The following is a 461,373-nucleotide window of genomic DNA, read 5'->3' on the forward strand; positions in this document are numbered from 1 at the left end:
GAAGGTGGCGCTTGGGTGTTTCCTTTTCTTTCTCCCCCCCCCCCCCCCCCCTCCCCCCCCCCCACAACTGTAAACAAGCACGTAAGATGGGGGTCATGGAGCATCCTGCGTATAGCCAACTGCGTCCCATCACCGATTCTGTAGGCGTTGTACTGTGCCCGAACCCGAGCTACTCATCGCTCGAAGGCACGAACGCATACGTAATCAAGGCGGAGGGGGATAGTCGTTGCATTGTCGTTGATCCAGGTCCGGAAGACGAGGGCCACTTGAATGTTTTGCATCGTTACGCTGGCGACGTTGCGTTGATTCTGCTCACGCACCGTCACGGCGACCACGCCGATGGCGCAGATCGTTTCCGCCAGCTCACCGGTGCACCAATTCGCGCGGTCGACTCGCGCTACTGCTCAACTGGGCAGGAAGTACTGCAAGATGGCGAGCGCATCGTTATCGATGGCATCACCCCTCAGGTTGAGGTTGTGCTCACCCCAGGTCACACCGCAGATTCGGCTTGCTTCTTCATTCATACGGGCGCTGGCGAAGATGATGTCGAAGGCATCATGACGGGCGATACCATCGCTGGTCGCCACACCACCATGATCTCCGAGACCGATGGCGATCTTGGTCAGTACATGGAAACGCTCAAGCTTCTCGACGAGCGCGGAAAGGGCATCCGCCTACTCCCAGGCCACGGTGCCGAGTTGCCGGACATCACGGTAATGACTCAGAAGTACATCGAGCGTCGTCAGCAGCGCCTCGACCAGGTTCAGGAAGTGCTGGACAAGCTGGGTGAAGATGCAACGATCAACGAGATCGTTGACGAAATCTACACCGATGTTGACCCAGTACTGCGCCACGCTGCAGAGCAGTCCACGCGTGTTACCTTGCGCTACTTGCAGAAGCAGAACGCGCAGTAGTTTTTGGGTAGTGGCCCCGTCTGTGGGCTGGATAGCCCGCTGATCACGTAAAAAAGACCTCCTTCGGGAGGTCTTTTCGTATTCAATGGGTCGTATTAAAGGGTGCCAGTGTTTCGCAGCCTAGTCCCGGTAGGCCTCAGTGCCTCGGTTCAGCCACGCGTAGACACCACCGATGAGGAAGCCACCGCCGATGATGTTGCCGACCCAGACGAATACCCAGTTGATGGACACGGCAGCAACAGTCATATTCGCAGGTAGGGGATCTACCGAGAACGCGGTGATGGAAAACAGTGAGAAGTTCGCAATCACGTGCTCCAAACCGAGGCCTACGAAGATCGCGATCATCGACAAGATAGTCAGGAACTTACCTGCGAAATCCTTCGCAAACATCGCGCCGACCACACCCATGTTCACGACGAAGTTGGCCAGAACCGACTCGACAAGGAGTTGAAGGACATTTTTGTTGAGTTTCACTGAGGTCAGCGTCGTAAAGAGATTTGCTGCGTCGAGCCCAGCGAACCTCGCCGAGAACGACAACATGAAACCAATCAGGGCAGCGCCAACCAGATTAAACAAGGTGCAGATGACGATGCTGCGGAAAGCAGTGCCCCACGAGACGTACTTGTTGGAGGCACCGTAGGTCATGAACATCATGAGTCCGGTCGCCAACTCCGCACCCAGAATGATGATGGAGTAGAGGCCGAGGCCAAAGAGCATGGCGAAAGTAATCGCGCCGAGGCCAGGCGCCAAGGATTCAACAGCATTGCCGACGATCCCCGCGAATGCTGTGCCCAACGTCAAGTACGCGCCAGCCAGGATCGATCGCACTGCAAATCGTGGAAAATCCTGATCAAGCAGTGCGGTCTTCTTAACTACGGCAGCTTCAATGGACTGGTTGAGGCTCATGGTGCTCGCGTTTCATGCGTCGGCGAATCGGTTGTCTAGCGATTTCTAGACTAGTAAGGGAAAACCGCAAAAATATAACCGCCGACATTCCGCAGGGGGAATGCGACGGTTACTGTGGCGTTGCCGATTAGCGTGCGCGACGAGCCAAACGCTCGGTGTCGCAAATCAGAACAGACTTGCCCTCAATGCGAATCCAACCACGATGAGCGAACTCGGCAAGTGCCTTGTTCACAGTCTCGCGGGAAGCACCGACCAGCTGAGCGATCTCTTCCTGCGTCAAATCGTGGTTCACGCGGAGGTTCGTGCCCTCCTGGATACCGAAGCGGTTAGCCAGCTGAAGCAGAGCCTTTGCGACGCGACCCGGAACATCAGTAAAGATCATGTCTGCCAGCGAGTTGTTGGTGCGACGCAGACGACGAGCGAGCATACGCAGCAGCTGTGCAGAAATATCTGGGTGAGCTCCAACCCAGGTGTGCAGCTGGTCGTTATTCATCACGGCTGCGGTGACCTCAGTGACACACACTGCCGACGACGTACGTGGGCCTGGATCGAAGATGGATAGCTCGCCGAACATATCGGATGGACCCATGATGGTCAGCAGGTTCTCGCGACCGTCAGCGGAGTGGCGGGCAAGTTTCACCTTGCCCTCGATGATGATGTACAGGCGATCGCCTGGTTCACCTTCGTTGAAGATCGTGGTGCCACGAGGAAAGCGAACAGTCTCCAAATCATCGAGAAGAGCCTGAACGGCATCCGGGTCGACTCCCTGGAAGACACCGGCGCGGGAGAGAATCTCCTTCACATCGTCCACTGCTGTTTTCTCCTTTTCTTTAGGCATGCGTAGTCTGCGTGCACCGCGAATTGCGCACAGCAAATACACACCCGGAATCTGCAGCAATCCGCATTTACGACAACCCACATTAAATCTGTGACGAACCCCACTCTAGAGGAAATCCCGAAACCATGTGTATTTAGATGGTTTTTGTGTCCCTCCACAGTCCACCCGCATGACCTGGTAAACGACAGTGAACAGCTCCGGACGATCCCGTCGGAAGCCCACTCGATAGGATCAGGACATGGCTAGCGGGGCAGCACATAGTGCGGTGGTGAATGGTGGGCGTCGTCGTAAAGTGGGCGCACATCCAGCAGCGAAGGGAAAAGAGACGCGCTTAGGCATGGTGCGACGCGCCCGTCGTATTAACCGTGCGTTGGCAGTGGCGTATCCCGATGCGCATTGTGAACTGGACTTTCGCAACCCGTACGAGTTGGCAGTGGCCACGATCCTGTCGGCGCAGTGTACAGACGTGCGGGTGAATCAGGTGACTCCGGTGTTGTTTGCAAAGTATCCAACCCCAGAAGCGCTGGCTGCCGCAGACGTCCGTGACGTTGAGGAAATCATCCGGCCGACGGGTTTCTATCGGGCGAAGGCGGGCAACATTATCGGTTTCGCGGAAGGTGTCACGGCACGCTTCGCTGGGGAGGTTCCGGGGCGGCTGGAGGATCTTGTTGCGCTGCCGGGTGTCGGTCGAAAAACCGCCAACGTGGTGTTGGGGAATGCGTTTGATGTGCCGGGGCTGACAGTTGATACGCATTTTGGTCGTATTGTTCGGCGATGGAAGCTCACCGAAGAAGAGGATCCGGTGCGAGTCGAGCGCGAGATCGGTGACATCATCGACCGCAAAGAATGGACGATGTTCAGCCATCGTGTGATCTTTCATGGTCGGCGCGTCTGTCACTCCCGAAAAGCTGCGTGCGGAGCCTGCTTCCTCGCCTTCGAATGCCCCGCCTACGGGATCGCCGGTCCGACTGAGCCTGATGTGGCCGAAAAGTTGATCAAATCCGGCGACCGGGAATGGCTACTCGAACTAGCAGGGTTGACCCAGCCACCACATGTTGAGTAACCAATCCATAATGTGAATAGTTAGATCCTAGGCTTCCGAGCCCCTCGCTCGACCTTCTCCGTCAAAATCCGCCAACCCTTCGAAGACCCCCTGAACTGGAATAGATGCACCATGTCAACCGATCCACTCCCAACTAGCGTTCCCCGAGTTTCCGGCAGCAAGTCGTCTCTCATCGCGCTCATTGTTGTTGTGCTCGGCACGATTGCGATCATCGGCGCAGCCATCTACTTCACGACGGGTGGCAACGATTCTCAGCCCGCTTCCAGCGAGGGACTGGGCATGGAGCCGAATTTGCCTGTTGAGAACGTCGCAAAGCGTCCTGAATGTCCAGCTGGAGATGACCCAGAAGCACTTGCCGCGAAGGCTGAGCTGAACCCGGAGAGCCCACTGGCGAAGGTCTCGCTGCCGTGCCTGGGTGCACCAGAGCAAGGTGAAATCAACCTGGGTGAGGCGCTGGCTGGCAAGCCCGCCGTGATCAATGTGTGGTCATGGAATTGTGCGCCATGCCGTGAAGAGATCCCGTTCTTGCAGCAGTGGGCAAAGGACAACCCGGATGTGCACGTCGTGGGTGTTCAAGCAGCGACCAGCGAGGGTCGTGGTGCTGCGTTCCTGCAAGAAATCGACACTGACTTTGTTTCCTACCAGGACAGCCTGGACACAGTTGGACCAGCTCTTGAGTTGCCACGAGTGGTGCCGGTGACGGTGGTTGTGCGACCGGATGGCACCGTCGCAAAGGTTTTCCCGCAGGCGTTTACAACAGTCGAAGAATTCGATTCGGCTGTACGCGGCGCGCTTGGTGATGCTTAATAGCAGTTATGGACATGGAGGCACATTTCTACCGCGACGAACCTACCGGCACGACACCGGCGGGGTTACGTGTACCCAAGTGGATGCTGCCGATTGTCGATGACAGTCATCGCGTGCCGACGAGCTCCGAGGACCAATTGGAATCGCTGCGCAGAGCATCGTCGACGCTGGATACTCCTCTGGAGCGGCCCAATATGTCAGCTGTACTGGTGTTGCTGAGCGGGTGGTTTGATGGGCATTCGTTGCCGGCTGACGCCTCGATAGTTCTCATGCACCGCGCGACCACGCTGCGCAAGCATGCTGGGCAAATGTCGTTTCCGGGTGGGCGGATGGATCCGACGGACCGGGACCCGGTGCACACAGCGCTGCGCGAAGCCGAAGAGGAAACCGGGCTTGATGCGCGAACTGTCACGCCACTGCGGGTGCTCGATGCAATTGACATTTCGCGTACCGGTTTCGCCGTGCATCCAGTGCTGGCGTACTGGCACGCGCCACATCCGCTCACAGCGGTTGACCCCGCTGAGACGGATGAAGTACTGAATGTGCCAATTCGAGAACTAATTGACCCGGCTAACCGTTTACAGGTTGGGTACGGGAATTGGTCCGGGCCTGCATTCCGCGTTGCTGACTTCATTGTGTGGGGATTCACTGGCGGAGTGCTGAGTCATCTTCTCAATATCGCTGGTTGGGCGGTACCGTGGAATGACTCAGAAGTACATAATTTGCGGGAGACACTGGAAGCTTCCGCAAATGGTGAGGCCTTTGGCCTGGGAGGACAACTTCGATGACACTAATGGCGACGGTCGCCGCAACATCAACAGGATCGTTTGTTGATGTACTTCTCATTGGTGTCGTAGTTCTTGCCATGTGGATCGGCTGGAAGCAGGGCGCAGTGGCAGCGTCACTGGCTATCCTCGGTGTCATCGCTGGTGGCGTGCTCGGGTTGGAACTTGCCCCGCATGCAATGAAATCTGTTGCAGGCTCGCTGCCGAAGCTCATGGCTGGGCTGGCGTTGGTGCTGATTCTCGTGGTCATCGGCCATTCTGTGGGATCCGTTGCTGGCCAATCGATTCGCAATAACTTGCGTTCTCCGACGGCTCGTGGTGTCGACTCTGGTTTCGGAGCTGTCGTACAAACTATCGCAGCGTTGCTCGTGACCTGGCTCGTTGCTGTTCCCATGGCAACTGTGGTGCCGGGGTTTGTTGGTGAGCAGATTCGCGAATCTCGGGGTCTCAACATTGTGGATGCGCTTGCCCCGGACTCCATGAATGGGCTGGTGTCTGACATTCTGCGCAGCCTGAATCAGAACGGCATGCCCGTCATTTCACCAAGTTTCGGCGATCAACCTCAGATGGAAGATGTGCCTGCTGACCCAAGCGTCGTCTCGCAGGATGTCGTCGACGCGGTTCGTCCGTCCATCGTTCGCATCATGGGCGAGGCGCCACAGTGCCAGCGCCTGTTCCAAGGAACTGGCTTTGTGGTGGATGAGGACACTATCGTCACCAACGCTCACGTTGTCGCAGGTGCAGAAACTATTCGCCTAGAGACGGTCATGGGTGTCGTCGATGCCGATGTCGTTCACTTCGATCCTGTCGACGACGTCGCGATTCTCCACAGCTACCAACTAGGTTTGCCAGCGGTCGAATGGGCAGACGCGCCCGCATCGGATGGCGATGGGGCTGTGGTCCTCGGCTTCCCAGAGTCTGGGCCGTTCAAGGCTATCCCTGCTCGCGTTGAGACAACACTAACTATCCGTGGCTCCGACATCTACTCACAGGGACGGCACGACCGTCAGTCGTATGTGCTGCGTGCCGACGTTCGGCACGGCAACTCTGGGGGCCCACTCATGACGCCGGAAGGAAAGGTTTTCGGCCTTATTTTCGGTGCGGGACTGAACTCCGAGGAGACTGGTTACGCGCTGACTGCTGTAGAAACACGGGAACACATTGAGCAGGCGAAGGACCTGACCACACCAGTGGATACGGAAGAGTGCGTGGAGCAGTAGCGCTCGGCGTGGGTGCTGGCGCTAGTGCTCGAACGTTTCCATTGCCGTACCGATTGCTTCGGCAATAACCTCCGGGGCTTCCACCGGAGGGAAATGGCCGATATTAGGCAACAGCAGCGGATTAGCCACGTCTTGGCCACCGCCCGCGATCAATTGGGCGCGCTGCAGCGTTTCAGGCGACAAGGACGCTTCTAGGAGCCTTTTCGGCGTCGATTGGTCTAGCTCGCCAGCGATCAATTGGGCCTCAGGCAATCCAGCTTGGTTTAGCTCCGCCAACCACCGCACCAATCGAGGTGGCCATGGCTTTGTCCACCAATCAGCGTGCTGCAATGCGGTGGACAATGCACCAGAAGCCAGAGACAGTCGCATCAGGTCAGCAGTCTCGGCGCCTAGCTCCGTATCAGCGAAATTCGCACCTTCTGGGGTGATTCCGGTCCGAGCCATGGAATGAGTAACCATGTCTTCAATACGTTGCTCGTTCGACGTCGAGGGGCCCAACAAGCGACGGCCAATCCGACTAGGGAAGCTTTGGCGACCTGTCCGTCGCAAAGTAGAGCCCACAATCGTCCGCGACTCGCGCGACCACGGCTTGCTCTTCATTTCGGCAACCCACGCGCGCGGATGCACCGCACCGCTGAGAATCAACGAATCAATGAGCTGCGGATGCCGAGCAGCCAGAGTCCAGGCAATCCACGAACCCAAACCATGCCCGACGACGATCGCCTTCGTGTGGCCCATCGCTCGAATAAGGCCAGCCGCATCTTCAGCAGCGATAACAGGGCTGTACCCATTCGGGGTGCGGTCCGACGGTGCGTAACCGCGCATGGAGGGGGCGACGGCGTGAAAGGGATCGTCGGCAAGCAAAGCAAGCACACGACGCCACTCGAACCAGCCACCAGTAGATCCGTGGAGGAAAAGCACCATGGGATCAGACATGGCCCCGCATTCAGCGACGTGAAGCCTTTGGCCCCGGACATGCACCATGCGGTGCGACCAGGGGCCGGGGAGCAAAAGATCGTCTGAAAACGAGGCCATGGAGAAAAAGCTTAACGGAAGAACCTACAAGTGAGGCTTAGGTGTACATTCCGTTCTTGTTTACTGCGACTGCGTCAGCGGACTTGGAGTTCGGAATAACCGTCTTCAAATCCTGGACAGAGTCGATGGTCTTCTGCGGCTTCTTGACCGACTTGACCTTCTTCAAACCAATGAGCGCACAGACACCAGCGATGACCAGCATGATGACGAAGACGATGAGGAAAGCAGCCCAACGTGGCAGCCACTCAGAGATTAGCTCGGCAAGGAAGAAGAAAAAGAAGAACGACGAGTACAGTGCAACAACGCCCGCTACCGCGAACAGTGCGCCACCGATGCCACCCTTCTTAGCCTCTCCAGCGAGTTCGGCCTTAGCTAGCTCGATCTCTGAACGAACCAGGGAAGAAACCTGCTCGGAAGCAGACTGAACTAGCTGGCCAATGCTAGCTTCGCCCTTTGCGTGAACATCAACATCGCTCAATGGGATGGAGTTAACGCGTGGTGCATCGGTCGGGCCTCCGTTAGTGAATAGACCATTGTTCTTGTCGCTAGTCACGTGCGTCCTCCTGCGAATTTTGTTCGTAACTCTGTGCGTAATACTACCTATCATTGCGCGTCTGGCGCGTTCAGGATGTGCATCTTAATGATTTTGATATGAATCTGCCTCTGCAAGCACCGTTAACCTTTATCGTTGAATACATGAATTTGGGTACTCCAGGCGGCACAGGTTCGGGTCCGCGAGAACTATCGATCACCAGCGTGCGTCACCTGTCTGGTGGTGCCGAAGGCACCATCAAGCAGCACGGCCAAGCCGAGCAGAAGTCGGAGCCGGGTGCTACGAACGATCCGCTTGCACCGCTCATGGCACTCGACGGAGTAGCCGAAGCCGCAGAATCCGCGGCAGCAGCGATTTCTGCAGTGCACCGCCACAAGGCGAATCTGCGTAAACACAATGTCACCGGCTCTGAATCTGTATTGCGCGGTGCCCGTGCCTCGGCATGGCTTGATGGTGGCGACCGCACTTTGCCTGATGACGGCACCGTCACTGACCCAGTTCTCTCTGCCGCTCTGCGCGCTGCGGATTCCATTGCTCCAGAGGCCATCAACGAAACCATTCGCGTCTGGCAGCGCGCTCCAATGCAAGTTTTGGCACGACTTGCTCTGGTGACATCCAACGCCAACGTCGCCAGCGATTACGACTCCGCCACTCGTTCACCGCTGGGTCGCCCAGTGGGGGATGATCGCCTTTCTGCCGCGATGAAAGAACAGCGCCTGCACATTCTCGGCGATTTCATCACCGGAGGTAGCTCTATTCACGGCGCGGTGCTCTCCGCGATCGTGCACGGAGAGTTGCTCTCGATGCGCCCGTTCGCCCAAAACAACGGCATCATCGCACGTGCTGCATCTCGCTTGACGACGATCGCCACTGGCCTTGACCCACGAGGACTCGCAGTTCCCGAGGTCTATTGGACACGCCACCGCGACAAGTACGAAGCTGCGGCCGAAGCCTTTGCGTCTGGAGAGCCAGACGGTGTGCGCGAATGGATCCTTCTGCACATCGCAGGGCTGGAAGCAGGCGCCGTGGAAGCACGCGGAATTGCCGAAGCTGTCTAGGAAGTAGCTGCTCCTAGGGCAGAGCAGAGACTAAGAGTCGGTGTTGCTTGGACGGGAACGTCGCAAAGCAAATCCGACAACGATTGCCGTAACAAGCGCAGTTACTACCGAAACAGCAGTGACGCGTTGCGATGAGGTCTTAAACAGCGGTTCCGGATTGTGGAAGTCGCGGATCGGCCAGTTGCGTTCCGCAGCGAGCTTGCGCAGCGCCTTGTCTGGATTCGTCGCCATGGGATAACCGACGGTACTCAGCATCGGTTCGTCTGTGATCGAATCAGAGTAGGCATAGCAATAGTTCAGGTCATAGCCGTGAAGCTTGGCCAGACGCTGCAGCTCCGCAGACTTATTGCCACCACGGCAGAAGAAAGGGACAACCCCGGTATAGATGCCATCTTTGACCTCAAGCCGGGTGGCAACCGTACGCGGAACACCGATTGCAGCAGCGATAGGCTCCACGAGTTCCTCCGCAGATGCGGAAACGACGTACACATCGTGGCCAAGACGCTGATGATGCTGAATGAGCTCGCGAGCCTCCGCATACACATACGGCGAAATCACCTGGTGAAGTGACTCTTCCGCAATCTTGCGAACAGTCTCGGCCTTCCAACCAGTAACCATTGCCGACAGCTGATCGCGAGCAGCTTCCATCTGATCGTGATCGTGGCCCTGGGAAATATACAGCGCCTGGCTCAGCGCCATTTGCACTACGCCCGAGGTACTGAGCAGCCCAGATTCATGGAATTTTTTGTTGAACGCGTAGGCCGAACTCTTCGCAATAATCGTCTTGTCCAAATCAAAGAACGCAGCGACACGACGACGCGCTGGAGCCGGAACAGCAGACTGCTTCCGTCGCGCCGACTGACCTGATTCGTTCTGATAGCTCACGCCCCCGAGCATAGCGACAAAGACGGATGACAAACCACGCAAATAGCTGTTGGCAGACAGTGAGGTTTATGTCATACTGACCCTGGTTGGCCCCGATATACTGTGTGGCCGCCCCCAGCTCGCCCCCCGATGCTGGGTTGATGCCTCGCGCCAATCCCCCCCCCAGGCGCGAGGCGTCTTTTTATGCTTTTGGCTAGGGGGCTGGCGTTATCCACAGTTGGATGGTTGTGCACAGATGACGGTCGTCGTGAAGCTTTCGCGGAGCACGGCTTACCCAAACCCAGCACAGTGTGAGCCATGCACAACGACACGAATGCACATCCAATCGTGGTGGCAGCCGCAGACTCAGCGTTGGCCGAGGAAGTAGCGACAGTTATCGCTGCAACAGGCCGAACCATGGTGACAGTGACCAGGGTGAATCCAACCGATGCTGCATGGAGGCGAGCTCCAGCGGTCATTGTGGACATCGAGGCTGCGGAGCAATTGACGGAGTGCGAATCGGAGCTGGGGGATTCGTTGTTCGTGGTGCATCTCGATGGGGAGGAACCGGATTGGGATCTGGCAGCGGATGTAGGAGCCTCGGCGGTGATGGCACTGCCATCGTGTGGTGTGGATTTGGTGGAAGAGCTGGGTAGGTGTGATGTGCCTGTGGCAGCTCCGAAAAGCCGGCCCACGTCCTCGAAGATTGGCAGATCTCCGCGTCCGGCCTTGCGCGCGACGTCACGCCGGGGACGCGCCCTCGCCATCGTTCCGGCTGTTGGCGGCGCTGGCGCATCGGTCGTCGCGGCGGCCATGGCAATGGGAGCGTCGAAAGAAGGCCCGGCGATTCTCGTCGATGCGGATCCGTACTCGGGTGGCGCTGACCTACTTGTAGGTATCGAGCACGTCCCCGGTATTCGCTGGCCTGACGTGCGAGCTGAATCGGGTCGGCTCGATTTCACGGCGCTCATGGCAGCACTCCCACAGATCCCTGCTGGACCTGCGGTGCTTACAGGCAGCCGATCGCGTGACGACGACGGCTGGACCATCACTGAAACCGCAGTCGCATCAGTCGTGGATTCTGTGGTGAGCACAGGCGGGACGGCAGTGGTCGATGTGCCGGGGGCGGAGTGGCTGGATGAGGACGTCGTGAAGCAAGTCGACTTGGTTGTGCTTGTCGTGCCGTTGACTGTTCGAGCTGTGGCAGCGGCCAGTCGTTGTACGACGCTGTTGCAGTCGATGGGTACGGAGGTGGTGGCGGTGACGCGAGGACCATCGTGGGGTGGGGTAACTGCAGCTGATGTGGAGTATGCGACGGGGCTGGAAGTCATAGCGGAGCTGCCGTATCTGAAGAGGCTGGCTCGGGAGATTGAGAACGATGGGTTGGGGCGGAGTGCGGGACGGCTAATCCGAGAGTTAGAGCCTGTGGCGGAGCGGATGGGGAAGCAATGACGGATCTGAAAGATGACCTTCTGGACCGAGTCCGAGGACGCTTAGCTGATCTGCCCGTCGGCCTTGATACTGCAGCTATTGCGCGTGCGGTACGTGAAGAAGCGGGTGGAGTAATTGCTGATGCGCAGTTACTAGGCATCCTTCGAACAATGCGCGACGAACTATCCGGAGCAGGAATTTTGGATCCACTGCTGCGTTTGCCCGGTGTGACGGATGTCCTGGTTACTGCACCCGACAACGTATGGATTGATCGCGGAAACGGCCTGGAACTCACCGACGTGAAATTTCCGGATGACACGGCGGTTCGCAAACTCGCGGTCCGTCTTGCCAGTGCATGTGGACGGCGCCTGGATGATGCGCAGCCTTTCGTTGACGGGCACATGCCCGCCAGGCGAGGCCACACCGGCGGTGCCGTTGGCGTGCGCGTTCATGCGATGCTGTCTCCACCTGCAGCCACGAACACTCTGATTAGTCTGCGTATTTTGCACTCGGCGAATCGTGGATTGGCAGATCTCGTCGAGCGAGGAACAGTGCCCGAGCGAGTCGGTGAGGTGTTGCGGGGGATCGTCGAGAAGCGAGTGTCGTTCGTCGTTGCTGGTGGCACAGGTTCCGGTAAGACGACGCTGTTATCAAGCTTGCTTGCAGAGGCTGGGCATCATGAGCGAATTGTCATCGTTGAGGACACCCCGGAGTTGCTGCCGGCGCATCCGCATGTGGTGAAGCTGGTCGCGAAGCCACCCAATGTGGAAGGTGCTGGTGAGATTACCCAGCGAGATCTGTTGCGGCAGGCACTGCGAATGCGCCCTGATCGGGTCATTGTTGGTGAAATTCGGGGAGCAGAGGTCGTGGATCTGCTGGCAGCACTCAATACTGGCCACGATGGTGGCGCTGGCACCGTGCATGCCAATCGAGCTGTCGATATTCCTGCTCGCTTCGAAGCACTGGGAGCGCTCGGCGGACTATCCCGCGATGCTTTGCACGCGCAGCTTCGACCTGCATTGCGCGTGGTACTCAGCGTTGAGCGCGTTAGTGCAGGCTCGGGCGTGACGACGAGGCGGTTGGCCCATATCGGAGTACTCGATGGAAACCCGATCCGGGTACGGACTGCGTGGAATTTCATGGACGGGGATGGCGAGGCGATGGGCGTGCTGCGGTCGCTACTGGGCGATGTCACCGGGCCAACGTTGCAGGTAGTGAGGTGACGGGTGTCTATTTTCGGGGTGTCTGGCGTAGATTCTGCGACCGTCACAAGCTGCCTGGTACTGGGGGCAGGAGCTGTCGTTGCGTGGCCGGAGCGGTCTCCGCGAGTACGGCTACCAGAGTTGTGGCACCTTACTCGAGAAACCTCGGGAGCGAGTGCATTGGTGGCAGTCGCGAAGTGGCTGGCGATCCCCGCGGTGCTGTGCGTCATTTGGGCAGGTGTCGCGGTTTCTACCGCTGCTGTGCTGGTGGGCTGGACAGCGTTGACGTTGTATCGAGAGCAGGGGGAAATTCGTCGAAAAGCGGAACACGATGCTGCGTTGGAACGTGCTCTGGATGGGGTTGTCGCGGAGTTGCGGGCCGGAGCCAGAGTGCAGTCAGCACTTCGTGAATCCGGGGCAATGAGCCACGAGTTGGCTGCCAGCGCGGCATGGAGATTGGCTCAACACCATGGGCTTCCGCTCGCCGACATCCTCGACCGTGCGAAGGACGATGTCGCTGCCCGGCGCGCACATTTCGCTCGCACATCGGCAGCGCTTGCTGGGCCTCGCATGACGATGCTCATTCTCGCTGCATTGCCAGTCTTCGGACTCATCCTTGGGCAAGCATTCGGTGCCGAGCCACTGCGCTTCCTGCTGGGCAACGCGGGCAGTAGTGGGCTCGCTGGGATGGGAAACATCGTCCTGGTCACGGGTGTCTTCCTCACCTGTGCGGGTCTGTTGTGGAGTCATCGAATTCTTTCGACAGCGGAGGGGACACCATGATCACTGCACTTCTCGTCGCCGCTGTTGCCGTTGTGGTGCTGCCTGCCCGCGATTTCAGTACCCGTTGCCCCGAACTTGTATCTGGTTCTGCCACTGCCGATACGGATGCAGCCACGGCGCTCCGCATTCACATCGTGCTCCTGCAGACCATTCGACGGGCGCTCCCTGCCCGGCTGGACGGTTGGATTACGGTGAAGCGTGCAGACAGAGCTCGTCGTCACGCAAACCCCGCTGCCTTGCTTGAAGCAGCGACAATCCTTGATCTGGTGGCGGCGTGTGTAAAAGCAGGCATGACGACGTCCGCCGCTATCCATGCAGTTTCACTCCATGCATCACCGCGATTGGGAGAGCCACTGCGGGCTGTGGCAGGGCGACTGGCGCTTGGTGCGCCGGGGGTCTGGGAGCCACTGATCGGAGTAGCGGAGTTCGCGGAGGTCGCCGTGATTGCGAAGAGGTCGATAGATTCGGGCACCGCTTTGTCGGAGGGGATCGAGCAATTGGCAGCGTCGCATAGGCGAGTGGCGGGCGACGCGGCCGAAGCTATGGCAGAGCGTGCAGGAGTGCTGATCGCGGGACCGTTGGCCTTATGTTTCCTCCCCGCGTTCGTGGCGATCGGGCTCGTGCCCACCATCGCTGGGCTTGCCGAAACCATGTTCAGCGACATCGTCCCAGGTGGTGGGTGACGTGGCACAGCGACAGCGGGCTCCACCACAGCACGTGAGGGGAGTCAATATGCCGGCGTCGATGCTGAGCAAAGTCGACGCTGAGAAACGAAAAACACCATATTCACAATCTCGAGGGGGAGATTTCCATGTCTACGATCCAACCACTGAACACCGAACCAATCCGCACCGAGCCCAGCTGCGCGGAGTCGACTGCCACTGCACCCGAATGCCCACCAGTAGGTTTGCGTGATCGCATTCGCACTCGTCTGCAAGCTGCGGTCATGAATGATGACGGGATGTCCACGGTGGAGTACGCATTAGGAACAATTGCAGCCGCCGCATTCGGTGCGTTGCTGTACACCGTCGTCACGGGCGGTGATATCACCGATGCGCTGACGGGCATCATCGAACGTGCCCTGAACACGGACGTATAGCCAAACACCGGAAAGGACAAGAGCAAGAAAGGGCAGGCAGATGAGAAAAGTACGTCGTGTGCTCGCGAATGACTCCGGGCAATCAACCGTGGAGACCGCGTTCGCCATTACAGCGCTTGTGTCAGTCCTGATGATTGCATTGGCTGCCATCGCAGGCATCGCGACGTACCTCTCTGTCACCGACATCGCAGGCCACCTTGCTCGCGCCCATGCCCGCCAGGATTCCCATGCAGTCGAGGCCATGACCGGCACACTGAACTTCAACGCGACCGTCGATGTCGAACAGGATGCGGATACTGTCACCGTCACCATTTCCGTCCCACTTCAGCTTTTCGACGTCACCGCCACCGCAACAGCGCTCACTGAGTCATCGACGGCAGGTGAGGAGTGATGGTGGGGGACAGTCGTCGTCACGTAGTTCGTGCGTTAAGACATTCGGTCGGCAATGATGCTGGCTCAACGACGGTGACTGGGGCGTTCTTTATCTCAGGTTTACTGGTGCTCGTACTGGTGTGCGTTCACGCTGGAATTGGCCTGGTGGAGCATCGACGAGACTTAGTTGCCGCGGACCTGAGCGCGGTAGCTGCGGCAACTGCGTTGATGGCTGGGCGCGACGCGTGCGGGGTGGGAGAGGAGATCGCTAAAAGGAATGGCGCGAGCCTCGACGAATGTGATGTCGATGGGGTAGACGTACAGGTTCGCATTGCTAAGGCGCGAGCCCGAGCAGGGCCAGCGGCTACTGCTCCAGAGCAGAGATAGGTAGGTCGTGATCGTGTGCCCAACTAATGACCGACTTCAGCTTGCGAGTTCGCAGGAAGGCGGCGAGGGTTTCGCGGTCGTGGGCACCGGACGAATCGGTGAGGCGCTGCGCGAAATGAGGCTCTAGCGCAGCAACTGCGACGTGGCCGTCGGCTACTTCGTAGATGCCGTAAAAGTCAGTTGTGTCACACAGCGGGCCACCCGGCGCGGTCAGTCCGTGGCGGTGAGCTGCAGCGGCATCCTGGGCACCTTGCTTCAAACCGATTCGAGCGCGACCACCAGAACCGGTGCGTGAGCGGCGGAAAAGCAGGCCAAGAGCTGCAGTTACGGCGTTCTCGCCGCCCATCGTGTCCGCCAAGAGGACAGCTGGCATGGCTGTCGGGCTGAGCAGACCTGATTCGGCCTGATAGGTGAGGTCGTGGCCAGGCTGCTCGGGATCTGCAGAGTCACCAACGATCTCGACATGACACAGGTGTGGCATGCGGTCGGCTGCATCGGCAACGCCCATTCGCGCCAATGCCTTCGGGCGAACCGACGTGATCAGCACATCTGCGTTGTGCAGAAGCTCATCTAGCTGAGCGCGCCCCTCGGCGGACTTCGCATCGATGGTGATCAGCTCACAGCCATCGTTGAACTCGTCGTACCACGCCGGACTTGCTACCTGCACAATGTCCGGGGTGGGGGCTAAAACTCGAGTGACCTTGGCGCCCATGTCCCGCATTCGCGCAGCGGCCCATGGGCCAGGCACGTTTGCCGCCATATTCACGACATGGATGCCTTTGAGCGCATCGGTTGGAATCTTGTCGGCCGAGACATGTGGGCGTGCAGAATCACTGGTGTTGGTCATGGCAGTAGTGTAACCCGCATCACAGTGTCGAGGTGTGGGGATTCGGAAGCGAATTGCCTGGTTTAGGGGCGAATTGCCTGGCGCGAACGATAAGGCGCGGCCCCAGAGCTACGCCTGTCCTACGCCAGGGCCTCCACCAAGCCAGACAGCACCTTAATAGCTCCAGCCTTATCCAGCGGCTCATTGCCATTTCCGCATTTCGGCGACTGAATGCATGACGGACATCCCGCATCGCATTCACAGGACTTCACCGCATCACGGGTCGCACGTATCCACTCAGTGAATGCCTCGTAGCCTCGATCAGCGAAGCCCGCACCGCCCGGGTAGCCGTCATACACAAAAACTGTGGGTTGAGCAGTGTCGACGTGCAGGGCCGTCGATACGCCACCGATGTCCCAGCGATCACACGTCGCGATGAGCGGCAACATACCGATCGCCGCATGCTCAGCAGCGTGGAGCGCGCCGGGCGCATCTGCAGCCGATACCCCCCAGCGACGCAGCACCGTCTCGGTCAACGTGTACGCCACCGCACGAGTTTCCAGGCGTTGAGCCGGATAATCCAGTTCGACAGAATCGAGGACGGTGCCGTTCGGGAGTCGTCGTAAGTAGGAAGTCACCCGGTTGAACACCTCTACCTGCGTCGACGCAACCTGAATGCCAGGTGCGATCTCCTTCATCGCGTCGACGTCAAGAATACGAATGTCAGTGTCCATGCGCGAATGCGTGGACCACTCGGGAACCTCGGGATGAATGACAGCAATGCGCTCGTCGAGGTTCAGCTCATCGACCACGAAAGACTCGCCACGATGCAGATACACAGCACCGTCGTGAACCTGCTGCATCGCCTTCGACATATCAATCGTGCCCAGCAGTCGCCCATCCGTGCCGTCCACTATGGCGATCTCCGGGCCGTCACCACCGCGCACGTTCACCGCTCCGTGAGCACTGGCAATACGTGGCCCCTCGTCACGATCGGTCGGGAAATACGTCATCTCCGACTCCTCACGAAGGCCCGCCCGGCGACACCGCAGCCAACCCTTCGCCACCATGTCATCCGCAATATCCAGCGCACCCCACTGCAGCAGTTCGCGCTCGCCAAGCGGCTTTTCGACGGCCGCACAGTACAGGTGACCCCACACCACATGGGGATTGAGTGGGTCGAACACAGTCTTCTCGACAGGTCGCCCCAACAGCGCCGATGGATGATGAGCAAGGTACGTATCCATCGGATCGTCACGGGCAACCATGATGACCAGAGCGCCTTGACCTCGTCGGCCAGCCCGTCCAGCTTGCTGCCAAAATGAGGCAACCGTGCCGGGGAACCCTGCCTGAACCACGGCATCCAGCCCACCAATGTCGATACCCAACTCCAGCGCATTGGTCGTGGCAACTCCGAGCAAGTCGCCATCGTCCAAGCGCTGTTCAATTTCGCGCCGATCTTCTGCGAGATAACCCGCGCGATACGACTCCACACGCTGTGCGATCGATGCCTTGCCTGTGCGTTCTAGGCGTTCCCGGACTCCAAGTGCAATGGTTTCAGCACTGCGCCTCGATCGAGTGAAGGTGAGCGTGCGGGCACCGTCAACAAGTAAATCGGCCATGATGTCTGCAGCTTCCACCGGTGCTGGTCGACGAACCGGTGCCCCATTTTCACCCTCCAAGTCAGGTAATAGCCCTGGCTCCCACAAGGCAATGGTGCGGGCACCGATCTCAGCGCCATCCTCGGTGACAGCTTGCACTGGGTGTCCGATGAGTCGAGTTGCTTGATCTGCGGGATCGGCAGTGGTTGCAGATGCGAAAACGACGGTAGGGGCAGCGCCATAGTGAGCAGCAAGGCGCAGCAAGCGCCGGAGGATTTGGGCAACGTTTGCTCCAAAGACGCCTCGGTAAGCGTGACACTCGTCGATGACCACGTATTTCAGATTCCTTAGCAGGCGTGCCCAATACTGGTGCCTTCCCAAGATGCCAATATGCAACATATCGGGATTGGTGAAGACCCAGCGGGCATCTTCACGTACCGCGCGACGAATATCCTGAGCAGTGTCCCCGTCGTAGCTGGCCACAGCAATAGGAGCAACGGAATCAGAGATGCTGGGGCGAGGAGCGTCGAGAAGTTCCGTTGTTAGCTCGCGGGCATTCGCGAGCTGGTCAGCACCAAGTGCCTTCGTCGGCGACAAATACAGCGCAGTTGCAGTGGAGTTGAGTGCCAAGTCAGTCAAGACTGGCAAGAGATATCCCAGAGACTTGCCCGACGCAGTGCCCGTGGCAACAACACAATGCGTACCTGAGTGAGCCAGTTCCGCAGTCTCCGCCTGGTGAGTCCAGGGTTTCGCAATTCCTCGCCCGTTGAGAACATGAACCAGCTGGGGCAACACCCACTCAGGCCACGGAGCCGTGGTGCCTTCGCGACCAGGAAGATCCGCAATATGGGTCACCGTTGACCGGGGATGCGACGAAATGATCGGAGTCAGCAGTTCGCGACCAAACGACACCGAATGCTCCTTTCGTACTTCTCGCATGCCTTGCACGGGGCGCTGTGCGGGCGGCTTGGGGGTGGAAAGTTCGTGTTAAGTGAAAAAAGTTTTCGATGAACAAAGTGACCTGAAAAACCACGCTCACGGACTGATGTTCCAGGCCAGCGCCTTGCCGAAGTAAATTACAGTAGACAGATTTGTCGCCCGCTCCGGGGGTGAAGCCTGAAAATAGTAGCACTGCTCATACTGAGAAAACGCTCGACAGGTGGCAGACTACATCTCGTGACGTTGTCGAGCCAGGCAGCGTGATTTACAGCAATTTTAAAGAGGTATTTTTTATGGCACAGGGCACCGTTAAGTGGTTCAACTCGGAGAAGGGCTTCGGGTTCATCGCCCCAGCTGACGGAGGCAACGATGTCTTCGTTCACTACTCTGAAATTCAGGGCAATGGTTTCAAGACTCTTGAAGAGAACCAGCCAGTTGAGTTCGAGGTTGGCGAAGGCCAGAAGGGCCCACAGGCTCTGAACGTTACGCCACTGTAAACACAGGCAACGTACTTCAAAGACAAACCACCCGCACCTAGATCTCGCTTAATTGCAAAGATCCAAGGGCGGGTTTTTTGCGCCCGAGTGTGGGAGAATATTGGGTCACGATTCGTCGTAAAGCTAAGTAATAGAGGAATAACCGAAAACGCACATTCTCCCCCTAACGTGCATTGTCTGTACGAGTTGTGTGTACGGTATTCCTTTAGATTGCCGAAACAGTTCGCATATTCGAGGAAAACTTGGGCGAGTGTTTCGCAATAAACGCAATGGTCGGTGCCGCACCTGCGCTGACGCCATTCACACAAGGTAATGGCAACAGGTGGACGGAGCCGGCGTAATCCTTCCAGTCCGCGAAAGTTGCAGGGTAGTTACCAGGTGGCAGAGAACAACGGCATTAAGCGTCTCGTGATTGTTGAGTCACAAACTAAGGCACGCAAGATTCAGCCTTATCTTGGTGATGACTACATCGTCGAGGCATCCGTCGGCCACATTCGTGACCTCCCACGCAGTGCAACGGATATCCCCGCGAAGTACAAAAAAGAACCGTGGGCTCGTCTTGGTGTGAATGTAGACAAGGGCTTCGAACCTCTCTACATGGTTAGCCAAGACAAGAAGAAGAAGGTCGCTGACCTCAAAGCCAAGCTCAAGCTTGTCGACGAGCTATATCTCGCAACAGACCCTGACCGCGAGGGTGAAGCCATTGCTTGGCACCTGCTTGAGGTGCTGAAGCCTAAGGTGCCCGTGCGCCGAATGGTTTTCCACGAGATCACGAAGCCAGCGATTTTGGAAGCAGCCGCGAATACGCGTGAGCTGGATCAGAACTTGGTGGATGCACAGGAAGGTCGTCGTATCCTCGACCGCCTATATGGCTACGAAGTGTCACCGGTGCTGTGGAAGAAGGTTATGCCACGACTATCGGCTGGGCGTGTGCAGTCCGTGGCAACCCGCGTGATTGTCGAGCGCGAGCGCGAGCGCATGGCGTTCCGTTCCGCTGAGTACTGGGATGTCGAAGCAACTCTCGATACTGGAATTGATTCCTCAGATCACACGGAGGTTCGTGAGTTCACTGCGCGCCTGACTGGTGTCGATGGCTCTCGTGTCGCTACCGGCCGTGACTTCGATGACCGTGGTCAGCTGAAGAAGCCAGAGGGCATCACCGTTGTCGACGAGCCTATTGCTAAGGCAATCGCTGAGGGGCTGGCCCAGGCCGCTTTGACGGTGACGTCGGTGGAGGAGAAGCCGTACACGCGTCGCCCGTACCCACCTTTCATGACTTCGACGTTGCAGCAGGAAGCTGGTCGCAAGCTGCACTTCACGTCGGAGCGCACCATGCGAGTTGCGCAGCGACTGTACGAAAACGGTCACATCACGTACATGCGTACAGACTCAACCACGCTGTCTCAGTCTGGCATTCAGGCTGCCCGCAAGCAGGCTCTGGAGCTGTACGGCCAGCAGTATGTCGCTGACGGCCCTCGCCAGTATTCCCGCAAGGTCAAGAATTCGCAGGAAGCTCACGAAGCTATTCGTCCTGCTGGTGAACGCTTTGCGACGCCCGGCCAGCTGGCCAGCTCCCTCGATGCCGAAGAGTTCAAACTCTACGAGCTGATTTGGCAGCGCACCGTCGCATCCCAGATGGCGGATGCGCGCGGTACGTCCATGAAGGTCACCATTGCTGGTCGCTCCGAAGCGACCGGAGCTGGCGCTGCTGCCACTGCTCGTGATGTTGAGTTTGCGTCGACTGGTCGCACGATTACGTTCCCCGGCTTCCTGAAGGCATACGTCGAAGTTTCCCAGCTTAATGACGGCCGCAACGTCGCCGATAACGCTGAACGACGCCTGCCACGACTGCAGGAAAACCAGCAGGTCGAGGCGAAGAACTTCGAGGCTGAAGGTCACTCTACGAACCCACCAGCGCGCTACACGGAAGCATCCCTGGTTAAGCGCATGGAAGAATTGGGCATTGGTCGACCATCGACGTACGCGTCGATCATTAAGACCATCCAGGATCGTGGCTACGTGTACCCACGAGGTAACGCATTGGTGCCAAGCTGGGTTGCATTCGCAGTTGTTGGTCTGATGGAAGAGTCCTTCTCTGACCTGGTCAACTACGATTTCACGTCCGAGTTGGAAGACGAACTCGACGAAATCGCAGCAGGCAACAAGGACCGCACAACGTGGTTGACGGGCTTCTACTTTGGTGACGATGTCAAGCACAGGCACAAGGGTGCCGACGCAATCGCTACCCACGGTGGCCTGAAGAACATTATCGACGTCAACCTTGAAGCTATCGATGCGCGCAAGGTCAACTCGCTGCACGTGTTTGACGACGCAGAAGGCAATCCCATTGTCGTTCGCGTTGGTCGCTATGGCCCATACCTGGAGCGTGTTCGTCGCGGAGCTGGCGAGAACGGTGCTGACGAAATCCAGCGTGCAAACATCCCGGAGGGGCTGACACCAGACGGCCTCGACCTGGAAACCGCAGAGAAGCTCCTGGCAATGCCACAGGGCGGTCGCGAGCTTGGCGTGAACCCAGCTAATGGGCGCATGATCGTCGCCAAGGATGGTCGTTATGGCCCGTACGTCACCGAACTGGTCACCGACGAAGAAAAGTCCGGGATAGAGGCGAAGGCTGAGGAGATCGTCGCCAAGGAGCGCGCGGAGGAAGATGCTCAGCGCGCGGCTGACGGCATGCGCAAGAAGAATTGGGAGACCAAGACTGCTGCGAAGCAGAAGGAAAAGCGCATCGCGGAGATCGTCGAGGAAACGCTGAAGCCAAAGACGGCGTCGTTGTTCTCGTCGATGGAGCCGTCCACGGTCACGTTGGAGGATGCGCTGAAGCTGATGTCGCTGCCTCGCGAAGTTGGTGTCGACCCCGCTGATGGAGAGCTTATTACGGCACAAAACGGTCGCTATGGCCCGTACCTGAAGAAGGGGTCAGATTCGCGTTCGCTTGCCGACGAATCCCAAATCTTCACCGTCACCTTGGACGAAGCTCGCCGGATTTACGCGGAGCCAAAGCGTCGTGGTCGTGCTGCGGCAAAGCCACCGCTGAAGCAGCTTGGCGACAACGACGTTTCGGGCCGTCCAATGTCGGTCAAGGATGGTCGTTTTGGTCCGTACGTGACCGATGGTCAGACGAACGCTTCGCTTCGCAAGGGCGATACGCCAGAGACGATCACGGACGCGCGTGCGTGCGAACTGTTGTCCGAGCGTCGTGCCAAGGAAGCTGCCGGTGGAGGCACGAAGAAGACTACGCGGAAGCGGACGACTAAGAAGTCGACGACGAAGAAGACAGCCAAGAAGGCAACCAAGCGTACGACGAAGAAGACTACGAAGAAGACTACGAAGAAGGCTACGTAGCGCAGCCACCAGCACCTGTTTTGACGATGGCACCATGTGTCACCGCACGGCACTGAGTATTTCCACACGACACCACTTATGACCGAGTAGGCAACAATTCCGGCTGTTTTTCGGCCCAGAATGATGCCTACTCGGTCATAAGTCGTTTTTAAGGCGGGAGTCGTTTAAGGCAGGCGAGCGCACTTGCGACTGTCTCCTGCCCCGCCACACTCCGGCCGCACTACACCCGCTCCCGCACCCCTTGTGGCATATCGAAAAACGATATAAAATATCGATTAACGATACATCGACATTCGATATGATCTAGGAGGGGAGTAGTCATGAAGAACGGATACAAGCGTCGCAGTAGTGACGAACATCGAAACGTAGGTGCGAGCACCTCACAAGAGCCGCTCTACATTGATGAGAAGAAGGAACACCGCGATATCCTGTCCGGCATCTTTGGTGGCGTCTTCGCTATCATCATCGTCTTTCTGTATGTGCAGGTCCCACTGTTCGACCAAAGTGTGAAGCACCCCCTAGCGCTGATGCTCGGGGATAAGGCACCAGACGGAACGATCCCGTTCGACATCATGTCGACACCAGTACTCACGATGTTCATTATCGGTCTTGCCATCGAAGCCATCGTGATCGTTGCTCTCGCACTCCTGCTCATTCAGGTGGTGCGAATTTATGCGCGCGGAGACTTCTTCACAAAGCGCAGCGCCACTCTGGTGGGCATCATGTCCTGGGTTTCGTTGGCATATTTCCTGGGCCCATTCATCGAGCATATGGCCGCAAATATGCTTGCCAGTGACCTCGGTATCGACCGTTGGTTCGATATCAGCACCACGACGGACCTTAGTTTCGGCGTCTGGTACTTGCTGTTGATTATTCTGAGCATGATGTCCGTTATGGTTCACCGAGCGGCTCGCATGCAGGAAGATCAGGAGGGGTTGATCTAGTGGGCTCCGACCCCAAAAATGCCGACGCGTTTCACGTTGACCGTAGCGTCGTCTGTCACCTCGATGAGCTCCTGGAGAGCCGCAACCTCACTCTCGTGGCTCTCGCTGAGCAAGTCGGGGTCACGCCCGTAAACCTATCGGTGCTCAAAAATAATCGTGCAAAAGCCGTCCGCTTTACGACGCTCGTTGCCCTCTGTGATGCGCTGCAATGCCAACCCGGAGACTTGTTTAGCGTGGAGTAGCTGCTTGTACAGGGCGATTACGCCCTGTCCGCGAGTGTCGGGCGGATTGGTCGCGCCAGCTGGGTCATGTGGGTACGGCCGCGCAATTCGACGGACTTCAAGGAAGTCCAACGGGCTTGTTCCTCTTCATTGGCGAGTCGGACAGTCGCTGCCGTCGCCAAGACTTGGCCTGGAGTGTCCTTCGCCAGATCGGTGAGGCGAGCAGCCTGGTTTACGGCATCGCCAATAACGGTGTATTCAAAGCGGTCGTGGGCGCCGATGTGGCCAGCAACGACTCGGCCAGCGGACACTCCGATGCCGGCATCAAGCGTGAGATCGCGGAGCTCCTGACGAAGCTCGCGGGCGGCGGCGAGAGCGTGGCCAGCGGTGTCGTCGAGAGGCAGCGGAGCGCCGAACACCGCGAGCGCAGCGTCACCTTGGAACTTGTTGATGATGCCCTTGTTCTTGTGGACGCAATCAACCACGCGCTCGAAAAACTCGTTGAGTTCACGGACAACGACCTCTGGAGGATTCTCCACTGCAAAAGTTGTCGAACCAATAACGTCAACGAACAGAACAGCGACGAGGCGGTCTTCGCCACCGAGTTCCGGCTTTTCTTCAAGGGCCTTGCGGGCAACCTCGGAACCGACATAACGACCAAACAAGTCACGTACGCGCTGGCGCTCTTGCAAGCCACGCATCATTTCATTGAAGCCGGCTTGGAGGACACCCATCTCGGAGCCGTCGTAAATAGGGACTCTCGTGTCAGTGTCGCCGCGACGAACCTGGTTAATAGCACCAGTGAGATCGCGAATAGGGTCCACGATGCTCATGGTCGCGAGAATTGTGCCGATGTAACCGGTAATGAGTGCAAGAAATGCTAGCGCAGTGAGTGCGGGGATGAGGTCTGCAACATTGTTGGTGAAGTAGCCCATTTTCTGGCCCCAGATAGTCAACAAAATGCCGACGATTGGGATGCCCGTGGTGAGTACCCATGTCTGCCGAAGTCGATGCCCAATTGGCGGTTCGAGAGAGGAATCTGGTGCGCGTCGCTTCAACGCTTCCGCGGCGACGGGACGCACGAGACGCTCGGCGAAAAGGTACGTCATCAGCGCGACCATGATGCCGCCGAATAGAGACGAGATCACCACAACAATGCCAAAACGGGGTGCCACTAGAAGCGAGATGATGCCAAAAACTACGACACCGATGCCCCAAATCGCGCCACCGAGAATGGCTTGATAAACCGGGATACGCATGACCAAGTAGCGAACTTTCGCTGGATCATGCTTCTCGGGCGCCCGCTGCCACCTCAGAATTGGTTTGAACAGCATCCATGTGGTGGCAATGCCGGTGACTATAGCGACGACGAAGTACGCAGCAAGGCCGATACCAGCGGTCAGGGGAAATTCCCGGAAACTTACCAACTCTTGAATTGGCAACAGCACGCCCAGAAACAATCCAACTGCGGACGCGCCAATGAGGTTGCAGAGGAACACGCTGGCCGCATAAGCGGGCCATGGCGTGCCTTTGAGCCACTGGAGATTCCTCCACAACCGTTGCATGCTGTCTACCTTAATCCCCCGCGCGGATTCCTTGCCACGAACGGGAAGACTGCTAGTTAATCATGATTCAGGCCTACTTTTCGACGATCACCCAGATAACGCAATCCGTTCCACCAGCTACCCTTAAACCCATGGAAAGCTACGGTGTCTTCGATCGTGTGCCGGCTGCAGGGGGAGTGCGCGAACGCCTGATGGTCGCGGCTCGTGCAGCGCACGGTCACGGTGATAGCGGCATGACGCATGCGTGGCTGTTTACCGGCCCGCCAGGATCTGGTCGCTCGGTGGCAGCGGAGGCTTTCGCTGCGGCACTGTTGTGCGAGAATTCAGAGCAGCCTGGTTGCGGGATGTGCCATGGGTGTCAGACTGCCCTGGCGGGTACTCATAGTGATCTGTTCACGGTGCGCACCGAAGGCACAATTATTCAGGTGAAGTCGGTTCGTTTTCGTGTCATTCCGTGGGCGTACCGCAAGCCGTCGACGGCTGCGTGGCGTGTAGTGATTATCGAGGATGCGGATCGTTTGAACGATCAATCGGCGAACGCACTTCTCAAGGCAGTCGAAGAACCACCGGAACGCACTGCATTTCTCATGTGCGCTCCTACGACAAATCCAGCAGACTTTTCGGTGACACTTCGTTCTCGATCGCGGCATGTATATGTGCCGACTCCTACACCCGAGGACGTATCCGAGGTGCTGCGGGCACAATTTCCTGAACTTGCCGATGAACAGGCGCAGTGGGCTGCCACAGTTTCAAACGGGCACATTGGCCGTGCACGTGGACTGGCAACGGATCCTGGTACGCGGGAGTGGCGGAAAAAGGCCCTTGACATGGTCGAAGCGGTCTTTAATCCTGCAGTGTCATATTTGCGGACATTCGAGATCGCAGCTTCGGCGAAGGCGGAGGCTGAACGCCGTCTGCAGTCTCGCGAAGAAGAGGAACTGTCCAAACTCGAAGAGGCGCTCGGCATTGGCGCTCGCGGAAAGGGTGCGCAAACTGCATTGAGGGGGACGAAGGGCGATATCAAACGCCTCGAAGAAGATCAGAAACGCCGTCGCCAGCGCACCGAACGCGATTTGATTGACCTCGCTCTCGTCGACGTGATGGGGCTGTTCCGCGATGCAATGGTCGTGTCGGTGGGCGCTGCCAGTGGTGCGACTCCACTCATCCACATCGATCGTGGCCAGACTGCGGCGGAAATCGCTCGCCGTGTTCCGCAAGAGGGCATTCTCGAATGCCTCGATGCGGTCACCGACACTCGGAATCAGCTCGGTACGGCGGTGACATCTCGGGTACTTCTCGACGGCCTCATGGGCCAACTCCAGTTGTCCTGTCGCGTTGGTGTTCGCTGAGGCAGTGCTGCGTGGGTGCCGGCTCGTCGTAAAGTGACCTGCGATTTTGGCGGAAACAAAGAGGTGCGGTAGGATTTTGCAGGTGTCCGCTACGTGTTAGCGAAGACATGTGCCGCCTTAGCTCAGTCGGTAGAGCGCTTCACTCGTAATGAAAAGGTCGCGAGTTCGATTCTCGCAGGCGGCTCAGCGAAAACCCCGAACCAGAAATTCTGGCTCGGGGTTATTTTCTGTATCGGCGCGTTAATAATGGAGATTGATCCTAGTACCCAAGACTTAGGGAGCGACGACTCAAGAGCTGAAATTGGACCTCGAGTTGCATCGTGACTTTCGGCAATGCCTGCACTTCCGACAGCATTCGCTCGACGGTGCGTTGATGTCATCGAGCATATAAAAGAAGGCGAATAGACCAACCACTACAACGATGACCACAATGACAGAAAACACTGTTCGAGCCCTTCCCTGGCTACAGGAGCTTTTTACACTGAGTGTCATTAACCTAACAGCGAAGGCGCCATCGTGCTCGAGGAGCGCTCGGAAATATACGCGCCACCTAAGATGGCGACATGGCGCGTAAACGGGGTATACGTGGGCACCAAGCAAGGGGCACTATCCGCGCGTGGAGTAGGACCCTGACTCTGCTAGGCGGGATGCTGTTCCTGTCCGCGACGGCGGGTTGTTCTGCAGGAGAAGCCATGGAAACGGACATGATTACAGATACAGATTGGCATCTATCGTCCCAGCGTTCCGCATATTTTCGGATCGAAGGGGAAGAGCTAACCGGCTCTGATTCGTGTAATAGGTTAATGGGGAAAGTAAAACTTTACGACGCTTCGCCATCGACTATCGATTTCGGAGCGGGGCCAGCATCAACGCGTATGGCCTGCCCTAATACGCAGAAGACTGAAGAAACAATGCGCGAAGCGCTGCACGGAACCCGTGCAGCGTCTCAAACAGATGAATCAACCTTGGTGCTACGTGATGAGGAAACCGGCCATGAGTGGACCTTTGTTCAGTAAGCAGCGTCAAGCTGCAACCGGAAAAACTAGTCTGCGTTCAAATCCTCATTGATCAACGCAGCAGTGCCCACGACACCCTGATCGGTGAGGTGCATGAACAGCGAGTGAGGAACTGGCACATCGATGATGCCGGCGATCCAACGCTCGGAATCACTAGCGCACGAGTGGCGATCCTTTGTTGCAGCCTTCAAGTCAATCAGTGGAATACCAGCCTGCTCCGAAAGTCCAATCAGACGTGCCTGCGATAGATCCTCGCCAGTGGTCACACCTGCGTATGGCATGCGGTACGGAACTGGGTTGCCAGCGACGATGCGCACTGGGCAGAGCTGATCGTTCTCGTCAGACAGGGTCGGGTAGCTAACCAGCTTGACGGTAGCGTTCGGGGCCGCAGCCTTAACGCGTTCGATCTGTGCGTTCATGTTGTCGATGAACGTCTGGTTGCCCTCTGCGGTCTTGAACTCATCGTGGCGGTAGTCGTTGAAACCGAACTGAACCAAAACATCAGTGGTGTTCTCGTCCAGATTGCCCTCAGCCAGTGCCAAGTCGATCTGCTCGGCGAAGTCACGGTACTTCGCCTGGTCGATGGCGCCGGTAGCAGCCGCACAGCCGTAGTTGTGAACGGTGCGACCCGAAACCTTCGCCAGCTCATTGGCGACCGTCATCTCACCCTGCAAGCACTCACGCATCGCATCAAGCTGCTCGTCCGTAATCAGTTCCTTCATGCCCGGAATCTCGCGAACCTCTTCACGGTTCAGAAGCAATTGCGACGCCACCACTGGGTCGGTTGGGTTAGCGAAAATGCTGTCACCAAACATGACCACTTCGTTGCCTTCGGCAGTCGGCCCTGCTGGGACAGGGGTCGTCGGCAAGCCAATCGATGGGCTGGACGGGAACTGTGCAGGTGCGACCGGGGCGGGAGCTGGCGCGGACAGTGGCGCTACGGTGGCAAACGCGGCGACGACTGCCGGTGCGATATTCATTCGAGTCAAATTCCTACGGTTGGTGGCGGAACGGCTATCACGAATTGATAACAGTCAAAGTGTGTTTCTTATGCTACCTACTGGAAAAGCTACGTAACAATTCAGAAAACATGAATGCGATTCAATAATCACCCCTGGTCGCAGGCGAAAAAGAACAACCCCCTGGGGTCCTTGGAGCGTTACGACGATCGTCGTGACGCCCCGTAGAACTCAGGGGGAAGTTGAGTATTTAGTTACTGTGCCTTGTGCGGAAACTATGCGCGAGCAGCAGCTGGCTCGGCAGGAGTTTCGGAAGATTCAGGGTGGTTCAGCAAGTCACGCTCTTCCAGGCCCTTCGGCAGCATGAACAGCGAGATCAGGGCTGGGATGGTCATTGCGATCAGGTAGATGGAAATCATCCATGCCTTGCCAGTCGCATCCATGATGATCTGAGCGATCATCGGAGCAAACGCGCCACCGAGAACTGCGCCGATTGCGTAAGAGATCGATGCGCCGGAGTAACGAACCTCAGCTGGGAACATCTCGGAGTACAGCGCAGGCTGTGGACCCATGGTCATCGCCAGTGGCAGAGCCAGGACAGCAATGGTCAGGACGTACAGGATTGGGTTCTTGGTATCAACGAGCAGCCACATCACTGCTTCCCAAACGATGAGGAAGGAGTAGCCGTAGATGAACACCTTGGCACGACCGAGCTTGTCGGACCAGGAACCGGACATGAACATGAAGATGGTCCAGCAGACGCCGCCGACGAGGGTGCCGGTCCACGCGATCATTGGATCCATGCCCAGCTCGGTCTGAGCGTACTTGCCGAAGAAGGCAATAACCAGGTAGCCAGCACACTGCTGAGCAGCGAAGATGAGTGCAGCCTGGATGACCTTGCCCCAGTGATTCTTGAACAGCTCTGGCAGTGGAGTCGAACGCTCCTTGGATTCTTCCTGCATTGCGCGGAATACAGGGGACTCATCGACTGCGCGACGAATGATGTAACCAATGATGACCAGAACGAAGCTCAGCAGGAATGGAATACGCCATCCCCACTCGAGGTAGTTTTCCTTGCCGACGATAGCCATGCAGATCAACATGACGCCCGTTGCGAGAGTCAGGCCCAATGGCACACCGGCCTGTGGGAACGCGCCGTAGAAACCGCGCTTTTCCTTAGGGGCGTACTCCACGGACATCAGGGCTGCGCCGCCCCATTCGCCACCAGCGAAGATGCCCTGCAGGATACGAAGCAGAACCAACAGAATTGGTGCGGCAATGCCGATCGATGCGTAGGTTGGCAGCAAGCCGATGAGGAACGTTGCAACACCCATACCGATGAGGGTGAAGACGAGGATCATCTTACGGCCCCAGATATCACCGATGTGGCCGGCGATCACTGCGCCCAATGGGCGGAAGAGGAACGAGATACCCAGGGTGGCCCATGCCAGAACCTGCGCAATCTGTGGGTTTGCTTGGGAAGCTGGTTCGATGAACAAAGGTGCAAGGACGATACCTGCAGCCTGTGCATAGATCAGGAAGTCGTAGAACTCTACGGTGGTTCCGATCATCGTGCCGGTAAGCACGCGCTTTCGCTGTTGCGGGTCAGCCGCAATGATTGACGTAGTCATACAGTCTGTCTTTCGTGGATGTACTGCGCCGACTGAGCGAAGCAAGTGCTTGTTCCGCCGACGAATCTTTTAAAGGCAACGCCAGGTATATTGGCACACCCTTTAGGAGTTGCACAGCCTGAATTAAGGGAAAGCGGACTGAATCGGAAGGCTAACGGGGGTAGTTCGCTTTTAGGGTTGCAATCGTATGGCCTGCGGTTCTAGCGAAAGTGCGGGGGATGGGGCTCGGATTTCGGTCCGGGCAAGTGAAATGGTGGCGGGGGTAGCTGAGTTTACTGGTTTACATCTTCTTATAGATGGTAAAAAGTCCCTCTTGCCAGGAATTCTCGGGTTTTCGCCGGGATTTCGGGTTACCCCCGCCTTTGCTCATTGTTAACCACTGCCGGCTGGTGACTATGGGGTAAAAGTGGCTAAAGTTACAAATGTGAGGTTTAAAATAACGGACCCATAACGGAACTATTGCCACTTCAGAACAGCCCCCGATAGGGGTAATTATTAGGGGTGAAATCTCAATACCCTAAAGCAGGGGTAAATTGACCCTGTTTGGGTGTTTCGGTGTGGGTTCGGGCGTGGATTGGGTGTGGAGCGTCGTAAAGCGAACCGAAGAGGGGGATGTATTCGATTCGAGGCGTAGAAGCGATCGTTGGGGAAGAAGCTCAGCAAAGCTGAAGCCCCGGAAGTTCTACTGAAAACAGATACAAGGCGGGAGGGCGGCTCGTAATATAGCCCGCATGTCAACGACCGATTCAAAGACACGTAGCAAGAGTGCAGTCCCGTTTTGGTTTCTCGTCGCCGTGGCCGTTTTTGCGGTGGCGTGGGGCGGTAATCAGTTCACGCCACTGATGGTGATGTATCGACTGAACGGTGAGCTCGATCTTGTGTTTGTTGACTTGCTCCTTCTTGTCTATGCGCTGGGTATTGCTCCTGCGCTACTGATTTCGGGGCCGTTGTCAGACCGCATCGGTCGAAAGCCGGTCATGATGGCAGCGCCGTTTTTCAGCATCGTCGGCTCCGTTCTCATTGCAGCAGGTGAATCAACGGGTCCACTGCTGCTGGCTGGGCGCATGTTGTCGGGCGTGGGCGTTGGTATCGCCATGGCTGTTGGTGGTTCCTGGGTGAAGGAACTCTCTACGGAACGTTTTGATCCTTCTGCGAAATCCACCTCGGGTGCGAAGCGTCAGTCAATGGCATTGACTCTTGGTTTCGGCATCGGCGCTGGCATTGCGGGGTCGCTTGCACAGTTTGCACCTCTGCCAGGGCAGTTGCCCTATGCAGTGCATATTCTGCTTGCCATCCCGACGATTCTCGCCATGCTGGCAGCACCTGAAACGCGCCAGTCACCGCATCTCAAGGGAGCTGCTCAGGAAACACTCCTGCAATCCCTGCGCACGCCGTCGGTGACGCGACCACGCTTTCTTTTCGTTGCGGCAGTCTCGGCACCGTGGGTCTTTGGTGCTGCTGGCGTTTCGTACGCCATCATTCCTTCTCTAATGCAGAAGGAAGTGGCGAACCCGATCTTCTTTTCGGCCATTGTGACGTTTGTAGCATTGCTGTTTGGCTTCGGCATTCAGCAAATCGGACCGAAACTCGTCTCTGAGACTTCGGCTCGTGGATCGCTCATTGCCATGGCAATTGTCATCGTAGGCATGGGGCTCAGTGCCTGGATGGCCGGCGCACCGACCATTGTTACGGCGTTCATTGCTTCGATCGTGCTGGGAATGGGTTACGGATTGACGATGTTCACCGGCCTCAACGAAGTCCAACGCATTGCTGGGCCACGTGATCTCGCTGGCCTCACCGGAATTTTTTACTGCCTGACCTATATCGGTTTTGCGTTCCCAGCCATCCTGACCAAACTCAGTGAGTCCATTGAATGGATGACTTACCCGGTCATGCTTGGTGGGGGCATGGTTATTGCAATAGCAATGGCCGCCATCATCGCGCTCAATTCCAAGCGCGACCTGGCGGCCTAAGGGCGGACGGCACTGCATCCTCCAGCATTCTGGAGCTGCGGTGCCTAGTCCTACTACTTCTCGTCTTCGAGACGCTGCGACTTCATCAGCTCCAGTTCAATGTGATCGCGGAAGTTCTGTTCAGGCTGAGCACCCGAGACCTGGGACAGACCGATGAGGAACTGCGGGGTACCAGAAACGCCGAGGCTCTGGCCGTACGCGATAGCATCCTTCACGTTCTTCTCGTACGTGGCATCGGTTAGCTCAGTCTTAAACTTATCCATATCAGGAACACCAGCTGTAGCTGCGATTTCAAACAGCTCATCGTTAGTGAACGCTGGGTGTCCGTCGCCCTTCTTGGCAGCAGCAGCGAATGCTGCCTTATTGAACTCCCAGAACTTGCCCTGAGCAGCAGCGGCACGACCAGCCTGCGCTGCGCGCTCTGCTGGTTCACCACCGAAAGCGAGGTCGTTCCACTCCAAGCGCACCAAGCCAGCATTGACGTAGTCGTCGATCAGTGGCTGCTGAGTCTCATTTGCGAACTTCGCGCAGAATGGGCAGTCGAAGTCCGAGAAAATGGAGATCACGACCGGCGCATCCACAGCACCGAGCGCGAATGGGTCATTTTCATTACGACGGTGCACATTCGGCAGGTCCTCTGCGGAGGACAACGTCGTGCCTTCCTTTGGCCCCAAGATGGACGCGTCGTAGGTGCCGTCCGCCTTCGGCTTGGCGTTGATCTCGCCCTTGCTTGCCGTTGCGCCAGCGAGGTTTACAATCTGGCCAGACTCAGACTTTGATCCGGCTCCACCCAGATTCCGGCCTGCCCAGAATCCAAAGCAACCAGCGAAAACAATTGCCGCAATTACCCAAAGCCAGACGAGTGCTGGAACCTTTGCAAACGCGGACTTCTTCTTCGGTGCCTCTGCTGGCTTTTCCGCGAGTTGAGTAGTATCTCCGGAAGGAGTGGAAGCAGCCTCCTGCTGTTCGACAGCGGACGGCTCGACTGGCTGGTTTTCCCCAGCACCATTGTTTTCAGGACGAGTCATACGATTAATAATGCAATATCGCGCCTCAATAATGCGATTCGGCATCCTGGCGCCGTATAGCCCCTACTTCGTTTCCGCGTATGGATCCTCTGGTCGAACCGCAGACTTTAGTGCCACTGCGCGAGCAAGCCGGGCGTAACGCAATTCCTGTTCGCGGAAGCGGATGTACGACGAGATCGTCGTAAAGACAAAAGCGAGAATTAGACCGTAAAGAAGCAGGTCAACGCCACGGGTGACGCCAATTGCATTGGCAATCACGGTGAGATCATCGGGGCGCATGATCGCCCAAATACATGCGACCACAAACACCAAGAAACCAAGCTTTACGCCTGCTTTGGCACGTGCTTTACGACGATTCGCCAGGAAGTACCACAGCACAATGCTGAGGGCGACGAGTAAGAGAATCTGGGCAAGTGATGCGGTCATCGCAGCCTCCTAGCAACAAACGAGTCGGCCAGGATATTGACGCCATTAAACAAAGACTGACCTTTGGCCATGGAGTATTCGGTGTACAGAATGTCGACAGGCTGTTCGGCGACGCGCCACTTGTTCTCAACCATGGCCGTGACGAACTCGCTGGCGTGGCTCATACCATTCATGCGGAGATTCAAATCGTGGGCGACGGTTGCGTTGAATGCGCGCAGACCGTTGTGGGCGTCGGTCAAGCCGAGCTTCCGTGTTGTGGGGGACAGGGCGACAACAGTTTTCAGAACGACGCGCTTGATCCACGGAACTTGGTCGTCTTCAGCGCGCGGACGACCGAAGCGCGTGCCGACGATAATGTCGTATGGCTCATGGCGCAGTCGGTTGACCATAGCTACGACATCTTTGACCTGATGCTGGCCGTCGGCGTCGAACGTGACGAAGTACTTTGCTCCAGGCTGCTGTCGTGCGTATTCGACACCCGTTTGAATGGCCGCGCCTTGTCCGAGGTTTACCGGATGATTGACTAGATGCGCGCCAGCGGCGTGAATCTCAACATCAGATCCATCATGGGATCCGTCATTGACTGCGACGATATTAGGAAACGTCTCGCGTGCGTTCACGAGAACGTCGCGGATGACTGTCCCTTCGTTGAAACAAGGGACGATCAACCACGTGTCGTCAAACTTTGCCTGATTATCCATTATTCGCCGGATATTACCGGATGAAACCACTGCTCACCGTTTGAAATGCGGTGACAAGCAGCACGTAATGGCGTTAAGGAATAGTGGGGCAGCGTTAGCGGATAAAGATTGCACGATATGCACGCGCCAGCAATTCGGTGGGCAAGAGACGAAACGCAGTGCGGAGGAAAAGGTTGACAACACCGCGCGGTTCGCTAATCAAACCCAGCTCCACCAATGTCTGCTGCATGTCCTTTTCCGCGTCAAAAATGCCCTTGGAGCGCCGGCGTGTGAGCATTCCGTCCACTCGGAATCGCGTGAGAGGTTCAGCAAGATTGCAAAACCGTGCCCCGTCGGCGATTAGCCGTGCCCACAGGTCGTAGTCTTCCATGTATGGGCGGTGACGGTAGCCACCGACGGCTTTGACTCGCTCTGTGCGGAACATGGCAGCGGGATTGTTAACTGGCGAATTGATTCGTGCATACCGGACGATCTCATCGTGGTTTTCTGGCAGCGTTCGCGTGCCGAGGTCGACTATCGCGTTGCCCGTGCTGCCGAACTCTGATTCACTCGCGAACTCTGTCATAGCAGTGCCAATGACATCGAGTGGTTGCCCGGCGCGCTCTGCTTTTTCTGCCACAGCGAGCTGTTTCTCAAAACGCTCCGGGACGGCAATGTCATCGGAATCCAAACGTGCGCACCATTGTGTGTGCACGTGAGAGAGCCCTTGCTGGGAAGCTTTGCCGCTGCCACAGTTTTCCGGCAGGCGAATAACGGTCAATTCCGTATGGGCTCGTTCGTGACGATCCACAACCTGCGCCAGCTCTTCGCCGATTGGGCCATCAATCACCAGCACCACCGAGCAAGCCTGCACAGTCTGCGACCACAGTGACTCCAAAGCTTCATCTAAGTCGCTTGGTTGAGTCTTCGCATACATCGTCATCAGAACGGTTAGCTCAGGGGACACGCGCATCGTTGACTCACTCACGCGTTAGATTCTAGGTCAGCTTGGCGGTGCTTACTTTGCGACGAGCTGTAGTCGCCAGTCTTCAACGTCCACAGATGAATGACAATGCCGACAATGGACCCGAGTAGTAAGGCAGCACTCGTACGAACTTCGAGCAGTCCAGGAATAAACAGAATGACGACTGCCACTAATGTCGCGCTCAGCCACCCCGCCATGTACATGCGGTGTTGCTCAACCGCCAGAGTCACCGATCCCGTGATCATGAGCACTGCAGTCGCAGTTGCGGCCAAGGTCAAGGCAGCCAGGGTGTGACCGGCGACGAAGTATTCGTCGCCAAGAATTGTGACCATGAGCCAGGGGCCGATGAGCCATGCCAGGCCCGCACCACAGGTACCGAATGCAATGAGGGCGCCAAGTGGCTTAGCAAGTGCAGATAGAGGTCCGCCATCACGCTGGACGAAGTGAACGATGATGGCGTTCTGGAACTTCTCGAGAGGCATCAACAGGGGAGCGCGTGTCAGTGTTACTGCATACGCAACAGCTGCGGCGGTCACACCACCAGCAGTAATACCCAATTCACCGGAAAGTGGTCCTTGCGCTGTAGTGGCGTAGTCGTCGGCAAGTTTGACCAGCGTGGGGAACCCGGTGACCAGTACTGCGGATGCACCGGAAGCCCACATTGCGGTGATCATGAGTGGGATGAATCGGCGTAGCGGGACATCGGCACGTTTGGTGAGTGCGCGACGGGTGGCAGGTGAGAATGCCACCAGACCCAACCAACTCATCGCGCCAATAACTGTGATGACTAGCCAGGCCAGAAGACTCCACTGGAAGACATAGGCCAGCACTGCGGGAACGACGCGAATGAGAATGTCAATGATGATCAGGGTCGCGTACTGGCCCCACAATTTCGAAGCGCTGAGCAGGCCCGACGTGGCAGCCTGCATGGCATACAGGCCAAGACCACCGGCCATCAGCACTGTGCCAATGGTTTGGTCCGCACAGGTGTGCCCGTCCATGATCTGTGGCGCCCACAAGAATCCAGTTGCTGCGAGGACAACAAACGTTACGACGCTTACGCCAACCGCAACCGTAATCGGGCGAGCACCTGCCTGACCCGAAACATCATGGCCAGCATCAGCTGCACCAACAGCCCGCGTGGTTTCCTGCATCAGGCCGCCGAGAACACCGGTCAATGCGAAAAACATGCCCCAATAGGCGACGAACTGTGCATTAACGTCGAGGTTGAGCGTTTTTGCGGATAAGAAAAGAATGACAAAACTGCCGGCAGCCGCGATGACCGTTGCCAGGGATAACCACTTCATGCCAGTACTAGTCTTTCGCAGCCTGGTACTGAATCATCGCTTCTTCTTCCGCCTCTGCAGCAGCAATTTCTGCAGCAAGCTCCTCCGAGATTTCACCAGCGTCATCACCAGCAGCCTGACGAGGATCCAACGGGAACGGTGGCAACTCAGTGCGATTCACCCAGTTATGGAAAATGGCATCGAGGTGCGACGTCGTCACGCCATGCTGACGACAAACCCGATTCGCCAACGATCGGAAGTCCACGGCATCGACAATGCTGTGACGGTTATCCGTGGTCCAGGTGTGCAGGAATTCGAAGAATGCGTCGTCGCCTAGCAGCAGACGCAGCGCATGGATAGTGAGGGCGCCACGCTTGTACAGGCGGTCGTCGAACATGAGGTCAGGGCCGGGATCCTTGATCAAGATGTCTTGTGGCTTGTCTGCCAAGTCGCGGTAGTGCAACCGCGCGTGTGCAGCAGCCGATGGGCCACCCGAGACCTCGGACCACAGCCACTCCGAATAGCACGCCAGCCCCTCGTTCAGCCAAATATCGCGCCACTGCGAGATACCGACACTATTGCCAAACCACTGGTGCGACAGCTCGTGCGCAATCAAACGATTCCACGTGTCCTTGCCATCAGCGTGATTCGCTCCGAAGATGGACAAACCCTGCGCTTCCAGCGGGATTTCCAGCTCATCTTCGCAGATCACAACCTGATACTGCGAAAACGGATACGGGCCAAACATCTTCGAGAACTCATCGACCATGCGACCTTGCTCCCGGAAATCATGCCTAAACGTATGCAACAGGTGAGGCGGTACCCACGCAACCACCGTGGTGGATTCGCACGGCAGCTCAATGCGCGTGAACTGACCGATATTCAATGTATTCAAGTACGAGGCCATCGGTTCTTCAGTAGCGAAGCGCCACGTCCGGCGAGAACCACCTGCACGCACTGGTGCCTCGGCCTTACCTGGAGCGACCACCTCATAAGGAGCGTCACACGTCACCGACATGGTGTACATCGCCTTGACCTCAGGATCATCGTCACACGGGTACCAGCTCGCGGCACCCACCGGCTGCGACGCAACCAAGCTGCCGTTTTCCAGCTCCTCCCAGCCAATTTCGCCCCACGTGGACTTCACTGGTTCTGGGTTGCCGGAATACTTCACGACGAGCCGCAACGTTTCTTCCGGGTGCAACTCACGATCAAACTTCACACGCAGCTTTCGCCCAGAATGCTTCCAGCGTGTGACGTCGACCGTCGTCACGCGGGTGTCAGTTTCGGCGGTGACTTCGTCGACGCCGAGCGTATCGGCGAAGTCGAGTGTGAGGTCGCTAATCCATGCATTGACCTCGATATGCAGCGTGACCTTCGCGCGCAGGCGATTTGGTCCCACCCGGTAGTCGAAATCGAGATCATATCGATCGACACGGAAGCCCAGGTTGAAGGGGATTTTGGTGTACGGGTTAGTTAAATCTGCGCTGCTCACTCCAAGCACCTTACTTGTATTAATTTAGCTTTTCCCATAGCCACGTATAGATAAGCGATTCCATCATCGCGACCTGGCTATTATCCGCAGCTCCCGCGTGACCACCTTCGATATTTTCGAAGTAGTCCACATCGTGCCCAGCTTCACGAAGCAACCACGCCAACGACCGTGCATGGGCTGGATGCACTCGATCGTCACGCGTGGAGGTGGTGACCAACGCAGGCGGGTACTCCACGTCTTCTCGCTTTGCGACGCGCTGCACAGGCGAATACTCCTCGATGGCGGCACGCTCGTCAGGAACATCCGGGTTTCCGTACTCAGCCATCCAGGACGCACCAGCCGAGAGGCGGTGGTAACGGAGCATATCGGCGAGTGGCACCTGCGAAACCACCGAGCCGACCAGCTCGGGGTAGGAAGTCAAGCACACAGCGGTGAGCAAACCGCCATTAGAGCCACCGCGGACTGCAAGCTGCTCGACTGAGCAATAGCCACGCGCGACGATGTCGCGCAGCACTGCCTGATGATCCTCATAGACGCGTATGCGTTCCTTCTTCACGACCGAAGAATGCCACTCGGGGCCAAATTCGCCGCCACCACGGAGGTTCGCTTCCACAAAGAATCCGCCCTTGGCTAACCAGCCAATGCCACGGACCGGGGAATAGCCCGGCACAAGAGAAACTTCGAAACCTCCATACGCATGCACCAGCGTTGGAGCAGTATTCGGCGTCTCTGTTGATCCGAGGCGCCCCGTAATCCGGTATGGAATCTGAGTCCCGTCGGCAGAAGTAGCCCAATGCTGTCGGGTATCCATTCCAGCAGGGTCGAAAAAGGCCGGGGCGCGCCGGGCGACTCGCACTTCCGGTGAACCAGCGGTGCCGAGCCACAGAGTTGGGGGTTCGGTCATGGAAGAGCTGGAAAGCCAGATTTCATCATCTCGAGTGGGAGAGGTGCCAACGACACTAATGGTCGCTTGGTCGGGAAGGCCGGTGAACTCTGCCTCTTCGGCCCAGTCCCCAATCGAAAGGGTGAGGAGTTTGGTCGAGACGTCGTTAAGCAAGGTCACAACGAGGTAATTATGGGTCCACGCCAATGATTGGAAGGAAGTGTGGGAGTCGGGAGTGAACAGAATTTCAACGTCTCGATTGCCGGAGAGCCATTCGTCGAATTCCGCGACTGCAACCGCACCTGCCGGGATGCCATTGAACTCAGTTCGAGGCATGAGGACGAGCCATTCCTTGTGTGCGGACACTCGGCAATCATCCGGTACTTCGATGATTTGGAGCGAAAACGTGCCTCCAAACTGATGTGGCAGCTTCCCTTGTCGAGGCACCGCCACAAAACGCTGCGAGGTGTAAAAGTCCTGGGCGCGTTCAACGAATAGGCGCTCGAATCCTTCGGTGTTATCGAACCAGCCGCCGACGGCAACGTCTGATTTATGCCCTGCGAAAACCTGCTCGGAATCTGCGAGATCCTGGCCACGCGACCACTTGCGGACCTGTCGTGGATACCCTGAGTCGGTCAAACTATCGGGGCCACAATCTGTGCCAACGAGAATCTCGTCACGGGATACCCATGACACATCGGACTTCGCCTCAGGGAGGAAGAACGGGTCATCGGCGTCCGCGACAAAGCGTCCAGTGGTCAGATCAAACTCGCGGATGACAGTCGCATCTGCGCCGCCACGAGATAGGTGGATCAGCGCGCGGTCGTAATCCGGGTAACGGCACTGGGCGCCCTTCCACACCCAATTCTCGCCGTCCGTGGCAGCGAGGGAATCCACATCGATGAGAACGTCCCATTCGGTGTTTTTCGACAAGAAACTACCCAGCGTGGTACGCCGCCACACACCACGCGGATGCTTGGCATCGCGCCAGAAGTTGTAGAGGTGGTCGCCACGGCGTACTGGATACGGAATACGGGAGTCGGTATCGAGGGCCTGAAGTAACTCCGTGCGGAGATTGTCACGTGCCCCCTGCTGGGCTGCATTATCTACCGTGGCCAGCGTTTTCTCGTTCCACTCGCGCGCCCACGCCAGGGATTGTTCCCCCTCAATGTCGTCGAGCCAGGAGGGGACATCGTCGGCACGTAAAAAGCGTGGGGAACTAGCGGAAGTGAATGCGTTCATACGTACAAACGTAAGGCATATAAAGAGGTGGGGGGAGAGTGTGACGGTTGCGGAGCAACCGCGTAAAGTTGTATTCGTGGCTGAACATTATGATCTCGTAGTCCTCGGCGCCGGTCCAGGCGGATACGTCGCTGCTATTCGCGCTTCCCAGCTTGGTCTGAAGACCGCTGTTGTGGAGAAGAAGTACTGGGGCGGTGTATGCCTGAACATCGGCTGCATTCCGTCCAAGTCGCTGCTTAAGAACGCAGAAGTGGCGCACATCTTCAACCATGAGGCCAAGACCTTTGGCATCTCGGGCGATGTTTCCTTCGACTTCGGAGCAGCGCACGCTCGCTCTCGTAAGGTCTCCGCGGGCATCGTCAAGGGCGTTCACTACTTGATGAAGAAGAACAAGATCGATGAAGTCGATGGCTGGGGCGAGTTCAAGGACGCCAACACCATCGTCGTCTCGGACGGCAAGGATGCCGGCAAGGAACTGACCTTCGACAACTGCATCGTTGCAACCGGTTCTGTTGTTCGTTCCCTTCCAGGCGTTGAGCTCGGCGGAAACATCGTTTCCTTCGAGGAGCAGATCCTTTCGGATGACCTGCCAGAGTCCATGGTCATTGTCGGCGCTGGCGCTATCGGCATGGAATTCGCGTACGTCCTGGCCAACTACGGTGTCGATGTCACCATCGTTGAGTTCATGGACAACGTCCTGCCAAACGAAGACATTGATGTTTCTAAGGTCATTGCCAAGGAATACAAGAAGCTTGGCGTCAAGCTCATGACTGGCCATAAGACCACCTCGATTAAGGACAACGGCGACTCCGTCGAGGTCAAGGTTGAGGCTAAGGATGGCGGCGACGAGCAGACGTTGACCGTCGACCGCGTCATGGTGTCCATTGGTTTCGCGCCACGCACCGACGGCATTGGCCTGGATAAGGCTGGCGTCGAGCTGGGTCAACGAGGCGAGATCGTTATCGACGAGTACATGCGCACCAATGTGGAGAACATCTACGCAATTGGTGACGTCACCATGAAGCTGCAGCTGGCACACGTTGCAGAGGCTCAGGGTGTTATTGCTGCGGAGCACATGGCTGGCCATGAAACCGACATCATTGAGGATTACTTGATGATGCCTCGCGCAACCTTCTGTAACCCACAGGTCGCTTCCTTCGGTAAGACCGAGGCTCAGGCAAAGCAGTGGGCAGAGGAAAATGGTCGCGAGATCAAGGTTTCCATGTTCCCATTCTCTGCAAATGGCAAGGCACAGGGCCTGGCGGAGCCAGTTGGTTTCGTGAAGCTGATTGCAGATGCTGAGTACGGCGAGCTGCTCGGTGGCCACATGGTGGGCGCTAATGTTTCTGAGCTCATGCCACAGCTGGTTTTGGCTGAGAAGTACGAGCTGACGACCGAGGAAATCGGTCGGACCGTGCACATCCACCCAACCATGTCCGAGGCTATGAAGGAAGCAGCCGAGGGCGTTATGGGTGAAATGATTAACCTGTAACCAGTCAGTCCTCTGCGTACTTAGCGCAGCTCCGGAAAACTCCTGTTTGTTCACCTTTCGAGGTGGAGACAGGAGTTTTGCTCTTTTTGTAGCCTTTTCGGCGGCTCCGCCCTGCGCGCTGACGCTCGCGCATTTCAGTCGAAGACATATCTGCGCTTTCGAATCGGTCCGGTAGCTCCAATGCAGCCCTGCCGTTGCTTGCAAAAGCCCAGGTCGCGATCTATCGAAGGGGGCTGCACAGGAGCCACTGAGCTGATTGGAAAGCGCAGACCTGGAGCCGGACCCGGAATCGCTTGGAATTGCCATAATCCGAGGAGCTCGTACGGCAAAAGGCCGACCTCCGATCAAAAAGTAGTTGACAAGTCAACATAGTTTGGTTAATGTCGATCCCATACAGAGCGCGATGCTGCGGGAGGAACCCGCACTACCAATGCGCACACTACGAAAGGAATCACATCCATGGCTAAGAAGACTTCCGCAATTGATCTTGCAACCTACCCAGCACGCCTTTTCCCAGGCCTCGTTTTCCTGAACTCGGGTCTCGGCAAGCGTGGTCTGGATGAAGAGGGCGCAAAGGGTCTGCAGGACTTCGCCGGCGTTGCACTTCCATTCGTCAAGAAGTTGGAGCCAACGACTTTCGGCAAGCTTCTGTCGACTGCCGAAATCGTAACTGGCGCGGCGCTCCTTACCCCATTCGTTCCAAACGTTGTTGCAGGTACCGCACTCGCCGGCTTTGGCGCAGGTTTCACCGCGATGTACCTTCGCACTCCAGGACTGACTGAGGAAGGCTCCGTCAAGCCAACCCAGGATGGCCTGCCAATGGCGAAGGACACCTGGTTGCTCGGCACTGGTCTCGCACTTATGCTGTCGGGTGCAAAGGCATTCGCTGCTAAGAAGTAGCTCCAAGCGTTGCATTAGCTAGCCCCATCTATCCTGAGCTAGCTCCCGTCTGTCCCGCTATTAAGGCGACCTCACAATGACTACTCGCAAGCCTCGTAGAGTTCCACAGGCAAAGTGCCCGATTCGTTTCGGCGAACCGTGCACGGCCTGCCAGCCGGGCACAAGTGGCCCTGAGGATTGCCAGTTAGTAGCCCTTGTTATGGACGATCCTGACCTGCGCGAACGCATGGCAGACATGAATAAGGCTTTGCGACGAAAGCGTCGTGAAGCAAAAGACACCTCCACCTAGGAGCGCGCCTAGTACGGCGCGACCGTGGAGCTGTGCAGATTGACATCAATGGCACGGTGGATTGGTGGGAACGCGCGCTGTGGACAGTCATCGCGCGAGCAGACTCGACAGCCGGCACCAATTGGGGTGGCGGCTTCGAGGTCGTTGAGGTCTAAGCCATCGGCGTAAACCGTGCGCTCTGCGTGCCGAGCTTCGCAGCCCAGGCCAATCGCAAACAGTTTGCCGGGGCGACCGAAGCGGGCGGCGTGATGCTCGACGGTGCGGGAAATCCACAAATATGGACGACCATCCGGCATTAGTGCCACCTGGCGCATGACCTTCCCCGGATATGAAAACGTCTCGTACACGTTCCAGAGCGGACACGTACCACCTGAATTGGTGAAGTGGAATCCCGTCGCAGACTGACGCTTCGACATGTTGCCCGCGCGGTCTACTCGGACAAATGTCCATGGAATGCCACGGAGGCTTGGCCTCTGCATCGTGGAGAGTCGGTGGCAAATAGTCTCGTAACCAACGCCGTACCGCTTGGACAAATACTCGATGTCGTGGCGATGCCGTTCCGCGGCCGTATGGAACGCCTCATAAGGGAGCATCAGAGCTGCGCCAAAATACGTTGCGACGCCACGCAGTGCGAGCTTCCTCGAATCGTCTGACGTGAAATGGCCCGTCTCGACTTCCTCAGCAATGGCATCGCCCTGCTCGAGATAACCAAGCTCAGTAGCCATGCGGAATGCCCGCTGGCCAGGGGAGAGGTGGCGCGCCAAACGAAGCTGGCCCTTCTCTGTATCCAGCGTGTGTTGGGTATTTCCCGTATCGACGACCAATTGCACATCGATGTTGTGCTTCGACCGCAATCGTTGGGACAAAATTGCTTCTACGTCCGCGCCTTCGTCGTCAAGCCCAAGGTCGAGGGAGAGTTTCTCAGCGGCCGTATCCACAGTGTCGATGTAGTTCTGGCGCGCGTAGAAGTAGTCGCGCACCTCTTCGTGCGGCATTGTGAGTGCCTGCGCACCACTACCTGCCACGAACTCGCCGGAGAGATTGCGCTCTTCGGTAGCTAGGGACAGCTTTCCCGTGACATTTCGATAGCGTCGGTGGACATCCACCATTGCGCGGGCAAGATCGGGATGGTTGCGCACAAGATCTGAAATCTCGTGCATATCTACCGAGGTAGGGCAGATTTCCTTATCCAGTACGACATCCTGGACTTCGGCGAGGAGGCGGGAGTCGTCGTCGCGGGAGAAGAACGTCGCATCCACGCCAAAAGTGTCGGTAATTTTCGTCAACACCGGCACTGTCAGAGGTCTGACATCATGCTCGATCTGGTTGACGTAACTTGCCGACAAGCCCAGCGCGTGTGCGAGAGCTGCTTGGCTTAGATCGCGCTCGCGTCGCAGCTGGCGAAGACGGGAACCCACGTACGTTTTAGCCATACTATCCAGAATAGTCCGTTTTGCAGGCCGTTGTTCGCACTATTTGCAATACCTGAAGAAACTAGCAGAAAGAGAAAAACACCCACGAGAACAGGGGTTTTGATGTCCTGTTTCGTGGGTGTTTTCCCAACAGTTTCAAGCTAACGGGTATGCACCCGCTTGCCTAGTCAGTTCACGTAGTCAGAGACTTAGTGGAACTGGCCTTCCTCGGTGGAGCCCTTCAGAGCGGTGGTGGAGGAGTTAGGGTCAACGGTGGTTGCGATGCGGTCGAAGTAGCCTGCACCGACCTCGCGCTGGTGCTTCACAGCGGTGAAGCCGCGCTCTTCTGCAGCCTTGAACTCGCGGTTCTGCAGGTCGACGAATGCGGTCATCTGCTCGCGAGCGTAGCCGTGAGCCAGGTCGAACATGCCGTAGTTCAGAGCGTGGAAGCCTGCGAGGGTGATGAACTGGAACTTGAAGCCCATCTTGCCAAGCTCGTTCTGGAACTTAGCGATCTCGTCTGCCTCGAGGTGTGCGGACCAGTTGAAGGATGGGGAGCAGTTGTAGGAGAGCAGCTGGTCTGGGTACTCAGCCTTGACTGCCTCAGCGAACTGCTTTGCGACCTCGAGGTCAGGGGTGCCGGTCTCCATCCAGATCATGTCAGCGTATGGAGCGTAGGACTTCGCACGTGCGATGCAAGGCTCGATGCCGTTCTTGACGTGGTAGTAGCCCTCAGCGGTGCGCTCGCCGGTGATGAATGGCTTGTCGCGGTCATCAACGTCGGAGGTGATCAGGGTTGCAGCCTCAGCGTCGGTACGTGCAATAACGACGGTTGGGGTGTTAGCAACGTCAGCTGCCAGGCGAGCCGAGTTCAGGGTGCGGATGTGCTGCTGGGTAGGAATCAGAACCTTGCCGCCCAGGTGGCCACACTTCTTCTCGGAAGCGAGCTGGTCCTCCCAGTGGGTACCTGCAGCGCCAGCCTGGATCATGGCCTTCTGGAGCTCGTAAACGTTAAGAGCGCCACCGAAGCCTGCTTCACCGTCAGCGACGATTGGGAGCAGCCAGTTTTCAACGGAGTCGTCGCCTTCGATGCGAGCGATTTCGTCTGCACGCATGAGTGCGTTGTTGATGCGACGAACGACAGATGGAACCGAGTTAGCTGGGTACAGCGACTGGTCTGGGTAGGTGTGGCCGGAGAGGTTTGCGTCGCCAGCGACCTGCCAACCGGACAGGTAAACAGCCTTCAGGCCAGCGCGAGCCTGCTGAACAGCCATGTTGCCGGTCAGTGCGCCGAGAGCGTTGATGTAGGAGTCATCCTTAACGTTGACGCCTTCCCACAGGATCTCTGCGCCACGGCGAGCGAGAGTGTGCTCCTCGATGACAGAACCCTGAAGCTCTGCAACCTGCTCTGCGGTGTAGTCGCGCTTAACGCCTTCCCAGCGTGGGTTCTCGTCCCAGTCCTTCTGGATTTCTGCTGCGGTACGTGCCTTGCCAACGTTCGACATACGGTGTCTCTTCCTTTGAGCTGAACAAATTGGAGTATGGGGAAATCGGTGACAATCGTCGCCGTTAACCCGGTTTATAGAACGCAGAAGACGTAGTTCACCATTCGCTTCTCGCGGTCGGCTCCAAAAAGAAACCAACTGAAAGGCGATCCGTGATGACCGTTTCCGCGTGCTGTAGTTCACATCATGGGGTACGGATTGCGATACGTCAAGCAAAAGTAAGTGTGAATTTTAGCGGGTTTATAGAAGTACTTTTGCAAATGTTGTGAAGACTGTGATGTATAACCACAGCAAGTGCTTAATTGCAGGTAGTGGCATACGCGGGTAAGTGAAGTGTCGCTTGCATGGAGTTGTCGCGAAGTGCATCCCCCCGCTTTGGGGTGTCAATGGTGACGCTTAATACGCAGATTGGTGGCTAACGGCGTTTGTGTTCCGGGGGTGTTATCGGTACCCCCAGATATCTGGTTGAACAGGGGTGATTGCGGTGTGAGCTGGATAGTTATCCCTGAATCACAACAATCTCATTCATGTATTCAGGGTCACTTTGAGGGGGAATGCACTGGGTGTCTAGATCGGGGCGGACGGGGCGTCCGGATCTTTTCCTATCGTGAGAGACGCGGATCACATAAGGTTATGACCATTGACGCCGATACTCCTTGTGCGTCGGATCGTCGGGAAGCAGTGAGCTCTCGCGATCGCGCACACGGGAAACAACACTTTGAGGAGAGTTCATGACCGAGCGCATTACCGCCGGCGGCCTGCAGGTCGCGAAGGAACTGTACGACTTTGTTACCGAGAAGGCGCTGCCAGCGGCCAAGATCGAAGACAAGGACGCTTTTTGGAACGGATTCGGCGACATTGTTGAGAAGTTCACTCCGCGCAACCGCGAACTGCTCGCTAAGCGTGACGAACTTCAGCTGAAGCTGGACGAGTGGTACCAGAACAACCCTGGTGAACAGGACCAGGAGAAGTACCAGGCATTCCTGAAGGACATCGGTTACCTCGTTGACAACCCAGGTGACTTCCAGGTGACAACTGCAAACGTTGACACCGAAATCACCTCCACCGCAGGTCCGCAGCTGGTTGTGCCAGTTCTGAACGCCCGCTTCGCAATTAACGCAGCAAACGCACGTTGGGGCTCGCTTTACGACGCGCTCTACGGCACCAACGCCATTCCTGAAGACGGTGGCGCTGAAAAGGGTGGCAAGGGTTACAACAAGGTCCGCGGTGACCGCGTTATTGCCTGGGGTCGCGACTTCCTGGACAAGGCGCTCCCACTTGTCGACGGCAGCCATGCCGATGTCACTTCGTACGACATTGTTGACGGACGTCTGCAGGCAACCCTCGGCGAGGAAACCACCGGTCTGCGTGAGCCAGAGACGCTGGTTGGCTACACCGGCGACGTCGCAAAGCCTGAGTCCCTGTACTTCAAGCACAACGGCCTGCATATTCAGCTTCTGATCGACCCAGAGTCCCCAATCGGTGCTACCGACAAAGCTGGCGTAAAGGACATCGTCCTGGAAGCAGCAGTTACTAACATCATGGACCTCGAGGACTCCGTCGCGGCTGTCGACGCAGCTGACAAGGTTCTCGGATACACCAACTGGTTGGGTCTGAACGTCGGCGACCTGCGCATTGAATTCCAGCGCGGCGACAAGACCCTGACCCGTGAGATCAATGACGACCGCACCTACACCTCACTGGATGGCGAGGAAGTTACGCTTCATGGTCGTTCACTGAACTTGGTTCGTAACGTCGGCCACCTGATGCAGAACCCAGCAATCCTGGACCGCGACGGCAACGAGATCTTTGAAGGCATCATGGATGCCGTCATTACCCCGATCTGTGCAATCCCAGGCCTGGATCAGGATAACGCGCGTAAGAACTCCCGCACTGGCTCCATTTACATCGTGAAGCCAAAGCAGCATGGCCCAGAAGAGGCAGCGTTCACCACCGAGCTGTTCGGTGAAGTGGAGAAGCTGCTTGGTCTGGAAAAGAACACGATGAAGATCGGCCTCATGGACGAAGAGCGTCGTACCTCCGTGAATCTTGATGCGTGCATCAAGGAAGTTTCCGAGCGCGTCGTATTCATTAACACTGGCTTCATGGACCGTACTGGCGACGAGATCCACACCTCGATCCACGCTGGTCCGATGTTCCGCAAGGCAGTTCAGAAGACTGCCCCATGGATGCTCGCATACGAGGACAACAACGTGGACGCTGGTTTGGCACACGGTCTGCAGGGCAAGGCTCAGATCGGTAAGGGCATGTGGGCCATGACCGAGCAGATGGCAGAGCTTCTGGAGCAGAAGATCGGACAGCCAAAGCAGGGCGCATCGACTGCATGGGTGCCATCTCCAACCGGTGGTGTACTGCATGCAACGCACTACCACGAGGTCGATGTCTTCGGTGTTCAGGACAAGCTGATGATCGACGGCCGCCGCGATACCTTCGGCGACCTCATGACCATCCCAGTTGCCGCTGCCAAGGTTGGCGAGCCAGGCGCTGACTGGTCCGACGAAGATCGTCAGAACGAGCTCGACAACAACTGCCAGTCCATCCTCGGCTACGTTATCCGTTGGGTTGAGCAGGGCGTCGGTTGCTCCAAGGTTCCTGACATCAATGATGTTGACCTGATGGAAGACCGCGCAACCCTGCGTATTTCTTCCCAGACCTTGGCAAACTGGCTGCTTCACGGTGTTGTCACCGAAGAGCAGATCATCGACTCCCTCAAGCGCATGGCTGAGATTGTTGACCGCCAGAACGAAGGCGATGAGGCTTACTTGCCGATGGCTGCTGATTTCGACAAGTCGATCGGCTTCCAGGCTGCGAAGGAGCTCATTTTGGAGGGCACCAAGCAGCCTTCCGGCTACACCGAGCCAATCCTGCACCGTCGTCGCCTCGAATTCAAGAAGCGCGAAGGCATCGACCAGAACTAGTTTCTGACTAGGCTCTCCCCGGAACCCCGCTACACACTTTTCCGTGTGGCGGGGTTTTTGCGTCGATGTTAAGTCGCTAATGCGCTGCTGGGGGCCATCGAAAAGCATGGCCAGCAGTGATCTTCATAAACCGCTAGGGTGGTGGCAGGTCAACGGCCCTTTTGGGGCAAATTCCAGCAATGAGATTCGATACCTTATATATAGGAGCCCTTATATGACCGTCGAAACGTCCTCCGGCATCAATATCAATGACATCGACCTTCGTGGCTACTCGGCAATCCTTTTCGATCTCGACGGTGTCATTACTCCGACTGCTCTGATTCACGAACAGGCGTGGGGCGATATGTTCCGTCAGTACTTCTCGGACAAGGGCGTGGCTCCGTACACCGATGCGGATTACTTTGAGTATCTGGATGGTCGCCGTCGCGATCAGGGCATTCAGGCGATTCTCGCGTCGCGTGGCATTGAGCTTCCATATGGTTCGGAGTCCGATACTCCTGACGACGAAACGGTGACTGGTCTTGGCCTTCGGAAGAACAACGACTTCCTGTCACGTGTGGAACAGGGGATTGATCCCTACACTGGTTCGGTTCAGTTGCTGGACTACTTGGCTGCTGCCCGCGCAGGCCTGTCGGAGCCGGGGGAGCCCTCGTCGGGGCTGCCACGCCTGGCGGTGGTCAGTTCCTCGAAGAATGCGGTGCCGGTGCTGAAGTCTGCTGGTTTGTTCAATCGCTTTGAGATTGTGGTGGATGGCAAAGTCGCGCACGAGCTAGGCCTGAATGGAAAACCATCGCCAGCCACTTTTGTTCACGCCGCCGAGGAATTTGGTGTACCCGTGGAGCGTTCCGTTGTGGTTGAGGATGCCATTTCAGGTGTTCAGGCGGGTGCAGCCGGCGATTTCGGGCTTGTTATCGGTGTCGACCGAGGTGCCGGTCACGATGAACTCCTCGCGGCTGGGGCACACATCGTAGTCGACGATCTTGCTGAGCTGATCGCCCACTAAAACGGGCTCAGCCTTGACCCCATTAATGGTTTAGCGGACTTGGCAACTAAAGTCCGAACTCTGCTCTAGATTTGAAATCACAGTGACCACCTCAACCCGGAGGAGCAACCTTGACTCAGGACTCGTCGACAAATGTAGATGCCCGAGAAGGCAAGCTGGCGGATCCCGCTGATGTTGACGCGCTGACGCTGTCACCGGAGGCAATTGCGAAGTCAAAGGCTGCGGAGGAGCGTCGTGCACGGCGCCGAGATTTCGATGCTGGACGTGCGGATATTCATCATCACAACCTCAATGCTGAAGAGCTGATGGATCGAGATGTCACGCCGGTCGACGAGTGGCGCTTGGTGGAAACGAAACCCGGCGGAATGCCACTGGGGTTGTCCGAAACGCTCTTTGCCTTGGCCAATGGATACATTGGTATGCGCGCGAATCCGCCAGAGGGACGAGATTCCGCCGAGCACGGCACCTTTATTAATGGGTTGCACGAAACTTGGCCTATTAAGCACGCCGAAGATGCCTATGGTTTGGCTCGTGAAGGCCAGGCGATTATTAGTGCTCCAGACGCTAAAGCCATGCGTCTCTACATTGACGACGAGCCGTTGCGCCTCGGCAACGCCGATGTTTACGACTACGAGCGCTCTCTCGATTTCCGTGAGGGCATTCTGCGTCGTCGCTTCATTTGGCGGACCCCAGGCGGTAAGCGTGTCCGCGTGACGACGGACCGGATGGTGTCGTTCCAAGAAAAGCATGTTGCGGTCATGTCTCTGGAGGTCGAGCTGCTCGATTCCGACGCGGCAGTGGTGATCAACTCGCAGATCCTCAATCGCCAAGATGGCGAAGACGAATACCACGACTCGTCGGCAGCTCAGGGTAGCGATCTGGATCCACGTCGTTCCGAGACGCTCACCGAGCGAGTCTTGCAGCCAACATTCCAGTCGGAATCGCCAGACGGAAACCGTTCGACGTTGTCGTACCGATGCACTCGGTCGGGCATGACCGTCGCGTGTGGCATGGACCACCGGTTTACGGTAACCACTCCCGATGGTGTGGAACCGTATCTCGAGTCAGAGCAGCTGACCCAGGAAGACTCTGCGCAGGCTTTGTACCACGTCAACGCTCCCGCGGGCGCAATTATTCGGTTGGAGAAGTTTGTTGCTTACCATTCCTCCCGCCATGTTCGTGGCGAAGAGTTGGCGTTCCGTTGTGCCCGCACCTTGAACCGAGTTCGTCGCATTGGCCTGGTTGGTATGCATGAGAACCAGCAGGAATGGCTAGAGCGATTCTGGAAGCGGTCGGATGTCCTTATCCACAACAAGCCGGAATTGCAGCAGGCCGTGCGATGGAATTTGTGGCAGTTGATTCAGGCTTCCGCACGCGCTGAGTTCCAAGGGATTCCGGCCAAGGGAATGACCGGAACCGGTTACGGTGGACATTACTTCTGGGATACGGAAATTTATGTAACTCCGTTCTTGACGTATACGTCTCCGCAGTTCGCGCGTAATGCCCTTCGCTTCCGGTGGGACATGCTGGGTGCTGCGTGGAGTCGTGCCGACGAACTCGCCCACGACGGCGCTCTCTTCCCATGGCGCACTATCAATGGTCTCGAATCTTCGGCGTATTACGCTGCAGGTACGGCGCAGTATCACATCGATGCAGACATTGTGTACGCGATGATGAAGTACGTCTACGCCACGGGCGATGAGGACTTCTTGCTGCGCGAAGGCTCAGATTTGCTCTTGGCGACGGCACGATTCTGGATGTCTCTCGGCTTCTTTGGGGAGAACCGCGAAGATTTCCAGATCCACTCGGTAACGGGTCCTGATGAGTACAACACGGTGGTCAACAACAATCTGTACACCAATGTGATGGCTCGCTATAACCTCAACAAGGCTGCCGATGTCATTCGGCAAATGGAGAAGGAACGTCCAGCAGCCTATCGAGAACTGTGCCACCGCTATCACCTCGACTTGGATGAAGTCGCTGAGTGGCAAGAAGCTGCCGACAAGATGTACATCCCATTCAACGAAGAATTGGGCATCCACCCGCAAGACGATCAGTTCTTGCTGCGTAAGCGCTGGAATCTCGATGACCCGGTAGTGGGGCCTAAGCGTCCGCTGCTTCTGCACTACCACCCACTGACTATTTACCGGCACCAGATCATCAAGCAGGCAGACGTCGTATTGGCGTTATTCCTCATGGGTAATCAGTTCACGACCGAAGAAAAGCGGGCGGACTACGATTACTACGATCCATTGACCACAGGCGACTCATCATTGTCTGCCGTCGTGCAGTCGATCATTGCGGCAGAGCTCAATTACGACGATAAGGCGATGGACTTCTTCCTTCGCGGTCTTTATGTCGACCTCGCCGATCTGCATGGCAACACGTCCGATGGCGTGCACGTCGCGTCCGCCGGCGGTGTCTGGCAGTCGCTGGTCTATGGCTTCGGTGGTTTCCGTGACTATGACGGTAAGTTCTCCATCAATCCGAACCTGCCCGACGAGTGGGAGGGTCTTACCTACCGCGTCACCATTCATGGCTGCCGTGTTCGTGTGACGGTGCGTCGACGCGCAGTCGAAGTGGTGTTGGAAGATGGTGATCAGGCACTCGGACCTATCGATGTCGCTGGACACGAGGTCATCGTCACCAACGAACCAATGACGGTGATGATCAAAAACTGAGAATCGCCCTCAAATGCGTGGGTTTCTCCACAAACCTTGACGGCTCAGGTATATAGCCCAGCGAAGATGGAAAAGGAAACCGCCACTCTACAGTCGCTTTCAGCTTTGCGACGAAGATGAGTAGCGGTTTCTGTTTTGTCCGGGCTAACAGTGTGATTAGCAAGAATGCATTGCTGACTGTCGTCGGCACGTAAGCGGAAACTGTGCGACATGCATTTTTGCGTAGTGGGGTGGGGAAGGGGCTGGAAAACGCCAGTTGCCTAGTAACCGTGTTTGTTCAGGGTTCCCTTACCTGAGAATTTCTTGACAAAGTCGCAGGAAAAGCTGTGAAATCCACCACCCGAATGGGGGATAAATGGTGATAGGACACTTAGGGACTTTAAAGTGAAGAATGACACTGGAGGTGCCATGACTGTTACTAGTTCCAACCGTGACGCAATCGCTCACGGAAAAATTAATACGGAGCCGCTTCGCGAGCTTCCGAAGTTCCCGTCCTGGGCCCTGAAGCTTGTGATGGCCGTTACCGGCGTTCTCTTCGGGCTCTTCGTACTTGTTCACATGCTCGGCAACTTGAAGATCTTCACGGGTGCAGAGCACTTCAATGCCTACGCAACCTTCCTCCGCACTGTTGGTGCTCCAGCTGTGCCACAGGAAGGCGTGCTGTGGATCTTCCGCATTGTTCTTCTTGTTGCAGTAATTCTGCACGTTTACGGAGCATTTGCACTGACTGCTCGTGCACATCAGTCCCGCGGTAAGTTCCGCCGCAAGGGCATGATCTCGAGCTGGAATACCTTTACTGCTCGCACCATGATTGTCACCGGCATTGTGCTGCTGGCCTTCATCGTTTTCCACATCCTGGACCTGACCATCGGTGCAGCTGTTGCTCCTGACAGCTTCGCTCACGGTGCGGCATACGCAAACGTAATTGCGTCGTTCTCCCGCCCAGTTGTTGCAATCTGGTACATCATTGCCCAGCTTGCACTGCTGATGCACCTGTCTCACGGTCTGTGGACCGCAACGTCTGACCTGGGTATCACGGGTAAGCGCTGGCGCAAGGTTCTGCTGTTCCTGTCCGGCCTGATCCCACTGTTGGTCGTCGTCGGCAACATCATCATCCCTGTTTCCGTGCTGACCGGCCTGGTTTCCTAGGGCTAAGAGGGGTATTACACAAATGAGCAACACTGATTTTCAGGCTCCTGCAAGCTCCGTCGAAGGCGTTGTACTGGGTTCGGTTCTGACCGACAACTCCCCAGGTGTCAAGGCTTCGATGCGAGATCACTGGGAGTACCAGAAGGACCACTACAACCTGGTCTCTCCACTGAACCGTCGTAAGTTCCGCATCATCGTCGTCGGCACTGGCCTAGCTGCAGGTGCAGCTGCTGCAGCTCTCGGTGAGCTCGGCTACGACGTTAAGGTCTTCACGTACCACGATGCTCCACGCCGTGCGCACTCTATTGCTGCGCAGGGTGGCGTTAACTCCGCTCGTGGCAAGAAGGTCGATAATGACGGTTCCTACCGCCACGTCAAGGACACCGTTAAGGGTGGTGACTACCGCTGCCGCGAGAACGACTGCTGGCGTCTGGCTGACGAGTCCGTACGCGTCATCGACCACCTGAACGCTATTGGTGCACCATTCGCTCGTGAATACGGTGGCGCACTGGCAACCCGTTCCTTCGGTGGTGTCCAGGTTTCCCGTACTTACTACACCCGTGGCCAGACGGGCCAGCAGCTGCAGCTGTCGACCACGTCGGCTCTGCAGCGTCAGATTGGTCTTGGCAACGTCGAGATCTTCACCCACAACGAGATGGTTGATCTCATCGTTGCGGACGGTCGCGCACAGGGTGCAGTGTTCCGTAACCTCATCACCGGTGAACTCAAGGCTCACACTGCTCACGCAGTTATCCTGGGTACCGGCGGCTACGGCAACGTGTACCACATGTCCACCCTGGCAATTAACTCGAACGCATCCGCAATCATGCGTGCGTACGACCAGGGCGCATACTTTGCTTCACCATCGTTCATTCAGTTCCACCCAACTGGTCTGCCTGTGAACGCTGAGTGGCAGTCGAAGACCATTCTGATGTCTGAGTCCCTGCGTAACGACGCACGTATTTGGACGCCAAAGAAGAAGGGCGACGAGCGCCCAGCTAACGACATTCCTGAGGAAGAGCGCGATTACTTCCTCGAGCGTCGTTACCCAGCATTCGGCAACCTGGTTCCACGTGACGTTGCTTCTCGTGCTAACTCCCAGCAGATTAATGCTGGTTACGGTGTTGGACCACTGAATAACTCCGTGTACCTGGACCTGCGTGACGCTATCCAGCGTTTGGGCAAGGACACCATCAAGGAACGCTACTCGAACCTCATTCAGATGTACGAGGAAGCAATTGGTGAGGATCCATACGAAGTTCCAATGCGTATTGCTCCTACTTGCCACTTCACCATGGGTGGTCTGTGGAGCGACTTCAACCAGATGTCGAACATCCCAGGCCTGTTCACCGGTGGCGAGTGCTCGTGGACTTACCACGGCGCAAACCGCCTGGGTGCAAACTCCCTGCTCTCGGCATCGGTAGATGGCTGGTTCACCCTGCCATTCTCGGTTCCTAACTACCTTGGGCCAATGCTTGGCGCTGAGCGCCTTGCGGAGGACTCCGCAGAGGCTCAGGCTGCAGTCGACCGTGCGCAGGCACGCATCGACAAGCTGATGAGCATTGGTGGCACCCACGGTGCAGAGTTCTTCCACCGTCAGCTGGGCGAGATCCTGTACCGCGACTGTGGTGTGGCTCGTAACAAGGAAGACTTGGCTCGCGGTATTCAGGAAATTCGCGAACTGCGCAAGCAGTTCTGGGCTGACCTGTTCATCCCAGGTGGCAAGGAAGAAATGAACCAGCAGCTCGAGTACGCAGCTCGAGTCGCCGACTACATCGACCTCGGCGAGCTCATGTGCGTCGATGCTCTGGACCGTGACGAGTCCTGTGGTGCTCACTACCGTGACGACCACATCTCTGAAGACGGCGAAGCTGAGCGCGACGACGACAACTGGTGCTTCGTTTCCGCATGGGAGCGTGGCAATAACGGTCCTGCATGGGATTTGAAGAGCAACGAATTCATTCGCCATGCTGAACCACTCACATTCGAAGCCGTCCCGCTCATGACAAGGAATTACAAGTAATGAAACTGCACCTTGAGATCTGGCGCCAGGCCGGCCCACAGACGGAGGGGCACTTCGAAAGCGTCGAGGTAGATGACGCTGTTCCGGAGATGTCCATCCTGGAGCTCCTGGACCATGTCAACTCTAAGTATGTCGAGTCTGGCAAGGAGCCATTCGCGTTCGCTTCTGACTGCCGCGAAGGTATTTGTGGCACCTGTGGTCTGAACGTCAATGGTCGTCCACACGGACCAGGCAAGAACACCCCAACCTGCCAGCAGCGACTGTTCCAGTTCAACGATGGCGACACTCTGAAGATCGAACCAATGCGTTCGGCTGCATACCCAGTCATTCGCGACATGGTCGTCGACCGTTCCGCGCTTGACCGCGCAATGGAGCAGGGTGGCTACGTGTCCGTCATGGCTGGTACTGCTCCAGACGCTGACACCCTGCACGTCAACCACGAGATCGCAGAGTACGCACTTGACCACGCAGCCTGCATCGGCTGTGGTGCATGTGTCGCAGCATGCCCTAACGGTGCTGCTCACCTGTTCACCGGCGCGAAGCTGGTCCACCTGTCCCTGCTCCCAATGGGCAAGGAAGAGCGCGGCAAGCGTGCTCGCAAGATGGTGGACTCGATCGAAGGCACCTTCGGTCCATGCTCCTTGTTCGGTGAATGTGCGGATGTCTGCCCAGCTGGCGTCCCGCTGACCGCTGTTGCAGCGATCACCAAGGAACGTGCACGTGCTGCATTCCGGAATAAGGACAATTAGGCCTAGTTCGTCTAGACTTAATTGGAGCTAATGGGGCTCTAAGGAAGGATTCAGATTATGGCTAATGCCGTCGCTAAGCGGTACCCAGGCGAAGAGCACTTCGTCGAGGGCTACGTCCCGCAGAGCATGAATGCCGAGTACTCGTCCCTGCATCGAAGCACCACTTGGATCGGCATGGGTCTTTTCCTTGCCTCCTTGGCTGCATGGGGTATCGCCATTTTCGGTGGTGCAACCATGTTCTTCGACACGGGCGCATCGGCTCACGAAATTGCTGCGGTAGCTACCGGTCAGGCTGTTGCCGACCGTGACTATGTTGCAGGCAGCTTCAACCCTGCGGTATTCCTCTGGGGTGGCCTGATCCTGGCTATCGTCATGGATGTCGCAGCAATTGCATGTATTGCTATCGGCCGTCGCCGTTACAAGGCATACGTGAAGGAGCATGGCGGTCACCACTAGCCCAGTGACCCCAGAGTTTGGCCGGCGCTAAACAACCGGCACCTCCCAGAACCCCTATGGCGCTTTTCACCCGAGAGCGCGATGGGGGTTCTTTCCTATTTTCGTCCATAATTGTGGGTATGGACTCTGCACAAGAATTGTCTACCTCGACGGGCGCTGGCGTGACGACGGTCGCCAAGTCCGACATTGCCCCCTCTAAAGGGGGAAGTTTGCCGGTACCGGGGCCGTCCGCGGAAACAGAGGCTGTGAAGCGTGCACAGCTTCGCAAGTCGAAGGCTTTTGCAACTTCGCTTTTGATCATCGCAACGGCTGTATACTTCTTCTGTCGTTGGTTAGAGGCTGATGCTGCTTCGGATGGCCAGCTTCCCGCAGCATGGGTTGGATATCTGCGTGCAGCGTCAGAAGCCGGCATGGTGGGCGCTCTGGCTGACTGGTTCGCTGTGGTTGCCCTGTTCCGGCATCCCCTGGGCATCCCAATTCCGCACACGGCGATTGTTCGTCGCAAGAAGGATCAGGTTGGTGCGTCGTTGGCGCAGTTCGTGGGGGACAACTTCCTGAACCCAGCGTTGATCGTCGATAAGGTGCGGAAAGCTGAAGTCCCGACCCGTGTGGGGCAATGGCTGGTGGAGCCAGGCAATGCAGATGCCGTATCGGCGCACGTCGGCAAGTTCATGGGTAATGCTCTTGACGCAGTGAATCCTGCGGATGCGGAAGCAGTATTGAAAGCTGCAGTCATCGATGAGGTGGCGAAGCCCGAATGGGGACCTCCTGCGGGGCGCGTGCTGGAACAGCTCATCGATGAGGGAAAGACAGAGCCGATTATTCAGCAGTTGGCGGAATGGTTGCATCGTAAGGCGAAGGACTCGCAGCCACTCATTGACCGGATGGTGGGGGAGCGAGCACCAACATGGGCGCCATCGTTTGTCAATGACATGATTGGGGATCGCGTCCACCGGGAGCTGGTGGAATGGACATGGCATGTCCAATCAAACAAGGATCATGAAGCACGCCAGGCACTGCGGAATTTCTTGAATAAGCTGTCGACGGATTTGCAAGAAGACCCGAAGACAATGGCAAAGGTCGAGGAACTAAAGAAGGAGTTGCTGGAATCGCGTGCGGTACAAGCAGCTCCAGGTGCGATTTGGAATTCTGCCTCAACGAACCTTGTGAAGGCTGCTCGAGATCCACAGTCGATGCTGCGCACAAAGATTGCAGAAACCGTCGCGAACTACGGTGATCGAATCAACAATGATCCTTCATTGCGAGAAAATATGGCACTGCGCTTGGAGAAGACCGTCGTGTTCTTGGCCGAAAACTATGCCGGGGAGATTACGTCGATCATTTCCGAGACCGTAGAGCGTTGGGACGCCGACGAAGCAGCAGACAAGATCGAACTGATGGTGGGACGTGATCTGCAGTTCATTCGCGTCAATGGCACTGTCGTTGGCTCGTTGGCTGGTCTCACCATTTACACAGTATCGACGCTGTTGTTCGGCTAGAGAATTGTTTGCATATCGGTCAGCGTGAATCCGGGGCAGCAGGTAGCCTGCGGTTACGAGGGCTGCGATTCGGTCCAGTGTTTTTATGAACCATTCTGCTTCACACAATTCGAAAGATTGGGATAGCGATGAACGAACGCGATGATGAACTCCGTCGCAAGCTGGGAGAACTGAAGACTCCTTTCTATGCATGGCTCGGCGCGAGCATGCATGCACTCGAAATCTTTGGTGAGGTCGCTGAAGATATGGTGACGTCCGTCGTCAAGCGAAACCAGAGTACTGCTGCGGATGTGACAGATGCTGGCGCTTCCGTGACGGATGAGCATCAGGATGCCACCGCCGGCATCGTGGATGCAGAGCTGGTGGACAGCGAGACCGCGGCTGAAGAAAAGGCCAAGGCTAAGGAGCAGGCGAAGGAAGCCAAGGCTCGAGCGAAGGAAGAGAAAAACAAGGCGCGAGCTGAGGCGAAGGCTAATGGCACCTCTTCGGATTCGGTGCGCGACGAGCTGGAGAATGGCATCAACGATGCAATGAACGCGTTCTCGGCGCGCTACAGCCAGTTCGTAGGCCAGGGTGAGTCCTTTGGCAACAAGCTGCGCGACGAACTGAAGGGCCGGGTCGACGAGCAGGAAATTACGAAGTCGGTCGAGACTGTACTGGGCCGCTTGGCCGAGATGACTGAACAAATGGCTGCGTCGTTCCGAAAGGAGCGGGAGGCGATGTCTGAGCGTCGCAAGGCAGCCGCTACTTCTGCTGCAGACGCAGACAACGTAGAATTTGATGCAGATATGCCAGAGGCCGACGTCGTCGAGCCCGAGGGCACCATGAAGGACCATGAGTCTGACCAGGATAATCCAGGCACAGGCTCGGAGGAGAATAAGTAAGAATGTTTGCGCTGCCACCACTAGAAGGCGATCCACTGGCGATCACATATGTGTGGATCAACTTCTTCTTCCGCGTCATCCTCCCTATGGGGGTTGGAGTTGCGGCGTTGGTTGGCCTCATTTTCGTTGCGACGACTCGGCCGGATGCCTTCACCGCAGCAGACCGGAAGAGCAAGGGAGTGTGGGCCGCAATCCTCGGTGGCTCTGCGTTTTTCCTCATCGTCCCGGGGCTCGGCTGGATGATGATGGGCATTCCAATCATCGCTGGTGCAGTGCTGACCGGTATTTACTGGCTGGATGTGCGACCACAGATCAAGGACATTCTGTCCAATGCACAGGGCAATTGGTAAAGGCCTAACCAGCTAACCAGCTAACCCCAACAACACGAAAGAGCCTGTCCCGGACCGCGACAATGCGGCGGGGACAGGCTCTTTCGTGTCTGCGTGGAAGCGAGCGACTAGTCGAAAACCACGGTGCGGTTTCCGTAGACCTGTACACGGTCTTCGAGATGCCAGCGGAGCCCGCGGGCAAGAACCTGCTTCTCCGCATCGCGACCTTCGCGCTGCATGTCGCGTGGAGTGTCCTTGTGGGAAACGCGGATGACGTCTTGTTCGATAATCGGGCCGTCGTCAAGATCGGACGTTGCGTAGTGGCAGGTAGCGCCAATCAGCTTCACGCCACGCTGGTGTGCCTGGTGGTATGGGCGGGCGCCCATGAACGATGGCAGGAAGCTGTGGTGAATGTTGATGGCTCGGCCTTCCCACTTTTCGCAGAGGTCTGGTGGGAGAATCTGCATAAAGCGAGCGAGGACAATGGCATCCGGTTCGCAGGCGTCGACGATCTCCGCGACTTCGTCAAAAGCGCGTCGCTTGCCCACGGCATCCTTCGGGAACGGCACGTGGTGGAACGGCACACCGTGCGCACGAGCCAGCGGCTCTAGGTCAGTGTGGTTGCCTACCACCGCGACGACATCCATGGGGTAGTCGTTCTGGTCGACACGTCCCAGCAGATCCTGCAGGCAGTGGCCTTCCTTGGTCACCAGAATGACCGCACGCTTGCGGACACCGGTGTCGGTGACTTTCCACTTCGCGTTGTTTCCAAGCTTTGCGACGACCGGCTCAAAGGCAGCACGGATCTCGTCAAGGGTCATGTCGAGATCGTCTGCACGGACCGCCTGGCGGGTGAAGAACCAGCCAGACTCCGGGTCAGAGAAGAAGTGTGCTTCGGTGATCCACGCACCAATTTCGCTGAGGAAAGAGGACAGATGCGAAACGATGCCTGTGGAGTCAGGGCAGCCGAGCGTCAACACAAACTGACGTTCCTGGGGGCCCTGCTTGGGTTGAGCCAACGGTGAACGAGTCATTCTTGAGATAATACTGGGCTTACCTTGGACAACGTGAATCAGGCCACGGTAGCTACACGGTTAGCGATACTCGATATCCCGCATGGTGGACAATGGCAGGTTTTCGCCGCGCAGACGCAGCAGCAAACCGGCATCGGTGACAGTGGCATCGTCAGCGACGAGGCCGTGTCCGATTGGGGCGGTGAGGCCTTGCAAGGCGGCGTCGCCAAGCGTTTGTGCGACACCACCCACTTCGATACCGAAGACGGAGGCTCCTTCGATATCCATGCCGAGTCCGCCGTCGCGGACGACTGGGCGGAACTGAGCTTTCACGAGACCACTGGTGAACTCAGCATCGAAAACTCCTTCAGCTGTGTTCGGGGTTAGCGAGGAGATCCGGGCGAGGTCAGTGGATCGGCGATTCGCGATTGCCTGGATGAGCTCAGGGGACAGCTCCGAGGTGATGACCATCGTGCCTGCTACCGGATTATTTCGGTTAGCGACATTGAGATTGTCCATCTCGACGGTGCTGGCTGGTTCACCGATGATCTCGGGGCCACCTGCAGCGGCTGCGCGATCGTTGATCTCTAGCGTGGCTGGAGTCTTGATGGTCATGTGCGGAATTTCGTCCGTGACCAGGACAGGAAGCACTGGGGAAGTGCCGTAGCTGATCGCGAGGTTATCGGTGGCAGTGACCTGCCGATTAGAATTCAGCTGGTCATAGGTGTCGTTGATCTGCTTCGTAATGATGAACCGCATGCCAAACTCAGCAGCTACCGCAATGAGCGCCACCACAATAACGATTCCCAGAATCGTCCCGAGGCAGCCACATCCACTTGATTTCCGTTGCTTCGCATTCACGCCCCATAGTGTTGTCTATGAATGGCTACCGCGTCTAGTTGATGAACCCATCCGCGTACTCCGGCGCGACCTCAGCAAACGGAATTGTGAGCGTGTTATCCCTAATCCGCCTGCGCTTTACGACGACTGGGTAGTCAACGCTCAACTGTGCCAAAGTGTGGCGCCAGCGCACGCGGGGTCCGTGCGGAGCCCAACCGGCGTTCATGTCCCAAGCGCGGTCCGCTGCCTGGAGCAGATCGTAGATTGGCTCGCCAGGAACGTTGCGGTGAATGAGGACTTTGGGCAGCCGTTCAGCGACGTCGGAAGGGCGTTCTACGTCGAAGGGATCCCACGACAGGGTGAGTGATTGGGGCCCTCGCGCGTTAAGCAGTACCCAGGTGCTGCGTCGCCCCAATTCGTCGCAGGTGCCTTCTAGAAACATGCCTCCAGGCGCTAAGCGGGAGGTGACTTCCTGCCATGCGCCGTCGACATCAGCGGCATCATATTGGCGGAGGACGTTGAAAGCGCGAACGAAGTGTGGAGTCAGCCCCGCAAGCTCGAAACCGCCAAGGCGGAATTCCACTCCATCACGGGGCGGAAGAACTCGTGAGGGCTCGATTTCCAGGCCAATGACCGCAATATCTGGACGGATCGTGCGGAGCCGTGAAGCCCACTCACAGGTTGTGGTGTGACTTGCACCGTAACCGACATCAACAGCCAACGGGCTGTCTGCGGTCAATAGCAGTCGGCGGATATCGGAATGAAAAACGCTCCACCGATCAGAGCGGCGGAGCCTGTTATAGCCTGTTGTGCCACGTGTCACTACTCCCTGCGGACCAGTGGTTGCCCAGTTGGCGCGCAGGTTGTGGTGATGAGGCATGTAGCAGAGTTTAGCCCTGCTGTGCGAGGTAGTCGTTGAGCAGGCGAGTGATCTTGCCGAAAACGCGTGGCATGCCCTCAATAGCCTTGCCCTCGATGACACCACCAAACATTGGGACCTTCACCGTGAGGTTGATATCGGTATCAATCTTCGATGCGTCTCCTTCAGGGGAGAGCTTTTGCGTGCCAGAGAAGGACACTGGCATTCCCTGCACCTCACCGGTGTAGGTTGAGTCCGCGGTGCCGTCGGAAAGCGGGCTCCACGACGAGTTGATGGTGACGATCATGTCCTTCTTCACAAACTTCTTCGCAGCATCTGGTGCCATGTCTGCGTTGACGGTCTGCTTCAGCGAGACATTGGTGCGGTTGCCATCGTTGGTGAATTCAGTGATTTCAGCAGGTGCGGAAATGAGATTCTCTGCGACGTAATCCCAAAATTCGCGGCTCGTGAGCGCTGCGTGGACCTTGTCCGAGGTGTACGTAAGGTTCGCGGTATGCGTTGTGTTTGCTGACATAGGCTCGATAGTAATCTGCGAGCTCGACTAACGTTGGGGACGTGCATGAATCTGCTCTGGCAAAAATTTCTGAGGTATCTGGTGTCACCCTCGACGAAGAGGTGACGTTCGCTGAGCTCACGACGCTGCGTCTGGGTGGTAGACCAGCTGCTGCGCTGCGGTGTACAACCACGCAGGCTGTCGCCGATGTGGTGCGCATTCTCGATGCGGAAAACGTCCCTTTGCTGATCGTCGGTGGTGGCTCCAACTTGGTTATCGCCGATGAACCGGGCGACCTCGTTGCGGTGGTTATTGAAGCTGACAATGTGTCGATGTCGACGGAGGGCCATGGCCTCGAAGCTGCAACTGCACTCGTCGAGGCAGAGGCCGGCGCAGTGTGGGACGACGTCGTCGAAATGACCGTCGCGGCCGGCTTCGGTGGGCTTGAGTGCTTGTCGGGTATTCCCGGGTCTGCAGGCGCGACACCAGTGCAGAACGTTGGTGCCTACGGCGTTGAAGTGTCCCAGGTACTTGACGGGGTGCAGCTGTATAACCGAGAAACCGGTGAGATCGAGTGGGTAGAGCCAGAGTCTTTGGATTTGAAGTATCGCTACTCCAATCTGAAGTTCACTGGTCGAGCAGTGGTGCTTGCAGTTCGTTTCCGACTCAGTGTCGACGGTCTTTCGGCACCTTTGCGGTACGGAGAGCTTGCTCGACGGCTCGGCGTGACGGAGGAAGAGAACGCTAGCGGCGCTGCTCGTCGTGAAGTCTCTGCGGTACGGGAAACCGTACTGGAACTCCGCCGTGGCAAGGGAATGGTGTTGGAGGCCGATGACTGCGATACGTGGTCTGCTGGGTCGTTCTTCACTAACCCGATCGTGGACACCGACGAGGTTGAGACTGTCCGCCAGCGTGTTTCCGCCAAATGTGGTGAATACACCGCGGCTGCGATGCCAGCATTTCCTGCTGGTGCCGAGCATCCTGGTAAGTCAAAGCTGTCCGCCGCATGGCTGATTGAGCGCGCAGGGTTTGCAAAGGGGTATCCGGGCGAGGGGGCTCCTGCTCGGTTGTCTACAAAGCACACCCTTGCATTAACAAACCGAGGTCAGAGTGCAGATGGCACACGAACCTCGGCATCAGATTTGGTGGCATTGGCACGGGACGTCCGAGCAGGCGTTGCCGCCGCGTTCGGAGTAACGCTCGTGCCCGAGCCAGTGTGGATCGGCGTCAGCATCGACTAACGCCGGTCTGGCCTGGCACCGTCTGGCACTAGCGCCGTGACTTGTGGACCAGCGAGTCCACAGTCTTCCCCTTTTCTTCGAGCTGCTTCAGCAATACCTCGCGGACATCGCGACGACGGACCTTGCCCATCTGGTCGCGTGGCAATTCGTCCAAGTGGAAGTAGGCACGAGGGACCTTATAGCGGGTGAGGTTTGCGTAGCAGTGTTTGCGCACGGCTTCGATGTCCAGCTGAGCCCATTCGCCGAGCGTGACTGCAGCGACAACTAGTTCGGAGCCGTCCTCCTTTGGCAGGCCGACGACCGTGGCATCGGTGATATCCGAGTACTCGGTGAGGACTTCTTCGACTTCTGCAGGATAGACGTTGAAACCCCCGGTGATGATGACCTCCTTGATGCGAGCGACCAACTTGAGGAAGCCATCCTCCTCCAGCACTCCCACGTCGCCGGTGCGGTACCACTTGTTGGAGTTCTCTTTATTCAGAGATGCTGGGCCGTCGGTGAAAGTGTGCTCGGTTGCTTCAGGAAGGTTGAGGTAGCCAGCGAAAACCTGTGGGCCACGCACGATGACTTCGCCTTCGGTGCCGTCTGGGAGAAGCTCTGTGGGATCTTCAGGATTGACGACGGCTACTTCAGTGTCAGGGAACGGAATGCCGACATATCCAGGTCGACGGTTTCCGTTCATTGGGTTGCCCAAGACGATAGGCGAGGTTTCTGTGAGGCCGTACCCCTCAACGAGAAGGCCACCGGTGAGCTCCTCCCACTTCTTAACCAAGGCCACCGGCAGGGTAGATGCGCCACAGAAAGAGTATTTGATGCCAGTGAGCTCGATGTTTTGCTCGATGGCAGAGGAAACGATCTTCTCGTACAGCGTCGGCACACCAGGAACCCAGGTTGGGCGATTCTTCTTCATCACCTTCATGATGAGATCCATCTCTGGGCTAGGGATCTGAACGATTTCGGCACCGATATGAACGCCAAGGTTCGTCACAATAGTGAGACCGTATGCGTGGAACATTGGCAGCACGCCAAGTGCAATCTCCCGTTCTTCGCCGATGCCTGGAACCCATGCGAGACCCTGGATGACATTGGCCATGAGACTTCCGTGGGTAAGCTGCGCGCCCTTCGGTGTGCCGGTCGTCCCCGAGGTGTACATGATGACTGCGACGTCATCCTTGGTGATGGTGTCATCGGGAGTGATATCGCGACCATCGCCACCGACAGCATCGCTCAAGACCGCATTGAAGCTCATTACCTGTGGTGCAGAAGCGTGCATTTTCTTACGTGCTGAGCGCAACGCCGGTACAGGCAGCTTCAAAGCAGTGCGCATTGCCCATGGCAAATCGTCGAGCATGTTGACCGCGATAATGGTTTCCAACGGCGTCTCGCGACGTACTTCTTCCAACACTGGAACCGTCTTGTCCCAGACGATGGCCACGCGGGCGCCGTGATCCTGGAAAGGATGGCGCAGTTCATGGGCCGTGTACAGCGGGTTGTGCTCAACGACGACCGCACCCAAGTGCAGGACGGCATAGTAGGCGACGATGTGCTGTGGGCAGTTAGGCATGAGGAGCGCGACCTTGTCGCCTCGGTGTACGCCGAGTGCGCGCAGGCCTGCTGCAGCCCGTCGCACTTTTGCATCAAGTTCGGCATAAGTCAGCGATCTTCCGAAGAAGGTGACTGCCGGGCGGTTAGGGAAAGAGCCGATCGTGTCGTGGAATGAGGACAGCAATGTGTGCTCTCCGTAATCGCACTCGTGTGGGGTCCACTCTGCGTAATGTTCCAGCCAAGATTTGTTTTCGGCAGCGCTCATGATGTCTGACTCTCCTGTGTGATTGGTTATCTACACATTAATACTTAACCTACGGTTGCGTAACTTGCCGTGCGTGGGACGCGATAAAACTTGCATACCGTAGCTGGCTCAACCATTGCTCATTTGCGGTGAGAATTCCGCACAGGCACTCTTGATGTATGAAGCAGTCAAGTCGTATTGCGGTCATCTCGATGCATACATCTCCATTAGAGCAGCCTGGGTCGGGTGATGCTGGTGGAATGAATGTCTACGTGTTGCGTACGTGCCGTGAACTGGCACAACGCGGGTTTGACGTGGATGTCTATACACGCGCGACTCGGTGTGGAGGGTCTGAAGTAATCCAGGTGGAAGATCATCTTCGGGTGATCAATATCGTGGCAGGTCCGTATGAGGGGTTGGCTAAGTCCGAGCTTCCTACGCAATTGGCTGCATTCACCGGCGGTGTCGTGACGTTTGCCCGGTGTCACCAACTTCACTACGACATCATCCATTCGCACTACTGGCTGTCTGGGCAGGTGGGCTGGCTGCTGCGAGATTTGTGGCAAGTGCCGTTAGTACACACGGCACACACCTTGGCCGCTGTGAAGAACTTGCACTTGGCCGAAGGTGATTCCCCAGAGCCGGAATCGCGACGCATCTGTGAGCAGCAGATCGTTGACAACGCTGAGCTTCTTGTTGTGAATACCCGCGCCGAAGCGGAGCAACTGGCTGACCTGCATGATGCATCTGCGAAAAAGATCGAAGTGATCCCACCAGGCGTGGACATCACCGTATTTTCACCTGGCAGCGATCGTGCAACGGAGCGTTCTCGCCGCGAGCTAGGCATTCCGCTTCACGCGAAAGTCGTCTTGTTTGTTGGTCGTCTCCAGCGATTGAAGGGGCCTCAAGTTCTCTTACGTGCTGTGGCGGAGATGGTTCGTCGCGATCCGCACCGCAATCTGTCCGTCATCATTTGTGGCGGATTATCGGGCAACGGCCTCGCTCGTCCCGACGAATTCTTGGATCTCGCAGATGAACTGCAGCTTCACGACGTCGTCAGGTTCGTGCCACCGCGCCCGCCACAGGAATTGGTCACGTTGTATCGGGCTGCGGATGTGGTGGCAGTGCCGAGCTACAACGAGTCATTCGGCTTGGTGGCGATGGAAGCGCAGGCCACCGGAACACCGGTGGTGGCGGCCCGGGTGGGGGGTCTGCCGATTGCTGTCGAGCATGAACGCACCGGAGTTCTGGTTGATGGGCATGCGCCGGAATCCTGGGCTGATGCTTTAGGCGGCATCTTGGACGATGACGAAACACGACTGCGTTACGCCTCCGAAGCTCCTATCCATGCCAAGAATTTTTCTTGGGAACACACCGCAGACAAGCTGCTCGCTGTCTACGATCGAGCCATTGCGGAGTTCAATAGCTCGGATTGCACGCAGCGCGAACCGCATGGTGCCTAGTGGTCACGAGCTGTGCAATTTTCTTCCACTAGACATTGGTCGGGCGTTGTTCGAGCGCAGGAGTAGTGGCGCAGGAACAGAGGCATAAGAAGCAAGAAGGAGGAAGGCTACGTCGATGACAGGTGAAAACACACAGATTGACTCACCATCGCCATTGGGAGTGTTGGCGCAACAGCTCGATCATCTTGACGTTCCCTATCAGCTGACCGAGGGGACAGCGGTCGTTGTGTTGCCGGGCCGTCGTAAGTTGAAAACAATTTGTGGCCTGACCCCTTCGCGTGATTCGCTCCGTGTTGAAGCGTTCGTATGTCGATGCCCCGAGGAAAACCACGCTGGCGTACACAAGTGGTTGTTGCAGCGCAACCGTCGATTGTTTGGTATTTCGTACACCATTGATGCTCAGGGCGATATCTATTTGGCTGGTCAACTCCCACCATTGCTTGACGACGCTGACCTGGATCGACTTCTTGGGCAAGTGCTGGAAACGGCCGACGGGGACTTCAATCTGATCTTGGAGCGAGGGTTTGCGTCGTCCATCAAACGGGAATGGGCATGGCGTGTGGATCGCGGGGAATCTCTGGCAAACCTAGAGCAATTCCGCCACCTCGCTAAGTCGGGGGATAAGTAGCCGACGAGAACCGCGGGATTCAGGCACAATTGAAGTATGAGCACCGGAAATCTGATTCTTGTCCGTCATGGCCAGAGTGAGTGGAACGCATCTAACCAGTTCACGGGTTGGTACGACGTTAACCTCACCGATAAGGGTCGCGCTGAAGCGGTTCGCGCAGGCGAAATGCTCGTCGAAGCTGACCTGAAGCCTTCTATCCTGTACACCTCGCTGCTGCGTCGCGCGATCAATACTGCGCACATGGCTCTCGATGCCGCTGGTTTGGCATGGATTCCTGTCATTCGCGACTGGCGCCTGAATGAGCGTCACTATGGTGCGCTGCAGGGCCTGAACAAGGCTGAAACCAAGGAAAAGTACGGCGAGGATCAGTTCATGTCCTGGCGTCGTTCCTACGACACGCCACCACCGCCACTGGACGATGACTCTGAGTTCTCCCAGGCGAACGACCCACGCTACGCAAACCTGGACAAGGTTCCGCAGACCGAGTGCCTGCTCGATGTTGTGAAGCGTCTCATCCCATACTTCGAGGAAGAGATTCTGCCTCGTTTGAAGAATGGCGAGACCGTCATGGTTGCAGCTCACGGTAACTCCCTACGCGCGTTGGTCAAGTACTTGGACAACATCTCGGATGACGACATTGCGGGTCTGAACATTCCAACCGGTATCCCACTGGTCTACGAATTCGACGAGTCCGGCAAGGTATTGAACCCAGGTGGCACCTACCTTGACCCTGAGGCTGCGGCAGCTGGTGCAGCAGCAGTGGCAAACCAGGGCAACAAGTAAGTCCTTCCTGTCCGTCTTTACATACGTTGGGTAAGTCAGAGGCGTTGCTCCACTGTTGTGGGGTAGCGCCTCTTGTGCTCTCTACACCAACTCATCGTGCGGTCCTACCGCCAACACACTAGGGTTTGATAGGTGTTATCCACGATCATTGCCGCTGTCGCAGGTGCAGTCATTGCAGCTGCTTTATTAATCGGTGGTGGCGCAGTCGCGGGCATATTTTCTGCTGTAAAACAGAAGCGCTCGAACTCTGATGCCCGAGTTACAACAATTGCGCAAGTTCTACATTTGGCTATTCAAGGATCGCCCACGGGTGTGGTGGTCGTTGATGTGTCAAAGGATGTTGTGTTGTCCAACCCCCGCGCTCACAAACTGGGTTTGGTGCACGAGAGGCGCTTGCATGACTTGGGCTGGGAAGCTGCAGTCCGTGTTTTTGAAACACAGGAAGAGCAGCAACTCAAGATAGTCGTTCCTTCTCGTCGTTCCGGTGCGCCCGACATTTCGGTGAAGTGTTTGGTGTCGCCGTTGACGCTTGCGGATGACCGTTTTGTGGTTTTGTACCTCACCGATGAGTCGGAATTGGTGCGTATGGAGGCCGCTCGGCGAGACTTCGTGGCAAACGTGTCCCATGAGCTGAAGACGCCTGTTGGCGCGATGAGCTTGTTGGTGGAGGCTTTGGCTGAGGCAAAAGATGATCCAGCCGCGGTCGACCACTTCAGTGTGAGCTTGCAGCGAGAAGCCAAGCGAATGTCGACAATGATCACCGAACTGATTTCGCTGTCGAAGCTGCAGGGCGCAGAGCCATTGCCTGACATGGAGCCGATTGACTGTTGTGAAATTGTCCGTGCTGCTGTGCATCGATCAAAGTTGTTGGCAGAACAAGCGGGTATCGACGTCACCATCGATTGCGAGAAGGGCTTGATAGTCGAGGGTGACCGCTCGCTGTTGATCACGGCGGTATCGAATCTGGTGAGTAATGCCATCAACTACTCGCCGGAACAGACACCTGTGACAGTATCGGTGAAGGCCGTTGATTCTGAGACAGTTGCGATCCGTGTGACAGATCGTGGCATGGGTATTTCGTTGGCTGACCAAGAGCGTATTTTTGAACGATTCTTCCGGGTAGATAAGGCGCGATCGCGAACCACCGGTGGAACTGGATTGGGTTTGGCAATTGTGAAGCATGTGGCCGCTAATCACGGCGGTGCTATTAAGCTGTGGAGCAGGCCCGGTACTGGCTCTACGTTCACTATCGAACTGCCAGCTCTGAAGAAGGAAGGATGACGTTATCGTGACCTCCGTTCTCATTGTCGAGGATGAATCTGCACTGGCAGAACCATTGGCGTTCTTGTTGGAGCGTGAAGGATTTAAAGTCCGTATCGCTGGTGATGGGCCAACTGCGTTGGCTGAGTTCGAATCTAATCCTGTGGACATCGTCTTGTTGGACTTGATGCTTCCAGGAATGAGCGGTACCGAAGTGTGCAAGAACATCCGACTCCGATCGAATGTTCCAGTCATCATGGTTACGGCTAGGGACAGCGAAATCGATAAGGTCGTCGGCTTGGAGATCGGCGCTGATGACTATGTGACAAAGCCGTACAGCTCTCGCGAGCTCATCGCACGTATCCGCGCGGTTCTGCGTCGTGGTGGCGAAGCCGAAGGCGAAGAGTTTTACGCCGAAGAAGATGTCCTTCGGGGTGGTCGGGTAGTGATGGACGTTGAACGTCACGTGGTCACAGTCGATGGTGCAGAGGTCAATATGCCTCTCAAGGAGTTCGATCTTCTCGAGTACTTGCTGCGCAACAGTGGCCGCGTGCTCACTCGCGGCCAGCTCATCGATCGAGTTTGGGGTGCAGACTATGTCGGTGACACCAAGACGCTTGATGTTCATATCAAGCGCCTGCGCTCCAAGATTGAACTGAACCCATCCTCGCCAGAGCATCTGCTCACTGTGCGTGGATTGGGTTACAAGTTCGAAGACTAGGGGTTATACACACCCGTTGTCCTTCAAGAATGGCGCATTAGAATCGACCTCGCCTAGACCTCGCCTAGACCTCGTCTGGAGCGAGGTTTTCTTGTGCGGCTCGTGTTGCTGGATGGATAGCCAGTAGCGGGTACCCCGACGGCCCGAAAGCACCCAAAGTGCCGGCCTTCTCACGAGCGCGGCAATGGTCTGCCAGAATGTTGTAACATTCCTCGCCGATCAGCTCAACCAACTCCACTTTGTGGCTCTGCCAAATAGCTTGCTCGTTGTCGTGAGTTCCTGGGTTACCCGTGCAGTACCAGTCGAAGTCCTCACCACCGTTTCCCCAACCACGACGGTCGTATTCCGTGATCGTTGTGCGCAGAATCTCGTGCCCATCGGGACGTTCCTCCCAATCTTCGAGACGCCGTAGCGGAAGCTGCCAGCACACATCAGGCTTGGCATGGACGTGTTCCACATCGTGAGCAACCGCCCATTGATGGAGCGCGCACCCCGAACCTCCAGGCCAGTCCGCGCGATTCGCGAAGATGCACGCACCATTTAATACTTGAGTCTTCAGCGCGGGCTCGGGCTCTCCCTCGTCATTGTCGAGTTCGTCCCATTCCAGCCACGGCTCCAGCGGTTCGTCGATGTCGCTATCGATCGTCGCGAGCCAATCATTCACCGCATCAGGGCGATTCTGCCACCAACCGCGTGACGACGGCCCCTCTGATGCATTCCGTTCCATAGCCTTGACTGTGTCGATGAGGCGGTCACGGTCGTCTTCGTCGCAAAGAAAAGCACCGTGTCCACAGCAACCGACATCTGGATTCTCTGAGTCGATTCCGGGGCATGCGGAGGTGCCGAAAGCGCAGGAGTATGTGGACAGTAACCACGTAAGATCGCAGGTAATGATGTGATCTGCATCGGAGGGGTTCGTGAATTCGAACCACTCTCGTGGAAAGTCAAAAGCAACTTCGGCGGGCGAAGGCTGGGGGCCGCGACCAGGGCGGGGGTGGAGCTGATTCACACCGAACCACGCTATACCGTCTAACCTTGACTCCGTGCGATTAGGTGTATTGGATGTAGGTAGTAATACCGTTCACTTGGTGATGGTGGATGCCCGACGTGGCGGGCACCCAACTCCAATGAGTGATACGAAGTCGACCATGAAGCTGGTTGAGTACCTTGACGGGGATAACAACCTCACGAAGAAGGGTATCGATAAGCTCACTGGCTACATTGGCGAAGCTAAGGATCTCGTGGAGCAAATGCGCTGCGAAGAAATGATCAGCTTCGCGACCTCGGCAGTGCGCGATGCCTCAAATTCCGATGAGGTGTTGAGTCACGTCGAGAAGGAAACTGGCATTAAGCTGGAGATCCTGTCGGGTGAGGATGAAGCTCGTCTAACGTTCTTGGCTGTCCGTCGTTGGTATGGCTGGTCGGCTGGTCGAATCGTCAACCTCGATATTGGTGGCGGATCGTTGGAACTTACCTCCGGTACAGATGAAGACCCAGAGGCGGCGTATTCGTTGCTTCTTGGTGCTGGACGGTTGACCCATGAATGGTTTGATACCGATCCTCCTGAGCGTAAGAAGATTGATCTCTTGCGTGACTACATTGATGCCGAACTGGTTGATCCTGCGCGTCATCTTCGCACCTTGGGCGAACCTGATCTGGCAGTTGCTACATCAAAGACTTTCCGCACGCTGGCGCGCCTAACCGGTGCCGCCCCAAGCAGTGCAGGACCACGCGTAAAGCGCACTCTTACGGCTCCAGGTTTGCGTCAATTGATTGCATTTATTTCGCGCATGACGGCCGCTGACCGTGCAGAGCTCGAAGGTGTGAGTTCTAATCGTTCTCATCAAATTGTGGCTGGTGCACTCGTTGCAGAGGCTAGTATGCGAGCATTAGGTATAGAGCAGGTCGAGATTTGTCCATGGGCGCTCCGCGAGGGGGTCATTTTGCGGCGTCTCGACGGCAACTTGTACGGGAAGGGATGAGATGAGCGACGAGAAACTCACCGTTGCCGAACTTTTGGCACGGGCGAAGAAGGACGGCGGGCAGTCAACGTCGTCCGCTCCTCGACGTCGCCGTCGTAGCCTCGAAGAAGGTGGCATCTCTGTCTCCGAGTTGACCGGATCATTCCCGAAGGTCGACGCTGAAGGACCACGTCGTGGTTCCCACTCGTTGGGCGATAGCGCTGACTCGGGTGAAGTTGATTCGGCTGTAGAGGATCAGCTTGTCGACGAAGCTGTGGTCGATGATGTCGTAGTTGACGAGGTCGTAGACGAAGAGGCGCCAGTCGACGAGTCACTGGACGACGAGAACGTGGCTGACGCTACTGAGTCTGACGAGGTCGCTGAACCGGCTGAAGTCACTGAACCGGCCGACTTTGAAGAAGTGACCGAATCTGACGAGGCTTCGGTCGATGAGGCTGTGGGCGAGTCTGCTGACTCGGCCACTGTTGTAGACGAAGCGCCACTCGATGTAGCTGAAATTCCTGCCGAGGACACGTGGGCAGGTGCTGACGCGGACGAGACCGTTGTGGCTGAGTCTGAGCTCGACGAGGAAGTCGCAGCCGAAGAAGCTGGCGTTGAGGAAACCGTTCCTCTTGCTGTGCCAATGGCTCCGATGCCAGTGCTGACGGATCACGAGCGTGGTGAAGTTACGTTTACGTTCACTGACCTTCGCGATGCGGAGACTGGTGAGCGAACTGTTGCACCTGCTGGCCCTATCGCCAAGATGCTCACCGATTCGCCAACGCCATTCGTTCCAGTTGTTGTTGGTGCAGGTGCTGCCGCGGCAGCAGGTGCAGCTGCAACAGCTGGTGAGACTGAGCCGGAGACTTCCGAACTCAGCGCTATCGAAGAGCAAGAGCCAGTTCATCCGGAAAACGTCGAGTCCCCACAGGATCTCGAATCCACCGCCATCATCGAAGCTGTTCCAGACGACGCTGAGTTCGCTGGAGACGAAGAGCTGGTCGATGAAAGCTACGACGATGAATTCGCTGATGATGAATTCGCCGGTGGCGAGGACTTCTCCGCTGACAGCGAGCTCGTTGCAGAAGGTGCAACCTCGGATGACACTTTCGCCGAGTCAGAATCCGAAGACTCCAACCTGTGGGGCGCGCCAGCAGCTGCAGGTGCGGCCACCGCAGTCGGTGCAGCCGGAGCTGCTGGTGTTGCTGCGGCAGCAACACCACGCGTCGACGAGGATGTCAATGACACTCCGGACAACGTGCCAGCAACCGTTGACACTGATTCCGCTCTGGAAACCGACGAGGACGAGGATTACAACGAAGACAACTCGCTCAGCATTGCCTTGCTGATTGTTCAGGTCTTCGTCGGCATCATGATCGGCGCCCTGTGCTTCCTCGGATTCACTCTCGCATGGGAGAGTTTGCCAAAGGCAGTCACGGCGATCCTCGGTGTTGTATTTGCAGCAGGTCTTGGTTTCGGAGCGAACGCGCTTCGCCGCAAGCGTGACTGGATTACCCCAGTATTGGCTGCACTCGTTGGACTTGTTCTGGCATTCGCGCCATACGTGTTGATTAGCGGATAAGAGAGTTGCTGCTGTACCCGTCGTAAAGCGCAAGCGCCTAAAGCCCGCCCTGCATTCGCATGCAGAGGCGGGCTTTGGCACACTTGCCCCTTATGACAAGGATTGCAGTAATTGGTGGCGGAAAAATCGGTGGCGCGCTGATCGGCGGACTGATCGACGGCGGAGTGGATCCACAGTCGATCTACGTTGTGGAGCACTCGGCAGAGCGCACTGAAGAGCTGCGCGAAGAGTTTGGCATTGTCGACGCGGATGACCTCGAGCAGGCAGTCGATGGTTCCGATGTCGTATTCATGTGCCTCAAGCCACACGTGACCGTGCCGGTCCTTGATGAGGTTGCAGACATCATTGATAACTCGGAAGGCGACTCTGTAGTCGTTTCTATGGCTGCAGGAATCACTCTGGAGGCCCTGGAGGCAGTGTGTGCTGTTGGTACGGCTGTGGTCCGTGTAATGCCTAATACGCCGATGTTGGTGGGCAAGGGTATGTCCGCAATCGCTCCGGGGCGCTTTGCGACGGCTGCCCACATGGATCTCGTCGCCGAGCTTCTGGAGAAGGTCGGCACGGTAGAACGCGTGTCTGAGAGCCAGATGGCTGCAGTGACTGCACTGTCGGGTTCGGGCCCTGCATACTTCTTCCAGTTCGTGGAAGCCATGATTGACGCGGGCGTTTCTTTGGGGCTGACGCGTGAGCAATCGCAGCGTTTGGCAACGGCGACGGCTGCCGGTGCTGCCGAGATGATGGCACAGGACGGTGCAGATCCAGTGCGACTGCGTGCTGATGTGACCTCGCCAGGTGGAACGACGGCAGCGGCTACCCGGGTATTCGAGGAAGAGGGGCTGCGACGCGCTGTGCATCGTGCGCTCGCTGCCTGTAGCGACAAGGCGATCGAGCTTGGGCGCAAGAAGTAGGTTTACTCCGCGTTCTGGTGGGCGTGCCGGTTCTGGTGGGCTTGCCGGTGGGGGAGTCCACGGAAACGGGGGAGCCCGAACAATGGGCTGCAAAAGTACTTCGCGACGGTATTAAACGTGCAGGATAAGTCACTTCTTACGCATAAACCCCCAATATTCACATAATTATCGTTATCCCCATTTCTTGACCATACGTCGCAATAGCACCAGGTTTAACGGTAAGGTTATGCGAGTACTTGTGTGAAATCTCTGCAGGAGGGGAAGCCTGCAGCGCAGTACTAACGCTGAAGGGAATAATTTACAAAATGCAGAATGCCGAGAATGGGACGTTTCTGACTGTTGCCGAGGTCGCTGAAATCATGCGTGTCTCGAAGATGACTGTGTACCGCCTGGTGCACTCAGGAGAGTTGCCTGCTGTCCGCGTGGGACGTTCGTTCCGCGTCCATGAGTCCGCAGTGAAGGAATACCTCGACTCGTCTTTCTACAACGCCGGGTAGAGCCGCACAGTAGAGCTTCATCGGGTCAGTTTTAGCGTTATCTAGGTGGGCTGTTTGACCGGAGTACCTAGGTGCCCGCTATGATTGACCCGATTAGCGCACGGTGCGCCGCTGTCCTTCCTTGTGGCAGGTTCCTTCTTTGAGGGGCTGTCCAGGTTTTATGGGGACGCCGCCGCGCGCACTACACGTCAAGTCTTAGTCAACGAATAGCGAGGTCGAGCCGATGGGTTCCGTCATTAAGAAGCGTCGCAAGCGCATGTCGAAGAAGAAGCACCGCAAGATGCTTCGCCGCACCCGAGTGCAGCGCCGGAAGCTCGGCAAGTAAGCCTACTGCCCAGTTTGGGCTGGTAGAGCTTGTTAAACTTTCAGCAGAAACGTCCGCTAGTCACACTGTGGCAGGCGGGCGTTTTTGTTTTTCGTGACAGTGGCTGGTGAGAGTCGAATGACACGGCCTTATGCCCCCTGCACCCGCCCTTTTCGCCACGAGCGAAGCTCATAGGCACCCCACGCCGTCCCAGCTGCAGCAATTGATGCCAGCGTGCCTATGGCGCCGTACCGCACGGCACGGATCGTGGCGGTGCGCAGTTTCCGATAGTCACGTACAGCCCAGCCACGTTCCGCTGCTATACGACGAAGCCTTCGGTCAGGATTCACCGCGACTGCTGTGCCGACCATCGTCAGCATCGGAACGTCGTTGGCGGAGTCTGAATACGCAGTGCATCGCTGCAGATCGAGTCCACTCGACGCGGCAAGCGCAGCCACAGCATGCATTTTGCCTTCACCGTGCAAAATGTCCCCAACAAGTCGGCCTGTAAAAAGACCGTTCTCGTCGACTTCTGCGACCGTGCCGAGCGCTCCAGTCAGTCCCATCCGCTTTGCGATGATTTGTGCAAGCTGTACGGGCGTTGCCGTCACTAGCCAGACTTCTTGACCTGCCTGCAAGTGCAGCTCTGCGAGCTCGCGAGTTTCCCCGTACAGACGGTCGCCAATCTTGTCGTCGAAGATTTCTTCGGCGAGAGCTACTGTCTCGTCCACTCGGTGGCCCTTAATAAACTCCAGGGCTTGTTCGCGGGCCTTGGCGACGTCGTCAGGGTTTTCTAACCCAGAAATACGGAATTTAAGTTGCTTCCATGCCATCCCCGCAAGCTCGCCGCGTTTGAAGAAGCCTCGGCGGGCGAGGCCGGCACCAAACAAAAAGATGGAGGCTCCTTGAACAAGGGTGTTATCGACATCGAAGAATGCTGCAGAGCCGTGGTCTTGTGGGACATCTGGGTCTGGATGCGACAACGTGCGGGAGCCGGCAGCGGATTCGGCACCATGGACGCTGCGGAACCCCTTCAGTAGGGATTCACCGTCAATGTTGTAGTGCTGCCCTAGAGCGGCAAGCGCCGCCGCTTCGCCAGCGACCTGCTGTTCCTTATGTCCCAGTGGGCGAAGTGCGATGGTTTCCAGAAAATTTCGGACGTTGCCATGCGACGGAATGATCTCGGTCAAGATGTCGCTGGGCAGTAGCGGCTGAAATTTTGATGACGGTGGAAACACAGTTGGCAGGTCCTTCAGTCCCAAGAAATAGAGCGTGGGATACGTCGCTGGGGGCGGTTGTGCTCCCAAAGTGACATCGTATTCCTGACTGACGCGCTGCGCTGGACGAGCTGGTCAGAGCAGGGAACTAGACTGTAGAGGTTGGATACAAGTACAGACAAGGGAATGGACAAGGGAACTGACATGGCCGTAGTGACATTGCTGTCTCGAGAGACGTGTGGCTCGTGTGCACGGGTGGCAGCCCAAATCCGTCCAATTGTGCAGCAGTATGGTGCCCGACTTGATGTCGTAGATGTTGATGCAGGTGATGGCGAGCTTGCCACAGAGTTCGGCGACCGAGTTCCTGTTATCTTGGTCGATGATGAGGAAATAGCGTGTTGGGAGATCGATAACGAGGACCTTATCGAGGCGTTAGAAGTCGCCTAATTGGGGATACGTCAGCTCGCTTCGTTTGTAGAATCATCCGTTTTCGGATTACCGTGGACAAATATGACTCTGGACCGGGAACAAAAGTCTTTGTATATTTCCGTTTTCGTCCGGAGTCGCCACGCATGTGCAGGTCATTCACCCATGGCCGGTTCGTTGATGTTGTGGAAGTCGAGATCTGAGTGCGGAATGCCCGACCGCGCTTAGGTGGAGGAGGATCGTTAGCCGGTGATTGCGCCGTGAGTGTGCTTCTCGTCGGAATGTCACACCGTTCCGCGCCAGTGCCCATGCTGGAGCAGGTAGCGGTGACTGATGCTAACCGCCCGCATACGCTTGCTCGTTTGATGACCGAAGATGCTATTGACGAGGCAATGCTTGTGTCGACGTGTAACCGTGTCGAGTACTACGTGCAGGTTCGTGGATTCCATGCAGGCCTGTCTGCAGTAGTCCGCGAAATCCTTGATCGCACCAACCTCGATTTGGATGATCTCACGCCACATCTGTACGTCCGGTACGCCGAAGCGTCGGCGGAGCACATTTTCAGTGTGTCATCTGGGTTGGATTCGATGGTGATTGGTGAACAGCAGATCATCGGTCAGATTCGAGCTGCGTACGCGGAAGCCGACGAACAGGGCACTGTTGGTGCCACTTTGCACGATCTGGCGCAGCGCGCGCTCCACACGGGCAAGCGTGTGCACGCAGAAACCAATATCGATGATGCCGGTGCTTCGATGGTCTCCGTCGCCGTAGATGCGGCTGTAAAGTCACTGAATCCTGACTATGAGCCAGGTAACGAAGATGGCCTGAAGGGTCGTCGTGCGATGGTGCTGGGCGCAGGTGCCATGAGCTCGCTTGCTGCGACGCATTTGGGACGTTGCGGCGTCGACCACATCACTGTCGCTAACCGCACCGTCGATCGCGCCGAAAACTTGGCCGCCCATGCCATTGAAGCAGGCACTCCAGCAGCAGGTATCGCACTTGATGACTTCGCGTCGCACCTCGCTGACGTCGATATTCTGGTCACGGCAACGGGCGCGATGTCACCGGTGATTACTGCAGCTGATCTCCGCGACATGGGGCCGATGGCTGTTGTCGACTTGTCGATGCCTCGAGATGTTGAAGAGGGTGTCGCTGATCTCGAAGGAATTGCTCTATTCGATATCGAGCACCTTCAGTTGACCAGCGAGACATCTCTTGGGCGTGACGACGAAGCAGCGGCTCAAGCAATCGTCGACGAAGAGTTGGCTAGCTATCTGTCAGCTCAACGCGCATTGGAAGTTGCTCCAACTGTGCGGGCACTGCGCGAACGCGCCGCTGAGGTCGTATCCGCAGAGCTACTTCGCCTAGAGGCAAAGACTCCCGGCCTGACCGACAAGGAACGCCAAGAGGTAACAAGGACGGTTCGTCGCGTCGTCGATAAGCTTCTGCACGAGCCAACGGTGCAGGTGAAGAAGCTTTCAAGCCAGCCCGATGGTGGCAACTACGCCGTTGCGTTGCAGCGTCTGTTTGATTTGCCACTGACTACCCCTGCCGGCATATACGCAGATACGGATTTTCCGGCCGATTTGATGGTGGGTGACCGCGTCGGACGGATTGCCGAATTGGTTGAAAAGAACATTCCAAACATGGCAGGAGAAGATCGTGGCTAAGACACTTCGTATTGGTACTCGCGGTTCGGAGCTCGCAACGACGCAGGCAGGGCATGTCCGCGACGCGATCATCGCGTTGGGGCAGCCTGCGGAGCTGGTCATTATTCAGACCGAAGGCGATGCTAACCGCCACGATCCAGTGCAGAAGATTGGCATTGGCGTGTTTACGCAGGCGCTTCGGCACGCATTGCGTGAGAACCAGTGCGATGTTGCAGTTCATTCGATGAAGGACCTGCCGACGGAGCCAGAGGCCGACATGGTCGTCGCGGCGATCCCCGAGCGCGAAGATCCGCGAGAAGTCCTGATTTCGCGAGGCAATGTTTCGTTGATGGATCTGCCGGAAGGCGCGAAGGTGGGCACCTCCGCGCCACGTCGTGTGTCGCAGTTGCGCGCCATGCGCCCGGACCTTGATATTCAGCCACTGCGTGGCAATATCGATACGCGCATGGGTCGCGTGGAGAAGGACCTGGATGCTGTGATTTTGGCTCGTGCTGGCCTGAGTCGCACGAATCGCCTGGACAAGGCCACCGAATCGCTGGGTGTGGATGTGTTGATGCCGGCGCCGTCGCAAGGTGCACTGGCGGTGGAATGTCGCAGTGCGGATACTGAGGTCGTTGAGCTGCTGGGCAAACTCGACCATGCGGAGTCCCGCGCTCGAGCAGTCGCTGAGCGAGCTGTTCTTTCGGAGCTGCAGGCTGGTTGTACTGCTCCGGTCGCTGCTCACGCGGTCATTGCTGAGGACGGCACGCTGGAACTCACCGCGGGCGTATATGCGATGGATGGTTCCCGAAAGCTCATCGAAAAGGGCACGCTAATCCCGGAAAAGGATGCCACTGGTGTGGTCACGGGTGGGTACCCGGAAGCTGACCAACTTGGACGAGAGGTCGCTGGTCGGCTACTTTCACGGGGTGCCCATGAAGTTATGGGTGACACCCTGCGCTAAGCACTTTTCGCCATAAACCGCCATTCACGTGCGGTTTATGGGTGTTTTCGCGTTTATTCTATAGTTCTGATTTTTTCGAGAAGAGAAATACTGCCAACACGATGAGCACCCCCCGTACGACGTCCCCTGGACGCATCCTCTTCGTCGGCGCTGGCCCGGGTAACCCGGATCTGTTGACGTTGCGCGCCCGCGAGGTACTGGCAAACACTGCCGTCGCTTTTGTCGACGCCGATGTCATGTCAGGTGTACGAGAGCTGGTTGCTGCGGACATACCCGTTCCCGAGGAGCTTTTAAAAGCTGCTGAGGAAGAGTATAAGCAGATGTGCATTGAGGCCAAGGCAAAGGGGTCCCGTCGCAAGCCACCACGCCCCGCGCCACCAACTGCCGCCGAGATCCGTCTGCCTGTCGACGATCCGACGGAAATGAGTCGCGCCATGGTTGCGGAAGCACGCCGTGGCCAGGATGTGGTCCGTTTGGTAGCGGGTAATCCGCTGACCAGCGATTCGGTATTGGCTGAAGTCAATGCTGTGGCGCGCACCCAGATTGAATTCCAGATCGTGCCCGGCATGTCTGTGCCATCAACGGTTCCGGCATTTGCAGGTATCGCTTTGGGGTCAACCTATACCGAAACCGATCTGGGTCGTGCCGATGTGGATTGGGACGAACTGGCCAATGCTCCACAGCCATTGGTCCTGCAGGCCGTCGAGGATGACCTGACGGCTATTGCCAAGGAACTCGGCGATCGAGGCCTACCAGAAAGTCTTCCCGCTTCGGTGACGGTCAATGGCACGACTCGTTTGCAGCGAACGTACGACGTGACCTTGGGTACCCTGGCTCAGCTGAAGGGCGATTTGAGTGGCCAGTTGGTCGTGACCTTGGGCAAGGGCGTCGACAAGCGTTCTAAGTACTCGTGGTGGGAAAACCGAGCGCTGTACGGGTGGAACGTGCTCGTTCCGCGTGCGAAGGGGCAGGCGGGGCCAATGCGTACTCGCCTAGTGGCGCATGGTGCCATCCCTATCGATGTGCCAACGATTTCTATCGAACCCCCACGCAGCCCCGCTCAGATGGAGCGTGCGGTCAAGGGTCTGGTTGATGGTCGCTACCAGTGGGTCGTATTCACCTCTGTAAATGCGGTTCATGCGGTCTGGGAAAAGTTCCTGGAGTTTGGGCTGGATGCTCGCTCGTTTGCGGGCGTTCGCATTGCCGCCGTGGGGCACCGCACTGCTGAAGCTATTCGTGAACTCGGTATTACACCGGAGCTGCTTCCCGACGAAACTCGTCAGAACGCAGCAGGGATTGTTGAAGTGTTCCCTGAGTTCATTGAGGATCTTGACCCAGTCAACCGGGTCTTGCTGCCACGCGCAGATATCGGTTCGGATGTCTTGGTTGAAGGCCTCATCGACTTGGGTTGGGAAGTCGACGATGTCACCGCATACCGCACTGTTCGCGCTGCGCCGCCAAGTGCAGAGATCCGCGACATGATTAAATCCGGTGGCTTTGATGCCGTGTGCTTCACGTCTTCGTCGACGGTGAAGAATCTGGTTGGCATTGCCGGCAAGCCACATGCACGCACCATCATCGCGTGTATCGGGCCAATGGCTGCAGCGACCGCGCGTGAGTTCGGTTTGCGTGTCGACGTCATGCCAGAACGCGCAGGCGTCATTGATTTGGTGGATGCGTTGGCCGAGCATGTTGCCGATCTGCGTGCCCAGGGGCAGTTGCCTCCGCCTCGTAAGAGGCGACGTCGTTCGAAGAAGCAGTAGGCAACGCCGTATGTTGGAAGTATGACTGATCAAGCTTCCAACAATGCGTTTGATGTACCTACTCCTGTCCGCCGTCCACGTCGGCTGCGTACCTCGCCGGTTATGCGTCGAATGACGGCGGAAACGTCGCTTGAAGCGCGCAATCTCATCTTGCCGATGTTCGTAGCAGAGGGGATCGACGAACCACGTCCGATTTCCTCGTTACCTGGCGTTGTTCAGCACACTGAGGAATCGTTGCTGAAGGCTGTAGAAGAAGCGCTTGCCGTTGGTATCCCGTGCGTGGACCTGTTCGGTGTTCCACTGGACGCTAACAAGGATGGCGAAGGCTGTGGCTCTTGGGCTGAAGACGGAGTGTTGAACAAGGCTCTGGCTCGGCTACGCGCGGAGTTCGGCGATGATGTCCTGCTCATGTCCGATACTTGCTTAGATGAATTTACCGACCACGGTCACTGTGGCGTACTCCGCGAAGATTCCCGCGGCCGCGTCATTGTCGACAACGACGCGACGCTGGTGAATTACGTCCGCATGGCCGTTGCGCAAGCGGACGCTGGCGCTCATATTGTGTCTCCATCGGGAATGATGGACGGCCAGATTGCTGCGATCCGCGCTGGTCTGGACGCAGCAGGACACCAGGATGTTTCGATCATGGCGTACTCCGCGAAGTATGCTTCAGCCTTTTATGGCCCATTCCGCGAGGCAGTGGGGTCGTCACTGCAGGGCGATCGTCGTACGTACCAGCAGGATCCGGCTAACCGTCGCGAGAGCTTGTTGGAAATCGAGCTGGATATTGCAGAGGGCGCTGACATGGTCATGGTGAAGCCAGCAATGGCTTACCTCGATATCCTTCGCGAGGCAGCCGATATGTCACCAGTTCCTGTTGCTGCCTACCAAGTTTCTGGCGAGTACGCGATGATTCACGCGGCTGCGCAACGCGGGTGGATTGACCTCGACGCTGCGATGAATGAAGCAGTGCTGTCCATTCGACGTGCTGGTGCCGACCAGGTACTGACTTATGCTGCTGTCGAGATCGCAAAGAGCCTGTAGTGGTACCGGAGCAGGAGATAGAACAGCAGCGTCGGCGTATGCCGACGCGCTCAGCGCCGGGCGACATCGTTGGTGCATGGCAAGCGTGGCTTGTCACCGCAGGATTGCAGTCAGTGGTCGCGATCGTGAACTCGATCATTTACTGGTTGGATCCAATGGGGGTCGCCCAGTACACGAACGCGACAAAATCAATGCCCGATGCACAGCCAGAAGGTATCGAATTGATCATTCGTATGGCGACGCTCGGTGGATTGGTGTTTGCCCTGGTGCTGTGTGGAGTTTTTGTCGCCATCGCATATCAAATGCGTGCAGGTAAGAGCTGGGCTAGGTTTGTTCTGTTGGTTGGCACTGTGTACGTCGCGGTGCAGGCGTTCATGATGTTCTTTGCGACGGGGGACAGCCCGCAAGCAAATGCGTCGCTAGCGCTGCAATTCATTCACGGTGGAGCTTTGATTTTCTCCGCAACCGCTGCCGTAGCAGGGCTGATACTTGCATCGACGCAAGAGTCGCTAAAGTATTTTGGTCTTATACGTGAAGGAAATTCGTAGTACCGAGTTGCAGGGAAGAACAGGAGAAGGTTCCAGTGTCTAATGCTTCGCAAGGGCTGCCAAAGGTTGCCTGGGAGTGGGTGCTCTTTATTGGCGCTGTTCTAGCAATCGTCATTGGTCTTTTTATGTTCCTGCAAGACACCTCTGGATTCCCTGAAGATGTAGCCCGTGATGTCAAGATCGTTGCGGTGACGCTCATTCTCGGTGGCGGAATTGTTCGGTTGTTGTCGGTGAAAGCACTTGATATCGCAGGGCTGCGCTGGGCACTGCTTGCAGTAGCATCTATCGTCACGCTCATTGCGTTGGCGGGAATGCTGCTCCAGGTGGTCACCCCGGTGGCCATGGTTGCACCGGTTTTCTTCGTGTTTGGCACGCTGATGATGTTCCGCCAGGTGCGCATTCAGCAGATTGCGAAGGACAAGGCATCCAATGACTGACCAACCGGACGAACCCCGGGTTCCTAACGAAGCTGCCGATATTGCGCCGACAGTGATCAACCGAGGTAAGCCTCGTCGACAGAATGTGAAAGCCCACAACTGCATTGCCGCTCCATGCGAGCCGACACCAGAGGAAGTAGCTGAGCTGCACTCTGAAGAGTTGCTGGAAATCGACAATCGTGTCACTGAAGCCATTGGCGAAGCAAAACTTGCTGCTTCTCGAGTGGGTTTGATGCGATCCAGTACCCGCGATGAAGAGAGCATGCATCAGCGACTCGCTCGTCGTACAGGTGCGGGGCTGACCTCGTTCGGTCTGGTAATGGAAGACCTGAATACCGCAATGGATGCAGCCAAGGCGGAGAAGATCCTCAACGAGTTTCCTGGCGTCCACGCCACCGTGGTGTTGGATCCGGGTCGAGCCTGGATCACTGGACCTGACGATATGGTCCCTGAAGAGTTGCTCGATGCGCTCGAAGAACACGGTATTGAGGCGTACCTGACGCGCAGCTCGCTGCGTCGTCGAGCAACCCGATTAGACGTTGCCCCACGACGTCGCCCTGCCGTCCCTGCTGCAGCGCAGCAGGCGGATGAGGATCGAGTGCGGCGTCGTGAAGCTGCGATCCGGCAGACTGGCAATACCGAGGTGTTGTTTACCGCCAAGGCGTTGGTAACGAAGCTGCGGTTCTTCATTTCCTTGTTGCTCACCATTCCGGTGCTCGCCATGTCCTTGAATGTGGATTGGCAGTTCGATGGCTGGCAGTGGGTCGTGGCCGGTTTGTCAACGATCGTGGCGATGTGGGGTGGCTGGCCGTTTCACCGAGCAATGGTCGCGTCGTTGCGTCGCCAGATGTCCGCATTGGATGGGGCTAGCTCCATCGCCATCTTGTTGGCGTGGACGTGGTCGATGGGCGAACTTGCCATTGGCGGAGCAGGAGAGCTTGGCTTTACGACGGCTCCGACGTGGTTCGCCTTCAACTACGATCGGACATCCACGTCTGAGTTGTTCTTCGACGTGGCGTGTGGATTGACGGTATTGCTGCTAGCTGGCCGATTGATGACCCGGTATAACCGCATTCGTTCGGGTTCTCTCTTGCGCGATTTGAAGATTTCTCCAGACCGGTACGTCACCGTGGTGAGGAGAAAAGCGAAAGCTGCGAAACCCGAAAAACAACGGGTGCCTATTGCAGAGCTCAATATCAGCGACGACATTGTGGTGCCCGCTGGAGTGTCCATTCCTGTCGATGGCATGGTCATCGGTGGCGCGTCCCGGGTTGATGAGCGATTGCTGGGTGATGTGCAGGAAAGCCGTGCTGTCAAGGTCAATTCGAAGGTCTGGGCAGGCAGCATCAACTTGGAAAACTCGTTGAAGATTCGCGTGTTGCAGACTGGTTCGAAGACTCGAGCAGCTGCTATTACGCGCTGGATTCAGCAGGCTATTCGTGACGAAGATGTGGCGTATCAAACGGCGGTTCGCTCCGCCTCGGTGTTGGTGCCGTGGGCCATTGGTTTGGCGATTGTGTCATTCGGCATTTGGTGGCTGATTTCTGGTGCTGCTGGTGGTGCACTCGCAGTGGCATTGGCGACGTTGGCGGGCGTTGCACCGGTAGCGCTAGCAATGTCGACGTCGACAGCACAGCGCATTGGCATTTTGACGGGCGCTCACCGAGGGATCCTCATTCGAGGTGCTGAATCTTTCCGGGTTCTCGGGCAGGCAGACGTGGTGGTGTTTAACCGTGTCGGCACGCTGACGGAAGGCGAAATGCACGTGCTGACGGTGCAGGCAGCCGAGGGGGAGAATTCGGAGCTGGTGCTGCGAGTCGCCGGTGCCTTGGTGATGGAAAGCGATCACCCAGTCTCGACGGCGATTGTTCGTGCGTGTCGTGTTTCTCGTGACGCGGGCAGTGGTGGCGACGATATTCCACATTGGGTGGAGACAAACCACCTGGAGATTACCGATGACGGCAGCTTCATCGGACAGGTGAAGATCCCAGTTGAAACCAAGCACGGTACGACCGAGCAACGTTTCGTGGAAGCCCACCTGTGGCGTCCTCGGGACATGTCAGTGCTCGACGAGCAGATGGCTGTCGCGGCTTTGGCTGGCGGCGCACCGCTCATCGTGAGCTGGCGTGGCAAGGTGCGTGGAGTCATTACCGTGGGCGAGGACATCAAGCCCGATGCTGTCGAAGCGATCGACCAGATCGAGGAGATGGACATCGATACGATGATGATTTCGCGTGACCCATATCCGGTGGCGCGTCGGTTCGCGGACCGCCTCGGTATTTCACGTGTGTCTGCCGGAATCATCGGGCCTCGGAAACCAGCTGCTGTCCGAAATGTTCGGGGTGGCGGGGAAACAGTCGTCATGGTCGGCGATGACGAGATCTTGCCATGTCTACGCGCCGCCGATGTCGGTGTCCTCATGGATCCGAAGGGCAGCACGGACAATATTGATTTGGAGGAGTCCGGCGTCGTCACGCTTCGTGGTCGCGTAACTGCCGTACCAGAAGCGATCCGCTTGGCTCGCGCGGTCAGTCGCACAATGGACACCAATATTGCCATCGCATGGACGTACAACATTGCTGTGCTGGTGCTGTCAGTGGCTGGCATCCTGCATCCACTGGTGGCGACAACGCTGATGATTGTCTCGAGTTTGTTCATCGAATGGCGCTCGCGTCGACTGATGCGTTTGAATGACCGCATGCCGTGGAAGGAACTCTTCGGCAACTGATTTGCCTCTCGGGTTACCATGGCGAGGTGACTAACGATGACATTTCGCCCCAGACCACGAACCCAACCCAATCGACTGCTAAGTCTGAGCAGTTCTTTGCTGAGGCCCAGGCGGTAACGCCAGGTGGCGTGAACTCGCCAGTTCGCGCTTTCGGATCCGTTGGTGGCACGCCACGTTTCATCGAGCATGCGAAGGGCTCGCGTCTTTTTGACGTTGATGGCAACGAGTACGTTGACCTCGTGTGTTCCTGGGGGCCAATGCTGTTGGGACATGCGCACCCAGCTGTAGTGGAGGCAGTCCAGAAGGCAGCGGTCAATGGCCTGTCTTTCGGCGCCCCGACCACGTCTGAGACGGAGCTTGCAGAGCTCATTATTAGCCGTACCTCGGTGGAGGAAGTCCGCCTGGTCAACTCCGGTACCGAAGCAACGATGTCGGCAGTTCGCTTGGCTCGTGGTTTTACTGGTCGCAGCAAGATCATTAAATTCGCTGGTTGCTACCACGGACACGTTGACGCATTGCTGGCTTCCGCAGGCTCTGGTGTTGCAACGTTCGGCTTGCCAGACTCCCCAGGCGTAACCGGCGCGTCTGCGGCGGACACCATCGTTGTTCCGTACAACGATATTGAGGCTGTTGAAGCGGCATTTACGGCGAACCCAGGTGAGATCGCATGTGTAATCGCTGAAGCTGCAGCAGGCAACATGGGCACCGTTGCGCCACAGGACAACTTCAACGCGAAGCTGAAGAAGCTCGCGAACGACAATGGCGCGCTGTTGATTCTGGACGAGGTCATGACCGGTTTCCGTACCTCGAAGAACGGTTGGTGGGGCGTCGATGGCGTCGCAGGAGACCTGACGACGTTCGGCAAGGTCGTTTCTGGTGGTCTGCCAGCGGCCGCGTTCGGTGGCCGTCGCGATGTCATGGAATACCTTGCTCCGAACGGTCCTGTGTACCAGGCAGGCACGTTGTCGGGTAACCCAGTTGCCATGGCTGCGGGTATGGCGAATCTGCGCCACGCAGATGACGCTGCTTACGCTGCGGTATCCGCTAATGCCGACCGCTTGTCGACGATCCTGTCCGACGCTCTCACTCGTGAAGGCGTTGCTCACCACATGCAGCGTGCAGCGACGATGCTGAGCCCTCGCTTTGCAGAAGGTGAAGGACACAATTTTGCTGACATGCAGGCTGCGGACACATTCCGCTACCCAGCGTTCTTCCACACTCTGTTGGAGAACGGGGTGTACGCGCCGGCGAGCTGCTTCGAGACGTGGTTCGTCTCGTCCGCGTTGACTGACGCTGACTTCGAGATCATCGAATCCGCTGCAGCTAAGGCCGCCAAGGCAGCTGCAAGCGCGAAGCCAGAGAACTAGTAGAGAGGCCGCCCCGTTACTGTGAGCACACACGCGAAGCACACGATCGTTCATTTGGTCCGCCACGGTGAAGTTTTCAACCCGGAGAAGATTCTCTACGGACGGCTGCCAGATTGGCATTTGTCCGATCGTGGTCGTGCCCAAGCTGCTGCAACGGCTGAGTCTTTCGCTGGCCACGATGTCCGCTACTTCGCGTGTTCGCCACTGGAGCGCACCCAGGAAACGAGTGCCGCTTTCACCAAGGTGCTGGGTATGAGCCCAACCCTTGACGACGACGTCATTGAGGCCGGCAATTCCTTTGAGGGATTGCATGTTCGTGGTTGGGACTCTGATCTGTGGAACCCGAAGTACTGGTCACGGCTGCGCAGGCCTGGCCAGCCAAGCTGGGGTGAGCACTACGTCGACATCGCTGATCGCATGTTTTCGGCTATTGATCGTGCTCGTCTCGCTGCTGAGGGGCACGAAGCGATTATCGTCACTCATCAGTTGTGTGTTGTCGCTGCTGCGCGCCGGGCACGCGGCTTGAAGCTTGCGCATAACCCTGCGACCAGGCAATGCGATCTGGCTAGTGTGACGTCGCTGGTGTTCGTGGGGGATGCCCTTGTCGACGTGCGTTATTCAGAACCAGCAGCTCATTTGTAGACTGATAGCTCACGTAGCTCACGTAGCCCACGTTCGAGCTTGAATGGAAGAGGGATTTATGCGTTCCCGCAGTCGAATTCTCACTGCCGTGGCAGCTACTGCGATGGCCGGTGTGATGGCAGCAACGCTGGTTGCTTGTGGCGATGACGACACCGTTGGCCACGATGCTGTGGCTATCGGTGGTCAATTTGAATTTGTGTCGCCAGGCGGTAAGCAGGTCATCGAGTACGCTCCAGAAGATCGTGCACAGATCGGTGAGGTGTACGGCGAGTCTTTGACGGATAAGGGCAAGGAGATTTCCCTTGCTGATTTCAAGGATCAGATCGTTGTCTTGAATGCGTGGGGGCAGTGGTGTGCTCCGTGTCGCTCGGAATCCGATGACCTGCAGGTCGTGCACGAGAAGATGCAGGACGAGGGGATTGGCACCGTTCTCGGCATCAATGTTCGGGACAATGTACGCCAGGCACCTATCGATTTCGCAAAGGACAATGGGCTTACATATCCGTCCATTTACGATCCACCATTCTTGAACGCAGGCGCAATGGGCGGCATCCCAGCGTCGGTTGTGCCAACGACCATCATTTTGGATCGTCAGCATCGCCCGGCCGCGGTGTACTTGAAGGAAATCACCGAAGCTGAATTGTGGAAGGCCGTCGAGAAGGTCCGAAACGAGGAGGCGTAGGTGCTTTACGACGTCTATGCCCAAGGCATCGGCCAATCTTTCGCTGATACCGCCACTAGCGGTCCGCTGCTGTTGGCATTATTGGCAGCAATGGCTGCAGGTCTCGTGTCGTTCGCGTCGCCATGTGTGATTCCGCTCGTGCCGGGATACATCTCATATTTGACGGGCATTTCGGGAGCCTCGGTTGCCGATCCACTGGCAGCGTTCGACCAGCCGGAGAAATCCAAGGCTGAGGCTCGCAGTGCTCGGCTACGGGTGACGTTGGCTGCCATTCTCTTTGTCGCCGGTTTCACGGTGATCCTGACGTTGGGATCGGCATCGATCTTTGGTTTGGTGTCGACGCTGCGCGTGCAGGCTCGGGTGCTGACCATTGTTGGTGGCATCGTCACCATTGCGATGGGCCTGGTGTTCATGGGGATGGTGCCTGCTCTGCAGAAAGACACGCGCATGTCTCCGAAGAAGTGGACGACGTGGGTGGGTGCTCCGCTGCTTGGCGCAGTGTTTGCGTTGGGCTGGACCCCGTGCCTGGGACCGACGCTGACGGCGATTATCTCCATTTCGGCTGGTACCGAAGGGATGACTGCGGCGCGAGGTGTCTTGCTGATCATCGCGTACTGTTTGGGACTTGGTCTGCCGTTCATTCTCGTGGCATTAGGATCTGCCTCAGCAATGCGCGGTGTGGATTGGTTGCGTCGCCATTCCCGCACCATTCAGTTGATCGGTGGCGTGCTACTGGTTCTCGTGGGCGTGTGCTTGGTCACTGGCCTGTGGGACATGTTTATCAATTGGATTCAGGTCGCGTTTATCTCCGATACCGTAACCCCGATCTGATTATCTAACTCAGAAAGAAGCTTTCATGTCTGCGTCGCAGAATTCGATGGTCTGGAACAAAGTGAAGCGCCCGTTCCGTATGGCGTGGAACTGGCTGACCAGCATGCGCACCGCCTTAATCTTGATGTTCTTGCTGGCGTTCGCGGCCGTGCCTGGCGCATTGCTACCTCAGCGTTCGCTGAGTCAAGACAAGGTCGACCAGTACTTGGAAGCTAACGGCAAAACTGCCGAGATCTTCGACAAACTACAAATGTTCGACGTTTTTTCGTCGTACTGGTTCACAGCGATCTATGTACTGTTGTTTGTTTCTTTGATCGGCTGCATCCTGCCGCGCAGCTGGGATCATTACCAAGCAATGAAGACGCCACCGGCGAAAGCTCCGAAGAACCTGGACAGGTTGCCGATGAGCGATGCAGGTATCGTCGACAAGCCATTCGACGAGGTCGCATCCGATGTTCGTTCCCGGTTGCGGAAGTGGCACAGCACAGAGACTCCAGCGGAGGAGGACCGAGCGGGTGCGGTGTCGTTTTCGGCGGAGCGTGGGTACTGGCGTGAGTTCGGAAACTTGGTGTTCCACCTTGGTCTGGTGGCTCTCCTTGCGACGGTCGCTGCTGGACGCCTGACGTACTACGAAGGTCAGATCATTCTGGTGACCGAAACTGGCACGCAGATCGACAGCCCAGAAGTCAATGATGCTGTGAACGTTCCGTTCTGTAATACGGCCGTCGCGAACTTCGACTCCATGCGCAATGGCAACACGTTCGATGGCACGACCTTGAATCCGTTCTGTGTTCAGGTGGAGGACTTTAAGGCGGACTATTTGCCGAATGGTCAGGCGGAAATGTTCACCTCGAATATTCGCTATGCCGACGAAGCAGACATGCGTAAGCCAGTCGAGCAGTGGGAAGAGACCGAACTCAAGGTCAACCACCCACTGCGTATCAACGGTGACCGTGTGTACCTGCAGGGGCACGGCTTTGCGCCTGCGGTGAAGGTGACGTGGCCAAACGGGGAATCCCGCACCTCAATTGTGCAGTTCCGTCCAGATGATCCGACGTTCTTCCTGTCATCGGGTGCGATGCGATTCGACCCACCGGCTGGTATGTACCCGGATCTTTTTGAGCGCCGTCAGAACCAGCTTGCTTTGGAAGGTTTGTTTGCGCCGACAGCTCAGTTCACTGGTGAAACTGGTCAGCTGCTGACATCGTCGTACCCTGCGCTGCGTGACCCAGCGATTGCTATCGATATCTATCGTGGTGACGCTGGCCTTGATACCGGTCGAGCACAAGGGTTGTTCTCGCTGGATCGTGACCTCATGCACTCGGGTGCCTTGGCTAAGGAAGCTCGTGTGAACCTGAAGCAAGGGGAGAGCACCACCCTGGAAGATGGCACGAAGCTCGAATTCCTTGGCGCGAAGGAATTTGTGAACTTGCAGGTTGCTCACGATCCGACGCAGGGCTGGGTTCTCGCGTCGGCGATTATGATGCTGGGTGGTCTGCTGATGTCGTTGGCCATCAAGCGTCGTCGCATCTGGGTTCGACTACACCCAGTAGACGAAAATTCGACTCGTGTGGAGTTTGGTGGTTTGGCTCGAACTGACCGTGCCGGCTGGGGCGAAGAGTTCGATGAGATCGTCCGCTGCGTTCTTGGTCGCCCAGACGTGGACGACGAAGAAGATTAGACCGTTTCAATAACCCCCCGATAGCGGGGGTTCTCAGTTTTAGGGACTAGGTTAGTAACAACTCTTGTCCCTTTTGGCTCATTCTTTATTGGAGTTGCCTCTATGCCTGTTAATCAGACGCTGGCGCAGTTTTCGGACTGGTCGTATTTCACGGCCTTCGGTCTGTACCTCGTAGCACTGTTGTTCTTCATTGGGCACTATGTGCGTCGTCAGTTCGCCATTGAAGCGGAGCGCGAAGCGGCACTGACGGAGTCTGCAGACGAGAAAGTTCTCGTTGGTGCTGGCGCAAGCAACGCCAATGCAGCCGACAACGTTGATGCCACTGATTCGGTGGCGACTGGCACATCAAGTTCGTCGGTAAGCACACGCGAAGCACAGAGCGAAAAGGCCGAAAAGTACTCAAAGGTCGCTCGCCGTTGGGGCAACATGGGCGAGCTGGTGCTGTTCCTGGGTATCGCGGTGCACTTTGCATCGGTCGTGCTGCGAGGTCTGGCAACAAGCCGTTTCCCATGGGGCAACCTGTACGAATACATTGCCCTGACATTGCTGTTCGCCATGATTATGGCCGCCGCACTTTTGCACCAGGAAAAGATGAAGGTGTTTTGGCCGTGGCTGCTCACCCCAGTCGCAGCGCTCATGTTCTATGGCGGAACCAGCTTGTACGCAGAGTCCGCGCCAGTTGTGCCAGCGCTGAAGTCGAACTGGTTCATTATTCACGTTTCCACCGTCTCCGGTGGTGGCAGTATCCTGCTGGTTTCGGGCATCGCTTCGCTGTTGTACCTGCTGCGTATCGCACAGCCAAAGGGTAAAGAAAAGGGATTCTTCGGCAAGGTCGTGATGCCGTTGCCAGAGGCAAAAACCCTCGACGCAATCGCGTACCGCACCGCAATTCTTGGTTTCCCACTGTTCGGCCTGGGCATCGTGCTGGGCGCAATCTGGGCAGAAGTTGCGTGGGGTCGTTTCTGGGGCTGGGATCCGAAGGAGACTGTTTCCCTCATCACCTGGATGATCTACGCCGCGTACCTGCATGCTCGCGCAACCTCTGGTTGGCGTAATCACAAGGCTGCGTGGATTAACATCCTCGGCTTTGCGACGATGGTCTTCAACCTGTTCTTCATCAACATGGTTGTGTCCGGACTGCACTCTTACGCAGGCCTGAACTAACCAGCACTGAGACTTTTAACCGGCATCGCCACCTCGGCTAGGCTGTGACACTATGCGCATCCTAGTCACCGGCGGTGCCGGTTTTATTGGTTCTAACTTCGTTCTACGAACCTTGTCGACGCGCCCTGACGTCGACATCACCGTCCTGGATGCTTTTACCTACGCAGCGAATCCTGCGAGTCTGCGTGACCCCGACACAGGGGAGTATGTCTGCGAGGTCGTTCGTGGCGACATTCGCGATGCTGCCTTGGTGGACGAGCTCGTCGCAAAGCATGATGCGGTGGTGCATTTTGCAGCGGAGAGCCATAATGACAATTCTTTGCGCGATGCCGACCCGTTTGTCACCACGAATGTGATGGGGACGGTGAACATCGCGAAGGCGTGTGTGGCGCATAAGGTGCGCTTGCACCATGTGTCCACGGACGAAGTGTTTGGGGATTTGGCTCTCGACGATCCTGCTCGGTTTACCCCAGAGACTCCTTACGCACCGTCAAGCCCGTACTCGGCATCGAAGGCGTCGGCTGATCATTTTGTGCGCGCGTGGGTGCGCAGCTTCGGTCTGCAGGCGACGATCAGCAATTGCTCGAACAACTACGGTCCTCGCCAGCATCCCGAGAAGTTCATCCCGCGCCAGATTTGTGGTCTGCTGAATGGCCGACAGCCACGGCTCTACGGCACCGGCGAGAATGTTCGCGACTGGATTCATGTGGACGATCACAACGATGCAGTGTGGCGCATTCTTGACGACGGCCGTATCGGGGCCACCTACCTCATCGGCGCGAATGGTGAGCGATCAAATATCGACGTCGTGAAGGACCTGCTGCGGGCGTTCGGGCACGACGAGGATGCCTTTGTTCATGTGACGGATCGCCCGGGGCATGATCGTCGTTATGCGATTGATCCTGCGTCGATGACCGAGCTTGGCTGGAGCCCACTGCACACGGACTTCGCGGATGGGCTTGCGCAGACCATCGCGTGGTACCGCGACAACGAATCGTGGTGGGCGGAAGCCTATGCGAAGGCAGAAGCCGGCTATAGCACCCGCGAAACTGTGTTGGGTTAACACGAACAACCCGCGGTCAGTGCCTACACTGGTAAGCCATGAGCGCTTTTGAACCGACTGAGATCCCAGGTGTCTACGTTTACGAACCTGTCGTGCATGGCGATGACCGTGGTTTTCTCACCGAGTGGTACCGATCCGACGCGCTGACGGACGCCCTGGGCTACCCGTTTGTGCCGGAGCAGGCGAACCTCAGTAAGTCGGCGAAGGGCGTGGTGCGGGGTCTGCACTTCGCGGACGTGCCACCGGGGCAGGCGAAGGTCGTGAGCTGCCCGGCCGGCCACATCATCGACATTCTCGTTGACTTGCGACGCGGTTCCGAGACCTTTGGCAAGCACATGACCATTGAGCTTGATTCGGCAAAGCCACGAGTTGTGTACATTCCGAATGGCATTGGTCATGGCTTTGTTTCACTTGCCGACGACTCGATGGTCAGCTACCTGATCTCAGCCGCATATGACCCTGAACATGAACATGCCGTGAGCATTACTGACCCGGCACTGGGCATCGATATTGAGGGGTTGGTGGCGTGGGCGGGCGTCGAGAAGCCGATTCTTTCTGAAAAGGATGCGGCTGCGCCGACATTTGCAGAGTTTGAGACAAGCGGTCGAGTGCTGCCGTCCCAGCTTGATTGCGAAGAGTGGGACACCATGATGCGCGATGGCTGGGCTCTTGCCAACGAAGCAGCAGGCGACGAGGTCTAGCCGAATGAAAGGCATCATTCTCGCAGGTGGCACGGGAACGCGACTGTTTCCGATCACGCAGGCAGTCAGCAAACAGTTGGTTCCTGTGTATGACAAGCCGATGATCTACTACCCGTTGTGCACGCTCATGCTGGCGGGAATTCGTGACATTCTGATCATTACAACTGTGCAGGATGCGCCACAATTCGAGCGCCTGCTTGGCGACGGCTCCGAGCTGGGCATTTCTATTTCCTACGCAACGCAAGAAGCCCCGAATGGTCTCGCCGAGGCGTTCATCATTGGCGCGGACCATATTGGTGATGATTCTGTGGCATTGGTGCTTGGCGACAATATCTTTTACGGTGCTGGACTCGGTACGCAGCTGCGACGCTTCCATGATGTGGATGGTGGAGCGATCTTTGCCTACTGGGTTGCAGATCCGAGCGCGTATGGTGTGGTCGACTTTGACGAGGCGGGCCGGGCGACTGCGATCCAGGAAAAGCCGACTGAGCCGCGCAGTAATTTCGCTGTTCCTGGCCTGTACTTCTATGACTCGGATGTCGTGGAGATTGCTCGTGGTCTGACGCCGTCAGCGCGCGGGGAACTTGAGATCACGGACATCAACCAGACGTACCTTGACCGTGGAAAACTGCAGGTGGAGATTCTGCCGAGAGGGACGGCGTGGCTGGATACCGGCACCGTTGACAATTTGATGGCTGCGGGGGATTTCGTGCGGACGATTGAGCATCGTCAAGGTTTGAAGATCGGTTGCCCAGAAGAAGTCGCGTGGCGCATGGGCTTTATCGACGACAACGCGATGCGCACTCGTGGCAATGAACTGGCGAAGTCTGGTTACGGCGAGTATCTGTTGCAGCTACTGCAGCGTGGGAAAGACGTGTAGCGCGACTGCGTGGGAATGCCTGAGCGGTTCTGCCAGCGCAGAAAGAAAATGGCCAGTTGTGCCTGGCTAATGACGGCTTACTGGTTTCCGCTTTCGCTACCTTCATCGCCTTCGCCACCGGCACCAGTCTCGCCACTGCCGCCCGCATGCGGATCATTGCTGCCAGGATCAGCCTTGGGCTTTCGTTGTGGCTCGCGCAGCAGTGCTTCCCGCTCACGACGGCGCTTTTCTTCCCACTGAGCCTTTTCGAGTTTCCACAGAAAATCGGCGTCGTCGTCAGGTGCAATCGCGTGTGGTTCCTGTTGGCCACGGGAGCCACGGGAGCCGAACGATCCTCGTGATCGCGCGCGTGCGCCGGGCCCAAAAGCCTTCCAGACCAGCACAATTGCCACAACAATGAGAACCAAAAGGATTAAACGACCCACCTGAAACCTCCTACTTGTCACCAGGATACGTAGAGTAAGGCATTGTGAGTGATGCAATGGAGTCAACGAACCCTAACGCAAGCCGGGGTAAGGCTTTCAAAAAGCTGTCCCTATATGGGTTGGCGCGCCTGGCGCTGTTCCTTGGCTTGTTCTTTGTTCTGCTGGTCGTGATGTATCTGATGCAGGTTCAAGTTCCAGCAGCTATTACGGCCGTGCTGGCGTTGATCATCGCGATGCCCCTGTCGGTGTTCGCCTTCCCAGGTCTACGTCAGGGGGCTAATGAAGCTGTCGCGGAGTGGACGCAGCAGCGCCGTGAGCACAAGGAATACATGCGCAAGGAACTCGCAGAGCGCGAGAACCTGTAGTTACTACGCTGCTGTAGCTACGGCGCTGCTGTAGTTCCTACACCCCAGCTGCCAGTGTTGCGGCGGTAATGACCGCCCACACGAGCATGGCTCGGCCGGTGAGCCCAAGAACCGGAATCAATTCTTTACCCATCGCTCCAGCGCGAACTGGCTTCGCAGCTGCGAGAAGCAGGGGAGCAACCACAAGGCCCAGTACCGTGAGTAGGCTTTGTGCCATCAGTACGATGGATGCGACCAGCGGCAGCGTCGCCAAGATGAGCCAGAGTACGCGGGTGTTGTCGTCGCCAAGTCGAACCGCAAGGGTGATCTTGCCGGCTTCGGAGTCGGTAGGAATGTCACGCAGATTATTTGCGAGGTTCACCGACGAGGACATCGAGCCAATCGCGATGGCTCCCACCACACCGACCCAACTGATGCGACCAGTTTGGGTGAATTCAGTACCCAGCACTGCGACGAGTCCGAAGAAGATGAAGACGGCTACCTCGCCAAGCCCGCGGTACCCATACGGGTTCTTGCCACCGGTGTAGAACCACGCACCCGCGATGCACACCAGACCCACGACAACGAGCCACCAGGCGCTCAATACTGCCAACGCAAGCCCAGCCAAACCCGCAACTGCGAAGCTCGCGAACGCCGCGTACTTCACGGATTTTGGCGCAGCCAGCCCGGAGCCGGTCAGCCGTAGCGGTCCCGAGCGGTCTTCATCGGTGCCACGAATACCGTCAGAATAGTCGTTGGCATAGTTCACGCCCACAATCAGCGCCCACGCCACAATCAGTGCCAATCCAGCACGGAGCCACGACACCTCGCCGTACGAGGCGGCCGCACCCACACCAACCACCACTGGGGAGAAAGCATTCGCCCACGTGTGGGGGCGGGCTCCTTCTAACCAATCGGCGAATGTTGCGGTGTTCGAGGCTGTAGACATGGAGTCCATCATAGGACCCGCCCCCATCAGTCTCGCTGCGAGCGGAGCTTAAAAGAGCTTCACGACGCCCCGACGGTCAATCTTTCCCGGACCGATAAGGGGGAGTGCGGTTACTTGCTTGATGTCCTTCGGGAACTGCCAGTGGGCAAGCTGGCCTGCTTCTTCGGCATCGTCGAGACCGTCCATGATGTCGCCGATGGTCGCAGAGCCTTCATAGGCTGCGACGATGGCGTGGCCAAGTCGTGGATGCGGAATACCCACCACGCATGCACCAGTGACACCGGGGATGGCGAGGAGTACGTGCTCGACGACTTCGGGGTGGAGTTTCAGGCCACCGGAGTCGATGATCGTGTCGAGGCGGCCGGTGATGTGGAGGCGACCGTCGATAAGCGTGCCGCCGTCGGAGGTAGCGAACCAGCCAGGTGTTGCAAATGCTTCGTGATCGGGGGCGTTGCGGTAGCCGTGCGCGATCATGGGGCCGCCGAGGTGGACGCGACCGTCGCGGATATCGACCTGTGCGCCCGGGATGGGCTCGCCGTTGTAGACGCAGCCGCCGGCGGTTTCGGAGGATCCGTAGGTGGTGACGATGTTGATGCCTGCCTTGCGTGCCCGGTCGGCGAGCTGCGGGTTGAGGGCCGCACCGCCGACGAGGATGGCATCGAAACGCTGCAGAGCCTCGATGCCACGCGGGTCATCCATGGCTTTGGCCAGCTGGAGCGGAACCAACGAAGTGTAGGCGCGGTTGCTGGATAGCTGCGCGGTGCTGGTGGCGAAGGCGGTGACGTCGAAACCGTCGGTGACATCAACGAATACCGGGGTCGTGCCCGCGATGAGCGAACGCAGCAGCACCTGCAAACCAGCAATGTGATGCGCAGGCATGGCGAGCAGCCACTGGCCCGCGCCACCCAAGTACTGGTGCGTGGCCTCGCCCGAGCTGATCAGATTGCCCGGCGTCAGCTGCGCGCCTTTGGGAGTGCCTGTCGAACCGGATGTGCCGACGACCAGGGCAATCGAAGGATCAATAGCCTCGCCAGCGCGTTGGGAGGCGCGGAGGATGGAAGAGCGGGCGGCGTCGTGAAGCGGAACGGGCAGCAGCGACGATTGGCCAGCGAGAGCCGCTTCCAGATCGGGCAGAATAGCTGCCGGATGGTGGGGGTCGACCGCGAGAACACGAAGCATGGACACGAGGTAGGAGTGTAGTTGGTGGGAGTGAGATCGGTGGTGGAGTGAGTCAGTAGACACGGCCTTCCTTCTGGAAATCTTTCGCCATCGTCTTACGTAACATCCACCTGCCGAAATGTGATGTTGATCCGCCCCTCGGCAAGACCGCAGCCCTCGGGCAGCGTGCCCGGCCGAGTTTTGGGAACGCCATGGAAAGCCAAACGCTTCGGCCCGCCAAAAACAATGACGTCGCCACTAGCGAGCGTCACATCATCCCACGGCCTGTTCCGATTCTCGGTGCCACCGATACGGAACAGGGCTTCGTCTCCAATAGACAAGGACACAATCGGCGCTGGTGAGGCCTCATTGCGATCTTGATGCAGACCCATCGTCGCGCCGGGCGGGTAGTAGTTCACTAGGGCCATGTCCGGTCGGAAAGAGGATGTGGCTTGGGCAAGTGAGTCGTCGTAAAGCGAAGCAGCAGCAAGCGCGGAACGGGACAGCTCTACAAGATTGTCGGGAATCGGCGGAACCCGGTGGCCGGACACATGAGTGACGTAGCGGTACGGGCGGGTCACCCACATGCGTCCGAGATGAAGCATAAAAACCTGCATATCACCGCTTTTGAGCTGCGGGCGGGCCATTGCCAGAGGCGTGCCGACGAGTTCCCGCGCAATCTCGCGCAACTGGGAAACAATGCTCGCCTGCTGTTCGAGTGGTAGCCAGTTCGGCAGGTGGACGACTCCCGGAGTAATGAGGGAGTCATCGCGGGGAAGTTCACCGAAAAGCATGTGGCTCAGTGTAGGGGAGGGACCAAACCTTCCAAGCCGGGCACAAGTCAGGCGCGAATATAGTTTTCGCCTACCCGCGGTGCACAATAGATGCATGAACGAAACCAGTACCGCAACCAAACTCCCCGCGATCCTGTCTATCCAGTCGCACGTGAGCTTCGGCCACGTCGGCAACTCTGCTGCAGTATTCCCACTGCAGCGCGCGGGCTTCGAAGTTTGGCCGGTCCACACCGTTGCATTTTCCAACCACACTGGTTACGGAAAGTGGCGCGGCCCGCTGATTCCTGCCTCCGACGTGAGCGCCGTCATCCAAGGCATCGATGAACTGGGCAAGCTTGGCGACGTCGACGCTGTCATTTCTGGTTACCAGGGGGGAAGTGACATCGCTGGCGCTATTGTCGACGCGGTTGCTTTGGTGAAGCAGCACAATCCGCAGGCGATCTACTCCTGCGACCCAGTAATGGGTAACGCTAAGAGTGGCTGCCATGTCGCCGACGACATTCCGCCACTGCTGCGCGACAAGGTTGTTCCGGTCGCAGATGTCATCACCCCGAACCAGTTCGAGCTGGGGTACCTGACTGGCCGCGAGGTAGGTGACCTTGAATCCACTATCGCTGCAGCCCACGCAGCCCGTGAGATGGGGCCCGAGACCGTGCTCGTGACTAGCGTGCTGCGCCCAGATCGCCCGGAGAACACCATCGAGATGTTGGCCGTCAACAGCTCGGGCGCATGGCTCGTCGCCACCCCGTACCTGCCGTTCAAGCGCAACGGCTCTGGCGACGTGACCGCCGCCTTGTTCGCCGGCAACCTGGTTCATGGAGACGGCATTGACGGCGATCTCTCTGAGGCGCTCGGCAACACCGCAGCCAGCGTCTACGAGCTGCTGAAGGTCACCTACGAGTCCGAATCCACCGAGCTGGAGCTCATCAAGGCGCAGGACGCCTACGTCAACCCAGGTCAGCGCTTCGAAGTTACGAAGATCGCTTAGTTCGCTTTACGACGATCGCCCCGGAAGCAGGAACACCTGCCCGGGGCGAAACTGATCCCTAGTAGTAGAACGGGAATTCGTCCCAGTTCGGGTCGCGCTTCTCCAAGAAGGCTTCCTTACCTTCCACGGCCTCGTCGGTCATGTACGCCAAGCGGGTGGCTTCGCCTGCGAATACCTGCTGGCCCATGAGTCCGTCGTCAGTCAGATTGAACGCGAACTTCAACATGCGCTGAGCAGTTGGAGACTTGCCGTTGATTTCGCGTGCCCACTGCACCGCAACATCTTCCAGCTCGCCATGGTCAGCGACCTCGTTGACGGCACCCATGCGCTGCATGGTTTCTGCGTCGTACGCACGACCCAAGAAGAAGATCTCGCGAGCAAACTTCTGGCCGACCTGCTTTGCCAAGTAGGCAGAGCCATAACCAGCGTCGAACGATCCCACATCGGCATCGGTCTGCTTGAAACGGGCTTCCTGACGAGATGCAATCGTCAAGTCACACACCACATGCAGCGAGTGTCCGCCACCAGCTGCCCAACCGTTCACCACGGCGATAACGATCTTCGGCATCGTGCGGATAAGGCGCTGCACTTCCAAAATGTGGAGGCGACCACCCTCGACCTTCACTCGTGCTTCGTCGACAGTCGATGCATCAGCGACGGCGTCGTCATGCTTGTGCTCGGTCGCATACTGGTAGCCGGAACGACCACGAATACGCTGATCGCCACCAGAGCAGAATGCCCAGCCACCGTCCTTTTCGGATGGCCCGTTGCCGGTCAGCAGGATAACGCCAACGTCTGGGGTGCGACGCGCGTGGTCAAGGACGCGGTACAGCTCATCGACGGTATGCGGGCGGAACGCATTGCGAACCTCAGGACGATCGAATGCGACACGAACAATGCCGTGCGTGCGGCCCTCGCCGGTGTGGCGGTGGTACGTGAGGTCAGTGAGATCCTCGAAACCAGGGACGGTCGCCCACTGGTCGGCCTTGAATGGATTATCGGTGCTGTACGTCATAGTTCCTAACGGTAGTTCAAACTTCTGGCTACAAATGGAGGCATGACCGACCTTCGCCTTCAGCCCGATGACATCCTGGATCGCGCTCACGTCGTAGCGCTGCCCATGCGGGTGACGTTCCGTGGCATCAATACTCGAGAGCTCATGCTTTTCGACGGCCCCGCCGGGTGGGCTGAATGGTCGCCATTCCCAGAATACGAACCGGCGGAAGCTAAGCGCTGGCTGGACTGTGCCCTCGAAATGGGTTTTCATGGCGCCCCAGCGCCGCTGCGTGATCGCGTTGCCGTCAACGCCACTGTTCCGGCTGTTGATGTCGAAGCCAATCCTGACACAGTTCCTCTCCTGCTCGAACGCTATCCGGGGTGTCGCACAGTCAAGGTCAAGGTCGCTGAACGCGGTCAGAGTTTGCTTCACGACGTCGCCCGCGTCCGTCATGTCCGTCACTGGTTCGAGAGCCAGGGGATCGACGTCGCCCTCCGCGTCGACGCGAACGGTGGTTGGTCCGTTGATGAAGCACTGATCGCAATTACTGCTCTCGCAGACACCGGGCCGATTGATTACGTGGAGCAGCCGTGTCAGACCATTGATGAGTTGGCTGCAGTGCGCGCCGGGCTGCAGGAACGCGGCTTGGGCATCGATAGCAGCACCCCGGTTCGGATCGCAGCTGATGAACTCATCCGAAAGGCCTCCGACCCAATGGCTGTGGTTCGGGCAGGGGCGTGTGACGTGGCCGTCGTCAAGGCTGCGCCGCTGGGTGGGCCAAGCAGTGTGGTCAACGTAGCCAACCACATCGCGGAGTACAGCGTTCCAGTGACCGTGTCATCGGCCCTGGAATCAGCAGTGGGCATGGGAGCAGGCATCGCAGCGGCGGCTGCAATCCCCGCGACTGACGGTGAACCACATGCCGCAGGGCTAGCCACGGGCTCTCTGTTCGTCCACGATGTCACGGAGCCCCGACGCATCGTGGACGGTCATCTCGATGTCGCCCCTGTCGTGCCCGATCCAGCACGGTTGGCAGAATTTGCTGTCGAATCGTCACGTCGTGATTGGTGGTTCAACCGCCTCCAACTAGCCTGGAACGCGTGAACGAATCTCCCATGGATAGCGTGAAGTCTCCGGCAGCCGTCACTGCCGGTGTCATCGTCGACGAACTCATTCGCTGTGGCATGCGTGAAGCTGTCGTGTGCCCGGGCTCCCGTTCGGCCCCACTCTCACGCGCGCTCCTGGCTGCGAGCAATGCCGGTCGCATCCGTCTGCACGTGCGTATCGACGAACGCTCAGCAGCCTTCCTCGCCCTCGGGCTGGCAGCGCAGACGCGACGCATTACGCCAATCGTCACTACCTCCGGAACGGCCGTGGCGAACCTGACTCCCGCGATGGTTGAAGCAACGTACTCCAACATTCCATTGCTGGCTCTCACAGCAGACCGGCCGTCGTCGTACCAGGGCACTGGGGCTAACCAAACGATTGATCAAGCCCAACTATTCGCCAAAGCTTCTGTCGCCGAGTTTGACTTAGATGGCACCGCAGAAGTGACCCAGTCTTCTGCTGCGGTTATCCGTGCACGTATCGACCGGCTGGTTGCCACAGCAACGGCGAGCGCTGGCTACAACGGGGCACACAACTCTGGGCGCGTGCGTGATACCCGCGGTGGTGCGGTGCATCTCAACGTCCGTTTTGTCGAACCACTGGTGCCGCAAGTCGACGAAGAACCAACCATTCCGGAAGGCCGTCCCCATGGGGCACCTTGGACGGATATTTCCCATTTGCGCCAGGTTGTAGCCGGGCATGAGTCCGTCGCAAAGCTGGATCTGTCCCGCCGAACCTTGGTGATTGCCGGAAGCGGGGCAGTGGCACACCCTGCGCTTTACGACGTCCCGACCATCGCTGAGCCGTCCACATTCGCGCCGGAGTTTCCTGTGCATCCGTTAGCCGCTGGGGCGTTTGCGCAGATTCTGCCGGAACACATCGTGGTGTTGGGGCGTCCGACTCTGCATCGTGGAGTAGCAAAGTTGCTGGCGAACCCCGACATCGACGTCACTGTTGTTGCGTCGGATACGGACTACCCAGATGTGACGGCGAATGCTCGTCGTGTCGTTCGTGGCGTCGAAACGACCGGAGAATGTGCCGAGCAGTGGCTTAAGGTCTGCGAAGCCGCATCCGAGCTAGGAGTGAAGGCGGTACGGGAGACTCTTCAGGAAACCACTGACGAGCTCACCGGATTACACGTCGCTGCAGCCATGACCGATAGTTTGCGTACCGGCGACCTGCTGGTTCTCGGAGCATCGAATTCTGTCCGCGACGCTTCCTGGGCAGGGTTGCCATTCCCGGGTGTGGATGTGTACGCAGGTCGTGGTGCCGCAGGCATCGACGGAACCGTTGCGACGGCCATCGGCATCGCCCTGGCGCGTGATCGCGCGAACTCAGAGGAAATTCGTCCGCCACGCACCTTGGCGTTGATGGGCGATCTTACGTTCCTGCACGATGCTGGGGCATTGTCGATTGGCCCTGACGAGCCACGCCCTGCCAACCTCACCATCGTCGTCGCTAATGACACTGGAGGCGGCATCTTTGAGACTCTCGAAGCTGGTGCGCCAGATCTGCGTAGCGGTTTCGAGCGCATTTTCGGCACTGCTCAGGATGTAGATTTGGGTGCACTGTGTGAGGCCTATGGCGCGCAGTACGTTCTCGTCCGCGAGCTACCGGATCTACTTCAGCAGTTGCATCCAGACACGGATGTCGACGGCATCCGCGTTATCGAGGCAGTGACGGCCCGAGGTAGTCGTCGTGACGTTCATGAAAAGCTGTACGCGAAAGCGGAGCTACGTTAAGTAGAAGCGAGGTGGAACACGCAGTGAACGGAAAGTTCCAAGGTTGGCCGAGGAGAGCCCGGCAGCTCCTCATGTTTGTGATGATCTGTCTTTTCGTCACATGCGTGGGACTAGTGTTCGGATGCTGGTCCGCAGATCGTGCCATCGAGTCGAATCGGGGAGAGGCCGTGGCCACCGTTCGGCATACGAGCACGCTGCGTACTGCGGTGGATTTTGTCGATGAAGAGGGGGAATACCGCTCGCCAGTGAATGGTTTGTTGTACCCCGTGGGGCTTGAACAAGGGCAGCGGGTGCGGGTTGAGTACGACCGGGAAAATCCAGAAACTGTGCGCGTCGAAGGGCGGCGATGGACGCTGTCAATCATTCCGGCATTGAGTATCTTGGTGGTTGGATTGGTCATTGCAATTCCGTTGTGGTGGCTGACGGTTCGCGCAACCAATCGTTTACTTGAAAATTCCCAAGATTCAACCCAGGCGCCACCAGAAGGTTTAGTCGGAGTGTGACCCTAGTGGGTATGCGAGTAGCGATTGTGGCAGAGAGCTTCCTTCCGAACATCAATGGAGTCACTAACTCGGTTCTGAGGGTGTTGGAGCACTTACGTGCTGAAGGGCACGAAGCTATCGTTATTGCTCCAGGTGCACGCGACTTCGAGGAAGAAGTCGAGTTCTACTGTGGTTACCGCATCGAGCGAGTACCAACGGTGATGATGCCGTTGATCGACTCCCTGCCCATCGGTGTTCCTCATGGCCGCGTTGCGGCGGTACTGGCCAAGTTCAAGCCAGATGTTGTTCACCTTGCCTCCCCGTTCGTGTTGGGTGCAGCTGGTGCGTTTACTGCGAAGGCTCTGGGGATCCCAGCTATTGCTGTGTACCAAACCGATGTCGCTGGTTTTGCCAATAACTACAAGCTCGCTGGTTTGTCCGCTGCAGCGTGGTCGTGGACTCGAGTGATTCACAATTCCTGCGCTCGAACCTTGGCTCCAACGACGCCGACGATCCAGGACCTCACCATGCACCGCATTCGTGATATCCACCGTTGGGGTCGTGGCGTCGATGCGCAGCGTTTCACTCCTGCGAAGCGTTCGCACACTGTGCGCAAGTTCTGGAGCCCGCAGGGCAAGCGCATTGTTGGTTACGTGGGGCGCCTCGCTGCAGAGAAGTCGGTAGAGCGTCTTGCAGTTCTTTCCGGTCGCGATGATATTCAGTTGGTCGTTGTTGGCGATGGCCCGGAGCGCAAGCGACTCGAAGAGCTCATGCCAGATGCGATCTTCACCGGACAGCTCACTGGTGATGAACTGGCACAGGCTTACGCCAGCTTGGATGTGTTCGTGCACACCGGTGATTTCGAGACGTTCTGCCAGGCAGTGCAGGAAGCCCACGCATCGGGTGTACCGGCGATCGCGCCGAACGCAGGTGGCCCGAAGGACCTCATCACCAACGGGGTCAATGGACGTCTGCTCAACCCAGCATCGTTCACGGACGAGCTCCTGGATGCTGTCAACGAGTTCACTTTCCCAGAGGATCCAGCGAAGTCTGCTGCGCTGCGAAATGTCTGCCGCGACACCATCCGCACCCGCACCTGGCACGCACTGTGCAGCGACCTGGTCAACCACTATGCAGAAATCAGTGGGGTTCCGGCACACGGTCGCGAGCACCACTCGGTGGCGTAGTCCACGCGGTCGCGTAATCTGGCCGTGTGTCAAAGGCAGAGAACGTACGCGCTGATTTAACCAAGAACCCCATCGATGTGGCTTCAATGTTCGATGGGGTTGGCAAGAACTATGACATCACTAATACCGTGCTGTCAGCGGGCATTGACGCCCAGTGGCGTAAGGCCACGACTCGGCGCCTTAACCTCGCCCCGGGCGAGTTGTGCTTGGATCTCGCAGCAGGCACTGCGGTATCGACGGTCGAGTTGGCTAAGTCCGGTGCTGAAGTCATTGCATGTGACTTCTCCCGGGGCATGCTGAAGGCCGGTGCTCATCGTGATGTGCCAAAGGTCTGCGGTGATGGCATGAATCTGCCATTCCCAGATGAAACTTTTGATGCCGTGACCATTAGTTTCGGGCTCCGCAACATCGTGGATTTCAAGGCTGGTCTACGCGAAATGGCTCGTGTCACCAAGCCTGGCGGTCGGATTACTGTGTGCGAGTTTTCCACGCCGGTTGTGCCGGTCTTTTCTACGGTCTACAAGGAGTACTTGATGCGTTTGCTTCCTCGCATCGCAAAGGCGGTGTCGTCCAACCCAGACGCGTACGTCTACCTAGCAGAGTCCATTCGAGAATGGCCGCACCAGGAAGAACTCGCACGCGCCATCAACCACAGTGGTTGGGAGCACTGCGGTTGGCAGAACCTGACCTTTGGCATTGCAGCTCTGCACTCCGCAGTCAAGCCTGCGTAAGAGACCTCGGCTAGGCCCATGGCTTACGGCTATCCGCCGCAATCGATGCTTTTCCTGCTGCACGCCACAGCTTTGCGACGACATCGCGATCCGACTCCGTCACAAGGTTGCCCATGAGCCGTGCAGCCACGCCCATCACGGAATTTCCCCATGGGGCACCGATGGTCAGTGGACCGACCGTCGGCAAGAACCAGTCAAGAGTCAGCGACTCTGCCAACCGGCGGGCGAGAGAGAATCCCTCACCGAACTCCCGGCGCAGAAGTGCTGGCCACGCGTAGGTGAGCCCGTCTCGGTTGTTCACGAGCGAAGATATGAGTTCAACGGCAAGACGCGAGCTTTCCATGCCGTAGTCGATACCTTCGCCATTGAGGGGGTTGACCAGTGCTGCGGCGTCGCCAAGCAGTGCCCAATTGGGGCCAGCGACATGGCTGACGGACCCGCCCATGGGCAGAAGCGCAGAGGTGACCTTGGTGGGGGTACCGAGCTGCCACTCCTCGCTGACTTGCGACGCGTAATGGCGCAGCAGCTTCTTCGTATTCACCTTCGCTGGACGCTTTGAAGTCGCCAACGCGCCACAACCTACGTTCATCTGCTGCACGCCGTCGATCTCGCCAAGTGGGAAAATCCAGCCGTACCCTGGGTGAACTGTGCCTTCATCGTCGCGCAGTTCGAGGTGAGAGTGAATCCACTGGGTCTTTTCCGGGTCTTCACTTGACGACGTGCAGTAGGACCTCGCTGCCACCCCGAACACATTGTCCCGGTGCCAGGTGCGCCCAAGCATCTTGCCAACAGGGCTGCGCACACCGTCTGCAACGAGCAGCCAACTAACCTTCACCTCATGCGTGGTGCCCTCTGAGCTGCGAAGGGTTACCCCCGAAACGGCACGTCCCACATCGTGCGTAACCGATGAGACAGCAAAACCATCACACACAGTCGCGCCGAGAGAGCGGGCATGCTGGACAAGGAGATCGTCGAAAAGCAATCGCGGAACAGCTGAACCAGCAGTGGGGAAGGGGCCTTCTGGCCATGGTGCGGTGATAGAGCCCCCGAATCCATGGAGTTTCAGACCGTTGTTTCGAGTGCGCTCCAGAACGCCTTCGGCCAGACCAAGTCGGTCGAGCTCGGCAATTGCGCGGGGGGTAAGTCCGTCGCCACAAGTCTTGTCGCGGGGGAACGTTTGGCTGTCCACGAGAAGTACACTGAAACCAGCGTCAACTGCGTGAATAGCTGCGGCGGCCCCTGTTGGGCCGGCACCTACGACAAGGACATCAACGGAAAGTGGCGGAATCGAAGCAGAGGAACACACTGCCTCAGGCTATACCGTAATCCGAAGTTGAAAAGCTATTGCGGTATGTTGCTTTGAGGAAAAGACTCTATAAATCCGTGAGCAAGGTAGGACCCGAATGCGAACTGGTGACAACACCAGCACAGGCGCCCCAAAGACTCAGCGCACTGGTGACTCAAGTGTCGCCAGCGTGTCTTTGGCGGATCCGGCGTTGGAAAACGCCGTCACAGAAGGAATGCGCCGCAGCGAAGAACTGCTGAATTACGAGCTCAGCTTGGGCGAGGAGTTCCTCGTTGAAAGAGTGTGTCATTTGGCAACTGCAGGCGGAAAGCGATTCCGCCCGATGTTCTCCATGATGGCTGCACAGTTCGGGCCTGAGTCCGATAGTGAAGACGTGATCACGGCTGCGGCTGTCGTCGAGATGACTCACTTAGCAACCTTGTACCACGACGATGTCATGGACGAAGCGGACATGCGTCGAGGCGTCCAGTCGGCGAATGCCCGATGGTCGAATTCGGTTGCCATCTTGGCTGGCGATTACTTGTTTGCCACCGCATCACGCTTGTTGTCGCGGCTCGGATCGCCAACAGTGGCGCACTTCGCGCAGACTTTCGGTGAGTTGGTCACAGGTCAGATGCGAGAGTCCATCGGTTGCCCAGAAGGTACCGACGAGATCGAGCACTACCTCGATGTCATTCGAGAGAAGACGGGTGTTCTCATCGCATCGGCTGGTTATCTCGGCGCATTGCATGCAGGTGCAGACATGAAGACCGTCGAGTCGTTGCACAAGTACGGCGAGCTCGTTGGCCTGGTCTTCCAAATTGTCGACGACATTATCGACATCTCTTCGAACTCTGAGCAGTCAGGTAAGACCCCGGGGACGGATCTTCGAGAGGGCGTATTCACGCTGCCTGTGTTATACGCATTGCGCGAGCAGAGTGATGCCGGCGCACGCTTGCGTGAGATCCTCGTGGGACCTGTGACTGACGACGCACTTGTCGACGAAGCCTTGGAGCTGCTCGCTAAAACTAGCGGTTCTGCGCAGGCACTCGATGTTGTTCGCGATTTGGTTCAGCAGGCCGAGGCTGCCATCGCCGACTTGCCTGAGATTCCGGCCAAGGATGCGTTGCGCATGCTCGCTAGATACACCGTAGACCGGGTTGGCTAGACCTTGATCACGGTTTGACCAGCGGATTTGGCTCAAATGCTGGTTAATGTGTAGAGTTCCAATCGCACCACATTGAGGTGCACGCCAGATTGCCCGAGCGGCCAAAGGGAGCGGATTGTAAATCCGTCGGTTTTTACCTACGTTGGTTCGAATCCATCATCTGGCACAAAAAGAAGCGTCCGAGATTTTCTCGGGCGCTTTTGCTTTTTGAGGTTATTCTTGGGCTGTCTTCCGCGGTTGTTCTCCGAATTCTGCAATCGCACTCCGAGGCAATGCCATCTTGACGTTAAAAACCGTCGCCGAAATGTGTTCTGTCCTGCGGATTTGTGTTCGTTAGATAGTTCGGGTTAATCTTTCCAAGGCTTCGCAAGGAGCGCAGCGCACAGAGCGTTTGTTTCCAGAACTGGGAACTTGCAATCTTGGTGCAGTGCAACGCGAGAAGCTGATGCCCCCTTAGCTCAGTCGGCAGAGCGTTTCCATGGTAAGGAAAAGGTCGACAGTTCGATTCTGTCAGGGGGCTCTGTTCTTTTATGTAGTGCATAAAGAGAACGGGGCGATGTAGCTCAGATGGTGAGAGCGCACGACTCATAATCGTGAGGTCGGGGGTTCGATCCCCCCCATCGCTACTGGCGAACACTCGGGTCGTCAACTCGCACTAGTCGTCGTGCTAGGGTGGGAAACCGTCGTTAGTTTTCAACGACAGAGGGGCGTAGCTCAATTGGCAGAGCAGCGGTCTCCAAAACCGCAGGTTGCAGGTTCGATTCCTGTCGCCCCTGCAAGTCCCTTTTAAACGGTGGACCCCAATTTTGCGTAGGAGAATCGTGGCCGAGGATAAGAACACCAAGTCAGGCGCTGGCCTTAACTTTGAAACGGCCCGTCCAACTGGTGCAGCCCGCCCATCTACTACCGAGGCTCCGACTGGTAAGCGCTCCGCTACCAACGCTAATGCTGTTGCAAAGAAGCCGGCAAAGCGTGCATCCGAAACCGACGAACTGTCGACGCGGAATCCCATCACTTTCCTCAAGCAGGTTGTTGCTGAGCTTCGCAAGGTCATTTGGCCAACTGGTCGTCAAATGGTTACGTACACCATCGTTGTGTTGTTGTTCCTGATCTTCATGGTGACGGTGGTTTGGGGCGTCGACACACTAGCTGGTTTGGGTGTCCGTTCAATCTTTTCAAGCTAGTCGGGTATAGTACTTCGACAGAGATGCTTTACATCCCGCCACCGCAAGCCGGTAGGCGGGATTATTCTTTGCTCCACCTCGCGTCTGCACCGAGCGCATCAGGTTAGGTTCGTCGAATATTTTTCGACGAACCTAGACTGGGCGTCAGACGCACACACAATAGGTTTTCCGAAGGGTAGACACCGAATGAACGACGAGAACAACTACTTCGCTGAAGCTCAGGCTCAGGCAGAAGCGACTGCGGCACAGAACGAGCAGGCAGTACAGGAAGAACCAACTGCCGACGCTGCTGAGGCCACCGAAGCCGTCGACGCCGCCGAAGCGACCACTGATGCGCCAGAGCAGGCTCCAGTAGAAGCTGCCGACGAAGCTGAGGCGACCGAACCGGCAGCTGCAGCTGATGCCCCGGCTGAGCCAGCAGCCGACGCTGCTGCTGAAGCACCAGCCGGCGAGGTAGACCCAGAAGCTGAGTACCGTCGTCGTCTGCGTGAGTTCCAGCGTGAGCTGAAGCGTCGCCCTGGCAACTGGTACATCATCCAGTGCTACTCGGGTTACGAGAACAAGGTGAAGACCAACCTGGAAATGCGCGCACAGACCATGGGCGTCGACGAGCAGATCCACGAAGTCGTTGTTCCAATCGAGGAAGTGGAGGAGCGGAAGGACGGCAAGAAGAAGATCGTCAAGAAGAAGCTGCTTCCTGGCTACGTCCTCGTTCGTATGGAGCTGGACGATCCTTCGTGGTCCGTTGTGCGCGATACCCCTGGTGTGACGTCCTTCGTTGGTTCTGAGGGCCACCCAACCCAGGTCAAGATCCGCGAAGTCGCTAAGTTCCTCATGCCGAAGGAAACCGTCACCGCTGCCGTCGTCGACGGTGCAGATTCCGACGGTGAGCTCGCAGTCGCTGCAGCTCCGAAGGCTGAAGAAGCTAAGACGTCCATCGATTACGAGGTCGGCGAGTCCGTCACCATCCTTTCCGGCCCGTTCGCTTCTGTTGCTGCGACCATTTCCGAGATCGACTCAGCAACCGGCCGCATGAAGGCTCTGGTCTCTATCTTCGGCCGTGAGACTCCTGTCGAGCTTGGTGTCGACGAGGTTGAAAAGCTCACCTAAACCTTCACTTCGAACACTGCTTTACGACGATCGTCGTAAAGCGTGATCAGCGATTTGGGCACACGCCTGGTGCTGCGGTAACGTAGCCCGGCGTGTGCTTTCGTATAGGGCGCGCATTCATTTGAACTTATCCCCGGTGGCCAGGCTCGTACGCGAGGTGGCATCCGGACGGGGTTGGTGTTTTGTTTCATCGGGACACCAGGTACCCGGTAACTAGGAAGTAGGTAATCCGATGGCTCCGAAGAAGAAGCTTTCTGCGCTGATCAAGCTGCAGATCCAGGCAGGCGCTGCTAACCCAGCTCCTCCAGTTGGCCCAGCACTGGGTGCGCACGGCGTCAACATCATGGAGTTCTGTAAGGCATACAACGCTGCGACTGAGAACCAGCGCGGCAACGTTGTTCCTGTTGAAATCTCCGTGTACGAAGACCGTTCGTTCACCTTCGTTCTGAAGACCCCACCAGCAGCTAAGCTGCTGCTGAAGGCTGCTGGCCTGAAGAAGGGCTCCGGCGTTCCACACACCGACAAGGTCGGTTCCGTTACGTGGGAGCAGTGCAAGGAAATCGCAGAGCTGAAGAAGCCTGACCTCAATGCAAACGACATTGAGATGGGCGCACGCATCATCGCTGGTACCGCTCGTTCCATGGGCATCACCGTCGAAGGTGCAAAGTAAGTAACCCCCGTGGCAGGGCCAGCTTTCGGCCCGTCAACCACATCCAACACTCTTTAGATTGGACTCATAATGAGCAAGAATTCTAAGGCATACAAGGCAGCAGCCGAGAAGGTCGACAAGGGTCGCATCTACTCGCCAATCGAGGCAACCACCTTGGTTAAGGAAACTGCTTCCAAGAACTACGATCCATCCGTAGACGTTGCTATCCGCCTGGGCGTTGACCCACGTAAGGCAGACCAGCTCGTTCGTGGCACCGTTTCGCTGCCACACGGCACCGGTAAGACCGTCCGCGTCATCGTTTTCGCTGCTGGCGAGAACGCTACCAAGGCTGAAGAAGCTGGCGCTGACATGATTGGCACCGACGAGCTCATCGAAAAGATCCAGGGTGGCTGGACTGACTTCGATGCTGCTATCGCAACCCCAGACCAGATGGCCAAGGTTGGTCGCGTCGCTCGTATCCTCGGCCCACGTGGTCTGATGCCAAACCCTAAGACCGGCACCGTCACCCCAGACGTTGCTAAGGCAGTCAAGGAAATCAAGGGCGGTAAGATCTCCTTCCGCGTTGATAAGGCTTCCAACCTGCAGGCAATCATCGGTAAGGCTTCCTTCACCGCTGAGCAGCTGGCTGAGAACTACGGTGCTCTCATTGACGAGCTCCTGCGTCTGAAGCCATCTTCTTCCAAGGGTAAGTACCTGAAGAAGATCACCATCTCTGCAACCCAGGGACCTGGCATTCTCGTTGACAACACCGTCATCAAGAACTTCACCGGTGCTGAAGAGGCGTAAGCCACACCTTTAGTACTGCATAACCCCGGCACTTCCTTGTGAAGTGCCGGGGTTGTTGCATTCGCGGTGCTGGTTGGCTCCCGCAATTTCTCAAAAATGACCACGACTAGGCGGGTAGCGCCTAAAATCCGGGGTATGCAAATGACCTCTCGCGCTGAAATCGAGCGCCGCGCCCTGGACACAATCAGTGGCTTGGCATCCCTCGATGACGGTTCGGGCTGGATTAAAGACGAGTTGATCGCTTTCCTCGACTCGCTTGGCGACGATCTGTATAGGTACCCACGCCTACGCAGGGAGGGCCACTGCCTTTTGGGTGTTGTCCTCATTGGCCTGGAGGAAGATGATGCAGTGGCGGACTTGTTTAACCGCACAGCCAAAGACTGCACGTTGTATTCGTCTGACCTGATGGCGATGCCAGCGGTACAGGAAGCTATTGACGCCGCGAAGACAGTCATCATCCATATGCTCCGCGCTATGGCCCGCATGGAGGCGGTGGAGCTAAAGGAGCTCGTCGAAAAGCAGATTGAAGTTCCGGGATTACCACCTGCAGTTGTCGTCGCGCTTCGGATGACCAATGACTTGCTGGGGGCAGCGAGCTTGGATGCGCATCCGGATGACATGGTGCGGGTGGTGCAGCGTTACGCCGATTCGGTGATGTTTGCCGGCGATGTCGATCTGCTGGCGTATTTCATGGAAGTAGAGCGGTATGTAGAGAACCGGGAACGCCAACTGAAGTTTGGAATGTGGGAATAGAAGCTGGCGGAACGTTGCAGTTGACCAGCGATTTTGTCCTAGTATGCAACTAGGCTATTGTTTCTAACGAAGTTTGACTGACTTTCGGAGCGCGCAAGAGATTGCTCGCAACGAGGAGTTGGCAATCAAGTTTCACCGAAGACCGTCGGTCACCCGAGAAATCGGGTTGAAGGCTCAGCGAAACGCTGGCGGCCCACGTAGGAGGACTTGGGACAGTAGAGAAGCTTCGTGTTTCTCGCTTCGTGTCGTGTGTAAACATGGCCCGGTAATGCTGCGCCCCTGATGCCTTTTGCGTCTGGGGTGCTTTTGTTTTTCTGGTGCTAGACCGTTGGAAACTACGACAGACCAGGAAGGAGGCGAGAGTACACATGGCAGTAACCGCTCAAAAGGAAGCAGCTGTAGCAGTACTGAAGCAGGATGTTGAAGAGTCCAGCGCTGTAGTTCTGACTGAATACCGCGGCTTGACCGTTACCGAGATTACTGAGCTTCGTCGCGCACTTGGTGCAGACGTTAAGTACTCCGTCGCCAAGAACACCATGATCAAGCTCGCTGCTAACCAGGCGGGCATCGAGGGTCTTGATGATCTCCTGAACGGCCCAACCGCTGTTGCCTTCATTAAGGGCGAAGCTGTTGACGCTGCTAAGGCGATCAAGAAGTTCTCCAAGGAGAACGACAAGCTCGTGATCAAGGGCGGCTACATGGACGGCGCAGTCATGGACTCCGCTCAGTTCGAAGCCCTCGCGGATATGGACAACCGCGAGACCACGCTGGCAAAGCTGGCTGGTGCTTTCAATGGCGTTCTGGCGAACGTCGCTGGCCTGCTCGATGCTCCTACTTCCTCCGTCGCACGTCTTGCTGCGGCACTCGAGGAAAAGAAGCAGTAGAGCTGCGGCCCGTACGCGAAAAACCACATATAACTTTCGCGGCCAATCGGCCGCACCATACTTCATAGGAGAAATTCCATGGCTAAGTACACCACCGAGGAACTGCTCGAAGCGTTCAAGGAAATGACCCTCGTTGAGCTCACCGAGTTCAAGAAGGCTTTCGAGGAAGAGTTCGACGTAACCGCAGCTGCTCCAGTTGCTGTTGCTGCTGCTGGCGCTGCTGGCGGCGAGGCTGCTGCTGAAGAGAAGGACGAGTTCGACGTCGTTCTCGAGGACGCAGGCGCTAAGAAGATCGGCGTTATTAAGGCTGTCCGCGAGATCGTCTCCGGCCTGGGCCTGAAGGAAGCTAAGGAGCTCGTTGAGTCCGCTCCAAAGGCTATCCTGGAAGCTGCTTCCAAGGACGACGCTGAGGCTGCAAAGACCAAGCTCGAAGAGGCTGGCGCTAAGGTTTCCCTCAAGTAATTCCCCGGAATTCTTGTTGAGTGTGGCCTAGTTGCCCACACAAACTTGTAAAGGCCACTCACCTGCGTTATGCAGGTGAGTGGCTTTTGCGTTGTATGGATCAACGCAATGCCCTACCAGAAGTCGAGCCAGATGTGACCTGTCACAAGAGTGTTCAGTACGTAGCGCACTAGCTTCGTAACACCGATGACTTCTGGGTTTCAATCCACCAACTGTAAAGTGACACTTATGCTTCCACGCTCGCGCATCGCTTCAGTCCTCATCTTGGGACTCGGAGCCGCTCTGATCGCCATTGGTGTGCTGTTGCCACGCTTGCTTTCCGACGATCCCAAGTTGCCACTCGACCTCCCTCCGACGTCGTACGTCATGCGGTCTGCTGAGGGTGTCTCCAGCAAGATTGCGGAGGATGGCAGTAGGGAAGAGGTGACATCACCGATTCGTCGTCAGTTGCACGGTGAATTGATCCAGCCTGCGGATAAGGAGCGCGTGTCCCTACGTGTAGGCACGTCGGTCATTCGTGAAATGGATGCAGAAGTCGTTGGTACCGCTGACATTACTGAGCTGATTGATGCACAGGTATGGACGTTTTCCATTGATCGCCTCAGCGGTAAGTTCCAAGGTCCAGCAACCATTGTGGATCGAATGGCTGGTGTGCCACGCCAGGTGCCTGTCGACGGGTACTGGGTGAAGTTCCCCGCCGGAACTGAGGAGAAGACCTACCCGGTATTCGATGACTTCTTGCGAGAGTCTGTTCCTGCAGATTTTAAGGGCAAGGACACTCGTAATGGGGAAGAGGTTTTGCACTTCACGCAGAAGATCGACAAGACCAATGTGGCGACTCATTACCGGGGTAACAACACGCATATCTCCATTGACGGCAAAGATGGTTTCCTGACGTACGAGGGAACCCGTGATTGGTACGTCGAGCCACGATCTGGCCTAGTTGTTGATGTCGCGGAGGACATCAACTTGTGGTGGGAAACGCGCGATGGCGAAAAGCTCATGACCTACTTGGATTTCACCGGCAAGATGGAAGAAAGCGAAACGGCGTGGCTTCTGGCAGGTGCCCGTCACGTCTACTCGACGACCCCCCTTCGTCCGTGGTCAATCGCGCTCATCACCATTGGTGCGATCCTCGCTTTCGCTGGAACCGTGGGTGCTGTCCGGCCAGAACGTCGTAAAGCAGGCGATGAGCCAACACCAGTCGAACCAGAAGAGAAGAAGTTCACGCTGGATCCAGTACAGGATGACCAGTAAAAATCTAAAAAAGTGGTCGCCAATCCCTGCAGACTTCTGAAATCGGGGTAGGGTGTGCTGTGCACGCGCTCAGTGCCGGACGCAGGCCCGTCCGAAACTGCCCGCCCGAGATTTTTCGTCGGCACTGATTGTGTGACACGCCGGTGCTGCCGGCGCTACCGTTCAGATGGTTCCGCTTCGGCTAGTGGACAATCGAGACTAATTCATATAGGCTGAGTCGTTGCGCTGGAATTAGTGTGTCTGGACGGGCTTTAAAGCTGAAATTTGCGGGTAAAACACAACGTTTTTTCCGCCCTTTTCGCGTTGAGATCGACCAACACGCGCTCCCAATTCCTGCAACTAATACGCGTATAAACCAAGCGGGCGGGCTAACCAATGGGGTTTTTGGTTGCTCACCGCGTGAGGTGCTGGAAGGACGCATCTTGGCAGTCTCCCGCCAGACCAAGGCAGTTACCGGTATTCCCGGAGCTTCGAAGAGGTTCTCGTTTGCGAAGATCAGCGAGCCAATTGCGGTTCCTGGTCTTCTTGATTTGCAGCGTGAATCTTTCGCATGGCTCATTGGCACGCCCGAGTGGCGTGCTCGTCGACAAGAAGAGCTAGGCGAAGAGGCACGTGTAACAAGCGGCCTCGAAGACATCCTGGAAGAATTGTCCCCAATTGAGGACTACTCGGGGAAGATGTCTCTGACTTTGTCAGATCCGTGGTTCGACGATGTGAAGAACACCGTTGATGAATCCAAGGACAAGGACATCAATTACTCGGCGCCACTGTATGTGACCGCAGAGTTCACCAACCGCGAGACCGGTGAAATTAAGAGCCAGACCGTTTTCATTGGTGATTTCCCAATGATGACCGGTAAGGGCACATTCATCGTCAACGGCACCGAACGTGTCGTTGTGTCTCAGCTCGTCCGTTCGCCGGGCGTGTACTTTGACGAGACCATCGACAAGTCCACCGAGCGTCCGCTCCACGCAGTGAAGATTATCCCTTCACGTGGTGCGTGGCTCGAGTTCGACGTCGACAAGCGGGACACCGTCGGCGTTCGTATCGACCGTAAGCGTCGTCAGCCAGTCACTGTGCTGCTGAAGGCTTTTGGTTGGACCACCGAAGAGATCAAGGAGCGCTTCGGCTTCTCTGAGATCATGATGTCGACTCTGGAGAAGGACGGCGTCGCTAACACCGACGAAGCTCTCCTCGAGATCTACCGCAAGCAGCGCCCAGGCGAGCCACCAACGCGTGAGTCTGCGCTGGCACTGCTGGAGAATAACTTTTTCAAGCCAAAGCGCTACGACCTGGCAAAGGTTGGTCGCTACAAGGTCAACCGTAAGCTGGGCCTCGGCGGCGACGCTGTAGGTGAGATGGTGCTCACCGAGCAGGACATCGCTACCACTATCGAGTACCTCGTGCGTTTGCACGAAGGTGAGAAGACCATGACCTCGCCAGACGGCGTAGAGGTTCCAGTTGAGGTCGACGACATCGACCACTTCGGTAACCGTCGTCTGCGTACTGTCGGCGAGCTGATTCAGAATCAGGTTCGCGTTGGTCTGTCCCGTATGGAGCGCGTCGTTCGTGAGCGCATGACCACGCAGGACGTCGAGTCGATCCAGCCAACCACACTGATCAACGTTCGCCCAGTCTCCGCAGCTATCCGTGAGTTCTTCGGTACTTCGCAGCTGTCGCAGTTCATGGATCAGAACAACTCGCTGTCGGGCTTGACCCACAAGCGTCGTCTGTCGGCTCTTGGCCCAGGCGGTCTGTCGCGTGAGCGTGCTGGCCTCGAAGTTCGAGACGTGCACCCATCGCACTACGGTCGTATGTGCCCAATTGAGACCCCAGAAGGTCCAAACATTGGTCTGATTGGTTCGCTGTCCGTGTACGCACGAGTGAACCCATTCGGTTTCATCGAGACTCCTTACCGTCGCGTTGTCGACGGACGCATCACCGATGACGTCGATTACCTGACCGCTGATGAAGAGGACCGCTACGTCGTCGCACAGGCAAACACGCCTATCGACGAAAACGGTCAGTTCGTTCAGGAGACCCTGTCGGTTCGTAAGAAGGGTGGCGACGTCGAGTCGGTCCGCGCTTCCGAGGTTGACTACCTGGACGTGTCTCCTCGCCAGATGGTGTCGGTCGCTACCGCAATGATTCCATTCCTCGAGCATGACGATGCTAACCGTGCCCTCATGGGTGCGAACATGCAGCGTCAGGCTGTGCCACTGCTGCGTTCCGAAGCCCCATTTGTCGGTACCGGCATGGAGCAGCGCGCCGCATACGATGCTGGCGACGTTGTCATCGCACCTTGCGACGGCGCAGTAGAGACCGTCACCGCTGACTTCATCACCATCATGGATGATTCCGGTCAGCGCCACACCTTCCTGCTTCGCAAGTTCGAACGCACCAACCAGGGCACCTGCTACAACCAGAAGCCTTTGGTTGACGAAGGCGATCGTGTTCTTGAAGGTCAGGTCATTGCGGACGGCCCAGGCACCGATAACGGTGAAATGGCTCTCGGTAAGAACCTGCTCGTGGCATTCATGCCATGGGAAGGCCACAACTACGAGGACGCCATCATCCTCAACCAGCGCATGGTTGAAGAAGACATCCTGACCTCCATCCACATCGAAGAGCACGAGATCGACGCTCGTGACACGAAGCTGGGGCCGGAGGAAATCACTCGCGACATTCCTAACGCATCCGAAGAGATGCTGAAGGACCTCGACGAGCGCGGCATTGTGCGTATTGGTGCTGACGTTCGCGATGGCGACATCCTCGTCGCAAAGACCACCCCTAAGGGTGAGACGGAGCTGACTCCAGAAGAGCGCCTGCTCCGTGCGATCTTTGGCGAGAAGTCCCGTGAAGTTCGCGATACTTCGATGCGTGTTCCACACGGCGAGTCCGGCAAGGTCATTGGTGTTCGCGTGTTCTCGCGCGAAGACGACGACGACTTGGCTCCTGGCGTCAACGAGATGATTCGTGTCTACGTGGCACAGAAGCGCAAAATTCAGGACGGCGACAAGATGGCAGGTCGTCACGGTAACAAGGGTGTTATCGGCAAGATTCTGCCTCAGGAAGACATGCCATTCCTTCCAGATGGCACGCCAGTTGACATCATCCTGAACACGCATGGTGTTCCTCGTCGTATGAACATCGGCCAGGTTCTGGAAGTTCACCTCGGCTGGTTGGCAAAGGCTGGCTGGACCATCGACGGCGATCCGGATTGGGCAAAGCGCCTGCCGGCAGAACTGCACGATGTGCCAGCTGACTCTCTCGTCGCAACGCCAGTGTTCGACGGCGCGGAGAACGAGGAGCTCGCAGGTCTGCTTGCGTCCTCGCGTCCAAACCGCGACGGCGACGTCATGGTGAATGCAGACGGCAAGGCAACCTTGTTCGACGGTCGCTCGGGTGAGAAGTTCCCATTCCCAGTGTCTGTTGGCTACATGTACATGCTGAAGCTGCACCACTTGGTCGACGAGAAGATTCACGCACGTTCCACTGGCCCGTACTCCATGATTACCCAGCAGCCGCTGGGTGGTAAGGCACAGTTCGGTGGTCAGCGCTTCGGTGAAATGGAAGTGTGGGCAATGCAGGCATACGGTGCTGCATACACCCTGCAGGAACTTCTGACCATCAAGTCTGACGACGTGGTCGGCCGCGTGAAGGTCTACGAAGCAATTGTTAAGGGAGACAACATTCCGGATCCAGGTATTCCGGAGTCGTTCAAGGTGCTCTTGAAGGAGCTCCAGTCTCTGTGTCTGAATGTCGAGGTTCTCTCGGCTGATGGCGTACCAGTTGAGCTCGGTTCTTCGGATGACGACGAACTTGATCATGCAACTGCGTCTCTGGGTATCAACCTGTCACGTGACGAGCGCACCGACGCTGATACGGCTTAGTCCGTACCAGTGAGGCGCGCCCTCACGCACGAAAGCCCATACATACTCAAAACGTAAGAAAACCTCCGCAATGTGAATACCGCGGAAGGAAAGGGAAAACAGGTGCTCGACGTCAACAACTTTGACGAGCTCCGTATTGGACTCGCCACCGCTGACGACATTCGCCGCTGGTCGCGCGGTGAGGTCAAGAAGCCAGAGACGATTAACTACCGCACGCTCAAGCCAGAAAAGGACGGCCTTTTCTGTGAGCGCATCTTCGGACCTACCCGTGACTGGGAATGTGCTTGTGGTAAGTACAAGCGCGTCCGCTTCAAGGGCATTATCTGTGAGCGCTGTGGTGTAGAAGTCACCAAGTCTAAGGTTCGTCGTGAGCGCATGGGCCACATCGAGCTCGCCGCTCCAGTAACCCATATTTGGTACTTCAAGGGCGTGCCTAGCCGCCTTGGTTACCTCCTGGACTTGGCTCCGAAGGATCTGGAAAAGATCATTTACTTCGCGGCTAACATCATCACTTCCGTCGATGAAGAGGCTCGTCATAACGATCAGACGACCCTCGAAGCTGACATGCTCGTCGACAAGAAGATGGTCGAGGATGACCGCGACCAGGAGCTGGCAGAGCGTGCTCAGGTTCTGGAACAGGACCTGGCTGAGCTTGAAGCTGCTGGTGCGAAGGCTGATGCTCGTAAGAAGGTACAGAACGCAGCGGAACGCGAAATGCGCCACATTCGTGAGCGTGCTCAGCGTGAGCTCGATCGTCTGGATGAAATCTGGAACACCTTCATCAAGCTTGAGCCAAAGCAGATGATCATCGATGAGTCGATTTACACCGAGCTCGTCGACCGTTACGAGGACTACTTCACCGGTGGTATGGGTGCTGAAGCTATTCAGACCCTGATCCGCAACTTCGACCTCGAAGCTGAGGCTGTTGAGCTGCGCGAGATCATTCGCGACGGCAAGGGCCAGAAGAAGATGCGTGCACTGAAGCGTCTGAAGGTCGTCGCTGCATTCCTGCAATCCAAGAATGACCCAGCCGCCATGGTGCTTGACTGCATCCCAGTCATCCCACCTGAGTTGCGTCCAATGGTTCAGCTCGACGGTGGTCGCTTTGCGACGTCCGACTTGAATGACCTCTACCGTCGTGTCATCAACCGCAACAATCGTTTGAAGCGCATGATCGACCTGGGTGCTCCAGAGATCATCGTGAACAACGAGAAGCGCATGTTGCAAGAGTCCGTTGACGCCCTGTTCGACAATGGTCGTCGCGGTCGTCCGGTCACCGGCCCAGGCAACCGTCCGCTGAAGTCTCTCTCGGATCTGCTGAAGGGTAAGCAGGGTCGTTTCCGTCAGAACTTGCTGGGTAAGCGTGTTGACTACTCTGGCCGTTCGGTAATTATCGTTGGTCCACAGCTCAAGCTGCACCAGTGTGGTCTGCCAAAGCTGATGGCTCTCGAGCTGTTCAAGCCTTTCGTCATGAAGGAGCTTGTTGCAAAGAGCTACGCGCAGAACATTAAGTCTGCGAAGCGCATGGTCGAGCGTCAGCGCCCAGAGGTGTGGGACGTTCTCGAAGATGTCATTACTGGCCACCCAGTGATGCTGAACCGTGCACCAACGCTGCACCGTCTGGGTATTCAGGCATTCGAGCCAGTCTTGGTCGAGGGTAAGGCTATTCAGCTGCACCCACTGGCATGTGAAGCATTCAACGCTGACTTCGACGGTGACCAGATGGCAGTTCACTTGCCTCTGTCTGCTGAAGCTCAGGCTGAAGCCCGCATCCTGATGCTGTCGTCGAACAACATTTTGTCGCCAGCATCCGGTAAGCCACTGGCTATGCCACGTCTGGACATGGTCACCGGTTTGTACTTCCTGACCCTGGAGAAGGCTGAACTTCCTGGCGGTTACCAGGAAGCATCCGCAGACGCTCCAGAGCAGGGTATTTACGAATCTCCAGCGGAAGCGATCATGGCTATGGACTCCGGTGCCATCGGTCTGCAGTCGCCAATCAAGGTTCGTATTTCGCACCTGCGTCCGCCAGCTGACATTGAAGCTGAGCAGTTCCCAGATGGATGGGAAAAGGGTCAGGTCTGGACTGCACGTACCACCCTGGGTCGTGTCATGTTCAACGAATTGCTGCCATGGAACTACCCATACGTCGAAGGCATCATGAGTAAGAAGCCACAGGCTGCAATCATTAACGACCTCGCTGCGCGCTACCCAATGATTACGGTCGCACAGACCGTCGACAAGCTGAAGGATGCGGGCTTCTATTGGGCTACGCGTTCCGGTGTGACCATTGCCATGTCGGACGTTTTGGTTCTCCCTAACAAGCGAGAGATCCTGAACGAGTACGAAGCGAAAGCTGTCACCGTCGAGAAGAAGTTCCGCCGCGGTAAGCTATCCGCTGCTGAGCGTCACGAATCGCTGGTTAACCTGTGGAAGGCTGCTACCGCCGAGGTCGGCGAAAAGGTTGAAGCTCTGTACCCAGACGACAACCCAATTCCGATGATCGTGAAGTCGGGCGCTGCCGGTAACATGGGCCAGATTCACTCCCTGGCTGGCATGAAGGGCATGGTGACGAACCCACGTGGTGAGTACATCACTCGCCCAATTAAGACCTCCTTCCGTGAAGGTCTGTCGGTTCTCGAGTACTTCAACAACTCCCACGGTTCCCGTAAGGGCCTGGCAGATACCGCGCTGCGTACCGCAGACTCCGGTTACTTGACGCGTCGTCTTGTTGACGTCGCCCAGGACGTCATCGTGCGTGAGGACGACTGTGGCACCAACCACGGTGTCGATGTCGAGATTGGCGTTCCAGTGTTGGATGCTTCGGGCGAACCTACTGGTGAGCTGCGTCGTGCCAAGTACATTGAAACGTCCGCGATCGCTCGTATCCTCGCGGCCGATGTAGTTGACTCTGAGGGCAATGTTGTTTTGCCTGAGGGCCACGACATTAACGATGAAGATGTCACGCTGATGCTCAACAAGGGCATCGAGAAGATCCGAGTCCGCTCGGTTCTGACCTGTACGACTCCAACGGGTGTCTGTGCCAAGTGCTACGGCCGTTCCATGGCAACGGGTAAGACCGTTGACATTGGCGAGGCTGTCGGTATTGTTGCAGCTCAGTCGATTGGTGAGCCGGGTACCCAGCTGACCATGCGTACGTTCCACCAGGGTGGTGTCGGTGGCGACATTACCGGTGGTCTGCCACGTGTTCAGGAACTGTTCGAGGCACGCGTGCCAAAGAACAAGGCTCCACTGGCAACGGTCGACGGCACTGTTCGCCTGGAATCGGACGAGCACTTCTACACGCTGACCATCGAACCTGACGACGGTTCGGAAGATGTCGTGTACGAGAAGCTGTCCAAGCGTCAGGGTCTTGCCGAGATCCACGCTGGCGACCGTATTCGTGCACTGGAGACCGGCGATAAGGTTCGTTCCGGCGACCAGCTCATGAAGGGTGCAGCCGATCCGCACGAGGTTCTCACAGTTCGCGGACGTCGTGGAGTGCAGCGTCACCTGATTGAAGAAGTTCAGTCGGTCTACCGTGACCAGGGTGTAGCTATTCACGACAAGCACATCGAGGTTATTGTTCGCCAGATGCTGCGTCGCGTGACTGTCATCGAGTCCGGTGACAGCGAGTTCCTGCCAGGTTCCTTGGTTGAACACTCCGAGGCTATGGCTGCTTCTCGAAAGGCTGTGGCTGAAGGTGGCAAGGCCGTACAGATGCGTCTCGAGCTCATGGGTATTACCAAGGCATCGCTCGCGACTGAGTCCTGGTTGTCCGCGGCTTCGTTCCAGGAGACCACTCGTGTCCTGACCGATGCAGCAATCAACAAGCGCTCCGATAAGTTGATCGGTCTCAAGGAGAACGTCATCATCGGTAAGCTCATCCCAGCTGGTACCGGTATTAACCGCTACCGCAACATCTCGGTTGAGCCGACCGAAGAGGCAGCACGTCAGGCAGCGGCTCCGTTCGCATCGCTTGGCGAGGGCTTCTACGGCGCTGAAGACACTTACGGTGCAGAGCCAGTCGGCCGTGCAGTACCTTTGGACGATCTGCCTACCTACGAGTAGTTCGTCGTAAAGCATGAAGCACCCCGGTTCCTAAAACGGAGCTGGGGTGCTTTGCTATGTAAGTGTGAGTCTAGGACTCGAGCTTTCTACGTGGTACGCGGGTGACTTCCACGCCACCCATGATTGCAACACCACGAATGATAACTTCTGGCGCATCTGGTGGAAGTTCGTGGCCAGCAATGGTGACAGTGTTGGCTGTTGTGGAGCCAAATCCGCCCATAATGCCCTGGCCAGTGACTCTCAGTCGAATGTCTTCGGGGACAATTACTTCGATTCCACCCATAATTGCGACGGCAAAAATTTCGGTGTGAGCGGACGATAAACGAGCGCGTCGCAAGTCCAACGAAATGCCGCCCATAATCGCCACAGCAGTATGTCGAGGGTCAATGATCCAATCGCCGGCTTGCTCGGAGCCAAACATGATGGCAACCGAGAGGCTGGAACCGCCAGGTTCGTTTGTCACATGAGCTTTCGCGACGGCGGCGAGATCTCGGTTGGTATAAGGATCCATTGAGGTGGACCGACCCTCAATGGCATCATCTTGCCGTGCGACAGGGTAGGGGTACTGGCTAGGTTCCTGATCAAGGATTCGAAGAGGGTCTGGTACGAGATCTTCAAGGACAGTGCCCAGATCTTTTGTCAAGGTGGTCTTCCACACCTTGTCGGTACGTTCTTCGAATTCGGTCAAGGTCAGCTGCCCGCGTTCTAGTGCGTGGGCGAGCTCTTCTGCTACACGACGACGTTGTACGTCACTGGCGCGGAGTGGAGGGGTGTCCATGCCTTCAGTCTACGGTCGCAGTGAAGTCTTTGACGGGCCGTACAGATCGTCGAGGAAACCAACGGCTCCGGCTACAAGTTCACAAATGCTGAAGCCTAGGTAGAGATAGTGAAAAGAAGTAATGGAATCCATGGCGTGGGGATAAAAATCGCAGTGAAGATGGACGGCTTCATATAGCAATATGGGCGAAAGATTGCACACCGACACGCATGTTGAAGAAGCGAGGTGGGGCAAATTCGTGTGTTCTCACCTGGCGTTTTGGGTGATTGTTGCAGGTTGCACTACTGTTATTGCCTAGTCCCACATGATTTGGGAGTATGACGACATTTACCCAGTAGGCCAGCGAGAGCGGCTGACTGGGTTCCGCACGTTTAAAAACGCCCCTCCAGCGCCGGTGCGCCACGGATTACGCCGACTGGTAGAGGCTTTAATGAAGAAAGAGGCTTCATGCCAACTATTCAGCAGCTGGTCCGTAAGGGCCGCCATGACAAGAAGTCGTCGACGTCGACGGCAGCCCTGAAGGGCTCCCCACAGCGTCGCGGCGTTTGCACCCGCGTCTACACCACCACCCCGAAGAAGCCAAACTCTGCTCTTCGTAAGGTAGCTCGTGTGCGTCTGACCACCGGTATCGAGGTCTCCGCATACATTCCAGGTGAGGGCCACAACCTGCAGGAGCACTCCATGGTGCTCGTTCGTGGTGGTCGTGTGAAGGACCTCCCAGGTGTTCGCTACAAGATCGTCCGTGGTTCCCTCGACACCCAGGGTGTCAAGGACCGCAAGCAGGCTCGCTCCCGCTACGGCGCAAAGAAGGAGAAGTAATCCATGCCACGTAAGGGTCCCGCTCCAAAGCGCCCAGTCGTAAACGATCCAGTTTACGGCTCCCCGCTGGTATCCCAGCTCATCAACAAGGTCCTCATCGACGGTAAGAAGTCCACCGCTGAGCGCATCGTCTACGGTGCACTTGAGCAGTGCCGCGAGAAGACCGGTACCGATCCAGTGCTCACTCTGAAGCGTGCGATCGACAACGTAAAGCCTGCTCTTGAGGTTCGTTCCCGCCGTGTTGGTGGCGCAACCTACCAGGTTCCAGTTGAGGTTCGCCCAGGTCGTGGCAACACCCTGGCACTTCGCTGGCTCCTCATGTTCTCCCGTCAGCGTCGCGAGAACACCATGACCGAGCGTCTGGCTAACGAGATCCTCGATGCTTCTAACGGCCTTGGCGCTTCCGTCAAGCGTCGTGAGGATACTCACAAGATGGCTGAGGCAAACCGCGCCTTCGCTCACTACCGCTGGTAGTTCGACCTGCCACCAAGTTCAATTGGTGGCAAAATAGATAAAGCAACCCGACCGACCGCGTTTAATGTGCTATCCGAAAAGCGGTTAGCCAATAACGCCAAACGATCTGAAACGAGTGGGGAATCAAGTGGCTGAAGGTGCACTTCCCGTCAAGAAGGACCTACACAAGGTCCGCAATATCGGCATCATGGCTCACATCGATGCTGGTAAGACGACAACGACCGAGCGAATCCTGTACTACACGGGCATCAACCGTAAGGTGGGCGAAACCCACGACGGTGGCGCTACCACTGACTGGATGGAGCAGGAGAAGGAGCGCGGCATCACCATTACGTCCGCTGCTGTTACCTGTTTCTGGAACGACAACCAGATCAACATCATTGACACCCCAGGCCACGTTGACTTCACCGTTGAGGTTGAGCGTTCCCTGCGTGTTCTCGATGGTGCGGTAGCAGTCTTCGACGGCAAGGAAGGCGTTGAACCTCAGTCCGAGCAGGTGTGGCGCCAGGCTCAGAAGTACGACGTTCCACGTATTTGCTTCGTCAACAAGATGGACAAGCTGGGCGCTGACTTCGAGTACACCGTCGGCACCATCGTCGACCGCTTGGGTGCAAAGCCATTGGTTATGCAGCTCCCAATCGGCGCAGAAGATGACTTCGACGGCGTCGTCGACCTTCTGCAGATGAAGGCGCTGATGTGGCCAGGCAAGACCGAGATCGGTACCGAAGCTACCGTCACTGACATTCCTGCTGAGCTTGCTGACAAGGCGCAGGAATACCACGAGAAGCTCATCGAGACCGTTGCAGAGTCCGATGAAGAGCTCATGGAAAAGTACTTCGGCGGCGAAGAACTGACCATGGACGAGATCAAGGGCGCCATCCGCAAGATGGTTGTGAACTCCGAGATCTACCCGGTTTACTGTGGTACCGCGTACAAGAACAAGGGCATCCAGCCTTTGCTCGACGCTGTTGTTGACTTCCTCCCAACCCCACTCGATGTGGGCGAGGTTCACGGCCACAAGATGGGCGACGAGGACGTCGACATGGTTCGTAAGCCTTCCCGCGACGAGCCATTTTCTGCACTTGCATTCAAGATTGCTGCTCACCCATTCTTCGGCAAGCTGACCTTCGTCCGCGTTTACTCGGGCGTTATTGAGCCAGGTGCTCAGGTTCTCAACGCTACGAAGGACAAGAAGGAGCGCGTTGGCAAGCTCTTCCAGATGCACGCCAACAAGGAGAACCCTGTCGACGAAGCAACCGCAGGTAACATCTACGCATTCATTGGCCTGAAGGACACCACCACCGGTGACACCCTCTGTGCAATGGACGCTCCCGTTGTTCTCGAGTCTATGAGCTTCCCAGATCCAGTGATCTCGGTTGCAATCGAGCCAAAGTCGAAGGCTGACCAGGAGAAGCTGGGCACCGCAATTCAGCGCCTCGCTGAAGAGGACCCAACCTTCACCGTTAAGCTTGACGACGAAACCGGCCAGACCGTGATCGGCGGCATGGGCGAGCTTCACCTCGACGTTCTTGTCGACCGTATGAAGCGCGAATTCAAGGTTGAGGCAAACGTGGGCGCTCCACAGGTTGCTTACCGCGAAACCATTCGCAAGCCTGTCGAAAAGCACGAGTACACCCACAAGAAGCAGACCGGTGGTTCGGGTCAGTTCGCTAAGGTCATCATCGCCCTGGAGCCATACGCTCCAAGCTCCGATGAGCTGGAAGAAGGCGAAAACGCTACCTACCTGTTCGAGAATGCTGTTACCGGTGGCCGTGTTCCAAAGGAATACATCCCATCCGTGGACCAGGGTATTCAGGATGCAATGCAGTACGGTACCGTCGCTGGTTACCCACTGGTGAACATCAAGGCAACCCTTCTCGACGGTCAGTACCACGACGTCGACTCCTCGGAAATGGCCTTTAAGATCGCTGGTCAGCAGGCCCTGAAGGAAGCAGTACAGAAGGCAAAGCCAGTACTGCTCGAGCCAATGATGGCAGTCGAGGTTGTCACTCCAGAGGATTACATGGGTGAGGTTATCGGCGATATTAACTCTCGCCGTGGCCAGGTTAACTCCATGGAAGACCGCGCTGGCGTCAAGGTCGTTAAGTCGCTGGTTCCACTGTCCGAGATGTTCGGCTACGTTGGTGACCTGCGCTCCAAGACCCAGGGTCGTGCGAACTACAGCATGATCTTCGATTCCTACGCTGAGGTTCCATCCTCCGTAGCAGAGGCAATCATTTCTGAGCGCACCGGCGCTTAGTTTCTTAAAGAATCGCTCCTCGTTCCCCTGCCGGGGGAGCGGGGTAGCGGCTCGCAAATTGCATCAACACGATCGTCGTGAAGCGAAGATCAGCTGTTTAACTGCAGAAAAAGTGTAGGTGTGATTTGCCGGCCGTTACCTCGTCACATTTGGGGTACGTACTAGTTTGGAATTGACTAGTAATGTGCCCTAGTATCGAGTAACTGGCACAGTGAAAAATATACTTACTCAACTGTGCGGCATTGATCGGCAAGGAATCGATACAGATTCCGCTGGTGTTCAATGACAGCAATAGGGTAGGTACCCACAAAATTGTGGCTGCGAGAGTCGTGGCCACCTAGACGTCCAGGAGGACTAACAGTGGCAAAGGCGAAGTTCGAGCGTACGAAGCCGCACGTCAACATCGGTACCATCGGTCACGTTGACCACGGCAAGACCACCACTACCGCCGCCATCACCAAGGTTCTGGCTGACAAGTTCCCAGAGCTGAACGAATCTTTCGCTTACGATGCCATCGATAAGGCACCGGAAGAGAAGGAACGTGGCATTACCATCAACGTTTCCCACGTTGAGTACCAGACGGAGAAGCGCCACTACGCTCACGTCGATGCACCAGGTCACGCTGACTACATCAAGAACATGATCACCGGTGCTGCCCAGATGGACGGCGCTATCCTGGTTGTTGCAGCTACCGACGGCCCAATGCCACAGACCCGCGAGCACGTCCTCCTGGCTCGCCAGGTTGGCGTTCCATACATCCTCGTCGCACTGAACAAGTGCGACATGGTTGACGATGAGGAAATCATCGAGCTCGTCGAGATGGAGGTCCGCGAGCTTCTGGCTGAGCAGGACTACGACGAAGAGGCTCCAATCGTTCACATCTCCGCTCTGGGCGCCCTGAACGGCGAAGAGAAGTGGGTTGACTCCATCGCTGAGCTCATGGAAGCTTGCGACGAGAACATCCCAGATCCAGTTCGTGAGACCGACAAGCCATTCCTCATGCCTGTTGAGGACATCTTCACCATTACCGGTCGTGGCACCGTTGCTACCGGTCGTGTTGAGCGCGGTACCCTGAACGTTAACGACGAGGTCGAGATCCTTGGCATCAAGGAAAAGTCTCAGACCACCACCGTTACCGGTATCGAGATGTTCCGCAAGCTGCTCGACTCCGCTGAAGCTGGCGACAACTGTGGTCTGCTGCTCCGTGGTATCAAGCGCGAAGACATCGAGCGTGGCCAGATTATCGCTAAGCCAGGTGCTTACACCCCTCACACCGAGTTCGAGGGTTCTGTCTACATCCTGTCCAAGGACGAGGGTGGTCGCCACACCCCATTCTTCGACAACTACCGCCCACAGTTCTACTTCCGTACCACCGACGTTACCGGTGTTGTGAAGCTTCCTGAGGGCACCGAGATGGTCATGCCAGGCGACAACGTCGACATGTCCGTCACCCTGATCCAGCCAGTTGCTATGGACGAGGGCCTGCGTTTCGCTATCCGTGAGGGTGGCCGTACCGTTGGTGCTGGTCGTGTAACCAAGATCAACAAGTAATCGTCTGATTACGCACTAATAATCCCCGCTAGGTTTTCCTAGCGGGGATTTTTGCCATAGTGCTGGTCTCGTGCTTGACGACGGCTACGTCGCCAAGCACACGCGAACTACCAGCGTAGACGCTGTGCCTGGTCGAAGAACTCGCGTTCGTGCATGAAGGCGTAGAGATAGTGGCGGGTGGCCAAGCGTCGTTGGGGCTCGTTCGCGGCAGCCATCGCGCGTTCGACACGATCGAGCGCAAGTTGCGTGCTTTCTACGAAATCGGTGCCACCGTAGAGGTTCAGCCACTGCGAGTATGGGTGCCAAGCGTGGTTGTGTTCGGACAATCGAAGTGCAGCTTCGGCGTATACCCAGTAGTAGGGGAGTAACGCAGCGGCGCCAACCACGTAGTCACGGACGCTGACCGTCGCGGCAAGCATATTGGTGTAAGCGAGAGTTACCGGTGACGCCTCGTGATAGTTTGCATGATCTTGGTACTCGTCATGAGAAATGTCGACCTTGTCTAAGCTGCCGTCTCGTTCGCCGAGCCAGGTGCGATGGATTTCCGCCTCAGCTGCTAGTACCTCGTGAGACGTATTCGACCAAGCGATCTGATCTGCAGAATCTGGTGCCTTTGCCGAGATCATAGCCAGTGCTCGGGAACACTGTTTGAGGAAGTGCGCATCTTGCTGCAGGTAGAACGTGAACGAGCTATCGCTCAACGTGCCATCTCGAAGCTCAAGCAGGAACTCTAAACTCAAGATCTGCTTCCAGATCGGTGCACTAGCGTTCCACAATGCCTCGGTGAAAGGGCCTGCAGGTTTGATGCGAGGACTGTAACCTGGCAGCTCGTCCTCAGAAAGCTGCGGAGCGCTAGTGATATAGGAGTTCAGAAGCCACGGTCGCGCAGAACCTGCAGCGGCGGCACTCCGCAGTTGATGGAAGTGGTCTACAGGGCCATTGCCATTGCCGACGTGCAACTTGTCTGCGTGCCAGATTGAATCGTGCAACCATTCGGTTGCCCAACGAGCACCATCTGCAACGGTCTCGCCCATGCCCAGCCGTGTTGCCAGTGCTGAAGACAACGAGCACCCGGTGCCGTGGGTGTTCTTCGTTTCAATCCGTGCCGTCGGGATGCGCTCAACGTTGCCGTCGCCAGTCACCACAGCATTGTCGGCCCACTTGCCCTCGAGGTGGCCACCCTTGACCAGGACGGTAGTACCGGTGCGCTCTGCAAACTCGAGAGCCTGCGCGATAGCCTCCTCCAGATCCGCCGCCGGTTGCTTTTCGACGAGCACCGCCAACTCAGGAATATTCGGTGTGATCACGTCAACCTTGGCAGCCAACTCTCGTACCGAGGCTTCAGCGGAGGAGTTCAGCAGGGAATCCCCGCTAGACGCGACCATCACAGGATCGAGAACAACAATGGGGCCGGGATTTTGGTAAAGCCACTGTTCAACAGTGTGCGTTGTTTCGGCATCACCCAACATGCCGATCTTGACAGCATCGATAGTGATGTCATCGCCAACTGCATTGAGCTGACTAGTAAGGAAGCTCTGTGGCGGAGTAAAAATCTCGCGAACTCCCTGGGTATTCTGTGCGACCAGTGCAGTGGTGACGGACATGCCGTAACCGCCAGCTGCACCGATGGACTTCAAATCAGCTTGAATGCCGGCGCCACCAGATGGGTCGGTGCCGGCGATGGAAAGCACCCGGGGGATCGATGGCAGTTTGCCATCGCGGGGATTGGCGTGTGGGCTAAAACTGTTTGGCATTTTGACGATTCCTTCGCTAGTTCGAGCTAGAGCAGGTTCAACGGGTCTAATCTCAGCGCTATCCAATTACACCGACCATTGAAGAATGGGCGTTCGTTTTGCATTTGAGCAAGCAAGGTGTGAAAAAAACTCTGTGCGCACCCCATGTCACTTGGGTAAAGGCTAGCAAAGCTAGTGGTTCGAGCTGGGAGGCGTTCGAACAAACAGCCTTTGAGCCTCCGGGATGAGTGGGCAAGACCGTATGCGGATCCGCCGAGCTTGTGAATCTCGACACAAAATGCGTGTAGCGGGCAATTCTTCCGAAAAGGGATTTGGGAAATCGGGTACCAACGTGTTTAAATACACGAGTTGCTTTAACACGGCGTTTTCGCCATGTGCAGTACGAGGCCTAATCGGAACCGGTACCGACATGAAATGAAGCGTCGCTGGTGGAGCGAGCATGGCCACGTTGGCTTGAACCGCAGACTCATGAAAATGGGGAAACGGGGATAAGTCGCGTGCTCCCAGGTCAAATACAGGGCGACACGCCCGACCGCGGGGGACGGAAGTGGCATGGCAATTAAACAGCGGCAGTAGGCAATAGGCACCACGTTTATCGGGGGACTCCTTTCGTCGAACTGGGAAGAGTAGATGTGAATTCGTCCGCTCGGAACATGTGCGCTGTTAAGCGCCATGTTGCGAAGACGGGGTCACTAGATCAACTACACACCCAGTATCTTCACGCTTCTGGCGCTGGCCATAGTCAACAACCGGAGCTAAAAGACATTGACAGGGTCGACGCCCTTAAGAGGGCGCGCCGACCGAGGAGAGGACAAGCGTGGCGGGACAAAAGATCCGCATCAGGCTCAAAGCCTACGACCACGAGGCAATCGACGCTTCTGCGCGTAAGATTGTCGAGACTGTGACCCGTACGGGTGCACGCGTGGTTGGCCCAGTGCCGTTGCCAACCGAAAAGAACGTTTACTGCGTCATCCGCTCGCCGCACAAGTACAAGGACTCGCGCGAGCACTTCGAGATGCGTACGCATAAGCGCCTCATCGACATTCTCGATCCGACGCCAAAGACGGTTGACGCGCTCATGCGTATCGACCTTCCTGCAAGCGTCGATGTGAACATTCAGTGAGCCCGGACTTTTTGGCAGCGGAGACTAGATAAATGAGTGAAAACGAGATCAAGGGCATCCTGGGCACAAAGCTCGGCATGACCCAGATCTTCGACGAGGATAACCGCGTTGTTCCGGTTACCGTCGTTGAGGCTGGGCCATGCGTTGTTACCCAGGTGCGCACGAAGGAAACTGACGGCTACGATGCCGTTCAGATCGCATACGGCGAGATTGACCCACGTAAGGTCAACAAGCCAAACACCGGCCACTTCAAGAAGGCCGGCGTTACCCCACGTCGCCACATGGTGGAGATTCGTACTGCAGACGCTTCCTCTTACGAGGTTGGACAGAGTGTCGGTGTCGACATCTTCGGCGACATCGAGTACGTCGACGTAACCGGCACCACCAAGGGCAAGGGCTTTGCCGGCGCTATGAAGCGCCACGGCTTCGCTGGCCAGGGTGCAGGTCACGGTAACCAGGCTGCTCACCGTCGTGTCGGTGGCATTGGTGCTTGTGCAACCCCAGCGCGTGTCTTCAAGGGCAAGCGTATGGCTGGTCGCATGGGTCAGGACCGCGTCACGACTCAGAACCTGAAGATTCAGAAGGTCGACACTGATGCCAACCTGCTGCTCATTAAGGGCGCAGTACCTGGTAACCGTGGTGGCCTCCTGGTTGTCAAGACCGCTGTGAAGGGTGGTGCTCACGCATGACAAACCTCAAGCTTGATGTCCACACCGCCGACGGTGGCGTGAACGGTTCCGTAGAACTGCCAGCTTCGATCTTTGACGCAGAGGCTTCTGTTGCATTGATGCACCAGGTTGTTGTTGCCCAGCAGGCAGCAGCTCGCCAGGGTACGCACAAGGTAAAGACCCGCGCAGAGGTTCGTGGCGGTGGCCGTAAGCCATGGCGCCAGAAGGGTACCGGTCGCGCTCGTCAGGGCTCGATTCGTGCACCTCACTGGACCGGCGGCGGAATTGTTCACGGCCCAGTGCCACGCGACTACTCGCAGCGCACCCCGAAGAAGATGGTTGCAGCTGCACTCCGCGGTGCTCTGTCGGACCGTGCTCGTCATGATCGCATCCATGTTGTTGAAGAACTGGTTGCAGGTCAGACCCCATCGACCAAGGCTGCTCGTACTTTCATCGAGCGCCTAACCGACCGTAAGTCTGTGCTGGTTGTTCTTCCTCGTGAAGACGTTGCCGCATGGAAGTCGGTTAACAACTTGCCGAACGTAGCTGCCCTCTCTGAGGATCAGCTGAACACCTACGACGTGCTGAAGGCCGACGATGTTGTGTTCGCAGTTCAGGCTCTGAATACGTTCATCACCCGTACCGCTGGTGAGAAGGAGGAGAAGTAATGGCTACCATCGCAGATCCCCGCGACATTATTCTCGCCCCGGTTGTGTCGGAGAAGTCCTACGGACTGATGGAGCAGAACGTTTACTCGTTCCTAGTTCATCCCGACGCTAACAAGACCCAGATCAAGATCGCGGTCCAGGAGATCTTCGGTGCGAAGGTCGCTAGCGTGAACACCGTCAACCGTGAGGGTAAGCGTAAGCGCACCCGCACCGGCTACGGTCAGCGCAAGGCAACCAAGCGCGCCTACGTGACTCTCGCGGCCGGCAGCGATCCCATCGACATCTTCGGCGGTTCGGCTAGCTAACGCGGGCCGACGAGGAAGTTAAAGGAAGAGCAACAGTATGGCTATTCGTAAGTACAAGCCGACTACGCCGGGTCGCCGCCAGAGCTCCGTCTCTGAGTTCAGCGAAATCACTCGCTCGACTCCAGAGAAGTCTCTGCTGCGCCCGCTGTCGAAGACCGGTGGTCGTAACGTTCACGGCCACATCACCACTCGTCACAAGGGTGGCGGACACAAGCGTCAGTACCGTGTCATCGACTTCCGTCGTAATGACAAGGACGGCATTCCAGCAAAGGTCGCACACATTGAGTACGACCCAAACCGCACCGCGAACATCGCGTTGCTGCACTACTTCGATGGTGAAAAGCGCTACATCATTGCGCCAAAGAACCTGAAGCAGGGCGCAATCGTTGAGTCCGGCGCAAATGCTGACATCAAGGTTGGTAACAACCTGCCACTGCGCAACATCCCAACTGGTACCACCATCCACGCTGTGGAGCTGAAGCCAGGCGCAGGTGCACAGCTTGCCCGTTCTGCTGGCGCATCCATCCAGCTGCTGGGTAAGGAAGGCAAGTACGCAGTTCTGCGTATGCCGTCCTCTGAAATCCGTCGCGTCGACGCACGTTGCCGTGCGACCGTGGGCGAAGTTGGCAATGCAGACCAGATCAACATCCGCTGGGGTAAGGCCGGCCGTATGCGTTGGAAGGGCTGGCGCCCAACCGTTCGCGGTGTCGTCATGAACCCAGTCGACCACCCACACGGTGGTGGTGAAGGTAAGACTTCCGGTGGTCGCCATCCTGTGTCCCCATGGGGCCAGAAGGAAGGCCGCACCCGTAAGCCTAACCGTCCGAGCGACCAGCTGATCGTTCGTCGTCGCCGTGCCAACAAGTCCAAGAAGCGCTAAGGAGGTAACAAACAATGCCACGCAGCCTTAAGAAGGGCCCGTTCGTTGATGAGCACCTCCTCGCAAAGGTAGACGCTCAGAACGAAAAGGGCACCAAGCAGGTCATCAAGACCTGGTCCCGCCGCTCGACGATTCTCCCAGATTTCATCGGCCACACCTTCGCCGTCCATGACGGTCGCAAGCACGTGCCGGTATTCGTGGACGACTCTATGGTTGGCCACAAGCTGGGCGAGTTCGCCCCAACCAAGACCTTTAAGGGTCACATCAAGGATGACAAGAAGGGACGTCGATAAGCCATGAGCAACGACATCACCTCTGCACGCGCAACCGCGCGTTTCGTCCGCGTGACTCCAATGAAGGCACGCCGTGTTCTGGACACCGTTCGCGGTAAGTCCGTATCCGAGGCACTGGCAATGCTGGAATACGCTCCTCAGGGCGCTTCCGAGCCAATTGCCAAGTTGGTTGCTTCTGCTGCTGCAAACGCAGAGAACAACTTCGGCCTGGATCCACGCACCCTGGTCATCTCTGAATGCTTCGCTGACGAGGGACCAACCATGAAGCGCTTCCGCCCACGTGCGCAGGGCCGTGCTTTCCACGTCCGCAAGCGCACGAGCCACATCACTGTGGTCGTCGAGAGCCAGAAGGAAGGTGACCGATAGTGGGTCAGAAGATTCATCCACACGGCCTCCGACTCGGTATTTCCAGCGACTGGAAGTCCCGCTGGTACGCCGACAAGCAGTACGCTGACTACCTCGCCGAGGACATCAAGATCCGTGATCTGCTGTCCACCGGTCTCGAGCGCGCTGGTATTTCCGACGTCGTCATCGAGCGCACCCGTGATCGCGTTCGCGTCGACATCCACACCGCACGTCCGGGCATCGTCATCGGTCGTCGTGGTTCGGAAGCAGACCGCATTCGCGGCGAGCTGGAAAAGCTCACCGGCAAGCAGGTTCAGCTGAACATCCTCGAAGTCAAGAACGTTGACGCTGACGCTAAGTTGGTTGCACAGTCTATCGCTGAGCAGCTGACCAACCGCGTGGCTTTCCGCCGCGCGATGCGCAAGGCTATTCAGTCTGCAATGCGCCAGCCACAGGTTAAGGGCATCAAGGTTGTTTGCTCCGGCCGCCTCGGCGGTGCGGAGATGGGTCGCACGGAGCGCTACCACGAGGGTCGCGTTCCACTGCACACCCTGCGCGCGGAAATCGACTACGGTACCCACGAGGCTCACACCACTTTCGGACGCATCGGCGTCAAGGTGTGGATCTACAAGGGTGACGTCATCGGTGGCCGTCGCGAGTCCGAGATGAACGCAGGTGGCGATCGCCGCCGTCGCGACCGCAACGAGCGTCCACGCCGTGGTGGTAAGCGTCGTCAGCGCGCCTCTGAGAAGAAGGAGGGCTAATTCATGCTCATCCCGAAGCGCGTTAAGTACCGCCGTCAGCACCGTCCAACCCGTTCGGGTATGTCCAAGGGTGGCAACACCGTGACGTTCGGTGACTACGGTCTGCAGGCTCTCGAACCGGCGTACATCACCAACCGCCAGATCGAAGCTGCACGTATCGCCATCAACCGCCACGTCAAGCGTGGCGGCAAGGTTTGGATCAACATCTTCCCTGACCGCCCACTGACCCAGAAGCCACTCGGCGTTCGTATGGGTTCCGGTAAGGGTCCAGTCGAGAAGTGGATCGCAAACGTCAAGCCAGGTCGCGTCATGTTCGAAATGTCGTACCCTGACGAGAAGACCGCTGTTGAAGCCCTGACCCGTGCAGGCGCAAAGCTGCCAATCAAGACCCGAGTCGTTCGTAAGGAGGATCAGTTCTAATGTCGAATGGTATTCCGGCTCACGAGCTCCGCTCGCTGAACAACGACGACCTGGTCGCCAAGCTCAAGGAATCTAAGGAAGAGCTGTTCAACCTCCGATTCCAGATGGCTACCGGTCAGCTGACCAACAACAGCCGTCTCCGCACCGTCCGCAAGGACATTGCTCGCATCTACACCGTTATGCGTGAGCGCGAGCTCGGCCTGTCCGCAGCCCCAACTGATGGTGATGCAGCATGAGCGAGGAAAAGATGAACAAGACCGAGACTGGCGCACGTAAGGTTCGCACTGGTTACGTCGTGTCCGACAAGATGCAGAAGACCATCGTTGTCGAACTCGAAGACCGTAAGCAGCACGCACTGTACGGCAAGATCATGCGCACCAGCTCCAAGGTGAAGGCACACGACGAGAACGAGGAAGCCGGCATCGGCGACCGCGTCCGCATCGAAGAGTGCCGTCCGCTTTCCAAGGACAAGCACTACCGTCTGCTCGACATCGTCGAGAAGGCTAAGTAAGAGCTAGTTCTTTTACCTGAATTACCCACCGTCCATTGGGCGGTGGGTTTTCTTTGCCCTGGGGGTACGCAGACAGGACGCTTTGCGACGATTCCCCATGCATCACTTGTCGGCTCCAGATTGTTTGGTAGCTCCGACCCATAGCGGCGGTTTCGCGCATACTGGGTTTCATGAGCAACCATCGAACGTGGGCGGAAATCATTGCGGCTGACCCGGCGCACTCTCGTCGGTACGCGAACAGATGGCGGACCTTTGCACGGGAGGGACGTGACATCCATGGAGAAGCACGTCTGATCGATGCGATGGTGCCACGTTCTGCCCGGGTGCTCGATGCCGGTTGCGGCCAGGGGCGTGTCGGCGGTCATCTTTCCGGCGCGGGACATTCCGTGGTTGGTGTTGACATTGATCCATATTTGATTGGTGAAGCGAGAAGCCAGCATCCGATGGCGACTTGGCTGGTGGGGGATCTTAAAGGTGTGGGGTCTTTGCTTGCTGACGACGTCGCAAAGAACGGCGCTTTCGACGCCATAGTTGCAGCTGGAAATGTGCTGACATTCATTGATCCCAAAGATCGGATGCAGGTGTTGACTGGCCTCGCGAGCGTGTTGGGGGACAACGCTCGGGCAGTGTTCGGCTTCGGATCGGGGCGTGGTTGGGAGTTCTCTCAGTTCGAGCAGGATGTGCACGAGGCTGGGATGGAGATTCGCATGAAGTTCTCGACCTGGGATCTACGCCCTTTTGATGCCACCAGTAACTTTCTGGTGGCTGTGTGCGAAAAGGCTTAGACTTCAATACCGCTACGGCTAGTCGACGACCCCGCCGAAGAATGTGCCGATGAAATAGCTGACTACCAGGCCCAACGCGCCACCGATGAGGAGGCGGAGGGTAGCTGCGACAGGATTAGTGTCCGATAGCTTTGCGCTGACGAAACCGGTGATGGCCAAGGCTATGAGTGTCACGATAGTTACTGCCCACACCCCGGACTCTCGTGGAGCAAGAATTGCTGCGAGCATGGGCAAAATCGCACCCAGCATGAATGAAACAGCAGAGGAACCAGCGGCTGCCCATGGGCTGGTTAGGTCCTCACCATCAATGCCCAGCTCTAGGCGCAAATGAGCTGACAATGGATCGGCGTCATGGATGCTGGTTGCGGCGTCGTGTGCGATGTCGTCTGACATGCCGTACGAGCGCAGAATATGCACGAGTTCCTGATGTTCTTCCGCAGGATAGTCCCGCAGTTCGGCCTTTTCCTTTTCAATGAGTGCACGTTCGGTGTCTCGCTGGGTAGACACAGATACGTACTCACCCAAGGCCATCGATACTGCGCCTGCGATGATCGCTGCGACACCAGCTGTGGCAATGGCACCAGTTGATGATCCTGCGGCGATCACACCCAGCAGCAACAGGGCAGTGGACACGATGCCATCGTTAGCACCGAGGACACCGGCACGTAGCCAGTTGAGTTTCGCCGACTGGCCAGCGTCGTGGGGTTCTACTTTTGGGGCAGCTGGGATGATGTTGTCGCTCATTGCGTCTTTTCCCATACCAGCACCGCACCCTCATGACCTGTCAGGAATACGAAGACGAGCGAGGCAATAGCTGCGATCGCCATGACGATGATGGCGATGGTTCCGATCGATCCCGGTGTTTCCGCTTGGCGACGGTCGCGCCACAGTAACACGGCACTTGCGATGAACATCAGACCCACGGCGATCAGCATGTAGTTGGCATAAGCAGCGTGAGTGGAGACAGGCCCAGGGTTCTCCTCTGACAAGTTGACCAAAGGAAGCATGGCTTCACCTGTTGAACGAGCGAGAACCGTAGCGACAGCTGCTACAAAGTTAATAGCCACAGTAACGATGCCAAACTTGGCTCGGAGCGTTGGCCGGAAAGCGTAAATAAGGGTCAAAATTGCTGCGACAGGAACGGCGACGACGGCGAGATGGACGATGAGTGGGTGCGTGGGAAGACCCGCAATGCTTTCGAACATGACTTGGTTATAACCCCGACTTAGGTTGCTGTCTAGCGATGCAAACCTATCCTGTGTGACAGACTACGCAAGTATGTAGATAGAGTAGTAAGGGTAAGCAAACTCTTAGCGCATGCGGCTGACGTGCGGTTTTCCTAAGGATGGTGGCTGTGCTGTCTCCAAGTGCCCTTCGTCGGTAGGTGCCGTGAACCTTAGCGAAGTGTTCGAGTGAGAACTATCGCGCCAAAAAGGGCAATCGTGGCACAAGTCACCATGCCAATTGACATTGACAACGCTGAGTTGGTGCCAAGACCAACCAGCGGGGCGACGATGCCTGCGGTGAGGAACTGCGCAAAGCCCATTGCGCCAGCACCCGCGCCAACACCAATGTCGCGCACAGTGGCAGTGCCGAGCGCCGTCGCGTTCCCCAGGATCAAGCCCATGGACCCCACCGCGATGAACAGCAGCGGCAAGGTAGCCCACAGGTAAGGGCCAAAGAGTCCGTTGAAGAGGAGCCCCACCGAAGCTGCGGCAATGGTAACGAGGCCACCAATCAGCAGGTTTCGTGGATCGGCTCTGCCCGCCAGCTTGGCGCTCACCGTGGCCATAACGGTAATCCCGATAGCGTTGGCAGCGAAAGCGAAACCGTAGACGCGCGTGGACATGCCCAACTGCCCCTGGTACACGTATGGAGACGCAGCGATGTAGGAGAACATCACGCCGAAACCGGCGGCAAAAGCAAGCAGATATCCGAAAAACTCCCGCCGGCGCAGGCACCGCCAAATGGCTGGGAAGAGCGACCGAATCGCATTCGCATTACGACGATCCTTCGGCAACGACTCAGGCACGATGAAAACGCTCACGATGATCATGGCGACGTTGAAACCTGCGAGAATCCAGAAAATGCCACGCCAGCCCACTAGAGGCGAGAAGACACCGCCCAAGATTGGTGCGAGCACAGGGGCGAAGCCCTGAATCGCCATCAGCAGAGAGAAGGCCCGGGCAGCATCAGCGCCACGTGCGACGTCTGGGATAACTGCACGGGCAAGGACAGCTCCCGTGCCACCGGCCAGGCCCTGGAGGAGGCGCAGCGCGACGAAGACTCCGATGCTTGGAGCGATGGCGCAACCCACAGACGACGCAAAGAAGATGATGGTTGAGCCAACCATGAGGCCTTTGCGACCCAGGCCGTCGGAAAGCGAACCTGATAGAAGCTGACCCAGCGCCATACCCACCATGAACGCAGTGAGGGTCAGCTGTACGAGAGATGCGTTGGTGCTGAGCTCGCTGCCAATGTTGGGGAATGTGGGCAAGTACATGTCAGTACTGAGTGCACCCGCGGAGGAAAGAAGAGCGAGGGCAGTCAGAAAGAAGCCGGTGAGGCGCGGCTGCGGAGTGTTGGTGGCCTTAGTCAATAGGGATACCTGTCACTGACCTTTCCAAGAGAAGGAAAAATAAATTATACGAGTAAGCAGCCAGTTGCAGACTGCGGATGCACCGAACTCGCCTCTGTATCTGGTGCAGTGAGCGGGATTTTGTTCATAACAGATGACGTGCAATAATGCATGAGTTGTGCTCAACAGCTGCGTGAGTGTCGTACAAGCGCCGGTAAGTCTGGATCAGCGATCTATTGACATGTTGAGGTACACGAAGAAGTAGACCGCGTGCGTTTAGGACGGAAATCTGACGCACAATGCAACCAGGTCAGGAGAACCGCAGTGATTCAACCAGAATCGCGTCTGCGCGTTGCCGACAACACTGGTGCACGTGAAATCATGTGCATCCGCGTTCTCGGTGGCTCGACCCGACGCTTCGCTGGCATTGGCGACACCATCGTCGCAACTGTCAAGGAAGCTACCCCGGGCGGCAACGTCAAGGCAGGCGAAATCGTTAAGGCTGTCATCGTTCGTGCCAAGAAGGAAACCCGTCGTGTTGACGGTTCCTACATTAAGTTCGACGAGAATGCAGCAGTCATCATCAAGGCTGATGGTGAGCCAAAGGGCACCCGTATTTTCGGGCCAGTCGCGCGTGAACTGCGTGACAAGAAGTTCATGAAGATTGTTTCGCTCGCACCGGAGGTGATTTAAGTGAAGATCCGCAAGGGCGATACCGTGCTGGTCATCTCTGGTCCAGACAAGGGTGCGCAGGGCAAGGTCATTGAGGCTTACCCAGCACGCGACAAGGTTCTGGTCGAGGGCGTTAACCGCATCAAGAAGCATGTTGCAAACTCCGCGGCTGAGCGTGGCGCATCCTCCGGTGGCATCGTCACCCAGGAAGCTCCAATTCACGTGTCGAACGTCATGCTCGTTGACGAAGATGGAACCCCAACTCGCGTTGGCTACCGCTTCGACGATGAGGGCAAGAAGGTTCGCATCTCCCGCCGTACCGGGAAGGACATCTAAGTCATGAGCGAAAATTACACTCCTCGTTTGAAGACCCGCTACCGCGAAGAAATCCGTAGCAAGTTGCAGGACGAATTCAAGTACGAAAACGTCATGCAGGTTCCTGGCGTCACCAAGGTTGTTGTCAACATGGGTATTGGCGCTGCTGCACAGGATAAGAAGCAGATCAACGGTGCACTCGAAGATCTGACCGCAATTACCGGTCAGAAGCCAGAGACCCGTCGTGCTCGCAAGTCCATTGCAAACTTCAAGCTGCGTGAAGGCGATGCCATCGGTGCTCGCGTTACTCTGCGTGGCGACCGTATGTGGGAATTCCTCGATCGTCTGCTGACGGTTGCTCTTCCACGTATTCGTGACTTCCGTGGTCTCTCCGACCAGCAGTTCGACGGTCACGGCAACTACACCTTCGGCCTCTCTGAGCAGACCATGTTCTACGAGATCGACGTTGACAAGATTGATCGCCCACGTGGTATGGACATCACCGTCGTTACCACTGCGACCAACAACGACGAAGGTCGTGCACTGCTTCGCGAACTGGGCTTCCCATTCAAGAAGTAAGACTCGTTTGAGTTAACGCTGCAATAGCGTAAAGAAAACCACCTCCCGCTGGGAGGTGGTTTTTTGTTGCGCTACTAACAGCGCATAAGCGTTTCGTCCTGGGGCTATACCTCGGCTGGTACGCGGAAAGGAGCGCCCGTGCATTCCCTCAGCTCGTCAATGGTCACACCATCTGCGCACTCAACGAGGGTCAACCCGTCGGTTGCGCTAACGGTAAACACAGCATGCGAAGTCACAATCATGTCCACACAGCGTGCTCCCGTCAACGGCAGCGAACATTCAGCTACGACTTTTGGCTCACCCTTCTTGGTGAGGTGATCAGTCATCACAATGATGGTTTCTGCGCCGTGGACAAGGTCCATCGCGCCACCCATGCCCTTGACCATCTTTCCTGGAACCATCCAGTTGGCTAGGTCTCCGTACTGTGACACTTCCATAGCGCCCAGTACTGCGACATCAACCGACTTCGATCGGATCATTGCAAAAGATTCGGACGAAGAGAAGTAGCTTGCGCCTGGTCCAGCGGTAATCGTTTCCTTGCCGGCATTGATGAGTTCAGGGTCGACTTCATCATCAAGAGGGTAAGGGCCAACACCGAGGATTCCGTTTTCGGAATGCAATACGACTTCAAGATCTTCGGGGAGAAAACCGGGGATGAGCGTTGGCATGCCGATGCCGAGATTTACGTACTGGCCATTGCGTAGTTCCTGAGCGACGCGCGCTGCCATTTGTTCACGATTCCAGCTCATGGTTAGTTCCCTTCTCGAGTCGTGCGGTTTTCGATGCCAGTCTCTTGCGGGCCGACATGCACGATGCGGTCGACGAAGATTCCGGGGACGTGAACGTCGTCAGGCGGAATCTGGTCGACGATGTGCTCGACTTGAGCGATGGTAATCTTGCCGCTCATCGCTGCGTCTGGGTTGAAGTTGCGTGCGGTCTTAGAGAAGCGCAGGTTGCCATAGCGGTCCGCCTGGTGGGCGTGAACCAATGCAAAGTCCGCACGAATGCCATATTCGAGGACGTATTCTTCGCCGTCGATAATGCGAGTTTCCTTCTTTGGGGAGTACTCGGCGACAGTGCCATCTGGGTTGTAGCGAACCGGGAGTCCTCCATCGGCGAGCTGCGTGCCGACGCCTGCCTTGGTGTAGAACGCCGGAATGCCAGCGCCACCAGCGCGCATGCGTTCTGCCAGGGTGCCTTGGGGAGTGAACTCTACAGAGAGCTCGCCGGACAAGTACTGGCGGGAGTACTCCTTGTTGCTACCGATGTAGGAGCCGATGGTTCGAGAAATGCGGTGATCTTGCAGCAGCTTGCCGAGGCCGAAGCCGTCGGTACCGCAGTTGTTGGACACGATTGTGAGGTCGGTGGCGGAGCCAGCGAGGACTGCATCGATGAGAACAGCAGGGATTCCTACGAGGCCAAAGCCACCGACTGCGAGGGAAGAGCCGGTCGAAATATCGGCAACGGCTTCTTCAGCGGAGGGAATTTGTTTGTCGAGCATGCCAGCAACACTAGCAAATGTTCGCAAAGTGCACTAGGGTTTGCATTGTGAACACTCTAGAATGAGTGGAAACATGGCGTTGAACACAAGGGAGAATCATGGTTTCGTCGCAGCATGTGCAGTCTTTTGCGCGTGGTTTGGCTGTTATCAAGAGCTTTAACGAAACACGCAGCGCGCAGACACTGTCTGAGGTTGCAGAAGTTACCGGGCTCTCTCGTGCGACAGCGCGACGCTTCCTACACACGCTCGTGGATGAAGGCTATGCAACCACGGACGGCTCGAAGTTCCGCTTGACCCCGCGCGTTCTTGAGCTTGGTTACAGCTACTTGTCCAGCTTGACGCTGCCTCAGGTAGCCCAGCCACGCCTGGAAGCGTTGTCTGCGAAAGTTTCGGAATCATCGTCGCTTTCTGTGCTTGACGACGGCGACATCGTGTACGTCAACCGCGTCCCCGTGCGCAAGATCATGACGGTAGCCATCACAATTGGCACTCGATTCCCAGCGTTTAACACATCGATGGGGCGAGTTCTGTTGGCATTCCAAACTCCGAAGTTCATCAAGGAGTACTTGGATGCTACGGAATTCGAGGCTACGACGTCGATGACGAAGATTGCTCGTGCAGATTTGGAAGAGCAGTTGGCGACGGCTCGTCGTCAAGGCTGGATCATCGTCGACCAAGAACTGGAGCCGGGGTTGCGTTCGGTCGCAGCACCTGTGTTTTCTCCAGATGGTCGGGTAGCAGCGGCAGTCAATGTTTCCACTCAGGCGGCGGTTCATTCATTAACTGACATCGAGAAAAACATTGTTCCTGAGGTAGTTGCTGCAGCGCAGCTCATCACAGACGATCTCGCACGTATGCAAGTGGCATAACGCGTGCGATGGACACGAGGAGTTCTTAGAACCATGCCCATCAATACCCCAGACGCCAGTATTCGCGATGACGACATTGTGCTGTGCACTCCGCTTCGCACTCCAGTAGGTCGCTACGGCGGAGCATTCGTTAACGTTCCTGTACAACAACTTGCCAGCACGGTTGTCTCAGCAGTTGTGGAAAAGTCAGGGCTAAGTGCCGATGACATCGACGATGTCATTCTCGGCCAAGCATCTCCGAATGGCGCAGCTCCTGCGCTGGGTCGGATTGCGGCTCTTGATGCAGGTCTTGGCGAAACGATTCCAGGTATGCAGCTAGACCGGCGTTGCGGGTCGGGACTGCAAGCCATCACCACTGCAGCAGCGCATATCGCTTCTGGTGCTGCAGACCTCATCATTGCCGGTGGTGCAGAGTCAATGTCCCAAACTGAATACGTCGTTGATGCGAAAGTTCGTTGGGGCCTGAAGGCAGGGACTACGGCTTTCATCGATCGTCTGCAACAAGCCCGCGAGACCGCAGGTGGCAAGAACCATCCGATTCCAGGTGGCATGATCGAGACTGCCGAGAACTTGCGCAGCGAGTACTCCATCCCACGTGAAGTCCAAGACGAACTCTCTGCAGAGTCGCATCGTCGCGCTGTGGCAGCGCAGGAGTCCGGCGCTTTCGCCGACGAGATCGTCCCCATCGAAGTTCCCGCTTCACGACGAAAAGACCCAGCAGTCATCATCTCCAGTGATGAGCATCCGCGCCCTGGAACGACCGTCGAGAAGTTGTCTTCGCTCAAACCGGTACTTGGACGCAATGATGAGAATGCGACGGTCACGGCAGGAAACGCATCGGGGCAGAATGATGGTGCCGCCGCGATGATTGTCACTACCCGAGCGAAGGCAGCTGAGTTGGGTTTGACGCCGATGTTGCGTCTGCGTGGTTGGGCGGTTGCTGGAGTGGCACCGGAAACGATGGGTATTGGCCCAGTACCTGCGACGGCAAAGGCTCTCGACAAGACCGGTCTTTCGTTGGCGGATATGGATGTCATCGAGCTGAACGAAGCATTCGCGGCACAGGCACTGTCGGTGCTGAAGGAATGGGGTATTGACAAGGATGACCCACGACTCAATCCCGTTGGTTCCGGCATTTCCCTGGGACACCCAGTTGGTGCGACAGGTGCCCGCATGCTGGTGACCCTTGCACACCAAATGAAGCGATCCGAAGGAACCCTTGGACTCGCCACCATGTGTATTGGTGGCGGTCAAGGTCTGGCAGCGATCGTCGAGAAGGAGACCAAGTAGACCATGACAACCACGCCTTTTATCCTTGATGCACGCGAGTTCGGATCCGGTGAGAGCACCATTGTTTTGCTCGGATCATTGGGTTCTAACCACGACATGTGGCTGCCCCAGATGGATGCGCTGAGCCGGGATGCGCGCGTAATTTCCTTGGAGCACCGCGGGCATGGCAATTCGCCGATTGCGCTGGATGTGCCAACAGTCGCAGACCTGGCCGCTGATGTGTTGGCGACCCTGGACCGTCTCAACGTTGCTGAGTTCAGCGTTGCTGGATTGTCTCTTGGCGGTGCAGTTGCGCAGTATTTGGCAGCGAATTTCCCGGAACGAGTGCGATCCGTCGTGTTGCTGTGCACGTCTCCTAAGTTCGGCGAAAGCTCGGGCTGGGTTGAGCGCGCACAGACCGCCCGTAGTCAGGGAGTGCCATCGCTTGCCGACGCAATCGTCGACCGTTGGTTCTCTGCAGAGTTCCTGGCCGACCACCCAGCAAGTCGCGATTACTTTGTGCGTATGATTTGCACCACCTCGGACGAAGGATATGCGCAGTGTTGTGAGGCACTGGCATCGTGGGATTTCAGTAGTGACTTGTCCCGGATTGAACAGCCTGTGTTGACCATCGCGGGTGACGAGGATCCAGCTACGACCCCTGAGACGCTGCAGCTTATTGCAGATGGCGTGAGTAACGGTCAGGCGGAAGTGTTGTCGCCGGCGGGACATTTGCCAACTATCGAACAGGCAGCAGAGGTCAATCGTTTGCTGCGCGAGCACTTCCTGAACTAACTAGGGGTGCTGCCAGCACTTGTGCAGTACTACTCCACGAAACGTTACCCAATAAAAAAGCTCGCCCGAAGGGGCGAGCTTTTGTTATCTTGGGCTACTTCACATCGTTGGGATGCTTGGCTAGTGGCGTGACATTGATGTCCATGTACTCGAACATGGGCAGGCTAGAGATGATCGAATGCAGCTCATCAGCATCTGCTACGTCAAGGACGGAAATATTCGCGAACTGACCGGCTACACGCCAGATCATCGGCCACTTACCGGAGTTCTGTTGCTTCTGAGAGAACTCTCGTTCAGCGGCAAAGAGCTTTTCGCGCTCCTCGGCAGGCATGTCGTGAGGAATGTTGATCTTCATGTGCACATGGAAGAGTGCCATTGGGTCTCCTTAGTTAGTGATGTATCGGGGAAGAGCAGGAAATAGTGGTGGTGAAGGAAAAGTAGGTGTGCGACTAGTTTCGTGTAAACGAGTCGATCGCAGACCAGTCGGGTTCTATACCCAAGCCAGGGCCTTCGGGAAGGTGAACATATCCATCGGAATACTCCATTGGCGTTTCCACATAGCTTTCGCGCAGCAGTTGCGGACCGAACAGTTCTGATCCGTAGTCAATATCTGGGGTTGCGCACGCGAAGTGGACCGATGCTGCCGTGCCGAAGGGACCTTCAAGGCTAGTGGCACCATGGCAGGACAAGCCTGCCGCGCTGGCTATTGCCACGGTCCGCTGTGACTCTAAGAGTCCACCGATTTTGGTGGTCTTGATGGCGACAACATCAGCGGCATCGCTTTGCACGACAGCGAGTGCATCGCCAGGGGAGCAGACTGACTCATCCGCCATGACAGGAACGCCAGTGACACGGCGGATCTCACGCAGAGTTGCCAAATCTGCCGCTGGAGTTGGCTGCTCGAACAACTCGACTCCGGCCTCTGCGAGTTCCGGCAAGTAACGCAACGAAGTCAGTCGAGACCACCTAGCGTTGTGATCAGTGCGGAAGCCCACCTTATCGCCCAACGCTTCTACCAGTGCGACTACACGTGAGGTGTCGTCTTCAGGCTTTCCTGCACCCATCTTCAACTTGAAGCTGCGGTTACCGTACTCATCGATTCGGCTCTGCACTTCCGCGATTGCCTCTTCGAGTGGCAGTACTCCCAGCGCCCACGTGTAATCAATCTTGTCTCGTACTTGGCCGCCGAGCAGCGTTGTAACCGGCTGGTTGAGTGCTCGCGCCCATGCGTCGAAAAGCGCAATTTCCAGGGCGGCCTTTGCAAAACGCATGTTTGCCACTGACCGCTCCCACGAATGGACAATGCCGGATAGCTCCGACACCGGACGATTGGTAGTGGCGGGTGCAAGGTACTTTTCGACGATCGCCTGCATCGTCTCAACACTTTCGCCACCCCACCATGGACCGCCAGGCACTACGCCTTCGCCGTAGCCTTTGGCTCCACCAGCGAGTTCCACTTCAACAAGCAGAATTGGCTGAGCGGTTGCCGTGTAAGTGGCGAAGCCATGGGGACGAATGAGCGGTACATCGATGATACGGGTGCTGATCCTCGAAACATTGAGGTCGGAACTCATTGGCAAAACTCCTTCTTGCGGAACTTTCTAACGAGGAAAAGGCCCTCCATGTATAAATCATGAAAAGGGCCAATACCACTAGGTTTGTGCTGACGAACTAGCCACGGTCCTCGTCCAGGATGAAGCCGTAATCAACGCGGTTTGCGCCGTCGGCATCAGCTTCTGGGTGCAAGACAAGCTCAGGCTTCACAGCGGTAGCAACGTCGTTCTCGACGTAGTCGCCGCCTTCGAAGTAGAGCTGCGTCGTGATGGTGCGGTAGCCAGGGTGGCTGACACGGAGGTGCAGGTGAGCTGGGCGCCATGGGTGGCCACCGTAGGAATCGATGAACCAACCGGTTGGGCCGTCAGCTGGGATCTGGTACGGAGCTGGCTGCAGAGTCTTGATCTCGTAGCGGCCTTCTTCGTCAGTGACGATGGTGCCACGCAAGTTCCATTCTGGGAGGCCTGGTGCGAATTGTGAGTAGTAGCCGTCTTCATCTGCGTGCCACAGCTCGACACGTGCGCCGCCGAGGCCTTCGCCCTTCAGGTTCGTGACCTGACCTGCGAAGTACAGCGGGGTTGCTGCCTTGTCCTTGTCGCGCATTGGCATCTCGCATACGGAAGGAAGCTCTGGAGCGTTCTCAACGTAGTACGGGCCTTCGATGGAGCCCTTGGTGCCCTCGTAGTTGTGGCGGTTGTAGTTGATCTTCTCGATCTCATGCTCAACGAATACGTCGAGCCACAGTGGCCACTCACCGTACTGGCCGACTGCAATCATCCAGTGCTTGAGTACGCGGTACTCGTCGTACGTGATCTCGTGCTTGTGAGCAACATCAGCGATTGCCTTCAGCAGGTCGGTGTAGATGGCCTGTGCACGCTCCTTGGAGGTGTCAGACGTGACCTGCTCCTTCATGAACTTTTCACTGGCCTTATTGCCGGAGTCGTGTGCGGTTGGGTTCAGCTCTGCTTCAGACATTGCATTGCGCCTTTCAGGGAAAGTTGGAGTGATGGGGTGCATCACGGGTAGAGAGGGTTCCAGACGGTGGAGTGCAGTTGAGTAGATGGTCAAAATGATTGGAAGAACCAATCTGATATCCCCTCTGGGTGGACGGTGACTCCACTTGCTGGATTGACCATTACTGTGCCCTGGGTCACTGACTAAGTCAATGGTCGAAATAATGGAAAAGGTCTCATTTTAAGGATTGCAAGCCGTCGTTTCACCCTTGTTTGGGCTGGTCAGATGCGCTGCTAGTGGTGAAAGGTATTAGGTTTTACCGCTCTTAACCCTTGGTCAACCCTAGGTGTTTCCCTAGTGTGATCTGCGTAACGATTAGCCACAATGGTGACTAAGCAATCAATGAAACGGTGATTGCAATGAGCGAGAAGTTGTCATTTTTCGCTGATTCACCAGCCCCTTTTCTAGCCGCAGTGTGGTTCTAGAAAATTGAGAAAACCTTTCGGAGGTACCCCATGAGCACACCGATCGATGAGATCCGCAGCACCCTTGACCGAGCTCTCGAAGATCGCCCAGAAGAAGGCATCGTTCGAGTCAATCGGGAGATCTTCACTGATCCAGAAATCTTCGAAATGGAAATGAAGTACATCTTCGAAGGCAACTGGATCTACCTGGCACATGAGTCGCAGATCCCCAATCCAGGCGACTACTTCACTACCTACATCGGTCGCCAGCCGGTCGTCATCACCCGCTCTAAGGATGGGGAACTCAATTGCCTCATCAACGCTTGTTCTCACCGTGGCGCCATGCTGTGCCGCCGTAAGACAGACAACCGTATGACCCTGACCTGCCCGTTCCATGGCTGGACCTTCGCTAACGACGGTGCCCTCATCAAGGTGAAGGACGAAGAAGACGGTGCCTACCCAGAGAACTTCCGTAAGGATGGTTCCCATGACTTGCGACGCGTCGCCAAGTTTGAAAGCTACCGAGGTTTCCTCTTCGGTTCTCTGAACCCAGACGTGTTGCCACTGGAAGAGCATCTTGGAGATGCCACAGTCATGATCGATATGCTTGTCGACCAGTCTCCTGAAGGTCTGGAAGTTCTTCGCGGTGCATCAACCTACACCTTCGACGGTAACTGGAAGCTTCAGACCGAAAACGGTGCCGACGGCTACCACGTGTCATCGACGCACTGGAACTATGCAGCTACGACCGCGCGCCGCGGTACTGGTGAATCCACCAATGAAACCAAGGCGATGGACGCTGGCACCTGGGGCAAGCAGGGTGGCGGCTACTTCTCCTTCCCACACGGGCACTTGGCGCTGTGGATGTGGTGGGGCAATCCGGCGGACCGCCCACTCTACGAGCGTCGAGAAGAGCTGAAGGAACAGTACGGCGAGAAGATCGGCGAGTTCATGGTTGGTGCCTCTCGCAACCTGTGCCTGTACCCGAACGTGTACATCATGGATCAGTTCTCGTCGCAGATTCGCCATATCCGCCCAATCGACGTGGATAAGACAGAGGTCACCATCTACTGCATCGCTCCCAAGGGAGAGTCGAAGGAAGCTCGTGCGAATCGTATTCGCCAGTACGAGGACTTCTTCAACGCCACCGGCATGGCGACCCCAGATGACCTGGAAGAATTCCGTTCCTGCCAGAAGACCTACCGAGCCACTGCTTTCCCATGGAATGACATGACCCGTGGCCTCGGACACCAAGACGCAGGCCCGAACGAGGTTGCCAAGGGTATCGGAATGAACTCTGTGCTCTCCTCTGGTGCACGCACCGAGGACGAAGGCTTGTACCCAATCCAGCACGGATTCTGGGAAGAGATCATGCACGCTGCGCTGGATAAGGAGTCGTCGTCGACCAAGTCTGTCGTCGATGCGGAGGCAGCCGAAGCTGCAACGCGCGCCTTCCATGAGCAGCGCGAACAACGCAAGGCAGCAGCAGCCGCAAAGCGTGCCGAATCAGGCGCGGGTGCAGGCCGCCGTCGCCGTCGTCGTCGCTAAGCAGAACCCCAACACGCAGCCCAAGGAGAACTCAATGACCACCTTTACCCGCCACGATGCCGAAGATTTTCTCTACTACGAAGCTCGGCTTCTCGACGATCGCCAGTTCGAGGAATGGCTCCAGTGCTACCACCCAGAAGTTGACTACTGGATGCCAGCCTGGGATGACAACGGAGAACTGACTGAAGATCCGCAGTCGGAGATCTCGCTCATGTACTACCCGAACCGAGGCGGACTCGAAGACCGTGTCTTCCGCATTCGCACGGACCGCTCCTCTGCAACGAGCCTTCCTGAACCACGTACGAACCACAACATCACCAATGTGGAAGTCGTCGCTGAGCGCGAAGGGGAAGTGGATGTTCGTTACAACTGGACCAACTACTACTTCCGCTACAACACCACTGACAACTACTTCGGCACCACATTCGTGACCTTGGATGTCTCGGGCGACAAGCCATTGATCAAGTCCAAGCGCATTGTCCTGAAGAACGACTACATCCACCACATCGTGGATGTCTACATGGTCTAAGAAGAACAACCGAAGGAATTGACATGACTAGTAATCACTCTGTAGCACTCGCGTTTGAGGACGGCATCACTCGCTTTATCGACTGCGCCGAAGATCAGACCGTCGCCGACGCCGCCTACCAAGCAAAAATTAACATCCCCTTCGACTGCCGTGACGGTGCCTGCGGCACCTGTAAGGCATTCTGTGAATCGGGTGACTTCGACGAAGGATCCTTCGTCGATGAAGCACTGACCCCAGAAGAATTCGACGAAGGCTACTGCCTGCCTTGCCAGATGAAGCCACTGAGCGACATTGTCCTGCAGGTTGCCACTACCTCGGCCGCAGCGAAGACTGGAGCATCCACTTTCGAGGGCACCGTCACTGACGTTCGCCCACTGTCGGATTCCACCTTCCACCTGGAAGTCGAATTGGATACGCCAACCGAGCTGAACTTCCTGCCTGGTCAGTACATCAATATCACGGTTCCAGGCTCTGACCAGACCCGTTCCTACTCGTTCTCCTCCGGGCCAAAGGAAGGCAAGCAGAGCTTCCTCATCAAGAACACCCCAGGCGGACTCATGACCAACTGGCTTGCCGACACCGCAAAGGTTGGCGACCGCCTCACCATGACCGGGCCTTTCGGATCCTTCTTCCTCCGCGAACCCGTCAACCCAATTCTGCTTCTCGCAGGTGGCACCGGTTTGGCTCCAATTCTCTCCATCTTGGAGCAGCTCGCAAATGATGAGCTTCTCGACGTCCCCGTGCGACTCATCTACGGCGCAACATTCGACCACGACGTCGTCCAGCTTGAGCGCATCGAGTCGTACAAGGAATCCTTGCCAGACTTCGACTACTCAGTTGTTGTTGCGGACAAGGAATCTACTGCGGAGTTGAAGGGCTACGTCACTGACCATTGTGATGCGGACGAGCACCTTCACAACGGCGAAGCGGACATCTACCTTTGTGGACCACCACCAATGGTCGAAGCAGTTCGCACGTTCCTGAACAACCAGGACAACCCACCAGAGAACTTCTTCTTCGAGAAGTTCAATCCGTCATCGCAGGTTGCTGAGGATGCCGACAAGCCAACTGCTACGCCTGTCGATGAAGGCGCAGAATCACTGGTAGGAGCTTCTCGCTAATGACAATGAATCGGGATAATGCTGAATCGACGCACGTACCTGTCGGTGATGCAGCAGAACAGGAGATTCTGTCTCCTGGGCGATTCTCCGGACAAGTTGTCGTGGTGACCGGAGCAGCGCAGGGCATTGGATACGCTGTCGCAAAGCGAATCGCTCATGAAGGCGGACAGGTGCTTGCGGTTGACCGTGACGAGCATGTGTTTTCTGTTGCTGACGAGCTGCCCGGCGCACACGCTGCAACTGCTGACTTGGAAACATACGTAGGTGCGGAAAAGGCGATCGCTACTGCCATCGATAGATTTGGGCGCGTCGATGTCCTTATTAATAATGTCGGTGGCACGATTTGGGCGAAGCCATTCGAGCATTATGCGGTGGATGAGATCGAGAAGGAGATCCGTCGCAGCCTCTTCCCAACGTTGTGGATGTGCCGCGCAGCCTTGCCAGCTCTGATCGATAACGGTGGCGGCACCATCGTGAATGTGTCGTCGGTAGCAACGCGTGGCATCAACCGAGTGCCATACGCAGCTGCGAAAGGTGGCGTCAACGGCATCGTGTCAGCACTTGCCAAGGAGGCAGCGCATCACGGTGTGCGGGTAGTTGCAGCCGCGCCGGGCGGAACTCTCGCGCCACCACGCACCATTGCTCGCGGTCCTGCTCCTAAGGGAGAGCAAGAAGCACAGTGGTACGACGAGATCGTTGAGCAGACCACAGATTCGACCTACTTTGGTCGCTACGGAACTCTTGACGAACAAGCTGCGCCAATTTGCTTCCTAGCCTCAAGGGAAGCGTCGTACATCACTGGTTCCGTGCTCCCCGTTGGTGGAGGGGATCAAGGCTAGTCGAAGCGCACTAGCCCATTTATACAAACTAAGCCGAACCGAACACGCCGGCTTGTAAACTACATCGCGTGACTATGCATCGTGGTGTCCGAGGATCTCAGCTGGACAATATTGCTGGGAAAATCCGGGAGCGTGATGCCGGAGATGGGATTGTCGTGCAAATCTCCGGTGCCGTTGGCACTGGCAAGTCGTCCATTGCACATGATTTAGCGCAGACGCTGCCCGGGTACACAGTGACCCGGGTTTCTGCGTTGCCATGGGAAGCGCAGACCGCGGGAGCCGTCGTAAAGCAAGTGGCTGCGCGTCTCGGCTTTACCTCGCGGGCGGAGCTTACAGATCACCTCGATGCGCAGGACCGCTCATCAGTTCTGGTAGTAGATGACGCACACCATTGTGATGTGACGTCGTTGCAGTTCCTCATCGGTCTGGCCCGAAAGTCCACCGCTGGCCGGATCGCGCTAGTTTGTTGCATCGCCAGCGACGCGCGCGGGCAGCACCACGTGACTGCTCCAGACATTGTGGATCTAGAAGCACTTGCCGACGAAGTATTCGAGCTACAACCCCTCGACCTGCAAGAACTTGCCTCCTATGTTCTCACGGAGCATGGTGTCTACCTTGATGGCGCGACAGTGGATCAGCTGCATTTGGTGACGCATGGGTGGCCGGGTTTGGTGCGCGAAGTAATGAACGCCGAATCCGCAGAGTATTGGCATCAGCCAGGACCTGAGATTCCTATTCCAGGGCGCTGGAAGTCGTCATTGCAGCGTCGCTTGCGTAGTTCCGAGAGGGTTGACATCGAAACGCTGAAGTCTGCGCTGTCGGCCATTGCCATTACACAAGGGGATTGCCCGCTTGAGTTACTCAATGAGTTGGGGCATGACACTACCGTCGTCGATGAGTTGGTGCGTATCGGGTTTATTGCGGTTCGGCCGATGAAAGCACCACCCCAGGTGAGTTTTCTTCGTGCCCGTGATCGATACGTTGTTCAAGCACTGACTCAGCCTGGAACAACTGCCGAACTGCACTCGAATGCGGCAGAATTTTATACACGGATTCAACGTCCAGATGAGGCTGCGTTCCATACAGCTCTTGCCGAACAACGCCTGTCCACAGAATCGGCAACGGCGCTACGCGACTACGTCGAGACGCTCATTGGCGAAGGTCGCTGGCGCTCTGCATCTGCTCTCCTGCGTATTGCGGGCAATTACACCGTTGACACCAATATCGCGCAGTCAATGCACATCGATTCCATTGAAGCCCTCATTGCTGCTGGTGATATTCCCACAGCTAGTTTGCGAGCGCAGAGTTTCGTCTACCAGGCATCGACTGTGCAAGAAGAATCAATGATCGGCTATCTTGCCACTCAATCTGGCAATCGGGGAGTAGCAGCTGGGGCACTCAACCGTGCGCGTTCGCTTCTCGACGAGTCTGGAAAGCATCGTGGCGAAGCAGGCGCGAGACTAGCTGCTCGGATGACATTGTTCCATCTGCTGGAATGGAATTTGAGGGAAACCAACGCGTGGGTTCGAAAGGTAGGTGAATGGGCCGAGCCAGGATCAACGACGCGACTTGAAGCGGAGTTGATCGGACTTGTAGCTAAAGGAGCGTTGACGCAGACGCTCCCCACGGACGAACATGATTCGTTGGAATCGCCGTTGCATATCCAACGGCGCAATATGGCATTGGGTTGGCTGAGCCTTGCTGCTGATGATCCCATTTCGGCCCGCCAGCATTTGCAGTTTGTGCCAGGCATCGAAGGGTCTGAGCGTATTAGTACCTGGCAGTATGCGTGGCTTGCTCGGACGCATTTCGTCTTGGGAGATTTCACTGAAGGAGCCGTGACAGTCGAGCGCGGCCTTGCTCGCGCAGAAAGATTCGGGCAGAAGTCACTGGAACCACTGCTGTTGTGGTCAGGGGCACAAATCGCACTTTTCCGTGGAGAAAAGTCGCTCTACGAGCATTACCTGTCACGAATGAACCTGCCCAAAGATTCTTTCCGAATTCAGAGGATTCCAGCAGCAATGTGCCGAATGCTGGCGATGCTGCGGCAGAACAATCTCGATGCCGCAGTACGTTCGGCGCGCGAACTGGTGGATATTCATGATGAAGGCAGCATTTTGCAGCCTGGATTCTGGCCATGGGAAGACGTCGCCATCACTGCGTTCCTACGAGGTGGTCACGCCGGAGAGGCGAAGCGATTACTTGAGATGAGTCTCGATCGGCCGGGACTAACTGGTTCGCTGACTGCAAAGCTCATGGCTGTGCAAGCTCAGCTGCACTTCGCTGAGGGGGATATCAAAAAGGCGATTGCATTGTCTGATGAAGCGGTCGAACAGATCGAAACCCTACCTATGCCCGCGTATCGTGCTCGAATACTCTTTGAATACGGACAATCGTTGCGTCGAGTGGGGAAGCGTCGGCAAGCAGAAGGGATGTTTGCGCGTGCTGGTGAGGTGTACTCGAGTATGGGGGCCACGGCGTTCGTCGAGCGATGCAACCGCGAGCGACGAGCTGCGGGTCTGGGGCCGCGAGAGAAAACGGACACGGGGCTGACACCACAAGAGCACGAAATTGTGGCGCTTGTGATGCAGGGCGCGACTAATCGAGATGTTGCGAGCGAGCTATACTTATCGCCGAAAACGGTTGAGTACCATCTCACCCGCGCTTACCGAAAGCTCGGTATTCGAAATAGAGCGGAGTTACCCGCTGCGATGAAAGGGATCCAGCACGGGTGAATAACGCTCACTTTTGATCTGGGTAAGCGTGTGCGGAGAATTCCCTAAGAGAGGCTTGTAGGACATGGGGCTACCCGCGATGGGGGGAACGTCATTTAATGCCGATAAATTAGATGGACGGGGATGTGCGCAGGTGGGAGCGTCGCAAGTGTGACTACCGTTAAAGGATGTAGCTACTGTGGCTCAACCTTACTAATTGTGTAAAGCTGTCATGTTCGTTAGCGTCAATAGCTGAAATCTGTGCGCGCGATAAAACTGTCAGTTCTTCTCATGGTTTTGTTACCTGCGCGTGAGATCGATCCACATCAAGACTTAAGGACGTATAAACATGGCGAAGATGTCTACGAAGCTCCGCTCTGCAGTAGTAGCTGCTGTTGCAGTAGCTGGCTTGGGCCTTGGTGCAGGAGCCGCCTCCGCGCAGCCGGCACTTCCTCCAATGCCTGCAATGCCTGAATCCCCGGCAATTCCTGGAATTAGCTTCCCGCCTGCTCCAGGTAATAAGGAATTTGTTGCGTTCGGCGATTCCTTTACCGCAAACGCTGGCAAGGCTGGCCCGCGTGGTCTCGAGCCAGGTCAGAATCCACTGGTTGCCAACTGTGCAACGGACATGGAGAACTGGCCAAAGATTGCTGCTGGCCAGCTTAATATGTCCGTAGGTGACTGGTCCTGCAACGGTACCGGTGGCATGCCAGTCGTTCAGCTCCTCGCGTACGTGGAGGCAGCAATTGCTCAGGGCGATCTTGGTCCAGGTACCAAGGAAGTTGTCCTCATGTACGGCGGTATGGACGCACTGCAGTGGGTTGACGTTGGGGGTCGCATGATGGGCCAGGTCAACATGGATCCAACTGTGTACCGTGACACCATGCGCCAGGTGAAGGATCGCGTGAAGCAGGTTGCTCCAGACGCTCGTGTTACCCTGACCTCGTACCCTGAGTACGCAACCGGTGACAAGCTGTGTCTGGTCAACTTGCCAGGACAGACCATTCCAATCGATGCTCCAGGTGCTACCCAGATTCAGGAAGCATTCCGTGACACGATTGCGAGCGCGGCGTACTACTCTGGCTCGCACTTCATTGACGTGTACCAGCAGTCCATTGGACACGGTACGTGTAACCCTAACGATGCGGATCGTTGGGTCGCAGGTTTCGCAGACCCAGCTCTCGGGCCAATGACGAACCACCCAACCATCGCTGGCGAGTACGCGATGGGCAACATCATTGCTGGTGGCCTTCGTTAAGCTATTCGATTAAGCCCTCCCACTTTTTGTGGGAGGGCTTTCGTCATTTCTATGGCGTATAGGAAGGCGTAAAAGCCACCCCTGCCTGCAACGGTGCCGAAAAAGGGGATTTGGGAATCGGGCAGGGTTGCTGGTAGTCTCAGGCAGTCCGCTCAATGAGGGCTATTTTTCTGTGCGTTCACCACTGGTGGCGTCGCAGGTAGGTACCACATTGATTCGGGTGTAAATCGTAACAACTTTGCTAAAGGCCCCTCGCCTTACAGCGTCTCCCGCGTCACGGGTGGCGAGCCGGACCGGCTATTGAACTGGTACGGCGCCAGTAGCCCGAAATCGCGAGAATAACGTTTTAGTGCGCTTCCAAGTCTCAGTCATCTTTGGCCTGACTTATGTGTGTGCTTCGAGGTGGGACGGAACCGTAGCGAGAAAGGAATCGGTCACTAACCATGACCATGACTGACCCAATCGCCGACATGCTGTCGCGCGTGCGTAACGCAAACAATGCGTACCACGACACCGTCTCGATGCCGTCGTCCAAGCTCAAGGCTAATATCGCTGAAATCCTCAAGCAGGAGGGTTACATCGAGGACTACGCAGTCGAGGATGCAAAGGTCGGCAAGACCCTTACTCTGAACCTGAAGTACGGCCCATCCCGTGAGCGTTCTATCGCTGGCGTTCGCCGTGTTTCTAAGCCAGGTCTGCGTGTCTACGCTAAGTCCACCAATTTGCCAAAGGTCCTCGGCGGCCTGGGCGTGGCTATCATTTCCACGTCTCAGGGTCTGCTGACTGATCGTCAGGCAACTGAGAAGAAGGTAGGCGGGGAAGTCCTCGCCTACGTCTGGTAGGGGGGAATTACACAATGTCGCGTATCGGCAAGAACCCCGTAGCTATTCCGGGCAACGTCACTGCAACCATTGATGGTCAGGACGTCACCGTGAAGGGCCCAAAGGGTGAACTTTCTGTCACCATTCCTGAGCCAATCAAGGTTGAGCAGAAAGACGGCGAAATCGTCGTCACCCGCCCAGACGATAACCGCAAGAACCGCTCTCTCCACGGTTTGTCCCGCTCCCTCATCAACAACCTGGTTGTTGGTGTAACCGAGGGCTACCTCATCAAGATGGAAATCTTCGGTGTGGGCTACCGCGTTGCTAAGAAGGGCAAGGACCTCGAGTTCTCCCTGGGTTACTCCCACCCTGTTCTTATTGAGGCTCCTGAAGGAATCACCTTCGAGGTCGATGGCACCACCAAGCTGTCCATCGCAGGTATCGATAAGCAGAAGGTCGGACAGATCGCCGCGAACATCCGTCGTCTCCGTAAGGATGACCCTTACAAGGGTAAGGGCATCCGTTACGAGGGCGAGCATGTCCGTCGCAAGGTCGGAAAGACGGGTAAGTAATGAGCAACACCAACGAAAAGCGCCTCCCGGTAGGCAAGGACATCTCGACTCGTCGTCGTGTAGCCCGTGCTCGCCGTCACGCGCGTCTGCGCAAGAACATTCGCGGCACTGCAGAGGCACCACGCCTCGTTGTGCACCGTTCTTCTCGCCACATGTCCGCACAGGTCATCGACGACACCGTCGGCCACACCTTGGCTGCTGCGTCGACTCTCGATGCAGATCTGCAGGGCTTTGACGGCGACAAGACCGCTAAGGCAGCAAAGGTTGGCGAGCTGATCGCTAACCGTGCCAAGGCAGCTGGCATCGAGAAGGTCGTTTTCGACCGCGGTGGCTACCAGTACCACGGTCGCGTTGCGGCTCTGGCTGATGCCGCTCGTGAAGGTGGCCTGAAGTTCTAATGATGCAGACCAATAAGTTCTACGGAAGGAACGCGTGATGCCGGGACGTGAACGGCGTGATGGCGGACGTGACTCCGCCGACAACCAGAACAACAACCGCCGCGGCGGTCGCGAGGGTCGCGACAACCGTCGGCAGCAGGACGAGCGCTCGCAGTACCTGGAGCGTGTCGTAACCATCAACCGAGTTTCCAAGGTCGTTAAGGGTGGTCGTCGCTTCAGCTTCACCGCTCTGGTCATCGTCGGTGACGGCGAAGGCATGGTCGGCGTTGGCTACGGCAAGGCTAAGGAAGTACCAGCTGCAATTCAGAAGGGCGCAGAAGAGGCTCGCAAGAACTTCTTCCGCGTTCCAATGATTGCTGGCACCATCACCCACCCAGTTCAGGGTGAGGCAGCAGCAGGCATCGTTATGCTTCGCCCAGCTGCTCCTGGTACCGGTGTTATCGCTGGTGGCGCAGTGCGCCCAGTTCTTGAGTGCGCAGGCATTCAGGACGTACTCTCCAAGTCCCTCGGTTCGGACAATGCAATCAACGTTGTCCACGCAACCGTTGACGCGCTGAAGCAGTTGGTTCGACCTGAGGAAGTTGCTGCTCGTCGTGGCAAGTCTCTCGAAGAGGTTGCACCAGCAGGCATGCTGCGCGCACGAGCTGGACAGGGGGCTTAAGTCATGGCTCTGAAGATTACGCAGGTCCGTGGTACCGCTGGTACCAAGCAGAATCAGAAGGACTCGCTGCGCACTCTCGGTCTGAAGCGTCGCCACCAGTCGGTGGTTCGCCCAGATACCCCAGAGGTCCGCGGCCTGGTGAACGCAGTTCGCCACATGGTCGAGGTCGAAGAAGTAGCGGGGGAGTAGGTTACTAATGAGCGATCCAATTAAGCTCCACGACTTGGCTCCAGCTCCTGGCGCTAAGAAGGACAAGACCCGCGTTGGCCGCGGTGAGGCATCCAAGGGTAAGACCGCTGGTCGCGGCACCAAGGGCACCAAGGCTCGCAAGCAGGTTTCGGCAGCATTCGAGGGTGGCCAGATGCCACTTCACATGCGTCTGCCAAAGCTGAAGGGCTTCAAGAACCCACGTAAGATCACCTTCCAGGTTGTCAACGTGGCTGATCTTGAGCGCCTCTTCCCAGAGGGCGGCGACGTCACCATCGCTGACCTGGTTGCAAAGGGCGCAGTTCGCCCGAAGCAGCCAGTCAAGGTGCTGGGCAACGGCGACATCAAGGTTGCTGTTAATGTCACCGCTACCAAGTTCTCGGGCTCCGCAAAGTCCAAGATCGAGGCAGCTGGCGGTTCTGTCACCGAGGCGTAAGCCATCTGTGACAGTGCATGAGCACTGATCTTTAAAGCCCCCGCGGCGAAGGATTTTTCCTTCCCGTGGGGGCTTTTTCTATTTCTGCAGAGGCTTTACGACGATGCCCGCTGCACAACACTAACGACCCGGTCAATATCAGCTGTCGTGTGTCGTGCTGTCATGGTGAGCCTCAGCATTGCTTGGCCTCGTGGCACTGTGGGATAGCGAATGGCAGGCACAAATATGCCTTCGTCGCGTAGCGCGGCTGCAACCGACATAGCCCGCTCCTCATCGCCGATTGGCAGTGGAATGATGGGGGCGTTGAGAGTTGGATTCTCCGAAGCCGATGCTATTCCTAGTGACTGACGCAAGTAGGAAATGTTCGACTGCAGTGTGCTGACCAATTCTGTCTGGGTGCGCACAACGTCAAGGGCAGCGATAATTGCGGCTACCGACCCGGGATTTAGGGACGTTGAATAGACGAAGCTGCGTGCCTGATTTCGCAATAGTTCGGCAATCTCGGTTGAACAGATGACAGCTCCACCTTCAGAGCCCAAAGCCTTGCTGGCGGTGACGACGAGAATGTCAGGGATTGCGCCAACTGCAGCACATAATCCGTGACCGTCCTTGCCAATAACACCGGTGCCGTGAGCGTCATCGATCATGAGCCAAGCGCCATGTTTCTGGCAGACTCGATGCAGTTCTTTGACATCGGCTAGTGCACCGGACATGGAGAACACACCGTCGCTGATAACCAGCGCATTGTCGGCAGGGCACTGCGCCAATAGTCGATCCAGCTCTACGTAATCCCGATGAGGAAAGACCGTGACTTTTGCGGCAGCCTGCTTGCAACCATCGATGATGGAAGCATGATTAGTCGCGTCGGAGAAGATCTGGACGTCGGCTGTGGCGATTGTGGCGATCGTCGACAAGTTGGCTTGGTAGCCGGAGGCGAAGAGGACGGCATCGTCCGCACCAAAGAACTGAGCGAGTGCGTGTTCGGCGGCGGTGTGTAGGGAAGTGCCAGTGGTGAGGCGGGATCCGCCCGATCCGACCCCATAGGTGCGCAGTGCTTCGGTAGCTGCTTCGACGAGTCTGGGGTGCGTCGAGAGGCCCAGATAGTCGGAGGATGAAAACAATAGATACTCGCGCTTATCGACGACCGCATGTGGCAACTGTGCCGTCGAAAAGGTGGAGAGCTGTCGACGTAGCCCACGTGCAGCCCACTCTTTGTTGCGGGTCCGAGCGGAATCGGTGAGCGGAGTGCGGCACTGGGACGCACGATTCGTGGAAGCTGATTGTGGGGTGGGCTGGTGTGACATTAGCGGTGTGCCTCGAACTTGTTGGGGTCAAGCTGAATGAGGCACGGAGTGTTTTCGAGGTAGTCAATGGTTGCGGACACTTCATCGAGTGGTCCGTCGTAGATGAATGCTCTTGTGCCAAGCGGTGAGTGCATGTCTTTGATGTTGGGCACCCGGTAGAAGGTGTCGTTGGTGGCGATGTAGCCCTTGGTGTAGTCGACATCGTCAGAAATGCACACTTCTGCGATGATGTGTGGAGCGCTTTGAACTTTGGAGGCGAGGATCAGTGCCTCGTGAAAGTGATCCTTGTTTTCCGCGCTCACGCTGTTGATCTCTGCGTCGAAAGCGCTGGCTCGGACACCCCGCTGGAGATCCGATTCCAGGCGTTGTCCGGTTTTTGCGTCAATGAGCATGGCTCCGCGAAGTCCGGTTACGGAGTACATTGCGGCGACGATGGTATCGGTACACTGCACACCACATTCGCTAAGTATTTGGTGCATAAGTTCGCGTGCGTGATCCGGGCTCTGACAATTGGTCTGTACCGGCGTGAGGGCAGGCACTCGGCACACATCGGCGGGTGCCACGGCATTGATGCTGATCACGATGTCGTCAGCGCAACCCTTGGAATGCGTCAGCGCACGATTAGTCATGCGAGCGGCTAGTTCCTCAAGATCGGTGGCGGCGACGAGACGTTCCGCTCCTGAGATGTGGTGGCCGTTCTGGCTGGAGCGCATTCGGATGCTATATACAGTCACGAAACATTACTGTACACCGTTCAAGTTGGACGCTATGCTGCAGGTTTATGTGAATTTCGCTTATGCGCCATGCGGTAGGCGACCTTGGCGATCTCCTCGAACCACAGCACCAGCGAAGCCATGCCAATTGCCACACCCCAGTGCGCTGCATCCAGCGCTGCTGTGCCAAAGGCTACTTGCAGGAACGGCACATGGACGACGGCAATCTGCATGGCAATAGCCAACGAAATCGAACCCCATAGCCAACCGTTCGCGCCAAGATGGTGGAACGCCGACGCGTGAGCGCTTCGAGAATTTAATGCGTTGAACAGCTGGGCGAATACCAGTGTGGTGAACCCAGCTGTGCGGGCCACCTCGATGGAGTCAGTGCCGGCGATGAGCCCGCCGGGGAGGAAGATGTCGATAGTCAGCAGCGTCGCAAAGCCCATGACTAGGCCAATGAAAATGATGCGTTTCCACATATCAGCATCGATAATCGCTCGTTTGGGGTCGCGGGGAGCGCGGGTCATGATGTCGTCATCAATAGGGTCGACCCCCATTGCTAGAGCAGGGCCAGAGTCCGTGACCAGGTTGATCCACAGAATCTGAGTTGCCAAGAGCGGCAAAATGACATTCTCGCTGCCGGGTTCGCGTAAGCCGAACACTGCTGCGAGGGCTACACCAGCGAACACGGTAATGACTTCGCCCATATTCGAGCTGAGCAAATAGCGCAAAAACTTTCGGATATTGGAGAAGATGCCACGGCCCTGACGGACGGCAGAGACGATGGTCGCGTAGTTGTCGTCGGCCAGAATCATGGTGGCTGCTTCCTTAGACACCTCTGTGCCAGTGATGCCCATGGCGACACCGATATCAGCGCTCTTCAAGGCTGGCGCATCGTTGACGCCGTCGCCGGTCATTGACACGACGTGGCCGTGTGCTTGGAGCGCATCCACAATATTGAGCTTGTGCGCCGGTGCAACGCGCGCGTAGACATCCGTGGTGAGAACCGTCTCGTTGAATTCCTCGGCGCTCATCGCATCTAGCTCTTGCCCAGTCACTGCGACCGTGCGGTGGCCTTCCGAGAAAATGCCCAAATCCGACGCAATCCGCTGCGCAGTTACTGGGTGATCGCCGGTGATCATGATTGTGCGAATGCCCGCACCGTGCGCCTGCTCAATTGCTTTCGCTGCTTCAGTTCGTGGCGGATCGATAATGCCCACGACACCGAGAAAGACAAGTCCCTCCTCGGAGTACTCACTGTCAGCTGCGCTACGTGCCGTATCCGGCACTTGCTTCATCGCGACTCCGAGCGTGCGGTAGCCGTCCCTCGACAACTCTTCAACAGTTGCCTCCCACGCTTGACTACGCTCCTGTGTAAGCTCCGCCATCCCAGACGCGGAGAGTTCAGCGACACAACGGCGAAGCAACACATCGGGCGCGCCCTTGGCGTACATAGTTAGTGCGGGCTGGTCATTGCTGCTGGCATTGCTATTCCGAACAACGACGGACATCATCTTCCGATCCGACGTGAACGGATTCTCAGCAATACGTTCCACGTCAGCGACCGACTCCTGTGACAACTTTGGCCAAGCGACCAAGAACGCAGCTTCGGTCGGGTCGCCGACGATGTCGGGCTCGCCGGAATCGGATGTTGTCAAACTCGCATTGTTGGCGATGCATCCCGCAGCCAAGAGGGTTTGTGCTTCGGCAGCGGAGTCGTCGTTACGTGAAGTGCTGGAACCGGTCGGAGAGTAGCCAATACCGTCGAGAGTGGTGGTGCCGGATGCCGTCACAATGCTACGCAACGTCATTTCATTGCGCGTAAGCGTGCCAGTCTTGTCGGAGCAAATGACACTCGCGGCGCCGAGCGTTTCCACGGAATGCAAAGATTTCATGACTGCGTTACGACGAGCCAACGTCTGGACACCGATGGCCAAAACCAGGGACAAGATTGCCGGCAAACCTTCGGGAACCGCTGCTACAGCGAGTGAGACACCTAGTAACAAAATGTCCACAATGTCTTGTGCTGAGGTGATCTCGGTGATGAATGCGAGCGTTGCCATCACGACAACTGCAATGACAATGACCAGCACGCCCAGTAGCTTCGACACCTTCGCGATCTCGCGCTCCAGAGGTGACTCGTCCTGCTCGGTGCGATCGAGCATGTCCGCAATGGAACCCATCTCGGTGTTCATGCCCGTTTCCGTTACGACTGCAGTGCCGACACCCTGAAAAACGAATGTGCCTTTAAACACCATGTTGTGTCGATCACCAAGAGGCACCTCTTCGGTGATATCGCCGGGATCCTTCACTGACGGCACCGATTCGCCGGTCAATGATGCTTCCTGCACGGTTAGTGCTGATGCCGTGAGTAGGCGTGCATCTGCCCCCACGGTGTCGCCTTCGGACAGCAACAAAATATCGCCTGGGACCAATTGGGAAGAGGGGAGTTGTTGCTGAGCGCCGGCACGAAGCACCGTGCACGTTGCTTGCGTCATATCCGCCAATGCGGCTACTGCATCTGCTGCCTTTTGCTCCTGCGAGAAGCCAATCGCTGCGTTGGCCAGCAGGATTATGGCGATCACTGTCGCGTCGACGGGCCAACCCGAGCGGCCTTCGAACCACCACGCGGCCATCGAAATGAGCATCGCGACAATGAGCAAGTACACCAAAGGGTCATTGAACTGACGGAGAATTCGCTTCCACAGCGGATCGCTTTCCGACGAGCGCAGTTCATTTGGGCCGAACCGTTCAATGCGCTGCGCAGCTTCTGCTGACGTGAGCCCCGCTTTGGCATCAGTGTCGAATTCAGTAATGACTTGTGTGCTGGAGGCTCTGTAGCTGGTCATACTGCCATGGTAAGTCGATTCTGTTGCCCCCACATTCGACGAACTGGTGTTAGTCACAAGTCGATTACGCTGGTAGACTTCCATCGTCCAACAATGTCAACTATCAGTTTGCGGTGACGCCTCAACGAGGAGGTCGTCGACAAGCGAACTCAGGAGGATGCACGTGCAGTCAGGCGTACTGGCGGCCTTGCGTGATCCAGACCTGCGGAAGAAGATCATGTTCACTCTGTTCATGATCATTCTGTACCGCATCGGCGCGCAGATCCCCACTCCAGGTATCGATTACCAGACAGTGAGTGCTCGACTCGACCAGATCACTCAGGATCAGTCGAGTGTTTACTCGATGATTAACCTGTTCTCCGGCGGCGCGCTGTTGCAGATGGCCATCTTTGGCATCGGCATCATGCCGTACATTACTGCGTCGATCATTGTGCAGCTGCTGACAGTCGTGATCCCGCACTTCGAGCAGCTGAAAAAGGAAGGCCAGACCGGCCAGAACAAGATGACGCAGTACACGCGTTATTTGACGGTTGCGTTGGCACTTCTGCAGTCCTCAGGCATTGTGGCGATGGCTGACCGTGGCGCATTGCTCGGCGGTAATCAGTCGCTGTTGCTGGAAGGCTCCGGTGTCTTCGACATGGTCGTCATGGTCATTGTGCTGACCGCAGGTGCAGTTCTCGTGATGTGGATGGGCGAGCTCATCACGGATCGTGGCATCGGCAATGGCATGTCTCTGCTCATTTTCGCGGGTATTGCATCGAGTATGCCTGCCGAAGGTGCGGGAATTCTGCAGGGCTCTGGTGGCGTTGTATTCGGCACCGTCATGGCAGCAGTGTTCGTACTGATCGTTGGCGTTATCTTCATTGAGCAGGGTCAGCGTCGCATTCCAGTGCAGTACGCGAAGCGTATGGTCGGACGTCGCCAGTACGGTGGTTCCTCCACCTACTTGCCGCTGAAGGTTAACCAGCCTGGCGTTATTCCAGTGATTTTTGCGTCGTCGCTGATTTACGTACCAGTTCTGATCACCCAGATCGTGCAGTCTGGTCAGGACAACCCAAGCGGTGACAACTGGTGGCAGCGCAACGTAATTCAGTACCTGTTGGCTCCATCGAGCTGGCAGTACATCGTTCTCTTTTTTGCCATGATCGTGTTCTTCGCGTTCTTCTACACCTCGGTGCAGTACGACCCGAACGAGCAGGCTGACAATATGAAGAAGTACGGCGGATTTATTCCAGGTTTCCGTCCGGGACGTCCGACGGCAGAGTACCTTGGATATGTAATCACCCGTTTGCTGACGGTGGGCTCCATCTACTTGGGTCTCATCGCAGTTCTTCCAAACTTCATGCTGGATCTTGGTATCGGAGCTCAAGGCGGCGGTTCAAGTGGCGGTATGTTTGGTGGTACGGCTTTGCTGATTTTGGTCAGTGTTGCATTGACCACGGTGAAGCAGATTGAAAGCCAGATGATGCAACGCAACTACGAAGGGTTCTTGAAGTAATGCGACTCGTCCTCCTTGGTCCTCCAGGTGCCGGCAAAGGCACTCAGGCAGCTATTCTGTCCGAGAAGCTCGGTGTGCCTCACATCTCTACCGGCGACCTTTTCCGCGCCAACATTGGCGAAGGCACTCCATTGGGCATCGAAGCTAAGTCTTACATTGACGCTGGCAACCTTGTTCCTGATGATGTGACGGTTCGCATGGTTGAGTCCCGACTTGCTGAGGACGACGCGAAGGGTGGTTTCCTGCTGGATGGTTTCCCACGTACCGTGCCGCAGGCTGGCGAGTTGAAGCGCATTCTTGAGGACTTGGGCCTCGCATTGAACGGTGTCGTTCAGTTCGATGTCTCGGAGGACGTCGTTGTCGAGCGTATGCTCGCCCGCGGTCGTGCCGATGACACCGAGGAAGTAATCCGCAACCGCATGCAGGTCTACGCAACCGAGACTGCACCACTGCTGGACTACTACAAGGACAAGCTGGTCACCATCAAGGCAGAGGGCACCGTTGCGGACATCAACGAGCGCACGATGGCTGAACTTGAGAAGCTGAAGTAGTTTTAGTTTGCTGGCGTGGCCATGAGTCACGAACCCAAGGAGGATACGCACTGCGTATCCTCCTTTTGCTTTCGGAAAGTGGGTCATCTGAGCCGGACGGGAGTCCGCACACTGCACGACATCACTCTCATGCCGACAAGGAACTGTTGACATACATCTCGTGGGATTTCGCCGGGGAGTAGTGTTGACGGGCGTGATGAGATTCCGACGCAAGCGCGACATCGTGGCGCCTCGAACCGCCACCGAACTAGATGCAATGCAGGCAGCTGGTGAAATCGTGGGCCGTGCCCTATTGGCCTGTAAAGCAGCAGCAGTACCTGGTGCAACGACCCAAGATTTGAATGACGTTGCTCATGAGCTCATTACCAGTTCCGGCGCTGTGCCTTCGTTCCTTGGTTATGAAGGCTTCCCGGCATCGGTGTGCGCGTCCGTCAATGAAGTGATCGTTCATGGCATCCCGTCGAATAAGAAGGTTCTCCAAGAAGGTGACCTCGTGTCTATTGACTGTGGTGCCATTCTGGATGGCTGGCATGGAGATTCCGCCCTGACTTTCGGTGTTGGAAAGCTGGCGGCTGACGTCGAAAAGCTAAACCGTGCTACCTCCGATGTGCTCGATGCTGGTGTCGCGGCGATGGTGCCGGGTGCTCGGTTGACTGATATTTCATACGCTCTGGAGCAGGCAACGCGTGAGGCTGAGCTTCGATATGACATCGAACTCGGCATCGTTGATGGTTACGGCGGGCATGGCATCGGTCGCGAAATGCATATGGATCCATTTCTGCCTAACGAAGGCAAGAAGGGCAAGGGGCCGCACATCGTGGAGGGATCTGTGTTGGCTATTGAACCAATGCTCATCCTCGGTGGTGAATGGGGATCCGACGAGCTTGACGACGGCTGGACCGTCGTCAGTGCCGATCTCATGCCGTCGGCGCACTGGGAACATACGGTCGCTGCGACAGCAGCTGGTCCACGGATTTTGACACCGCGCCCGGAGTGACCCCTCGAAAAATCGCTTTTGGTGAATCTGCAGGTCGCGTGTATGCTTGACCGTTGGTGTAGGACAAGTGTCCCTGCATCAAGTAGTAGACATCATCCAACCGGCTGTTCACTACAGTGAAAATCAGCCGGGGAAACGTGGAGGACATGGCTAAAAAGGAAGGCGCAATCGAGGTTGAGGGTCGAGTAATCGAGCCTTTGCCAAACGCGATGTTCCGAGTTGAGCTGGACAACGGGCACAAGGTGCTCGCCCACATCAGTGGCAAAATGCGCCAGCACTACATTCGTATCCTCCCAGAGGATCGCGTTGTAGTAGAGCTCTCCCCATATGACCTCGAGCGTGGACGCATCGTCTACCGCTACAAGTAAGACATCTGACTCCTCTGTCCTAGCCGGGCGTGCGGTTTTCGCATGCCTGTGCAAGATTACCTCTGGCAACGGTGGCCAGAGCCTCGCTTATCAGACTCGCAAGTCCGGCTCCGACCGGATGCAAGCGAGATTTGCGGGGATGGCATGGGAGTAAACCACCGCACCAACCGGAAGGAAACTGCCGTATGGCACGCCTTGCTGGAGTCGACTTGCCACGCAACAAGCGCATGGTAGTCGCTCTCACCTACATTTACGGAATTGGCCCAGCCCGTTCCGCTGAGCTGCTGGAAAAGACTGGCATCTCCCCAGATCTGCGTACGGATGCTCTCACTGACGAGCAGGTATCCGCACTGCGTGACGTCATTGAAGCAACCTGGAAGGTCGAAGGTGACCTTCGCCGCGAGGTTCAGGCCGATATCCGTCGCAAGATTGAGATCGGCTGCTACCAGGGTCTGCGCCACCGCCGTGGCTTGCCAGTCCGTGGTCAGCGCACCAAGACCAACGCTCGTACTCGTAAGGGTCCGAAGAAGACGATCGCCGGGAAGAAGAAGTAAAACATGGCAGCTCCTAATGCACGCGGCCGCCGCACTGGCCGTCGCGTAGTTAAGAAGAACGTGGCTCAGGGCCACGCGTACATCAAGTCCACCTTCAACAACACCATTGTGTCCATCACGGACCCTAAGGGTGCTGTTATCTCGTGGGCATCCTCTGGTCACGTCGGCTTCAAGGGCTCCCGTAAGTCCACGCCGTTCGCTGCTCAGATGGCTGCCGAGAATGCTGCTCGCAAGGCTATGGAGCACGGCATGAAGAAGGTAGACGTTTTCGTTAAGGGTCCAGGCTCCGGCCGCGAGACCGCCATTCGCTCCCTCCAGGCCGCTGGTCTTGAGGTCAGCTCGATCTCCGACGTGACGCCACAGCCACACAATGGTTGCCGTCCGCCGAAGCGTCGTCGCGTCTAGGAACAGGGTAAGGAGAGAATACAATGGCCCGTTATACCGGTCCTGCAACCCGTAAGTCCCGTCGTCTCCGCGTCGACCTCGTCGGTGGAGACATGAACTTTGAGCGTCGCCCATACCCTCCGGGACAGGCTGGCCGCGCTCGCATCAAGGAGTCGGAGTACTTGCTCCAGCTCCAGGAAAAGCAGAAGGCACGTTTCACCTACGGCGTGATGGAAAAGCAGTTCCGTCGCTACTACGCCGAGGCTAACCGCCGCCCAGGTAAGACTGGTGACAACCTCATCATCCTGCTTGAGTCGCGTCTCGACAACGTTGTCTACCGCGCTGGTCTGGCACGCACCCGCCGCCAGGCACGTCAGCTGGTTTCTCACGGTCACTTCACCGTTAACGGTAAGAAGATCAACGTTCCGTCGTTCCAGGTGACCCAGTACGACATCATCGACGTGCGTGAGAAGTCGCGCAAGATGATTTGGTTCGAGGAAGCTCAGGAGAACCTGGTCGACGCTGTCGTTCCAGCTTGGCTGCAGGTTGTCCCAGAGACTCTGCGTATCCTCGTTCACCAGCTTCCAGAGCGCGCTCAGATCGACATTCCTATCCAGGAACAGCTGATCGTCGAGCTCTACTCGAAGTAAGATTTTCTGCATCCCCATTCCCAATTGGCGTCATATAGCGGTCGCCAGCAAAGGAAGATTCACCAACCATGCTTATCTCACAGCGTCCAAACCTTACCGAGGACTACATCGACTCCTCGCGTTCCCGGTTCGTCATTGAGCCACTGGAGCCAGGTCTTGGCTACACCCTCGGTAACTCGCTGCGTCGTACCCTGCTGAAGTCCATCCCGGGCGCAGCAGTTACGAGCATCCGTATCGATGGCGTTCTGCATGAGTTCACCACCATCCCAGGTGTGAAGGAAGATGTCTCCGACATCATCCTGAACATCAAGGGTCTGGTTCTGAGCTCGGACTTCGATGAGCCAGCAACGGTGTACCTGCGTCGCGAAGGCGGCGGAGCGATCACCGCAGCGGACATCGAGTGCCCAGCTGGTGTGGAGATCCACAACCCGGATCACCACATCGCAACGCTGAACGAAACTGGTCGTCTTGAGATTGAAATGGTTGTCGAGCGTGGCCGTGGCTACGTACCGGCACAGCCATCTTCCGGTGGCGAAATCGGTCGTATTCCACTGGACCAGATTTACTCTCCAGTTCTGAAGGTCAGCTACAAGGTTGAGGCAACTCGTATTGAGCAGCGCACCGACTTTGACAAGCTGATCATCGACGTGGAGACGAAGAACTCCATCACCGCCCGCGATGCCATGGCATCCGCAGGTAAGACTTTGGTGGAACTCTTCGGTCTGTGCCGCGAACTTAACGAAGCAGCTGAGGGTATCGAAATCGGACCGTCTCCTCGTGAGGCAGAAGATGTTGCAGCTTTTGCAACTCCGATTGAGGACCTCGACTTCTCCATGCGCTCCTACAACTGCTTGAAGCGCGAGGAGATCCACACTGTTGGTGAGCTCGCAACCCGCACCGAATCTGACCTGCTGGACATTCGCAACTTCGGCGACAAGTCCATCAATGAGGTCAAGGAGAAGTTGGCTGAGCTGGGTCTTTCCCTGAAGGACTCGCCAAACGACTTCGACCCAACTGCAACTGATGGCCTGATCTCGGACGACGCTCCAGCTGAGGAATGGACCGAGGATTCGGAAGTCAGCTACGACGAGTAATCGCTGTAACTTATGCGCTTGTGCTTGACGACGATCGTCGTAAGGCAAGAGCCGTTGACACGAGTGCACGCGACTTCATAAACACGAGGAGAAACCAATGCCTACCCCTAAGCAGGGTGCCCGTCTCGGCGGTTCCGCTTCGCACCAGAAGAAGATTCTGGCTAACTTGGCGAAGCAGCTGTTCGAGCACGGCAAGATCAAGACCACTGACACCAAGGCTAAGATGCTGCGTCCGTACGCAGAGAAGCTGATCACCAAGGCGAAGAGCGGCACGCTGGCTGACCGTCGTAACGCAGCTAAGCTGCTGAACGACAACTTCGCAGTTCAGAACCTGTTCGACAACATCGGACCAATGTTCGCGAACCGCGAGGGTGGCTACACCCGCATCATCAAGCTGGACAACCGTAAGGGCGACAACGCTCCTATGTCCATGATTGCTCTGGTCACCGAGGAGACTGTCACCACTGAGGCAACCCGCGCCACCCGCGCAGCTGCTTCGAAGAAGGCAGAAGCTGAGGCTGTTGCTGATGTCGATAAGGACAACACCAACACTGAGGCAGACCTCGAAGCTAAGGCTGATGACGAGGGCATGACCGTTCAGACCGATGAGGCAGAAGCTGAGGCTGCTGCTGATGTCGACAAGGACAACACCAACACTGAGGCAGACCTCGAGGCTAAGGCTGACGACGAGGGCATGACCGACCAGGCTGCTGAGGCAGAGGAGAAGTAATTCTCCTCGCTAGTTCGCTAGCTACCTGGCCATGCGCCACAGTGGAAGACCCGCTGCACCGATTGAGGTGTGGCGGGTTTTTGCTTTCGGAATTGCTGTTCAGTGACGTTGTAGGCAGGCCCTCCGTGGCATTGATGGCTGGCTTGTTGCTTACACTTACTCATGATGAATACCTCTGAACCTGCTGATGCTGCCTCGACTTCGTGTACACCGACATCGATTGATGCGACCGAAATAGAAGCTCCGGCATCACCGTTGGTGCGTCTACGACTCGACATTGCATACGACGGCACTGACTTTCATGGTTGGGCGGCGCAACCAAATGACTTGCGTACGGTGCAAGGTGTGCTGGAGAAGCAGCTCACCCTCATTTTTCAGTACCCGATTCAGCTGACTGTTGCTGGACGAACGGATGCTGGCGTTCACGCATTGGCGCAGGTCGCACACCTTGATGTTCCTGCAGATCGGTTGGACACTCGTTCTATTGCTAACAACCCTGCTCGGGTTGTGCGTCGGTTGGCGCGGTTGTTGCCGGAGGATGTCGTCGTCAAGCAGTGCAGTTATGCGCCTGCTGGATTCGATGCACGGTTTTCTGCTTTGCGACGGCACTACGTGTATCGCCTGACCACCGCTGATTGTGGTGCGTTGCCCACGCGAGCTCGGGATACAGCAACGTGGACGCGGAAAGTGGACCTCGCGACGATGCAGGAGTCGGCCGATGTGCTCGTTGGGTTGAATGATTTTGCGGCGTTTTGCCGACCGCGCCCCAATGCGACGACGATTCGAGATCTGCAGGCGTTTACGTGGCACGATGTGTCGACTCCCGACGAGCCTCAACTCTATGAGGCGCGGGTGACAGCCGATGCTTTTTGTTGGTCGATGGTGCGTTCCCTGGTTGGGGCGTGTCTTGCTGCAGGGGAGGGGCGTCGCGAAAAGGGCTTCACCAAGGGGTTGTTGTCGGAGACGAAACGCTCATCACTTGTCCCGGTGGCGCCGGCGAAAGGTCTAGCGCTGGTAGGCGTTGACTACCCAGAGGACGGTGCGTTGGCGGACCGTGCCGAGCAAACTCGTGGAGTGCGGGAGCTGTGATGGATGCGGTTTCGCGTTGTAGAAACTCATAGTCAGCTAGGTGTGGAGTAGCCAGTCAGTCCGTTACACCGCATAAAATCAAAATGTTTGGTCAGCGCCCAGTCGGGGCGCTGATGTCTTTAGGGAGGCGAATCACACATGGTTCTGTCTGTCGTAGTGCTCATTGCATTGCTGATGGTCCCTGGAATTCTCATCGGTATCGCGTCCGGTGTGCGAACTGGCTGGGCAATTGCAGCTGCGCCAGCAGTGACATTTGCAGTTGCTGGTCTTGCGGGCTGGGTACTGGGCATGGTGAACATCCGGTTCAGCGTGGCGACGGCGCTGTTGTCGTGGCTTGTCGTCCTGGCGCTGGCAGCATTGTGGCGTTTCGTCATTCGCGCTGGTTCAGACACGAAGGCGCGGATCCGTGGTCATCAGCCGTTGTCGAAGCAGCGGATGCACAATGCCTTGGTGGCAGCTCCGGCAATCGTCGGTGTCGTGATCGGAGTGACGGCCATGCTGGTCATTTCTCTCCGTCAGCTGGCTGCAGTGCGTTATGGCATTCAGAGCATTCCGGTGTCATGGGATGTCCATTGGCATGCGTCTGTGATCCGTTCGATTCTTGACGACGGAATGGCATCTTCCACCCGCATGGGCGAAATCCAGAATGTCGAGACGCATGCAGAAACGTACTACCCAGCCGCGTGGCACGCGGTAGGCGCACTGTTTGCGACTCTGTCTGGCAACACCGTTGTGGCGACGACAAACTATATGGGCCTTGTGGTGCCAGCTGTGGTGACTCCTCTGTCGGCCGCAGCTATTGCTTGGCGCATGGTGGATCGTGCAAGTTGGACGGCATCGATTGGTGCCGGCTTGGCTGCTATCTCGACTATTGCACTTCCGGTGTTGATGCCGATTAGCGTCTTTGTTGGCGCATGGCCGTATCAGGTCGCGATTGCTCTCGTCGGTGTGACGTTCGCGGTACTCACTTCAGTGGGGGCTCAGCCACGTCGCATCTTCATCGCTGTGCTGGCATTCGTCGGCATTGGGCAGCTGCACCCATCAGCGGTGCCAACGGTTGCTGTCATTACCTTCGTCTGGTGGATCGCCTACAAGATTTGGTCACCATCGCGTCCACCATCGGGAACAGTACGTGGTCCGGTCGTTCTCCGAATTCGCGAAATTGGGCTTATCCTCGCTGTTGCTATTCCCGCAGCCGCGTTGCTGCTTCCACAGTGGATGAGCGGAGGTTCCCAGGAAGATTCGATCCGCGCCTTTTCTGCGCAGGTCAAGGTCGACCGCATGGAAGCGTGGAGCCGTGCAGTCACCATGATGACTCGTCATGCCCACGATTTCGGCATCGTTGTTCCTATTCTTGTGACCGGCATTGTCGGTTTGCTCATCCTCGCCGTGTTTTACCGGCGCTGGTGGCCAGTATTAGCGTGGGGCTTGGCAGTACTGTTCACAACGCACGGTTTGAAGCACTTCGACGGCCTCTTCGGGGATGTGCTGTCGGCATATATCCAACTTCACTATGCAACGCCACACCGACTTATCCAAACCACCGCATTGCTTCTTTGTGCAGGGTTGGGCGCGGGTACGGCTATTGCCATTACCTGGATTTCCCGTGCCATTGCGGGCAAGGATGCCGCGGTTGTGTCGGTGGGCTTGGCGACGATCGTCGCAACGCTTCTTGCGCCATATTCGATCATGCGAGTTGATGAAGCAGCTCGATGGGCGTACACCGCGCCACGCGACAACCACATCGTGTCGAAGTATGACCGGAAGGCGTTCGCGTGGTTGGCAAAGCAGCCAGAGGTGGCCGGTACCCGGGTGTTTACTCATCCGAGTGAAGGTTCGGCGTGGATGTACCCGGCCAACGAGATTCAGACGGTGTTCCATCATTACGATTGGCCAGTTGCGAATAAGCACACTGACACGTCGATGGTGTATTGGCACATGAACTTGTTGGGTGTGGGTGCGCCGGGCGACCCAGAAGGTGAAAATGATGTCGATAGGGCAGTGGAAGCGTTGGACGTTTCCTTCTTCTATTCGTCGCCACCGAACTATTGGCGTTATCAGAAGAGGCACACCATCATGGCAGATGGATTGTGGTGGACACCTGGCGTGACGCCGGTATACCGAGATCATGAAGTCACCATCTATGCGGTGAACAGCCGAGTTTCAGATGACGCTATTGACCGCATGCGTAAAGAATCTCCTGAACATCTTCCTGCGTCAGCCACTAGGACTGAGACTGGCGAACGTATAAGGTAAGTGACCATGCGCCGTTCTATTGTTATTTCCGTATTGACCGCAACTACGTTGCTTCTGGCTGGTTGCCAGGATGAAGGTGGCTCGTCTGTAGCTCCAGAATCGCCAACGGCTGGTACGTCGAACAGCAAGGATGCAGCGGACAAGAATGACAATAAGAGCACGGAGGGTTCAGAGGCTGCCAAGAGCGAGTCAGCTTCCGAATCTGCAACCGCTGAAGAAACCAGTGAAAAGGAAAAGGTTGAGATCGCCGCTGATGGTGTGCGCATCGTCGACCCAGCTGGTTTTACCCCTCCAGGTCCTGGAGGCGAGAACTCGCGCATCTTCGTTTTGCAGGATGGTGTGACCGAGTGCTTCATGAACGATGTTTCGGGTGATTCGTACATGACCTGCCGTACCAACATGGTGAACCCACCAATGGTGCAGGATTACTACGGTACTGAGATTCCTGCTAACGCCGTGTCGTGGAACCCTTCTGGCGTGACCTACGAGACCATGCAGTTCCCAGCTGAGTACCCTTCGAAGACCTTAGCGCCGGGTGAGCGCTTGGAGTCCTTCGGGTTCAGCTGCACCGCATCCGGTCCTGCGACGGTGGCATGCTCAGGCCCAACGGGGTCGGCAACCATCGACAACGGCAACGTGAGCGGCGCGAAGGTCCCACCGAAGAAGGAAAAGACTGAGGCACCAGCACCTGCTCCGGAAAACCAGGGGCCAGCGCTCCCAGAGATGCGGTTGCCAAAACCAGAGGATATTTTCAACGGACTTCCAGGACAGAACTAATGACGAGAACTATTAGCGGGAAACTATGATCGGCGATTCATAGCGAAGAGAAAAGGGCGCACCCGATGGGGTGCGCCCTTTTCTCGTGTTCGTGAACAGCTAGGAGTTGCTAGAAGTTGCAGTTGTCTCGGCTTCTCTACTGTTCACCTTTACTGTTGCTCAGTTGGGAACCGATTTCTGCTGGATTGGCTGGAGTGGAGTCCTGGTCAGCCTGGTTGTCATCTGGGATGTGGTGAATCGGACCGATCGGTTCCGGTGATGGCTGGTGCTCCATTTCTTCCCACTTCTCGGCGGTTTCTGCAGGTTCCCACTGCCGCGTGACAACGGGAGTTCGGGTACCGAGGTCGTTCTTCAATGCGACCAGCAAACTGAACATCATGATGAATCCCATGATGAAGAACGGTAGACCGATGACGATAATGATCTGCTGAAGCGCAGACAGGCCACCTTCACCAGTTGCTGCGAGTAGTACTGCAGCGACGGCACCCATGAGAACTGACCAGATGACCTTTTGATGTGTCGGCGCCAGTGCAGGTTCTTTGCCGGATGCAATCATGTCAGTCACCATTGCTGCGGAGTCAACAGAAGTGGTGAAGAAAATGACAACAATGAAGATCGCCATTCCGGACATAAACGTTGCAGCAGGGTAGTGCGAGAGGAACGCAAACAGCGCACCTGGGATATTCCCCTCGTCGACGACCGTCTTTACTAACTCTCCCGAATTGTTCTGAATATTGAACGCAGAGGTTCCGAAAGCTCCGAACCAGATCAGCGAGAACAAGACGGGGAGTCCCAAAACACCGACAACAAACTGGCGGATTGTTCGGCCTCGACTAATGCGGGCAATGAAGATTCCGACAAACGGTGACCAAGTAATCGTCCATGCCCAGTAAAAGACTGTCCAGGTGTTCTGCCACGTTTCATTATCCGCAGAATTCGGGACCGTGTTATTCCAGAACGCGAGTTCTGGGAGGAAGCTAAGGTAGGTGCCAATCGATTCGATTGTGCCCTTCATGATGAGCACTGTTGGACCAGCGATGATGACGAATATCAGCAGGGCAATCGAGATCCAAATATTGAAATTGGACAGCATCTTGATGCCCCGGTCGAGGCCTCGAGCTACCGAAATACAGGCAACCGCCGTGACAACTGCGATGATGATCACTTGGACCGTCGGTGAAAATTCAAGGCCGAAAAGAGTGCTGAGGCCAGCATTAATCTGTAGTGTGCCTAAGCCGACGGAGGTGGCGACACCGAAAATGGTTCCGATCAAGGCAATGACATCAATGGTCTTGCCAACAGGACCGTATACGTGAGAGCCAAGGAGCGGAGAAAAGATGGAACTCACTCGCGGAGGCATCTTGCGCTTGTAGATGAAGTAAGCGAAGCACAGCGCGGGAAGCGCGAAGATCGTCCACGTGTGTAAGCCGAAGTGATAATGCGTAATGGCTATTGCCTGCTGGGCTGCTTCATTAGATTGCGGCTCAACATCTCCCATTGGAGGGTTGGCGAAGTGCGAAATTGGCTCAGCTACGCCCCAAAACATGAGAATCGTGCCAATGCCAGCAGCAAAGAGCATCGCGAACCATACCGGGGTTGAGTACTCGGGTTCTTCATCATCCGATCCCAAACGAACATGGCCGTACCTGCTCATAGATACGAAGATAAGAAAGACCAAGAATACGGTGACACCGAGGATGTAGAACCATCCAAGATTAGTTAGCAACCAGTCAGTCGCGGCACCGAAAACACTGGCGACCCAGTCTCCGGCAACAATCGTGAGTACCACGAAAGCAAAGACAGCTATAACGGTGGAAAAATAGACTGGCGGGTCAGTTTTCAGACGTAAGCTACGAGCTAGCGAAGTAAGCATAGTGTTTCCCCACAAATGTCGATAACATAGGCCTCCATTCAGCGTATGCACGGAAAACTCTCAGGTTCAACCGCTGGTGAAGTTCGTTCATACGATTTAGGAACGTGATTCACCGAACTAGCTGTGGCGTTATGGGCTCATAACATTTCGGAAATATTTTAAGTAGCTGATTTGCTATCGAAGACTAGGGGACAAGATTGGTCGGATAGTTTCCACCACTTCGGTGCCTCTGAGCGGACACCGAAGTGTCCACACATGGTCCCCGAGATGCAACCATGTGACAGGGCGGAACTGCAAGGGAATGGCTGAAGCATTGGTCAGCGGATCGTCGCGAAGCACAGCGAGAATGGCGGGCTGCGTGGCGAATCCATCGCTGACTGGCGGTGAGGAAAAAGAACGGGACGATGAAAAGGCCGTGTCTTCGTCAATGAGTGGACCGTCGACGATGATGGCATCGAACTCAGTTTCCGAATGGCGCGCAACCGGCTGAACGCCCAGCCGGATGAGCTCGGCAAAATGGTGCGGACGATGCGTGCGGATGCCAATGTGTAACCCGCTGAGAAGCGCGGGAGCCATCAAATCACAGAGAGATTGGTGGCCACCACTGATAATCATTCGAGGCGTACCGACGAGTGATAGTTGTACGGGCTTGCCGTACTGGTTGATCCCTAGGAGCTGTGGGGCAGGGCCTGGAATTGGCGCATCCGTGAACGGTTCAAGCCAGTCGTAGTTTCGAGGTACGAACAAGGCATCAACCTCGTTAGACAATCGCCGCTGGTACGTGGCAGCCGGTGCTACCTGGGATTCGGCTTCTAGTTCATCGTCTGTCAGCAACCGAGCGGTGATTCCAAGGAGCGCACACCGGTGACGAATGAATTGTTGCAATGTCAGTCGGTCAGTGTCCGTGCAATCCGCCACTATGTGCAAAGAAAGAATCCGCGGTGGTGACAGTCCGAATCGATGCGCAAGTTCTCGGTAGCTGTCGCCAGACGAACCCACCTCGCCCAGCGGTTGAAACCTCACCAGACTCAGCGACGTAATTGGAATCGGGCAGTCCGACACCAGCGCTTCAATGTCACGTGCTGTCAGCGTCGGCGGACTATTGGCCTCATCTTTCGTTGACATCAAACGAAAACCGCAGATAGGCGGATCGTGACGGACACGCCAACGATCGCGAAAAGACTCTCCTCTGACAGGAAAATGCATGACGACGACTGTCGCCACAGCGACAACGAACATCGCGATAAGGATGATCCCCGAGACTTGCACTGTGATTCCTACCCCCCAGTAGAACCCAAATTGCTGTCAACAGGCAGAGTACTGGGCAATGCCATAGGCTGCTCGGTGATTCGTTTTTGCTAGGCAACATATTGGGGGATATGTCGAGCCATGCCACGGACACCAACTACTCCTGCTCAGGTGAGTGGGCATCGATTCTTAGTCCGCAGATTAGAACACGCACTTGTTCGCGCCGACGCACGTATGCTGCACGACCCGCTTAGAACCCGAGGCAGAGCAATGGCAGTGGGGATCGTTTTAGTCGTGCTTCTGATCGCTGGAACTACAGTGCTCGAACTGGTTCGGCCGCGTGGTGTTGCGTCTGCACATGCTGATCTTCTCATTGTTGCTGAGTCCGGCGCACTGCACGTGCGCATCAACGATGCGCTCCATCCAGTGTCGAACCTCGCCTCAGCTCGGCTGATCCTTGGCAGTGCGAAGGTGCCACAACGAGTTCGTGAAGAAGTATTGGCTGAGCAACAAGTTGGACACCCGGTAGGGATTCCTCATGCGCCAACAATCACCCACGAGATTCCTGCTGCAGCGCCAGTTGCGTGGGGAGTCTGCGACTATGCCGAATCCGACCTACACAAACCCGTCACCGTTCGCTCAACCATTGCTCGCTCCGGCGCAGTGCCAAACTCTGCACCCGTATCTGCACTCGTTCATGACGGAGAACACTCATGGCTGCTGCACAACGGAACACGCGCACTCATCGACCCAACAGACCCGGTGCTCTCTCGTGCTCTCGGCTTGACGACGACCACACTCCGACCAGTTAATCCCCAGCTCTTGGCGGTGGTGCCGGAAGTGGAAGCCGTCGTCAAGCCGGAGATAGCCCGAATGGGATATCCGAGTGGGTTTCCGGCACCGTTTGAGACGGTGGGGAAGGTAGTAGAAGTCGGGTCGAGGTTTGTGGCCGTCATGGAAGACGGGGCGGTTGATGTGCCACCAGTAACGGCGCGAGTGCTCGCAGCCTACGGTGGGTTAGCGGAAGGTACAGAACCGGAGTTGGCGAGCATTCCGGTGGGAACGGCGGCTGACTTTGGGTCGTTGCCAGCGGAAATGCCGAGGTGGGCAGCGGCTGAAGGATGGCTTTGTGCTGATTCCTTTGGCGAGGAAACGGTGGTGACGGTTATAGCTGCCGACGTAGCGACGGCAGTGCATGAGTATCCGTGGGCTGATGGGGAAGGAAGCGGGATTGATGGGTATCTTGCGGGGCACTCCGGCACGGTTGCCGTTGATGTGGGTAGCTCGGTGCAGCTGATTTCAGAAGCCGGTATGCGATTTGGGGTCGAGGACCGCCAAGCTGTGGACGCGCTTGGATACTCCGAACCTGCTCCAGTAGTAGTTCCGTGGCGCGTTGTGTCGGTGCTGCCCGCAGGCCCGGAATTAACGCGACAGGCAGCCCTACTCGCTGTGGCGACTACCGAATCGCCAGAAGCCGCTACCGACAACTAGCACGAAGAGAACTGCGGTGATCGTGGCCAAACGGTGAGTAGGGTGTGCATCAGCCGCAGGTTCAGGTCGTGGAGCAGTGACAGCGACTCCGTTAATGACGTCAGGAGGAGAGCCTTGGTGGTATTCCGCAAGACGATGATTGCCCCATGTCACTGCAGCCAGCGGATTGACAACGCCAGTACCAATGCCATGTGAACTCACGACGGGATTCGCGGTGGCAGTGATCGCCTCACGGAGTTGGGCTGGTGTGAACTCGGGGTTCTTTTCCTTGACGAGCGCGGCCGTGGCCGTGACCACCGGCGCGGCAAAACTTGTACCGACAATACGACTGCCCTCATCGCCAGTGACGTGCAAGTCGATGAGGCCGTCATCGGATGGTGACAGGCTAAGCACGGGGCCACCAGGAGCAGCAATGTCGATCCAATCGCCAGTCAGCGCATAGCGTGCCGATTCATGGTCACTTTCAAGCTCAACTGACGTGACGGCAAGAACTGTGTCAAACACTGCAGGCCAAGAAACAGCATCGTCAGTGCACGTTTCGGAGGTATTTCCAGCAGCAGCTACAACGAGAACACCAGATTCCTCTGCGCGACGAACTGCATGGGAAATACTCGCAGCACCGGTCGGTTCCACTCCGAGTGGCGCACAGGACGCGAGAGAAACGTTGATCATGTCCACGCCGTGATCAATCGCAGAGTTTATTGCAATTGCTAGGGAATCGAGGTCACCGTACTCAGCGTTGGTTTGTCGGAAAGACGTGATGGTGGAGTTGGGCGCGATGCCAGCGAAAGTATCGGAACCTGGAGTTCCCGCAATGATCCCAGCTACGAGAGTGCCGTGCGCATCGCAATCAAAGTGCGCCCCCGCTCCATCGGTGAAATCACCACCGTCGAAAAGCCGAGGCAATCGTGGGTGCTGAGCCACTCCGGTATCGATGACCGCAATGTTGACACCATGCCCGGTCGCGATATCCCATACCTGCCGGAACTGAGTATGAGATTCAACAGCTGTTGTTTGCTGCGTAGCTTCGATGCTGGATAGTGCAGTTACTTGGCAATGTTCCGCCAGCTGGGGAGAAATCAACGAAGTTGTCTCGGGTTGAGCTGTGGCTGTTGCGGTGGTCATGTCTATCCAGCCACAGATGGCGGTTGCACTGAGCAAGATGCGCACTGTAGTTGTCATCATCGGCTTGTTCACGACATCATTTCCTGGATCATCGCAGGAACACCTGCCGTTGCTGCCAGGAGTGGGAATACCATGGCGATCGCGAGGGCCTCCATTATCTCCAGGACTCGTCGTGTTGTTGGGCTGATCGACACATCCGGGATTGCGACCAACACACTTGCACCCAACAGCGGAATCACACACATCACGGAGAAGATCCACTCACCGGCTAACCATTGAGAAAGAGCTACCAGTAGCAATAAGGCACCACTCCCGATGCCCAAGCTTGCCGATGACACAGCCCGAGCATGACTGCGTGACTGAATGAACAAGACCCCTGCGAGCATGACCACTGCGATGAGCGCCCATGGGTGGGCAGACGTGCCAAGGGACGTTTGTCCGTCGCCAAGTAGGAGCACTGCGGTGGACAGTACGGAGACGAGCGTGACGCCGCTAAGGAAGCCGTCGAGAAGAGAACCTGCGCGGGCGGAGAGAACCGCAGGTGTTGTGTGATGTTCGGCCGCGTGACTGTTCGTTGGCTCTCGGAAAGGCTCGCCTGCTGATGGAATGTTTGGAACCCGGATACCTGCGGCCAGAATAGCGAGGCTCGGGGCGAACAGAACAAGCAGCAATGTAAGTAAGACAGTGGTTGCGGCAACAGTGGTGTGTGAAGCGAAACTAGCAAGGAGAAGTGCGTATCCCGCGAGACCCATTGCGCATGCGATGCCGAATGCTCCGCTGAACGTGCTGACCATGTGAAACTCGCGCGTGGCAGGGCGCAACACGATCATCCCAAGCGACGTTGCTCCTACAGCCATCGCGATTCCACATAGGCTGCGCCAGTCGCTGAAAGAACTAGGAATGGAGCCTGTCGATAGTGGAACTCCCGAGGCGACGAAGCCACACAGAATGGCCGCGGCAAAAGTTTGACAGGCAAGCAGCGTCAGCATTGCCGGGCTGGTGCTTCTGCGTAGCACGATCCGCAGTCCTCCGATCGCGACGAGAAGAAGCGCGGCTGCTACAGCAAGTGAGAGCCACTGCGAAGAGGTAGCCACGTGCGCAACTGCCCACATCACCGGAACTGTTGTAATTGCTGCGGTGGTTGCTCCGATGGTGCGATCAGCAAGGCCGATACCCGGCGCATCTTGTGACAAGGTGTCCGCAATATCAGTAATCATTGGCCGGGGAGCGGGCCCTGGATTGTCAATAATGGTGAGTCTGTCACCCTGTCTTACTCCAGCATCAATGAGAGAAAGTTCGGGTTGTGCAGTCGAACCGTCGGGCAACTGTAATCGCCACGACGGCACCCGTTCATCAAGTGTTGACCCAGGCGATGGGATCTCCCAGGAATCCGCGTCGCCGTGACTGATAGTGAGTGCTTCTGCGAAGACGTCGACAAGTTCAGGCAGTAGCTCCGCCACAGTGCAATGTGGCGACAGCAGCATATCGGCGCGTGAAAATGCGGTCGATGAATCCCCGAAATCGACGCGCACGCGCAAAGAATCGTGAAACACGGTGTAGAAATCCCCCCGATTTCTCAGTCCGAACGATGTTCTCACTTTGACGCATACTGCGGAATTCTGCGAGTTGAGAGGATCCTGCCCCTGACCTATGGTTGGCACCAAATACGGGGGATTACCAGGTTGGGGGACCTATTTCCATGGCTGTTGCCAGCAGATTTATCGATTCTCGGGCAGAACGTGCAACCGGACCACAGGCTCCACAGGAAGCCATTGTGCCCGATGCGCCACCCGAAGTTCCAGAGCCGAAGCCGACGTCGCTGCTCCGCCTACTTTTGCCAGTCGTCATGGTCGTTGCAGTCATAGGCATGATCGCGCTGATGGTGACAGCAGGCGCCACCCGCAATCCGTTGACCTTCATGTTTCCACTAATGATGGTCATGTCCATGATCGGCATGGTGACGAGTGGAAACAGTCCTGCAAAAGATATGGGACCCATACGGAGGGACTACCAACGCCACTTGGCAGGCATTCGCCGGGCAGTGGAAACGAGCATGCGCGAGCAGAACACGCACGCAGAGTTTCATCATCCGGACCCAGATGATGTGTGGGCGATCGTCGGCACGCATCGAATGTGGGAGCGACGACCGGGCGATCCAGATTTCGGTGCCATTCGAATTGGGCGAGGAGCACAGAGGCCAGCGGCTGGGGTAGGGATGCCTGACGTTGTAGCGCCCGAGAAACTCGATCCAGTATCGGCTATTTCGCTACGTCAGGTTGTGCGCGCCGGGCGAGTGGTTCCACATGTCCCTGTCGCCGTGCATGTCCGTAGTTTTCCAGTCATCGCCGTGGGTGGGTCCGTTGATTCTGCTCGCGGACTAGTGCGCGCAATGGTGGCTCAACTCGCTGCTTTTCACCATCCGAATGACTTCTGCGTGACGACGGTATCGCCTGGGCAGCATCGTCGTCACGCACCATTAGGCCGAGATTCTGAAGGAGGTCGGGAGCAGTGGGAATGGTTGAAGTGGCTGCCGCATGTTGTGCCGTGGGAGGAGTCTGATCGGAGCAGTGCGGAACACCGACTGGTAATCGTCGATGTTGCCGCAGTCAATGACGCGAAAGACCAACTTGCTGAACTGTCAAGGACAATGCACACGGCGGATTCGCAATCGATAGCCACCACAATAATCATGGTGACCAGTGGCGATGCAGATTGTGAGCAGTGGGCATTGGCGGAGGGGCTGCTGCTGGAGTGCGAGGGCACACCAGTCGACCTATACGCAGTCACTGGGGCTGGGCGCGAGCGTATCGCCCAAGCTGATTTCCTCGGCCCTTCGGCAGCTGAAGCACTCGCCCGGAGAATGGCGGGTTATGCCATCCCAGTGGGAAACCAACAAGAAACTGCGACTGGAGATCCAGTTCTCGCTGAGCTGGGCATCGACCCACCTGCCACTCGCATCGAGTACTCCGAGCACGTAGGAAAGGAGCGGCTGCGGATCCCCATCGGCACGCGTGATGACGGACAGGTCGTGTATCTCGATCTGAAAGAAGCGGCGGAAGGAGGCGTTGGGCCACACGGACTGTGTATTGGTGCGACAGGTAGCGGAAAATCGGAGGCGCTGAAGGGCATCGTAACGGCGCTGGCTGCAACTCATGGTCCAGAGCAATTGAATCTAGTGCTTGTAGATTTCAAGGGCGGTGCGACGTTTCTTGGGCTGGAGACTTTGCCTCATGTGGCGGCGTTGATTACAAATCTCCAGGACGAGATCGTGTTGGTCGACAGGATGCAAGACGCCATTCGGGGTGAGATGCTGCGTCGCCAGGAGCTGTTGAGAGCAGCCGGTAAGTTTGCAGGTGTCGCTGAGTATGAAGAAGCTCGTCGCAGTGGCCGGACCGACTTAGAGCCCATACCGGCACTGGTAATTGTGGTCGATGAGTTTTCCGAGTTGCTTGGTCAGCGGCCAGAATTCGCCGATCTATTCGTGGCAGTTGGCAGGCTCGGACGTAGTTTGCATATGCACTTGCTGTTGGCATCGCAGCGCTTGGAGGAAGGGCGTTTACGTGGGCTGGATAGCCATCTGTCGTATCGCATTGGGCTGAAGACGTTTTCTGCAGCGGAATCTCGAAGCATTCTGGGTGTGCCCGATGCGTATCATCTCCCCGCTATTCCTGGCACTGGATATCTCAAGACATCATCAAGTGATCCGGTGCGATTTCGCGCAACGTATGTGTCTGGGCCAGTAACGCATCGCACGAGTCCTCTCCACAACGAACAAACCGAGTTATCAGCTTTGAGCAGGGCAGAGTCAGCTGTACCTATGGTTCGTTTGTTCGATATGGCATCGGTACTAGAACCTTCTATTGAAGACAGATCTCAGTCGTTGACTGCACCGGGCATTTCTTTGACTAGTAGTGGTGAGAGGACGGATAACTCGACCACTTTGGATGCGGTGGTCAAGGCACTTAAGCATCATCCGCGTACGGCGCACCAAATCTGGCTGCCGCCATTGCCGGCAACGATTCCGTTCGCTGCGATCGCAGACTCAACGGTTGATGAATTGGTTGCGACCGTTGGCATTATTGATCGTCCGGCCGAGCAAAAACAGGATCCGTATGTTGTCGATCTGCGTAGCACGGGAGGTCATTGCGCAATTGTTGGAGCACCTCGATCGGGAAAGACCACGGCTGCACGCACTGTTGTCCTTGGTTTGGCGCTGTCGACACCGTCGACACGCTTACAGTTTCATGTCATTGATTTCGGTGCGGGCGGGCTCGCTGATTTGAGGAGTCTTCCTCATACCGCGTCGGTGGCGCATCGAGGCGACCACGAGCAGCTACGGCGGACTATTGGCCATGTTGCTGGAGAAATCAGTCGACGGGAAGCACTCTATCGTGCCTCGGGATGGCATTCAGTAGCAGCAGCGAGAGCATCCGGGATGCCTGATGTTGTTGTATTGATCGACGGATGGCCGGCATTTCGAACTGAACATATGGACCTGGCTGACACGGTGCAGACCATCATTTCCGAGGGACTTGCAGTAGGTATTCACGTCATCGTTACCGCGCACCGATGGACTGAGCTGAGGCCTGCTGTTCGCGACCTCATCGGCACGCGCATTGAGTTGCGGCAAGCCGAAGCCATCGACTCGGTAGTGGACCGAAAAGCTGCGAAGCTGGTCCCAGAAGCACCGGGACGAGGAATTGTGAAAGTGGCGAATAATTCATGCGGAATGCTCATCGCTGAATCAATACCCATGGATACTCGTGCGGTCATTGAGGCATGTACTAGCCGGGGCGATGTTGCTACGGCTCCGCTGGAGCTCTTACCAACGTCGCTCTCGATGGGGGAGTTGTGCTCCCGCTATCCGGATGTGTCTCCATGCAATCGTTTCAACGGTGCGGGTTCGAACCGGACCATGCCGACATCATTTGCTATTGGTCTGGATGAAGAAAACCTGGAACCTGTTTTGTTTGACTGGGAAACAGATCGGCATCTCATTTTGTTGGGGTCGACAGGATGTGGACGCACGACCACGCTACAAACGGTCATGGACGGGATTCTCGCCACCTCCGGCGACTCGAAATGTGTCGTGCTCGATTACCGTCGAGGACTGTTGGAGAGCGTAGCGGAGGACCGATTAGCGGGATATGCGGGTTCGTCGGCGGTAGCCACTCCCATGATTGAAGAACTCGCCGGAGTTCTGAAGACACGGCTACCAGGACCCGAAGTGACTCCTTCGCAGCTGAAGGCGCGAGATTGGTGGACCGGTCCTCGAATTGCTGTTGTTGTCGACGATTATGACTTGGTGGTGACGTCGAGAAGCAATCCCTTATTGCCCCTCGCCGAACTGATTCCGCATGCGTCAGACATTGGGTTGCAACTCGTCCTTGCCCGCCGGATCGGTGGAGCGACGCGCGCTCTTCATGATCCGGTGATGGGTGCAGCGAAAGACAACGGCGCGACAGCTTTTGTGATGGACGGTACGCGCGAAGACGGGCCGATCCTCGGGGTAACTCCCAGAGCCCAGCCACCCGGGCGCGGTTCGTGGGTACGGCATGGAGCGAAGCCTCGCGTCATTCAGATCGCCACTATTGACGAAAGTCCAGGTAAGCAGAAATGACTACCGCGATAGCTCACAATGTTCTACAACTGTGGGGCCCAGGTGCGCCACCACCGGCAGAATGGGCGAGAGTAGTTGCGAGGCGGCTCGAAGAACAAGGTGTTGCGCCTTCCGTTGCTGTGGCGCCGAGTTACTGGGGGCACACAAGGAAGAGCATTCTCAGTGACATCTTGTCGGCGCGTTGCGCTGGCACAGCAGATGTTCGGATTGTTGATTTAGGCGAAACGCTTCTAGCGATGGAGCCACCTCGTGTACCTCACACCGTGCTTGTCGAGGTTGAACGAACCCGTCTCTGCGTCAGTCACATCGATTACGAAGAACGCATCATCTCCGCAATTCTCACTGACCGCGCCAGCGCTTCGACTCCGGAGCTTCTCACCGAGCTCACCATCGCTCTCGGAGCTCAGCTTTGCGACGTCCCACTGCATCTCAACCTTCGTAATCCGGCAGAAGAATTCTGTGACATCAGTTCGATGGAGTTCATTGTTGCCGAGGGAAATGGCAGCCCGCTGGTTGCTGATCTTCGACGCCGAGGTGCCTTGGCATACCCGGTGCCGAGCAGTGAGGTGATGGCAAAAGCAGGTGAACTCGAACAATATGCCAACGCCGAGCAGGCTGGGGTTATCGAAACTGCGGACAACGCGGACAACGCGGATTCCGCGGAATCGGTGGAAATCACTAGAGCCACAGTTGGCTATGAAACAGTAGGTGAGAAACTTTCCGAGTCGGAACCTGGCCAAAATGAGCCCAGAAGTGTGGAACGTCGCATCTTGGCTGGTGTCGGAGTAGTAGCTGGCATTATGGCTATGGTCGCTGCGGTTGGCATTATCTTTGCATCACCTCGACCTGATCAGCCTGATCTTCAAGCTTCGCACCATGAGGCGCGTGTTGATTCGCCGCTGCAGCGACAGGAAATGCCGACGCAGTCTCAGCCACTAGTCGAATCGCACTCGCAACCGCCGGGCCATCAGTCTTCGCAGCACCCGAGTACTAACAGTTCCCAAACGCCCGAGCCTGTTAACGAAATCATGCTCGAAGGCGCTGGAGTTCGAGCGCTTTTTCCAACTGGTTGGAGAATCGACTCGACTGTTGACGGCCGTTTGATTGCGGTTAGCGGTGGCCCTATGCGCGTGCTTATTACCGCTGGTGATGTTGCTCCTAGCGTCACTCTTGACGACGTAGCAGTCGGGCTACGTGACCATGCGTTGACCGATTCGACGGTGCGGGCAGTGGAGTCGACGGTGGTGAAGGATGTCGACGTCGTGACGCATCAGGAGTGGCCTGCAGATGGGGCGGTGGTGGTGTGGCATCACCGCCTTATGAAAGGGAAACAAGTATCTGTCGGTTGCCAGTTCCGAGATCCGGCAATTCCTGAGCTGCGTCCGACGTGTGATCGGGTAGTCGAAACGGTTGGAGTCTTGTGATCAATGACAGGAAGGAAGTGGCAACACGGGACGAAAGTGTGGAACCGAACGGGGCGGTTCCGCGTCAGTATGGGTGACAGCAAATGAAAGTCGCTTTTGCGAGTTTGAAGCTGTGACATACGTATTCGTCGATTATTAAGGGGGAAAGCAATGGACGGTAGTGGCATTCTGTCAGCTGAAACATCTCAAATGAATGCAACTGCGGCGGATGTAGACGCGGTCAATGAGGAAGTCGGTGGCCAGCTGGCTCGATTGAGGGGAATTGCAGAGGATCTTGGCGCGGATTGGCGGGGTAAAGCTAAGGCATCGTTCGATGACTTGATGGTGCGATGGGATGCTGCAGCATCGAATCTCTCCACAGCGTTAAGCGATATTGCAAACAACATTCGTGATAACTCACGGGGCTTTGATGAAGGCGAAGCCGCGGGAGCGGAGACAATGAATCGCATTGCTGCTCAGGGCGGCGGGATGTTGAACCTGTAGATCCGGGCAAGGACGTTGCAGCTCTAATACATAATCTTTTGGTTGAGCGCTAAGCACAGCTCAGTTCATCGAACAATAGGGGGATTTGACGATGGATCACATTCATTACGGATTCGGTGGCATTGCTACCGCTGCGGATGATATCCGAACTACATCAACGAGCATCGGTACCTTGCTCAGTGACTTGAAGGCTCGAATCGAGCCAATGGTTGCCACATGGGATGGTGATTCGGCAGAGGCTTACCAGGCATCCCAGAAGCAGTGGGATGATGCAGCTGCAGAATTGAACACGATTCTAGAGACGATTGCTAGCGCAGTTTCTGAAGGTGGTGCCACGATGTCGGACATCAACCGTCGTGCAGCTGCAAGCTGGGGTGGCTAGAAAGAAAGCCAGCGACTGAACGGCAATTAGCCATGGAAGATTGCCATGGAAGAAGTAATGAAAGAGGCGCAGGGGAGTCGCTGCCATATACGCAGTATCCCCGGCGCCCTTTTGCGTCCTGGGTGCTATGTCGGCAGTTTTGTTATGGCGGGTCTGGCCAGTAAGATATTCAACTTGTGTGTGCGGACGTGATGTAGAGGCACCGTCGTAAAGCGAAAGCAACGGCGAGAAACTACACCGCGAACCAACTGCCTCGGGTCCCCACCGGCCGCCGAGGGCGGACAGTTGTCGCACAAATTGGCTGGCAAAGTTTTAAACGGACCCGTAAGGAGTCATGTTGTCTACATTCCATCCGAAGGACGGTGACATCGAGCGCAAGTGGTACGTCATCGACGCTACCGATGTTGTGCTCGGCCGTCTGGCTACCCACTCGGCTGATCTGCTGCGCGGCAAGGGCAAGGCTTACTACGCCCCAAACGTTGACTGCGGCGATCACGTCATCATCATCAACGCTGATAAGGTACACGTCTCCTCTAACAAGCGGGACCGTGAAATGCGTTACCGTCACTCTGGTTTCCCAGGTGGCCTCAAGTCGATGACCCTGGGCCGCTCCCTCGAGCTGCACTCGGATCGCGTTGTCAAGGAAGCTATCGAAGGCATGATGCCGCACACCAAGCTGTCGCGTCAGTCTGTCAAGAAGCTCCACGTCTTCACCGGCGCAGAGCACCCATTCGCCGACAAGAAGCCTGAAACCTACGAGATCAAGGCGGTGGCACAGTGACCAACCCACAGGACACCAACGAAAACCAGAACGTAGAAGCTACCGAAGCTAGCTACGACGACGTTCAGGCTGCCGCTGCAGCTGCCACCGAAGAGCTCACCTCTTCCATCGGCGACGCAGTAGCAGAGGAAGCACCAGCTGAGGCAGAAGCACCAGCTGCGGCTCCAATCGTCCTGGACCGCCCAATCCAGACCGTCGGTCGTCGTAAGCGCGCAATCGCTCGCGTCACCGTCGTTCAGGGTACCGGCAAGATTGTCTGCAACGGCCGCGAACTCGAGGATTACTTCCCGAACAAGCTGCACCAGCAGGAAATCAAGGACCCACTGGTACTGCTCGAGCGTGAGAACCAGTTCGACATCAAGGCCAACATCAACGGTGGTGGCCCATCCGGTCAGGCTGGCGCAATGCGTTTGGCAATTGCTCGTGCACTGAACGAGTACAACCCAGAAGAGCGTGGCACCCTCAAGAAGGCTGGCTTCCTCACCCGTGACGCACGTGCGGTTGAGCGTAAGAAGGCTGGTCTCCACAAGGCACGTCGCGCACCTCAGTACTCCAAGCGCTAAAGACTGCTTACAGCAGTACAGCGGGATACCGCTGTACTGCTACACAGCATCACAGAACACCCCCACACTGCGGATTCTCGCAGGTGGGGGTGTTTTGTATGGCCGGGGATGCAAGCGGCCTGGAACGTCTTCTCGTGCTTTATGAGTCTTTTTGTGTTTTATGGGTTCCGTAGCGACCTATGACCGAGCCTGCAACAAAAACAGCCGAAATCGACCCGGAATTGTTGCCTACACGGTCATAGGTGAGAAAAAGCAGGTGGTGGCCAGCGCACAGCAGGTGGTGGCCACTGGGCAGCACCGGCGGTATACGACAGTCCCGACTGTTCCAGAGCGAACCGCTATCCGCTCACATATCCGCCCTATCCACCCACGTATTCGCGTAAGTACTGGCCAGTGATTGTCGTAGGCAAGGCAATTCCAAGACTGTCGGTCGCGGCAGCGAGGCCAGCCTCGCCACCCGGACTAGCCCCGCCACCCGGACCAGCACTGCCTGCAATCAACTGCGCCGGCGTCCCCTCAAATACGACTCGGCCACCATCATGGCCAGCGCCCGGCCCCATGTCGATGATCCAATCCGCATGCGCCATCACCGCCTGATGATGCTCAATAACCAGCACCGTCGCCCCCGAGTCCACCAACCGATCCAGCAACCCCAACAGCTTCCGAACATCAGACAAGTGCAACCCTGTTGTTGGCTCGTCAAGCACGAAGAACTTCGCATCTTTGGCACCCATCTGCGATGCCAACTTCAGACGCTGACGTTCACCGCCAGACAACGTCGGCAGCTGCTGTCCGAGAGTGAGGTAACCAAGGCCGACGTCGTCAAGCCGAAGCAGAATCTTGTGCGCGGCAGGAATCCGCGCATCCTTGCCCGCCTCGGATTCACCACCGAAAAACTCGCGAGCCTGCGCAACTGACATCTCCAGCACATCGGCAATGGTACGACCACCAAATGTGTACTCAAGGACCTCCGGTAAGAAGCGCTTGCCACCACAGTCATCGCAAGTATTAGCAATGGTGGACATGAAACCGAGCTCCGCATACACCACGCCGGCACCCTTACACGTCGGGCATGCACCCGCGGAATTCGGGCTAAACATTGCCGGCTTTACGCCATTGGCCTTGGCAAATGCCTTTCGGATTGGCTCCAACAGGCCGGTGTATGTCGCCGGATTAGAGCGCCGCGAACCCTTGATCGGAGTCTGATCCACATACGTCATGTCTGGATGCTTCGCGACGAGCTCGCCCACCAGCGACGACTTACCCGAACCAGCGACGCCAGTCAGAACAGTAAGAACCCCAGTAGGGAAGTCGACATCAACATTGTCGAGATTGTTGGCGGACGCTCCACGAAGTTCGAGCTTCCCAGTGGGGGAACGGAAGTCGCTCTTAATCTCGACTTTTTCGGAGAAACTACGGCCGGTGACGGTGTCCGCCTTGCGCAGCCCTGCGACATCGCCCTCATACATGATCTCGCCACCCCCAGTTCCCGCGAGTGGCCCAATATCGATGGCGTGATCAGCAATCGAAATCATTTCTGGCTTGTGCTCCACCACCAGCACGGTGTTGCCCTTATCGCGGAGCTGCAGCAAGAGCTGATTCATCTGCTGAATGTCATGCGGGTGGAGGCCGATGCTTGGTTCATCAAAGACGTACGTCACGTCAGTGAGCGCAGAGCCGAGATGCCGAACCATCTTCACACGCTGCGATTCACCACCTGACAGCGTGCCCACAGCACGCGACAGCGACAGATACCCGAGGCCAATGGTCACAAACGAGGCCATGATCTCTGACAACGATTCCAACACCGGTGCGACAGAGCTTGCCGTCGACTCGTCGCGAAGAGCATGCACCCACGCTGCCAAATCCGTCAGCTGCATCGCGTTGCAGTCCGCAATACTGCGTGGCACCCCATCCGCGCCCGTAATCCTCGACGTTCGAGCGCCCTCATTCAACCGAGTGCCACCACAATCTGGACACGGAGTGAAGACAACTGCCTTTTCGACGAACCTTCGGACATGTGGCTGCATCGCCTCGACGTCCTTGGTCAACATCGACTTTTGAATTTTGGGGATCAAACCCTCATACGTGACATTGATGCCGTCTGCCTTGATCTTCGTGGGCTCGCGATATAACAAGTCATCGAGCTCCTGCTGGGAGAACTTTCCGACGGGCTTGTCCATGTCGAAGAACCCAGAACCAGCGAAGATACGCCCGTACCAGCCGTCCATGGAATATCCAGGAACTTGGATGGAGCCGTCGGAGAGAGACAACGATTCGTCGTAAAGAGCGGTGAGATCGAAATCGGAGACAGTGCCACGTCCCTCACACCGGACGCACATGCCGCCGGTGACGCTGAACTCGCGGCGTTCGCGGGTGCCGTCTGCTTTCTTCATCGAACCGACTCCCGACGCGGATGCGACGTTGAAGGAGTAGGCCTTGGGGCCGCCGATATGCGGTGTTGCGAGGCGACTGAAGAGGATACGGAGGAGTGCGCCAGCATCGGTTGCGGTACCGACGGTCGAACGAGGATCGGCACCAAGCCTTTCCTGGTCGACGACAATGGCAGTGGTGAGGCCATCGAGGACATCGACATCAGGGCGTTGCTGCGATGGCATGAAACCTTGCACGAATGCGCTGTATGTTTCGTTGATCATGCGCTGAGACTCGGCAGCGATGGTGCCGAAGACAAGGGAGCTTTTGCCTGAGCCAGAGACGCCGGTGACAACAGTGAGTCGGCGCTTAGGGATATCTACATTGATGTTGCGGAGGTTATTCACGCGGGCGCCACGAACACGAATGGTGTTGTGGTTGTCAGCAGGATGCATAGTTCAGTTCTAGTCGAACTGACGGATTGGCGTTAGCAAGGTGCGCACCCGTGCGTTTCGATTGTGGGGGAGCGCCAAAAGTTACACCTTGTTAAATAACGTTCGTAAATATCCGTGCAGGTAGTAGAGTGTTGTTCTGTGTCTGCTTCGAATTCAAAACACCGTAAGCCCAAGTCGTCTGCTGGCGGCTCGGCATCGGCTCAGAAGAAGGCCCTGAAGGTAACTTCTGGGGTGCTCCTTGGCTTAGTCGCCGTGTTTTTTGCGGCTTTTGGCATTGACTACTTCGTGAACAAGGACAATGTTCCGCGTGGCGCAACTGTCGCCGGGGTTCAAATTGGCAACATGAGTTCGTCGGAAGCCCAAGCGAAGCTTGAGCAGGAGCTTGGGGCCTCCCTTGACCGCCCAGTGACGGTCACTGCTGGAAAGCAGAAGTCCACGGTGCAGCCAGCCGCTGCGGGGCTTTCCATCAACTGGGAAGAGACTGTCGATCAGGCAGGTAAGCAGTCGCTGAACCCGGTGACGTGGGTAAAGAGCTTCCTGTCGGAGCGTGAACTCGACTTGAAGAGCGATGTTGACCCTGGAAAGTTCAAAACAGAACTCGATCGTGTCCAGAACGAACTGACAATCAAGCCCGTGGACGGTCACGTCAATCTTGACGGAGGCACGGTCAATGCGGTCGACCCAATCATCGGACAGAACGTTGATTCGCAGCAGCTTCGCGACGAACTGACCATGCATTGGCTCCAGCCTGATGGAATCACCGTGGACACAACTGAGGCGCGTCCAAAGGTCGACGCAGCACAGGTCAAGGAAATGGCCGATGGACCTGCCGCACGTGCAGTCTCCGCGCCAATTGTGGCCAAGGGGCGCGACGGCATCGACGGAATTATTCCAGTAGAGCGGATGGCTGAGGTCGTTTCCTTCGAACCAAAGGATGGCAAGCTCGCTCCGAAGGTTAACTCGGAAGCTGCGGAGAAGATTCTCAACGAAAACCTCGCAGGTACCGAGGCCGAGATGCAGAACGCAGTCGTATCAGTTGTAGGGGGCGCAAAGTCTGTTACGCCTCACGTTGATGGTGTGACCATCGACTGGAAGAAGACCATGGCGGACTTCGAAAACCGCGTGATCGGTGATGCACCTCGAGACTTTGAAGCCGTATACATCGATGAGCCAGCCGAATACACGACGGAAGAAGCCGACCAGGCTCGCTTCGACCAGGTCATCGGCGAGTTCACGACCGGCGGTTTCTCCCCAGAATCTGGTGTGAATATCGCCTTGACCGCAAACATCGTCAACGGTGCATTTGTCGCGCCGGGCGAGACGTTCAGCCTGAATGGCTACACCGGTCCACGTGGTTCGGCGCAGGGCTTTGTGGAAAGTGGCATCATCTTGAACGGTCGCGCTGACAAGGCTGTTGGTGGTGGCATCAGCCAGTTTGCAACCACGCTGTATAACGCCGCGTACTTCGCCGGTATGGAAGATGTCGCGCATACTCCGCACAGCTACTACATCGATCGTTATCCAGCTGGCCGCGAAGCGACAGTGTACGAGGGTGCAATCGACCTGCAGTTTAAGAACACCTCGAAGACTCCTGTCATCATCGAAGCTTGGGTCGGCGACGGAACACTGACCGTGCGTTTGATGGGCACCAAGACTGTTGAAGTCGAGTCTGTTAATGGTGGCCGGTGGGGACATTCGTCCCCCGAGACTCTGCATATGAGCGGTGACAAGTGCATCGCTTCCAGCGGTACCGACGGCTTTACGACATCGGATACAAGGATCATCCGCGATTTGAATGGCTCAGAGATTTCTCGCGAGACCACGACAACCGTCTACGATCCGCAACCGATTGTTGTGTGTGGCTAACAGGCCTTTAACGCGCGGGGTAGGGGTACCTACCCCGCGCTCTTTGTAAGCAGTGGCAGAATAAGCCCTAGCTTTCATCCTCAATTGTCTTTTCGTCTACTCAGGAGTTAATCGCGAATATGGGCCGTCTCTTTGGAACTGATGGTGTTCGAGGTCTCGCTAATCAGGCTCTGACCGCACCGATGGCGTTGCGTTTGGGCGCTGCAGCCGCGACAGTGCTGACGCGCGATTCGAACCCTTCCAAGCGACGTCCGCTGGCGATCGTGGGGCGTGACCCCCGTGTCTCCGGCGAGATGCTGGCCGCAGCGCTGTCTGCCGGCATGGCGTCGCAGGGCGTCGATGTGCTTCGAGTTGGTGTCTTGCCAACTCCTGCTGTGGCATTCCTGACGGATGATTACGGCGCTGACATGGGTGTCATGATTTCCGCATCTCACAACCCAATGCCGGACAACGGCATCAAGTTCTTCTCGGCTGGGGGCAATAAGCTTGACGACGCCGTCGAAAAGGAAATCGAGCGAGCTTTGGAATCTGTGCCTGAGACCGGGCCGACCGGTACGGGTGTGGGACGAGTGATTGAGGAAGCTCCAGATGGGCTGGATCGCTACCTGTTCCACTTGTCCCGCGCAGTACCAAACACGTTGGATGGTCTGCGCGTAGTCGTGGACTGTGCGAATGGTGCAGCGTCGCAGGCGGCTCCGCTGGCGTATGCCGCTGCTGGCGCAGATGTGGTGTCGATTTTCAACACTCCAAATTCGTACAACATCAATGACAATTGTGGTTCTACGCATATCGATGTCGTGCGTAAGGCAGTCATTGAGCATGGCGCAGACTTGGGTCTTGCTCATGATGGTGATGCTGACCGCTGCTTGGCAGTTGACTCGGAAGGCAACGTTGTCGATGGTGACCAGATTATGGCCATCCTCGCGGTTGCTATGAAGGAAGACGGCCTGCTGCATCACAACACTCTCGTAGCAACGGTCATGAGTAACCTCGGCCTGAAGCTGGCGATGGAAGAGCAGGGCATCAAGCTGCGTACGACTAAGGTGGGCGACCGTTACGTACTCGCTGACCTCAACGCTGGTGGCTACTCGTTGGGTGGCGAGCAATCCGGCCACGTGGTTATCCCTGACCACGCAACAACTGGCGACGGCACGTTGACTGGCCTCTACCTGATGTCGCGGATGGCTCGTTCCGGCAAGACGCTGGCGGAGTTGGCATCGGTAATGAAGGTGCTGCCGCAGACGTTGATTAACGTTCCAGTGTCGGATAAGTCCATCATCATGAGCTCGGAAGAGGTCAAGGTCGCTATCGCTAGTGCCGAAGAGCGCCTGGGTAGCACGGGTCGCGTTCTGCTGCGACCATCGGGCACCGAGGAATTGTTCCGCGTGATGGTGGAAGCGGGAGATGCGGAAACTGCGCGCAAAATTGCTGGCGAACTGGCCGCAGTGGTTGCGTCGGTGTAACTCAGTTTTTCGCTGTGTGTCCTCGGCAACGTAAAGTCGAGATCTGAATACGTTTCCTACGAGTGTTCCCCGTGAGGTGCATCCATTATGACTGCGAGGTCCGATATGGCCCCGTCACATTCAGATGATCAGCGTCCGCTGACTGTCGCAGATGTCGAGTCGCGATTCGCCCCGGGTGAGGCCGACATTCAGGTCGAGGTTGTCGACGAGAACGGTCGCGTGTTGGGCACCGCTGGAAAGCTGGAGGCCCACCTGCCACCAGGTGTGCTGCACCGTGCGTTTTCGTTGTTCCTGTTTGATGATGAAGGTCGCATGCTGCTGCAGCGTCGTGCCGCTGCGAAGTACCATTCGCCTTTGCTGTTGACCAACGCAACGTGCTCGCATCCCCTGCCTGGAGAGCCTGTGGTGGATGCCGTTCGTCGTCGCGCGAAGGAAGAGCTGGGCGCGGACGTAGCTGACCTCGAAGAGCTCGGCATTGTCATCTATCAGGTCGAAGACGACCGCAGTGGTTTGTACGAACACGAGTACAACCATGTGTGTGTGGGGCGCGTCCTCGTGGACACCATTGATCTCAACCCTGATGAAGTAGACGAGATCGTGTTCGTAACCCCGGAGGAACTCGCTTCTCGACGAGCCGATGAGCCAATGACCCAGTGGTTCAACCATGTGTGGGGCATTGGTGCAGAAAAGTTTTCGAAGTTCGGTTTCGATATCGACAACGTACCGGGAATTCATGGTCCCGAAGAAGCTCAGCAGGCGGCTGCTGACACCGTGAAGAAGGTGGGCGAGTAATGACTAGCGTGGAAGACCCCTACGCGGACCTTCACGCTGACGATGACAGCGAGCTGGATACCGCGCAATGGTATGCACTAACCACTGAGCAAGGTTCGGCGATGGGCGAGGCTCATGCTAAAGCGATCTTGATGGGTGAGCATTCTGTGGTGTACGGTCGCCCCGCCATTGCGGTGCCTGTCACGACCTTGCGCACTGTCGCTCGCATTGATGCTGAGCCGGATTCGCCGATTCTTTTTGCACTGGATGGCGACATCATTTCGTTGGATGAGTTGCCGGAGCGGTACGCGTCGATAGGCAAAGCCACCCAAGTTGCGCTGAAGAAGTTTGGGCTGCCAGAGCGGGATATTTTGGTGCGTCTGCGTTCGGGTATTCCACCTGCTGCGGGACTCGGAGGGTCAGCTGCAGTTGCGCATGCAGTGATTGACGCGATTCGTGATTTCGCCGGTGGTGAACTCACTGATCGTGAGCGTTTCGAACTGGTTCAGGACGCTGAGCGAGTAGCTCATGGCAATCCATCTGGTCTGGATGCCACCGCCACGCGAGCTCCTGGTCCGGTCTACTTCAAACAGGGACAGTTTGAGCCGGTATCGGTTGGCCGCCGAATGTGGCTGATCATCGGTGACACCGGTGTTCGAGGTTCCACCTCGGATGCTGTTGCTCGGGTACGGGGATTCGTCGAGAGTCGGAAAGTGCGTGGCATCCAGCTTCTCGACGAGCTCGGGGCGCTTACCGAAGCATGCGTGAGGTACCTCGGAAAGGGCGATATTGCCCGCCTCGGTATCCGTATGAACCGTGCCCAAGATGCATTGGATGAGCTTGGTGTGGGCCATGAGGCCATCACTGAACTGGTTGCAGCTGCCCGCGTCGCTGGTGCTTCAGGCGCCAAACTCACTGGTGCTGGCTGTGGTGGCTGCGTTATCGCGTTGACGGATAGTGCAGGTCGGGCAGAGTTGATTCGTCACGCAATGATGGATGCCAATGCAGTGGCATCGTGGACTGTGGAGGTTTCCCCATCATGACAACCGCTGGTCGTGTCGCTGGCGCTGCAGACGCTGGCACAGCAACTGCAGTAGCGCATCCGAATATTGCGCTGATTAAATACTGGGGTAAGCGCGACGAAGCGCAGCAGTTGCCCGCCACGGGCAGTTTGTCGCTGACTCTTGGTATCGCGCCAACCACAACGACGGTAGAACTCGATGAGTCGTTGTCCGAGGACATTGGCACATTGAATGATGACGAGATGGTCGGCAAGGACTTGTCTCGCGTACAGAAGTTCTTGGAGCTCGTACGCGAGCGCGCAGGCGACAACTCGCTGCCATACGCGCGTGTGACCACCACGAATGAGATCCCGACCGGCGCCGGCTTGGCATCATCTGCTTCCGGTTTTGCAGCTTTGACGTTGGCTGCAACGGCAGCATACGGATTGGATCTGACTGAAGCTCAGTTGTCTGCGCTCGCGCGCCGTGGTTCTGGATCTGCTTGCCGCTCCATCTATGGAGGATTGGTTGAATGGCTGCCAGGCGAGGATGACGCATCCTCTCACGCCGTGCAGCTCCCGGAGTCAGGTCTGGAATTGGCATTGGTTGTTGCTGTGCTGAGCCCTGGACGTAAGAAGATTGACTCCCGAGCAGCCATGCGAAACACCGTGCAGTCATCCCCATTCTTCCCAGCGTGGGTCGAGAACGTTCCTGGCGAGATTGAGCAGATGAAGAAGGCTATCGCTGACGCAGATTTCACCGCTGTCGGCTCGTTGGCAGAGTCCAACGCGATGCGTATGCACGCAACGATGTTGGGCGCAGTGCCTCCAGTGCGTTACTGGAACGCTGATTCGGTTGCTGCTTTGGATCTCGTCGCAACGCTTCGCGATGAAGGCACCGAATGTTACGCCACAATGGATGCCGGCCCGAACGTGAAGATCATTTGTCGCCCAGCCGATGCAGACGCGATTGCCCAGCGGTTCCGCGCTGAGTTCGATGGCATTGACGTGCTTGTGTCTGGTCACGGCCCGGCTGCGAAGGTTGTGTCTTAATGGCAGTTTCCACCGCAACCGGTCGCGGTTGCGGCAAGCTTTACATCGTCGGAGAGTACGCGGTCATGGATCCGCAGGGACTTGCTGTTCTAGCGGGTGTTGATCGTTTCCTCACAGCAACCGTCACTCCTTCGCTTTTCGACGATCGCGGTCGCATCTACTCGTCCTATTACGGTGCAGATGGCCGTGAGTTTTTCTGCGCTAGCGATGGCAGGAAGGGAAGCTACGGTACTGATATTGCAGGACGCGCCATTGAGCTTGCTTATGGGATTATTGAGTCGCGAGGTGCGGTGGCGGAGGCCGTCGACATTCGTATTGACTCCGGCCTGGATGACTCCGTCACTGGCAAAAAGTATGGCCTTGGGTCCTCTGGCGCAGTTGCAGTTGCTGTCATTCGTGCTGTCACAGCAGCACACGGTGTGGAATTGTCAGCGCTAGAGGTTTTCAAGGCCGCGTACGTGGCGACAGTGCGCGCTGGAGCGAAAGGCTCTGCCGGGGACATTGCCTGCAGTAGTCACGGGGGAGTAGTGCTATACCGGCGCCCGGATGTCGATGTCGCACAGGAGCTTATCGACGCGGACCCCATTGGTGCTGTTTTCGCCAATTGGCCGGGATTGATTCTCGACAGCCGAGAGGACCTGGCAGGGCTGGACTTTCTTGTTGGATGGACTGGCACACCTGTGAAAACGGACGAGCAGCTGGCTGCTGCTGAGAAAGCAGCTCGAAATGCAGCTGATGCTACGTCCGCACACGACGAGAAGGTGCGGGAGTTTGTTGATGCGAGTGCGACCGTCGCAAAGAAGTTGTGGGAAGCCGCTCGTGTAGGTGACACGGAGCAAATCGAAGAGCAAATTCGATGCTCACGGAAACTGCTGGCGGGATATGCGGATCTCAAAGGTTTGCAGATTGAGACTCCATTGCTGGCGAGTTTGGCTGATATTGCGGCGCATAACGGTGCTGTGGGGAAGAGCTCGGGCGCAGGTGGCGGCGACTGCGGCATTGCGTTGGCAGGGACAGGCGCAGACACAGGCACAATTCTGGCTCAGTGGTGCGACGCTGGTATCGAACCACTTGCTTTGAGCATTGCACCACGGTTTTCAGGAACTGCGCTTGGTCAAATAAAGCCAGCCAGCGAAAACGCATAGACTCGAAGAAACTAACGACATTCCACGAATAACATTTAACGAACGACATTTAACGAACGACAAAGTGAGCGACATTATGACTGAGAACACCAAGCACCCACAGGAATACGCCCACATTCCACTGAGCTGGATCGGGCCAGTGAAGATCAGTGGCAACGTCATGAACGACGAGGTGAAGATTCCACTGGCGACGTACGAGACGCCACTGTGGCCTTCGTGCGGTCGTGGTGCCAAGGTGTCGCGCATGATCGATACTGGTATCACCTGCACCTTTGTTAGCGAAAAGATGACGCGTTCCGTGATCTTCGAGCTCGCAACCGCAGCGGATGCGGTTGTCGCTCGTGACCAGATTCTTGGCCGTATGGATGAGATGAAGCAGGTCGTGGAATCGTCGAGCCGTTTCGCCAAGCTCATTGACGTGCATTCACAGATCGCAGGTCGCATCCTGATTATTCGCTTCGACTACCTGTCTGGCGATGCTTCTGGACATAACATGGCCACCCTCGCTTCCGAGCGGTTGATGACCTATCTGATGAAGGAAATGCCAGAGCTCGGCTACGGCTCCATTTCTGGCAACTTCTGCACTGATAAGAAGACGTCGGCAGTCAACGGCATTCTTGGTCGTGGCAAGTACATCATCGCTGAGGCAGTAATTCCGGAGCCTGTCGTCCGTGAACGTCTTCGCACCACTGCCAAGGAGTTGGCAACCCTCAACGAGCGCAAGAATCTAATCGGCTCGATCATGGCGGGTTCGCTTCGTTCGGCCAATGCTCACTACGCAAACATGCTTCTTGGTTTCTACCTCGCCACAGGCCAGGATGCTGCGAACATCGTGGAGGGATCTCAGGGTGTCACGCAGGTCGAAGCACTTGACGACGGATCCGTGCGTTTCACTTGTACTCTCCCTAACCTCATCGTCGGTTCTGTTGGCAATGGTAAGGGCCTCGATTTCGTAGAGGAAAACCTGCGGCAGCTTGGTTGCAAGGAAGATCGTGAGCCGGGCGAGAATGCTCGTCGACTTGCTGCATGCTGTGCTGCCATCGTTTGGTGTGGCGAGCTATCACTTCTTGCAGCTCAGACGAATCCAGGCGAGCTGATGGAAACTCACGTCAGCATTGAGCGTGCTGCCAAGTAACAAAAGTTAACGCAAACGGAAGAGGCGCTACGTTACTGAGCCATGTAGACACTTGGCATGGGCTCAGCTAATACCGAATCTGGCACTTAGCTGCTTCACAGGCGAAAGCGCTATTGTCGAAGTTTCGTGGTCCGAATTTTGCAAAGTTTGGCACAACGAGTACAACAAAAATTAACCTAACAGGGTATGGCTTTTCACCATTATTGCCCCTAGGCGTATTGTCCATTAGAAATACGGATTTATCTCCTAGAGCCCACCCCTAGAATCGAGCTTGGATTTTCAACATGACTGATCTTCATGCAGGAACCCCTGTCGGAATCGACGACATCGCATTCGCGACTGGTTCCTACCGCATCGATTTGGCAGAAATTGCGCCTCGACTTGGCGCAGAGCCAGCGAAGTACCACAAGGGCCTTGGCCAGGAACAGATGAGCGTTGTGGCTGCGGATGAAGACCCAGTCACTATGGCGGCTGCAGCTGCGAAGAAGATTGTCGATCGTGCCGGTGTCGAGGGAATTCGTACCTTGATGTTTGCTACCGAGACGAGCATCGACCAGTCCAAGTCGGCAGGTGTGTATGTGCACGAACTGATCGGCTTGCCAGCGACTGTGCGTACCGTCGAAATGAAGCAGGCTTGCTACTCCGCAACCGCCGCTTTGCAGTTCGCTTCGGCCTTGGTTGCGCGCAACCCAGAAGAGAAAGTTCTGGTCGTTGCAGCTGATATCGCTCGCTATGACTTAAATTCTGCTGCAGAGCCAACCCAGGGCGCAGGCGCAGTCGCCATGTTGGTGACCGCTAATCCAAAGATTTTGGCTTTGGATGTTGCATCGGGTGTATTCACCAAGGACGTAATGGATTTCTGGCGTCCAAACTACCGCGACCAGGCACTGGTCGAGGGCAAGTTGTCTATCAGCGCTTACATTGACGCAGTCGAGGGCGCGTACCAGGACTACATCAGCCGTGGCGGCACGAACTTCGCTGAGATTGATCGTTTCTGCTACCACCAGCCATTTACCAAGATGGCGTACAAGGCGCATCGCATGATTGCGGAGCGCCTGGGCATCGAGCTTTCCGACGAGCGCGTGACCGAGCAGTTGCACCCATCGACTGTGTACAACCGCCGTATTGGCAATAGTTACACGGCATCGTCGTACATGGGTCTGCTGAGTCTGCTGGACACTGAGGCTGGTTTGGCTGGCAAGCGAGTCGCCATCGGTTCTTACGGATCTGGTTGTGTGGCAGAGTTCCTGACCGGCACTGTGGTGGAAGGCTACGAGTCCCAGCTTCGCGCTGAGGAGAACGCCAAGGTTTTGGATGACCGCATTGTTCTGGAAGACGCTCAGTACTTGGAGATCCAGAAGCGTGCTCCTGAAAACTTGGGCAACTACTCCAATATTGGTGAGGGCCTTGCCAAGGGCACCGGTCCATTCAGCTGGACTGGCGTGGACGATCACAAGCGCATGTACGCAGCTAACTAATTGACGTACAAAGCAACAAGGGGAGGGACAGCCACAGGCTGTCCCTCCCTTTGCGTGGGGTACGGCTAGAACAATCCCGCTTCCCTCAGGAATGTCTCTCCGTCATCAAGCCCCTTGAGATCGTAGGTATTCACCATGACGCCAGTGGTGGAGTTGGCGTAGTACATGGTGTAGCGTTCGCCGATCGAGCTCGGTCCGCTCAGGTGCGCAGACGCGGTGCCGTCTGGGCTGACTCGAATCTCGTTGTTCGGGGACAACGAATCGTTGTGCCAGTTTTCCTTGATGCGCAGGAACTCGGTGCCTGCCTCGACATCATCGACGGAAATCATGACGCTTGCATACTCACTATCAAACAAGCCAGCAGAACCTGCCTCCTGCTTGACATTGCAACGCAGCTGCAGGTTTCCACCTTGGGTCTGACCTGTGATCTCGCAGTCCTTGAGCTTCGATGATAGTTCTTCCGGAACTGCCGCCAGAACGCCGTCAACCGTCTTCAGATCATCAACCTTTGGAGCTTCTGATGTTGGTGCAGCCGTGGTGGTGTCCTCACCGCCCTCATTGCCTGCAGGCGTATCGTCACCGCCAAACGCACCCATTGCGTAGGCGACGCCTGCAAACAGCACAATGACACCAACGACCGCTCCCGCGATGAGTGGCAGCTTCGAGCCACCCTTCTTCGTGGCGGATTCGCTTGACGACGACGTCGGCACGCTAAATCCGGGGCGGGTGGTGTCCGGAGTGGTAGGGGCGGGGTCATTGTTGAAGCTACCAGCGGAGTATGGGCTATTTCCGTACGAAGACGTGCCCCAACCCTCGTTTGTCGACTGCTGAGCATGCTGCTGCGCGCCGAGACCACGAACAATTGGAGCAGCCGCAGATAGCGCGCCCTGTGCGACGACGGTCTTCGGATCATCGAGCGTTGCGACGGGACCAAGGGCCTTCAAGCTCTCATGTACCAGCGGAATTCGAGAGGAACCGCCAGTCAGGTACAGAGCCTCCAGATCCTCTGGGCCATTGATGCGGGCATCGGCCAAGGTTGCGCGAGTGAGCTGCAACGCCTTATCCAGACCTGGCTGGATCAGTTCCTCGAACTCGTCGCGAGTGAGCTGGAATCGCTCAGTCATTCCGCCACCGGTGACGCTAATGGTCGCCGATGCAGCTTCTGACAGCAGCTCTTTTGCACGTCGGATGCTGTCTTCGAGAGCGTGCTTTTCGTACAGCGGAGCCTGAATGCGCATGTAGCGGAGTAATTCCGGATTGCGTTCGTTCAACTGCTGATCAATCCAGCGTCGGATCAGCGCATCGAAATTCTTTCCACCCAAGGTGTTATCACCGCGGGCAGCGACGACGTCGAAAGTATCTTGGTCGTTTGCCTCGAGGACAGCGACATCGAGGGTGCCACCACCGAAGTCGAAGACAGCGATTTTCGATCCGGGAGCAAGAGCGCGAGCCTTGGAGTAATAGTGTGCAGCAGCGCGGGGCTCTGACACAGTTTGGATCTTTGATGGGTCAAGACCAAGCTTTGACGCTGCGTCGAGAAGCACCTGGATCTCTTGTGGGGACCATGCCTCCGGGTGCGTCAAAACCAACTCGGAAGGATCAACGTTGCCATGCTCCTTCTTCGCGCGTGCCAAGACGGACTGCAAAACAGCGGCAACAGGGACGGACGCAGGGAGGTCGTAGCCGTTGACGTTGATCATCTGCTGCGCGATGACTCGCTTCGGGGCCGGAACAAAGCCAGCAGGATTCTCTTCCGCCTTGTTGATAGCAACGTCACCAACATCGATCTGGTCAGGTGATTCAACGTAGACCGATGACGACATGGTCGTGCGGTTGTGACTCAAATTGATGGTTTCAATCGAGTCCTTAATAGGGCCTGTGTGAGCCGCGGCCGTATTTGACGTGCCGAAGTCAATGCCCAGTGTCCAATCCCGCATAGTGAGGTGATCTTCCTTGCTTGGTCAAAAATACAAATGAGGTGCGTAAAGCCAGGTCAGCCTTGTTCAGGATAAGGCACCGAACAAGGCCTCCGCGCGTCGAGGTAACGCTACTTCTTGCCGGACTCTGCCTTCTGCAGAATCATGTATTGCGCTGCAGTAGCCTTCGTGAGTTCCTTCTGGTCTTCGCCGTACGTCTCGCCGACGTAGTTATCCTTCAGAATGAAGCAGTTATTTCGCTGGCCCAACGTCGTCTGCTTTGTGACGCACTTGGTGTCTGGGACACCCTGTGGTTCGTCGTAAACTTCCCAGCCCATGTTCAACATGTGCGAGATGTGGCCGGACCAGAGTTGCTGTGCGGCGAATTCATTGGACGCGCGGGTCACTGAGCTTTCATCCACAGCAGTGTGAGTTGCTCCGGCATCGTTGAGCAAAGTGAGGGTTTCCTGTGCACCGTACGAGTTTGCTGCAACTCCGCGCGGACCGAAGACGCCGGCGAAGCTGTGCTTGCCTTCTTCACGCTTGCTTGGCAGCGCGTAAATGCGGAGCTTTTCCTTGTCCAGCTCGAATGGACCTTCAATCTCGCCGACGCCGTCGACAGTCTTCACAGCCTGGAACTGATCAATTCGTGGCTTCTGCTGATTCACGGCTTCCGTTGCCATGGTGGTCAGCCACTCGGTGTTGCCGGCCGGAGCGTCGGCCCAGAAGTACAGAACGTACTCGTCGTGCGGAACAAACACGTTGATGGACTCAGTGGTGTCACTGCCATCGTCCAAGAGTGACATTTCGTGTGTCGATGCGAAGGAATTGGCGAGCTCTGGAATGGTGATTGGGGTGGATGGATCCAATGGATCATCCGGCAGGAACGTGACACCAGTTGTAGTCAAGTGCTGATGAACTTGTTCAGCGAACTTCTGTGCATCTTCCGGAGACAAGAAACGCAGGACGTGCGTGTTAATTGTCTTTTCGCCATCCGTAGCCTGTGCTTTCGGAATGCTTGCAGAAATGCGGGAGCCGTAGAGGAAATTATTGTTCTCTGCCAGCTCCGCAGATTGTTCGTCGATAACTGCATTTAGAGCGCCAGCGCTGAACAAAGGATTAGGCATTGGATTGACATCCGATACCTTCGGATCAACTTCGAATGGTAGAACAACGTGTTCCAGCAAACGAGCTGTTTCATATTCAATGATTGTCTCGTCGGAGGTCTTTCCGAATGGCTTCGCCGGTTCGGTAGGCCAATCGCCGGTGTCGAATTCCTTTTTCTGCTCGCTTGGCTTCTGGGCAGCTGGAGTGGACGTTTCGGTTTCCTTGTCCTTGTTATTGCCAAAGAGGTTTGCGCCACCTGGAAGGTCGCAGCCCGCGAGCAAAGTGAGGGAACACACGGTCGCTAAGGCAGCCGTTGCGCGCATCGTCTTCATCGGAGAAACTCCTTATTTTGTAAATAGTGACTGTTCGAGTCGAACTGAGTATTCAGTGCCGTCTACTGTTGGATGCAGTGACTGCCCAAAAAGTTCCCCGCGGACAGAATCGACCGGTTTGGCAACTTAGTAATTCAATAGCCATACCTTAGTATCGTTTAACTAAAAGTTCCTAACAATTTCGTGAACGAACAGTTTCAGGAGGGTTACCGTGAATGACTCGGCGAATTCCACCCAGGCGGCCGTCGATACGCGTAGCCCGCACGATGCTGGCGCACAATTGTTGCAAGCCATCACCACGAAGATTCTGAAGCCATTTCATATGAATGACGTGTGTGACCTTGCGTTACGACGAGCATCGTCGGGCAGTCAGCTTCGTTCTGTTGTTGTGGTGGGCGAGATTAAGCGTGGCAAAAGCTCCCTAGTCAATGCGCTGGTGGGGCAAGCGAATGCTTCGCCAGTGGGAATCGATGTCACCACGGCCACGAGCATCTCTGTGGGGCAGGAGACCCCCGAACTTGCGGGTGGCAGCGCTCAGTTGATGTTCGCCGAGCATGCCGAAACTATCCCGCACACAGAATTGGAAGACTGGGTGTCATGTGACGGTAAACATGGCAACGATGCTCGAACAGAACAGATGCCTACCCGCGCAATGGTCCCGGTACGCAATAACTTAATGGGGGACATCGCGGTTATCGATACCCCTGGCGTTGGAGGTTTGGAGCCGGAATACGCCACGCTTGCGAAAGCGACGGCCAGCCAGGCGTGTGTGCTGGTTGTGGTCTGCGATGCCACGACACCGTTGACGGCTCCAGAGATGCAGTTCATCAAGGACACTGGCGGTGCCGTTGAAGCACTCATTGTGGCAGTGACCAAGACCGATAAGAACCTCATGCGTTGGCAGCCGATCGTCGAAGAGAATAAGCGACTATTGCGTGAGCATATTGGTCGCGATATTTCGGTCGTCGGCGTTTCAAGCTTGCTAGCGGTAAAGGCGGCCGGAATGCCACCTGGGCCACAGCGTGAGCAGCTAGAGGCGTTTTCGGGGATAACCCAGCTGCGCCGCCTTATCGATGACAAGTTCGCCCTCGCTGACAACTTGCCACTCGCGAATGGGCTACGCACGGCAACTGACGGTATGCGCCAGCTGGACGAGAAACTGGTTGCCCGGCTGACAGTGCTCAACGAAGGTAGCAAAGTTCTCCCTGAGCTCAACGAGCAGCTCGAGCAGCTTCAAGTGCTGCGGAAACAGCAGGAACAGTGGGAACTGCATTTGCAGCGGGATCTAACCATGATCCGTCAGAACGCATTGAGCTCGCTAGACCGCAGGCTCGATGACATTCGCGATAAGTGGACAGAGAAAATCAATAAGCACGGCATGTCAGTGCTGCGTAAGAACCCGCAGTATTTCACCGCTGAAATGGAGAAAGACTTCCACGTCGCTATTGCAGAGACCATCGATATGTTCCTCGAACAACTCGATCGGGAGATCATCGCGCAGCGGTTTGATTCTGAAGTCACCCGAAATGACATTCGTGAAGCGGTTCTGGCCTCATTCGGTGGCCAAGGTATGGAGACCCGCAAAGTCGCGTCGAAAAGCCAAGGTCTCATCGACCCGATGACCCTCATGATGGGTTTCTCCGGAGCTTCGACTTTTGGTGGCATCATCGCGGCGACGACGTTTATCGGATTGGGCGCCGCAGTGGGTGTTGCGTGGGTTGGCTTCAACTTGGGCTTTAAGGCCATTCGTGCGGGCAAGACTAACCTTTTGACGTGGTTGCGTGAAACGCAGAATACGGCCCGGTTGATGACGTCTCGCCTCATCGAGTCTGGCATGGCGACGGCGCGGCCAGAAATTGTGATTCGCTACCGGTCTGAATTGAAAGAGAATATCGAACAGACGAAGAAGCGGATCCGGGAAGCAGAAGAAACCGTCCGCACTGACAAGGCGACAAGAGAGAAGAAGCGAAAGGTTCTGGAAGGCAACGTCAAGGTTGTCGCGAAGTACATCGCTGCCGCTGAAAAGACTATTGGTGAACTGACGGAATCCGTCGCAATACCGCAGGCTGCGACGCAGGAAGCGCCACAGGCGACAATCCAGGGAGTGGCGCAATAATGATGGATCGCACCCAACAAACACACATTTACGCAGCACTTCAAGATGCGATTTCCGTCCTTGCCAGTGTCAGTCCACAGTTGGCGAGGGAAGCGCAGCGTATCCAGGGCATTATCGATTCGCCTCCGCGGATCGTCATTGTGGGGCGCTTGAAGGCAGGCAAATCCACCTTGGTGAATGCGCTGATTGGTGTCCCTGTTGCCGAAACCGCAGCGCTTGAAGCCACGAACGTGGTAGCGGTGTACCAAAATGGTGCGCCGGCGCGTGCGGAAGCAGTGTTGGTTGATGGCAGTCGTCGTGAAGTTGAAACGCGCCGTGGGACGGTGTCTGAGCTGCCAGTGCCAGCTACAGAGATTAGCTATTTGCAGCGGTGGTTCCCGTCGGCTGCAATTGCGGATTATTCGTTGGTGGATACCCCGGGTCTTGCCACGTTGACATCGGAAAACGAATCGCGCACCCGACGAGTTTTGATCGATGGTTACGAACAGACGCGAGTGGCCTCGGTCGATGCAGACGCTGCCGTATTCCTCTTCGATTCAACGCCCCGCGCGGATGAGATTGATTTCCTGAAAAAGCTGCGCTTCACGCCTTTCAATACGCTCGGCGTGTTGTCCCGCGCGGACGGGTTCGGCGAAGGCGCGCTCGGTGACAAGGATCCAATCGAGCACGCTGCGGAACACTCAAAAAAGCTGGCAACCGCGCTACAAGACACGGTTATGACGGTCATTCCGATCGCTGGCTTGCTCGCAGAAACGTCCCACACTGGCGCACTGACCGAAGATGATGCCCGTCAGATTGCAGGGGTTGCGCACATGCATCCTTTCGATCTGATCCAGTACCTGGATGCTCCCGCCTCGGGCAATGAAGATCAAGATGGCGCCAACAATCGTCGCCGTCTGCTTTCCCTCGTAGGCGAATATGGATTCCTCCATGGTCGCGACGTCGCACGTGGCGGAGCGGCGGCGTTGAATGAATGGCTCGTCGAAAAGTCCGGGATTCCGCAGCTACGCCAACTCCTTGCTGGTGCGTTGGGCAGCTTTGCGACGATTCATCGGGCAAGCAGAATCCTCCGCGAAATTGATCAACTCGCGTATGTGTACCCGGAACGCGAGCGTATTCGGTCTATCGCATCGACCCTGCGAACTGATCCGCGGATGATGGATGTGAGTTTGTTTGAGCATCTGAAAGCGATGTTGGAAGCAGACCCATATGCGCAGGCGACTGCCGAACTTCGGCTGATGGTCGAGGGCACGACCGTCCCTGAGAAGCTTGGGCTACATGCATATGCATCAGGTAGGGAAATTCATGCCACGGCTATGCAAAAGAAGACTGAAGCGCAGATGCAGTCAATGTCCACGCTGACAGCTGCGGAAGATGCGGCGCTCGTTGCCTTGATGCGAGCCTACGATTTTTATGGCGGTGCGGGTAGCCAGGGGATGGGTGGCCAGCAGCCAATGCAGCCGTCTCGACCAATGCAACCAGCTCAGCCTCCTGTACAGCGACCCAGCAACCCGTACGGTTCGTGGGGTGATTCAGTTCCGCCTCAACAGGCCCCACAACCCATACAGCAACCGATGCAAACTCCACAGCCGTATGGTCAGCCACCCCAAATAGAAAACCAGCCACGTAAGAAGAGGCGTGGCTGGAAGCTGTTTTGATTTGGAGTCTGCCAAAGACCTGTTGGCTCAATAGACGCCAGAATTCTCGCTATTGGTGCCAGTTGTCGAAGCCGTCGCAGTGTCGGTGTCGGTCGTGTCGCCTGCGTCCGTCGAGGTACTAACCGTGTCGGCTGATGTCTCGGTGTCTCGTTCTTTAGTCGTCACAATCCGGTTCTTTGGCCCTTTACCTTTGGCAGGAAAGGCCTGGGCAAGCGCATCGGCGAACCGAGCCGATCGTTCTGCGTTTCCTGTGGCGTTGTAATGAACAAGGTCGCCATCGAGGAACCACTCCGCTTTTGCATCCGTTGCCCAGTCAAAGATGTGCAAATTCGCATTTTTCTTTTGCTTCTTCTTGAGAGCATCATTGAACAGCTTCATGTTCGCGATATCCCATGGTCCGTAATCACGCCCAGTCGTTGCAGTTGCCCACAGAATACTCTCACCCTCGAGTTCGTCGAGCATCGCTTGAATTCGCTGGTCGTGCGGGTATGCGTGACCAACTGCTTCATTTGCTGCATCATTGACACCCGTCGCAATGACCCAACACGTGCCGTCGGGCTGCCCCTCAGCCATAAGCTGCTGCACTGATGCCACGGCGCTTGGATAGTCCTGCCAGCCTTCCGCGGTAGCGCGAGCACCAAAGACAGACGTTACGACGTCGTTTGCACCAACTTCGCGATACCTAATCGCCGCATTGTCACTTGGATCTGGCAGTTGCAGGTCCTCAAACATACCGATTGAGGTGGAATCACCAACGTGCACAACAGTCGTGCAGCGTGTGCGGGCAGGTCCGGTCGCAACTACCTCGCCGACATCGGGGCGTGAATCAATCTCCATCGTCTGTTGAGAACCAGAAGCCAGGTTGACTTGTTTGCCGTAGCCAAGAACCGTAGCTGGAATGCCGATTGTTGCTACAGCAACCAACACCACCATCGCACCAGAAAGAACCGGTCGAGGAATGCCCGGATGAGGTAGACCTTCGAACTTCACTGCACGAACACGACGGAACCAATGCAGCGCGGGCTGGAAGAATCCGTTCTTGCGGATTGGATCTTCAATGAGAGTCCACGACAGGGCTGCAAGCACTATCGAAACTCCCATGACCGTCGCATGGTGGACCCACGTTGAACCAAGCTGTTCTGGAAGGAATACAACCACAGGCATGTGCCACAGGTAGATGCCGTACGACCGTTCTCCGATCCAGCGAAATGGTGTCGTGCCAAGGACTTTGCTGGTCCACGATTCTGGGTGGAGCGTGCCGACGATCGCCATCGCAGCCAACATACTTAGCAGAAGGAGCCCGCCACGGTACAGGAATGGCGAGTCGTCGGGAAGCGCTCCGATGAGGGCAATCGTGCCCAGTACGCCGATGCCACCGCTGGCTTGCGCAATAGGCAAAGACACAGACACGTTGCCATTTCGCTTGACCAGGGCGATCGCTAGGGCAGCGCCGATGAGGAGTCCGCCGGCGCGGGTGTCCGTACCTTCATAAATGCGGGTGGAGTCGGTGCCGGTGCTGGCGAGGAACCACATGAGAGCAAACGATCCCAACGCGAGGGCGACAGTCGATGCGATGATAACGCGACGATGGCCACGCGCGACAACATAAATGAGCAGCAAGACGAGGGGCCAGATGAGGTAGAACTGCTCCTCAATGGACAGTGACCACATGTGGTCAAGAGGGCCAGCTCCGGCGAACTGGTCAAAGTATGAATTGCCGGTGGCGATGACAAACCAGTTGTTGATGTAAAGCAGCGAACTTAGCGACTCGGGCCAGCGGTCAGCTAACGAAGCCGGCTGAATCAGCGCCGAGAGCATCAAGACTGTCAGTACTGTGAGGACGACAGCAGGTAATAGTCTTCGGAATCGTCGTAGCCAAAACCTATGTAGTCCCCATGAATCTTTTTGATACTTCGCTCTCATCAGGTTTGAAGTGATGAGGTAGCCGGACAAGGTGAAGAACATTGCGACACCTAGCAACCCACCAGGTGTCCAGCTCACATTGAGGTGATATAGCACTACCGCTACAACGGCGATAGCGCGCAGTCCGTCTAAGGCTGGAACATATTTCGTATGAGAATCTATTGGTCTTGGCATTCCTTTTTCATATCCTAAATAAAGCCTATTAGGCAATTGAAATAGGAATTGGGGTAGCGAGTGTGTGATTTTAATTCCGAACACTGGCGGCGATTACCCCAGGTGGTATGTAGTTCGTAGAGTGAGAATTCCACTTCCTAGGTACCCCCATTTGTTCTCGATGGAACCGACTGGATTTGAGGCACGTCAGTGCTTTATGAGGGTAGGAATTTCTAGGGGGTAGCGTGACGAAGATTCATCTTGATGAAGGAGAGCTCGCACGGTTAGGGCATGTGGTGTCCGAAGAGGATGGGGGAAGCGCACATGCGTGGCGTGGGCTTCCATCCTTGCCAGTGGATAGTGCGGGGACTGGCTTCTGCGACGAAGCACGCCGATTGTCTGAGGCATTGCTTTCGTTGTATGAACAGTGTGCGGGGCGCTTCGATCATCGCGACCATGTGTACGCGAAAGTACGGCATCAATGTGTCGAGTTCGAAGAACACGAGTTGTCGTCGCAAAGCGTGTTCGAAAACATCGGTGGTGTGGTCTGATGTTGGCGGGGGAGCGAACGATTGATTGTTCCGAGTTGGAGCAGTATCAAGCGCGCATTGATGGTTGTGCGTGGGCAGAGTTTCAGAATGTGGCGGATTGCGTGCTTCAGGCTTGTGCCACCGAGCATGCGGAATCGGCGTCGGTTGTAGAAGAATCGTATGGCGATGGCATTGAGGCAATGGACAGTGCTGTGCTTGCTGCAGAAGGAGAGTGTCAGCAAGTCGTGGCCATGGCAGAGCATGCTGCCTGGTCTGTCGAAGCATCTGGTCAATGTGCCGGTGAAGTAGCCAATGCAGCGGCGCTAGCTACTGAGGACATGCTCTTCGCCGCCGAAGCTGCAGTAGGGGACAACGCCGAGTTGTGCGCGGACCCAGTGGTGGGCCCAGAAGCGACCTTAATTGTCTCAGATCTGACGGAGGTACTCCTAGAGTGCATGAGCGGGGTGCTGGAAGCTCGAGATGTGTGCATTGCAGATGCACTGAGGTGTGCAGCTGAAGATGTCGAATCGGCAGTCGAACAAGAATCGGTGAGTGAGCCGGCGCCAGAGGTAGAGGCCACTGTGAACGAGGAGTCCATAGTGGAGCAAGAGCCACTTATTGACTGGTCTGTGCCAGAAGAATCCGTGGCACCACCGGCTCCGGAGTCTCCACCACAGCCTCCGACGCAGCCGCCTTCTGTTGTGGAGCCACCTATTGCGGAGTCGGCAGTGGCAGAACCGGTTGCATCGGTACCAGCCGCCACTCAGTCTTCAACTCCGGCCGAGCCAGCCAAACCGGCGATTCACGTACCCAGCGCAGGAGGGTGGAAGTGACGCACACGCAGCGTGACCACGTACGTTGGAAATATGATGCGTTGGTGGCGGATTATCGTCGAGAAGCAGAATGCCAGCAGCAGCGTTGGGAGAAGTCGTTGTGTGAGGCCAAGGAGCGCCTACAAAAGCTCGTAGCTGTGAAGAATGAGCACAAATCGCTGCGAGTAGCGGGGGCAGAGCGGACAGGTGGGGTTGCCCCACAAGGTGAGTTATTGCGCACAGGGTTTCATGTCACACGAGGCGTCGATGATGGGGGAGGCGTGTCGGCCGCGCATCGCTTGGGGCACCGAATACAAGAAGACCCGCGCGTGAAAGCGCGGGTGCAATCGATAGTGTCGCAGAGCCGATAGGGAGTGCGACTGGTCTCCATGGAGAAGCTGAGAAAAATCTCCCGGAGGCTATCGAGGCGTCACACTAAGAAAACAGAGACTTGTTCTCAGGCAACTGCTTACGCAGGTAGTTCTCATCCCGGTTGATCAGGCCCTTGATCGAGGCTTCCGGATCAGCGAACTCTTTGTACTTCTTCTCGTCTCCGACGGTGTACAGGAGGAAGCCAGTCAACGCTGCGCGAACCAGTTCCTGCTGCTTGCTTTCCGCCTTGGAAAAACCAAGCGCCCGCTGAACAAGAGGGGTTTCGGAGAAGCCAGCCTGGGTGCCGTCCTTAACTTCATGGAACACGACATCACCTGTCCAGTTCAGCGCAAGACGGTATGGGTTGCCACGGTTCAACCACTGATCTTCGCCAGGTGCGAGAATCAGGCCGGGCGCAGACACGTTCGTAGCTGCATCCTCTGCGGACGGAGCAGTGTCCGCTGGGAAAATACAGCCAACGCCCTTCACCGCATCACGAGCAGCAGCTGCCAGAACTGCGCAGCCAGCGCCCATGCCGTGGCCTGCCACACCAAGCTTGGATGGGTTGACAATCACTTGACCTTCGCCGAGTTTCACGCCAGCGAGGATTTGCAAGCATGACTCCAAGTCATTTGCCAGGCCACGGTGATTGGGAGTCATGCCATTTTCCGTGTCCGGAGCAGCAACTGCGATGCCCCACGAGGCAAAATGACGCAACGTTGCGTGATAATCCTTGATCGGCGAACGCCAGTCATGCGCAAAAGCAATGCCGGGAACGCCCTTACCCTCCGCAGGGGCATAGATTTTGCCGGGCAAGCCGGCAAACGTCAGGTCTCCCACCATGACTCGGTGGGGACCGCGCTTAGACAAGTTGGACACCAGTTTTTTCAGATTCTCAGCCACGCCTAAAGGATAACGTTGTTGCCCCTGATCGTGTCGAAACGTCTAAAAAAATTGTGAAACTAGTCTTCGGATATTTCACGAGACTCACTCGACCGCTATTGTTTTTCCCATGTGTGGAATCGTTGGATATGTGGGCAATCGCCCAGCACTCGACATCGCTGTTGACGCTTTGCGACGAATGGAATACCGCGGATACGACTCCGCAGGTGTTGCCATTCTCGACGGGCACGGCGAGATTAGTGTCGAAAAGAAGGCTGGCAAGCTCGCAAACTTGGAAGCCCAACTAGAAGAGACCGGTCGCGACAACTTCGCTGGCTCCACAGGTATTGGCCACACCCGTTGGGCAACACATGGACGCCCAGTAGACGAGAATGCGCACCCGCATCTCTCTTTCGACGGAAAAGTTGCCATCGTTCATAACGGAATCATTGAAAACTTCGCTCCTCTGCGCGCTGAGCTCGAAGAAGCTGGCATTGAATTGAGCTCGGAGACCGACTCCGAGGTTGCCTGCCACCTGCTTGCTCGTGCAATGAATGGTGATGACGGTGGAGATACCGAAGGGGATTTTGAGCGCTCTGCGCTGGCAGTGCTGAACCGCCTCGAAGGTGCGTTCACTGTGCTGTTTACGCACGCTGATCACCCAGACACCATCATTGCTGCTCGTCGTTCGACGCCTCTGATCATCGGTGTGGGCGAGAATGAAATGTTCCTTGGCTCGGACGTTGCTGCGTTCATCGCGCACACCCGTGAGGCTGTCGAGCTGGGGCAGGACAATGTCGTCATCATTACTGCTGACGGCTACCGTGTTCTCGGCTTCGACGGTTCGGAGCAGCAGGGTCGCCCATTCACTATCGATTGGGATCTCGCTGCCGCCGAAAAGGGCGGGTACGACTCGTTCATGATGAAGGAAATTCACGAGCAAGCTGCTGCTGTTCGTGACACTTTGGCAGGACACCTTGTCGACGGTCGCATCGTCTTGGATGAGCAACGCCTCACTGACCAGGATCTGCGGGATATCGAAAAGGTCTTCGTCGTCGCTTGTGGTACTGCATACCATTCCGGTTTGCTGGCTAAGTATGCGATTGAACACTGGGTTCGAATCCCTGTGGAGATCGAAGTTGCCTCGGAGTTCCGCTACCGGGACCCAGTGTTGGATCGCCAAACCCTGGTGGTTGCGATTTCCCAGTCTGGCGAAACTGCAGACACCTTGGAAGCTGTCCGACATGCGAAGTCGCAGGGAGCTCGTGTACTAGCGGTGTGTAACACCAATGGTGCGCAGATTCCTCGCGAATCTGATGCTGTGCTCTACACTCACGCCGGACCTGAAATCGGCGTTGCTGCGACCAAGTCGTTCCTGGCGCAGGTTGCTGCGAACTACATTGTTGGACTGGCTTTGGCGCAGGCTCGTGGCACCAAGTACCCAGATGAAGTCACGCGTGAATACCGCGAGTTGGAGACCATCCCAGGTCTCATCGAAGAAGTAGTCGGCCGTGGTGACGAGTACCTCGATATGGCGAAGGACATTGGTGCTATCCCAACGATGCTGTTCCTTGGTCGCCACGTCGGCTACCCAGTAGCTATGGAAGGTGCACTGAAGCTGAAGGAATTGGCGTACATCCACGCCGAAGGTTTCCCAGCTGGTGAGTTGAAGCACGGTCCAATTGCTCTCATTGAAGATGACCTCCCAGTGGTCGTCGTCGTGCCGTCTCCAAAGGGACGTGCAGTCTTGCACTCGAAGATTGTGTCCAACATCCAGGAAATTCGTGCCCGTGGTGCGAAGACCATCGTTATCGCTGAAGAAGGCGATGAAGCAGTGGTTCCATACTCGAACTACTTGATTCGCATTCCGGAGACGTCGACGCTTCTGCAGCCACTATTGTCCACAATTCCGCTGCAGTTCCTTGCTGCAGAAATTGCTCGTCAGTGTGGCAATGAGGACATCGATAAGCCACGAAACTTGGCTAAGTCTGTGACCGTCGAGTAGTCGGAAACTCACACCAACAGAGGTCGAAGCAGCAAACCTGCCTCGGCCTCGTTTTTTATCGCTACGATTGGGCGCATGACCGCCGTATACAGCGTGAATCAGATTCGTCGTGCAGAGCAGCCGTTGTTGGACGCGCAGATTGAACCGGATGAGCTCATGAAGCGTGCAGCGCACGCAGTCGCCGAGGCAGCTCGGGTGATGTTGGCGGAGCCTGTTCCTGTGCCAGAGTTGCTCACAGGACGTCGGGTACTCATTCTTGCGGGTAGCGGTGGCAATTCTGGTGACGCGTTGTATGCGGGGGCTGAACTGTCCCGGGCGGGATTTGGTGTCGATGCCTATGTGCTTGGCGACGCTCCGTGGGAAAGCGCCCTCGCCGAGTTTCGCCGCTCGGGTGGCAACCTACTCGACGAACCATTGTCATCACTTCTGTGGCGTATGGGGGAGAGCTACCGTTTGATCGTCGACGGCATCGTTGGCCTCGGCGCTGTTGGTGCTTTACGGGAGCCAGCTGCATGGCTCATCCGCGAGGCGAACGCTGTGCGAATCCCAGTGCTTGCGGTTGATATTCCGTCGGGCATTGATCCCGATACGGGCCAGGTGTTTCCTGGGCCCGTCGCAACGCTGGAGATGGATGATGCGCTGAGTTCGGAAGAAGATGCGGATTTGCCTGGACATGTGACAGCGACTGTCACGGTGACGTTTGGTGGTTTGCGTCGTGCGCATGCATTGTCGGTGCATTGTGGCGAGGTCGTGGTGGCGGATATCGCGCTACCGAGTAGTGCGTTGACTCCGGATCGGATGTCGTTGGCAGACGAGCTGCGGAATTTGTCGCATCGCGATGCGCTGGAAAACGGCGACTGGATGGTGCAGTTCACACGTGCTGTGTCGGACACAATTCCTAAGTCTGGGGCGCCAGTTTTCGAGTGGGCTCCGTTTAGCGACGATTCGGCGGAAGTCTTTTCCGCACACGGTCAGCCACCTCGGCCACTACAGGGGCCGGCCTTTTTCGCCGAGCTTGAACCTGGCGCTGACGATAGCAAGTACTCGGGAGGGGTCGTCGGCATTTGCGCTGGCAGCGACAAATATCCAGGTGCCGCAATTTTGGCAACGAAGGCTGCAGTGCGGTCGACGAGTTCGATGGTTCGCTATGTGGGTTCGTGCGCGGCACAAGTAGTTCAAGCTGTCCCTGAAGTGATTGCTCACTCGGAGCTTTCCGACGACGTTCGCGTTGATGCTTGGGTTGTCGGCCCAGGACGAGGCACCGACGATGAAGCTGCGGAGGAATTGCGCATCCTGTTGGAGCGTGATGAACCGATGGTGGTCGATGCGGATGCAGTGACTCTGCTGGCACGTCACGCGTCGTTGCGCGACCTGTTGGCTGAACGTGCGGTACGAGGTGCCGAAACGGTATTGACACCGCATCTGGGCGAGTTTGAACGCTTGGTGGAAGGCATGGGAGACGAAGCTGCGCATTTCCCGGATGCACATGGAGATCCGTTGGGGGCAGTGGAACACATGTGTGTTGCTCTTCGCTGCATGGTGCTGTTGAAGGGACGTCGGTCGGTCATGGGGCTAGCCGACTACCGCAATGCGGTCGCCGAAGAGCGTGCCCGAGCAGCAGCGGAAGTTTTCGAACTGGATGCGGGTACAGATTCCGATGTTGCGGTGGATGAGGCAGACCTGGAAAAGGTCACGCGGGATCGGATTCGGGCGCATATCGAGAACATGGGGCACGACGTGTTGGGGCTGGCTCGAATTATCGATACGAGTACCTCATGGGCAGCAACTCCAGGCTCCGGGGATGTGCTCAGTGGCATTATTGGTGCCTGGGCAGCACGTGCTGGTGTGTGGAACGTGGCGATGTCCACAGTGATTCATGCACAGGCCACTGAATTGTCGGCACGTACCGAGTTTGGTTACGCGCCGACCTCCGCGTCGCTCATCATCGATGCGATTCGCCCAGCCACTGCGCTGGTGGTCAGCACTCGCGACGCTTAGTTACTTTGGCTTCTAGCCAGCGAGTACGTCTCGCTTGCCGACGAAAGCCATTGATACAGCGATACAGACAACACCAATCGCAACTAACACGAGGGTTCCGGTGAGGTCCCACGTAGCACCAGCTGCCGCGCCGTGAAGTGCTTCGATGCCCGCTTCATGGGCGTTGGCCGCTTTGCCTGACGTGTTCGTGTCAAAGAGTACTTGCGGGTTATGTGCGAATGCGGAAGTCTCCAGCATCCAGTTCGGAAGCTCGAAGAGCCCGCCGAAGAAGGAGATAAAGCCCGAGTAGGCCACGGGGATCCAGGCTAGCCAAGCCATCTTTGGGACCACTGCAATAGCAAACAACGCGAATGCTGACAGGGCGAAAATTGCTGGGAGCAGGCCAACAATAGCCCAGAAGGCTTCATCGCCGATTCCTGGCACATCCAACGTGGAAGTGTATGCGCCAACGGCACCCGCTATGACTGTTGCCAGGGAAATGCCAAGAAAACCGATTGCCCAACTGATAAGAAATGGCTTTTTCCTGGTTGATCCTGCAGCCAATTCATGGGCCAGGATTCCGCTTGCTTCGGAACTGTGAACGGACATGGTCACCTGCACAGCCGCGCATGCCAATAGAATGCCAAGCCACATTCCCATCATGTCGAGGAACATGAACGCCATCATGTTGTCGAGCACATCGGCACCGATCATTTTGCTGATCAGTTCCTTCGTCGCCGGTGATGAGTCCAACATGCCGACCATTTCGCCGGTCATCGCTAGCAAAAGACCGTTGAACACAACGATGGAAATTCCCCACCACAGCAGGGTGGCGCGCTCCAGCCGGAAACGAAGCCCGATAGGGCCGAACCCCCGGTCGCGCGATACCGAATGAGCTTCCCGACGACTTACGCCAGTAAAGGTGACAGCGGAGGCACCGAGGTCTCGTCGTGAAGCAAAAACAAATGCCAACGCAAGCAGCGCAACGAGTGCAATGAACAAGAACCCGGCGGGCCAGAAGCGGTTGGTGGAGTAGGGCCCCATCACATCACGCCAGCCGAAGGGGCTGAACCAGCGGAGCCACGGGATGAAGCGCACATCAGCCCATGCTCGGACGAGGTACGAGAGGGCCATAACGCCGAGAGACAAGCTGCGGGCGGTGCGGGCAGAATCATTGAATTGCGAAAACACCAGGGCAATGGCGCCGAAAGTGGACGTCGAAAGTGCGGTGACGATTCCTAGAACTATGGATCCCTTGATGGAGATGCCGTCGATAAAGGCTCCATTGATCATCATCACTGCGGCGACACCGGCTCCCAATGTGAGGCAGGTGCCGAGGAGCACAATCGTCGCTGCAGCGAGTGGCTGTAGTCGGTGGAAGCCTGATGCAGCAATCAACTCTGCGGTGCCATCTTCTTCGCTGGCGCGGGTGAGTCGTACTGCAAGCATCACGGACATCACACCACCAAGGATGAGCAACCACTGACCCATTTCCCATTGCGAAAGCGCTCCGAAAGAAATGGGATCGGGGACGCTTCCGTAGAAAGCGTTCATGCTGGGGTTTGATGTCATATCGCGAAGCAGAGACTCAATGTCTTCGATATTCGGATACGCGCCTTTGTACGCACCCGGAATCATGGCCATCATGCCGATGAGCGACAGCAACCAGATCAAAAGGAAGCTGCGCCTAGTGCGCACGAACAAGCGGAGGAGGGAGCCCATGACTTAACCCTCCACTGCTTCAGTCACATGGTCGGTACCGGCGTAGTGCGCCATGAAAATGTCTCCGAGTCCAGCATCTGCGACGGTGAGGTCCATTGCGCCGTCATCTAACAGCCGTTGCAACGTCTCTGGGACGTCCTGCTTGTCGACGAACTCGTCGTAAAGCGTCCCATCACGGAGGGTGGCGGTGACCTTGGAGCCACGCAAGTGGGCTAGTTCGCGAAGTGGACCTGATTCGACGAGGCGACCATCACGGATGATGGTGATGTCGTCGGCGAGACCTTGAACTTCGCTGAGAATATGGCTGGACAGCAATACGGAAGTACCAGTGGATACCCGTTCGCGGATGCAGTCGGCGAATTCGCGTTCCATGAGTGGGTCAAGTCCGGATGTCGGTTCATCGAGGATAAGAACATCGGCGTCGGCGGCAAGAGCGGCGACCAACATGACTTTTTGCCGATTTCCCTTGGAGTAGGAACGGACCTTCTTTGTAGGGTCGAGGCGGAAGCGTTCAATGAGCTCAGCGCGCCGGGCGGGATCGTCACCACCGTGGCGGTCGCGGAGTCTTGCCAACGTGTCAATTGCTTCCATGCCTGTGAGCTGAGGCCATAGGGCAACGTCACCGGGGACGTACGCTACTCGCCGTGTTGCTGAGGCTGGATCGCTCACAGGATCGTGGCCCAGCACATCGATGGTGCCACTGTCTGGTCGCAACATGCCGAGAATTGCGCGAATCGTTGTGGATTTACCTGCCCCGTTCGGCCCCAAAAAGCCATGAACAGTGCCCTCACGGACTGATAGATCCAGGTCATCGACGGCAACGGTGGTATGTCGACCACTGCCGAATGTCTTTACTAAGTTCCGGACGGTGATTGCAGCGTTCATACCTCCGATTATCCTCTTCGTCTAGCGAAGGTGGGCTGGGTAAATAGTGAGTTACAACTAGTTTCCGGGTGTTTCAACGGCATCGGGTGGGCAAGTGGCAGAATGAACCCATGGCTTCGAGCAGTACACCTACAACCCATTTGCTTTCTCAGATCGTTGATACCGATGCGGTGGCTCATAACGTTCGCGTGATCAAGGAAGCAGCTGGGGTGTCTCAGCTGATGGCGGTCGTGAAGGCAGATGGCTATGCACAGGGCGCCAACAAAGTTGCCCGCGCGGCTCTTGGTGGTGGGGCAACGCAGTTGGGCGTTGCCACGTTGCAGGAGGCTCTTGACCTCCGTGATTCACTCGAACTTCGCGACGATAACCAGGTCGCCACCGCCGAAAATGACAGAGAACTAGCGATGGCATTGGTTCCTCGTGAGGTGCCGATTTTGGCGTGGTTGTGGCACCCTGATGAATCCCTCGAAGTGGAAGCTGCTGTTGCCTCGAGGATCCAGCTTGGTATTCCGTCATTGGCTCATGCGAAGGCTGCGGCCGATGCGGGGTTGGCGGTAAATATCTGCCCGAAGGTCACCTTGATGGTGGATACCGGTTTGAATCGCTCTGGCATTTCGATGGCCAACGGTGACTTTGAAAAGTTTCTGCCTGCATTGGTAGAGATGCACCGTCGTCGCGAAATCATGATCACGGGAGTGTTTACTCATTTTGCGTGTGCTGATGAACCGGATCACCCAAGCATCGACATGCAGGCAGATCGGTTCCGGCAGAGTCAGGAGATGCTCGCCGATGCCGGCGTGCCAAAGCAGGTTAATCACGCTGCGAATTCACCGGCGGCACTGACTCGTCCAGATCTGGCTTTCGACATGGTTCGTCCTGGCCTTGCTGTGTATGGTCTGGAGCCTATTCCAGGTCAGGATCATGGTTTGAAGCCAGTGATGCGCTGGGAAGCTAAGGTGCTGCTGGTCAAGGACATTCCTGCTGGAGAATCAGTGTCGTACGGGCAGCTGTGGACCGCGGAGCGCGATTCCACTATTGCCGTCATTCCGTGTGGCTACGCGGATGGGATGCCGCGCGCAACGTCGGGCAAGTTCGAGGTGGCAATTAACGGAAAGCGATACAAGCAAGTCGGTCGCGTGTGCATGGATCAGTTTGTCATCGAGCTGGGCCCAGCTTCAGGTGTGACCGCCGGCGACACAGCTGTCATCGTTGGTGGCGGAGATAGCGCCACTTTCGACAATGAACCCACCGCAGATGAACTCGCAGAGGCTGCTGGCACTATTAACTATGAGATTCTGACTGCTCCGAAGGGGCGCACGGTTCGGAGCTACCGCGGGCAGTGGGCATAGCGAGCCTACTCGGCTTCACGGATTTGTGGGAGGACACCAATGACTTCTGACTCAGTCGTAGCGGAAGATTCTTTTCCGGAATCAGGCGCACATCAAGCGCCAACGGCCGAGGATATGCGCGACTTCGGTGAGCAACTAGGCAAGACTCTGCGAGCGGGTGATTTGGTCATCCTTGACGGCCCGCTCGGTGCTGGCAAGACAACGCTGACCCAAGGTATCGCCCGGGGTATGCAGGTGCGTGGTCGAGTTACGTCGCCAACATTCACTATCGCTCGTGAACATCGTCCGCTTCCAGGCAGCATTTCTGGGTGTCCACTTATTCACGTCGATGCGTACCGTTTGTTCGGTGAAGAAGGTCCGTCGGAGTCGTCGGAAAGTTCAATGAGCGCGCTTGATGCGCTGGATTCGTTGGACCTGGACACCGATTTGGAAAGTTGTGTTGTCGTCGCGGAATGGGGAGCGGGGCTCGCGGAACAGCTCGCGGATTCGTACCTTCTGGTGAGCATCGATCGCAGCGCGGAGGACGATTCCCGCGCCATTTCTTGGCGACGAATCGTCACAGGGTAACGTTGCTTTCATGCTGGTTTTAGCTGTCGATACGTCAACACCACAGGTCACCGCAGGCGTGGTGAAGTACGCAGACGATGCGTACGAAACGCTGGCGTTTGAAGGGCATGTGGATGCGCGTGCTCACAACGAGGTACTCACGCCACTGCTCTTGGAGTGTCTTCAGACCGCCGGGTTGACCTCAGCAGATCTCGATGCCGTTGTAGTCGGAGTGGGGCCGGGGCCATTTACTGGCTTGCGAGTAGGCATGGCAACAGCAGCATCTTTTGCTGCGGCTCTGGATATTCCTTGTCACGGTGTCTGCAGTTTGGATGCTGTAGTTCGGTCACACGATCTGGCTGGTGCCAGCGATGACGAAGTCGCAGATGCCCCTGGACTGCGGTTGGCTGTGACTGACGCGCGTCGTCGCGAAGTGTATGCAGCAGCGTATCGAGATACCGATCGTGTGTGGGGTCCAGACGTCGCGAAGGCTGCGGAGGTGCTCGCGAAAGTGACCGCAGCGGTGCCAGACGGCGTAGTCGGGGCAGTGATTGGCAGCGAAAAGCATTGTGCGGAAGTGGCTGCGGGAGCGCCGGGCGGACAGGAATCGTCGGGCATGATCTCTGTGCACGCGCAATACCCAACTCCAGCCGGACTGGTTGCGGCGGCGGATTTGTCGGCGACTCCAGAGGCGCTTGTGCCCATGTACTTGCGACGTCCTGACGCAACGCCACCAAAGCCAAAGCCTAAGTCTGCGGCAATCCCAGATATCGACCTGTCTGCTTTGTAGCTGACAGTGCAATACGTGGCAGGTGCGAACAACTCATGAATTCAGTCGACGACATCCTGGCGAGGGCAACGCTTGGTCGGCTCGCACCGGGCGCAGCCCCCGCGTGCGCTGCTTTGGAAGCTGAGCTTTTTGCGGGCGACGACCCATGGCCGGAATCGGCTTTTGTGGCTGAGCTTTCCGCTCCGAACAATCTGTATCTGGGGATCATTTCCCGCTCGGATGCTGGTGAACGCATGCTGGCCTATGGGGGAGTCACCCAGCTGGGGCCCGTCGATACGCCTGAGTATGAGATTCATACCATTGGGGTGGACCCAGCTTTTCGACGTCGTGGTCTTGCGCGAAAGATCATGGATGCGCTGATGGGAGCCGTTGACAGCAATCCCGGAGCGGTGTTCCTGGAAGTTCGTACGGACAATGAACCGGCGATCGAGATGTACAAGGCGTATGGCTTCGAGATGATGGGCCTTCGCAAGCGCTATTACCCACAGACTGGGGCCGACGCGTATACGATGTGCCGACCTGCGGCTGACTCGGGCACGGCGGACACTGCCTGAGAACCAGGTAGGAGTTCGTTGGGAATCTATCGTCTCCCGTTGCGGACATGGCAACAGCCGAGAACAATTGGGGGCAGGTTAACCGCAGACACTTGTGTGGAGACCCTGCCGACTCAGTGCTACCTGCGGATGACCTTTCAACGGAAAGGAGCTTCATCGCATGGCAAAGACATACGCACAGCAACTCGTAGAAACTCTCGAACGGCAAGGCGTACAGCGAATTTTCGGACTTGTGGGAGACAGCTTGAATCCCATTGTCGATGCCGTGCGACAGTCTGACATTGAGTGGATTCACGTCCGCAATGAAGAAGCCGCAGCATTTGCAGCCGGAGCCGAGTCGGAGCTCACGGGAAAGTTGGCGGTCTGCGCTGCATCGTGCGGTCCAGGCAATACACATTTGATCCAGGGGCTTTACGACGCTCACCGCAACGGCGCAAAAGTCCTTGCCATCGCCAGCCATATTCCGTCAAGGCAGATTGGTTCGTCATACTTTCAGGAAACGCACCCGGAGCAGATATTCGCAGAGTGCTCCGGCTATTGCGAGATGGTGAATTCTGCCGAGCAGGGCGGTCCTGTGCTGCATCACGCGATTCAGTCAACGATGGCCGGCAACGGGGTGTCAGTGCTGGTTCTGCCGGGTGATATTTCAACGCAAGACGTTGTCGACGATTCATTTGTGACCTCGGCTATTGCCTCCGGTCGGCCAACGCTGGTTCCGGATTCTGCAGAGGTAGCGGCGCTCGCGGAAGCTATCAATCAGGCAAAGTCTGTCACGTTGTTTTGTGGTGCTGGAGTTCGAAACGCACGCACAGAGGTGCTGCAGTTGGCCGAGAAGATTAAGTCTCCAATTGGCCATGCGTTGGGTGGAAAAATGTATATCCAATACGACAATCCTTACGACGTAGGAATGTCCGGGCTGCTCGGCTATGGTGCGTGCCACGATGCCTCGAATGATGCGGACTTGCTGATTCTCCTTGGCACTGACTTTCCGTACAACGACTTCCTGCCCGAAACCAATGTCGCGCAGGTTGATATCAATGGGGCTGCCATCGGCCGTCGAACGACTGTGAAATACCCCGTAGTTGGTGATGTCGGTGCGACCATCGAGGCACTCTTGCCACTCATCGAGGAAAAGACCAACCGCTCGTTCCTGGATAAGCAGTTGAAACAGCACGCGAAGCTTCTGGACCACGTGGTTGAGGCGTACACCAGCAACGTCGAGAAGATGACACCGATCCACCCGGAGTATGTCGCAGACATTATCGACGAACTCGCTGCTGACGATGCCGTATTCACAGTCGATACTGGTATGTGCAATGTGTGGGCAGCGCGTTACGTCACTCCCAATGGCAAGCGAGAGCAGTTGGGTTCTTTCCGCCACGGCACGATGGCCAATGCGTTGCCTCAGGCTATTGGCGCACAGGCGGCGGATCGAGAGCGACAGGTCATCAGTTTCTCGGGCGATGGCGGACTGTCGATGCTGATGGGCGAGCTACTTACAGTGAAGCTCCATGGTCTCCCTGTAAAGACCGTGGTGTTTAACAACTCGTCGTTAGGCATGGTCAAGCTGGAGATGCTGGTGCAGGGAATGCCGGATCATGAGACTGATCATGAACACGTCAATTTCGCAGACATCGCAGCGGCAGTGGGTATCCATCATGTGCGTATTGAGGATCCTGCAATGGCGAGGGAGCAGCTTGCCGGGGCACTCGCTTTTGATGGACCTGTGCTCATCGACATTGTGACGGATCCGAATGCACTGTCTATTCCGTCGAATATCACATGGGAAATGCTGATGGGATTCTCCCGGGCAGCGACCCGTACAGTCTTCGGAGGCGGGGTAGGCAACATGGTGGAAATGGCACGGGCAAATCTGCGGAATGTTCCAAAGCCGTAAGTCCAGTTTCTTAGGGATGCCTAAATGGTCAAGATGCGAGGGGGTCGGATGTGCGATAGGAGTTAAGGGCATAATTCCTGTTTCAACCTGCATCGCAGGTTCGCCAGAAAGGCACCACTGATATGACTACCGGCTTTCTCGTCTACCCAGATTTGACCCATCACAAGATTGATTTTGAATTGGATCATGCCGCTCAGTTTCTCGGTGGTGTCGTAGATGGCCGTGTTTCGGTCGCTTTCCAGGAAGATGGTTCGACCTACGCTGCCCTGTACAACTCGGCTGCGAAGGACAATGGTGCTGAGCCAAACCCAGTCGCTTCTCTTGGGCGCAATGAGGCGGCTACCGGAAACTCTGCCTTCTTCCAGGACCCAACCACCGCTATCTGTGGTCCAGTCATTTTCGTAGACGCAGAAGGCGAAGACATTTCCGACGAGGAAATCGAGCGCGTCAAGAACGGTATGCGTGCTGTTCGCCACTACCAGGATGATTACCCAGAGGAGTTCGCTCTGTGGCGTGGCGCCGTTAAGAACTTGGGTCGTCTGGAGATTTAAAAGCTGCGTACTAGCGCTGTGACCGGCGCTAGTACTATCAGGTTCATGGTTGAATCCGTAGTCCCTGCTGTCTCGTCATCATCGGCGCACGTTCGTACTCTGCTTTCCATTGAAAGTTCATGCGATGAAACTGGTGCTGCCATCATGCGTGTGACCTGGGATCCGGAGTTGGAGTCTCACGAGGATGGGTCGTCGTCACGCCCACTCGTGGAAACCCTCGCCGATGTGGTCGCGTCCTCCATGGAAGAGCACGCGCGCTTCGGTGGAGTGGTGCCGGAAATTGCTTCTCGTGCGCATCTGGAAGCGTTGCAGCCTGTGGTGTCCGAAGCTTTACGACGGGCCGCGCAGGAACTCAATATTCCGGAGTCAGAGAAATTCATTCCTGATGCAGTCGCTGCCACGGTCGGACCGGGACTCGCAGGAGCTTTGCTCGTCGGTTCCGCAGGCGCGAAGGCATATGCAGCGGCATGGGGAGTGCCTTTTTACGGTGTGAATCACTTGGGCGGGCACGTTGCCATTGGCGCTGTCGACGGGGCGGAACTGGAAAACGCGATTGCTCTACTTGTGTCGGGTGGGCACACTCAGTTGCTGCACGTACGCGGGGTTGGCCAACCCATGGTCGAGTTGGGATCGACGTTGGACGATGCTGCTGGCGAGGCCTACGACAAGGTATCGCGACTGTTGGGGCTGGGGTATCCGGGCGGTCCAATCATTGACAAGCTGGCGAAGACTGGCGACAAGAAGGCGATTCAGTTTCCTCGTGGCATGATGCGTCAGCAAGATGCACGCCATGATTTTTCGTTCTCTGGGCTGAAAACTGCTGTCGCGCGGTATGTGGAAAAGGCTGAGCGTGAAGGCGAAACCATCGATATCCCGGATGTGTGCGCATCTTTCCAAGAAGCAGTGTGCGATGTGTTGACGAAGAAGGCTGTTCGTGCAGCACAGGACGTTGGTGCGACAACACTACTACTCGGTGGCGGGGTGGCAGCAAACTCTCGGTTACGTGAGCTTGCTGCAGCTCGATGTGCCTCAGCTGGGATTACTCTTCATGTGCCACCGGCCCGGTTATGCACTGACAACGGTGTCATGATCGGTGCCATTGCCAGTTATCTCATCGCTGCAGGGGCACAGCCGTCCGGTTATGGTTGTCCAACAGATCCGTCGATGCCAGTTGAAGAACCAATCGTTCAGGAGCCTGCATAGTGAGTAACAGTCGTTGGGGCGTTCCAGAAGGACAACAGCCTGACCAGAATCCTTGGCGGCAGCCCGCGGATCAACCCGCCACTGGTCAATCACCATATGGTGTACAGCCACCTCCAGGTTCCGATTCTTCGCAGCACGGATCAGGGGCAAAGAAGCTACTCGTCGTCATCATTTCCTTACTGGCAGTTGCACTATTCGGAATCGCAGCCGCGCTGTACTTCATGAAGGACGAACCAGTCGATGTCCGTTCGGATTTCGCTGTTGGTGGGACGACGACGTCGTCAAGTAAGCCAGTGGCGCCGAAGGCAGCGGACGAGACGTCAACAACTACGACGGAGACATCGACAAAGACTTCGGCCAGCAAGACCGGAGGCGACGCAGCGGGAAACAAGGGCGAAAGGTGCGCAGAAGGCAACTTTTCCCGGTGGATTCCCAACAACATCGTTGTGATGTATTGCGACGGGGAATGGGCGGAAGTAGGGAAGGCTCGATCTGACCACATCGTCCGCCTGAAGTGGGAAGACGGTGACTGGGCTTCGTACCAGCCAGATGGCGAAACGATGTCCGGTTTCCCATGTTTCGATGAATACCGAGTCGACAGCGATGGAATGCCGTCAGGGATGCGCGGTGACATCCCACTGTGCGAGGACTCAACGCAGGCACCGTCGTCGACGGGACTGATCACATCAGTCGATACTGAATTCGGAACTCGCTCAGCGGAAAGCCAGGCATGCGATGGCAGTTATGTCCTTATTACCGCGTCAGTATTTGACGATGCGAATGCCAAAGCCAATCTTTCAAAGGAACTCAGCAAGGACAGCGACCTGGTGTACAGCTATCCAGGGGAGTGCTCGTCGTTCCGTAAAGAAATTAATGGAACCATGATCTATCCGGTGTACTTCCATTTCGGTAGCGACCGTGACGCGATGTGCGCAGCTAAGTCCACCTGGGGTGGGAACGGACGTACGTTGAACAGCAATGGGGATCTCTCTGATCCTTGTTAGCATGCGGGTGCTGCGTGCCAGCACTCTCTGTGCTTAACGACGTATATGCGCCATGAAACAGTGTCATTCACCTTGGCATTGTCGCAGGAAGCCCTAGGAAAGAGATGCTTGTCACTCGTTTATGTTGAGTGTTAGCACTCATGTGGGTAGAGTGCTAAAGCAGGTTGTTTGACACACAGTTGTTCACCCGCGACGACGGCTGTGCAGGAAATCCAACCGGCACAAGAACATCACTGGCATGTATGGAGGAATTCATCGTGGCTAACGTCAACATTAAGCCGCTCGAGGACCGCGTTCTCGTTCAGATCAACGAAGCAGAGACCACCACTGCTTCCGGTCTGGTTATCCCAGACTCTGCAAAGGAAAAGCCACAGGAAGCAACTGTAGTTGCAGTCGGTCCAGGTCGCTGGGCTGACGACGACGATCGCATTCCAATGGACGTCAAGGAGGGTGACGTTGTCATCTTCTCCAAGTACGGCGGAACCGAGCTGAAGTACCAGGGCGAAGAGTTCCTGCTGCTTTCCCAGCGCGACATCCTGGCTGTAATCGAAAAGTAAAACGCGAGGCGGACGTATATGCCAAAGCTCATTGCATTTAACGAAGAGGCACGCGAAGGCCTCAAGCGTGGCGTAGACACGCTCGCCGACGCAGTCAAGGTCACGCTCGGCCCTAAGGGGCGAAACGTTGTCCTGGATAAAGCATTCGGCGGACCATTGGTCACCAACGACGGTGTCACCATTGCACGTGACATTGACGTCGAGGATCCTTTCGAGGACCTTGGCGCTCAGCTGGTTAAGTCGGTTGCCGTAAAGACGAACGACATTGCTGGTGACGGCACCACCACCGCAACGCTGCTGGCGCAGTCCCTCGTTCACGAAGGACTCCGCAACGTTGCTGCAGGTGCTAATCCAGTTGCCCTCAACCGTGGCATTGCTGCTGCAGCAGAAAAGACTGTCGAGCTGCTGAAGGCTAACGCCACCCCAGTTGCTGACTCGGCAGCGATTGCACAGGTTGCCACAGTGTCCTCGCGTGACACCGAAATCGGCGACCTGGTTGCTGGTGCAATGGAGAAGGTTGGTAAGGACGGCGTTGTTTCCGTAGAGGAATCGCAGTCCATGTCTACCGAACTCCTGGTCACTGAAGGTATTTCCTTCAACAAGGGCTACCTGTCGCCATACTTCATTACTGACGTCGATGCACAGCAGGCTGTTCTCGAAGACGCTCAGGTACTTCTGGTCAACGAGAAGATCTCGTCGCTGCCGGACTTCCTGCCGCTGCTGGAAAAGATCGCTCAGACGAACAAGCCAACTCTGATTATGGCTGAGGACATCGAAGGCGAAGCGTTGTCTGCGTTGGTAATCAACGCTATGCGCAAGACCCTGAAGGTCGCAGCAGTCAAGAGCCCTTACTTTGGCGATCGTCGTAAGGCGTTCGTTGAGGACTTGGCAGTTGTTACGGGCGGTACTGTCGTAACGGCGGATACCGGCATGCAGCTGAAGGACGTCGGACTTGAGGTACTGGGATCTGCTCGTCGCATCACCTTGACGAAGGACGAAACGGTCATCGTCGATGGTGCTGGCACCGCAGAGGCAGTTGAAGAGCGCCGTGCTCAGATTCGTGCAGAGATTGAGCGCACCGACTCTGAGTGGGATCGCGAGAAGCTGGAAGAGCGCTTGGCGAAGCTCTCTGGTGGTGTCGCAGTCATCAAGGTTGGCGCAGCTACCGAGACTGAAGTCAACGAGCGCAAGCTCCGCGTTGAGGACGCAATCAACGCAGCGCGTGCGGCAGTCCAGGAAGGCGTTATCGCCGGTGGCGGTTCCGTCCTGGTTCAGATTGCGAAGCAGCTGGAGACCTACGCCAACGAGTTCGTCGGCGACGAAGCAACCGGTGTTCGTGCGGTCTCACACGCACTGAAGCGTCCTGCATACTGGATCGCTGACAATGCCGGCCTCGACGGCGCAGTTGTCGTACACCACATCTCTGAAATGGAGAATGGTCATGGCTACAACGCTGCGACCGATGTGTACGAAGACCTCATCGCAGCTGGTGTCATTGACCCAGTCAAGGTCACGCACTCCGCAGTGGTAAACGCAACCTCCGTTGCTCGTATGCTGCTCACCACTGAAGTGTCGGTCGTCGATAAGCCAGAAGGCTACGGCGAAGATGAACACAACCACTAGTGCATTCGTCACGTTGAACTAAGGACGGCGTGACGACGACTCTGGGGTGTTATCTCAGACGGACACAAAACAACCCGATGCCTCGTACAAGAGGGCATCGGGTTTGTTGCTCTTACACCACCTGTGCTCAGTTGCGCACCGAGCAGGGCCTAAAGCTCTCAATCAATACCGGGTGAACACCGCCAACGATGGGTGGCGTGGTGATGGCGAACCAGGGGAGTTAGGACTTAACCAAAACCTTCTGACGACGACGTGGACGATTACGCAGAATCTCGCCGCGCTCCGACTCGCTCATTCCGCCCCAAATTCCGTATGGCTCGCCAACCTGCAACGCGTGCGCACGGCATGGCTCCAAAACTGGGCAGTTTTGGCAGATGGCCTTTGCTCGGAGTTCACGCATGGTGCGAGCACGGCCACGTTCACCTTCTGGGTGGAAGAACACTGCTGAATCCTCGCCACGGCAGGAGCCGTGCAGCTGCCAATCCCACAGGTCGGCATTTGGGCCAGGAAGGTGATCGATGTAGGTCATCGGTTTTTAGACTCCTAATACAAGACTGCATCATGCATCTGCGCACAAATTGGCTGGCTTGGCAGGACAGGTGAATGTCGTGCCACATCTCAACCACGAGGACAGTGTGGAGTGTGTCTGTGAACGATTGGTTAACTGGAAGCGACGCAGAAGCAGATTCGGGACGCAATCCCAGAGAACTTTAAGAAAAGCCTTCAACGGCCTTCGAATCTTAGGTGGATCTGGCTGAACGCAGTGTCTTTTTATCGATCGCGTTGAGAGTCTGGGTGGGGAAAATTCGTTCCGTGTCAATTCACTGCGACCATTCTCTAACTTGATGTCTGGATGAGAAATGGTGTTACGCATTCACTTGTGGGCAATTCTGCTAGGTACTGTGCGCTGCAGATTTCTTGGAAATTGAGGTGTTACATGAAATTCGTATGAGTTACGCCATAAATGCCCCGCAAAAGTACGCTTTTTCGATGCTACAGGTGTTGGAAACGCAACGTATTCGATATTCTTTCAAGTACACAGGGAATGAACAGAACAGTTTCTCTCAATGCACAGTTGAGTGTGGAGCGAATGTGCAGCTAATGGGCGACAATCCAATGCGTAGGCACTCTGGAAAACAGGATGGAACTCATATGATCAACGAAGTCGAGCTACAAGATCTCGTAGCTCAGGCGGTTGGTGGCGACCGGAAGGCATTGCGTGCAATTTTGTCCGCAATCCATCCAGCAGTTGTTCGCTATTGCAGGCTTCGGATGGGTAATGAGCGATCTGTCTCTCCAGAAGATGTCGCCCAGGAGGTGCTGCTTGCAGTGGCCCGGGCGTTGCCTCGATATGTGGATCATGGTCGACCATTCATGGCGTTCGTGTACGGAGTAGCTTCGCATAAGGTCGCAGACGCACACCGTGCGAATATGCGCGATCTCTCTCAGCCCGAGATGGATCTTCCTGATCGTCCTTTTGAGGGCGAAGGGCCCGAGAGCATCACCCTCGATCATGATTCTTGTAACGAAGTTGGACTTCTGCTCGATAGACTCAGTGAGAAAGCTCGCAACATTATTGTTCTTCGAGTCTTCGAAGGTCTGTCAGCAGAGGAAACGGCGGACAGGTTGGGGATGACTCCTGGAGCAGTCAGAGTTGCTCAACACAGGGCGCTGACCCGTCTTCGCGGCTTGGTTGAGCAAGCAGCTGTAGGCTCTCGTGAGTATCGAAGCGCAGGCGATGTTGCGCTGTAAGTAAGAGGAGAAGATCAAATGCTGGACAGGGAGTTTGGCGACGCCGGTCGTATGCCAGATTTTCGGGAGATTGCAGCAGATGATCAATTTCTCACCGAAATCAGCAACAACAACAGTGATGCTTCTGGCGCTGGTGCATTCGGCACTGATGCGCATCTTGCCGAGCTGTTCACCGATGCTCGAGGTCAGTTGAACGATCTCAACATTGATCACTCGACTATCGACGACATCATGGCGCAGCTTGACGCGGAAGAGGGAGTATCCGCGACGGAGCCTCCACGTCTAAAACAGACCGCCGAGCCTAGTGACGACACTGTTGTAATGGGGCCAGCGAGCTGGTGGAAACCATCCCGTATTAGTAGTGCTGTCCTGGGTGCAGCAGCTTCGATGGCTATTTTCGCCGGTGGATTTGGCGCTATTCAAGCAGCCGAACCGGATAGTGCGCTGTGGGGAGTACGCGTTGCACTATTCGGAGAAAAGACGGCATCTGTCGAATTGGCTTCGATGTTGGACGAGATCGATGCAGCGTCATCCTCTGGAGACACCCAACGCGCTGAGGAACTACTTTCTCAGGCCGAAGACTTGATGAACCAAGTCGGTGACGCGGAACGCTCCCTTTTGGAAGAACGGTTGCGTGAATCTACCGAAAATGTAGCGGAAGGAACCATCGCTACCGAAACCATTATCCAGGAACGCACAGTCGAGAACCCCGGCCAGCCGGTGACAGTCATTATTACGGAAACTGTTGTCGAAAGAGAAACTGCAACGTATGTGCAGACTGAAACAGTGACGAAGCCTGCAAGCGAGAACTCGTCGTCAAGTTTGGAGTCCGAGACGCCGAAACCGTCAACGGAAGCGGACTCGGGAAGTGCGGAGCCTCGGCCATAATGATGCTCAGCGCTACTGCATGAAGCAGTAGCGCTGAATCAGTCGCGCGAAACGGTAACGGAGCGAAATCAGAAGAATCGGCGCGAGCGACGGCCATCAACGAAGCCGGCGCAGTACTCCCATGGCGCGTACTTGTTGGGATCCGGATTGAACTCAGGTTCGTGCACTGGCGAAGCTTGGCCAGCAAGCAACATGAGATAGTGTCCTTCGAGGGCGTCCCAGGTGTAGTAGTGCATTTCGTTGCAGTCTTCGCACATCATGCACACGCCACTGAGCCCTTCCGGCTCCAAGGCAGCGCGGAATTCGCGCACCGCAGAGAGGTCCTGGCGAACCTCTTGGCGTTCCTTGTTTGATAGTGGCTCAAACGGCTCATCCGGCTCCAGCAAACTTGCTGGATCGTTCGGGTCATTCTCAAATGGGTCCCGAGGCATTTGCGACCAAATTTCACGACTCACAGCTCCTACCGTAGTCCGCAGAGGGGGCAACTACATAGAATCGCCCGATTAGGATTACTCTGGAGGAAAGATCCGGCTTTTGAAGTGGCGTGAACCAGGAGGATTTCACATTCATGACGAACCCAACAGGTATTAGCCTTGGCGGCGACGACGCAGGAAAAATCCCGCTCATCGGGCTTACTTTCGACGACGTCTTGCTGCTGCCAGACGCCTCTGATGTCATCCCATCCGGCGTCGATACCTCCACCCAGCTGACGCGCGAAATCCGACTGAACACCCCAATCGTCTCCGCGGCAATGGACACTGTGACCGAAGCACGTATGGCAGTGGCCATGGCGCGTCAGGGCGGTATGGGCATTCTGCACCGCAACCTGTCTATCGAGGAACAGGCTCAGCAGGTTGAGATCGTGAAGCGCTCTGAGGCAGGCATGGTTACAAACCCGGTAACCTGCTCTCCTGAGGACACGATCGCGGACGTTGATGCCAAGTGTGCGCGTTTCCGCATTTCTGGCCTCCCTGTCGTCGATAAGGACGGCAAACTGGTGGGTATCTGCACCAATCGTGACATGCGCTTCGAAGCTGATCCGAACCGCAAGGTTTCGGAGATTATGACGCCAATGCCACTTGTTGTCGCAGAGCAAGGTGTATCCGCTGACGCTGCACTGAACTTGCTGCGCACCCACAAGGTAGAGAAGCTGCCAATCGTGGATGGCGAGGGCAAGCTCACTGGTCTGATCACTGTGAAAGACTTCGTTAAGAAGGATCAGTTCCCTAACGCTTCCAAGGATGGCTCCGGCCGTCTGCTCGTTGGTGCTGGCATTGGCACCGGCGAAGATTCATGGAACCGCGCCACTGCGCTTGTAGAAGCCGGTGTAGACGTTCTTGTCGTTGATACTGCGCACGCTCACAACACTGGTGTGCTTGAGATGGTGTCTCGCGTGAAGAAGGAGTTCGGCGATCGCGCACAGATCGTTGGCGGTAACCTCGCAACACGTGCTGCCGCGCAGGCAATGATCGACGCTGGTGCTGACGCTATCAAGGTTGGCATCGGCCCAGGCTCCATTTGCACCACTCGTGTGGTTGCTGGTGTCGGCGCTCCTCAGATCACTGCCATCATGGAGGCTGCTGTTCCTGCAAAGAAGGCCGGAGTGCCAATCATCGCCGACGGCGGCATGCAGTTCTCCGGTGACATTGCCAAGGCATTGGCTGCTGGCGCATCATCCGTCATGCTTGGCTCCCTGCTAGCTGGTACCGCAGAAGCTCCAGGTGAGACCGTTGTTGTTAACGGCAAGCAGTACAAGATGTACCGCGGTATGGGCTCCCTTGGTGCCATGCAGGGTCGTGGACTTACTGGCGAGAAGCGTTCGTACTCGAAGGACCGCTACTTCCAGGCAGACGTGCGTAGCGAAGAGAAGCTTGTTCCAGAAGGTATCGAAGGTCGCGTACCTTTCCGCGGCAACATCGACTCGATTCTGCACCAGCTTGTCGGCGGACTTCGTGCCGCAATGGGTTACACCGGATCGCCAACCGTTGAAGATCTGCACAATGCTCAGTTTGTTCAGATCACCGCAGCTGGTCTGCGTGAGTCGCATCCTCACGATATTCAGATGACGGTTGAAGCTCCGAACTACTACCAGCGATAGGAAGTCAGTTACACAATGCGTGAAGTAATCGAATTTGGTTCTGGTCGGCAGGCTCGTCGTTCGTGGGGGCTTGCTGACATCGGCATCGTTCCTGCTCGCCGCGCACGTTCCTCGAAGGACGTCGACGTGACGTGGAAGATCGATGCGTACGAGTTCGATTTTCCATTGGTAGCTCATCCAACAGACGCCACCATGTCGCCGGAAACGGTCATCGAGTTCGGCAAGCAGGGTGGCCTCGGCGTATTGAATGCAGAGGGGCTGTGGGCTCGCCATGCTGAGCCTGAAGAAGCAATCGCCTCAGTTGTGGAAGCTGCTGAAGCTGCACTGGCTAAGGGACAGTACCCAGCGCCAGCTGCGAACAAGGCGTTGCAGGAGCTGCACAAGGCACCAATCGTCCCAGAATTGCTTGCAGAGCGTATCGGCCAGATCCGCGAGTCGGGCGTGACCACTGCCGCTCGAGTTAGCCCTCAGCGCGCACGCGAACTGACTCCGCTGTTGGTCAAGGCTGGCGTTGAGCTGCTTATTATCCAGGGCACCCTGGTTAGCGCTGACTATGTTGAAGGCTCCGGTGAGGCGCTGAACATGGGTTCGTTTATTTCTGAGCTTGATGTGCCTGTCATTGTTGGTGGCGTGCTGGACTACAGCACTGCACTGCACTTGATGCGTACTGGCGCAGCCGGTGTCATCGTTGGTGCAGGCCCTGCGAACATGCAGTCTGCTTACGGCATCGATGTGGGGTTGGCTACTGCTGTCGCTGACGTTGCTGCTGCTCGTCGCGACTACCTCGACGAAACCGGTGGCCGTTACGTCCACATCATCGCTGATGGTGGCGACGAAATTGAAACTGCCGGAGATATTGTTCGTGCCATTGCTTGTGGCGCAGATGCAGTCGCACTCGGTTCCACCTTGGCTACGGCGAAGGAAGCACCTGGTAAGGGTTGGTTCTGGCCTTCATCGGCGGCGCACCCGAAGTACCCACGAGGTGCTGTGACCAACGAGCGCAGCGTTGCTGGTTTTGACGACGAAGATACAGCCCCAACACTTCAGGAGCTCCTCTTCGGACCATCCTCCAATTCTTTCGGTGTGCTGAACATGGTCGGCGGTCTGACTCGCGCCATGGCTAAGTGCGGCTACACCACGGTCAAGTCCTTCCAGCGTGTCGAACTGACTACTCGAGGCTAGGCTCCCTACAGCTTTTTACTTACGACAAGGCACTTTTCACCCACTCATCCCTGTGTTTGACGATGATCGCCTCCCCGCAGCGTCGTCAAGTGCAAAGGGGAAGTGCGGGCGAAAAGTGTCTTTTGTCATGAGTGGATATAGAAAGATGCGCAAATTCGCCCTGAAAGTCGGAGTTCCGCATTAACGTTGAGTGAAATGTGACTGCGGGGAAGGTGGCAGCGGTGAAAAAGGCTAATCGCGATTTTGACGTGCTGATTGTCGGATCTGGCTTCGGCGGATCGGTGTCAGCTCTACGGCTCACTGAAAAAGGCTACCGAGTTGGGGTAGTGGAAGCTGGCCGTCGGTTTGAAGATGAGGACTTCGCAAAGACGAGCTGGCGCCTGCATAAGTACTTGTGGGCACCGAAGCTGGGACTATTTGGTGTGCAGCGAGTACACCTGTTGAAGGATGTCATGATCCTCGCAGGCGCTGGTGTTGGCGGTGGTTCGCTGAATTACGCGAACACGTTGTACAAGCCGGAGTCGAAGTACTTTCAGCATCGGCAGTGGGCGCACATTACGGACTGGGAAGAAGAGCTGGACGCGCACTATGACCAAGCGCAGCGAATGCTCGGCGTGGTGAAGAACCCGTCGGAAACTCCAGCCGATACCTTGATGCGCTCTGTCGCAGAAGACATGGGTGTCGGACACACGTTCCGAACCACTCCAGTGGGAGTCTTCTTCGGTAACAAGACCGGCGGCGAGGGTGCGCCTGGCGAAACTGTCTCTGACCCGTATTTTGGTGGTGCCGGCCCCGAGCGCACTGCATGTATCGAATGTGGCGAGTGCATGACGGGGTGTCGTCATAATGCAAAGAACACCCTGATGAAGAACTACCTGTACCTTGCCGAAAAGGCAGGTGCGAAGGTTATCGACCGGACCACAGTGACGGAGTTGCACCCACAGGCTGATGGCTCGTGGCAGGTAGTCGTCGAAAAGACTGGTGCGTGGGTGTCGAAGAAGCGGCGCACGCTAACGGCGGACCGAGTAGTGCTCGCGGCCGGTGCGTGGGGAACGCAAAATTTGCTGCATCGCCAGAAGGCTGCAGGGTTCCTGCCACTGATGTCAGAGCAGCTGGGCAAACTCACCCGAACAAACTCCGAGGCGATTCTCGGTGCAATGGGATCGCGGGTTGATCCAGACAATGACTATTCGGAAGGTGTCGCGATTACGTCATCGTTCTTCCCAGACGAGGACACTCACATTGAACCGGTTCGCTATGGCAAAGGCTCGAACGCTATTGCGCTGCTGCAGATGGTGATGACTGACGGCGATGGCAAAACGCCACGGTTGTTCAAAGCCATCGGCATCGCTCTACGTAATCCGTCATGGATTCCTCGACTGTACTGGCTGCGGAAGTGGTCGCAGCGCACCGTCATTTCGCTGGTCATGCAGAACCGCGACAACTCCATTTCGACGTACCTGAAGTCGATTGGGCCACTGCAGGTTCTGCTGAGCAAGCAGGGTGAGGGCGAACCTAACCCATCCTGGATCCCGGCAGGAAACGAAGCTACTCGACGAGCTGCCAAGAAGATGAATGACGCCAACAACGGTTTGACCATTGCTGGCGGCACCATCGGTGAGCTCTTCAATATTCCACTGACAGCGCACTTCATTGGTGGTGCACCAATTTCGGACTCTCCAGAAACCGGTGTGGTTGACCCGTACTTGCGCGTCTGGGGTTACCCGACGTTGTCCATCCACGACGGCACCGCGATGGCGGCGAACCCAGGTGTGAATCCGTCCTTGTCCATCGTTGCGAACGCTGAGCGTGCGACCGCACTGTGGCCGAACAAGGATGGCGCGGAGCAGCGACCGTCGCAAAGCGAAGAGTACCGACGACTGGATCCGATCCCGCCAGTTTCGCCAGTCGTACCAGAGGGTGCCGCCGGTGAGCTGCGAACGACGGTTGCTCTGGGCGTGCCGACGGTGGGCAAGTAATTGGCAAGTAGAGGGGAAGTAGCTGAATGTCGTTGTGACGTTTAGGGAAGTCCACTCGGATTGATATGCTGGGAATCGTGGCTGAACAGGTGAATGGACAGGTAAATAAGCCCGTTCTCGTTGTGGATTTCGGAGCGCAGTACGCGCAGCTGATTGCACGTCGAGTTCGTGAGGCAAACATGTACTCCGAGGTGGTTCCGCATACGGCAACCACGGAGGAAATCCGTAAGAAGAACCCGGCGGCGCTGGTGCTGTCGGGTGGTCCGTCAAGTGTGTATGCAGATGGCGCACCAAAGCTGAATTCTGAGTGGCTCGAACTGGGCATTCCTGTGTTCGGTATTTGCTACGGCTTCCAGGCAATGACGAATGCTCTTGGCGGCACAGTGTCCGCGACCGGTGACCGCGAGTACGGTCGCACGCAGCTCGAATTGGCAGCGGATGCGGGTGCAATGCACACCGGCATGCCTGCTACCCACGAGGTGTGGATGAGCCACGGCGATGCTGTGACGCAGGCACCGGAAGGCTTCGTTGTCACTGCGTCATCGAAGGGCGCACCTGTTGCGGCATTCGAGTGTGCTGAGAAGAAAATGGCCGGCGTGCAGTACCACCCTGAGGTCAAGCATTCGCCGTATGGCCAGCAGGCGCTGGTTCGCTTCCTCACCGAGATCGCGGGGTTGGAGCAGAACTGGACTGCTGCGAATATTGCAGAAGAGCTCATTGAGGGCGTGCGGAAGCAGGTCGGCGAGACTGGTCGGGCAATCTGTGGCCTGTCTGGTGGCGTTGATTCGGCAGTAGCGGCAGCACTTGTTCAGCGTGCTATTGGTGACCGTTTGACTTGTGTATTCGTGGATCATGGGCTGCTGCGTCAAGGTGAGCGGGAACAGGTTGAGAAGGACTTCGTTGCTGCAACCGGCGCTCGTTTGATCACTGTCGATGATCGTAAGGTCTTCCTCGACGCACTCGCTGGCATCACTGACCCAGAGACGAAGCGCAAGACCATTGGTCGCGAGTTCATTCGTTCCTTCGAGCGTGCGGTGGCGCAGGCTCTCGATGGTGCTCCTGAAGGCGAGACGGTGGACTTCCTGGTTCAGGGCACCTTGTACCCAGATGTGGTCGAGTCCGGTGGCGGCTCTGGTACCGCAAATATCAAGTCGCACCACAACGTTGGTGGTCTTCCTGACGATGTCGAATTCACTCTCGTCGAGCCTCTCCGTCTGCTGTTTAAGGACGAGGTCCGTGCTGTTGGTCGCGAGCTCGGCTTGCCACCAGAGATCGTGAATCGCCAGCCATTCCCAGGTCCAGGTCTAGGCATTCGCATCATCGGCGCTGTCGATGAGGAGCGCCTGGATACTTTGCGTCGCGCGGATGCGATTGCACGCGAAGAGATGACGGCTGCTGGTCTCGACGAAATTGTGTGGCAGTGCCCGGTTGTTCTGCTTGCCGACGTTCGCTCGGTTGGCGTCCAGGGCGATGGACGTACCTACGGCCACCCAATCGTGTTGCGCCCTGTTACTTCGGAGGACGCAATGACCGCCGACTGGACGCGTATTCCTTACGACGTCCTGGAGCGCATCTCTACCCGTATTACTAACGAGGTTGCCGAGGTTAACCGAGTGGTCTTGGATGTCACCTCCAAGCCACCGGGAACCATTGAGTGGGAGTAGCGCGTTCCTGGCGTTAGCTGCTGAGCACTTATGACCGAGCCAGCAACAAAATTGGGCAATTGTGAGCCTAAATTGTTGCTGGCTCGGTCATAAGTCATTTTCTGGGCGGTAGGTCGCTTGTTGCCGTTATGCTTGTGGACATGTCAACGCGCAAGGTTCATTCGCATTCGACTACCGAGCCGCTCGTAGAGATCATTGCCTCCCGTGAGGTTCCCCTGGGCGGGCCACGCGGAATGACAGTGCAGCGCACCATTCCGCAACGCCAGCGTTCCATGATTGGCGCATGGTGTTTCTGTGACCATTTTGGTCCGGATGACGTCGCAAAGACCGGTGGTATGGACGTGGCACCGCATCCGCATACGGGATTGCAGACGGTGAGCTGGCTATTCGAAGGGAATGTCACGCACCACGATTCCGGTGATAACCATGGGGTGGTTCGTCCGGGCGAGGTCAATCTCATGACCGCTGGCGCTGGCATTTGTCATTCCGAAGTGTCGACGCAGGACACCACTATTCTGCATGGTGTGCAGCTGTGGACTGTGCTTCCCGACGCTGCCCGCAACACCGCACCGCGCAGTTTCGAGCATTATGCGCCGGAGTTGATTGAGCGGGATGGGCTTTCTGCACTGGTGTTTGTTGGTTCATTGCTGGGTGAGACGTCGCCGATTCGTACGTTTTCTCCACTGGTGGGAGCAGAGCTGCGACTGGCTCCCGGAGCATCCGCGACTGTGCCTGTGGACGCTGCGTTCGAGCATGGCTTGCTTGTTGATTCAGGCGAGATCCAACTGAACGGCACGGCTATTCCGCGCACCGCGATGGGCTACACAGGTGTCGGCGAGACGGTTTTGACGATTACGAATACCGGCACGACAGCTGCTCGCATGGTGCTGATTGGTGGTGAGCCGTTCGGCGAGAACATTGTGATGTGGTGGAATTTCATCGGTCGCACTCATGACGAGGTAGTTGCAGCTCGCGAGGCATGGCAGCGGGAGGGTAGGCTGCCAGGTCCTGCACAAGGCTTGCCGACGACCCGCTTCGGCAAGGTAGACGGTTACGTTGGGCATCGTCCGGATGGTTTGTCGCGTCTTCCTGCGCCGGGGTTGCCACGAACGACGTTGAAGGCGCGAGTGAATCCGGCGCCGCATGCGTTTTCGGGGCCGAGGCCACTGAACGAGTAGTTGGGTACGCTTGGTCGGTATGAGCATCGTAAAGATCAATGCAATTTCTATTCCTGAAGGTGCCGGCGAAGAGCTGGAGCGCCGTTTTTCGGCGAATGCTGGTCGGATGAAGGATGTGCCTGGCTTCTTGGGTTTCCAGTTGCTGCGCCCTACGGCGGGCGAAGAGCGCTACTTTGTGTACACGGAGTGGGAGTCTGAGGAAGCGTACGCAGGGTGGCGCGATGGTTCTGGTCGTTCTGCGCATGCTGGGGAGAACCGTAAGCCTGTTGCCACTGGCGCTAATCTGCTGGAGTTCGATGTCGTGCTAGATGTCGCTGCAGAGTAGTTTGCAAGTTTTTCCGGGGTTGAGTGATCCCGGATTTTTCTTTCACACCATATTCGAATATGTGTGCTAATTTACCTTGACTGAAATCCGTTAGTTCGCATACACTTTCGAATATCTTATGGGGGAGGAGGAAGAAAATGACCGCTGCTGTACACGAGCTGCCAGATTTATCGCAGCTGGCCACACTGGGGAAAACTGATCGCATTGCTGCTCTGCGACGGTCAATGCGCAAGGTTGAAGGCCGTGATGACGGATCGTTGGCGGGCTCTGAGCATCATAGTGATGGTGGTGGTAGCGAACGCTATATTGCTGTGCCAGCTGAGCTGCAGGTGTTGTTCGATGGTGGTTTGGCTCGGGGTGCAGTGAGTTCTATTGACAGTGCTGGTGCTGTTGTCGTGGCACTTATTGCGGAGGCAACAAAAGCATCACTGCAGGTTGCTGTTGTAGGGACCGCGCAGTGCGGAATGTTGTCGGTAGTAGAGCAGGGTGGTGACATTTCACGTGTCGTGGTTGTAGAAGACCCAGGTGAGGAACCACTGGAAGTTGTCGGCCTGTTGGCTGATGGCGCGGACTTGGTGGTGGTTGACCTGCCACAGGCACCACCGCCGTCATTGGCGCGACCAATCATGGCGCGGCTGCGGAAGAGTGGGTGCGCATTGCTTTTCGTTGGTAAGGGGTGGCCGGGAGCGTCGGTGCGCATTTCATCCGAGCTTGTTGCTGTGCACGGGTTGGGGCGTGGGCATGGCCGCATTCGGGGCATTGAGTATCACGTGTCGGCGGAAGGCAGTGGGCGACCGCGTCGTCAGGTGCAGTGGGTAGTTGGGGAATCTGGAGGTGCGGTAGGCGCGTCTCGTGGTGCGGAGATTCTTGAATTTAAGAGGGCACAATGACAGTGGCTGGAGTGGCAAACCAGAATCGTGTCATCGGGTTGTGGTTGCCAGATTGGCCTGTGCAAGCAGCCTTGCTGGCGGGAGTGGTCGAGGAGACTGCAACGGCACTGGAAATGCCGTATTCGGGGGTGTTGACGCCGGTTGCGCTCATTGGGCGGGACACTGCGGGCACCGTTGGATCTGGTGGCGCTGTCGTTGTTCGCGACTGTTCACAAACCGCTAGGGATGCGGGGGTGCGGCGTGGGCAGCGACGTCGGCAAGCACAAGCGACCTGCCCGGAAGTAGTGGTGCTCGATGAAGACCCAGTGCGTGATGCTCACGAGTTCGAGCCGATTGTAGGCAGGCTCGAATCTATCGCTGCCGGCGTCGAGGCTCTGCGCCCCGGGTTTGTGGTGATGAATGCTAAGGGTCCTGCCGGGTATTACGGCGGGGAAGCAAAAGCATTAGAAATGCTGCTCGACGCAGCAGCTACGCAGGGAGTGGACTGTCAGATCGGAGTTGCAGACGATGTGGTGACGGCGGTGCTTGCGACACGTCGCAATGTGCAACTGCCAGTCGGCGCTGGGGCGGAATTTCGGAAATACGTATCTTTGCGGGAAGTCCAGGCGGAAGTCTCTCTTGGCTTCCCTGAGACGCTTGCGCGAGCTTGGGATGATTTGGGGTTGCGCACGCTAGGAGATGTGTCGGCGATCCCAGCCCGCGACATTGCAACGCGGTTTGGTACAGAGGGAATGCGCTGGCGCTATCTTGCAGAACACGGCGAACGGCAGCTAGTGGCAGCGCGTGCCGTTCCCGCTGACCTCACTGTGCGCTATGTGCCAGCAGAAGAATCTGTTGATGGCAGGCCGCTCCAACGTGTCGACGAAGCGTCTTTCGTGGCGCGCGCTCTTGCAGCAAAACTGCACGAAACTTTAGGGGCGCGTGGCTATCTGTGTCAGCGTCTGGCGGTGACAGCGGAGTTCTCTGACCGGCAAGAATTACGACGTGTGTGGCGCTGTGCCGAACCATTAACCGAAACGGCAACAGTGGATCGCGTTCGGTGGCAGTTGGATGGTTGGTTATCGCGGAGGGAAGTATCGGTAGGGACCGATGACAGCGACGGCCACGGCATCGACGTTGACGATGGCGAATGCAGCGAAGATCGGGGCATCATTGCGCTTACTTTGGAGCCTCTCGATGTCATTGAAGCGGGAGCGATCAAGGATGCGTTGTGGGGACGAGCGGACGAATCGGTACGACGAGCTCATCACGCCGCAGTGCGGGTGCAAGGCTTACTTGGTGTAGATGCAGTGTCGCATCCTGTTGTGGTTGGTGGTCGAGGGCCAGGCGAAAGAATCGCGATGATTCCGGTTGGGGAAGAACAGCCCGTCAGCTCTGGCGAATGGCATGGGGCGATGCCGGCACCGAATCCAGCAGTTGTTGTGCCTCATGGGGCTCGACATCCGGCAGCTCAAATACGAGTGCTGGATGCACAGGGGCAAGCAGTTGTTGTAACTGGCAGGGCAACGTTGACAGGGGAACCGCACAGCGTCACCTGGGCGGGGCAGAATCATGCCGTCACTGCGTGGGCGGGGCCATGGCCAGTGGATGAACGTTGGTGGACTGTCTCTGAAGGGAGGAGAGCAGCTCGTCTACAAATAGCTATCGACAAAGCCGCGTTTTTGCTGATTGGCAGCAAAGGGCAGTGGCGAATAGAAGGAAAATATTCCTAAGACTTCGCTAAACGCAAAGAACTCCATGCGCGAAGACACCCGGTGAGCGAAGACATCAGAGGAACGCAAGCTACTTCGCTTCAATATCTACAATGAGGCGAGTCGGGTTTTCTACCAAGAAGGCCCGGAACGGCTGACGCTCATCGCGGACACCAGCGACATACTGGCTTGATCCCTCAAATGTGCCAGCGCCAACAACTTCCTCAATGGACTTGGTGTCGGTTGGGCGAACCGGGTCGGACGGGAAGTCCTCCATGTTGAAATCGAATGGATAGCCGGTGCCGCGAATATCAATGGCTAGCTTCTTCGCACCAGCTACTGAAATCGCCTTACCGCTGCCTTGCTGGGCGGGGATGTCGTCGTAACGTACCCAATAACCAGGCTTGCCCTCGCCGGTGAACTCGAAAACAATGCGGTCATATCCATCGTGAGAGCCGATGCGGACATCCTTAATGCCCAGATAGGACCCTTCGGCAGGCGCAGCCTCGGCGGCATTCAGTGAGAACTCCTCGCCTTCAGGGGCAGGGTCAGACTCTAAGACAGCAGACGTGCCTCCGGTTTCAGCATTCGGCTTACCAGCGTCGGAGCCCTGGCTACCTGCCGAGTCGCTTGATCGCATCGACACAGCCGACTGAGGTTCGACTTCGTCTCCATTGGTGGAGCAGGCTGCTACGCCAAGAACCAATGCAGCACACGACACGGCAGCGACCATCTTCGGTGATGATGCTCGGGAAACCGGATTAAAATTCATGCCAACGACCGTAAATGTGAAAACTCGGAATGGCAAAGTACGCTAATAGTAAAACCGCAGGTCGCAGGCTTGAGGCTAGAAAGTGTTGCCAAACAGTAATATAAACAGCCCCTTACAGGGTGCGTTTTCCGTCTTCTGCTAAGGAAAGTTATATGTCTGACACCATTTGTTCTGCGAATATCGATGAGCCATTGCCGGGCACAGCCAAGGCTGGAAAGCTCTTCATCGCACTTGAGCACCACTATGGCTGGAGTCACGACATCCTCGACGGCGGGGTCTATGGCGACGACATCACCGCTCGACTGAAATCATGGCTCGCAGAAAGAAACGGCAGTCTCCAACTCATTCGGAAGCCTGGTCGACTTGGTCAGGTCCCGTGCGACGGCATCAACCTCTACATCTCCCACTGCGACCCATCCGAGTTTGCGACATCCGAGGCCTCAACAGCTGCTACCGCGAGCGATGTATTCGTCGAGCACCGCATGGTGGCCGATGTCGAAGAACTCATGACTCTCGACATTCAATTGGGCAAACGCACTGAAGGGGCTGTGCTCGTCGATAAGCCAATGCTATTGGTGTGTACTCATGGCAAGCGCGATCGGTGCTGCGCAGTGAAGGGGCGTCCGCTGGCTGCCGCATTGGCGCAGGTCTTTCCTGAGCAGGTGTGGGAGACGTCGCACTCCAAGGGGCATCGTTTTGCTCCGGCAGTGGTGATGTTGCCGTGGAATTACTCGTACGGTCGACTGAGCGCGCAGGCAATGAAGGATGCTCTCGAAACCGCTGAACAGGGCACCTTATACGCGGATGGATGTCGTGGGCGCGGGATCTACAAGGCGCAGGGGCAGGTGGCGGAGTTGGCTGCTCGCGAGGCGCTCGGGGAGTGGTCGCTGGATGCTGTTGAATCCGTGCAGGTTGCTGATGCCGGCACCGGTACTGCCATTGCCACCGTTGCCCTTTACAACGGTCGTGCAATAGAAGTGGCCCTGGAACAGATCGTCACTGACGGTGTTGTGTCGTCATGTGGCGATGAACCAGGGCCGAAAAAGGGCTGGGCTGCGGTGGGTGTGCGGCAGCTGGGGTAGCGGACTAGCGACGCATGATCTTTTTTGCTGCCCAGTTACCCAGCAGCTGGGCAGCCTGCACGATGAGGATGATGACGAACGTGGCCACCAGTGTCACGTTCCAGTCGAATGCCTGGTAGCCGTACGTAATGGCAAAGTTGCCGAGGCCACCGCCACCGATATAGCCAGCCATTGCGGACATATCGACCACCGCGATAAATGCGAAGGTGTAGCCCAGGATCAGTGGGCCAAGTGCCTCGGGCACGATGACCGAACGAATGATCTGAAATGGTGACGCACCCATGGATCGGGCAGCTTCAATAACGCCAGGGTCGATGGACATCAAGTTTTGTTCCACCAAGCGGGCGATAGCGAACGTTGCCGCAATCGTCATGACAAACATTGCGGCTTCCGTGCCGATGGTCGTGCCCACAACCATGCGGGTGAGCGGGCCAATTGCCGTCACCAAAATGATGAACGGAATTGGACGCACGAAGTTGATCAGCACGTTCAGCACTGTGTACACCGGGCCACTCGACAGCACGCCACCCTTTCGAGAGGTGTACAGCAAGATACCGATTATTAGGCCCAAGAAACCGCCGGCCAGCATTGCGACGCCGACCATCGCCAACGTTTGTCCAATGGATTCTCCGAGCATTGGAGCCAGGGAATCCCAATTGGTGTTCTTGCCAGAAATATCAGGCAAAGAGTTGAGGAAGTTCGTCATTATCGCAGTTCCTCCACAGTGGTAAGCGCCGACAGCTCGGCAATGGTTGCGCGAACAGCAGCGCCGTCGCCAGGCATAACACCGTCGCCCGCAGCCTCAGTTAATCGCAGTGTTAAACGACCAAAAGCATGCTCCTGCACATTGGACACCGAGCCATGTGCAACCGTTGCCTTCACGCCACGGGCATGAGCTGCAGCCAACACGGCAGCGAGGTCAATCTGGTCGTTCAAAGTAACCGTCACCAAACGGCCAGCAGAGCCCAACACAGAATCCAGTTCGCGTCCCTTTGGTCGATCGCGTAGCGCGGTTGCAGCGAACTTACGTCCGACCTCCGTTTGCGGATTTGAAAAGATGCCGTGGACCGAACCGTGCTCGACAACTCGGCCGTTCTCCATGATCGCCATCCGATCCGCAATCGCCCGCACCACGGACATGTCGTGCGTAATCAGGACGATCGTCACGCCCATCTCTCGATTAATCCGACGCAGCAGCTCCAAGACATCGGCAGTGGTTTCCGGGTCTAGTGCCGAGGTGGCTTCGTCGGCAAGCAGAAGCGTCGGGTTGGTAGCAAGCGCGCGGGCAATACCCACACGCTGTTTCTGGCCACCCGAGAGCTGCTCGGGGTAATTGCGTCCCTTGTCGGCCAGTCCAACGAAATCGAGCAACTCGCGAACGCGCTCATCACGCTGCTTCTTCGGCATCCCCGCAAGCTCCAGCGGATAAGCGATATTGCCCGCCGCAGTGCGCGAATGGAACAGGTTGAAGTGCTGAAAGATCATGCCGATATTGCGGCGCAGACCACGCAGCTTACGCTCGGGCATTCGCGCGATATCGGTGCCGTCGAGAAGGACTTCTCCCTGTGTTGGCTTCTCCAGGCCATTAATCATGCGGATGAGCGTTGATTTTCCTGCTCCGGAGTAGCCAATGATGCCGAGGATTTCTCCGGGTTCGACGGAGAGTGTGACATCGGACAACGCGGTAACGTCGCCAAATGTTTTGCTGAGCCCTCGGAACTCCAGCTGGGTTCCTGTGCGAGTCACTTAAGGTTTCCTACTTTTGTTCGCGCTGTTGCTTTTCGACGCGGTCGAGAATTGCCTGTAGCTCGTCTGCCGACTTATCGACTGCGACAGACGTGCCCTTGGAGTCTTCGTCGACTGCCTTTTGAACCTCTGGATCGTGCCACAACTTAGCCAGCTTCGCGATTTCCGGGTCATCCTTACGGTCAGCCTTGACGACGAACACATTGATGTAAGGCTCTGCTTCAGCGGTGTTTGGGTCGTCCTGGAACAGCGCGGTGTTCGGATCGATGCTGGCGCGCTCAAGGAAGGTGTTGTTGATGACAGCGAGCTTGCCTTCGCCGTAGGCGGTAGTTGTCTGAACTGGGTCAACTGGAACGACCTTGACCTTGGATGCTGCTTCGTCGATGTCCGCTGGGGAAGGGGTGAGGATGCCATCTTCCTTCAGCTTCAGTAGGCCTGCCTGGACGAGAACAGAGATGGCGCGACCCTGGTTCGAAGGATCGTTTGGAACTGCGACCTCTGCGCCCTTCTTGATGTCATCAACGGACTTCACGTCCTTGCTGTACAGGGCCAGTGGAATGATCTCGGTCGATGCAATTGGCACGAGATCCGAGTTAGCGCCAACGTTGTACTCGCCGAGGAACTTGATGTGCTGGAAGAGATTGACATCGATCTGTCCCTCATCGAGGGAGCGATTCGGGGTGGTGTAATCGGTGTAAGGTTCAACCTTCAGGTCAATGCCGGCAGCTTCGGCCTTCTGCTGGAATACGGTCCATGCCTTCTTTTGGCTGTCGGTGGTGCCAATGGTGATGGTTCCTTCGTCATCGCCGCTACCACAGGCAACAAGGCTAGTAGCTGAAAAAGCGACGGTCAGAGCGCCTGCGGTAAAACGCTTGAGGTTCATGGTTGTTCTCCTGGTGGGGTGTTTGTAAATAGACCAAGCTGTCTTGTAATGGGTTTAGCGTATCACTACTGCGGAAATGCTAAAAATGGTCACCTTTACTAGAACATGTGTTTGAAAATGGTCCGTTGGTGGCGCTACTGTTGCGGCATGGGTGGTCGTCCTCTGTCGTGGTCGCGTATCGAGCGCATCTTGTCCAGCACCTACACCGGAAAACTCACTCCTACCGAGACCTTTAATGGCTGGCGAACTGCCCCGGAATCTGTCATTGCCGGCGCATTTGGGCGGTGGGGTGAACATGGTGGTGATGCCTCACGGTTGTCAAAACCACCAGCAGACAGCGCCCACGAGCATGACATTGCCCACGAGCGTGACATTGCCCAGCGCGTCGGTGCTGACTTGCATTGCCGAACCAGTTTTTCCTTCCTGCATGGAGCCTCAGATCCAGAAGATATGGTGGCGGAGGCATGCCGGCTGGGACTTCGCACATTGGGAATTGCAGACCGCGATGGCTTCTACGGTGTCGCACGCTTCGCTGAGGCAGCGGCAGAAGCGAGGCTGAACACCATCATCGGTGCGGAGCTCTCTTTGTCCGAAGCTCCTCTCACTGTTCTTGTTCGAGGGCCGGAAGGGTACCGGAGGCTCAGTCATGTGTTGTGCGATGCGCACATGGCTAGTGGTGAAAAGGGAGTACTACTGTATCCATCCCTTGACCAGCTAGCGCACCATGCTGATGGACACTGGCAGATCCTGGCGAACGAAGAATGGTTGCCTCATCTTGATGCGCTGGTCGCCACTTTTGGTGCAGCCAACGTGGCAGTTGAACATCGCATTGATCTCACGCCGCGTGCAGCTGACTATCAACGGGAGTTGGCGGAAGCTGCAGAGAAACTAGGACTTCGGCAAGTGGTGGGAGCAGCTGCAACAGCTGCGACGCCGTCGTCGGCACGCGTTGCGGGAGCAAAGCATGCGTTGCATGTGCGGGAATCGCTAGATGAACACGAATCTGCGCTGCCAGCGGTAGGTGGTTCGTGGCTGCGGTCATGGGAGGAGCTCCGGGAGTTTTTCCACCATCTGCCCGACGCGATTGCTGCCACCGAAGACATTGCTGCCGAGTGCGCTTTCACCTTGGATCTCATTGCGCCCCGCCTACCCGAATGGGATACGCCGGACGGGTACACGGAATCAACGTGGCTCGCGAAGCTGGCGAAGGAAGGTGCGCGGAGGCGGTACAAGCGAGACACCGACATTTCTCGTCGCGCCTGGGTTCAACTGGAGCATGAGCTCGATGTCATTGATCAACTAGGTTTTCCTGGTTACTTCCTGATCGTCCACGACATCTGCGACTTCTGTCGGCGAGAAAACATTCTGGCGCAGGGGCGTGGCTCGGCAGCGAACTCCGTTGTGTGTTTTGCCCTCGGCATCACCAATGTGGACCCCATTTCCGCTGGCCTACTCTTCGAGCGTTTTCTATCGGCCGAGCGCGATGGACCTCCAGATATCGATGTTGATATCGAGTCGGGTCGTCGTGAAGAAGTTATCCAATACGTGTACCGGCGTTATGGCCGAGATAATGCCGCACAGGTGGCAAATGTCATTACGTATCGACGTCGCGGCGCGCTCCGCGACGCCGCTCGCGCGCTGGGGCATGACCCTGGGGTGATTGATGCGTGGGTCAATAAACTGACGGATCCACCGGCCCTGGTTGCGGAGTTAGCGGACAAGCTGAAAGGTCAACCACGGCATCTGGGTATTCATTCCGGCGGCATGGTGATCTGCGACCGGCCAATTGCAGATGTCGTACCCACGGAATGGGCGCGCATGGAAAACCGCTCGGTGGTGCAGTGGGACAAAGACGATTGCGCGGCAGCTGGGTTGGTGAAATTCGATCTGCTGGGGCTTGGCATGTTGGAGGCGATACATCACTGTATTGATCTGGTTGCGAAGCATCGGGGCAAGGAAGTGAACCTATGGGAGATCGACATCTCAGAACCAGAGGTCTACGAGATGCTCGCACGCGCCGATGCCGTTGGCGTATTCCAAGTGGAATCACGCGCGCAGTTGGCAACATTGCTCCGGCTGAAACCTCGTGAGTTCTTTGACCTCGTTGTCGAGGTTGCCTTGATCCGTCCAGGTCCTATCCAGGGTGGTTCGGTGCATCCGTATATCCGCCGGCGTAACGGTGTGGAAGCTGTCACCTACGACCATCCGGTGCTGGAGAAATCACTGGGTAAAACTCTCGGCATTCCGTTGTTCCAAGAGCAGCTCATGCAGATGGCTGTCGATGCCGCCGGGTTCAGCGGCGCGGAAGCGGACTCTTTACGACGAGCCATGGGATCAAAACGCTCCGTAGCCAAAATGGAGGCCTTGCATGAACGATTCCTCCGAGGCCTGTGGCAGACCAATCGCATCAGTGGGGAAGTGGGAGAGAAACTCTGGAACAAGATCGTTGCATTTGCAGCCTATGGATTCCCAGAGTCGCATGCGCAGTCGTTCGCGTCGTTGGTGTACTTCTCGGCATGGTTTAAGTACCACTACCCGGCAGAGTTCTGTGTGGCGCTGCTGCGGGCACAACCGATGGGCTTCTACTCGGCCCAGTCATTGGTCGCAGATGCGCGCAGGCACGGTGTGGAATGTGTCAGCCCCAGCATCGATGTTTCCGGAGTGGAAGCCGATGTTGAAGTAGCTGCTGGGTCGGCCGGAGGTGATCGCATCCGGTTGGGACTCGGCTCCATCACCGGGCTTGGCGACGTCGCAGCGCAACGCATCGTTGCTGCTCGTGCCACAGCTCCATTTCAATCGGCTGCGGACCTCGCGCGCCGGGCACAACTGACCGTTGCCCATCTGGAAGCGTTGGCCAGGGCTGGTGCGATGGCGTGTTTGGGGATGGATCGTCGTCAAGCGTTGTGGGTGGCAGGCGTGGCAGCGACAGAGCATGAAGGGATGCTGCCGGGGCTGACTGTGGCGAATGCGCCGGCATTGCCAGGGATGACCGAATTCGAGTTGGCGGCGGCGGACTTGGCGGGAACCGGGGTGACGCCAGGCGAGTATCCAGTGGCTGCTTTGCGTGCAGAACTACAAGAGCGAGGAGTGGTGTCAGCGATCGAACTGAAACATGTGGAAGACAGTTCGAGGGTGCGGATTGCCGGAATGGTGACGCATCGGCAGCGTCCGGGAACCGCAGGTGGAGTGGTATTTCTGGGTATGGAAGACGAGACCGGACTCATGAATGTCCTGTGCACTCCCGGACTGTGGGAGCGCTACCGGGCTATTGCGACAACAGAGCGCGCCCTGATGGTCAGAGGCATCGTACAAAATGCATCAGGTGCAGTGACTGTGGTGGCCGACAAGCTTGTTCCACTACATGAGATTGTGGCAGCGCCGGTGGTCGCAGGGCGGAGCCGTGATTTCCGCTAGGGGTGCGACGGCCTAAGATTAGTAGTATGCGTCACACATATGGTTCCTCGCTCGCCCCTGATGGAAGCGCTATTGCGTACATCGTTCGCGATCATGGCTACCCACACGCCGTGCAGATGCAGCTGGAGCCTGACGGTGCCGGCCTCGGCGAAGAACGCTATGTGAAGTTGCCTATCGACGGACCTGTCACCAAGGTTCTGCACTCGCCAGATGCGAAGTGGATCGCGTGTGAAGTATCACCGCATGGCACCGAGCGGCTGGAAACGTGGCTTGTATCTACGGACCCAGATGTGCCAGGAGCCACCCCACTTCGGTTGCCTGCGGATAGCCGCACCACGTTGGTGGAGTGGGATAACGAGTTGCTGGCTATGAATGCGGTGACTGATCGGGGAGTGACACAGGCGCGTCTGGTGGATCCTCGGACATCGCGATACGAAGTGATCGACCAGCGTTCTGACAGTCTGTTGGTGGCAGCTGAAAACGGCTATGGATTGGTGCGCGTTGGCCCGCGTGGGCATCACGAACTCTTGTTGGTCGGCCCGGACATGAAGTGGAATCCGCTACTGCCACCCGATCCTGGTTCCACCACAGATGCCGGTGTCATCATTGCCGGAGCACATGATGGCAAGCTCACTGCGTTCGTGTTGTCCGATCATGGAGTGGAACGGACCCGTGTGCTTCGTCTCGACGTCAATGGCATCGATGTGTCCGTCGAAGAATTCATCAGCAACCCGGATCAGGATGTTGAAGAGTTCCTCATCAGCGACGACGCTTCTACTGCAGCAGTGCTATGGAACAACGGAGGTGTGTCATCGCTAGAAGTGCTGACACTCGGTGAAGGGCCGCAGGGCGACGGTATCCGTGTTCAAGTGCGTCGCACAGTGGAGCTGCCGGGCATGGTGGCCAGCGAGTTGTCCATTTCCGGAGACGGTAGCCTCATCTCGGTGACTGTAGAAGGGCCAGGATTGCCACCCACGGTGGAGATTTTGTCCACCACAGGTGGCACCGTAGATCCAGTTGACCCTCAACGAACACAGCGCATTCTCGAAGCTGAACAATCGTTGAGTGAGCAGTGCCTGATTCCTGAGCTCGTGCACTTTACCTCGCGCGATGGACTGGAATTGTCTGGCTGGTTGTACCTGCCAGAAGACTTTTCAGATAAGGGTCCGGGGGCAGCGTTCATCCACATTCACGGTGGACCTGAGCTGCAAGCTAAACCCATCAACCACGATATTCTCGCTGCGTTGGTGCAATCTGGCATGACTGTGTTCACGCCGAACTTGCGCGGTTCCAAGGGCTCTGGTCGATCCTTCGAGCACGCAGGTGACCGCTATGGCCGGTTTGCTGCTATCCGCGATATCGAAGCCGCTACCAATTTCCTCATCGATTCCGGACTTGCTGACTCGAAGCGAATTGTCCTCGGAGGTCGCAGCTATGGCGGTTTCATGTCCCTCATGGCAGCTGCGTGGTACCCGGACACTTATGCCGCAATCATCGATGCCTGTGGAATGACAAGTTTCGAGACCTACTACAAGTCCACCGAGCCGTGGCTGGCCCAAGCAGCCTATACGCGTTATGGCTACCCATACCAAGATGCGGAGCTGCTACGAGATCTCTCACCAGTACTGCGTGCCGACGAAATGAAAGCACCCACGCTATTCATCCATGGCGAGTGGGACACCAACGTTTTGCCACGAGAATCTGGTCAGATGCGTGACTCCATGGATGCGTACGGAGTTACCACCGAGTTTCTCCTCGTTCCAGGTGAAGGCCATAAGTTCGCGAAACCCAAGAGCCGTCGCCTCATCGCCCACACCATGCTGGATTTCTTGAAGCGCTATGGGATCGTCGAAAAGCCAAATCTGAATCGCTTCGATGAACAGTTCGCGCGGATGAAGGCGGCAGCTACGCCGGGGCATGTAGATGAGGATGAAGAGTAGAGGAATACGCTTAGACACCGTGAGTCCAGAAACCGAGACTGAAGAAACGACATCAACCCAGAAAAAGCGGGATGAGGTGCCACAGAGCCAATCGGCGCAGGCACACACCTGCCATGTGGTTTTTGATCGGCCAGTCATACCACCGAACACAGGCAATGCGATCCGCATGTGCGCTGGAACCGGTGCCATGCTGCATCTTGCGGAGCCGTTGGGGTTCAACTTTGAGGACAAGAATCTTCGTCGTGCCGGGCTCGATTATCACGACCTCGCAGATGTCCAGGTTCATTCCTCAATTGACGAAGTACTTGAGCACTTCAGCTCGCAAGAATCAAGGATCTTCGCGTTTACCGCGCGGACGGATACGTGGTACACGGAAATCGAGTACCGCCCAGGTGACGTGTTACTTTTCGGCCCAGAACCGACCGGGCTTGAAGAATCCGTGCTGAATGATCCACGAATTACCCAACTCGTGCGCATCCCCATGCTGCCGGGAAGGCGCAGCATGAACTTGTCGAATGCAGCAGCCGTCGCAACGTATGAAGCATGGCGACAGCAAGGGTTCAGCGGGGCGGAATAGATGCGGTAGGCGAGAGTCTGCAGGGAAGTGCAATACTTAGAGCTATGGCAGCAACCAAACTTGATGGAAAGATGTACCGCGATGAGATTTTCGAGGATCTTGCCGCGCGCGTAGCAAAGCTGAAGGAAGCCGGCGTTACTCCAGGTCTGGCAACCGTTCTGGTGGGCGATGATGCCGGTAGCCACGCCTACGTGAAGATGAAGCACCGGGACTGCGAGCAAATTGGCATCGCGTCGATTCGCAAGGATCTACCGGCGGACACAACCCAGGAAGAACTCGAAGCAGTTATTGCCGAGCTGAACGAGGATCCAGCGTGCACCGGCTACATCGTGCAGCTGCCGTTGCCGAAACATCTCGACGAGAACCGCATCCTTGGCCTCATTGATCCTGAAAAGGACGCAGACGGCCTGCACCCAGTCAACCTGGGCAAGCTTGTACTGAATGAGCCAGCTCCATTGCCATGTACTCCGAACGGTTGCATCCACTTGCTGCGTCGCTTCGGCGTGGAGCTGAAGGGCGCAAAGGTGTGCGTGATCGGCCGTGGTGTCACTGTTGGGCGCCCAATTGGTCTGATGCTGACTCGTCGTAGCGAGAACTCCACCGTAACCTTGTGCCACACCGGAACGAAGGATCTGGCTGCAGAGACGAAGAACGCCGACATCATCATCGCTGCTGCTGGCGTGCCACACATGCTCACCGCAGACATGATCAAGCCAGGCGCTGCCATCCTCGACGTGGGTGTTTCGCGTCTTGACGGCAAGCTGGCAGGCGACGTCGCCCCAGATGTATGGGATGTTGCTGGTTTCGTTTCGCCAAACCCAGGTGGCGTCGGCCCACTGACGCGTGCCTTCTTGGTTCGCAATGTCGTCGAGCGAGCAGAACGACTCTCAGGATTGGTTTAGTATCGGCCACCATATGCGTGAAATAGCTCGCCGGGCTCGGCCGGAGGATCTCCCTGATCCAAAGGAAAATCCCCACACTCACGAAGTGGCTCGTGGGGAACATTGGCCTGCGCGAGTGCAGTACGCATTGTATGGATTGCTCTTTGCAGGTTTTGGCGCGTTTATCGTGTTCTTGGGTCTGGAACGATGGCGTCGAGCAACCTTTATCCTGGGGATCACCATGCTCTATCTGGCAGGGCTGCGTCAGTTCTTGCCGGATAGCCTGCTGGGTATCATGTCTGTGCGGTCCAGAAACTTCGATATGTGGTTCAACGGTTGCTTAGGTATCGGCCTAGTGTTCCTATCGGTTTCGGTCGATGCGCTCGGCAGTTAACTCGCCGCACCCAGCCACTAATTCCGCAACCCTAGTTTCTAGTGACCTCAGCGTCGAGGAAACCACGCACGATCTTCTCTACGCGCTCGAATTCCGTCAGGAAACCATCGTGCCCCGTATCAGATTCGATCTTCTCTAAACCCATGCAATTGCCCAAGTTGCGGGCGAGGTGCTCCTGCTGGTGGAACGGGTAGAGAATGTCCGTGTTCACGCCTGCAACCAGCGTTGGCACTACTGACGATGCCAATGCATCGTTCATACCCCCACGACCGCGGCCGATGTCATGTCGATTCAGGGTGTCAGTAAGAATGACATACGAGCCAGCGTCGAAACGCGCTGCCAGCTTCTCCGCTTGATGATCCAAGTAGCTCTCAATCTGAAAACGATCATCCGTCCGGTACGGCCCCAGAGGGTTCTCGCCGGGCTGGGCTGCAGCCCCAAAACGGTCATCCATTTCAAGCTCACCACGATACGTCAAGTGCGCTACTCGTCGCGCAAAGCCAAGGCCACGGTCCGGGGACTCTCCAGTTTCGTAGTAGTCGCCACCGTGCCAATTCGGGTCAGACTCGATGAATTGAATCTGTGCCGACTGAATTCCAATCTGCCACGCACTTGCCCGCGCACTTACACACAGCGGCAACGCACGGCCAACTGCCTCCGGGTACATCAGCGACCACTCCAGCGTGCGCGCACCACCCAGGGAACCGCCAATCACGGCGTATACCGAGTCGATTCCGAGCGCTTCCAACGCAAGCTTTTCGACGGTCACCGTGTCGCGCACAGAAATCGCAGGGAAGCGGGAGCCCCATGGCTTTCCGTCAGGATGCGGTGACGACGGACCGGTGGTGCCTCGGCAGCCACCGATGACATTCGTGCAGATAATGCAGTATTTGTCAGTGTCGAGCGCACGGCCGGAGCCGATCATTCCGTTCCACCACCCAGGTGTGGGGTGGCTGTCGCCCATAGGTCCTGATGCATGAGCGTCGCCAGTCAAGGCGTGCTCGAGAAGGATGACGTTGGATCGATCTGCGTTCAGTCGTCCCCAACGTTCAAAGCACACCGTGACATCGGCGATCGTCGCACCAGCTTCGGTGGTGACGTCACCGATCTTGACGTACCCAGGCTGGCCTTCGGCAGGAAATGGAGCGTTCATCGCGTATAAGACTACTTGGTCTATTGCAGTGCAGCGAAACCTTGCTCAAGATCGGCGATAATATCCTCCACGTCTTCAATGCCAACCGACAGGCGGATGGTCGAAGGCAGGACGCCTGCCGCTGAATTCTGCTCGGGCGTGCACTGCGAGTGCGTAGTCGTAGCAGGGTGAACGACGAGGGAACGAACATCGCCGATATTGGCGACATTGGAGTGCAGCTTCAGCGCATCAATGAACTTCCATGCCTCGTCTGCGCCACCATCAACATCGAAGGTCATGACTCCGCCTGCGCCCGGAATGTTGAGTTTTTGCAAGGTCTCATTCCACGGCGAGGACTCCAGGCCAGCGTACGTAACCTTCTTCACCTGCGGATGCGATTCCAGGAACTCTGCAACCTTCTGCGCATTTTCATTGTGCTGGCGCATACGAAGGCTCAGAGTATCCAGACCCTGAGCTACGAGCCATGCGTTGAACGGGCTTGGGGCAGCACCGGTGTCACGGAGTACACCAACACGCAGCTTCAAAATATATGCAGGATCGCCGAGGTCAGCGTACTTCAGGCCGTGGTACGCAGGGTCTGGAGTAACGAACTCATGGAAGACAGCTTCGCCGTCACGTTCCTGCGTCCAGTCGAACTTGCCACCGTCAACAACAATGCCGCCGAGAGCGGAGCCATTACCGGTGTAGAACTTGGTAGTGGATGCGATCACGATGTCTGCGCCCAAATCGAGTGGACGAACTGCCCAGGCTGTTGGGATTGTGTTGTCGACAATCAATGGAACGCAGTTGCGGTGTGCAACTTCTGCGACGGCTGGAATATCCAGCACATCACACTGAGGGTTAGCAATCGACTCTGCGAAGAATGCCCGAGTATTTGGCTTCACCGCTGCCTGCCACGACTCTGGGTCGTCGGGGTTGTCCACGTAGGTGAACTCAATGCCCATGCGAGCCAAAGTCACAGAGAACAAGGTGTCCGTTCCACCATACAAACGTGGCGACGTGACGACGTGGTCGCCAGCCTTTGCCAGGTTCATGATCGCCGCCATCTCAGCAGCCATGCCGGATGCGAACATGACAGCACCAATGCCACCTTCAAGGGCTGCGAAGCGCTCTTCCACGGCGGTTACGGTCGGATTGTTCAGGCGAGTGTAGATGAATCCAGACTCTGACAGGTTGAAACGATTTGCGGCGGACTCAGCGCCATCAAAGACGAATGCCGTCGTCATGTGGATTGGCAAATTACGGGAACCAAAGTCAGAATCCACAGGCTGTCCTGCGTGGATCTGGCGAGTGGCGAAACCCCAGTTAGCTGCGTTGGAATTGTCGTAACGGCTCACAGTGCATCCTCATTCTCGTGCTGTCCCAGGATGAGCGAAGAGCTTCCATCCCATAAAAGACGTCTGCCGACCACAGTAGTACCTGTGATCGACTCAACGGAGAGAAGGTTCGGTTTGGCTGCTGAAACCGTACAGCGGTGGACGAGGAAGCTAGACCGCGTCGAACGCGGCGGTGAGGTCCGCGATGATGTCATCGGCCTTTTCGATACCCACAGCAAGGCGGACTGTCGCTTGTGAAATGCCCGCGCGGGTCAGGCCGTGCTCATCCGACTGAGAGTGTGTGGTGGTAGCTGGATGAATAACGAGGGAACGAACATCACCAATGTTGGCGACGTTAGAGTGCAGCTTCAGCGCATCAATGAATGCCCACGCTTCGTCACGACCGGCGTCGGCAAGATCGAAACTGATCACAGCGCCTGCGCCAGCCAACCCCAGCTTCTCCTTTGTTGCGTGCCATGGGGAAGACGGCAGTCCCGCGTAGTTCACCTTCGCGACGCGATCATGCGATTCCAAGAACTCCGCTACCTTTTGTGCGTTTTCGGTATGGCGCTCGATTCGCAAAGCCAACGTGTCCAGGCCCTGAGCCAAAACCCATGCGTTGAACGGCGCAGGAGCGGCACCAGTGTCACGCAGGATGCCCGCTCGCGCACGAAGCGCGAAAGCAGGCGCTCCAAGGTCAGCGAAACGAAGTCCGTGGTAGGCATCATCTGGCTCTGTGAAGTTCACGTGAATGTCCTTGCCGTTGCGCTGCTGCGTCCAGTCGAACGAGCCACCATCGACAATGACACCGCCCAACGCTGAGCCATTTCCGGTCAAATACTTCGTTGTCGACGACACCACCACATCCGCACCCAGCTCCAGAGGGCGCAACAGAACTGGCGTTGCGACGGTGTTGTCCACAATCAACGGCACACTATTGCGATGTGCTACCTCGGCAATCGTCGGAACGTCGAGGATGTCTGCCTGGGGATTGGCAATGGACTCGGCGTAGAAGCCCACAGTGTTGTCTTGGACCGCTGCCTGCCACGATTCGGGGTCATCTGGATTGTCGACGAAGGTCGTCGTAATGCCGAGGCGAGGAAGCGTGACTTTGAAAAGCGTCTCCGTGCCACCGTACAAACGTGGAGAAGCCACGATGTGATCGCCGGCGCGAGCCAAAGATAGCAGCGCTGCTGTTTCAGCCGCCTGGCCAGAAGCGAACAGCACTGCTGCAACTCCACCTTCAAGGTTGGCGAGGCGCTGCTCGACGGCGTCGACAGTTGGGTTGGTAAGTCGAGAGTAAATCGGACCGGCATCCGAAAGGTTGAAGCGGTTAGCAGCGTGCTCTGCGCTGTCGAACACGTAGGACGACGTGTTGTAAATGGGCAAATTGCGCGCGCTGGTCTGCGCGTCAGGGGAGAAACCCGCGTGGATGGCGCGGGTGTCGATGCCCCAGTTGTCGGTGTTGGAGTTGTCGTACTTGGTGCTCATGGAATTTGTTCCTTGCAAAGTGTGAATCGTCAGTGCTCGATGAAGGATCATCGAGTTCGTCTTTAATTAATCCGGATTCTCTTAGTGAATGCCGGTGAGAAGAACATTAATGAACCAAGCTGTCTATTGCAAGCGGTGCTTGAAGTGGCTGGTCGAAGGGTTTTATGGTGGGGGATTGCGGCAGGGTGGATTCCGTAACAGTCCAAGCGGTATGTGGTGTGTGGCTTCTGACGGCTGGGCAGGCTTCACCCGCGACTTATGACCGAGTTGGCAACATTCTGGGCCGAAAAACCAGCTGAAATGTTGCTGCCAAGGTCATAAGTGGACGAATGAGGGCATGGCACTGAAGCAAAAGAAAAAACCGCTGTGACCCACATGGGGTCACAGCGGCAATGCCAGCAAAAGCTACAAAGCTTTTATGGCGACTATCGCGTGCGAGTGCTTACTTGCGCAGGGCGTCGATGATCTCGTTGAACTCTGCGGAAGGACGCATCACTGCGGAGGTCTTCTCGTTGTCTGGGAGGAAGTAGCCACCCAGGTCTGCAGGGGAGCCCTGGCACTCGATGAGTGCAGCTGCGATGGACTCTTCCTTCTCTGCCAGTGCCTTAGCAACTGGGGCGAAGGTTTCCTTCAGCTCAGCGTTGTCGTCCTGTGCTGCCAGTTCCTGTGCCCAGTACAGAGCCAGGTAGAAGTGGGAACCGCGGTTGTCGATCTCGCCAGCCTTACGGGATGGGGACTTGCCCTCATCCAGCAGGGTAGCGGTAGCGCGGTCCAGTGCAGCAGCGATGACATCTGCGCGTGGGTCGTCGTCGTGAGCAGCTGCGTAGCGCAGGGACTCTGCCAGTGCCAGGAATTCGCCCAGGGAATCCCAGCGGAGGTGGTTCTCTTCGAGAACCTGCTCGACGTGCTTAGGTGCGGAACCACCAGCGCCGGTCTCGAAGAGGCCGCCACCTGCCATCAAAGGAACCACGGACAGCATCTTTGCAGAGGTGCCCAGCTCCATGATTGGGAACAGGTCGGTCAGGAAGTCACGCAGGACGTTGCCGGTCACCGAAATGGTGTTCTTGCCCTCGCGGATACGGTCCACGGACAGCTGGGTAGCGGCCACTGGATCCATGATGCGGATGTCGAGGCCCTCGGTGTCGTGGTCCTTCAGGTATTCCTCAACCTTGGCGATCAGGTTCGCATCGTGGGCACGAGCTGGGTCGAGCCAGAACACTGCTGGGTCGCCGGTTGCGCGTGCGCGGTTCACAGCGAGCTTTACCCAGTCGCGGATTGGTGCATCCTTGGTCTGGCAGGAGCGCCAGATGTCGCCCTCTGCAACGTGGTGCTCGATGAGGACGTCGCCCTTGGAGTTGACGACCTGCATGACACCATCAGTTGGGATCTGGAAAGTCTTGTCGTGGGAGCCGTACTCCTCGGCCTTCTGAGCCATCAAGCCAACGTTTGGTACAGAGCCCATGGTTGCTGGGTCGTATGCGCCGTTTTCACGGCAGTCGTCGATGACCGTCTGGTAAACGCCTGCGTAGGAGGAGTCTGGAATAACAGCCAGAGTGTCTGCTTCTTCGCCGGATGGGCCCCAGCCCTTGCCGCCATTGCGGATCATTGCTGGCATCGAAGCATCAATGATGACGTCGGAAGGAACGTGCAGGTTGGTGATGCCCTTGTCGGAGTTCACCATGTACAGCGCTGGGCCTTCGGCGAGATCCTTGTCGAAAGCAGCCTTGATTTCTGCTGCAACGGCCTCGTCGAGTTCATTCAAACCGTCCAGGATTGCACCCAGACCATTGTCTGGAGTCAGGTTCGCATCAGTCAGAGTCTGCTCGAACTTAGGGTAAACCGATGGGAAGAATGCCTTGATGACCTCACCGAAGATCAGTGGGTCAGAGACCTTCATCATGGTTGCCTTCATGTGCACGGAGAACAGGATGTTCTCGCGCTTCGCGCGGTGGATCTGTGCGCGCAGGAAGTTCGACAGAATGTGGACGTTAATGCCGGTGCCGTCGATGACCTCGCCCTTCAGGACTGGCATGTCCTTCTTCAGGATGATCTCTTCACCAGCGTTGTCAATGAGGCGGTAGGTCAGGGAGTCGTCTGCCTCCATAACAACCGACTTCTCGTTGTGGCGGAAGTCGTTGGAAGACATGGTTGCGACGTTGGTCTTGGAGTCCTTCGACCATTCGCCCATGCGGTGTGGGTGCTTGCGAGCGAAGTTCTTCACTGGCTTTGGAGCACGGCGGTCGGAGTTGCCCTCACGCAGAACTGGGTTCACAGCGGAGCCCTTGACCTTGTCGAACTTGGCGCGGTCAGCCTTCTCCTCGTCGGTTTCAGGCTGTGCGACGTAGTCAGGGATGTCGTAGCCCTTTTCCTGCAGCTCGGCGATTGCGCGCTCGATCTGTGGAACAGAAGCGGAGATGTTAGGAAGCTTGATGATGTTCGCATCAGGCTGCTTCACCATTTCACCCAGTGCAGACAGCTCGTCTGGGATCTGCTGCTCTTCGGTCAGACGCTCAGGGAACTGGGAGAGAATACGGCCAGCGAGCGAGATGTCGCGGGTTTCCACATTGATTCCAGCCTGGCTGGCAAACGCTTCGACGATTGGCTTCAGCGAGTAGGTCGCGAGAAGTGGTGCTTCGTCGGTGCGAGTCCAAATGATTGTCGCCATAGTAGGTAAAACTCCTAATTTCTGCAGGATCTTCGGCAAAATCTCAAAACTGTTGGCTTCCACGATAACCCAAATTGCGGAACAGGCTCGCACAGTGTTAACCCCAAACGAACAACCGTCATTAACTCCGCCACTAAAGTGTGTCCAGGGTCACTCGCGGTGGCCTGCAAAAACAGTGATCTAGCTCAATAGATGAATGTATAAACCTAGATTGACTTGCCCTTACTTTTGGGCGAAAAATCCACTATTTTTCGCTTTGCGACGGCCCACTTGAAGCTTCGTGCTTCGTAGCTACTGTCGGCGTCGAAAAGCAGTGCCGTCACGAGAAATTGCCTAGCCCAAGAAATGACAAAAGACGGGGTATAAACCCCGTCTTTTAGCGTGGTAGCAGGTCAGGTGATCGTGAAACTACTGTCCAAATCCCTGGGAGGAGTTTTTCTGCTGATCCTGCGGGTTCTGGAAGAACTGGCTTGGATCCTGCTGCTGCATCTGCTGTTGTGGCTGCTGGGCCTGTGGGGTAGCAGAGCCAAACTGCTGTGGTGCGACGTTGGCTGGTGCTGGCTGCTGAGAAGGGTCCTTCATCTTGCCCTTGAACCACTGCTGAGTGTCTGGCATGAAACCGAGTGCGACCACTGCGCCGAAGACAAGGACACCCACGATGGCTACCGCGATGTCGAAACCTTCATCAACAAAGATGGCCAAACCGAGGTGCGCCAAAGAAATAACGGCCAGCGCGCCGAAAGTAGCACCGAAAGGAATCGCATACGTTGCATCGCGACCGCGCAGTACTCGCCCCACCCAGTTCATGCAGATAACAATGACGAGCAACGACATCGTCAATGACACTGGCATGGTGGCTGCGGTCAAGACGTCGTCAAAGCCGCTGAAATCCAAGCTGGACGAGCTGCTGGAGCTGCCGTCGTCCAGGAGGAAGCTTCGCACCATGTTGAGCAGCAGGTTGATAGCAGATACCGCGCTGATGCCGGTGAGCAAACCTGCGAGGACCTTCGGGATCATCGGCAGGCGATCGATGAGCTCTTTGTAACCAGGGTTGTCAGAAAGCTCTGGGACATCGATGTAATTTGCTGCTGGCTTTGGAGCCGATGCCGCTTGCATCTGCTGTGCTGGGGCCTGCTGGCTCTGCATCTGCTGATTCTGCATCTGCGATGCCATTGGCTGGTTAAACTGCGACTGTTCCCGGTCAACCTGGTTGTGCATCGGCTGGCTCTGTGACGAAGAGAACGCAGGAGACCCTGTCGACGCGGTCGGCATGCTCGACGCGGACGGCATGTTCGAGGACGATGGCATGTTCGGGGATGCAGACATGGACGAATCAGCCGAATGCTTTGATGTTCCCGCGAGACCAGCGGCACCAGCGACTCCGGCGACACCAGCTGCGCCCGCCATTCCTACAGCGTTGGCAGCGCCAGGGCCGAAGCTCGCGGTCTTTTCGGAGTCCTTGTCGTCTGATGGGGCGGAACCCGAGGACGCGGAATCAGAAACTGAGGGAACAACCTGGGTAGGGGACTCGTTGGCGGAGTCACCCTTCTTTGTGCTGTTCATAACGGTCGTCGAGTCGTCGTCAGGCGAAGACAGCGGAGTCGTCGACTGAGAGTCTGGGACCGAAGGGGTTGCGCCAGGTGTCGGACTCACGTGATTATCACCGAAAGAACCAGTCTGGGCCAACGTACGAAGGCTCGAAATAGTCATATCTGGAGCCGAGTCATCTGCAAGACGGGAGTCGTACTTTTCCCGATTCATTGGGTTCGCCAGAATTGCCATCGCGGCAAGCTGCTCCTGCACGCGGGCATCTTGCTCAGGTACGCCCTGCGAGTGCAGCTGGGTAAGGCGAGAATTCAGCTCCTGGCCGATCTCCTGAGACGTCATGGTCTTGGAAAGATTGAGGTGACTGTAAAAGTCGTAATGATTAGTCAAAGTGAATCCCTGCTGTATTTCGAATCGCAGTAGCCGAACTCACTCCAAGAACGGTCCGACCTGCTTTTGTCTGAGAACTTACGAAGTGCAAACAATCGGAAAACTACCAGAAACCCGCTTAACTATCTCGGTTCACGACGCGGGCTTGGTCGGCGTTATGATTACACGCTTCATGGCGCAATCACTCGTCGCGTAGTGAAGATCATTGGCGCGCCCCACGAGGAACCGCCAGAATTACCTCACTAAGGCATCCCAAGTACATCTGATTTGTACAGCTAGGAGTCATTTTCTTTATGACAACACGACCGGTCACATCCGGAGGCAATAACACGGATAAGCGGTTTAGTCGGAAACCACTGCCACGTCAGGACGACATCACCAACCTGCGGAGGAACTTGGTCATCATTGCCTTGTCCGTAGGCGCGTTTGGTATTGGTGTCACGGAATTCGTAGCCATGGGGCTGCTTCCATATATTGCGGACGATTTCGGGCGGAGCGAAGCGCAGTCAGGAGCTGTGATCTCGATGTACGCACTCGGCGTTGTCGTTGGCGCACCTCTTATTACGGTGCTGACCGGTTCTGTCCCGCGGCGCCGCATGCTGCTGATCCTGATGACAGCCTTCACTATTGGTAACGCAGCGACTGTATGGGCCGGCTCACTCGGATCTTTCGGTGCAGTCATGGTGTCGCGGTTCATTGCTGGTTTTCCTCACGGCGCGTACTTCTCAGTAGCAGCTTTGGTAGCCGCGTCGCTGGCCGCTCCAGGTAAACGAGGACGCGCTGTAGCAATGTCTGGGATGGGCTTGTCCGTTGCGACGGTCGCTGGTGTACCGGCAGCCCAAGCACTGGGGCATCAGTTCGGTTGGCGGGCGGCATTCCTCATGGTTGCGATCATCGGTGTCGCCGCCTTGCTGAGTTTATGGTTCGTGGTTCCGCACATGAATCGCATGCCCAAGACAAGGCCCATCGAGGAGCTTGGTGCACTCGCGACTCCACAGGTGTGGTTCACCGTGGCGATGGGCACCATCGGTTTCGGCGGCATGTTTTGCGTATACACCTACATCACGTGGACCATGACAGAGGTAGCCGGATTCCCTGAGAATCTCATTTGGATTGTGCTCATGGCATACGGCATCGGGATGATCATTGGCACCTACGCTGGTGGCTGGGTCGCAGACCGTGTCGGCGAGTGGGGCATTGTCTGGACTTTTGTCGCAATGATCATTGCTCTCGTGTCCTTCTATTTCACATCACAGAACTCGGTTGCCGCGATCATCAATTTCGGTGTCATCGGTTTCCTTGGTTCCGTCCTCGTACCGAATCTCCAAACTCGTCTGATGGATGTTGCCGGTCGCGCCCAAACTCTTGCTGCTGCGCTCAACCAAGCCGCACTCAATATGGCCAATGCTGGTGGCGCCGCACTGGGTGGTGCTCTCATTGCTGCTGGTCTTGGCTACCGCGCGCCGGCATTGGGAGGTGCAGTGCTCGCACTCGCCGCAATTTTGGTCACCATTCCTGCAATCGCTTTACGACGACGTTCTGATAGGGCACAAACCACGCTCAATGCCCACTAAGTACGCTGGGCAACTATGACCTTTACGATTGCCACTCTTAACGTCAACGGGATCCGCGCAGCTGTGAAAGAACGCAGTGAAACCAATCTCGGCATGATCCCGTGGTTGCGGGACACTTCAGCAGATGTCGTTCTTGTGCAGGAAGTTCGCGCGACAGATGTGCAAGCAACGGCAGCACTTGCTCCTGCCATCGACGATGGATGGCACTGGGTCGGTGCTGAGAACGAGCACTTTAAGGGACGCGCAGGTGTCGGCATTCTTTCCCGAGTGCCGTTGAGCGATGTCCAGGTTGGATTCAACTCTGACGAGTTTGGTGGTTCAGGTCGGTACATTTCGGCGACGGTGTCAGCTGCCGACTCCGGACTTGGCGACGACCTTCGAGTAGCAAGTTTGTACCTTCCAAGCGGATCGTCGAAAAGCGAAAAGCAGGACGAGAAGTACCGCTTCCTCGATGCGTTCGGTCCATACCTGGAGGAGCGCGGACGCGCCGGTGGGCTCGCGGTTGTGGGCGGCGACTGGAATATTTGTCACCGCGAACAAGACCTGAAGAACTGGAAGACGAATCGCACCAAGAGTGGCTTCCTGCCACAGGAGCGTGCGTGGATGGACTCGGTGTTTGGGTGTTGGCCAGATTCGGAACCACAGAGCACACATGTCAATGCGACTGATCGAGAGCGTGCTGCAGGTGCATTCACGGATGGTTCGCAGTGGATGCCACCGGCTCTGAATGAGGATCCAGTGTGGTTCGATGTTATGCGTCGTCTGCATCCAGAGGCCGATGGTCCATGGTCATGGTGGACCTACCGTGGCAAGGCGTTCGATACCGACGCTGGGTGGCGCATCGACTACCAGGCAGCTACGAAGCCGATGCTTGATCGAGCAATCAGCGCACGGGTAGAGAAGCCAGCAGCCTACGATCTGCGCTGGACTGACCACGCACCTGTCATCGTCGAGTACCAGTAGTCGCTGGCGCTGAATTCCGGGGCGCTGTAGTCCGGGGTGCAGCAGCTGGGGCAGTAGATGCTGGTGACCTAACTGCAGGCATCGCGAGGAGTTCAGGGTTTTGGCGCAGCGCCGAGGCAATGCCGTCAGCGATGCCCTTCGCATAGCTGGTGCGGGTCCACTGATCAGAGAGATCGTCGGTCGATCCGGTGGATACGTCTGCAACAACTGGACGTGCATTACCTGCAGCGGACACTTCCCTTGGGTACAGCCCACTAATGAGGTCTGATGGTGCACCGTCTTCCTCGAAAGTGGAAGCGGGACCCAGATTGTGGAAAGTAAGTGCATCGCGCAGGCTTGCGGCTAATTGCCACGTTGGTCGGACACTGTCGATGGTATGAAATGGCACGTCTGTATTAGCCAATATGCCGTGGCCAGTGGGGTAGTGCCCTGAAACGGCGAAACCGCTCGATGGCTTTCCATGCACATCACGGCCAATAGTGACGGTGAGTGCAGCCCCTTGTAGCTGAGCTGACTGCGCGGACTGTGCATTGACAACGCGAGCACCTCGTTTCGTTATCAGGGCCGAAGCGTCCTTCTGAAGTCGAGCCAGCTGCTTGTCGACATCTGCAGTACCCGTCTTTCGCACAACTAACGCGACAGTAGCGTCCCGAAGTGGGTCTTTAAGCTCAGTCGGCGGGGCGACGATCGGCTGGCGTGGTGGTACCCATACTGGGTTCGGCGCGCCGGGCGGATGCGGAGATGACTCCTTGATGGCTTCGAGCTGGGTATCAGTGAAACGCGACGTGACAGCGTATACGGTCGCCGACGTGTTTTGATACACCGGAGTCAACCCGTGCGACCACGTCGCCCAAGAATGAAGCGCTAACAGATTGGAATTTCCCCGCACATCTGGTGGCGCAACGAAGACGTACCGAACATTCAACTTCTGCAGCGCTACATCGACAGGGTTATCCGCATCGGGATTTCCAGGCACACCTCCACCAGCCAAGTCCACATTGTGCAGTGCCTTCTTTGAGTACACCGCCTTGTCTTCCGGCCAGCTGAAATGACGGAACAAGCTTGGCAAACCATGAGTCGCGTACATCAAGCCGGACCCATCGTGCAGATTGTGCAAAATGAGGCCCTCAAACGCATGAGGTTGCTGTGCTAACCAGTCCAGCGCTTCAACATCTGACGGAGGCAACAATTCATCGCCGTCACTGCGTTGCACTGCCTCTCGGTAAAACGCCTCGCTACCCCAGGTGGTCGGTACCAAAGCGAGCGTAGCAACCGTACCGATAGCGAGAACGCCCACAAGCTTGCGTTTCTCTGACGTTGCCGGTGCTGGGGTCTCATCTACTCCACGCAGCTTTTCGACGACCAGCCCCGCTCCACGAACCAGCGCCGCAACAGCAACACCCAATGCCAGCAGACGCAGAATATCCATCGGTGCCTGCAATCGGTATGCCATGTCGTAGTAGAACGAGCCAACGAAACGTATCCATTCGCCCAGCGGATCGGAGTAACGGACCTGCGCATTGTCCGCGATAAACCACATGACGAGAAACGCAATAGTTGGCCATGGAGTCCACGGTCGTCGTCGAAAAGCAAACACCAATAAGCCCAGAATCACCAGAACCAGCAGAATCCAGTTGGTTGGAATTTCGGTGGTGTGAGTGTTAGTTCCGGTGAGCGCCCACCACATGGACTTGCCACGGGAAATATCTGCCTGGCCAGTAAATCCGGCGACTTCTTCGCCGAGGCCAAACGCGGACACCAAGATGGGCAGGATCAGACCTGCCGTCGCGAGACCAGTCAGAGCTAGGCGAAGCGCGGAGCCGAAGCGAGGTCGGCACAGCCACCACAGCGCAGCAAATAATGCCACGGTAATGCCCGAGGCAGGGTGAGTGAGCATCACACCGATAATGGCCAGCACAGCCAGAACGCTGTGGCCACGAATAAGCAACGCAGTAGTTGCGGCGATCGCCGTCACTGACAGTAGGTACGGCATGGATGACGTGGCTAGGAGGGAAACCCACAGCTGCGGGATAGCAAGGGATGCGATAGTTGCTGCGGGAGCTGCGATGATAGCCCATGCGCGGCCAGCGACGACCGTCGTAAGGTAAGCGACGCCAGCGGGTAGAACCACAGCCGGTGCGACAACCGCGAACACATTGGCCTGCGTGAAAACATCACCAGGAAGCAATGACGCCACGGCATGCCAAGCAGAAGGGTAGAAGTCAGGATTCTTCGTCTCCTGATGCATGAGCTCGCCCGCTCGCGTTGGCGACGCGATGCCGGTGTCCGATATGAAACGCAAGAAGTTGTAGTGCCAGTGCATATCCCAGGCTTCTCGCAGAGTTCCCGGACCATCGCTGAGACCTGCAATCCCGCTCAGACCACGGCCAATTCCGATAGCTGTGGTGGCGGTGACAATCGTGGCAAGGAGAATGTGAAACGGGCGGTCAGAAATACGTTGAGCGCGAGATTGCGGTTCTTTCTCAGACCTCAAACGATTGGTGATCGGCACATAGCGGGCGAGCAGGAAGGCTACGGCAACGGCGAATATGGTGGCGGCGATCGCAGTCCACCAGTTGAATGGCAGCTCCAATTCTCCGCAGAGCCAGGCTGCGTAACCGAAAATGCCGATGCTAACGACCGGGGCAGCAGCGATTGACGAATCGGCACGGACTCCTGACGCCAGCCCAACAATCAGGCCGGGGAGCAGAAGTGCGACAATAGCGACGGTAGCGACGAGAACCACGCGAGACACACCATTTCTAGCTCGGAAACGTTATCCGAATAGTACGACTCAGAAGCAGAGTTGCAGTGTCTAACGCGCAGGTCTCAGTTGCCCAACTAGATTTCTAGCTACCTAGCGATGCAGCAACACCTTTGACAATGGCATCGGCAAACGTTGACTGACCATCTGGGGACTGCAATAGAGCGATATCCTCCGAGTCCCGCATATTGCCAAATTCGATGAGCACCTTCGGCTTCGTCGACAAGTTCAGCCCAGTGAGGTCCGCACGGTAGTCGATGCCGTTTTGCCCCAAATAGTTGGAAGGGGTGAGGGAAGCAGCGACAAAAGCATCGCGCAGAGCTGTGGCCAGGGACTCGGATTTGTCAGCTTGATTGCCCGGCAGTGGATCAGCCACGGTGATGATGTGGAAACCGCGATTACCTTCGCCGGCACCATCTGCATGCAAGCTCAACACCACGTCAGCGTTCGACGCATTCTCTTTCTCCGTGCGAACATCAATGCAGTCCGCTTGGCCGGTGTCATCGGGGCGGGACAACGCAACAGTTGCGCCTGCTGCTTCTAGTTTCTTCCGCAGAACTTGAGCCATCTCCCAATTGAACGTGTGCTCGGGCCAGCCATCATTAGCGTTTGTTCCACTGACTTGGCATGGCTTCATTCCGCCCCGCCCGTCCGTCACCTGCGTCATCGGAGTTTGCATCACCGCTGCATGCCCCGGATCAAGGTAAATGGTTCTACCTGAAAGATCTACGTTTCCCATGGGTGTTCGCTTCCGTTCCTGCGAGCGTGACGACGCTCCCGCCCGAGCATCAGTCGCGTCCGATGATGGTTGAGCTGCAGACGGTGTGGGCTGTGGCTCATCGTTGGATGGGGCTTTTTTCGTAATTGTGGCCTGTTCAGCAGGTTGTTGGACATCGCCTCCGGATTCGGCGACATCGCCGATCGTGCAGCCACTGAACAACATGCCAAGACTTAACAGCGATGCAACAAAGGTAATTCGAGTGATTGATGAGCTACGCTGTTTCAACATAGCCCTAGTGTACGTACAGGATGCGGGGACTTCAGTAACTCAGATGACGGTTCAGTGATACCCGGGTTCTTGTGGATAACAATTGCGGTCGTACAATGACATTTATACGGGGTAGGGCTTATCCTGGCTTCTAATTTGGCTCCAGTATCTCACTGGAAGTTTCAATTGCTGGAACGCAAACACGAAGGGGGATCGTAGTGGACGATCGCACACATGGACCCCGCTGGAATGGTCCTGTCGATGGCCCGACGGGAGACCACGATCCGCTACGGCTGCCAGATCTTGGCCGACAGGGCGTCGGTCGCAATAACTTCGACCACGCCAATCTGAGCCAGCCAGACCGTGATGCCGAGCTGGAGCGTGAGTTTCAGGCAATCACGCAGTCGTCAGTCGATTTCGACTCACTAGCGCGCAGTATTCGCGGCGAAGAGCATTCGGTGCGCGTGTGGCCGATTCTCATGTCGGGCATCATTATCGCCCTGATCGTGTTGTCCTTCATTTACCGCTGGGCACCGTGGCTGACCATTGGTCTTGTTGCTTTGCTGGGTGTCGTCGTCGCGGCTGCCTATTTCCAACGCCCGCCAGCTGCACCAGTTGAGCTCACCGCGGGGGAGCGGGATCGCGTAACTCGGGTTTTGGAAGAGCACGGCACCCGTGCTGCAGTTGCCCTTGTTCGGGCTCTGTACCCAACGGAGCCGAATGCCGCAGCTATGCGCGCTGTGCAGCAGCTGGCTGCCCGGATGAAGGCAACTCAGCATTCAGCTGAGCCTTACGACGATAGTCAGAACGGCGACAGCCAAAAATAGTGCGCGTCAAGCAAGCAAGGCGGAAACGTTAGCCCAACGGGACTTTTCGTAGCATGCAGAACTAGACTTGACAGCCATGAACGACATGCAGGATTCCGCAACGGACAACACAGCTTCAACTCCCGGTGGCAATACCGGTGTCGCAGGTACTCGTCGTCAGCGAGTTCTTTCAGGTATTCAGCCAACAGCTGACTCTTACCACCTGGGCAATTACCTTGGAGCAGTTCAACAGTGGATTGGTCTGCAGGACGATTTCGATGCGTATTACTTCATTCCGGATTTGCATGCGATTACTGTGCAGCAGGATCCAAAGGAGTTGCGCAAGCGCACCATTGCCGGTGCTGCACAGCTGATTGCCCTTGGCATTGATCCGGCTAAGTCGGTCCTGTTCGTTCAGTCGCACGTACCAGAGCACGCAGAATTGTCGTGGGTTTTGACTTGCATGACTGGCTTCGGTGAGGCATCGCGCATGACCCAGTTCAAGGACAAGTCGGCGCGTCAAGGTTCGGACCACACCTCGGCTGGTCTGTTTGCTTACCCAATGCTGATGGCTGCAGATATTCTGCTCTACCGCCCACAGCTGGTGCCGGTGGGTGAAGATCAGCGTCAGCACCTGGAACTTACTCGTAACTTGGCGCAGCGTTTCAACCAGCGCTACAAGAAGACTTTTGTTGTGCCTGAGGGCCACATTCTGGATGGTTCTGCAAAGATCTACGACTTGCAAGAGCCAACATCCAAGATGAGTAAATCGGGTGCGAACCCGAAGGGCATTGTTAACCTTCTCGACGACCCCAAGGTGTCTGCAAAGCGCATCAAGTCCGCCGTCACTGACAACGACGGTGAGATTCGCTATGACAAGGAAAACAAGCCAGGCGTTTCTAACCTTCTGGTTATCCAGTCCTGTTTGACGGGGAATACCGTCGATGCGATCGTCGAAAAGTACCAGGTTTCTGGTGGCCGTTACGGTGATCTGAAGGCTGACACTGCAGAAGCTCTTGAGGCATTCACCACGCCACTTCGCGCGCGTTACGACGAGCTGATGTCCGACCCCGCTGAATTAGAGAACATTCTTGCGGATGGCGCGGACCGTGCTCGCGAGGTTGCATCGAAGACTTTGGCGCAGGTTTACGACCGGGTTGGATTCCTAAAAGCAGCGCGACGTTAACAACGCGAACTAAAGTGGGGTTATGTCAACTTCCACGAGACCTGATCCGAAGAAGACGGACCACTACGGAATTGAGCGAGTGTCGTCAGATGACCCTGGTCTGATCGACAAGCTCCGTGCCAAGCATGAGTGGTTTGACCACATTATGCGGATGCAGGAGCGTTACTCCGACCAAGGCGGTAATCATTTTGCCGCCGCAGTCACGTATTTTTCGGTCCTGTCGGTGTTCCCACTGTTAATGCTGGTGTTCGCAATTCTCGCGTTTGTTCTGCGCGGGAATGCAGAGTTGCTGGCGCAAGTTCAGTCGTACATTGCGGACAACCTTGATGGCCAGATGGGCGACACAATTAACAAGGTCATCGAGAATTCGATGGAGCAAGCTGGTGGCGTATTCACCATCGGTTTCTTGACCGCACTGTGGTCGGGGCTGGGTTGGATGGGCAACCTCCGCATGAGCGTCACCGCACTGTGGAAGCGCCCCATCATCGCCGAGAACTTCCTTGCCGGTAAGGGACGCGACTTGCTGCGTCTGATTGGCATGATTGTGATGATCGGCCTGACTTTCGCCGTGACCGCAGTGGGTTCCTCCGGACTGACCAAAACATTGATCGAAGCTGTTGGCCTGGGGCATGTTCCTGGCATCGGCGTATTTACCCGAATCGCTGCCATCGCCATCGGTTTGCTCGCCAACTGGCTCCTGTTCTTGTGGATGCTCGCTGAGCTGCCACGTGGCGGCGCTCCGATCAAGTCTGCTGCCAAGGGTGCCGTTATTGGTGCTGTGGGGCTGGAAATCGTGAAGCAGCTCGGTTCGATGTTCTTCTCCAACGCACTGTCCAACCCAGCTGGTGCAGTCTTCGGTCCGATTATCGGTTTGATGGTGATTTTGTTCTTGTTCTGGCGCATCACCATGTACGCCACGGCGTGGACTGCTACAACGCGCGAAGCACTTGCCGACGAAGTCCACGAAGCACCACCACCAGCAGTGATTAATGTGCGTGCGGAGGCCGCTGAGCCAGGGGGAATCGCCCGGTTGCTGCGACGCCACTAGCAACAATGCCGGCTACCGGGGGCGCTTACGCCCCCGGCGACCGCCCATAGTGATCAGGCCGATAATAAGAACTACGCCAAAAGCAGCAACCACTCCCAGAGGAATACCAAAAATTTCCTTTTGGGCAGCTGCTAAGGCGTAGTTTTTTGCTTGCTCAGACTTGTTGGCGTGCTCTTGCTGGTTGCCTTGGGTAGTGTCTGCGTCTCCCGCGGCAGCGTCTGGCGACATGAGGGAATTGATCAGACCGTCTTTGTCTTCGGAGTCTTCATTTGCTGACGGAAGATCCTGCAAATTGCCGACAGAGCTGCCTGGCTTCGTCGCAAAGCCAGCTTCCAACAGGTCTGCGGACTGTTCCCAGGCGCGCTGACCCTCATGGATGTGAGAGTCCAGAATAATTGAGCCGAGGCGACGGCCATTTCGTTCTGCGACTCCCGCGAAGGTGTGGCGGGCATCGTCGGTGAAACCAGTCTTGCCACCGAGCGCACCCTCGAAGTTGGAAGCAAGTAGCTGGTTGTCGTTGGACATGGTGAATCCTTCGATCTCCAGCTCCTTGTTGCCGGGCATTTCAACTTCGCGCGTCTTGCTCAATTCTCGGTACGTGTCGTTGTTGAAGGCAGTCGCATAGAACAACGCCATGTCGAATGCGGACGTTGACTGGCCGGGAGAATCTAACCCCGTCGGGTTACCAATTCGAGTGTCCGTGGCACCGAGTTTGTTGGCGAGAGCATTGACCTTTTTGAGGGTTGCTTCCTCACCGCCAAGCAAACGGGTCAGGACCGAACCGCAGTCGTTGCCTGAGCTCATGAGCAAGCCGAGGAGGAGAGTGCGTACATCGTATTCTGTGCCCTCGACAATGCCGGCACGCGAACCTTCGATGGCAGCGTCCTCGAATGTCGCCTTTGTCTTCTGGTCTAGAGGAAGCTCTTCGATGGCGACCAACGCCAGCAGAACCTTGGCAATCGAGGCTGGGCGGTAGCGACCATGTGGATCCTTCGTCGCAATGACTTCACCGGTCTGCGTATCAAAAACAATCCACGCCGATGCAGTGGTCTTCTCTGGCGGTGTGAACCCCGCTGCAGCGATCAGACCGCAGTCGCTCATCCGCGCACCACCGGCAGGCGTCTTTGGTACTGGCAGTGGCTCTGGGCTTGGCTGTCCTGGCTTGGGGATCTCTGACGTATCCACTGCTGGCGGTGGCGTTACGCGGAAATCGCATCTGGACGTATCGCGGGTCTCTGTCGCCGGACCTTCAGGCTTTTCTTCTTCGGCAGATTTGCCTTCATCGGGTGCATCTTTGCTTGCCGACGACACTGGCGGCCGTGCCTCAACATCGGAGGGTTCACCGACAATATCGGTGGTCGTCGTCAAGTCCTGTGCTGACACAACAGGGGTGGAAGCAAGGAGCATAGCGATAGCCAGGGACGACGCCATGGGAAGTGAAGAGAAGCGATTCATGGTGAAGATAATGATAGCTGTATTAGTTAATTAACTTTGGTTCACCCGGTGTGGGAGTTTTCGCGCAGGGTCGGTGATGAGTCGGCACGATGGTGGTGGCGATTCGGCGCCCGTCAATGAAAGCTGGGTAGGGAAGCCGTGGGATTCCAGTAATGCTTAGGCGCGGGGGTCTACCACGCCTATCGACCAGCTAAATGTCGAGTATTTGGCAAGGTTCAGTTACGGTGACTGGTTATGCACAACACTCCAGACATTTGTCGTGAAGTCGTAGCGTCCCTGCCTAAGGTTCTATTGCATGAGCACCTTGATGGTGGTCTTCGTCCACAAACTGTCGTGGATCTGGCCCGGGAATGTGGCTACACGGATCTGCCGACCACTGACGCCGAAGAACTCGGTGCGTGGTTTGTCGAAGCAGGTAATGCTGGCAGCCTGCCAAAGTACTTGTCGGCTTTCGGTCATACCTGCGGTGTCATGCAGACTGCTGACGCTCTTGCCCGTGTCGCACGCGAAGCTGTGGAAGATCTCGCAGCTGACAATGTTGTCTACGCCGAACTTCGGATGGCACCAGAAAATCACCTCGAAAAGGGGCTTACCCTGCAGGAAGTCATCGACGCTGTCGTCGAAGGTCTGATTGAGGGCGAAGCTGCTGCGTATGCGGCAGGCAAAGAGATCACCGCGCGACTGATTATCTGTGCGATGCGCCAGGAGAATACATCTAAGGAAATCGCGCAGCTGACCATCGACAATCATGGTTCGAACTCTGAGCACGACTATGTCGTTGGTTTTGACATCGCTGGTCCGGAGAACGGTTTCCCACCTTCGAACCATGCTGAAGCTTTCGCTATGCTTCGCGAGAATCTGGTGCCATTCACCATCCACGCTGGCGAAGATGCCGGAGTGGACTCACTGCGTGAAGCTGTGGTGTTGGGCGCTAGCCGACTTGGCCACGGTGTCCGCACGTGTGAAGATTTCACCGCATCGATGGAAGGCATCGAACTGCAGGATGTCGCGCGTTTCATTCGTGATCAGCGCATTCTGCTGGAGATGTGCCCAACGTCCAACGTCCAGACTGGTGTCGTAGATAACATCGCAGATCATCCGTTTACTTTGCTCGATGACTACGGTTTCACGTGCACGGTCAATACGGACAACCGCCTGCTGGGCGGTATTACGATGACTGACGAAATGATGGTTTTGGTCGATACCTTCGACTACGGCTACACCGAACTCTTCGACCTCACCTGTAATGCCATCAACCATGCTTTCGCTGACCTGCCAACCCGTGAGCGCATCATGGATACTCTCATTTACCCTCCATACCTGGCACTGACGGACCAGGACGGCGACGGTGAAGTTGATCCTGACGAGACCCTCGAAGTGCACTTGCACTAGTTCTAAGTGACTCAAGGGCGTCTCTAGGGGCCGCTCAAGGCCGGCGTTTTTGCGACGGTACCTCATGCGAAGAGCCAGACCTTGTGGTCTGGCTCTTTTCTTTTGGCTTTACGACGGGAGGCCGTTACAGCTTCGTCGTAAAGCGGGCGATGAGATCGGATTCGAGGCGTTCCCAGCCTGCTGCTTCCTCGGTATAAGGAGGAACGGGCTCGGACTTCTCACCGGTGTCGAGCAAGTAGTTGAGCAGCCATTGCAGTTGCTGATTGCTGGCGAGTACTTCGTTGACGGAATCATCGCCGGCCCAGTCCGCTGCGTCGGCGAGCAGATCATAGGCTCGGGAGAGCTGCTTGCGGTCAATCTTCGAGGGGCCAGCCTTGATATCTTCAGCCAGACCAGCGAAAGAGTAGTGGTTGACTTCGTGGACGGTTGCTTCGAGTTCGCCGGCGTTTGCAGCAGTCATGATGTCGTCCCATGTGATGAGGCGAGCCAGATCATGCTCATCGTTTTCCAGGAGCCAGCGGACTAGCGTGCGAGGCTGGGAGAAGGTGTTGATCGTGCCTGCGTGCCCTAAGAAGACTGGACGGCTCCCGAGGTAGCAGCGCAGCGTGTACAACGTGCGACCGTTGATGGAAATTTTGATGGGGTCGATGCCTGCCTGGGCCCACACAGTGGAGTCGTATGGGTCGGCATTCTTGGAGGCTTCCTTCTCTGCGGCTGCAGCAGCTTCGCGAGCTTTTTCTTCTTCTTCTTCACGCTTCTTTTTCAGCTCGGCAGCAGCGGTCGCCAGAGCGGTTTCGGAGGCAGCCACGGCATCGTCGTCAAGCTCGGGAGTGTCGACCCACAGGGAATCCAGTTCATCGAGCACATCGTTCCACTGAGACTGGATAACGCGACCGATGGAACTCCATTGAGCGTATCCAGGGCCCGTGAAGTGGTCCGCGCCGTTCTCCACTGCGGCCAATACGGAATTCGCAGCGAACATGCGATTCGTCGATTTGAGGCCGCCGATATTGCCTAGGGCACGTGCCATAGCGAAAATCTTGCTGACTTCGGCAACATTTTCCTTGCTTGGGCGATCTGCCAGGACACTGGGAAGGCCAATAAAGTCGTAGCGTTCATCCGAGTCAGCGACAGCGTTTGTAGGTAACCCAGCGACGAATGAACGCCATGCTGCATGCTCGGTCAGGTCGTGCCTGGCATCGGAATCGATGAATGCGTGCAGTTCCGCAGCAGACTTAAACAGGTAAGCATCGTCGCCAGCGCCGAGAATGGCTTGCCATTCGGCATTGCCTTCACGCCAGTTCGGTGCCCACAGCGTGTGTGCGGTGCCCTCGGTCAGCTCGAGCTCAACTGCGACAATGCGCTGTCTGGCCATTGTTCCCTTCAATTCCTTAGGGGTAGTGCGAATCAGTTTATTCTCGCAGGATACCCGCAATTGTGTGCCACTTGGTGATAGGCTCACGTATCTGCGGGCCAAGTCCTACCCTGCGTGTGAGCTCTCCGAGAACCGGTGGCCTAACCCGTTGGCCGGTAAAAGCCATAGAACTCCATGCCGACGTTTTCGGTACGAATAGGATTCGTTTGCACAGGATCTCCTGCTTCCACCATCTGGCCATCTCCGATAACCATCGCCACGTGTCCTTCCCAGACAACGAGATCGCCGGGTAGAAGCTCATCCGCTTGAACTTGGCGGCCGATGGCTTGCTCCGCTGCGGTACGAGGAATCTCGACTCCTGCCTCGCCGTATGCCCAGTGGGTGAGCCCAGAGCAATCTAACCCGACACCAGGTTGATTCCCGCCCCATTGGTATGGCGTCCCTACAGCCGACAATGCGTGTTGCACCGCTGCCGCAGCTTCAGGAGTTGGCGCTCCAGCAATGTCAGTGATATCGGAGTCAGGGTGTCCGTCGGCTTCAGCGGAGTCTTCTGCGGTTTCCGCTGTGCTGTCTGCATGTGACACAGGGCTTGCCTCGGCTGCAGCTGCAGGAGTTGCTTCTGAAACGGGCGTAGATAGTTCTTCCGGAGCGACCTCGAGCTCAAGAGCCGGTGCCGGGGTAGCGGAAGCATGTTCCTGCGCTGGGGCTTCCGACGCAGCTTCCTGCGGAGGGTCTGGCACCATAACGGGATCATCGGAGGTGGCTTCCAGCGTCTCCGAGCATGTGGCAAGTTCCGATTCCAACAATCGCATCCGCGCATCAGCTTCCGCCATCGCACCAGAAGCTAGTGCAGCGATGACATGATTCAACATCGAAGGGGAAGCAGCAGTTGCCCCATCTGTTGATACACCCGCCACCGATGCCCCGACTTCACACAGAAACCGCTCTGCGATTCCTGCAAGATCACACACTGCACTAGAGATCGCAGCCTGCCCATCCGCAATCGCGCCATCGATAGTGCTGTTACGGTCAAACAATTCGGCAGCGCTTTCAGCTGTAGACATCAAACTGGATGCAGCATGATCTCCATAACCGTCTGTCCAGCTCTGCGTAACCAAATCTGCCAACTGACTCCACTCGTCTGGACTTGCCACGGCAGTTGGCACAGTTGATGAGTTCATGGAGTCAAGAACCTGAGCCAGCTCTGCAGGAACCCATTGCGCTAGTTCCTCCGGCACACGGCTAACCACATCGAGCATCGGTTACCCCTCCATCCGAGCTGGAAGGCAAGCTTCGATTGTGCTTAGTGCCCGCTGCGTTTCATTTTCCGCATTTCCTACCGCCCGCCCGGTCCACGCTAGAGCTTCACTTGTCGCGAGCGCATAGGCTCCAAGCTTGTCGACGGCTTCCCCCTGCCGCACTCTCGCAGTCTCTGCAGCAGCAAAGAATCGTGACAAACATGCTGAGTATGGAGATTGCTCCAGCAGAAGCGAAGCAAGGTGGCTTCCCTCTGGCAATGCTCTGCCATCGCTGTTACCGTCCTTTTCTTCCGCCTCTGATGCGGCTGTAAGTAGTCCTTGTGGGCTGAATTCAGCCCTTGAAAACGTATCCATGAAAGCCCCCGCACACGTATTTGGAAACTGCCCGGCGCGACCGAACAGTCCGATGTGATGAATATGTCAGTTCATTTAGTACTGACGGTGCAGGATGCAGATTCGTTCCATCCCGATTTGCCGGTATTTTGGGAGCCATGGAGATCACTGTCGTTAACCATCCACTCGCTGCATCGCGCCTCACCATCATGCGCGACGCACGAACCAACAATTCTGGCTTCCGAGCCGCACTCGCGGACCTGGGTGCAATGTTGATTTACGAGGCAAGTCGTAACCTGCCAGTTGAAGAGTTCGATGTGGAAACCCCAGTGACCACTGCGCCAGGTTTCCGTCTGCAGAAGCCACCAATCATCGTGCCGGTGATCCGAGCCGGGCTGGGCATGATTGATCCAGCATTGTCCATGATTCCTGATGCGCAGGTGGGGTTCATTGGTCTTGCGCGAGACGAAGAAACCCACGAGCCAGTTCCTTACTTGGAAGCGCTGCCAAAGGATCTGTCAGGATGCCCTGTGTTCCTGGTTGATCCAATGCTGGCTACAGGTGGGTCTTTGCTGCATGCGCTGCAGCTGCTCGTCGACCGCGGGGCTGATGACATCACCGCGGTGTGCATGCTGTCCGCACAGCCTGGCGTTGAAGCGCTGGAAAACTCTGGGTTCCCAGTCCGCTTGGTGACTGCGGTTATCGACCCTGCCTTGAACGACGACGCCTATATCGTTCCTGGCCTGGGTGATGCTGGCGACCGTCTCTACGGCCCGCGCAACATCGACCTCTAAGGCTCGTAACAACTAGGCTGGGGCGTAGATTTTACTTTCGGCCCCAGATTGTTGCGCCTTCGATGCTCTGGGTCTCGTTGTTCTTCGTAACGACGAGTCGGTCCGGGGACATTTGGTACTTCCAATCACCATTTTGTGCGACGATTCGGTCGCCTTCATCAACGATGATCGGTGCCTCCAAGCTGCCTGCGGAGGCGTCACCACGGTAATACTTGCTGCCGTCATTGCGTTCGCACGCGACAGTCGTCGTGCCCTTGTCGGTTGCCAGCACAGCAAATGCGCGGTCGCCGTCGCCACAACGGGCAGACGAGTTGACCCAGCCCCGGCCATCGACGTTTTCATTAGGGATGTTGAATCCGTCGTCGTCAGGCTCAGCGGTTTCCGAGCTGGTTTCGCTCGTCGTTTCGGAAGTGCTTTCCGTTGAGGTCGAGGATTCGCTGCTCGTGTCACTGGACGACGATGTAGAAGTCGTCGACGATGTGGAGGAGGACGTGCTGGATTCTGGGTCTGGTGATGACGTCGTGGAAATCGAGAATGTCTGTTGAGCTGGCGGAACTTCTGGTTCCTTTTCCTCGTCAGAGTTGTTTAGCGCGAGGCCTACAGCCACGCCAACAACGAGGACCAACGCTACTGCGACAGCAGCGATAGCCAAGCTAATCGGCGACTTTTGAGGCTCAGTGCTATTCCCGGGTTCAGTCATGACATGTATTTTCGCAGAAGAGTGACAGAAGTGAAAGGTGGGAATTTCTTCCAAAGTGCCTAGACTGAAGAGTGTGATTGAGGACTTCATTCAGGATTGGTGGCAGCGCAACGAGTGCGAGATGCAGTCGTGGCGCCGATATCTGCATGCCCATCCTGAGCTGTCGCACATGGAACACTCCACAACGGAGTTCATTGCCGACAAACTGCGTTCGGTCGGACTTGCTCCTTTGATGTTCCCTAATACGGGCTTGATGGTGGATATCGATCCACGCGATCAAGTCGATAGCGAAGCATCAGACATCGCAAAGCCACGGTTGGCTTTCCGCGGTGACATGGATGCGTTGCCAATCACGGAGGCAACAGGCTTGCCGTATTCCAGTGAGAATGAAGGCGTGATGCACGCGTGTGGGCACGATTTCCATACCTCCATCACGCTCGCCACCGCGCTAGCTATGCATGAGTACAACCAGAAGTATTCGTTGCCTACGCCGTTGCGGTTTATTTTCCAGCCAGCGGAGGAAGTCATGGTTGGTGGGGCACCCGATGTCATTTCTTTCGGTGCCCTGGATGGCGTAGAGCGCATTTTTGCAGTCCACTGTGAGCCGAAACTTCGCGTCGGGCAAGTTGGTGTTCGTACTGGTGCTATTACTTCAGCCTCTGACACCGTAGAGATCACTGTGGAGGGGCCCGGGGGGCATACTTCTCGTCCGCACTTGACCGCCGATGTGGTCTATGCGCTGGGAAAACTCATCGCTGACCTGCCAGGCTTGCTGTCGCGTCGTGTCGATCCACGTACCGGGACAGTCCTTGTCTTCGGTGCAGTCAACGCTGGCTACGCTGCGAATGCGATCCCTGCGGAAGGCACACTCCGCGGAACAATTCGCACTGCTGACATCGCTACATGGCGTTCCATTGATCCACTACTTCGAGAGCTTGTCGGGCAAATTCTGGCTCCAACGGGTGTTACACATCGCATCCAGCACGAACGCGGCGTGCCACCAGTACTTAACGACGACTACTGCACGGCCCTAATCGCAGATACTGTGCGACGTGTTGATGAGAATGCCGTAATTCAAGCTCCACAGTCGTCTGGCGGAGAAGATTTTGGTTGGTATTTGGAACACGTACCCGGTGCGATGGCTCGACTGGGTTGTTGGTCGGGTAGGGGAGAAAAGCATGATCTCCACCGTGATGACCTGGTCGTTGACGAGAAATGCTTCGGCGTAGGTGTGCGTCTGTTTGCAGGAATCGTCGCTCAGTACGAGCGGGATCGATCCGAAGCGACGGACTGAGCCGACCAGTGACCTAGCATTCGGTGTGCTTGGTGTCAGCAGATTCTCGGAAAATCACTACACTTGGGTATCAATCCCAGAGGTTGTCTGATGAGTTGGGCCGATGAACATGGCGGAACCTTCAGATTGACATGAAATTGATGAGTGGCATTCCCGGAACGTGGAGGATCTGTGTCCAAGAGGATCGTAATTATCGGCGGTGGCCCAGCTGGCTACGAAGCTGCACTGGTTGGCGCTAAGTATGGAGCAAACGTCACCGTTGTCGAAGATGCTGGCATGGGTGGTTCGTCAGTTCTGGTCGACTGTGTGCCATCGAAGGCGTTCATTGCAGCAACTGGTGTACGTACCGATATGCGTCGTGCCGATGACATGGGTCTACGCCCAGACTTCTCGAAGCGCCACATCGACTTCACCGCAGTAAACGAGCGTGTGCAGCGACTTGCTAGCCAGCAGTCTGAAGACGTACGCAGTCAGCTGGAACGCGAAGGCATCACGATGATTCAGGGACGGGCGCGCCTGGATGACTACGAACCAGGTCGTGTTACGCACTACGTCACCGTGGATCTGCTGGAGGGTGGCGAAGAGACTCTGGAATGCGACCTCGTTCTGATCGCAACAGGTGCTTCCCCTCGTATCCTTCCTGGTGCAATCCCTGATGGCGAGCGCATTTTGACGTGGCGCCAGGTGTATGACTTGGAAGCTCTTCCAGAGCACCTCATCGTCGTTGGTTCTGGTGTAACTGGTGCAGAGTTCGTGTCTGCATTCACTGAGCTTGGCGTCAAGGTCACGATGGTCGCATCTCGTGACCGAATCCTTCCACACGAGGATGCCGATGCCGCGGATGCTTTGGAGAATGTTCTCTTGGAGCTTGGTGTCGACGTCGTAAAGAATGCACGGTGTGACCTTGTCGAGCGCACCGAGGACGGTGGCGTACGAGTTGTTACGTCGGATGGCCGTGAAGTGTTGGGCTCTCATGCATTGATGACTGTCGGTTCGATTCCTAATACCGCTGACCTTGGCCTTGAAAGCACCGGTGTGGAAACGACTCGTTCGGGTCATATTCACGTAGACCGTGTTTCTCGTACCAACGTCCCAGGCATCTACGCTGCTGGCGACTGCACCGATTTGTTCCCACTAGCATCGGTTGCTGCAATGCAGGGTCGAATTGCGATGTACCACGCACTCGGTGAAGGCGTGTCGCCAATCCGCCTGCGTACGGTGTCGTCGGCAGTGTTTACCCGCCCAGAAATCGCAACCGTAGGTGTTTCACAGGCGCAGATCGAATCGGGCGAAGTTTCCGCTCGTGTTGAGGTCTTCCCATTGGCAGGTAACCCACGTGCGAAGATGCGTTCGCTGCGTCACGGCTTTGTGAAGCTGTTCTGCCGTAAGAACTCCGGCATGATCATCGGCGGTGTAGTGGTGGCGCCTACCGCGTCCGAGCTAATTCTGCCGATTGCAGTATGCGTGTCGAACCAGCTGACTGTGTCTGACCTGGCTAGCTCGTTCTCGGTCTACCCATCACTATCTGGATCGATTACTGAGGCAGCACGCCAGCTAATGGCGCACGATGACCTCGATTAATCCTCTATCCTAGGTGAATGACGAAAAGCACCTCACGCGATAATCGACCATCCCGCGGCAACGCAGGGTGGGGATTACTCGCGTGGGTGCTTTTTCTTGTTGGCCTTGTGCTGCCATTCGTTGGCCCGTTCGTTCAGGACTTCGGTTCGCAGGCACCGACCCTGGCCATGTACGCATCGCCAGTAGCATTCGCCCTGGGCGCGCTCTTTGCACTGAAACGACGCTCCTGGGCGATGGTTGTAGCTTGCGGCATTCTTATGCTGGGCTATTTGCCAGCTCTGGAGCTCGCCAATACGTACGTGTTTAACAACACCTACGAGAGCAGTTCTGGCTAATCTGACAGCTACTGAGCCAGTTCCGCGTACTTCGCTTCAACTTCACGCGCCGAAGGATTCGTTGCATACGTACCATCTGAGTACAACACCGTAGGTACGATGCGATTTCCATCGTTCACAGACTCAACCCAGGCCGCTAGATCAGCATGCTTTTCGACGTCCCATGCCTCAAATGGAGTCTTGCTCTTATCCAAATTCGCGAGCAAACGCTGGCAGAAAGGGCACCAGCTCGTGGCGTAAATGGTGACGTGTTCAGTGGTCTTCGGGGTTGCTGCAGAGTTAGTCATAGTGAGTTCAACGCTTCCTTGAGTCGTTTATATTCCCTGGCGAGGACGCCACGTCGTAAAGCGGTACCGCAATCCGTTGTCAGCAGTGAGCCATTCGCTACGTGAGACAGGCTCCCACGCGTAAAGATCGGGAGAGCGGACCGGGGTGTCAATTTCCACTGACACATCGATTTCTGTGACAACACATTCATCGGCGTAGGGAAGACCTTCGCGGTAGATACGGCCACCTCCAATAATCCACACTGCTGGTTCATTGGCGCAGGAAGATAGTGCGGAATTCAAACTCGTTGCGTGGTCAGCGCCGGGGAAGTCCGTGCTCGTGCGAGACAGAACGATATTGCGACGACCAGGCAGAGGGCGGAACCGTGGGTTCAGAGAATCCCACGTGCGACGCCCCATAATGACGGGAGCTCCCATCGTTTTTGCTTTGAAATGGGCGAGATCCTCTGGCAAGTGCCACGGCATGCCATTGCCATCACCGATGATGCCATCAGGGGTTTGTGCCCAGATCATTCCCAGAAATGCCGGGCGATCAGCCTTGTTGGAGTGTGGTTCAGTCATCTGGCCTGCGCTCATTGGGGCTACACCGAAACCTTTCCTCTAATGAGAGGGTGGGGGTCGTAGTTTTCGACAACAATGTCATCGAAGTCGTAATCAAAGATGGAATCAGCCTTGCGCAACTTCAGGGTTGGGTACGGGCGTGGTGCGCGAGAAGTCTGAAGCTCGCATTGCTCGACGTGATTGTCATAGATGTGGCAATCTCCACCGGTCCAAATGAACTCGCCGACTTCTAGACCTGCTTGCTGAGCCATCATGTGCGTCAACAACGCATAGGAAGCGATATTGAATGGAACACCCAAGAACATATCTGCGCTGCGTTGGTACAGCTGGCAGCTCAACTTGCCGTCAGCAACATAGAACTGAAACAGGAGATGGCAGGGAGGCAGGGCCATATTGCTGATCTCTGACACATTCCAGGCGCTGACGATATTGCGTCGAGAGTCTGGATTATTCTTCAGCGTGTCTAGAGCCTGCTGAATCTGGTCGATATGCTGGCCGTCTGGCGTTGGCCACGAGCGCCACTGGACGCCGTATACGGGGCCGAGATCGCCGCTTTCGTCAGCCCATTCATCCCAGATGGTGACGCCACGGTCCTGGAGCCAACGTACATTGGAATCGCCACGCAGGAACCACAGCAGTTCATAGATGATGGACTTGAGGTGGACCTTCTTCGTCGTAATGAGGGGGAAGCCCTCAGACAGGTCGTACCGAATCTGACGGGCAAAAACGGAACGAGTGCCAGTGCCGGTGCGGTCGTCCTTGTGAACGCCGTCGTTAAGGATCTCGCGCAGCAGATCCTCATAGGGTGTTGGGATCGAAGAAGGGGAGTCGGTCATGCCGTCAAGGCTACCGAACTCCCCTGAATAGAACCGTAACCGCGTGCAATTGACGTGGTGGGCTCTCTTACAAGTATCCCCGATTTAGTAGTCGCCGTGCTGTTCCTTGTACTCAGCAACCGCAGCCAGAATCTCATCCTTCATATCTGGGCGGCAGAAGAGCATATCAGGCAGGAACGTGTCGACGTTGTTGTACGTAGGTTCCGAACCATCAAGGCGGGAAACATGCATACCTGCAGCACGAGCAACACCGACTGGTGCTGCAGTGTCCCACTCGTACTGTCCGCCTGCGTGGATGTATGCGTCGCAATCACCGAGCAAGACGTGCATTGCCTTGGCACCCGCAGAACCCATCTGGACGAGTTCCAGGTCCAGCTTCTCTGCAACAAACTTTGCGACGGCCGGTGGGCGAGTGCGCGATACTGCCAACTTGCCGGACTTCGGACCAGTCACTGCCTTCACTGAGCTGGTATGGAAAACCTGGCCCAAATCAGGCAAACCGACTGCAGCGTGTGTTGGCTGACCGTTGACGACGAGTGCGATGTGCACAGCCCAGTCTTGGCGGCCACCAGCGAATTCGCGGGTGCCATCAAGTGGGTCGATGATCCACACTCGTTCGTTATCGAGTCGGTCGCGGTTATCGGCGGCTTCTTCGGACAAAATCCCATCGTCAGGACGGTGCTGCTGGAGCACACGGGAAATCCACTCTTGCGAGAGCGCATCGCCTGCATCGCCAAGAACACGGCCACGAAGCAGGCCAACGTTGCGGACCCCCTTCAGAATTTCGCCAGTGCCCTGGGCAAGGCGGAGAGTCAAGATATCATCTTCAACGTAGGCAGACATAGTTTAGAGAATAACCTCTTAGCCGGATCACCGCTCAGCAGAGTTCGCGGGCTCTCGGCTAGCCTGGGGTCATGCGTGCACTTCTAAATATTATTTGGTTGGTTTTCGGCGGCTTTTGGCTATGGCTTGGCTACATTTTGGCTGGCATATTGGCATGCCTGCTTATCGTGACAATTCCTGCAGGCGTCGCGTCATTCCGAATGGCAAATTACGCTTTGTGGCCATTTGGGCGCACAGTTATTGACAAGCGTGGAGCATCTGAAATGTCTGCTGCTATGGCTGGCATTATGAACGTCATTTGGTTCCTCGTCGCTGGAATTTGGTTGGCGTTGACGCATATCTCTACGGCGATTGCGCAGGCTCTGACGATCGTCGGTATCCCGCTGGCGATTGCCAATGTGAAGATGATTCCAGTGACGTGTTTCCCATTTGGCAAGGAGATCGTCAATGACGAGGAACTGCGGTGGAATAACGCTCCGAACGCGTACCACGTCCTGTAAAGCCCATTCAATAAAAGGCGACTGCGCCAGGTAACAAAGGTGCAACGATGCCACAACAAGTACAAAAATATTGTTGTGGGATACAACAAGCTCATTACAGTTGCTAGGTAGCAGCCACCGAATATTGGCTAACCCAGGGGTCGGTGGCTGTCATTATTAGTTGTCCGAACGCCTACACAAATGTAAAAGAGCGGAGCACGAAAATGAACAATCGTCGAAACACCACCATGAAGCGACTCGCAGCACTTGCGGGTGCATCTATGCTTTCCCTGACGCTGGTCGCGTGCGGTTCGGGCGATGCAGAAAAGGTAGAGCAGGAAATCGAAAAGAAGGTTCCTGAGGTATCGACTCAGATCGAGAAGAAGGTGGATGACGTCAAGGGCGGCGACGACCAGAACGACGACCGCGACGACCAGAACGATGATCGCGACGACCAGAACGATGATCGCGACGACCAGAACGATGATCGCGACGACCAGAACGATGATCGCGACGACCAGAACGATGATCGCGACGATCAGAATGACGATGATCGCGACGACCAGAATCGTTAATTAGTCAGCAATAGCAAGAAGACCCGGCCTGGGAGAAAGTATCTCCTAGACCGGGTTTGGTGTCTCTAGCGAAACTCCGTCGTCACGCGTGAACTAGCGGTTAGCGCGGTACCACTTCAACAGTTCGTCAGTGGAAGCATCGCCCGAATTTGGTGCTGTCTCACCGGTGACAGCTGGCAGGAGATCACCTGCCTGCTTCTTGCCGAGTTCCACACCCCACTGGTCAAATGCATTGATATCCCAGATGGTGCTCTGGACGAACGTGATGTGCTCGTACAATGCAATCAACGCACCAACAGCAGCTGGGGTCAATTCGTCCGCCAAAATCGTGGTGGTTGGGCGGTTGCCTGGCATGACCTTGTGCTGAACCAATTCCTCAGCGACGCCTTCTGCGCGAATCTCGTCGGCAGTCTTACCGAAGGCAAGTACCTTGGTCTGAGCAAAGAAGTTACTCATCAACAGATCGTGCATCGAACCCGAACCATCAGCAGTTGGCAGATCCTGGCGAGGACGAGCGAAGCCAATGAAGTCAGCTGGAACCATGCGGGTGCCTTGGTGAATCAACTGGAAAAACGCGTGCTGACCATTAGTGCCAGGCTCTCCCCAGTAAATTTCTCCGGTGTCGCAGGTGACAGCCGTGCCATCGCGCCGAACCGACTTACCATTCGACTCCATCGTCAGCTGCTGCAGGTAAGCAGGGAAGCGGGAGAGGTCCTCAGAGTATGGCAGGACCGCGTGCGACTGGGCGCCAAGGAAATCGCCGTACCAGATGCCCAACAGACCCATGAGGACTGGAACATTTTCCGCCAGTGGCGCATTCAAGAAGTGCTCGTCCATCATGCGGAAGCCTTCCAAGAAACGCATGAAGTCCATAGGTCCAATTACTGCCATGATGGACAAACCAATGGCGGAATCGACCGAGTAACGACCACCGACCCAGTCCCAGAAACCGAACATGTTGTCGGTGTCGATGCCAAACTCAGCGACCTTCTCTGCGTTGGTAGACACTGCGACGAAGTGCTTTGCGACGGCCGCGTCGTCGCCAAGCTTGTCGATGAGCCAACGGCGAGCAGCATGCGCATTCGCCAAGGTTTCTTGAGTAGTGAACGTCTTCGACGCAATGATGAACAACGTGGATTCTGGATCGACCTCGTCGAGTACCGCGTGTAGATCAGACGGATCCACGTTGGAAACGAAACGAGCATCAATGCCCGCGGTTGCGTAGGTGCGCAGTGCCTTCGTGACCATTGCGGGGCCGAGGTCGGAGCCACCGATGCCAATATTCACGATGGTCTTAATCGTGTGGCCGGTGTGACCCAACCAGTCACCGGAACGAAGCGCCCGAGCGAAGTCGCGCATGCGGCCGAGTACATCGTGCACATCAGCAGCGACATCCTGCCCATCGACGGTCAGCTCTGCTTCAAGAGGCAAACGCAACGCCGTATGCAGCACGGAACGTCCCTCAGTGTTGTTGATCTTCTCACCGGCGAACATGCTGGCACGAGCGCCCTCAACATCTGCTGCCTTAGCCAGATCTACCAGTGCTTCTAAAGCTGGCTTGTCGACGAGGTTCTTCGACAAGTCCACCCGCAGACCTGCAGCTTCGAACGTCAGGTTCTTGGCGCGGTCGGCATCGGCTGCGAAAAGCTGACGAAGGTCGGTCGCGGTAACCTCCTTGGCACGCTGTGCAAGCGCACTCCATTCGGCGGTGGTGGTGATATCTGCGGTCATTCCTGCTCCAGATTTTCGAGTTGGAAATAGGTAGTAGAGCTGTACTAAACAGCTTCAGTTATCCAGCGTAGTGCGGTTTGAGAGATGTCGCTTGGGTACTCTTTCGCCTACTCCCGTGACAGATAAAAAGCCGGTGCATAGGGTGGAACCATGATGACTACCGACGAAATTCTTCGCGATGTTCCCACCCAATTGTTTATCGATGGGCAGTTCCGTGATGCCGAAGGTGGTGCCACCTTTGAGGTGCTGAACCCCGCGACAGATACCCCAATTGTGTCTGTTGCTTCCGCATCAGAAAGCGATGCAAAGGCAGCGCTCGATGCCGCATGCGCTGTGCAAGACTCGTGGGCAGCAACGCCACCTCGTGAACGCGGCGAAACTCTGCGTCGCACATTTCAGTTGATCCTCGAGCATGAGGAGAAGCTGACATACCTACAGTCACTTGAAATGGGGCGTGCACTCCCTGATTCCAAGGCTGAAGTTGCCTATGGAGCAGAGTTCTTCCGGTGGTTCTCCGAGGAAGCAGTCCGCATTACGGGTGATTACCGCACGAGCCCAAATGGCAAGGCTCGCGTTGTCGTTATGCGTCAGCCCGTCGGGCCGGCGCTGGCTATTACCCCGTGGAATTTCCCGTTGGCAATGGGCACACGCAAGATTGCTCCCGCGCTTGCTGCTGGATGCACGATTGTGGTGAAACCGGCATCGAAGACCCCGCTGACCATGCTGTACTTGGCGAAGCTACTGAAAGAAGCTGGTCTACCAAACGGCGTCGTGTCCGTGATTCCGACAGGTAAGTCGTCGAATGTCTCAACTCTGCTCGATGATGACCGCCTACGTAAATTCACCTTCACAGGCTCCACCGAAGTGGGCCAAATGCTGGCTGCCAAGGCTGCCGAATCGTCGATGAAGGTGTCGCTGGAGCTTGGTGGCAATGCACCTTTCGTCGTACTTGACGACGGCGACGTCGACAAGGCAATCACCGCAGTCAAGGCAGCCAAGCTTCGCAATGGCGGTCAGGTATGTATTGCTCCTAATCGGTTCATTGTCCATGACAAGCACGTGGATGCTTTCGTGGCGGGCGTCGTCAAGCAGTTTGACGAGCTTGTGGTGGGCGCGGGCACGGATGAAGAAACGACGTTGGGGCCACTGGCGTTGCGGGACCAGCAGGAGACTGTGCAGCGCCTTGTGGACGATGCCGTCGAACGTGGCGCGAAGGTGGCAATCGGCGGTGAGATTCCGTCGATGAGTGGCGAGCTAGCGCAGGGATACTTCTATGCGCCGACAGTGTTGTATGACGTGCCTCGCGACGCCGACATTGTGGCGGAGGAAATTTTCGGGCCAGTCGTGTCCGTGCTTCGAGTCTCTGACAATGACGAGGCCATTGAGTTGGCAAATGACACAAAGTTTGGTCTCGCTGCGTATGTTTTCAGCGAGAACCTGGGATCGGCGCTCACCGCTGCTGAAAAGTTGGAATCAGGCATGGTCGCGGTCAACAAGGGGGCGTTGTCAGATCCATCGGCACCCTTTGGTGGCGTCAAGCAGTCGGGATTGGGCCGCGAAGGTGGTTTGACCGGCATTGACGAGTTCCTCGAAACGAAGTCGATCTCGTTGGAGGCGTAACTCCTGGTAACCGGCGGTGTCCACCCCAGGCTTTTAGCCCAGGCGGCCTCGGCCCATGCGTAGCAATGCTGATGCGATCGCTGGACCCTCGGGGCCGAGCTGGTCGCGGAAGTCATTGATGATCTGAACTTCGCGACCATGAACAAGGCGCGTACCGCCGGACCCCATGCGGGTCTTGCCTACAGCCTTGCTCACTGCAGTGCGGCGTTGGATGGCATCGATAATCAGCGCATCGAGACGGTTGATTTCTTCGCGGTACTGCTCGATTTCAGCAGAGCTCAACGGGTCATCAGTGCCCGTCGGGGTGCGAATCTCAAAAGCTGCGACGATTCCGTCGTTCGACTTGTGTTCGGTCATGTGTCCATTCTTTCAAAAGGAGTGATCCGGGCACTCAGCTAGGCTGGTTTCATCATGGTCACTGAGTTTAATGGTTCCGGTTTCGGACAATTCGCCAATTCCGGTCGCACCGGACAATTAGGTCAAAATACTAGCCCGTCGGCACCTCCCGCCGGCTCCGATAATCGCGATGCCTTTGGTAGTCGCGCTGACTTGTTGGCTGGTTTGAACCCACAACAGCATGCTGCAGTAGTACATAGTGGTTCGCCATTGCTCATTGTGGCTGGTGCAGGTTCTGGTAAGACCGCAGTGCTGACTCGCCGTATCGCGTTTCTCATTGCCGAACGCGGTGTGCATCCGGGACAGATTCTGGCTATTACCTTTACTAATAAGGCAGCAGCCGAGATGCGGGAGCGTGTTGCCGGGCTCGTCGGGCCAGGCGCCGAACGCATGTGGGTGTCTACCTTTCACTCGACATGTGTTCGCATTCTGCGCATGCAGTACGCCCTGATTCCTGGGCTGAATTCTAACTTCTCAATCTACGACTCAGATGATTCCCGGCGCTTGCTGTCCATGATCGGCAAGGACATGAATCTGGATGGTAAGAAGTTCACCGGTCGTGTGTTGTCGTCGCGGATCTCAAATCTGAAAAACGAGCTCATTGATCCCGAAACTGCGATCGCAGAAGCTGCAAAGACTCACAATCCTTTCGACGACATCGTCGCAAAGGTCTATCTCGAATACCAGGCGCGACTTCGAGCAGCGAACGCGCTGGACTTCGACGATCTGATTGGCGAAGTTGTGCGGATTTTCCGCGAGCATCCAGACGTAGCGGAGTACTACCGACGTCGGTTCCGTCATGTGATGGTGGACGAGTACCAGGACACCAACCATGCGCAGTATGCGTTGATTAGCGCGCTCGTCGGAAAGCCTGATGGGGCAGTGCCGCCGTCTGAGCTATGTGTGGTCGGTGACTCGGATCAGTCCATTTATGCTTTCCGAGGTGCGACTATCCGCAACATCGAAGAGTTCGAGAAGGACTACCCAGAGGCGACGTCAATCCTGCTGGAGCAGAATTACCGTTCCACGCAGAATATCTTGTCGGCTGCGAACGCGTTGATTTCTCGTAATGAGAACCGTCGTGAAAAGAAGCTGTGGAGCGACCTCGGTGACGGCGAGAAAATTCGGGGTTATGTCGCGGACAACGAGCACGATGAGGCTCGGTTCATCGCGAACGAGATCGACAAGATCGTTGACCGTGGTGAAGCCAAGTACTCCGACATTGCGGTGTTCTACCGAACGAATAACGCGTCTCGAGCTCTGGAAGATGTCTTTATCCGCATGGGGCTTCCATACACCGTGGTAGGCGGAACGCGGTTCTACGAGCGTCGAGAGGTTCGGGACATCGTTGCGTACCTACGCGTTCTGGAAAACCCTGACGATGATGTATCGATGCGTCGCATCATCAACACTCCACGTCGTGGCATAGGTGATCGCGCGCAAGCACACGTTGCTTTGTTCGCTGAGGATACTCGTTCGTCGTTTGGTAGCGCGCTACGTGCTGCAGCTCACGGCAAGATTCCTATGATCGCCGCGCGAAGTAAGAATTCAATGGCACGATTCGTCGAACTTCTCGACGGGATCGTGGCGGATATGAGCAGCGGTGATTTGGCGGATATCGGCGACATTATCGAAGCGATTCTGGATCGCTCGGGGTATCGCGCCGAGCTGGAGCGTTCCAATGATCCGCAAGATGCCACCCGGCTCGACAACATTAACGAACTCGTCAGCGTTGCTCGGGAATTCTCTGCAGAGGCAGCACTCATGTCCAGCATTGACATCAATGCCGGAGACGATGATGGAGGCACAAATGGAAACTCCACTAGCAGGCTAGTAGAAGGTACTGGGGAATTCGATGGTGGCCTGGACGATGGGCAAGCGGAACCAGGAAGCCTGGCAGCATTCCTAGAACGAGTGTCTTTGGTCGCTGATGCCGATCAGATCCCAGAGGATGACCAAGGTGTGGTCACTCTGATGACGTTGCACACGGCTAAGGGATTGGAGTTCCCGGTCGTTTTCGTCACTGGTTGGGAAGATGGTCAGTTCCCGCACCTGCGAGCTCTCGGCGATCCGAAAGAACTCGCGGAAGAACGCCGATTGGCTTATGTAGGGATCACCCGTGCTCAGCAACAACTGTTTATTACTCGCTCGGTGACGCGGTCGTCGTGGGGGACTCCTCAGACCAATCCACCGTCGCGCTTCTTGGCAGAAATTCCGGACGAGCATCTGGAATGGCTGCGTGAAGAGCCTGCGAGATCATCGTGGGGTAGTGGAGCAGCCTTCGGCCGTTCATACGGAGGAAGCAGCGGAAGCTACGGTGGCGGCTATGGTGGCGGAGGCTACAGTGGTGGTTCTGGTCGCACCGGATTTGGCAGTAGCGCTGGTTTCGGTGGCTCCAAGGCAGCTCCGCAGCGGAAGAAGAACTCTGACCTAAATCTCACTGCTGGTGATCGAGTTGTTCACGATAAATACGGACTTGGCACTGTTCTGGAGGTCAGCGGAGTTGGCCCGCGTGCTACTGCCATGATCGACTTCGGGTCTGCTGGCAAGGTACGCCTCATGCTCATGGGCGGCGTACCAATGGAGAAGTTGTAGGCCATGGCGCCCGGTCGGGTGTGGTGTTGAGCGCCAAATACAGCAAATGCCCCTCATTTGAGGGGCATCCAATTTGGTGGCGCGGTGCGCTTCGAATCATCGGAAATCACAGCAACCGCGCTGATAACCGTTATAATCACGCGCTGCTCGAGTTATCCGGAGTGGATGACACTCGCGGTGTTATCCACAGAATGAAAACAATAGTCGCGATAGTAGCACCCTTTTGGGTGCAATAAGAAAAGCCCCCGTGAGGGGGCTAAGTCTTCTGGTGCTCGCAGAACTACGGTGAGTGCTGCACGGGGAGTATGTGCTTATGCGCAGTCCCGTAACTGCGGAGCGCTTAGGCGTGTGTAGTGCTGAATCTTAGTAGTAGATACCGCGTGCGTTCAGCCATGCCATTGGGTCAACAGGGGTTGCACCGTCTGGCCAGATTTCGAAGTGCAGGTGGCTACCGGTGGAGAATCCACGGTTGCCCATGCCACCGATCAGCTGACCGGCCATGACGCGCTCGCCAACGGAGACGCCGAGGGTCTCGAGGTGGCCGTATACGGAGATGGCGCCGTCGTCATGCTTGATGCGGATCCACTGGCCGTAGCCGGAAGCTGGGCCGGAGTCGATGACGGTGCCGCTCATAACAGCGAGGATTGGGGTATTGACTGCGTTAGCAACGTCGATGCCGTTGTGCATCGAACCCCAGCGTGGGCCGAAGCCAGAGGTGAAGGTACCTTCAGCAGGCTTAGCGGTGGTTGGGGCACGGAGTGCCAGGTCGCGCTGTACGCGCTCTGCGTTGTACGAGATCGCGGTTGCCAGCTGTGCACCCAGGTCGGTGCTTGGCGAGAAGTTGTCCGATGCCAAAACCATTGGGGTGGTGGACAGCTGCTTAGCTGCGGTTTCCTTGTCAGCCTTGTGGTCGATAACCTTGTTGGTATCTGGCTGAGCAGCAGCAGATGCGGTACCTGCAGCGGTGATTGCGGATGCAGTCAGGGTGACTGCTGCAATACGGCTCGTTACGGTTGAGCTCTGCTTGCGGTGTGCGCCGCCCTTGCGGATGGTGGTGGTGTTAGACATTTGAAACTCCCCTGTACGTAAACTTCGCCACTTCTGAGCAAATAAAAATCGCGGTCGGCGTCTGATTGACGACCGCGACTCCTCTTAGTCGATACTCAGATAGCGACCGTTTCTGTAACCAGTCTGTTATCTGACAACGCTACGATAACGAATTGGTAATGACGGATCAACTTAATTCCTGAAATTAATCCTTTTTGTGACGTGTTTCACTGCCGTTGGCGGTCGGCGTGTGACGCTTTGGTAACAGTGGTGATTCGTGTTAACTACTGTGATTGTGCAGGTCGGACTGCGCCTGTCGACGAGTCTCCACAGGCAATCCCGACTCCGCGATAAAGTCACTAGCTACAGGACCCTGTCATTGACGTTCTTTGTGAAAGGCGACCGAATCCAGTGAGTGAGCATGATCCACGTAGAGGCCCAGCAGGTCGAAAAGATCGCCGACGTAGCGGTCGGAATCGATCGGGTCGTGCGCGTACAAGTCGCGCAACGGGGCAGTCACCTTCCTCGGTACGCGGATCGGACGAGGCAGTAGCCGGAAGTGACGTTTCGAAGGCTTCTCCTTATATAGATCAGTCAACGCAGGCACAGAGCGGTGGGAAAGCCTCGGAAGCACGGCGCGTAGATCGGCGGGACTCCCGTAACGCTGACGTCGTTTCGGATGCGATGCGTGGCGTGGCAAAACCACGCACCTCGGGCATTGGGTTCAAATCCGTGAATGACATGGGCGCTGACCGTGGTGCGGGGCGTACGTCCACAACCACAGTGGGTGAGCGGTTCGCTGCACGTGATCAGAAAGGCATGAAGGGCCAGAAAGCCCAAAAAGATTACAAGGGGCAGAGAGGAAGTGCTCTACGCGGAGTAGCTTCTCTAAAGTCTCCTCGCGCGCGACGTTATCTTTATGCCGCAGCGGGAGCAGACTTCTTGGCAATACTCTTCGTGGTCTCCCTCGCTGTCATTGGGGTGACCGTCATGGGCAGCGGAATCACGCCACTTCCCGCAACGATTGCCTCATTGTGGATGGCGCTCAATTTGGCGCCATTCGGATACGCAGGCACTGATCTCAGCATGATTCCTGGATTGCCCGCGATGGGGCTGTTCGCGTTCGTGGCGTGGCGGGTTCGTCGTGAAGTTGCAGGACCTGTCAGTATTCGCGATGTTCGAGCGATGGTTGCGTCATTTTTGGCGTTGCCGCTTCTTTTCACAGTCATTGCATGGCTGATGCTGTGGGACGCATCCTCGGTACTCCGAGTCGATACACCAAATCTCCTGTTCGCTCTGTTGTCCACATTTACGTTGCACGCCGGAGCTGTCGTGGTGGGTATGGGTGAGCGACTTCTTCGTGCTTTGCTGCGTCGTCGCAAACTTCCGGAGTGGGTTCTCGGATCGGCGAATCTGGCCTCGAAGTTTGTCGGTTGGCTGTGGATTTCCGGAGCTGTGCTTTCGTTGATTTCTGTGGGCTGGCACTTTACGACGGCGCGAGAGGCCTATTCCGTCACTAGTGATGCCGGTGGCGCAGTGGCGCTTACAGTCTTGTCTCTGCTGTACCTACCTAATGTTGCGTTGGCTGCGAGCGGCATCCTCATGGGAGCTCCTGCCAACCTCGGTACTGGTGAGGCGAGCTTGTTCGCAGTGTCTCCGGGAACGATGCCGCCACTGCCGATTTTGGCAGCAATGCCACAGTCGTTGCTATCGCCGGCGTTTGCGATCTTGCTGATCATTCCAGTCGGATTGAGCTTGTGGCTGACACGCAATTACGTGCGTGATCGTGCAGGAGAACGCGCTTATGCGGAAGTGGTCTTTGCCGCTGTCATTGCAGGCCTTATGGTCGCCGCCTTGGCCGCATTGCTCGGCGGCGAGGTTGGCATTTATGGCTGGTCTGGAGTGTCGTTCTGGCTAGCCGGAATTCTTGCGTCAGTATGGCTCGCCGTACCTGGAGCAATCGTGGTGGTTGCTATGACAGGGCTCGGCCGAAGCGGTCGCGGTAAGGATGACGTGGAGACGCAGGACGATAGCGCTGGCGTAGCCACGGAGACTGACGAGGCAGCTGATGGCGACGACGATGACGTGAGCGACACCGATGGTGTCGAGGATGCCGAAGCCGCTGAAGCTGAATCGGTCGACTCCACACCGGGGAGCGATGCGGATGAGACTGCGGAATCTGAGGAACCTGCTTCTGAAGAATCTGGTGAAGATGAATCTGTTGCAGATGAATCCGACCTGGACGAATCTGTTGCAGATGAATCCGACCTGGACGAATCAACAGAAGCGAAGGATGAGGAGGAAGCAGAAACAAAGGTCGAAGCCAACCCAGAAACCACCGATAGCAGCGCTGTGGGTGTTGAAAATGAACCTGATCCGAAAGCCTCTGAATCCGTAGACGAATAGGCCCCCCGGGTTTCGGTTACCCCTACGCATGCACAGCGGCCAACCTGGATGAAAGGCGTTGCTACTCAGTTGAGTATGCTTCTTTTACGTGACCGATTCGCATACAGCTGAAACTTTTTCCCCAACCTCGCCACTGTCAATTGTGGTGCTTGCATCGGGGCAAGGTTCGCTGCTGCAATCCATGCTCGACACTCTCGACCCGCACAAAGTGCGGGTCGTCGCTGTAGGTTCAGACAAACAATGCCCAGCAATCCAACGGGCAGACGACGCTCAAATTCCAAGCTTCCAAGTCCCTTTTGACGAAGCAGCACGTCGCAACCGCGACAAATGGAATGAGGATTTGTTGGCGGCCGTCGCAAAGTATGAGCCAGATATGGTGGTATCAGCAGGGTTCATGCGAATCTTGGGAGCGCAGTTTATTCAGGCGTTCAAAGACAAGATCATCAATACGCACCCAGCTTTGCTGCCATCTTTCGCTGGTGCGCATGCTGTGCCAGATGCGTTGGCATACGGTGTAAAGGTCACAGGAACAACAGTTCATATTGTTGATGATGGCGTGGATACCGGCCCGATTCTGGCTCAGGAAGCAGTTCCAGTTCTAGAAAACGACACGGTAGAAACCCTGCACGAGCGCATCAAAGTAGTGGAACGAGCACTGCTAGTAGATGTACTGCATACGATTGCGGATCGCGGATACACGCGGGACGGACGAAAGGCACGTTTTCAATGACTCAGAACAGCACGGAACGCAAGCCCATCAAGCGGGCGCTGATTAGCGTCTACGACAAGACCGGACTGGAGGACCTAGCAAAGGCTCTGCACGAAGGTGGAGTCCAGATCGTTTCCACCGGTTCCACTGCCGCTCGCATCGCAGACGCGGGCGTCCCGGTAACTCCAGTGGAGGAACTCACCGGATTCCCAGAGTGCCTGGAAGGTCGAGTCAAGACCCTCCACCCACGCGTACACGCAGGCATCCTTGCCGATACCCGCAAGGATGATCACCTCGCACAGCTCGCGGATCTGGGCGTCGAGCCATTCCAGCTCGTTGTCGTGAACCTGTACCCGTTCACTGAAACCGTCGCTTCCGGTGCTGACTTTGATGCATGCGTTGAGCAGATCGATATCGGAGGCCCGTCGATGGTTCGCGCAGCTGCGAAGAACCACCCATCGGTGGCAATCGTTGTCGACCCAGCCAAGTACGGCCAGGTTGCTGAAGCAGTGGCAGGTGGTGGTTTCACCCGTGCAGAGCGCACTGCATTCGCTGTTGAAGCATTCCGTCATACCGCGTCTTACGACGTAGCCGTCGCAACGTGGATGGGTGCCCAGGCTGAGGATGCCGAAGAGTACCCAGAGTGGGTTGGCTACACCTACAACCGAGCTGCGACCCTGCGTTACGGCGAAAATCCGCATCAGAGCGCTGCACTGTACGTAGACCCAGCAGCTCCAGCTGGTCTTGCCCAGGCGGAGCAGCTGCACGGCAAGGAAATGAGCTACAACAATTACCAGGATGCTGACGCTGCCTGGCGTGCAGCATGGGATCATGAGCGCCCATGTGTTGCCATCATTAAGCACGCGAATCCTTGTGGCATTGCCGTCTCGGACGAGTCCATCGCAGCAGCTCACAAGTCTGCTCACGCATGTGACCCAATGTCCGCATTTGGTGGCGTCATCGCAGTAAACCGTGAGGTTTCGGTCGAAATGGCTAAGCAGGTTTCCGAGATCTTCACCGAGGTCATCCTCGCTCCTTCCTACGAAGATGGCGCAGTCGAGATTCTGTCCCAGAAGAAGAACATTCGTATCCTCACTGTTCCAGCTCCTCAGCGCGCAACCGAAGAGATCCGTCAGATTTCGGGCGGTCTGCTGAAGCAGGAGCGCGACAGCCTCCAGGCTGAGGGAGATGCCGCTGCTAACTGGACTCTCGCTGCTGGCGAGCCTGCCGACGAGGAGACCTTGGCCGACCTCGAATTTGCATGGCATGCGGTTCGTTCGGTTAAGTCGAACGCAATTTTGCTGGCTAATGACGGAGCTACCGTTGGCGTCGGCATGGGCCAGGTCAATCGTGTTGACTCCGCTAAGTTGGCTGTTGAACGTGCAAACACTTTAGCTGGCGACGACGAGCGCGCACAGGGCGCAGTTGCTGCGTCTGATGCATTCTTCCCATTTGCGGACGGCTTCGAAGTGTTGTCCAAGGCTGGTGTTCGTGCAGTTGTACAGCCTGGTGGCTCGATCCGTGACGACGAGGTCGTTGAGGCAGCTCAGAAGGCTGGCGTGACCATGTACTTCACGGGTGCACGTCACTTCGCACACTAAGTTGTATTGAGCTTTGGGGCCGGATCTTGTGAAGATCCGGCCCCTTCTTCATGCCATATGGTTTATCAGGGTTAACAATATGGGGGAGGTAATTGAGCTTTTAGGAACAAAATGCTCAATACGGGGGACCTAGCTGGGTAATGTGCGAACGGTAACTGAATGTGTCACAGGTCACTTGCCTGTGTCATGTTCTCGACTGTTTCTTCGCGCATCTCTTGAATGGAGTTTTAATGAACCCGGTTGCGACAGCACCTAAAACTGTATCGACCCCGTATGGAACCGCCTTCCTTGCTGACGACGGCACGAAGCTGGCACACGTCATTGGTGTAGGGGTGGACCAGGGTGCTCCACCGCTGCGAAACGAGACGCTGGGGCAGAACCTCGAGTCAGTAGTGAAGCGATTCCCGGATCGAGAAGCGATTGTCGATCTTTACGCAGACGTGCGGATGACGTATCGCGAGTTCTTCCACAAGGTGCAGGCCGTGGCGTCTGCCATGGTTCGTGCAGGTTATAGCAAAGGTGACCGTGTGGGTATCTGGGCGACCAACCGCTGGGAGTGGATCGTCGTAGAGTACGCATGCCACTACTTGGGCATCGTTCTGGTCAACATCAATCCTGCCTACCGTCAAACCGAGCTGAACTACGTGCTGGAGAAGGTTGGCGTCAAGGGAGTTTTTGCTGCGCGTCGCTACAAGGACTCGGACTACCGCACGATGCTTCTCGAGGCTAGCAAGCAGCGCGGTATCAACTTGTCTGACGTGGTGTACTTCGGCTCCGAGCGTTGGAACGAGCTGCTCGACGGCGGTATTGATGACCTGTCGGCGCATACCGCTGATCTGGATCCAGATGATCCGATCAACATCCAGTTCACCTCCGGAACGACAGGGTTCCCGAAGGGTGCAACGCTGTCGCATAAGAACATTCTGAACAACGCTTACTTCACGGGTGAGATTCTTGGCTACACCGAGGATGACCGTGTGTGCATTCCGCTGCCTTTCTTCCACACCTTTGGCATGGGACTTGGCATCATCGGAACTATGGCTCGCGGCGGTACCGTCATCATTGCCTCGCCGACGTTTAAGGCTCGTGAAACGTTGATGGCTGTCCACTCGGCGCGCGCAACTGCGCTGTACGGTGTGCCAACCATGTTCATTGCGTGCCTCGAAGAGATGCATGACCAGGCGGAATATGGCTCTCCTTACGATCTCTCGAGCCTGCGTACCGGCATCATGGGTGGTGCATCGTGCCCTACCAAGACCATGAACGAAGTCATGGAGAAAATGAACATGACCGAGGTAACTATTTGCTTCGGTATGACTGAGACGTCGCCGACGTCAACTCAGACTCGTCGCAATAGCCCAACCGAGCGTCGTACAACGACCGTTGGCCAGGTGTCTCCACATGTTGAGCTAAGGGTCGTTAACCCCGAGACCGAAGAGGTGCTTGGACGCAGCGAAAGCGGCGAAATTCAGGTTCGTGGTTACTCGGTCATGAAGGGCTACTGGAACCACCCAGAAAAGACCGCTGAGGCAATCAACGACGACGGTTGGATGCGTACCGGCGATATTGGCCAGATGGATGATGAAGGCTATGTCACCGTTACTGGTCGTATGAAGGACATGCTGATTCGTGGTGGCGAGAACATTTACCCACGAGAGATCGAAGAATTCCTGTACACACACCCAGACGTTGTCGACGTCCAGGTCATTGGTGTTCCTGATGACCGCTACGGGGAAGAAGTCATGGCATGGTTCATTCTTCACGACGGCGCTGAGTCGCTCACCGTCGATGATGTCGCAGAGTTCTGCCATGGCAAGCTTGCGCGCCAAAAGGTTCCTCGCTACGTGCATTGTGTCGACTCGTTCCCATTGACCTCGTCGGGCAAGGTGCGCAAGGTGGACCTGCGTGAGATGGCACCGAAGGTGCTTGGCTGGGTATAAAAACTAGCAAACCCGATACTGTTTACGATCCGAGCCAATAAGATGAGCAACTATGTCACGCAGAGCTGAATTGAGGGAGCGTCGTCACGCTGAGATTTTGACGGCGGCATCTTCCATCATTGCGGAGCGCGGTTTTCATCAGACGCGCCTAGAAGATGTTGGCGCCGCAGTCGGTGTTTCAGGGCCTGCTCTGTACCGCTATTTTAAGGGGAAAGATGATCTGCTTGCCGAGATTCTCATCGATATTTCCATTCGGCTTGTCGACGGTGCCCGGGGTGTTGTGAGTGATGGGCGGGAACAGGGCTGGACGGACGAGCGCGTCCTTCACGAACTTCTTGCCTATCACGTCGAGTTCGCTGTGACCGAGTCGGATCGCATTCGTGTGCAGGAACGAGAAATACGCAATCTTCCTACGCAGGAGCGAGAGAAGGTTCGGTCGCTACAGAGGATGTATATCGGTATGTGGGTGGATGCGTTGATGGCGCATCGTCCCGACTTGGACGAGGACGAAGCGCGAGTCCGTGTTCAGCTTGCTGCTGGTCTGATTAACTCCTCGCGGCATATTGTTCGTTGGGCCGGGGTCGAGGCTGTGCGCACGCACACGATGGATATGGCGTTGAAAGCTATGGAAGTGAGCTAGTAAACAATTTCGAGAAGCCGGGTTAACGCCCGGCTTTTTTCATGTCTAAATGGGCGCTCAGGATGGATTGGATGTGCCTAATGGGGCTGCATTTGTGGTGTAGATCACCCCCGGTCAGTTAATGGTGATTCACGGAATATTTGGGCGTTGAGCTTGGTAAATGGTTTTCACGTGCCGTTATCCGGGTGTAGGTGAGTGATTGGCATCACGTAAATCGTTGTGCGGTGAGTTGCGTCACAGTAAAGTCTTGTTTCAGAAAGTTAATTCCCATTAACAAAATCCATCTGCAGGATGCTGACTGTTTACAGCGCAGCAGATTGTCACAACATGGAAGAAGCACAACGCATGACCTCACCTACAGAACAACTGACCAACCGCCAGCGCCATGAAGCGCTGGTCGACGACTTGCGCCAGCTGCTTGATGTCACGGCGCAGGGTGGTTCGGAAAAGGCGCGCGCTCGCCACATTTCTCGTGGCAAGCTGCTGCCTCGTCAGCGCATTGACGAGCTGCTTGATCCAGGTAGCCCGTTCCTCGAAGTTGCGCCACTGGCAGCACATGAAATGTACGGAGGCCGTGTACCAGCCGCTGGTGTCGTGTGCGGTATTGGTCTTGTTCAGGGACGACGCTGCATGATCGTCGCAAACGATGCGACAGTCTCCGGCGGTACCTACTACCCAATGACGGTGAAGAAGCACCTGCGCGCGCAGGAAATCGCTGACATGAACCGCCTCCCGTGCATCTACCTCGTTGATTCCGGCGGAGCAATGCTTCTGAACCAGGACGAGGTATTCCCAGATCGCGATCACTTCGGTCGCATTTTCTACAACCAGGCCAATCTGTCTGCAAAGGGAATCCCACAGATCTCCGCAGTCCTCGGTTCCTGTACTGCAGGTGGCGCATACGTGCCAGCAATGTCGGACGAAGCCGTCATTGTTAAGGAACAGGGCACCATCTTCCTCGCAGGTCCGCCACTGGTGAAGGCCGCCACTGGCGAGGATGTCACACCTGAAGAGCTCGGTGGTGGCGATCTCCACTCCAAGACTTCGGGTGTTACCGACCATCTCGCACTTGACGATGCCGACGCGCTGCATCGCGTCCGTGGCATCGTCGATACGCTGCCACCAAACGCAGAAGCTCCGTGGGAAGTTCGCGAAACGGTTGATGCGAAGCGACCACAGTCCGATCTTTACGATGTCGTCCCGGTAGATCCGAAGATGCCATACGACGTCCACGAGGTCATTGAAGTCATCGTCGATGGTGGCGAATACCAGGAGTTCAAGGCCGAATACGGACAGACCCTGGTCACCGCGTTCGCTCGCATCCACGGTCATCCAGTCGGCATCATTGCGAATAACGGCATTCTCTTCGCGGAGTCTGCTCAGAAGGGTGCGCACTTCATCGAGTTGTGTGACCAGCGCAAGATTCCTCTCGTATTCCTCCAGAACACCACCGGCTTCATGGTCGGCCGTGAGTACGAGGCCGGCGGTATCGCAAAGCACGGCGCGAAGATGGTCAACGCTGTCGCAACGACCCGCGTACCAAAGTTCACCGTTGTCATCGGTGGCGCGTTCGGTGCTGGCAACTACTCCATGTGTGGTCGCGCCTATTCACCACGTTTCCTCTGGATGTGGCCGAATGCCCGCATCGCAGTGATGGGTGGCCCACAGGCAGCCATGACTTTGTCGACGGTTCGTCGTAACCAGATCGAACGAGCAGGGGAGGAGTGGAGCGCAGAAGAGCAGGAAAACTTTGAAGCTCCAGTCCGCGAGCAGTTCGAAAAGCAGTCGCACTGTTACTACTCGTCGGCTCGACTCTGGGATGACGGAGTCATCGACCCAGCAGACACCCGCCGAGTACTTGGTATGGCCCTCGAAGTCGCAGCAGGTGCGCCACTGGATGATCCAGGCTTCGGCGTATTCCGCATGTAACCCACCAAAAGATAAGGAAGGAGAGAAGAAATGACCGCAAACGCAAACCCACAGATCAACACCGTGCTTGTCGCCAACCGAGGCGAAATCGCCTGCCGCGTGATTCGAACTCTGCGCGATCAAGGTGTCCGTAGCGTCGCAGTATATTCAGACGCAGATGCGGATGCTCCGCACGTACGTGCAGCAGACATTGCAGTTCATATTGGCCCATCGCCAGCGCGCGATTCGTACCTTGTTGCTGACAAGATTCTCGACGCAGCTCGTCGCTCCGGCGCCCAGGCAATTCACCCCGGCTATGGCTTCCTGTCCGAGAATGCAGGCTTCGCTCGCGCTTGTGAAGAAGCTGGCATCGTCTTCATGGGGCCACCAGCAAGCGCCATTGACACCATGGGCGACAAGATTTCCGCCCGTGCTGCAGTTGAAGCACGCGACGTACCAACCGTCCCTGGCTTGTCCCGCCCAGGCCTTACAGACCAGGACCTCATCGACGCAGCTCCTGGGATTGGATTCCCGGTTTTGATTAAGCCTTCCGCCGGTGGTGGCGGCAAGGGTATGCACCGCGTCGAAGATCCAAAAGATCTGCCAAGTGCTCTCGTGACGGCTCGTCGTGAAGCAGCTGGCGCATTCGGCGATGACTCTCTCTTCCTCGAGCACTTCGTCGATACCCCACGCCACATTGAGGTGCAGATTCTTGCTGACACCCACGGCAACGTGATCCACCTCGGCGAGCGTGAGTGCTCGCTGCAGCGTCGTCATCAGAAGGTTATTGAGGAAGCACCGTCTCCGCTTCTCGACGAAGCAACTCGCGCCCGCATTGGCGAAGCAGCATGCGACGCTGCTCGTTCGGTCGGCTACGTAGGTGCTGGCACCGTGGAGTTCATTGTTCCCGCAAAGGATCCAGACAAGTTCTACTTCATGGAGATGAATACTCGTCTCCAGGTGGAGCATCCAGTGACGGAAGAAGTGACTGGCCTGGACCTGGTAGAGCTTCAGCTGGCTATTGCCCGTGGCGAGAAGCTGCCGGTGACTCAAGATGAGGTCACTCTCACCGGTCACTCCATCGAAGCTCGTGTGTACGCAGAGGATCCGGCTGCTGGCTTCCTTCCAACGGGTGGTCGCGTAACTCGCGTGGTGGAGCCTTCCGGCCCAGGTATCCGAGTGGACTCGGGTATTGCTGATGGCTCTGAAATCACCTCGTTGTATGACCCGATGCTGATGAAGGTCATCTCGCACGGCGCGGATCGTGCGGAAGCCCTGCAGCGCCTTGATCGAGCACTCGCAAACACTGTCGTAGCTGGTGTCGGAGTCAACGTTGACTTCTGTCGCTACCTGATTTCGGTGCCAGACGTTGTGTCCGGCGATTTGGACACCGGCCTGTTGGACCGCGTTGCGGGAGACTTCACTGTCGACGATGTCCCAGATGAGGCATACATCGCAGCGACCATGGCATGGCTCGCCCGTCGTTGGCCAACCCGCCCAAGCTCGCCATGGCAGGTACCAGACGCATGGCGTTCTGGTCGTACTGCTGCACAGCGTCTGCGCCTAGCAGCCGCAGGCAACTCGGGGTCGGAGGACTCCGTCCTGATGAGCGTCACTGGTTCGCCAACCAACGCAGAAGTCGTTGTCGGTGATGTTGTCGCAGGTATCTCCGACACCGAAGCCGACGAGGCACCACAACCACGCACGTATCACACAGCAGTTCACCGCGATGGAGACTTGTGGCGCGTCGACTGCGATGGACTTGCCCGACACTGGTCCGTCGATGTTGTTGGAGACGACAGCCACGATGCGACAGCGGAACTCGACATCATCGTTTCCTCCGACGAAGGCACCTGGGTTCTTCGTCGCTGCCACGTCGTTGCTTCCGCAGCTGACGACGAAGCTGGCGATGGCGCCATCGTCTCGCCAATGCCAGGCGCTGTTATCGCACTGGTCGCTGAAGACGGAGCAACCGTCGAGGTAGGCGACCCAATCATCGCCGTCGAGGCCATGAAGATGGAGCACACCTTGAAGGCCGAAACCGCAGGCACCGTGGAATTCCACGTCGCCGCCGGTGATCAGGTCACTGCTGACCAAGCCTTGGCGACGATCCACCCCGCCGAGTAACAAACCACCTCACAAGCACAGTTTTCACCACACCACACATCGCGCACCAAGGAGTATTGACATGACTGACATCAACACCGCTGTATTGCCAGACGAGTACGTAGAGCTGCAGAAGGTCGTTCGCGACTTCGCTAACGAGGTCGTTGACCCAGTTTCTGCTGAGCACGACAAGAACCACACCTTCCCATACGAAGTTGTTGCCCAGATGGGCGAGATGGGCCTCTTCGGTCTGCCAATCTCGGAAGAGTATGGCGGCATGGGCGGCGACTACCTGTCTTTCGGTATCGCACTTGAAGAGTTGGCGAAGGTTGACCAGTCGGTCGCCATTACGCTTGAAGCTGGCGTTGGCCTCGGTGCAATGCCGATCTACCACTTCGGTAACGAAGAGCAGAAGGCACAGTGGCTGCCAGACCTCGCAGCAGGCAAGCGCTTGGCAGGATTCGGTCTGACCGAACCAGATGCTGGCTCCGACGCAGGTGCAACCCGTACTACCGCTCGCGAAGACGGAGACGAGTGGGTTATCGACGGCAACAAGCAGTTCATCACCAACTCCGGCACTGACATCACATCCCTGGTCACCGTCACTGCTGTGACTGGTGTTGCAGATAACGGCAAGAAAGAAATCTCGACTATCATCGTTCCCTCCGGAACTGAAGGCTTCACCGTTGAGCCTGCATACGACAAGGTCGGCTGGAACGCATCGGACACGCACCCACTGTCCTTTGACGGCGTGCGCGTACCAAAGGAAAACCTCCTGGGCGTCCGCGGTCGTGGCTTCGCCAACTTCCTGTCTATCCTCGCCGAAGGCCGCGTAGCAATCGCCGCACTGGCAACCGGTGCAGCCCAGGGCTGTGTCGACGAGTCGGTTCGCTACGCCAAGGAGCGCGTCTCCATGGGGCGCCCAATCGCCGAATACCAGGCGATCTCCTTCAAGATTGCTCGCATGGAAGCTCGTGCACACGCAGCTCGCGTCGCCTGGTACGACGCTGCTGCAAAGATGGCAGCGGGCAAGGACTTCCGTCGCGAGGCATACATCGCCAAGATGATCGCGTCCGAGGCAGCTATGGACAACTCCCGTGACGCAACTCAGATTCATGGTGGATACGGATTCATGAATGAGTACCGCGTCTCCCGCCACTACCGTGACTCCAAGATCCTGGAGATCGGCGAGGGCACCACCGAAGTTCAGCTCATGCTGATCGCTCGCGGACTGGGGCTGTAATCATGACAGACAACGTAGCTGGAAACGACGCAGCACAGAGCTCAGCTAAGGAAATTGTCCAGCGTGGACTGTGGTTCGAAGAGTACGAAGAGGGCGCTCGTTACCTGCACCGGCCAGGTCGCACGGTCACTGAAACTGACGACGTCACTTTCACCACTCTGACCATGAACACCCAGCCACTGCACTTGGATGCACATTGGTCCTCACAGCAGCCAGGTTTTGGTGGGCAGCGACTGGTCAACTCGATGTGGACTTTGTCCACGGTCGTTGGCCTCAGCGTATCGCAGCTGACCTTGGGCACGATCGTCGCAAATCTCGGTTTCACTGAAGTGGCTTTCCCAGCGCCGATGTTCCACGGAGACACTCTCTACGCAGAGACCGTGTGCACCTCGAAGCGACTGTCAAAGTCCCGTCCGAACCAGGGCATCGTCGAGCTCGAACACATTGGCCGCAATCAGGACGGCACGATCGTGTGCCGTGCAGTCCGCAAGACGCTCGTTCAGTGTGATCCAGCATTGGCTGAATCCTAGAAACCCACCACCGACACTTCGGTCTTCGTAGTCCACAGCTCTTCGTACACAAAGGCAAAGCACATGACTGACCCACAGAAGAACTCCACCGGCCACAACGGCGGATGGATTCCGGCAGGACCAGCCATTCTTTTCACTCCGGCTGACCGCTCCGACCGTTTCGCTAAAGCAGCGGAACGAGCAGACATGGTCATCTTGGACTTGGAAGACGGCTGCCGTCCTGAGAACCGAGCTTCAGCTCGTGCAGGGATTATCGACAACCCACTGGATCCGGAGCGCACCATCATCCGAATCAATCCAGCGGATTCTCCGGAGCATGCAGCAGACCTCGAGATGCTTGCTCAGACACAATATTCATTGGTCATGCTGCCAAAAGCAGAATCCTCGGCGGCAGTTGAAGCTCTAGCTGGGTACAAGGTCATTGCCCTCATCGAAACTCCACTCGGAGTCCTGCGTGCCGATGACATCGCAACTGCTTCCAACGTTGTCTCTCTGTTCTGGGGAGCAGAGGACCTCGTGGCAGGGCTTGGCGGAACGTCATCTCGCTTCCAAGACAATGAAGCAGTCGACAACACCATCATCCCGGGCACCTACCGCGATGTTGCACGCCACGCACGTGCTCGCACGCAACTCGCAGCAGCAGCCTTCGGTCACGCTGCGCTTGACTCCGTGCACGTAGACATCAAGGACGAAGCCGGACTTCGCTCCGAAGCCCTTGATGCCGCGGCACTCGGCTACGCCGCTACTGTCTGCATTCACCCAAGCCAGGTCGCCATCATTCGGGACGCCTACCGTCCGACGGATGAGCAAGCTGACTGGGCTCGCAGGCTCCTCGCGGAAGCAGAACACAACCAGGGCGCTTTCAGCTTCGAGGGACGCATGGTCGACGCGCCACTGTTCCGACAGGCAGAAGCTATCGCGCGCCGGGCTGCGGCAACGACGTAGTCGTCGTCACGCTCGCTGACACACAGCAATTCACAACCTCACTTCATATTTTTCATATTCCAGGAGAACACCATGTCTGAGCTCAAGACCCAAGCAACACCATTCGGCAAAGAAGTTATTTCCGAAGACGGCACCATCATGTCCCACGTTTTTGGTGCAGGCGTCGATCAGGGAGCTGTTCCACTTCGCAATGAAACGCTGGGCGCCAACCTGAAGTCCATCGTGGAGCGTTTCCCTAATCGCGACTGCATCATCGATGTTTACGCGGACGTTTCCTTCACCTACGAGCGCTTCTACAACCGTGTGCTCCGCCTCGCGACGACGTTCGCACGCGCCGGCTACAAAAAGGGTGACCGGATCGGCATTTGGTCGACGAACCGCTGGGAGTGGCTCGTCGTGCAGTACGCGTGCCACCACTTGGGTTTGATCCTGGTGAACATCAACCCGGCATACCGCCAGCATGAGCTGAACTACGTACTGGAGAAGGCAGGCGTTCGTTGCGTCTTTGCCGCGAAGCGCTTCAAGGATTCCGACTACCGCACCATGCTGTTGGAAGCATCGAAGCAGCGTGGCGTGAAGCTCGACAAGGTTGTGTACTTCGGTTCCGCTGACTGGTACGACATCATGCATGGCGACATCGACGATCTGTCGTCGTACACGGCTGATCTCGACGCAGATGATGCTGTTAATATCCAGTTCACCTCGGGCACCACCGGCTTCCCGAAGGGTGCGACGCTGTCGCACACGAACATTCTGAACAACGGCTACTTCATTGGTGAGCTGCTTGGCTACACCGAAGAAGACCGCGTGTGTATTCCAGTTCCGTTCTTCCACACCTTCGGCATGGTCATCGGTACCATTGCTACGTTCTCGCACGGTGGCGCAGTCATCATCCCAGCGCCATCGTTCAAGGCTCGTGAGACTCTGAAGGCTGTCCACTCCGCGAAGGCAACGTCTCTGTACGGTGTGCCGACCATGTTCATTAATGCTCTGGAAGAGGCGCATGACCATGAGGAGTACGGATCTCCATACGACTTCTCCACGCTGCGCACTGGTGTGATGGCGGGTACGTCGTGTCCTTCGAAGACCATGCGTGAAGTCATGGATCAGATGAACATGAAGGAAATCGCGATTTGCTACGGCATGACCGAAACCTCCCCGGTGAGCTTCCAGACCCGTAAGGACTCCCCACTGGAGAAGCGCGTCAATACCGTTGGACAGATCATGCCTCACCTTGAAGCTCGCATTATTTGTGAGGACACCGGCGAGACCTTGCCACGCGGTGACCAGGGCGAGATCGTTGTTCGCGGCTACTCCGTGATGCGTGAGTACTGGCACCACCCAGAGAAGACTGCTGAAGCAATTGATCCAGAAGGCTGGATGCACACCGGCGACCTCGGCGTCATTGATGAGGACGGTTACCTCGCAGTAACCGGTCGTATCAAGGACATGCTGATCCGTGGTGGCGAGAACATTTACCCACGTGAAATCGAAGAGTTCCTGTTCACACACCCAGACATCGTTGACGCGCAGGTCATTGGTGTTCCAGACGACAAGTACGGCGAAGAGATCATGGCTTGGATCATTCTTCACGACGACGTCGAGGATCTTACGCAGCAGCAGATCGCGGAGTTCGCCGACGGCAAGCTGTCTCGTCACAAGATTCCTCGCTATGTCCACGTCGTTAACGAGTTCCCAATGACGGCATCGGGCAAGGTCCGCAAGGTCGAAATGCGTGAAGAAGCGCCAAAGATTCTGGGGTGGGTGTAATTCATGAGCAAGACAACGGAATTGAGCGGTCGCGAGCTCGTCGCGTCGCTGGTGAAAGATGGCATGATCATCGCAGTCGGCGGCTTCGGACTCTGTGGTGTTCCATACACTCTGATTGAAGGAGTCCGTGACTCCGGTGCAAAGAACTTGACCATCGTCAGTAACAACATGGGCATTGATGCCACTGGCCTGGGCATCCTGCTGGACAATCATCAGGTATCCAAGGTTGTTGCCAGTTACGTTGGCGAGAACAAAGAGTTTGCCCGTCAGTACCTGGAAGGCGAGCTGGAAGTCGAGTTCACGCCACAGGGCACCTTGGCTGAGCGACTCCGCGCAGGTGGTGCAGGTATTCCTGCGTTTTACACCGCAACCGGTGTCGGCACGCTGGTAGCAGAAGGCAAGCCGCACGCTGAATTCGATGGCAAGACGTACGTTCAGGAACGCGGCATTGTCGCTGACCTTGGTTTGGTACATGCCTGGCGTGGCGATGTCGATGGCAACCTGATCTACCGTTCCACCGCACAGAACTTCAACCCATTGTGCGCAGCGGCTGGTCGAGTCACCGTCGCGGAAGTGGAAGAACTGCACGAGCGTGGTTCTTTCGCGCCAGATTCGATCATGACGCAGGGCGTGTTCGTTCACCACGTGGTGGAGGGAGACGGCCGAGAGAAGCTCATCGAACAGCGGACGACTCGTCCAGCACCGAAGTCGGCAGACGAGCCAGTTGATCTGGCAGCCGCAGCAACAGGAGAGGAAGTGTAAGTCATGCCTCAGTCAAAGAAAACGCAGGAAAAGCCCGCAGCAATGACCATGGGCTGGAGCCGTGATGACATGGCTGCAATGGCTGCCACCGAGTTGAAGGATGGCGATTACGTCAACCTCGGCATCGGCATTCCAACCAAGGTTGCTAACCACATTCCAGAGGGAGTGCGCGTTCTGCTACAGAGCGAAAACGGCATTCTCGGGATGGGGCCTTTCCCCATCGAAGGTGAAGAAGATGCTGACCTGATCAATGCAGGAAAGCAGACAGTCACCTTGGTCGAAGGCGCAGCAGTCTTTGACTCTGCGACCAGCTTCGCCATGATTCGCGGTGGCCACGTCAAGATGGCGGTCCTTGGTGCCATGCAGGTCAGCGAATGTGGTGACCTGGCCAACTGGATGATTCCCGGAAAAATGGTCAAAGGCATGGGCGGCGCAATGGATCTGGTTGCGGGAACCCCCCGTGTGGTGGTGCTCACAGACCATGTAGCCCGCGATGGCAAGGCAAAACTCGTAAAGTGCTGCGATCTGCCACTTACTGGTGCAAAAGTAGTGGACAGGATCATCACCAATTTGGGTAGCTTCGATGTAGTCGACGACCACTTGGTGCTGAAAAAGCTAGCTCCAGGTGTCACTTTGGCTGATATCGAAGCAAACACCGATGCTGCATACGTCGTAGAACTCGACGACTAAGCCTATTTATTTTCTAAAGGAGAAATCTCAACATGTCTGCAATTCCTTCACCAAACCCTAACGATGTCGTTATTCTTGCGGGTGCGCGAACCCCGCTCGGTAAGATGCTGGGCAGTCTTGCGTCGCAGAGCTCTGTAGATCTGGGCGCACACGCTGTGAAGCATGCTATTGAGCGCGCTGGTGTTAAGCCAGAAGATGTCGATCGCCTGATCATGGGACAGGTTGTACTTGCTGGAGCTGGACAGAACCCATCCCGCCAGACGGCTATCAAAGCTGGTCTGCCGTGGAATGTTCCATGCGAGATCGTCAACAAGGTGTGCCTGTCCGGTCTGACCGCGATCATTAACGCATCCCGCTTGATTCGCTTGGGTGAAGCAGATGTCATCGTTGCTGGTGGCCAGGAATCCATGACCAATGCACCACATGTTGCACGTGGCGTTCGTCAGGGCAAGGGCTTCGGCACCCTTGCTATGGAAGACACCCTGGAGCGCGACGGTCTCGTTGACTCCTTCGACGGTGTCTCCATGGGCACCCTCACCGATGGCCCAAATGCAGATCTTGGCATTACCCGCGAACAGCAGGATGAAGTCGCCGCTGGTTCCCACCAGCGTGCAGCAAAGGCGCAGGCTGAAGGCATCTTCGCTGAGGAGATTGTGCCAATCGAGATTCCACAGCGCAAGGGTGACCCAGTTGTTGTCGACTCTGACGAGGGCATTCGCCCAGACACTACCGTCGAAACGTTGTCGAAGCTGCGTGCAGTGTTCTTGAAGGAAAACGGCACCATCACTGCTGGTAACGCATCCCAGATCTCCGATGGTGCGGCAGCAGTTGTGCTGGCCCGTCGTAGCTGGGCAGAGGAGCGCGGCCTGGACTACCTCGCGGTTGTCGGTACTGCTGGCCAGACCGCAGGCCCAGACAATTCGCTGCACTCCCAGCCTTCCGACAGCTTGAAGGATGCCCTGAACAAGGCTGGCTGGACCCCAGGTGACCTGGACTTCATCGAGATCAACGAAGCATTCGCTGCAGTCGCAGTCCAGTCGCTGCGTGACCTCGACTACCCACTGGAAAAGTGCAACATTTACGGTGGCGCAATCGCACTTGGCCACCCAATCGGTTGCTCCGGTACTCGCTTGGCGTTCACCGCAGCGATGGAGCTGAACCGTCGTGGTTCCGGCCGCGCGGGAGTGTCCCTCTGTGGTGGCGGTGGCCAGGGTGACGCACTGCTGCTGTACCGCGACTAATTGCTGCTAGAGCCTCCAATGAAGCGGGGTCAGCAGGTAGCTTTGGGAGTATGAAATCCACTTTCCCTTGGTTGCCAGCTGGCCCCGCTTTGCTGTTCGCTCCTGCTGATCGTCCAGATCGATTTGAGAAAGCCCTTGAACGCGCCGATGGAGTCATCGTCGACCTCGAAGACGGCGCTGCTGTCGACGGACATGAGGAAGCTCGCCAGAATATTCTGGAGAATCCGCTGCCGCGTGAACGCACCATTTTGCGTATCACCGGTCCTGGCACCCCGACGTTCGCAGAGGACGTGAAGTTCGCACACCAGGCTCCTTACGACGTCGTCATGGTGCCTAAGATCCGGTCGGAAGTACCTGCGGAACTTGCTGGTTTGAAGATCATCGCGATGATCGAAACCCCTGAAGCCGTCATCAATATCAAGGAGATTGCGCAGCACCCTAGCGTCGTCGGCCTGTTCTGGGGCGCCGAGGATCTCGCTGCCGAGCTCGGCGGTACGACGTCGCGTCTAACCGAGAAAGAGAATCCGCTTCGCCCATATCGCGATCCACAGCGCCTCGCCCGCACTTTGATGATCATGCACGCAGCCGCTGCAGGGATTGCCACGATTGATGCTGTGCACGTTGATTTCCGTGACGACGAAGGCCAGTATCTTGAGGCCCTGGATGCAGCTGGCTGTGGTTTCGCTGCCACCGCATGTATCCACCCTGCCATGGTTCCCGCTGTACGCAGGGCATATATGCCAAGTGAGGAGGAGCTTGCTCGGGCAAAGGCGATCGTCGAACGTGCCAACGACGAAGTAGGTGCTTTCCAGCTGGACGGCGAGATGATTGATATGCCCGTCGTCAAGCAGGCGCGTATCACCGTGGCGCGCGCGGGGCAGTCGGTTTAAGGCGTAGGCCTAGAGGACAGCACCGTGAGCGGTGTACCTAAGCCTGCGCATTCGCGGCGAGGTTCTTTGTAACCTCGCGGTTGATGCGACCGAAATTGTAGTACGCAGCGCATGCACCCTCTGGGGACACCATGCACGTGCCAATCGGCGTTGCTGGGGTGCAGGCGGTGCCGAACACTCGACACTGCCACGGCTTGATTTGCCCGGTGAGGACAGAGCCACATTCACAGGAGACAGGGTCGGGGATTTGTTCGCCAGGAACGTGGAAGCGCTTCTCTGCGTCCCAATCGGCGAATTCTTCGGAGATGCCGAGACCAGACTGCTCGATCCAGCCGAGGCCCCGCCATTCGAAAGTGTCCCGCAGCGTGAACGTGCGACTCATGAGTTCCAGCGCGCGGACATTTCCTTCTCGACGAACTACACGTGAGTACTGATTTTCCACGGTAGCGTTCCCTGCTGCGACAGCACCAGAAATGAACTGGTCAAGCAACATCACGACTGATTGCAATACGTCCAATGGCTCGAAGCCCGTGACGACGCACGGCATGTTGAATTCGTCAACGAGGAAGTCGAAAGCCTTTGTGCCGACGGTCGTCGCCACATGTCCGGGCCCGATAAAACCATCAACCTTGGTTTCTCCACCATTGGCGATCGTGCGCAGTGGCGGCTCGATGGTGACGTGGTTGGAGAACACCGAGAAGTTCTTCACGTTGTCGCGCTTGGCGGCCATGAGAGTCACAGCCGTCGATGGGGCAGTGGTCTCGAATCCGACGGCAAAGAAAATGACATGCTTGTCCGGGTTTTCCTTGGCGATGCGCAAAGAATCGAGCGGGGAGTACACAAACCGCACGTCAGCGCCACGGGCACGCGCTTGCATGAGAGATTCTTTTGATCCGGGGACACGCATCATGTCACCGAACGTCGTAAAGATGACGTTGGGTTGGTTGGCAAGCCACAGCGCGTCGTCCACGCGGCCCATCGGAATGACACACACTGGGCAGCCAGGACCGTGTACGAGTTCGATGTTCTCTGGAAGCAGATTCTCGATGCCGTAGCGGTAAATCGTGTGGGTATGCCCACCGCAGACTTCCATGAGAGCAATCGGGGAATCGAGCTTCTTGGCATCTGCTTCGATTCGCCGAAGGAGTGCTTTCGCTGCCGCAGGATCGCGGTATTCGTCTACATATTTCATGAGGAAGAGCCTTCTAAATCTGCGATGACGTGAACGAATCCAATTCGTCCTCGTATGTTCCGCCGCCAAGTTGCTTGATTTGCTGCATTGTTTGCTGGGCTTCTTCTTCGTCAATCTTGCTCATTGCGAAGCCCACGTGAACCAGGACCCAATCGCCAATAGCGAGATCCTCGCCCATGAGGAGGTCGGTAGAAATCATGCGTTCAACGCCACCGATAGCGGCTTTCGCGCGACTGGCATCTTCCACATCGACGATGACCGCTGGAACACCAAGGCACATATGAAACTCTCCTTTAGACACCTAGAGGCTACCATGTGAACAGCAACCGATTAGTCACGGAAACTTACGAGAAAAGGCACGTTAATGCAGCCGAAGAATCGCTTGAACGAATGCGAAAACAAGGTCAATTCCAATATTGATAGGGTTCGTTCCCGTCCATTTCGGCTGACAGATGACTTTGTCACCCTCGCTCACGGTTCCGGCGGAAAGGCTTCAGCGGCGCTCGTTGAACAGGTCTTTTTCGATGCTTACGGGAACCCGGTACTCGCTCAGGGTGGCGACTCGGGAGTTGTCGGATTGGCCGAGATCGTCGCTGCTGCAGGCAACGACGATCCTGCGGAGGCGATGGCAGGTTCGGTGGCTTTTTCCACGGACTCCTATGTGGTCAATCCCATCGAATTTCCTGGTGGTGACATCGGTGAGCTGGCGGTGAACGGCACTGTGAACGATCTCGCGGTTGCCGGTGCCAACCCGAAGGTCATTTCCGCGGCGTTCGTTCTCGAAGAGGGCTTGGAGATTACAGTGCTGCGTCGCATCGTCGAATCGATGCGTCATGCTGCAGACAAGGCCGGTGTGACTATTGTCGCTGGCGATACCAAAGTGGTGCCGAAGGGTGCCTGCGACCGGATGTACATTACGACGGCTGGTGTCGGCTTCATCCCCGCGGGTAAGGAAGCATCGTACACAAACGTTGCTGTCGGCGACCGGATTATCGTTTCGGGTCCAATTGCGGATCACGGCATGGCCGTCATGATGGCCCGCGGTGATCTCGCGATGGTCGCGCCCATCAAGTCCGATACGCAGGCGGTGAATGGTCAGGTTGCCGCGCTCATGGCTGCTGCGCCGAACACCCGGTGGATGCGCGATGCCACTCGTGGTGGTGTCGCCACGGTGATGAACGAGCTCGCCCGTGGCACTGGTTTGGGCGTGGTGCTTGACGACGAAGCAATTGCCGTGCGTGAAATGACTCGCGGTGCCTGCGACATGTTGGGTATTGACCCGCTGTACGTCGCAAACGAAGGCACGTTCGTCGCAGTCGTTGCGGCCGACGAAGCCGAGACAGCATTGGCCGCATTGCGTGAGGCAGGTGCTCCAGAAGCATGTCTCATCGGGCGAATCGAAGAACAGCCGGCAGCATCAGTCGTGCTTGTCACCGGCTTTGGTGGAACACGCATGGTGGACATGTTGGTGGGCGATCCACTTCCGCGTATTTGCTAATCATCGGCTGCACGGCTTGCCCGGCCAACTGACAACCGTCCCGCCAGTGCTTGCCCCAGACTCAGTCCGCCGTCATTGGCGGGGACGCTACGATGTTCCAACAATCGATAGCCCGCAGCACTCACGCGTTCCCGGATTAGCGGGGTAAACACCCGGTTGAGCGCGCATCCACCCGTGAGTCCCACCACCTGAGTGTCTGATCGCTGTGCAATGTTGACCAACTGATCAGCGATGATTCGTGCGAGTCCGTCGTGAAAGAGGAAAGCACGCTCGGCGAGGGGACGTTGCTCGCATAGCTCGACGAAAAGTTCAGTGAGGGTGCGTGCCGACGACCGCCGCGTCCGCTCCGATCCAGTCACGCGGAGATAGGACGATGCGTAGCGTTCCAATTCCATGGCCGCCTGTGCCTCATACGAGGTGGCAAATGCTACGGAGGACGTGGTCTGTTCCGACGCCAAGATCAGCGCTGCCGCAGCATCGAAGACGCGACCACACGAACTGCTTTTCACCCACCCGACGCCGTTGTTCAGTTGGGAGGTAACGAGCGCGGTTTCGGCGCTAAACGAAGCGTTCATGTCACCAGAGACGTGCGAGCGAAGCGCAGCCATCATTGTGGATTCGACCTCCGGCAGCTGCCATGCATGCGCGATACCGGCAGCTAGTCGCCACGGATGCCGAACCGCTCGGTCGCCACCAACGATGTCGAATTCTGGAATATGCCAGGAGCGTTCCCACTGACCGCTTGGACGCACGGTGAGGATTTCACCGCCCCAGATGCTGCCGTCTGTTCCATAACCTGTGCCGTCGAGAGTTGCGATGACGGCAGTGTCGTCGTGAAGCGAATGCTCTGCGATAAGTGACAACGCATGCGCGTAGTGGTGCTGGACCTGGAGAAGAGTCGCATCGAAACGGTCGGCGAGACGATCTGCCAATGCGGTTGTCGAGTAATTCGGGTGGGAATCGCAGACGATAAGATCCGGGGTGACTCGGCGCATCTGCAGCATTTGCTCGACGGCAGCTAGGAAGGCATCGTGACTGGCCAACGATTCCATATCGCCAACGTGCGCAGAGACGTACGCCAAGTCTTCGTGAACCACTGTGAACGTATTTTTCAGCTCGCCACCGGTCGCGAGAATGGTGGGTACGGAGTTTCGCTGCGTCGGCAATACCATCGGCAGGGGCGCATACCCGCGGGATCTGCGTGATGGGTGCTCACCAATGAATACGGAGTCTTCAACCGGTACGTGAATCGGGCGGTCATGGAGGACGAAAGCATCGGCGATGTGGGCGAGTCGCGTCCGTGCCTGATCGTTGGTGAAACACAATGGCTCTGAGGTTAGGTTGCCTGATGTCGCCACCAGGGGTCTGTCCACTAGCAACGTGTGCAGTGGTGTGTAAGGCAACATGACACCGATGTCAGCTAGCCCCGGTGCCACCGATGCCGCGATCGTGGTTCCGATCTCGTTGTCAGCTGGTTCAGCAACTGAGCCGGGAGTTCCATTGGCGCGCATTGGGGCAATCACAATTGGATGTGCCGGAGACTCCAGTAGCTCTCGCTCGGCCTGAGATAGCTCACAAAGTGCAGTCGCCGTCGCCAGGTCCGGCACCATCACCGCGAACGGTTTTGCTGGGCGACGCTTGCGCTGTCTGAGCTTTGCGACGGCGTCTTCATTCGACGCATCACACAGCAAATGGAAACCGCCGAGGCCCTTGACCGCGAGAATGGCGCCGGAATCAAAGAGTTGCTGGGCAGCTCTTAAAACCTCTGCGACATGCGCAGGGGAGCGTCCCTTGGTGTTTGTGGGCGGTGCTGCGACACGACGATCGTCGTCAAGTTCTTCCAACCACAAGTGTGGACCGCAGTCTGGGCAGCTGATGGGCTGTGCATGATAGCGACGATCAGTCGGGTTGGTGTATTCCGCGTGGCATGCATCGCACATATCGAAGATTCGCATCGTGGTGGCTGGTCGGTCGTAGGGGAGATCCTCAATGATGGACAACCGCGGACCGCAATTTGTGCAGGTTGTAAACGGATAGTGATAGCGCCGGTTGGTTGGATCGGACATGTCTGCGAGACAGTCAGGGCAGGTGGCAACATCGGGGGGAATGAGTGTGCGCTCTCCTGCCAAGGACACTGATTCCACGATTCGAAAATCGGTGTCGGAATCGTATAGTGGCAGCTCGCGGTGCTCGATTGAGATGATCCGAGCTAGTGGAGGAAGAGTGTCCCTCAGTCGGATCATGAATGCAGAAATATCACTGGCCTGACCCTGTGCTTCGATGAAAACTCCGTGGTCGTCGTTACCGCAAAAGCCAGTAATAGGGAAAAGACGGGCAGTGGTGGCGACGTGCGGGCGGAATCCTACGCCCTGTACAACACCACGAATCCGGTAGCGACGACGAATCATACTTTCACTGTAGTTGGGGTGATTTTATGGTTGCTGATCCAGCAAATGAGCGATGGCCCAACCGATCACGATGCCCCAAAATGGAGCTGAGATGCCCAGTAGTGTCAGGTTGGACACGGTGATGAGGAAACACACCAGTGCGCCTGTTGAATATGAGCCCTTGAATCCAGCCAAGAAAGCATTCTTCAGTGGCGTCAGCATCGCGACACCCGCGAGCGCTGTAATAAATGCTTCCGGCATTGCCAACATGAATCCCACGAAGGCTGGCGCAAACAAGCCAACAGTTATGGCTCCAACCGCAGTCACCATCGCGGCTGCATAGTGCCGTCGGCGATCACCACTGGCAACAATCAGGGCATTCGTAGGGCCAGTGAGACACGTCGAAATATTGCCAATGAACGCCATCGGAAGAGACCACAGTCCACTGGCCGCAGCAGCAAGATTCACTTGTGGCTTGTGTCCTGCCGCGCTCAACACGGCGATACCTTGGCCGTTCTGCACGATCACAACTGTGATGGCCAGTGGAATAACAAGTTCAGCCATTGCGCCCATCGAGAACTCGGGAGCCGTAAAGACTGGTTGCGCGATGGTGCCGTCGTCAAGAGCTCCCGGAGTGAGTCGGTTCGCAACCACCGCGATCAGCGTGCCGACGATCGCCGCCACAGCTACCGGTGGTGCGATGGCGGAGATACGAGGCGACAGGCTAAGTGCGATGAAGACGATGATCATCGGCAAAGCAATGAGAGGATCCGCGGTTGCCGAGTCGATGAGTCCGAGACCGAATCTCAAGAAGATGCCGGCGACCATCGCCATGATGATGGGGGCGGGGAGCACTGCCATGAGCCTCCCGATCAAGCCAGTCCACCCCACCAGAAAGACGAGTATGCCAGTCGCGAGGTAGGCGCCGATGACCTCACCGAAGCTGAGATGTCGGAGTGCGTCGCCGACGATAACGGTGCCGGGGATAGTCCAGAAATACGCCTGCGGCGATCGATACAGGTACGTCAGCAGGAGAGTTAGAATGCCGTTGCCAAGAAACGCGCCGAAGATCCACGATGATGTTTGATTCGGGCTGAGCTGTCCCGCCGCAGCCGCAGCCAAAATAACGGCGATTGGTCCGGACGCAGAGAAGATAAGGGCGACAAGACCGTTGCCAATTTCTTGTGATCCTAAGTCGCGTTTTACCTCTTTCCACGTAGGGCGGGCAAGTGTGGGCTTCTCGACGGCGTTTAACAGCATGACAGCTATTGTGTCGCACATCACGTTAGAGAAATGGTAGTTGTGTTGAGTCGTACCAACGTGAGACGCGACAGCTAGAAATTGACGCGTTCGTACTGGTGAAGCATGGTATGCGGTGTTCGTGAAGTGAACGTGGGTGCCCCCAACGGACGCTAACCGGGTGATGCCTCGAAACTGCTACCGTCAAAGGTGTGCATGAAGTTGCTTTGAGTATGCAATTGGCGCAGGTCGTTACCAGGGCGGCAGGCCAGCGAACGGTAAAAGAAGTGCGAGTCAAAATTGGCGCGCTGCGGCAAGTGGTTCCAGAAACCCTTGCCTACGCATGGCAGTTCGTACCAAAAGCAGCAAATCTCACAGATGCAGAACTCGACATTGAGTGGGTACCCGCAGTTGTCGAATGCCCACAAGGTCATCGCACACAGTTAGGGCATGAACTCGGTTTCTCGTGCCCGACGTGCGCTGCCCCCGCCCGTCTCATTAGTGGCGAAGAGTTCACAGTCATAGACATCGAAGTAGAAGGAGAAGCGCAGTAATCATGGGACGTTTTCACAGGCATGACGACGGCACAGTGCACAGTCACGACCACGATCATGAAGGTCATCACCATCACCACCATGACCACGAACACTCACATGATCATGCACATGGGCACTCGCATGATCACTCCCCGCTGAACACCGACCTCAACTTCGATGCCATGGGTGAAAAACATGGAGATCACTCGGGCTATGAAACTGGGAATGAACGAATCGTCATTCTGGAAGACATCTTCACGGAAAATGACCGTCGTGCAGCAGAGAATCGAGCAGCCCTCGATGAGCACAACGTGCATTGCGTCAACTTGATGAGCGCGCCGGGTTCGGGAAAAACCTCAATTTTGCAGCGCACACTTGATGCTTGCAGAGGCTCCGTCCGAATTGGCATCGTCGAGGGAGATATTGAGACTGCCATCGATGCTGACCGGTTGGAGGGGTACGGTGCGCAGATTTCCCTGCTGAATACCGGAAATGGCTTTGGTGGAGAGTGTCACCTGGATGCGCCAATGGTGGCTCGCGCGATGAGTGGCCTGGATCTTGGCTCTCTGGATTTGGTGCTGATTGAAAACGTTGGCAACCTTGTGTGCCCTGCAGAGTTTGAAGTAGGGGAGCACCGTAAGGCCATGGTGTATGCGATTACTGAAGGTGAAGACAAACCACTGAAGTACCCAGTGATGTTCCGGTCGGTTGAGGCAGTAGTTGTCAACAAGATTGATCTTGCTCCGTATCTCGACTTCGATATGCAGTTGTTCCGTGACAACCTGGAGAAGGTGAATCCTGGCGTGGCAATTTTCGAAGTGTCTGCGAAGACGGGTGAAGGCATTGATGCGTGGATCGAGTGGCTGACCACGGACTTGACTAAGCAAGAGAATTCCGGAATTATCGGTGAGTTTTAGGTTCATTCTTAATTGCGTATAATCAAAGGTGAATATGCAATTTTGGTGCAACTCGCTGGCAGAACGCTTGCATATGGGTCTGTAGCAGCAGGTTGCTACGTGATGAAGAGGGCACAGCCATATGTTCCATGGCGCTAATTGGCAAGAGGAAACTCTCGGCGAAAACCTTGCTAGAGCAGGCGTTTCTCGTCGTAGTTTCCTAAAGTTCTGCGGAGGTCTAGCTGCAATTTTTGCAGTCGGTACTCCCAATCCTCCCGCAGCGATCGCACAAGAACTGGAGCCTGAGGCGGAAAAAATCGCCGAAAAGCTTGCAGCTCAAAAGAAGCCACTTGTCGCGTGGCTGCAACTCCAAGAATGTACCGGTTGTATGGAATCGATGTTGCGTTCCGGTGGCACTACTGCTGAAGAAGTTGTGCTGGAACTCATGTCGATGGAGTACAACGACCTACTGATGGCCGCATCGGGTGAAGCTGCAGAGAAGGCTTTGCACGATGTCAACAGCCAGGACCACATTTTGGTGGTGAACGGGTCGATTCCACTTGGTGAAGACGGCGCGTTCTGCACCATCGGTGGTAAGTCCGCAGAGCAAGTACTTCTTGAAGCTGCAGAGAACGCAACGGCAATTCTCGCAGTGGGTGCCTGTGCAGTGTACGGCTCGGTACAGGCTGCAAAGCCGAATCCAACGGGTGCCGTTGGTGTCGATGAAATTATCAAGGACAAACCAGTCATCAACGTGTCTGGTTGCCCGCCAATCGGTGAAGTCATCACCGCGACTCTCGCATACATTTTGACCCACGGTGAAGCTCCTAAGGTTGATGCTGAAGGTCGTCCGCTGTTTGCTTATGATCAGCGCATTCACGACTCGTGCCCACGTCGACCACACTTCGATGCTGGCCAGTTTGTTCGTACCTTCGATGATGACGGCGCACGTAATGGCTGGTGTCTATACGAAGTGGGATGTAAGGGGCCGTCGACATTTAGTCCATGCCCAATCATCCAGTGGAACTTGAAGTCCGGCTGGCCAATTGGTCAGGGACATCCGTGCATTGGCTGTACAGAGAAGGACTTCTTCGACAAGTTCACTCCTTTCTACGACACGTTGCCTAACGTCCCAGGTCTTGGCGTAGAAGGTACTGCCGAGAAGGTGGGTCTTGGCATGGTAGGCGTCGCAGCTGCAGGTGTTGCAGCACATGGCGGCCTAACAGTCATCAAGAAGCTCTCGATGCGCCGCGAGAACGGCGAAGAGAAGTTACTTGCAGCATTTGGAGACGAAGCTGAACCAGCAGCAACGTCGACAAGCATGGGAACAGTCGATAACGCCGACTCTGCGAAGAAGGACATCTAATGGCTAAAGAACGAGTAGTAATTGACCCACTGACTCGAATCGAAGGTCACCTTCGCATTGAGCTCGAGCGTGAGGGCGACAAGATCAAGACCGCTTGGGCGGAAACGACTCAGTTCCGTGGCATTGAGACCGTCGTGAAAGGCCATGACCCGCGCGATGTGTGGGCATTCGTTGGTCGCATTTGTGGCGTATGCACGGGCGTGCACTCCGTTGCCTCGGTTGTTGCAGTGGAAGATGCTTTGGGCATCACGCCACCGCCTCAGGCTCGCCGTATTCGCGACCTAGTGCTAGGTGCACAGGGTGTTCACGACCACGTTGTGCACTTTTACCACCTACATGGCTTGGACTGGGTAAACGTCGTTTCGGCTGCAGAAGCTGACCCAGCGAAGACCGTGGAGTTCGCTAAGTCGATTGGTTCTAAGTGGAAGGGCAATACCGAAGAGACGTTCGCGCGCGTCAAGCAGACCGTCCAGGGCATTCTCGATTCGGGTCAGCTGTCCATCTTCACTGGTGGTTACTGGGAGCACCCAGAGTACAAGCTGCCACCAGAAGCCAACCTCATGGCGGTAGCTCACTACCTCGATGCGCTGCAATTCCAGCGCTCGATTATCCGCATCTCGACGGTGTTCGGTGGCAAGAATCCGCACCCGAACTTCCTCGTTGGTGGCATGGCATGCTCTATTGACCCGGACAAGTCCGAAACAGTCAACCAAGTACACCTGGACCAGATCAAAGTCTGGATTGACGAGATCGTCGAATTTGTCAATGACTGCTACTACCCAGACGCACTCGCGATCATGGGGGTGTACAAGGAATACTTCGACATCGGTGCTTCGACGAAGAACATGATGGCCGTCGGTATGGCTGGTGCCACGTATGCCGGCGATCCGAAGGAATCTCGCATCGAATCGGTGCACCCTGAAATTAAACCAGGCGTCTTCTTGGATGGAGACTTCACTAAGCTGCATCCATTTGATCCGCACAAGATTGGCGAGTACGCCAACTCTGCGTGGTACGAATACGAAGAGGGAACTGACAAAGCGCTGCACCCGTGGAAGGGTGAAACCACCGTCAACTACACCGGTCCAAAGCCACCATTCAAGTGGCTGGCTGACAGCGAGCAGTACACCTGGTCTAAGGCCCCAAGCTATGACGGTCGCCCAATGCAGGTCGGCCCAGTAGCTCGCGTGTTATTGGCATACAACCAGGGGGAACAGACCACCCGTCGACTCGTCGATGAAGCGCTGCAGAAGCACGGACTGAAGCTGGAGCAGATGAACTCCACCGCAGGCCGTACGTTGGCTCGCGCAATTGAAGCAGTGACATCAGCGGAAGCGATGTCCACGCTGATGCTGCCGCAGTTCGTCGAGGCGCTGAAGCAGGGCGACATTGACGTTTTTGACTCCAGCAAGTGGGATCCAAGTACTTGGCCAGAAACTGCAGAAGGCGTCGGATTCATTGAGGTGGCTCGTGGCATGCTCAGCCACTGGGTTGTCATCAAGGATAAGAAGGTAGAGAACTACCAGGCCGTCGTGCCAACGACGTGGCTAGCAGCTGGTCGTGACCCGAAGGGGCAGATCGGACCTTACGAAGAAGCTCTCTCCGGCAACGGTGAGCACCCACTTGTCGACCCCAAGCAGCCGCTCGAACCAATGCGCACTATCCACTCGTTTGATCCATGCATGGCTTGCGCAGTGCATGTCCTTGATACTGATGGCGACGAATTGTTCCAGGTGACTACGCCGTGACTAGCTCACACGCTGTAAAAGAACGATCCTCCAAACCTGAGCGATCAGGTGAACTTGCGTTGCAGGTTTCCCAGTCGCTTCCTGTCCGTACCTTGAGCGCCACGGAGTTACTTGCCGCTGCTGCGGTTGCTCCTGCTGGTTCTTCTGACCCAGTTGACGCTGCACTTGCTGCATCATTGCGCGCAAATCGCCCGGACCTCAGCGTTACGACGATTCCCGAAGGCGACTTCGAACCAGCAACTCCAGAGCGCAAGTATTCGCTCGCCCGCGTTAATGATTTCCGTATCGACGATGAACCACCTCGCGATGTCGTCATCATGCGAGGCGACCTGGAATCGGTGCTGAAAGAGTCGAAGGGGAAGCGTTCTGACCTGAAGCTCATGGCTACCAACGCCAATGTCTTACAGAAGCGCGGTAGTCGTTCCATGGGTGTCGCAGTTGCAGAAGTCGCTCCAGATGGCACGGTGGGAGACTTCATGGCCGAAGGTCTCGTTGGCATGAAAGTTGTGCCGAAGGAAGACCTCCACGATACGGTTCGTCAGAATCCTAGTGAATGGGTTCGAGTCCGCTTGTGGAGCGGTGCCTTGCGCTTCCAGCACTGGGCGAATCTGTTACTCATGATTGTCATGACGGTGACTGGTTACTATATCATGGCGCCGTTCTTCGGCCCATCGACGATGGATCAGTCTGGTTCAGGATTCCTCATGGGCTGGATCCGATTGGCGCACTTTATCTCCGCATTTGCGTGGATTTTGTTGGGTGTGTGGCGCGTCATTCTTGTGTTCCAGGCAAAGGACAGACAGTCGCAATGGCGATCCTTCTGGCCGTTGTACAACATGACCGATGTCAAGAACATGTTTGGCACGATCCAGCATTACCTTTTCCTGAAGAAGGAAGGTCCAGTATATCTGGGACATAATGCACTCCAGCAATTCGCGTACACCGGAATCTACGTGTTGTGCATCGTGCAGATGCTCACCGGTCTCGCGCTATACGGCATGGTAGATCAGTCGAATATGTTTTGGGTGATCCTGTCGTACCCAGTGCACTGGTTGGGTATTCCGATAGTTCGACTCATTCACGCGATCATCATGTACATCATCTGGGCGTTCGTGGTCATTCACGTCTACCTCGTCTTCCGAGCAGACATCATGGAGGGCCATGGTGGCCTGTCCTCGATGCTGAATGGTGGCATGTGGGTACGTCGCGGAACCAAGCCTGTCGACGGACCTCGGATCGGGTAAATGCCAGCCAAAATTACAGTTCTCGGAATTGGAAATCCCATCATGGAAGACGATGGGATTGGGCTGGAGCTGCTGCGTCAGTTGGAAAAGCAGTGGATGCTTGAGCCGGATCAGGTCGATCGGCGAAGTGATGAAAAGCCGTTCCATCTGCCGAGCCAAGCTGCTGATCCGACCGCGCGACCAGAGTGGGGCGTCGATGCGAATGACATTCCACCCACCGACGCTCCCGCACTCGACGTCCAGTTCATCGACGGTGGCACCTGCGGTATGGAGTTGCTTCCTATCGTGCAGGACGCGCAGTATCTGTTGCTGCTAGACGCCGTGACGGGGCCTGGCGCGCCGGGCAGCGTGGTGGTGCGGGAAGGAGATCAGGTACCGCGACTCCTGAAGGCGAAGTTGTCGCCTCACCAGGTAGGGCTGCTTGATTTGCTCGCTGCAGCACGACTACTCCACAACGAACCCGAGCATGTTGCTGTGGTGGGTATCGTCGCAAAGTCCACGGAACTCAATGTTGGTCTCACTGAGGCAGCGAAGGCTTCGGTGGCGGAGGCAGTTCAGGTCGCCCGTGAGTTGATGCAGACGTGGTTGCAGGACTAGTTGGAGCTGACATCTAGATAGGCGATCTCGAATTCTCGTCCGTGGCGCAGATCCGCAGTCGGTGCGCCGCAGATGGGGCATACGAGCGCGAAGAACTCGTCAATTTCGTGCTCACACGCACACGCGGGGCAGTACACCGTCGCCGGAATGAACTCGATGGTCAATTCGGCATCAGCGCATTGCTCCGGCGCTTGTTGCCGCGCAATAGGCCACGCCGCGTGAAGCGACTCCACGACTACGCCGGATCGGGCTCCTACTCGTAGCGCAACCGTGTCGACTTTCGCATCAGGGCGAACCTCAACAATCTTGCGGACCACTCCGCTCAACAACCCAAGTTCATGCACAACTACCATTATGACTAGTTCATGAGTGAATCAGCTCAGGAGGCAACTGATGGCCAGAGAAACTCTGCAACTTGACGAGTTTGTCGACCCTTTCGAAGCCACTCTCACCGTCGACCGAGCACCCGACGGCACCATCCAAGATGTCGCTTTCGACCTTTCGGGTCTGCCACGCGTCGATTCCATGCTCGTGGGGCGTGCTGCTGTAGAAGTACCGGACGTCGTCAAGCGTTTGTGCGGCATTTGCCCAGTGGTTCATCATCTAGCAGGTGTGGCTGCTCTTGACGCGCTCTGTGGTGTCGAAGTGGTACCTCCAACTGCTGCTGCTATACGACGACTCCTCAATGTCGGCTCCATCTTCGACACAATTGCGCCAAAGTACTTCTCTGTCGACCAGGCTTTCGCTATTGAGCTCAAGAAGTTCGGTAAGTTGCTGCTCGCAGCTGCTGGTTGCCCAGGGCACTTCCCGGATGTCGCCATTCCCGGTGGAGTTCGAGGCTATGCAGATGCCGAAAAGCTGGACGCTGCAAGCGTTCAGCTGCCTCAGATTAGAGATAAAGCCCAGGCAGTGCTGGGGGGCATCGTGGACGATGACCCGGATGCCGGCACTTACTCAGGAGCATTTGCTGGCTACAACCTTGCGGCGGTCAATCGAGACGGAGATCTCGATGCGCTGGGTGGTTGGGTAGCGGCTCGTCGTGAAGCGAGTCCCGAAAAGATCATGTTCCCAGCAGCACAGTGGCATGAGTATGTGTCGGAGACTGTGCCTGGTGCTGCCGCTCCACGCCCTGTGATCACCGTGGGGCAGGTCGACGAGCAGTACCGAGTCGGGCCGATCGCGCGGACGGCGGTGGGAGCAGAAAACTCTGCCACTGCGAACTCATACAGCGTAGGCCAAGCACAAGCACAGTTGGTGCTTGATGCATTGGACGAAGCAGCAGAGCTTCTGGCACAGCCGGAATTGTTGACTGAAAGCGGGGGAGGTCAGCTTGTTGCTGACGGAGCGGACGCGCAGCGGCTGGCGGAGGGGACTGGCATTGGCATCATCGACGGTCCTCGAGGACTACTGGTGCATAGCTACACTGCTGATCATTCCGGCCAACTGATCGACTGCCAGATTCTGACACCAACGGCGCAGAACGAGCCATGGTTGGCAAGCATGTTGAGAGCCTCATTGGTCACCCATGGATCAAACGACGGGCACACTGCGATCGAAGAGTCTATTCGCGCTGCTGATCCGTGCCTGCCAGTAAGCTCGGCTCCGCAGGGCCACATGAATGTACGGTTCGCACAGATGAACCCGGAGGATTAGACACCATGTGTATTGGAATTCCAGGCAAGGTCGTCGAACTCACGGGCAATTCGGATTCGCCCCTTCCAATGGCAGTCATTGATGTCGCCGGACAGACGCGACAATGCTGCGTGGCGTACGTACCGGACGTTCACGTGGGGCAGTACGTATTGTTCCAAAACGGTTTTGCGATGAGCATTCTCGACGAAGAATCAGCCCAGGAATCACTCGACACAATTCACGAGTTCAACCTGATTCAGCGAACTGATACGCCACCCAGTGGGAACTAGGCCGCCCCGTGAGTCCTGCTCAGCTGGGGCGAGCGACTAGTTCACACACATGACACCGCTACCACCAGCATCGATATGAGGGCTGATGTCTTCTTCCAGTGCGTCGCCTTCTTCACCGACAACGTCATTGGTTGCGCCGTCATCTGCAGGTGCCTCTTCGGCTTCGGCGGTCTCTTCGACAGTTTCAGTGACCTCGGATCCTGGACCTGCGTAGTCTCCGGCAACAGTAACTGATACCTGCCCCTTCTCCAGGGTGGTGTCGTGCACAATCGGCAGATCGCCAAGGAGCTCTGAAATCGCCTTTGCCGCGGGATCATCTGGGTCGGCCGCATTCACCTGGCTAATAGCCACGCCAGCGAACTCGGCATTGGCGACCGTGCCTTCGGTGTAACCCTTGGCGGTGAGTGCCTCAGACACCCGAGAAGCAAGCCCTTCGATGCCAGTGGCGTTGTACACACTGACCGTAGTTTCGGCAGCCTTGTGATCCTTCGGTGCGTCCTTTGCAGCGCTGGACTCAGTTGCTTCTTCGACACCAATCAAGGAATCGAAGTACTTATGCACCTGGCCCTTGTCCACCGTGACGACGGACTCGCCGTGGTCACCAGTACCGTCAATACTGGTCACGGGGATCGTCTCGAACTTCACGTTGCCGCCAGTGAGCCCTTGCATCTGGGTGGCGAAGCCCATGACATCCCACTTGTCATCCAATACGACGGAACGAGAAACCGCAGTACCAAGTTCGTTCAAACGACTTGGGTTAGACAGCGTGCCAGCGTTCAACAACTTCGACGCAAAAGACGCCATGAAAGCCTGTTGGCGGGTGATACGGTCGAGGTCACCACGTGGTAGGCCATGACGCTGACGGACGAAGCTCAGTGCGTCAGGTCCACTTAGGGTCTGCTGGCCTGCATCAAAATTCGCGCCAGAGAATTCATCGTAGACAGGGGCATTCAGGCAAACGTCTACGCCACCAATGGCGTCGGTGAGAAGAACGAAGCCAAGCAATCCAACTTCGGCGTAGTGGTCAATGGTCACACCAGTGAGGTCACCGAGGGCACGAATGAGAGCCTCGCGTCCCGCCTCGGTCGACTGCTTTTCTATCTTTGCAGGATCAGACTCGCCACCGTCGCGCATGGACTCTTCACGAGCCTGTTTTGCATTTCCGTACACGCCGTTGATCTTGGTGTTGCCCATGCCTGGGAAACTGATATACGTGTCGCGTGGAACGGAAATCGCGGTTGCCGACGAGCCGTCGTTAGGTACTCGAATGATGATGATCGTGTCAGTATTCGTCGCGACTTCGTCACCAGAACGAAGCATTTCAACTTCCTCTGGCGTCAGCGGGTTACCTTGTGCATCCGTTCGGGAGTCCGAACCAACCAACAAAATATCCGTTGCGCCGTCTTGCTCCAAGCCCAGTCCCAGCGAACCACCAGAATCGAGTCCTTCAGCAGCGCGACCAACAAACCACCAGCCAACAGCAGAAACCGTCAGACAAATCACCGACACGATAATCAGGACCGCACGCATCGACTGCGGCCAGGCCTGCTTCGTATCTTCCGCCAACGACGGTGGCGCCTGAATATCGCGCACGTGCCGTGGGTGGCGAGGATTCTCACTCAAGGTATTTCTCCTGCGAACTACTGATAGAAATATGCGACAGTATTAGCTGACAACTGACCTAGATATATTTCCACGATAATGACTCGAGCGACAATGACCGGAAACCACGCCACCCATTTCCCTCATCTTTCCAGCCAAGATGCGCCAGCGCGAACGGCAGTAATTCTGGGGGCTGCTGGGCAATTGGGAACCGCGTTGCAGGCCAGCGCGCCTGAGAGCGTGGAAGTACGGGCGCTCACTCGCCAGCAATTGGACGTGACGGATGCGCAGGCCGTCGCAAAGCACCCTGCTTTTGTGGGGGCGGATGTTGTGATTAATGCGGCCGCCTACACCGATGTTGACGGCGCAGAAGAGCACGTCGATGCAGCCTACGCATTGAATGCGGTGGCGCCGGGACTGCTAGCAGCGCGGGCGGCTGCTGAAGGCTCACACTTCATCCACGTCTCGACTGACTACGTCTTTGGGGAATCTGCTTTACGACGACCCTGGACCCCCACCGATCCCACCAATCCACACACTGCGTACGGAAAGACGAAGCGAGCAGGGGAGCTCGCTGTGTTCAACGCAACAGCACAAGCCACGGTCGTTCGTACCGCGTGGGTGTGGTCAGGGCCTACCCAGCCACAGGCGAAAGATTTCGTGTCCACGATGCTGAATCTCGAAAACAGAACGGCTCCCGACGGCACGATCAAAGTCGTGAATGATCAGCATGGCAACCCGACCTTTGTTGGTGATCTTGCGGCGGCACTCTGGGAATGTGCGCTGCGCCCTGTGCCGGGTATCTTCCACGTGACGGGATCGGGGACAGCGACGTGGAATGACCTGGCTCGTGAAGTTTTTCGTGCAGTTGGTGCCGATCCGACGAGAGTCTTGATGTGCGATAGCTCCGAGTTTCCCACTCCAGCTCGTCGGCCGGCTTGGTCCGTGCTCGACGGTCAGGCATGGGTTGAGGCCGGTTTTGCGCCACTACCGGAGTGGCGGGACGCATTAACAAAAGTGCTGACCTAGGGTTGTTCCCGTGAGTACGGGCAAGGACAATCAACGAGGACATGCACCTTCACCAGACGATGGTGAGGCGACGACGACATCGACGCTGCCTTTGGGCATCGTGACGGTCACCTATTCTCCGGGTGAGCATGTGCGCAAGTTGGTTGATTCGCTTGCCGACGCTACGAACCACGGCTACTACTTCGTGATGGCCGATAACGGATCCGTTGACGGAGCCCCAGAAGCGGAAGAGCAGCGGGCTAAAGCCGATGGTCGCGACAATGTGTTGTTCCTGCCAACCGGCGGCAATATTGGTTATGGCGCGGCGGCCAACCGTGGCATTGCAGAGCTGCGTGCCCAGCGTGAGGCAGGCGAAATCAACCCAGACTATGTGCTGTTGGTCAACCCTGATGTCATTTTCTCTCCCGGTTCCATTGACGCCATGTTGGAATGTGCTGCTCGGAATCCACGGGCTGGCGCGATCGGTCCTTTAATCCGCGAGGCTGATGGGTCGGTCTATCCGTCGGCACGTGCCGTTCCAGAATTGGTTAGTGGCATCGGGCATGCGGTGCTTGCTGATGTGTGGCCACAGAATCCGTTGTCGGCACGCTACCGCGATGATTCGGATATGGATCGGGAGAGGGATGCCGGTTGGCTGTCCGGCTCGTGTCTGCTGCTGAAGTGGACTGCTTTCGAGGCAATCGGTGGGTTCGACTCCCGGTACTTCATGTACATGGAGGATGTTGATCTAGGGGATCGGCTCAGCAAAGCGGGGTGGCGTAACATTTTCTGTCCGACCGCAGAGATTCGCCATGCTCAAGGCCATTCGGCATCGTCGCATCCAGAGATTACTGTGAAAGCGCATCACGATTCTGCCTATCGGTTCATGTCGGATCGACTCCCCGGAACCCTTCGTGCACCGATTCGCCTGGCTCTGAAGGTGGGGCTCGCCCTGCGTGGCAGCATCGTTTTGGCGATTCGTAAGCGTAAGAATGGTTAGAAGGAATAACTCAGGAGGATCCCTCATACCATGACCAGCCTGGATAATGTCCACGGTTTTCCACGACCAACATCACCAAATATTTCGGCCGAGACTGTAGAAAAGGTCGCGAATGTTGATGCAGTGATTCTGGTCGGAGGACAGGGCACCCGTCTGCGCCCGCTGACGGTGAATACCCCGAAGCCAATGTTGCCAACTGCAGGTGTGCCTTTCTTGGAGCATCTTTTGGGGCGCATTCGCGCGGCGGGCATGCGCCACGTCGTATTGGGTACGTCTTACAAGGCTGAGGTCTTTGAAGAGCACTTTGGCGATGGTTCGTCAATGGACCTCGAGATCGAGTACGTCGTTGAAGACGAGCCTTTGGGCACCGGTGGTGGCATCCGAAACGTTGCTGAGAAGCTGCGCTACGACACCGCAATGGTCTTTAACGGAGATGTGCTCGGCGGTACGGATCTGCGTGCGGTACTAGACACGCACTGGGAGAAGAACGCAGATGTCACCATGCATTTGGTTCGAGTTCCAGACCCACGTGCATTCGGTTGTGTTCCAACTGATGAGGACGGACGAGTTCTAGAGTTCCTCGAGAAGACTCAGGATCCGCCAACCGACCAAATCAACGCTGGTTGTTACGTGTTCCGTCGCGAGATTATCGAGGGCATCCCAGCAGGTCGAGCAATTAGCGTTGAGCGCGAGATTTTCCCGGCGCTGCTCGAAAGTGGCAGCCGAGTCTATGGCTACGTCGATTACGCGTATTGGCGAGACATGGGAACGCCGGCTGATTTCGTCCGTGGTTCCTCGGATCTTGTTCGTGGCATTGCACCGTCACCGTTGCTTGAGAACCGTCATGGCGAATCGTTGGTCAACGATTCCGCTGCTGTCGGTGGAGGAGCGCTTCTCTACGGCGGCACGGTCGTAGGTCGTGGCGCTGAAATTGGGGCAGGTGCCCGGTTGGATCAGACTGTCGTTTTCGATGGTGCTCGTATCGGAGCGGGTGCGGTCATTGAACGTTCCATCATTGCGGCTGGTGCAGATATCGGCCCACGCTCTGTCATTCGTGATGCTGTGATCGGCGAAGGTGCAACCATCGGGGCACGGTGCGAACTGGTCGGTGGCATCCGAGTCTGGCCTGGTGTTGTCGTTCCCGACAGTGGAATCCGCTTTTCGACGGACGTCTAAGGGCGTGCCAGGAAATAACGGGTGACCTGGGAATTGAGGGCAGGTGTAGTCCGTGAGGGTTGCATGCCTGGTGGCTGGGCTTCGTGAAAAACAGGCGTGCCTGATCCTTAAAGTTGAACTTGATCCCGCAGTCGGGGGGATTGCCTTCTGCGGGAACTAAGAGATCTATTGAATTTCACTTTTCAGCTTGACCGCTTGGTGTTCCACGTGTGTAATCACAAGTGTGTGTTTCACGGATGGCATCCAATTCGCACCAGAATTTCCTTCGAAATTGACCCAAGTTGGGTCAGGGGCGGGGAAGCTTGGTAAGTTGGATGCTGTTGTGTGAATTACGTGTTTGTTATTTAGTATCCGCAGCCACGTAACTTAGTAATCTAGTCCAGTTCCAATAGCCCTGATCTGCCGGCAGGAGGCCCGCTGTATGGATGAGTCCAGCATCAACGGAACTTCTGCGCTCGGTCGGGAAGACAGTGCGGGGGAATCTCACGTGAACGAAGCTACGGCGGTGAACCAGCCCCGCCCTTTGGCGGAATGGGCAGACGACTTGTCTGGCCTGTTTGAGGCGGTTGATCAGGATTGGCAGGAGCAAGCGCTCTGTGCCCAGACTGACCCGGAAGCGTTCTTTCCAGAAAAGGGTGGCTCTACACGTGAGGCGAAGCGTATTTGCCGGGCATGTGGAGTTCGCGATGAGTGCCTGGAATTTGCTCTGGAGAACGACGAGCGATTTGGAATTTGGGGTGGCCTCTCCGAACGTGAACGTCGCCGTTTGAAGAAGCAGATTAGCTAACAAGTTTTCTCTGGTGAAAAGGGCAAGAAGCGCAGTGCGTTTCTTGCCCTTTTTGTGTGGTGTGCTTCCTTCACTGCCGCCTGTTTTTGAGGTGTCGTTATAGCTGCCCACAGTGCGGGCAACTGACCGGTCAACTAGTCGTCGTCAAATCCTGGATTGATGTCGTGCGGATTCATATTGAGATGAACCGCAACGAGACGTGTCAAAACATGTGTGAGCAGCGAATCTAATTCGCTGCGCGAAGTTGCTCGCTTTTCCAATGGGCGCCGGAACATGACAATGCAAGGCCTCGTGGGGCGACCTAGCTGATCAACTCCAGCTGGAATGAGACGGCCGAGGGGGATTGGCCCGTCGGCGACGATCTCATCAGGGAAGATCGTGTCGGGTCGCAGGTGCATGCGGGGCACATTATCGATGGCGACATCCAAGTGGGTGAGTCGCGAATTCCACCGGGCATTAATTGGTGCGTAGGCATCGAGGACTGCTTGGTCGAATGCTTCAGATCGACTGCGCCAACGTGGAACCTCTGACGGCAGCAGGGGTCCGCGGGCTGGGCCACGGCGATCATGGCGTCGACTTGCATTCATAATTGGTGAGCTTATCGCTGGAGAAAGGCTTTTTCTGGAGGCACGACTGTAAAAACCTCAAGTTTGGGTCTAGACTTTCGGTCGTGAGTGAATTTCGACGTTGCTGCCGCCCTGGTTGTGGCAAGCCTGCCATTGCGACCCTGACGTACGCCTATGCCGAGTCCACCGCAGTCGTCGGACCGTTGGCTGCGGCGAGTGAACCGCATAGCTGGGACTTGTGTGAAGTTCACGCGCGCAAAATCACCGCGCCATTGGGCTGGGAACTTGTGCGCTATGACCTCCCAGACTCATCGCATGACGACGACGATCTCACGGCGCTTGCCGAAGCCGTGCGGGAAGCGGGTCGTAATGCCACTGGATTGGTGTTGCGTGACGAGCGAGAGCTGAGCATCAATCACGTCGATGCGAATCGGCACCCGTCCAGCTACTCGGTGCGCGAGAGTGCACGTAAGTCGGCAAGGGAAGCGGCGCGTGCGCACCTGCGCGTTGTTCCTGATCTGCAGGAGAATACTGAAGAATAGTAGGTCTTCAATCCCGCGAAGTTTCTGCCTTGTCACGTAATATTGCTGTGTCTTAATACAAAATTATCGCAGCACAACCGTGAAAGAGGATCGTCGTGGGGAAGTACATCCGAGAAGATCTCGACAAGTTCATTAAGGCATACGATGTGCGTGGTGTCGTCGGTGAGGAAATCGACGAGAGCCTAGTGCAGGACATCGGAGCCGCATTCGGTGTGCTCATGCGCGATGAGGGAGCAACGCAGGTTGTTGTCGGCCATGACATGCGTGACTCATCTCCTGCGCTATCCCGCGCCTTTGCGAAGGGGGCTTCCGAGCAGGGCCTGTCGGTAGTCATGCTGGGCTTGACTGCGACCGATCAACTCTATTGGGCGGCAGGTACGTTTGACTGCCCGGGTGCCATGTTTACGGCCAGCCACAATCCTGCACAGTACAACGGCATCAAGATGTGCCGTTCCGGTGCACGACCTATTGGCCAGGACACAGGTCTGGCAAGCATCAAAGACATGCTTGTCGACGGTATCCCGGCCTTCGACGGTGACAAGGGTGCCATTTCTGAACGTGAGAGCTTGGCAGAATATGCCTCATTCCTACAAGGACTGGTCGACTTGTCCGCGGGACGTCGTCTCGTAGTCGCGGTCGATGCCGGCAATGGCATGGGCGGTCACACTGTTCCTGCCGTACTGGGGGATGTCTGTGATGTCCGTCCGTTGTATTTCGAGTTGGACGGAACGTTCCCTAACCACGAAGCAAATCCTCTCGAGCCAGCAAACTTGGTTGATCTGCAGAAGTTCACTGTGGATCAGGGCGCTGATATTGGTATCGCCTTCGATGGTGACGCAGACCGTTGCTTTGTTGTCGACGAGAAGGGCAATCCAGTAAGCCCGTCTGCAATTTGTGCGCTCATCGCCACGCGCTACTTGGAAGAGGAGCCAGGCGCGACAATTATCCATAACCTCATTACGTCTGCGGTTGTGCCAGAAATGATTACTGAAGCCGGTGGCATTCCAGTGCGCACTCGAGTCGGTCACTCGTTTATCAAGGCGATGATGGCCGAAACCAGCGCCGTCTTCGGCGGCGAACACTCTGCGCACTATTACTTCCGTGAGTTCTGGAACGCAGACTCCGGCATGCTCGCAGCCATGCACGTGCTGGCAGCATTGGCTGAGCAGGATAAGCCTCTGAGCGAATTCATGGCCGAGTTCAACCGATATGAGCAGTCCGGTGAGATTAACTCTCGTCTTGGTTCTGCAGCGGAGCAGGCTGCAAAGCAGAGCGAGATTTCGGAGAAGTTCGCCACCCGTACTCGTGCTCATGATTGGCTCGACGGCTTGACCATCGGCGTGGAAAACTCTGCTGCATGGTTCAATGTTCGAGCATCCAATACGGAGCCACTGTTGCGTCTCAACGTCGAGGCACCAACAAAGGATGAAGTTGATGCCATTGTTGAGGAAGTTCTGGGCATCATCCGCGGTTAAATCCTACGGAGCTTCATTGGTTGCTAACTAGTTTCCCAGCGCCGGTTATTTTTCAGGCATGCTTGGGGTATGGAAACTACTGACCTCCTCTTGATGGCTGCTGCCGAAGGGCCAAATTTGCGGGCTGCGGCATCGGCAGCATCCAGCGGAGTCTTCTCGTCGCTTGAGCTGCCACGCAGCGTCATTCTTATTGCAGGCGAGTCGCGTGCGCGCCTGGCTGCTGAGGCAGTAATCGCTTTGACTACAGACGCGCGTGCCCCAATCACTATTGCTCGGGGTCTTCCACACTTTGTGGGTGCACTGGACTTGGTTATCGTGCTTGTCGACGACCCGGGTGACCCAGCAGCTGACGTGGTCGCAGAGGCTACTCGCCGTGGTGCTCAGACGGTTGTCGTCGACCCGGGCGATGGGCCGGTACGGGCGGCAGCGTCGTCAAGCGCAATTCTGGTTCCCCGTCCGGCCATGAGTGTGCGTGGTTCGTTCTGTGGCTATTTAGGGGCCACGATGAGTGCGCTGACAGCTGCCGGGGTTACAGATCTCGCGCCCGCAGCTGTTCTCGATGAAGTTGCAGATGCCGTCGATGCAGATTCGATTGCGTGCGCTCCGGAGCGGGATTTGACGGTGAATCCGGCTCGTCAAATAGCCTCATGGATACGTAACCGTGCCGTAGTTCTTGCTGGTGAGGGCGATGTATGGCGGGCAATCGCCGAATTGGGCGCGGCGTGGATGCTAGACTCGGGAACGCCTTCGCACGGTACTGCATTCCCAGATTTGATGCGTGCTGTCCCGCAACTGTTGGCTGTACGAAATTCGCATACCCACGATATTTTCTTTGACCCGCTACTCGATGACTCAGATTCTGCCTCTCAAGTGCTACCGTTGGGAGCAATTGTTGTCGCCTCTCCAGCCAACGTGGCTGGACTGCGCTCGCGGCTGGAAGATGCCGATTGGGCACGGGTGATTTGCCCGGCAGAAGAGGTGGAAACTCGACATCCGCTGGTCGACGTATGTGTGACGGCGGTTCGAGTCGCTGCTATTGCAGCGTATGTACCAATGGAGGAGGAGTAGCGTCCGAATGGAGCGCATCGACGCTGTCGTGCAGTCATATCCATGGGGCTCTCGCACAATGATCGCGGAGCTCATGGGAGAAGCTACCCCTACCCAGCGGCCGTGGGCGGAAGCGTGGTTTGGCGCGCATCCACTGTCGTCGTCAACGGTGGCGGGTGCTCCCCTCAGTGAAGTCATCGCTGAGGACCCCGTCGCTGCCTTAGCGCACGGGGCAGATGTGCATAACGGTGAATTGCCCTTCTTGGTCAAGATCCTCGCAGCTGAGGAGCCCTTGTCTCTTCAGGCGCATCCGACCTTGGAGCAAGCTCAAGAGGGATTTGTTCGCGAGAATGCCGAAGGAATCCCCGCGACGGCGCCGCACCGCAACTATCGGGATGACAATCATAAGCCAGAACTCATCGTGGCGCTGACAGAGTTTGATGCGTTGGCGGGTTTCCGCCCTGTCGCAAAGACCAGGGAGTTGTTTGCTCAGCTCGATGTACCTGGCTTGGAGCATTACACAGTGATGCTCGACGGTGACAATGATGCGGAGGCGTTGCGTGCGTTGTTCACGACGTGGTTGACGCTTCCTCAGCATGTGTTGGAAGGGCTTGTCGACGCCGTGCAGAACAGGTGTGCTGACATCGTTGAGCATCCCGACTTAGTAGAACCATGGGTCGCGCAGGTTGCTGCAACAACGGTGGCAATTGCCGAACGCTATCCACATGATCCAGGAGTACTTGGATCTTTGCTGCTGAATCGTATTAATTTGCAGCCAGGCGAGGCCATTTATATGGGGGCAGGGAAGCTGCATGCCTACTTGTCGGGTCTGGGCATCGAAGTAATGGCGAACTCTGACAACGTGTTGCGTGGCGGGCTGACATCGAAGCATGTTGATGTCGTGGAACTTCTTCGGGTGCTGAGCTTCGTGCCATCACCTGATCCAGTTGTGCGACCAATCGTTGATGGTGAGAGTCGGCGTTATGAAACTCCGGCTACGGAGTTCCAGCTACACACGTATGAATTGGGTGCGGGGCAGACCGCTGAGCTCGACATTGAGGGCGCAGCGATCATGCTGGTCACTCACGGTAAGGCGGTCGTGGAGTCTTCTGCAGGTCAGGTAGCTTTGGCGCGCGGGGCTGCGTCGTGGAGCGATGCCCGTGAGACCGACCGAGTTGTTCGTGCCGATAGCACAGATGGTGCACAGGTATTCGTCGTTTCCGTGCCCGTCTAGCAGGACCGCGACGTAGTAAGCACAGTCAATAGAGAAGGGGGGCCACAGCGGTAATGCTGTGGACCCCTTTTTGGCTGCAAGTCTGAGCCGCACTCGCGATAGGCGGTACGTTCTACTTACCCCAGATTGGCCATTTTGGAGACATTGGGAATGGTTGCGAGATTTCGCCGTCCGTCGTTCCTGTTGCTGGAGTCTCTGGAGACGTGGTCTCAGTTTCCGGAGGAGTAGTTGGCTCCGTTGGTGCCGAGGTTTCGTCGTTAGTATCAGGTGCCGGAGAAACGTTCTCCTGATTAGGAGCCTTCCACGGGTTGTCTGGGATACGATTCCAAATCGGTGCAACAGCTCCTGGCTCTTCAGAGGTTGGCGTTTCTTCTGCCGGAGTTGGTTCCGCAGTCGAAGTGCCACCGGTACCACCAGTGCCACTATCCGTTGGGCTCGTCGTAGTTTCGGAGTCCGCTGAAGTCTGATTATTCGACGACGTTCCAGGGGACGGCTGCGAATCCTCAGTCGAAATATCGACGGGGGCCGTGTCAGAGTTGCTTGGTGGCAGGACTGGAACCGGGCGGGTTGGCTTTGGGGCCTGCGGATTGCCTGACGACGGTGGCAGCAGAGTACCTGGATCGGTCTTTCCAGCGGAGCCAGTGTTCGGGGTTACTGGGACAACCGCGCGTGGTGGCAAGTATGGATCATTGCCGTTGATCCCGTTGCCCCGGTCGGAATTGCCAGATGAATTGCTGGTGCTGGACGGGAGGTTGTCTAGAATTTCCTTGTCATCATCGGTGACTGGAAGATTCTGCGAACTCGAATCTGCAGAGATATCCGCATCGCCGAGAACAGCGGTTTCGGTATCAGCACAGCCGGAAATACAAAGTGCAAGTACCGCTACGATCCCCAGCCCAGTAGTTCGAGCTCGCATGACCTTTGTCCCTCCTTGACAGCCGTAGGTGCCAGATGCGTGAGAAATAATAACGCAATAACCGCCTTGGTAACGGTTGTATTACGACGCTGCGGAACAACTTAACACAATTGTTACCAATGCGGTAGCTCTACAAAACAAATAGGTTTTCAGTGTCTCGGAGTTCAACTGCCATGAACAGCGCAAAAGGTGCTACAAAGATGGCAGTACCGTGAGCGACTTTGTACGGATTGAAATGGGGAGCAAAGACCATGTCCATTTGGGATTCTGAGATCTTTTCAAACGACGCGACCATCGATTTGTTCGATGATGTTGATTCGTTGGATACCGATGACCGAGCGGATGCATTGTTAGATGCATGTCAGATTGCAATTGGTGACGGCGCTAGTGAAGACGAAGTTCTAACTGGGCTTGCTGCAGCAGTGGTAGCGGCAATCTGGAGTGGCGCACCTTTTGCCCGCCACGATGTTGTTGATGACTACGGCTTCATCCGTGATGGCATCGGCGAATCCACGGAAGCGCTCTCTGCTGCTGCGGCGGAGGTTTTCGAGAACCTTGTGAAAGAGCTCCCAGAAGACGAGCAGGCGGCCTTGGAGGATTTCGCTGAAGCGGTGGAGTAACCCTACTGTTAAGACGCGAAGAAACTTCCTCGATTCATCCACTCCCGAACCTGAACCTAAAATCCTGAACCTGAAATAAGGAAACATGACCCAGTCGAATACCCAGCCAGTAACTGACTACAAAGTCGCTGATCTTTCTCTAGCCGAGTCTGGTCGCCACCAGATTCGTTTGGCGGAGAAGGAGATGCCAGGGCTGATGGCTCTGCGGGAAGAATACAAAGAAGAGCAGCCACTGGCTGGAGCTCGTATCGCTGGCTCTATCCATATGACGGTGCAGACTGCGGTTCTCATTGAGACGCTCGTCGCCTTGGGTGCTGACGTTCGCTGGGCATCGTGCAACATCTACTCCACGCAGGATGAAGCTGCGGCTGCGGTCGTCGTCGGTAAGAATGGCACTTCTGAGAACCCACAGGGCGTTCCGGTATTCGCGTGGAAGGGCGAGACTCTAGACGAGTACTGGTGGTGCCTGGATCGCATCTTCGATTGGGGTTCCGAGCTGCCAAACATGATCCTTGACGACGGCGGCGACGCCACCATGGCCGTTATTCGAGGCAAGGAGTGGGAAGCAGCAGGCCTGGTTCCACCTGTGGATGCCGAGGACTCTGACGAGTTTGTTGCCTTCAAGAAGATGCTCGAGACCAGCCTGGAGAAGGACAATCAGCGTTGGCACCGCATCGCCGATGCGGTTAAGGGTGTTACGGAGGAGACCACCACTGGTGTTCATCGTCTGTACCACTTCGCTGAGGAAGGCGTGCTGCCATTCCCGGCGATGAATGTCAACGATGCTGTCACGAAGTCAAAGTTCGACAACAAGTACGGTACTCGCCACAGCCTCATCGATGGTCTCAACCGAGGCACCGACATGCTGCTCGGTGGCAAGAATGTTCTGGTCTGCGGTTACGGCGATGTTGGCAAGGGCTGCGCTGAAGCTTTGGACGGGCAGGGCGCACGCGTTCAGGTCACCGAAGTAGACCCAATTAATGCTCTGCAGGCTTTGATGGACGGATACTCCGTCGTCACGGTGGAGGACGTTATTGCTGACATGGATATTGTCATCACCTCCACGGGCAACATGGGAATCATCACCTACGAGCACATGCAGATGATGAAGGACCATGCAGTACTGGGCAATATCGGTCACTTCGATAATGAAATTGACATGCACAGCCTGCATCACCGCGATGATGTCACTCGCGTCGAAATCAAGCCACAGGTCACGGAATATGTGTTCCCACATGCTGATGGCGAGAATCGTTCGTTGATCGTGCTGTCTGAAGGCCGTCTGCTGAACCTCGGCAACGCAACGGGCCACCCATCGTTCGTGATGTCCACGTCTTTTGCAGACCAGACGATCGCACAGATCGAGTTGTTCACCAACGGTGACAGCTACGACAATTCTGTGCACCGGTTGCCAAAGATTCTCGACGAGAAGGTCGCTCGCATCCACGTCGAGGCGCTCGGTGGTTCGTTGACCAAGCTGTCGAAGGAACAGGCTGAATACATCGGTGTCGATGTTGAAGGCCCCTACAAGCCTGAGCACTACCGCTACTAATGTCCGCCATCATCATTGCCGTCGAAGGTATTGACGGTGCCGGCAAGAACACCTTGGTAACGGCCGTCGAAAAGCAGTTGTCCGCTGCTGGTGTCACTGTAGCGCGGATGGGGTTCCCGGCATACGGGCAGACCATCTTCGCTGACCTTGCAGATGACGCGTTGCACGGCAAGCTTGGCGACGTCCCAGAATCAGCATGGGCGATGGCGTTGTTGTTTGCATTGGATAGGTGGCAGCGTCGTGAAGCAATCGTTGAATCAATGGACACCCATGATGTGGTGATCCTCGATAGGTATGTGGCATCTAATGCTGCGTATTCATGGGCGCGCACTGGAGATGAAGGAATCGTTCGCTGGATCGAGGAAAAAGAGTTCGGCGAGTACGACATGCCCCGACCGGATGTGCAGGTTTATCTCGGCACTCCAGTTGAGGTGGCGGCTAAGCGTGCACAGCTCCGCGAAGGTGTCGATGAAAGTCGCACGCGGGATGTGTATGAGCGTGATAGCTCGCTGCAGGAACGTACAGCAGCTGCCTACGTGGAACTGAGTAACCGCGAATGGGGTTCCCCATGGCATATCAGTGATGGCGATCCCCAAAAATTGTTAAAGCTGATTAATTCGATTTGTGACAACCGTTAAGATGGAAGATATGAGCCCAAAAATCCTTGTTGTGGACGACGATCCAGCAATTGCCGAAATGTTGACTATGGTGTTGGAACGCGAGGGTTTCGACACCGTTGTGGTCGGCGACGGAGTATCTGCTGTGAACGCCGCAAGTAAGGAAGAACCAGATCTCATCCTGCTCGATTTGATGCTTCCTGGCATGGGTGGAGTGGATGTATGTCGCACGGTGCGTGAAACATCTGCGGTGCCAATCATCATGTTGACAGCGAAGACAGACACTGTTGACGTGGTGTTGGGTCTGGAATCTGGTGCAGATGACTATGTGACGAAGCCGTTCAAACCAAAAGAATTGGTTGCGCGAGTTCGTGCCCGTCTTCGTCGTAAGGAAGACGAGCCAAGTGAAAGCTTGGAGATCGGTGACTTGGTCATCGACGTGCCGGGACATGCTGTTACTCGGGATGGCGAGGAAATTCAGCTGACGCCACTCGAGTTCGATTTGCTGTTGGCTCTTGCGCAGCGTCCGAAGCAGGTGTTCACTCGTGAAGAACTGTTGGAAAAGGTCTGGGGCTATCAGCATTCGTCTGATACACGATTGGTGAACGTCCATGTCCAGCGTCTGCGTTCGAAGATTGAGAAGGATCCAGAGAACCCACGCATCGTCCTGACGGTGCGAGGCGTTGGATACAAGACCGGCGATTAATTACCGGACGCTGAAGGTGGCCATCGCTACCGTTAGCTACCGATAAGGAGATTGGTTGAGGTATTCGACCAAGAGCTTTTTCTCACGTCTAAAGGATCGGCTGGCGTGGCTGATTTCCCGAGGTGTGGAGTTGTGGCGCACCTCGATTCAGATGCGCGTTGTCACGTCCGTCATGGCCGTTTCCGTGTTGGTCATTGGCATTTTGGGCTTTGCACTGGTGTCTATCGTCGCTCAGCGACTGCTCGATGCGAAGTCCTCTGTCGCCAGTGAAGAGATCGACCGGGCACGAGTCGTCGTGGAGCAAAGCATTGAGTCCGCTTCAACCAATGAGCTACAAGCGCAACTCAACTTGGGTAGGGAAGCGCTGGCCGAGCGATCTGCAGCAGCAGATAAGGGTGCATTGACGGTTTACGAACCTGTCTTGATTGCACCTACCGGACATGGCGATGAAATTGCGTCATCTCCAACCGATGCCAAGATTCCGGAGCCACTGCGCAATGTGGTGAAGCAAGACCAGATTGCGTATCAATACAGCACCATCGAATCACCAAATGGTACGAGCTACTCTGCGTTGATCATTGGCACACCGACATCGTCGGAAATCGATGGTCTTGAGCTGTATCTAGTCATGCCTATGGTGTCGGAAGAATCCACTCTGGCGCTAGTTCGGGGGCTCTTCCTGGGGGCAACGGTTGTTGTCACCATGCTTCTGGTCGGTATTTCGTGGTTTTTTGCTAACCAGGTGACCACACCGGTGAGACAAGCCGCCCGCATCGCGGAGCGATTCGCCGCGGGACACTTGCGTGAACGCATGGCTGTAGAAGGCGAAGATGAGATGGCTCGGCTGGCCGTGAGCTTCAACAAGATGGCCGAGTCGCTGTCTCTGCAAATTCGTCAGTTGGAGGAGTACGGCGACCTGCAACGCCAGTTCACCTCCGATGTGTCCCACGAACTGCGTACTCCTCTTACAACGGTGCGCATGGCTGCCGACATGATCGCAGACAGTGCTGACGAGCTTGACCCATCAACGCGTCGCGCGTCCGAATTGATGATCGATGAGCTCGATCGATTTGAGATGCTGCTTGCAGATCTCCTTGAGATTTCCCGCCACGACGCCGGTGTCGCTGACCTGTCTGCTGAGAATATCGATGTGCGACGCTGTGTCGAGTCCGCCTATCAGCAGCTACAAGTTGTGGCCTTGGAATCGGGCACTGCTGTTCGCTTTGACATGCCAGACGAGCCCGTTCCGGCTCACGTCGACGCACGCCGCGTGGAGCGGGTTATCCGAAATCTCATGGCAAATGCAATTGACCATAGTGAAGGAAACCCTGTCGATGTCGCAGTGCGTTCAAATGGCTCGACAGTCGCCTTCACCGTCACTGACCATGGCGTTGGTTTGAAGCCAGAACAGGAAGAACTGGTATTTAACCGTTTCTGGCGTGCGGATCCATCGCGCGTCCGGCGCACTGGTGGCACTGGCTTGGGCTTGGCAATTGCTCGTGAAGATGCCCAGCTACATGGTGGTCGCCTGGAAGCTCACGGCGCGCCTGGCATTGGCAGTTGTTTCCGATTGATGGTGCCAGTGCAGCAGGGCACCGAATTGGGCGATGCTCCGTTGCCTTTGCATGTACCCGGCGAACCAGTACAGTCCGATGCCATTGAGCCACCACCGACCGTGTCGAGCCTGGCGGCTAAGTCTCAGGAGAAGGGCGTCAAAATCAGCGATGTCGTCAGCACTACAGAACCCGCCGCTGGCATCGAGCCTCTCGCAGATCGACAGGAAGGACAGCGACCGTGACTGAAGTCAGTAGCCGGGCACACTCGTTTTCTCGTCGTACTGTTGCCGCATCCATGGCTGCAATACTCATCGGCTTGAGTGGTTGCACCACGCTGCCGGGGTCGTCGTCACCACAGGTTGTTCGCGGTTTTGATGCGCCGGCTGTGGATATTGATATTCCGCGACCTCGACGCGATGTCGCCCCTGATCTGATCTTGCGCGACTTCTATTCGGCACTAGCACACCCAACCGACAATTACGCCGCAGCTCGCGAGTTCTTGACGACGGAAGCCAACAAGCAATGGCGCCCAGATCCTGTCGCCCGCATTCTTGATGGAATTAATATCATCTCCGGGGCACCGCCAAGCGAAGGAAACCTGGCGACGGCCTCCCAGTCATTCAGTATTCGCGGAAATCTCGTTGGCGTTTTCGGCGCTAATGGTGCTTTCGAACCAAGCGGTGACGCATATGAATCTGAAATGGTGCTGGAACGGGGAAACGACGGACAATGGCGGATCGACAAGTTGTCCAACGTTGTTCTAATCGAACGACAAGAATTCTTGGACAATAATGCTCCACGAAACCTGTACTTCATTGACCCATCAGGCAACCAGCTAGTAGCAGATCGTAGGTGGATTTACCGAGGCGTCGATGATGCAGCGAAGGAACTACTCGACAAGCTGCGAATGGGCCCTCGTAGCCGATACGCTCCTGGCGTAACTTCAGTGTTGCCACCGAGTGCGCGCATCGAAGTGGTCGAAGGCGACGATGGTCCAGGCCAGGTCGTTTCAATTTCAGGCCTGGGCGATGTTGATGACACATTGCGGACTCTCTTGGCTGCGCAGATCGTGTGGACGCTCTCCAGCGCAGATGTTCGTGGGCCGTGGACAATGATGGCTGATGATCAACCGCTACTGAACAGTCACGTAGCCCCGTGGACAAGAGATAGCGACGAGCTGCGTCTGTACGATCCAACCGTAAGCCCCGCGGATCGCGCACCATTACGGACTGTTGATACGACGGGCATCCAAGAAATTGTGAACGGGCAAGCTCAGCCGATTGGCAATGAGTGGGCTTCAACCGGCAGTAACTTCTTTACCTCCGCCGGCATTGGCGTTGATGTCAATGGCAACGAAATCATCGCCGCCGTCGCTCGAAGCGACCAGGAAGGGGAAGGGCGTTCGACCCTTCTGCTCGGTTTGCCAGACGATAAACCAGCGCCTGTGCTGACGGGCAAGAGTTTGACGCGTCCATCGTGGTCACCAGATGCTTCTGCTGTGTGGACAGCCGTGGACGGCACGAAGGTAGTCCGACTCGTGCAGTCAGAGTCCGCATCGCGCCCAGTAGCTGAAGAGATCGATACAGCCGGTATTCAAGGGATTTTAGGTTCCCAGGGGCAGGGTATTTCTGAGCTTCGGGTTGACCCATCCGGAACACAAGTCGCAATGATCGTGGACGGAAAAATCTATACGGCAACGATTGAACGTAGCGACTCTTCACCATGGAAACTGGTGCATCCACGACTGTTGCCGTTGGTGGAAGGCGCCACACCGGTTACGTTGGCGTGGACCCCGAACTCGTCCATCACGGTGGGTGCGTTCGACACAGAAACTCCGATGTGGCGACTCTATCCAGACGGTGCCACGACCTCCGTGTTGCCACGACTGAACCTCAGTCCGCCTGTCACAGTCGTCACTGCATCGTCGTCAAAGCTATATGCACTGGACTCCAATGCGTTGATGGAACTCATTGCTAGCGAAGGCGAGGAACAGTTCTGGCGTGCGGTCCCAGGCGGTGTGGGCAGAATGGCCCCAGTTTCCGTGGAATAGGGTTGTCGCGCGTGGGGGAGCGTCGTCAAGTTGAGTCTGCATGGGACATGATCCGTGATTTCGCTGAGCTAGCCATTCCGGAATCATGTCCGGGCTGTGGATCGCCCGGAAAGTTGTGCCTGCAGTGCCAGCAGGAATTGCGCACGGTACCGCAGCAGATCACGCCACGGGTGGCGGTTGCAGCGCCGACGTGGGCGTGCGGTCCGTATGGCGGAGTTCGCCAGGCGTTGGTGTTGGCAGCCAAAGAGCACCGCGATGTCATTGCTCGCGAAACCATTGGCTCCGTCATCGGTGCCTCCCTTGCGCATTTGATTGCTCACGGACAGCTGGCTCACCCCGCTGTGCAGCCACTCCTTTTGGTTCCTGCTCCGACGAGGCGTTCAGCTTCACGACGACGCGGGGGTGACCCCATCACCCAGGTTTGTGAATATGCGGCGAGCTATCTGAAGCGGTCTGGGGGAACTCTCCACGGTGGCAGAAGAACCGACAAAAACGACCAGATCTTCGTGTCTCCAGTCTTAAGAACGCGCGAAGAAGCGAAAGATTCTGCCGGACTGTCGGCACGAACTCGTCGACAGAACTTGTCTGGAAAAATTGTGCCCGAGGTAAAAGAACTATCGAGAAGTGCTGGAGAAAATGCAGGTCGAAGCCAGATCGTTCTCGTTGATGATGTTATTACGACGGGCGCGACTGTAGCGGAATCGGTACTCGTACTCGCCTCAATGGGAATTAGGACTAGTCTCGTTCTGTCGTTTACGCAGGCTTAACCTGAGAGATATCTAAAGTCTCTGGGGTCTCTTCGCCGTGGGGGTAGCCACGTCTGTATCCTGGAAAGTGTAGTTAGACCCATCACCGTAGACGCCGTGAGTAATCCCGCTCACGGAAGGGCGGTGGCAGTACCGGGAGGTAGGAAGCAAGTGTCGACACCTGCTGACAACAACGAGGTCCTCAGCCCGAACGCTCAGGTAACAATTACCGGGCGCAATGTGGAGGTTCCGGAGCACTTTGCCGATCGTGTGAAGTCGAAGCTGGCAAAGATCGAGCGTCTTGATCCAACTTTGACGTTTTTCCACGTAGAGCTCCAGCATGAGCCAAACCCACGTCGAGCTGACCGTTCCGACCGTATCCAGATTACCGCTACCGGTAAGGGCCACTTGGCTCGTGCAGAAGCAAAGGAAGACAGCTTTTACGCTGCTCTTGAAGTTGCACTGGGCAAGATGGAGCGTTCCCTTCGTAAGGTTAAGGCTCGCCGTAAGATCAGCCGTTCTGGTCACCGCACCCCAATTTCTGTTGGCGAGGCAACTGCTGCGCTGGTAGATGAGGCATCGGCATCTCAGGAAGAGCCTAAGGCAGATCCATATGAGGACCTGGTTCCAGAGTCTCAGCTGGGCAAGGTTGTTCGTACCAAGGAGCACTCTGCAACCCCAATGTCTGTCGAAGCAGCGTTGTCGGAAATGGAGCTCGTTGGCCACGATTTCTTCCTGTTCGTGAACGAAGAAACCGGTCTTCCATCAGTCGTTTACCGTCGTCACGCATACGACTACGGTTTGATCGCACTCTCGGAAGATGCGTAAGAAATTCTCTACACGCGTAACGCAATAAAGTGATATTGACCCGCACCCGTAGTTCGGGTGCGGGTTTCGTCCTATAATGAGGTTTTTGATGGTCTTACCTGACCACCACGTTCATGTTCGTCGGCCGGAAAGGTCTCGTCTCTAGTGTTTTCACTCAGCAAGTTGCTCCGAGTCGGTGAAGGACGCGCGGTTAAGCGTCTACAAAACATCGCGGATAACGTCATGGCCTTGGAGGACGAGTACGCAGCTCTCAGTGATGACGAATTGCGGGCGAAGACTGACGAGTTCAAGCAGCGCATCGAGAAGGGCGAGAAGCTCGATGACCTGTTGTACGACGCTTTTGCAACTGCCCGCGAAGCATCCTGGCGTGTACTAGGCCAGAAGCACTACAAAGTCCAGGTCATGGGCGGTGCTGCATTGCACTTCGGCAACGTAGCTGAGATGGGCACTGGTGAAGGTAAGACTCTGACCTGTGTGCTTCCTGCGTACTTGAATGCGCTGGAAGGCAAGGGCGTTCATGTTGTCACCGTGAACGATTACCTGGCTAAGCGTGACGCCGAGTGGATGGGTCGAGTCCACCGTTTCTTGGGTTTGTCCACCGACGTCATTTTGTCGGAGTTGTCTCCGGACCAGCGTCGTGAAGCATATGGCTCGGACATCACGTACGGCACCAACAATGAGTTCGGTTTCGATTATTTGCGTGACAACATGGCGCACAGTCTGAACGATCTGGTGCAGCGTGGCCACCACTTCGCAATTGTGGACGAAGTTGACTCGATTCTTATCGACGAGGCGCGTACCCCCTTGATCATTTCGGGTCCCGCTGACGGCGACCCACGCTGGTACCTCGCGTTTTCTCAGATCGTTCCGGGAATGCGCAAGGATATTCACTACGAAGTCGACGAGCGCAAGCGCACCGTCGGTATTCGTGAAGAAGGCGTGGCATACGTCGAGGATCAGTTGGGTATCGAGAATCTCTATGCCGCTGAGAACTCGCAGTTGGTGAGCTACCTGAACAACGCCGTCAAGGCGAAGGAGCTGTTCACTCGCGATAAGGACTACATCGTTCGTAATGGTGAGGTTCTCATTGTGGATGAGTTCACGGGTCGTGTGCTGGACGGTCGTCGTTACAACGAAGGTATGCACCAGGCCATCGAGGCCAAGGAACGCGTCGAGATCAAGAACGAAAACCAGACGCTGGCTACGGTTACCCTGCAGAACTATTTCCGCTTGTACGACAAGCTGGCAGGTATGACCGGTACCGCTGAAACCGAAGCGGCCGAGCTCCATCAGATTTACAAGCTGAATGTGATGGCGATTCCGCCAAACCGTCCGAACCAGCGTAAGGATCAGCGCGACCTGATCTACAAGACTCAGGAAGCAAAGTTTGCGGCTGTTGTGGAAGACATTCGCGAGTGCAACGAACAGGGCCAGCCAGTCCTGGTGGGTACCACCTCTGTGGAAATGTCTGAGCACTTGTCGCAACTGCTGCAGCGTGAAGGCATTGCTCACAACGTGCTGAACGCAAAGCACCACGAACAGGAAGCTGAGATCGTTGCAGAGGCTGGCCGCTTGAAGGCTGTGACCGTCGCAACGAACATGGCTGGTCGTGGTACTGACATCGTGCTGGGTGGTAACCCAGACATCATTGCCGACATTAACCTGCGCGGTCGTGGTTTGGATCCGGTGAATACGCCGGAAGAGTACGAAGCTGCGTGGGATATCGAGATCGAGAAGTGCCGTACGGCAGCGAAGGCAGAAGCTGAGCAGGTCCGCGAAGTCGGCGGTCTGTACGTACTGGGTACCGAGCGCCACGAGTCTCGTCGTATTGATAACCAGCTGCGTGGTCGTTCCGGTCGTCAGGGTGACCCAGGCGAGACTCGCTTCTACTTGTCGATGCGCGATGAGCTGATGGTTCGCTTCAACGGCCAGCGTATGGAAGCTCTGATGAACACGTTGAATGTTCCGGACGATGTTCCTATCGACTCGAAGGTTGTCTCCAACTCCATTAAGAGCGTTCAGGCGCAGGTCGAGGCCCAGAACTTCGAGATCCGTAAGAACGTTCTGAAGTATGACGAAGTTATGAACGAGCAGCGCAAGGTTATCTACGCTGAGCGCCGTCGCATTCTCGAAGGCGAAGATCTGCAGCAGCAGGTTCGCGACATGCTGGACGACGTGATCGAGGCATACGTTGACGGTGCAACCGCCGACGGCTACGTGGAAGACTGGGATCTCGACGAGCTCTGGAACGCACTCGAGTCTCTCTACGGCCCAACCATGACCTGGAACTCGCTTGTCGACGGTTCGGAATACGGCAAGGCCGGTGACCTTTCTGCGAAGGACCTGGCTAAGGCTGTCAATACTGATGCCAACCAGGAGTACGACAAGCTGGAAGATGCTGTATCCACTATCGGCGGTGCACAGCAAATGCGTAACCTCGAGCGTTTCACCATCTTGAACGTGATGGACCAGAAGTGGCGTGAGCACCTGTACGAAATGGACTACCTGAAGGAAGGCATTGGTCTGCGTGCCATGGCTCAGGCTGATCCATTGGTGGAATACCAGCGTGAAGGCTACGACATGTTTACGGCCATGATGGACGGCATCAAGGAAGAAGCTGTTCGTCAGCTCTTCCTCGTTCGTAAGCAGGTTATGCAGCCAGAATCGACACCAGAGGATACTGAAGAGATTGTCTCCGAGCTCGAGGCGGCACAGCCTGAGCCTCAGCAGATTACTTATTCCGGTCCAGGTGAAGACGGTGCTGCTGAGCAGCAGCGAGCTGACGACAACGCTGCGAGTGGCAACCGCGCGCAGCGTCGTCAAGCCGAGCGCAATGCACGTCGCTCTTAAGCCGACTTAAATAAGGCGGAGGAAGTCCACGACCCAGCCGTCGCGATGTTGTGATGCGCGACCGGCGAGGGCGCGGATCTGCGTCCCGTTTGTGAAGGTGCCCACGAAGTTTATTCGCGTTCCGCATGGCCGTGGTTCGGGGCGAAATGACTTCAGTGTGGCACCTTTTAGTGTTCCTGCACGGGCTCGAGTGAGAAAGCTCGCCCGAACTGTGCGCGATAGCGCGAGCTTATGAAGGACGTCTATACGACGACGCCCCGCTGCAACATCGATGGCGTGGCTAATCGTCCCGGCTAGGAAACGACGAGTGTGGTCTGGACAGAAATCCAGTGCCGTTTCTGGTGGAGAAGTGGCTGTTTTGGTTTGTGCTGGCGCAGATCCGGGTTGGATTCGATGCAGCAAGGTATAGCCGGGAATCGGAATTAGTCGATCTTGGGTCAGCTCCACAATCATCCCCCAATGATGTAGCTGCGAATGTGTGCTCATCCTACGGTGGGAATCTGAGCGATGCATCTCTTGTCAAGGGTTAACGCGGATGCATTTATGTATAGTCCGACACACAATAAGTGGGGGCAATAGAGCGAAATGTTTGTCGCCGGTTTACCATTGCCACATGCGCGGAATGATTATCGACTACTGTGGCGTCCTCGATGGGACGGACGAAGACCAGGCTCGCTGGCGTGAATTGTTGAAAGCTGCACGCGAAAACGGCGTGGCCTTGGCGATTCTTTCTAATGATCCAGGCGGTCCAGCTGCCGATCATATTCGAGAGTTCGAAACCTCTGGTCTTGTCGACGCCGTGTGCTTGTCAGGCGAAATCGGTGCAGAAAAGCCTTCTGCTGAGGCGTTTAACATCACAGCAGATCGTATTGGCTTGCCGGCACGCGACTGCGTGTTGGTTGACGATTCGATCGTGAACATCCATGGTGCTGTCTCTAACGGCATGGTCGGTGTCTTCTACCAGCAGTTCGATCGTGCGGTCGTTGAGATCGCTGGTTTGCTTGAACTTGAAGGCGAGTTCTAATGCGGGTGTATATTCCCGCGACTTTCGGCATGCTCCAGACTCTTCTCGATGAAGGGGAGCTTCGCGCCGCGCATGGGTGGGCATTCGCTGTCACTCCGGCATTGCAGGAGTTTTATGCCGAAGGCGATGAGGACGAGTTGGCGGACATTGCTTTTACGGACGCGGCTCGCACGTCGCTGCGCTTACTGAGTGAGTACAGCGGTCAGTTTGAGCTTCGTCGTGTTGTTGTCTCGGCTGATATTAAGGACGACGCTGAACTTGAGTTGACCCCGGACATGGGGGAGGACGTCGTAAAGCTTGGTTCGGCGATCCCAGCTGATGCTATCGCTGCTGTGCATGTTGATGTCGCGTCGACCGAGGAACTTACCCGCGCTGCTATCGAGGCAGTCGACGCGGCTGATTTGGGCGATGAGGATGCTGAATTGGCTGTTGGGGACTGTTTGGAAGTGCCACTTGCTTGGTATGACTCCAGCGAAATTGGCATGTTGGTCGAACTTCTGTAGATCTCCTGGTTGTCACTTCCCCTGGCGGATTCGCCGGGGGATTTTTTAGTTTCGACGCGCCTACTAAACACTTGACGCAAAAGTTACCGAACCGTAAGCTACGCAAGCGTAAGTAGTTTTACAGATGTCTGTATGACATTAGATTGATTTTTTCGTTCTAAGGGGACTTTGCGTGAACTTTGCCAACGGGCTACGCGGCGCGTTCCGACGACTGTCGACACCGCTACTTCCAGACGATTACACACGACTGGTAAACCCGTTGTGGTCGAGGCGTGAATTGCGCGGACAGATTGAGAAAGTCAACCGACCATCTGACGATGTCGTTGAGCTTGTCATCCGCCCGGGTTGGGGAGTGCCAGCAGACTTTCGGGCCGGCCAGTACATCGGCATTGGTGTTCGCGTCGATGGTCGCTTTGTGTGGCGTTCATATTCCTTGACTAACGCTCCACGTCCAGCGGACGGACTTCTGTCTGTCACGGTGAAGGCGCAGGATCAGGGTTTTCTGTCTCAGCATCTGGTCATGTACGCAACGCCTGGCACGGTCGTTCGTTTGGCTGCGCCAGCTGGTGATTTCCACCTGCCGGAGCCAGTTCCAGAGAAGTTGCTCTTCATCACTGCTGGCTCAGGAATCACTCCGGTCATGTCCATGCTGCGTGACCTCAAGCGCCGAGGCGCAGCGAAACCAGAGGGAGCACTGTCTGGAATCACTCACATTCACTCGGTGCGCGACGCTTCCGGGCAGCTCTTCGCGGACGAGCTTGCCGAGATGCAGGCGCAGGACGGGCTCACACTTGTCGTTCGCGAAACCAGCAAAGAGGGTCGACTTTCCAGCGAGGACATCCTCGAGATCGAGTCAGAAGCGCGACAGCGCGCCGCAGAAGGTGCTGCCTATGCCTGTGGTCCATCCGCGATGCTCGATCAGTTGGAGAGCGCCCTGCCGGGTCTGACCACCGAGCGATTCACTTTGGATCGTGGCAATACTGATGCACAGGGTGGCGTCGTGACGTTCCCTGGTCGCGGCGAAATTGAAGTGGACGGTGCAACCACCATCCTCGAAGCTGGAGAGAAAGCCGGCGTACAGTTGCCTTATGGTTGCCGTATGGGTATCTGCGCAACGTGCGTACGCCAGCTTGCCGACGGCACCGCTCGGGACCTGCGCACCGGCGCGACCCACGAAGCAGGCGAGCGAATCCGCACCTGTGTCTGCGTACCTGCAGGCGATGTAACTCTCGAAGCCTAGACACCTACTTTCTAGACCACTACCAGCTAGACATCACACACTTTCTACTGAACTTTAGAAGCTACAGGGGATAAAAATGGCTATTGCCAACATTGCGTCATACGCGCACTTGACGGACGAAGACATCGCCGAAATCGGTCGCCGGTTCGAGGAGATCGAGCGCGAGCACCGCGACGCTCTGGGACCTAAGGACGCCCGCTACATTCGTAGCCTCATCCGTATCCAGCGCACCTTGGAAGTCTCGGGTCGAGCGCTGTTGATGGCGCCTACTGTTGGTCTTGCGTTGGGCAAGATGGGCGTGTTGCCAAAGGCATGGAAGAACCCAGCTCACTGGGGTTTCAAGTGGGCTGGCGTCTCGGCGCTGTCCTTGGCAAAGATCCTCGAGAACCTGGAAATTGGCCACAACGTTATGCACGGCCAGTGGGACTGGATGAACGACCCAGAGATTCACTCTGCAACCTGGGAATGGGATAACTCCTGCCCATCGAGCGGTTGGAAGCACTCCCACAATTTCGTGCACCACAAGTACACCAACATCTTGGGCATGGACAACGACGTGGGATACGGCATTCTGCGTGTTACCCGTGACCGCAAGTGGTCTCCAGAGCACTTGCTGCAGCCAGTAACCAACGTGGTTCTGGCTAGCCTGTTCCAGTGGGCAGTTGCTTTCTATGATGTCGAGCTCGGACGTGTAGCTGCTGGCAAGAAGGACTGGGCAGAAGCAAAGCCTCAGCTGATGGAAGTTTTCCAGAAGTCGGGTAATCAGCTGCTCAAGGACTACGTCCTGTTCCCGTTGTTGGCTGGTCCTCGTTTTGGTGAAGTCGCGAAGGCGAACATGTACACCAACCTGGCTCGTAACGTGTGGGCCTACGCAGTGATTTTCTGTGGTCACTTCCCAGATGATGCAGAAACCTTCACCAAGGAGCAGTACAAGACTGAGAACAAGGCGGAGTGGTACTTGCGCCAGATGCTGGGTTCCGCAAACTTCACCGGTGGTCTGGCGCTGTCGGTGCTCTCCGGAAACTTGAACTACCAGATCGAGCACCACCTGTACCCGGATATGCCATCGAACCGTTTGGCTGCCATCTCGAAGCAGGTCCAGGAAATCTGTCGCGAGTACGACCTGCCGTACAACACGGGTTCGTTCCCGAAGCAGTTCGCTCAGGTTCAGCGCACGCTGCTTAAGCTGACGCTGCCAAACCGCTTCCTGGTTGCAGACCGCGATAACGCTCCTGAGGTTCGGTCCGAGAAGGCTTTTGTGAAGTACCCTGAGGTCGAAGCTCAGCTTGATCGCACTGCTCAGCCACGCCGTGGTTTGAAGACTGGTCTGAAGCTGCTCCGCAAGCTTCGCCCTGGCGTTCGCGATGTCATTAACGCTTACACCGGTCGCGCTGAAAAGCAGATGACTACCGCGAAGGCTCCGGAAGTTCCTGCTTCTGCATAGCTCGCTTTTCGACGACAGCTCCCACTAGCGCAGCCGTCGCCGCTGCAAGGAACAGCGCCAAATATGCCTCTGAGGATTGGCCTGTGAATTCGACAGTGACGACGAATGCGAATAGGGGAGCTGCCATCGTTGTGGACAAAAACGCACAAGCTCCGAGCAGCGCAAAGTCGCTGAGCGGAATGGTGATAGAGAACCCTGCAAGAATCGGTGAGGCCACTGATCCGATGAGGAAACCGAGCATTGCGCCCAACGCGAAGCCTGGTGTCAAGACACCGCCGACCGCGCCGGAGCGCAATGTAATCAACACTGCTACGAGCTTTGCGACGAAAAGCGCCACCACAAACCACACCGTCAGGTGTAGCGGACCAGTCTCGGTAGTACTGCTCGTCATCAAAACTGGTGTGGCCGCGTTGCGACCATTGCCCAACACTTCGGGAAGCCACAGCGCAATGCCGCCGACTATCGCAAAAGCTAGTGGGATGGTCCACGCTGCATGCCAGCCTTTTGGCGCAGATGCTTCGCAGCGTCGAGTCCAACTGCGAAACGCATAGCCACCTAGCCCTGCGATTACTCCAACAAGTAGCGCTGCGCTGAGATTGCCCCATCCTTCGGATAAATTGAGCGGTTCATACAGGGGTTCATTGCCCACCGCGATGCCTGAAACGACTGTCGCGATAGCCGAACAAGCGAGAACGACCATGACAGCAGTGGCTGAAATCGAACCTAACAAAATTTCTAGGGCAAAAATCGCTCCGGCCAATGGGATGTGGTAAATCGCCCCCAGGCCTGCACCTGCAGCGGCTGCCACGATTACTCGCTGGGTTTCTGCATCGACGCCGAGTCGAGATAATAGCTGGCTCGAAAACATTGCACTTGCTTCTCGAGGCGCATTCTCCCGCCCAACTGACGCACCCGCAGCCACCGTGCCCATTTGCAGAAACACATTGACGAGCGTCTCGAATACCGGCATTCGACGCCCCTCCATACCGTCTTCGACGGAGAGGAGTGGCTCACGGAGTCGTCGCAATGCAGCCCAGGCAGGACCGGCGATGAGACCCGCGATGACGATGCCAAGAAAACGCTGCGTACCAGTTGTACCTTCGGTGACAACGGCGACATCACCTTCGTGCTGACCGTAGACTAGCTGCTCGATAGCGTGCATCACGGTGGCGAGACCGGCGGCAATGAGCCCCGTGGCGATGCCGACTAGCAACGTGAGCACGCACAACACCACGAGATGGCGCAGGGTAGGGCGACGGTCAGCGAAGAGGGCGATGGCGCTAGTCACGGTCGATGTCCAGCTCCCAGTCCTCGTTAGATGAAAGCGTCTCTAGGAGGCGACGTACCGCCATTGCTCGGCGGTACGAGGCGCCCTCCAGCCGATCGAAGGCGCACTCTGGGTCGGAGGGAGGACCAAGGTGGGTACAGCCACGTGGACAGTCGGTAATTGCTTCGGAGAGATCTTCGAAAACACTCACGACAGTTTCGGGGGTGATGTGGGCCAAGCCGAAAGAACGGATACCCGGGGTATCGATGATCCAGCCGCCCTGAGGCAACGGCAACGCAACCGACTGCGTCGAAGTGTGACGTCCCTTACCAACGCCGCTGACGACTCCCGTTTCACGATTAGCACCAGGGACGAGACGGTTGACCAAAGTGGACTTGCCGACGCCTGAATGTCCAATAAGGGCAGTGATTCGATCGGTAACCCGTGCGAGAAGCGGTTCGAGCGGATCGTCAACACCACATACGACAACGGGCACGTCGAGATCGGTGAATTCGGCAGCGAATTCTTGCGGGTCGGCCAAGTCCGATTTGGTCAGGCAGAGCACGGGCGTTACTCCGCCCGCATACGCAGCGACCAGTGCACGCTCGACGAAACCGGTACGAGGAGTGGGGTCGGCTACTGCGCAGACAATGAGTAGTAGTTCTGCGTTTGCGACAACAATGCGCTCGAAGGCATCGTTGTCGTCGGCAGTGCGACGGAGGACGCTGGTGCGATCTGCCAGTTTGACGATACGTGCAAGAGTGTCCTTCCGCCCCGAGGTGTCGCCGACGATGCCGACGCGGTCACCGACGACGATATTCGTGCGCCCCAATTCACGGGCACGCATGCAGTTGATCGGTGCTGAATCTGGAGAATTGTCGTCTAATGCAACTCCCCAGCGACCACGGTCTTTCGAGACTACGACACCCCACCGAGCGTCCTTGTGCTTGGGGCGGTCTTTTGTTCGTGGGCGAGAACTTTTACCTGGGCGCACCCGAACATCAGACTCATCCCAATCATGGTGGGACTGGCGTGGTCTACGACTCATAGTCTAGAAATCACCTCGATGCATGGCGTCCATTTCGGCTTCCAACTCGGCAGGGGAAGGGGTAGCTACATTGAGCATATCGAGCCAGCGCATGTCGAAATTCGGCATGGTCTTTGCAGTGGTCCCGATATTCTCGATGAGCATGTTTGGGACCTTCAGCCCGATGATGGCGCCGGCAGTGGCCATGCGATGATCCGCATAGCTCATCCACTCGCCACCTGTCATCTCGGCGACGGGTACAGGGTGGATCTGAATGCCGTCTTGAAGTTCTTTGGCGTTACCACCAATACGGTTGATCTCGGTGGTGAGAGCGGCTAGGCGGTTTGTTTCGTGCCCGCGCAGGTGTGCGATACCCGTGAGCCGGGTAGGAGTCGACGCGAGTGTTGCAATTGCAGCCACCGTCGGCGCCAACTCACCGATGTCCGACATATCGAGGTCGATACCCTTGAGCTTCTCTGGACCCGTTACTACGAGGTCCTGGCTGTGGTCTCCATGCGGGACGAACTCGATGGTACAACCCATCTTTTCGAGGACGCCACGGATCTGGTCACCAGCCTGCGTAGTTTCCTTTGGCCAGTGGTTGACAGTCACTCTGCCACCCGTAACTGCAGCAGCAGCCAAGAATGGGGTCGCATTGGATAGATCAGGCTCGACGTACCAGGTGCGGCCCTTAATCTCGCCCGGGCTGACATGGTAAATCTTCGAGTCTTCGAAATCAGTGATGGTGATGTTGACCCCGGCATCCTTCAACATCGCCACAGTCATATCGATGTGCGGTTGCGACGGCACTTCTCCTTGTGGCTTCAGCGTTAGTCCCTTGCCAAAACGGGTCGCAGCCAAAAGTAGTCCAGAAATAAATTGAGATGAGGACGACGAATCCACCTCAATGGCACCACCAATATCGCGGTACGGTGCATCCGCATCTGCAGTTTCTGCTACAGCTCCTTCAGGGTTCACGATAAAAGGCAACCTATCGCCCGAGACATGTACGCCGAGGCCTCGAAGTGCGTTCAAAATCGGGGCCATGGGGCGAACACGAGCTTCTTCGTCACCATCAAAAAAGACGGTGCCGTTTGCCGTTGCGGCTACTGGAGGAACAAAGCGCATGACAGTGCCTGCCAAGCCACATTCGACGGTGCCACCACGCAGCATGCGCGGAGTAACTTGAACCGTATGGTTCGGGGCGCCATGCTGCTTTGCAGCGGAGTCAATCTCGGCGCCCATCGCCGTGAGCGCGTTGATCATCAACTCGGTATCACGTGAGTGCAGCGCCCCGTGGATCACTGAAGGCGTCGACGACAACGCTGCAATGACTAACGCGCGGTTCGTAATTGACTTTGAACCGCCAACCGAGACAGTTGCGCGCACTGGGGTATCGGCTAAAGGTGCTGGCCACAGGTCAGCGGAAGAGTGGGGAGATACAGAAGGTGAGTTCACGATCACTATTGTTCCCCAAAACGATCCCGAATGGTTGGCATGATGGAGACATGTGCGGTCGTTTCACCCTTTTCACTGTCGGGGAACAGTTACTTCGAGAGTTTTCCGAGATCGACACCCTTAGCCCCGTCGTTCCAGACGGGCAGCTTCCTACTGAGCGGTGGAATATCGGTCCCACCATGCCAATTGTTGCGCTTGCGCGTAACGACGCCCCTTCGGACCCCTTGCACCCTGGAACTATTGCTGCAACCGTGCGGTGGGGGCTAGTGCCGCATTGGGCCACATCGATGCCGAAAACACCGTATTTCAATGCTCGGGCCGAGACGTGGAAAGAAAAGCCGACTTTCCGAGCCGGGCAACCTTGCGTGATTCCGATGAACGGTTGGTACGAATGGCGAGACAAAGCTCCCTTCATGGTCACTCACCGAAATAGTGAGCTCATCTATGTTGCTGGTCTGTGGGCTCGGTGTGGCGACTTGGTTAGCGCCACAATCCTCACCACCGAAGCAGTCGGACACCTTTCCTCGCTGCATCATCGGATGCCACGGGTGCTCGCTTCTGATGACATTGCAGATTGGCTAGACCAGTCGAATTGGGCGCACGGCGGAGCCGTCGGGATGACCAACGAAGCACTGGTTGATTGTCTTGATGTGCAACCGGTCAACAAAGCATTGGGAAACGTAGCAAACGACGGCGCCTGGCTTATGCAGCCGTGATGTCCGCGACCGTGGCGTCGCAAAGTTCCACGAGTGAGGTGGGGGAGAGCTCAATGTCCCAGCCACGTCGACCACCGGAGACGAAAATAGTGTCGTAGGACAACGCGGATTCGTGAATCACCGTGGGGAGCTGTTTGCGTTGCCCAAGCGGAGATATGCCGCCAGGGACATAGCCGGTAGATCGCTGAGCATCATGTGGATCGGCAAGGTCCGCTTTTGATGCCCCCAGCGCTGCAGCTGCGGCTTTTACATTCAGCTTGTGGGTGACAGGGACGATAGCTACGGCTAAATGAACCTTTGCGGATTCGGAGTGCATACCGCCCTTCACCCCGTGCAGTTGAAGAACGAGTGTTTTGAAGATGCGATCGGCAGCGATGCCTTTATGCTCCCCGAGCCAGTGCGCGGCTTCTTCACCGAAGTTCTGATCGGAATGGGGAAACTGATGGACCGTGTGTACGATCCCAGCAGCGACGCATGCCGAAATGGCCGGTGTTGACGCGCCTGAGCGCCGTTCTTTGCCCTTCTTCTTAGCCATAGTGTGATCGTTGCACAGTGTGTTAACCGAGCGCCAAATGGGCAGGATTAGACAGGACTAACTTTGTCGATATGACGGGCGGTATAGCATGACAGGTATGACAGGTGAAGCGACAGCGCCGCGTGAAACTGACGGTACCGCCGCATCAGAGATGGCGCGGGCCGGCTCTGCAGAAGTGGAGACAGCAATGTCGTCCGCTGTGCGGAACGACGAAACAGAACTAGAGCTAGCGCAGCGATTCGAGCGTGATGCGCTGCCATTGATTGACCAGTTATATGGTGCTGCGCTCCGCATGACACGAAATCCGGCAGATGCTGAGGACCTTGTACAAGAGGCGTACATGAAGGCATTTACTGGTTTTCGTTCGTACCGGCCAGGCACGAACTTGAAAGCGTGGTTGTACCGCATTCTGACGAATGCGTACATCAATGACTATCGCAAAGCTCAACGTCGACCTGCAGAATATGCAACCGATGAGCTCACCGATTCGCAGATTGCTGAAACTGCATCCCATCAGTCATCTGGGCTGAAGTCTGCGGAAGTCGAAGCACTTGCTGCACTTCCCGACACAGAGATTCAGCAGGCTTTAATGGACCTCAATGAGGACTACCGCATGGTGGTCTACTACGCCGATGTCGAAGGCATGCCGTACAAGGAGATCGCCGAAATCATGGACACTCCCATTGGCACTGTGATGTCGAGATTGCATCGTGGAAGAAAACAGCTGCGTGATGCGTTGCAGAATGTAGCGCGCGAACGAGGTTTTATTCGGGACGATAACCAGGGCGAAGGCGCACCGGGCACAGCAAAGAACTCAGCAGCGAGGAAGGCATAGTGATGGACAAGTTGACTGGTGATCACGCCTCAGACGATGCGATGGACAACCCAGACAAAGCATGTTGCCAGCCACAGAATTGTGAGCAATTCCAGCGGCGACTGTATGTTCTCTTAGACGGCGAGTGCGATCCAGAGGAAAGCGAGCGACTGGAAAAGCACCTGAATAAGTGTCCAGAGTGCGCTGCTGAAATCGGATCCGTCGAGGCAATCCGTGCGCTCTTGCGCCGTTGCTGCCAACAGACCGCACCAGAGAAGCTGCGCCAGCGCATTACTTCTCGCATTCATACCCGAGTTGAGCGTCGCATAGAGACTCGTATTCAGTCTGGCGGGGTAGAGCAGCGCACAACCGAGTATCGAGTTTCATACCACCGCGAGGTGTAGTTGTCAGCTGTGCCCAGTTGAGCAACCTGAATGTGAAAAGACCCAGGAAGACAATGCCTTCCTGGGTCTTTCTCAATCAAACTCGTCGAATTAAGAGTTAGGGCGCTTACCGTGGTTAGCCTTGCTCTTGCGACGGTCCTTGCGCTTACGGCCACGCTTGCTCATGAGCGTCCTCCTTTGTTGCAGCGGAATTTAACCTGTTCAGATTACACCCCGCTGGGGTTTTCCATAAAAACTGGTTCCTTGCCCTACGGACTAAGGTCAGTTAATTGCGCTAAGTTAGCGTTCTTAGTTGACAGCGGTGCGGGTGCGACGAACGCGACCGCGGTTGCGACGGCGCTTCAGAGCGCGACGCTCGTCTTCGCTCATGCCACCCCAAACGCCTGCATCCTGGCCACTTTCGAGGGCCCATGCGAGGCAAGAGGAGGTAACTGGGCAACGGTTGCAGACAACCTTTGCCTTAGCAATCTGGGCCAGTGCTGGCCCCGAGTTGCCAACTGGGAAAAACAGCTCTGGGTCTTCTTCTCGACAAACAGCTTCGTGACGCCAATCCATGACAAATACTCCTTTTGTTGAAGCCCGGGTGCGGGCATGGGAAAAAGCGGAAAAACTTCCAACGGTGGATCACACGCTTCTCGTGTGACCAGGGGTTCACCGGCGGTTTCCGCGACATTGGGCACGGTATTGAGGTGCCTCAGATGTTTTGCAAAGGGGAGTGAATGACCAGGACTCCCCCGCCGACGGACACTATGATGGCACGTTATGACGTATCCGTAAAGGGGTAATTGAATAAAAGTGCCGAAGGTCACAAATATGTGAACATTTGGTTACATGTGCAGGTAGTCAACACCCTAAATTTAGGGTGTCCAAGAGTGGTTAAGAGGTGAATTCTATTAATGCACGCCGTGGTGAGAAACCCTGTCAACTGCGAGAAGGGTCATTCCCTTATGGTTTCTTCAGGAAACTGGGAGAGTTAACGTGCCGTTCAATCTCGGGAAAATGCTAACCGCAGCCGCGCAATCAAGCGGCTCTGCAACATGGCTGTCAAGCGCACAGAAATTGGCTTATCGGTGACGGATTTGACAAAGCCAGTAGGGTGCCTTTTATCTACCGGCGCTACTACTTTAATGGCATTTGAAGAAACCGCAATACGAATCGCAGAGACTTCATCAATATATTCGCCATCAAGCTGAAACTTCAATGGACGAGCTGACTCGAGCACGACCTCAGCAGCATTATCTTCCCGAATCTCGCGCTCCTGGACGTGCAACGGTCGTCGCAAAGGAAGCAGTGCGCCACCCAAGTTTGCGGCAATGACAATGCCACCGAGCCCGGCAAGTGACCTAACTCCAAAAAAGCCAAGACCGCCTCCCATATCGGTGTTTGGGTTCGTCACGACGGGGAGGTCGCCGAGGAAAGTCCATGGATTTGAATTAGATACGACTGCGATGGGCAGATTCGTACCCATTTCGACACCGTCAACTTCAGCACGGATCTGCGGGGGATCGAGGCGAATCTGATTCCACATAGGCAAAATGGTGCGCACGTACCGAATTGGCTTTGCGCTCTTTCCGTCGCTTCGGACCGCTTCGACGGACGCGATCACGTCGGCATCCAATCCGGCACCGGCGTTGACGACGAACCAGCGAGCTGACTCACCAAACTTTGCGTAGCCTGCGCTGATCGTGCGCATCTCACCCTTTCGGAGCAAGCGAGTCGTCAGCCGTGCGGCATCGAAAGGGTTTCGCGGGATATCGAGCGCGCCAGCCAGCACATTCGCGCTTCCCGTAGGGATAATGACAATTGCAGGGAGTTGGTGAGGTGGAATCCCCTCGGCAGTTGGGGTTGCGTCATCCATCAGGCCATTCACGACTTCGTTGACTGTGCCGTCACCACCAAGACACACGATGTAGTCGACGTCCTTGGCTGTCATCCCCCGTGTCAACTCCGTCGCATGTCCTGGATGGGATGTGTACTCGGTATGAAAACGTAGCCCAGGCACTGCGCGTAACGATCTGACCACACATCGAACAAGATCGTCGGTGATGGAGGTCGAATTTGGATTGGAGATAATGAGTGCACGCACGTCGTTTAGTTAATCACGAAGCACGGAGAGGTTTGCAACCTCTTTCGAATGTTGCGCACGGAAGCTACTAGGGTGGACAACTGTGAACGCACAGAAGAAAAAGACGGGCAGCACGGCTTCGTCGCATGTTTCAATGTCCGCTCCGCGCTCCGTCATGGCAGGTGCCTGGATCGCGGTGGTCGAATCCACGTTGGGTATCGGTTACGGCATTTTTCTTGCAGTACGCGACATGATGGGCTTTGAAGACCGCGATGCAGTGATCTCCGGAATTGGCACTGCACTCTGGTTCTTCATCGTTTTCGGGGCCGTTCTTGCTGGCGCGATCATGTTGATTCGGGGTCACCGCTGGGGGCGAGGACCGATCATTATGTTGAATCTGTGTCTTCTCGGCGTTGCCTATTACATGTTCAAATCAGATGCCTACACGCTGGCCGTGCCTGTAGTTATCGCTGCGATTGCCGCGTTGTACGCCATGTTTAATTCCCAAGCATTGAACTGGGCAGCTAACGAATACGGACGTTAGAACTTAGGAACAGCCTCCTCAGTCGGAACAGCCACAGCTGGCACATCACCAGCTGCGGTTTCTTCAATTGGTACAGCATTTTCAATTGGTGCTGCATCTGCGACCATCCGCAGTCCGAATAGCTGATTACCCCGCTTTTCGACGAGAATGTCGCCAGAAACTGCCAGCACAATTGGGCCAGCGGTGCCGTCGCGATGGACCGGAATGGTGCGTTCCACTGCGCCGTTAGTGGGATCTACAACTGCGATCCCCTCGTGAACAGGGACAAGAACGCGGTCGCCCACCGCAGCTGGTGTTCCGATTGCGTGTGGCACGGTAAACGCTAGCTCGAGTGAATTAGGTCGGAATGCTAGAACATCGGTGCCCGAAAACCAGGTCATATGGTGAGGCAAGTCAGCGGTCGAAGCAGCAGATGGAGCCACAAAGGCTGATGCGGGCTGTGTCGCGGCTGCATGTGTCCTGGATGTTTCCTTGCCAGCGAGGTCGTACGTTATAAGTTCGTCGCCAATGCGGACGACGGCGCCTTTTTGGCCAACTACTGCGAGACGAGCGGGTCCGGCTAGCGGAACATCTGCGCCGATTTCAGGTTCCTGGGATTCTTCGGGGTCTGTGCTCTGGAAAACGAGCCGGTGACCATCAGGACAATTGTTCACGATAACCGTGTTGTTTTTACGCACCATCGCATCCGCGATGGTGCAGCCAGGGTGTGGTTGCACATCAGGTTCTGACGATGCTGGAATCTTGCCGTATTCGAGATTATTGACGAGGTCGCCACGCCAGATCTCCACGTAATCCTTGGAAATGATGCCTGTGTTGTCGTTTGATCGCACCGGAGCGACGGCACCGTCAATCATTGATCGTCGAGTCGCATGGTACTCACCAGTCTCCGCGTCGATGGAGGTGGCTTCGCCACAACCTGCTTCGCCTTCAAAGACTGCGACAACGCGACCATTAGAGACCATTGCCGTGCAGAGTGGGAGATCACGGTGATAAGACCACGCGATCGTGCCATCTTGGGTGTCAACGGCAGTAACACCGTTGGCATCAGAAATAACCGCGACGCCTTCTACCACTAAAGGAATAATCGGCGCCGACGCTTCGTCACCGTCACCAGCGAATCGCCATGCTTCTTCAAAAGACGAAGGGACGACGTCCGTAGCAGCTACAGCAGGGCGCGCCCACTGTGAAGCTTGATGCTGCACCTGGCGAACAGGGGCCTTCCACCACGTCCAGGAGAGAATCATGACTGAGACAAGGATGAGAACGGCCGAGGCGATGTAGTGCTTTCGGTTCGCTCGAAACTTCTCGGAAAACGGCATGAGCTCAGTCTATCGGCAGTCTAGTGGGACTTGCTGGTATCCCTACTCCGGCTTCTACGGCGGCCGTGACCCTAGCGACGGCTACGGCCACCACGACCGCCGGAGCGTGAATTAGAACCCCGCGGTGGGCGGGCACCGAATACTGGACGTTGTGGACCGACGGAATCTTCCGCATCGTCAGGAATATCCAAGGCTTCGTAAAACTCAGGTGAAGTTGAGAACCACTGTGGTGGCTGTGGGAAATCCAGATCCAGAGCCTGGTTGATCATCTTCCACCGGGGAAGCTCGTCCCAGCCGACAAGGGTTACTGCAATACCGGTGTGACCAGCACGTCCGGTGCGCCCGATGCGGTGGACATACGTCATTTCGTCATCGGGTACCTGGTGATTAATAACGTGAGTGACGTCATCAATGTCAATGCCTCGTGCAGCTACGTCAGTTGCGACGAGTACATCGACATCGCCCCGTCGGAAAGCATCCAGAGACTTCTCGCGTGCTGCCTGATTCATGTCGCCATGAACTGCGGTGACCAGGAATCCGCGCTCTCCCAGTTGTTCTGCCACAGATGCGGTTGACCGCTTGGTGCGGGCAAAAATGATGGTGCGGCCGCGTCCCTCTGACTGCAAGATTCGGGCGATAACCGGAAGCTTATCCATCTGATGAGATTGGAAGACAACCTGCCGTGTCGTTGCATGCACGGTCGCCTCAGATTCCCCAGTCTCTGCGCGAATATGAACGGGTCGAGACATAAACGTCCGAGCCAGAGTCAGAATCGGGCCAGGCATGGTGGCCGAGAAGAGCATTGTCTGCCGTTTATCCGGCACTGCCTGCAGAATCTTCTCGATATCGGGTAAGAAGCCCAAATCCAGCATTTCGTCCGCTTCATCGAGAATCAGAACTTCGACGAACCCTAACTGCAGGTTTCCACGCTGGTACAGGTCGATCAGACGGCCAGGTGTGCCGACGACGATGTCGACGCCACGATCGAGGAGGTCAATCTGCTCGTCGTAGGGCCGACCGCCGTAGATCGTGGCAAGTCGCAAGCCAGTTGCAGCGGCCGCAGCTGCAAGATCATCTCCGACTTGAACACACAGCTCACGGGTAGGAACGATAACTAGGCCACGTGGAGTTCCGTCAGGTTCGGCGATCCGAGCGTCATCGAAGATGCGGTCGACCAGCGGTACACCGAAGCCGAGCGTCTTACCCATGCCAGTGCGGGCTTGGCCGATAATGTCAGTGCCATCGAGAGCTAATGGGAGCGTAAGTTCCTGAATGGCAAAGGTGCGATCAATTCCTTTGGAGTTCAGGGCATCGCAAATCTCCGCAGCAACACCAAGCTCAACGAAGGTCGGCGCGGGTTGTTCAGCCACAATAACTCCTAGTAGATAAAGACAAAATGAAATGCACACTGGCTATCGAGGGACTTCACGGATCAGTGTTCCTCAATGCTAATTGGATATCAATAATCATTTCGGGTGCACGTAACCCCCAGTCACTCATACTAGTGTCCGTTATGGTCGCTATGATTGCATCCATGGACATCACTATCGGATTGGTCGATACCCCTCGAGAGCTCACTATTGCTTCTGTTCAGGGTGGCGAAGAGCTGAAGAAGCAGATTTCGGACTCGATTGCTAGTGGCGACGGCGTTCTGGAGCTTGTCGACGGCGCGGGGAAGACGTACCTCGTTACTGTGGCAAAGGTTTCTTATGTTCAGGTGGGTCCTTCGGCTCCACGCCAGGTTGGCTTCATCGCGTAATCCGCGGTGAATTATTGGAATAGGAATAGAAGGTCGGCTTAGGCGCAAAATGGCGAACGAACCTTTCTTAGTGCGATTCGCACGCGAATGGGGATGGCGGGCATACGCTATCCCCGTTTTGGCGGTTTTGACGGTTGTTGTTCTATTCGACGTTTTCACCAACCCGGACGCAGCCGAAGAGTCGGCACCCGGTACTGAAACACAAACGATTTCGCAGTCGTCGGATGAAACACAGCGCTCTGGTCCTATTCCAGATGGTGAATTTAAGGGAAACCCTGATGTTGGTGCGCTGCCGCCGGGTGGTCCCTACACCGAAAAATCTTCGGGGCAATACAAGGAAGTCGGAAGTGCAGGGCCAAAAGTCGGCGAGGGCACGACGAAGACGTATCGCTACGCGGTGACCATTGAGGACTCCATTGATACTCACCGTATTGGTGGTGTCGATGCCTTCGCAGGGCTGGTCAGAGCTACTTTGTCTGATCCTCGTAGCTGGACCCACGATCCGGCGTTTGCATTTGAACCTGTCACATTGGACGACAACCCGGATCTCGTGATTCAGCTGTCGTCGACAGATACCGCACATCAAGAATGTGGTTACGCCATTCCATTGGAAACCTCGTGTCATGTGGGTAGCGGTGGCAATGGCCCAAACAAGGTTGTGGTGAATGAAGCTCGCTGGGTTCGTGGAGCTCTTCCATTCGAAGGTGACGTGGGCAGCTACCGCCAGTACCTGATTAACCATGAGGTAGGACATGCGATCGGTTTCGCAGCACACGAGGCATGCGCCGAAGATGGTGGTGTAGCACCAATCATGATGCAGCAGACGCTCAGTACCTCGAATTCGGAGCTGTACCAGCTGAATCCGAACGAGGTGTACCCGGACGACGGCGCGCGTTGCAAGAGCAACCCGTGGCCGTACCCAACAGCTTAGCGCTCGCACAGTTCGGCGCAAATGTGGGGTAATCTTCGTCCATGACTCAATTGCCACCGAACCACGTCCTCGAAGCTTTCGGTTTGTCGGGCGAACCAGTGCCCGCTGGGATGTCGTGGGATCTTGGGTGGCGGTACGACTCCATGGTGCTGTCTCAAGTGGCAGATTCGGCGCGCGCCGCGTGGTCAGCAAAACTTCGGGAAACCCTACAGATTGATGGCATCCATGTCGCTCGTCCAGGTCGCACCACTGACGGACGACATGTTTTGTCTGGGTGGCAGTCTCGGCATTGGATGCCAGGCAATTGTGCACCTCGTGCAGACGAGATCCTGGTCGCCGCAGTACGTATCGACGAGGCTCTGTCAGGTATTTCCCGCCCACAGTTCTTGGTGAACCCTGACCCCAACGTATTTTCCGTCTGTGATCGCGCTGTGTGGAGCGATAACACTGTCGCGGAGCTCAGCATGATTCTCGACCCGGATGCGATTCCTCGACCTGATGCTGCAGAGGCACTGACCGTCGCAAGTTCGTTGTTGCGACTTCGTGGAGACATCGCGGGGGAGACGCAACTTACTCACGGCGATGTCGTAGGCACGTTACTTTTCGATGGTGCCACGGAGCCAGTTCTGACCGATATTGTGCCTCGATGGCGTGTTAAAGGCTGGGGAGCTGCGGTTGCGGCTGTTGATTGTTTGGCGTTCTTGGGTGCTGACGAAGATCTCTTAGCCCGATTCGACCATATTCCAGAGTGGAATGAGTTGTTGATTCGTGCTGTGTGTTTCCGCTTATTGGCTCATGCTGCTTTTCCTGAATCGAAGCGAAGCTCCTGGCGGGGGCTGGCGCGTGCAGCTGAGATCGTGCGCTCGATGGTGACTGAAGACTAAGTCGTTCGATTATCGAACAGCCCAATCCGAGCCCTGTGCCACAATGTGGGCATGCCTGAAATCCCCGAGTTCGATGCATCGTTGGCCGATATTCCATCGATGCCCCGTGTAGTTTTCGCTGACCGTAGAAGAGGCGAAGCTCGACAGTGGTCGGGCCCTGTTGGCATGCTCTTTCCTGGAGACGAGCGACAGGTTGAACTGAAAGTTCCCGGGACTCCGTGGCGGGTACTAGGCGGACCGGGCACCGGAAAGTCAGCGCTTCTTGCGGATCTTGCGGTGGCCCACATGGCGGCAGGGGTATCGCCGGACAGCATCGCAGTGATTGCACCGGCGAAGGATGCCGCAGCGAGAATCCGCGAGGATATTGCTGTGCAATTGGCATTGCTGCAGGGCGATGTCGTCGAAAAGCAAGAAATCAGTGCCGGATCCGGCGGTATGGTCCGAGCAGTGCACTCGTTGGCATTTGCCATCGTGCGTCAGGCTGCAGTTGCAGCGGGTGCAGAGGAGCCTTCATTGACGACGGGCGCGAAGCAAGATGCTGTCGTGCGTAAGTTGCTTTCTGGACATGCTGAAGATGGCGGTTCGTATTGGCCAGAACGGTTGGTGCCAGCGCTGTCGATGCAGGGGATGGCTCGTCAATTGCGTGATGTCATGTTGCGTGCAGCTGAGCGGGGTGTGGATGGGCCTCAGTTGCAGGCGATTGGCAGTAAGTGTGGTGTGCCAGAGTGGACGGCAGCGGGGAAGTTCATGGTGGAGTACCGGCAAGCGATGCGGCTTGCGGGTCAAGATAGTTTGAATGCCGCAGAGCTAGTGGGGGCTGCCTTAGCTGCCATTGCTGCTGATCCAGCAATTGTGCCGGGGTTGGGTTTCAAGGTTTTATTGATTGACGATGCTCATCATGTGGATCCCCAGTCGGCGAAGTTGTTGTCGCATTTCATTCCATATGCGGACACGATTGTGGTCACTGGCGATCATGATCAGTCGGTGCTGCATTTCCGTGGCGCTAATTCTGATTTCTTGGATTCGGTCACTGACGATGCGCACACGATCATTGTCCAGACATCCTTCCGCACAACACCGGAGGTAGCAGCTGCAGCGAGCCGAGTGGCGTCGCGCTTACCCGGTAAGCATCCTCAGCGCGGTATCCGCACTATTGATGATGTTGCGCAGCCAGAATCTGCCCGCGTCTTTGTACAAGACACGGCAATGGGCGAGCGCAACGTCATTGCTAACTTTCTGCGCCGTCAACATATCGAACACGGTGTGCCGTGGAAAGACATGGTTGTATTGGTGCGGTCTGGCGCGAGTGAGTCAGCGCTGCATCGACACTTGGCTCGGGCAGGAGTCCCTGTCGCAATGGATCCAACGGATATCGTGCTACGAGAGCAACGCATGGTGGCATCGCTGATGTTGCTGCTGCGAGCAGTGGCTCCGGCGCAATCAGGAGCCACAGCGTTGTCCGTAGCTGAATGGGAACACGTACTTACAGGGCCTTTGTGTAATGCGGATCCAGTAACCATGTCACGGGTTGTTCGCGCCGTACGTCGAGTGAGCATGTCGTCGCCGGAGTTGTCGTTGGATGGCCAGCAGGCAATGGACAAGATTTGTTCGATCCTTGCTTCTCCTCAGCGTTCAACTGCCGATGAGGCATTGATTGACGCATTGCCACCTCGAGAGAAACAAGTATTAACTGTGCCGCTCGAAATTCTCGATGCTGGCCGTCGTGCTCTGGCGGATGGAGTCGAAAGTGTGCTGTGGGCGCTGTGGGATGCATCCCGGATGCACAATCATCTGGTCTCGGCGTCTTTACGCGGTGGAGCAACCGGCTCGGCCGCAGACCGCGATCTTGATGCAGTAATGACGTTGTTTGACTTCGCCGGTGACCTCGCTGAACAAGATCCGTCGCTAAGTATTTCCAGTCTTGTGCGAGCGGTGTTGGACCAGGAATTGCCAACTGGTGCGCGTGATCGCCGAAGCGCACCGCGAGATGCTGTGTCGGTGCTATCTGCTCATGCGGCACTGGGGCGTCAGTGGGAATGCGTGGTTGTTGCTGGTGTTCAGGAAGACGAGTGGCCATCACTTGGTCAAACCGGGTCAGTCATGTTGCAGGAGCAATTGATCGATTATTTGGATCGAGGCATCATGCCAGGTCAGCCGGTATCTCATGTGGCTGAACGCATGGCAGAGGAACGCAGGCTGTTCTACGTTGCGCTGACGCGTGCTCGGCGCAAGCTGCTCATCACTGCAGTTGATGCACCGGACGATATTGGTGAACCAAGTCGTTTCCTGGCTGAAACGGGACTTACTATCGAACGCGGTGGCGATGATGAAGCCGGTACTTCCGAATCTGCAGAGAACAATGACGGGGAAACTGTTGTTGGCAGAGATCTAGGTACACGCGTGTTGTCTTTGCATGCGTTGGTGAGCGAGCTACGGGCCGTCGTTACGGATCCCCGTCAGACAGTGACTCGACGTCGTCACGCTGCACACCAGTTGGCCCGCCTTGCGGACGACGGAGTTGCAGCAGCTCATCCGACTACGTGGTGGGGACTTCAGGGACCTAGTACAGACGGTCAGATTCGTTCTGGGGGTAGTGCGGATCGCCCAACACAGCGCATTAGCCCGTCAAAGGTTGGTAGCGCGCTTGACTGCCCGTTGAAGGCGATGCTCGAACCACCAACGACATCAACTGCAATGTTGATGGGAACGGCGTTTCACGCGATCGCAGAGGCATTGGAACGAGGTGTCGATATTGTCGATGCTGAAGAGGCTTTGCGGAACCTTATTCCGCGTCTGATCGAGGAACCTCAATGGAGACTAGATCGGCTGACTGATGAGTGGGTCGAAGCACTACATTCGTGGCACAACTGGGCTCAGCTCAATACTGCCTCAGGAATCGAAGTGCCAGTGCGCGTCGCTGTGAGCGACGATGTCGATATTGTTGGTCGTATTGACCGACTCATGCGCACCGAGGACGGTAAGGACATCGTCGTCGATATTAAAACCGGTTCAGCTGTACCGACTGGCAAAGACACGGAAGACAATGCGCAGCTTGCGGTGTATCAATTGGCCCTGGCGCTGCGCGCACAGGATTCGAACTGCGTTGGCGGTGCTCAACTCGTATTTCCGCGAAAGCAGACAGCAAGCGGTGCCCCAACTACCCGCGAGCAATCAGCTCAGACTCCAGAAATGTTGGAGAAATGGCGGTCCACAGTGCTGGAAGTCGCAGCGCAGGTCCGAGGTCCGCATTCCCTCGCAACTCCAGGCACTCAGTGCCGTGTGTGTGCAGTGAAACAGTCTTGCCCAGCAAAGGAAGGTGCGCGATGAGCAACTCCACAAACATCATCGATCCGGTTGCACTGTCGCACATGATGGAGCAGAAGTTCGCTCCCACAGAGCAGCAAGCTGCAGTCATCGGTGCACCGATGGAACCCATGCTTGTCGTCGCAGGTGCTGGTGCAGGAAAGACCGAAACAATGGCTGCACGCGTGGTGTGGCTGGTCGCCAATGGTTTCGTCAGGCCAGAAGAAGTTCTTGGCCTGACGTTTACCCGCAAAGCCGCAAGTGAGCTGGGGCAGCGAATCCGTGCACGGTTAGCTACGTTGGCAGCATCGCCAGAGTTTCGGAAGGTTGCTAACCCAGATGTTCTCGAGGCTTTGGAGGTCATCGTCCCGACGGTAAAAACGTACGATGCCTATGCCGGTTCGCTGGTCAAAGAGTACGGCCTACTGCTGCCTGCGGAACCATCCGCAGAGGTGATCGACACATCGACACAGTGGCAAATGGCATGGGATATCGCGACGAATGCGTCGTCTATGAAGACGAAGCTGGACACGGGGAAACTCGTCGAAAAGCTGATGAAGTTGAGCTCCGAAATCGACTCTAATTTGGTCGATGAACAGGAAGTTCGCGAGCAAACGGAAGCATTCATTCATACGATCTTGCAGACGCCGAAGTCGGCACGGCAAAAGAAGGATTTGCACAGTGGCTTGGTAAGCGTTCTGGATGCTCAGCGGGATCGCCTGGAACTATTGCCACTGGTAGAAGAGCTACGGCAGCGCTATGCGGACGATCACGTAGTGACGTTCGGCATGCAGATGTCGCAAGCTGCGCGTCTTGCTGACGGTATCGCGGAAGTTGGTGAATCGCAGCGGAAGCGATTCAAAGTTGTGATGCTTGACGAATATCAGGACACATCTCATGCGCAGCGGGTACTGCTTCGTGGCTTGTTCGCCGGTAATGCAGTCACTGCCGTCGGTGATCCGATGCAGGCGATTTATGGGTGGCGTGGCGCAACAGCATCGAACCTGATTCGTTTTGTCGACGACTTTCCGCAATCGAATGGGCAACCTGCCAGTAAATTGCAGCTCGTCACGTCCTGGCGAAACCCAGAATCCGTGTTGGAAGTAGCCAATATTGTCTCTGACAAAGCATTTAGGAACCAGCAACGTACGGTAGAACGGCTGACCCCGCGCCCTGGCGCACATGAAGGCACCGTGTCGTTGGCATTGCATTCGACTGTTCATGAAGAGTTGACGTGGATTGCCGATCGTATGGCCTCCGAATACGCGACCGCGCAGGCCGAAGGTCGTCACTTTTCCGCAGCTGTGCTGGTCCGAGGCAATAAGGATTCGGCACCGGTGCTGGATGCGCTGACCTCTGTCGGAGTTCCAGCGGAGATTGTCGGGCTCGGTGGGTTGCTGTCGATCCCTGAAATCATGGATATCGTCGCTGTGTTGCGGGTACTGGCGGATCCGGCAGACAACGAAGCCATGCTTCGTATCTTGACCAGCCCTTTTGTGCAATTGGGAGCAGCGGATCTGGAGGAAGTTAAGCGACGTGCTCGTCAGATTTCCAACAGCGTTCGCGACCGCAGCACGGCGAACACGACTCAGCAGGACGAAACGGAACTTGAAAAGCTCGACGCGACTCTAGAATCCCTTGTCCAAGAACGTGCGGGTGAGCCCGTTGGTTTGGGCTACGCCATCGCAGACCCGGCTATTGACGACGACGGCCCGAGGGCTCCGCAGTACTCAGAGGAAGGAGCCCGGCGTATTGCGGATCTATCCATGAAACTGGGTGGCCTGCGACGCTGGTCTTTGCACAAACCTTTGCCGGAACTCGTGTCCGATGTTGAAGTGGCATTTGGAATCCGCATTGAAGCAACAGTTGCTGGAGCTGCCGAGCAGTCCACGGCGACTGCAGGAACGGTGCACCTGGATAAGTTCATCGAGGTGGCGGCAGAATACTCGCGTCGCATTGGTGGAGAACTGCTGTCTTTCCTCAGCTTTTTGCAGCGGGCGGAACAGTTTGACCGGGGTCTTGAACCTGGAAAAGTGAAGCTTCGCGGTGACGCGGTGGAGATTATGACTGTCCACAAGTCGAAGGGCTTGGAATGGGACATCGTGGCTGTACCACATGTGTGCGAAAGCGTATATGACAAGGTCAGGTTAGAAAACTGGACAACCAAGGCAGAGTTGCTCATGCCGGAACTCATCGGCAATGACAGCGGGGCCAACAACGGACACGGTTCCGAGGGCTCCCTAGAAACCGATGAGCTGCTGAATGGCGCGCCCGTGCTGGACACTAGTGCAGCAGAAAACCAGGGTGAGCTGGTCAAGGCTATCGCCGAACACAAGGACGAATTGAAGACAGCCGTCAGCGAGGAATCCGAGCGGCTCTTCTACGTTGCTGTTACTCGAGCGGCCAAGACGTTGCTGGTTTCAGGCTGCCAACGAAAAGGCGAGGGGAAGAAATCCGTCGATGGGCCGTCGGAACAGCTCATCGCGCTCGCTGCGGCACGCCCTCAAGACGTCGAAGTGTGGGAAAGCGAAGCAAGCGCTGATCCTCTGGAAGTAACCGACGCGGAAGGTATTGAGTGGCCTGTTGATCCACTGGGTGAGCGTCGTGAAGCCGTGACCAATGCTGCTCACTTGGTCGGCGAAGCACTCACCAATCTGCATGCGCAGGAACCTACCAGCGTGCGCCCCATTGGCGGAGATATTTCACAGGTGTGGGACATGGAAGTCTCGATGCTTTTGGACGAGCGTCGTCACGTACGTGAAAGCGCTATTGAAGTGGAACTCCCGGTGCAGCTGTCGGCCAGTGAATACATTGCGATGCGCCAGGACCCCGATGCCTTTGCACGTCGCAAAGCTCGCCCCGTTCCATTCAAACCGAACCGTTTCGCCCGACGTGGTACTGCCTTCCACGCGTGGCTGGAGAGTTTCTTCTCTACCCAAGCATTGCTTGACGACGAAGACATCTTCGCCATCGCCGAAGAATTTGGCGCTGACTTTGGTGAAGATCTCGCTGTCGATCGGTTGAAAGAGATCTTCAAGAATTCGGAGTGGGCTGACCGCACCCCGGAATGCGTGGAAGTGCCTTTCGACATCTCGCTTGGTGGGCAACGAGTAGTGGGCCGTATCGATGCTGTGTTCCGCATTGACGGTAGGTGGGTTGTCGTTGACTGGAAGACTGGTAAGCCAGCCACTGGCCACGATTTATCCGTCAAGGCATTACAGTTGGCCATTTACCGGATAGCGTGGTCGGATAGATTGCGGGCAGAAGGGCAGGACGTACCTCTCGAAGATGTGGGAGCTGCGTTCTTCTACCTCAATCCAGCTGGCCGGAGCGAAACGGTCTGGCCTGGTGAGGGAGATCTGCCCAACCGATTAGAATTGGTGCAAGCTATTCAGGACAGCGTTCGCCGCTAAGCAACGTTCCCTGCAGCAGCACACACGGATGCAACAAGTAAACGATGTAGAAGGCGAGAGCAACGGTGCGCGACAAGATCCACGCTCGGTTCGGAACCGATGTCGAGCTCGATGATCTGCCAGAACATGCCCTCCTGGGCGTGATCGGAATTCCAGAGGCCGCAAATAAGGGGCCATGGCGACTGATTATCCGTCGCATCTCTTATGCGGTCGGGCTAGTGCTGGCTGCGGCCTTAGTCGTGTACCTCGACGGTGATGGCTATTCCGAGCCGATGTCGTTCGTGGACTCGTTGTATTACGCGTCGGTGAGTTTGTCTACCACTGGTTATGGTGACATCACGCCGGTGACGGAACGTGCCCGTATTTTCAATATTTTGCTCGTTACGCCAATGCGAGTTGTCTTCCTTGCCCTCTTGGTCGGTACGACCCTGACGGTTCTTACGGAAGAATCTCGTAAGGCACTGCAAATCAAGCGCTGGAGGAAGAGCTTGCGTAATCACACCGTCGTCATCGGTTACGGAACCAAGGGCAAGTCTGCTGTGGCTGCGCTGCTGGCTGATGGCGTAGACCCAGCACAGATTGTGGTCATTGACATGGACAAGCATGCCCTTGATTTGGCTAGCAATCAGGGACTCGCCACTGTGCATGGCTCGGCAACGAAGTCTGATGTCTTGAAGTTGGCAGGCATTCCGCGTGCACGCTCGGTTGTCATTGCGCCGAACCAGGACGATACTGCTGTGCTTGTAACTCTGTCAGTTCGCGAGCTTGCTCCAGGCGCAACCATCGTCGCTTCGGTGCGCGAATCCGAAAACCGTCACTTGCTTGCGCAGTCAGGTGCGGACCAAGTAGTCATTTCCTCTGAAACAGCTGGTCGCATGCTCGGCCTTGCGACGGTGACGCCGTCAGTGGTGGAGATGATGGAAGACTTGTTGAGCCCCGATGAAGGCTTCTCTGTGACCGAACGATTGGTCACGGAAGAGGAGATCGGTGCGAACCCACGTCACCTCGCGGATATTGTGTTGGGTGTTGTTCGTTCCGGTGAGCTGTACCGAATTGATTCCCCAGAGTGCGAGTCAGTAGAACCGGGCGACCGTTTGCTCTTCGTTCGCCGTGTCGGCAATGAAGACCAGGAACCAGATGGCGCTAAGTAAACTTTCGCTTGCTCAGTTAGACCCAGATCAGTATGCGGCCGCAACCGCACCGCTGGGTCCTGTGTGCATTCTTGCTGGAGCAGGAACAGGTAAGACTCGAACGATTACGCACAGAATCCACCACCTCATCGAGCAGGGTTTTGTGCAGCCTCAAAAAATTCTGGCAGTGACGTTTACCAAGCGCGCTGCTGGTGAGATGCGAGATCGACTTGCCACGATGGGCACTCCGGGAGTCCAAGCTCGAACGTTCCACTCAGCTGCGTTGCGGCAGTTGCGGTACTTCTGGCCCCAGGTCGCAGGGGATATGCCGTGGCAGTTGATCGAGAACAAGTTCAGCTTGGTCGGCCGAGCTGTTCGTGGCGCAGGCTTGGATTCGAGTACGGAAACTGTGCGGGATGTGATGAGCGAGATTGAATGGGCGAAAGCCTCGCTCATTACGCCCGATGCTTATGCAGAAGCTATCAAAGAATATGGGCGATTGGCGCCTGTCTCAGCCGACAAGGTCAGCCATGCGTATCGCAATTACGAAGACAGCAAAGCAACACCAGATGGCATGCTGCTGGACTATGACGATCTCCTGTTGCACACCGCCGGTGCGATGGAGAACTCTCGCGCAGTGGCCGAAGAGTTTCGGGCACAGTATCGCAGCTTTGTCGTCGACGAGTATCAGGATGTCACTCCGCTACAGCAGCGCGTTCTCGACGCATGGGTGGGTGATCGTGATGACATCACGGTTGTCGGTGATGCAAACCAGACGATCTACTCATTTACCGGTGCAACTCCCGAGTTCCTCATTAATTTCTCACGTAAGTACGACAACGCGACCGTCGTAAAGTTGCAGCGAGATTATCGCTCTACTCCCGAAGTGGTGCGCCTTGCGAACGATGTCATCGGTCAAGCGAAGGGGCGAATTGCCGCGTCAAAGCTGCAACTGATTGGCCAGCGAGACAATGGGCCCGAGCCCACGTTTTCGGAATATGACGACGAGCCGATGGAAGCTCGCGTCATTGCCCGCCGTATTAAGCGGCTGATTGATGACGGCACACCAGCATCGGAAATCGCAGTGTTGTATCGCATCAACGCCCAGTCAGCCGTATTTGAACAGTCGCTTGGCGAAGCCGGAGTGCCGTACCAAGTCCACGGCGGTGAAGGCTTTTATCAGCGTCCGGAAATCCGTCAAGCTGTCAGTGAGCTCATACGTACTGGTCGCCGGGGACTTGATGGCCAAGGCGCCACGCTATTGGAAATTGTTGGTGAAGTCTTCAGCAAGCTGGGTTTGACCAAGACGGAGCCAGAAGGCGCGCAAGCTCGCGAACGCTGGCAGTCGCTGAAGGCGCTGTCCAATTTGTGTGCGGATTTGGTGCATGCCAATCCGGGCCTGAATATGCAGGGTCTCCTTGGACAATTGCGCACCCGCCAGGAGGCGAAACATCCACCCACCCTTGATGGTGTCACGCTTGCCAGCCTGCATGCTGCCAAGGGCCTGGAGTGGGATGCTGTGTTCTTGGTCGGTCTTTGCGACGGTACGCTACCGATTCAACACGCCCTGAAAAAGGGCGAGGACTCCGAGGCTGTCGAAGAGGAACGTCGATTGCTGTATGTCGGTGTCACGCGAGCCAGGGAAGTGTTAGAGCTGTCATGGGCGTTGTCCCGACAGGAAGGCGGCCGGAAGACACGGAAGCGCAGTCGATTCCTCGATGCTCTTGATGCACCTGGCCTGCAGCAGGTCAGCGTGCAAAACCGACTCGAAACGGGCGCAAAGAAGTCTACGTCGACTAGGTGCAAACAGTGCAATGCAGCATTGAAGACTGACTTTGAGCGGATCACCAGACGATGTATTAACTGCCCAAGCACTGTCGACGAAGAGCTGTTGTCCGTGCTCAAATCATGGCGGCTGGAGACTTCTCGGGATATGTCGGTGCCGGCCTATGTGGTGTTTTCAGATGCGACTCTGGTTTGCATTGCGGAAAACAAGCCACGAACTGTGACTGAACTTCTCGAAGTTCCGGGCATTGGCCCGGCCAAAGTTCAGCACTATGGCGAGGCTGTCTTGGGAATTGTGGCGCATTACGCCTAATCAGTCCGCTATGCATTGTTATGCCAGGTGTCGGCCTCGGTGCCCCAAAGAGATCACTTTCGGCGACGACACACAGGGCAATTCGGGTGTGGCAGTACCGGCTTTGCGACGTGATGTAGCCCCACCAGGTCCACAGTGACTTCTGTGGCCAACAGTGGCGAGTCAGCATAGCCATAGTGGGCAATGCGTTCTAGTTGCAGCACAATCATGTTGACAAGTGAGGAAATGACGAGAGGCGATCCGTTCGCTGTCTGATTACGCAACTGCAAAGCAAGAAGCTCCCGGGCGGAGTCGTCGCTACGCCGATGCGACTCGGCGCACATTGGACACGGGGAATACCCCGGCACAGTCAATGGACCCAGTACTGCGCGACCATCGCGAAGATGCACGCAAAGATGGGGCAGGCGCCTACGCCACAGAATCTCAATCATTTGTTGGTGCGGTACTTCCATGCCGGTCAAGACAACAAGTCCGACATCATCTGGTGAAGTGTCTGTGAGCCAGGACAGCGTGTGTCGGCCAATTCCTTTGAGATGTGGCGAAGGCGTGCGATGACGAACGGCATCGTGAAGTGCGTGTTTAACCTGGTCTCGGCCAATAATGGTCAATTGCAGGAAGGTCGCAGGTGGTTGTGTGAGTCGTGCTGACGTGAGCTCGGTGATGAGTTGGTTCACCAGTGCTGGTGGCAGGCTCGTGTTGTTCAAACTCTCTCGGAGACATTCACCCCGCGTTGCGCCGAGGATCGCCGACCAAATTGGGCCGGGTGAAGATTCCTCAGGAAGTGGTACAACAACCGCCGAATCTGGTGTCGTGCCAAACTGAATCCGGCCACCCGGTCGCAGCAAAATGGGCATGTCTCGGCGCAGCGTTACTGCTGAGTTGGCAACCGCGTCGATGCCCACGTCTTCTATTGTTCCCCCGATAATTTCCCCCATAAAGCAATAGGTACCGCAGCGCGCCGTTTTCCGCTGGGCAACGCACTATGGCTACGCTAGGGGTATGAACCGTAAGCGACCCGATTATGGGCCCGATGTCGACGTGCGCCGGTCCAAGCGTCGACGCCGTACGGTGTCAGCGCGTGCAGAGGGCAATCGCATTGTTGTGATGGTGCCGGACGATATGACGGAAGCCGAAGAGCGCCGTCAGATTGAAGAGATCGTTGCGCGCGTTCGCAAAAAGGTAGGCAACAAGGCTGGTCACGAACTCGACAACGACATTTTGCTGCGTCGCGCTCGCCGGCTGTCCGTCACGGTGTTGGAGGGACGCCCTCACTTCGAGTCAATCAAATGGGTTCGCAATATGTCGCGTCGCTGGGCCTCAGTGTCAGGGGAACCGCCGCGTATTCGCGTGTCGCATCGCTTGGCTGAAGTTCCAGATTACGTTCTCGATGATGTCATCGTCCATGAGCTCGTCCATACCTTTGTGGAGGGTGGTCACAACGATGAGTTCTGGCATTGGGCAGCAAAAGCCCCGCACCACGAACGGGCACGGGGCTATTTAGAGGCCTACCAACGCTGGGGAATTAGCTCCTAGCTGGCTTACTTATCCGATTCTTCGGAGCCACTGTCCTGCGAACCATCCGCATCGGGGTCACGCTCATCGCCCGACTCTGCTTCACGACGCAGCTGCTCTTCCAACTCCGCAATTGGATCGAAGTCGTCGGATTCGGAGCCACCAAGAACACTGTCGATGAAGGCTGCTGGGTTATCTAGGTCTTCTGCAACTGGTAGGAAGTCGGGGTGGTCCCACACCTTGTCGCGGCGATCGATACCGACCGCGGTGGTGAGACGACGCCACAATTCGGCGGCTTCACGTACCTTTGGTGCGCCCAGGTCGATGCCCGTTGCCTTTTCCAGCGCCTTCTCGGCACCGTCGGTTGCCTGACGACGTCGCCACGCTTCCTCCAGCTGCGCAAAACCAGGTAGTCGCTCGCCAAGAGCGTCGGTGACGATGACATCGACCCAACCCTCAACCAGCGCAAGCAGAGTTTCGAAGCGGGAGCGGGCGTGCTCGTTGGAAGAGGAAATCTTCGGCGACATGTCAATGTTCTGGAAGTTCGCCATTGCTTCCTGCATACGGGCTGGGTCCTGCAAAGCCTCGATGTCCAAGCCCTGCGCTGCGTCTTCGATATTCGAGTAATCGATGATCAGACCCGCCGCGTACTCTTCGACGGAGGAGATCATGCGCTCGGTCAACCACGGAACACGGTCGAAGAGACGCTGATGAGCAGCTTCACGTGCAGCGGCGTACACCAGCAGTTCGCGAGCTGGCACTTCGAGATCCTCTGCTAATGCCGTCAAATGAGTTGGCATCATGACAGCTGCTCCCGTCGTATGCAGCGGAAGACCCAGGTCGGTGCCGGTGAGAGCAGACTTCGCTAGCTCTGCCAGTGCGTTGCCCAGCTGCGTACCGAAACTCATGGAGTTCATCTGGTTCATCATGCCGAGCATGGGGCCCATCATCTGACGAGCTTCCTCCGGCATACCTTCCACCGAGGCATCTGCCATGCGCTCTGCGACGGGGTCAACCAGCCGCTTCCATGTTGACATGGTGTTTTCCAGCCACTGGACGCTGTTCCAGCCTTCTGCCCGGTTTGCGCCAGCGGGCAGCGTCGTTGCATCGTCCAACCAAAGCTCCGCAAGGCGCAATGAATCTGACAGTGCGTCCTTGCTGGATTGGCTAATTGGGGCTACATTGCCGATGCGCTGGCGAGCAACCCGTTCTGCAACGGAGTGGTTCACAGCGCCACCAGTGCCCATGTCCTGGCCCATGCCTGACAGCATCTGCCCAAACTGATTCAAAATGTCGCCAAGGTTCGGCTGGCCGGCACCAGGATTCTGCGCATCACCAGAATCGCCAGAGTTACTGGAGCTACCCTGACCAGGCTGACCGCCGAAGGGGAATCCGAAGATGCCGAAGTCGCCTCCGAAGCCACCAAAGCCTCCGAATGGATTGCTATTGTCCCCGCCGTTTCCGCTAGAGCCGTCGCGGTCGCGACGGTCGTTGTCATCGCCGTCGTTGTCGTCGCCAGGTGTGAAGCCGAATCGATTGGAATTCATGCTCCTAACCGTACCGGTCAGCCTGCATGAACTTCACTAGTTTGTGGCGTGGGTGTGGCCATTTTCGCGAAGGGCGAACATTGTCACCAGCACGCCAGTGCCGGGTAGGGTAGTTAACCGTGAATCGTCGAACCCGAACGCTACTTGTGGGAGCCTTGCCAATCGGTGTGCTTGCGCTGATTATGTCGTCGCCAAGCGCAACTGTTCCGTTTGCAGCGGAAGGACCCGGCCCGCTTTTCGACGTCCTCGGTGACTTGGAAGGAAAGCCGATGATCGATGTGAGTGGCGAGGGCGTCGATACTGAAAAGCCCAAGGGGTCCTTCAACATGACCACTGTGGCAGTGCATCACAGCGTGTCTCTGCCACAGGCAATCGGATTGTGGCTGAAGGAAGACACCACGGTCGTGCCAATCGAGTCTGTATTCCCTCCTGGTGTATCTGAGGAAGAGATCCAGGAAAAGAATGACCTGATGTTCACTGATTCGGAAGCCAACGCTACGGCAGCTGCCCTTGCTGAGCTCGGGTTGCCAACCAAGGTGTCGGTGGCGATGATCATGAAGGATTCCGCGGCCGAAGGTGTGCTGAAAGAAGGCGACATCCTCCATCGCGTCGGGGAAGAGGCGGTGCAGCGCCCCGAATCAGTAAAGGCAGCCGTCGCGGCGATGAAACCAGGTGACGACGTCGATCTCATCGTGGAACGGGTGAACGAACAGGGAAAGAGCGTCCTGGAACCCGTCACCGTAAAGCTGGGGGAAAACCCAGATAACAAGGATTTGGCGTTTCTTGGAATCGGCATGGAGGCTCAGCCAGATGGTGAAGTAGAAGTGGCATACAACGTCACCGGCGTTGGTGGGCCATCGGCGGGATTGATGCTTGCGCTTGGCGTCGTCGACAAGCTAAGTCCTGGGGATCTGACTGGTGGAAAGCGGATTGCCGGTACTGGAACTATTGATGGCGCAGGGCGTGTGGGAGAAATCGGTGGCATTACGCATAAGATCGCGGCGGCTCGGGAAGAAGGTGGCGAGTACTTCTTCGTGCCGTCTGCCAATTGTTCCGAAGCGTTGACTGCAGATGCCGGGGATATGAAGTTGATCCGGGTCAATGAGTTATCCGGTGCTGTGGAGGCGCTAAAGAATCCTGACGACGCTCCGGCGTGTCAGAAGGGCGAGTAGACAACCCGCCACTGGATACAGAAAAATCCCGCACTCGCAGAAAACTGTGGGGCGGGATTTCGTCATTGTTCAGCATGTTGCTGGCGCAATTTTAGACAGCTTTCGAGGTGGTGGACTGCCACTGCTCGATGTCCTTTGCGGTAGCACGCAGCTGCGGGTCGAAGTCCAAGTACGCCTTGGTTTCGCGAGCAATGAGACCGGATAGGACAAGCAAACCGACCAAGTTCGGCAGAGCCATCAGACCGTTCAGCGCGGACGCGAAGGCCCATACAGTTTCAAGCTCGGTTACTGCACCCAGGTAGACAACACAGGTGAAGATGAATCGGTATGGAACGGTGCCACGTCGGCCCACCAGGCTTTCGAAGGTGCGTTCGCCGTAGTAGGACCAACCCAGCATCGTGGAGAAGGCGAAGAACACGATGGACAGGGTCACGATGGATCCTCCAATGTGTCCAGGAAGGCCACGGGAGAATGCTTCCGCAGTCATAGCGCCAGCGTCCTCAGCGCCGAGTTCCCATGCGCCAGTGGTGATGATGACCAAACCAGTGAACGACACGACGATGATCGTGTCGATGAAAGTCTGAGTCATGGACACCAAACCCTGGCGAACAGGGTGGGTCGTTTTTGCTGCTGCTGCCGCGATAGCTGCCGAACCCATACCGGACTCGTTCGAGAACAAACCACGGGCAACACCCATCTGAATTGCCGCGATGATAGTGGCACCTGTGAAGCCACCTACGGCAGAAGTACCGGTGAAGGCATCACTGAATACGAGTGCGAATGCTGCTGGAAGATCGGTGATGTTGGCGATCAGAACCCAGATCGATGCACCGATGTACAAAACGATCATCATTGGCACGAACGCAGCAGTGACCTTACCGATCGACTTAATTCCACCCATCAGCACGGCGCCTACCAGGACGAACATGATGATGCCGGTGAGCTGTGGGTCCACTTTGAAGGTCGACTCAAGGTTGGTTGCCACAGCGTTACCCTGAGTCAAGTTACCGATACCAAACGCAGCAATTGCTGCGAAAACAGCGAACGTTACGGCGAGGAACTTGCCGAAGCCATTAGGGATGGCCTTCTTCAGGTAGTACTGCGGTCCACCGGACTGCTCGCCAGCAGCGTCGGTCTGACGGAAACGAACACCAAGATATGCTTCCGAGTACTTCGAGGCCATGCCGAGAAGACCAGTCACCCACATCCAGAACAGCGCGCCTGGGCCACCGATACCGATAGCGGTTGCAACACCGACGATGTTGCCGACACCTACAGTGGCCGCCAATGCGGTCGACAGTGCCTGGTACTGCGAAATGTCGCCTTCGCCACCGTCATCTTCGCGTTCTAGCAAACCGAGACGAAGGGCAGGAACCAGCTTGCGAAGCTGGACACCTGCGAGCCGGATGGTCAGCCAGAGACCCGTACCGATGAGGAGCGGAATTAGGAGGAAGGGACTCCAGATGAAGCTGTCAGCTGCACTGAAGAACTCATTGAGGGAAGTCATAAGGGGTGAGATTACTTAATTCACCCCACTGGAGTCATATTTTCGATACCGGAAATGTTGACATAGATATGTTCAGGGGTAATTGATGGGGGTATTTGGTGCTGCGCGCCTCGTTAGTCGACTGCCGACATCATGCCGAATAGAGCTACCGCTCCGACAATGATCGTCGCTGCTGGGTAGCCAATTGTCCACCATGACTTTGATCGTGCGAGGTCGACAATTTCGCTGGCCAACGTCGACCACGTAGATAGGGCGCCAGCCATGCCGATGCCAAACGCTGCATATGCCAATACGGTGTCCGATTGGTGCCACAGCGCATACGCGGTGCCCACAACACCACACGCGATCACGTTGGCAACAAAAGTCCCGGGAATCGCTGTTCCTGACTTCTGCTTTGCGACGACTCCCAGCCAGTACCGCAGCACGCCACCCGCGGCTGCACCGATACCGATGCTGACAAACACAGGCACAGTGAAAAGCTCGATCATCGCCACACCGGCTTTTCGATGTCTCGTGTGTGGATGACCTTCGCCAATGCCATGCCCAGCCACAGTACGGCCGGGCAGCCAAGCACGGTGCCAAGGAAAGCGACAGCGATAACTGACAAAGACGGCTGGCTGAGTAAAAGAATGAATGCCGAGAACGTCGTAAAGCCCCCAAGGAATCCTGGTCCCGTCAGTAACCAAGCAGTAGAGGACTGGTTTATCAGGATGCGGGCGCAACCAAAGGCGAAACAACCAACAAAGTTGATGATGACCGTCGCCCAAGGTTCGGCAGCAAACGACGCAAGTGCGAGTCCGAGTCCTACCCTGGACAATGCGCCCAGCATGGCTCCGCAGCCGACAGCAATGGAGGAAAAAACTACGGAGCTCATGTCAGTCAGGATATTCCATGACGCACTCGATGCAGGAAACCCCCACGAATTTAGTCACAGTGTGTCACTCACCCTGCGAGGTCAGCGGAAAACGGGAACACTGGAAGTACCCATAGTTTTGCGGTTAGAAAAACCGGTTGGACACCAGGAGGACAATTATGGCTCACGAGCGCGCCGGGCAGCTTGCTCAACCACAGGATCTCATTGACGTTGCTGAACTGGTCACCGCGTACTACACGCGTCATCCAGAACCAGGCAACCCAGATCAGGCAGTGTCCTTCGGCACCTCCGGCCACCGTGGTTCTTCCTTGGATTCCGCTTTTAACGAAGATCACATCCACGCGACGACACAGGCGATTGTTGATTACCGCACATCGCAGGGGATTAACGGACCTCTGTACATCGGTCGCGATACTCACGGCTTGTCCGAACCAGCAATGGTGTCCGCTCTCGAAGTGCTGACTGCCAACGGCGTCACCGTTATGGTCGACGCTCAGGGACGCTACACCCCGACGCCAGCGGTCAGCCACGCAATCCTTACCCACAATGCTGATGTTGCAGGTGGTCCAACGGGCACGGATGCGGCGCGTGCAGACGGTATCGTCGTGACGCCATCGCACAACCCACCACGTGACGGCGGCTTCAAGTACAACCCGCCAACTGGTGGTCCCGCAGATGCGGATGCAACCGACTGGATTGCAGCTCGTGCAAATGAGTACCTGGCCAAGGGCATGGATGGCGTTAAGCGTCAGGTGGTGGAGAAGGCTGGCGATTTGATCGTCAAGCACGACTACCTGAACAACTACGTGATGGATCTGCCGAATGTGATCAATTTCGATGCGATTCGCGACTCCAATTTGCGTATCGGTGCCGACCCAATGGGTGGCGCGGCCGTGGATTACTGGGGCGCAATCGCAGACGTCCACGACCTCAACCTGACTGTGGTCAATCCACTGGTGGACGCAACCTGGCGTTTCATGACGTTGGATACCGATGGAAAAATTCGCATGGACTGCTCGTCGGCAAACGCGATGGCGTCGCTTATTGACAATCGTGACAAGTTCGATATCTCTACCGGCAACGATGCGGACTCGGACCGCCACGGCATCGTGACTCCAGATGCCGGATTGATGAATCCAAACCACTACCTGGCTGTCGCCATTGATTACCTCTTTGCGCACCGTCCAGACTGGTCTCCTGAGATGGCTGTAGGTAAGACCTTGGTGAGCTCGTCGATGATTGACCGCGTGGTCGCTGACCTTGGCCGCAAGCTCGTTGAGGTGCCAGTCGGCTTTAAGTGGTTCGTGCCAGGACTGATGTCCGGAACGATCGGTTTCGGTGGCGAGGAATCTGCAGGTGCATCGTTCCTGCGTCACGACGGCACCGTCTGGTCGACTGACAAGGACGGCATCATCTTGGACCTGCTGGCTTCCGAGATCACGGCTGTGACTGGGAAGACTCCTTCCCAGCGCTATGCAGAGTTGGCAGACAAGTTTGGTGCACCTGCTTACGCACGTACCGACGCGGATGCGAACCGTGAGCAGAAGGCGATCTTGAAGGCGCTGTCTCCAGAGCAGGTGACTGCTGACACCTTGGCTGGTGAGCCAATCACCGCGAAGCTGACGGAAGCTCCAGGTAACGGCGCTGCAATCGGCGGCTTGAAGGTCACCACTGAGAATGCTTGGTTCGCTGCTCGTCCTTCCGGCACTGAGGACAAGTACAAGATCTACGCTGAATCCTTCAAGGGAGAAGATCACTTGAAGCAGGTTCAAGCAGAGGCGCAAGAAGTGGTTTCTGCGGTTCTCGGCAACTAAACTGCCTTGACATGAAAGACATCCTAGGATTCATCGCCCGCTTCGGATTGGCAGCGGTCTGGTTGTGGTCAGGAACGGTCAAGCTGATGAATCCGTTGGATTCCCAGCGCGCTATCGCCGCCTATCAGCTGCTTCCGCAGGAGTTCGTTGAGCCATTGGCAGTGTTACTGCCGGCCGTGGAGATTATCCTCGGCTTGATGCTGCTGCTCGGTGTCTTCCTGCGATTTGCCGGTGTAGTCACCATGCTGATTATGGTCGGATTCATCATCGGCCTTGCCTCTGCCTGGGCTCGCGGGCTGCAAATCGATTGTGGTTGCTTCGGCGGTGGCGGTTACAACCCAGAAGCGGGCACAGTGACTTATCTGAAGTCGCTGGGACGCGACGTTGGATTCGTCATTTTGGGTGCCATCGTCACCTGGATTCCATTCAAGAAGTTTGCGATTCACGCGGGTAAATAGCCTGTTCGAGCCGTCGGAAAGCCACTCCAGATGGGCATGTCGGTCCTTGGCAGGACTGTTGCATTGCTCATAGTGGGGTGGTTTTTCATTGTTGACAGCGCACAAATTGGCCATTCATCGCTAGTGTGTGACGTGTGAGTCAGAAGATTAAGAACCCGAATGAAAAGAGCTCCGGCTTTCTCGTCGGCATTATCGCTCTTGTAGTCATTGTGCTTGCCGTCATTGGCGCAGTTTTGTACATGGGCCGTAACCAGCCGATGGAAGGACTGCCTAACGACGATGTGAATTTCAACGTTGCAGTCGATGGCGATGTCATTCGCCTTTCTTCCGACAAGGCTGGCGACGATGCCGTTGTCGCGCAGGTATTCGAAGACTTCTCGTGTGGATACTGTGGCGAAATGGCAACCGGTGGTCACAGCGACGAGCTGAAGGCTCTGAACGAAGGCACCCTGGTTGTGGAACAGCACACGCTGAACTTCTTGGACGGAACCGAGCCTGGGAGTGGCAAGGTCAAGCAGGACGGCCATTCGACGAAGTCCATGGCAATCATGCGTGAAATTGCGAAGACCGGTGACGCGAAGCTCTACTGGAACTTCCACGCAATGATGATGAAGGATCAGCAGACCGCTGCTGGTTGGAGCAACGAGGAGCTCGCCGAGCGCGCCAAGAGCATGGGCGCTAACGACGAGCTGGTTGCAAAGATCACGGATGGCATTGACACCGCTGAAGCTAAGAAGGCCGCCGAGGGCAACTACGGCACCCTCGAAAAGGCTCTGGGTAAGGTATCGTCCCCGCACGTCCTCGTTGACGGCAAGGACGTCCTCGACAACCTGGGCGAGCGTCCACTGACCGACTGGGTCAAGGCAGCACTGGAAACCAAGAAGTAAAACTGGCCTGAAGCGTCGCGGTGCTACGCACTGCGACGCTTTCGTCCTATCCGGTTGTTGCTTTACGACGATTTCGTCGTCAAGCATAAGCCCCTGAACAGGCGATTTGGGGAAAATTGGCCGACGGGGTAGCTTATTGAGAGTCCACTTCGGCAAGACGTGGTACGGGGCTATGGCGCAGTTGGTAGCGCACCACACTGGCAGTGTGGGGGTCACGGGTTCGAATCCCGTTAGCTCCACAGATAGCATTTCCCCTGGTCGTGATTGGCCAGGGGTTTTGTGTGTTGTAGGGACTTTTTCTTGGGGCTGTTTAGCGCCCTGATGTAGTCAGGGGATTACAGGATTCTGAGTTGGCTGTGAGCTAGTTCTTCAGCTGGAGAGGATGGAGGATCAGCTACCATCCGTACTGTTCTGCTTTTTCCTGAACAGCTCCGCACAGCGCAGGGTCATCAATGTAGCCGGCTTCGCAGCCGTGCATGGTTTGAAGTTCTCCGCTGCTAGGGTTGGGGTTTCCGTACTCGTCAGTGCCGTAGCCACAAACGGCCGCCGGACACGTTCCTCCATTGGCAATGGGGATTTCATCGGGGGAGGGGCCTGCAGCTCCTTCTGCGTCAGGGTGCTCTTGTGTGCCCTGTTGATTTGCGCAGAAATCAGTATTTTGAATGGTTCCATCCGACATGCGTGATGAGCCTGGAGTGCCAACAATGCACTCGACTACGTATGGCTCTTCGTTCTCCGGGCTAGCCTCAACAGTTTGTGTTGGGGTGGTCGTGTTGGTGGTGTTAGAGCTGGCTGATGGCTTCGGTGGCGTCTTTGAAGTTATCGGTGTCTTAGCGACAGAAGGACTTTCGGTTTGGAACTGCTGGTTTGCCGAGTTGTCCTCAGAACAACCTGCGAGCGCTAAACTCGAAAAGGCAACTACGGCTAGGACTTTCTTCATGTCAGTTTCCTTCGGACGGTTGGGCTCTCCTTGCGCTTCCTTCTAGCTTAAAAGGGTTGTGTGGATTATGTGAGTGGCCCATCACTTCGGAGGCTGCCTAAGAGCCATATATATGACGGGTCAACAATGATGTAGGGTATATCGCATACATGCCCCATGGGGTATGCGGAGTTATTCGTATTCGTTCATTGAGGTGCACTTTGTCATTCGGGTCAACTGGGGCTACCACGCCTAAGTCTGATGCGCAGCAGCGGCGCATTGCGGCGGTTACTTCGCTAGCAGCTGCGTTCGTCATTCCCATCGTCATCATCGCGGCAATGCCTCCCATTGGGTCTGCTGCGTACCTGCCGGGTTTGCCTACGGTGACCGATGACTTCTCTGTCTCAGCGAGTGCGACGCAGTTAACGTTGACGCTCTACTTCGTGGGTATGGCGCTCGGGCAGCTCTTTATCGGTCCGATCAGCGACAACTTCGGACGCCGTAGGCCCCTGATAATCGGTCTCATAACGTTTGTCGTTTTCAGTGTGCTCGTTGCGCTGTCTCCAAGCCTTGAAGTCATGCTCTTGTTCCGGTTGCTTCAGGGAATGGCTGCGAGTTCTGGAGCAGTGCTCGGCCGCGCTATCGTCGCGGATATCGCCAGCGGTGCTCGAGCTGCCCGTGTCATGAGCGTCATCGCGGCCGCCGGCATGCTGGTTCCTGCATTTGCGCCTCTCTTCGGTTCTGGAATCCTACAGTTCGGTGACTGGCGCACCATTTTCCTCGTGCTCGCTGCTATCGGTGCCGGAGTAGGGGTGTGGACATTTATCGTCGTTCCTGAGACACACCCAAAGTTTGTAAAGCACGACGAACTTCGAAAGGCCCATGCCGGGGCACAAAAGAAGCTGCCTCAGAAGCCTCATCTTGGTCGTTTTGTCTTGTACGCAGCAGCGGTGGCGCTGACGTTCGCTACGTCGTACGCAATGATCTCGGCTGGCCCATTCGTTTTTCAGAAAGTGTATGGGCTGAGTGAATCGCAATACGCCCTAACAATGGTTGTCCTGGCTGGCACTATGGCCTTCGTGGGCATGGTTGGTTCTCGGTACATGGGCGTTGAAACCCGCTTTGGTGTGGTTACACCTGAACGAGTTGTCACATTCGGGCTTGGTTGGGCGAGCTTCTTCGCAATCTTCGTTGTTATCGCCGCAATTACTCAGGCCAATGTCTTTGTGCTCCTCGCCTCGCTCATCGTGACGACGGCGCCCCTCTCCATCGCTCTCGGCTCTGCCACAGCACTTGCGATGCAGGCCAGCCCGCTGAAGCACGGCATGTCATCTGGCCTTATCGGTGCAATTCAGTCGTTAGGTGGCGCATTGGCTCCACCGCTTGTCGGTGTACTGGGCGCGGATCCTCGGCCGATGGCGTGGACCGTGATAGGCGCCGCTGGACTTGCTTTGTTGGCGAGCCAGCTGACTCGTTTTATCGGCCGAAGCTAACGGTAGTAGCAGGGTGACACGAAGAGTGGGATAATGGTGGCATGACTGAATCTTCCGAAGTAATCCAGCAGCTTTCCACCGAGGATGCTCTCGAATTGATGGGCACCAAGCACTTTGGTCGCCTTGTCGTTCGTCGTAAGGACGACATGGATTTGTTCCCACTCAACTATGTTGTGCACGAGGGAGCTATCTATTTCCGCACCGCAGAGGGTTCGAAGCTGTTCTCTCTCACTCTTAATGACGACGTGTTGTTCGAAGCTGACGATGTCGACTTGGACTCCAACAAGGCATGGTCTGTGATTGTGAAGGGCACTGCGCAGACTTTGACGTCCAACGCAGATATCGAGGCTGCAGACGAGCTCCCGCTGAAGCCGTGGCTGCCAACCTTGAAGTACAACTACGTCAAGGTAACCCCGGGCGAGGTCTCCGGTCGTCGCTTTAACCTGGGTGAAGAGCCAGAGCGCTATTGATCCTATCCGGGGAATATGCCCCTGAGGTCCGCGAAATCTGCCAAAACCGCCCGCGTGCTGGTTGACACTAGTAATCTCACGTTTTGTGACGGGGATCATAGAGAAAAGTGCGGTTATGGCGGAACCAATTGAGAGCAATAGCGGACATTGGCCGTCCCAGCAGTTAGGGGCGGCCACGCCTTTTCTGCGTGAACGTCGCGCGCATTCGCCTCGCGTTCAGCAGATCTTGGACGAGGCTCGATTGATGCTGCGTGAATCGGGCTGGCACAACGTCAGTATGCGTCGTCTAGCGGCGCGACTAGATGTCAAGGCGCCATCTCTGTACAAGCACATCAGTGGCAAGGAAGAGCTATGCGAGTTGCTCCTCGAAGAAACACTGTGTGCACTGGGGCGGTCAGTAAATGAGGCAGCAGAGTCAGAACCTACTCCGCAGTCTGTGCTCATGGCATATCGGAAGAGTGCCTTTGCAGATCCTTATGGGTATCGCCTGATTAGCCGGTCGCAGTTTGTCAACATTAACCAGCCGTCTGAGCTTGATAGCTGGATTCGTGAGCCTTTCCAGAAGGTCGCTGGCGGCGAGGCTGAAGGTCTCGCGCTGTGGGCTTTTGCGCATGGAATGGTCACGGCCGAGCTCATTCAGGATAAACATCCGACATCAGGCCAGAATGACCGTGACAGCATTAACGCTGACCAGGTGTGGGAAGCAGGTGCTCGCGTGTTTTCCTAACACGCGTCACAACTAGCTCTCATCCCTCGAGCCTTAGCTTCGCCACCACGTTTCTGCAGGTCCCGGGGGTGTGGTGCGCTTATGTCGGCTGACCATCCACAAATGTTCGATGCGATCCCTGTCTTTAGCCGAGACTTCTTTTCCCTCAAGATAGTCATCGAGAGCGGTGTAACTGACGCCCAGTGCTTCTTCATCTGGCAAGGCCGGGCGATCTTCTTCCAGATCTGCAGTTGGCACCTTCAGCCATGCTCGTTCCGGTGCTCCCAAATACTCCAGCAGCGCCGCACCTTGGCGCTTGTTCAGTCCGGAAAGTGGCATGAGGTCCGCGCCACCGTCCCCAAACTTGGTGTAAAAGCCGGTTACTGCCTCTGCTGCGTGATCAGTGCCGATGACGAGCAAGCCACGCTCGCCAGCGATCGCGTACTGCGCAATCATCCGCTCCCGAGCCTTCACATTCCCCTTGTTGAAATCTCCGAGCTCAGCTACCTGCAAAGCATCCGCAACTGCGATCTCTGAGGCATCTACTGCTGGGCCCACGTTGACGACAACTGAAGAATCCGGCTTAATGAAAGACAAAGCCATCTGCGCATCGTCTTCGTCTGCCTGCACCTGATAGGGCAGGCGCACCGCAATGAACTCGGCTTCAGACCCTTCTTTCCGTAGCTTTTCGACGGCCAGCTGAGCCAGCTTGCCCGCTAATGTGGAGTCCTGACCGCCAGAAATGCCAAGTACGAAGCCCTTAGCGTGTGCGGCTTTCAGGTAGTCGACTAGAAACTGGACACGGTGTGCTACTTCTTCAGCAGGGTCGATTGTGGGACGAACATGCAGTTTCTCGATGATCTCTGCCTGGAGTGTCATACCGCTAGGGTACCTATATGTTGGCGAAAGCTGGCACAATGTCCACCGTGAAAAATTCGACCTCATCCTGGCATTCTCTGGCTGTGGCAACTATCGCCGCGCTGGGTGGTTTGCTTTTCGGATATGACACGGGCGTGATCTCTGGAGCTTTGCTCTTTATTCAACGGTCGTTCCAGCTCACTGCTAGTCAGGAATCTACTGTAACTGCGATGTTGCTCGTAGGAGCAGCAATCGGTGCCTTCGTCGGCGGTCGGGTAGCGGACCGTATAGGCCGTCGGAGTACGATCATTATCGGAGCAGTTGGCTTCATCATCGGCAGTTTGTGGTGTGCCGTGGCGGGAAGCGCAATAGAACTGGGTGCCGCCCGTACGTTGCTCGGCTTGTGTATTGGTGCAGTATCCATCGTGGTGCCGATGTTCATTTCCGAAATGGCGCCACCGCAAATCCGCGGTCGGCTGGTCAGCTTGAATTCGCTGATGATCGTCATCGGTCAGCTCGTTGCATTCCTTACCAACTCTGCACTTGCTGAATCTGGCTCCTGGCGATGGATGCTAGGACTTGGTGCGGTGCCGGGAATTGTCCTGTTTATCGGTATGTTTTTTCTTCCTGACACTCCAGCATTCCTCCTGCAGCGTGGCAAACCAAAACAAGCGTTGCGCGTACTTCAGCGCATGCACGGCCCAGATGCATCACTTGACGAAGTTGCAGTTGCAGAGTCGTCGCAAAGTAAAGATCAGCGCAGAGCCGAACGCGCGGCATTGAGTACCCCATGGGTGCGACGCAGCGTCATCATTGCCATGCTCATTGGTGTGACGCAGCAGGTCACCGGTGCGAACGCGATCATGTACTTCGCGCCAACCATGATGAATAAGGTTGGGTTGTCGACGGAAAACTCTGTCTATACGTCAATTCTGATTGGTACTGCTTCTGTGATTGCGTGTGCGGTCGGCATGAGCGTTATCGACAAGGTAGGGCGTCGTCGAATGCTGTTGATCGGACTGAGTGGTTGTGCCATGTCCTTGCTGGCGTTGGCACCGGTATATGGCCTTGCGGCGGACTCCGGGGTAGGAGCAATGGCGGCTTTGACACTGATGACGGTGTTCATCGTCTTCCAGCAGGCAGCGGTATCAGTGGCGACGTGGTTGCTCATTTCGGAGATCGTTCCGAACGAAGTACGTGGTCTCGGCATGGGGCTTGCAGGTTTGGCTTTGTGGGTCGCGAACTGGTTTGTGGCACAGGCGTTCCTGCCGATGGTTGACGTCATTGGTGGTGCCTGGTCATTCGCGTTCTTCGCGGTCACTGGAGCGATGGCACTGGTCTTCACGTGGCGGACGGTTCCCGAAACCACGGGACGGTCATTGAGTGATGTGCGAGAAATTATGATGGAAAACAATGGCTGAGCCCTGGCGATTAACCCTGTCGGGAGGGGCGGCGCGATACTTTTTTGGTGTTCGCGGAAGCATTAGGTAACATGGCGGTTCGTGTCATGGCACCGATTGCCGGTGCCGTCCGGTTGACGAGTGCTCAAAATCCATTGGGCTCGGCGTTCAACCAATTTGGAGCCGAGTAGAAAGGAGCGCCCGAATGAAGGTCCGTAAGTCCCTTCGGTCGCTGAAGAACAAGCCGGGCGCTCAGGTTGTGCGTCGTCGCGGTAAGGTCTACGTGATCAACAAGAAGGAACCACGTTTCAAGGCTCGTCAGGGCTAATTGGAGCGTATGGCTTCCGCTGAGCTCATCTCTTAGAAGGTGTAGCTTTCAGCAAAACCGCATTGGCAGCTTGCTGCCAATGCGGTTTCTCTTTTCTGAGATGAATCACACCCATGTTATTAGTGAACCCTCATGCCATTGATAGCTGTTTTTCCACGAGTTTTTGAATAATTCGCGTGAAATTACAAGGTTGTCACGGCGTGGTGCCCAACATCTAGTGCTTCGAATTCTGATGAGCAGGGAATACTAATGATGTAACTACTAGATGTTGTATCATTGGCCTTTTTCTGGCACCAAGTGTAGTGTTTTGGATGTTGCTCCGGAACGCGGGTTAAGCCGGAGGGTAAGCGCCTCGGCTAGCAACATTTTGGCAAAATACTCACCGTTGTTGCTATGGCAGTTTCAGTGGTTGAGCGCATTTGAGCGAAAAGGAATGTGGGAGATTCATGGTTACCGTTTACAGCAAGCCAGCTTGTGTTCAGTGTCGCGCAACCACCCGTGCTTTGGATAAGGCCGGAATTGCATACGACGTAGTTGACATCACTTTGGATGACGAGGCTCGTGACTACGTCATGGCTCTTGGCCACCTGCAGGCACCAGTTGTTGACACCGGTGCGGAAACCTGGGCTGGTTTCCGTCCAGATCGCATCAAGGCTCTCCAGGCAGCTTAAAAGCGCTCGCACTGCGCATTTTCAATCCGCGGTTTCGCTCAGGCGAGACCGCGGTTCTTTGGTAAGAACCTTAAAAGGGGATGACTGCAAACATGCTCATCGTCTATTACTCGTCTGCGACGGGGAACACGCACCGGTTCGTCGAAAAGCTCGGATTTTCGAGTAAACGAATTCCGATGCGAAAGTCCGATCCGGAGTTGCTGGTAGATGAACCGTATGTGCTTATCTGTCCGACATATGGCGGTGGTGTATCGATGTCTGGGGGAAATACCAGGCCGGTCCCGCCGCAAGTTATCCGATTTCTCAATAACGAGCACAACCGCTCGTATATCCGAGGAGTCATTGCTGCAGGTAATACCAATTTTGGCGCAGATTACGGCAAGGCTGGTGATGTCATCTCCTACAAATGCAAGGTTCCATACCTGTACCGTTTCGAGTTGATGGGCAACGATGAAGACGTTGTCATTGTTCGCAAGGGACTGACAGAGTTTTTCCACGGAAAAGCTGCGTAACCACAACCTGTGTCACAAGCACATAACTGCGCGTTGACCTGCGTACTAGCCTGTGAAAATGGGCGTAATTCTAAAAACTGTAACATCTAAAAGAGCATTGAAGAGAGCTACGAGGAGCGAGAAGATTGGCTGAAATGGGCAAGTCAGTGGCGGAGCCAGTAGGGGACGAGCAGCTGGATTACCACGCGCTCAATGCACTGCTGAATCTTTATGATGACGATGGTCAGATTCAGTTCGACAAGGACCGACAGGCTGCACGTCAGTACTTCTTGCAGCACGTCAATCAGAACACGGTTTTCTTCCATAACCTGAAGGAAAAACTCGACTACCTGGTCGAGAACAAGTACTACGATGCGGAGATCCTCGGCAAGTACGAATTCGAGGACATCAAGGCCCTATTCAAGCAGGCATACGCGCACAAGTTCCGTTTCAAGTCGTTCCTCGGTGCGTACAAGTACTACACCTCGTACACCCTGAAGACCTTCGACGGGAAGCGCTACTTGGAGCGTTACGAAGACCGTGTCTGCATGGTTGCTCTCACGCTTGCCGATGGTGATTTGAAGCTCGCTCAGGAACTCGTCGACGAGATTATTACTGGTCGTTTCCAGCCTGCGACTCCTACTTTCCTTAACTCGGGTAAGGCCCAGCGTGGCGAGCCTGTGAGCTGCTTCCTCTTGCGTATCGAAGACAATATGGAGTCCATCGGTCGCGCTATCAACTCTTCGTTGCAGTTGTCCAAGCGCGGTGGTGGCGTTGCGCTGCTGCTCAGCAACTTGCGTGAGCAGGGCGCGCCTATTAAGCACATTGAAAACCAGTCTTCTGGCGTCATTCCTGTGATGAAGCTGCTGGAGGACTCTTTCTCCTACGCTAACCAGCTGGGTGCGCGACAGGGCGCAGGCGCTGTGTACTTGCATGCACACCACCCAGACATTTTGCGATTCCTGGATACCAAGCGCGAGAACGCTGATGAAAAGATTCGCATCAAGTCGTTGTCGCTCGGCGTTGTCATCCCAGATATCACGTTCGAACTGGCAAAGCGCAACGACGACATGTACCTGTTCAGCCCATATGACGTCGAGCGCGTCTATGGTCGACCTTTCGCGGATGTCAGCATCTCCGAGAACTACCAGGATATGGTCGAGGATCCTCGGATCAAGAAGCACAAGATTAATGCCCGTGCGTTCTTCCAGACTTTGGCGGAGATTCAGTTCGAGTCCGGCTACCCGTACATCATGTTCGAGGACACGGTAAATAAGGCCAACCCAATTGACGGTCGGATTACCCACTCGAACCTGTGCTCCGAGATTCTGCAGGTATCTACCCCTTCTACGTACAACGCAGATTTGTCGTACGCAGAGGTCGGCGAGGATATTTCCTGCAACCTGGGCTCGATGAACATCGCAATGGCGATGGATTCGGACAACTTCTCTAAGACCATCGAAACCGCAATTCGTGGTCTGACCGCAGTGTCCGATCAGACGTCGCTTGACTCCGTTCCTTCTATTAAGAAGGGCAACGAGAAATCTCACGCGATTGGCCTTGGTCAGATGAACCTGCACGGCTACTTCGGCCGCGAACGTATTCACTACGGTTCTGAAGAAGGAATCGACTTCACCAACATCTACTTCTACTGTGTGCTCTTCGAAGCTCTTAAGGCATCGAAGGAGATCGCGAAGGAACGTGGTGTTCGTTTCGGTGGCTTCGAGAACTCCGACTACGCCAACGGCTCCTTCTTCGACAAGTACATCGATCAGGCGTGGGAGCCACAGACTGAGAAGGTCAAGCAGCTTTTCGAGAACTCATCGGTTCACATCCCAACGCAGGATGACTGGCGCGAGCTCAAGGCTGAGATCCAGAAGCACGGCATGTACAACCGCAACCTGCAGGCGGTTCCGCCTACCGGTTCGATTTCGTACATCAACAACTCGACGTCGTCGATCCACCCCATTGCCTCCAAGATTGAGATCCGCAAGGAAGGCAAGATCGGTCGCGTCTACTACCCAGCGCCGCATCTCACCAATGACAATCTGGAGTACTTCCAGGATGCCTACGAGATTGGCTACGAGAAGATCATCGACACTTACGCCGCTGCCACCCAGCACGTCGACCAGGGCTTGTCGCTGACGCTGTTCTTCAAGGACACCGCAACTACCCGTGACATCAACCGTGCGCAGATCTATGCATGGCGCAAGGGCATCAAGACGATTTACTACATCCGCCTCCGCCAGGTTGCTCTGGAAGGGACGGAAGTTCAGGGCTGCGTTTCCTGCATGCTCTAGTTCCGCTCGCATGATGTAAACGCTTGACGACGAACTCGTCGTCAAGCACCAGGCCCACAGATGTTTGCACGGACTCTGTGGGCCTTCGCCCTATGTCACGCCTGCCACTGGGGCAGGGGAGTGACGGGATGCGGGACGTGAAAAGGGGCGTCCGCGAAATGCACCTTATTAATAGGTGTCTAGTGTGGACAGACCAATTGTGAGTAGGATAGGCGCCTAGAAGTCTGTCCTCAGCACAAACGTGCCGCCATTCACTAGCGTCGTGGATGAGCGGCATTTGAATGCTTAGGAAGAGATCACTTCGTCGGCTACGAACAGTACGAATAGCCGGTGATTATAAAGAGGAGACGATTGCATGAACATCGATGACTGCCCACCCTCAACCCCTGCCCACCGTGAGAAGCATGAAGAGGCACGTGAGTGCCCGGTAGCGGCAATCGACTGGAACACCATTCCGGACGAGAAGGACCTGGAAGTGTGGGATCGTCTCACCGGTAACTTCTGGTTGCCGGAGAAGGTTCCACTGTCTAATGACATCAAGAGCTGGAATACGCTGAACGCTCTTGAACAGCAGACCACGATGCGCGTGTTCACGGGGCTGACGATGCTGGACACCATTCAGGGCACCGTTGGCGCAGTGTCGTTGCTGCCGGACGCACTGACACCACACGAAGAAGCGGTGTACACCAACATTGCTTTCATGGAATCGGTGCATGCGAAGAGTTACTCTTCGATTTTCCAGACCTTGGCATCGACGCCTGAGATTCATGATGCATTCCGCTGGGGTGAAACTAACGAGCATCTTCAGAAGAAGGCGAAGATCATCCTCGAATACTACGAGGGCGATAATCCGCTGAAGAAGAAGATTGCGTCGGTCATTCTTGAATCGTTCCTCTTCTACTCGGGCTTCTACCTTCCGATGTACTGGTCGAGCCACGCGAAGCTGACGAACACTGCAGACATCATTCGCCTGATCATTCGCGATGAAGCTGTGCATGGCTACTACATCGGCTACAAGTATCAGAAGAACGTCGAGAAGCTCAGCCAGGAAGAGCAGGATGAGCTGAAGGACTACACCTTCGACTTGCTGCTCGATCTCTATGACAACGAGATTCAGTACACCGAGGATATGTACGACGAGCTCGGCTGGACCGAAGATGTCAAGCGTTTCCTTCGTTACAACGCAAATAAGGCGCTGAATAATCTAGGTTACGAAGGGGTCTTCCCGGCTGACGAGTGCAAGGTCTCACCAGCGATTTTGTCTGCGCTGAGCCCTAATGCTGACGAGAACCACGACTTCTTCTCTGGTGCCGGATCTTCCTACGTCATGGGTAAGGCTGAAAGCACTGAAGACGAAGACTGGGACTTCTAGAAAGCCTCAGGATGCTAGTGGGGGTAATTCGGGGGAACGCCGTAAACGGCAATTAATTCGGAATAGTTGCTGGTTAAGGTGTTTCTCAGGAAATTCTGCAGTTTGCACAGCTTGGCGAGATGCTGCAAATCCGCTGCTGGCCTTAACTTTTTCACAGGAACCAGTTAGACTCGGCCAGGTAGAGAAAGGTGGGCTCGCATACGCGGGCTCATCTGGACTAACATTAAGAGTCACTTAATTCTTTGAATAGTCTGTGAACCGCAGACTATCGCGTAGTCAGGAGGAAGAATGACTGCTGTCGCTCCGCGGCCCGGTCACGAGGTGACCGCGACCGAACGGCCAGAACCGTTCGGCCACGAGCGCAAGGGTAGCTGGGCGTGGGACATGCTTACCACGACCGACCACAAGAAGCTGGGCATCATGTACATCATCATGAGCTTCTCCTTCTTCTTCGTCGGTGGTCTCATGGCCTTGCTGATCCGTGCTGAGCTCTTCGCACCGGGTCTCCAGTTCTTGTCCAACGAACAGTTCAACCAGATGTTCACCATGCACGGCACGGTGATGCTGCTGCTGTTCGGTACCCCTATCGTTTGGGGATTTGCTAACTACATCCTGCCGCTGCAGATTGGTGCGCCGGACGTAGCTTTCCCACGTCTGAACTCTTTTGGTTTCTGGCTGACCACCGTTGGTGGCATCCTGATGCTCTCGGGCTTCCTAACCCCAGGCGGTGCAGCTGACTTCGGTTGGACCATGTACTCGCCTCTGTCGGACTCCATCCACTCGCCAGGCGTCGGCTCTGACCTCTGGATCCTGGGTGTGGGTATCGGTGGTATCGGTACCATCGTTTCCGCAATTAACATGACCACTACCGTGCTGTGCCTCCGTGCACCTGGTATGACCATGTTCCGCATGCCAATCTTCACCTGGAACATCCTGGTGACCTCGATTCTGGCACTGCTGATCTTCCCAATCCTCACTGCAGCTGCTTTGGGTGTTCTGTTCGACCGTAAGCTTGGCGGACACATCTACGACCCAGCTAACGGTGGCGCAATGATGTGGCAGCACCTCTTCTGGTTCTTCGGACACCCAGAGGTTTACGTTCTGCTGCTCCCATTTGTGGGCATCATCACCGAGGTTGTTCCTGTCTTCGCTCGCAAGCCACTCTTCGGCTACGCAGGCATGGTGTTCGCAACCCTGTCCATCGCTGGCCTGTCCATGGCTGTGTGGGCACACCACATGTTCGTTACCGGTGGCGTTCTGCTTCCGTTCTTCTCGTTCATGACGTTCCTGATTTCGGTTCCAACCGGCGTTAAGTTCTTCAACTGGCTGGGCACCCTGTGGCGCGGTCACATGACGTTCGAAACCCCAATGACTTTCGCACTGGGCTTCATCGTCACCTTCCTGTTCGGTGGTCTGACCGGTATTATGCTGGCTGCTCCACCACTGGATTTCCACGTCTCTGATACCTACTTCGTGGTTGCACACTTCCACTACACCCTGTTCGGTACCCTGGTATTCGCTTCTTACTCTGGTGTCTACTTCTGGTTCCCGAAGATGACTGGTCGTATGCTCGACGAGACCCTGGGTAAGATCCACTTCTGGCTCACGTTCGTTGGCTTCAACATGACCTTCTTGGTTCAGCACTGGCTGGGCAACGAGGGTATGCCACGTCGTTACGCTGACTACCTCGAGACCGACGGTTTCACCACCCTGAACATGATCTCCACCATCGGTGCGTTCATCCTGGGTCTGTCTGTGATTCCATTCGTCTGGAACGTATTCAAGTCCTGGCGCTACGGCGAGGTTGTTACCGTTGATGACCCATGGGGTTACGGCAACTCCCTCGAGTGGGCAACTTCTTGCCCACCACCACGTCACAACTTCACCTCCATGCCACGTATTCGCTCCGAGCGCCCAGCGTTCGAGCTGCACTACCCACACATGGTTGAGCGCATGCGCGAAGAAGCACACGTTGGTCGCCAGCTCTAATCTGAAAGTCACTGAGCTGACAAAGTAAGACCTCTGAACTACGCACAATTTTTGGCCCTCTCCGGTTCCTCCCGGAGGGGGCTTTGTGCTGTCTAAAACTTGTTTTCCGGCAGTAGGTCGTCGAGCTTAACAACGGGGGCAACTCACTCGTCGTAGCTATGCCCAGATTCCCAGTTCATGAGCGGTATGGGATACTAGTGGGCGTGCAGAATACGGTTGATAACTCCCAAACTGAAACTATTGATGCTCCGTTGCTCGCTGATACAGTGACTCTTCCTGAGGGGCTGGTGTCCGCGCTTGTTACCGCGACCGGACCAGATCACCCTGGTGTCTCGGCATCGTTCTTCCGGGTACTGGCTGCGCATGGCGCACAGATCCTCGATGTGGAGCAGTCAGTATTTCGGTCTCGTCTGGCACTGGGTGCACTTATTGGTGTTCGCCCAGAGAAGCTTGATGTTCTCGAGAAGGGGCTCGTGGATACGCTGGCGGGTCGTTCCATGCAGGTGAATATCGAGCAGGACGAGGACATCGCTCGTGTGGCTTCGACCCACGTGGTAGTCGTTCTCGGAAATCCAGTTGAGGCAGTGGATGTTTCTCGTATTGGTCAGACTCTGGCTGACTACGGAGCCAACATTGATTCCATCCGTGGTATTGCCGATTACCCAGTTACTGGCTTGGAGCTGAAGGTGACTGTTCCGAACCCTAAGCCAGGCGGAGGCGTGCCTTTGCGTAAGGCGTTGGCGGTCCTTGCACAGGATCAGAACATCGACATTGCCATCGAACGTGATGGTTTGCAGCGGCGCTCCAAGCGACTGATTTGCTTTGACGTGGATTCGACTCTGATTACTGGTGAAGTTATTGAGATGCTCGCGGCTCATGCTGGCCGTGAGGCAGAGGTGGCAGCCGTCACTGAACGCGCGATGCGCGGCGAGCTAGATTTCGCGGAATCGTTGCATGAGCGAGTCAAGGCGCTGGCTGGTCTCCCAGAGTCAGTGTTGGACGAAGTTCGTGAATCCATTGTCATGACGCCTGGCGCTCGCACCACGATTCGAACTCTGAAGCGTCTGGGCTACAAGGCGGGTGCCGTCTCGGGTGGTTTCATCCAGATTCTTGAGCCAATGGCGAAGGAGCTTGGTCTCGACTTCTATCGTGCAAATACCCTCGAGATTGTTGACGGTAAGCTCACTGGCCGTGTCATCGGGGATATTATCGATCGCCAGGAGAAGGCGCGTAGCCTTCGGGCATTTGCCGAGCAGTACGGTCTTCAGATGCACCAGACGGTCGCCGTTGGCGATGGAGCAAATGACATCGACATGCTGTCAATTGCCGGCCTGGGTATCGCATTTAACGCGAAGCCAGCGCTGAAGGAAATGGCTGACACCTCCGTGAACAATCCTTTCCTTGATGAAGTGCTGTACATGCTGGGTGTCTCTCGCGATGAGATCGACCATGCAGATCGTGAGGACGGTACGTACCGTCGCGTTGCGCTAGAAAATCCAGTTCAGTAATGCACGACGATTCGTCGTCAGCTGTATCCGTACCAGAGTGGTTTTCTATAGCTCACGCGCAGTTGGCACGACCTCGAGACTGGACGAGGGAAGAGGCAGTCCCGTGGTCGATGCCGATCGTGTTGCACATACCCAAGAACGCCGACGATAAGCCATCGCGGAATGCCCTGCTGGTAGCCGCTGCCACCGCTGTGGTCGCGACGTGTTTGGCGGAACCAGCTGGACACGTCGATTCAACGCTCTACAAAGGTCTTGACGGTTGGTACGGAGAGCGAATTCGTAAGATCGCTCGACGCGCCCGTAATGCCCAGTGGACGCGGGTGCAGGAGATCCCCGGTGCGACCGCCACGGTGAATGGTGCAGCCGCGAGAGCGCTAGTGCCTACTCCGGTGTCGGATACGCCACAGCAAGTGTCGAAGCTGCAGATTGGTGGGACAGATCTTCCTTACGACGATCCGTCAGACATCGTTTCTGCCAGCGACACAGCACCAACGCTGTGGGTTGATCGTGGCTTGGACATGACCGTCGGGAAGGCTGCGGCGCAGGTCGGTCACGCGTCGATGTTGTATGCAGCTGCGCTATCGGCAGAACAAGCGTGGGAATGGGCACAGTCTGGATACTCCATGAATATTCGTGAGGTACCCAGGTCAGAGTGGCCTGTAACTGCTTCAAACGGCGACTCGAACGAGTCAATCGTGGCGGTGCGCGATGCTGGCTACACCGAAATCGCGCCCGGCTCTGTGACCGTTGTGGTCACTGTCCGGAGCTAGCATCGCCGTTTAGTCGAGAACTTTGAGCTCACGTCGCAGGATCTTGCCGGTCGCAGATTTTGGAATCTGCTCAATGAACTCGACCTCGCGCACCTTCTTGTACGGCGCGACGCGCTCTGCGACGAAGTCCATGACTTCGTCGGCTGTCAACGTCACATTCGGTTGCGTTACGACGAATGCCTTGGGCACTTCTTCGCCATCATTACGGATTACACCGGTACAGCCAGCGTCAGCGATACCTGGATGCTCCAGCAATACAGCTTCAAGTTCTGCGGGTGGAACCTGGTAGCCCTTGTACTTGATGAGCTCCTTGAAACGATCCACGATGTACACATTGCCGAATTGATCGAGTTGTGCGAGGTCGCCTGTACGGAGCCAGCCGTCGACAAGCGTTTCGGCAGTAGCCTCTGGATTGTTCAGGTAGCCACGCATGACCTGTGGTCCGCGGATCCACAATTCCCCGGAGGCGGAACAGCCGGAGGATGGGCAGTTGATTTCGGGGAGATCGTCGCGTTCGATATCAACGATCTTGTACTCAGTGTTGGCGACTGCGCGACCGATGGAATCGAGTGGGGAATCGTGGCCCATCCGAATATGCGTCGCTGGGGACGATTCGGTCATGCCATAGCCCTGTGCCATGATGCAGCCGATGCGATCCTCTACTTGCTGAGCCAGATCGATCTGCAGAGATGCCGCGCCACTGAAAATGGTTTCCAGCGATGAGAGATCGTAGTTGTCCACGATGGGGTGCTTTGCCAGTGCAACCGCAATCGGTGGCGCAACGAACGCGAACTTGACTGAGCGATCCTGAATGAGCTGCAGGAAATCCGGCAGGTCGAACTTGCCCATGGTGTACTGCGTCGTCCGACGAAGCAGACACAAATTGAGCAGTGCCGTAAGCCCGTAGATGTGGAAAAACGGCAGAATGGTGATTGCTGGAGTGTCTTCAGTCAGCTGTTCATCCACGGCGTTCGCCGCCTGCAGCACATTTGCAACAAGATTGCGGTGAGTTAGCTGCACGCCCTTTGGTGTACCAGTGGTACCGGACGAAAAGGGGATCACCGCGAGGTCATCGGGAAGGACATCGACCTCTGGTGCAGGATGGTTTTCCGCGAGCATTTCGCCCATGCCATGTAGGCCGGTAAGTCCAATGATCTTTTCCGGGGCTAGTCCAGCGTTTTCTGCACCGTTCGCGCCTGCCCAGCCGATGGAGGATGTTGTCAGCATCATGGAAGCACCGGACACGCGGATCTGCTTTTCGACGTCGTCGGCAGTAGCCAGCGACGCAACGGTGGTGCAAGTTGCGCCGGCACGCAGGATACCGTGAAATGCCACAGCGAAAGTTGTGGAGTTCGGGCAGTGCAAAGCAATGACGTCACCTTGTTTTACGCCACGAGCTGCGAGCGCACCCGCGAAAGCTTTGACCTGCTGACGCAGCTCTCCGTACGTGGATTGAGAACCAGAGTCTACGATCGCGAGCTTGTTCTCATGGCGCTCGTCAATGTTTGAGAAGAGTAGGTCAAAAAGAGAGACGTCAGGGATATCAATGTCGGATACGGCACTTCGTAGGGGCATATGAACCTCACTTGCTTGTTGCTGATTGACAGAAATGCTACTCAGCGCGTCGGAGTGTGGAGGGAATATTGCAGAGTCGAGCGAGTTTATACGTTCACAACTGTTTCAAATTCTTCCGCAGGATCTTTCCGGTAGCTGACTTAGGCACTTCAGCAATGAATTCCACTTCACGAACTTTCTTGTATGCAGCTACTCGTTCTGCAACGAAATCGATGATGTCGTCTTCGGACACGTTTGCCCCCTCGCGCTTCACCACGAAAGCCTTCGGAATCTCATCACCGGCACGGTCGACAACACCGACGCAGGCTGCATCAGCAATGTCAGGATGTTGGAGGAGGATGTCCTCCAATTCCGCAGGTGCTACCTGGTAACCCTTGTACTTGATGAGCTCTTTCAAACGGTCAACAATGTAGACGTTGCCATCTGCATCCATTTCGGCGATGTCACCTGTACGGAGCCAGCCGTCGACGAGGATGATCGAGTTGGCCTCGGGATTATTGAGGTAGCCGAGCATGACCTGAGGGCCATGAATCCAGAGTTCGCCGGCTTCAGAGCGCCCCGAAGCTGGTGGCTGGATCTCCGTTAGTGCAGGGTCGCTGACATCCACGAGCTTGTAGGACGTATTCGGAATGGCGAGTCCAATGGAATCGACAGGAGTGGATTGATCGAGGCGGACATGCGACACGGGCGACAACTCTGTCATTCCGAAGCCCTGTGTGATCTCGCAGCCGATTCGCCGTTCTACGAGACTAGCCAGGTCTGCTTGCAAAGAAGCAGCTCCTGACAAGATTTTTGTGAGACTCGACAAGTCGTAAGCATCGACACCCGGGTGTTTTGCTAAGCCAACGGCAATTGGCGGTGCAATGAATGCGAAGTTTGCCTTGTGCGTTTGTACGAGTTCCAAAAACTCCAGTAGGTCGAACTTTGCCATCGCATACTGCGAGGCGCGAACCGCAAGGAGCAGATTAAGCAGCACATTCATGCCGTAGATGTGGAAGAAGGGTAGCGGTGTGACGGCGATGGTGTTTTCATCGATGTGGCCGCCGATGATAGAACCCATCTGCACTAGATTCGCTACCAGGTTTTGGTGAGTAAGCTGCACACCTTTAGGTACACCAGTAGTTCCAGATGAAAATGGAATGACGGCGACATCGTGTTCGGAGTCGATGTCTTCCTCAGGAACCGGGCTGCCTTCGAGAAGCATCTCTGCGATGCCATGAATGCCGGTCAGGCCGATGATCTTGTCATCGGATAACCCGGCGTTCTCGCCGCCTTGGTGTCCTGCCCAACCGATCGCGGACGTCGTCAAGATGGCCTTCGCTCCCGAGAGACGGAGCTGCTTTTCGACGTCGTCAGCAGTTGCCATCGACGCGACGGTAGTGACTGTGGCGTTTGCCCGCAAAATGCCATGAAATGCGACAGCGAATGTCGTGGAGTTCGGGCAGTGCAGTGCAACGACATCACCCTTGCCGATGCCGCGCGCTGCTAGTGCGCCCGCGAATCGTTCAATCATGTCGCGAAGTTCGGAATACGTCGCGGAAGTTCCTGAATCAGCAATGGCCAGTTTATCGGCATGCTGGGGAGCAAGGTCAGCGAATAGATACTGGAAGAGAGATACAGGTGGGATGTCGACCGCAGGGTAGGCGCTGTGGATTGGCATCGTTCCTCCTTTGCTTGGTGGTATTGGTATCCAAACTTAAATGAATCTGGATTCAGGTGTGGGGTAGTTTGGAAAGAAAGTCGATACTCAAGGTGAAAGGCGGTTGACTGGTGACGCGACCCCATGGAGGGCGGCGTGAAGAGATCCTGGAGGCTGCCAAAATTGTGTTTGTGCGGGAAGGATACTTCGACACTCGGTTGGTGGATATCGCCGAGGAAGCAGGGTGTTCTGTTGGAACTGTATACACCTATTTCGATGGCCGGGATCAGCTTCTGTATGCAGTACTGGAAAGTGTCGAGACAGACATGCGCGCACGGTCTTCGCGCCCGCGGGAAGGTGCTAGTCCTGCGGAAGTCTTGGCGATAACTAATCGGGAGTACTTGCAGAGCTACCGTAGAAATGCCCAGTTTATGGCCCTTCTTGAACAAGTGTCGCAGGTGCAGCCGACATTCCGTGAGCTCAGGAAAGAGCGTGCGCGACGATTTGCCTCCCGCAATACAGAATGGCTGAAACGGCTGCAGTTGGAGGGGCAAGTTGCTGCGACAGTTGATGTGGAAATGATGGCTATTGCCTTGTCTGCGATGGTGTCCCGTTTGGCATATGCGACGTGGGTAGATGGTGAGCATCCAGATGACAGTGCGACGTTCGAGCGGATTCTCGCTACCGTCAATAGGGCATGGTGTGCCTCGTTGGGGCTGAAACCCGATTGGAAAGTTTCCGAAAGTATGTGACCTGAATCACGATTCAATATATTGTGTGGGAGCAAGTAAGTCGACGGCACAGCGCTTCGCGCTGTGGCACTGCGAAAGGTATCCCATTGGCAGGCATTGATCTCAGCAGCGAAGTTGTCCTTATTACTGGCGGAACACGAGGTATTGGCTACGCGACCGCTCTTGAATTCTCTCGTGGTGGAGCAAAAGTTGCCCTGACATCACGGTCGCAAGAATCCGCCACAGAGATGGCACACAAGATTGCGCATGAGACTGGAGGCAAGGTTATCGGTATCGGGGCTCACGTTGCAGATGTAGGCGCTGCACGAGATGCATGCTCTCGAGTTGCAGAAGAACTAGGCCCTTTGACAGTTCTTGTGAACAATGCAGGAACCAATCCCGCCTACGGCCCAATTATCGATCAGCCACTGGCCGCAATGGAGAAAACGTTTCTTGTCAATACTCTTGCGCCCTCTATCTGGACGAGGGCTGCGGTAGCCAGTGGGTTGGGATCTTCGCCAAGTGCAATAATCAATGTGTCTTCGGTGGGTGCGCTGACCATCGAAGAAGGGCTGGGCACCTATAACGCGTCGAAGGCAGCGCTACTGCATATGACTAGACAATTGGCAATGGAGTTGGCGCCTGCAATTCGGGTTAACTCGATTTCGCCGGGAGTTGTGCGAACGAAACTGTCCGAAGCCTTGTGGAAAGACCAAGAAGAAGCGGTCAGTTCGGTGACACCACTACGTCGAATCGGCGAGCCGGAGGATATTGCGAAAGTAATCTGCTTTCTCGCCTCAGGTGCAGCTAGTTGGATGACCGGTGACAATTTGGTAATCGACGGCGGTCTGCTAGTGCGAAACCCAATGGAAGGCGCGTAGAGGGGAAAGCTAGCGATCACATGGACTTTTTCGAAACTGACCGCGCTCGGGAGTACCGAGAAACACTCGAAGCATTCATGGACGAATGTGTCTATCCTGCGGAAAAAATCATCAAGGATGAGCTTCGGGAAGGCGGTAACCCGCATGCGTTTCCGCCGACTCTGGAAAAGCTCAAGAATGAGGCGAAGTCTCGAGGTCTCTGGAATCTCTTTCATCCGCACGAGAATCAAGGGCCTGCTCTTAGCAATGTTGAATATGCGGGATTGGCTGAAATCATGGGCAGAAGTCCGCATATTGCCCCAGAGGCATGCAACTGCAGTGCGCCAGATACCGGAAACATGGAGATTCTAGAACTATTTGGTACGGAGGAACACCGTAGTCAGTGGCTCGATCCATTGCTGGAAGGAACCATTCGTTCCGCATTCTGCATGACTGAACCAGGGGTTGCGTCTTCCGATGCGACCAATATTTCTATGTCTATGCAACGGGGTGACGGCGGCTTCATCCTAAACGGTCGAAAATGGTTCGCATCTAATGCCATGCACCCTAACCTCCGCGTATTAATCGTGATGGGAAAGACATCTCCTGACGCAAAGCCTCATCGACAGCAATCCATGCTTGTCGTACCGGCTGATGCACAGGGCGTCAGTGTGGTGCGTAATCTGCCTGTGTTTGGCTATCACGATCGGGAAGGGCATGCGGAGGTCCATTTCGAAGACGTTTTTGTTCCTGATAAGGACATTCTGCTTGGTGAAGGTCGAGGATTCGAGATCGCCCAAGCACGGCTTGGGCCTGGTCGAATTCACCACTGCATGCGTGCCATTGGCATGGCTGAACGTGCGCTAGAGCTGCTATGTCAAAGAGCAAGTATCCGGACCACATTCGGCCGCTCGCTGTCAGAACGTGACAATATTCGCGACTGGATTGCAGAAAGCCGTATCGACATCGACATGGCTCGGCTTCTCACGCTCAAGGCGGCTTGGACGATGGACGAGTACTCCAACAAGGCTGCACGACAGGAGATTGCCGCCATTAAAGTGGTGGCTCCTCGTATCGCGTTGAAAGTCATCGACCGAGCCATCCAAGTTTTCGGCGCAGAGGGCGTCACCGATGATGTACCACTCGCAGAATTCTGGGCAGGCCTCCGCGCACTCCGCCTTGCTGATGGCCCCGACGAAGTCCACTTGCGCACCGTTGCCAAAGCTGAACTGAGAAAACACCATGACTGACGCATACGACACACGTAGCAATACAATGGGGCATCGCTCCGACCAGACTCCGTTCGACCTGGAAGCTTTGCCGACCTGGTTGGATTCCCTGCCAGGTGCCACACGTGGGGAAGTGACTTTACATAGGCTTGGTGCGGGTCAATCGAACCTTACGTATTGTGCCACCGACGGTGTTGGGCACTCGATCGTTTTGCGACGTCCCCCGCGGGGCTCCCTTGCATCCTCTGCACATGACGTCGCTCGAGAAGGACGTATCATGTCGGCTTTGTCTTCGACAAACGTGCCAGTTCCGGGGATTCTTGGCATTCACGAAACACCGAATTTCACGGATGTACCTGTCGTTGCGATGGAAATGGTTGCTGGTGAGGCGGTGACGAGCCCTGCGGTTGCGGAGCGAATCACTCCTGACGTGAGGCGCGTCATCGCTGAAAACCTTATTGAAGTCATGGCGCGGATCCATGAAGTGAATCTGGACGAAGTCGGTCTTTCTGTGCTTTCTTCCCACGATCCATATGCTCCTCGACAATTGCGGCGTTGGTCGACGCAGTGGGAAAGAACAAAAACTCGTGAAAGCTCGGCTCTCGACGCGTTGACAGAAAGGCTTTGGGACGCGATACCGGAGCAGGACACTACGACTCTCGTCCATGGAGATCTTCATCTTGGGAACGTAATGTGCAACCTCGACACGGGTGAGGTAACAGCCGTTGTCGATTGGGAGCTTGCGACGCTGGGGGCGCCACTTGCCGACGTTGGTTCGCTGCGCGCATATTGGCCGGAGCGAGGAGGACTGGTCCTGCCAGGCTTCGAAGCCGGCTGCGCTGACGGTTTCCCCACCGGAGAAGAACTGGCACAAATGTATTTGCAGCGAACTGGGAGAGATCCGCAAGCATTGGACTTTTGGTACGTATTGGGACTCTGGAAGGTAGCAATCATCGCTGAAGGTGTAGTACGACGGGTTCAAGAGATGCCGTCGAACGCAGCTCCAACTGGCGCACCTACTGTCGCGATGGTTGATCAACTAGTGGATTACGCCACCGCTACAGCTGACGCAATCAACCTCGCTTGAGCCGTGCCGCTACCAATCGTTCGAGAGAAGCGCGGACTACGGCTGGATCTGTCGTCCGCCAGAACTTCGGCATAGATGCAGCGATCCAGGAGCCATAACGGGCCGTCGCCAAGCGTGAATCCAGCACCGCAACAACACCTCGATCGTTGACGCTACGCAGGAGTCGACCTGCGCCCTGTGCCATTAATAGTGCAGCGTGCGTCGCCGACACCTCCATGAAACCGCTTCGGCCAGCCGCGTTGGCAGCATCGGAGCGTGCAGACAACAGCGGATCGTCTGGGCGGGGGAATGGAATGCGGTCGATCAGCACCAGGGAGCACGAAGGACCTGGCACATCGACACCTTGCCACAGTGTGAGTGTGCCAAATAGACACGAATTCTCGTGCGCACTGAACTTGTCGACGAGCGCACCGATCGAATCTTCTCCTTGAACGAAAATTTCGAAGGGCAGGCGCTTCCGCATTTCTTCGGCTGCTGCCTCAGCACCACGTCGTGAAGAAAAGAGTCCAAGGGTGCGACCACCCGCAGCCTTGATCAGTGCCTCCATTTCATCCATCGTTTGTGGGGCAGTGCCATCTCGACCAGGCTTTGGCAAGTGCTTTGCGACGTACAGAATCCCTGCTTTGCCAGCATCGAATGGGGTACCAACGTCGAGACCGTCCCAGGATCCCTCGGGCAGTCCCCAAGAAAACGCCATGGTGTCGAAGCGCCCACCAAGTGCCAGCGTTGCCGACGTTAAGACGACGGTGTAGTCGCCGAAAAGGCGCTCGTGGAGTAGTCCTGCGATGGAGAGAGGCGCGACGTTTAACGTTCGGCGTTCACCGAGCCACACCACATCGTGCTCGGCCATGGACAAGATTCGCACGGCAGCGTCGTGCATGTTTTCAATGGCTGCGCGAACCGTGTGGCGCTCTGCGGTGTCGGTTGCACTGCTCGTGCTGGAACCTGTACCTTCTTGTCCGGTCGCGAGGGCAGTTTGTACTTGCCATAAGCTATCGCGAACAGTCGTGAGAGCTTCACCGGCGGTGGGCGGTAGTTCATTCCAACGTCCAGGCTCTGATTCTTCGAGTTCAGCGAGGGTTTCCTGGAGCAGGCCAGCTGCTTCTTCCAATCGAACAGCTTGGTCGCGTGCGCCTAGCTTCTTGGCACGCTTCGCCATCATGATGATGCCGGTTGCTGATAACTCGTCGGTCGCAACCGAGGTGATCCGGCCGTCAAGCTCGTGCGCTTCGTCGATGATCACGCATTCATGCTCGGGCAGGATGACAGCCTCGGACAACGCGTCGATAGCGAGCATGGCATGGTTCGTGACCACCACATCCACATCTGAGGCACGGGCGCGAGCTTGTTCGGCAAAACAGTCAATCCCATGCGGGCATTTCGCTGCGCCGACGCATTCTCGGGCAGAGACAGAGACCTGACGCCACGCATCGTCTGAGACGCCCATGTCGAGGCTGTCTCGATCGCCGTCATCAGTTTCATCTGCCCAGTCGCGAAGCCGCATCACTTGCTGGGCGGTGCGGGAGAGTGCGGCTTCGTCGATTAGAGCTACCGGCTCTCCACCATCGGTGGGATCGTCGATAGCATTAGCGACCTTCGCCTTGCACACATAGTTGCCACGACCTTTAAGAATTGCGAACGTTGGGCGGCGTTCCAACTCGGGTTCCAGTGCATCAGCAAGACGGGGCAAGTCGCGCTCAACGAGTTGACGCTGCAGCGCAATCGTTGCAGTGGATACGATTACAGACTGCTCCGACCCCATGGCCTGCACAATTGCCGGGACCAGGTACGCCAAAGACTTACCAGTACCGGTGCCCGCTTGCACTGCTAGATGACGACCCGTCGTCAAGGCTTTGTGCACTGATTTGGCCATCTTGACCTGATTGGGACGTTTCGCACCGCCAAGCGCTGTCACTGCTGCCGCAAGCAGCTTTTCCACTTCGGTTGCAGATTCCGAGTTTTCCGACATGGACGAATCCGACACTGCCTATCTTCGCCCTACACTCCGTCGAATCGAACGCTGAGCACAGGCTCGTCTCGCGACAACGCCAAACCTTCCCACGGCAGGGAAACGAGAGCACGCGCTAGGTGATCCCGACTGTCCTCAAGAGTTGGCAAGCCATCGACGATTTCTCCAGTACGCACCATTGGTACGGTCAGCTCCTGGATCTCCAAGCTGCCGGATGTCGGTACCTCATGGCCAAGTGGATATGCGATTTCCTCAACCGCTGTACCAGAACGTCGGCACGCCCGAACCGCAGCCTTCGCGCCACCGTGAGACTTCTTGTCACGCGAACGCTTTGCGACGGGAACCCCCTCGACCTCAACCAATTTGTAAACCAAACCAGCCGTTGGGGCACCTGAACCCGTCACGACAGAAGTACCGACACCGTAGGCATCGATTGGTTCCGCACGCAATGCAGCGATGGCGAACTCATCAAGGTCAGACGAGACAACGATGCCCGTATTGTGAGCGCCCAAGCCATCGAGCTGTTGACGGACCTGACGAGCCAAAACGCCCAAATCGCCAGAGTCAATGCGGACCGCACCGAGTTCTGGGCCTGCGACCTCAATCGCCGTCGCAACGCCCTGCGTGATGTCGTAGGTGTCGACCAACAGCGTGGTATCCAAGCCCAACGTATCAATTTGAGCTTTGAACGCAGCGGCCTCATTAGGAGTGCCGTCAGCGTTCGTATGTAGCAACGTCCAAGAATGGGCTGCCGTGCCGGACGACGGAATGTTGTAGCGCACCGATGCTTCTAGATTGGATGTTCCGGTGAATCCAGCGAGGTACGACGCACGTGCTGCAGTGACAGCAGCCTCTTCATGAGTCCGACGAGAACCCATCTCGATGATCGGACGACCGCCAGCGGCGGTAACCATTCGCGCAGCAGCAGATGCGACGGCGGAGTCAGCATTCAGAATCGACAGAATCAGAGTCTCGAGGATTACGCATTCAGCGAAGGTGCCACGAACCGACAAGATCGGTGAGGCAGGGAAGTACAGTTCACCTTCGAGGTATCCGTCGATGTCACCTGAGAATCGGTAATTGCGCAGATACTCGATTGTGTCGGCATCGAGGAAGTCGAGTGCGGCCAGTTGTTCCTCGGTGAACTGGAAACGACTAATGGCGTCGAGAACTCGGGCAGTACCTGCAACAACGCCATAACGACGTTCGTTCGGGAGCCTGCGGCCAAACACTTCAAATGCACACTGCTTATTAGCAGTGCCGTTGCGCAGCGAGGCCTGCAACATGGTTAGTTCGTACTTGTCAGTGCGAAGCGCTGTCGAGCTGGTCATCACATTCGGATCGGTCACCCAACACAGTGTAGTCCGGTGCACGTTTTCGCGAGGCTATATATTCTGGGTCACATGACCATGCCAGCTGCTACCCCGATGGGCGTCATCGACGCCGATGCCGTCACCGAATCAAATCGGCCTTGGCAGTGCATCGTGTGGGACGACCCTGTTAACTCGATGAGTTATGTGACCTATGTATTTCAGATGCTTTTCGGAATGGATCGCAAAAAGGCACATGAACTCATGTTGAAAGTCCACAACGAAGGCAAGGCCGTCGTGTCTTCTGGCGAACGCGATAAAGTCGAAGCTGATGTGAAAAAGCTGCACAAGGCTGGCCTATGGGCCACCATTCAGCAGGCGGATTAAACCCAGGAGAATTGTCATGCGGCCTTGGCGGCGAAAGCGCGGAATGCTCAGAGGAGCCGTCCGATTCCAGAGTGTATTGGAACCAGCCGAAAGGGAAGTTCTGTGTGAACTTGCAGCGACGGTGTCGGATTCGCTGATGAATCGTGCGGCCACTGCGCCGAAGGACGAACTGTCCGAAATGGTGGGTATGCCTTCAGGCCATGCGGATGCTCCACAAGATCCGCGACTTGCACGATTGCTGCCAGACTTTGTCGCGCCGGGCGCGGAGTCCGTGGAAGGGGAAAACGCTCTTCTCCGCCAGCTCAATGAATCTGATGTTGTTCGCGCGAAGCTCGAGAATCTGCGGGCAATCTTGAACGCCGTAGAGCCTAACGTCAACGGAACTATCATTATTTCCGAAGAAGATGCTCACAAATGGGTCGCAGGAATTAATGATTTGCGCCTGTACCTGCACGTATCAATGGAAAACATGAAGGGTTCGTTGGAAGAACTCGAGCAAACGGACGCGGTTTATCAGTGGTTGTCGTACAACCAGGAATCCCTTCTGGAAGAGCTGATGCGCGAATGAGTATTCGCTTCGGAGCATCCATTAATCGTGGTGCAGGGTGTCTCGATGGTCTCTCGGAGGTGGCAATCGGACACGCGAGCGTTGCAGATACAGGTGTCACCGTCATTGCGACTCCGAAGGGAGCTGTCGCAGCCGTCGATGTTCGCGGTGGTGGTCCCGGAACACGGGAAACCGATTTATTGTCTCCCGAGAACACGGTCGAAAAAGTCCATTCCATCGTTCTAGCAGGCGGTTCGGCGTTCGGTCTTGCTGCTGCGGATGGTGTTATGCGCGAGCTCGCACGGCGAGGCATCGGCTTCGAAGTAACCCCCGATTTTCCAGATGTCCTGGTACCTATCGTTCCCGGTGCTGTCATCTTTGATCTTTTGCTCGGGTCCAAAGACGTTCCAGATGCAGCACTTGGCGCACAAGCGGTAGCTGCTGCCCTTGATCAGCTTGACGACGAATCTGTCAACGCGACTCCGGCAACGAGCGTGCCATCTGGTTGTGTGGGTGCTGGTACCGGCGCGATGGCGGGTGCCATCAAAGGCGGTTTTGGCCAGGCATGCGTGGCGTTACCAGGCGGCTACTTCGTAGCTGCAGTAATGGTGGCAAATCCAATGGGGGCAGTCGTTGGCCCGGATGGTCGGCTCTATGGAGATTCCACGCAACCTGCAGTGCCTGAGCAAGCCATGGCGGAGTTGGCGAAACGGTTCGTCGGAATGACAAAAGTTCCAGTGCCGAAGGAATCCACAACCCACGACGGTGCGGACAAAGCAGCGTCGTCGGCAAGTACCAGGAATACGACGATTGGTTGTTTGATTACCAATGCGCCGGTCACGCAAGCGCAGGCACAACGTTTGGCAATGTGTGGTCACGATGGGCTGGCGCGGGCTATTCGCCCTGCTCACGCGCCGATGGATGGGGACACGCTGTTCTGTGTGTCAATTGGCGGGAACGATTCTGCAGCATTGTCCGTTGACTCTACGGAGTTGGCAATGCTGACAGTTGCAGCATCTGACGCAGTGGAAAACGCCATCGTCGATGCCGTGTTGTCCGCTGAAGGGCGGGCTGGTGTTCCTGCGTGGAAAGATCTTGTCGGCGATCCGCAATAGGGGCTCGTGGGGTGCGAGTGGCGGACATGAAGAATTGAGGAGTCGGAAAGTTCATGAGTTATCAACCAGGACAGTCGGACTTCTCGGGTTCGGGTGGCTACTTCCACAACAGTTTCGACGACAGTGGACTTGCAGCCCCGCGAAGCAGTCGGGGCAACACGGTGCGGCGTGGGCCAGCTCCTGCAGAGCATCGCACCTTTGTTCCTAAGACCAACGACGGTGGCTTGTTTGCTGCTGTCGGCGCGGCCGTGGGTTTCGTGGTCACGATTTGGATTGTGTTCCTGGTTGATACTTTCGCTTTCTCAGGTGGCCTCCAAGAATATGGCGTGCAACCGAGAACGGAACATGGCCTCTGGGGCATCATCTTCGCTCCAGTGCTGCACTCCGGGTACGAACACATTACGGCCAATACGGTTTCAGCAGCGATCTTTACAGCGCTCATTGCGTTTACGTCGAAACGGCTATGGTGGCAGGTCACCACAGTTGTTGCCATTGTGTCGGGTTTGGCCACGTGGGTCATTGGTCCCCTCGGCACAGTCCATATCGGCGCATCCGGATTGGTGTATGGCTGGTTGGCATTCCTGATCGTACGAGGATTTATTAACCATGCGCTGGGGCAGATCATCGTCGGTATTTTTCTGGCATTTTCCTATTCCGGGCTAATCTGGGGAGTATTCCCAACGGATGCGCCCGTAAGTTGGCAGATGCACCTCTTTGGAGCAATTGGCGGAATTATCGCCGCTTTCTTGCTGAAGCGCGGACGCGAGCGCAGAGCGTAATGGGAACTAAAAACGCAGTGAGATGGAAGGTCTAATGGGGTCGTCGGGAAGCAGAGCAACACATAGCGATGTCAGTGCCGATGAGCAGCGTGATCCTGGTATTTCGCGAACGTCGCCCATCGGAGTTTTCGATTCTGGTGTAGGTGGGCTGACCGTTGCACGCGCGATCGTGGATCAGTTGCCACACGAGTCGATGATTTACATCGGTGACACCGCAAACGGTCCCTATGGCCCGTTGAAGATCGCTGAAGTGCGTGAGCACGCAGAAGCCATCGCCGACGAGCTGGTCGCACGCGGCTGCAAGATGATCGTCATCGCATGCAACACAGCGTCGGCTGCATTCCTCAGAGACGCGCGCGAGCGCTACCCAGTGCCAGTCCTCGAAGTCATTCTGCCCGCTGTCCGCAGGGCAGTGTCGGCTTCTCGCAATGGCAAGATTGGTGTCATTGGCACGTCTGCGACAATCCGCTCCCGCGCATACCAAGATCTTTTCGACGCCGTCCCAGGCGTAGACGTATCAGCCACTGACTGCCCGCGTTTTGTTGATTTTGTCGAGCGCGGGATTACCTCTGGTCGGCAGATTCTGGGGCTCGCCGAAGGATATTTGGCTCCGTTACAAGCTGACGGCGTCGATACGCTTGTTCTTGGCTGTACGCATTACCCACTGCTTTCGGGCGTTGTGCAGTTGGCGATGGGGGATGATGTGACGTTGGTGTCGTCGGCGGAAGAGACCGCGAAGGATGTGCTTCGAGTTCTCACTGAAATGGATATGCTGGCGGACCCGGAAACGGATCCGGCACCGACGCGGACCTTTGAATCAACGGGTGATCCGGAAATGTTCCAGAAGCTTGCGCACCGCTTCCTGGGCCCTGACGTTACGCAGGTCACACGTAATCTTCACTTGTGATTCCCAACGTACTGGGCTGAAAGTTGTGCAAAATCCTGCTATTGCATGGCAAGCTTGGGATATGAGAGTGACGGTTCTGGGTTGTTCAGGGAGTATGACAGGTCCTGATGCCCCAGCGTCCGGCTTCCTCGTGGAGTCCGATGCCGGGGGTGCATTTGTCATGGACATGGGGCCTGGGGCTTTTGGCCAGCTCCAGAAGTATCGGGACCCGGTGACTGTTGACTTGCTCTTGTCGCACCTGCACGCTGATCACTGCCTAGATATTCCGGGGCTTCTCATTTGGCGAAAGTTCCATCCGACCTCGCCTGCTGCACAAAAGAATGACCTGTGGGGGCCCGCGGATACTGCAGCTCGCGTAGGACGAGCCGCTGCCGAGACATCTGACGGCTGCGAAGACATCTCAGACACCTTTGACGTGCATAATCTTGCGCCACACAAGACATTTGAAGTAGCGGGAATGACCGTGACCGCGTACCCAATGGTGCACCCGATCGAGGCATATGGTTTCCGCATCGAATTAGACGGCGCAGTCGTGGCATACACCGGCGACACCGCGTGGACCGACGAGATCGTCACAATGGCACAAGATGCCGACATTCTCATTTGCGAAGCTACGTGGTGTGATTCCGACGAGGGGAAGCCGGAAGCAATGCATATGACCGGCGCAGAGGCCGGTAAAGCTGCACGTTTGGCCGGAGTGACAACTCTGGTTCTCACACATATCCCGCCCTATGGGGACAAGAACGCGGCATTGCGCTCTGCCGAGTCAGAATTCGACGGCTCTATCATTCTCGCCTCCCCGGGAATGATTTTTTAGCATCCGCCAACGCTTGTTGTTGTCTGATGTGTGGCGGGGGAGCCGTCGTAAAGCGAGCATGCGCGGTACCGTTTAAGGCATGACTTCTGAGAATCAGCCTGAAACCACTGGATTCGTACGAGCAGATGGCCGTGCATTGGACGAAATGCGCAAGGTGTCCATTACCCGTGGATTCACCGACAATCCAGCGGGTTCCGTGCTCGTGTGCTTCGGCAACACCCGTGTGATGTGTACTGCGTCTGTTGAACAGTCGGTACCTCGCTTCAAGCGAGATTCTGGCGAAGGTTGGTTGACTGCCGAGTACTCCATGCTCCCTGCATCGACTCATGAGCGCATGCCACGCGAGTCGATGAAGGGCAAGGTCAAGGGCCGTACCCATGAGATTTCTCGACTGGTTGGTCGCGCCTTGCGCGCCGCAGTAGACCTCGGCGAATTGGGAGAAAACACCATCAACATTGACTGTGATGTTCTGCAGGCGGATGGTGGCACTCGTACTGCTGCGATCACCGGTGCTTATGTCGCGCTTGCCGACGCTCTCACGTACCTCCATGCTGCTGGCGCTGTGCCAGGAGCCCCGCTGAAGTCACCAGTTGCGGCAGTATCGGTGGGCATTATCGACGGTCGCGTGTGCCTGGATCTGCCATACGAAGAGGATTCGCGCGCTGAGGTCGATATGAATGTCGTGATGACGGCCGAAGGAAAGTTCGTTGAGATCCAGGGCACGGGCGAAGAAGGAACATTCGACCGCGATCAGTTGAATGCCATGCTCGATAGCGCAACCAAGGGATTGAAAGAACTGATTTCGCTGCAGCAGGAAGTTTTGCGCGCGCCGTACCCAGGCGAGTTGCCAAACGCTCAGTAAGAAGGGGACGTATGAAGCTGCTCGTTGCTACCCGTAATAAGAAGAAGCTGGTCGAACTCGATCGTCTGCTCGTCGCCGCTGATATCCACGGCGTGGAATTACTCAGCTTGGCAGATGTCGCTGAGTACGAGGAGCGCCCGGAAGATGGTCGCACGTTCGCGGATAATGCCTTTATCAAGGCGTTTGATGGTGCGGAAGCTACCGGGTTGCCATGTCTTGCTGATGACTCCGGCCTTGCCGTGGATGAACTAAACGGTATGCCGGGAGTTCTCTCCGCGCGTTGGTCTGGTCAACACGGCGACGACATGGCCAATTATTCGTTGCTGCTAGCCCAGATGGGTGATGTCCCAGACGAGCGTCGCACCGCAGCGTTCTGTTCTGCATGTGTACTGGTGGTGCCCAATGTGGAATCGTCGGAAAGCGATGCAGAGCCTGAAGTCATTTCGGTGATGGGGCAGTGGCCAGGTCGCGTCGTCCGGGGGCCTGTCGGAGACGAGGGGTTCGGCTATGATCCGATCTTCGTTCCGCTGGAAGAAGACGAGCGAATTGCTGCTGGTCGTGAGCTAGAAACGTTGGGTGATCTGCCACGTACTGCTGCGCAGTTGGCGCCAGCGGAGAAGGATTCGATGAGTCATCGCGGTCGCGCTCTGGCGCAGCTTGTTCCCGAGATTGCGGCTCTTGCTGCTCGGATGAACGCGTAATGTAGACACAGAAAAAGACCTCGTGGAGATTAGTCCACGAGGTCTTTCTTGTTCAAAGCATGTGTCCGTGCGCCCGATTCAAGCGACAGAAGACAATTAGTCGAGGTTGAAAGCACGCTTTACTTCATCGCGACGCTTCGCTTCCACAAAGAATGACAGGAATGGCACAACGCCGCCCAATGCGGTGATGATCCACTTTCCTGGCTCCCACCGAGCCTTCGTACCGAGGTTCACAATGGCAATGAGAAATGCCATGTATGCAAAGCCGTGCGCCTGCGCGGTATAGAAAAACCAGCCTGGTGCCTGGCTGGAGTCGTCGAGAATCAAGTACTTGTACACCATCTCGGCACACAGGACGAGAAGCATTACACCAGTGATGTACGCCGTGATAGAGAATGCGGTGAGTGCAGTCTTGACTCGCTTCGCACGAACTGGATTGACAGTATTCACAAAAACTCCCTGAGACCTACGGTCGGTTGTGTCAGCTACTTGTTGTCCCGGCGAGTGCCGTCCGGGTTAGTGGGCAAGAAATCTTCCGGAATTTCAGTCATTTCGCCCTCCTTGACGGTGGTGGCCGCCTCGAAATTACCTTCAGCTCGTTCCCGTTCGTAGCCCAGCCACTTGCGGTAGGCCCAAATGAAAAAGATACCGAACGCTGGCCACTGCAGAGCGTAGCCAAGATTCTGGAATGAACTCGTGGATTCCCAGCGACTGAGCTGCCAATACGCGAGCAACAGAGTTGCAATCACCGCGATGATGACGAAAATCAGCGTGCCAATGCGCGCACGCTTCGTCAGCGGAGCCTTGTTCTCGGACACGTTTCACCAGTTTCTTACGAAGCGACGGACTCGTCGCAGCGGTTGGAAGATACCTTTCCAGACTAGCCTGTTCCTATTGGCAATTGCCGATCGCCTGTGGTCAGTGTTGCTTGACGACGATCGTCGTCAAGCAGTGCAGTCCTATTAGGAAAATTTCGCAAGGACCAGTAAAGTGTATGGAGCTACGCGCCCGTGGCGGAATTGGCAGACGCGCTGGATTTAGGTTCCAGTGTCTTAGGACGTGAGAGTTCAAGTCTCTCCGGGCGCACCAAAAAGCCCTCTGACCAGATTGGTTCAGAGGGCTTTGCTGTTGTTAGACCTTGTCGTGCTCAGGGGCGAAGTGGTAGGACTTCGTCGAGTACACACGTCGCTGGGCATCGCCTTTCGGTGGTTCTTTACGTTCGATAGTCGTCGCGCCACTGCGGGACAGGATTGCTAGCCACTTTTCCAGCGGGCCTGAGACGAACTTGACTCGCCACAGGTATGCGAAGAAGATCGCGACACCGATTTGAATCAGAGCTGCGGCGAGGCGGTGTTCGGCGAAGAAGACGCTCTTCATCATGAAAGTCAGGCACACGATGTGTGCGAGGTACAGCGTCAGCGTCATCGAGCCAGCCATGGCTAGTGGACGAAGGATTTGCAGTATCTTACTGGTCAGCAATGACAAGCCACCGATGGCGATGCACGCCAGGCCTGCTGCATAAATGGTGGACACCGGAGTATTGAGATGCGGACCATTTGCCAGCAGCCACAAAAGAGAGTTGGTTGGCATCGGGCTTTCGTACGCGCCAAAAGTCAAAACATCTTGAATTGTCTTTCGCGCTTCACGGCCGGGGCCGCCGATTGCGTTCACAAGCATCTTGTTCGTGGGAAGCCACAAAATGATCAGGTTGGATGCCACGAAAGTTGCTGCAGCGGCGACCAGACCAGACAACATGACTGCCCATTGCACATGAGTCTTCTGCAGAGCCATGCGTCCAAGGGCGAGTCCCAGACAGATGTACGCCATCCACGCTGCAACTGGGTAGACACCGGTAAACAGCAAACTCATGATCGTGGACACTGGATCAGACATGATGTCGAAGAAATCCGGATTGTAGATGGTCTCTAGCTCCGAGTACTTCAGCACGAAGAAGGTAATCGTCGGCATGAGTTGTGCCATGACAAACGCTGTCACGAGGAGTTGTCGGATGCGTAAATCAATGAAAACCAACGCGAATAAGAACATCAGACCGTAGTACGGGAGGATGTTCTCCGGCAACAGAGGCACGAATGTATTGACCGTCAAGCCGATCAGCAACAGCATGAACGCTCGAACCAGGATCGATGACTTCGACCAGCGCAGTCGCGAACGAATATATGGACGGTCGCCACCAGTCATAAACGCGAGACTGACACCCGCCAGTACCGCGAATAGGGGTGCCGACTTGCCGGAGAACAATAGCCACATCAGCGTCTGTTCGCCGTCTATGGACGTGGGGAACGTATGCACCAGCACCATGCCGATGAGCGCAAACCCACGTGCGACATCGATACCCTCGATTCGGCCACTGCGCAGTCGTAGGTCAGTTGAATGCTTGCGACGCCGTCTGTGGCGGCCACCGGGGGCGAGGCGTCGCGACGGATCGTCGTGACGCAAGACATCCGACGCAGATTCGTTCGCTGCGATGCCACGCCATACTTCACGAGGACCTCGGGGTCCCGGCGTTGGTCGTTGCCCTGGAGGCAAGTGCCCTTCGACCAAATACGTTGAGTTATCCGGCATGGGTTACTCCTTCGCGAACCAACCCACAGTTAGTGAGTGCACCTGGATCGGGATTGTCGGCATCGGCAATGTCACGTTCGGCATTGTCACGTTGGGCTATGGCTAGATCTGCAGTTGTTGATTCTGTGAGCAACTGCACGGGATTGCCTCCCCATCGGGTATCTGAGGGGAGGCTTTCCTGACGCATGACCAGGGAGCCAGGTCCGATTGTGGTTCGGCAGCCCACTGTGGCGCCGGGCAGGATGAAGCTATTCGGACCCAGCGACGATCCCGCCTCGAAGTGAACGCTCTCCAAGCTCATGACTCGGTCATGGAAGAGGTGCGTTTGAAGGACGGTGCCACGATTAATGGTGACGCCGTCGTCAAGTTCAATGAGGTCGAACTCTGGAAGCCACCACGACTCGCACCACACATTCTTGCCGATTCTGGTGCCCATCAAGCGCAGCCACAGGTTGTACATCGGCGAGCCCAGGCTCATTCGAATCAAGCTTGGTACAGCAAGGGTTTCGTTGAATGCGTCCGAGAGTTCACCGAGCCATACAAATGCGCTGAACAGTGGGTTTTGGCTTGGTTTGAAACGGTGGATGAGGAGCCATTTCACGATGATCGGAATTGTCGACGAAATGACACCTGCTGCGAAAACCGTTGGCCACGCCCAAAGCAGGACGCCGAGCATCCCGTCGAGACCTCGTCCGTAACGGAGGTAAACAATCGCGAGGATCCATACGATGGCCAATTCAAGCCACGCTGTGATCATGTGTGGCAGCAAGCGGCATACTTCGACCAAGACACGTGCGACTTTGAGGCGCAGCGGTGGATTGTAGGTAGCTTCCAGGCTTGCCTGGACTCGTTGACGCGGGATTTCAGTTGGCACTCGGCCAATCCAGCTGGTGCCAGCCATGATGTTCGCCGGAAGTGATGACAACACCGCGACCAGAGAATCCGGTGCCATATCGCGGTCAGGGCCGACGATTCCTGAATTGCCCACGAAACTGCGCTCGCCGATGACCGAACTACCGACATGCAGCCAACCATTGCGGTAACGCGTTGCCGACACCATCGAGTGGTCCGCCATGAACGTGCCTTCCTCAAAAGCAGTGAGGTGAGGAATCGTTTCAACAGTGGAGATTTCCACGTTTCGCTCCACGCGGGCACCAAAAAGACGAAGCAAATATGGGGTCACAAATGATGCGTAGAGGACGTATGTCGAAATGAGAGAGCGCTGCATCAACACGTGTGCGAGGTACATTGCTACGCCGACGGGTCCACGCTGCGGGTAGTACCCCGGCTGAATGAATACTGACAAGAAACGAAGCGTGAGCGCTACGAGGCCGATCCAGGTAGCCATCGTCAGAATGACAAAAACTGGAACCCACGTGGCAAAGATGGGGAAGACTCTCTCGAATCGCTGCATACGGTGTACTTGCGGCAACACTATGAGCAGGGAAGGCGTAATAGCCAGAATTGAAATTGCAGGAACCCACATCATTGCCAAGAGATGGCTTACCCAGTTGGTGAACGCAGAGAAATGCTTCACACCCGACGCGGTGTATGCAGACTCGACTGGCCAGGATTCATCTGCAGGACCGACAAGCAAGAGGGGCGAGCCGCCCCAGGCCATATTTCCTTCGACGGTGCCGGACGCTGCTGAACCTGGCATCACTTCGGCGCCAGCCTGAATATGCGTGCCTGGATTCACAAACACTCGGGCGCCGATACGCACATTGTTTTCGATGGTGATCTCGTCAACGATGAGGGTATCGCCCACCAGATAATAGGCTTGGAGATCCGTTTCATGGCCGATGCTGGAGTCATCGCCAATAGAAACGAGACCCGTTACCGATGGTGCGTGCCACAACAGTGTGCGTTTACCAACTTTATTGCCCATCAACCGATGGAACAGTGCTACTTGCGGTGTTCCGTAGAGGTTTTCCAGTTTCTGCAATTCCAGGAATCTCTGCGCAGTCCAGATCCGCATGTGTGTCAATCCGCCACGTAGATACCTACCTGGCTTGATGTTGAAACACAGAATTCGCGAGACGACAGCAGTCGTGAGTACTCGACCTGGCATGGAGAACAGCACCACATATGCCACGGCAATCGGCCACAGCGGAGGTACATCCATCCAGTGAGCATTGAAAAACGTCGCCAAGATCCAGACGACGATCAGTGTTCCCGCGACATATCGCAGGGCGTTCCATGCGTAAAACAACATCACTACAAGGCTCTGGTACACACCACTGAACCATGGGATAGGACGTGGCTCGGGCAACGGTTCGTCGTAACGCGAATCTGAGGCATCTGCCAAAGTATCGAGATATTCCGCCATGCCACGAATTGTGGGATCAGCGTAGATCTTGGCGATCTCCACACCAGGATGAGCCTTGCGCAGTTCAGACACGAGCATTGCGACGGCGACCGAAGTGCCACCCAAATCGATGAAATTGCTGTCGAGTTCCAGCGGAACAGGACCAAGCAAGGAAGTCCACAAGTCACCGAGCCAGGTCAGCTCTGGTGGAAGATCGTGGTCCGGAGTTCCGCCCGTGGCAGACGCAGGCAGAGGCCACGGCAAAGCCTTGCGGTCAACTTTGCCAGAAGTCTTCATTGGCATTTCGTCTACAATGCAAAGACTCGGCGTGCCACCGCGGAGAGTCGTTGCGAGAGCGCGCCGGGCATCAACGATATCGATAGTCTTGCCCGGCTCTGGCATGAGATAGCCAACGAGCACATCTGCACCAGCGTCTGTCTTATGAATAGCCGCTGCTCCTACCTGGACATTAGGCAGGGCGGTGAGGTGTGCATCGACTTCGCCAAGTTCAGTACGGACACCGTTGATCTTGATTTGATCATCGGTGCGACCAGCAAATACGAGTCCTTCTCGCTCCGCCCGAACGAGGTCGCCACTGCGATATGCGCGCTCCCAACCCAAGCTCGGCAGTGGCGCATACTTTTCGGCATCCTTTTCTGGATCGAGGTATCGACCAAGACCTATGCCACCAATGACCAGCTCACCGGTTTCGCCCCATTTCACAGGTTGCTCATTCTCATCGACGACTGTGAGCTGCCAACCATCGATTGGACGGCCAATGCGAATCGGCGGGGTAGTGGTCATGACATGCGCGCTTGCAATAACCGTTGCCTCGGTCGGGCCATAGGTATTCCACATTTCACGACCAGGTCGGTCGTACTTTTCGACGAGTTCCATCGGGCAAGCCTCGCCGCCGACGATAAGCAAACGCACCTTGTTGAGGTCCTCGATAGGCCAAAACGACGCTAGCGTGGGAACTGTCGATACTGCAGTGATGTTATTGCGAACAATCCAATTGCCGAGGTCCTCGCCTGATCGAACGACATCGCGAGGTGCCGTTACCAGCGCAGCGCCACTACGCCAAGCGAGCCACATCTCTTCACACGAGGCATCGAAAGCGACTGACAAACCGGCCATGACTCGGTCCTGCGGACCAAGTGGTGCATTGGCCAGATACAGATCTGCTTCAACGTCGACCAATGCTGCTGCACTGCGATGGGTAATTGCGACCCCCTTAGGTTTACCTGTCGAACCCGAGGTAAAAATGATCCACGCATCGTCCTGAACGGTTGGTCTTTCGGGCGACAACGAGGCAGAACGTGCGGAAGAGCCCATCATTGTCAGCTCAAGGCCGGAGCCGAAGACCGCGTTGACATTTGCTTCTTCCCACACAGTATCGGCGCGGGAATCGGGATCATCCCAGTCCACGGGCACGTAGGCAGCACCAGCATGAATAGTGGCCAGAATAGATAGGTATAGGTCAACAGTTCCGGACGGAACCCGGATGCCGATCCGGTCCCCACGACCAATTCCTATTTCGGCTAGGCGACGCACGATGACATCAATTCGTTGCTGCGTCTCACGGTAGCTCAAGGTGCCATCGATTCCTTCAATGGCAATTGCGTTGGGGTGCGCGTTGGCAGTTGCCTGAAAAATGTCCACAAGGGTGCGTGGTTCAGGTTCCTGCTGGAGCCCGTAAATAGCAAGTGTTGGGTGGTCTTGCACAGAGGGAGGTTTAACTGTCATTGTTCTCACTCAAAGCGGGCGCTTCGCTTCCTATTTTTATAAAAATGTGATTATCTCGGGCGGATAAATGGCAAGTATTAATTATCCTAAGTGAAACAATCTGGGAAACAAATGTAGCTATTTATGTGCGCAGTGCGAGGGGGTAAGTGGCGGTTACAAACTTTACGCAAGTGGAAATTGCAAATTTATAGATTGTGTTTGTTGGTGCGTAGGTGCCGAAGAGTAATTGTGGAATTCCGCTATAGAGGGGCTTGAGCTGGGATTATTCGAAGTTCGTTTTCTCGATTGAATATAAATAATTGCAATAGGCAAAGTTTAATGCTGCGAGTTGACGATGTAGACGGGGGTAAGAATTCTTTCCCTCTATCTGCCTGATTCGCTATGCGATGCGATTATTTCGTCAAGAATTCGTCAAGTAGAGCTTGCTCGGGAAGGGAGAAATGGTCAGCGTCGCGAATCAAATTTAACGAGACGTTAGCGAAGCCTTCATCTCGGTACCAGCGAGCTCCCTTTTCGGCAGCTGATTTTGCGTCGAACGTTGAGTTAGGGTCTGTGCCGTCATCGTTCATGCCAGTGGCCCAAGTGAGCTTTATAGTTTGCTTCTGCTTTTCCGTGGCCACAGTTTCCATGTGTCGGCTAGCTCCGCCGCCGCCGAGCATTAGGGCGCCATTTCCAATGAGGGAAGGGAACTGCGGGATGAGCCCGTAGGAAAGAACTTCAGCGCCTCCTGAATAGCCGGTCCAGTGCACATCGTGGCGATTAAATTTATGCTTCTTGGCTACGTCGTCCAGCAGTGCACCGAGAAATGTAGTGCTTGACGGGATGTCCTCCCACCAGGTTCTCTCGCCGTCGGAATCGGGTGAAAGTGGAACCACAAGAATTTTGTTGTGAGAGGCAGCAACTTCAGCAAGGCAGGCGGCTAGTTCATCTGGTTTATAGAACTCTTCGCCACCGTCGCCATGTAGTCGTACAACGACGCCTACAGGCTTGGAGAAGTCAATATTGCGGGCATAAATGTTGTATCGGCTGGTGATGCCGTCGGCAGTCAGGCGCTTGCCTAACGTGATTCCCTCTGCAGGTTCCTCAATGTCTGCATCGGCAAAAATTGACTCTGGTGTGGACCGGGAATCGTCGTTAGGCAGGCCAAGAGTTGCGCAATACTCATTAATATTGCGATTTGTGGCGAATGGGAAGTCGAAAACCCTAACACCAAGTGCAAAAATGAGGCCGAGCACGATAAGCACAACCACAGCGACACCTATGAGCAAAGTTGTGGTGCGCTTTCTTCTTTCAGTGCTTTGTCGTGCCAGCATGGGGGATATGTTACGCGTTGGTTGCCTAGCGACGTGTGATGTGGCGTGGCGTGATTCTCAGGTGGGAGATCGCGCCGAGTGCTGCGACGAACCAATGTATGAGGAGTAGTGCAAGCGCAATTCGGCTAATGATGTCCAACCAAGGTTGGTGCGTCGTGGTCGCAAGCATGTGTGCGCCAAGACTTAGCGTTCCGACAGGGAAGGTTGATCCCCACCAGCCCGGTGAGTAAGCGGGCCACGATGCAATTGCAGTCCAAAAACGGTACGCGGCATATGAGGCAAGGGGAATGCCCAGAACTAGCATGATGTACCCGTAGATGATTGCGACGTGTGGCATCTCTATCTTGTTGGTGAGAACCACTGCCGCTGCAGTTGACTGGCCAACGACACCAAGTGGGATCCATGTGGTGCCTGTGAGTGGAGCGGGGATATGTACCTTACTGCGAAGTACCTCAATATATACGCGGGCGAAAACCGGGATGGCTGTCACAAAAGTGAGCGCGAAACAGACGATAGCGATGAGCCAGTGAGCCGTCGCTAACATATCCGGCAAGTGAGCTGATGTAGCAAGTTGGCCACCTGAGGTTGCTGCAACCATCGGTGGGACCAGGGCTAGACCCCACATGAACTGGGGTTCGCCGTGGAACTTCCGAAGTTGGTTAATGCACACTGCGACTGCCACTGGAGTTGCGAGTAACCAAATGATTTCTTGTACCACTGGCGAGCCGACGATGGTTGTCCAGGCTCCGCCGAATGCGAGAAGGCCCATGACGGCCATACCCCACGGAGCCATGAAGGGCTGGTGGAATTTCGGGTTGCGGTACCTGGCGTAGCCAACCGTGAGCGCGCACAAAACAATTGCGGACAAGCCGAGGAAAACAAACGACAGGGCTCGCATACCGTGAATCGACGTCAATGTCGCTGCAATAGACGTGCCCATCAGTGACCCAGCCCAGGCAGGGCCAAGCGGCGGCAGTGATCCTTGTTTACTCACGCGATTACCCTACACTTTGGCAGTGAGGAGGCGTTCCCGTTGAGCATTTCAATGCATATAGATGAGTACATGGCCCGTCGCGGCATCACTCCTGACGACACCATCGTGAATGACGACCCGTGCGCGATTTTTGATGGCACAGTTGTTTCGCCTGACGACGAATCGGTGTCCGGCGAATCATTGGCAACCGAGGAACATGCGGTATCCAAGGATTCCCGGTCACGAATCGAGGAAGCGGAAGCGGTCATCCGCGATATTTTGGAGTAGTTGGCAGCGGGTTTCCGTTCAGTGCATTAGCCTATTCGCGACACGGGCGGGACACAAGAAATTGAAGTGAGCTTCGTCACAATATTGTGCTGACGTGGATGGCGCGCAAATCTATCACGCTGGCGGAGGTGTTGTGTTGGCTAGCCATGTGGGACGAGCGATGGCGGAATATAGCGATGTGGCTCTCGGTCGTGGTGGGGTTGTTGTCGCTTCGAAACAATCTTGCAGGTTATAGGGTCAAAGTGACGGGATGATCACATTTTGGCCCCTTTTTGGCGGAAGATGCCTGACCGACTGTTGTGCATGGTGTAGTGGCGCGACAGCGCGGGGATTTTTGGCTACTTATTAGCCCCGGAGTTAGGTCGATAGGGATGGCTATCTGTGGTGCCAGGGGGATGCGAGGACAAGAAACATGATGGAATCCTCACGATTTTGTGGCATATTTATTTGTCAAACAAAAGACCTGAGTGAAGGTTGCATTCGTAATAAGGAGCCACAGTTCGTGAATTTCCATCACATTTCAGCCGGGAACGCCGCAGCAGATACTGCGACGAGTGACGCTGCCACCGCTTCTACGCAGGAACTTCCGCTGGTCCAGCGTCTCGCTTCTGGCGAGAAGTTTGCCTTGAGCTTTGCTGGCCAGGGTCTGCGTTGGGTAGAAACGCTGGCAACGTGCGTTTCTGCTGGTACTGATTCCCGTGTCCGTGAATTGCTCGCTGAGGTAGAGGAGCGGTTGCGACCAATTGCTCCTTCTATTGCGGGTCAACGCCCTGATGGATTCGCGCCACTGACGTGGGCAAACCAGCGACTAAACGATGAGACGGTAACGGCAAATCTGAACTCGCCAGCTGTCAGTGTGCCAGGTATTTTGACGGCTCAGCTCGCAGTTCTCGATTTGCTGTCTGCTCAGGGCCTTCCGGTCGAGGCAGCGGTAAGCGCAATTGGCCACTCGCAGGGCGCTCTCGGTGCAGCAGCTGCTGAGGGCCCAAGCCGAGCTGCAGACGTCCTGGCTGTCGCAGAGCTCATTGGTGTGGCTATTGCTCGCCACAGCCGATTGGCACGTCTGGTTCAGACGGGCGAAAACACTGATGCGGCATCCGGCCCAATGATGATGGTTAAGGACGCACGCGCAGAGCAGGTCACTCCATTCCTTGCAGGCAACGCAGTCGTTGGTCTGATCAACGATCGTGAAACCTGCGTAGTCGTGGGTAACAGCGACGATTTGGCTGTAACGAAGGCAACTCTGGAGGCAGTAGCAAAGAAGGATGCTCGTCAGCTCGAAGCGAAGATTCGCGGAGGCAAGCCTTTCACTCCGTCCTTTAGCCGTCTCCCCGTTGACGGTGGTTTCCACCACCCATCGATGTCGTCAGCTGTGGACGACGTTGTCGCTGCCGCTGAGAAGATCGGCATCGAAGAAGCATTTGCTCGTCCGCTCGCTGAGCACGTCATGACGGATGCAGTTGACTGGCCACGCGAAGTTGCCTCTGCTGTGGACGAGGGCGCAACCGTCATCGTCGAGGTTGGCCCAGAAGCAGGCGTTGCAACCCTAACCCGCCGTCTGGTTGCGGGCCTTGGCGTCACCGTTGTTGCTGCAGCGACCGACGAAGGCCAGGAAGAGCTCTTCCAGCCAGGTTCTGCGCCAGCAGCTCCAACCGAGTGGGCTCAGTACTTGCCGACGGTCGTCGCAAAGCCAACTCCTCGACTGGAGACTGCATTTACGCGTCTGACTGGTCGTTCCCCAATTCTGCTCGGTGGTATGACCCCAACCACCGTTGATCCAGCGATTGTCGCAGCTGCTGCAAACGCTGGCTTCTGGGCTGAGCTTGCTGGTGGTGGCCAGGTCACCCCAGAGATCTTCCAGGAAAACGTTGAGCGCTTGCATGAGCTGCTCGACGAAGGCGCATCGGCACAGTTCAACACGATGTTCCTGGATCCATACCTGTGGGGAATGCACATCGGTTCCCGTCGACTCGTACAGCGTGCAGTAGCAGCTGGCCGACCAATCGACGGTGTCACCATTTCCGCTGGTATCCCAGAGACTGACGAAGCAGTCGCACTCGTTGCAGAGCTTCGTGCAGCTGGCATCCCTTACATCTCGTTCAAGCCAGGTACCGTCAACCAGATTCGCCAGGTTCTCGCAATTGCGGATGCTCTGGAGGAAGATGAGCGCACCAACGGTGCTGCTGCGTTGCCAATCATCATTCAGGTTGAGGGCGGCCGCGCAGGTGGCCACCACTCGTGGGAAGAGCTCGATGATCTGCTGATCGCTACCTACGCTGACATTCGTGACCGCAAGAACGTTGTGTTGTCGGTTGGCGGTGGCATTGGCCAGCCAGAGCAGGCAGCTGAATACCTGCTCGGTCGTTGGTCCGAGAAGCTCGGCTACCCAGCGATGCCAGTTGACTCGATCATCATTGGTACCGCTGCGATGGCAGCGAAGGAATCCACCGCATCTGCTGGTGTGAAGAAGATGCTCGTCGACACCGCCGGTACCGCTGAGTGGGTTCCAGCAGGTGGCGCAGCTGAAGGTATGGCTTCAGGTCGTTCCCAGCTTGGCGCTGATATTCACGAGATTGACAACGCAGCTGCCCGCGCCGGTCGACTTCTCGACGAAGTGGCCAACGACGCAGACGCAGTTGCTGCACGTCGCGATGAAATCATCGAGGCCATCAACTCCACCGCGAAGCCATACTTCGGCGACGTCGACGCAATGACGTACCGCGAAGTACTGGATCGTTACCTCGAACTGGCAACCCCAGACGGCGAATTCATTGACCCATCCTGGGCGACTCGCTTCATGGCTATCGTCGACCAGTTCGAAGCTCGCCTGGCCGAAACCGATGAAGGGGAGTTCAACTCCGTCATCGACGCTGACGAGGCGCGCGCACTTGTTGCCGGTGAAGTTGCTGCGACGGCGATCGTCGACAAGCTTGCTGCAAACTACAACTTGGATCTGCGACTGCACCCAGCAGATGTCGAGTTCTTCATCACTAACGCATGCCGTACGCCCGGCAAGCCAGTGAACTTCGTACCAGTAATTGACGCTGAAGTACGTCGCTGGTGGCGCTCCGATTCGCTGTGGCAGGCTCACGACGAGCGTTACGACGCCGACGGCGTATGCATCATCCCGGGTACGGCAGCCGTTGCTGGTATCACCAAGGCTGATGAGCCAGTTGCTGAGATCTTGGGTCGCTTCGAGCAGGCTGCTATTGCAGAGCTCAGCGTTGCGGATTCTGCACAGGATGACGCTGCCGTTGAGCTGGTTCAGCGTGTCATTGATGCCCCAACCATTTGGTGGGCTGGACGTCAGCAGCAGAACCCAGTTCAGTTGCTGGGTGCGCCAGCACAGTGGTCGGCAAGTGACGCTGACTCGGGCGTTTTTGCCCACGCTGAAACCGGTGCAACCGTTACCGCTGATGCTGCAGACGCAGTTGTTCTGCGCGTTCCACTCGAAGGCTCCGGCGCTGATGACCACGAGCTGACCCTGCGTTTGACCGTGACTGACAAGCCTGGCGCAACTCCGGTTGTCACCGCAGCAGATGCAACTGAGGCAATGCGTGCACTCACAACCATCGCTGCTGGCGGCGTGCTTCCAGAGGTTGTCGACGGCGTAGCAACGTGGGAGACCACGTGGACCGCAACTGGCGCTGCTGATCACGACGCTGTGACGGGCGCGACCCAGGCAACTGCTCCAGATGCCCTGGTCGGCCTCGCATGGCCTGCAATCTTCTCTGCTGTGTCCTCGGCGAAGACCGAGACCGGCATCGATGTGGTCGAAGGCATGTTGGCACTGGTGCACCTTGAGCACCACATCCGTATGGCACAGGAACTGCCTGCCGACGGCACCGCGCTGACCATCACCGCTCACACTGACGATGTCTCGGATACCGAGATGGGACGTGTGGTCGTAGTCCGCGCAGAGATCAACGATGCTAACGGATTGGTTGCCACCCTTTCGGAGCGTTTCGCAATTCGCGGTCGCAATGGCAACTCGACCGCACTGGTCAATACCGTTCCACTGCCAACCGTGACGGACACCCCACGCAGCCACCGCGCTGAGCTGGTTGTAACCGCTCCATACAACATGGAGCCATTCGCTACTGTCAGTGGCGACCGTAACCCAATCCACGTTGATGACCGTGCTGCTGCACTCGCAGGTTTGCCAGGTGTCATCGTCCATGGCATGTGGCTGTCCGCTGTGGCTGAGCACGCTGCCATTCACGGAGTGTCTGCTGGCTTGGGTCAGCGCGTCACCGAGTTCACGACGACCATGCTGCAGCCAGTGCTGCCAGGTCAGGAAGTGACCTACACCGTTGAGCGTCGTGGTTTGGACGATCGTCCAGGAAACTTCGAAGTTCGCGAAGTGACTGCAACAGTCGGCGGTGAGCCAGTGCTCACTGCAACCGCCGTTATTGAAGCACCAGCTACGTGCTACGCATTCCCTGGCCAGGGCATCCAGTCGAAGGGGATGGGCCTTGCAGCTCGTAACCGTTCCGCTGCTGCCCGCAAGGTTTGGGACGACGCTGACCGCGTAACTCGTGAAAACCTTGGTTTCTCGGTACTGGCGATCGTTCGCGACAACCCAACTGAAGTTGTCGTCGATGGTCATCGCTTCTACCACCCAGAAGGCGTCCTCAACCTGACCCAGTTCACCCAGGTCTCGATGGCAACCCTGGGCATGGCACAGGCTGCGGAAATGCGTGAAGCAGGCGTACTGGACGAGACCGCTTACTTCGCTGGTCACTCCGTGGGTGAGTACAACGCACTCGCTGCATTTGCAGGCGTTATCGACAACGCTGCTGTGCTGGAGGTCGTGTACCACCGTGGCCTGACCATGCACTCCTTGGTCCCCCGTGACGAAGAAGGCCGCTCCAACTACGGCCTGTCCGCACTGCGCCCAGACAAGATCGGCGTCAAGGAATCCGAGGTTAAGAGCTACGTTGCTGCTATCGCGGAGGAATCCGGCGAGTTCCTGGAGGTTGTGAACTTCAACCTCGCTGGTAAGCAGTACGCAGTAGCTGGCACCGTCGCTGGTCTCGCTGCGCTGGAAGCTGCCGCTAAGAAGGCATCGCCAGATGGCAAGGGCTACGTCCGTATCCCAGGCATTGACGTGCCATTCCACTCCGCAGTTCTTCGCGACGGTGTCGACGAGTTCCGCGGACACTTGGATCGCCTTCTACCTGAAGAGGTCAATCCAGAAGCACTGGTTGGTCGTTACATCCCTAACCTGACCGCTACCTGCTTTGCACTGACCGAAACGTTCGTCCGTGAGATGGCTGAAGTCGCCGACTCGGATATCCTGCGCGACATCTTGGCTGACTTTGATGCTCACGCAGCAAAGCCAGGCCGCCTGACTCGCACCCTGTTGGTCGAGCTTCTGGCATGGCAGTTCTGCTCGCCAGTTCGCTGGATTGAAACCCAGGACCTCCTCTTCGGTGAGCTCGGCGTATCCCGCATGATCGAGGTGGGTGTTGGCACTGCGCCAACGCTGGCAAACCTCGCTGCTCGTACCGCACTCCTGCCACGCCACGCCACGCGCGACATCACCATTTGGAACGTCGAGCGTGATGCTGACGCTGTGTTCGCTCGCGACGAAGTCCGCCTTGAGCGTGACGACGATCCTGCCGAGGAAGCGTCGGCAAGCGAAGCTGAGGAAGCAGCTGAAGCAGCTCCAGCGGCAGCGCCTGCTGCAGCTCCAGTTGCTACGTCGGCTGAACGTCCAGCAGACATCACTGTCACTCCAGCTGATGCAGTCGAGATTTTGATTGCTCTGTGGACGAAGGTTCGCCCAGATCAGATGGGTGCAGCAGACTCGATTGAGACGCTGGTTGATGGCGTGTCCTCGCGTCGTAACCAGTTGCTGTTGGATCTTGGTGCAGAGTTCGGTCTTGGTTCCATCGACGGTGCAGCAGATGCTGATCTGCCAAGTCTGAAGGACAAGGTCGGCGGCATGGTCCGTGGCTACACCCCATGGGGTCCAGTACTCGGCGAGTCCATCGCCGATGGTTTGCGTCGCGTCACCGGTCCTGCGGGTGCACGTGCAAACCACGTCACCGACCGTGTCACGGACGTGTGGCAGCTCGGTGAGGGCTGGGCTCAGGCAACGTGTGCTGAGCTGGTTCTCGGCTCCCGCGAAGGTGCCTCCCTGCGTGGTGGCGATCTCGGTCACCTGACCCAGGCCACCCCAGGTACGAAGGCTGAACTTGATCAGCTTATCGACGCCGCTGTCCAGGCAGTTGGCGCAAACCGTGGCGTTGCTGTCACGATGCCTGCTGCTGGTGGCGCTGGTGGCGGTGGAGTTGTGGACTCCGCAGCCTTGGGTGAGTTTGCTGAGCAGGTCACCGGTTCGAGCGGTGTCCTGGCAACTGCAGCCCGCACCATCCTGTCGCAGCTTGGTCACGAGATGACCGGCGCTGTCGATTTCGATTCCGACGATGCTGACGAAAAGCTCGTCGACCTGGTTACCGCAGAGCTCGGCGCTGATTGGCCAAAGCTCGTGACCCCATCCTTCGATGCGAACAAGGCAGTTCTTATCGACGACCGTTGGGCAACGTCCCGTGAAGACCTGGCCGCAATGTGGGCAGGCAAGGAAGCCCCATCGACGATCTCTGCAACCGCTGTCGAGCAGGCTCGTTTCTGGGCAACCAAGGCTGACAACGAAGGCCGTCAGGAACTTGCAGCTGTCTACCGCGACCTTGCAGACAACGCTGTCGCTGCAGGTGCTGGCGAGTTCGCTAAGGATGTTGCCGTTGTCACCGGTGGTTCGCCAGACTCCATCGCTGCTTCGGTCATCGCAGAGCTGCTTGCAGGTGGCGCAACCGTTATTGCCACCACTTCGCGTCTTTCGCATTCCCGACTGACCTTCTACCGCGAGCTGTACCGCACGCACGCTATCGATGGCGCAGCCCTGTGGGTACTTCCTGCAAACCTCACCAGCTACCAGGATCTCGATGCTCTGGTCGATTGGGTGGGCAACGAGCAGACTGCAACCGTTGGTGCTGACTCTGTCGTTCTGAAGCCAGCCCTGACCCCATCGCTGCTGTTCCCATTCGCTGCACCTGGTGTTTCGGGATCCCTGGCAGATGCCGGTCCAGCTGCAGAAATGCAGATGCGTTTGCTGCTGTGGTCTGTGGAGCGCCTCATCGCAGGTCTGTCGGATATCGGCACTGAGTCCAATATCCGCCACCGTCTGCACGTGGTTCTGCCAGGATCGCCGAACCGCGGTCGCTTCGGTGGTGACGGTGCGTACGGTGAGTCGAAGGCTGCTCTCGATGCAGTTGTTACTCGCTGGAATGCTGAAGAGATCTGGGGCAAGCGCACGTCGCTGGTCCACGCTCACATCGGTTGGGTCCGCGGCACCGGCCTGATGGGTGGCAACGACCCTCTCGTGGAAACGGTGGAAGCGAAGGGCGTTCGTACCTACGCAACCGAGGAAATGGCTCAGCTGCTGGTCGAGCAGGCATCTGCCGACGCACGCGCAAAGGCCGACAACGCGCCGATTACGGTTGACCTCACCGGTGGACTTGGCGACGTCGACCTCAACATGTCCGCACTTGCTGCTGAGGCAGCCGAGGCTGCAGCTGCCGCCGGCAAGGACACCGAAGAAGGCCCAGTACAGCGTGCACTGAAGGCACTGCCGGGTGTTCGTACCCCACTGGATTCGGTGCTGCCAGAGTTCGTTGACGTCAAGGTCGAGCCAGAAGACATGGTTGTCATCGTCGGTGCAGCGGAGCTTGGACCATACGGTTCCTCGCGTACCCGCTTCGAAGCAGAGGTCGGCGAGATTTCTGCAGCTGGCATCGTCGAGTTGGCGTGGACCATGGGTCTGATTTCCTACGATGGCGGTTGGCTCGATGCTGATGATCAGCCTCTGGAAGAAGCTGACATCGTTGAACGCTACCGCGACGAAGTCACTGCACGCGTCGGTGTTCGTCGTTACGGAGACGACGGCGACTTGGTCGACAACACGATGACCGAGCTGACCACCGTCTACCTGGATCGTGACCTGTCCTTCCCAGTACGTGACCGTGCTGCGGCGGCAACCTTCGTGGAAAGCGACCCTGAGAACACCTACGCAATGCCAGATGAAGAATCTGGCGAGTGGATTGTGACCCGCAAGTCGGGCACCGCAGTTCAGGTACCACGTCGTATGGCGATGAGCCGCTACGTCGGTGGCCAGATCCCAGAGGGCTTTGACCCAGCTGTCTACGGCATCCCAGCCGACATGATGGACAACCTGGACCGCGTCTCGCTGTGGAACTTGGTTTGTACTGTTGATGCCTTCCTGGCATCGGGCTTCAGCCCAGCCGAGCTGCTGCAGGCAGTCCACCCAGGTCTTGTGTCCTCGACACAGGGTACGGGTATCGGTGCGATGGAATCGCTGCGAAGCCTCTACATCGACGGCATTCTCGGCCTGCCACGTGCAAACGACGTGCTGCAGGAAGCACTGCCAAACGTTATCGCGGCGCACGTCATGCAGTCCTACGTCGGTGGCTACGGCCAGATGATTCACCCTGTAGCCGCTTGTGCCACCGCAGCAGTGTCAGTGGAAGAAGGCTACGACAAGATCAAGCTCGGCAAGTCCGACTTCGTGGTTGCGGGTGGTTTCGACGACCTGTCGACGGAAGGCATCACCGGCTTCGGTGACATGGCGGCAACCGCTGATTCCGCAACCATGGACGCGAAGGGCATTGAGCGCAAGTACTTCTCGCGTGCAAATGACCGTCGTCGTGGCGGTTTCGTGGAGTCCCAGGGTGGTGGCACTGTCTTGCTGGCACGTGGCTCTGTCGCGCGCGACCTTGGTCTGCCAGTTCTAGGTGTTGTTGCTTTCGCAGAGAGCTTCGCGGACGGCGCACACACCTCGATTCCAGCCCCTGGCCTTGGTGCGTTGGGTGCTGCACGTGGCGGCGAAAAGTCCCGCTTGGCTCGTCAGCTGGCAGCTCACGGTGTCGGCGCCAACGACGTGGCAATCCTGTCCAAGCACGACACCTCGACGAACGCGAACGACCCTAACGAGTCTGAGCTTCACGAGCGCATCGCTGATGCCATTGGTCGCGATGAGGCGAACCCGCTGTTCGTTGTCTCGCAGAAGTCGCTGACTGGTCACGCAAAGGGTGGTGCAGCTGCATTCCAGATGATCGGTTTGACCCAGGTACTGCGCTCCGGCGTTGTCCCAGCGAACCGTTCCCTGGATTGTGTTGACCCTGTTCTGTCCAAGCACGGTCGCCTGGTCTGGGCTACCAAGCCGCTGAACTTCGGTGAGGCAATGCCTCTGAAGGCCGGTCTGGTCACCTCGCTAGGCTTCGGTCACGTGTCCGCATTGGTTGCCATTGCGCACCCTGAGGCGTTCTACGCGTCGCTGGTTGCGAACGATGGTCCAGCTGTTGCTGCTCAGTGGCGTGAGGCTGCAGGTGAGCGTGAAGCAGCGGGTCTGCGTCGTATTGACGATGCCATCTACGGTGGCGACGTTCTGTACGAACGCCCAGAGGGCCGTCGCCTCGGCGATGGCGGCGAATACGGCGATAAGGATGCGCTGGAGAAGGCAGCTATCCTGAATCCGGAAGCACGACTGGTTGACGGCATCCTGAACGACAACCCAGCACAGAACTAGAACGTTGTATGGCTAGTTCACTAGCCAACACGTAACTCTTGCGAAAGCCGGGGCCTCCACAGAGTGTGGAAGCCCCGGCTTCGCTCAATGCGCTACGACATTTCATCAATGCATCTGTATTCTTGACGGAGGACTCCTGTGAACACGCCTGACGACGATTCCTCAGCACCCAACATCCCAGCTTTCGCCGAACTCTCTCAGCAGCTCGAGGGGCCTTTAGGGGTTGATTTAGTACATATTCCGTCTTTCGGTCACGACCTGAATCGCCCAGGAACCAGCTTTCTCAAGAGCGCCTTCACGGTGGGCGAAAGAATGGTCGCTAAACGCCGACGGTTTGATATTGAGCCACCGAATGTCTGTGATCCGGCTATTCGGCACTTTGCTGGTCGATGGGCAGCGAAGGAGGCCGTCGTCAAAGCCTGGTCGCAGGCGCTGTATGGAACGCCGCCCCCCATTGCACGCGATGAGATGAATTGGCAGGAGATCGAAATTGTCCCTGACGCGTGGGGGAGAGTTGCCGTGAAATTACACGGTCGGGTGGCGCAGGCTGTGGCGGAAACGCTGGGGACTGGCGACAGCACTTCCGCAAATGCTTTCCATGTGAGCATTAGCCATGATGGTGACTACGCTGTCGCAGTGGTGATGGTGCTGCAGTAGCCGCGGCAGCAGGGCATTGAGGCCGGCTGTCGCGACGGCCTCAGAGAGGATTCTGCGTCGTCTTTGGGGCCGGCCTAAGCATCGTCCTCAACGTCAGTCTCAGTGGCATCTGCTGAGCGCTCTGCGACCACCATCAGGTAGGAAATGAGCATGCGCTTCACTTCCTGCACCGTCAGGTTGTAGTGCTCGTCCTGAGCCTGGGTGTCGTCGTGCCGGTCTACGGAGTAATTGAGTAACGAATACGTCGTGTGGATAAGCAAGCCGGCCACAAACTCGCGAATCTCGGAGTTGGTGCCTGGTGTCAACGGACGCAGAGCTTCGGCGATACCGGCAATCAACTGCTTTTCTGTGTCCGCCGCGGTGGCTCGGGTCGCAGGAGTCGACTGCACCGCGAGCCACACGGCACGGCGGGAGACGTCGTCACGCCATAGCCGAGCAATGTGATCAATGAGCTCCGAGAGGAACTCCGGCCACTCCAAAACTGGAATGCGCTCAGCGAAGCGAGCGATTTCAGCGACAACCCCTGCGGTGTCTTGGCGGTCCAGCTCGCAGATCATGACGTATTTATTAGCGAAGAATTGGTACAACGTGCCAATGGCGACATCAGCGCGTTTCGCTACTTCATCAAAAGTGAACGATTCGAAACCAACTTCGACGAGAACTTCCCGAGCGCTACTCAACATGCGTGCATACCGCTGCCGAGACCTCTCCTGCGCTGGCTGACGCCGTGGACGCAGGATCTCGGGGGAGTTAATGTCGGGGTCGATCGTCGTGTCGCTCACAAGAGATACCGCCTGCTGAGAATCCTATTGTCGATGGTAGACAACTACTGAACCAGATAAAGGTATAGATAAACGATAGTGGGCAAATCTACTTCGCATCTGCAATATCGCGCAAAATCCGGCCAACATGTCCCTTTGCACGGACGTTGTACCATGCCTGCTCAACATCCCCGGACTCGCTAATGAGCAGCGTGGAGCGAATTACGCCCTGCACAATTCGGCCATAATTCTTCTTCTCTCCGAACGCGCCATAAGCTGCCATCGTTTCCTTAGTTGGATCCGACAACAAGGTGAAGTTCAAGCCATGGTCTTCTCGGAACTTCGCGAGCTTTTCTGGTTTATCCGGCGAAATTCCAACAACTTCGACAGCTGCATCGTTGAACTGTGCTGACTCATCTCGGAAATCACACGCCTGCGTGGTGCAGCCCGGAGTGTTTGCGCGAGGATAGAAGTAGACAATTACCTTTTTGCCAGCGAAGTCCGACAATGAAACCTCGGTGCCCGCGTCGTTGAGCAACGTAAACGCTGGGGCTTTGGCACCTGGCTCCAAACGAGCTGGCTTTACGACGTTCTGTTCCTGGCCATTAATGTCAGTCATAGTTGTAATGGTATCGAGGCAGCGGTAACAGCGTGTAGGCGGTCCGTCAAATGAGAGTCAATTGACATTGGGTAGTCCGTGTTTGAGGGATTATGTGTTGATTCCACCGCAACTAGGCTGTTGGTGTTACCCTCTGTAAACAGACCTATATTTCATCGAAACAGGGGAGTCTTCACGTGGCCCGGAGCATTCACGACATTGAGCGCGACATTGAGCGCAACCGTAACCAGCTCGCACGCACCCTGGACGAGCTTGCGGAGCGTACCAGCCCAAAGAATGTTGCTGACGATGCCAAGACTCGTGCAGTTAGCGGTCTGCAGGAGCCGAAGGTTCAGGTTTCCTTGGGCGTAGTCGCTGCTGTCATCATTGGTGGCATTGCGTTGGCAGTTTCACGTAACAAGAAGCGCGGTAAGGAAATCGAGCGTATCCGCGAAATGATTGAGGCTGCTACGAAGTAAACGCTCTGTACGAATTCTGGCGCTGTCGGTACTCAGTTGATCAGTGGCCGCGGCAGACCGTGCTTTGTTAGGCGTTCCGGGATTTCTCTTCAGTAGATATCCCTCATTGAGGGGCGGTAGTTCACTGTGTGAGCTGCCGTCTTTTTTAATGGCATTTGGTGCTGGGTCGGCGTCGTACTCGTCAAAAGGCCACAAGTTCTTGTCTCCTCGTCGGAGATGCAGGTAGTGCTGTTGCTCCCACGTGGGCTCGGTAGGAGCCGGTGAAAGGGGCTTGCTGGGGTAGGACGTGCGATTGAACGGAGGTCTTTGAGGCAAGAAAAAACCAGGTCAGTTTCCCGACCTGGTTTCTACGTGGTGCGCCATCAGGGACTCGAACCCCGAACCCGCTGATTAAGAGTCAGCTGCTCTGCCAGTTGAGCTAATGGCGCGTTCCTTGCTGCGGAGGTAATCCCTTCGGCGTTCCTCGTTGGCAACGAGAAGAAATATAACAACGATTGCTGTCACTTGTAAAATCGCCTGGTCAGGCGGGTGAAATGGGGATCGTAAAAAGACTGCAAAATGTCGGTAGTTGGTGAACTGCGTCAAAATGCTGAGAGAACTCTGTCGAAATATCGACAATGTGCGAATTGTCGCCAGCGATGCCGGGAGGGTGGGTTGGTTGATCGGGGAGACTCGGTCGTCTCGCGAGAGTTCCGGTTGGGCTGGAGCTTGATAGTGGTGGTAGCACCCCCGAAAATGTATTACTGAATATAATAAGAAATTCTCGGCAACGCTGTGAACAGCAGTGAGTCATGGTTGCGGAATCGTTATGGCGAAACCTGTCCCCTGATACGTAGTTCTCAGGTTGGCGGGGTATAAATTGCATGTCGCGTACTCGTAGATTTTGGCGTCAATGAAGCGCCAAACGGTGCTTTGTATGAGCTTAGGTGTCGAGTAAGTGTGGTTTAGGGTTTGTAGTTCTTCGGACATCTAAGGATGGGGATTTAGCTGATGCGGCAAAATAGGGCATTCCGTAGCGGTGGGCTACGCGCAATTGTCGCCGTAATGGGGGTTGTGGCTTTCACCCTGACTGGTTGCACTATCGGCAGCGAGGAAGCCAAAGAAACAGAAAAGACTGTGCAGGAGGACGTGAAGTCCAAGCCGGTTGTCAGTGTGAAGGACGGCGAAGAGGAAGTATCCGTCGCTGACCCAGTCAAGGTTGAAGCGGGCGAGGATGCGCTTGAGAAAGTCTCCTTGACTAATGACGAAGGCAAGGCTGTCAAGGGCGAGTTCCGCGAGGATAAGCAGCAGTGGCTCACTACGGAGCCTCTCGGCTACAACCGCGAATACACGCTCAAGGTGCAGTCGGGCGGTGAGTCCTCGAGCTACACGTTCACCACTGTCCAGCCCTCGACAATGACCGCTGGATACTTGTCTCCAGCTGATGGTTCCAAGGTTGGAATTGGCCAGACCATTGCAGTCCGTTTCGACGAGGCAATTGGTGACCGTAAAGCGGCTGAAGAAGCCATCACAGTCACCACAGAGCCAAAGGTAGAAGGTGGCTTCTATTGGTTGAGCAATAGTGAGCTCCGCTGGCGTCCAAAGGAATACTGGGAGCCAGGTACCAAGGTCGACGTAGAGGTTGATATCTACGGTAAGGATCTTGGCAACGGCTACTACGGTCAGGAAGATTCATCGACGAGCTTCACCATTGGCGAAAAGGTTGTGGCGACGGTCGATGACTCAACTAAGACCATGACTATTGAACGTAATGGTGAGAAGCTGAAGTCCATGCCGGTATCGTTGGGCTCTGCGACGTGGCCAACTCCTAATGGTGTCTACGTTGTTGGCGATCAGCACCAGTCAATGGTGATGGACTCTACGACCTACGGGTTGTCTCTCGAAGCGGGCGGATACCGTACGCCAGTGAACTACGCTACTCAGCTGTCATGGTCGGGCATTTACGTTCACGGTGCGCCATGGTCTGTGTGGGCTCAGGGTAGCCAGAACACCTCCCATGGTTGCATCAACGTGACGGATGCAAACGCAAAGTGGTTCCAGGAAAACACGAAGCGTGGAGACATCGTTGTTGTAAAGAACACGGTGGGTGAGACCCTGTCTGGTCAGGATGGGCTGGGCGACTGGAACATCCCGTGGGAAACGTGGAAGAAGGGTAACGCAGACGAGAAATCGTCGTGGTAATTCCCCAGTAATCCGCACTCAACCCGGACTTTCCCCTTAGAGCATTCCCAACTCCCGTGCTTTGGCTACTGCCGAAGTGCGGGAGTTCACGTTTAGCTTGCTAAACACATGCACTAGGTGTGATTTCACTGTTGCCTCGGTAAGGAATAGCTCGGCAGCAATACCTCGATTCAGCTGCATTGGGCGCATCCCGTCGTGTGCTGGTGGCCGATGCTGTCGGGCAAGCTGGCGTGGTTCTCGCAATCGGAATCAGCGCGGGCCTAGCGCTCACTGTGGTCGTGGGTAGCTGGATTTCTACTAGTGGTGTCGTGCCCATTGAGATCAACGCGGGAACAACGGTGTGGCCGGGACTGGTAGTGGCCACAACTGGACTGGTCGGAGCCACTGTCAGTTTGATCCCCATTGTGCGCGTGGAACCGCGCAGCGCATTGGCAGCAGCGTAAGGAGAGCATAGAAATGACTGCAACACCTACTACTGACCTACGAGATAACACTGGCGATGTGCTTTGCGACGGTCGCCTCAACGCAAACATCGCGCTCCTCATGGAAAGCATCGTGTTGGATGTTCCCGATGGGCTGGAATCTCGGCGAATTCTTGACCACGTAACTCTCGCTGTTGACGTTGGCGAACTGATCGGATTGACGGGACCGTCTGGTTCTGGAAAATCAACGCTGCTTGCTATCGCGGGTGGTCTGCAAATGCCTAGCTCCGGTTCGGTATGGCTGAATACTGAAAGCAGAACAGTAAATCTCGCAGCACGGGGAACACACAGTGTGAAAAGTCGTCGCGAGAACATTGGAATCGTATTCCAGCAGGCAAACTTGCTTCCTGCTTTGACTGTGAAAGAACAACTACTGACCATGGCAAGGCTCGATCGGATCGTTGGTTGGCCTCATGGTGGAAAGAAGGAAGTATCGCGCCGGGCTGAATACCTTCTCGATGCCGTCGGCCTGGCTGGATACGAAAACCGGAAACCAAGCGAGCTATCGGGTGGGCAGCAAGCACGAGTGAATGTTGCAAGATCGCTGATGAATAGGCCATCGCTATTGTTGTGCGATGAACCAACTGCAGCGCTAGACCAGGAAACCGCGGCGCAGGTGACGCGGTTGATCACTGACATCACTCACGAGTCAGGTGTGGGAACGCTTTATGTCACGCATGATGCGGGGCAGCTCAGGAGCGCGGATCGAGTTCTCGAGATGATGGATGGAAATCTAACTGAAGGATAGAGAAAATAGCTGAACATAGAGAAAACCCTGGCCTTGAAGTCAAGGCCAGGGTTTTCCTACTTGGGGTGACTGACGGGACTCGAACCCGCGACACCCAGGATCACAACCTGGTGCTCTACCAACTGAACTACAGTCACCATCGCATCCACAGGGAAGTCATTTCTGACGTGCTCTGTGCAGCGAACTACATGTTAACCCAGGATTGTCTCGAAACAAAAACGGCTGGTGAGAGGCTAATTACTGAATAGGAACTGCCGTGGTGGCCTCATCGGCTGCTGTTTGGACATCGTCCGTCGACAAGCCATCGCCCGGAAGCATCATTGCGCGACGGTAGTAGTAGAGCTCGCGGACGGATTCGCGGATGTCTGATAGAGCGCGGTGTGACATGCCCTTTTCTGGTTGCCTGAAGTACACGCGTGGGTACCAACGGCGGGCAAGCTCCTTCAGTGAGGAGACATCAATCATGCGGTAGTGGAGGTGGTTGTCCAGCGCTGGCATGTAGCGCTTGATGAATGCTCGGTCAGCTGCAATCGAATTGCCCGCGAGCGGTGCCTGGCGGGACATTGGCACCCACTTCTTCACGTAATCGAGCACCAGGCGTTCTGCTTCGGTGATATCGACCTTCGACGCGCGGATTTCCTCGGTGAGTCCTGAGGAATTGTGCATTTGCGTTACGACGTCGTCCATTTGCGCCAAATCGATCTCTGATGCGTGGATGACGATGTCAATACCTTCGTCCAGGATGTTGAGATCTGCATCTGTGACCAAGGCCGCGATTTCCACCATGACGTGGCGTTCGGCGTCGAGGCCGGTCATTTCGCAATCGATCCATACGATGCGGTCGTGCTTCACTGGTGTGCTTTCACTCATGGTGCCTAGGGTTTCCATCCTGTGCTCGTCCTGTTGTCGGCAGCGATGCCGAATATGTACTCAACATGGTAGGCGCACCCGGTAGTGAATTCACTCAGTTCGATACTCGTTGAGTCATCCGAACTGTGAATTTTGTATAAAAAAATTAATGACAGATGTTATTTTGGTAAGAAATAGATAATTGTTGTAAAGTATTTCTGTCGCCCGCTTCAGGAAAGTTCAACTTCGCCTTTGACGTCGACATAATTGAGAACGCATTACCCAAAGGTCATTAATAGTAATTTTGGAGAGCGCTGTGAGTAATGAAATGCCTAAGCGAGAATCGGGAGAAGTGCTGGTTGAAGGCGTATCGTCACGTCATAGTGCTGTCGATGAGGCGATTATTCAAGCTGCTCGAGAGAGCATTATGACGGTCGGTTTAAGCCGAACATCAATTGCGGAGATTGCGCGTAATGCGGGAGTCTCGCGCCCCACCATTTATCGCCGGTATGCAGATATCGGCGAATTGTCGTCTGAAGTCATAAACCGCGAAGTTGTTCGTTTACTCGAAGGGCTGACTGATCTTCCAGGGAATGCGCTTGAAGGGGTAGCTGCCCGATTCCGCATCGTTGTGGAGAGGGTGGGCGCGAGTGAGTTCCTGCGCAGTTTGATCGAGACAGACCCAGAACGTGTGTTGAAGTCGCTCACAAATACCCAGACGGATACACAGCTTCAGATCGTTCGTGCCTATGTATTACCGGCTATTCGGCAGGGGCATGAGGATGGGTCGATTCGTCAGCACGATCCCTACGCACTTTCAAACAACGTTTTCCGGCTCATGCAGGCCACAGCCGTGTTATGGACGGGGCTAGTTAGCGATGCCGTTGAGCATCAGGATCCTATCGACGAAGTAGTTGATATGGTCACTCGCTACTTGAAGCCGTAAAGACGTGGCTGGTACCGCTGTAGTGACCGTGAAGTGCCCCCAGAAGGATTCGAACCCGCCACAGAATGCGACGTGAACAGCATAAACACCACTCCAAGCCACCGATCCCACGACAATCCCACGACATTCACACAGCATCACGGATCTTCACATCCATCGAATCCGCAACCTCATCCAAATCACCATCAAACAAATCCGCATATACATCCAACGTCATCGCCGCCGAAGCATGCCCCAACTGACGCTGCACCACCTTCACCGACGCACCAGACGACACCATCAACCCAGCAGCAACATGCCGCAAACCATGAGGCGTCACATACGGAAACCCCTCATACTTCTCCATACACCTAGACACAGCCCCGTAATACCAATCAGGAAACGACGGGTTCGGCAACGGACCACCCACAGCCCGCTCCCACAAAAGCGACTCAGGGTTCTTGTTCTCCAACAGTGGGGCAATCATCGCCATGACATACTTCGGTACCGCAACAGTCCGCTTCTCGTGCGTTTTAGGCGTACCAATAATGATCTCTTTGCCGACAGTGACGGCGTTGTGTTCAATGTTGATTCGACGGCGAAGAACATTCACATCTCGCACCCGCAAGGCAGACGCTTCACCCCAACGCAGGCCAACAGTTCCGAGCAGCCAAATCAACTCCTTGTGCTTCGTCGCTTCGTCTGCCAACTGCTGTAACTGCTCGATAGTGAGATATGTCTTGGCTGATTTTGGTTTCTTCGGCAACTTCAAGCCCGACGCGGGATTGGTTGGGAGGTCACCGTCGAGGACGGCCATCGCAAGAATCTGTCGTAAGCAGTCGTGAGCTTTACGAACGGTCGATGCGCCAGACTGACTACTGGAAACCCAATGTTGGACATCGGATGGCTTAATCTTGCTTATCTGCCACTCGCCCCAGTAGGGCTTCACATGGACCCGCCAAGCGGATTCTGTGGTGCGGTACGTAGATGGCTTTAAGTGGGTCTGCATCGATAGCCACCGCTGGCCAAGTTCACCGATCGTTATCTTGCCTCGAGCTTCGTGGACCCAGGTGCCACTGTTGATTGCGAGTGTGTTTTTCGCTGCCCATGCTTGTGCTTCGTCTTTGGTTCGGAAGCCTTGTTTTGTGAGAGTGGTGGGGCGCTCTGCCTGTCCAAAGTTGGAGCGCCCCACACGCATATTTACTTATTGCGTCTAACCCGGGTAGCTTTCGCAGCCCACGCCATCTCCATCGGCATCATGGTCTGGAACATAGACGCCATCTCCGATGTACGTCTTGTGTCCAATGTCAGCACACTTCAACCCACCTCCGGATGGCTCCGGAGCGGGTGCGGGAACAGGATCAGGGTCGGGAACGGGAGCAGGGGCTGGTTGGTATTCCTCCTGTACCGTCGCAGTCGTAGTGGTTGGCTCCAGCTCCGGCACCTGCTCTGGGGTATCTACCGGGCTGTTCGCTTCAGGCTCATTCTGCTCCTCGGAAGCAGTGTCCTCTGTGCTCTCAACCGTGGAAACCGTTTTGCTCGACTTGGAAGTAGTGCTCGTTTCTGTGCGCGTCTCTGCTTCGGACTCGGTAGTACTTGGAATCGGCGCTACCGCATTTTGCTGCGGAGGAACTGGTTGGTTCTTCGGAGGTGGTAGCAGCATACCGCCAATGAAGAATGCTAGAATCGCCAAGGGTGTGACGATCTTCCACTTCCGTTGAGCCTTTGGCGCGTCGTTGAGAGGCGCTAATAACGAGCGATCTTCGTCAGTGAGCAAGCCATAGTATGCCTCAGCTTCAGTGTGCGCTTTTTGAGACTCTTTGTCTTTCCGTTCGCAGCGGAACCACCAAATAGCAGGGCCTGCGGCGGCAAGCGCGAGAAACAAGGGGCCGATGTAGCTTTTCTGGCCATCACTTAACCACGTGATGATGCACATGATGCCAATAAAGATCCCTAAGCAAGCAAGGACCAATTTAAATTTGCGAGCGATTGCTCCCGATATTTTCATATTCGATCTCTTTCGTAAGGCCTGTTTCCAGGCAGCCAATAATTCTTCTGTCACGCCCAGATCGCGGGCGGGATTCTTTCTATTCTAAAACTCCAGCGTCGCGTGCCTGCTGTGGAGTGAACTCGGCAAGCTCGGCTTCATCCCAGTGCTGGTCACGGTACATATTCCATAACCATCCGTTACACGTTCCATCGCCGGCCTTATCGATCTCTAGGTTGCTAGATCCGATTGCAGTCGCGCCTTGAAGATGTTGCATCCCATCTATCGCAGCACGATGTTCCGCCGGAGTGTAATCATCTGGATGCGCAAGAATCTCCACAAACACACTTGCCGCAGCATTATCGCTGTTCAATGCTTGGTTGCAGAGATACGCATCGTAAACCTCTTCACGCTGTGCATCATCAGCCCACGTTTCCTCTCCCAGGCCGCATCCGGCGAGCCCTGCGGACGCAATAAACGCAGCGGCCAACACTAGTCGAATCTTCATTGTCTTACCTTTACAAGTTGTTTCCAAGTGTTTAGCAGGTGGACGGTGACATCTAGCTCGTAGGCGATGGCGTCATCGTGCGGGCCGTGTATACGTTCTGCCGCTTGGTAGGCTTCTTCGGATATTAGTAGTTGTGCCGCAAATTGGTCTGCGGCGCGTTCGTCTCGCTGGTCAAAGATCGTTCCTGTGTAGATGTCTCCACGGATCGCGTGGCCGATCTCGTGAGCGAGAGTGCTGCGGTATTCCCTGTGGGTGAGGTCGTTCCGCAGGCTGATCGTCTTAGTGTGGAGTGAGCACCAGCCCTTGGGGCCATCGCGGTGGTAAATGATGGTGAGCCCCATGCTCTGGGCTAGTTCCTCTAGGTCAAGCGTCGTAATCTCCCGGATCCCCTTCCTGAACTCTAGGACTGTCGTCAGCAACCGCATCAAGAGGCATACCACCATGGGTGGATTGGCGTCGTTCTGCGAGTTCGTCCATCTTTTGGACTCTTTGCATGGCTAGGTTCTGTAACTCAGCGAGTTGGCGTACCGGGACGATGCGCTCTGCGAGTTCGACAACGATGTCGGCGTCGTCAGCGGTCGCAAGTAGTTGGCTATCTGTGTCTAGGTATTCAAATGCAAACTCGGTATGCCTAGAGTGTTCAAATTGTGTTCAGGATCACATCCCACAATCTGTCCGACACGCTTTTACGGCCTGAAAATCCGCTGCATTTCCGCTGCATTTGACCCAACTTTAGCCAATATGGCGCAACATTAGCAGGGGTAGTTGCGTCGGGTGAAACCCTCGCTGAACTGGAAAAATACCAGCTAAAGACGGGGATAAAAACCGTGCCCCCAGAAGGATTCGAACCCTCGACCAATCGGGTAGAAGCCGACTGCTCTGTCCACTGAGCTATGGAGGCTAATGCTATGTCCGGGATTCCAGCGATTCATCGCATGGTGTCTCGGGCTCTTTCGTTGTAATGCATAGGAAATCATAGTCAGCAATACGTGGATGCTACCAATCGCCCCGGTGAAACTTGTCGTTAGTGCGATGGGGCAGACTCGGCGACTCAATTAAGCAAAGTCACCCTGGTCGGGTTCTTTCTAATCCGCGTGGAGGGCTACCCTAGAGGTTATGACTGCGACGACTACGCAAGCTCCGCCTGCCGAGCTTCCAAAAACACGGCAGCGTGTTCGCCAGACTACGCATTGGTATTGGCTATTTGTGCTGGTAGCTGGCATCCTTGCCGGTGGCCTGTCCCTGGCCTACAACATGGAATCGCGAACTACGCTAGGCGTTCCAGATCCGGGTGTCATCACAACGTTCGGTTTCCCAATGGCAAAGGCCGGCGGCGAAATGCTGGCATCGTTGGCAGTGGGTTCCTTCATGCTCTCGGCGTTTGGTACTCGCAAGCGTGACGACGGAACGTTGGACGTCGATGGCTTTGCTGCATCCCGTACCGGCATGTGGGCAATTTTGTCGTGGGGTTTGATCGGCTTGCTGCAGATCCCACTAGTGCTGTCGGACGTTTCTGGTAATCCATTGTCTGTCACTATTCAGCCTGAGAACTGGGGTGTGGCCCTCGAGCAGGTGAGCGAGGCCGTGGCCTGGCTGTGGGTAGGCATTATTGCGCTGGTGGCAGCTCTGGGTTCTGCACTTACTCGGAAGTGGATTTGGCAGCCAGTCTTCTTCGCACTGAGCTTGGCATCAATGATTCCGCTAGCAGTGGTGAGCCACAACGCTACTGGCGGTGCACACGATTACGGAACGAACTCGTACATCTGGCACTTGGCATTCACAGTGTTCTGGGTCGGTGGCTTGATGGCACTTATCGGTCATGCTCGTCGTCGCGGAGCATTCTTGGCTGAAGTAGTGAAGCGCTACAGCTTTGTGGCTCTGGTGTCCATCATCGTGTTGTCTATCTCGGGCTTCATTAACGCAGCGATCAACATTCGCTGGATCGACCTGGTGTCAAATAACTACGGCATCATGGTTCTGGTGAAGGCGATTCTGATCGTTCTGCTTGGTCTTTTCGGCTATATGCACCGCAAAGTAACCATGCCGAAGATTGAAAAGGATCCTTTCGGTCGCGCGTTTTGGAGGCTGGCTATTGGTGAAGTCATCACCATGGCGCTGGCTGTAGGCGTGGCAGTTGCGCTGGGACGTACGCCACCACCACCTAAGTTTGCCGAGCAGGCGGGTGGCGAGGGGTTGCCACAGATTACGCAAATGCAGGTTAAGTTGGGCTACGACCTCACCATCCCATTTGGTTGGGAGGCTGTCTTTACCCAGTGGCGCTTTGATATTTTCTTCGGCTCAGCTGCGATTATTGCGGCGTGGATTTACCTCTACTGGTTGCGACTGCTGAAGAAGCGTGGCGGTCAGTGGCCAGTGGCAAATACCTTCTGGTGGTTGGCTGGTTGTGCGACGTTGCTGTACACGTCGTCAAGCGCGCTGGGAGTGTACATGCCGGCGTTGTTCTCGACACACATGCTGGCTCACATGCTCTACTCGATGGCTATTCCGGTGATGTTGGCATTGGGCGGTCCTGTGACGTTGGCGTTCCGTGCATTGAAGCCAGCTGGACGTAAGGGACTGCCATTTATTCGTGAGTGGTTGGTGGCATTCATTAACAATCCGGTGTCGAGATTCCTCACAAACCCGGTTGTTGCGACGTCACAGTTCGTAGCAGGTTTCTACCTTTTGTACATGACGCCAATCTACGACTTCCTGGCTGATGAACACGCGGGTCACCTGTTCATGAACATCCACTTCTTGATCTCGGGTTACATCTTCTACTGGGTAATTATCGGTGTGGATGCTGCACCTCAGCAGATTTCTCCGTCGGTGAAATTGATGGCACTCATGGGCTCGCTGCCATTCCACGCGTGGTTCGGCATTACTTTGATGCAGACGCAGCAAATCCTGGCCGAGGACTATTACCGAGAGCTGGACTTGCCATGGAAGGTTGATCTCCTGGCGGATCAGAACATCGGTGGCATGATCGCATGGGCAACAGGCGAAATTCCGCTTGCATTGGTGACCGTCGCGTTGTTCGTTCAGTGGCGAAAGTCTGATGCCAAGGATGCAGCTCGGTACGACCGCATCGCGGAGCGCACAGACGAAGCTGAACTCAAGGCATACAACGAAATGCTTGCTGCACGAAGCCAAGGCGTGGGCATGACGGAAGAAGAAATGGCCTACTACACCGGCGAAGTTGATGCGGAGCATCAGCTGCATATGGAAAACCCAATTGATGCCTCAAAGAATGGCGGTCGTGGTCTGTAGGACTCGCAATAGCTGAGGCATCTCGCAAGTCGAATAGTCGAGCAGCCTGTGCATAACCACATTTCCCGTGGGTTATGCACAGGCTGCTTTGTTGTCTCTTCCAAACTTCACGACGACTAGCCATGCTCAAGGTGCGAGACACCGTGGCCACAAGGTCATGGAAAACCAAATCTGGAGAGGGAGACTCGCATGTCTGAATCAACAATCACGGTCATCGGCAATGTTGCTACACCGCCGATGAAGAAGATGACTAGTGCTGGGGAAGTTGCCACGTTCCGGTTGGCATCGTCGCGTTCGGCCAGAACTGACAATGGCTGGGAAAGCCAAACACCGACCTACTTCGACGTCGAAGTGTGGGGCCAAATGGCCGACAATCTCGTGCGCACTGCAGTCAAAGGTGTGGGGCTGATTGTGCAGGGATACCTCCGCACCGAAACGTGGGTGACTGAGGAGGGGGATAACCGTTACCGGATGAAGCTCGTCGCGAAGTTTCTGGGACCGCACTTGAAGTGGCAGTCTGCAAAGGTAATGAAGTCTCGGGATGAAGAGTTCGTGCCCACTCCTGCTGAAGTGAAGGATTTTCCCGATTCTGTGGAGTCTGATTTGGCAAAGCAGACGGAAGCACAAGACATGGGCGGTGACAACAGCGACGCGCACCACGACATGGCTCATGCAGGCGGCGAGCCACCGTTTTAGAATTCGGGCCTAGATGTGGGTGCAGCATCGTCGCGCAGATGATGGTGTTGCGCCCCTTGGTCTGATTCCGGGGTGGTGAGGCCCTCTGCGTGGCGTGGCTACGTTGTGCCTTTCACCCGCCATGCGTAACCTCAACGTGGACTGATTTAATTTAGATCATGTAGTAGTCGGGCCTTGTCGTGGTCAGACCTTGTATAAGTCAGAGTAGGGGTTGTGCATCACCATGGGTGAGTTCATCTATCAGATGAAAAACGTGCGTAAGGCGCACGGTGAGAAGCTGATTCTGGATAACGTCACGATGGCGTTTTACCCAGGCGCAAAGATCGGTGTTGTCGGTCCGAACGGTGCTGGTAAGTCGTCGATTCTGAAGATCATGGCTGGCTTGGACCAGCCAAGCAATGGCGAGGCATTCTTGGAGCCAGGTGCAACGGTCGGCATCCTCCTGCAGGAGCCACCGTTGAACGAAGAGAAGACCGTCCGCGGTAACGTCGAAGAAGGTCTTGGTGACATCTTCGAGAAGAAGCAGCGCTTCGAAGCCATCGCGGAAGAGATGGCCACTAACTACACCGATGAACTCATGGAAGAGATGGGCAAGCTCCAGGAGGAGCTCGATGCCGCTGACGCATGGGAAGTCGACTCGAAGATCGAACAGGCAATGGAAGCACTTCGTTGCCCACCATCGGATGCTCCAGTTACCAACCTTTCTGGTGGCGAGCGTCGTCGTGTAGCACTTGCAAAGCTCCTACTCTCCGAGCCTGATCTCCTGCTTCTCGACGAGCCGACTAACCACCTCGACGCTGAGTCGGTGCTGTGGTTGGAAAAGCACTTGGCTGACTACAAGGGTGCCGTCCTGGCCGTGACTCACGACCGTTACTTCCTCGACCATGTTGCAGGTTGGATCTGTGAGGTCGACCGCGGCAAGCTCTACCCATACGAAGGTAACTACTCCACCTACCTGGAGAAGAAGGCTGAGCGCCTCGAGGTTGCCGGCAAGAAGGACGCGAAGCTGCAGAAGCGTTTGAAGGATGAACTCGCATGGGTTCGTTCCGGCGCAAAGGCACGTCAGGCGAAGAACAAGGCCCGTCTGGAACGCTACGAGCAGATGGTGGAAGAGGCCGAGCAGTACAAGAAGCTTGACTTCGAAGAAATTCAGATTCCAACGCCACCACGTCTGGGCAACGTCGTTGTTGAGGTCAATAACCTTGACAAGGGCTTCGATGGTCGTACCTTGATCAAGGACCTGTCGTTCACGTTGCCTCGTAACGGCATCGTTGGCGTGATTGGTCCAAATGGTGTGGGTAAGTCGACGCTCTTCAAGACCATTGTTGGCCTTGAAGAGCCAGATGCTGGCGAAGTGAAGGTTGGCCAGACGGTCAAGCTCAGCTACGTCGACCAGGGTCGCGAGAACATCGATCCAAACAAGACCGTGTGGGAAGTTGTTTCTGACGGACTTGATCACATCGTTGTCGGACAGAATGAAATGCCATCTCGTGCGTACCTGTCGGCATTCGGTTTCAAGGGCGGCGACCAGCAGAAGCCATCGAAGGTTCTCTCCGGTGGTGAGCGTAACCGCCTGAACTTGGCTCTGACGCTGAAGCAGGGCGGCAACCTGATCCTCCTGGATGAGCCAACTAACGACTTGGACGTCGAAACGCTGTCGTCTTTGGAAAACGCTCTTCAGAACTTCCCAGGTTGTGCAGTGGTCATTTCGCACGACCGTTGGTTCCTGGATCGCACCTGTACCCACATTCTTGCGTGGGAAGGCAACGTCGCCGAAGGCCAGTGGTTCTGGTACGAGGGCAACTTCGAAGGCTACGAGAAGAACAAGGTCGAGCGTCTCGGACCTGAGGCAGCACGCCCATCGCGAGTTACGCACCGTAAGCTGAGCCGCTAGTAAGTTTCTTAGCTACTGGGTTTTGCCAGGAAGGCCCGTGCTGCACCACAGTTGTTGCAGTGCGGGCCTTTGCGTATCCACGGAAGCGCAAACTGTAGAAGAATATAACAAGTAGCGGCAGATATATCACTGAGGAAAGGTGGATTGTGCCATGACCGAGTCACGTCAATTCGTCACCGTTGTTCCTGTCCGTTGGTCGGACTTTGACCAGTTCAATCACGTGAATAACGCAGCGTACTTTGAGTTTGCGCAGGAAGCTCGGGTGGCATTCGTAACCGAGGGACTCGGGCGAGCGTTGTCTGCGCACGCGACCGTCGTTCGTCGCATCGAGATCGATTACCTCCGCGCGCTGCTTCCAGACACCAAGCAGGTCACTGTGGAAACCGAGATCATCAACGTGGGTACGACTTCGTACACATTGAGTCAGAGCATCAAAGACCAGCATGGTCATGTGACGGCTGTCGTCAAGACCATCATGGTGCTGTTCGATCTGGAACGTTCCGTTGCACTGCAAATCACTGCCGCGGAGCGCCAGCAGCTTACCCAGTTCACCTCGCCGGAGTTGACCGCTGGTGAGTAGCCCGAACACGCAGACGCTCACGCTTAGTGACCCGCAGTCGCTACAGAATCTGGCGGTGCTCGCTCATAAGGCTCTCAAGTTGGATGCGCAGGCGCTCATTCGGGTTCGGCTTCACGACGATCACACCGACAGCAATCTAGCCCGGCTGTGGGCGACAACGCCGTTCGGCCCAATTGGTTGTCGGACAATGGCGATCGGTGCTTCTCCAGATGATGCGGTGATGGGGGCGGAGACCGTCGTGAAGTCTGCAGTCACTGCGAAGGATGGATCTGCGCCGAGTGCGGGCCATCCCGTGACGTTGGATGCGGGGACGTCGCTGGCTGCGTCGTGGCCGGGTTCGCTGCCTCCGGAAGATGGTTGGATGTTGGCGGATTTTGTGCCAGCGATGGTCTTTCGCAAGTTGGAGAAGCAAGCGAGGGCTGAGGCGACACGGTCATCAGGACCACTGGGCTTGCCGACGTCGCTGCTCGATCAGGTGGTTCTGCAGGTGGAGTCGCGCGGAGACAGTGACGGAGTCATTGGTGGTAGTGCCGATGCGGGCACTGATACCGGTACTAATCACGTTGCCGATGGAGTTGCCAGTTCCACGAGTGCAGAGATCACGATGCGCGACGTTTTTGCGCTGTGTGCATTGGGATTTATTCCGGCGGAGCCAGATATTAACGAACCTGTGCGGATTTCGACGCGTGGCCGGTGGCATCGGCTCGATGGCAGATTCGGCAGTGTGTACGCCTCTGAGGGATTTGGCGTCATTCCTGTGTAGAGCGATGAAAAGAGCATGGGCACCAAGAATATTCTTGGTGCCCATGCTGCATGTATGAGGTTTTACAAGCTAACGATGTAGCTAATCTGCGATTGTGCGCAAATCCTCGTGATCTGGGTCGCGCCAGTCGAGAACTGCGTTGTCCTTGGTCAGAATACCTTGTGACGGCTGCTGCGGAACCTTAGCAATGATGTTGCGTCGTGCACGGCCAGCTCGTAGCTGTCGCTCGATGCGCTCAGCCAAAGTGGACAGTCCCATGTTGATAGCGATCATGATGATGGCGATGACAATAAGGGATGGGAGCATCGCACCGTAGTATTCGCCCAACTGACGGCCGGAACGGACCACCTCAACGAAGCCGATCATGTAACCGAGAGCCGAGTCCTTCAGCGCAATAATCATCTGCGAAATGATTGCAGGCAGCATTGCTGCGACCGCCTGTGGCAACAGGATGGAGTACATCGACTGACGATGTGACAGGCCAAGTGCCTTAGCCGCTTCCCCCTGGCCCTTCGGCAAGGAGCGAATGCCGGAGCGCAATGTCTCAGCGATCACCGAACCGTTGTACATGGTGAGTCCAAAAACTACGGCTGAAAAACCAAGGTACTGGGACGGCACAATCTTGAACATTGCGAAAACCGTGTATGCGAAGAGCATCAACACCAGCACTGGGATGGCACGGAAGAACTCAACGATCACGGAGCACAGTCCACGGATGATTCTGCTTTCGGATAGACGTCCGACACCAAGCAAGGCACCAACTACCAGCGCGAGGAGGATCGACACGACAGCCGCCAGAATTGTGCTGAGCAGACCTGGAAGAATATAGGTAGTCCAGGTGGATGCCTTAAAGAAGATCGTCCACTTTTCGGGGTCCAGCTGGCCCTTCGCATTGAGCTTCATCAGTACCCAAGCAACAACGCCGAGGGTGATCAGAACCGTAATGCCGGTGAGAATGCGGTT

At 56.4% G+C, this 461,373-nt stretch carries 406 protein-coding genes, 10 tRNA genes and 1 pseudogene (1 of these 417 only partly in view); 291 read left to right on the forward strand and 126 right to left on the reverse strand.

The window, feature by feature from the left end; all coding sequences use genetic code 11:
• Positions 1-95: 95 nt before the first annotated feature.
• Complete coding sequence (locus tag WG938_RS01235; protein ID WP_339976758.1) at positions 96-914, forward strand: MBL fold metallo-hydrolase; 819 nt, start codon at positions 96-98, stop codon at positions 912-914.
• A 120-nt stretch (positions 915-1,034) separates the two neighbouring features.
• Here WG938_RS01235 and WG938_RS01240 read toward each other — a convergent pair whose 3' ends face one another.
• Both WG938_RS01240 and glxR read right to left on the reverse strand, forming a co-directional pair.
• The gene (locus WG938_RS01240) at positions 1,035-1,820 is read right to left on the reverse strand and encodes a formate/nitrite transporter family protein (protein ID WP_339976760.1); all 786 of its coding nucleotides are present in this window, start codon (positions 1,818-1,820) and stop codon (positions 1,035-1,037) included.
• Positions 1,821-1,947: 127 nt separating this feature from the next.
• Positions 1,948-2,631, reverse strand: a complete 684-nt coding sequence (gene glxR, locus WG938_RS01245; RefSeq protein ID WP_339976762.1) for a CRP-like cAMP-activated global transcriptional regulator GlxR — start codon at positions 2,629-2,631, stop codon at positions 1,948-1,950.
• 265 nt (positions 2,632-2,896) lie between these two features.
• On the opposite strand from glxR, the gene nth reads away from it, so the two are divergent.
• The 4 genes from nth to WG938_RS01265 all read left to right on the forward strand — a co-directional run bounded on the left by nth (position 2,897) and on the right by WG938_RS01265 (position 6,533).
• Positions 2,897-3,721, forward strand: coding sequence for an endonuclease III (gene nth / locus WG938_RS01250; protein WP_339976764.1), 825 nt, complete (start codon positions 2,897-2,899; stop codon positions 3,719-3,721).
• A gap of 111 nt (positions 3,722-3,832) precedes the next feature.
• Positions 3,833-4,528, forward strand: a complete 696-nt coding sequence (locus WG938_RS01255; RefSeq protein ID WP_339976766.1) for a TlpA family protein disulfide reductase — start codon at positions 3,833-3,835, stop codon at positions 4,526-4,528.
• Positions 4,529-4,542: 14 nt separating this feature from the next.
• Positions 4,543-5,316 carry an NUDIX hydrolase gene (locus WG938_RS01260; RefSeq protein ID WP_339976768.1) on the forward strand — a complete coding sequence of 258 codons (774 nt, stop codon included), beginning with the start codon at positions 4,543-4,545 and terminating at the stop codon, positions 5,314-5,316.
• A gap of 5 nt (positions 5,317-5,321) precedes the next feature.
• Positions 5,322-6,533 carry a MarP family serine protease gene (locus WG938_RS01265; RefSeq protein WP_339976770.1) on the forward strand — a complete coding sequence of 404 codons (1,212 nt, stop codon included), beginning with the start codon at positions 5,322-5,324 and terminating at the stop codon, positions 6,531-6,533.
• 21 nt (positions 6,534-6,554) lie between these two features.
• On the opposite strand, the gene WG938_RS01270 is transcribed toward WG938_RS01265, so the two are convergent.
• Together WG938_RS01270 and WG938_RS01275 are read right to left on the reverse strand one after the other, a co-directional pair.
• On the reverse strand, positions 6,555-7,568 hold the full coding sequence (locus WG938_RS01270; protein ID WP_339976772.1) for an alpha/beta fold hydrolase: 1,014 nt from the start codon (positions 7,566-7,568) through the stop codon (positions 6,555-6,557).
• Between the two features lie 37 nt (positions 7,569-7,605).
• A complete protein-coding gene (locus WG938_RS01275) occupies positions 7,606-8,121 on the reverse strand; it encodes a phage holin family protein (protein ID WP_339976774.1) in 516 nt (171 codons plus the stop codon).
• A 143-nt stretch (positions 8,122-8,264) separates the two neighbouring features.
• Between WG938_RS01275 and WG938_RS01280 the strand changes: the two genes are divergently transcribed.
• Entirely contained in the window at positions 8,265-9,179 is a 915-nt protein-coding gene (locus tag WG938_RS01280) for a hypothetical protein (protein WP_445292871.1), read from the forward strand.
• A 30-nt stretch (positions 9,180-9,209) separates the two neighbouring features.
• Here the strand turns inward: WG938_RS01280 and WG938_RS01285 are convergent, their stop codons facing one another.
• Positions 9,210-10,064, reverse strand: coding sequence for an HAD family hydrolase (locus WG938_RS01285; RefSeq protein WP_339976776.1), 855 nt, complete (start codon positions 10,062-10,064; stop codon positions 9,210-9,212).
• A 297-nt stretch (positions 10,065-10,361) separates the two neighbouring features.
• On the opposite strand from WG938_RS01285, the gene ssd reads away from it, so the two are divergent.
• The 7 genes from ssd to WG938_RS01320 all read left to right on the forward strand — a co-directional run bounded on the left by ssd (position 10,362) and on the right by WG938_RS01320 (position 15,317).
• A complete protein-coding gene (gene ssd, locus WG938_RS01290; protein WP_339976777.1) occupies positions 10,362-11,495 on the forward strand; it encodes a septum site-determining protein Ssd in 1,134 nt (377 codons plus the stop codon).
• On the forward strand, positions 11,492-12,697 hold the full coding sequence (locus tag WG938_RS01295) for a TadA family conjugal transfer-associated ATPase (RefSeq protein ID WP_339976779.1): 1,206 nt from the start codon (positions 11,492-11,494) through the stop codon (positions 12,695-12,697). Before ssd ends, WG938_RS01295 begins: the two co-directional genes overlap by 4 nt.
• 3 nt (positions 12,698-12,700) lie before the next feature.
• Positions 12,701-13,459 carry a type II secretion system F family protein gene (locus WG938_RS01300; RefSeq protein WP_339976781.1) on the forward strand — a complete coding sequence of 253 codons (759 nt, stop codon included), beginning with the start codon at positions 12,701-12,703 and terminating at the stop codon, positions 13,457-13,459.
• Complete coding sequence (locus tag WG938_RS01305) at positions 13,456-14,142, forward strand: type II secretion system F family protein (RefSeq protein WP_339976783.1); 687 nt, start codon at positions 13,456-13,458, stop codon at positions 14,140-14,142. Before WG938_RS01300 ends, WG938_RS01305 begins: the two co-directional genes overlap by 4 nt.
• Before the next feature lie 224 nt (positions 14,143-14,366).
• The gene (locus tag WG938_RS01310) at positions 14,367-14,558 is read left to right on the forward strand and encodes a DUF4244 domain-containing protein (RefSeq protein ID WP_339978702.1); all 192 of its coding nucleotides are present in this window, start codon (positions 14,367-14,369) and stop codon (positions 14,556-14,558) included.
• Positions 14,559-14,616: 58 nt separating this feature from the next.
• Entirely contained in the window at positions 14,617-14,949 is a 333-nt protein-coding gene (locus tag WG938_RS01315; protein ID WP_339976785.1) for a TadE family type IV pilus minor pilin, read from the forward strand.
• Complete coding sequence (locus tag WG938_RS01320) at positions 14,949-15,317, forward strand: Rv3654c family TadE-like protein (protein WP_339976787.1); 369 nt, start codon at positions 14,949-14,951, stop codon at positions 15,315-15,317. Before WG938_RS01315 ends, WG938_RS01320 begins: the two co-directional genes overlap by 1 nt.
• Here the strand turns inward: WG938_RS01320 and WG938_RS01325 are convergent.
• Both WG938_RS01325 and WG938_RS01330 read right to left on the reverse strand, forming a co-directional pair.
• Positions 15,295-16,164: a CoA transferase gene (locus WG938_RS01325; RefSeq protein ID WP_339976789.1), complete on the reverse strand. Its 870-nt coding sequence runs from the start codon at positions 16,162-16,164 to the stop codon at positions 15,295-15,297. The genes WG938_RS01320 and WG938_RS01325 overlap by 23 nt on opposite strands.
• Before the next feature lie 119 nt (positions 16,165-16,283).
• Positions 16,284-18,683 (reverse strand): DEAD/DEAH box helicase, encoded by a 2,400-nt coding sequence (locus WG938_RS01330; RefSeq protein ID WP_339976791.1) that lies wholly within the window; start codon positions 18,681-18,683, stop codon positions 16,284-16,286.
• A 293-nt stretch (positions 18,684-18,976) separates the two neighbouring features.
• On the opposite strand from WG938_RS01330, the gene WG938_RS01335 reads away from it, so the two are divergent.
• The 4 genes from WG938_RS01335 (at position 18,977) to WG938_RS01350 (ending at position 23,729) form a co-directional block, all read left to right on the forward strand.
• Positions 18,977-19,180 carry a cold-shock protein gene (locus WG938_RS01335; protein WP_339976793.1) on the forward strand — a complete coding sequence of 68 codons (204 nt, stop codon included), beginning with the start codon at positions 18,977-18,979 and terminating at the stop codon, positions 19,178-19,180.
• Positions 19,181-19,558: 378 nt separating this feature from the next.
• The gene (topA, locus tag WG938_RS01340; protein ID WP_339976795.1) at positions 19,559-22,543 is read left to right on the forward strand and encodes a type I DNA topoisomerase; all 2,985 of its coding nucleotides are present in this window, start codon (positions 19,559-19,561) and stop codon (positions 22,541-22,543) included.
• Between the two features lie 320 nt (positions 22,544-22,863).
• A complete protein-coding gene (locus tag WG938_RS01345; RefSeq protein WP_339976797.1) occupies positions 22,864-23,487 on the forward strand; it encodes a hypothetical protein in 624 nt (207 codons plus the stop codon).
• The gene (locus WG938_RS01350; RefSeq protein ID WP_339976799.1) at positions 23,487-23,729 is read left to right on the forward strand and encodes a helix-turn-helix domain-containing protein; all 243 of its coding nucleotides are present in this window, start codon (positions 23,487-23,489) and stop codon (positions 23,727-23,729) included. Before WG938_RS01345 ends, WG938_RS01350 begins: the two co-directional genes overlap by 1 nt.
• A 17-nt stretch (positions 23,730-23,746) precedes the next feature.
• Here the strand turns inward: WG938_RS01350 and WG938_RS01355 are convergent, their stop codons facing one another.
• Positions 23,747-25,273, reverse strand: coding sequence for an adenylate/guanylate cyclase domain-containing protein (locus WG938_RS01355; RefSeq protein ID WP_339976801.1), 1,527 nt, complete (start codon positions 25,271-25,273; stop codon positions 23,747-23,749).
• Positions 25,274-25,404: 131 nt separating this feature from the next.
• Between WG938_RS01355 and WG938_RS01360 the strand changes: the two genes are divergently transcribed.
• The 3 genes from WG938_RS01360 (at position 25,405) to WG938_RS01370 (ending at position 27,638) form a co-directional block, all read left to right on the forward strand.
• A complete protein-coding gene (locus WG938_RS01360; protein WP_339976803.1) occupies positions 25,405-26,622 on the forward strand; it encodes a DNA polymerase III subunit delta' in 1,218 nt (405 codons plus the stop codon).
• A gap of 111 nt (positions 26,623-26,733) precedes the next feature.
• Positions 26,734-26,806 (forward strand) — tRNA-Thr (locus tag WG938_RS01365).
• 508 nt (positions 26,807-27,314) lie between these two features.
• A complete protein-coding gene (locus tag WG938_RS01370; RefSeq protein ID WP_339976805.1) occupies positions 27,315-27,638 on the forward strand; it encodes an META domain-containing protein in 324 nt (107 codons plus the stop codon).
• A 26-nt stretch (positions 27,639-27,664) separates the two neighbouring features.
• On the opposite strand, the gene WG938_RS01375 is transcribed toward WG938_RS01370, so the two are convergent.
• Positions 27,665-28,618, reverse strand: coding sequence for a GDSL-type esterase/lipase family protein (locus WG938_RS01375; protein WP_339976807.1), 954 nt, complete (start codon positions 28,616-28,618; stop codon positions 27,665-27,667).
• Positions 28,619-28,872: 254 nt separating this feature from the next.
• Positions 28,873-30,228, reverse strand: a complete 1,356-nt coding sequence (locus WG938_RS01380) for an MFS transporter (RefSeq protein ID WP_339976809.1) — start codon at positions 30,226-30,228, stop codon at positions 28,873-28,875.
• A 731-nt stretch (positions 30,229-30,959) separates the two neighbouring features.
• On the opposite strand from WG938_RS01380, the gene WG938_RS01385 reads away from it, so the two are divergent.
• The gene (locus tag WG938_RS01385; protein WP_339976811.1) at positions 30,960-32,201 is read left to right on the forward strand and encodes an MFS transporter; all 1,242 of its coding nucleotides are present in this window, start codon (positions 30,960-30,962) and stop codon (positions 32,199-32,201) included.
• A 53-nt stretch (positions 32,202-32,254) separates the two neighbouring features.
• On the opposite strand, the gene WG938_RS01390 is transcribed toward WG938_RS01385, so the two are convergent.
• The 7 genes from WG938_RS01390 to WG938_RS01420 form a co-directional block, all read right to left on the reverse strand.
• A complete protein-coding gene (locus WG938_RS01390; RefSeq protein WP_339976813.1) occupies positions 32,255-33,229 on the reverse strand; it encodes a DsbA family protein in 975 nt (324 codons plus the stop codon).
• Between the two features lie 63 nt (positions 33,230-33,292).
• Entirely contained in the window at positions 33,293-33,655 is a 363-nt protein-coding gene (locus tag WG938_RS01395) for a DUF2304 domain-containing protein (protein ID WP_339976815.1), read from the reverse strand.
• Positions 33,652-34,356: a glycosyltransferase family 2 protein gene (locus tag WG938_RS01400; protein ID WP_339976817.1), complete on the reverse strand. Its 705-nt coding sequence runs from the start codon at positions 34,354-34,356 to the stop codon at positions 33,652-33,654. The genes WG938_RS01395 and WG938_RS01400 overlap by 4 nt, the downstream gene beginning before the upstream one ends.
• A 94-nt stretch (positions 34,357-34,450) precedes the next feature.
• Positions 34,451-35,323: a glycosyltransferase gene (locus tag WG938_RS01405; protein ID WP_339976819.1), complete on the reverse strand. Its 873-nt coding sequence runs from the start codon at positions 35,321-35,323 to the stop codon at positions 34,451-34,453.
• Positions 35,320-36,627 (reverse strand): hypothetical protein, encoded by a 1,308-nt coding sequence (locus tag WG938_RS01410; protein WP_339976821.1) that lies wholly within the window; start codon positions 36,625-36,627, stop codon positions 35,320-35,322. Before WG938_RS01410 ends, WG938_RS01405 begins: the two co-directional genes overlap by 4 nt.
• A 7-nt stretch (positions 36,628-36,634) precedes the next feature.
• Positions 36,635-38,101, reverse strand: coding sequence for a M1 family metallopeptidase (locus tag WG938_RS01415; RefSeq protein ID WP_339976823.1), 1,467 nt, complete (start codon positions 38,099-38,101; stop codon positions 36,635-36,637).
• 19 nt (positions 38,102-38,120) lie between these two features.
• Positions 38,121-40,226: a prolyl oligopeptidase family serine peptidase gene (locus tag WG938_RS01420; RefSeq protein ID WP_339976825.1), complete on the reverse strand. Its 2,106-nt coding sequence runs from the start codon at positions 40,224-40,226 to the stop codon at positions 38,121-38,123.
• A 76-nt stretch (positions 40,227-40,302) separates the two neighbouring features.
• On the opposite strand from WG938_RS01420, the gene lpdA reads away from it, so the two are divergent.
• From lpdA to WG938_RS01435, 3 genes are all read left to right on the forward strand, one after another.
• Entirely contained in the window at positions 40,303-41,718 is a 1,416-nt protein-coding gene (gene lpdA, locus WG938_RS01425; protein WP_339976827.1) for a dihydrolipoyl dehydrogenase, read from the forward strand.
• 459 nt (positions 41,719-42,177) lie between these two features.
• A complete protein-coding gene (locus WG938_RS01430) occupies positions 42,178-42,618 on the forward strand; it encodes a hypothetical protein (protein WP_339976829.1) in 441 nt (146 codons plus the stop codon).
• 76 nt (positions 42,619-42,694) lie between these two features.
• The gene (locus WG938_RS01435) at positions 42,695-42,907 is read left to right on the forward strand and encodes a DUF6767 domain-containing protein (protein ID WP_339976831.1); all 213 of its coding nucleotides are present in this window, start codon (positions 42,695-42,697) and stop codon (positions 42,905-42,907) included.
• 8 nt (positions 42,908-42,915) lie between these two features.
• Here the strand turns inward: WG938_RS01435 and ramB are convergent, their stop codons facing one another.
• Positions 42,916-44,340 (reverse strand): acetate metabolism transcriptional regulator RamB, encoded by a 1,425-nt coding sequence (gene ramB / locus WG938_RS01440; protein WP_339976833.1) that lies wholly within the window; start codon positions 44,338-44,340, stop codon positions 42,916-42,918.
• A 188-nt stretch (positions 44,341-44,528) separates the two neighbouring features.
• A complete protein-coding gene (gene aceA, locus WG938_RS01445) occupies positions 44,529-45,824 on the reverse strand; it encodes an isocitrate lyase (protein ID WP_339976835.1) in 1,296 nt (431 codons plus the stop codon).
• Between the two features lie 731 nt (positions 45,825-46,555).
• Between aceA and WG938_RS01450 the strand changes: the two genes are divergently transcribed.
• The 10 genes from WG938_RS01450 to WG938_RS01495 all read left to right on the forward strand — a co-directional run bounded on the left by WG938_RS01450 (position 46,556) and on the right by WG938_RS01495 (position 59,557).
• Positions 46,556-48,763, forward strand: a complete 2,208-nt coding sequence (locus WG938_RS01450; protein WP_339976837.1) for a malate synthase G — start codon at positions 46,556-46,558, stop codon at positions 48,761-48,763.
• 214 nt (positions 48,764-48,977) lie between these two features.
• Entirely contained in the window at positions 48,978-49,766 is a 789-nt protein-coding gene (locus tag WG938_RS01455; protein ID WP_339976839.1) for an HAD family hydrolase, read from the forward strand.
• Between the two features lie 305 nt (positions 49,767-50,071).
• Entirely contained in the window at positions 50,072-52,447 is a 2,376-nt protein-coding gene (locus tag WG938_RS01460) for a glycoside hydrolase family 65 protein (protein ID WP_339978705.1), read from the forward strand.
• Positions 52,448-52,855: 408 nt separating this feature from the next.
• A complete protein-coding gene (locus WG938_RS01465; protein WP_339976841.1) occupies positions 52,856-53,596 on the forward strand; it encodes a succinate dehydrogenase cytochrome b subunit in 741 nt (246 codons plus the stop codon).
• 22 nt (positions 53,597-53,618) lie between these two features.
• Entirely contained in the window at positions 53,619-55,619 is a 2,001-nt protein-coding gene (locus tag WG938_RS01470; RefSeq protein ID WP_339976843.1) for a fumarate reductase/succinate dehydrogenase flavoprotein subunit, read from the forward strand.
• The gene (locus WG938_RS01475) at positions 55,619-56,368 is read left to right on the forward strand and encodes a succinate dehydrogenase/fumarate reductase iron-sulfur subunit (protein ID WP_339976845.1); all 750 of its coding nucleotides are present in this window, start codon (positions 55,619-55,621) and stop codon (positions 56,366-56,368) included. The genes WG938_RS01470 and WG938_RS01475 overlap by 1 nt, the downstream gene beginning before the upstream one ends.
• 57 nt (positions 56,369-56,425) lie before the next feature.
• On the forward strand, positions 56,426-56,824 hold the full coding sequence (locus tag WG938_RS01480; RefSeq protein ID WP_339976847.1) for a hypothetical protein: 399 nt from the start codon (positions 56,426-56,428) through the stop codon (positions 56,822-56,824).
• Positions 56,825-56,943: 119 nt separating this feature from the next.
• The gene (locus WG938_RS01485; protein WP_339976849.1) at positions 56,944-58,323 is read left to right on the forward strand and encodes a DUF445 domain-containing protein; all 1,380 of its coding nucleotides are present in this window, start codon (positions 56,944-56,946) and stop codon (positions 58,321-58,323) included.
• Positions 58,324-58,451: 128 nt separating this feature from the next.
• Positions 58,452-59,207 carry a hypothetical protein gene (locus tag WG938_RS01490; protein WP_339976851.1) on the forward strand — a complete coding sequence of 252 codons (756 nt, stop codon included), beginning with the start codon at positions 58,452-58,454 and terminating at the stop codon, positions 59,205-59,207.
• 2 nt (positions 59,208-59,209) lie between these two features.
• A complete protein-coding gene (locus WG938_RS01495) occupies positions 59,210-59,557 on the forward strand; it encodes a DUF2516 family protein (protein ID WP_339976853.1) in 348 nt (115 codons plus the stop codon).
• Between the two features lie 107 nt (positions 59,558-59,664).
• Here WG938_RS01495 and purU read toward each other — a convergent pair whose 3' ends face one another.
• From purU to WG938_RS01515, 4 genes are read right to left on the reverse strand one after another with little or no spacing between them, the layout of a single operon-like run.
• On the reverse strand, positions 59,665-60,570 hold the full coding sequence (gene purU / locus WG938_RS01500) for a formyltetrahydrofolate deformylase (RefSeq protein ID WP_339976855.1): 906 nt from the start codon (positions 60,568-60,570) through the stop codon (positions 59,665-59,667).
• Positions 60,571-60,630: 60 nt separating this feature from the next.
• Positions 60,631-61,410, reverse strand: coding sequence for an LmeA family phospholipid-binding protein (locus WG938_RS01505; RefSeq protein WP_339976857.1), 780 nt, complete (start codon positions 61,408-61,410; stop codon positions 60,631-60,633).
• A gap of 34 nt (positions 61,411-61,444) precedes the next feature.
• Positions 61,445-62,269, reverse strand: coding sequence for a class I SAM-dependent methyltransferase (locus tag WG938_RS01510; protein WP_339976859.1), 825 nt, complete (start codon positions 62,267-62,269; stop codon positions 61,445-61,447).
• A gap of 10 nt (positions 62,270-62,279) precedes the next feature.
• Entirely contained in the window at positions 62,280-62,783 is a 504-nt protein-coding gene (locus WG938_RS01515; RefSeq protein WP_339976861.1) for a DUF2505 domain-containing protein, read from the reverse strand.
• 41 nt (positions 62,784-62,824) lie between these two features.
• Between WG938_RS01515 and WG938_RS01520 the strand changes: the two genes are divergently transcribed.
• A complete protein-coding gene (locus WG938_RS01520) occupies positions 62,825-64,003 on the forward strand; it encodes a UDP-N-acetylmuramate dehydrogenase (protein WP_339976863.1) in 1,179 nt (392 codons plus the stop codon).
• A 28-nt stretch (positions 64,004-64,031) separates the two neighbouring features.
• Here WG938_RS01520 and WG938_RS01525 read toward each other — a convergent pair whose 3' ends face one another.
• Entirely contained in the window at positions 64,032-65,816 is a 1,785-nt protein-coding gene (locus WG938_RS01525; RefSeq protein ID WP_339978707.1) for a long-chain-fatty-acid--CoA ligase, read from the reverse strand.
• A 155-nt stretch (positions 65,817-65,971) separates the two neighbouring features.
• Between WG938_RS01525 and mshA the strand changes: the two genes are divergently transcribed.
• From mshA to WG938_RS01550, 5 genes are all read left to right on the forward strand, one after another.
• Positions 65,972-67,255, forward strand: coding sequence for a D-inositol-3-phosphate glycosyltransferase (mshA, locus tag WG938_RS01530; protein WP_339976865.1), 1,284 nt, complete (start codon positions 65,972-65,974; stop codon positions 67,253-67,255).
• Positions 67,256-67,370: 115 nt separating this feature from the next.
• On the forward strand, positions 67,371-67,883 hold the full coding sequence (locus WG938_RS01535; protein WP_339976867.1) for a YbjN domain-containing protein: 513 nt from the start codon (positions 67,371-67,373) through the stop codon (positions 67,881-67,883).
• A gap of 36 nt (positions 67,884-67,919) precedes the next feature.
• Positions 67,920-68,666 carry a phosphoglyceromutase gene (locus WG938_RS01540; protein ID WP_339976869.1) on the forward strand — a complete coding sequence of 249 codons (747 nt, stop codon included), beginning with the start codon at positions 67,920-67,922 and terminating at the stop codon, positions 68,664-68,666.
• 132 nt (positions 68,667-68,798) lie between these two features.
• Positions 68,799-69,947 carry a sensor histidine kinase gene (locus WG938_RS01545; RefSeq protein ID WP_445228166.1) on the forward strand — a complete coding sequence of 383 codons (1,149 nt, stop codon included), beginning with the start codon at positions 68,799-68,801 and terminating at the stop codon, positions 69,945-69,947.
• Positions 69,948-69,954: 7 nt separating this feature from the next.
• A complete protein-coding gene (locus tag WG938_RS01550; protein ID WP_339976871.1) occupies positions 69,955-70,647 on the forward strand; it encodes a response regulator transcription factor in 693 nt (230 codons plus the stop codon).
• A gap of 64 nt (positions 70,648-70,711) precedes the next feature.
• Here WG938_RS01550 and WG938_RS01555 read toward each other — a convergent pair whose 3' ends face one another.
• A complete protein-coding gene (locus WG938_RS01555) occupies positions 70,712-71,656 on the reverse strand; it encodes a hypothetical protein (protein ID WP_339976873.1) in 945 nt (314 codons plus the stop codon).
• A 34-nt stretch (positions 71,657-71,690) separates the two neighbouring features.
• On the opposite strand from WG938_RS01555, the gene WG938_RS01560 reads away from it, so the two are divergent.
• The 5 genes from WG938_RS01560 to WG938_RS01580 all read left to right on the forward strand — a co-directional run bounded on the left by WG938_RS01560 (position 71,691) and on the right by WG938_RS01580 (position 75,920).
• Positions 71,691-72,629, forward strand: a complete 939-nt coding sequence (locus WG938_RS01560) for a Ppx/GppA phosphatase family protein (RefSeq protein WP_339976875.1) — start codon at positions 71,691-71,693, stop codon at positions 72,627-72,629.
• A gap of 1 nt (position 72,630) precedes the next feature.
• Positions 72,631-74,190, forward strand: a complete 1,560-nt coding sequence (locus WG938_RS01565) for a hypothetical protein (RefSeq protein ID WP_339976877.1) — start codon at positions 72,631-72,633, stop codon at positions 74,188-74,190.
• A 92-nt stretch (positions 74,191-74,282) separates the two neighbouring features.
• A complete protein-coding gene (gene proC / locus WG938_RS01570) occupies positions 74,283-75,098 on the forward strand; it encodes a pyrroline-5-carboxylate reductase (protein ID WP_339976879.1) in 816 nt (271 codons plus the stop codon).
• A gap of 305 nt (positions 75,099-75,403) precedes the next feature.
• Positions 75,404-75,595, forward strand: a complete 192-nt coding sequence (locus tag WG938_RS01575; protein ID WP_339976881.1) for a helix-turn-helix domain-containing protein — start codon at positions 75,404-75,406, stop codon at positions 75,593-75,595.
• A gap of 223 nt (positions 75,596-75,818) precedes the next feature.
• On the forward strand, positions 75,819-75,920 hold the full coding sequence (locus WG938_RS01580; RefSeq protein WP_003855542.1) for a 30S ribosomal protein bS22: 102 nt from the start codon (positions 75,819-75,821) through the stop codon (positions 75,918-75,920).
• Positions 75,921-76,048: 128 nt separating this feature from the next.
• Here the strand turns inward: WG938_RS01580 and WG938_RS01585 are convergent, their stop codons facing one another.
• Entirely contained in the window at positions 76,049-77,092 is a 1,044-nt protein-coding gene (locus tag WG938_RS01585; RefSeq protein WP_445228193.1) for an HAD family hydrolase, read from the reverse strand.
• Positions 77,093-77,320: 228 nt separating this feature from the next.
• Here WG938_RS01585 and WG938_RS01590 point away from each other — a divergent pair, with 228 nt between their 5' ends.
• From WG938_RS01590 to rfbA, 17 genes are all read left to right on the forward strand, one after another.
• Positions 77,321-77,563, forward strand: a complete 243-nt coding sequence (locus tag WG938_RS01590) for a glutaredoxin family protein (protein ID WP_339978714.1) — start codon at positions 77,321-77,323, stop codon at positions 77,561-77,563.
• A 239-nt stretch (positions 77,564-77,802) separates the two neighbouring features.
• Positions 77,803-79,212 (forward strand): glutamyl-tRNA reductase, encoded by a 1,410-nt coding sequence (locus WG938_RS01595; RefSeq protein ID WP_339976884.1) that lies wholly within the window; start codon positions 77,803-77,805, stop codon positions 79,210-79,212.
• Entirely contained in the window at positions 79,202-80,155 is a 954-nt protein-coding gene (hemC, locus tag WG938_RS01600) for a hydroxymethylbilane synthase (protein ID WP_339978716.1), read from the forward strand. The genes WG938_RS01595 and hemC overlap by 11 nt, the downstream gene beginning before the upstream one ends.
• Positions 80,156-80,256: 101 nt before the next feature.
• Complete coding sequence (locus WG938_RS01605; protein ID WP_339976886.1) at positions 80,257-81,918, forward strand: bifunctional uroporphyrinogen-III C-methyltransferase/uroporphyrinogen-III synthase; 1,662 nt, start codon at positions 80,257-80,259, stop codon at positions 81,916-81,918.
• Between the two features lie 21 nt (positions 81,919-81,939).
• A complete protein-coding gene (gene hemB / locus WG938_RS01610) occupies positions 81,940-82,962 on the forward strand; it encodes a porphobilinogen synthase (protein WP_339976888.1) in 1,023 nt (340 codons plus the stop codon).
• 38 nt (positions 82,963-83,000) lie between these two features.
• The gene (locus tag WG938_RS01615) at positions 83,001-83,510 is read left to right on the forward strand and encodes a hypothetical protein (protein WP_339976890.1); all 510 of its coding nucleotides are present in this window, start codon (positions 83,001-83,003) and stop codon (positions 83,508-83,510) included.
• 35 nt (positions 83,511-83,545) lie between these two features.
• A complete protein-coding gene (locus WG938_RS01620; RefSeq protein ID WP_339976892.1) occupies positions 83,546-83,947 on the forward strand; it encodes a hypothetical protein in 402 nt (133 codons plus the stop codon).
• Complete coding sequence (locus WG938_RS01625; RefSeq protein WP_339976894.1) at positions 83,940-86,675, forward strand: heavy metal translocating P-type ATPase; 2,736 nt, start codon at positions 83,940-83,942, stop codon at positions 86,673-86,675. Before WG938_RS01620 ends, WG938_RS01625 begins: the two co-directional genes overlap by 8 nt.
• Positions 86,676-86,716: 41 nt before the next feature.
• On the forward strand, positions 86,717-88,042 hold the full coding sequence (gene hemL, locus WG938_RS01630) for a glutamate-1-semialdehyde 2,1-aminomutase (RefSeq protein ID WP_445228194.1): 1,326 nt from the start codon (positions 86,717-86,719) through the stop codon (positions 88,040-88,042).
• 21 nt (positions 88,043-88,063) lie between these two features.
• On the forward strand, positions 88,064-88,684 hold the full coding sequence (locus tag WG938_RS01635; RefSeq protein WP_339976898.1) for a histidine phosphatase family protein: 621 nt from the start codon (positions 88,064-88,066) through the stop codon (positions 88,682-88,684).
• Between the two features lie 58 nt (positions 88,685-88,742).
• The gene (locus WG938_RS01640) at positions 88,743-89,366 is read left to right on the forward strand and encodes a TlpA disulfide reductase family protein (protein ID WP_339976900.1); all 624 of its coding nucleotides are present in this window, start codon (positions 88,743-88,745) and stop codon (positions 89,364-89,366) included.
• Positions 89,367-90,197: a cytochrome c biogenesis CcdA family protein gene (locus tag WG938_RS01645; protein ID WP_339976902.1), complete on the forward strand. Its 831-nt coding sequence runs from the start codon at positions 89,367-89,369 to the stop codon at positions 90,195-90,197.
• 25 nt (positions 90,198-90,222) lie between these two features.
• A complete protein-coding gene (gene resB, locus WG938_RS01650) occupies positions 90,223-91,878 on the forward strand; it encodes a cytochrome c biogenesis protein ResB (protein WP_339976904.1) in 1,656 nt (551 codons plus the stop codon).
• 102 nt (positions 91,879-91,980) lie between these two features.
• Positions 91,981-93,042: a c-type cytochrome biogenesis protein CcsB gene (gene ccsB / locus WG938_RS01655; protein WP_339976906.1), complete on the forward strand. Its 1,062-nt coding sequence runs from the start codon at positions 91,981-91,983 to the stop codon at positions 93,040-93,042.
• A gap of 52 nt (positions 93,043-93,094) precedes the next feature.
• Entirely contained in the window at positions 93,095-94,105 is a 1,011-nt protein-coding gene (rfbB, locus tag WG938_RS01660) for a dTDP-glucose 4,6-dehydratase (RefSeq protein WP_339976908.1), read from the forward strand.
• Positions 94,106-94,143: 38 nt separating this feature from the next.
• The gene (locus tag WG938_RS01665; protein WP_339976910.1) at positions 94,144-94,806 is read left to right on the forward strand and encodes a dTDP-4-dehydrorhamnose 3,5-epimerase family protein; all 663 of its coding nucleotides are present in this window, start codon (positions 94,144-94,146) and stop codon (positions 94,804-94,806) included.
• A 4-nt stretch (positions 94,807-94,810) separates the two neighbouring features.
• A complete protein-coding gene (gene rfbA, locus WG938_RS01670) occupies positions 94,811-95,686 on the forward strand; it encodes a glucose-1-phosphate thymidylyltransferase RfbA (protein WP_339978718.1) in 876 nt (291 codons plus the stop codon).
• 77 nt (positions 95,687-95,763) lie between these two features.
• Here rfbA and WG938_RS01675 read toward each other — a convergent pair whose 3' ends face one another.
• Positions 95,764-96,111 carry a hypothetical protein gene (locus WG938_RS01675; protein ID WP_339976912.1) on the reverse strand — a complete coding sequence of 116 codons (348 nt, stop codon included), beginning with the start codon at positions 96,109-96,111 and terminating at the stop codon, positions 95,764-95,766.
• 44 nt (positions 96,112-96,155) lie between these two features.
• Between WG938_RS01675 and WG938_RS01680 the strand changes: the two genes are divergently transcribed.
• Positions 96,156-96,476 (forward strand): DUF4229 domain-containing protein, encoded by a 321-nt coding sequence (locus WG938_RS01680; RefSeq protein WP_339976914.1) that lies wholly within the window; start codon positions 96,156-96,158, stop codon positions 96,474-96,476.
• A 37-nt stretch (positions 96,477-96,513) separates the two neighbouring features.
• Here WG938_RS01680 and WG938_RS01685 read toward each other — a convergent pair whose 3' ends face one another.
• From WG938_RS01685 to WG938_RS01695, 3 genes are all read right to left on the reverse strand, one after another.
• On the reverse strand, positions 96,514-97,404 hold the full coding sequence (locus WG938_RS01685; RefSeq protein ID WP_339976918.1) for a 1,4-dihydroxy-2-naphthoate polyprenyltransferase: 891 nt from the start codon (positions 97,402-97,404) through the stop codon (positions 96,514-96,516).
• Positions 97,405-97,452: 48 nt separating this feature from the next.
• The gene (gene menE / locus WG938_RS01690) at positions 97,453-98,589 is read right to left on the reverse strand and encodes an o-succinylbenzoate--CoA ligase (protein WP_445292872.1); all 1,137 of its coding nucleotides are present in this window, start codon (positions 98,587-98,589) and stop codon (positions 97,453-97,455) included.
• An 89-nt stretch (positions 98,590-98,678) separates the two neighbouring features.
• On the reverse strand, positions 98,679-99,356 hold the full coding sequence (locus tag WG938_RS01695) for an alpha-ketoglutarate-dependent dioxygenase AlkB family protein (protein WP_339976920.1): 678 nt from the start codon (positions 99,354-99,356) through the stop codon (positions 98,679-98,681).
• A 94-nt stretch (positions 99,357-99,450) separates the two neighbouring features.
• On the opposite strand from WG938_RS01695, the gene pdxY reads away from it, so the two are divergent.
• The gene (pdxY, locus tag WG938_RS01700; protein ID WP_339976922.1) at positions 99,451-100,344 is read left to right on the forward strand and encodes a pyridoxal kinase PdxY; all 894 of its coding nucleotides are present in this window, start codon (positions 99,451-99,453) and stop codon (positions 100,342-100,344) included.
• Between the two features lie 58 nt (positions 100,345-100,402).
• On the opposite strand, the gene WG938_RS01705 is transcribed toward pdxY, so the two are convergent.
• Positions 100,403-101,359, reverse strand: a complete 957-nt coding sequence (locus tag WG938_RS01705) for a 1,4-dihydroxy-2-naphthoyl-CoA synthase (protein ID WP_339976924.1) — start codon at positions 101,357-101,359, stop codon at positions 100,403-100,405.
• Positions 101,360-101,401: 42 nt separating this feature from the next.
• Between WG938_RS01705 and WG938_RS01710 the strand changes: the two genes are divergently transcribed.
• The 5 genes from WG938_RS01710 (at position 101,402) to WG938_RS01730 (ending at position 106,590) form a co-directional block, all read left to right on the forward strand.
• Positions 101,402-102,445, forward strand: coding sequence for an o-succinylbenzoate synthase (locus tag WG938_RS01710; protein ID WP_339976926.1), 1,044 nt, complete (start codon positions 101,402-101,404; stop codon positions 102,443-102,445).
• 80 nt (positions 102,446-102,525) lie between these two features.
• Positions 102,526-104,190, forward strand: coding sequence for a 2-succinyl-5-enolpyruvyl-6-hydroxy-3-cyclohexene-1-carboxylic-acid synthase (gene menD / locus WG938_RS01715; RefSeq protein ID WP_445292888.1), 1,665 nt, complete (start codon positions 102,526-102,528; stop codon positions 104,188-104,190).
• A 167-nt stretch (positions 104,191-104,357) separates the two neighbouring features.
• Complete coding sequence (locus WG938_RS01720) at positions 104,358-104,693, forward strand: DUF3592 domain-containing protein (protein ID WP_445228168.1); 336 nt, start codon at positions 104,358-104,360, stop codon at positions 104,691-104,693.
• An 11-nt stretch (positions 104,694-104,704) separates the two neighbouring features.
• Positions 104,705-105,859 (forward strand): glycosyltransferase family 4 protein, encoded by a 1,155-nt coding sequence (locus WG938_RS01725; protein ID WP_339976928.1) that lies wholly within the window; start codon positions 104,705-104,707, stop codon positions 105,857-105,859.
• Between the two features lie 26 nt (positions 105,860-105,885).
• Positions 105,886-106,590: a demethylmenaquinone methyltransferase gene (locus tag WG938_RS01730; RefSeq protein WP_339976930.1), complete on the forward strand. Its 705-nt coding sequence runs from the start codon at positions 105,886-105,888 to the stop codon at positions 106,588-106,590.
• Positions 106,591-106,600: 10 nt separating this feature from the next.
• Here the strand turns inward: WG938_RS01730 and WG938_RS01735 are convergent, their stop codons facing one another.
• Positions 106,601-107,896, reverse strand: coding sequence for a geranylgeranyl reductase family protein (locus WG938_RS01735; RefSeq protein WP_339976932.1), 1,296 nt, complete (start codon positions 107,894-107,896; stop codon positions 106,601-106,603).
• Positions 107,897-107,993: 97 nt separating this feature from the next.
• Here WG938_RS01735 and WG938_RS01740 point away from each other — a divergent pair, with 97 nt between their 5' ends.
• From WG938_RS01740 to WG938_RS01810, 15 genes are all read left to right on the forward strand, one after another.
• Positions 107,994-109,043, forward strand: coding sequence for a polyprenyl synthetase family protein (locus WG938_RS01740; RefSeq protein WP_339976934.1), 1,050 nt, complete (start codon positions 107,994-107,996; stop codon positions 109,041-109,043).
• Positions 109,044-109,126: 83 nt separating this feature from the next.
• Positions 109,127-109,209 (forward strand) — tRNA-Tyr (locus tag WG938_RS01745).
• Positions 109,210-109,490: 281 nt separating this feature from the next.
• A tRNA-Thr gene (locus WG938_RS01750) sits at positions 109,491-109,563 on the forward strand.
• A gap of 32 nt (positions 109,564-109,595) precedes the next feature.
• Positions 109,596-109,669: transfer RNA gene (locus WG938_RS01755), tRNA-Met, on the forward strand.
• 77 nt (positions 109,670-109,746) lie between these two features.
• Positions 109,747-109,819, forward strand: a tRNA-Trp gene (locus tag WG938_RS01760).
• A 45-nt stretch (positions 109,820-109,864) separates the two neighbouring features.
• Positions 109,865-110,227 carry a preprotein translocase subunit SecE gene (gene secE, locus WG938_RS01765; RefSeq protein WP_339976936.1) on the forward strand — a complete coding sequence of 121 codons (363 nt, stop codon included), beginning with the start codon at positions 109,865-109,867 and terminating at the stop codon, positions 110,225-110,227.
• 186 nt (positions 110,228-110,413) lie between these two features.
• Positions 110,414-111,337, forward strand: a complete 924-nt coding sequence (nusG, locus tag WG938_RS01770; protein ID WP_339976938.1) for a transcription termination/antitermination protein NusG — start codon at positions 110,414-110,416, stop codon at positions 111,335-111,337.
• 232 nt (positions 111,338-111,569) lie between these two features.
• Positions 111,570-112,007 carry a 50S ribosomal protein L11 gene (gene rplK, locus WG938_RS01775; protein ID WP_339976940.1) on the forward strand — a complete coding sequence of 146 codons (438 nt, stop codon included), beginning with the start codon at positions 111,570-111,572 and terminating at the stop codon, positions 112,005-112,007.
• A gap of 69 nt (positions 112,008-112,076) precedes the next feature.
• The gene (gene rplA / locus WG938_RS01780) at positions 112,077-112,793 is read left to right on the forward strand and encodes a 50S ribosomal protein L1 (RefSeq protein ID WP_339976942.1); all 717 of its coding nucleotides are present in this window, start codon (positions 112,077-112,079) and stop codon (positions 112,791-112,793) included.
• Between the two features lie 135 nt (positions 112,794-112,928).
• Positions 112,929-113,546 (forward strand): hypothetical protein, encoded by a 618-nt coding sequence (locus WG938_RS01785; protein WP_339976944.1) that lies wholly within the window; start codon positions 112,929-112,931, stop codon positions 113,544-113,546.
• A 368-nt stretch (positions 113,547-113,914) separates the two neighbouring features.
• Positions 113,915-114,430 carry a 50S ribosomal protein L10 gene (gene rplJ / locus WG938_RS01790; RefSeq protein WP_339976946.1) on the forward strand — a complete coding sequence of 172 codons (516 nt, stop codon included), beginning with the start codon at positions 113,915-113,917 and terminating at the stop codon, positions 114,428-114,430.
• A gap of 78 nt (positions 114,431-114,508) precedes the next feature.
• A complete protein-coding gene (gene rplL / locus WG938_RS01795) occupies positions 114,509-114,892 on the forward strand; it encodes a 50S ribosomal protein L7/L12 (protein WP_339976948.1) in 384 nt (127 codons plus the stop codon).
• A 228-nt stretch (positions 114,893-115,120) separates the two neighbouring features.
• Entirely contained in the window at positions 115,121-116,149 is a 1,029-nt protein-coding gene (locus tag WG938_RS01800) for a DUF3068 domain-containing protein (RefSeq protein WP_339976950.1), read from the forward strand.
• Between the two features lie 404 nt (positions 116,150-116,553).
• Positions 116,554-120,042 carry a DNA-directed RNA polymerase subunit beta gene (rpoB, locus tag WG938_RS01805; protein WP_339976952.1) on the forward strand — a complete coding sequence of 1,163 codons (3,489 nt, stop codon included), beginning with the start codon at positions 116,554-116,556 and terminating at the stop codon, positions 120,040-120,042.
• 102 nt (positions 120,043-120,144) lie between these two features.
• Positions 120,145-124,113, forward strand: coding sequence for a DNA-directed RNA polymerase subunit beta' (locus tag WG938_RS01810; protein ID WP_339978726.1), 3,969 nt, complete (start codon positions 120,145-120,147; stop codon positions 124,111-124,113).
• 70 nt (positions 124,114-124,183) lie between these two features.
• Here WG938_RS01810 and WG938_RS01815 read toward each other — a convergent pair whose 3' ends face one another.
• Positions 124,184-124,891, reverse strand: a complete 708-nt coding sequence (locus WG938_RS01815) for a DUF1707 SHOCT-like domain-containing protein (RefSeq protein ID WP_339976954.1) — start codon at positions 124,889-124,891, stop codon at positions 124,184-124,186.
• A gap of 447 nt (positions 124,892-125,338) precedes the next feature.
• Here WG938_RS01815 and rpsL point away from each other — a divergent pair, with 447 nt between their 5' ends.
• From rpsL to tuf, 4 genes are all read left to right on the forward strand, one after another.
• The gene (rpsL, locus tag WG938_RS01820; protein WP_339976956.1) at positions 125,339-125,710 is read left to right on the forward strand and encodes a 30S ribosomal protein S12; all 372 of its coding nucleotides are present in this window, start codon (positions 125,339-125,341) and stop codon (positions 125,708-125,710) included.
• 3 nt (positions 125,711-125,713) lie between these two features.
• On the forward strand, positions 125,714-126,184 hold the full coding sequence (gene rpsG / locus WG938_RS01825; protein WP_339976957.1) for a 30S ribosomal protein S7: 471 nt from the start codon (positions 125,714-125,716) through the stop codon (positions 126,182-126,184).
• Positions 126,185-126,311: 127 nt separating this feature from the next.
• Positions 126,312-128,444 carry an elongation factor G gene (fusA, locus tag WG938_RS01830; protein ID WP_339976959.1) on the forward strand — a complete coding sequence of 711 codons (2,133 nt, stop codon included), beginning with the start codon at positions 126,312-126,314 and terminating at the stop codon, positions 128,442-128,444.
• 360 nt (positions 128,445-128,804) lie between these two features.
• Positions 128,805-129,995, forward strand: a complete 1,191-nt coding sequence (tuf, locus tag WG938_RS01835; protein WP_339976961.1) for an elongation factor Tu — start codon at positions 128,805-128,807, stop codon at positions 129,993-129,995.
• Positions 129,996-130,102: 107 nt separating this feature from the next.
• Here the strand turns inward: tuf and WG938_RS01840 are convergent, their stop codons facing one another.
• Entirely contained in the window at positions 130,103-131,749 is a 1,647-nt protein-coding gene (locus WG938_RS01840) for a bifunctional hydroxymethylpyrimidine kinase/phosphomethylpyrimidine kinase (RefSeq protein ID WP_339976963.1), read from the reverse strand.
• Between the two features lie 817 nt (positions 131,750-132,566).
• On the opposite strand from WG938_RS01840, the gene rpsJ reads away from it, so the two are divergent.
• The 12 genes from rpsJ (at position 132,567) to WG938_RS01900 (ending at position 138,511) form a co-directional block, all read left to right on the forward strand.
• Positions 132,567-132,872 carry a 30S ribosomal protein S10 gene (gene rpsJ, locus WG938_RS01845; RefSeq protein WP_003938093.1) on the forward strand — a complete coding sequence of 102 codons (306 nt, stop codon included), beginning with the start codon at positions 132,567-132,569 and terminating at the stop codon, positions 132,870-132,872.
• A 32-nt stretch (positions 132,873-132,904) separates the two neighbouring features.
• Positions 132,905-133,561 carry a 50S ribosomal protein L3 gene (gene rplC, locus WG938_RS01850; RefSeq protein WP_339976966.1) on the forward strand — a complete coding sequence of 219 codons (657 nt, stop codon included), beginning with the start codon at positions 132,905-132,907 and terminating at the stop codon, positions 133,559-133,561.
• The gene (gene rplD, locus WG938_RS01855; protein ID WP_339976968.1) at positions 133,558-134,208 is read left to right on the forward strand and encodes a 50S ribosomal protein L4; all 651 of its coding nucleotides are present in this window, start codon (positions 133,558-133,560) and stop codon (positions 134,206-134,208) included. Before rplC ends, rplD begins: the two co-directional genes overlap by 4 nt.
• Complete coding sequence (rplW, locus tag WG938_RS01860) at positions 134,208-134,513, forward strand: 50S ribosomal protein L23 (RefSeq protein WP_339976970.1); 306 nt, start codon at positions 134,208-134,210, stop codon at positions 134,511-134,513. Before rplD ends, rplW begins: the two co-directional genes overlap by 1 nt.
• 37 nt (positions 134,514-134,550) lie before the next feature.
• Entirely contained in the window at positions 134,551-135,393 is an 843-nt protein-coding gene (gene rplB, locus WG938_RS01865; protein ID WP_339976972.1) for a 50S ribosomal protein L2, read from the forward strand.
• Between the two features lie 14 nt (positions 135,394-135,407).
• Positions 135,408-135,686: a 30S ribosomal protein S19 gene (gene rpsS, locus WG938_RS01870; protein WP_013241207.1), complete on the forward strand. Its 279-nt coding sequence runs from the start codon at positions 135,408-135,410 to the stop codon at positions 135,684-135,686.
• Positions 135,687-135,689: 3 nt separating this feature from the next.
• Positions 135,690-136,052 (forward strand): 50S ribosomal protein L22, encoded by a 363-nt coding sequence (rplV, locus tag WG938_RS01875; protein WP_339976975.1) that lies wholly within the window; start codon positions 135,690-135,692, stop codon positions 136,050-136,052.
• On the forward strand, positions 136,052-136,795 hold the full coding sequence (gene rpsC / locus WG938_RS01880) for a 30S ribosomal protein S3 (RefSeq protein ID WP_339976977.1): 744 nt from the start codon (positions 136,052-136,054) through the stop codon (positions 136,793-136,795). Before rplV ends, rpsC begins: the two co-directional genes overlap by 1 nt.
• Positions 136,796-136,798: 3 nt before the next feature.
• Entirely contained in the window at positions 136,799-137,215 is a 417-nt protein-coding gene (gene rplP, locus WG938_RS01885) for a 50S ribosomal protein L16 (protein ID WP_339976979.1), read from the forward strand.
• Positions 137,215-137,451: a 50S ribosomal protein L29 gene (rpmC, locus tag WG938_RS01890; RefSeq protein ID WP_339976981.1), complete on the forward strand. Its 237-nt coding sequence runs from the start codon at positions 137,215-137,217 to the stop codon at positions 137,449-137,451. The genes rplP and rpmC overlap by 1 nt, the downstream gene beginning before the upstream one ends.
• Complete coding sequence (gene rpsQ, locus WG938_RS01895) at positions 137,448-137,726, forward strand: 30S ribosomal protein S17 (protein ID WP_339976983.1); 279 nt, start codon at positions 137,448-137,450, stop codon at positions 137,724-137,726. Before rpmC ends, rpsQ begins: the two co-directional genes overlap by 4 nt.
• Positions 137,727-137,896: 170 nt before the next feature.
• Entirely contained in the window at positions 137,897-138,511 is a 615-nt protein-coding gene (locus tag WG938_RS01900; protein ID WP_339976985.1) for a class I SAM-dependent methyltransferase, read from the forward strand.
• A gap of 18 nt (positions 138,512-138,529) precedes the next feature.
• Here the strand turns inward: WG938_RS01900 and WG938_RS01905 are convergent, their stop codons facing one another.
• The 3 genes from WG938_RS01905 to WG938_RS01915 form a co-directional block, all read right to left on the reverse strand.
• A complete protein-coding gene (locus tag WG938_RS01905) occupies positions 138,530-139,255 on the reverse strand; it encodes a VIT1/CCC1 transporter family protein (protein ID WP_339976987.1) in 726 nt (241 codons plus the stop codon).
• Entirely contained in the window at positions 139,252-139,716 is a 465-nt protein-coding gene (locus tag WG938_RS01910) for a DUF2231 domain-containing protein (RefSeq protein WP_339976989.1), read from the reverse strand. The genes WG938_RS01905 and WG938_RS01910 overlap by 4 nt, the downstream gene beginning before the upstream one ends.
• A gap of 191 nt (positions 139,717-139,907) precedes the next feature.
• A complete protein-coding gene (locus tag WG938_RS01915) occupies positions 139,908-141,110 on the reverse strand; it encodes a multidrug effflux MFS transporter (protein ID WP_339976991.1) in 1,203 nt (400 codons plus the stop codon).
• Between the two features lie 303 nt (positions 141,111-141,413).
• On the opposite strand from WG938_RS01915, the gene rplN reads away from it, so the two are divergent.
• Genes rplN through rplE form a run of 3 tightly spaced genes read left to right on the forward strand, consistent with a single transcriptional unit; the run spans position 141,414 to position 142,655 of the window.
• A complete protein-coding gene (gene rplN / locus WG938_RS01920) occupies positions 141,414-141,782 on the forward strand; it encodes a 50S ribosomal protein L14 (RefSeq protein WP_339976993.1) in 369 nt (122 codons plus the stop codon).
• A complete protein-coding gene (gene rplX, locus WG938_RS01925; protein WP_339976995.1) occupies positions 141,783-142,097 on the forward strand; it encodes a 50S ribosomal protein L24 in 315 nt (104 codons plus the stop codon).
• 3 nt (positions 142,098-142,100) lie between these two features.
• On the forward strand, positions 142,101-142,655 hold the full coding sequence (gene rplE / locus WG938_RS01930) for a 50S ribosomal protein L5 (RefSeq protein ID WP_339976997.1): 555 nt from the start codon (positions 142,101-142,103) through the stop codon (positions 142,653-142,655).
• 104 nt (positions 142,656-142,759) lie between these two features.
• Here rplE and WG938_RS01935 read toward each other — a convergent pair whose 3' ends face one another.
• Positions 142,760-143,404, reverse strand: coding sequence for a CoA transferase subunit B (locus WG938_RS01935; RefSeq protein WP_339976999.1), 645 nt, complete (start codon positions 143,402-143,404; stop codon positions 142,760-142,762).
• A 2-nt stretch (positions 143,405-143,406) separates the two neighbouring features.
• Positions 143,407-144,156, reverse strand: coding sequence for a CoA transferase subunit A (locus tag WG938_RS01940; RefSeq protein WP_339977001.1), 750 nt, complete (start codon positions 144,154-144,156; stop codon positions 143,407-143,409).
• Positions 144,157-144,254: 98 nt separating this feature from the next.
• Here WG938_RS01940 and WG938_RS01945 point away from each other — a divergent pair, with 98 nt between their 5' ends.
• The 3 genes from WG938_RS01945 to pcaD are packed head-to-tail and all read left to right on the forward strand — an operon-like array spanning position 144,255 to position 147,089.
• Positions 144,255-145,025: an IclR family transcriptional regulator domain-containing protein gene (locus WG938_RS01945; protein WP_339977003.1), complete on the forward strand. Its 771-nt coding sequence runs from the start codon at positions 144,255-144,257 to the stop codon at positions 145,023-145,025.
• Positions 145,026-145,058: 33 nt separating this feature from the next.
• Positions 145,059-146,315, forward strand: a complete 1,257-nt coding sequence (locus WG938_RS01950; protein WP_339977005.1) for an acetyl-CoA C-acetyltransferase — start codon at positions 145,059-145,061, stop codon at positions 146,313-146,315.
• A 3-nt stretch (positions 146,316-146,318) separates the two neighbouring features.
• Complete coding sequence (gene pcaD / locus WG938_RS01955) at positions 146,319-147,089, forward strand: 3-oxoadipate enol-lactonase (RefSeq protein ID WP_339977007.1); 771 nt, start codon at positions 146,319-146,321, stop codon at positions 147,087-147,089.
• Positions 147,090-147,183: 94 nt separating this feature from the next.
• On the opposite strand, the gene catC is transcribed toward pcaD, so the two are convergent.
• The 3 genes from catC to catA form a co-directional block, all read right to left on the reverse strand.
• Entirely contained in the window at positions 147,184-147,465 is a 282-nt protein-coding gene (catC, locus tag WG938_RS01960) for a muconolactone Delta-isomerase (RefSeq protein WP_339977009.1), read from the reverse strand.
• A gap of 73 nt (positions 147,466-147,538) precedes the next feature.
• Positions 147,539-148,663, reverse strand: coding sequence for a muconate/chloromuconate family cycloisomerase (locus tag WG938_RS01965; protein ID WP_339977011.1), 1,125 nt, complete (start codon positions 148,661-148,663; stop codon positions 147,539-147,541).
• A gap of 97 nt (positions 148,664-148,760) precedes the next feature.
• A complete protein-coding gene (gene catA / locus WG938_RS01970; RefSeq protein ID WP_339977013.1) occupies positions 148,761-149,618 on the reverse strand; it encodes a catechol 1,2-dioxygenase in 858 nt (285 codons plus the stop codon).
• A gap of 494 nt (positions 149,619-150,112) precedes the next feature.
• Between catA and benA the strand changes: the two genes are divergently transcribed.
• The 12 genes from benA (at position 150,113) to rplO (ending at position 161,165) form a co-directional block, all read left to right on the forward strand.
• The gene (gene benA / locus WG938_RS01975) at positions 150,113-151,609 is read left to right on the forward strand and encodes a benzoate 1,2-dioxygenase large subunit (RefSeq protein WP_339977015.1); all 1,497 of its coding nucleotides are present in this window, start codon (positions 150,113-150,115) and stop codon (positions 151,607-151,609) included.
• Between the two features lie 34 nt (positions 151,610-151,643).
• On the forward strand, positions 151,644-152,138 hold the full coding sequence (gene benB, locus WG938_RS01980) for a benzoate 1,2-dioxygenase small subunit (protein WP_339977017.1): 495 nt from the start codon (positions 151,644-151,646) through the stop codon (positions 152,136-152,138).
• Positions 152,139-152,161: 23 nt separating this feature from the next.
• Positions 152,162-153,259, forward strand: coding sequence for a benzoate 1,2-dioxygenase electron transfer component BenC (gene benC / locus WG938_RS01985; protein WP_445292873.1), 1,098 nt, complete (start codon positions 152,162-152,164; stop codon positions 153,257-153,259).
• Entirely contained in the window at positions 153,259-154,098 is an 840-nt protein-coding gene (locus tag WG938_RS01990; protein WP_445292874.1) for a 1,6-dihydroxycyclohexa-2,4-diene-1-carboxylate dehydrogenase, read from the forward strand. The genes benC and WG938_RS01990 overlap by 1 nt, the downstream gene beginning before the upstream one ends.
• A 74-nt stretch (positions 154,099-154,172) precedes the next feature.
• A complete protein-coding gene (locus WG938_RS01995) occupies positions 154,173-156,833 on the forward strand; it encodes a helix-turn-helix transcriptional regulator (protein WP_339978730.1) in 2,661 nt (886 codons plus the stop codon).
• A gap of 328 nt (positions 156,834-157,161) precedes the next feature.
• Entirely contained in the window at positions 157,162-158,070 is a 909-nt protein-coding gene (locus WG938_RS02000; RefSeq protein ID WP_339977019.1) for a GDSL-type esterase/lipase family protein, read from the forward strand.
• A gap of 443 nt (positions 158,071-158,513) precedes the next feature.
• Positions 158,514-158,912 carry a 30S ribosomal protein S8 gene (rpsH, locus tag WG938_RS02005; protein ID WP_339977021.1) on the forward strand — a complete coding sequence of 133 codons (399 nt, stop codon included), beginning with the start codon at positions 158,514-158,516 and terminating at the stop codon, positions 158,910-158,912.
• Positions 158,913-158,926: 14 nt separating this feature from the next.
• Positions 158,927-159,463 (forward strand): 50S ribosomal protein L6, encoded by a 537-nt coding sequence (gene rplF / locus WG938_RS02010; protein ID WP_339977023.1) that lies wholly within the window; start codon positions 158,927-158,929, stop codon positions 159,461-159,463.
• Positions 159,463-159,861: a 50S ribosomal protein L18 gene (gene rplR / locus WG938_RS02015; RefSeq protein ID WP_339977025.1), complete on the forward strand. Its 399-nt coding sequence runs from the start codon at positions 159,463-159,465 to the stop codon at positions 159,859-159,861. Before rplF ends, rplR begins: the two co-directional genes overlap by 1 nt.
• 37 nt (positions 159,862-159,898) lie before the next feature.
• Positions 159,899-160,522, forward strand: coding sequence for a 30S ribosomal protein S5 (gene rpsE, locus WG938_RS02020; protein WP_339977027.1), 624 nt, complete (start codon positions 159,899-159,901; stop codon positions 160,520-160,522).
• 3 nt (positions 160,523-160,525) lie between these two features.
• Positions 160,526-160,711, forward strand: a complete 186-nt coding sequence (gene rpmD, locus WG938_RS02025; protein ID WP_339977029.1) for a 50S ribosomal protein L30 — start codon at positions 160,526-160,528, stop codon at positions 160,709-160,711.
• Between the two features lie 7 nt (positions 160,712-160,718).
• Positions 160,719-161,165, forward strand: a complete 447-nt coding sequence (rplO, locus tag WG938_RS02030; protein WP_339977031.1) for a 50S ribosomal protein L15 — start codon at positions 160,719-160,721, stop codon at positions 161,163-161,165.
• Between the two features lie 95 nt (positions 161,166-161,260).
• Here rplO and WG938_RS02035 read toward each other — a convergent pair whose 3' ends face one another.
• Genes WG938_RS02035 through WG938_RS02045 form a run of 3 tightly spaced genes read right to left on the reverse strand, consistent with a single transcriptional unit; the run spans position 161,261 to position 166,034 of the window.
• Positions 161,261-162,469 carry an aminotransferase class I/II-fold pyridoxal phosphate-dependent enzyme gene (locus WG938_RS02035; protein ID WP_339977033.1) on the reverse strand — a complete coding sequence of 403 codons (1,209 nt, stop codon included), beginning with the start codon at positions 162,467-162,469 and terminating at the stop codon, positions 161,261-161,263.
• On the reverse strand, positions 162,469-163,203 hold the full coding sequence (locus WG938_RS02040) for a 6-carboxyhexanoate--CoA ligase (protein WP_339977035.1): 735 nt from the start codon (positions 163,201-163,203) through the stop codon (positions 162,469-162,471). Before WG938_RS02040 ends, WG938_RS02035 begins: the two co-directional genes overlap by 1 nt.
• A 32-nt stretch (positions 163,204-163,235) precedes the next feature.
• Positions 163,236-166,034, reverse strand: coding sequence for a cation-translocating P-type ATPase (locus tag WG938_RS02045; RefSeq protein ID WP_339977037.1), 2,799 nt, complete (start codon positions 166,032-166,034; stop codon positions 163,236-163,238).
• Positions 166,035-166,191: 157 nt separating this feature from the next.
• Between WG938_RS02045 and secY the strand changes: the two genes are divergently transcribed.
• The 12 genes from secY (at position 166,192) to WG938_RS02105 (ending at position 176,982) form a co-directional block, all read left to right on the forward strand.
• Positions 166,192-167,532, forward strand: a complete 1,341-nt coding sequence (secY, locus tag WG938_RS02050) for a preprotein translocase subunit SecY (RefSeq protein WP_339977039.1) — start codon at positions 166,192-166,194, stop codon at positions 167,530-167,532.
• A complete protein-coding gene (locus tag WG938_RS02055; protein WP_339977041.1) occupies positions 167,532-168,083 on the forward strand; it encodes an adenylate kinase in 552 nt (183 codons plus the stop codon). Before secY ends, WG938_RS02055 begins: the two co-directional genes overlap by 1 nt.
• 196 nt (positions 168,084-168,279) lie before the next feature.
• Positions 168,280-169,080 carry a type I methionyl aminopeptidase gene (map, locus tag WG938_RS02060; protein ID WP_339978732.1) on the forward strand — a complete coding sequence of 267 codons (801 nt, stop codon included), beginning with the start codon at positions 168,280-168,282 and terminating at the stop codon, positions 169,078-169,080.
• 146 nt (positions 169,081-169,226) lie between these two features.
• Positions 169,227-169,448 (forward strand): translation initiation factor IF-1, encoded by a 222-nt coding sequence (gene infA, locus WG938_RS02065; RefSeq protein ID WP_303144057.1) that lies wholly within the window; start codon positions 169,227-169,229, stop codon positions 169,446-169,448.
• A 185-nt stretch (positions 169,449-169,633) separates the two neighbouring features.
• The gene (gene rpsM, locus WG938_RS02070) at positions 169,634-170,002 is read left to right on the forward strand and encodes a 30S ribosomal protein S13 (protein WP_339977045.1); all 369 of its coding nucleotides are present in this window, start codon (positions 169,634-169,636) and stop codon (positions 170,000-170,002) included.
• A gap of 3 nt (positions 170,003-170,005) precedes the next feature.
• Positions 170,006-170,407 carry a 30S ribosomal protein S11 gene (gene rpsK / locus WG938_RS02075; protein ID WP_339977047.1) on the forward strand — a complete coding sequence of 134 codons (402 nt, stop codon included), beginning with the start codon at positions 170,006-170,008 and terminating at the stop codon, positions 170,405-170,407.
• 23 nt (positions 170,408-170,430) lie between these two features.
• The gene (rpsD, locus tag WG938_RS02080; RefSeq protein WP_339977049.1) at positions 170,431-171,036 is read left to right on the forward strand and encodes a 30S ribosomal protein S4; all 606 of its coding nucleotides are present in this window, start codon (positions 170,431-170,433) and stop codon (positions 171,034-171,036) included.
• A 68-nt stretch (positions 171,037-171,104) separates the two neighbouring features.
• Positions 171,105-172,130, forward strand: coding sequence for a DNA-directed RNA polymerase subunit alpha (locus WG938_RS02085; RefSeq protein ID WP_339977051.1), 1,026 nt, complete (start codon positions 171,105-171,107; stop codon positions 172,128-172,130).
• Between the two features lie 97 nt (positions 172,131-172,227).
• Complete coding sequence (gene rplQ, locus WG938_RS02090) at positions 172,228-172,860, forward strand: 50S ribosomal protein L17 (protein ID WP_339977053.1); 633 nt, start codon at positions 172,228-172,230, stop codon at positions 172,858-172,860.
• A gap of 165 nt (positions 172,861-173,025) precedes the next feature.
• The gene (gene truA / locus WG938_RS02095; RefSeq protein ID WP_339977055.1) at positions 173,026-173,949 is read left to right on the forward strand and encodes a tRNA pseudouridine(38-40) synthase TruA; all 924 of its coding nucleotides are present in this window, start codon (positions 173,026-173,028) and stop codon (positions 173,947-173,949) included.
• Between the two features lie 138 nt (positions 173,950-174,087).
• Entirely contained in the window at positions 174,088-176,205 is a 2,118-nt protein-coding gene (locus WG938_RS02100) for a DUF6541 family protein (protein ID WP_339977057.1), read from the forward strand.
• Between the two features lie 6 nt (positions 176,206-176,211).
• The gene (locus WG938_RS02105; RefSeq protein WP_339977059.1) at positions 176,212-176,982 is read left to right on the forward strand and encodes a hypothetical protein; all 771 of its coding nucleotides are present in this window, start codon (positions 176,212-176,214) and stop codon (positions 176,980-176,982) included.
• 136 nt (positions 176,983-177,118) lie between these two features.
• Here WG938_RS02105 and WG938_RS02110 read toward each other — a convergent pair whose 3' ends face one another.
• Both WG938_RS02110 and WG938_RS02115 read right to left on the reverse strand, forming a co-directional pair.
• On the reverse strand, positions 177,119-178,855 hold the full coding sequence (locus tag WG938_RS02110; protein WP_339977061.1) for a BCCT family transporter: 1,737 nt from the start codon (positions 178,853-178,855) through the stop codon (positions 177,119-177,121).
• A 174-nt stretch (positions 178,856-179,029) separates the two neighbouring features.
• On the reverse strand, positions 179,030-180,124 hold the full coding sequence (locus WG938_RS02115) for a hypothetical protein (RefSeq protein ID WP_339977063.1): 1,095 nt from the start codon (positions 180,122-180,124) through the stop codon (positions 179,030-179,032).
• A gap of 120 nt (positions 180,125-180,244) precedes the next feature.
• Between WG938_RS02115 and eccB the strand changes: the two genes are divergently transcribed.
• On the forward strand, positions 180,245-181,594 hold the full coding sequence (gene eccB, locus WG938_RS02120) for a type VII secretion protein EccB (protein WP_339977065.1): 1,350 nt from the start codon (positions 180,245-180,247) through the stop codon (positions 181,592-181,594).
• Here the strand turns inward: eccB and mycP are convergent.
• Positions 181,544-182,791: a type VII secretion-associated serine protease mycosin gene (gene mycP / locus WG938_RS02125; protein ID WP_339977067.1), complete on the reverse strand. Its 1,248-nt coding sequence runs from the start codon at positions 182,789-182,791 to the stop codon at positions 181,544-181,546. The genes eccB and mycP overlap by 51 nt on opposite strands.
• A complete protein-coding gene (gene eccD, locus WG938_RS02130; RefSeq protein ID WP_339977069.1) occupies positions 182,788-184,272 on the reverse strand; it encodes a type VII secretion integral membrane protein EccD in 1,485 nt (494 codons plus the stop codon). The genes mycP and eccD overlap by 4 nt, the downstream gene beginning before the upstream one ends.
• Positions 184,273-184,418: 146 nt before the next feature.
• Between eccD and eccCa the strand changes: the two genes are divergently transcribed.
• The 6 genes from eccCa (at position 184,419) to rpsI (ending at position 191,972) form a co-directional block, all read left to right on the forward strand.
• A complete protein-coding gene (eccCa, locus tag WG938_RS02135; RefSeq protein ID WP_339977071.1) occupies positions 184,419-188,339 on the forward strand; it encodes a type VII secretion protein EccCa in 3,921 nt (1,306 codons plus the stop codon).
• 236 nt (positions 188,340-188,575) lie between these two features.
• Positions 188,576-189,763: a type VII secretion-associated protein gene (locus tag WG938_RS02140; protein ID WP_339977073.1), complete on the forward strand. Its 1,188-nt coding sequence runs from the start codon at positions 188,576-188,578 to the stop codon at positions 189,761-189,763.
• Positions 189,764-189,913: 150 nt separating this feature from the next.
• Positions 189,914-190,246, forward strand: coding sequence for a WXG100 family type VII secretion target (locus WG938_RS02145; RefSeq protein ID WP_339977075.1), 333 nt, complete (start codon positions 189,914-189,916; stop codon positions 190,244-190,246).
• Between the two features lie 91 nt (positions 190,247-190,337).
• On the forward strand, positions 190,338-190,628 hold the full coding sequence (locus WG938_RS02150) for a WXG100 family type VII secretion target (protein WP_339977077.1): 291 nt from the start codon (positions 190,338-190,340) through the stop codon (positions 190,626-190,628).
• 337 nt (positions 190,629-190,965) lie between these two features.
• Complete coding sequence (gene rplM, locus WG938_RS02155; protein ID WP_339978734.1) at positions 190,966-191,409, forward strand: 50S ribosomal protein L13; 444 nt, start codon at positions 190,966-190,968, stop codon at positions 191,407-191,409.
• Positions 191,406-191,972, forward strand: coding sequence for a 30S ribosomal protein S9 (gene rpsI, locus WG938_RS02160; protein ID WP_339977079.1), 567 nt, complete (start codon positions 191,406-191,408; stop codon positions 191,970-191,972). Before rplM ends, rpsI begins: the two co-directional genes overlap by 4 nt.
• A gap of 359 nt (positions 191,973-192,331) precedes the next feature.
• Here rpsI and WG938_RS02165 read toward each other — a convergent pair whose 3' ends face one another.
• Positions 192,332-194,800, reverse strand: coding sequence for an excinuclease ABC subunit UvrA (locus tag WG938_RS02165; RefSeq protein ID WP_339977081.1), 2,469 nt, complete (start codon positions 194,798-194,800; stop codon positions 192,332-192,334).
• Positions 194,801-194,938: 138 nt separating this feature from the next.
• Between WG938_RS02165 and WG938_RS02170 the strand changes: the two genes are divergently transcribed.
• The 8 genes from WG938_RS02170 to WG938_RS02205 all read left to right on the forward strand — a co-directional run bounded on the left by WG938_RS02170 (position 194,939) and on the right by WG938_RS02205 (position 204,711).
• Positions 194,939-196,666: a VanW family protein gene (locus WG938_RS02170; protein ID WP_445292875.1), complete on the forward strand. Its 1,728-nt coding sequence runs from the start codon at positions 194,939-194,941 to the stop codon at positions 196,664-196,666.
• 119 nt (positions 196,667-196,785) lie between these two features.
• On the forward strand, positions 196,786-198,129 hold the full coding sequence (glmM, locus tag WG938_RS02175; RefSeq protein ID WP_339977083.1) for a phosphoglucosamine mutase: 1,344 nt from the start codon (positions 196,786-196,788) through the stop codon (positions 198,127-198,129).
• 87 nt (positions 198,130-198,216) lie between these two features.
• Complete coding sequence (gene idi / locus WG938_RS02180) at positions 198,217-198,921, forward strand: isopentenyl-diphosphate Delta-isomerase (protein ID WP_339977085.1); 705 nt, start codon at positions 198,217-198,219, stop codon at positions 198,919-198,921.
• Positions 198,921-199,943: a mevalonate kinase gene (gene mvk, locus WG938_RS02185; protein ID WP_339977087.1), complete on the forward strand. Its 1,023-nt coding sequence runs from the start codon at positions 198,921-198,923 to the stop codon at positions 199,941-199,943. The genes idi and mvk overlap by 1 nt, the downstream gene beginning before the upstream one ends.
• Positions 199,940-200,953 carry a diphosphomevalonate decarboxylase gene (gene mvaD, locus WG938_RS02190; RefSeq protein ID WP_339977088.1) on the forward strand — a complete coding sequence of 338 codons (1,014 nt, stop codon included), beginning with the start codon at positions 199,940-199,942 and terminating at the stop codon, positions 200,951-200,953. Before mvk ends, mvaD begins: the two co-directional genes overlap by 4 nt.
• Positions 200,953-202,098 (forward strand): phosphomevalonate kinase, encoded by a 1,146-nt coding sequence (locus WG938_RS02195; protein ID WP_339977090.1) that lies wholly within the window; start codon positions 200,953-200,955, stop codon positions 202,096-202,098. Before mvaD ends, WG938_RS02195 begins: the two co-directional genes overlap by 1 nt.
• 28 nt (positions 202,099-202,126) lie before the next feature.
• Positions 202,127-203,233: a hydroxymethylglutaryl-CoA reductase gene (locus tag WG938_RS02200; protein ID WP_339978738.1), complete on the forward strand. Its 1,107-nt coding sequence runs from the start codon at positions 202,127-202,129 to the stop codon at positions 203,231-203,233.
• Positions 203,234-203,517: 284 nt separating this feature from the next.
• Positions 203,518-204,711, forward strand: coding sequence for a hydroxymethylglutaryl-CoA synthase (locus tag WG938_RS02205; protein WP_339977092.1), 1,194 nt, complete (start codon positions 203,518-203,520; stop codon positions 204,709-204,711).
• A 65-nt stretch (positions 204,712-204,776) separates the two neighbouring features.
• Here WG938_RS02205 and WG938_RS02210 read toward each other — a convergent pair whose 3' ends face one another.
• Together WG938_RS02210 and WG938_RS02215 are read right to left on the reverse strand one after the other, a co-directional pair.
• Positions 204,777-206,648, reverse strand: coding sequence for an Hsp70 family protein (locus WG938_RS02210; RefSeq protein WP_339977094.1), 1,872 nt, complete (start codon positions 206,646-206,648; stop codon positions 204,777-204,779).
• Positions 206,649-206,758: 110 nt separating this feature from the next.
• Positions 206,759-208,066 (reverse strand): DUF7373 family lipoprotein, encoded by a 1,308-nt coding sequence (locus WG938_RS02215; protein ID WP_339977096.1) that lies wholly within the window; start codon positions 208,064-208,066, stop codon positions 206,759-206,761.
• A 211-nt stretch (positions 208,067-208,277) separates the two neighbouring features.
• On the opposite strand from WG938_RS02215, the gene WG938_RS02220 reads away from it, so the two are divergent.
• Complete coding sequence (locus WG938_RS02220) at positions 208,278-210,182, forward strand: dynamin family protein (protein ID WP_339977098.1); 1,905 nt, start codon at positions 208,278-208,280, stop codon at positions 210,180-210,182.
• Entirely contained in the window at positions 210,182-211,840 is a 1,659-nt protein-coding gene (locus WG938_RS02225) for a GTPase (RefSeq protein WP_339977100.1), read from the forward strand. The genes WG938_RS02220 and WG938_RS02225 overlap by 1 nt, the downstream gene beginning before the upstream one ends.
• Before the next feature lie 27 nt (positions 211,841-211,867).
• Here WG938_RS02225 and WG938_RS02230 read toward each other — a convergent pair whose 3' ends face one another.
• The gene (locus WG938_RS02230) at positions 211,868-213,937 is read right to left on the reverse strand and encodes an acyltransferase family protein (RefSeq protein ID WP_339977102.1); all 2,070 of its coding nucleotides are present in this window, start codon (positions 213,935-213,937) and stop codon (positions 211,868-211,870) included.
• Positions 213,938-214,161: 224 nt separating this feature from the next.
• On the opposite strand from WG938_RS02230, the gene WG938_RS02235 reads away from it, so the two are divergent.
• Together WG938_RS02235 and WG938_RS02240 are read left to right on the forward strand one after the other, a co-directional pair.
• Positions 214,162-214,467 carry a hypothetical protein gene (locus WG938_RS02235; RefSeq protein ID WP_339977104.1) on the forward strand — a complete coding sequence of 102 codons (306 nt, stop codon included), beginning with the start codon at positions 214,162-214,164 and terminating at the stop codon, positions 214,465-214,467.
• Positions 214,467-215,279 (forward strand): hypothetical protein, encoded by an 813-nt coding sequence (locus WG938_RS02240; protein ID WP_339977106.1) that lies wholly within the window; start codon positions 214,467-214,469, stop codon positions 215,277-215,279. The genes WG938_RS02235 and WG938_RS02240 overlap by 1 nt, the downstream gene beginning before the upstream one ends.
• A 414-nt stretch (positions 215,280-215,693) precedes the next feature.
• Here the strand turns inward: WG938_RS02240 and WG938_RS02245 are convergent, their stop codons facing one another.
• The gene (locus WG938_RS02245; RefSeq protein ID WP_339977108.1) at positions 215,694-216,533 is read right to left on the reverse strand and encodes a dienelactone hydrolase family protein; all 840 of its coding nucleotides are present in this window, start codon (positions 216,531-216,533) and stop codon (positions 215,694-215,696) included.
• Between the two features lie 109 nt (positions 216,534-216,642).
• Here WG938_RS02245 and glmS point away from each other — a divergent pair, with 109 nt between their 5' ends.
• Together glmS and WG938_RS02255 are read left to right on the forward strand one after the other, a co-directional pair.
• Entirely contained in the window at positions 216,643-218,517 is a 1,875-nt protein-coding gene (glmS, locus tag WG938_RS02250; RefSeq protein WP_339977110.1) for a glutamine--fructose-6-phosphate transaminase (isomerizing), read from the forward strand.
• A gap of 75 nt (positions 218,518-218,592) precedes the next feature.
• The gene (locus WG938_RS02255) at positions 218,593-220,515 is read left to right on the forward strand and encodes an NAD(P)H-hydrate dehydratase (RefSeq protein WP_339977112.1); all 1,923 of its coding nucleotides are present in this window, start codon (positions 218,593-218,595) and stop codon (positions 220,513-220,515) included.
• Between the two features lie 12 nt (positions 220,516-220,527).
• Here the strand turns inward: WG938_RS02255 and WG938_RS02260 are convergent, their stop codons facing one another.
• The gene (locus WG938_RS02260; protein ID WP_339977114.1) at positions 220,528-222,216 is read right to left on the reverse strand and encodes an ABC transporter permease; all 1,689 of its coding nucleotides are present in this window, start codon (positions 222,214-222,216) and stop codon (positions 220,528-220,530) included.
• Between the two features lie 3 nt (positions 222,217-222,219).
• Positions 222,220-223,101 (reverse strand): ABC transporter ATP-binding protein, encoded by an 882-nt coding sequence (locus WG938_RS02265; RefSeq protein ID WP_339977116.1) that lies wholly within the window; start codon positions 223,099-223,101, stop codon positions 222,220-222,222.
• A 110-nt stretch (positions 223,102-223,211) separates the two neighbouring features.
• Here WG938_RS02265 and alr point away from each other — a divergent pair, with 110 nt between their 5' ends.
• The 10 genes from alr to groL all read left to right on the forward strand — a co-directional run bounded on the left by alr (position 223,212) and on the right by groL (position 233,175).
• The gene (gene alr / locus WG938_RS02270) at positions 223,212-224,450 is read left to right on the forward strand and encodes an alanine racemase (protein WP_339977117.1); all 1,239 of its coding nucleotides are present in this window, start codon (positions 223,212-223,214) and stop codon (positions 224,448-224,450) included.
• A 39-nt stretch (positions 224,451-224,489) separates the two neighbouring features.
• On the forward strand, positions 224,490-225,017 hold the full coding sequence (gene tsaE, locus WG938_RS02275; protein WP_445292876.1) for a tRNA (adenosine(37)-N6)-threonylcarbamoyltransferase complex ATPase subunit type 1 TsaE: 528 nt from the start codon (positions 224,490-224,492) through the stop codon (positions 225,015-225,017).
• A 10-nt stretch (positions 225,018-225,027) separates the two neighbouring features.
• Positions 225,028-225,786, forward strand: coding sequence for a tRNA (adenosine(37)-N6)-threonylcarbamoyltransferase complex dimerization subunit type 1 TsaB (gene tsaB, locus WG938_RS02280; RefSeq protein WP_339977119.1), 759 nt, complete (start codon positions 225,028-225,030; stop codon positions 225,784-225,786).
• Between the two features lie 35 nt (positions 225,787-225,821).
• A complete protein-coding gene (gene rimI / locus WG938_RS02285; RefSeq protein WP_339977121.1) occupies positions 225,822-226,340 on the forward strand; it encodes a ribosomal protein S18-alanine N-acetyltransferase in 519 nt (172 codons plus the stop codon).
• 160 nt (positions 226,341-226,500) lie between these two features.
• Positions 226,501-228,237, forward strand: coding sequence for a pyruvate dehydrogenase (locus WG938_RS02290; RefSeq protein WP_339977123.1), 1,737 nt, complete (start codon positions 226,501-226,503; stop codon positions 228,235-228,237).
• 122 nt (positions 228,238-228,359) lie between these two features.
• The gene (locus WG938_RS02295; protein WP_339977125.1) at positions 228,360-228,788 is read left to right on the forward strand and encodes a hypothetical protein; all 429 of its coding nucleotides are present in this window, start codon (positions 228,360-228,362) and stop codon (positions 228,786-228,788) included.
• A 45-nt stretch (positions 228,789-228,833) separates the two neighbouring features.
• Entirely contained in the window at positions 228,834-229,991 is a 1,158-nt protein-coding gene (tsaD, locus tag WG938_RS02300; RefSeq protein WP_339977127.1) for a tRNA (adenosine(37)-N6)-threonylcarbamoyltransferase complex transferase subunit TsaD, read from the forward strand.
• A complete protein-coding gene (locus WG938_RS02305; protein WP_339977129.1) occupies positions 229,991-230,995 on the forward strand; it encodes a hypothetical protein in 1,005 nt (334 codons plus the stop codon). The genes tsaD and WG938_RS02305 overlap by 1 nt, the downstream gene beginning before the upstream one ends.
• A gap of 257 nt (positions 230,996-231,252) precedes the next feature.
• On the forward strand, positions 231,253-231,552 hold the full coding sequence (gene groES / locus WG938_RS02310) for a co-chaperone GroES (RefSeq protein WP_339977131.1): 300 nt from the start codon (positions 231,253-231,255) through the stop codon (positions 231,550-231,552).
• 18 nt (positions 231,553-231,570) lie between these two features.
• The gene (groL, locus tag WG938_RS02315) at positions 231,571-233,175 is read left to right on the forward strand and encodes a chaperonin GroEL (RefSeq protein ID WP_339977133.1); all 1,605 of its coding nucleotides are present in this window, start codon (positions 231,571-231,573) and stop codon (positions 233,173-233,175) included.
• A gap of 220 nt (positions 233,176-233,395) precedes the next feature.
• On the opposite strand, the gene WG938_RS02320 is transcribed toward groL, so the two are convergent.
• Positions 233,396-233,704: a WhiB family transcriptional regulator gene (locus WG938_RS02320; RefSeq protein WP_339977135.1), complete on the reverse strand. Its 309-nt coding sequence runs from the start codon at positions 233,702-233,704 to the stop codon at positions 233,396-233,398.
• Positions 233,705-234,327: 623 nt separating this feature from the next.
• Here WG938_RS02320 and WG938_RS02325 point away from each other — a divergent pair.
• Positions 234,328-234,927, forward strand: coding sequence for a sigma-70 family RNA polymerase sigma factor (locus WG938_RS02325; protein ID WP_339977137.1), 600 nt, complete (start codon positions 234,328-234,330; stop codon positions 234,925-234,927).
• A gap of 18 nt (positions 234,928-234,945) precedes the next feature.
• Entirely contained in the window at positions 234,946-235,815 is an 870-nt protein-coding gene (locus tag WG938_RS02330) for a hypothetical protein (protein ID WP_339977139.1), read from the forward strand.
• A 68-nt stretch (positions 235,816-235,883) separates the two neighbouring features.
• Here the strand turns inward: WG938_RS02330 and WG938_RS02335 are convergent, their stop codons facing one another.
• Positions 235,884-236,246 carry a DUF5319 domain-containing protein gene (locus tag WG938_RS02335; RefSeq protein WP_339978744.1) on the reverse strand — a complete coding sequence of 121 codons (363 nt, stop codon included), beginning with the start codon at positions 236,244-236,246 and terminating at the stop codon, positions 235,884-235,886.
• Positions 236,247-236,383: 137 nt separating this feature from the next.
• Between WG938_RS02335 and guaB the strand changes: the two genes are divergently transcribed.
• The 8 genes from guaB to WG938_RS02375 all read left to right on the forward strand — a co-directional run bounded on the left by guaB (position 236,384) and on the right by WG938_RS02375 (position 246,843).
• Positions 236,384-237,913 (forward strand): IMP dehydrogenase, encoded by a 1,530-nt coding sequence (gene guaB / locus WG938_RS02340; RefSeq protein WP_339977141.1) that lies wholly within the window; start codon positions 236,384-236,386, stop codon positions 237,911-237,913.
• Between the two features lie 15 nt (positions 237,914-237,928).
• Positions 237,929-239,095, forward strand: a complete 1,167-nt coding sequence (locus tag WG938_RS02345; protein WP_339977143.1) for a GuaB3 family IMP dehydrogenase-related protein — start codon at positions 237,929-237,931, stop codon at positions 239,093-239,095.
• Between the two features lie 197 nt (positions 239,096-239,292).
• A complete protein-coding gene (locus WG938_RS02350; RefSeq protein ID WP_339977145.1) occupies positions 239,293-241,074 on the forward strand; it encodes a GMC family oxidoreductase in 1,782 nt (593 codons plus the stop codon).
• 89 nt (positions 241,075-241,163) lie between these two features.
• Positions 241,164-242,738 (forward strand): glutamine-hydrolyzing GMP synthase, encoded by a 1,575-nt coding sequence (guaA, locus tag WG938_RS02355; RefSeq protein ID WP_339978747.1) that lies wholly within the window; start codon positions 241,164-241,166, stop codon positions 242,736-242,738.
• Between the two features lie 140 nt (positions 242,739-242,878).
• Positions 242,879-243,916: a pirin family protein gene (locus tag WG938_RS02360; RefSeq protein ID WP_339977147.1), complete on the forward strand. Its 1,038-nt coding sequence runs from the start codon at positions 242,879-242,881 to the stop codon at positions 243,914-243,916.
• 19 nt (positions 243,917-243,935) lie between these two features.
• Positions 243,936-244,241 carry an antibiotic biosynthesis monooxygenase family protein gene (locus WG938_RS02365; RefSeq protein WP_339977149.1) on the forward strand — a complete coding sequence of 102 codons (306 nt, stop codon included), beginning with the start codon at positions 243,936-243,938 and terminating at the stop codon, positions 244,239-244,241.
• 137 nt (positions 244,242-244,378) lie between these two features.
• On the forward strand, positions 244,379-245,131 hold the full coding sequence (locus WG938_RS02370) for a hypothetical protein (RefSeq protein ID WP_339977151.1): 753 nt from the start codon (positions 244,379-244,381) through the stop codon (positions 245,129-245,131).
• A gap of 11 nt (positions 245,132-245,142) precedes the next feature.
• Positions 245,143-246,843 carry a Y-family DNA polymerase gene (locus WG938_RS02375; RefSeq protein WP_339977153.1) on the forward strand — a complete coding sequence of 567 codons (1,701 nt, stop codon included), beginning with the start codon at positions 245,143-245,145 and terminating at the stop codon, positions 246,841-246,843.
• Positions 246,844-246,913: 70 nt separating this feature from the next.
• On the opposite strand, the gene WG938_RS02380 is transcribed toward WG938_RS02375, so the two are convergent.
• On the reverse strand, positions 246,914-247,594 hold the full coding sequence (locus WG938_RS02380; RefSeq protein WP_339977155.1) for an AMIN-like domain-containing (lipo)protein: 681 nt from the start codon (positions 247,592-247,594) through the stop codon (positions 246,914-246,916).
• A 152-nt stretch (positions 247,595-247,746) separates the two neighbouring features.
• On the opposite strand from WG938_RS02380, the gene WG938_RS02385 reads away from it, so the two are divergent.
• Entirely contained in the window at positions 247,747-248,676 is a 930-nt protein-coding gene (locus WG938_RS02385; protein WP_339977157.1) for a sucrase ferredoxin, read from the forward strand.
• Positions 248,677-248,680: 4 nt separating this feature from the next.
• On the opposite strand, the gene WG938_RS02390 is transcribed toward WG938_RS02385, so the two are convergent.
• The 3 genes from WG938_RS02390 to WG938_RS02400 all read right to left on the reverse strand — a co-directional run bounded on the left by WG938_RS02390 (position 248,681) and on the right by WG938_RS02400 (position 251,305).
• Complete coding sequence (locus WG938_RS02390) at positions 248,681-249,313, reverse strand: methionine ABC transporter permease (protein ID WP_339978749.1); 633 nt, start codon at positions 249,311-249,313, stop codon at positions 248,681-248,683.
• 68 nt (positions 249,314-249,381) lie between these two features.
• Positions 249,382-250,422, reverse strand: a complete 1,041-nt coding sequence (locus WG938_RS02395) for a methionine ABC transporter ATP-binding protein (protein ID WP_339977159.1) — start codon at positions 250,420-250,422, stop codon at positions 249,382-249,384.
• 10 nt (positions 250,423-250,432) lie between these two features.
• Entirely contained in the window at positions 250,433-251,305 is an 873-nt protein-coding gene (locus WG938_RS02400; protein ID WP_339977161.1) for a MetQ/NlpA family ABC transporter substrate-binding protein, read from the reverse strand.
• 105 nt (positions 251,306-251,410) lie between these two features.
• Here WG938_RS02400 and WG938_RS02405 point away from each other — a divergent pair, with 105 nt between their 5' ends.
• The 5 genes from WG938_RS02405 (at position 251,411) to WG938_RS02425 (ending at position 258,511) form a co-directional block, all read left to right on the forward strand.
• Positions 251,411-254,719, forward strand: a complete 3,309-nt coding sequence (locus WG938_RS02405) for an error-prone DNA polymerase (protein ID WP_445292877.1) — start codon at positions 251,411-251,413, stop codon at positions 254,717-254,719.
• A gap of 26 nt (positions 254,720-254,745) precedes the next feature.
• Positions 254,746-256,659, forward strand: a complete 1,914-nt coding sequence (locus WG938_RS02410; protein WP_339977165.1) for an alpha/beta hydrolase family protein — start codon at positions 254,746-254,748, stop codon at positions 256,657-256,659.
• A gap of 76 nt (positions 256,660-256,735) precedes the next feature.
• Positions 256,736-257,236, forward strand: coding sequence for a tRNA (cytidine(34)-2'-O)-methyltransferase (locus WG938_RS02415; RefSeq protein ID WP_445292889.1), 501 nt, complete (start codon positions 256,736-256,738; stop codon positions 257,234-257,236).
• A 44-nt stretch (positions 257,237-257,280) separates the two neighbouring features.
• Entirely contained in the window at positions 257,281-258,138 is an 858-nt protein-coding gene (locus WG938_RS02420) for a bifunctional methylenetetrahydrofolate dehydrogenase/methenyltetrahydrofolate cyclohydrolase (protein ID WP_339977169.1), read from the forward strand.
• Between the two features lie 13 nt (positions 258,139-258,151).
• Positions 258,152-258,511: a DUF3017 domain-containing protein gene (locus tag WG938_RS02425; RefSeq protein WP_339977171.1), complete on the forward strand. Its 360-nt coding sequence runs from the start codon at positions 258,152-258,154 to the stop codon at positions 258,509-258,511.
• A gap of 31 nt (positions 258,512-258,542) precedes the next feature.
• Here WG938_RS02425 and metX read toward each other — a convergent pair whose 3' ends face one another.
• The 5 genes from metX to WG938_RS02450 all read right to left on the reverse strand — a co-directional run bounded on the left by metX (position 258,543) and on the right by WG938_RS02450 (position 267,071).
• Positions 258,543-259,664 (reverse strand): homoserine O-acetyltransferase MetX, encoded by a 1,122-nt coding sequence (metX, locus tag WG938_RS02430; RefSeq protein WP_339977173.1) that lies wholly within the window; start codon positions 259,662-259,664, stop codon positions 258,543-258,545.
• Between the two features lie 20 nt (positions 259,665-259,684).
• Positions 259,685-261,001: an O-acetylhomoserine/O-acetylserine sulfhydrylase gene (locus tag WG938_RS02435; protein WP_339977175.1), complete on the reverse strand. Its 1,317-nt coding sequence runs from the start codon at positions 260,999-261,001 to the stop codon at positions 259,685-259,687.
• Between the two features lie 150 nt (positions 261,002-261,151).
• Entirely contained in the window at positions 261,152-262,471 is a 1,320-nt protein-coding gene (locus tag WG938_RS02440) for an O-acetylhomoserine/O-acetylserine sulfhydrylase (RefSeq protein WP_339977177.1), read from the reverse strand.
• Positions 262,472-262,913: 442 nt separating this feature from the next.
• Positions 262,914-265,136 (reverse strand): NADP-dependent isocitrate dehydrogenase, encoded by a 2,223-nt coding sequence (locus WG938_RS02445; protein WP_339977179.1) that lies wholly within the window; start codon positions 265,134-265,136, stop codon positions 262,914-262,916.
• 408 nt (positions 265,137-265,544) lie between these two features.
• A complete protein-coding gene (locus WG938_RS02450) occupies positions 265,545-267,071 on the reverse strand; it encodes a hypothetical protein (protein WP_339977181.1) in 1,527 nt (508 codons plus the stop codon).
• A 293-nt stretch (positions 267,072-267,364) separates the two neighbouring features.
• Between WG938_RS02450 and WG938_RS02455 the strand changes: the two genes are divergently transcribed.
• Together WG938_RS02455 and WG938_RS02460 are read left to right on the forward strand one after the other, a co-directional pair.
• A complete protein-coding gene (locus WG938_RS02455; protein ID WP_339977183.1) occupies positions 267,365-268,645 on the forward strand; it encodes an MFS transporter in 1,281 nt (426 codons plus the stop codon).
• A gap of 15 nt (positions 268,646-268,660) precedes the next feature.
• A complete protein-coding gene (locus tag WG938_RS02460) occupies positions 268,661-269,608 on the forward strand; it encodes an exodeoxyribonuclease III (RefSeq protein WP_339977185.1) in 948 nt (315 codons plus the stop codon).
• Here WG938_RS02460 and WG938_RS02465 read toward each other — a convergent pair.
• Both WG938_RS02465 and WG938_RS02470 read right to left on the reverse strand, forming a co-directional pair.
• Positions 269,589-272,354 carry a DUF6541 family protein gene (locus WG938_RS02465; RefSeq protein WP_339977187.1) on the reverse strand — a complete coding sequence of 922 codons (2,766 nt, stop codon included), beginning with the start codon at positions 272,352-272,354 and terminating at the stop codon, positions 269,589-269,591. The genes WG938_RS02460 and WG938_RS02465 overlap by 20 nt on opposite strands.
• Positions 272,355-272,457: 103 nt before the next feature.
• Positions 272,458-273,381, reverse strand: coding sequence for an N-acetylmuramoyl-L-alanine amidase (locus WG938_RS02470; protein ID WP_339977189.1), 924 nt, complete (start codon positions 273,379-273,381; stop codon positions 272,458-272,460).
• 197 nt (positions 273,382-273,578) lie between these two features.
• Between WG938_RS02470 and WG938_RS02475 the strand changes: the two genes are divergently transcribed.
• The 3 genes from WG938_RS02475 (at position 273,579) to WG938_RS02485 (ending at position 276,400) form a co-directional block, all read left to right on the forward strand.
• Entirely contained in the window at positions 273,579-274,187 is a 609-nt protein-coding gene (locus WG938_RS02475; RefSeq protein ID WP_339977191.1) for a hypothetical protein, read from the forward strand.
• Between the two features lie 85 nt (positions 274,188-274,272).
• Positions 274,273-275,352 carry a tryptophan--tRNA ligase gene (gene trpS / locus WG938_RS02480; RefSeq protein ID WP_445292890.1) on the forward strand — a complete coding sequence of 360 codons (1,080 nt, stop codon included), beginning with the start codon at positions 274,273-274,275 and terminating at the stop codon, positions 275,350-275,352.
• Between the two features lie 22 nt (positions 275,353-275,374).
• Positions 275,375-276,400 (forward strand): YhjD/YihY/BrkB family envelope integrity protein, encoded by a 1,026-nt coding sequence (locus WG938_RS02485; RefSeq protein WP_339977195.1) that lies wholly within the window; start codon positions 275,375-275,377, stop codon positions 276,398-276,400.
• Between the two features lie 12 nt (positions 276,401-276,412).
• Here the strand turns inward: WG938_RS02485 and WG938_RS02490 are convergent, their stop codons facing one another.
• Complete coding sequence (locus WG938_RS02490; RefSeq protein ID WP_339977197.1) at positions 276,413-277,855, reverse strand: D-alanyl-D-alanine carboxypeptidase family protein; 1,443 nt, start codon at positions 277,853-277,855, stop codon at positions 276,413-276,415.
• 234 nt (positions 277,856-278,089) lie between these two features.
• Here WG938_RS02490 and WG938_RS02495 point away from each other — a divergent pair, with 234 nt between their 5' ends.
• Positions 278,090-279,247: an adenosine deaminase gene (locus WG938_RS02495; protein WP_339977199.1), complete on the forward strand. Its 1,158-nt coding sequence runs from the start codon at positions 278,090-278,092 to the stop codon at positions 279,245-279,247.
• A gap of 124 nt (positions 279,248-279,371) precedes the next feature.
• Here WG938_RS02495 and WG938_RS02500 read toward each other — a convergent pair whose 3' ends face one another.
• Together WG938_RS02500 and WG938_RS02505 are read right to left on the reverse strand one after the other, a co-directional pair.
• Positions 279,372-280,622 (reverse strand): hypothetical protein, encoded by a 1,251-nt coding sequence (locus WG938_RS02500; protein ID WP_339977201.1) that lies wholly within the window; start codon positions 280,620-280,622, stop codon positions 279,372-279,374.
• 140 nt (positions 280,623-280,762) lie between these two features.
• Positions 280,763-281,881, reverse strand: a complete 1,119-nt coding sequence (locus WG938_RS02505; RefSeq protein WP_339977203.1) for a C40 family peptidase — start codon at positions 281,879-281,881, stop codon at positions 280,763-280,765.
• A gap of 491 nt (positions 281,882-282,372) precedes the next feature.
• Here WG938_RS02505 and upp point away from each other — a divergent pair, with 491 nt between their 5' ends.
• Positions 282,373-283,008: a uracil phosphoribosyltransferase gene (gene upp, locus WG938_RS02510; protein WP_339977205.1), complete on the forward strand. Its 636-nt coding sequence runs from the start codon at positions 282,373-282,375 to the stop codon at positions 283,006-283,008.
• A gap of 31 nt (positions 283,009-283,039) precedes the next feature.
• On the opposite strand, the gene WG938_RS02515 is transcribed toward upp, so the two are convergent.
• Positions 283,040-283,708: a hypothetical protein gene (locus tag WG938_RS02515; protein WP_339977207.1), complete on the reverse strand. Its 669-nt coding sequence runs from the start codon at positions 283,706-283,708 to the stop codon at positions 283,040-283,042.
• 73 nt (positions 283,709-283,781) lie between these two features.
• Between WG938_RS02515 and WG938_RS02520 the strand changes: the two genes are divergently transcribed.
• The 3 genes from WG938_RS02520 to WG938_RS02530 all read left to right on the forward strand — a co-directional run bounded on the left by WG938_RS02520 (position 283,782) and on the right by WG938_RS02530 (position 286,918).
• Entirely contained in the window at positions 283,782-285,002 is a 1,221-nt protein-coding gene (locus tag WG938_RS02520) for an amidohydrolase (RefSeq protein ID WP_339977209.1), read from the forward strand.
• A 171-nt stretch (positions 285,003-285,173) separates the two neighbouring features.
• A complete protein-coding gene (locus WG938_RS02525; protein ID WP_339977211.1) occupies positions 285,174-286,583 on the forward strand; it encodes an NAD(P)H-quinone dehydrogenase in 1,410 nt (469 codons plus the stop codon).
• A 17-nt stretch (positions 286,584-286,600) separates the two neighbouring features.
• Positions 286,601-286,918, forward strand: a complete 318-nt coding sequence (locus WG938_RS02530; RefSeq protein ID WP_339977213.1) for a hypothetical protein — start codon at positions 286,601-286,603, stop codon at positions 286,916-286,918.
• 8 nt (positions 286,919-286,926) lie between these two features.
• Here WG938_RS02530 and WG938_RS02535 read toward each other — a convergent pair whose 3' ends face one another.
• From WG938_RS02535 to WG938_RS02550, 4 genes are all read right to left on the reverse strand, one after another.
• Complete coding sequence (locus WG938_RS02535) at positions 286,927-287,205, reverse strand: mycoredoxin (RefSeq protein ID WP_339977214.1); 279 nt, start codon at positions 287,203-287,205, stop codon at positions 286,927-286,929.
• A 27-nt stretch (positions 287,206-287,232) separates the two neighbouring features.
• Positions 287,233-287,766: a dihydrofolate reductase gene (locus tag WG938_RS02540; protein ID WP_339977216.1), complete on the reverse strand. Its 534-nt coding sequence runs from the start codon at positions 287,764-287,766 to the stop codon at positions 287,233-287,235.
• 20 nt (positions 287,767-287,786) lie between these two features.
• Complete coding sequence (locus tag WG938_RS02545) at positions 287,787-288,602, reverse strand: thymidylate synthase (protein ID WP_339977218.1); 816 nt, start codon at positions 288,600-288,602, stop codon at positions 287,787-287,789.
• Between the two features lie 84 nt (positions 288,603-288,686).
• Entirely contained in the window at positions 288,687-289,445 is a 759-nt protein-coding gene (locus WG938_RS02550; RefSeq protein WP_339977220.1) for a 3'(2'),5'-bisphosphate nucleotidase CysQ, read from the reverse strand.
• Between the two features lie 71 nt (positions 289,446-289,516).
• On the opposite strand from WG938_RS02550, the gene WG938_RS02555 reads away from it, so the two are divergent.
• Both WG938_RS02555 and WG938_RS02560 read left to right on the forward strand, forming a co-directional pair.
• On the forward strand, positions 289,517-289,945 hold the full coding sequence (locus tag WG938_RS02555) for a YccF domain-containing protein (protein ID WP_339977222.1): 429 nt from the start codon (positions 289,517-289,519) through the stop codon (positions 289,943-289,945).
• Positions 289,946-290,148: 203 nt separating this feature from the next.
• The gene (locus WG938_RS02560; RefSeq protein ID WP_339977224.1) at positions 290,149-290,499 is read left to right on the forward strand and encodes a hypothetical protein; all 351 of its coding nucleotides are present in this window, start codon (positions 290,149-290,151) and stop codon (positions 290,497-290,499) included.
• A 93-nt stretch (positions 290,500-290,592) separates the two neighbouring features.
• On the opposite strand, the gene pgi is transcribed toward WG938_RS02560, so the two are convergent.
• The gene (gene pgi, locus WG938_RS02565; protein ID WP_339977226.1) at positions 290,593-292,230 is read right to left on the reverse strand and encodes a glucose-6-phosphate isomerase; all 1,638 of its coding nucleotides are present in this window, start codon (positions 292,228-292,230) and stop codon (positions 290,593-290,595) included.
• A 153-nt stretch (positions 292,231-292,383) separates the two neighbouring features.
• Between pgi and WG938_RS02570 the strand changes: the two genes are divergently transcribed.
• Positions 292,384-293,850, forward strand: coding sequence for an NAD-dependent succinate-semialdehyde dehydrogenase (locus WG938_RS02570; RefSeq protein ID WP_445292891.1), 1,467 nt, complete (start codon positions 292,384-292,386; stop codon positions 293,848-293,850).
• A gap of 33 nt (positions 293,851-293,883) precedes the next feature.
• Here the strand turns inward: WG938_RS02570 and WG938_RS02575 are convergent, their stop codons facing one another.
• Positions 293,884-294,207: a chorismate mutase gene (locus WG938_RS02575; protein WP_339977230.1), complete on the reverse strand. Its 324-nt coding sequence runs from the start codon at positions 294,205-294,207 to the stop codon at positions 293,884-293,886.
• 54 nt (positions 294,208-294,261) lie between these two features.
• On the opposite strand from WG938_RS02575, the gene WG938_RS02580 reads away from it, so the two are divergent.
• Positions 294,262-296,841: a UvrD-helicase domain-containing protein gene (locus WG938_RS02580; RefSeq protein WP_339977232.1), complete on the forward strand. Its 2,580-nt coding sequence runs from the start codon at positions 294,262-294,264 to the stop codon at positions 296,839-296,841.
• A gap of 363 nt (positions 296,842-297,204) precedes the next feature.
• On the opposite strand, the gene WG938_RS02585 is transcribed toward WG938_RS02580, so the two are convergent.
• Entirely contained in the window at positions 297,205-297,909 is a 705-nt protein-coding gene (locus WG938_RS02585; protein WP_339977234.1) for a M23 family metallopeptidase, read from the reverse strand.
• 390 nt (positions 297,910-298,299) lie between these two features.
• On the opposite strand from WG938_RS02585, the gene WG938_RS02590 reads away from it, so the two are divergent.
• From WG938_RS02590 to WG938_RS02660, 15 genes are all read left to right on the forward strand, one after another.
• On the forward strand, positions 298,300-300,294 hold the full coding sequence (locus tag WG938_RS02590) for a cell division protein PerM (protein WP_339977236.1): 1,995 nt from the start codon (positions 298,300-298,302) through the stop codon (positions 300,292-300,294).
• Between the two features lie 88 nt (positions 300,295-300,382).
• Positions 300,383-301,024 (forward strand): phosphoribosylglycinamide formyltransferase, encoded by a 642-nt coding sequence (gene purN / locus WG938_RS02595; RefSeq protein WP_339977238.1) that lies wholly within the window; start codon positions 300,383-300,385, stop codon positions 301,022-301,024.
• Positions 301,021-302,604, forward strand: a complete 1,584-nt coding sequence (purH, locus tag WG938_RS02600; RefSeq protein WP_339977240.1) for a bifunctional phosphoribosylaminoimidazolecarboxamide formyltransferase/IMP cyclohydrolase — start codon at positions 301,021-301,023, stop codon at positions 302,602-302,604. Before purN ends, purH begins: the two co-directional genes overlap by 4 nt.
• 230 nt (positions 302,605-302,834) lie before the next feature.
• Positions 302,835-304,544, forward strand: a complete 1,710-nt coding sequence (locus WG938_RS02605; protein WP_339977242.1) for an AMP-binding protein — start codon at positions 302,835-302,837, stop codon at positions 304,542-304,544.
• Positions 304,545-304,596: 52 nt separating this feature from the next.
• Positions 304,597-305,184, forward strand: a complete 588-nt coding sequence (locus tag WG938_RS02610; RefSeq protein WP_339977244.1) for a TetR/AcrR family transcriptional regulator — start codon at positions 304,597-304,599, stop codon at positions 305,182-305,184.
• 345 nt (positions 305,185-305,529) lie between these two features.
• Positions 305,530-307,113, forward strand: a complete 1,584-nt coding sequence (locus WG938_RS02615) for a carboxyl transferase domain-containing protein (protein ID WP_339977246.1) — start codon at positions 305,530-305,532, stop codon at positions 307,111-307,113.
• A 30-nt stretch (positions 307,114-307,143) separates the two neighbouring features.
• Positions 307,144-309,219, forward strand: coding sequence for an acetyl/propionyl/methylcrotonyl-CoA carboxylase subunit alpha (locus tag WG938_RS02620; RefSeq protein WP_339977248.1), 2,076 nt, complete (start codon positions 307,144-307,146; stop codon positions 309,217-309,219).
• A gap of 61 nt (positions 309,220-309,280) precedes the next feature.
• A complete protein-coding gene (locus tag WG938_RS02625) occupies positions 309,281-310,441 on the forward strand; it encodes an acyl-CoA dehydrogenase family protein (protein ID WP_339977251.1) in 1,161 nt (386 codons plus the stop codon).
• A gap of 2 nt (positions 310,442-310,443) precedes the next feature.
• Positions 310,444-310,971, forward strand: coding sequence for a MaoC family dehydratase (locus WG938_RS02630; RefSeq protein ID WP_339977253.1), 528 nt, complete (start codon positions 310,444-310,446; stop codon positions 310,969-310,971).
• A 63-nt stretch (positions 310,972-311,034) separates the two neighbouring features.
• Positions 311,035-311,916 (forward strand): HpcH/HpaI aldolase/citrate lyase family protein, encoded by an 882-nt coding sequence (locus WG938_RS02635; RefSeq protein WP_339977254.1) that lies wholly within the window; start codon positions 311,035-311,037, stop codon positions 311,914-311,916.
• 72 nt (positions 311,917-311,988) lie between these two features.
• Positions 311,989-313,686 (forward strand): AMP-binding protein, encoded by a 1,698-nt coding sequence (locus tag WG938_RS02640; RefSeq protein WP_339977256.1) that lies wholly within the window; start codon positions 311,989-311,991, stop codon positions 313,684-313,686.
• Positions 313,687-313,689: 3 nt separating this feature from the next.
• On the forward strand, positions 313,690-314,448 hold the full coding sequence (locus WG938_RS02645; protein WP_339977258.1) for a CoA transferase subunit A: 759 nt from the start codon (positions 313,690-313,692) through the stop codon (positions 314,446-314,448).
• 48 nt (positions 314,449-314,496) lie between these two features.
• Positions 314,497-315,138: a 3-oxoacid CoA-transferase subunit B gene (locus WG938_RS02650; RefSeq protein WP_339978751.1), complete on the forward strand. Its 642-nt coding sequence runs from the start codon at positions 314,497-314,499 to the stop codon at positions 315,136-315,138.
• 32 nt (positions 315,139-315,170) lie between these two features.
• Entirely contained in the window at positions 315,171-316,379 is a 1,209-nt protein-coding gene (locus tag WG938_RS02655; RefSeq protein WP_339977260.1) for an acetyl-CoA C-acetyltransferase, read from the forward strand.
• 50 nt (positions 316,380-316,429) lie between these two features.
• Positions 316,430-317,269 (forward strand): HpcH/HpaI aldolase/citrate lyase family protein, encoded by an 840-nt coding sequence (locus tag WG938_RS02660; RefSeq protein WP_339977262.1) that lies wholly within the window; start codon positions 316,430-316,432, stop codon positions 317,267-317,269.
• Positions 317,270-317,306: 37 nt separating this feature from the next.
• On the opposite strand, the gene hypD is transcribed toward WG938_RS02660, so the two are convergent.
• Both hypD and WG938_RS02670 read right to left on the reverse strand, forming a co-directional pair.
• On the reverse strand, positions 317,307-318,461 hold the full coding sequence (hypD, locus tag WG938_RS02665) for a hydrogenase formation protein HypD (protein WP_339977264.1): 1,155 nt from the start codon (positions 318,459-318,461) through the stop codon (positions 317,307-317,309).
• Between the two features lie 13 nt (positions 318,462-318,474).
• Positions 318,475-318,741, reverse strand: a complete 267-nt coding sequence (locus tag WG938_RS02670) for a HypC/HybG/HupF family hydrogenase formation chaperone (protein WP_339977266.1) — start codon at positions 318,739-318,741, stop codon at positions 318,475-318,477.
• A gap of 84 nt (positions 318,742-318,825) precedes the next feature.
• Between WG938_RS02670 and hypE the strand changes: the two genes are divergently transcribed.
• Positions 318,826-319,959, forward strand: coding sequence for a hydrogenase expression/formation protein HypE (gene hypE, locus WG938_RS02675; protein ID WP_339977268.1), 1,134 nt, complete (start codon positions 318,826-318,828; stop codon positions 319,957-319,959).
• Here hypE and hypF read toward each other — a convergent pair.
• A complete protein-coding gene (gene hypF / locus WG938_RS02680; RefSeq protein WP_339977270.1) occupies positions 319,956-322,367 on the reverse strand; it encodes a carbamoyltransferase HypF in 2,412 nt (803 codons plus the stop codon). The two genes, hypE and hypF, sit on opposite strands and share 4 nt — an antisense overlap.
• A 24-nt stretch (positions 322,368-322,391) precedes the next feature.
• Complete coding sequence (locus WG938_RS02685) at positions 322,392-323,606, reverse strand: benzoate/H(+) symporter BenE family transporter (protein ID WP_445228172.1); 1,215 nt, start codon at positions 323,604-323,606, stop codon at positions 322,392-322,394.
• Positions 323,607-323,797: 191 nt separating this feature from the next.
• Here WG938_RS02685 and WG938_RS02690 point away from each other — a divergent pair, with 191 nt between their 5' ends.
• The 6 genes from WG938_RS02690 to WG938_RS02715 all read left to right on the forward strand — a co-directional run bounded on the left by WG938_RS02690 (position 323,798) and on the right by WG938_RS02715 (position 329,972).
• The gene (locus WG938_RS02690) at positions 323,798-324,139 is read left to right on the forward strand and encodes a hydrogenase maturation nickel metallochaperone HypA (protein WP_339977272.1); all 342 of its coding nucleotides are present in this window, start codon (positions 323,798-323,800) and stop codon (positions 324,137-324,139) included.
• Between the two features lie 164 nt (positions 324,140-324,303).
• Complete coding sequence (gene hypB, locus WG938_RS02695) at positions 324,304-325,038, forward strand: hydrogenase nickel incorporation protein HypB (RefSeq protein ID WP_339977274.1); 735 nt, start codon at positions 324,304-324,306, stop codon at positions 325,036-325,038.
• Between the two features lie 121 nt (positions 325,039-325,159).
• Positions 325,160-326,383, forward strand: a complete 1,224-nt coding sequence (locus WG938_RS02700) for a hydrogenase small subunit (RefSeq protein ID WP_339977276.1) — start codon at positions 325,160-325,162, stop codon at positions 326,381-326,383.
• Entirely contained in the window at positions 326,383-328,131 is a 1,749-nt protein-coding gene (locus WG938_RS02705; protein WP_339977278.1) for a nickel-dependent hydrogenase large subunit, read from the forward strand. The genes WG938_RS02700 and WG938_RS02705 overlap by 1 nt, the downstream gene beginning before the upstream one ends.
• The gene (cybH, locus tag WG938_RS02710; RefSeq protein WP_339977280.1) at positions 328,128-329,375 is read left to right on the forward strand and encodes a Ni/Fe-hydrogenase, b-type cytochrome subunit; all 1,248 of its coding nucleotides are present in this window, start codon (positions 328,128-328,130) and stop codon (positions 329,373-329,375) included. The genes WG938_RS02705 and cybH overlap by 4 nt, the downstream gene beginning before the upstream one ends.
• Positions 329,376-329,972: a hydrogenase maturation protease gene (locus tag WG938_RS02715; protein ID WP_339977281.1), complete on the forward strand. Its 597-nt coding sequence runs from the start codon at positions 329,376-329,378 to the stop codon at positions 329,970-329,972.
• Here the strand turns inward: WG938_RS02715 and WG938_RS02720 are convergent.
• Positions 329,969-330,316 (reverse strand): hydrogenase maturation nickel metallochaperone HypA/HybF, encoded by a 348-nt coding sequence (locus tag WG938_RS02720; RefSeq protein ID WP_445292878.1) that lies wholly within the window; start codon positions 330,314-330,316, stop codon positions 329,969-329,971. The two genes, WG938_RS02715 and WG938_RS02720, sit on opposite strands and share 4 nt — an antisense overlap.
• Positions 330,317-330,365: 49 nt before the next feature.
• Between WG938_RS02720 and WG938_RS02725 the strand changes: the two genes are divergently transcribed.
• Both WG938_RS02725 and WG938_RS02730 read left to right on the forward strand, forming a co-directional pair.
• Positions 330,366-331,625, forward strand: coding sequence for a nickel-dependent hydrogenase large subunit (locus WG938_RS02725; protein WP_339977285.1), 1,260 nt, complete (start codon positions 330,366-330,368; stop codon positions 331,623-331,625).
• Positions 331,626-331,630: 5 nt separating this feature from the next.
• Positions 331,631-331,894, forward strand: coding sequence for a HypC/HybG/HupF family hydrogenase formation chaperone (locus WG938_RS02730; RefSeq protein ID WP_339977287.1), 264 nt, complete (start codon positions 331,631-331,633; stop codon positions 331,892-331,894).
• Positions 331,895-331,930: 36 nt separating this feature from the next.
• Here the strand turns inward: WG938_RS02730 and WG938_RS02735 are convergent, their stop codons facing one another.
• The gene (locus WG938_RS02735; RefSeq protein WP_445292879.1) at positions 331,931-333,517 is read right to left on the reverse strand and encodes an LCP family protein; all 1,587 of its coding nucleotides are present in this window, start codon (positions 333,515-333,517) and stop codon (positions 331,931-331,933) included.
• 78 nt (positions 333,518-333,595) lie between these two features.
• Between WG938_RS02735 and rfbD the strand changes: the two genes are divergently transcribed.
• From rfbD to WG938_RS02755, 4 genes are all read left to right on the forward strand, one after another.
• The gene (rfbD, locus tag WG938_RS02740) at positions 333,596-334,525 is read left to right on the forward strand and encodes a dTDP-4-dehydrorhamnose reductase (protein WP_339977289.1); all 930 of its coding nucleotides are present in this window, start codon (positions 333,596-333,598) and stop codon (positions 334,523-334,525) included.
• An 85-nt stretch (positions 334,526-334,610) separates the two neighbouring features.
• Positions 334,611-335,504 carry a glycosyltransferase family 2 protein gene (locus tag WG938_RS02745; RefSeq protein WP_339978757.1) on the forward strand — a complete coding sequence of 298 codons (894 nt, stop codon included), beginning with the start codon at positions 334,611-334,613 and terminating at the stop codon, positions 335,502-335,504.
• Positions 335,505-335,534: 30 nt separating this feature from the next.
• Positions 335,535-336,680 carry an NDP-sugar synthase gene (locus WG938_RS02750; RefSeq protein ID WP_339977291.1) on the forward strand — a complete coding sequence of 382 codons (1,146 nt, stop codon included), beginning with the start codon at positions 335,535-335,537 and terminating at the stop codon, positions 336,678-336,680.
• Positions 336,681-337,101: 421 nt separating this feature from the next.
• Entirely contained in the window at positions 337,102-337,467 is a 366-nt protein-coding gene (locus WG938_RS02755) for a WhiB family transcriptional regulator (RefSeq protein WP_339977293.1), read from the forward strand.
• Positions 337,468-337,601: 134 nt separating this feature from the next.
• Here the strand turns inward: WG938_RS02755 and WG938_RS02760 are convergent, their stop codons facing one another.
• Positions 337,602-338,054: a metallopeptidase family protein gene (locus WG938_RS02760; RefSeq protein WP_339977295.1), complete on the reverse strand. Its 453-nt coding sequence runs from the start codon at positions 338,052-338,054 to the stop codon at positions 337,602-337,604.
• Between the two features lie 83 nt (positions 338,055-338,137).
• Here WG938_RS02760 and WG938_RS02765 point away from each other — a divergent pair, with 83 nt between their 5' ends.
• From WG938_RS02765 to manA, 4 genes are all read left to right on the forward strand, one after another.
• Positions 338,138-338,575, forward strand: coding sequence for a DUF3499 domain-containing protein (locus tag WG938_RS02765; RefSeq protein WP_339977297.1), 438 nt, complete (start codon positions 338,138-338,140; stop codon positions 338,573-338,575).
• 95 nt (positions 338,576-338,670) lie between these two features.
• Complete coding sequence (locus tag WG938_RS02770) at positions 338,671-340,050, forward strand: phosphomannomutase/phosphoglucomutase (RefSeq protein WP_339977299.1); 1,380 nt, start codon at positions 338,671-338,673, stop codon at positions 340,048-340,050.
• 69 nt (positions 340,051-340,119) lie between these two features.
• Positions 340,120-341,118: a hypothetical protein gene (locus WG938_RS02775; protein ID WP_339977301.1), complete on the forward strand. Its 999-nt coding sequence runs from the start codon at positions 340,120-340,122 to the stop codon at positions 341,116-341,118.
• Positions 341,119-341,125: 7 nt separating this feature from the next.
• Positions 341,126-342,331 (forward strand): mannose-6-phosphate isomerase, class I, encoded by a 1,206-nt coding sequence (manA, locus tag WG938_RS02780; protein WP_339977303.1) that lies wholly within the window; start codon positions 341,126-341,128, stop codon positions 342,329-342,331.
• 112 nt (positions 342,332-342,443) lie between these two features.
• Here manA and WG938_RS02785 read toward each other — a convergent pair whose 3' ends face one another.
• Positions 342,444-343,247 (reverse strand): hypothetical protein, encoded by an 804-nt coding sequence (locus WG938_RS02785; RefSeq protein WP_339977305.1) that lies wholly within the window; start codon positions 343,245-343,247, stop codon positions 342,444-342,446.
• Between the two features lie 251 nt (positions 343,248-343,498).
• Between WG938_RS02785 and WG938_RS02790 the strand changes: the two genes are divergently transcribed.
• The 13 genes from WG938_RS02790 (at position 343,499) to WG938_RS02850 (ending at position 358,983) form a co-directional block, all read left to right on the forward strand.
• Positions 343,499-343,867 carry a DUF4259 domain-containing protein gene (locus WG938_RS02790; RefSeq protein WP_339977307.1) on the forward strand — a complete coding sequence of 123 codons (369 nt, stop codon included), beginning with the start codon at positions 343,499-343,501 and terminating at the stop codon, positions 343,865-343,867.
• A gap of 85 nt (positions 343,868-343,952) precedes the next feature.
• Positions 343,953-345,419, forward strand: coding sequence for an adenosylhomocysteinase (gene ahcY, locus WG938_RS02795; protein WP_339977309.1), 1,467 nt, complete (start codon positions 343,953-343,955; stop codon positions 345,417-345,419).
• Entirely contained in the window at positions 345,419-346,057 is a 639-nt protein-coding gene (locus tag WG938_RS02800; protein ID WP_339977311.1) for a dTMP kinase, read from the forward strand. The genes ahcY and WG938_RS02800 overlap by 1 nt, the downstream gene beginning before the upstream one ends.
• 10 nt (positions 346,058-346,067) lie before the next feature.
• Positions 346,068-346,742 (forward strand): MtrAB system response regulator MtrA, encoded by a 675-nt coding sequence (gene mtrA, locus WG938_RS02805; protein WP_339977313.1) that lies wholly within the window; start codon positions 346,068-346,070, stop codon positions 346,740-346,742.
• Between the two features lie 109 nt (positions 346,743-346,851).
• Positions 346,852-348,540: an MtrAB system histidine kinase MtrB gene (gene mtrB, locus WG938_RS02810; RefSeq protein ID WP_339978759.1), complete on the forward strand. Its 1,689-nt coding sequence runs from the start codon at positions 346,852-346,854 to the stop codon at positions 348,538-348,540.
• Positions 348,537-350,348 carry an LpqB family beta-propeller domain-containing protein gene (locus tag WG938_RS02815; protein ID WP_339977315.1) on the forward strand — a complete coding sequence of 604 codons (1,812 nt, stop codon included), beginning with the start codon at positions 348,537-348,539 and terminating at the stop codon, positions 350,346-350,348. Before mtrB ends, WG938_RS02815 begins: the two co-directional genes overlap by 4 nt.
• Positions 350,349-350,359: 11 nt before the next feature.
• Complete coding sequence (locus tag WG938_RS02820; RefSeq protein WP_339977317.1) at positions 350,360-351,115, forward strand: ComF family protein; 756 nt, start codon at positions 350,360-350,362, stop codon at positions 351,113-351,115.
• Between the two features lie 150 nt (positions 351,116-351,265).
• Positions 351,266-351,922, forward strand: coding sequence for a ribosome hibernation-promoting factor, HPF/YfiA family (gene hpf / locus WG938_RS02825; RefSeq protein ID WP_339977319.1), 657 nt, complete (start codon positions 351,266-351,268; stop codon positions 351,920-351,922).
• Positions 351,923-352,066: 144 nt separating this feature from the next.
• Positions 352,067-354,772 carry a preprotein translocase subunit SecA gene (gene secA, locus WG938_RS02830; protein ID WP_339977321.1) on the forward strand — a complete coding sequence of 902 codons (2,706 nt, stop codon included), beginning with the start codon at positions 352,067-352,069 and terminating at the stop codon, positions 354,770-354,772.
• A gap of 613 nt (positions 354,773-355,385) precedes the next feature.
• Entirely contained in the window at positions 355,386-355,796 is a 411-nt protein-coding gene (locus WG938_RS02835; RefSeq protein WP_339977323.1) for an HAD family hydrolase, read from the forward strand.
• Positions 355,796-356,299: a DUF6912 family protein gene (locus tag WG938_RS02840; protein WP_339977325.1), complete on the forward strand. Its 504-nt coding sequence runs from the start codon at positions 355,796-355,798 to the stop codon at positions 356,297-356,299. Before WG938_RS02835 ends, WG938_RS02840 begins: the two co-directional genes overlap by 1 nt.
• A 172-nt stretch (positions 356,300-356,471) precedes the next feature.
• Positions 356,472-357,539: a ferredoxin reductase gene (locus WG938_RS02845; RefSeq protein ID WP_339977327.1), complete on the forward strand. Its 1,068-nt coding sequence runs from the start codon at positions 356,472-356,474 to the stop codon at positions 357,537-357,539.
• A 76-nt stretch (positions 357,540-357,615) separates the two neighbouring features.
• Entirely contained in the window at positions 357,616-358,983 is a 1,368-nt protein-coding gene (locus WG938_RS02850; RefSeq protein WP_339977329.1) for a fatty acid desaturase family protein, read from the forward strand.
• On the opposite strand, the gene WG938_RS02855 is transcribed toward WG938_RS02850, so the two are convergent.
• Genes WG938_RS02855 through aroA form a run of 3 tightly spaced genes read right to left on the reverse strand, consistent with a single transcriptional unit; the run spans position 358,946 to position 362,744 of the window.
• Entirely contained in the window at positions 358,946-360,271 is a 1,326-nt protein-coding gene (locus WG938_RS02855) for a chloride channel protein (protein WP_339977331.1), read from the reverse strand. The genes WG938_RS02850 and WG938_RS02855 overlap by 38 nt on opposite strands.
• Positions 360,264-361,298, reverse strand: a complete 1,035-nt coding sequence (gene rsgA / locus WG938_RS02860; RefSeq protein ID WP_339977333.1) for a ribosome small subunit-dependent GTPase A — start codon at positions 361,296-361,298, stop codon at positions 360,264-360,266. Before rsgA ends, WG938_RS02855 begins: the two co-directional genes overlap by 8 nt.
• A 3-nt stretch (positions 361,299-361,301) precedes the next feature.
• Positions 361,302-362,744 carry a 3-phosphoshikimate 1-carboxyvinyltransferase gene (gene aroA, locus WG938_RS02865; protein ID WP_445292892.1) on the reverse strand — a complete coding sequence of 481 codons (1,443 nt, stop codon included), beginning with the start codon at positions 362,742-362,744 and terminating at the stop codon, positions 361,302-361,304.
• 41 nt (positions 362,745-362,785) lie between these two features.
• On the opposite strand from aroA, the gene WG938_RS02870 reads away from it, so the two are divergent.
• Positions 362,786-363,451, forward strand: coding sequence for an SOS response-associated peptidase (locus tag WG938_RS02870; protein ID WP_339977337.1), 666 nt, complete (start codon positions 362,786-362,788; stop codon positions 363,449-363,451).
• Here the strand turns inward: WG938_RS02870 and ybaK are convergent.
• Positions 363,438-363,986, reverse strand: coding sequence for a Cys-tRNA(Pro) deacylase (ybaK, locus tag WG938_RS02875; RefSeq protein ID WP_339977339.1), 549 nt, complete (start codon positions 363,984-363,986; stop codon positions 363,438-363,440). The genes WG938_RS02870 and ybaK overlap by 14 nt on opposite strands.
• A 97-nt stretch (positions 363,987-364,083) precedes the next feature.
• Here ybaK and WG938_RS02880 point away from each other — a divergent pair, with 97 nt between their 5' ends.
• Together WG938_RS02880 and rsrA are read left to right on the forward strand one after the other, a co-directional pair.
• Positions 364,084-364,821, forward strand: coding sequence for a sigma-70 family RNA polymerase sigma factor (locus WG938_RS02880; RefSeq protein ID WP_339977341.1), 738 nt, complete (start codon positions 364,084-364,086; stop codon positions 364,819-364,821).
• Between the two features lie 2 nt (positions 364,822-364,823).
• A complete protein-coding gene (gene rsrA, locus WG938_RS02885; RefSeq protein ID WP_339978762.1) occupies positions 364,824-365,204 on the forward strand; it encodes a mycothiol system anti-sigma-R factor in 381 nt (126 codons plus the stop codon).
• Positions 365,205-365,294: 90 nt separating this feature from the next.
• Here rsrA and WG938_RS10770 read toward each other — a convergent pair whose 3' ends face one another.
• The 3 genes from WG938_RS10770 to WG938_RS02895 all read right to left on the reverse strand — a co-directional run bounded on the left by WG938_RS10770 (position 365,295) and on the right by WG938_RS02895 (position 367,290).
• Entirely contained in the window at positions 365,295-365,369 is a 75-nt protein-coding gene (locus tag WG938_RS10770) for a 50S ribosomal protein bL37 (RefSeq protein ID WP_445228201.1), read from the reverse strand.
• Between the two features lie 123 nt (positions 365,370-365,492).
• A complete protein-coding gene (locus WG938_RS02890) occupies positions 365,493-365,759 on the reverse strand; it encodes a WhiB family transcriptional regulator (RefSeq protein WP_339977343.1) in 267 nt (88 codons plus the stop codon).
• Positions 365,760-366,189: 430 nt separating this feature from the next.
• Positions 366,190-367,290: a diacylglycerol/lipid kinase family protein gene (locus tag WG938_RS02895; protein WP_339977345.1), complete on the reverse strand. Its 1,101-nt coding sequence runs from the start codon at positions 367,288-367,290 to the stop codon at positions 366,190-366,192.
• An 82-nt stretch (positions 367,291-367,372) separates the two neighbouring features.
• Between WG938_RS02895 and WG938_RS02900 the strand changes: the two genes are divergently transcribed.
• Entirely contained in the window at positions 367,373-367,813 is a 441-nt protein-coding gene (locus tag WG938_RS02900; RefSeq protein ID WP_339977347.1) for a hypothetical protein, read from the forward strand.
• Here the strand turns inward: WG938_RS02900 and WG938_RS02905 are convergent.
• Together WG938_RS02905 and WG938_RS02910 are read right to left on the reverse strand one after the other, a co-directional pair.
• A complete protein-coding gene (locus tag WG938_RS02905; RefSeq protein ID WP_339977349.1) occupies positions 367,810-369,132 on the reverse strand; it encodes an Rv3212 family protein in 1,323 nt (440 codons plus the stop codon). The genes WG938_RS02900 and WG938_RS02905 overlap by 4 nt on opposite strands.
• A 71-nt stretch (positions 369,133-369,203) precedes the next feature.
• Positions 369,204-370,502: a DEAD/DEAH box helicase gene (locus WG938_RS02910; RefSeq protein WP_339977351.1), complete on the reverse strand. Its 1,299-nt coding sequence runs from the start codon at positions 370,500-370,502 to the stop codon at positions 369,204-369,206.
• A gap of 164 nt (positions 370,503-370,666) precedes the next feature.
• Here WG938_RS02910 and WG938_RS02915 point away from each other — a divergent pair, with 164 nt between their 5' ends.
• The 7 genes from WG938_RS02915 to WG938_RS02945 all read left to right on the forward strand — a co-directional run bounded on the left by WG938_RS02915 (position 370,667) and on the right by WG938_RS02945 (position 382,650).
• On the forward strand, positions 370,667-370,891 hold the full coding sequence (locus WG938_RS02915; protein ID WP_339977353.1) for a DUF3107 domain-containing protein: 225 nt from the start codon (positions 370,667-370,669) through the stop codon (positions 370,889-370,891).
• 49 nt (positions 370,892-370,940) lie between these two features.
• Positions 370,941-371,822, forward strand: coding sequence for a DUF3152 domain-containing protein (locus WG938_RS02920; protein ID WP_339977354.1), 882 nt, complete (start codon positions 370,941-370,943; stop codon positions 371,820-371,822).
• 41 nt (positions 371,823-371,863) lie between these two features.
• Positions 371,864-372,706, forward strand: a complete 843-nt coding sequence (locus tag WG938_RS02925; protein ID WP_339977356.1) for a TIGR02569 family protein — start codon at positions 371,864-371,866, stop codon at positions 372,704-372,706.
• A gap of 51 nt (positions 372,707-372,757) precedes the next feature.
• Positions 372,758-376,033, forward strand: coding sequence for an ATP-dependent DNA helicase (locus tag WG938_RS02930; protein WP_339977358.1), 3,276 nt, complete (start codon positions 372,758-372,760; stop codon positions 376,031-376,033).
• Positions 376,030-379,422 carry an ATP-dependent helicase gene (locus WG938_RS02935; RefSeq protein ID WP_339977360.1) on the forward strand — a complete coding sequence of 1,131 codons (3,393 nt, stop codon included), beginning with the start codon at positions 376,030-376,032 and terminating at the stop codon, positions 379,420-379,422. Before WG938_RS02930 ends, WG938_RS02935 begins: the two co-directional genes overlap by 4 nt.
• 65 nt (positions 379,423-379,487) lie before the next feature.
• The gene (locus WG938_RS02940; protein ID WP_339977363.1) at positions 379,488-380,573 is read left to right on the forward strand and encodes a potassium channel family protein; all 1,086 of its coding nucleotides are present in this window, start codon (positions 379,488-379,490) and stop codon (positions 380,571-380,573) included.
• Positions 380,542-382,650 carry an ATP-dependent DNA helicase UvrD2 gene (locus tag WG938_RS02945; RefSeq protein WP_339977365.1) on the forward strand — a complete coding sequence of 703 codons (2,109 nt, stop codon included), beginning with the start codon at positions 380,542-380,544 and terminating at the stop codon, positions 382,648-382,650. Before WG938_RS02940 ends, WG938_RS02945 begins: the two co-directional genes overlap by 32 nt.
• 53 nt (positions 382,651-382,703) lie before the next feature.
• Here the strand turns inward: WG938_RS02945 and WG938_RS02950 are convergent, their stop codons facing one another.
• A complete protein-coding gene (locus WG938_RS02950) occupies positions 382,704-383,552 on the reverse strand; it encodes a TOMM precursor leader peptide-binding protein (RefSeq protein ID WP_339977367.1) in 849 nt (282 codons plus the stop codon).
• Positions 383,553-383,649: 97 nt separating this feature from the next.
• On the opposite strand from WG938_RS02950, the gene WG938_RS02955 reads away from it, so the two are divergent.
• Positions 383,650-384,183 carry a YgjP-like metallopeptidase domain-containing protein gene (locus tag WG938_RS02955; protein ID WP_339977369.1) on the forward strand — a complete coding sequence of 178 codons (534 nt, stop codon included), beginning with the start codon at positions 383,650-383,652 and terminating at the stop codon, positions 384,181-384,183.
• Between the two features lie 5 nt (positions 384,184-384,188).
• Here the strand turns inward: WG938_RS02955 and WG938_RS02960 are convergent, their stop codons facing one another.
• Positions 384,189-385,709 (reverse strand): zinc-dependent metalloprotease, encoded by a 1,521-nt coding sequence (locus WG938_RS02960; RefSeq protein WP_339977371.1) that lies wholly within the window; start codon positions 385,707-385,709, stop codon positions 384,189-384,191.
• A 119-nt stretch (positions 385,710-385,828) separates the two neighbouring features.
• Here WG938_RS02960 and WG938_RS02965 point away from each other — a divergent pair, with 119 nt between their 5' ends.
• Entirely contained in the window at positions 385,829-386,881 is a 1,053-nt protein-coding gene (locus tag WG938_RS02965; RefSeq protein WP_339977373.1) for a YlbL family protein, read from the forward strand.
• 91 nt (positions 386,882-386,972) lie between these two features.
• Here WG938_RS02965 and WG938_RS02970 read toward each other — a convergent pair whose 3' ends face one another.
• The 3 genes from WG938_RS02970 to WG938_RS02980 form a co-directional block, all read right to left on the reverse strand.
• A complete protein-coding gene (locus tag WG938_RS02970; protein WP_339977375.1) occupies positions 386,973-388,388 on the reverse strand; it encodes an alanine/glycine:cation symporter family protein in 1,416 nt (471 codons plus the stop codon).
• A gap of 113 nt (positions 388,389-388,501) precedes the next feature.
• Positions 388,502-388,876 carry a fluoride efflux transporter FluC gene (locus tag WG938_RS02975; RefSeq protein ID WP_339977377.1) on the reverse strand — a complete coding sequence of 125 codons (375 nt, stop codon included), beginning with the start codon at positions 388,874-388,876 and terminating at the stop codon, positions 388,502-388,504.
• A complete protein-coding gene (locus WG938_RS02980) occupies positions 388,873-389,262 on the reverse strand; it encodes a fluoride efflux transporter FluC (protein WP_339977379.1) in 390 nt (129 codons plus the stop codon). Before WG938_RS02980 ends, WG938_RS02975 begins: the two co-directional genes overlap by 4 nt.
• A gap of 158 nt (positions 389,263-389,420) precedes the next feature.
• Between WG938_RS02980 and pgm the strand changes: the two genes are divergently transcribed.
• The 4 genes from pgm to WG938_RS03000 all read left to right on the forward strand — a co-directional run bounded on the left by pgm (position 389,421) and on the right by WG938_RS03000 (position 392,660).
• On the forward strand, positions 389,421-391,076 hold the full coding sequence (pgm, locus tag WG938_RS02985; protein ID WP_339977381.1) for a phosphoglucomutase (alpha-D-glucose-1,6-bisphosphate-dependent): 1,656 nt from the start codon (positions 389,421-389,423) through the stop codon (positions 391,074-391,076).
• An 11-nt stretch (positions 391,077-391,087) separates the two neighbouring features.
• The gene (locus tag WG938_RS02990) at positions 391,088-391,534 is read left to right on the forward strand and encodes a MauE/DoxX family redox-associated membrane protein (protein ID WP_339977383.1); all 447 of its coding nucleotides are present in this window, start codon (positions 391,088-391,090) and stop codon (positions 391,532-391,534) included.
• A 134-nt stretch (positions 391,535-391,668) separates the two neighbouring features.
• Positions 391,669-392,421 (forward strand): DsbA family protein, encoded by a 753-nt coding sequence (locus tag WG938_RS02995; protein ID WP_339977385.1) that lies wholly within the window; start codon positions 391,669-391,671, stop codon positions 392,419-392,421.
• Between the two features lie 166 nt (positions 392,422-392,587).
• Positions 392,588-392,660, forward strand: a tRNA-Ala gene (locus WG938_RS03000).
• 155 nt (positions 392,661-392,815) lie between these two features.
• Here WG938_RS03000 and WG938_RS03005 read toward each other — a convergent pair.
• Entirely contained in the window at positions 392,816-393,361 is a 546-nt protein-coding gene (locus WG938_RS03005) for a hypothetical protein (RefSeq protein WP_339977387.1), read from the reverse strand.
• Positions 393,362-393,561: 200 nt separating this feature from the next.
• On the opposite strand from WG938_RS03005, the gene WG938_RS03010 reads away from it, so the two are divergent.
• The 3 genes from WG938_RS03010 to WG938_RS03020 all read left to right on the forward strand — a co-directional run bounded on the left by WG938_RS03010 (position 393,562) and on the right by WG938_RS03020 (position 396,030).
• Entirely contained in the window at positions 393,562-394,833 is a 1,272-nt protein-coding gene (locus WG938_RS03010; RefSeq protein ID WP_339977389.1) for a multidrug effflux MFS transporter, read from the forward strand.
• A gap of 41 nt (positions 394,834-394,874) precedes the next feature.
• The gene (locus WG938_RS03015) at positions 394,875-395,303 is read left to right on the forward strand and encodes a pyridoxamine 5'-phosphate oxidase family protein (protein WP_339977391.1); all 429 of its coding nucleotides are present in this window, start codon (positions 394,875-394,877) and stop codon (positions 395,301-395,303) included.
• Positions 395,304-395,418: 115 nt separating this feature from the next.
• On the forward strand, positions 395,419-396,030 hold the full coding sequence (locus tag WG938_RS03020; protein WP_339977393.1) for a TetR/AcrR family transcriptional regulator: 612 nt from the start codon (positions 395,419-395,421) through the stop codon (positions 396,028-396,030).
• Positions 396,031-396,063: 33 nt separating this feature from the next.
• Here WG938_RS03020 and nadE read toward each other — a convergent pair whose 3' ends face one another.
• Complete coding sequence (gene nadE / locus WG938_RS03025) at positions 396,064-396,888, reverse strand: ammonia-dependent NAD(+) synthetase (RefSeq protein ID WP_339977395.1); 825 nt, start codon at positions 396,886-396,888, stop codon at positions 396,064-396,066.
• Positions 396,889-396,926: 38 nt separating this feature from the next.
• On the opposite strand from nadE, the gene WG938_RS03030 reads away from it, so the two are divergent.
• The 9 genes from WG938_RS03030 to WG938_RS03070 all read left to right on the forward strand — a co-directional run bounded on the left by WG938_RS03030 (position 396,927) and on the right by WG938_RS03070 (position 407,696).
• Positions 396,927-398,288 carry a sugar porter family MFS transporter gene (locus tag WG938_RS03030; RefSeq protein ID WP_445292880.1) on the forward strand — a complete coding sequence of 454 codons (1,362 nt, stop codon included), beginning with the start codon at positions 396,927-396,929 and terminating at the stop codon, positions 398,286-398,288.
• A gap of 184 nt (positions 398,289-398,472) precedes the next feature.
• Positions 398,473-398,595, forward strand: a complete 123-nt coding sequence (gene ykgO / locus WG938_RS03035) for a type B 50S ribosomal protein L36 (protein WP_005511141.1) — start codon at positions 398,473-398,475, stop codon at positions 398,593-398,595.
• 446 nt (positions 398,596-399,041) lie between these two features.
• Complete coding sequence (gene nrdH / locus WG938_RS03040) at positions 399,042-399,266, forward strand: glutaredoxin-like protein NrdH (RefSeq protein WP_339977466.1); 225 nt, start codon at positions 399,042-399,044, stop codon at positions 399,264-399,266.
• A gap of 92 nt (positions 399,267-399,358) precedes the next feature.
• The gene (nrdI, locus tag WG938_RS03045; RefSeq protein WP_339978764.1) at positions 399,359-399,778 is read left to right on the forward strand and encodes a class Ib ribonucleoside-diphosphate reductase assembly flavoprotein NrdI; all 420 of its coding nucleotides are present in this window, start codon (positions 399,359-399,361) and stop codon (positions 399,776-399,778) included.
• Positions 399,779-399,912: 134 nt separating this feature from the next.
• Positions 399,913-402,057 (forward strand): class 1b ribonucleoside-diphosphate reductase subunit alpha, encoded by a 2,145-nt coding sequence (gene nrdE, locus WG938_RS03050; RefSeq protein ID WP_339978767.1) that lies wholly within the window; start codon positions 399,913-399,915, stop codon positions 402,055-402,057.
• 355 nt (positions 402,058-402,412) lie between these two features.
• Positions 402,413-403,429, forward strand: a complete 1,017-nt coding sequence (nrdF, locus tag WG938_RS03055) for a class 1b ribonucleoside-diphosphate reductase subunit beta (protein WP_339977468.1) — start codon at positions 402,413-402,415, stop codon at positions 403,427-403,429.
• A gap of 288 nt (positions 403,430-403,717) precedes the next feature.
• Positions 403,718-405,418, forward strand: a complete 1,701-nt coding sequence (ctaD, locus tag WG938_RS03060) for an aa3-type cytochrome oxidase subunit I (protein WP_339977470.1) — start codon at positions 403,718-403,720, stop codon at positions 405,416-405,418.
• A 158-nt stretch (positions 405,419-405,576) separates the two neighbouring features.
• The gene (gene serB, locus WG938_RS03065; protein ID WP_445228175.1) at positions 405,577-406,926 is read left to right on the forward strand and encodes a phosphoserine phosphatase SerB; all 1,350 of its coding nucleotides are present in this window, start codon (positions 405,577-405,579) and stop codon (positions 406,924-406,926) included.
• Entirely contained in the window at positions 406,926-407,696 is a 771-nt protein-coding gene (locus WG938_RS03070) for a peptidyl-tRNA hydrolase (protein ID WP_339977472.1), read from the forward strand. Before serB ends, WG938_RS03070 begins: the two co-directional genes overlap by 1 nt.
• A gap of 9 nt (positions 407,697-407,705) precedes the next feature.
• On the opposite strand, the gene WG938_RS03075 is transcribed toward WG938_RS03070, so the two are convergent.
• Together WG938_RS03075 and WG938_RS03080 are read right to left on the reverse strand one after the other, a co-directional pair.
• On the reverse strand, positions 407,706-409,271 hold the full coding sequence (locus WG938_RS03075) for an AMP-binding protein (RefSeq protein WP_339977474.1): 1,566 nt from the start codon (positions 409,269-409,271) through the stop codon (positions 407,706-407,708).
• 94 nt (positions 409,272-409,365) lie between these two features.
• Complete coding sequence (locus WG938_RS03080) at positions 409,366-410,931, reverse strand: AMP-binding protein (RefSeq protein WP_339977476.1); 1,566 nt, start codon at positions 410,929-410,931, stop codon at positions 409,366-409,368.
• A 110-nt stretch (positions 410,932-411,041) separates the two neighbouring features.
• Between WG938_RS03080 and WG938_RS03085 the strand changes: the two genes are divergently transcribed.
• The 4 genes from WG938_RS03085 (at position 411,042) to WG938_RS03100 (ending at position 414,817) form a co-directional block, all read left to right on the forward strand.
• On the forward strand, positions 411,042-411,662 hold the full coding sequence (locus WG938_RS03085; protein WP_339977479.1) for a TetR/AcrR family transcriptional regulator: 621 nt from the start codon (positions 411,042-411,044) through the stop codon (positions 411,660-411,662).
• Between the two features lie 86 nt (positions 411,663-411,748).
• Positions 411,749-412,522, forward strand: a complete 774-nt coding sequence (locus tag WG938_RS03090; protein WP_339977481.1) for an SDR family oxidoreductase — start codon at positions 411,749-411,751, stop codon at positions 412,520-412,522.
• Between the two features lie 20 nt (positions 412,523-412,542).
• Positions 412,543-413,751 (forward strand): acyl-CoA dehydrogenase family protein, encoded by a 1,209-nt coding sequence (locus WG938_RS03095; protein ID WP_339977483.1) that lies wholly within the window; start codon positions 412,543-412,545, stop codon positions 413,749-413,751.
• A gap of 25 nt (positions 413,752-413,776) precedes the next feature.
• A complete protein-coding gene (locus tag WG938_RS03100; RefSeq protein WP_339978773.1) occupies positions 413,777-414,817 on the forward strand; it encodes a phosphotransferase family protein in 1,041 nt (346 codons plus the stop codon).
• Here WG938_RS03100 and WG938_RS03105 read toward each other — a convergent pair.
• Both WG938_RS03105 and WG938_RS03110 read right to left on the reverse strand, forming a co-directional pair.
• On the reverse strand, positions 414,804-416,786 hold the full coding sequence (locus WG938_RS03105; protein ID WP_339978776.1) for an ATP-dependent DNA helicase: 1,983 nt from the start codon (positions 416,784-416,786) through the stop codon (positions 414,804-414,806). The genes WG938_RS03100 and WG938_RS03105 overlap by 14 nt on opposite strands.
• A 29-nt stretch (positions 416,787-416,815) precedes the next feature.
• Positions 416,816-418,117: a nicotinate phosphoribosyltransferase gene (locus WG938_RS03110; RefSeq protein WP_339978779.1), complete on the reverse strand. Its 1,302-nt coding sequence runs from the start codon at positions 418,115-418,117 to the stop codon at positions 416,816-416,818.
• A gap of 72 nt (positions 418,118-418,189) precedes the next feature.
• Here WG938_RS03110 and clpS point away from each other — a divergent pair, with 72 nt between their 5' ends.
• The 8 genes from clpS to WG938_RS03150 all read left to right on the forward strand — a co-directional run bounded on the left by clpS (position 418,190) and on the right by WG938_RS03150 (position 424,211).
• Positions 418,190-418,483 (forward strand): ATP-dependent Clp protease adapter ClpS, encoded by a 294-nt coding sequence (clpS, locus tag WG938_RS03115; protein WP_339977485.1) that lies wholly within the window; start codon positions 418,190-418,192, stop codon positions 418,481-418,483.
• A gap of 16 nt (positions 418,484-418,499) precedes the next feature.
• The gene (locus tag WG938_RS03120) at positions 418,500-419,051 is read left to right on the forward strand and encodes a DUF2017 domain-containing protein (protein WP_339977487.1); all 552 of its coding nucleotides are present in this window, start codon (positions 418,500-418,502) and stop codon (positions 419,049-419,051) included.
• A complete protein-coding gene (locus WG938_RS03125) occupies positions 419,048-420,145 on the forward strand; it encodes a P1 family peptidase (RefSeq protein WP_339977489.1) in 1,098 nt (365 codons plus the stop codon). The genes WG938_RS03120 and WG938_RS03125 overlap by 4 nt, the downstream gene beginning before the upstream one ends.
• 53 nt (positions 420,146-420,198) lie before the next feature.
• Entirely contained in the window at positions 420,199-420,924 is a 726-nt protein-coding gene (locus WG938_RS03130) for a rhomboid family intramembrane serine protease (RefSeq protein WP_339977491.1), read from the forward strand.
• Positions 420,925-420,958: 34 nt separating this feature from the next.
• Entirely contained in the window at positions 420,959-421,831 is an 873-nt protein-coding gene (gene murI / locus WG938_RS03135; RefSeq protein ID WP_339977493.1) for a glutamate racemase, read from the forward strand.
• Between the two features lie 94 nt (positions 421,832-421,925).
• On the forward strand, positions 421,926-422,648 hold the full coding sequence (locus tag WG938_RS03140) for an MBL fold metallo-hydrolase (protein WP_339977495.1): 723 nt from the start codon (positions 421,926-421,928) through the stop codon (positions 422,646-422,648).
• Between the two features lie 79 nt (positions 422,649-422,727).
• Complete coding sequence (gene rph / locus WG938_RS03145) at positions 422,728-423,510, forward strand: ribonuclease PH (protein WP_339977497.1); 783 nt, start codon at positions 422,728-422,730, stop codon at positions 423,508-423,510.
• Positions 423,511-423,521: 11 nt separating this feature from the next.
• The gene (locus WG938_RS03150; protein WP_339977499.1) at positions 423,522-424,211 is read left to right on the forward strand and encodes a non-canonical purine NTP pyrophosphatase; all 690 of its coding nucleotides are present in this window, start codon (positions 423,522-423,524) and stop codon (positions 424,209-424,211) included.
• A gap of 96 nt (positions 424,212-424,307) precedes the next feature.
• Here WG938_RS03150 and WG938_RS03155 read toward each other — a convergent pair whose 3' ends face one another.
• Positions 424,308-424,661 carry a DUF3817 domain-containing protein gene (locus WG938_RS03155; RefSeq protein ID WP_339977501.1) on the reverse strand — a complete coding sequence of 118 codons (354 nt, stop codon included), beginning with the start codon at positions 424,659-424,661 and terminating at the stop codon, positions 424,308-424,310.
• A 35-nt stretch (positions 424,662-424,696) separates the two neighbouring features.
• Positions 424,697-425,029 carry a hypothetical protein gene (locus WG938_RS03160; RefSeq protein WP_339977503.1) on the reverse strand — a complete coding sequence of 111 codons (333 nt, stop codon included), beginning with the start codon at positions 425,027-425,029 and terminating at the stop codon, positions 424,697-424,699.
• A 186-nt stretch (positions 425,030-425,215) separates the two neighbouring features.
• On the opposite strand from WG938_RS03160, the gene WG938_RS03165 reads away from it, so the two are divergent.
• Positions 425,216-425,300, forward strand: a tRNA-Leu gene (locus WG938_RS03165).
• A 42-nt stretch (positions 425,301-425,342) separates the two neighbouring features.
• Here WG938_RS03165 and WG938_RS03170 read toward each other — a convergent pair.
• The 4 genes from WG938_RS03170 to WG938_RS03185 all read right to left on the reverse strand — a co-directional run bounded on the left by WG938_RS03170 (position 425,343) and on the right by WG938_RS03185 (position 433,155).
• The gene (locus WG938_RS03170) at positions 425,343-426,794 is read right to left on the reverse strand and encodes a DUF418 domain-containing protein (protein ID WP_339977505.1); all 1,452 of its coding nucleotides are present in this window, start codon (positions 426,792-426,794) and stop codon (positions 425,343-425,345) included.
• Positions 426,784-430,848, reverse strand: coding sequence for a Pls/PosA family non-ribosomal peptide synthetase (locus tag WG938_RS03175; RefSeq protein ID WP_339977507.1), 4,065 nt, complete (start codon positions 430,846-430,848; stop codon positions 426,784-426,786). The genes WG938_RS03170 and WG938_RS03175 overlap by 11 nt, the downstream gene beginning before the upstream one ends.
• Positions 430,849-431,240: 392 nt before the next feature.
• Positions 431,241-432,161, reverse strand: coding sequence for a hypothetical protein (locus WG938_RS03180; RefSeq protein WP_339977509.1), 921 nt, complete (start codon positions 432,159-432,161; stop codon positions 431,241-431,243).
• Between the two features lie 25 nt (positions 432,162-432,186).
• Positions 432,187-433,155 carry an SLAC1 family transporter gene (locus tag WG938_RS03185; protein WP_339977511.1) on the reverse strand — a complete coding sequence of 323 codons (969 nt, stop codon included), beginning with the start codon at positions 433,153-433,155 and terminating at the stop codon, positions 432,187-432,189.
• 39 nt (positions 433,156-433,194) lie between these two features.
• Here WG938_RS03185 and WG938_RS03190 point away from each other — a divergent pair, with 39 nt between their 5' ends.
• The 3 genes from WG938_RS03190 (at position 433,195) to acpS (ending at position 443,689) form a co-directional block, all read left to right on the forward strand.
• Positions 433,195-433,422, forward strand: a complete 228-nt coding sequence (locus tag WG938_RS03190; RefSeq protein WP_339977513.1) for a hypothetical protein — start codon at positions 433,195-433,197, stop codon at positions 433,420-433,422.
• A gap of 589 nt (positions 433,423-434,011) precedes the next feature.
• Positions 434,012-443,032 (forward strand): fatty acid synthase subunit beta domain-containing protein, encoded by a 9,021-nt coding sequence (locus tag WG938_RS03195; RefSeq protein WP_339978781.1) that lies wholly within the window; start codon positions 434,012-434,014, stop codon positions 443,030-443,032.
• 174 nt (positions 443,033-443,206) lie between these two features.
• Positions 443,207-443,689 (forward strand): holo-ACP synthase AcpS, encoded by a 483-nt coding sequence (gene acpS / locus WG938_RS03200; protein WP_339978783.1) that lies wholly within the window; start codon positions 443,207-443,209, stop codon positions 443,687-443,689.
• Positions 443,690-443,763: 74 nt separating this feature from the next.
• On the opposite strand, the gene WG938_RS03205 is transcribed toward acpS, so the two are convergent.
• Both WG938_RS03205 and bcp read right to left on the reverse strand, forming a co-directional pair.
• Positions 443,764-444,372: a TetR/AcrR family transcriptional regulator gene (locus tag WG938_RS03205; RefSeq protein WP_339978785.1), complete on the reverse strand. Its 609-nt coding sequence runs from the start codon at positions 444,370-444,372 to the stop codon at positions 443,764-443,766.
• A gap of 187 nt (positions 444,373-444,559) precedes the next feature.
• Positions 444,560-445,069, reverse strand: a complete 510-nt coding sequence (bcp, locus tag WG938_RS03210; RefSeq protein WP_339977515.1) for a thioredoxin-dependent thiol peroxidase — start codon at positions 445,067-445,069, stop codon at positions 444,560-444,562.
• Positions 445,070-445,245: 176 nt separating this feature from the next.
• Between bcp and WG938_RS03215 the strand changes: the two genes are divergently transcribed.
• On the forward strand, positions 445,246-445,527 hold the full coding sequence (locus tag WG938_RS03215) for a DUF3618 domain-containing protein (RefSeq protein ID WP_339977517.1): 282 nt from the start codon (positions 445,246-445,248) through the stop codon (positions 445,525-445,527).
• A 352-nt stretch (positions 445,528-445,879) separates the two neighbouring features.
• Here WG938_RS03215 and WG938_RS03220 read toward each other — a convergent pair.
• Positions 445,880-445,955: transfer RNA gene (locus tag WG938_RS03220), tRNA-Lys, on the reverse strand.
• Positions 445,956-446,517: 562 nt separating this feature from the next.
• Between WG938_RS03220 and WG938_RS03225 the strand changes: the two genes are divergently transcribed.
• Positions 446,518-447,708: a L,D-transpeptidase gene (locus WG938_RS03225; protein ID WP_445292881.1), complete on the forward strand. Its 1,191-nt coding sequence runs from the start codon at positions 446,518-446,520 to the stop codon at positions 447,706-447,708.
• Between the two features lie 36 nt (positions 447,709-447,744).
• Here WG938_RS03225 and WG938_RS03230 read toward each other — a convergent pair.
• Positions 447,745-447,879 (reverse strand): annotated as a pseudogene (locus tag WG938_RS03230) (response regulator transcription factor); the annotation flags it as partial.
• 32 nt (positions 447,880-447,911) lie between these two features.
• Here WG938_RS03230 and WG938_RS03235 point away from each other — a divergent pair.
• The gene (locus WG938_RS03235; RefSeq protein ID WP_339977521.1) at positions 447,912-448,151 is read left to right on the forward strand and encodes a hypothetical protein; all 240 of its coding nucleotides are present in this window, start codon (positions 447,912-447,914) and stop codon (positions 448,149-448,151) included.
• 13 nt (positions 448,152-448,164) lie between these two features.
• Positions 448,165-448,938 (forward strand): ABC transporter ATP-binding protein, encoded by a 774-nt coding sequence (locus tag WG938_RS03240; protein ID WP_339977523.1) that lies wholly within the window; start codon positions 448,165-448,167, stop codon positions 448,936-448,938.
• 61 nt (positions 448,939-448,999) lie between these two features.
• Here WG938_RS03240 and WG938_RS03245 read toward each other — a convergent pair.
• Together WG938_RS03245 and orn are read right to left on the reverse strand one after the other, a co-directional pair.
• Positions 449,000-449,075: transfer RNA gene (locus WG938_RS03245), tRNA-His, on the reverse strand.
• A 100-nt stretch (positions 449,076-449,175) separates the two neighbouring features.
• Positions 449,176-449,808 carry an oligoribonuclease gene (orn, locus tag WG938_RS03250; protein ID WP_339977525.1) on the reverse strand — a complete coding sequence of 211 codons (633 nt, stop codon included), beginning with the start codon at positions 449,806-449,808 and terminating at the stop codon, positions 449,176-449,178.
• A 295-nt stretch (positions 449,809-450,103) separates the two neighbouring features.
• Here orn and WG938_RS03255 point away from each other — a divergent pair, with 295 nt between their 5' ends.
• Entirely contained in the window at positions 450,104-450,733 is a 630-nt protein-coding gene (locus WG938_RS03255) for a TetR/AcrR family transcriptional regulator (protein WP_339977527.1), read from the forward strand.
• 127 nt (positions 450,734-450,860) lie between these two features.
• Here the strand turns inward: WG938_RS03255 and WG938_RS03260 are convergent, their stop codons facing one another.
• The 5 genes from WG938_RS03260 to WG938_RS03280 all read right to left on the reverse strand — a co-directional run bounded on the left by WG938_RS03260 (position 450,861) and on the right by WG938_RS03280 (position 454,108).
• Positions 450,861-451,904, reverse strand: a complete 1,044-nt coding sequence (locus tag WG938_RS03260) for a tyrosine-type recombinase/integrase (RefSeq protein ID WP_339977528.1) — start codon at positions 451,902-451,904, stop codon at positions 450,861-450,863.
• Between the two features lie 21 nt (positions 451,905-451,925).
• Complete coding sequence (locus WG938_RS03265) at positions 451,926-452,648, reverse strand: hypothetical protein (protein ID WP_339977530.1); 723 nt, start codon at positions 452,646-452,648, stop codon at positions 451,926-451,928.
• 151 nt (positions 452,649-452,799) lie between these two features.
• On the reverse strand, positions 452,800-453,207 hold the full coding sequence (locus WG938_RS03270; RefSeq protein ID WP_339977532.1) for a hypothetical protein: 408 nt from the start codon (positions 453,205-453,207) through the stop codon (positions 452,800-452,802).
• Entirely contained in the window at positions 453,204-453,632 is a 429-nt protein-coding gene (locus WG938_RS03275) for an ImmA/IrrE family metallo-endopeptidase (protein WP_339977534.1), read from the reverse strand. Before WG938_RS03275 ends, WG938_RS03270 begins: the two co-directional genes overlap by 4 nt.
• A 403-nt stretch (positions 453,633-454,035) precedes the next feature.
• A tRNA-Arg gene (locus tag WG938_RS03280) sits at positions 454,036-454,108 on the reverse strand.
• A 215-nt stretch (positions 454,109-454,323) separates the two neighbouring features.
• On the opposite strand from WG938_RS03280, the gene WG938_RS03285 reads away from it, so the two are divergent.
• The 5 genes from WG938_RS03285 (at position 454,324) to WG938_RS03305 (ending at position 460,410) form a co-directional block, all read left to right on the forward strand.
• Positions 454,324-456,477 carry a cytochrome c oxidase assembly protein gene (locus WG938_RS03285; protein ID WP_339977536.1) on the forward strand — a complete coding sequence of 718 codons (2,154 nt, stop codon included), beginning with the start codon at positions 454,324-454,326 and terminating at the stop codon, positions 456,475-456,477.
• Between the two features lie 189 nt (positions 456,478-456,666).
• A complete protein-coding gene (locus tag WG938_RS03290; RefSeq protein WP_339977538.1) occupies positions 456,667-457,173 on the forward strand; it encodes a single-stranded DNA-binding protein in 507 nt (168 codons plus the stop codon).
• A gap of 223 nt (positions 457,174-457,396) precedes the next feature.
• The gene (gene ettA, locus WG938_RS03295) at positions 457,397-459,067 is read left to right on the forward strand and encodes an energy-dependent translational throttle protein EttA (RefSeq protein WP_339977540.1); all 1,671 of its coding nucleotides are present in this window, start codon (positions 457,397-457,399) and stop codon (positions 459,065-459,067) included.
• 151 nt (positions 459,068-459,218) lie between these two features.
• Positions 459,219-459,647, forward strand: coding sequence for an acyl-CoA thioesterase (locus WG938_RS03300; RefSeq protein ID WP_339977542.1), 429 nt, complete (start codon positions 459,219-459,221; stop codon positions 459,645-459,647).
• Positions 459,640-460,410 carry a hypothetical protein gene (locus WG938_RS03305; protein ID WP_339977544.1) on the forward strand — a complete coding sequence of 257 codons (771 nt, stop codon included), beginning with the start codon at positions 459,640-459,642 and terminating at the stop codon, positions 460,408-460,410. The genes WG938_RS03300 and WG938_RS03305 overlap by 8 nt, the downstream gene beginning before the upstream one ends.
• An 81-nt stretch (positions 460,411-460,491) precedes the next feature.
• Here WG938_RS03305 and WG938_RS03310 read toward each other — a convergent pair whose 3' ends face one another.
• Positions 460,492-461,373: the 3' portion of an amino acid ABC transporter permease gene (locus WG938_RS03310; protein ID WP_339977546.1), read on the reverse strand. It continues 57 nt past the right edge of the window; the window shows 882 of its 939 coding nt (coding positions 58-939); the start codon falls outside the window, past its right edge; the stop codon is at positions 460,492-460,494.

Source organism: Corynebacterium sp. H113 (assembly GCF_037572315.1).
GTDB lineage: Bacteria > Actinomycetota > Actinomycetes > Mycobacteriales > Mycobacteriaceae > Corynebacterium.

Excerpts from the sequence above, each read along its gene's own strand:
- WG938_RS02935 (WP_339977360.1), top strand. The coding sequence starts at position 376,030 with ATGAGCAACTCCACAAACATCATCGATCCGGTTGCACTGTCGCACATG.
- WG938_RS01950 (WP_339977005.1), top strand. The coding sequence starts at position 145,059 with ATGCCCATCAATACCCCAGACGCCAGTATTCGCGATGACGACATTGTG.
- tsaE (WP_445292876.1), top strand. The coding sequence starts at position 224,490 with ATGACTTCTGACTCAGTCGTAGCGGAAGATTCTTTTCCGGAATCAGGC.
- WG938_RS02485 (WP_339977195.1), top strand. The coding sequence starts at position 275,375 with ATGTCAACTTCCACGAGACCTGATCCGAAGAAGACGGACCACTACGGA.
- WG938_RS01540 (WP_339976869.1), top strand. The coding sequence starts at position 67,920 with ATGAGCACCGGAAATCTGATTCTTGTCCGTCATGGCCAGAGTGAGTGG.
- ybaK (WP_339977339.1), bottom strand. The coding sequence starts at position 363,986 with ATGGCTAAGAAGAAGGGCAAAGAACGGCGCTCAGGCGCGTCAACACCG.
- WG938_RS01965 (WP_339977011.1), bottom strand. The coding sequence starts at position 148,663 with ATGAGTTCCGACCTCAATGTTTCGAGGATCAGCACCCGTATCATCGAT.
- WG938_RS01360 (WP_339976803.1), top strand. The coding sequence starts at position 25,405 with ATGGAAAGCTACGGTGTCTTCGATCGTGTGCCGGCTGCAGGGGGAGTG.
- WG938_RS01270 (WP_339976772.1), bottom strand. The coding sequence starts at position 7,568 with ATGGCCTCGTTTTCAGACGATCTTTTGCTCCCCGGCCCCTGGTCGCAC.
- WG938_RS03020 (WP_339977393.1), top strand. The coding sequence starts at position 395,419 with ATGGCGGAACCAATTGAGAGCAATAGCGGACATTGGCCGTCCCAGCAG.
- rfbB (WP_339976908.1), top strand. The coding sequence starts at position 93,095 with ATGCGCATCCTAGTCACCGGCGGTGCCGGTTTTATTGGTTCTAACTTC.
- WG938_RS01900 (WP_339976985.1), top strand. The coding sequence starts at position 137,897 with ATGAGCAACCATCGAACGTGGGCGGAAATCATTGCGGCTGACCCGGCG.
- pgi (WP_339977226.1), bottom strand. The coding sequence starts at position 292,230 with ATGACCGCAGATATCACCACCACCGCCGAATGGAGTGCGCTTGCACAG.
- WG938_RS02870 (WP_339977337.1), top strand. The coding sequence starts at position 362,786 with ATGTGCGGTCGTTTCACCCTTTTCACTGTCGGGGAACAGTTACTTCGA.
- tsaD (WP_339977127.1), top strand. The coding sequence starts at position 228,834 with ATGGTTGAATCCGTAGTCCCTGCTGTCTCGTCATCATCGGCGCACGTT.
- hemB (WP_339976888.1), top strand. The coding sequence starts at position 81,940 with ATGACTGATCAAGCTTCCAACAATGCGTTTGATGTACCTACTCCTGTC.
- WG938_RS02850 (WP_339977329.1), top strand. The coding sequence starts at position 357,616 with ATGGCTATTGCCAACATTGCGTCATACGCGCACTTGACGGACGAAGAC.
- WG938_RS01515 (WP_339976861.1), bottom strand. The coding sequence starts at position 62,783 with ATGTCAGCAAACACAACGCATACCGCGAACCTTACGTACACCTCGGAC.
- WG938_RS01280 (WP_445292871.1), top strand. The coding sequence starts at position 8,265 with ATGAATTTGGGTACTCCAGGCGGCACAGGTTCGGGTCCGCGAGAACTA.
- WG938_RS02100 (WP_339977057.1), top strand. The coding sequence starts at position 174,088 with ATGGTTCTGTCTGTCGTAGTGCTCATTGCATTGCTGATGGTCCCTGGA.
- secY (WP_339977039.1), top strand. The coding sequence starts at position 166,192 with ATGCACGTGCAGTCAGGCGTACTGGCGGCCTTGCGTGATCCAGACCTG.
- ctaD (WP_339977470.1), top strand. The coding sequence starts at position 403,718 with ATGACTGCTGTCGCTCCGCGGCCCGGTCACGAGGTGACCGCGACCGAA.
- WG938_RS02615 (WP_339977246.1), top strand. The coding sequence starts at position 305,530 with ATGACCTCACCTACAGAACAACTGACCAACCGCCAGCGCCATGAAGCG.
- rplF (WP_339977023.1), top strand. The coding sequence starts at position 158,927 with ATGTCGCGTATCGGCAAGAACCCCGTAGCTATTCCGGGCAACGTCACT.
- rpmD (WP_339977029.1), top strand. The coding sequence starts at position 160,526 with ATGGCTCTGAAGATTACGCAGGTCCGTGGTACCGCTGGTACCAAGCAG.
- WG938_RS01685 (WP_339976918.1), bottom strand. The coding sequence starts at position 97,404 with ATGTCTACAGCCTCGAACACCGCAACATTCGCCGATTGGTTAGAAGGA.
- eccCa (WP_339977071.1), top strand. The coding sequence starts at position 184,419 with ATGGCTGTTGCCAGCAGATTTATCGATTCTCGGGCAGAACGTGCAACC.
- WG938_RS02110 (WP_339977061.1), bottom strand. The coding sequence starts at position 178,855 with ATGCTTACTTCGCTAGCTCGTAGCTTACGTCTGAAAACTGACCCGCCA.
- WG938_RS02150 (WP_339977077.1), top strand. The coding sequence starts at position 190,338 with ATGGATCACATTCATTACGGATTCGGTGGCATTGCTACCGCTGCGGAT.
- proC (WP_339976879.1), top strand. The coding sequence starts at position 74,283 with ATGACAAGGATTGCAGTAATTGGTGGCGGAAAAATCGGTGGCGCGCTG.
- WG938_RS01465 (WP_339976841.1), top strand. The coding sequence starts at position 52,856 with ATGACTGTTACTAGTTCCAACCGTGACGCAATCGCTCACGGAAAAATT.
- WG938_RS01390 (WP_339976813.1), bottom strand. The coding sequence starts at position 33,229 with ATGACTCGTCCTGAAAACAATGGTGCTGGGGAAAACCAGCCAGTCGAG.
- WG938_RS02640 (WP_339977256.1), top strand. The coding sequence starts at position 311,989 with ATGTCTGAGCTCAAGACCCAAGCAACACCATTCGGCAAAGAAGTTATT.
- WG938_RS01705 (WP_339976924.1), bottom strand. The coding sequence starts at position 101,359 with ATGACGTACAGCACCGATAATCCATTCAAGGCCGACCAGTGGGCGACC.
- WG938_RS02240 (WP_339977106.1), top strand. The coding sequence starts at position 214,467 with ATGTTGGCGGGGGAGCGAACGATTGATTGTTCCGAGTTGGAGCAGTAT.
- aceA (WP_339976835.1), bottom strand. The coding sequence starts at position 45,824 with ATGTCGAACGTTGGCAAGGCACGTACCGCAGCAGAAATCCAGAAGGAC.
- rplW (WP_339976970.1), top strand. The coding sequence starts at position 134,208 with ATGGCTACCATCGCAGATCCCCGCGACATTATTCTCGCCCCGGTTGTG.
- WG938_RS02970 (WP_339977375.1), bottom strand. The coding sequence starts at position 388,388 with ATGACTTCCCTCAATGAGTTCTTCAGTGCAGCTGACAGCTTCATCTGG.
- WG938_RS02545 (WP_339977218.1), bottom strand. The coding sequence starts at position 288,602 with ATGACCGACTCCCCTTCTTCGATCCCAACACCCTATGAGGATCTGCTG.
- WG938_RS03240 (WP_339977523.1), top strand. The coding sequence starts at position 448,165 with ATGACTGCAACACCTACTACTGACCTACGAGATAACACTGGCGATGTG.
- WG938_RS02905 (WP_339977349.1), bottom strand. The coding sequence starts at position 369,132 with ATGCCGTTTTCCGAGAAGTTTCGAGCGAACCGAAAGCACTACATCGCC.
- guaB (WP_339977141.1), top strand. The coding sequence starts at position 236,384 with ATGACGAACCCAACAGGTATTAGCCTTGGCGGCGACGACGCAGGAAAA.
- WG938_RS01410 (WP_339976821.1), bottom strand. The coding sequence starts at position 36,627 with ATGAAGTGGTTATCCCTGGCAACGGTCATCGCGGCTGCCGGCAGTTTT.
- WG938_RS02380 (WP_339977155.1), bottom strand. The coding sequence starts at position 247,594 with ATGAATTTTAATCCGGTTTCCCGAGCATCATCACCGAAGATGGTCGCT.
- WG938_RS02210 (WP_339977094.1), bottom strand. The coding sequence starts at position 206,648 with ATGCGGGATTGGACACTGGGCATTGACTTCGGCACGTCAAATACGGCC.
- WG938_RS02840 (WP_339977325.1), top strand. The coding sequence starts at position 355,796 with ATGCGGGTGTATATTCCCGCGACTTTCGGCATGCTCCAGACTCTTCTC.
- tsaB (WP_339977119.1), top strand. The coding sequence starts at position 225,028 with ATGCTGGTTTTAGCTGTCGATACGTCAACACCACAGGTCACCGCAGGC.
- WG938_RS01990 (WP_445292874.1), top strand. The coding sequence starts at position 153,259 with ATGACAATGAATCGGGATAATGCTGAATCGACGCACGTACCTGTCGGT.
- WG938_RS02645 (WP_339977258.1), top strand. The coding sequence starts at position 313,690 with ATGAGCAAGACAACGGAATTGAGCGGTCGCGAGCTCGTCGCGTCGCTG.
- mvk (WP_339977087.1), top strand. The coding sequence starts at position 198,921 with ATGACTAGCGTGGAAGACCCCTACGCGGACCTTCACGCTGACGATGAC.
- WG938_RS01625 (WP_339976894.1), top strand. The coding sequence starts at position 83,940 with ATGACTGACCAACCGGACGAACCCCGGGTTCCTAACGAAGCTGCCGAT.
- WG938_RS01580 (WP_003855542.1), top strand. The coding sequence starts at position 75,819 with ATGGGTTCCGTCATTAAGAAGCGTCGCAAGCGCATGTCGAAGAAGAAG.
- WG938_RS02540 (WP_339977216.1), bottom strand. The coding sequence starts at position 287,766 with ATGACTGAACCACACTCCAACAAGGCTGATCGCCCGGCATTTCTGGGA.
- rplB (WP_339976972.1), top strand. The coding sequence starts at position 134,551 with ATGGCTATTCGTAAGTACAAGCCGACTACGCCGGGTCGCCGCCAGAGC.
- purH (WP_339977240.1), top strand. The coding sequence starts at position 301,021 with ATGACTCAGAACAGCACGGAACGCAAGCCCATCAAGCGGGCGCTGATT.
- WG938_RS02555 (WP_339977222.1), top strand. The coding sequence starts at position 289,517 with ATGCGTGCACTTCTAAATATTATTTGGTTGGTTTTCGGCGGCTTTTGG.
- WG938_RS01435 (WP_339976831.1), top strand. The coding sequence starts at position 42,695 with ATGACTACTCGCAAGCCTCGTAGAGTTCCACAGGCAAAGTGCCCGATT.
- WG938_RS02700 (WP_339977276.1), top strand. The coding sequence starts at position 325,160 with ATGTTCCATGGCGCTAATTGGCAAGAGGAAACTCTCGGCGAAAACCTT.
- WG938_RS02320 (WP_339977135.1), bottom strand. The coding sequence starts at position 233,704 with ATGACCTACATCGATCACCTTCCTGGCCCAAATGCCGACCTGTGGGAT.
- WG938_RS02425 (WP_339977171.1), top strand. The coding sequence starts at position 258,152 with ATGCGTGAAATAGCTCGCCGGGCTCGGCCGGAGGATCTCCCTGATCCA.
- WG938_RS02930 (WP_339977358.1), top strand. The coding sequence starts at position 372,758 with ATGCCTGAAATCCCCGAGTTCGATGCATCGTTGGCCGATATTCCATCG.
- WG938_RS01380 (WP_339976809.1), bottom strand. The coding sequence starts at position 30,228 with ATGACTACGTCAATCATTGCGGCTGACCCGCAACAGCGAAAGCGCGTG.
- WG938_RS01605 (WP_339976886.1), top strand. The coding sequence starts at position 80,257 with ATGAGCACCCCCCGTACGACGTCCCCTGGACGCATCCTCTTCGTCGGC.
- rfbA (WP_339978718.1), top strand. The coding sequence starts at position 94,811 with ATGAAAGGCATCATTCTCGCAGGTGGCACGGGAACGCGACTGTTTCCG.
- infA (WP_303144057.1), top strand. The coding sequence starts at position 169,227 with ATGGCTAAAAAGGAAGGCGCAATCGAGGTTGAGGGTCGAGTAATCGAG.
- WG938_RS02575 (WP_339977230.1), bottom strand. The coding sequence starts at position 294,207 with ATGACCGAACACAAGTCGAACGACGGAATCGTCGCAGCTTTTGAGATT.
- ramB (WP_339976833.1), bottom strand. The coding sequence starts at position 44,340 with ATGGCTAAAACGTACGTGGGTTCCCGTCTTCGCCAGCTGCGACGCGAG.
- WG938_RS02400 (WP_339977161.1), bottom strand. The coding sequence starts at position 251,305 with ATGAACCTCAAGCGTTTTACCGCAGGCGCTCTGACCGTCGCTTTTTCA.
- rpsK (WP_339977047.1), top strand. The coding sequence starts at position 170,006 with ATGGCAGCTCCTAATGCACGCGGCCGCCGCACTGGCCGTCGCGTAGTT.
- WG938_RS02785 (WP_339977305.1), bottom strand. The coding sequence starts at position 343,247 with ATGCGAGCTCGAACTACTGGGCTGGGGATCGTAGCGGTACTTGCACTT.
- WG938_RS01470 (WP_339976843.1), top strand. The coding sequence starts at position 53,619 with ATGAGCAACACTGATTTTCAGGCTCCTGCAAGCTCCGTCGAAGGCGTT.
- WG938_RS01385 (WP_339976811.1), top strand. The coding sequence starts at position 30,960 with ATGTCAACGACCGATTCAAAGACACGTAGCAAGAGTGCAGTCCCGTTT.
- WG938_RS01800 (WP_339976950.1), top strand. The coding sequence starts at position 115,121 with ATGCTTCCACGCTCGCGCATCGCTTCAGTCCTCATCTTGGGACTCGGA.
- WG938_RS01305 (WP_339976783.1), top strand. The coding sequence starts at position 13,456 with ATGATCACTGCACTTCTCGTCGCCGCTGTTGCCGTTGTGGTGCTGCCT.
- WG938_RS02515 (WP_339977207.1), bottom strand. The coding sequence starts at position 283,708 with ATGACTGAACCCGGGAATAGCACTGAGCCTCAAAAGTCGCCGATTAGC.
- pgm (WP_339977381.1), top strand. The coding sequence starts at position 389,421 with ATGGCTCACGAGCGCGCCGGGCAGCTTGCTCAACCACAGGATCTCATT.
- WG938_RS02670 (WP_339977266.1), bottom strand. The coding sequence starts at position 318,741 with ATGTGCCTTGGTGTTCCAGCGGTCATCGTCGATGTGGAAGATGCCAGT.
- WG938_RS01815 (WP_339976954.1), bottom strand. The coding sequence starts at position 124,891 with ATGGACACCCCTCCACTCCGCGCCAGTGACGTACAACGTCGTCGTGTA.
- WG938_RS03015 (WP_339977391.1), top strand. The coding sequence starts at position 394,875 with ATGACTGAATCTTCCGAAGTAATCCAGCAGCTTTCCACCGAGGATGCT.
- WG938_RS01485 (WP_339976849.1), top strand. The coding sequence starts at position 56,944 with ATGGACTCTGCACAAGAATTGTCTACCTCGACGGGCGCTGGCGTGACG.
- WG938_RS02290 (WP_339977123.1), top strand. The coding sequence starts at position 226,501 with ATGGCAAAGACATACGCACAGCAACTCGTAGAAACTCTCGAACGGCAA.
- WG938_RS01590 (WP_339978714.1), top strand. The coding sequence starts at position 77,321 with ATGGCCGTAGTGACATTGCTGTCTCGAGAGACGTGTGGCTCGTGTGCA.
- WG938_RS02655 (WP_339977260.1), top strand. The coding sequence starts at position 315,171 with ATGTCTGCAATTCCTTCACCAAACCCTAACGATGTCGTTATTCTTGCG.
- alr (WP_339977117.1), top strand. The coding sequence starts at position 223,212 with ATGGCTTCGAGCAGTACACCTACAACCCATTTGCTTTCTCAGATCGTT.
- WG938_RS02455 (WP_339977183.1), top strand. The coding sequence starts at position 267,365 with ATGACAACACGACCGGTCACATCCGGAGGCAATAACACGGATAAGCGG.
- WG938_RS02265 (WP_339977116.1), bottom strand. The coding sequence starts at position 223,101 with ATGAACGCTGCAATCACCGTCCGGAACTTAGTAAAGACATTCGGCAGT.
- WG938_RS01375 (WP_339976807.1), bottom strand. The coding sequence starts at position 28,618 with ATGAATATCGCACCGGCAGTCGTCGCCGCGTTTGCCACCGTAGCGCCA.
- WG938_RS02790 (WP_339977307.1), top strand. The coding sequence starts at position 343,499 with ATGTCCATTTGGGATTCTGAGATCTTTTCAAACGACGCGACCATCGAT.
- rpsL (WP_339976956.1), top strand. The coding sequence starts at position 125,339 with ATGCCAACTATTCAGCAGCTGGTCCGTAAGGGCCGCCATGACAAGAAG.
- benB (WP_339977017.1), top strand. The coding sequence starts at position 151,644 with ATGACCACCTTTACCCGCCACGATGCCGAAGATTTTCTCTACTACGAA.
- WG938_RS01295 (WP_339976779.1), top strand. The coding sequence starts at position 11,492 with ATGACGGATCTGAAAGATGACCTTCTGGACCGAGTCCGAGGACGCTTA.
- WG938_RS02085 (WP_339977051.1), top strand. The coding sequence starts at position 171,105 with ATGCTTATCTCACAGCGTCCAAACCTTACCGAGGACTACATCGACTCC.
- WG938_RS02980 (WP_339977379.1), bottom strand. The coding sequence starts at position 389,262 with ATGAGCTCCGTAGTTTTTTCCTCCATTGCTGTCGGCTGCGGAGCCATG.
- WG938_RS03100 (WP_339978773.1), top strand. The coding sequence starts at position 413,777 with ATGGGGCATCGCTCCGACCAGACTCCGTTCGACCTGGAAGCTTTGCCG.
- WG938_RS02000 (WP_339977019.1), top strand. The coding sequence starts at position 157,162 with ATGGCGAAGATGTCTACGAAGCTCCGCTCTGCAGTAGTAGCTGCTGTT.
- WG938_RS03070 (WP_339977472.1), top strand. The coding sequence starts at position 406,926 with ATGCACGACGATTCGTCGTCAGCTGTATCCGTACCAGAGTGGTTTTCT.
- WG938_RS02725 (WP_339977285.1), top strand. The coding sequence starts at position 330,366 with ATGGCCAGAGAAACTCTGCAACTTGACGAGTTTGTCGACCCTTTCGAA.
- WG938_RS03140 (WP_339977495.1), top strand. The coding sequence starts at position 421,926 with ATGACAGGTCCTGATGCCCCAGCGTCCGGCTTCCTCGTGGAGTCCGAT.
- glmM (WP_339977083.1), top strand. The coding sequence starts at position 196,786 with ATGGGCCGTCTCTTTGGAACTGATGGTGTTCGAGGTCTCGCTAATCAG.
- WG938_RS02730 (WP_339977287.1), top strand. The coding sequence starts at position 331,631 with ATGTGTATTGGAATTCCAGGCAAGGTCGTCGAACTCACGGGCAATTCG.
- WG938_RS01905 (WP_339976987.1), bottom strand. The coding sequence starts at position 139,255 with ATGAGCGACAACATCATCCCAGCTGCCCCAAAAGTAGAACCCCACGAC.
- nrdE (WP_339978767.1), top strand. The coding sequence starts at position 399,913 with ATGGGCAAGTCAGTGGCGGAGCCAGTAGGGGACGAGCAGCTGGATTAC.
- WG938_RS02345 (WP_339977143.1), top strand. The coding sequence starts at position 237,929 with ATGCGTGAAGTAATCGAATTTGGTTCTGGTCGGCAGGCTCGTCGTTCG.
- map (WP_339978732.1), top strand. The coding sequence starts at position 168,280 with ATGAGATTCCGACGCAAGCGCGACATCGTGGCGCCTCGAACCGCCACC.
- rplC (WP_339976966.1), top strand. The coding sequence starts at position 132,905 with ATGAGTGAAAACGAGATCAAGGGCATCCTGGGCACAAAGCTCGGCATG.
- WG938_RS02495 (WP_339977199.1), top strand. The coding sequence starts at position 278,090 with ATGCACAACACTCCAGACATTTGTCGTGAAGTCGTAGCGTCCCTGCCT.
- WG938_RS03175 (WP_339977507.1), bottom strand. The coding sequence starts at position 430,848 with ATGACAGTTAAACCTCCCTCTGTGCAAGACCACCCAACACTTGCTATT.
- WG938_RS03225 (WP_445292881.1), top strand. The coding sequence starts at position 446,518 with ATGCGGCAAAATAGGGCATTCCGTAGCGGTGGGCTACGCGCAATTGTC.
- WG938_RS02260 (WP_339977114.1), bottom strand. The coding sequence starts at position 222,216 with ATGGGCTCCCTCCTCCGCTTGTTCGTGCGCACTAGGCGCAGCTTCCTT.
- nth (WP_339976764.1), top strand. The coding sequence starts at position 2,897 with ATGGCTAGCGGGGCAGCACATAGTGCGGTGGTGAATGGTGGGCGTCGT.
- WG938_RS01455 (WP_339976839.1), top strand. The coding sequence starts at position 48,978 with ATGACCGTCGAAACGTCCTCCGGCATCAATATCAATGACATCGACCTT.
- WG938_RS02370 (WP_339977151.1), top strand. The coding sequence starts at position 244,379 with ATGACCGCTGCTGTACACGAGCTGCCAGATTTATCGCAGCTGGCCACA.
- WG938_RS02835 (WP_339977323.1), top strand. The coding sequence starts at position 355,386 with ATGCGCGGAATGATTATCGACTACTGTGGCGTCCTCGATGGGACGGAC.
- menD (WP_445292888.1), top strand. The coding sequence starts at position 102,526 with ATGCGTGAAGCTGTCGTGTGCCCGGGCTCCCGTTCGGCCCCACTCTCA.
- benA (WP_339977015.1), top strand. The coding sequence starts at position 150,113 with ATGAGCACACCGATCGATGAGATCCGCAGCACCCTTGACCGAGCTCTC.
- WG938_RS03300 (WP_339977542.1), top strand. The coding sequence starts at position 459,219 with ATGACCGAGTCACGTCAATTCGTCACCGTTGTTCCTGTCCGTTGGTCG.
- clpS (WP_339977485.1), top strand. The coding sequence starts at position 418,190 with ATGACCATGCCAGCTGCTACCCCGATGGGCGTCATCGACGCCGATGCC.
- rpsE (WP_339977027.1), top strand. The coding sequence starts at position 159,899 with ATGCCGGGACGTGAACGGCGTGATGGCGGACGTGACTCCGCCGACAAC.
- rplA (WP_339976942.1), top strand. The coding sequence starts at position 112,077 with ATGAGCAAGAATTCTAAGGCATACAAGGCAGCAGCCGAGAAGGTCGAC.
- rplR (WP_339977025.1), top strand. The coding sequence starts at position 159,463 with ATGAGCAACACCAACGAAAAGCGCCTCCCGGTAGGCAAGGACATCTCG.
- WG938_RS03125 (WP_339977489.1), top strand. The coding sequence starts at position 419,048 with ATGAGTATTCGCTTCGGAGCATCCATTAATCGTGGTGCAGGGTGTCTC.
- WG938_RS02505 (WP_339977203.1), bottom strand. The coding sequence starts at position 281,881 with ATGCTCGATGTGGTTAGCCGTGTGCCGGAGGAACTAGCGCAATGGGTT.
- WG938_RS02230 (WP_339977102.1), bottom strand. The coding sequence starts at position 213,937 with ATGCCAAGACCAATAGATTCTCATACGAAATATGTTCCAGCCTTAGAC.
- WG938_RS02145 (WP_339977075.1), top strand. The coding sequence starts at position 189,914 with ATGGACGGTAGTGGCATTCTGTCAGCTGAAACATCTCAAATGAATGCA.
- ssd (WP_339976777.1), top strand. The coding sequence starts at position 10,362 with ATGCACAACGACACGAATGCACATCCAATCGTGGTGGCAGCCGCAGAC.
- WG938_RS02325 (WP_339977137.1), top strand. The coding sequence starts at position 234,328 with ATGATCAACGAAGTCGAGCTACAAGATCTCGTAGCTCAGGCGGTTGGT.
- WG938_RS01320 (WP_339976787.1), top strand. The coding sequence starts at position 14,949 with ATGGTGGGGGACAGTCGTCGTCACGTAGTTCGTGCGTTAAGACATTCG.
- WG938_RS02775 (WP_339977301.1), top strand. The coding sequence starts at position 340,120 with ATGGAAACTACTGACCTCCTCTTGATGGCTGCTGCCGAAGGGCCAAAT.
- groL (WP_339977133.1), top strand. The coding sequence starts at position 231,571 with ATGCCAAAGCTCATTGCATTTAACGAAGAGGCACGCGAAGGCCTCAAG.
- WG938_RS02620 (WP_339977248.1), top strand. The coding sequence starts at position 307,144 with ATGACCGCAAACGCAAACCCACAGATCAACACCGTGCTTGTCGCCAAC.
- WG938_RS02470 (WP_339977189.1), bottom strand. The coding sequence starts at position 273,381 with ATGTTGAAACAGCGTAGCTCATCAATCACTCGAATTACCTTTGTTGCA.
- WG938_RS02605 (WP_339977242.1), top strand. The coding sequence starts at position 302,835 with ATGAACCCGGTTGCGACAGCACCTAAAACTGTATCGACCCCGTATGGA.
- WG938_RS02295 (WP_339977125.1), top strand. The coding sequence starts at position 228,360 with ATGACTACCGGCTTTCTCGTCTACCCAGATTTGACCCATCACAAGATT.
- WG938_RS02535 (WP_339977214.1), bottom strand. The coding sequence starts at position 287,205 with ATGACTAACTCTGCAGCAACCCCGAAGACCACTGAACACGTCACCATT.
- orn (WP_339977525.1), bottom strand. The coding sequence starts at position 449,808 with ATGAGTGAAAGCACACCAGTGAAGCACGACCGCATCGTATGGATCGAT.
- WG938_RS01345 (WP_339976797.1), top strand. The coding sequence starts at position 22,864 with ATGAAGAACGGATACAAGCGTCGCAGTAGTGACGAACATCGAAACGTA.
- WG938_RS02625 (WP_339977251.1), top strand. The coding sequence starts at position 309,281 with ATGACTGACATCAACACCGCTGTATTGCCAGACGAGTACGTAGAGCTG.
- rfbD (WP_339977289.1), top strand. The coding sequence starts at position 333,596 with ATGACTCGAGCGACAATGACCGGAAACCACGCCACCCATTTCCCTCAT.
- WG938_RS02405 (WP_445292877.1), top strand. The coding sequence starts at position 251,411 with ATGTGTTTGAAAATGGTCCGTTGGTGGCGCTACTGTTGCGGCATGGGT.
- WG938_RS01235 (WP_339976758.1), top strand. The coding sequence starts at position 96 with ATGGAGCATCCTGCGTATAGCCAACTGCGTCCCATCACCGATTCTGTA.
- rplJ (WP_339976946.1), top strand. The coding sequence starts at position 113,915 with ATGGCAGTAACCGCTCAAAAGGAAGCAGCTGTAGCAGTACTGAAGCAG.
- purU (WP_339976855.1), bottom strand. The coding sequence starts at position 60,570 with ATGACTCGTTCACCGTTGGCTCAACCCAAGCAGGGCCCCCAGGAACGT.
- hypB (WP_339977274.1), top strand. The coding sequence starts at position 324,304 with ATGGGTGAAAAACATGGAGATCACTCGGGCTATGAAACTGGGAATGAA.
- WG938_RS02890 (WP_339977343.1), bottom strand. The coding sequence starts at position 365,759 with ATGGATTGGCGTCACGAAGCTGTTTGTCGAGAAGAAGACCCAGAGCTG.
- WG938_RS03075 (WP_339977474.1), bottom strand. The coding sequence starts at position 409,271 with ATGCCCCTACGAAGTGCCGTATCCGACATTGATATCCCTGACGTCTCT.
- WG938_RS01840 (WP_339976963.1), bottom strand. The coding sequence starts at position 131,749 with ATGCCAAACAGTTTTAGCCCACACGCCAATCCCCGCGATGGCAAACTG.
- WG938_RS02705 (WP_339977278.1), top strand. The coding sequence starts at position 326,383 with ATGGCTAAAGAACGAGTAGTAATTGACCCACTGACTCGAATCGAAGGT.
- WG938_RS02925 (WP_339977356.1), top strand. The coding sequence starts at position 371,864 with ATGACTCAATTGCCACCGAACCACGTCCTCGAAGCTTTCGGTTTGTCG.
- WG938_RS01430 (WP_339976829.1), top strand. The coding sequence starts at position 42,178 with ATGGCTAAGAAGACTTCCGCAATTGATCTTGCAACCTACCCAGCACGC.
- WG938_RS02915 (WP_339977353.1), top strand. The coding sequence starts at position 370,667 with ATGGACATCACTATCGGATTGGTCGATACCCCTCGAGAGCTCACTATT.
- catC (WP_339977009.1), bottom strand. The coding sequence starts at position 147,465 with ATGGCACTCTTCCATGTGCACATGAAGATCAACATTCCTCACGACATG.
- WG938_RS02715 (WP_339977281.1), top strand. The coding sequence starts at position 329,376 with ATGCCAGCCAAAATTACAGTTCTCGGAATTGGAAATCCCATCATGGAA.
- WG938_RS02500 (WP_339977201.1), bottom strand. The coding sequence starts at position 280,622 with ATGGCCAGACAGCGCATTGTCGCAGTTGAGCTCGAGCTGACCGAGGGC.
- WG938_RS03180 (WP_339977509.1), bottom strand. The coding sequence starts at position 432,161 with ATGCTGGCACGACAAAGCACTGAAAGAAGAAAGCGCACCACAACTTTG.
- WG938_RS02410 (WP_339977165.1), top strand. The coding sequence starts at position 254,746 with ATGCGTCACACATATGGTTCCTCGCTCGCCCCTGATGGAAGCGCTATT.
- WG938_RS02045 (WP_339977037.1), bottom strand. The coding sequence starts at position 166,034 with ATGACCAGCTACAGAGCCTCCAGCACACAAGTCATTACTGAATTCGAC.
- WG938_RS01450 (WP_339976837.1), top strand. The coding sequence starts at position 46,556 with ATGACCGAGCGCATTACCGCCGGCGGCCTGCAGGTCGCGAAGGAACTG.
- WG938_RS03105 (WP_339978776.1), bottom strand. The coding sequence starts at position 416,786 with ATGTCGGAAAACTCGGAATCTGCAACCGAAGTGGAAAAGCTGCTTGCG.
- metX (WP_339977173.1), bottom strand. The coding sequence starts at position 259,664 with ATGAACGCTCCATTTCCTGCCGAAGGCCAGCCTGGGTACGTCAAGATC.
- ahcY (WP_339977309.1), top strand. The coding sequence starts at position 343,953 with ATGACCCAGTCGAATACCCAGCCAGTAACTGACTACAAAGTCGCTGAT.
- WG938_RS03170 (WP_339977505.1), bottom strand. The coding sequence starts at position 426,794 with ATGCCGGATAACTCAACGTATTTGGTCGAAGGGCACTTGCCTCCAGGG.
- rpsQ (WP_339976983.1), top strand. The coding sequence starts at position 137,448 with ATGAGCGAGGAAAAGATGAACAAGACCGAGACTGGCGCACGTAAGGTT.
- hypD (WP_339977264.1), bottom strand. The coding sequence starts at position 318,461 with ATGAAATATGTAGACGAATACCGCGATCCTGCGGCAGCGAAAGCACTC.
- WG938_RS02750 (WP_339977291.1), top strand. The coding sequence starts at position 335,535 with ATGACCAGCCTGGATAATGTCCACGGTTTTCCACGACCAACATCACCA.
- rpsS (WP_013241207.1), top strand. The coding sequence starts at position 135,408 with ATGCCACGCAGCCTTAAGAAGGGCCCGTTCGTTGATGAGCACCTCCTC.
- WG938_RS02880 (WP_339977341.1), top strand. The coding sequence starts at position 364,084 with ATGACAGGTGAAGCGACAGCGCCGCGTGAAACTGACGGTACCGCCGCA.
- WG938_RS01420 (WP_339976825.1), bottom strand. The coding sequence starts at position 40,226 with ATGAACGCATTCACTTCCGCTAGTTCCCCACGCTTTTTACGTGCCGAC.
- WG938_RS02205 (WP_339977092.1), top strand. The coding sequence starts at position 203,518 with ATGACTGATCTTCATGCAGGAACCCCTGTCGGAATCGACGACATCGCA.
- WG938_RS01370 (WP_339976805.1), top strand. The coding sequence starts at position 27,315 with ATGGAAACGGACATGATTACAGATACAGATTGGCATCTATCGTCCCAG.
- WG938_RS01460 (WP_339978705.1), top strand. The coding sequence starts at position 50,072 with ATGGATCGAGATGTCACGCCGGTCGACGAGTGGCGCTTGGTGGAAACG.
- rplV (WP_339976975.1), top strand. The coding sequence starts at position 135,690 with ATGAGCAACGACATCACCTCTGCACGCGCAACCGCGCGTTTCGTCCGC.
- WG938_RS03265 (WP_339977530.1), bottom strand. The coding sequence starts at position 452,648 with ATGTGCATCATCACGTGGTTAAGTGATGGCCAGAAAAGCTACATCGGC.
- WG938_RS02610 (WP_339977244.1), top strand. The coding sequence starts at position 304,597 with ATGTCACGCAGAGCTGAATTGAGGGAGCGTCGTCACGCTGAGATTTTG.
- rph (WP_339977497.1), top strand. The coding sequence starts at position 422,728 with ATGACTTCTGAGAATCAGCCTGAAACCACTGGATTCGTACGAGCAGAT.
- WG938_RS02630 (WP_339977253.1), top strand. The coding sequence starts at position 310,444 with ATGACAGACAACGTAGCTGGAAACGACGCAGCACAGAGCTCAGCTAAG.
- pcaD (WP_339977007.1), top strand. The coding sequence starts at position 146,319 with ATGACAACCACGCCTTTTATCCTTGATGCACGCGAGTTCGGATCCGGT.
- rplD (WP_339976968.1), top strand. The coding sequence starts at position 133,558 with ATGACAAACCTCAAGCTTGATGTCCACACCGCCGACGGTGGCGTGAAC.
- WG938_RS02990 (WP_339977383.1), top strand. The coding sequence starts at position 391,088 with ATGAAAGACATCCTAGGATTCATCGCCCGCTTCGGATTGGCAGCGGTC.
- WG938_RS03275 (WP_339977534.1), bottom strand. The coding sequence starts at position 453,632 with ATGCGGTTGCTGACGACAGTCCTAGAGTTCAGGAAGGGGATCCGGGAG.
- WG938_RS01575 (WP_339976881.1), top strand. The coding sequence starts at position 75,404 with ATGCAGAATGCCGAGAATGGGACGTTTCTGACTGTTGCCGAGGTCGCT.
- rplL (WP_339976948.1), top strand. The coding sequence starts at position 114,509 with ATGGCTAAGTACACCACCGAGGAACTGCTCGAAGCGTTCAAGGAAATG.
- WG938_RS03150 (WP_339977499.1), top strand. The coding sequence starts at position 423,522 with ATGAAGCTGCTCGTTGCTACCCGTAATAAGAAGAAGCTGGTCGAACTC.
- WG938_RS02635 (WP_339977254.1), top strand. The coding sequence starts at position 311,035 with ATGACTGACCCACAGAAGAACTCCACCGGCCACAACGGCGGATGGATT.
- catA (WP_339977013.1), bottom strand. The coding sequence starts at position 149,618 with ATGTCTGAAGCAGAGCTGAACCCAACCGCACACGACTCCGGCAATAAG.
- WG938_RS02385 (WP_339977157.1), top strand. The coding sequence starts at position 247,747 with ATGTCTGACACCATTTGTTCTGCGAATATCGATGAGCCATTGCCGGGC.
- WG938_RS01355 (WP_339976801.1), bottom strand. The coding sequence starts at position 25,273 with ATGCAACGGTTGTGGAGGAATCTCCAGTGGCTCAAAGGCACGCCATGG.
- rpsD (WP_339977049.1), top strand. The coding sequence starts at position 170,431 with ATGGCCCGTTATACCGGTCCTGCAACCCGTAAGTCCCGTCGTCTCCGC.
- glmS (WP_339977110.1), top strand. The coding sequence starts at position 216,643 with ATGTGTGGAATCGTTGGATATGTGGGCAATCGCCCAGCACTCGACATC.
- WG938_RS02660 (WP_339977262.1), top strand. The coding sequence starts at position 316,430 with ATGAAATCCACTTTCCCTTGGTTGCCAGCTGGCCCCGCTTTGCTGTTC.
- ettA (WP_339977540.1), top strand. The coding sequence starts at position 457,397 with ATGGGTGAGTTCATCTATCAGATGAAAAACGTGCGTAAGGCGCACGGT.
- mshA (WP_339976865.1), top strand. The coding sequence starts at position 65,972 with ATGAAGCAGTCAAGTCGTATTGCGGTCATCTCGATGCATACATCTCCA.
- serB (WP_445228175.1), top strand. The coding sequence starts at position 405,577 with ATGCCCAGATTCCCAGTTCATGAGCGGTATGGGATACTAGTGGGCGTG.
- WG938_RS01695 (WP_339976920.1), bottom strand. The coding sequence starts at position 99,356 with ATGCTTTTCGGTGAACTTCCCCGCGATGACTCCCTCATTACTCCGGGA.
- manA (WP_339977303.1), top strand. The coding sequence starts at position 341,126 with ATGGAGCGCATCGACGCTGTCGTGCAGTCATATCCATGGGGCTCTCGC.
- WG938_RS02390 (WP_339978749.1), bottom strand. The coding sequence starts at position 249,313 with ATGCTCGGAGAATCCATTGGACAAACGTTGGCGATGGTCGGCGTCGCA.
- WG938_RS01640 (WP_339976900.1), top strand. The coding sequence starts at position 88,743 with ATGCGTTCCCGCAGTCGAATTCTCACTGCCGTGGCAGCTACTGCGATG.
- rpsG (WP_339976957.1), top strand. The coding sequence starts at position 125,714 with ATGCCACGTAAGGGTCCCGCTCCAAAGCGCCCAGTCGTAAACGATCCA.
- WG938_RS01910 (WP_339976989.1), bottom strand. The coding sequence starts at position 139,716 with ATGTTCGAAAGCATTGCGGGTCTTCCCACGCACCCACTCATCGTCCAT.
- WG938_RS01665 (WP_339976910.1), top strand. The coding sequence starts at position 94,144 with ATGAGCGCTTTTGAACCGACTGAGATCCCAGGTGTCTACGTTTACGAA.
- rpsM (WP_339977045.1), top strand. The coding sequence starts at position 169,634 with ATGGCACGCCTTGCTGGAGTCGACTTGCCACGCAACAAGCGCATGGTA.
- WG938_RS02760 (WP_339977295.1), bottom strand. The coding sequence starts at position 338,054 with ATGAATGCAAGTCGACGCCATGATCGCCGTGGCCCAGCCCGCGGACCC.
- bcp (WP_339977515.1), bottom strand. The coding sequence starts at position 445,069 with ATGACTGACATTAATGGCCAGGAACAGAACGTCGTAAAGCCAGCTCGT.
- WG938_RS02650 (WP_339978751.1), top strand. The coding sequence starts at position 314,497 with ATGGGCTGGAGCCGTGATGACATGGCTGCAATGGCTGCCACCGAGTTG.
- WG938_RS03290 (WP_339977538.1), top strand. The coding sequence starts at position 456,667 with ATGTCTGAATCAACAATCACGGTCATCGGCAATGTTGCTACACCGCCG.
- WG938_RS02955 (WP_339977369.1), top strand. The coding sequence starts at position 383,650 with ATGAACCGTAAGCGACCCGATTATGGGCCCGATGTCGACGTGCGCCGG.
- WG938_RS01260 (WP_339976768.1), top strand. The coding sequence starts at position 4,543 with ATGGAGGCACATTTCTACCGCGACGAACCTACCGGCACGACACCGGCG.
- WG938_RS01265 (WP_339976770.1), top strand. The coding sequence starts at position 5,322 with ATGGCGACGGTCGCCGCAACATCAACAGGATCGTTTGTTGATGTACTT.
- WG938_RS03110 (WP_339978779.1), bottom strand. The coding sequence starts at position 418,117 with ATGACCAGCTCGACAGCGCTTCGCACTGACAAGTACGAACTAACCATG.
- nrdI (WP_339978764.1), top strand. The coding sequence starts at position 399,359 with ATGCTCATCGTCTATTACTCGTCTGCGACGGGGAACACGCACCGGTTC.
- WG938_RS01395 (WP_339976815.1), bottom strand. The coding sequence starts at position 33,655 with ATGACCGCATCACTTGCCCAGATTCTCTTACTCGTCGCCCTCAGCATT.
- WG938_RS02255 (WP_339977112.1), top strand. The coding sequence starts at position 218,593 with ATGACCGCCGTATACAGCGTGAATCAGATTCGTCGTGCAGAGCAGCCG.
- WG938_RS01400 (WP_339976817.1), bottom strand. The coding sequence starts at position 34,356 with ATGGATAATCAGGCAAAGTTTGACGACACGTGGTTGATCGTCCCTTGT.
- mvaD (WP_339977088.1), top strand. The coding sequence starts at position 199,940 with ATGACAACCGCTGGTCGTGTCGCTGGCGCTGCAGACGCTGGCACAGCA.
- WG938_RS02685 (WP_445228172.1), bottom strand. The coding sequence starts at position 323,606 with ATGCTGTTAAACGCCGTCGAGAAGCCCACACTTGCCCGCCCTACGTGG.
- WG938_RS02975 (WP_339977377.1), bottom strand. The coding sequence starts at position 388,876 with ATGATCGAGCTTTTCACTGTGCCTGTGTTTGTCAGCATCGGTATCGGT.
- WG938_RS02560 (WP_339977224.1), top strand. The coding sequence starts at position 290,149 with ATGAACAATCGTCGAAACACCACCATGAAGCGACTCGCAGCACTTGCG.
- WG938_RS02960 (WP_339977371.1), bottom strand. The coding sequence starts at position 385,709 with ATGAATTCCAATCGATTCGGCTTCACACCTGGCGACGACAACGACGGC.
- WG938_RS02420 (WP_339977169.1), top strand. The coding sequence starts at position 257,281 with ATGGCAGCAACCAAACTTGATGGAAAGATGTACCGCGATGAGATTTTC.
- WG938_RS03285 (WP_339977536.1), top strand. The coding sequence starts at position 454,324 with ATGACTGCGACGACTACGCAAGCTCCGCCTGCCGAGCTTCCAAAAACA.
- rpmC (WP_339976981.1), top strand. The coding sequence starts at position 137,215 with ATGTCGAATGGTATTCCGGCTCACGAGCTCCGCTCGCTGAACAACGAC.
- rplK (WP_339976940.1), top strand. The coding sequence starts at position 111,570 with ATGGCTCCGAAGAAGAAGCTTTCTGCGCTGATCAAGCTGCAGATCCAG.
- ykgO (WP_005511141.1), top strand. The coding sequence starts at position 398,473 with ATGAAGGTCCGTAAGTCCCTTCGGTCGCTGAAGAACAAGCCGGGCGCT.
- WG938_RS02365 (WP_339977149.1), top strand. The coding sequence starts at position 243,936 with ATGAGCATCGTAAAGATCAATGCAATTTCTATTCCTGAAGGTGCCGGC.
- WG938_RS01475 (WP_339976845.1), top strand. The coding sequence starts at position 55,619 with ATGAAACTGCACCTTGAGATCTGGCGCCAGGCCGGCCCACAGACGGAG.
- rsgA (WP_339977333.1), bottom strand. The coding sequence starts at position 361,298 with ATGAGTCGTAGACCACGCCAGTCCCACCATGATTGGGATGAGTCTGAT.
- WG938_RS02215 (WP_339977096.1), bottom strand. The coding sequence starts at position 208,066 with ATGAAGACGATGCGCGCAACGGCTGCCTTAGCGACCGTGTGTTCCCTC.
- truA (WP_339977055.1), top strand. The coding sequence starts at position 173,026 with ATGAATACCTCTGAACCTGCTGATGCTGCCTCGACTTCGTGTACACCG.
- WG938_RS02225 (WP_339977100.1), top strand. The coding sequence starts at position 210,182 with ATGATGGATCGCACCCAACAAACACACATTTACGCAGCACTTCAAGAT.
- WG938_RS01710 (WP_339976926.1), top strand. The coding sequence starts at position 101,402 with ATGACCGACCTTCGCCTTCAGCCCGATGACATCCTGGATCGCGCTCAC.
- mtrA (WP_339977313.1), top strand. The coding sequence starts at position 346,068 with ATGAGCCCAAAAATCCTTGTTGTGGACGACGATCCAGCAATTGCCGAA.
- rimI (WP_339977121.1), top strand. The coding sequence starts at position 225,822 with ATGAATTCAGTCGACGACATCCTGGCGAGGGCAACGCTTGGTCGGCTC.
- resB (WP_339976904.1), top strand. The coding sequence starts at position 90,223 with ATGTCTGCGTCGCAGAATTCGATGGTCTGGAACAAAGTGAAGCGCCCG.
- WG938_RS01495 (WP_339976853.1), top strand. The coding sequence starts at position 59,210 with ATGTTTGCGCTGCCACCACTAGAAGGCGATCCACTGGCGATCACATAT.
- WG938_RS01615 (WP_339976890.1), top strand. The coding sequence starts at position 83,001 with ATGCCGACGCGCTCAGCGCCGGGCGACATCGTTGGTGCATGGCAAGCG.
- pdxY (WP_339976922.1), top strand. The coding sequence starts at position 99,451 with ATGAACGAAACCAGTACCGCAACCAAACTCCCCGCGATCCTGTCTATC.
- WG938_RS01725 (WP_339976928.1), top strand. The coding sequence starts at position 104,705 with ATGCGAGTAGCGATTGTGGCAGAGAGCTTCCTTCCGAACATCAATGGA.
- WG938_RS02105 (WP_339977059.1), top strand. The coding sequence starts at position 176,212 with ATGCGCCGTTCTATTGTTATTTCCGTATTGACCGCAACTACGTTGCTT.
- WG938_RS01490 (WP_339976851.1), top strand. The coding sequence starts at position 58,452 with ATGAACGAACGCGATGATGAACTCCGTCGCAAGCTGGGAGAACTGAAG.
- WG938_RS03120 (WP_339977487.1), top strand. The coding sequence starts at position 418,500 with ATGCGGCCTTGGCGGCGAAAGCGCGGAATGCTCAGAGGAGCCGTCCGA.
- WG938_RS01935 (WP_339976999.1), bottom strand. The coding sequence starts at position 143,404 with ATGAGCTGGAATCGTGAACAAATGGCAGCGCGCGTCGCTCAGGAACTA.
- rpsH (WP_339977021.1), top strand. The coding sequence starts at position 158,514 with ATGACCATGACTGACCCAATCGCCGACATGCTGTCGCGCGTGCGTAAC.
- WG938_RS02460 (WP_339977185.1), top strand. The coding sequence starts at position 268,661 with ATGACCTTTACGATTGCCACTCTTAACGTCAACGGGATCCGCGCAGCT.
- nusG (WP_339976938.1), top strand. The coding sequence starts at position 110,414 with ATGAACGACGAGAACAACTACTTCGCTGAAGCTCAGGCTCAGGCAGAA.
- WG938_RS02945 (WP_339977365.1), top strand. The coding sequence starts at position 380,542 with ATGAAGACCAGGAACCAGATGGCGCTAAGTAAACTTTCGCTTGCTCAG.
- WG938_RS01565 (WP_339976877.1), top strand. The coding sequence starts at position 72,631 with ATGAGCGACGAGAAACTCACCGTTGCCGAACTTTTGGCACGGGCGAAG.
- WG938_RS03095 (WP_339977483.1), top strand. The coding sequence starts at position 412,543 with ATGGACTTTTTCGAAACTGACCGCGCTCGGGAGTACCGAGAAACACTC.
- WG938_RS02800 (WP_339977311.1), top strand. The coding sequence starts at position 345,419 with ATGTCCGCCATCATCATTGCCGTCGAAGGTATTGACGGTGCCGGCAAG.
- nrdH (WP_339977466.1), top strand. The coding sequence starts at position 399,042 with ATGGTTACCGTTTACAGCAAGCCAGCTTGTGTTCAGTGTCGCGCAACC.
- murI (WP_339977493.1), top strand. The coding sequence starts at position 420,959 with ATGGGGTCGTCGGGAAGCAGAGCAACACATAGCGATGTCAGTGCCGAT.
- WG938_RS01335 (WP_339976793.1), top strand. The coding sequence starts at position 18,977 with ATGGCACAGGGCACCGTTAAGTGGTTCAACTCGGAGAAGGGCTTCGGG.
- WG938_RS03270 (WP_339977532.1), bottom strand. The coding sequence starts at position 453,207 with ATGAAGATTCGACTAGTGTTGGCCGCTGCGTTTATTGCGTCCGCAGGG.
- rplP (WP_339976979.1), top strand. The coding sequence starts at position 136,799 with ATGCTCATCCCGAAGCGCGTTAAGTACCGCCGTCAGCACCGTCCAACC.
- WG938_RS03080 (WP_339977476.1), bottom strand. The coding sequence starts at position 410,931 with ATGCCAATCCACAGCGCCTACCCTGCGGTCGACATCCCACCTGTATCT.
- WG938_RS01510 (WP_339976859.1), bottom strand. The coding sequence starts at position 62,269 with ATGCCTCATCACCACAACCTGCGCGCCAACTGGGCAACCACTGGTCCG.
- hypE (WP_339977268.1), top strand. The coding sequence starts at position 318,826 with ATGCAGCCGAAGAATCGCTTGAACGAATGCGAAAACAAGGTCAATTCC.
- eccB (WP_339977065.1), top strand. The coding sequence starts at position 180,245 with ATGCCACGGACACCAACTACTCCTGCTCAGGTGAGTGGGCATCGATTC.
- WG938_RS02570 (WP_445292891.1), top strand. The coding sequence starts at position 292,384 with ATGACTACCGACGAAATTCTTCGCGATGTTCCCACCCAATTGTTTATC.
- WG938_RS02165 (WP_339977081.1), bottom strand. The coding sequence starts at position 194,800 with ATGCATCCTGCTGACAACCACAACACCATTCGTGTTCGTGGCGCCCGC.
- WG938_RS01995 (WP_339978730.1), top strand. The coding sequence starts at position 154,173 with ATGCATCGTGGTGTCCGAGGATCTCAGCTGGACAATATTGCTGGGAAA.
- WG938_RS02755 (WP_339977293.1), top strand. The coding sequence starts at position 337,102 with ATGGATGAGTCCAGCATCAACGGAACTTCTGCGCTCGGTCGGGAAGAC.
- WG938_RS03030 (WP_445292880.1), top strand. The coding sequence starts at position 396,927 with ATGTCCACCGTGAAAAATTCGACCTCATCCTGGCATTCTCTGGCTGTG.
- rplE (WP_339976997.1), top strand. The coding sequence starts at position 142,101 with ATGAGCGAAAATTACACTCCTCGTTTGAAGACCCGCTACCGCGAAGAA.
- nrdF (WP_339977468.1), top strand. The coding sequence starts at position 402,413 with ATGAACATCGATGACTGCCCACCCTCAACCCCTGCCCACCGTGAGAAG.
- WG938_RS02920 (WP_339977354.1), top strand. The coding sequence starts at position 370,941 with ATGGCGAACGAACCTTTCTTAGTGCGATTCGCACGCGAATGGGGATGG.
- hypF (WP_339977270.1), bottom strand. The coding sequence starts at position 322,367 with ATGATTCGTCGTCGCTACCGGATTCGTGGTGTTGTACAGGGCGTAGGA.
- WG938_RS01330 (WP_339976791.1), bottom strand. The coding sequence starts at position 18,683 with ATGCGAGAAGTACGAAAGGAGCATTCGGTGTCGTTTGGTCGCGAACTG.
- WG938_RS01945 (WP_339977003.1), top strand. The coding sequence starts at position 144,255 with ATGGTTTCGTCGCAGCATGTGCAGTCTTTTGCGCGTGGTTTGGCTGTT.
- WG938_RS03130 (WP_339977491.1), top strand. The coding sequence starts at position 420,199 with ATGAGTTATCAACCAGGACAGTCGGACTTCTCGGGTTCGGGTGGCTAC.
- WG938_RS02445 (WP_339977179.1), bottom strand. The coding sequence starts at position 265,136 with ATGGCGACAATCATTTGGACTCGCACCGACGAAGCACCACTTCTCGCG.
- WG938_RS01240 (WP_339976760.1), bottom strand. The coding sequence starts at position 1,820 with ATGAGCCTCAACCAGTCCATTGAAGCTGCCGTAGTTAAGAAGACCGCA.
- WG938_RS03205 (WP_339978785.1), bottom strand. The coding sequence starts at position 444,372 with ATGTTGAGTAGCGCTCGGGAAGTTCTCGTCGAAGTTGGTTTCGAATCG.
- upp (WP_339977205.1), top strand. The coding sequence starts at position 282,373 with ATGGAGATCACTGTCGTTAACCATCCACTCGCTGCATCGCGCCTCACC.
- WG938_RS01535 (WP_339976867.1), top strand. The coding sequence starts at position 67,371 with ATGACAGGTGAAAACACACAGATTGACTCACCATCGCCATTGGGAGTG.
- WG938_RS02035 (WP_339977033.1), bottom strand. The coding sequence starts at position 162,469 with ATGTCACACCAGCCCACCCCACAATCAGCTTCCACGAATCGTGCGTCC.
- WG938_RS01940 (WP_339977001.1), bottom strand. The coding sequence starts at position 144,156 with ATGCTCGACAAACAAATTCCCTCCGCTGAAGAAGCCGTTGCCGATATT.
- WG938_RS02490 (WP_339977197.1), bottom strand. The coding sequence starts at position 277,855 with ATGAATCGCTTCTCTTCACTTCCCATGGCGTCGTCCCTGGCTATCGCT.
- WG938_RS02055 (WP_339977041.1), top strand. The coding sequence starts at position 167,532 with ATGCGACTCGTCCTCCTTGGTCCTCCAGGTGCCGGCAAAGGCACTCAG.
- rplQ (WP_339977053.1), top strand. The coding sequence starts at position 172,228 with ATGCCTACCCCTAAGCAGGGTGCCCGTCTCGGCGGTTCCGCTTCGCAC.
- WG938_RS02335 (WP_339978744.1), bottom strand. The coding sequence starts at position 236,246 with ATGCCTCGGGACCCATTTGAGAATGACCCGAACGATCCAGCAAGTTTG.
- WG938_RS02195 (WP_339977090.1), top strand. The coding sequence starts at position 200,953 with ATGGCAGTTTCCACCGCAACCGGTCGCGGTTGCGGCAAGCTTTACATC.
- WG938_RS02360 (WP_339977147.1), top strand. The coding sequence starts at position 242,879 with ATGTCAACGCGCAAGGTTCATTCGCATTCGACTACCGAGCCGCTCGTA.
- WG938_RS01480 (WP_339976847.1), top strand. The coding sequence starts at position 56,426 with ATGGCTAATGCCGTCGCTAAGCGGTACCCAGGCGAAGAGCACTTCGTC.
- WG938_RS02585 (WP_339977234.1), bottom strand. The coding sequence starts at position 297,909 with ATGTCTAACACCACCACCATCCGCAAGGGCGGCGCACACCGCAAGCAG.
- idi (WP_339977085.1), top strand. The coding sequence starts at position 198,217 with ATGACTGCGAGGTCCGATATGGCCCCGTCACATTCAGATGATCAGCGT.
- WG938_RS02140 (WP_339977073.1), top strand. The coding sequence starts at position 188,576 with ATGGAGCCACCTCGTGTACCTCACACCGTGCTTGTCGAGGTTGAACGA.
- WG938_RS01785 (WP_339976944.1), top strand. The coding sequence starts at position 112,929 with ATGCAAATGACCTCTCGCGCTGAAATCGAGCGCCGCGCCCTGGACACA.
- trpS (WP_445292890.1), top strand. The coding sequence starts at position 274,273 with ATGCAGGATTCCGCAACGGACAACACAGCTTCAACTCCCGGTGGCAAT.
- benC (WP_445292873.1), top strand. The coding sequence starts at position 152,162 with ATGACTAGTAATCACTCTGTAGCACTCGCGTTTGAGGACGGCATCACT.
- WG938_RS02530 (WP_339977213.1), top strand. The coding sequence starts at position 286,601 with ATGACGAAAAGCACCTCACGCGATAATCGACCATCCCGCGGCAACGCA.
- rsrA (WP_339978762.1), top strand. The coding sequence starts at position 364,824 with ATGGACAAGTTGACTGGTGATCACGCCTCAGACGATGCGATGGACAAC.
- nadE (WP_339977395.1), bottom strand. The coding sequence starts at position 396,888 with ATGACACTCCAGGCAGAGATCATCGAGAAACTGCATGTTCGTCCCACA.
- WG938_RS02580 (WP_339977232.1), top strand. The coding sequence starts at position 294,262 with ATGGTCACTGAGTTTAATGGTTCCGGTTTCGGACAATTCGCCAATTCC.
- WG938_RS02440 (WP_339977177.1), bottom strand. The coding sequence starts at position 262,471 with ATGAGCACCAAGTACGACAACTCCAACACCGACAACTGGGGCATCGAC.
- WG938_RS02330 (WP_339977139.1), top strand. The coding sequence starts at position 234,946 with ATGCTGGACAGGGAGTTTGGCGACGCCGGTCGTATGCCAGATTTTCGG.
- WG938_RS01325 (WP_339976789.1), bottom strand. The coding sequence starts at position 16,164 with ATGACCAACACCAGTGATTCTGCACGCCCACATGTCTCGGCCGACAAG.
- WG938_RS01255 (WP_339976766.1), top strand. The coding sequence starts at position 3,833 with ATGTCAACCGATCCACTCCCAACTAGCGTTCCCCGAGTTTCCGGCAGC.
- rplO (WP_339977031.1), top strand. The coding sequence starts at position 160,719 with ATGAGCGATCCAATTAAGCTCCACGACTTGGCTCCAGCTCCTGGCGCT.
- WG938_RS01740 (WP_339976934.1), top strand. The coding sequence starts at position 107,994 with ATGCGAACTGGTGACAACACCAGCACAGGCGCCCCAAAGACTCAGCGC.
- WG938_RS03005 (WP_339977387.1), bottom strand. The coding sequence starts at position 393,361 with ATGAAGAAAGTCCTAGCCGTAGTTGCCTTTTCGAGTTTAGCGCTCGCA.
- ccsB (WP_339976906.1), top strand. The coding sequence starts at position 91,981 with ATGCCTGTTAATCAGACGCTGGCGCAGTTTTCGGACTGGTCGTATTTC.
- WG938_RS02550 (WP_339977220.1), bottom strand. The coding sequence starts at position 289,445 with ATGTCTGCCTACGTTGAAGATGATATCTTGACTCTCCGCCTTGCCCAG.